The organism is Pseudomonas sp. HK3, assembly GCF_052920985.1.
Genome location: NZ_JBREXD010000001.1, coordinates 295,001 through 756,373 on the forward strand (window position 1 = coordinate 295,001; position 461,373 = coordinate 756,373).

Consider the following 461,373-nt stretch of genomic DNA (forward strand, 5'->3'; position numbering starts at 1 on the left):
AACGTGGCAATGCCCAACCTGCGACGCACTGGCTGAAGGTTGATTTTCAACCATCGCTTTAAATGTCGTACAGACAGTACGATAAACAAAAAGCTCATGGCCCACAGACCTAATGTATGTACAACGGCTTTTGCAGGCTCCGGCCCGTAATAGAAAATATCGCCTGCAAACTGGACTTGATAGAACCCATATACAAGCTGAGCAACCGGAAACAAAACCAATAGCCATGTTATTAGGCTGACATACCTTTGTGTTTTTATACGTTGGCTATTCATTAATAATTCCGCGTTAAATCCATGCCTTTGTATAAGTGAGCGACTTGCTCTTCATAACCATTGAACATTTGGGTAGGGATACGTTTTAAGTTAAAGAAACTGGTTGGTAGGCGCCGCTCACTTGCTTGGCTCCACCTTGGGTGATCAACTTTAGGGTTAACATTGGCGTAAAAGCCATATTCACTGGATGCAATCTGATTCCAGGTGGTTTGTGGCATCTCGTCGGTAAAGCGGATTTTGACAATGGACTTTATGCTTTTGAAACCGTATTTCCAAGGCACAACTAATCTAATAGGCGCGCCATTTTGATTGGGAAGCGACTTGCCATACAAACCTGTGGCCATAAACGATAATTCATTCATCGCTTCATCCATGCGTAATCCTTCTACATAAGGCCAGTCGATAGTGGAAAAAACGCTTTTTTGAGCCTTTAGGTTTTCAGGGTCATGTATCGACGTAAACTCTACATACTTAGCTTTTGATGTCGGCTTAAACTGTTTAAGCATGTCAGCCAGTGAAAACCCTACCCAAGGAATCACCATTGACCACGCCTCAACACAACGCAGACGATATATGCGCTCTTCAAGTTGCTGCTTCTTAATAATATCTTCGAGGGTGAATTTACCGGTTACCTCGGCATGCCCTTCTATTTCGATGGTCCAATCTTGGGTCTTAAGCTGATCTGCATTTCTGACAGGGTCTTCTTTGCCTGTGCCAAGCTCATAAAAGTTATTATAAGACGTGACCGCTTCTTCTGGTGTTAATGTGTCTTTTGCACCATAAGCTGTCGACTTGAAATCGAGTTTTTTAGCTAATAGAGATGGTGAGAAACCTGCAAAGGCCGTCGCAGCTAAACCATAAAGGCCTTGTTGCATAAATTTTCGGCGTTCACGATAAATAGATTCAGGAGTGACATCGGCTTCGGTGAGCGTTGAGCTTGATTTGTATTCGTGGGGCTTAATGATCATGTCTGGTCTCCTTGGGATAAAGATTAGACCAGACATGCAAAGAAAGTTCGATTAACTTACTTTTGAGCGGACTTTCGCTCTTTGAACATTTTCAAAGTGGTTACAACTGGGCCAGATAACCCATAAATCAAGAAAATGGCGAGCAGTATTAATGGCGGGTCAATTGCGACAACGGCAAAAGCACCAACAATCGCCAGCATTGCTACAAAAGGCACCTTACCTTTAAGGTCAAAGCCTTTAAAGCTGTGATACAACACATTGCTTACCATGAGAATACCAGTAGCACCGACCACTCCGGCCATTAGAATTGAAACGCTGTCACCAGAAACACCATAATCATTCAATGCCCAAACAGTACCAGCAACAATGGCGGCTGCCGCTGGACTGGCTAAGCCAGTGAAGTAATTTTTATCGGCGGTATCAATTTGAGTATTGAAACGTGCTAAACGTAGCGCAGCACCTGCCACATAAATAAAGGCAGCAATCCAACCAGCCTGACCTAAAGATTGCAAAGACCAGCTAAACGCAACCAGCGCAGGTGCAACACCAAACGACACCATATCGGATAGGGAGTCATATTCAGCACCAAATTCACTTTGGGTGTTGGTCATACGAGCAACGCGACCATCTAAGCCGTCTAAAATCATGGCAATGAAAATAGCGATGGCGGCTTTATCAAAGTGGCCATTCATCGATGCAACCACAGCATAGAAGCCAGAAAATAACGCACCGGTGGTAAATAAGTTTGGTAGTAAGTAAATGCCTTTACTACGTAGTTTTTCTTTTGCCGTAACCGGCTCTTGATCTTGGTTCAATGAAACGACCTTTTCTTCATCTGCTTGAGACATATTGGACCTGTTAATAATTAACGCTGCGTAATTCTACTTGGAATCGTTTGCGCTTCATAGGTCTCATATAACCAGAGTCTAGCGGTAATTCACATTTATTGCTTTAACCAGTCTTCACTGACCTGCCAAAAAGCATTAACCAGAGGGTGACTCATATGCTGATTAAGCACACACAACCCCACTGAAAAAGGCTCTAAACTAGGCGTAATATTGAGCACTCTCACTTTTTCTGCAATTGGGCTGTTGGTCAACACGAGCTCTGGTACCACACCCACGCCAAAGCCCAATGCCACCATTGAGACAATGGCTTCATTACCTGAAACCTGCCCATAAATATTCGGTTTGATGCTTTGCTGCTTAAACCAGCGCTCAACCCTGATTCGCCCTAGGCCTTGCTCTGATAAAATCATAGGCACATTTTGCCAGTCAACTTTAGACTCGGCCAAGGCATCAGCCACTGGACCAGGCTGATTAGGGGCTATAAATGCCAACGGTACTTGTGTCACTGGTTTAAATGAAAGGCGCGAAGATAGCTGGTCGGGCCTTGCTGCAATGGCAATGTCTACTTCACCATTTAAGGCCATACCCACTGCTTGGGCCGCATCTCCGGTTCGTAGACGAATATCCACATTAGGATGTCGCTCGCGAAATGCCGTTAATAAGTCGGACAAAAAGCTATAACTGGCCGTTACCGTACAATATAGGCTTAGCTCCCCTTGTAACTCACTGGCCTGGGTATGTAATTGTCGCTGAAACTGCTGAAACTGCTCTAACGTGCGCGCTGCAAACTCTTTAAATTCGCCACCCGCTTGGGTCAAACGCACTTCTCGGCGGTCACGCTCAAATAGTCGCTGCCCTACTTCCTCTTCTAGGCGCTGCACTACACGAGAAATCGTCGATGCAGAGGTATGACATTTTTGCGCCGTCTGGCCATAGTGTAAGGTGTCGGCCAGCACAATGAACTGGGATAAGTCTTTGAAATCCATCTATTTACACCTGCTATATAAGCAGCAAGAAAACACACAAGGAGTATATTGCATTTTCTGCAATAAGCTATTTCAAATATAGCGTTTTACGCAACAGCGTTTTTTGCCTACACTGCACGGGAATTTTACTCTCAGGGATTTTATTGAGAGAAAAGCGGAGCAATCGCTTTTCATCAATGTGAAAATCTCGGCACAATTTCTATCTGGAGAATACAAAGATGGGTCAGAATTACTTTAACACTCTTAACCTGCGCGAGCAGCTAGACCAACTTGGTCGTTGTCGTTTCATGGACCGCAGCGAATTCGCGAACGGTTGTGAAGCCCTTAAAGGCAAGAAAGTTGTGATCATCGGTTGTGGCGCACAAGGCCTTAACCAAGGTCTTAACATGCGTGATTCAGGTCTAGACGTATCTTACGCACTGCGTGAAGCCGCTATTACTGAAAAGCGTCAGTCTTACAAAAATGCAGCTGACAACGGTTTCACTGTTGGTACATACAAAGAACTTGTTCCTACTGCTGACCTAGTATGTAACCTAACACCTGATAAGCAGCATACTGATGCAGTATCAACTGTTATGCCGCTTATGAAAGAAGGCGCGACTTTAGGTTACTCTCACGGTTTCAACATCGTTGAAGAAGGCATGCAAATCCGTGAAGACTTAACAGTAATCATGGTTGCTCCTAAGTGCCCTGGTTCTGAAGTACGTGAAGAATACAAGCGTGGCTTCGGTGTTCCAACGCTTATGGCTGTTCACCCAGAAAACGATCCACAGGGTAAAGGTCACGAACAAGCTAAAGCTTGGGCGTCTGCTACTGGTGGCGATCGCGCGGGTGTTCTTGAATCTTCTTTTGTTGCAGAAGTTAAATCTGACCTTATGGGCGAGCAAACTATCCTTTGCGGTATGTTGCAAACGGGCGCCATCCTTAGGTTACGAAAAAATGGTTGCTGACGGCATCGACGGCCCATACGCTGCCAAACTGATTCAATTCGGTTGGGAAACAGTAACTGAAGCACTAAAGATCGGCGGCATCACCAACATGATGGATCGTCTGTCTAACCCAGCTAAAATCACAGCGTTTGATATGGCTGAAGACCTTAAATTGCTTATGCGTCCATTATTCCGCAAGCACCAAGACGACATCATGACAGGCGAATTCTCTCGCACCATGATGGCTGACTGGGCGAACGACGATGCGAACCTGCTAAAATGGCGTGAAGAAACAGCCGAAACTGGCTTCGAAAAAGCACCTGCTTGTGATGTTGAAATCGACGAGCAAGATTTCTTCGACAAAGGCATCATGCTAGTTGCTATGGTTAAAGCGGGCGTTGAGCTTGCGTTCGAAACCATGGTTGAGTCTGGTATCGTTGAAGAATCTGCTTACTACGAATCTCTGCACGAGACACCACTAATTGCTAACACCATCGCTCGTAAGAAACTTTACGAAATGAACGTGGTTATCTCTGATACTGCAGAATACGGTTGCTACTTGTTCTCTCACGCGGCAGTGCCTTTGCTACGTGAAGAGTTCATGCCTAACATCACAACTGAAGTGATTGGTAAAGGTCTAAACCTTAAGTCTAACTCTGTAGATAACGCACGTTTAGTTGACGTTAACGAAGAAATTCGTGAGCACCCAGTTGAGTGGGTTGGTCAAGAGCTTCGTGGCTATATGACTGACATGAAGCGCATCGTAGAAGCGTCTAAGTAATTACTTAAAAGCTAAAGCGATTCAAAAGAAACCGCTGCGGTAACGTAGCGGTTTTTTTGTGCCCCATAAAAGAACAAAGTGGTTACATGACACTATCTAGACAAGCTTGAAGCATATCGTAGAAGCGTCTAAGTAATTCTTAGATAGCTAATATCGAAAAGCCTAGGCAGTGATGTCTAGGCTTTTTTTTGTTTCTAGAAGGTCAAAAGCCAAGTGGCTACATGACACTATTTAGACAAGCTTGAAGCGCATCGTAGAAGCAACCAACTAATGCTTAGTTATTAGTTATTAGTTATTAGTTATTAGTTAACAAGAGATAAAACTTAGCGGATTTTGAGGCTGTAGATAAATCTGTGTAACTGCTTATCATCAAAGCCAGAAATGGCTAAGGATAGGCAGCAATGAACAAAGAAGCACTAGAAGCCTTTGCCCGCGAAGCGGCAAAGGGTATTAAAACAGAACAAGACCTTAATGAATTTCGTCAGATGCTCACTAAAGTGACAGTTGAGCGGGCTTTAAATACTGAGCTTGATGAGCACCTTGGTTATGAACGGAATGAAGAATCCTCTAACTCCAATAGCCGCAATGGCACCACCAGTAAAACTTTACGCACCGAAGATGGCCAGTTTCAACTAGATACCCCTAGGGATCGCGAAGGCTCTTTTAATCCTAAATTAGTAAAGAAAAATCAGACTCGGTTTACCTCGATGGACGATAAAATTTTATTTTTATACGCCCAAGGCATGACCACACGAGAAATCGTTAAAACGTTTAAAGAACTGTATAACGCAGATGCCTCTCCAAGCCTAATTTCAAAAGTCACTGATGCGGTCATTGAAGAAGTGATTGAATGGCAATCTCGTGAATTAGATGCGGTGTATCCCATTGTTTATCTTGATTGCATCGTGCTTAAAATTCGTCAGGACAAACAGGTGATCAATAAATCAGTTTACCTTGCCTTAGGCGTCAACATGGAAGGCCACAAGGAGTTATTGGGCATGTGGCTATCTGAAAACGAAGGGGCTAAGTTCTGGCTAAATGTTCTGACTGAGCTGCAGAATCGTGGTGTGAAAGACATTCTCATTGCTTGCGTGGATGGCCTGAAGGGCTTTCCAGATGCTATCAATGCCGTCTATCCAGAAACGCAAATTCAGCTGTGCATCGTGCACATGGTGCGTAACTCAGTGAAGTACGTTCCTTGGAAAGATTACAAAGCCGTCACCGCTGATTTAAAGAAAATTTACCAGGCCGCGACTGAGGAAAGTGCCTTGCAATCACTGTCTGATTTTAGTGAGAAGTGGGATGGTCAATATCCACAAATCAGCCGATCTTGGCGTAATCACTGGGAGAATTTAAATACGCTTTTTAACTATCCTGCTGATATCAGAAAAGCCATTTACACAACCAATGCCATTGAATCTCTGAACAGCGTTATTCGAAAAGCGACGAAAAAACGAAAAGTATTTCCAACAGAAGAGTCGGCTAAAAAAGTGGTTTACCTTGCGGTACGACAAGCTTCGGAAAAGTGGACTATGCCGATAAGAAACTGGAAAACGGCCTTGAACCGATTTATGATCATGTTCGAAGACCGTTTGAAAGATTACATTTAAAACTGGCGGTTACACAGAATGGCTTACATCCTCCGGATTTTTTATGTCTAATAAATACTTCCTGCTTTTCCGTCGACTCACATCTCACATCTCACATCTCACATCTCACATCTCACAATTTTAAAAGCCTCACCCTCTAAAGTGCGACAATATCTTTCACAACAGAAAACCGATACAAAAAGCCAAAATAAGTCATTTTCTGCCAACTTTATCTCTTGAGTCGTTTTCTTACATACATTCAAATATGAACTCATATAATACTTGATACTACTGCACCGCATAACAAGGGCCTCATTAGTGCAATTGTATGTAATGAATAACCAGATTAGTTCACCTTTAAATGTCATAAAATAGAAACATACACATTCCTAAATGAGCGTAACTATCAAAAATAAAAGGATATCTGTTTAGTTAAGTAGCCTGCTAAAGATGACCAGAATAATAAAAATAACAACTTAATACCATTGACCAAAAAAGCTGGATGCACAAAATAATACCGAGCCAAAGGATTGATATGCACATCATAACGACACTCTGTTTGATTACCCTACTCTTCATGACACCTGCTCAGGCAGAGCAAAACCTTTTAAAAGAAAGTTTAGATACCGCCGACAGAATTCAAAAGATGGGACGACACAGCCAGCAAGTCGTCGATCAACTAGCTAAGCAACAGCAAGAACTACTAGAACAATATCAAAAATTACTGCGTAAAACCGAATACCAAAAAGAATACAATCAAGAGCTACTTATCTTAAAAGAGGAGCAAACAGATAGCATTGCGGCACTTCAACAAAAAATTGAAGACGTCAAATTAACCAAACAACAGTTATTACCATTGTTGCGTGAAATGACAAAAACATTAGAAAGATTCATCCAATTAGATCTGCCGTTCCACAGGGAAAATCGTTTAATAGGCATCAATGATTTGAAAAAATTATTAAGCCGAAGCCGTGTCACGATTACAGAAAAATTTCGACGCGTCATGGCCTTTTATCAAGCCGAAAATGATTACAATTATGACCTAGAGGTTTACCGTGACAATGTTGAATTGGATGACGAGTCACGTTCAGTCCAGATACTGCGCGTTGGTAGAAATGCTCTATATATGCAAACACTTGATGGTCAATTAAGCGCATTGTGGAATAAAAACACGCAAGACTGGCAAATACTTAATAATGAATTCAATCGCCCAATTAAAAAAGCCATCAGAATTACAAGTCAGAAAGCCGCGCCTGACTTATTAACGTTACCCTATTTAACATCGCTAGAATCGAATAAAGGAGAAAAATAATGCTAACTCGTTTTACTCGATTCACTATACTTTGTTTCGTATTCATAACGACCACTAGTGTCAATGCAGATATTTTAGAAGACAACAGCATTAAAACCTTAGATGAGCTTTTAATAACCACAAAAAAATTGCAGCACAAAGAGCAGTTAATTTATAAAGAAAGAGAGGCTCGGTTTTTACGTGAAAAAAATCAGCAACAACAGATAGTCGATAACGCCAAATCAGATTGGGAAAAACAACAAGCCATTGGTAATCCTCTTTTAAAGGCAACCCAAGCACAAAAGAGAAAGCTGGACGACCTGCAAAAAGAACTAGATAAACATGTCAGTGAATTAGGTGACATTCATAGCCTACATAGTCAATTCAGCGGTGATTTTATTGCTCGCCTTCAAGACTCCTTAGTTCAAGCGCAGATTCCTGAGCGCCAAAAAGCTCTAACTACACTACAAAAAAATCAAGCGCTCGCTAGCATAAAAGACATGAAAGAATTATGGCTTTTGGTTATGGCTGAAATGACACACGCCGGGAAGAATTCGATTTTTCAGGCAACAGTTATTACCCCTGAAGGTAAGAGTTCTAAGCAAGATGTAATACGCATGGGCACATTCAGTGCATTTTCCAATGGTCACTTCTTACGCTACATACCTCAAAATCAAGAGCTATTGGTCATTGGTGAACAACCTAGTGAATATAGTTTAATGGATACATTCAGTTCAAAAGCTCTCGATAATAAAGACGGTAAGCAAAATCCGGAACCCGTGTTAAGTGTGATTGACCCAACACGAGGTGAATTACTTGCCCTACTTGGACAAAGTCCAAGCTTATACGAGCGCTTATTACAGGGTAAAGAAGTGGGCTACGCCATCGTTATATTAGGCGCTATCGGAATGTTAATTATTTTATATCGTTTAATCTTCCTAGGAGTTGTTTGGCAAAAAACTAACGTACAACTTAAAAATCTAGATAAACCAAACAATGGCAACCCTTTAGGGCGCATATTTTTACAAGTAAAAGATATGAAGCCAGAGCAACGACAGGATGACGAGAGCTTACAACTAGTATTAGACGAAGCTATTATCAAAGAGCTGCCAAAACTAGAACAAGGCCATAGTTTAATTAAACTATTTTCTGCCATAGCACCTTTACTTGGGTTACTCGGTACAGTTATAGGAATGATCGCTACGTTTCAGAGCATCAGCTTATTTGGCAGTGGCGACCCCAAATTAATGGCATCCGGAATTTCTCAAGCCTTAGTAACAACCGTGCTGGGGTTATTGGTTGCCATACCTTTATTGCTCGGTCACAACATCCTTGTTTCATTTAGTAAAATTTTATTACAAATCCTAGATGAACAGAGTGCGGGGATATTAGCGAGAGAGCGTGAGTTATCCCAAAGCATTTTCAAAAAAGAAGTAGAGAAACATGCTTAACGAATCGTTAATCGTTTTATTTCAACAGTTCTTTGAACAAGGGGGAAATATTATCCCCGCTTTATTTTTGTTAGCACTTATTTTATGGGCACTCATCATTGAGCGCTTTTACTTTATTAAGGTTACTTATCCAAAATTATCTCAACATCAATTGAATAGATGGTCCATAAGAAAGGATAAACAATCTTGGAATGCCCATAGAATTCGAGAATTACTCATTTCAAAAAATAATGCTCAATTAAACCTCTGGTTATCCAGTATCAAGGTCTTGATTGCTATTTGCCCTCTATTAGGTTTGCTCGGAACGGTAAGTGGTATGGTAACGGTATTTGATGTAATTGCAGTAACAGGCAATAGCAATGCTCGGGCTATGAGTGCTGGCATCTATAAGGCCACGCTTCCTACCATGGTGGGGTTATGCTTAGCATTATCCGCATTGTATTTCAGCTACAGCATTAAACAATTAGTCATGAAACACAGTGCGCAATTTGAAGATAAATTAAACGTAAGAACCAATACACATCCGCATTCTCAGGGGGCTTTATGAGTACTCGTCGCCATCAAATTCAACAGGACGAAAGTGATTTAGATATTACCCCCATGCTGGATATTGTATTCATCATGCTTATCTTTTTTATTGTCACCACTTCATTTGTGAAGGAATCAGGTGTTGAAGTCAATTCACCTTCTGCAGCTACATCCGTGAATCAGGATAAAGCCAGTATATTCATTGCCATTAATGAAAACTCTGAAGTCTGGATTGATAAGCGACAAGTGGATATCACTACTGTACGAGCTATTATTGCACGACTCCATACCAGCAACCCTGATGGATCAGTGGTAATTCAAGCGGATAAACTTGTATCGGCCGATAAGCTTATGACAGTAATGGATCAAGTTAGGCAAGCTGGTGTGCATAACATTGCTCTGGCAGCGAAGAAAAAATAATGCGTATATTATTTTCTTTATTTACCTCTGTGTTTATAGTCATGACATTATTTTATTTAATAATTGGCTTGATTCATCAAGATGTACCTAATCTAGAATTAGAAGAACAACTGATACGTGTGAATATTGAAAGCGTAAAAAAAGAAAAAGATGAAAAGGCATCTAAACCTAAAAAAAAGACACTTATTGAACCCGAACCAATCCTCAAAAGTGAAATTCAACCAAGTATAACTCGTAAATTCAGCAACCTGAATCAACCCTTGATTAATCTAAGTGCGGCCCAAACGGAGTTTCAATTTCAATCGAAAGACATGCCAAAGTTTCAAGAAAACTGGATTCAACCAAAAGCATCCTCTCAATCAGATGCAGAGGCATTAGGAGAGCAACTTGGAAGTACCCCTGAAACTTTACGCAAGGTTATCCCCATTAGTACTCGACAACCCCACATTCCTAAAATTGCATGGGAAAATAAAATTAATGGCTGGGTGTTAGTATCATTAGAAGTAAAGCCTTCAGGGCGTACTGAAAACATACAAGTTTTAGATGCCTACCCTAGAGGGGTGTTTGAAGATGAAGCCGTAGCAGCTGTTAGCAGCTGGCTATACGAGACGTATACGGGGTCAAATCGTCGGTTACTGCAAAAAATTGAGTTCCAATGGAAGTATTACCCATACAACTGGGAATAAAAAAACATGATGAAATTTTCTAACCTCACATTACTATGCCAAACACTTATATATACATTCATTTTGAATATTGGTAACGGTTACGCTGATCAATATGAAAGTTATAGTATCGTCACGCCGCAAAAGAAAACAGCTGAAGAAGCCAAAAAAACCATCGCTGAACTAGAAAAAGACCTCAGCACATTAAAAGATAATTACACTCGTGATAGTACTGCTCGGTTTCTAGCCAGACACTATGCTCAAAAAAAAGGTGAAGGTAATATGAATAAGGCCTTAGCATATTACCAACAAGCACTGTCAGGCAGCGGATTGTCTGATATAGCCAAACAAGAAATGATCATTGAAGTGATTGAGATTCAATATTTTTTAAAAGACTACATCCTTGCTATTCAATCTATAAAACAATATCAATTATTAGGAGGGTCACTCTCAATCGACATTCAATTAAAGTTAGCATTTAGCCTTCATTTCTCAAACAAACCACAAGCCGCTATTTTTACAGCTGAAAAATTATACGAACACATTAGAACAACATTATTCAATCACGCCATTGACCCCTATATTAACCCTAAACTGGATATGAGCACTGAACAACTCACACAGCTTCTATTTATCTTTTTCGAAAATAAACGCTATAAAACCAGCATTGAATTACAAACCATAATTTTAGAGCAAAACAACTTGCTTTCTGATCATTGGATTAGGCTCAGTAAAATTTATTTGGTTGATGGGCAAACAGAAAAAGCCGCTGACATCTTGTTACTCGCCGTTCAAAAAGGCATAAAATTGGAACAAGAGCATATATTACTATTAAGTGATTTAATGGCTCAAAACAAAAACCCTTATATTGCCGCTCGATTTTTAGCACAAATGATCAATGAGTTCCAAGTCACTGCCGAATTTACTCACTATGAAAAATTATTTTCATACTGGTATGCTGCCCAGGAAATGGAATCGGCTATTAAAGTAGCCAACGTCATGGCTGAACTTATCCCCAGCACTGAACGTCAACTAGATATTGCTGAAATATATTATAAAACTCAAAACTGGGATCTAATGCGATCCACTATTTTAAACGCCTGTGATGGCGGGTTAGATAAAGTACTGGTAGGCCGTGCTAGCTATCTATTAGGTGTAAGCGAATTTAAATTGGATAATTTTGATAACGCTAAACAAGCTTTTATCAATGCAACCCTAACGGGGGGTTATCAAAAAGAAGCTTTTCAGTTTCTTGATTACATGAATGTGGATACCCAGTTTTCTCGTAATCCTTCTTATTTACGTCGTCATGATGGCCCCTGCGGTCCAGAAAATTAGTTTAATTATTAAATTGAAACTAATCATCCTGTTACACCTGATGCATCAAAGGGCCATGTATTAAAAATAAGTACTGAGTAAAAACTAAATCTCCACCATTTCAAATGCATCTTTTCCCACACCGCAGTCTGGGCATAACCAATCACTTGGGACATCATCCCATTTTGTACTTGGGGTAATGCCTTCTTCAGGCCAACCCTTGGCTTCATCGTAAACAATACCGCACACAGCACACTCCCAAATTTTCATACTGAACCTCACTGAGTACCTAGATTATCGACCCTGCATATATTTTTTCACATTGGTATTAAAATAACGTTTGAAGACGCTATTGGCTTCATCCTCAGATTGACGCCAGCCATAAACCTCTGGCTTGGTAGTTTCGATTGCTAGGGTTTTAAAAATTAACCAATCATAAATCGCCAATGTGGCGGTCACGTTTTTCGCTGAATTTTTACCACGTGAATGATGTTGATGATGCTGCGTGGGAAACGTAATTACATGGCACAAACCCCACATGATTTTACGCACCAATTTGTATTTATGATTCAAAAAATACAAATCGTAATTCCAATTTACATGGGTATGTGCAGCCCATAGCCCTTTAAATACTGTAGCCGCTAAAAACACCTCCGTTAAACCCAAGTATAAGCAAAGAATTTGAAACCAATAATTAGGTAAAATAAACCACCATGCCCAGCCATTAATAAAGGTTTGTGTTACGGATAACTGCCCTTTGTTGTCCATCCCCCCCGATAAATGATGTGGTCGATGATTCATTTTGTAAAAAGCTTGAATCCATTGCAGAGTTTTATTTTTTGGGCGCCTCGCATGGGCAAACAAATGGGCCGCGCCGTGTAAAAACTCTTCAATGCAAAAGAATCCAATAAGGGCACACCAAAAATACTCTTGCTCTAGCCAAGCAAGGCTACCTGCACTGCCTGGGATTAACGTCATCATCAATAATGACACGCCAATAACCAGCAATGGTCGCTGCACGACAATCATCATAAACGTCGCTAAAAATGCCATATGCCAGTCTTGCTTAGTCTTTTTGCCATCTTTCGTTCGACCGCTAGCAAACTCCCATAAAGCCGCCAGCACTATAAACACCGCTACCACCGCTTTTAATACATCTTCCATAGGGCACCTTTTAGATATTTCTAATTATTGTGAGTACCACATTAGGTGAGATTGCTTTATATTAAAATTCGATATTACTGATAAGTAACTTCCATGAAGCTGAACTTACGATCAATAGACCTTAATTTGCTGCCTGTATTTGAGGCCGTAATGGAAACCCGACAGTTCTCCAAGGCTGCAGAACACTTAGCAATGAGCCAACCTGCAATGAGCGCGGCTGTTCAACGACTTAGAGATACGCTAAATGACCCCTTATTTGTGCGTACCAGCAAGGGCGTGGTTCCGACACCGAAAGCCGAAGCTTTATATCAGGATATTCAAGGCGGACTATCCCAGCTACGCCAAGGTTTAAGTCAACAAAGGGGGTTCGACCCGAAGGCTCACCCCCACAGTTTTCGTATTTTAAGCGGCGATTATTTTGAGTTTGTATTATTGCCCACACTAATTGAGGAGGTAGAACATAGCGCACACAAAATTCGCTTTAACTTAAGACCGATTTTTGATGATTCAGCTAAGCAATTGATTCATGCTCAGGCCGATGTGATGCTTGATGCATTTCCCATCAAGGATGACCGCATTCATTGTGAAGTGGTGACAGAGGAGACTCTTGTAGTCGTGACCCGAAAGAGCCATCCATACATAAAAGATTCTATTAGTCTGTCTGATTTTTTTAGCGCTACTCATGCCGTACTACCGAATCGTGGGCGCTTATTACCTTTGGATAAAATTCTTGATAAACCACTTAGACAAGAGCGTAAGATAGGCGTGCAAGTCACCCAGTACATTAGTTTATTGGCGGCGGTTGCCAACAGTAACTATATTGCTACCGCCCCTAGGCAACTTGCTACCCGTTACGCAGATGCATTAGGTTTAAAGGTATATGATTTTCCTATAGCCGTATCACCAGTACCGATTTATATGATGTGGTCAAAAGCGTTTGATCATGACCCTGCAAATCAATGGCTATTAGATCAATTACGTTTAGTCATTAAGAAAATGAGCTTAAAAATCGATTCAAGTAGTTAAAAACCAGCTGTTTATTTGTTTAAAACGAATACGATTAGTTTCAGAAAAATAACCCCGATTATTGTTACCCAATAAAATGCCACTACCAATCGTATTAGATCAACCCGTACCATTCCAAACATCTAACGTTTCATACACGTTAACACTCCAGCAATGCCTACCAAATTTGGCATCGGGCCATTATTAGGAAAATATAATAATGCGCTGCTACCTATACTGATTCCTGCACACTTATAGCGACTAAAAAATGTATGTCCGCCATTTGATAAATACTGATATTCCTAATCTGGAAACCGGATATTTAATGCAACTTCGACACTTAAAATCGGCACTACACTAGTACCAAGGGCAAATGATAAACCTTCACCTACGCTTTTAGAACGAGAGTTATATTTTGCATAGCGATGCATGCAGCCCTAATTTTACAACCGTAATAATAGTAAATGAATACCAGGCAGCGGGTTCCTTACCTTTGGTATGACACAATCAATCGCTAAAACTTGACCCCTGCCGTCAAAAGCCAACTATCTATCTGTTTATAATGGGTTCGGTTAATTTCAAAAAAATAATAATAACTGTTATTTTTTAATAACACGCCACCGCCAGTTGCATCAGAACAACCACTACTCGTATCCCAATCATCCAAAGTATCCATCGCATTACCCACCCAACAATGGACACCAAATTTTGCATACGGACCGACATCAGGAAAGTGCAATACCACATTTGACCCAAGACTGACGCCTGAAAATATAAAATCGTGTTCTTCACCTCCCCTTGGATACCAAGCACTAGCCTCAGCTTCTAATGATAAAATAGGTAATAATTGCAAACCCATTCCGAGACTAATGCTATTGCCAGAACTAAATTTATCTCCTTCGTTTGTTGTACTTACGCTATGTGCACCGAATTTTACTGAAAAGGTATTGTATACAGAGCTGTTTTCATCGTGTTCCGGTGTGTAGTCAAGAAGATGACTAACATCTTGAGCCCAAGCAAATGATACGGCCAAGCTCAATGCAACGCTTATTAATGATTTCCGTTTAAATCCCACTGTGAAGCTTCCTTTTACTGCTTGTTTTATATTGCCTATGAGCACTAACTCGAATAGTGTATTTACATAACAAAATAAAAATACGAGCTAACATCATGATCGAACAACCTCTTACCCTCCCTTGTGGTCACACTATCAAAAATCGATTTATCAAGGCGGCCATGACAGAAGGTCTGGCTACGGCTGCGGATAATGCCACAATTGGCCACCAAGTTTTATATAAAACATGGGCACAAGGCGGTGCCGCTGCTTTAATGAGCGGTAATATCATGGTGGATCGACGTTACCTTGAACGTGCGGGTAATGTGGTGGTTGAAGATGAACAAGCCATTGAGCAGCTTAAAGCGTGGGCCAACGAAACCCATGCTGGCGGCAGCGAATTGTGGGCACAAATCTCACATCCTGGTCGCCAATGCCCACGTTTAATCAGCACTCAACCGCTATCAGCAAGCGATGTGCAATTAAACATGATAGCCAATTTCGGTAAACCCAAGGCCGCAACGCTTGATGATATTAACGATATAGTGCAGCGCTTTGCCACCACTGCAAAAATCTTAAAGAAAGCCGGTTTTGATGGCGTGCAAATTCACAGCGCTCACGGTTATTTGCTTAGCCAGTTTTTAAGCCCCATTACCAACAAGCGTACCGACGAATACGGCGGCTCACTAGAAAACCGCGCCCGCTTGTTGTTGCGTGTCATCAAAACCGTGCGCGATGCGGTTGGGCCTAAGTTTCCTATTGCCATTAAACTGAATAGCTCGGACTTTCAAAAAGGCGGCTTTAGCGCTGAAGACTGTATTCACGTAGTGCAGTGGTTAAACGATGCTGGCCTTGATTTACTAGAAGTCAGCGGCGGTACTTATGAACAATTAGAGTTTTTTCAACAATCTGATGACAAAGTACGTGCCAGCACCAAAAAGCGTGAGGCGTATTTTTTAGAGTATGCTGAACGTATTAAACAAGTCGCCAACATGCCCGTCATGGTAACCGGCGGTTTTCGTACGGTTGAAGGCATGGAAAGCGCGCTTAAAAATAAACAGACCGACGTAATTGGTTTAGCGCGACCATTCTGTTTAAATCCTAATTTCCCCAATGAAATGATCAATCAATCATTAAGTACGCTAGACGATGTGGAGAGCAAACTCATATTAGGCAAAGGCTTTTGGGGGCCGACGAGTTCATCTAAGTCAGTTCAGACACTTAACAACCAGTGTCAAGCGGGCTGGTATTACCACCAAATAGAGCAATTGGCTCAAGGTAAACCAAGTAACGAGGCCTTTTCACCACGTAAAGCCCTGTTTGCCCACTTGCGTAAAGACTTCACCCGAGCGATCAAGCGCAAATTTGCCTAGAAAATAAATATGACTTTGTGCTGTTGTACAAAGTCATTATTTTTTATACTGGGCCCGCATTTATGTAAATGGAATTCACATGCTCATCCTACCGCTGCAACACAAGCTATCTTGGCGCAAGCCCCCTGTTCTTACTCTCAGCTTAATTATCATCAATATTTTAATCTTTGTGTTTTACCAGCAACAAGATGAGCAAAAAATTGAAGAAATTTATGACGCCTACGATGAATCTGTCTTAGTTCACGCGGAAGCGCCCCATTATGTAGACTATCTTGAGCGCAACCCTATGCGCTTTCATGAGGATTATGTTGCGCATATTAAGCAATCTTTAGATGAGCACGGCCCTAGCAGCATTACTTATGCCATGGCGTTAGACTTAGAGTTTGTTCAGTTTCTTAATGCTTATAAAGATGTCATATGGGATGAAAAAGATAGCCAATGGTGGCAACAAACTCGATTAGAATTTTACCAAACAGAAATCAAAAAGCTCAGTAACTATGCCTACGGCTTTATTCCTGCTGAATACGAAATACACAGTTTATTTACCTATCAGTTTTTACACGGGGGCTGGACACACTTACTAGGTAACATGCTTATTCTGTTTATTTTAGGCTTTGGTTTAGAGCGTATTTTAAGCCTAGTGAAATTACTGATTTTGTACTTATTAACAGGTGCATTAAGCGCCGTTGCATATTCATTTGTTACACAAGGCAGCACAGGAACACTTGTGGGCGCATCGGGCTCTATCTCTGGTTTAATGGGGATTTTTGTTGGTGTGTATGGCTTACAAAAGATACGCTTCTTTTATTTTTTAGGTTTTGCGTTTGGTTATTTTCGCTTTCCTGCTCTAATTATCTTACCTATCTGGGTAGCCAACGAACTCATGCAGCACTTTACCTACACCAACAGTAATGTCGCTTACTTTGCGCACATCGGTGGCTTCGTCTCAGGTGGCTTTCTCGCATTTATGTTTCGTCAAACTTGGCTAAAGCCAAAACAAGATGTCATTGCCATGCACGAAGAGAGTGAATCAAGCTTTAAAAGTGAGTATCAACAAGCATTAGAACTAATCGAAAGTTTAAAGTTTGACCAAGCTAAAAAGAAATTTGCGAAACTGTGGCAATCAAATCACGATAAACCGTTCTTGTTAGACTACCTTTACCACTTATATAAAGTTGATGGTGATACTAAAGGCTTTCATCACGTAATGAACTTAATTATTGAGCATCAAGTTGAAAGCTTATCGCAAGAACAATGGACTCGGTTTAATAACTATATTACCGAGCCCAACGGTATACACCATATAAAACTCGATAATTTAGAGCGAATCATTACTCAAGCAATTGAAGATAAACAATTCACGTTTGTTGAGTACCTACTTGAGCACAATGACCACTCACGCTTCAAACCATTACTTACAAATATGTACCAAGCGATTATTGATTATGCAAAAAGCAGCGTGCTATCGTCTAAAGCCGAACACTATCAAAAACGTCTTGATAGCCTTAGTCATTAAAGACTAATCAAATGCCAAGCGCTTGGTTTCGATAATGACTTTTTCACTCTCGCTTGCTAAGTTAAAAGCAAATGAGAGTATTTTTTTAGCAAACTCATCTTGGCTCATTTCTAGTGTAATATCGGCTAACAGTATCAGCGCTTTAACCAAGTTTGGGTCATTTCTATACTGTTTATGCGTGTCTTTTAATAACAGGTATGCCCACTTGTTTAAGTGTTGTTTATTCAATACAACAGCCAATTGAATCCGTACAGGCAGCTCGGTAATTTTCATGCCGCCTGTATTTAATAGGTAAACAACAAACGGTTTAATTTCATTAAAGGGTTTTATCGATAAAAAACGTCTTAAAATATCGTCGGCTTTTGATTCTAACGCACTGTAACGCTTAAGCTGTAAGAGTAGATCCCATCGATAATGCTCAAGCTCTTGTGAAGCATTGGTCTTTATAAGGGCGTCTAACTTAATTAACGCTTGATCGTAATCACCCTTTTTAAGAAACAGCTTCACTTTATGCAAAGGCTCAGGCTCTGCTAGATCATGGTTGTCGATAACGGCGAACAAACCTAATTCACGCTGATACTGTAATAAGAAATAACCGCATAATGCATAGATAATAATGCTGGAATAAACAGAGAAAAACCCTGTCACAGCCATATAAATATATTCGGGGAGATCTTTACTGCTAATCCAATTTTCAATCGCGGTGATCACCATTAAAATCAGCACAAGATGCACAAATAAAATTAAATAACCTGTTTTTGTTTTTAAGAAAAAGTCTAATAATCGAACAGGGTTTATCGCATCAACCACGGACGACTCATGCACATAAATAATGGCACTGGCAGGGAATAAGAAAAGAATCATGAGAGCGGTCAGCCAACCCAGCCACTGCGCCACAAAAAAACCACTCACTGCAATAAAGATTAAGCCCGCCATCCAAATAACCGATTTAAGCAATATTTTCACATTGCCTTCAAAGGCGCTCATGATACCAGGGGGCACTAACTCACCTTTTGCCATGTGCTTTAACACGCTAAACGAATACAAGGTGTAAAGCGACGTGAGCGCCATAACAATTAAATACGAAGAGAGGGTTTCTCGTGTGCTCGCAAAAACCAATGTGGTTATGATAACCATTAAAAGACTTTGGCCTTTCAATGGGTATTTAAAAAAGGCCGAAATGCGATCCCAGAAAGGTTCTATTTCGTTACTGCTGCCAAGGTTTCTTAGTGTATTACTGCAATCAGGGCAGCGAGGCCCGTGCTCGGGCATACAAGTTGTACAGTAAAATCCATGGCAATGGTGGCATTGCCAGCGCGCTGGGTTTAACGGATGAAAGTCAACAGCTATTGAGCATGTCCAATCCATGGAGGTAAAAGAATCTATTTTACAGGGAATATTATCTAAATGGCCAACCTCATTTATGCTTTAACGAGGTTGACCATTTATTGAAAGACACTGCGCCAATTAACCCTCAAACAATTCCTTCACCGGCCAAACACCATCAAACGTTGCAGCGGTTTTGGTGGCTTTTGCGGCAAAGGTTTTCATCATGTCATTGGGGCGGAACATACCCGACTGCCACGTCGCCATGTATTTTAAGCTGTCTTCTACGGAATGATCACGCGAATAATTCAGCATCTCTTTACAACCCACTACCGCTAACGGTGAGTTTTTCGCAATGGTTGCAGCAATGCTCATCACACCATCCAATAGCGCTTCATGACTTTCAAATACTTCATTCACAAAGCCTAAGTTTTTGGCTTCTTGGGCAGTGAATTTACGGCCAGTGTATGCAAGCTCTCTCACCACACCTTGCGGCATTAATTTTGGTAAACGTTGCAATGTGCCCACATCGGCGGTCATACCTAGCTCGGTTTCTTTAATGGTGAAATAAGCATCCGCTGAACAGTAGCGGCTATCACTGGCACACACCATATCTAACGCGCCGCCAATGCAACCACCTTGAATGGCCGTTAAAACTGGAATTCGCACTTCCTCAAGTGAGCTTAAACTGGCTTGTAATTGCATCACTACTCGACGTAGGTTTTCACCCATACGACCTGGGTCACCTGTCATTGGCACCGCTTTTGGGTTACTGAACACGCCTAAGTCCATACCGGCGCTAAAGTGTTTGCCTGTGGATGAAATTACAATCACTCGGGCATCCCCTGAGGCATCAAGGGCTTTTACACACAGTGGCAACTCAAGCCAGAAGTCGGTATTCATTGAGTTCATGGCTTCTGGGCGGCTCAGTTGCACATGGGCAACGTGATCTTTTACTTCAACGTTAAACGATTTGTAATCCATGATTTCTCTCTTATTTTAATTCACGGCTTTATTTAGACACTGTCAAGATAAGCCAGTATTTGGACATCGTCAAGATTGGGTTTAAACTACCAGTATATCTATCCTTATGAAGACTCCATGAAAGACACCTCCCGCACCAGCAACCTGAAAGCCAGCGCCAACCAGCCTTATCATCACGGCAATCTACGCTTAGCGCTGTTGAATGCCAGCGTGGAAATTATTCGAACTCAAGGCGTAACGGCACTTTCATTACGCAAACTTGCCGATGTGGTGGGCGTCTCTCGCACCGCCCCTTACCATCATTTTAAAGATAAAGACGCGTTATTGGCAGCGGTTGCCAGCCAAGGGTTTGAAGAGTTAAGCCAACTATTAAGCCATGTGGTTAACGATGATGAATCGCAGCTGCAGTCCAAATTAGAGCAAGCGGTTATGGGGTATTTAAACTTTGCCATTCAACACCCAACCCAATACGAACTCATGTTTGGCCAAGCCTTATGGAAAGACAGCGAGCAGGATGCGTTCCGTCGCACCGCCAAAGATTGCTTTCGCCAATACGTCAAACTATTCGAGTTATTTTCAGAACAAGGCTTAATCAACAACCAAGAGCCACCCCTGCGCCTAGCGCAAATGACATGGGCCAGTTTGCATGGCTTAGCACGCTTGGCCAGCGACGGCATCTTTGCCAAACAAGATGATATTCACGACATCGCCCAAACCGCGGTGCGCCATCTTGAACTGATCTTACAAACCTAACTCGCTTAATTGGCCATATGTTACACACGGCTTTTGTGTGAAAACTTCCGCCACTGTTAACGTCATTTATGGCCATTGGTCACCCTCACGCCCCTGCTGTACTGTTATTGCCACACTGACGATATTTGTCATATTACGAATACAGCTGATAACAATAAAAAGGCCAAACATGAGTACAGATGCATTTATCTACGACGCCATCCGCACCCCACGCGGTAAAGGCAAAAAAGACGGCTCACTACATGAAGTTAAACCGGTTTCATTAGTGGTGGGCTTAATGAAAGCCCTAGAAGAGCGCAACAAACTAGACACCAGTAAAGTAGAAGACGTAGTACTGGGTTGTGTCACACCCATTGGTGACCAAGGGGCCGACATAGCCAAAACCGCCGCTCTTGCAGCTGGCTGGGATGAAAAAGTATCCGGCGTTCAATTAAACCGTTTTTGCGCATCAGGCCTTGAAGCGGTCAATATGGCGGCCATGAAAGTGGCATCTGGTTGGGAAGATTTAATCGTCGCAGGCGGCGTGGAATCCCTATCGCGTATTCCCATGGGCAGTGACGGTGGCGCGTGGGCCATGGACCCTGCTACCAATTTTCAAACCGGTTTTGTACCACAAGGTGTGGGCGCAGATTTAATCGCAACCCTCGAAGGCTTTAGCCGTGACGACGTAGACGCGTTCGCAGTCAATTCACAAATCAAAGCCGCTGCCGCACGCAAAAATGGCAAATTTAATAAATCACTGATTCCCGTTACCGACCAAAACGGCATCACCATTTTAGATCACGATGAATTTATTCGTGAAGGCACCACCACAGCTGACCTAGCCAAACTTAAGCCATCGTTTCAAATGATGGGCCAAATGGGGTTTGACGACAGCGCAAAATTAAAATACCCACAAGTTGAAGAAATTAACCACATGCACCACGCCGGTAACAGCTCAGGCATTGTGGATGGCGCTGCTCTTGTTTTAATTGGTAACGAAAAAATCGGCAAAGAATTAAACATGAAACCCCGCGCCCGTATTGTCAGCGTGGCACTTACGTCTACCGAGCCGACCATCATGTTAACCGGCCCAGGCCCTGCCTCTTTAAAAGCACTCGATAAAGCGGGCTTAACAGTGGACGACATTGATTTATTTGAAGTAAACGAAGCGTTTGCATCAGTTGTGATGAAATTTCAAAAAGACCTAGGTGTGCCTTGGGAAAAAATTAACGTAAACGGCGGCGCCATTGCCATGGGCCATCCGCTCGGTGCAACTGGTGCCATGATTTTAGGTACCTTATTAGATGAATTAGAAGCCCAAGAGAAACGTTATGGCCTTGCCACATTGTGTGTGGGTGGTGGCATGGGTATCGCCACCATCATCGAGCGGATATAAACGAGCCTAGTTGCGTTGCTCTAGCTGCGTTATAAATTTTATCGGGGTCGTTATTTAGGCGAGCTAAACGCCTCCCCACTCAAAAATTTATGCCTTGCTAGATCAGCCTCACTAACGGTTTTTACAATAAAAATGATCACAAAAGAATAAAATTATTAAATTGGGTGAATTAGACACTATTTTTAAACCTGATTTTGTAATTAAGGATAGGAATAATAAAAATGACAGACGCCATTCGTTTTGAAAAAGACGCCGACAATATCGTCACGTTAACCATGGATATGCCTGGGCAAAGTGCCAACACCATGAACGCGGATTTCCGCGAAGCCATCTTGGCCATCGCCGATCGAATTGAAGCGGAAATTGATTCCATCAGTGGTGTGATTTACGCCTCGGCTAAAAGCACCTTTTTTGCTGGCGGCGATTTAAAGGAACTGATTCAAGTTGAAAAAGAAAACGCCGCTGAGTTTTTTCAAATGGTTGAAAAAATAAAAGCGCCGCTGCGTAAAATTGAAACCCAAGGCATTCCGGTTGTGGCGGCCATTAACGGCGCGGCATTAGGTGGCGGTTTTGAAATTTGTTTGGCTAGTCATCACCGTATTGCCATTAACAATCCAAAATTAAAAGTGGGTTTGCCTGAAGTGACACTGGGTTTATTACCCGGCGGTGGCGGCGTGGCACGGATGGTGCGTTTATTAGGCTTAGAAGCGGCGTTCCCATTTTTAATGGAAGGCAAACAAGTCAACCCAGAAAAAGCGCTAAAAGCAGGCTTGATTCACGAACTTGCCGATGACGCTAACGACTTAATCACCAAAGCCAAAACATGGATTAAAGCCAACCCTAAATCCACTCAACCTTGGGACGTAAAAGGGTATAAATTACCGGGCGGCGCACCGAGCCATCCAGCGGTTGCACAAAAATTAGCAATCGTACCTTCAATCTTGCGTCAAAAAACCAAAGGCTGTTACCCAGCCCCTGAGAAAATATTAGCCGCCGCGGTTGAAGGGGCACAAGTCAGCTTTGATCAAGCTTGCACCATCGAAAGCCGTTACTTTACTGAACTCACCACCAGCCAAATTGCAAAAAATATGATTGGTACGTTTTGGTTTCAACTGAACGAAATCAAAGCCGGTGGCTCTCGCCCTAATGGTATTGATGCCTACACCACCAAAAAAGTGGGCGTACTAGGCGCAGGCATGATGGGCGCGGGTATTACCTATTCCACCGCCATGAGCGGTATTGAAGTGGTGCTTAAAGACATATCAGTTGAAGCCGCCGAAAAAGGCAAAGCCTATAGTGAAGGCTTATTAAAAAAACGCGTATCACGCAAACAAATGACACAAGAAAAAGCCGACAGCGTTTTAGCGTTAATCAAGCCAAGCGCGAATGCAGAAGATTTAGACGGCTGTGATTTAATCATCGAAGCGGTATTTGAAAATCGTGAACTCAAAGCCAAAGTCACTCAAGAAGCCGAACTGTTCATGGCAAAAGACGGCGTGTTTGCATCTAATACATCCACCTTGCCCATTACAGGTTTAGCCACCGCAGCAAAAGACGCACAAAAATTCATTGGCCTACACTTTTTTAGCCCTGTGGATAAAATGCCATTGGTTGAAATTATCAAAGGCGAACAAACCAGCGATGAAACTCTGGCGCGCGCCTTTGATTACGTGTTGCAAATAAACAAAACCCCAATCGTGGTAAACGACAGCCGCGGCTTTTTCACCAGCCGAACCTTCGGTACGTTTGTGGGCGAAGGTTTAACCATGTTAAGTGAAGGTATTCACCCACAATTTATTGAAAGCGCCGCGCTACAAGCGGGTATGCCAATTGGCCCGCTTGCCGTGCAAGATGAAGTCTCCATGACGTTAAGCCGCAAAGTGGTGGATCAAACCCGTTTAGACTTACAAGCCGAAGGCAAGGACTTACCCGTTACACCAGCCGAAACCCTCACCAATAAAATGCTGGATGAATTTAAACGTGAAGGCAAAGCGGCCGGTGCAGGTTTTTATGATTACCCTACAAACGGTAAGAAAAAACTATGGGCAGGTTTAACCGAACACTTTGTGAAACCAGAAGTGAGCATTTCGCTAGAAGATGCTAAAGAGCGCATCTTGTTTCGCCAAGCCATTGAGACTCTACGTTGTTTCGAAGAAGGCGTATTAACCAGCGTACGCGATGCCAATATTGGTTCGATCTTTGGAATCGGTTTTGCACCCTGGACAGGTGGCGCGATTCAATATGTGAATCAATACGGCGTACGTGCGTTTTATCAACGTGCCAAACAATTAGCTGAGCAGTATGGTGAGCGTTTTGAACCGCCAGCGATTTTGGTTGAGCATGCCGAAAAAGATGAGATCTTTAAATAAACGTTAACACTAAAAGTGACAACTGAATATTCAGTTGTCACTTTTACTTTATCTTCTAAAAACGAAACCTAATAAGAAAATAATACTAGGCATTGAAAAAAGTTTTAACCAATGACGTAGGGGATCGCTGCAATTCAGTTCCTACATCAGATAACAGCAGCTCTTTACAACTATGTATCAAGTGGGCTCATGACCCCCTTACCACCACGGTTTAACACATGCGTATAAATCATAGTGGTATTCACATTGGCATGTCCCAACAACTCTTGCACCGTTCTAATGTCCTGACCCCTTTCAAGTAAATGCGTGGCAAACGAATGTCTAAATGTATGACAGCTAGCATGCTTGTATATCTGTGCTGCAAGAATTGCCTGCTTTACGGGCTTGCGAACCAAGCTCTCATCCATGTGATGCCGCCCGCGCCGCCCAGTAATAGGATCTGTGGATAAGCGTTCCGATGCAAAAATATATTGCCAAGGCAACTGCTTACCTGCACTGGGGTATTTTTTAGCAAGCTGATTTGGCATGTACACGAAGTCAATACCTTCTGCCAGTGCTACTTGATGCAACGCTTTGGCTCGCTCAATGGCTTCATGCAATCCCTGCTCAGCCAATGCTGGCAGCATGGTCACTCGATCTTTTGCCCCCTTGCCTTGACGAATGGTGATTTCTTTACGGCCAAAATCCACATCCTTAAGGCGCAAACGCAATACCTCCATCACCCGCATACCCGAGCCGTACATGAGCTGCGCCGCCGTCAGCGCCAAACCTTCCATATTGGCAAGCACCCGCCTCACTTCATCCACCGTAAACACCACTGGCAAGTGTTTTGATTTTCTTGGTCGCACCCAGTCTTCAATTTCAATATTTTTACCCAATACTTTTTCATACAAAAACACCAACGCCGACAGCGCCTGCTTTTGTGTACTGCCTGCCACACGCTCATGAGTGGCCAAGTGGCTTAAAAACATCATTACTTCGCTTGCCCCCATATCTTTTGGATGCTGCATGTTATTAAACAACAAATAACGGCGAATCCAGTTCCAATAAGAACGCTCGGTATTTAACGCATAATGAGCCGCGCGCATTTTGAGCTGAAAGGTTTCTTGTAAACGAGCCATTTCCCACACCTTCAAAATAAAACACTGTATCTATATGGCTCTTCCCCTGATTTAGTGGAATGCCATATCTAGCCCGCCAAAACGAAAAATGATAGAAGACTTATATCGCTCAATATTTCTATAGCCCCTCGATTGTCTGCCTAGTGCCTTAATGTTGTTGTTTAGTGCTTCAGCTCGACCATTTGAAACACCGTAATGCATTGCATTGATAATACCCTCCAGATAATTTTCTATCGTTCCTACAACAGATGTTAAAGCTTTAATCCCTGCTTCTTTCGCTAGCTTAATCCATGTTTTCCACGCTGATTTAGCTTGGATGTAGCTCACCGTTTCCCAGATGATTCTAAATTGCTCTTTGAAGTACCAGGCTACGGCTGTTTTTATTAAATATTGTTTTTGTCCGTCAAGGATATCTTCAATTTCTTCGGTTCTATTTTTTTCGTTTTTAAACCATAAAAACCGTGACTTATGGTGCTTAAGTTTATTTAGATTAGGCATAGATCTTACTTCTGATCTTTGCACATGAAGTAATGCCTCATTCAGCATTTTGGCAATATGAAAGTGATCATAAGCAATTAGTTTTTTAGCTCTGCGTCCAAAGCGAGTAAAAACAGCTTTTTTATAGGCCGCACTTAAATCCATTGATATGGATTTCATTTTATTAATGTCGTGCACCGGTATGCTGGCAAAGCACTGCAATAGGCTCTCGCTAGATCGGCCGTCCTTGATGGTAAGTACCTGGCCTAGCTGGTTTGAAAGTACTGTAATGAAAACTCTAGGCTTTCCTACACATGTCTCATCTACAAATAGATGTTTACATGAGAACTTCCTTCGCCTTTTCAGGCCTCGATTAACACCTCGTTTAATAATCCCGTCAATTGCATTCCAACTGAGCTTAAGTTGTCGAGTTAGCGCTAAAATCGAGGTCTCGGCTGCCCAATTCAGAACTTGATTTTCGAATAGCAATGTATAGCGAGAACTATCTTCGGCCCATGGCACAGGAATCGTAACGCATCCATGTTCTTTGCAAGTTACCCTGGGAACATCAGCCTCAATTATTGTTTGAAATTGGCAGGTATCGAGATGACGCCACTGCCTTATTCTAGAGTCGTATCGCTTTGAATCAGTACCGCACTTTGGGCATGACATTGAAGACGCATTACAACTCACCACAACCGTTATTTGACCTGAGCTTTCCTCAAGACGAACACCGGATACTTCCCATGGTGCCTTAAGCTGCAGAATTTTATTATATAGGGTGCACTGATCCATGCTGGCCTCCAAAATCTAAAGGCTTAATCTATCAGGTTAGAGTGATGTTTTGCTAAGTTTCCACCAGATCAGGGGAAGAGCCATCTATATACACTATATTATCAAGATGGATCTGTATAACCCGATTTTAAGAGATCACTTACAAATCAGGCGACATGGGGGTTATAGCCCGTTTTTTAAGTCTATAGTCTGATAACCGGATTTATATCGGTTTATTTGATTGATTTGTTTTTAGGGTTGGGTAATATTCGGCACCAAATTGCATGGATCAACTAAACCGTTGAAAGCAAAGGGAAAATTGCAGTCCGTCTTTCTCTAGCTATAACTGGTTATCAAGATCCATCCGAATAACCAAATTGTTATGCACCTACGGAATTTGTTGGATATGAAAAATTTTATATTTTTAGTCGTATTTCTTCTGTCAGGAACTGCTCAAGCGGATTGGACAGCCTCTTGGGGGAAAATTACCGATGTAATGAGTCATGATGGAAAACATATTGTTTATACAACTATCACTGACAAAACTTGTGCTGGCACGGGAAGGTTTTGGTGGCCAGCGGATGATACAGATGCCAAAGACATGCTGGCACTTTCATTGGCGGCCTTCATGGGAGATAAGAATGTTCGCTTTGTTCACGAGACCCAAAATGAAGACTGTGTTTATGGTGGTATAAATAAAGCAACACATATACAAATTAAACGTTGATAGCATAACAAACTCATGCATCCGAAAAAACGGATGATGAGGAAGTTATGTATAAGAATATGAAATATTTACTATTAGTCCTAACAACATTGCTTTCACTTAACTCCTTCTCTTGGGATGGTGTCGATAAAGATCGAATTGGATCTATTCAAGTAACTGCTGCTGAAAACGCTGGCTTTCGAATTGGATTTGAAAGCGGAAAGGTATTCTGCGACACACATACTTGGGCTTATTTAAATAAAACAGACAGCAACTATGAAACCTACGTAAGCGTATTACTAGCTGCTAAGATGTCGGGGCAAGAAGTCACCGTTTACACGATGAAGAACGGAAATCATGGCTTTTGTGATATCGGTCACATTGAATTACATTAACCACTTAAACATAACCACAATGGGCTTCGGAGTCCCGAAGCCACAACCGTTATATCTAGTCACAATTTAAGCGGAGTCTCGAATGAGATCTATATCTATTTTTTACCTATCTATGTTTTTACTATTATCAGCAAATTTATCAAACGCTAGCACTGCTCTTTCTTCTAATAGCTTAACAATTACAGGGATGTCGACTCATGATGGGGGCGAAGTGACGTACATGTATATTAAATTTTCAGATGGTACTTGTGGATATATTACTGAAAATAAAAATGAGCTACAGAGCTTATCTTTAGCAGCTTTTATGGCAACTAAGACTGTGTCATACATATATTATAGTGACACAAGCAATAATGTTAACTTTTGGCTTGGTGATAGTTCTTGGGGAGGTGGTACAGCTGTGTGCGTTAAACTGCATAGGTTAGATGTTGCGGGTTAATTTCAAACATCATCAAAATCAATCATATAACAACGGTGGGCTTCGGAGTCCCGAAGCCCACCGTTATTTTGAGTACAAAAAAATGCTAAGATTATTGAGCGTACTATTTTTTCTAGTGCTTTTTTCTGTCAACACATATTCAGGAGGAAGGCATGAAGGGTTTGTCGAAAATATTGAAGCGGGAAACGCTGATGGTGCAATATTTTTCAATACTACTGAAGATATCATCACATACGAATGTACGAATCCATCAGGCTATATAGTTCCAAGTGATTACGCCGTTGATAAAGTACTATCTATATTGCTATCAGCCAAAATGGCAGACAAAAAAGTATATTTCGACATTAACGGATGTATTGGTTCATACCCCCGTGTAATTAGAGCGGGCCTTAAATAAAACAAACAAATAACAACAATGGGCTTCGGATCCCCGAAGCCACAACCGTTAGATATCTATGAAAAATATACTTACATCAATACTACTTCTAGTATCGCTTGAGAGCTTCGCAGCAAATAGCGGGATCATTACGTCATTAGGTGCAGCCGGTACAGATAGCCTGTCCCATAAAGATATCTTTCAACTTACGATTGAAGGTGGATTCAATAGTGGTGACTGCAATTCTACATTTGCAGCCATAAGAAAAGATGATACTCACTTAATCAGCTTGGCAATGATGGCGTATGCAACCAAAACACCAGTTTCTATCTTTTTAAAAGAAACCGATATCTACCATGCACCTGATAATCGATGCACTATACATCTAATTTATACAAATTAATCTAACAATGGTGGGCTTCGGAGTCCCGAAGCCATGGCCGTTACTTTAAAAAATAAATGGATCCCCGATCAAAGCGCTTCGCGCGTCGGGGATGACGATTTAGTAATCAAATATAATAAAAAATTTAAAGCCGTTATGATTTCATTGCAGCGGGCTTTTTATAGAAGAGAACTTACAATCTCGTTGAGGAATCACGAGTGGATAACTTGTAGCAATAGATTACTGATCAAAGCGCTTCGCGCGTGAAGAGATGACGGCTTGGCAAGCGAAAAAACTATTAAGCCGTTGTGATTTTAGTACAGCGGGTTTAAAGATCACACCACTACTGCAAATGAAATTCTAAACGGTTGTTCACTGCGGCAATCCCATTCCAATCTTTTGATAATGTCGCGCCTGCACCACTTGTGATAATGACGGGGTATTCTTGCTTGGTATAACTTGAGCCCATGTATTCAAACTCAATATAGAAGCCATTGTAAGTGTTATTCCATTGGTCAACTAATTGCATCCAGTCTTTTATTTCGCTGGCATCGCCCCATTCAAGATCGCTGCGTTTTACGCATTGGCTGATAGGGGTTTTATCACTGGCCAAGGTAAATGTTCCGCTGGCATTCTTTTCACAATAATTACCAGAGTGATAACGCAAACTTAAAGTGCCATTAAAACCTTCTTGTTCTAATCGAATTAATAATTCGTTCATATGAGTTTGCATGCGTAAACTCGTCAGTGGCTCTTGATAACCCAATTGATTGTTTTGGTTAAGCGCCCACTGTAACGACTGTGTTGGAAAAATGATTTCAATACCCATTGCAGGTGTACTGCTACTGCTTGAGCTATTTATTTTAGTTAGCAGTTGATCGGTTTTTTCACTGTTCGCCATTTGCACTTGAGTAAGATTATCAATCTTAGGCACAACAGAGTCATCGGCGTTTAACCACAAACCCAGTACCCCAACAAAAATAGCCGCCGTTAAACCCAAACCCCATTGTTGCCAGCGCACGGTTTGTGTTCCCATTTGCGTTACCGCTGGGCGCACTTCTTTTACCATGGTGTCCAGTAGTGCATGCTGATCTTGCTTGATGCTGTCCCGTTGTTCTAAAAACAACTGACGGAATAGCTGGCGCATAGAGTCTTTTTCTAAATCTTCACTGGCGCTGCGTGATAGCTCTTCTAAGGTATGTCGGGTTTCAGCAATAATTTCAGCCTGTGCTTGGCTAGCCTTATCTGGTGCGTCTTGTTTTGAGGCCGCAACAGGTGCTTTCATTACTCGGTCGTTACTGCCCGCTGGAATCAATTTTAGCTGCTGTAAAACGCGCTCAAGCTGAACCGGTTTAAGCTTTTTAGGTAAGACGCCCACTGCGCCAAGGGCACGAGCTTGATTAACGTACACCCCTTCGTCTTTTGAGGTGTACATAAGAATGGGGATTTTTGCGGTGCTGGGGTCATTTTTAATGGCTTGTACGGCTTGAAAGCCATCCATCCCCGGCATCATGTGATCCATAAAGATCACATCTGGCTTATGCGCGCTTAAGATCCCGAGGGCTTCTTCTGCTGATTCTGCGGTATCGACCTTAATTGCGTGTGCTACCAGCATTTCTTTCAATACATAACGGGCCAACTTAGAATCATCAACCACCAATGCTGACTTTTGGGAATGAAGAAATTCTGAGTCCATGTTACGCCCTAACTATGTAAAAAAGCGGCACTATAGTCAAAAAGGGGTTCAAGGGGCGGGGCTTAGATCACATAAAGCCGGGAATTTGAGCATTCTGTGATGCGTCATACACAATATGTGCTCTGTAATGGCTAAATGTCGTTTAAGTCTTTCAGCTCAAGCTCAAATTGGTTAACGAGCTCAAATAATCCCCACTGCGACATGGTCGCCTGCCAAGACTGATCGTTTTGCATTTGGTGAATAACACGATTGAACTCAGGTAACATCCAAGCATGGTCTTTAGAAAGTAACACATGCCGAGAGAAAGCATCTTGCGGCGTCAACGATACGTAAAATGCCTGTGTCAGTATTTTTTGGTTTTGCATATATAGAATGGTCGACCGGCTGTCTAAAAATGCATCTATTTTACCTAGCTTAAGCCTTTGGTAATTCTGGTAACTGCTTTTAGCATCTACCCTGTTAATGGTGCCCGCCTTAAAAAAAGGATTAAGATCCACGTAATAGTGACCATATCGAACTCCGATATTAAGGTCTTTTAAGTCTTGTGCCTGGTTAAACATGATCTTTTTATCTGTACTACTGACAAGGGTATCGGCATCCCAAAAAATCGCGGCACTGCTTAAAACATCGGGATCTCGATGTTTAAACCACAAATCGTTGGCCCATAATATTAAGTATGGTTTCCCGCTTTCAACGATGGCATTTAAAGCTGGGCGCTCAATATGTACCAATTTTAATTTTATATTCGACTGCTTTTGATTGAAGGCTTTAGTCCACTGTTGAGACAAATCTTCTTTAGAATCAATAAAGTACGGAGCATCATCATGATAAACATATACAGGGAAAGTGGCTGATATGGCAGCTGATGCGAGCATAAGGCCCAAAACAAGAGTCACAAGTCGATAAAAAATACGCATTTTTCTCCTATCCAGTTTTCATAGTATAGATAAGCCTGAGCAACCATCTGACTATTTTATTTGTTTTGTACCTTATTACGATGCCAACGCAGAAGCAATTTGTACACGCACCTCACCGTTTATTCTCCATGCCAGAACATTATCCTCATAAAACCAAATAAGTGTACTAAGGTATTGAGTTATCTAGTGTTTTGGCTAACTTCAACTAATCTAATAATAAATCATGAGTCATGAGTTATATGTACCGTCATATCGCCATCTTATTAGGCCTTTGTGCATGTGAGTTCTCCTATTCTGATGACGTTTTTGATCTGAGCCTAGAAGAACTGCAAAGCATTAGAGTCGAAGTTGCATCTCTGTTTGAAGACAGCGCGTTGGATGTGGCTTCATCCACTGCTGTCCTGTATCAGCAAGACTGGCAACAAAGAGGCGCCAGCACGCTCGGTCAAACCTTAGAGGCCGTGCCTTCGGTGTTTGCTAATACTACATGGGGTGGCAGTGAAGTGCTTGCCATACGCGGTTACGCCACCGAGCTATCTGTTCGCGGTATTGCCTATACGATGAATGGGATCCCCCTTGGCTCGTACACTTATGCCAATACCGGTTATTCCATTCCCAGAATGCCCTTACCTCTCATGCAGCAAGTTGAGATGATCCGCGGGCCAGGGTCGGCCATTTATGGCAATGATGCCTTTCATGGCGTATTAGCATTCAAGCTTGCCAACGCTCCCGTATCGCAATCGCTGGGTTACACGCAATTAGGCGCCAACAATCGGCAGGTTTCTCTACTTAATAGTCACTTCAGTGGTAATTGGGATGTTCATTCAGGTGTCGCATATGAACAAGATGGGCCATACGATCAACCCTATGAATATGTTGATCCCAATTCTGGCGCAAACCAAACCAGTCAACGCGCACAGTCTGTAGAAAACATCAGCGCTTATCTATCGATGAATTACGGCAGCATCAGTAATGGCGGAAAGTGGTCATCATTACTGTTTTACAATGAACTGGATGCGGATGGTTTTCCGGGAATTGGCCGACAGTTCTTTGAACCATTAACCGCTTCGTTTGATTTAGACAGCACCAGCTTATCAACCGACACTGACATTACTGATACTGACTCTCAATTCTTACTGACAGGCCTAAGCCATGAAATTAAAATGGGTCATGACATTCAAATAAAAAACCAAATTTATTTTTGGCAAAGTGAACATCTCTGGACCTTTGACAACCGAGGCTACCCAGACGCAATCACTACATTAGGTAATACCGCACTCCCCTGTAAAACCGATGAAAATAGCACCTCACCCAACCCGCTTTATTGCAAACACCTTCGTACACAAGAAGATAATGAACAGCGCGCAGGCTATCAGTTGCAAATAAAACAACAGCACAATGCATTGAATACGCAGTGGGTTGTCGGCGCAGGGTATGATGAAATAAAAATAACCGACAGTCGCTTTGAGAGACGAGACCTTAACGATAATTTAATGATCGGCTACGACAATGCATTTAAAGACGACCAGCGTTTTCTTAACCACGTATTTGCCCAAGCACGCACAGGTTTTGATGATGATACCTGGCTGTTAAGCTACGGCGTACGCTGGGACAGCTACAGTGATGCCGACAATCACACGTCACCGCGTATTGGCTTGGTACACAAGATTAATGAACACTGGCGTCAAAAAATATTGTATGGCCACGCTTATCGCGCTCCGACTGCGCTCGAATTAAAAGGCTCCAGTTCATCTGTATTGGGGAATACTGATTTAAAGCCAGAAACAATCGATACTTATGAGTATGTTCTGATGTATCACCAATCGGATTTACAATTAGAAGCCGTTTTCTTTACAAGCGAGTGGCAAGATGCCATTGCACTCGTCCCTGTGCCAAATATCAGCAGTACAAATCAATACCAAAATATTAAAAATAACGATGCACAAGGCTTAGAGTTCACGGTTAATAAACTCATCAATAAATGGCAATTAAAAGCCAATGCCAGCTATGTAAAAAGTGAAAACAAAAGTGACGATATTGATTACCAAGCCTTTCCTGAAATTATGTTAAGCCTTAATGTCGAGCATCAATTAAGTCAGCGCTCACGGATCGGTGCTTGGTATCGACATATGCAAGACTACGCCCTTGGTGACGATACAAACTTATTCACAGACAACAATGAGTCTTATCAACGATTTGATATTTATGCATCCCATGTCTTCCAAGCCAATACCAAGCTGGGTATGAATGTATTCAACCTATTTGATCAAACACTGCCCTTGCCCTCTTACTACGGATCAGAAAACGGATTAGAGGATCGCGGCCGAGAGGTTAATATTTACCTAGAACAACGCTTTTAATATTTAAAAGCGCCCCATTCTTTTTTCTGATGCGATTCAAGGCAATAACTGGCATATTGCCTCTATTATTCTTAATACGCTGCAGATTCATGGATAACCTTACAGATTCACTTAAAACCATATTCGGCTTTGATGGCTTTCGCCATGGTCAGCAACAAACGATCACTCAGTTATTACAGGGCCAAAGCTCGCTGGCTATTTTTCCGACAGGCTCGGGGAAGTCCCTCTGTTATCAATTTACCGCTCTGCAATTGCCAAATTTAACTTTAGTTGTGTCACCGCTATTGGCTCTAATGAAAGATCAAATTGATTTTTTAAGGCATAAAGGCATTGCCGCTGCCAGTTTAGATTCAAGCCTAACCAGTGATGAATATCGGCAAGTGATGCAAGATGTTAGACACGGTAACATTAAAATTTTAATGATCAGTGTCGAGCGCTTTAAAAATGAACGCTTTCGTGAATTCATAAACACCGTAGCCATTTCAATGCTGGTCATCGACGAGGCCCACTGCATATCGGAATGGGGGCACAATTTTCGCCCCGATTATTTAAAGCTACCTAGCTACCAAAAAGCCCTGAATATTCCGCTAACACTGTTACTAACCGCAACAGCCACCAAAAAAGTGAAGTTAGACATGGCTGAAAAATTTAACATTCAGCCCCAACATATTGTACAAACTGGGTTTTATCGACCGAACCTTGACTTAAGTGTGGCACCCGTCACTCAAGACATCAAAAATAAATCGTTAGTGCAACACATTCGCCAACAAACCGGGGCCGGCATTATTTATGTAACGCTGCAACATACCGCCGAAAAAGTTGCTGCTTATTTGAATCAGGCCGGTATTTCTGCCAGTGCCTATCACGCTGGCTTTGATAGTGATAAGCGTCAAACCATTCAAGCCAATTTTATGGCTGATCGTGTTCAGGTTATTGTCGCCACCATTGCATTTGGTATGGGCATCGATAAAAGTAATATCCGTTTTGTTATGCATTATGACTTATCCAAATCGATCGAAAATTACAGCCAAGAAATTGGCCGCGCAGGACGTGACGGCCAAGCATCCAACTGTATTACCTTTGCCAACCTAGACGGCATGAATACCGTTGAAAACTTTGTCTATGCCGATACACCAGAGCAATCAAGCATAGAAGCCCTATTTCATAACATTATTCAAAACACCCATAATAAACAGTGGGAGATGCAAACGCTTTCATTATCAAAAACAACCAATATTCGAGCACTGCCATTAAAAACATTATTAGTACAGCTAGAGATATTAGGCGCCATTGAACCCGCTTACAGTTATTATGCAGAATATCGCTTTAAGTTGTTAGCCGATAAATCTACCCTGCTCAATCAATTTGATGAGCGCCGCCAAGTATTTTTACAACAAGTATTTAATCACACAAAATTCAATAAACTATGGGCGGTACCCGATTTAGATGCGTGTTATCAACAAAGTCAACTTGAGCGCAGTCGAATTTTAGCGGCATTAGAATACTTACACGAAAAAAACCTTATCGAGCTAGAAAGCAAACAAATGACGGAGGTTTATCATGTCAAATCCGATGTCATTCAAAAATCTGGTTTAGCGCGTGAATTATTTGATTACTTTAAAGATAAAGAAGCAAAAGAAATAAAACGGATTGCCGCACTTGTGCGTTTTTTCGAACTCAATAAGTGCTTAAGTCACATGTTGTCACTGTATTTTGATGATCACGCCTCACCTGAACATTGTGGCCATTGCTCTGTGTGCCGCGGGCAAGTGGCAAAACTTGAGTATTCCAATGCGCCCTCGTGGCCATCTGATGATGATATCAAGGCCAGCTTGCTAGCATTAACCCAACACTCATCGCAGATTCAAACGGCACCATTGAGTATTGATAGCATTTGTCGATTCTTTGCCGGCATGACCACCCCTTTAATCACTCAGCTTAAATTAAAAAAAATAACCGGCTTTGGTTTATGCGAACAATTACGCTATGAAGAAATCAAACAGAAGGTTGCGTCACTGACATAAAAAGGCCTGCATGGCAGGCCTTTTTTATCGTTTATTAATAACGGTATTGACCAAGGTCGATGTCTGATTGCAGCTCAGATGTGAGCCTTTGATAGCGGTCGGTATTGGGTAGCCAAACATAAATAGGCTGATCATTTTTATTCAGATCATAGCCATTATCTTTAAGCGGTCCCTTTAAGTGCTTAAATGTCCCGGTTACTTCCACTTCATTACTGAGCGTTAAAAAAACAGGGATGGCATAATGTGGCAGTAATGTTTTTAGCGTTGATAAAACGTGACTAAAATCCACATCACTTACATCACACCCCAATTTAATTGATGCCATGCCTGCGCGTCCATTGGTATTGGGGATCTCGACGCCATATACAATGGCTTCTTGAATTTCGTCAAGTTCTTCAAGCATCATTTCAACTTCGGTTGTCGATACGTTTTCGCCTTTCCAGCGAAAAGTATCACCCGTACGGTCAACAAACTGGGAGTGCCGAAACCCCATGTCTCGCATTAAATCACCGGTATTAAACCAGCGGTCACCTTGCTTAAATACGTTTTCTAAAATACAGGACTGAGTTTTATTTTTATCGGTATAGCCATGAAACGGTGATTTTTCAGTGATCTCACCGATTAATAAGCCAATCCCGCCTTTTTTCACTTTTTTCAGCCAGCCATTTTTACCCACTACAGGCATGTCTGCTTCTTTATCGTATTCGACAATGGCGTAAGGGTACGGCGACACTCCCACTGTTTTGTCAAAGTTTAGCAAGTTAGTAAACCCAATATTCCCTTCGCTTGATGCGTAAAACTCCATCACACGATCAATACCATAGCGTGACTTAAACTCATGCCAAATAGAGGGGCGCATACCATTACCCACAATGACTTTAACTTGATTATCACTATCAAGTTTTGATTTAGGCTGTTCAAGTAAGTAGCGGCATAACTCGCCGACATAACCAAATGCAGTGGCACCATGCGTACGGATATCCGATAAAAAATGGCTGGCACTGAATTTTCTCACCATAATCAAACAGGATCGGCCAGCCAGTACCGAGCTCCAGCAAACCACCATACCGCTGGCATGATAAAACGGCAATGGCACATACATACGGTCCTGTTTTTGTAAGCGCATCGCCGCGACACCAAATGAGCCATAAGCTTTCATATAACGGCCATGATTAAAAACAACCGCTTTAGGTAAGCCTGTTGTGCCTGATGTATAAATATAAAGGCAAGGATCTAATGACGTTGTATTGTAAGTTGTTGCAGGGTTAGCGGTTGGCCACGTAGTTATTTCTTTTGCTGCGTATACCCAGTTATCGGGTGTGGCGCCCGTATTATTTAACGTATCCACGTCGTCAAAATACAAATGCATATTGTCAGCGATATTGGTACTGCTGCGAATGTCTTCATAGGCTTCGCGGCATTCTTCACCTGCAATAATCAATTTAGGGTTGACCAAATTAATACTATGCAATAATACTTTAGAGCGTTGCGAGGTATTCACCATTGCACTCACGGCACCAATTTTTGCACACGCAAGCACGCTCACTAACAATTCAGGGCGGTTTTCAATTAGCACCACCACGGCATCACCCTTCTTGATGCCAAGGGAAAGTAAGTAATGGGCTAATTGGTTCACCCAGTTATTGAATTTTTGGTAGGTATATTGGCGGTCTTGATAAATTAAGGCGAGACCTTCACCGTTACTATCAACCGCTTGTTCAAAGCATACACCTAACCCAACGGGCTTACTTTGATCCGTGTTGTTCGCAACCTTAATGCCTCGCAGTATACTTGGGAAACTGGATAGAATTTCAGGCATTTTTTGAATTATTTTTGTTGCTGTAATTACATCACTCATAAGACATCCTCTTAAAAACAATATTGTGTGTGTAATCTTAAGTTATTAATATGGCCATTTAGCTCATCAAACTGGCAATTAGTAACATGAGTTAAAGATTAAGGTGCTTACGATACTGACCCGGTGTCACACCAAACCATGCTTTAAATGCACGATAAAACGCACTAGCGTCCTTAAAACCCAGTTTAAGACCGATAGATTCAATGCTGACATTATTGTCTGTTAATTGCTTAACAGCGGATTGCTTACGAATGTCTTCTAATAACAACCGAAAATTAATATCGTGTTGTTTTAGCTTGCGATGCAACGATTGGCGACTCATTTTCAATTCTTGAGCAACATAATCTGCGGTAAAACGACCTGATTCTAAATTACTCGATATTATGGTCTGCACCTGATCTGTAAACTCATCAAGACACAGCGTTTGGCGTTTAAACTGCTCTATTTGCTTCATCATGACATTTTTCATGTATTCACTTGATGAGCGTATCTTTAAATCTAAGTATTCAATGGCTAAATCAATTGAGGATTGCGGCTCATCAAATAACATTTCACAGCCAAACGCTTTTTTGTATTCATTTATATAATCTGGTTGTGCATGTGAAAAACGCACTTTGATGGGGGTAATATCCTGACCCGTTAACTGTCGCCCCCAAGTCAACAAGCCAGATAATAAACGCTCTGTAGCACTGATTGTATTGCTCGATTCTAACGCGGATAAAAACGTAATACGCAAACCCCAAGGGTAGGATTGTAATTGCATACTCTCCCCTTCGTTCATAAGAGAGATATGTTTTTCATATAGTGAGAGCGCTTCTTTTACATCTTGACTGTAGCCAATTAAATAAGAAAGCAAACCTTTTGCCTCTGCGTTTACTTGGCCTCCCACTAATAAACCAATATTATCAGGGGCACCCGCCTGTTTGGCTAATTGCCAAAGCGCATCATGGGATGCTAGAGGTATTCGCATTTCTGGATTCAGACATTCGTCACGTGTTATTTGCGTATCGTCATCCGATACATAACCACGACGTAACAACTCATCATATAAATCTAAATACGCAGGCGCAGAGACAGTTAACGGAGCCCCTGCTGATGTAGTGTGCATGTTTGATTTCATAATCATTATCTGTTTTTTAAATGCTCATCACGTTGCGCAAACCGTACTTCAATATCAATCCAAATTTTATGATCCGCTGAATCATCAAACTCGCTTAAAAGCGCTAACCCGTCACTGATTATCTTCCCAACTTTAACTAAATTCACGCGAACCATAATGAAGCCTATTTATACGCAACTATTTTCCAGTATAGTGCATCAAGCTATTATACTAATACAATGTTTTTAACGGTTATATGTTAAGCCATCGTCGAAGCTCATATGTCAGGCTTCCCAGCAATTAATTAGGTGTTTTATGAAAATATGGGTCGATGCAGATGCTTGCCCTGTGGTAATCAAAGATATTTTATTTAAAGCGGCAAATCGTACACACATTCAAACGACCCTACTAGCTAACCATACTATGACAGTATTAAAGTCACCGTATATTGGCTTTATCCAGGTAAGCCAAGGATTTGATGAAGCCGATAATGAAATTGTTGCTCGCTGTCATAGTGGTGATTTAGTCATCACCTCAGATATTCCATTAGCCGCGGATATCATAGCAAAAGATGGCCAAGCATTGAGCCCGCGAGGCGAGCTATTCACCAAAGAGAATATTAAAAGTTTATTGGGTATGCGTGACTTTATGGACACCATGCGCTCAAGTGGTGAACATACTGGTGGCCCTGCGCCCATGAATCAAAACGATCGGCAGCAGTTTGCTAACCAACTTGATAAAATCATCAACCGCTTCCAACGTACTCAAAGTTAAAATCGTGATTGACGCCCACAAAAAAAGCCCGATGCATTAATGCTTCGGGCATTCTTATTATTATTTTTTTACTATTATAATTTTAATTATTCTGTTTAATCAACGCTAACTTGATAAACCGTTGTTGTACCGGACACTTCATTCCCCACTGCAATAAAATGTTTATCGCCGCGCATAAAGTATTCGATTGATTCTGGCCCTAGGTCACCTGCTGCTTCATTATAAATGCCATTATCACAATCGGTACCATCTACCTCTGTACAAATGTCAGTCGTAAAGTCACGATTATTAACATAGGTTAAGAAGGTTGCCTCGCTTGGTTTTGACACATCATAAGCAGCGATACCACCTTGACGCTCAAGCCCAATAAACGCAATGTGTTTATCTAAAATGCGGGCCACTTCAATGGCTTCTGGCTCAACACCTTTATCATCAGAGCGATCATCATTATCTTGGTTATCATTACTGGTATTAAAATGGCTGGTTGTGTTCGCTTTTTTAGATAGCTCATCACCTGAATCAAATACTTGCTCTCCTGCCATATTCCAAATTGAAAATGAACGGGCTCCATAGGTATAGACATTTTCATTGGCGGCTACATTTTCGTGGTCCGCCACAACTTTCATTCGGCCTAATGTATTTTTATTTGCAATGGTGCCATTTTCACCGTACACCGCTTGATTCATGAGTGGATGGGCCATGGCTACATTCAAATCTTTACCACGAGCTTCATCGGTATACGAAATACAGTCGTCTAGTGTGTTCGCGTATTTGTCTGCGTCTTCATCGTCACCACCTACTTCGTATTCTTTACCGTCCCATACATGGTTTGCCTCATCGCAGGTTTGTTGTGTGGTTTCATAGATATATTCACGGCCATCCCCTTCATTGGCACTTAGCACATAATCGTGACCATCAACGGTAAAAGATGCCACGCTATCAGGCATGTAATAACCCACCAACTGTGGATAACTGGCATAAGACAGCAGCCCATCTTTATTGGTAACGTCTAACTCATAACCTTGACCGCCATCATTCATACTGGCCCAGCTTTTCACGCCCAGACCTTTTATGGAGTCTATTGCAGCTGTTGCAATATCAATAACAGCAAATGCATTGTTTTCTTGTAGTGCAATCACGGCTTTATTATTTGACGTTATCGTGATGTATTCCGGTTCTAAATCTTGTGAAACACTGGCACCGTGTGGCGAAGGCAAACGTACATTGTTTAATTCTGCATGACGCGGCTGGCCGACATTAAAGTCATGAAAATTAATTTGAGTCACCACCGCTTGCTCATCTGTATGGCCCGCTGCAATATTGATTAATGTCACCGAACCTTCTGGGTCATTGCTGTAATCACCACTTGGCTCGCCTTCGTTCGCGGCAATAATGTATTTGGCATCGTCTGTCATGGTAACCATGTCCGGTAACGCACCGGCTGAAAATGCATTCATCAAAGCAAGGTCGTTGCTTTTGTATAACGCAATGATGCCGTCATTTTGTTTCACACTGTTCTCAATCGCGACCGCGACTAAACCATTTTTTGCCACCACCGAATTAGCCGCGCCAATGGTAATGCCCGCATCGCTTGCTGCGGTTTGTAAATTAATGGTGCTGTCTTTAACGGGTTTGCCTTGCGCATCGAAACGCAATACATCAATGGTTTTATCTTGTGAATTAACCACATATAAACGATCGGTGGTTTTATCATAAGACACGATTTCAGCAGAAGAGGTCGCAAAGGCATTACCTGACACATAAGTTCCTATGACATCTAAGCGTAAATTTGAGAAGGTTGCTGGTGGGCTTGGTGCTTGTGTTTTTGGTTCTTCTACTGGGGGAGTATCGATTATTGGTGTCTGGCTTTTGTTTTTATGATCACTGTCGCTGCCGCAACCTGCTAATGCGGTTATACCGGCTGCTAGCATTATGCTCATCAAAGATGGTTTCATATACGTCCCCTAATTATTTTTAGGGGAGGTTACGGTAGAAATGTGAATGATTTTTTACAGTATTATTGCAAAATTAATTCAATTTAAAGACGCTTGTTATTGCCTCAAACCTTTGACTGATCAAAAGCATATTACACACTAGGCAATAACCTTATGTGTTTTAAATTGCTCAACTTCCTTGCTCACTAAAGCCAAGTTCTCGCAATACATGATGACTGTCAGCGCCAATTTTGCCTCCTGTATTACGAATAATATGATCTTTCATAATCGGGTTATTCAGTTGGTGAACCGCCTTACCATTAGCACTTGTGCTTTGTACCCACTGGCGTTGCTTGGCTTGCTCACTGTTACACGCCTCACTAAACGACAGCACGGGCTCGACACAACAATCTAACGAATTAAATACATCGCACCAGTGTTCAAAATCTTTCTGTAAAAACGCGTCGCTCATTGCACCTTTAAACAAGGCAATGTCTGCCGTTTTTTGGCTGCCTGCTTTACCGATATGTTGCTGAATATTGAGTGCTTGGCAAAGCTGCATTAAAAAGGGTGGCTCAAGTGAGCCGACACTCATAAAACGACCATCACGGGTTGGGTAATAATCATAAAAGCTGCCTCCGTTTAGCATGGTACTCTCAGCTTGCGGCTCAACATCGCCCCCTAGAAAACCAGAAGCAAACATGGCATTTAAACTAAATGCACAGTCCGTCATGCTGATGTCCACATGCTGGCCTTGCCCTGTTTGTTCACGCTCTATCACGGCGGCCAAGATCCCCATTACGGCATGGTGTGACCCACCTGCGATGTCGGCAATTTGCACGCCTTGTGGTGTGGGCTTTTCACCTTTACGCCGCGAGTAGTCGGCCACGCCTGACAAGGCTAAGTAATTAATGTCGTGGCCTGCGCGGTCTTTTAATGGCCCCGTTTGCCCATAACCTGTGATTGAGCAGTAAATAACACGGGGGTTAATCTCGCGTAATTGTTCATAACCTAAACCTAAGCGAGTCATAACACCTGGCCGAAACTGCTCTAATACAATGTCGTATTGATCGAGTAATTTTTTCACAATATCCAGTGCAGCAGGTTGTTTTAAATCCAGCGCCAGCGCCTGCTTATTTCGGTTTAAGTAACTATGGGCAGCGCTTTGTCCCGTGGCATCTAATGGTGGTAATGCGCGAACTAAATCAGGGCGGGTGGGACTTTCGATACGCAGCACATTGGCCCCCATATCCGCCAGCATTAAACTGGCATAAGGCCCTGGCAACAAAGTAGAAAAGTCTAGAATATTTAAATTGGTGAGTGCTTGGCTCGACATATTTGTCATCTCATTCTTATTATGACTCCAGCTTATCAGGCCCATGAATCTGGGCCTATACCGATAGCGATCAGAAAAATTGGCCAAAGCCATCACTGAACTAGGTGGCGAAATGCTTCTAATTTGTTGCACAAACGTCCTTACTTTGTCAGGATGAGCCATTGTGAATTTGGGTTCATCTTTTTCTATGAAAACCTCTACCATTGCCAGTCATTACGTTCGAGCGGCCCTTGCGGGTGCGTTAGCTCAAGGTCATGATGCGCAAGCGATTCTTCAAAAGGCCGGAATTGGTCGCGAGATATTGCATGAACCTAAAGCGCGAGTTTACCCAGAAACAATGGCCAAACTGCTGCGCATTCTGGTCACCCTGCTAGATGATGAGTTCCTAGGACAAGACTGTAAGCCCAGCCAACCGGGCAGTTTCGAAACCTTGTGCCAGCTTATAATGCCTTGTTCAACATTAGGCGAAGCCTTAGAAATGGGCTCTCGCTATTACAAATTATTTGATATGGCCCTGCACACCCAGTTTGAGCAAACCGACACGGGCGGGGCACTAGTGATTAATCAGCACCATGATTGCTTGAATAAATCACACTACTTAACCGAGTTTCAATTGGTGTTGTGGCACCGCTTATCCTGTTGGTTAACGGGTAAACGCATTCCTATAAAAGTGGCCGAATTTGCGTATTCAAGGCCAAACCACGCAGATGAGTATCAGCTGTTTTTTTATGGCGAACACAGATTCAACCAGCCTCGAACCTTGATTCGTTTCAACCAAAGTGATTTGGATTTACCCATTATTCGCTCACGCCAAGACCTGCCTGAGTTGATGCAAGAAGCCCCCTATGTGTTCTTGGTAAAACCCAATAATACCGCCAGCATCAATGCTCAAATTCGCCGAATTTTAGAAGTAAACACTGAAAGTGAAATGCCTGATTTTGAGTCTGTGGCGTTTCAACTCAACACCAGTACACAAACCTTACGTCGGCGCTTAAAAGACGAAAACACCTCGTTTCAGGCCATAAAAGATCAAGTGCGCCGCGACTTGGCCATTTGCCATTTAAGTGAAAGTAAATACAGCATTAACGACATTGCACTTAAAGTGGGCTTTACCGAACCAAGCACCTTTCACCGCGCGTTTAAAAAATGGACGGGAGTCACCCCAGGTGATTACCGTGCGGGTGAAACCCAAGACGCATCTAGCAGTACGCCTGCTTAGCCACACCTCAAATTATGCGCACAAAACCACGACTCCTCTAGTAATGTGCGCTTGATCATTACCTTCAGCAATTGCGCCAATGCATATGGTGTTTTTGATCATTGAGGGCTAAGCCTTGCGCTGCCATAGTGAAATCACGCACCAACTGATAATAACTATTTCATACAGAGGTTTGCCATGATTCCACGTACTTTATTCGACAGTGACCTAGAAGGCTTCCGCGACAGTGTTCGTAAATTTCTCGAAAAAGAAGCGATACCGTTTCACGCTCAATGGGAAAAAGACGGACAAGTCAGCCGTGAACTATGGACAAAAGGCGGCGAGATGGGCTTTCTATGCCCGACTGCGCCTGTTGAATACGGCGGTTTAGGCTGTGACTTTCGTTACAGCACCGTGGTCATGGAAGAAATTTCTCGCTCTGGTTGTTCTGGCATTGGTTGGCCACTGCACAGTGATATCGTCATGCCTTATATTGAAAACTGGGGCACACAAGAGCAAAAGCAAAAATACATCCCTCAGTTAATCAGTGGTGAAAGCATTGGCGCCATCGCCATGACCGAACCCGGTGCAGGCTCAGACTTACAGGGCATTAAAACCACCGCTATTAAAAAGGGCGACCACTATGTTTTAAACGGCAGCAAAACCCTTTATCACTAACGGCCAAATGGCTGACCTTGTGATTGTGGTTGCCAAAACCGACCCGACGAAAGGCGCAGCAGGCATCAGTTTATTTTTGGTCGAAGCCGGTATGCCAGGATTTGAAAAAGGCAGTAACCTAGAAAAAGCGGGCATGAAAGCACAAGACACCAGTGAGCTTTTTTTCAGTGATGTAAAAGTCCCGGTTGAAAACTTATTAGGCGCACGCGAAGGCACTGGTTTTATGGCCTTAATGCAAGAGCTACCACAAGAACGTTTACTGGTTGCGCTTACGGCTGTTGCCGCTTGTGAGGCCGCGCTTGAGTGGACCAAAGATTACATTAAAGAGCGTAAAGCCTTTGGTAAGCCTATTTGTAAATTTCAAAACACACGTTTTAAAATGGCAGAACTCATTACCGAAACCAATGCATTGCGCGTGTATACCGACCGCTGCCTTGAGCTTCACTTAGATAAAAAACTGGATATCCCAACAGCCGCGGGGTTAAAGCAAATCACCACCGACTTGCAGTTTAAAGTCATGGACGAATGCCTACAGTTACACGGTGGTTATGGTTACATGACCGAATACCCAATTTGCCGTGCTTGGGCTGATAGTCGAGTGCAAAAAATCTACGCAGGTACCAATGAAATTATGAAAGAGATCGTGGCACGGGCTGAGCTAGGCTAACGCTTCTTTTTACGTTATGAAAAAACCGCGACCATTAAAAATGAATCGCGGTTTTTTTATGCTTATTTTTTATCAATTACGAAATTTGTTTCGCAAAGGTTTTAACACCTTGCGGTATGTCAAACCAATCTTGTTTTTCACTGACCCAAATATGCACCGTTGGTTTAATGATGCGCGTATCCGATAGCGTGCTCGGTTTTAGTTTTAACTTGTTTGGCTCTTGCGGGTTATAGTGATAAAGCCGATTACCGCAAGTGGGGCAAAATTTAGCGGCACTTGTATTGCCGCTATCCGCTTTACGCGACCAGTCTTTCATCTCGCCTTTAAACGTTACGGTACTGGCGTCGACCATGGCCGTAATACTAAATGCACTGGTTGAAAGCTTTTGGCATTCTTTACAGTGACACGCGGCAACTAATGCAGGCGGCTCGTGCAGTTCATAGGTAACGCCACCACATTGGCAAGCTCCCGTTATTGGATATGTTATGTCGTCCATTAATCTATCCCTCACACTTAGCGTTAGTACTAAAAAAACAAAAAAGGCGCATCAATGATGCGCCTTCTTGGGATGAGCGTAAAGATTCAATTATTATTTAGCTTCAGCGCGTCCCATGAACTTACGGTCTTCAACATTAATCTTAATACGATCACCATTAGAGATGTGCTCTGGTACTTGTACCATCAAACCAGTGGATAACTTAGCGGGTTTAGTACGGGCCGTGGCTGAACCGCCTTTTAATGATGGATCTGTTTCAATAATTTCAAGCTCAACACTTGATGGCATTTCGAGCGCAACGGGCGTGTCGTCTACGATGATAACTTGCACGCCTTTTGTGTCTTCGCTAATAAACAATAACTCATCTTCAATGGCATCTTTGTTTAAGCTGTACATGGTGAAATCTTCGCTGTCCATGAACACATATTCGTCACCGTCAGCGTACGAAAATGTTGATGCGCGACGAACTAAGTCAGCTAGGTTTAGCATGTCAGAGTCTTTGAATGTCTCATCAATTTTTTGACCAGTAACCACGTTATACATGCGCATACGATACAAACTGCCGCCCGCACGGCCTTGTGGTACAGAGCGCTCGATGTCTCTTACAATGTAGGCGCCATCGTTATAATCGACAGCAGTATTCTTTTTAATGTCACTGGCTTTAGGCATCTTTGATCACTCTAAGATAGAAAAATTCGGTGGATATTATAATCAAATGCGCCGCTAATGGATAACACAATCTGATAGCAGCGCTTTAACAAGGTGAAATGGTCGGTGCTGTTATATCTTGCGACCATTGCTCAGCAATGTAATTAATAAACTGGCGTATGGCTGGTAACTGGTAATTGCGCGATAAATAGACCGCCCACAAGCTGGTTGAAGGCAATATGTAATCGGTTAGTAAAACATGTAATTGGCCTGACTCAATCAGCGGGTTTGCAAGGTCGCACGGCAGCATGACAATCCCTTTACCCCTAACCGCCAAGCGACATAACGTGCCCAGCTCATTTGCGCTCACACTCCCCTTTACCTGCACACTAAAATGTTCGCTGTCTTTAATCATGTGCCACTGGTTAAATTGCAAATGGGTAAAGCAATTATGATTGGTCAAATCATTGGGAGTCTCAGGCACGCCATATTGCTGAAGATAAACAGGCGATGCACAAATAACAGAATCAAGACGGATCAGCTTACGTGCAATGAGGTTTTCATCTGGCTGATTCGTGTAACGCAACGCAATGTCGATACGCTCGTCCACTAAACGGGATTTACTGTCACTGGCTAACACCACAATGTGCACTTGCGGATGACGCTCGGTGAACCCCTCTCAATGACATCCAACAATAAACCTTGTGCCAAACCTGTGGGCGCGGTGATGCGAATGGTGCCTGAAAGTTGTTGCGACTGGTGCAAAGCATGTAGCTCTAGCTCGCCAGTTTGATGCAGTATTTGCTCACACTGCAATAAAGCGTCCTCTCCCACCGCGGTCAAACTCACCTTACGGGTAGTGCGATGCAGCAAACGCTGCTGTAACCACGACTCTATTTCTTGTACATGACGCGAGACCTGTAAGCGGCTCAAATTAAGGCTATCGGCTGCTTGGGTAAAGCTAGCGGCTTTGGCCACCTCTACAAATGTGCGCATCGCGGTTAGTCGATCCATTACTCATACCCATTAGCATGCTAGATAGACATAATTTATATCAATTTTGAATATTTATCTCGACTTAGTTAACTACTAATCTAGCTTTATCGTCATTTAGACATACTAAAAACAGGAGTAAAACCATGAAAGTAGCCATCTTAGGTGCATCAGGCTGGATCGGTAACACCATCGCAAACGAAGCAAAATCCCGTGGCCACGAGGTTGTGGCACTGGTGCGTGACCCTAGCAAGCTAGACGGTGCTGGGTTCAATGTTTACAAGCTCGACATACTCGACGACCAAGCTGATTTAGCGGCTGCGGTAAACGGCGCTGATGCCGTTATTTCATCCATTGGTGGCCGAGCACAAGGTAACCACGATATGGTTAAACGCGTGGCTGAAAAGCTGCTAAACCAATTGCCTAACACGGGGGTAAATCGCTTACTTTGGGTGGGTGGCGCAGGCTCATTAGAAGTCGCACCGGGTGTTAGCTTGATTAACACGCCAGAATTCCCAGCCGAATATAAAGGTGAAGCCACCGCACAAGGAGAAGCCTTAGGTGTATTTAAAGCATCCAATAGCCCAGTAAACTGGACATTTATCAGCCCTGCCGCTGAGATATTCCCTGGTGACGCCATTGGCCAATATCGCGTTGGTGGTGACCAACTCATCATGGATAACGAAGGCCGTAGCCGTATTTCGGTTGCGGATTACGCCAAAGCCATGATTGACGAACTGGAGTCAGGCCAGCATTCGCAACAACGCATCGGCGTCGCGTATTAAACCATCACATGACAACACGTTATTAACGTGCTTTTAAGTGCTTTAAAGGCTAGCCAATTTGGTTAGCTTTTTTTATATCCAAAATACCCTTGCAAACTATTACATATATGAACTATATTTGATTCACATGTGTAGTAATTTGGCAAAACCATGAATCAACGTCTTTTTTATCTGTTAAACCTCGCGCATCAACGTATATACAAATACGCCGATCAAAACACCGATAGCCACTTGGGCATTAGCATTACCCAATTAGGTGCCTTGTTATTGATCAGGGAAGATGAAGGTTGCCTGCTTAAAGACATTGCAAACACCTTAAACCTGAATAACTCAGCATTAACCGGATTAGCCAGTCGTATGGAGAAAAACGGCTTATTGCTACGCAAACCTTGCGAGCACGATGGCCGCGCATCCCGCATGTATTTAACCCCTTTAGGTCACGAAAAAGTTCAGCTCGCATTGCCACTCATTAAACAGCTCAACAGCGCCATTGCAGCGGATTTTAGTGATGACGAAATCAAAGTGATCGTAAGGTTTTTAAACCATTTATTGACTGTGTTTTAGTCAGCTATTAATAAACGAGGATACACACAATGAATATCCCAGCTATCAAAAAAACAGCCCCAACAGACGTGCAAGACATTTTTATTCAAACGCAAAACGGGCGCAAAATTGGCGCGCGAATCTTTAAAGCAAACAATGCGACTTCTGTGGTGATTATTGCAGGCGCCATGGGCGTCGCCCAACACTGCTACGAAAAGTTTGCAAAATTTTTAAATACTAACGGCCATGACGTCATTACATTTGATTATTTTGGTTATGGCCAATCAATAAAAACCCACGTTAAACATTGTGATACCGACATACTCGAATGGGGCGAACAAGACTGCAATGCGGTTATTCAATATGCCAAAACTCATTTTAATAATGTGCCCGTACAATGGGTTGGCCACAGCGTAGGCGGCCAGTTATTAGGCATGACGTCAGACATTAACCAAGTCCGTAACATCGTTACCGTGGCAAGCGGCAGCGGTTACTGGCTTGACAACTCACCACCAACAAAACGTGTAGTTTGGTTAGTATGGTATTTTTTAACACCTATCTTTGTATCTTTGCTTGGGTACTTTCCTGGTAAAAAGTTAAACATCGTTGGTAATTTACCCGGGCGTGTTATGTGGCAATGGCGACGCTGGTCACTAAACAAAGGTTATGCGGTCGGCGCAGAAGGCAAAGCAATGCAAGCGCGATTTGATAGCGTTACGGTGCCAATCACCTCGCTTTCATTCAGCGATGACGAAATGATGTCGAAAGAAAGTATTGATTCACTGCACAGTTTTTATCGCGGCTCGAACATGACAATGATACGTGTCACCCCAGAAGAATTAGGCGAAACGTTTGTGGGCCATTTAGGTTGGTTCCGTGAGAAATTCAAAGATTCTATTTGGGCTGGGCAAATTTTGCCGTTGTTAAAGCGCTAACGTAGCAAAGTTGCAAAGTTGCAAAGTTGCAAAGTTGCAAAGTTGCAAAGTTGCAAAGTTGATTTTATATTAAGTAACAGATGAATCTAGCAACAAGTTGTGTCGGGCAATGCCCGACCTACTTTTTAAAGACCTGTACGAGGGTGCCCCGCGCCCGACCAACCAAATAGCCTTAAACTAAACAATCAACTCCCACATTCACAAAAAACGATTACGAATCTCTGTACGAGGGTGCCCCGCGCCCGACCTTATGATTGTCGGGCGCGGGGCACCCTCGTACAATTAAGTTAAACCGCTGCTAAGTGGCGCACAATCAACTGTACATTTTCTTGCCCGCGAAATTCATTCACATCCATTTCAAATACAATATGTGCTCGCTGCATATTCACCACCATGGCAGGCGTAATACCATGACGTTCGATGCCAAATAAAATCGCATCCACCGCCAAATGGCTATTAGGCACTTGCAGCGTTAACTTTAAATGGTTTTTATCCGCGCCTAATAAGCGATGATTGATCACCGTAAAGGTTTCATCAAATAATGGCTCAGGAAAGTTTTGCCCCCAAGGGGCCATAAAACGCAACTGGCGCGCTAGATTAATACTAAAATCTTGCGCCGCAGGCGCACCGTCTGTCACCACTTGGTTGACTAATAACTCAGGGGTTAACAAGGTTTTTGATACTTGTTCAAATGCCGCTTCAAATTCTGCTAAATGTTTTTGCTTAATCGATAAACCCGCCGCCATAGCATGGCCACCAAACTTACTTAACACATGGGGAATTTTTTTAGCCACTAAATCCAACGCATCGCGTAAATGAAAACCAGGGATCGAACGGCCACTGCCTTTTAGTTCAAATTCTCCATTCGCCATTTCAGCGTCGCTTAACCCATCTTGTGCAGGAGCAAATGCAATCACAGGGCGGTATAGTTTTTCTTTAATACGCGAGGCCAGTAAACCAATCACCCCTTGATGCCATTGCGCTTGATACAAACACACACTGACATTGCCATCGGCCTGCACGCTTAGTTGCTCTAAATGCTTAAGTGCCTCTTGCTGCATTTGCCCTTCGACCAATTTACGGTCTTGGTTTAAGTCATCTAATGATTGGGCAATCATTAATGCTCGATCTAAATCTTGCGCCAATAAACATTCAATCCCCACACTCATGTCATCCATACGCCCAGCCGCATTTAAGCGTGGGCCTAATGCAAAACCAAAGTCTTTACTGGTCAATTGTGGCGGATTCTTTTTTGACACTGTCAACAACGCTTGAATACCCGGACGAGCAAAACCAGATCGAATACGACGTAACCCTTGCTCAACTAATATTCGATTATTTTCATCCAACGGCACGACATCAGCCACTGTGGCCAATGCGACTAAATCTAAATACTGCGCCATATTCGGTAAAGTGTTTGAATCACGGCCCTGCTTTACAAGCGCGGTACGCAGCGCACACATCACATAAAAAATCACTGCACACCCGCAGGCCGATTTAGATGTAAATTCACAACCGGGCTGGTTTGGGTTCACAATCGCATTGGCATTGGGCAAGTCGTTTTCATCATTGCTTGCCGCTAAATGGTGATCCGTCACTAATACTTTCATGCCCAGTGATTGCGCTCGATTCACGCCATCAAAACTAGAAATGCCGTTGTCTACCGTGACAATTAAATCGGGGGAAAAATGTTGATGGGCGTAATCTACGATCTCAACCGATAAGCCGTAACCAAACTCAAACCGATTAGGCACAAGGTAGTGCACATTGTGTGCGCCCATTTGACGTAGCGCATCCACCGCCAGTGCCGTACTGGTGGCACCGTCAACATCAAAGTCACCTAATATTAAGATTTTTTGCTGTTTATCAATGGCACTGACTAATAAGTCACAAGCATCAGCCAGCCCTTTTAATGCCTGAATATCCAATAGGGTTTTTAACGAGAACTGTGTGTTCGCCTCATTTAAGCCACGAGAATGGAAAATTCGCTCTAATAAGGGCAGACTGGTATCGGATTCACGACGTATAATTTCTATATTCATGGCGACAATTGTACGCAGTCGCGCTATTACGAGAAAGCAAAGATTATGACACAAGCGAATATTCATCTACTGCTCACCGGCGACGAAATCATGAGCGGCGACATCATCGACAGCAACAGCGCCATGATCGCCGATCAGCTTGCCACACTCGGCTTACGCCCTCGTAAAAAAGTCACCGTAGGTGACCTACTTGAAGACTTAATCGAGGAAATGACGTCATTAAGCAACCAAGCAAATGTCCTTATCGTAAACGGTGGCCTTGGCCCCACCGAAGATGACAAAACCGCCGAAGCCCTCGCAGAGGTAATCAGCGCACCACTTTGCGAACACTCTATCGCCATCGCACAAATTGAAGCATGGTGTAAAAAACTCAATTACCCCATGAACGACGCCAATAAAAAACAAGGCATTTTACCGAAAGACGTGGGTATTTTAGAAAACACCAACGGCAGTGCCCCTGGTTTTTACTGTGAGCACAATAACTGCTTAATGTTTTTTACTCCGGGTGTGCCTAGCGAACTAAACGCCATGATGGCTCATAGCATTTTGCCCATGTTACAAAGCCGTTTTAATAACATTGAACCTCATACCACCAAACGCTTACAAGTATTTGGTATTGGCGAGTCATCACTGCAATTAAAACTGCGTAAACATATTCCAGACTGGCCAAACGATATTGATTTAGGCTTTCGCGCGGCTTATCCACAAGTTGAAGTAAAACTCACCGCCCATTCAAAACAAGCGGAAACAAAATTAGATAGATTATTTCAACGAATCAAACAGGTTTTAGATGGTCATGTGATAGGTGAAGGTGATATTCAATTACCTGAAAATTTCGTGCAATTATTGACAGATAAACAACAAACCATCACCACAGTAGAATCTTGCACCGGTGGTTTGATTGCGTCAAAGATTACATCCGTAGCAGGCTCATCCGCCGTATTTGGTGCAGGCTTTGTTACGTATTCCAATGAAATGAAAACCACCATGGTAGGCGTTAACGAAACCACGTTAAATCAATACGGCGCGGTATCAGAAGAAGTCGTGATAGAAATGGCAAAAGGGGCGCTTAACAAAAGTGGCAGTGATTGGGCCGTAGCCGTCAGCGGCATCGCTGGCCCTGGTGGCGGTACCGATGACAAACCGGTTGGTACAGTTTGGCTAGCCTGGGGGAACAACTCAGACATTAAAACCGTGAAACTATTCTTCCCGTTTTCGCGCGAGCGTTTTCAAGACTATGTGGCCAGTGCGGGATTGGATTTGATTCGTCGGGAGTTATTGAACATAGAGGAGCGTCCTAATTATTTTCCAAAAGCCTAATTCCACGAAGAACGAATACCACCGTCACCCCGGACGCGAGTAACGAGCAGATCCGGGGACCATTTCAAAATATTACATTCCGCTCTACTGTGATATTCATTTATAAAAGGTCTATTTAAATTTGATTCAACAAGCGCGAACCTGTATAAAATGCGCACTCTTTTACATTCGTTTTTTAACGGCATTTTATTCAAGGATTATCAAATGCTACGCCTATTTACAGTTATCACACTTTTTCTATTAGCCGCTTGTAATCCATTTAATACTGATGACGATTCAACCGTCACATTAGAAGGTACTGACCCAAACGGTACCTCCATCACTTTTGTTTCAGAAAATGGTTATCATGCGGTCAAACTAAATGATCAAGAATGGGTGCATGCAAATAACAAGATTAAATTAGATAGTTTAAGTGAGTCAGATACTTTAAATATAATAGAGTTGTGCGAAGAAAACGAATTTAGGTCATATTCTTCTGGCCACCTAGGATTATGGTTAATTCAATATCTTCACCTATATACAAATTCAAAAAATGAATTGATTAAAGAATGCTACTCTAAAGAAGGATATATTCTACCTGAAACTAAAACAGCAACACTGGTTAGTGAACAAACCCATGACGGTATAGTTATTATTGATGCCAGAATTTCTGACTACGATTATGTTCGATTTAATAAAGAAGAAAATATATTGACTATCCCAGTGGAAACTGACGATATTGAACATTCGCTCATAGCTGTTGGCTACCATAAGATTAATGAACAGTTTTATGTATATCGCAGTGAGTCTTTTGATTTTAATGATGGTGAGACCATCACTTTAGACTTTTATTCTGAAAATTCTGAAATTACAGTTGCCGATACAAACCCCTTTGAGCCATCAGATTTCAATTACATCAGGAACTATTGCGAATTAGTTAAAGATGTATGTATTAGAACAAACCACGATGTAAACAAAAATTTATACCTCAGAATACCGGAATCATTAAGAGTCGAGTCAAGTTTATACCTTGAAGTATGGAAGCCTAAATATTATCTCTCAAATACAATACAGGGCATGAGCTATCGTTTTTTAGGTAAAGAACCATCTGATACCAACCCGTTAGAAGCATTATCAACAACATTCCAATCAATGAAAGTAAGTTATGTGAATCAAGGCGTTGAAGTTGAGATACCTAGCATTCCAGTATTTAATAATAAGCCATGGTATTGCTACGTCACTCAACAATATGACGGTTTCACCATTTGGCCTGCATTGAATGCCACTACGTCTAACAATAAAATGACAGCAAAATTATTAGACATATCAAAACTACCAGCTGTTCCTGGTTTTTTTAATAAAACAAATAATGAAATTAACAGTGCGAATTTAATTATGAGTGTTTCAACTGGAGATATTGATACAATCAATACTCACAGGTTAGAAATTATAGTTCCAATTAATATTAAAAAAATAACTAATTAGAAAATAATAAGGCGCAGCATCTTTCGATACTGCGCCTTTTTTATTAATCAACTCAGAGCAAGCGTCTTACGTCTCCCGCCCCACGTCTCGCATACTTACTTAAACGTCTTCTCAGCAATAAACGCATGCACTGCTTCAAGATCAGCTGGCAATACATCCAAACGCTCTTCACGGTCCATTAAATCCGTTAAGTGGTGTGGCAGTTTTGGCATATCAAAACCGGCACGTTTAACCGCATCTTCAAATTTCACAGGGTGGGCCGTGCCCAGTGTGATCATTGGGATGTTGTTATTACGACGGGTTTCGCGCGCAGCTTTTACACCAATCGCGGTGTGTGGGTCTAACAAGTAGCCCGTTTCTTCAAACACGTCTTGCATAATTTTAACGGTGTCATCTTCGCTGACGGCATAACTATCGAAAAGAGCACGGGCTTTTGCGAGTTTTTCTTCGTCTAGTGAGACCACATCTTTTTTCGCATTCATACGTCCCATTAGCTCAGATAACGCAGCGCCGTCACGATCGTAAAGATCAAACAATAAACGTTCAAAGTTTGAAGAGACCGCAATATCCATTGAAGGCGTAATGGTGTGCTTAAGCGGGTGTACTTCGTATTGGTTTTTGCTCATTAAGCGATGCAGTACATCGTTGCTGTTAGTCGCAATCACTAATTGATCGATTGGTAGGCCCATTTTCTTTGCCATGTAACCAGCAAAAATATCACCAAAATTACCGGTAGGAACCGAGTACGCCATTGGGCGTAGCGGACCGCCCAAGTTTAATGCAGAGTAAAAGTAGTAAACAATCTGAGACATGATGCGCGCCCAGTTGATGCTGTTGACTGCAACCAGTTTACGCTCGCCTTTTAAGAAGCCTTGATTACCAAAGCTGGCTTTTACCATGTCTTGGGCTTCATCGAAGTTGCCTTCGATGGCGATGTTATAAATGTTATCGCCTTTTACCGTTGTCATTTGGCGACGCTGTACTTCAGATACTTTACCGTGTGGATGCAGAATAAAGATGTCTACATTCTTACACGCTTTGGTGCCTTCAATAGCAGCCGAACCAGTATCACCAGACGTCGCACCCATGATGACGACTTTTTCATGGCGACGCTCTAAAACGTAATCCAATAAACGCCCAAGCGTTTGCAATGCAAAATCTTTAAAGGCTAAGGTTGGGCCATGGAAAAGTTCTAACACGTATTCGTTGTGGTCAATTTGCTGCAAAGGTGCAACGGCTTTGTGACCAAAGCTGCCGTATACTTCGTTTAAAATGGTTTGTAGCGCGTCGCTATCAACACTGCCTTCAACGAATGGGTAAATCACTTTGTGCGCAAGTTCTGCGTACGGAAGATCACGCCAAGATTCAATTTCAGCCAGTGTGTAATGCGGCACGTCTTTAGGCACATACAAACCGCCGTCTTCGGCTAGACCGGTAAGCAGTACTTCTTCAAATGTTAACTCCGGTGCGTTACCGCGAGTTGAAATATATTTCATCATATTCATATACCCTGACAGTCAGGTTTAATGTTTAAAATCTGTGATTAATTTAATTCTTCAACACGAATGCGTGTGACCGCACCATTGATTTCAGACAGTGCTTCAATTTCAGCAATGGCTTCATTCATGATTTTTTCTTGTACTTTATGTATTAACATAATAATTGGTACAAGAATTTCGCCATCTTTAGGTTCTTTTTGGATCAGCGCTTCAATGCTAATGCCCTTGTTACTTAGAATGCTCGCAACATTAGCCAGTACACCGGCTTTATCCAGTGCTTCCATTCGTAAATAATAACCGGTTTCGATTTCACCAATTGGTAATACTTTCACATCGTCTAAGCTATCAAACGATAATGCTTCAACCTGAATGCCACGGGCAATATCGATGATATCAGCCACAACAGCAGAAGCGGTTGGGCCTGCGCCTGCGCCAGGGCCACAAAATAGCGTATCTTTAACCGCGCTGCCTTTTACAGCTACCGCGTTCATGACACCGTCTACTTTGGCGATCATATTGGTTTCAGGAATCAGTGTTGGGTGCACACGTAAGTCGATGCCTTTTTCGCTACGAGCGCTCACACCTAGGTGCTTAATGCGGTAACCAAGCTCTTCTGCGTATTGCACGTCATCACGTGTAATTCTGCTGATGCCTTCGGTGAAGCAGTTCTCAAACTGCAGTGGAATACCATAAGCAATCGACGACAATATAGTCAGCTTATGGGCAGCATCGATGCCTTCAACATCAAAGGTTGGGTCCGCTTCTGCATAACCAAGCGCTTGCGCTTCGGCTAATACGTCATCAAAGTCTCGACCCTTGTCGCGCATTTCAGTCAGAATGAAATTACCTGTACCGTTGATAATGCCCGCAACACGCTCGATGCGGTTAGCCGCCAAACCTTCACGAATCGCTTTAATGACAGGAATACCACCTGCCACGCCGGCTTCATAGCCAACGCTGACGCCCGCTTTTTTAGCGGCCGCAAAAATCTCTGTACCGTGTACCGCAATTAACGCTTTGTTTGCAGTAACAACATGCTTACCATTTTTGATGGCTTCAAGCACAAGCTCTTTCGCCACGTCATAGCCGCCGATCAACTCAACGACGATGTCGATTTCTGGGTTACGGGCTACATCAAAAATATCAGAGGTGATATTGATATTGCTTGTATCGCAAGTAGGGTTCTCACGACGAGCACCTACTTGCTCAATAATAATGTCACGCCCAGCACGACGCGCAATTTCAGCTGCGTTCTCCACTAGCACGTTAAATGTACCGCCACCGACGGTGCCAAACCCACAGATACCCACTTTAACCGGTTTCACAACATGGTCTCCGTTATATTGATGCCTGATGACGTGTCATCAAGAGTGTAAAATTTTTGGGGGCTAAATGTATCACAATCAACCTGTAACAGGCAGAGGGAATTTAGTGAAAACCCCCTGTTTAAGCCCCATAAACACAAAAGCCCCAATGCTTTCGCATTAGGGCTTTAAAGGCTGGGTCTATCTTAAGTTATAGGCCGATTTTTTTGGCTAACTCATCAGCAGGCATGTAACCCGGCAACAATTCACCATCTTGCAAAATAATGGCTGGGGTACCACGTACGCCAAACTCCGCACCAAGGGCTAACTGCTCTTCGATCGGCGCATCACAGCTTAGGTTTTCTTTGATAAAACCTGTGGCTTTGGCTTTGTTCATGGCGCCTGTACGGTCGGCATCACACCAAACGCTTTTCAGTTTTTTGTATGAACCCGTAAACTGTGTACGCTTTTGATCAGAGTAAATCCCTGCACGCGGGTAGGCCATGTAACGAACCGTTACGCCTAACTCATTCAAACGTGGCACTTCACGGTGAAGCTTACGGCAGTAACCACAATCAACATCAGTGAAGACATTAATTACAGCTTTCTCTTCGCCTTTACTGCTAAACACAACCATGTCTTTTGGGTCTAACTTATCCATTAATGCTAAACGCTTTTCATCGCTGCGCTTGGCGGTAATATTCACAAGTTCACCTTTGGTGGCTTGAAATAGTGAGCCATATACAAAGTATTGACCATCGGATGTACTGTATAAAACTTCACCACTTGTTAGCTCTACCTCATACAGATCTTGCCCAGGCACTTGCTTTGCGCTGAGTAAGACTAAGGTCGGCTGCGCGGCACGCAAGGATTTAGCGATGGTTTCTTCAACGCTTACCTCTTCTGCCGTTGCTAGGTTTGCCAGCAGGATCAAGGCGCTCGCACCTAGGATTCGTAAAATTGCCATGATGTATCTCTATTTAAATTTGTAGGCTAATTAGAACATTGAATGCATGGGAAGTTCCAGAGGCTATTTCGTTAAAGATAAAAGACACTCACTGAGCTTCATCATACAAACACATTGGGACATAAGGCCCCTATAAAATACACGCTTGAACAGACATAACGATTTGTTAAAGCGCCGTAGAGTTGATACTTCACCCATTAAGTAATGCGCCGGGCAGTGCCCGACCTACACTCAGGCAAAACATATATAACAAACCCTCAGAACACGTAGGGTGGGCATTGCCCACCAATTAAACAATGGCGACTGCCTGAGCACGACCGACCGTTGTCATTCCTCTGAAACGAAAAAACCGCACAAGGCGGTTTTTTTGAAACACTATTAAGTAACGCATGACTTGGTCAGTTTCTCTTTTGGGTTTATGTAGCCTGCTGAACGACCCTGCTCAATCAAACAATATTACCAGCCAGAAACGAAAAAACCCGCACAAGGCGGGTTTTTTGAAACACTATTAAGTAACGAATTACTTAGTAAGTTTCTCTTTAATACGTGCTGAACGACCAGAACGCTCACGAAGATAGTAAAGTTTCGCTTTGCGAACATCACCACGACGTTTAACTTCAACGCTATCGATTAATGGGCTGTGCGCTTGGAAAGTACGCTCAACACCAACACCGTTAGAGATTTTACGTACAGTAAAAGCAGAGTTTAGGCCACGGTTACGCTTAGCGATAACAACACCTTCATATGCCTGAAGACGTTCACGTGTACCTTCTTTTACTTTAACTTGTACAACAACTGTATCGCCAGCACCGAATGCAGGGATGTCAGTTTTTAATTGTGCAGACTCAATGGCCTGAATAATTGGGTTCTTGCTGCTCATGACTAAGCTCCTAAGTAGTTTCGGATAGGTTCAAGTATCACTAGGATCTTGAACGTCTCGAATAAATTCGTGCAAAAGGGCTTGCTCATCATCGCTGAGTTGCCTTTTTGCCAGCAAATCTGGCCTGCGTTGCCAGGTACGCCCTAGCGCTTGTTTAAGACGCCAGCGCTTAATTTTTTTGTGGTCACCACTCAGTAACACTTCAGGTACTGACTCGCCGTTGTATGCCTCAGGTCGAGTATAGTGTGGGCAGTCCAATAAACCATCGACGAACGAATCTTCGACGGCACTCATATCATGTCCCAGTACCCCTGGCACTAATCGGATGATGCTATCCATCATCACCATAGCCGCCAACTCACCACCACTTAAAACGTAATCACCGATGGACCATTCTTCATCCACCTGCGCTTGAATCAAGCGCTCGTCTACGCCTTCGTAGCGGCCAGCTAAGAAGATCAAACTGTCTTCTTTTGCTAGTGCATCTGCACCTGCTTGGGTCAATTGTTTCCCTTGCGGTGACAGATAAATTACTTTGCTGTTTGAGCCCAGCTTCGCTTTTGCAGCACCTATGGCTTGCTCAAGCGGAGCCACCTTCATCAACATGCCAGGACCACCGCCATAAGGTCGATCGTCCACTGTTTGGTGTCTATCTACGGTGAAATCACGAGGATTCCAACAATTAATGTCGACCAAACCTTTACTTACCGCCCGCCCAGTGACGCCGCTTGCGGTAAGCGCTTGGAACATCTCAGGAAAGATGGAGATGATGCCAAACTGCATGATTAGAATTCCGGATCCCAATCAACTTGGATAATGCGTTTATCAAGGTCGATATTTTGAACGCAGTCATCGCTATACGGTAACAATCGCTCACGACCATCAATACTGTCTTTCGTGCTCTTCACAACGAGTACGTCGTTTGCGCCGTTATTAAACAGATGGTCTATCTCACCTAACACCACATTTTCCGTGGTCACCACCAATAAATCTTTCAATTGGTGATAATAGATCTCGCCTTCTTCGGTCTCTGGAAGTGCGTCCATTGGAACCGCAATATCACATTGGCAATACTTCTGTGCCAGAGTCCGATCGTTACAACCGTCAAGTTGTGCAACTATGCCTTTACCATGGGTACGCCAGTCGCTCACCTTAACCGGTGTCCATTGGCCGTTCATATTTAACAGCCAATCGCCGTAAGAGAAGACGCTCTCTTTGAGCTCAGTGTGACTAAACACTTTCACCCAGCCTTTGATGCCATACACACCGGTCACTTTGCCGATAACGGTTAAATTCTCTGGTGCTTTATTCATCAAAATGTCTTATTACCTGCCCGATTAACCAGCAGCTTGTTGTTTTTTAGCATCTTTAAGAAGCTTAACAACACGATCACTTGGCTGAGCGCCTTTGCTCACCCAGTATTCAACACGTTCTAGGTCTATACGAAGACGCTCTTCTTGACCACGAGCAACAGGGTTAAAGAAACCTACGCGCTCAATGAAGCGACCGTCGCGTGGAAAACGCTGATCCGCTACAGACAAATGATAAAAAGGACGTTTTTTAGAGCCACCAAGGGCTAATCGAATTACTACCATGCGACAGTTTCTTCTCTTTATGGGCAGGTTTTGGTATCACCTACCGTTTAACAAAGCGCCTCCCTAAGTCAGATTACTACCTGAAATAGCCAGACACACTATAAGGGGCGCGTATTGTATAGTAATTAAACGGGAGAATAAAGCAGTTAATTGCCACCAAAAAGGCTTCAAATACTCCCACAAAAAAGCCCCAATGCGTTCACATTAGGGCTTCTTTTATCTCACACCGTAAAGGCTGCTTGATTACTCTTCAGGTACAACGTGTACAGTAAGAGATGTTGTCACGTCAGCGTGTACTTGCAGAGTGATTTCGAAAGTACCAGTAGTACGTAATGGACCATTTGGTAGACGAATCTCAGCTTTAGTCGCTTCGATGCCAGTAGAGCTGATTAGGTCCGCAAGGTCACGAGTACCGATAGAACCGAATAGCTTACCGTCTTCGCCCGCTTTAACCGCTAGCGTCAACTCAAGTTCTTTAAGTTGTTCTGCACGTTTTTCAGCGTTAGCTAGTTTCGCAACGGCTTCTTTCTCAAGTTCAGCACGACGAGCTTCAAAAGTCTCAACGTTTACAGCAGTTGCAGGAACCGCTTTCTTTTGAGGAATTAGGAAGTTACGACCGTAACCAGATTTAACGGTTACTTTATCGCCAAGTGAACCTAATTTAGCCACTTTTTCTAGTAGGATTACATCCATTTTTAAACACCTTACAGGGCAAGACTTTCGTCTTATATGTTAATGACCCAAACAATTGAGCCTTGAATTATGCCGTGTCTTTTAGACGCTTACGGAAATCAAATATGAGATCCAATAAAGCCACTAAAATTAGTAACGCGTACATATATGGCAGAAAGAACACAAAGCTAATGTAAAACGCCATTAACCACTGTTTACTTAACTGCCCCATGGCTATAACACCATGAACCAAACTAATACCCATGATAAACAAAGGCACCAGAATCACTGGCATCAATCCCACCCATGATGGGTCTGACACACTAATAAAAAACACCCCTAGGGCAATCGCCACGTACCAATAAGGTAAACGCAGGGTGTGGAACTCTTTTTTAAACCCGTCAGGGTTATATAATTTCGACTGCCAATAGCGACCCAACAACAGGCCACCAATGGCAAATAGCTGCAACATTGCGGATATTCCGCCCAACAGCATAGGAAAAATCCAAGGCTGAAACGCTTGTGCAGCCTGCACATCCATCCGGCTCTCAAGGGCTTTACCGTACTCTTGTGCGCCTTGCTGCAATATCTCAACCCATTGAGGGCTCAATAATGGCAACAACCACACAGACGCCAAACCCGCTAACACGGACAAACTAATGGCTTTAGGCAGTGCCGTGCTTACTCTTAACACGCTGGCCATCCCAGCACTGCCTAAAATCACTACAATTACAGTGATATCTTGTTGCGCTGCAAACCAAGCAATACCTGGTAATAACGCCGCTAACATCACATTTAAACCTTTGTTGAGGCCTTGGCTTAAAACCACTAAGGCCACAACCGCCGCACTCACCCAATACATCAGAGGAATAGCGGCGAATAGCACAGCCATAAGCGCTGCCTGACGAGGTCCCTGCATACTAAAGCGTGCAATGGCTCCCATAACAGCGCTACCGATTACTTGTGAGAATCAGTGTATGGCAATAGCGCTACGTAGCGAGAACGCTTGATAGCAGTTGCTAGCTGACGCTGATACTTAGCTTTAGTACCAGTGATACGGCTAGGAACGATCTTGCCAGTTTCAGTTACATAACCTTTAAGAACTTCTAGGTCTTTGTAATCGATCTCGGCAACGCCTTCAGCAGAGAAACGACAGAACTTACGACGACGGAAAAAACGAGACATAATCTATCCTCCTAATTATTCAGCGTCAGCAGCTGGAGCCGCTTCTTCTGTTTCAGTTGCTGGGGCTTGCTCTGAATCTTCACGACGTGGACGATCATCACGACGGTCTTGACGGCTTTCAGCAGCTTTAATTGGAGATTCAACAGTAACAGCATCTTTAGTACGAATAACCATGCTACGAATAACAGCATCGTTGAAACGGAAAGTGTTGTTTAACTCAGTTAGAGTTTCGTTGTCGCATTCGATGTTCATAAGAACATAGTGTGCTTTGTGAATCTTTTGGATTGGGTAAGCCAGGTGACGACGGCCCCAGTCTTCAAGACGGTGGATTTGACCACCTGTTTCTTTGATAGAGCCAGTGTAACGCTCGATCATAGAAGGTACTTGTTCGCTTTGATCTGGGTGTACCAGAAATACGATTTCGTAATGACGCATATAAAATGCTCCTTATGGGTTAATAGCCTTTTATCAGAGCAAAGCACTGTAAGAGGCAAGGAGTCCTATTTATCTAACAACAGATAAATCAGGGGGCGCGCATTATGCACAAAAAAACATCAAAAAACAAGCCATCACCACCCAACTTATTTAACCTTAAAGACCGATATTCACTGGGATACTTGGCACAAAAGACCACTATTTAAGGTCCTTTTTCCCTATTGGATAATGGTAAGAATGCGGTAAGCTCATGGCACACAATAAAAATAACAGGTGAATTATGTCGATAGCCAAAGTAATGGGCAGAACACTCGCTGCCTTAATCGTTGTTATATTAGTAGGCGCTGCCATCTTCCACACAGAAGTACGCCAGCTCTACAGCACTGTTCGCTTATTTGATGCAGATGTCATCGTCGAGCATTTCTCCAATATGGACGATGTCGCCCCGATCAAAACACTGAAAGCCAATTCAAGTGTGCGCACACTCACTCCTAAGCCAAAAGCACTGCCAAAAACATTTCGCTATAAAGGCGAAACGCACAACCTGCAAGATTGGATAACCGACTCCAGCGCAACAGCCCTTGTTGTGGTGCAAGGTGAGAGCCTGGTTTTTGAAGACTACTACCAAGACACTCAAGCTACGGATAAACGCATTTCATGGTCTATGGCAAAATCCTTCTTAAGCGCATTGCTTGGCATTGCTGTTAGCGAAGGCAAAATCACCGACCTAAAGGCCGCCGTAACCGATTACGTGCCCAGCCTAAAAGGCAGCGGCTATGATGGCGTGTCCATTAAAAACGTGCTGCAAATGAGCAGCGGTGTTTACTTCAATGAGGATTACGGTGATTTTAACAGTGACATCAACCGCTTTGGTCGAATGATGGCACTAGGCGGCAGCTTCGATGATTTTGCAGCTTCTCTCAACCAAGACCCAAAACATGAACAAGGCACCTTCATGCATTACGTCAGTATCGATACCCACGTAATTGGTATGGTCCTGCGCGCGTCAACCGGCAAAAGCATCACTGAGTACTTTCAAGAAAAACTTTGGAATAAATTAGGCGCAGAGCAAGACGCATTTTACATCACCGACAGCACGGGTGAGCCTATGGTTCTGGGCGGCCTAAATATGTTAAGTAGAGATTATGCTCGTATGGGTATGCTTTACCGTGACGGCGGCACCTACAAAGGCGAACAAGTCGTACCCGCGCAATGGATAGAAGACAGCATCACCCCAGATGCACCACACCTAATACCCGGTAAACGTGACACCGCCAACACCAATTTTGGTTATGGCTACCAATGGTGGTTACCTGAAAATCCAGATCAAGAATTTTTGGCCATTGGCATTTATGGGCAATATATTTTTGTTGATCGTAAAACCAATACGGTCATTGTCAAAAACAGCGCCGATCGCGGCTTTATGGATAACGATTACGAAAGCAAAGACATTGCCGTCGCGGCATTTCGCAGCATTGCTAGCAGCCTAAATCAACAGGATGCAAGCGCACAAACCGAATAAGCCGTTACTGACACGACTAATAAAAAAAGCCCTTTAAGCATGTCGCTTAAAGGACTTTTTTATGACGCTCTATTGTTTAAACCATTATTGCGCGTTTAACTCTCGCACTAATTTTTTAAACTTCAAACGCTGAAACGGGTTAGCGGTTAAGCTCACATCAATCGGCACAATGGTCACATTGCCCTGTGCATACGCCGTTGTATCAGCATGGTATTTTTCATTCACGTTATCGATAAGTGGCTTACCTGTGATGCCGCCGTAACTCACACTTCCTACCTCAGCATTCACACAGTCACTGTAACAACCAATCGGCAACGCAATCGGCAGTCCCCCTAAAGATGGCAACTTGCCTTGCACATTTAATGTGACCCCTGTGATTTCGTCTAAATACGAATACTCAGGATCACCTTCTTCATCATAACCAGAAATAATATTCGTCGGGTAATTGATATTAAGCGCAACGCCTTTAGGTAACAGTTGATCTTCATAACCTAACCAACCGGGTTTGCTTTCCAGCTCTTCTACAAACCCTACCATCCAATTAGCCACTTTTTTAAAGTGTTTATAATTCACATAAGCACAAGAATCTTCTTTACCGTCTGGGCAATAACGCTCAGGTATTACCTCATCCGTACTAAAGGCAATCGCAGGCACAGACACACCATTGGTATACGATAGTGCATGTACAACCGCGCCTACCGTGCCAGAAAGGTTCGTCAGCGCACCCACATTCCCGCCCGCATTGGTGCCCGAAATAAGCAAATCAACAGGCTCGCCGCTTTGCTGTGCAATGGCAATCGCCACTTGCCCTGCCGTTGCAGGCTCCGCACCGCTACCATCCGCTAGCGCAACCGAATATTCATTAGCACCCGTATCGCCATCATTATCAGCTTGCTTTGTAATACGCAGATTATATGTACCCAAATTAATCGCGGCACTCGAGCCACTTTGATTTTCAGACGAACCCGCCAGCGTAACGGTGTGTCCGGCTTCAACAAGTGCTTTTTTAAGGGTTTGAATACCTGCTGCGTCCCAACCGTCGTCATTCGTTAAAGCAATGTTAAGTGCTTGGCTCGCTTGCGCAGAGAATAAAAGAGGAAAACTTAACGCGAGCGTAGAGAGTGTGAGGCGTTTTTTTATTGTTGTGTGCTTCATGTGTTCATCCATGTATTGATTAATTACGTCAATGTCATTCAACCTGAATACAGCCAAAAAATAGCTTGGTTATTTATAATGACGCGGGCAGTCTAAACCAATCATTAGACGGATAGAATCTGGCATGAGTGTTCGAAAATCGCTCAATCTAATCGATTTTTCTTACAAGATGGCTTAATCGAACTAATGATTTTTATCTAATTAATTAAAACAATGCTTCAAAGTTCGCTCTGTATGAATAACGACCCTTTTAAAAAGAGTCGTTATTGTCTAATCATGATAATTGCGGGAAAAACAAACAAAACTCATGAAATTGACAAACAAGGAAGTGCATATAAAAATGATAAATGGCAGTAATGGGCTAATTTATGACATCCCCAAACGCTTTACCGAGCAATACTTACATTTTCTTTAAAATGGCACTCTGAATATCTTTCTTGGCTATGCGACGATATAACTTACGAAGGAACGGAACCTCATGCTCAACCACTTTTCTATAATCACACTTATTACAATCAATAAAAATTTCTAATATATTAAAATACCAAGCACGCCGCTTAAACCCACCATAATATTCATTATAGTCTTGCCCATATCGAACCGAAATCTCATCAAAATGACAACTTGGGCAACTTAATTTCTTTTTAATCGAACACGATTCAATTAAAACCTTATATAGCTCTACTTCATATCGATTGGGGTTAGCAGAGCAACCACAGTTATGACACGTAGCCGCACTCTTACTATTCGTTGCGTCGCATGCATTGCAACACCAATCATAATCAATCAATTAAACCTTCCTAGCGGTAACGTTATTACCTACCGCATTAAAAGAATACAAACGCCATCATATATGAATGGCCACTGAATCTTATGTAACAAGCACTGTTAAACCAGCCTACAATCTATCCATTCGTTTTAATGTTTGGCACCAGTGCAACACCAGCTATGACTATTTTTATTCGCTACCCATAAAGCGAGACTTTATTTCTTTAGTTGGCACCATACACATTTCTTGACGACCAAAAAGCGTGTACCGGTTTCGAGCAAATGCCTTATAAAAGAAATCCCTAATGACCCTTGGCACTAACGTTAAAATACCAAGCATATACCAACAACCAGTTAACTCTTTTGCTATTTCAAGAGCCGCACTCGAGAAAACAAAACACTGGTTATCTTTGATGAGTAAAAATGTATCGACCCCTACATTATGAATCTTATATTTTTCCATTAACTTACGTGCAATATCACTTTGCATTGGCACGAATACAAATTTATTGTCTGGGTCTCTTTTGATAATAAAGTTTACGGCTCCATTACAGACGTGACACACACCATCAAAGACGACTATATGGCGATTATCCATGAGCTCCTTCAAAACGTAACATCTCATGTAAGAGGTAATAAAATAATACTGGCTTACAACAAACATTGAAGCTTAAACAATCAGCAAACTTAATCAATAGCCACAAAAAAAGCGTCCCTGCTACCAGCGAACGCTTTTGCATCAAACGTGTACCAAACAACCACTAGTGAGCCGATTGATCATTACTCATCTGAGCTTTACGAAAGTGCTCTTTTGGCAACGTGCCGGTAAGTGCTTGCGCAAACATGACCCAATCGGACGCAAAACTATACAACGGGTATTGAAATGTCGCTGGCCGGTTATGCTCATAAAAGAAATGCCCCACCCAAGCAAAACCGTAACCAATGACCGGTAAAAACCAAAGCAAGCTATATTGTGCAGTCACTAAACCATAAGTGAGCAACGCCAACACGAAAGAGCTGCCAATATAATGCAATACCCGGCACGTGGTATTACTGTGCTCGGCTAGGTAAAACGGATAAAACGCTTTAAAGCTGCTAATTCGAGTTTCGTCAGTCATGAGCTCTCTCCTGCTTTTTTATTATGGTTGCCTTGATTATGCGCTTAACAACAGAAAAACCCAGTTGCATTTGAGGCCCTTTCTTTACTGAAAAGCGCCATTTACTGACATTAAATAACCACCTGGGGAACATTTATCGAAAATACGAATCATAATCAGCTAATTTTTACCGTTTATCATCGATAAATCTGCATATACTCTTAACATCAGTTGAATAGCATAGCGAGTGACTCTCATGGATCAATACAAATCCTCTCAGAAATGGCTACATTGGGTGAGCGCTGTATTGATATTAGGACTATTTGCCTTGGGCGTGTGGATGCGCACCCTAGGCTACTACGACACCTGGTATCAAACTGCTCCCAATTGGCACAAACAGATCGGTATCGTGTTGCTATTCATTATGGCCGCTCGATTAGTTTGGCGCTTTATTGCAAAAGCACCTGCGCCCCTAACCAATCACAAGCCATGGGAAGTAAAAGTCGCACATATCGCCCATTATGTTTTATATTTTGGCGTGTTTTCAATTATGGCCAGTGGCTACCTAATTGCCACCGCAGATAATCGACCTATTGATGTATTTGGTGTGTTTAACATGCCAGTATTATTTATGCCATTTGACGGTCAAGAAGATGTTGCAGGCCTGATACATGAGTACGGTGCCTATGCATTAATGGCCGTTATCGCGCTACATGTGGCCGGTGCAATTAAGCACCATGTTATTGATAAAGATTCGACTTTAAAAAGAATGCTGTGAACGCCTCAGGGCAAAAACCGATTTAACGTAAGACAAAAGTAAACCATAAGGAGATCAACAATGAAAAACTCAATCAAAGCACTGGGCGCAGGCCTTGTTTTAACCCTTAGCAGCTCTGTATTCGCCGCTGAAAACTATGTTATTGATACAAAAGGCATGCATGCTTTTGTCGAATTTAAAATTAAGCACCTAGGCTACAGCTGGTTAAAAGGCCGCTTTAACGATTTTGAAGGTGAATTTTCTTATGACGAAAAGAACCCAGAAAAATCAAGCGTTAACGTAACCATTAAAACTGCCAGTGTTGATTCAAACCATGCCGAACGTGATAAGCATTTACGTGGCAGCGATTTCTTAAACGTAAGCAAATTCCCAACCGCTACATTTAAAAGTACTAAGATCGTAAGTGATGATAAAGGCGAAGCCGACATTCATGGCAAGCTAACTCTAAATGGTGTTACTAAAGACATTGTGATCGAAGCGGAAGAAATTGGCGCGGGCAATGACCCTTGGGGTGGTTTCCGTCGTGGCTTTGAGGGCAAAACTGAGATCGCGCTTAAAGATTACAACATCAACTTTAATCTAGGCCCAGCCTCTGAAAAAGTTGAGTTAATCTTAAATATTGAAGGCGTGCGTAAGTAATCCAATAACTTACCTTAACGCATAAAAAAAGCCCGGCTCAATGTCTGAGCCGGGCTTTTTTATGCAGGCATCATATTAAAATCTATGCGGCTTTATCCGTATCTGTTGGTGCTTTAACATCCGAGGCAGTGCCTTTATCATGACTCAAACTTGGCAAGCATAAGTTTAGAATAATCGCTGAAAGTCCACATGTGGTAATGGCAGAACCAAATATATTTTGCACAAGCTTCGGCATTTCTTTTAATACATCCGGCACCATCGCCACACCTAAACCCAAGCCAAATGACACCGCCATAATCAACATGTTACGACGATCCAGTTCAAGGCTCGCAAGAATACGAATACCTGCCGCAGCCACGGTACCGAACATAACTAAGGTTGCTCCGCCCAATACGGGTTTTGGCAGCTGTTGAAACATCGCGCCTATAATGGGAAACAAACCCAGTAAAATTAACATACCAGCCGTCCACATGGCGACGTATCGAGAAGCCATGCCGGTTAACTGAATAACTCCGTTATTTTGACTGAACGTGGTGTTAGGAAAGGTACTCATAACCGCTGCAATTAATGAATTAACACCATCGCCTAGTACGCCATTTTTAATGCGCTTGGTATAGAGCGGGCCGGTAATCGGTTGCTTAGAAACCAGAGACGTTGCCGTTAAATCACCCGCTGATTCAATAGCGGTTATTAGATAAATTAACGCAACAGGAATAAACGCAGCTAAATCAAACGACATGCCATATTTAAACGGTATGGGTAACGTAAACATGTTTACACCTGAAAGGCCTGAAAAATCCACCTTTCCCATAAACACAGCTGCAATAAAACCGACCATCAAACCAAAGAAAATAGCACCACTGCGCAAATAAATATTTTTGGCTTGATTCAAGACAACAATTAAAACCAACACAGATAACCCAAGACCAAGATTGGCTAAACTACCAAAGTCTGCTGCTTTAAAACCACCTGCTAAATCGGTCATTCCCACCTTAATCAAATTAAAACCAATCGTGGTGATCACAATGCCCGTCACAAGTGGATTAATGAAAAACGTTAACTTATGTAAAAACCGACTTAGAAATATTTCAATGAAGGCACCTAAGCAACAAACACCAAAAATTAAACTTAAAATTTCTTCAGGACCACCGCCTTTGCCCTTTGCAATAAAGCCTGCAGCCAATATCGAACTTAAAAACGCGAAGCTCGTACCTTGAAGCGCCACCATACCCGAGCCTATTGGCCCAAACGTTTTTGCCTGAATAAACGTGCCCACACCCGATACCAATAGCGCCATACTGATTAAATAAGGGATTTCACTGCCCAAACCTAATACACCGCCAATAATCAGCGTGGGCGTAATAATGCCGACAAAGCTAGCCAGTACATGTTGCAAGGCAGCAAGTAATGTTGGCCCTATGGGCGGCCGATCATCTAAGCCATAAAGCAAGTCATCTGTGGTCGGCATAATTCTCTCCATTATTTTTGTAATGGTGCTTCCATGCAAAAACATGACCAACTGGTCAAATTATTTATAACCCGCAATAACGCCATATTTAATGACTAAATCTTCAATAGTCGCACCCGCTCAAAACACTGCGCACCATATGGGAACACTTCAGCGTAATTAATGGGAATGGCAGTAACACACGTGACGAAGGTAAATGGCTTTGCTAATATGGCGCCTTGGCAGATTAACACGCAAGTCACTGCCATGTTCCAACTCCCATTGGTGCATGGTCGCGCGTTAATAAATCAAAGCCGCATGCATCATTATTTTTAAGGAATACTGACATGCACGCCAACCCTCTGTGGATAAAATCCCCCCTCGCCACCTTCAGTGGTAAAACCAATCAAAACCAACATATTGCCAACGGCATTGTTATCCATAATGGCGTCATCACTGAATGCTTAGCCACTGGCCAGCAGCCCTCCATTGCACATTACGATGTATTCGATGCCCGTGAACATGTATTGCTACCAGGGCTTGTAAACACCCATCACCATTTTTATCAAACCCTCACGCGGGCATGCCCGCCAGCGCTAAACAAAAAACTGTTTCCTTGGTTACAAACGCTTTACCCTATTTGGGCGGGCTTACAACCCGAGCAACATGCTATAGCAACTGAATTGGCCATGGTGGAGTTATTACTCAGTGGCTGCACCACCGTGAGCGATCATCACTATTTATTTCCACAAAGCTTAACCCATGCCATAGATACTCAAGTGAAGGTGGCTCAATCGTTAGGCATGCGAGCGACGTTTACACGCGGCAGCATGAGCCTAGGTCAAGACCAAGGTGGCTTGCCGCCACAGTCAGTGGTGCAAACTGAGCAAACGATTTTGGACGACAGCGAGCGATTAATAAAACAGTACCATCAAAAAGATAACTTAATAGAAATTGCGCTCGCCCCTTGCTCACCTTTTTCTGTCACCACTAACTTAATGCATGATAGCGCTGCACTGGCAAAACAATTTGATGTCAATTTGCATACACACTTAGCCGAAACCGAAGATGAAAATAGTTTTTGCCTAAACATGTTTGGGATGCGCCCACTCGATTATTTAGAAAGCGTAGGCTGGATGCATGAGCGTACGTGGCTTGCTCATGGCATTCATTTTAACGACGATGAAATTAAACGCTTAGGAAAAGCAAAAGTCGGCATCACCCATTGCCCTTCATCAAATATGGTATTGGCCTCGGGGATTTGTCGCATCAACGAATTAAAAGCCGCAGGTGTTCGTTTAGGTTTAGGAGTGGATGGCAGCGCCAGTAACGATCACAGCAACCTTATGCAAGAAATTAGACAAGCCCTGCTGATTCAACGCTTACGCTATGAAGCGGATGAATTTACTCACGAAGATGCCCTAGCGCTTGCAACATCGGGGTCAGCAAGTGTGCTAAATCGAAATGATATCGGTGAGCTAACTGTCGGTAAAAAAGCCGATATAGCATTATACAAACTCGATGAACCTCGCTTTAGCGGCAGTCACGATGCCGTTGCTGCACTGGTACTATGTGGTGCTTATAAAGCCGATGCGGTGATGATTGATGGTCACTGGAAAGTCAAAAGCGGGCAATGGTTAGGCGGCGACATTCATGCGCTCATGGCAAAACATACCAAATGTGCGACTGAGCTTTTTCAAACTATTTAAAAATATGAACCGAAATATTCGTAAAACTAATTGAAATTAAGTGTGCGTTAAAACTATGGCATTGCGCGATATTTTAGCAGTAATTCAATCACTTCGTGGTCACTGTTACTGCTAGCAAGCGCATCGTCCATCGTTGGTCTTTGCGGTAAACGAATGTTTAATTGCATTCGTAGGGCTTCTTCTACTTGTGCATCTGAATTTGGATCGAGGTCTTTACCAAAAAAGTTACAAATTCGCTCGTGTAAAAATGCTTTCATCGCAGTAGGCGCCGTTGTTTGAGAATTCATCCAATACTCCTAAGATACTCATTATTTATCCTGTTACTTTAGCGAATCTAGTTATATAAATCACTATTGACTCATAAATAACAGGCAATAAAAAAGGGTAAACCTAATAGGCTTACCCTTCTTTTAATCAAACAATGTGCAATTTAGATAGCAACAATGTTTTCTGCTTGCGGGCCTTTTTGACCAGTCGTAACAGTGAACTCAACTTTTTGGCCTTCAGCTAAGGTTTTGAAACCTGAGCTAGTGATAGCACTAAAGTGTGCAAAAACGTCTGGACCAGATTCTTGCTCGATGAAACCAAAACCTTTAGCTTCGTTGAACCATTTAACTGTACCGGTAGTTGTAGACATAATAATATCCTGAATTTTTTAATAAGTTATTGCCTTAAAAAGGCATGAATTGCGTAAAAATTTTGACTGTAACTTAAAAACTGCAGGACGGAGGTTAATACGAATAAAACTGCGAAATGTAGATTGTAAATAATAGACGTTCTTTCTAGCTGCTGTAAACTATATAGAGCTAAGACCCAGCTGTCTACTAATAATTTAAAAAACTTATAAATGGGCCTGTAACGCCCATTTAATCAGCACATCTAATTATTTTTCAGTGGCCCAACGTATCATTTGACTGCGCTCTTGTTCCGTCATATTGGTCATGTTTGCCAAGGGCATATACTTTGTTTGAACCGCTTGTAGTATCCGAGGTTTATTGGCATTAAGTTGGTCAATGTTTTCTAATGCAATGCCACCTGGTGCCGCTGCAAAGCCTGGTTGTGTTGGCTTTACTGCATGACAAGAGGCGCAGCGTTGTTGCGAAATACTCACCACCTGGGCATCGGTAATTGCGTCATCTGACATATCCACAGGTTTTGGTAGCATGTAGCCAATAATGGCAAACAAGAAAACCAAACCAGCCACTAATATCCATGGCTTGTGTTGCCCTTGATGTTTTAAGTTAAAGTAATGACGCACAAACGCCGCATTAAAACTGATCAAGGCCAAAATCAACCACGCCTGCTCATGGCCATACGTCATGGGATAATGATTACTGATCATGATGAAAATCAACGGCAGCGTAAAATAGTTATTATGGGTAGAACGCAACTTAGCAAATTGAGCTGGCTTAGCATCTGGTTTCTCGCCAGCTTCAATGGCCCGTACAAGTTCACGCTGCGCGGGCATAATGCCAAAAAACACATTACCCGTCATGATGGTGCCAATGAGCGCACCGACGTGTAAATACGCGGCACGATCACTAAAGATTTCACCCAATGCGTAAGCCGCAAAAATCAAACCTGAAAATAAAATAGCGCCAAATATCTTAGGGGTTTGCTGCAACGGACTTTTCACTAATGCCTCATAAAAAACAAAGCCACCGACTAAAAATCCTAAACTAATGCCAATAGCCTGTAATTGCGTGAGGGCCATTTTACTTGGATCAATCAAGTATTGATCAGCGCCCCAGTAATACATAATGCATAACAGCGCAAAACCAGTTAGCCAGGTTGTGTACGCCTCCCATTTAAACCAATGTAGCTTTTTAGGCATGGCTTCTGGTTCAAGTTCGTATTTAGCCACTTCATAAATGCCACCACCGTGAATCGCCCACAAGTCGCCTTTAATGCCTTTATCTTGTTTCCATTGCGGCGGCGTTCTTAGGTTCAAATCTAACCACACAAAATAAAATGAGGCGCCAATCCAAGCAACACCTGCTATTACGTGAAACCAGCGAAAAAACAAATTCAACCAATCAACTAAGTATGCTTCCATATTATTCTCTATTCAGTCACTTCAATACATTCAACGCATGTTTTTTAACGTATTACTGCTTTTTATAAACAGATTTACCTGCCACATAGGTTTCACTAATAGCGCGATCATCACCGAGAATCATCAAGCTAAACAACACTTCATCTAGGGTTTTACAGGTGCCTATTTTACGAGCTATTAAATCGGTACTGGCCAAATCCATCACGATAAAATCCGCTTCTTTACCGCTTTCAAAATTACCGATTTTTTCATCAAGGCTAAGGGCTTTAGCATTACCCAATGTAATCATATAAAACGCTTCACGGGCTTGTAGAGCATGCCCTTTAAGCTGGCAAATTTTATACGCTTCGTTTAGGGTTTGAAGCATAGAGAAACTCGTACCACCGCCCACATCCGATGCCACACTCACTGGCACGTTATATTGTTGCGCTTGTTTTAAATCAAACAGACCACTGCCTAAAAATAAATTTGAGGTAGGGCAAAATGCAATGCCGCTTTGTGTTTGACTAAGGCGTTCGAAGTCTTCTTGCTCTAAATGCACACCATGTGCAAATACACTGCGTGAACCTAATAAACCATAATGGTCATAGACATCTAAATAACTTTTTCGCTCGGGAAACAATTCTTTAACAAAATTAATTTCGTCTAAATTTTCAGACAAATGAGTTTGCATATAAACGGTTGGGTTATCTTTTAGCAACTGCCCTGCTTTCTCTAACTGTTCATGAGTGCTGGTGATCGCAAAGCGTGGTGTCACAGCATACAGTTGTCGACCATTTTCATGCCATTGATCGATAAGCTCTTGGCTGCCGTCAAAACTGCTTTGCGGCGTATCGCATAAATCATCCGGCGCATTACGGTCCATCATGACTTTGCCACAAATCATGCGGCTGTTGTATTGCTGGCTTGCATTAAAAAAAGCATTAACTGAGCTTTTATGCACGGTAGCAAATACCAAAGCTGTTGTGGTGCCATTTTTAAATAATTCGTTTAAGAAAAAGTGAGCGGTTTGGCTCGCTTTATCTTCATCTTTAAAACTAATTTCAGTAGGGAAAGTGTAATTATTTAGCCAATCTAATAACTGTGCGCCGTAACTGGCAATGACGTCCACCTGTGGAAAGTGCACATGGCTATCAATAAAACCTGGCATAATCAGTTTATTGTCGTAAGTTGTAATACTGACATCCGGATTATTGGCAATTACATCGCTTGCCTCACCTACAGCGACAATGTCACCACTCTTATCATCCACCAATAGTGCGCCGTCATTAAAGTGCACTAAATTGTCTTGTGTTTGAAAATGTAAAATTTGTGCACGGTAAATATGTTGAGCCATTGGATCTATGCCATCTCTTTAATTATTGCATTAATAGTATCTGCTTCAATTATAATCTTGCAGTCACTTGAAAAATTTTGTTCTTCTAAATTATTACCGGAACCTGCGCGATCAACAACCCAAAACACCTTCATGCTATCAAGTGCTAATAACGGGTGATGCCAAGTATTAGCGTGATAGTTAACCCCTTGGCCTTTAACAACAAACAACTTTAACGTCGCCGGGTCTGGTGCAGAATCACCTTCACATACCAGCACTAAATACGGCGTATCGTCACTGGGTAAAAAAGCTTGGCTGCCTAGCGGGTGGCGTTCCATCATCGTTATGTTCATGGGTAACGTACGAGGCTGGGCCCGAAAGATACTCATAATCGCTTGCGCGTTTTGTGCGCCGTCAAACTTTTTTTTGCCGTTAAGCTCAACGGTTGCCAATTTATGGAAACGCTCCGTGGTGCCTTCGTTAATCATAATTGGCTTGATGCTCTGGTCATTATCATCAATATGAATAACATCGCCAAATATCGCAAAAGCCTGCTCAGTTAATCGTTCAGGCGTGAGTTGAATCACCGTAGCCATTAAGAGCCTCTATAAGTAGAGTAACCATGTGCAGTGATCAATAATGGCACATGGTAATGTTCATTAGGGTGCTCAATTTTAAAATCAATGCTAACGCTTGGGTAGAAGCAGTTTTGATTTAAGCTTTTAAAATAGCCGTCTGTATCAAAAGTAATGCGATACACGCCAGATTCACGCTGTGCGTTCCCCATCCAATCGACAATACGACCATCACTGTTGGTTTTGCCTTCTGCTATTTCAATATGATCGCCATGTTCTATTTTGTATAACGTGACGGCCACATTCGTTGCAGGCTTGCCTAGGTTCACATCTAATATATGGGTTGTGATTGGACTTTTCATATTCATCCTTATTTTATTCAACGAAACCTAACAGTTTATTAATGCGCAGCGCCGTGATTTTACTTTGTTCAATTGCTGCGTTTTGTATTTCAGTGTGGCGATCATTCGGTAAACGATTGCGTAATATTTCTAACATTTGAGCCGCACTTTTACCGGTTGCATACACAATAAAAATGAAACCATTTTTTTCAAAGTAAACATCATTGGCATCAGCGAGATCCAATAATGTTTGTTCATTGGCGTTATCAACACCACTTTGCTCATTAGAAGCAAGGCCTTTGGTGCTGGCGTATTTTTCACGTAAGCTGTTTACATCACCAATCTTAGGATGCCCTTCAAATGCCTGAAGGTAATCCGCTTCGCTTAAGCGATTCCAGATCGTTAATGCGGTTTGATGCATTGCTTCATCACTTGCAAACGGTCGTGCAGCGGCCATGCCATTGATCCAGCTATCACTGGAGCAGCAACTTGCAAACACTTGTTGCGCTTGCTCGCTGTTTAATTGATTAATGTCATCAAATGTCATATCAGCCTCGTTGTGGATAACCAATAACACGCAAACGGCTAATGCCACCATCTGGGTACATATTCAAACGAATGTGACTAAATTGCTGACCAGCACTCACCACGTTATCTTTATAAAAATGTTCCGCATCAGCGCTTAATTTGGTTTGATTAATCACGGTTTGCCATTGCGTTGTATCATCTGGCATTTGCCCTGATTCAAGTAAAACTGCTTCTAATGTAAAGCTATCTGGGAAGTTACCTTTAAAGTGTGCTGTATCGACTACGACTTTTTCAATGCTGCCCACCGCGCCTAATTTAATAATAATCCAATCACATTCACGACCACCGCGACGGCGTTTGGTCTCCCAACCATCCCCCATGTTCTTGCCGCGATCTGGCATGATTAAATTTTCCATTGACGAGAAAAACATGTCACTACAAGCCAGCGGGCGTGCGCCATTTTTAATGTACGCTAAATCAATCGGCTCATTTGGCAAGAACCAATCCCAATTAATACTCGGCTCGCCGTACACTCGTAAACGGGCAACACCGCCATCTGGAAAAATATTCAAGCGTACGTGGGTCCATTCGTTTGAGCTTTCGATATCAAAAAAGTTATCGCTATCAGGTTTAACATCGGATGTTTCTAAAATAGTAATCCAATTGGTATCCGATAACGGTGCGCCTTGAATCGAGCACGCTTCTATAGAGACCTTTTGCGGCGCATTACCGGCAAAGTGACGCGTACAAACATTAACGCCATGTACGATGCCTTGTGCACCTAGCTTAATGACACACCAGTCATGACCGACCACACGCTTACGGCGACTTTCCCAGCCATCCATCCATTTGCCTCGATCGGTGTACTTATCAAAAATAAACACCGGTGCATCGGGTTTTAATAGATTTTCCATTTCGGCAAAAAAATCATCACTGCAATCGAGTGTTTGACCACCAAGGCGACGACTGACTAAATCGATCCAAGTATTATATGGGTGTTGTTCTACGTTCAATTTTTTCTCCTGCCATAAAATTATTATGGACTTTAATTTTTTAAAATAATGTTCAGTTATTTAACTTTATTCGGCGTAGCAGACTGCACTGGCCCTTTGACTAAATCGTGTTTAATGGTTTGCCAGCTAACACCTTGGCGGATATTGGTTGCAGGCTTATGTAGCGCTATATGTTTGATTAATTGCGCTGAAATAGAAACCGCCACTTCCATGGGTAATTTACCCGCAATACTAAGCTCGCCTACTGGGCATATAAGCGAATCAATTACGTCTTGTGCAAAGTCTTTATGCTGCAAACGCATTTCAAATCGCTGCGCTTTTGTATCCGAACCAATACAACCCACATACGATAAGTCGCCACGCTTTAACGCACATTCAACCAGTTCGAAATCCAATTGGTGATTATGTGTGAGTATTAGCACTTGGCTGTTTAATGGAACCGCTTGCATGACATCAACAGGATGTTCGCTGTGGATGATTTCTATATTGTGAAACGGTTCATCGGGAAACATGCTTTCACGGCTGTCGACCCAACGTACCTTACCTGGCAATTGCGATAAAATAGCCATTAACGCTTTTGCAACATGGCCCGCACCAAATACCGTTAGGTTCAACCCTTTTATCTCGAAACTTTCAAATAACACACTGACACTGCCACCGCAGCATTGCCCTAAGCTTGCGCCCAATGGAAAGTGCTCAACATAGTTACCAACGGCTTGATCGACTAATAGTTGTTGTGCGTGTTGCACGACCTTGTATTCAAGATGACCGCCGCCTAGTGTGTCGTATTGTTGATCGGCTGTGATGACCATCTTACTGCCTTGATCACGAGGCACAGAACCAGCCGCCCCCATCACGGTGGCCAACACATAGGCTTGACCTTGTTGTTCGCATTTTACGACGGCCTCATACCAGTGCTGTGTTTTCATAAGGACGCCTTATGTTTTTGTGCAAACATCACCGCATTTAAAACACGCTCAGGTGTGGCGGGTGTGTCCATGGGCGGCGCAACTTTATAGTCCGCAACACTGGCCGCTGCATCACGTAACGCTAACCATACGGACATTCCCAGCATCAGTGGGGGCTCGCCCACGGCTTTTGAGTTGTAAATGGTTTGTTCATCGTTTGGTCGGTCAAACAACCGCACATTAAAAATGGGTGGCATATCGCTGGATGTTGGGATTTTATAATTGGCAGGTCCATTCGAAATTAAGCGACCCGTTTCATCCCAGTTTAATTCTTCAGTGGTTAACCAACCCATGCCTTGAATAAACCCGCCTTCAATCTGCCCGATATCGATCGCTGGGTTGATTGACTGACCCACGTCATGAAGAATGTCGGTACGCAATACGGTGTACTCACCCGTTAAAGTATCGATCTCCACTTCGCTGCACGCGGCACCCAATGAAAAATAAAAGAACGGACGGCCTGTGGCATTGTCTCGGTCGTAATGAATCTTCGGCGTTTTATAAAACCCCGTACTTGAAAGTGACACACGATGTTCATAAGCCATTTGCACAAACGAAGCAAAATCAAATTCCTCTGTGCCACGGCTGGTTTGAATGATCACATGATTATGTTCAAAGCGAATATCATCGTGACTCACGCTGAATTTTTCACAAGCAAATTCAATTAATCGTTGCTTGATCGTGATGCACGCATTTTGGGCAGCCTTGCCGTTTAAGTCAGTGCCTGATGATGCAGCAGTGGGCGATGTGTTCGGGACTTTTTCTGTATTCGTACTGCTCACTTGTACGGTATCTAAATCCACATCAAATTCATTGGCAACAATTTGTGCAACCTTGGTAAATAAACCTTGGCCCATTTCTGTGCCACCATGATTAATGTGTATGCTGCCATCTGTGTAAATATGAACTAACGCACCAGCCTGGTTTAAGTGTTGCGCAGTAAACGAAATACCAAATTTTACCGGCGTTAAAGCGAGGCCTCGTTTTTTATAAGCGTGCTGCTGATTAAATTCGGTTATGTCTTGGCGACGCTGACGGTATTCACTTTCAGCCTCTAATTGTTCAATGAGTTCAGCCATATGGTAATGCTCGATCGGCTGGCCATAATGCGTAGTATCACCATTTTTATATAAATTTATTTTACGTACATCTAAGGGGTCTTTACCTACTTTGCGCGCCACATCATCAATAATCAATTCAGCAACCATTGTGCCCTGCGGGCCGCCAAAACCTCGAAACGCCGTATTAGAAACCGTATGCGTTTTACAACGATGCCCGACTACTCGCGCATCTTGTAAGTTATAAGCATTGTCACTATGAAACATGGCGCGATCCACAATAGAACTTGAAAGATCAGGGCTAAAACCACATTTACCCGCCACCATAATATCACTGCCGATTAACTTACCGTCATCGTCAAAGCCCACCGTGTAACGATTTAAAAAATCGTGGCGTTTGCCCGTCATTACCATATCGTCTTGGCGAGCAAGTCGCGCTTTAACTGGTTGCTGTAAACGGTTTGCTAAAATAGCCGCCATACATGCCCAAGGTGCCGCTTGGGTTTCTTTACCACCGAAACCGCCGCCCATGCGGCGCACTTCTGTTTGCACATAGTTAATGGGTAAATCGAGTACTTCGGATACTAATTTTTGTACTTCACTTGGGTGCTGGCTTGAGGTGTAGACTTTCATGCCTTTGTCTTCAGTGGGCACAACATAACTGACTTGCGTTTCTAAATAAAAATGTTCTTGGCCTTTTACATACACTTCACCTTGCAGTTGGTTGGGTGCATTTTTAATGGCGCTTGCAAAGTCACCTTTACTCATAGTGTGTGTTGGATGAACAAAAAAGTTATTTTTAAGGGCATCTTCTACTTCTAATACAGCAGGTAGCGTTTTATATTCGACCTTTGCTAACAAAACTGCACGTTTAGCGTCTTCAAAACTAGTGGCGGCAAGGGCAAATAATGGCTGGCCAATGTATTCAACTTTTTCTTTTGCAAAAATAGGGTCCCCTTTAAAAACAGGACCAATGTCGGTTTCGCCTGGCACGTCATCAAACACAACCACATCTACTATGCCATCGGCTGATTTAACTGCGGATAAATCCATGCTGATAATTTCAGCATGGGCTTCACGACTTAACCCCACGGCCATATGCAGAGTGCCTGCCAGTTCAAGCATGTCATCGATATAAATCGCATCGCCTGTTACGTGTTTATCAGCACTTTCATGTTTTTGATCTTTGCCAATTTTGCCTTTTGCTGGGCGTTTTCTGCGCACGGAATAAGGCTCAAGTTTTGACGACATAAAACTCATATTAAAGCCCTCCCAAGCATTCTAAGCCGGTTTTGATCATTAAATTTTTGGCTACGTTTAAGCGATATTCTTTTGTTGCCCGAACATCTTTAATCGGCGAATAATCCTGTGCGATTTCATCACTTGCGGCTTCAAAGCTTGCAAGGTTAAACGGTTTACCGATTAAAGCGGCTTGTGTTTTTACTGCATGCAAGGGTGTCGCTGCCATGCCACCACAGGCAATGCGCGCATCAATAATTGTTTTATTATCATGCTCAATCATGACAGCCATTAACACTGCTGAAATATCATCGTCTTTACGTTTGCTTATTTTAAATACATGCAATCGTTGTTGCGCCGACAATTTAGGAATTGCTATGGCCTTTAAATATTCGCCCGCTTTTAAATCCGTTTGTTTGTAACCATGGTAAAAATCTTGTATCGCAATTTCACGTTCTCCCTGTGCACTGGATAAAACCAAGCGAGCATTGAGTGCAAAAAAGACGGGGGGCGTGTCACCAATGGGCGAACCATTAGCCACATTCCCCCCTAATGTGCCCAAGTTACGAATTTGGCGTGAGCCAATACGTTCAATAAGTTGGACAAACGAAGGAAAATGTTTTGCCAGTAGCGTTTCACTTTCGCTATAAGTGAGCATGGCACCAATGCGAACTTCTTTTTGTGAATGGGTCACGGCTTTTAATGATGCAATTTGATGCAAACTAATAATGCGATCAAACTGTTTAAATTGCTGCGTAATTTCTAAACCTAGATCGGTCCCCCCTGCCCATAACTTGGCATCTGGTAAGGTGGTTAAAAGCGTTTGTAAGTCTTGCTCTGATTGCGGCACATATAAATGTCGGCCATCTTTTTCTAGGTAAGGGGCCGTTGTTTTGGTGTTGTCCATTGGGTCAAACTGCATGACAGCCGCTTGGTTAATAACGGCGGTTGGCGCGGGTACTGGGTAATCAAACATGGCATGAGCCGCATCCATGATCGAGCGGTAACCTGTACAACGGCATAAATTGCCTGACAAAGCGATGTGAATGTCATGATCCGAAGCTGGGCCTTGTTTGTTATGCAGGCGATTAAAGTGCAGTGCGGTTAGTGCTGAAACAATACCCGGCGTGCAAAAGCCACATTGTGAACCGTGTTTATCGACCATGGCTTGTTGCACTGGGTGCAACTGTTCGGCTTCTTTAAGCCCTTCAACCGTAACAATAAACTGACCATGCAAGCTGCCCAACAATGTAATGCAGCCATTGATCGCCTGATACTCAAATTCGCCCGTATGGGTTTGCTGCCCCACTAAAATAGAGCACGCGCCGCAATCGCCGCCAGCGCAGCCTTCTTTTGCAGCAAGCTGCCTTTTATTGGTGCGAAGGTAGCGTAATACGGTCCAGTTTGGATCAATATCGTGCTCTTCAATCCAGTTTCCATTTAAACAAAAGCGAATCACGTTCATACCTCTTTACGGCCCTATCAGCGTATTTAGCGGGCTCTTTCCTATACGGATTAAAAGAGCGAGCGCGGGCGTGGGTTTATCTGATCATTACACAAAGCAATAAGCTGACCATTTAGTCAGAAAAAATCTTATTTGTCCAAAAATAAGTGCTCATAAGGCTTTTGGCAAAGTATTTGCTAATAACATCCTGTCCAAGTAGTCAGCTTTAGTTTAAAGGTTTTCATGTTTAATCAATCTATGGTCTTAAAGTAGTATGAATCGTCTGGCATTAACAGGTATTTGCAAACAATACCCCGGCTGTATGGCCAACGATGGCGTTGACCTCACGGTAGGCGAAGGAGAAATCCACGCGCTATTGGGTGAAAACGGCGCTGGTAAAAGCACCTTAATGAAGATTATCTATGGCGTGGTGAAACCGGACGCCGGTGCGTTTTTATGGGAAGGAAAGCCCATTACAGTAAGTGGGCCATCCCATGCACGCCGCCTTGGCATTGGCATGGTTTTTCAGCACTTTTCGTTATTTGAGACACTGACTGTCGTAGAAAACATTGCACTGAGCTTACCAAAAGCCCAAAGCCGCGACATGATGGCGTTGAGTAGCCGCATCAGTGACGTCAGCCAACATTACGGCATGGCACTCGACCCTCAACGTTATGTTCATACGTTGTCTGTAGGTGAGCAGCAACGGGTTGAAATTGTTCGCTGCTTATTACAAGACATTAAATTGCTGATTTTAGATGAGCCAACGTCTGTTCTTACCCCTCAAGAAGTAAAAGGCTTATTCGCCACGCTCAATCAGCTTGCGAGCGAAGGCTGCTCGATTTTATTTATTTCCCATAAATTAGATGAAGTCACCGAGCTATGCCATAGAGCCACTATTTTACGCCAAGGCAAAGTCAGTGGGCATTGTGATCCTCAACAAGTAAGCAGTCATGATATTGCTCGTTTGATGGTAGGTGACGACACGCCGTTGAATCAGGATTATCAAAAAGTAGAAGGTGGCAGCGTTGTGTTGGACATTGCCGACCTCAACTTTAAAAGTGATGACCCTTTTGCCTGCGAAATTAAACAGCTGCATTTAAAAGTAAAATCCGGTGAGATTTTAGGCATTGCTGGCGTTGCAGGTAATGGCCAAGACGAACTCATGCGTTTATTAAGTGGCGAAGAAACAACAAGCGCCGATGCCATTCGCTTACTCAATAAAAATATTGGAGCACTCGAGCCTATTGCTCGGCGCCAGCTGGGATTTGCGTTTGTGCCAGAGGAACGCCTCGGCCGTGGTGCCGTACCTGACATGTCGCTGGAAAAAAATACATTACTGAGCAGTGCTCATTTGGGCTTAGTCAAAAACGGTTGGATTAACATTGAAAAAGTCAAAAGCCTTGGCCAGCATATTTTAGATAAATACAAAGTAAAAAGTGCGGGGCTGCACGCACAAGCAAAAAGCTTATCGGGCGGGAATTTACAAAAATTTATTCTTGGCCGTGAAATAGAACAAGACCCTAAATTACTCGCCTGCTCTCACCCCACTTGGGGCGTTGATATTGGCGCAGCGGTTTTGATTCGCCATGCACTGATTGAACTACGAGATAAAGGCGCAGCCATTATTGTGGTATCAGAAGATATCGATGAGCTTTATCAAATCTGTGACCGTCTATGCGCCATTTGCGACGGTCAGCTAAGCCCTATTAAAAACACGCAAGATATCAATATTGAACAACTTGGCCAATGGATGGCAGGGCAATTTAAAAGCAGTGATCAGCCAGCAGTAACAGGTGCACCTGAATATGTTTAAGTTAGAAAAACGCCCTTTTGATTCGAAAGTAATGAGTTATTGCTCACCACTTATTGCATTAGTATTAACCCTGTTTTTTGGTGGATTGCTGTTTGCCAGCCTTGGTCATAATCCTTTTGAAGCGTTATATACCTTTTTCATTATGCCCCTAAGCGATGCTTATGGTTTAACCGAGCTTGGGATGAAAGTAGCGCCTCTTTTATTATGCGCAATGGGGTTGAGCCTCTGTTTTAAAGCAAAAATATGGAACATTGGTGCTGAGGGTCAATTTATTATGGGCGGTCTTGGTGGCGGCTTCATGGCTCTGCAATTTTTAAACACTGAATCGAGTTGGGTATTGTTACCCATATTATTGTTCGGTGCTTTATGTGGCTCAGCTTGGGCCGGATTAGCGGCACTGCTTAAAACAAAATTCCACGCGAATGAAATTCTCACCACCATCATGCTCAACTACATTGCACTTAACGCATTGCTCTGGGGCGTACATGGACCATTAAAAGACCCTAATGGGTTTAACTTTCCTGAATCAGCGATGTTTGCAGATGCGGCCATTCTGCCGTTACTTCATCAAGATTACCGCTTAACCATTGCCATATTTTTTGGCCTATTTGCCATGGTGGCCATTTGGACATTGTTATCGCGCAGCTGGCTTGGCTTTCAAATACAAGTATTAGGTGAAGATAAAGCCGCGGCACACTATGCAGGCTTTAAAGAAAATAAATTAGTTTGGTTTGCCTTATTAATGTGTGGCGCACTTGCTGGCTTAGCGGGCGTTAGTGAAGTGGTTGGGCCGATTGGTCAACTGATCCCTTACATTTCCCCTGGTTACGGCTATGCCGCCATCATTGTTGTATTCTTAGGTCGAATGCACCCATTGGGCATTTTACTGGCCAGCATGTTAATGGGCCTCACTTATATGGGCGGTGAAATGGTGCAAATTGAAATGAGCCTTCCAAAATCGATTACTGGTTTATTTCAAGGCATGCTGCTGTTCTTTTTATTGGCCAGTGATTTGTTGATTAGCTATCGCATCATCAAGATTAAAAAAGAAAACACCAATCAATCAGCCACCGCGTCATCGGCTGTATAGCCACCAGAATTTTAAAGGTTTAAACATGGATATTGATTTAATTACAAATATTTTATACGCCACCATTCGTACCGGCACGCCATTAATCTTGGTGGCGTTTGGTGAAATGATCTGTGAAAAATCGGGCGTATTAAATTTAGGCCAAGAAGGCATGATGCTGATGGGCGCCGTTGTGGGTTTTGTGGCGGCTGTGATTAGTGGCAGCTTAATGATTGCGATTTTAATGGCTATTTTAGCCGGCATTTGTATGTCGCTATTGTTTGGCTTTTTATCCATTACATTGGTTTCAAACCAAGTGGCCAGCGGCTTGGCTCTGACCATTTTTGGTGGCGGCTTGAGTGCTTTTATTGGTGCCAATTATGTGGGAATTGGCATAGAAGGCGTACCGCCGCTTGCCATTCCTGTTTTAAGCGACATCCCTATTATTGGTAAAGCCTTATTTCAACAAGATATTCTTGTGTACTTTTCATTTTTAATGGCTGGCATTTTATTTTTTGTACTCACCCGTACCCGCTTAGGTTTGAATTTACGCGCGGTAGGTGAAAACCCAGAAGCCGCCAATAGTATGGGGATTCATGTGCACGGTATTCGCTATATGGCCGTTATGTTTGGCGGCGCTATGGCCGGCTTAGCAGGCGGCTACTTATCACTGGCTTACACCCCATTATGGAGCGACGGTATGACAGCCGGTAAAGGCTGGATTGCCTTAGCATTAGTGGTATTTGCCAGCTGGAAAGTGGGGCGCATCATGTTAGGCGCATACTTATTTGGTATTGCCAGCATCATGCATTTAATTCTACAAGGCACAGGGTTTGAAATATCACCGAGCCTCTTAGCCATGCTGCCATATGCCGCAACTATCTTTGTGTTAGTGCTGCTTTCAAGTAACCAAAGTAAAGCGAAATTGAACGCGCCTATGTCATTAGGTGTGGCATATCGACCGCAATTATAAAAAGAATTTTTTGCAAACGTAAAAAATACATAACGAAAAAAAACGGAGAGATAAAAATGAAAAAAACACTACTTACTTTAGCGGGTACCGCACTACTCAGTTCGGCAGCGCAAGCTGAACAGTTTTGGTCAGACAACAGTGTTTCTGTTCTTTATGGTTCAAGCTATGAAGAACCATTTCAACAGGGCGATATTGATACCTATACAACCATTACACTGGAACATGTATCAGGCCATAGCTGGGGCGGATTATTTTACTTTGTAGATCGTCACAGTGGTGAAGGCTTCACCGATACTTATATTGAATTTAGCCCAACGTTTACACTGACAAAAATGGAAGGCACTCTTTCAAGCATCAGTGCCGCCTATACATTAGAAAGCGGTGCTGGGTTTGACAATCACTTATTTGGCGTAAGCGCTGGTATTACAGTACCAGGCATGGACTATTTAAATGTGAATTTATACCGTGCCGTTAATGATCAAATGGATATTGATAAAGGTGACGATAATTTACTGTCTGTTGTTTATGGTTACTCCAACGGCAACTTGACCATTGATGGCTTCATGGATTACCGTTTTGGTAATGATGGTAATGCGTTTGGTGATGTTGAAGACAGTATGAACCTAACCCCTCAAATTACTTATAACCTTGCACCTATGCTAGGGCTTAAAAATAAGTTAAAAGTCGGTATTGAGTACGCTTATTGGACCAATAAATTTGGGTCTACCGATGACCAAAATGCCGTTAGCTTACTGCTTAAAGCCCACCTTTAAGCCATTCCCAAAAAAGCCATACTCAGTATGGCTTTTTTGTTTTGGGGATTAAATTTTGTCCTTTATGCCGTTCGTTGTATCATGGCCCAATGGAACTAGGAAGGCTGTAACCTGTGACGACTCAAGAAACACCTAAAAAAAGTAAAATACGTGAGCGCAATAGTCAGCAAATACTCAAAGCGGCTGAAGATGAATTTGTATTGCATGGCTATAAAGGCACGAGTATGCAGTCAATCGCTGACCGCGCTGGGCTGCCAAAAGCCAACATCCATTACTATTTTAAAAATAAAGCGAATCTTTATCAGGCCGTTTTAGAGGATATTATTGGTAACTGGAACCAGATTCTTGATGATATGTCGCCAGAGAGCGACCCAAAGGAAGTTCTAACGCGCTTTATTCGCAGTAAAATGCAGATGTCTTACACTAATCCCAATGGCTCAAAGATCTTCGCGATGGAGATCATTCAAGGTGCTCCGCACATTAAGCAGTATATTAGTAAAGATATGCGTGTTTGGGTCAAAGAAAAAACCGGGGTCATTCAAAGCTGGGTTGATCAAGGTAAAATGAAAGCCATTGATCCTATCCACCTAATATTCATGATATGGGCCACGACACAGCACTACGCTGACTTTAACACTCAAGTGCTTGAAGTGATGAATCGCCGCGAATATGAAAAAGAAGATATTGAACATATCACGGGGTTTTTAACCAATATGATTTTAGCGGGCTGTGGTTTAGAGTAAGCCTCTGATAAATGAAGTCATTTAACGAAAAAAGGTGAAGCTGAGCTTCACCTTTTTTGTTTTAAATGGCCTTAAACGCAATCACACTTGTGCGGAAGATTCCGCTGATTGCTTAGAACTGTTTGCAAGGATCATGGCAAACACCGCGCCGGTTAAAAACATGCTTAAGCTGTAGCATGTTGCCGCTATTGCCATCTCTGTATTTTCTAGCAGCGTTAACGCAATAACAATCGCCAGCGTGCCGTTTTGAAAGCCTACTTCAATACCAATTGCCTTACTTTGTGCTTCATTTAACTTGGCCACTTTTGCAAGAAAGTAACCCAACATCATACTGGCAATGTTTAATATAATGGCGGCAATACCAGCCTTAGCAAAGTATTCAGCCATATTGTGCAGGTTTTCAAACACGATTAGCGCCACGATAAAAAACAAAAATAAGATCGAAAATAACTTAACCGGTTTATCTGCTTTTTTAGACCATTCTGGTTTTTTATAATTGATAAACATACCAATTGAAATAGGCAAAATGGTAATCACCACTAATTGAATAATCGTTTTGATAACAGGCAAGTGAATGTATTCTTCTTGGCCCATCAATAGACTCATGAACATGACGATCATAAGAGGGACGGTAAAAGGCGCGATTAAACTGACCAGTGAGGTTAATGTCACCGACAGTGCAATATCACCTTTGGCTAAATAGGTGTAAAGGTTTGATGTCGTACCGCCTGGGCATAACGCTAAGATCATGACACCAACCGCCACAGCACCTGTCATACCAAATGCCAAAACAATTAAATACGCTAAAATAGGGAGCATGATCATTTGCGCAATTAAGCCCAGCGCTACCGCTTTTGGTCGTAACATCACCAGTTTAAAATCAATGGGCTTTAACGCTAACCCCATGCCCAACATGATAATAAACAGTGATAATGGCAATATCACTTTTACAAGAATACCAGCTTCCATAACGCCCTCTGCACATTTTTATTTTTATGATTTGAGCATACTCACAACCGATAACACTGCCAAGGACTTAGACAAGTACTGACCTAAAAGGCCATGTTTGTGTCTTAAATGGCGAATAGTGTCTAGCGTGTCATTTTCTTACACGTAAGGTATATAGCATATTTTGGCATTCATTCTGCGTTAAAGCTTCTAACAAAACGCTCCACCAGCGTATTGTCTCTACAATTTCAGCGGCGACATAAACTTTGTTTCATTAAATATAACGGATGCGTCCTCAGAATCCGAAGCCCAGCGTTGTTATTTACTCAAAGTTCATAATTACAACTTGTGGGTAATCGTCTTGCTCCTCACGGTATCTTAACCAGACATCTTTCTGACCAGATACTTTTGCTGCTATTGCGAGAGAGTACATTGGATTTAAGTAAGCAGGGTTGCACCGCTATTAAATGTACCTAATTTAAGCCAACCTGAATGCCCTGATACTTGGATAAGGGCTAGGCCAGACTCGTTCACATATACTTTGGTTATTTTTTGACTGCTTAAATCACCAGACTGAGCATTCGCTGTCATCAATATAAGACCGATTATTTGTTTCATTTATGATTCGACTATAGATAACGGCTCTCATCATCCCGTATGGGATGCATGAGTTTGTTATGTTATTTATACACTTCTATAAAAGAAGCTTTGGCGCAATTGCCTGTATTATCATATGAATAAATTCTAACTAATTTTCCGGCAGCAAAGGCCATCAATGCGGTAGAGTATAATCTATTCCATGATGCTTCGTTTGGAATATCAGTAGGATTTTCAGAAGTATTGACACCAGGAAAAATAACCCAGCCTTTGTTGTTATTTTCTGCACAGTCTCCTACGCCACCTGATAATTTCAAATAAAAGTTATCAGAACGACCGTCATTAGATGTAGAAACCGCTATTATTTCGGCATGATTAACTAAATCTCCTGCGTTAGCATTTAAACACGCAAGGGAGATTATGAGGATTACAATTCTATACATATAAATTTCCACTAACATAACGGTCGTGGCTTCGGGGATCCGAAGCCCATTGTTGTTATGTTGGTTGTACCAAAAACTTTACTAAAATAGGAAGGCGTTTGGTGTGGTTAATTTACTTAGGCTGGATCATATTGCACAATTTCGCAATAACTACCTGACGAACTAACATCAACATAGATGGTTGCTGTTTTATTACCCGCCATATACGAGGCTAAAGCAACAGATATCATTGTGGAATGCTCTTTTTTTATGATCATCCATCCGGTACCTTGAGTGCACCCTGACGGCTTACCGGTATCTAATAAAATTAATAGGCCTTCACGAATACTCGTAATATTACTTACAGTTCCACCTAACTTAGAATCACTTGAAAAGACTGAAGCAGAAAGAAAAAATAATATTAAAAATAGGTATTTCATTTTTTACTCTTTAAAAACATAACACCGCCTTCATCCGGTATCGGATGCAAGGCTTAGTTATGTTTAGTTATTTACAACATCAGTCCAAACAGTATCACCTAGCTGAACTTCAGTAATATTTGCGTAAGGTCCTCCCACACAACCACTAACATGTAACTTCACTAATTGATTCGAAGATTTTGCCGCTAGTAGTATTGCAAAAATACGCCCAGTCGAATCATTTAGATAATATATCCCCATGCCCTGTGTTCCCGAGCAAGACTCATTTACAGAAGCAGTTGCCATTTTAATATAATGAGCATCCCCAGCGGGATAAGCTCTAATAGATAATACTTTTGCTGCTGGAGTCCATGCAGCATGAACCCCAGAACCTAAAAATAGAAGAAATAAAAATAACGCAATATTATTCAACATTTAAAACCTTATTTTGCATAACTCCGTCTTCAACCGGACTCGGTTGCAAGACATAGTTATGTTGTTAATTTAATTTTAAACACCGTAGCTGTTAACACTGAAACGGCTTATATGTGCTATGTAAAATTCTAATTTATAGTATTTGCACATGAAGGATTTCACCATAATTTGCACCTGACCAAATAGGTACACAACCCTCATTAATATAAAATTTCACATCTTTACTAGCTGCAAAGGCAGTCAACAACATAGCAAGCATAGTTCTTTGAGTAGTTGGATTAAGTATTACATGACCTGCTACAGGGCCACCATTCACGCCACATTCAGCTAAGTTGTTATAATTTTCTAAACTTAATAATAAATTTTCTTCATCGTACACAAACATCGACGTTATCTTTGTTTGCTCTGTCCAGCCAGCCGTTGCCGCATATGAAGCGTGTGATAGAAAAATTCCAGCCAATGCCAAAACTATAACTTTCATATTCATTAATGACTCCAATATACATAACGGCTGTGGCTTCGGGACTCCGAAGCCCACCGTTGTTATGTTGTTAATATATAAAGCCATGAGCCCATGATTCAACAGCGTCAATATATTGAAGGCACTGACCTTTTCCATAAGCTTTTATTTTCTTATTAGATGCATGAGCAGTTAAAGCAAGACTATATATAGCTCTACCTGCTTCAGTTTTTAAATCAAATGAATAGTGCCCTCGCCAAGCGGGGTGAGTGCAGTCAGACGGACCTATAATCGCATTTGTAAACTGAATTAATCCATGACCATTATCATCAACCCTAACGTAAGAAATAGTACTATCAACTTCAGACGCACTAGAGAAAAAAGGAGTTAGCATCGCTATCAATAATACTAATTTTTTCACAATTATTTACTCTCTATCTACATAACAATTTGGTTATTCGGATGGATCTTGATAACCAGTTATAGCTAGAGAAAGACGGACTGCAATTTTCCCTTTGCTTTCAACGGTTTAGTTAATCCATGCAATTTAATGGCGGATTTTACCCTTCCCTAAAAACAAATCAATCAAATAAATCGATACAAATCCGGTTATCAGAAGATAGGCTTAAAAATCGGCCTGAAAGCCCCGTGTATACTCATTTTTAAGAGAAATTTTAAAATTGGGATATACAGATCAGCCTTGATAATCTAGTGTATATAAATACAGTACAATGAGACTCTGGGTTAATCAGGGGGCGTTAATTATGGCCAAATTACAGGCGGAATTTCACGATAACATGCGGGCAGCTCACTACGCGTTAAACACAGAGCGATCCTATTGGAATTTGATCCGACGGTATATCTTATTTCATGGTAAGCGGCACTCTAAGGATATGAGTGCATCCGAGGTATCTATGTTTTAACGCATTTGGCCGCAAGGGAGTATGTGGCGGTGTGACTCAAAAACAGGCTTTGTCAGCGTTGGTGCTTTTGTATGAAAAGGTGTTGTTTAAAGAGATACAAATAGATGAATGGGGGCGCCCCAGAAAAACCAAAACATTGCCCGTTGTGCTAACGGTTGATGAGGTGCGAAGAACACTTGCTTGTATGAATGGTTTGCCACTCACTGCTGCACAGTTAATGTACGGCGCAGGGTTGAGTGTGTGGAGGTTTTGCGCTTACGCATTAAGGATATCGATTTTGGGCAAAGGAAATAACCATTAGGCAAGGCAAGGATTTAATATTGTGCGACTATGTTGCCATGAATTTACACTCATGTGCTATATCGTTACGGGGAGGCGTGGTAAGTCCTTTTGGTGATAAATCAATGATCCAGCAACATAGGACATTCCATTCGAGGCCGTGCCAATGAATACACACGAAAAGAAAGCGAGGACACAACCATAACCTAGTAAACACTAATAAATTAAATTTTATAATCCACGTAAGATCAAGTAAGTTAAAATAAAGACAGTCTTTATCTTGTCATTTTTTTAACAAAAACAACTACAAACAATGCAAGAGTAAAACTGCCGGTAAAGGCTTCCATAGCCGCCAGTAAGCGGCTAAACCCAATAGGCACAAGATCACCATAACCAAGCGTCGTGAAGGTAACGACACTAAAGTATAAGCTCGTGCCCAAGTTCATTAAGTTTTGTTCTATTGATAAATCGGCTTGTAAACCTATTCCGTTACCACCGTCCGCTATTCCTAAAACCCAATAGGCCAACGCAAACAACACAATGATTACCAATGAAAACATAATCACACGGGCCGGTTTTTCTCCGTAACCGCAAAATGTATCCACGGCCTTTGAGACCAATCTTGGCCATGAGAATTTGGGCATCTGATAACGTCTATGGGTCATTTCTTTTATAAAGAAATAACCTGCTAGCTCAAACAACCCTTGGCGCTCGCTGACTTTTCGTAAGTTTCTACTCACTTCTTCCGCCTGCTCAAAGTACATAACCGCCTGTTTACGGTTACGCTCTGCGAATGCTTTTTTACCAAGCGATTCGTAATACATGGGTTCGCCCCAGTGTATGTTTTCGATTTTGGCCTCATCAAAGCGAGCGCCTAGCAAATTGGTTTGTTCGAGGTTCGCACAATGTAAATTGGCCTCTCGGCAATCGGCTTTCATAAGTGAGGCATGAGAGAGATCGACTTTAAACAGGTGAGCTTGACGTAAACTGGCATGGAACAAATCCGCATAGGCTAGACTGTATCCCTCACTGTGACCGTGCCGAACTAAGTTAATGCCATCTAGATTGGTATAGGCAAGGAATGCGCCCTCCATTGAGTGACCTTCATGCACCAACTGTGACAGCTCATCGCCAAGCGCTTGCCCTCTTTTATCTATGTCAGGGTCATGCCAGAAACATAACCCTTTTTCTGCACCGTCTAACTGACACTGCTTGCCATCTTTAAAACGATATATACACATACCAACTACTCCAAAGCTTGGTTAAGTGTAGTCCAGTTTTATGTGTAAACTCGGTGCAAAAAAAATGGCAAAGTGATTGCTCACTTTGCCATTTTTTAAAGCGGTTCAGCCGATTAGTGCTGGTGACCGCCTTCGCCATGTACATGGCCGTGCTCAAGTTCTTCTGAACTTGCATCACGAATTTCTTTTACTTCACCAGAGAAGGCAAGTTTGATGTCAGCAAGAGGATGGTTTGCATCCACGGTTACCACATCACCTTCAACCGCGGTTACTTCAACAACAACAGGGCCTTCGGCGCCGTCAGCGGTAAATGCCATACCCACTGCTACGTTTTCAATGCCTTGGAATGCTTCCATTGGTACTTGCTGTACTAGGCTTTCATCACGAACGCCGTAACCTTCTTCTGGGGTTACCGTTACGTCGTAGCTGTCGCCAACAACTTTACCATTTAGTTCCGCTTCTAGGCCGGGAACTAAATTATTAAAACCATGTAAATATACTAATGGCTCGCCATCTTTAGACGATTCAATCAAGTCACCGGTTTCTGCATTTTTAACAGTAAACTCTAAGGTAACTACTTTGTTATCTGCAATAGTCATGGCTACTCCTTATTTGGCTTCGCCGAATTAAACACGCATTTATAATAAGTGCTTAATGTGAGTGTTTTTATACAAATAAACCCACTTAAAATTAAGTAGGCTTATCTTTCTAATATAAATATTATTCAAATCGTGAGTGAGGCAGCTTATTACTGCATCACTCGATTCAACGATATCTATTAAGCTTCAATGCCTTTAAGGGTCAATTTAATACGACCTTTATTATCAACATCTAATACTTTAACTTTAATTTTCTGACCTTCAGTTAAGTGATCAGCCACGTTATCTACACGCTCATCAGAAATCTGAGAGATATGCACTAGGCCGTCTTTACCAGGCAAGATGTTAACAAATGCACCAAAATCAACGATTTTTTGCACTTTACCTTCGTAGATAGTGCCAACTTCTGCTTCAGCGGTCACGGACTCAAATAAACCTTTGGCTTTTTCGGCCGCTACTTTAGTCAGTGCGAAAATGCTGATTAGGCCTTCGTCAGAAATATCAACGTCCGCGCCGGTTTCGTCACAAATACCACGAATGGTCGCGCCGCCTTTACCAATCGCTTCAGCAATTTTGTCTGAAGGAATTTTCAACGTTAGGTAAGTCGGAGCATTGTCAGGCATTTCATCACGATGCTTAGACATTACTTCGTTCATTTGCTTCAAGATCGTCATACGAGCGTCAAGGGCTTGCTCTAGTGCAATCTCCATGATCTCTTCTGTAATGCCTTGGATTTTGATATCCATTTGCAGTGCAGTGATACCCGCTTCAGAACCCGCTACTTTAAAGTCCATGTCGCCAAGGTGATCTTCGTCACCCAAGATGTCTGTAAGAACCGCGAATTTCTCGCCTTCTTTTACAAGACCCATGGCAATACCAGCAACTGGGGCTTTAATTGGCACGCCTGCATCCATCAATGCAAGTGACGCCGAACAAACAGACGCCATTGAAGATGAACCGTTTGATTCTGTGATTTCAGATACAACACGTACTGTGTATGGGAAATCTTCTAGTTTAGGCATCATCGCTTGAACACCACGACGCGCTAAACGACCATGGCCCACTTCACGACGACCCGGTGCGCCCATACGACCACATTCACCTACAGAATACGGAGGGAAGTTGTAGTGGAACATGAAGTTGTCTTTGGTGACTTCGTGTAAGAACTCAACGGTTTGCGCATCACGGGTAGAACCCAATGTTACGGTACCGATAGACTGAGTTTCACCACGAGTGAACAATGCAGAACCGTGTGTACCTTTAAGAACATTGGTTTGAATGTTCAAGTCACGTACAGTTTTGTTGTCACGACCGTCAATACGAGGCTCATGGTTTACGATGCGCTCACGTACCACTTCTTTTTGAAGTTTTTTGAACAGCTTAGAGATGTCTTCAGAGTTATCGTCTTCGCCATCTTTCAATAATTTTGCTTTGATATCAGCGTTGATCGCATCGATTTGCGTGTAACGCGCCATTTTGTCGCTTGTTTGGTAAGCGGCTGTCATGGCATCAAACGCAAGTGCTTTCATTTCTTCGTAAAGCGCGGTGTTGGTTGCTGGTGCAGTCCATTCCCAACGCTCAGTCGCATCTTCAGCTGCAAATTCTTTAATCGCTGCGATGACGCACTGGTAGCCTTCGTGTGCAAATAAAACACCGCCTAGCATTTCGTCTTCGCTTAATTCTAGTGCGTCAGACTCAACCATTAATACCGCGTCAGTTGTTCCCGCAACCACCATGTCTAGCTCAGAGGTTTTAAGCTGTTCAAACGTTGGGTTTAAAACATAACCACCCTCACGAGTGTAAGCAACACGAGCAGCACCAATAGGACCGTCGAAAGGAATGCCTGAAATAGCTAGTGCAGCAGATGCACCGATCATCGCAGCGATATCTGGATCGTTTTCAGTGTCAGCAGACATAACTTGAAGCACAACTTGTACTTCGTTCATGTAACCCGCAGGGAAAAGTGGGCGAATTGGACGGTCAATTAAACGACTTGTTAGCGTTTCTTTTTCGCTTGGGCGATTTTCACGCTTGATGTAACCACCTGGGATTTTACCCGCGGCGTAGTATTTTTCTTGATAGTTAACGGTTAGCGGGAAAAAATCTTGACCCGGCTTCATTTCTTTCTTGCCTGTTACCGCTGCAAGAACTTGGATATCACCAATGGTGACCAAAACCGCTCCGCTTGCTTGACGCGCAATACGTTTGGTTTCTAATGTGATTTCTTGATTACCGAAGGTAAATGTTTTTGTTACTGGAGTAAGATCTAGCATATGTTTCCTTTTTTGATTTAACTGGAAACCTGCTCTCATTTTCTGTACTTCCAAGCATTGGCCCTTTCTCTACTTGAGATCAAGCGAAAAGGCGAATGGGTAGAAACACAGAGTGTGATAAGTCAGGTTATTCCATTTCTTATTACTGTTTTAACTTACAGTGTGTTTGTGACAACTTCATACACGATAAGTGCGAAGATTATACACCAACATATAGCAAAAACCCCCGTGAGGGGGTTTAGCAGTCTTAGCGACGTAGGCCTAAACGCTTAATTAGAGAAGCGTAACGAACAACATCTTTACCTTTTAGGTAATCCAACAACTTACGACGTTGGTTTACCATGCGAATCAAGCCACGACGTGAGTGGTGATCTTGCTTGTTCACTTTGAAGTGATCTTGTAGACCGTTGATGTTGTGAGTCAACAATGCTACTTGAACTTCAGGAGAACCTGTATCGCCTTCAGCAGTTTGGTATTCTTTAACGATGGCAGCTTTCGCTTGTACATCTAATGCCATGATATTTTCCTCATAGGTATATGCGTTCATTTAGGTTAAGGAAGATAAGCACCGTGCATATAAACAGCGGTATCCACCTGAAAGCGACATTACTGCTCAAAAAGAGCGGTTAACTGCGGCACTTTCACCAGACGTTTTAGGGCAATTAAGCCGTTGGCGTCCATTTCACCAAGGCCCACAAGATAGTCTTGCTGGTCGTGGCAAAGGCGCAATTGTACCTGAGGCAATGGCTTGTCACCAGCGTCTAAGGCATGAATTGCACGTCCAAATTGTAAATCTCGAGTCTGCTCTAAAGTCACCTGAATGATAGGCACGCTTTCAAGCGCTGTATAGGTCGGAAGTAGCCGATCCTCTAGGGCGGTAAAGTCGTCACAGCCCTCGGGTTTCAAGGCGATCAGCTCATCTAGAGTAATCATCATTTCTGGCTTATACGGCCCTGCACCCAAGCGTCGAAGCACGGCCACATGACCCAATGTGCCAAGCGCTTTGGCGATATCTTCAGCTAATGAACGAATATACGTGCCTTTTGTGCAGGTTACGTCTAGCTCAATGAAGTCATCACCGAAATCAAGCAACTCAAGTTCAAGAATCGACACCTGTCGTGCTTTTTTCTTAATATCGAATTCAATCCCTTCACGGGCAAGCTCATACAGCTTACGCCCTTCATGCTTAAGCGCACTGTACATAGGTGGGATTTGCGTTATCTCACCACGAAACTGAGACAACACTTGCTCGATTGAGTCCGATGTTAACTTGGGGATACTCGCGGTTTCGAGAATGTCGCCTTCTATATCAGCCGTATCACGTGACTCGCCGAGCTGCACTCGTGTCACATAACGCTTATTGCTTTCAAGTAAGCGCTGGCTGAATTTAGTGGCCTCACCTAAGCAAATAGGTAATACACCTGTTGCGATTGGATCAAGAGCACCTGTGTGACCCGCTTTTTGAGCTTGAAATAGCCATTTCACTTTTTGTAAAACGCCATTTGAGGTCATGCCGGAGGGCTTATCGATGACAAGAATGCCGCTAATATCGCGGCCTTTTCTTTTGCGGTTCAAAACGTCTCTCCGCTCATTTATTTGAACTGAAGCTATTGGTTATCGTCGCCAGTATTGCGACTGGAGTCTTCACGCATAGCTTGGTTAATCAAGTTAGTCAGTTTATGGCCTCGGCCAACTGACACGTCATAATGAAAACGTGGTAACGGCGTAACACGAGTCTTCATTACTTGAGACAGCTCTGTACGCAAGAAACCGGACATATCGTTTAATACTTTTTCAGTTTCTTTGATGGTATCTGTATCCGCATCAACCATACCGGGCTTCATGACGGTAAAGTAAATATCCGCATAGCCTAAGTCGGAAGCGACTTTCACTGCATTCAATGTCACAAGACCTAAACGAGGATCTTTCACTTGGAATTGCAGCATCTGAGCAAGATCACGTTTGATTTGCTCACCCAAGCGCTGAGTACGACTGTAATCTTTCGCCATTTTAAAATTCTCTTAAAACAAACAATCCCCAAGAAGCATGCCTCCTGAGGATTTGGATCTTTCCCTCAGAGAATAAAACTCTGAAGGAAAGTTTAATGGGTCGCCAGTATTAGATAGTACGAGCAAACTCTTTAACATCAAAGACTTCGATCTGATCGCCTTCTTTAACGTCATTGTAGCTCTTAACTGCGATACCACATTCAGTACCGGTACGAACTTCTTGCACGTCATCTTTGAAACGACGTAGAGATTCAAGCTCACCTTCGTAGACCACCACGTTGTCACGTAGTACACGAATTTTCTTATTACGGTGAACCGTACCTTCAATAACCATACAGCCTGCAACCGCACCAAATTTAGGTGAACGGAATACATCACGTACTTGTGCGATACCCACGATTTCTTCACGAAGCTCAGGTGCCAACATGCCTGACATGGCTTGTTTCACATCATCAATTAGGTCATAAATGATGCTGTAATAACGCATATCTAAGCCGCTGTTTTCAACCACACGTTTTGCTGCCGCATCGGCACGTACGTTAAAGCCAAACAGAACCGCATTCGATGCAGAGGCTAAGTTCGCATCGGTTTCAGTAATACCACCCACACCACTTGATACGATGGTTACTTTCACTTCATCAGTAGAAAGTTGATCAAGCGCGCCCACTAAGGCTTCAAGCGAGCCACGAACATCGGTCTTAATAACCAAGTTCAAGCTAGACGCCTGCGCTTCACCGCTCATGCTAAACAATGCGTCCAACTTGGCCGCTTGTTGTTTCGCGTGGAATTGCTCTTTCTCTTTCGAAGAACGAATGGCCGCTACTTCACGTGCACGTTTTTCGCTTTCTGCTACTAAGAAATGATCGCCTGCACCAGGAGGCGCATCCAAACCAAGGATCTCAACAGGAATAGACGGACCTGCGTGATCAATCGGCTGACCATTTTCATCAAGCAGCGCACGTACACGACCGATAGACGTACCAGCCAAAACGATGTCGCCTTTCTTCAGCATGCCGTTCTGAATAAGCAATGTAGCAACAGGACCGCGACCTTTATCAAGACGAGATTCAACTACTACGCCTGTTGCAGGACCGTCAGCAACCGCTGTTAGCTCTAGCAACTCAGCTTGAAGTAATAACGCATCAAGTAATGCATCAATACCTTCACCAGTATGAGCCGATACAGGTACAAACTGTACGTCACCGCCCCACTCTTCAGGTACGACTTCTTTCGCTACCAATTCGTTTTTAACACGATCGATATCGGCAGACTCTTTATCCATTTTGTTAACAGCAACCACAATCGGCACACCCGCTGCACGAGCATGCTGAATGGCTTCTTCTGTTTGCGGCATCACGCCATCATCGGCAGCAACTACAAGGATAACGATATCCGTAGATTGAGCACCACGAGCACGCATAGATGTAAACGCTGCGTGTCCAGGTGTATCTAAGAAGGTCACCATACCTTTATCAGTTTCTACGTGGTAAGCACCAATGTGCTGAGTAATACCACCCGCTTCGCCAACGGTTACACGTGTTGAGCGAATGTAATCAAGTAGGGATGTTTTACCATGGTCAACGTGACCCATTACAGTAACAACCGGTGCACGTGATACTTGCTGACCTTCGTATTTGATTTCTTCTAAGAAATCATCTTCAACTGCGTTATCGCTAACTCGCTTAAACTTGTGACCCATTTCTTCAATCACAAGAATCGCTGTATCGATATCAAGAATCTGGTTGATGGTCGCCATCACACCTAGCTTCATTAACTCTTTGATCACTTCGCCAGCTTTAACAGCCATGCCTTGTGCCAATTCGCCAACCGTGATCGATTCACCTTTTAGCTCAACCTCACGCACGATTGGTGCAGTTGGTTGCTTGAACGCGTGCTCGCTATCTTCACGACCACGGCGTTTAGGGGCACCGCGACGACGACTGTCATCCATACCGCCTTCACGACGACGGCCTTTACCGCCTTTGTTCTTGTCGCCAAAACGCTTATCTTTATCTTTGTCTTTATCTTTATTACGGAATTCTTTTTTCTTGCTTCCGCGATCATCATTACTAGGGGCCGCAGCCGCTGGTGCAGATGAAGGAGAATCAGATGGCTTACGTGCAGCTGGCTTAGCGCCTTTTGCATCGGTTGGCTTGCGCTTAGGCGCAGGCTTAGCATCTTTCTTAGCCGCTTCATCTTCTTGAACGATGGTGCGTTTCTTACGCACTTCGATATTAACTGCTTTTTTACCCGCACCCGTATTCAGGGTGGTGGTGGTTTTACGTTTAAGCGTGATCTTTTTAGGACCATCTGCTTCAGTCGCTTGCTCACCATGACTCTTTTTCAAGTAGGTTAACAAAACAACTTTTTGCTGATCGTTTACTTTTTCGTCACCACTTTTGTGTGGTAGACCAGCTTCGTTCATCTGAGCGACTAAACGTTCAACTGGTGAGCCTACTGCTGCGGCTAACTGTTTTACCGTGACTTCTGCCATTCGAATACTCTCCTCCCGCCTGCTGCTGCCTATTCGGTTTCTTCAAACCAGGGCTTACGCGCGGTCATAATTAGTTTGGCGGCCTTCGCTTCGTCGATATCTTCAATACCAACAATATCGTCTACGCCTTGCTCAGCAAGGTCTTCCATTGTGCGGATGCCACGGCTTGCCAACACTAAGGCCAAGTGTTGATCCATTCCTTCCATATTCAGCAAATCGTCTGCCGGTTTTGCATCTTCTAGTTTTTCTTCACTAGCAATGGCTTGGGTTAGCAAAATGTCTTTTGCTCGAGATTGCAGTTCATCAACGATTTCGTCATCGAAACCCTCAATATCTAGCATCTCTTCACGTGGCACATAAGCAACTTCTTCAAGGCCTGTAAAACCTTCTTCTACCAATACCGCAGCTACGTCTTCATCAAGATCAAGCGCCGCCATTAGAATTTCTACTAATGAACCCTGCTCTTCTTCTTGTTTTGCACCTGCTTCTTCTTCGGTCATTACGTTAATGATCCAGCCGGTAAGCTCAGATGCTAATTTAACGTTTTGACCGCCACGACCAATTGCGATTGGCAGTTGATCTTCTAACACGGCCACATCCATCGTATTGGTTTCTTCATCCATTACGATCGAAGCCACTTCCGCTGGGGCCAATGCATTGATAACCAATTGCGCAGGATTATCATCCCACAACACGATATCAACACGCTCGTTGCCAAGTTCGTTAGATACCGCTTGAACACGAGCACCACGCATACCAACACATGCACCAATTGGGTCAATGCGCTGATCGTTGGTTTTCACTGCAATTTTTGCACGGCTGCCTGTATCACGAGCAGCGGCTTTAATTTCAATGACGTCTTCACCAATTTCTGGCACTTCAATACGAAATAGCTCAATCAGCATTTCGTTTGACGCACGGCTTAGCATCAGTTGTGGACCACGGTTTTCTGGGTTCACAGACATCAGCACGCAGCGAACACGATCACTGATGCGAAATACTTCACGCGCAACCAATTGGTCACGTGGTAATAAGCCTTCAGCGTTGGCGCCCAAATCAACAATGATGTTGTCGCGGGTGACTTTTTTCACGGTACCGTGAAGCAAGTCACCAATACGATCAACATACGCGGCTGTAATTTTAGCGCGCTCTGCTTCACGTACTTTTTGCATAATAATTTGCTTAGCCGCTTGAGCTGCGATACGTCCAAAACCTGGATTATCAACTTGCTCTTCATAGACATCACCTTCTTTTAGGTTAGTGTCTATGTCTGCCGCTTCTTGCATGTTTAATTCAGACCCCAAGGCCGGAACCACTTCATTGCTTACAATGACCCAGTTGCGGAAGGTTTCATAATTACCGGTACGACGGTCAATAGAAACTCGAATCTCAGGCTCTTCGTCTTCGTAACGTTTTTTCGCCGCTGCCGCTAAAAAGCTAACTCAATAGCTTCAAAAATTACTTCCTGCTCTACGCCTTTCTCGTTAGAAACAGCCTCGGCAACTAGCAGTATCTCTTTGCTCATAACCTTGCCCCCGGTAATCCTATTTACCCTTGTGATCTTGAAATATTAAGCTGGCTTTATCGATAGCATCAATCGGTAACAAATACTCATGGTCATCTACATGAACCACGATGTCTTCGTCATCTTCAATACCAACTAGTTTGCCTTTGAATTTACGACGCCCTTCAAAGGCATAACGTAATTTCACATCAACAAACTCACCAACGTAACGCTTATAATGCTCAAGTGAGAACAATGGACGGTCCACACCTGGAGACGATACTTCTAAGTTATACTCGGATGAAATGGGGTCTTCGACGTCCATTATTCCGCTAACTTGACGACTTACTAACGCGCAATCATCGACATGAATGCCGTTCTCGCCGTCTATAAATACACGCAGTACCGAGTTATTGCCTTGTGCAATGTACTCAATACCCCAAAACTCAAAACCCAGAGCTTCAATCACTGGTTTTAGCAAATCTATTAATTGCTGTTCTTTACTCGCCACACGCGCTCCACAGATATAAAAATTGGGCTAAAGGATGAGCCGGTGTTTTCACTACCAGCCACCCGAGCCCAATCTTTAGCGTTTAAGTACTATGTACTTTAATAAAAACCGCTAAACGTTGATTGCCTTACGCGACCAACAAAAAACCCCTTATCGGAACCACTTTAATTATCTTAAAAGCAGCTCCACAGGGGTTTCAATCATCAAACCCTAGGGCTTGGAAATAAAAACTAGTGGCTAAGCCACCTAGCAAGTTGATACTAGACCAATCTCACTAAAAAACGGACGATATAAGCTCAACTGACATCTATCGCCTACCAAACCAATATATTTCGGTGCCTATCTTGAATTTATAGAGGTAAACAAACTCAAGATACTTAATACGGCTTGGTTGCGGGGGCCGGATTTGAACCGACGACCTTCGGGTTATGAGCCCGACGAGCTACCAAACTGCTCCACCCCGCGCCAATAATTGTGCACATTATAGAGACATCCACTTTTATCATCAAGGGAAGTCTCACTTTATACTAAGCAGGACTTTTAAACCTGCTTAAATGTAAAAAAAACGAGCAATGCTCGTTTTTTTAAATTGGTGCGGATGGAGGGACTTGAACCCTCACGTGCTTGCGCACACAGCGACCTCAACGCTGCCTGTCTACCAATTCCAGCACATCCGCAAAATCGATTTAGTCGATGGTTGGGATTTCAGAACCTTCGGTAGACTCATTAATCACAGGCTCTTCACCATCAAACGTTTGCACTTCTTGCATTACCTGAGGCAAGCCTTCATCTGCCAAGCCTGTTGCTTTTTCTTTAGCAAAATAAGCAAGCGAGAAACTGGTAGCAAAAAACAGAGCAGCCAACAAAGATGTACTGCTTGTTAAAAAGTTACCAGAGCCTTCGCTACCGAATACCGTTTGAGAGGCTCCACCACCAAAGCTTGCGCCTGCGTCTGCGCCTTTACCCTGCTGTAGCAATACCAAGGCAATAATAGCCACGGCAATAATAATGTGAGCAATTACAATCAAGCTTTCCATAGTATCTCTCTAACCTGCTGCGTTACAGATTTTAACAAAATCATTTGAATTTAAAGAGGCGCCACCAACTAGGGCGCCATCCACATCTGGCTGAGCAAAAATAGCATCAGCATTATCTGGTTTCACACTACCGCCATACACAATTTGCAATGCTTGAGCGATATCGGCGTCGTATTGAGCTAAGTGCTGTCGAATTGCTTTATGCACTTCTTGAGCCTGCTCTGGCGTCGCCGTCTTTCCTGTGCCTATGGCCCAAACAGGCTCATACGCTACAACTGCATCTTTAAAACCCGCAATACCTGCTTTAGCCAATACAGCTTCAATTTGTTCTACTATTACCGCCATAGTGCTGCCACTTTCGCGCTGAGCGAGTGACTCACCACACACACAATACCGGTACAATTGAGCTACTTAACAGTGCTGCAAACTTATCAGCCACTATTCCATCGCTCTCATGAAATAACTCTCTGCGCTCACTATGACCAACCAGTGCATACTGACAAACAAAGTCTTCGAGCATAGAAACGGATATTTCACCCGTGTAAGCACCACTTTTGTGCTCGCTCACATCTTGCGCACCCCAGTTAATACCTGAGGCCGCTAATAAACTTTTACACTGAAACAAGTAAGGTGCTGTTGAAAACACAGCAACATCGATCGCTTCATTACTTTTTAACGCGGATACCAATTGCGTCAATCTGGTCTGATTTTCGGCTAAAGAGCCGTGCATCTTCCAGTTTCCTGCGACTAATTTACGGCGCATATTCATTCCCCTACTTCAGGAAGGTGGCGATACTACCTAAGATAGCGATATCAAGCAAGTCAAGGGACTTAGCAAGTCGCCTACTTTATTGTGATTCGCGTTAAAAAACAGGACGTTAAATGGCCAAGGTGCTTCACACCATGGCTATTTCAACATCATGTTGCATTTGCGACTATATCGACCAAGCGATCAACAAGCTTTTCAACCAATTCGGCATCTTCACCCTCAATCATAACTCGAACCACTGGCTCGGTTCCGGATGGACGCAATAAAACACGACCACGACCTGCAAGCTCAGTTTCAGCCTGATTTACCGCCTCTTGAACACTTGCATGCTCAACGACTGACTTATCAATAACGCGCACGTTTTTCATTATTTGCGGAAACTTAGCCATGCCTTTTTTATAGTCATGGAGCTTTTGACCACTGCCAGCCAAAGCTTTCAAAACCTGCAAGGACGCTGCAATACCATCACCTGTCGTTGTCGCATTAAGGCACAAAATATGACCTGAGTTTTCACCGCCTAACGCCCAATTATGCTCTTGCAACAACTGCATCACATAACGATCGCCCACATTAGCGCGAACAAACGGGATGTTCATATCTTTAAGCGCGAGCTCCATTCCCATGTTACTCATCAAGGTACCAACAACACCGCCTTGCAGTTGATCGGTGTTTTGCTGATGCCTAGCAATCATAAAGATAAGCTCATCGCCATCAACTAGCTCGCCTTTGTGGTCAACCATCACCACACGATCACCATCTCCATCAAAGGCAATACCGAAGTCCGCCTCTAGTTCAAGCACTTTTTGTTGCAGTGCTTTTGGTGAAGTGGAACCCACTTGCTCATTGATATTCAAGCCATCAGGCTTGTTACCAATGGTAAATACTTCAGCCCCAAGTTCAGAAAAGACAGATGGTGCGATTTGATAAGTGGCACCATGAGCGCAGTCCAACACAATTCGCATGCCTTTTAGGCTCAAACCAAACACGGTACTTTTGCAAAATTCAATGTAACGGCCAGCCGCATCTTCGATACGCTTTGCTTTGCCTAAGCGATCAGAAGCCACTATTTCCATCGGCTGATCGAGCAATTCTTCTATGGCTTGCTCTGTTTCATCATCCAGCTTGCTGCCTTGAGCCGAGAAAAATTTAATGCCGTTATCATAGTAAGGATTGTGCGAGGCACTGATCACAATACCCGCATCTGCGTGAAAAGTGCGCGTCAAATAAGCAATACCTGGTGTCGGCATTGGGCCAAGTAAACCAATATCCACACCTGCTGCTGATAAACCCGCCTCAAGGGCAGATTCAAACATGTAACCTGATATGCGCGTGTCCTTACCAATTAAGATATGGCGCTTACCCTGACTCGCAAAAACTTTACCCGCTGCAAAACCTAATCGCATGACGAACTCTGGGGTGATTGGCGCATCACCCACTCGACCACGAATACCATCTGTACCAAAATATTTGCGAGACATCTTATTATTCCTACTGTGTCCGTTTAACTTAAAACATAACCATTGTTCTATTTTACAACTGTGCCTGCATCGCTTGCACGACTTTTAACGCTTCAACGGTTTCTTTAACATCATGAACTCGAATGATTTTAGCGCCTTTCATCGCTGCAATCACGGCACCAGTCACACTTCCTATCACTCTGTCACCAACTACAGCATTATTTAACACGCCTGCTATCATGGATTTTCGCGACAACCCGATCAACATCGGCACACCTAAAGCATCAAAATGCTCAAGCTTCGCTAGCAATGCATAATTATCTTCTAGGGTTTTGCCAAAACCAAAACCTGGGTCCACTAAAATTTGATGACTCGCAATCCCTGCCTCATGACACGCCCGAATTCGCTCAACCAAAAAACCTGACACCTCTTCAATCACATGCTGATACCTTGGGCTATCTTGCATGGATTTTGGCTCACCCTGCATGTGCATCAAGCAAACAGGCAAGTTAGTCTGCCTAGCCGCCTGTAAAGCGCCTTTTCGCTGCAACGCTCGCACATCATTAATCATATGGGCACCAGCCTGCTGTGCAGCAATAAAAACGTCAGGACTGCTCGAGTCAATACTGATAACCACATCTAACTGCGCGTGTATTTTTTCTATTACCGGCATCACACGATCAAGCTCTTCTTGCAAAGAAACCGATTTTGCCCCAGGGCGAGTAGATTCACCGCCAACATCGATAATCGTAGCACCTTGGCTCACCATATCACTGGCATGCCTCAATGCCTTTTCGATGGAGTTAAACTGACCACCATCGCTGAAGGAATCAGGCGTGGCATTCAGTATGCCCATTACCTGAGGGGCTGATAGATCCAAGGATCGATCACCACAAATAAACGTCATTGCTGGGTCCTAAAATAGAAAAAGGCAACACAACTGGGTTGTGTCACCTTTAAAGATTTAACGCGAAGAATTAATTACCGTTGGCAGGGTCTGCTGATGGCTTCAAATCTGACTGATCATCTGCAACATCTACTTTTACATCTTCAGCCGTTGGTGCTGCACCACCTTGATCATCATCGGACCAAGATTGAGGCGGGCGAGGCTTTTGGCCATTCATGATGTCATCAATTTGTTTGCTATCAATGGTTTCATATTCCATTAATGCGTCTTTCATCATTTCTAGCTTGTCACGGTGATCAACCAAAATTTTCTCAGCACGGTCGTAACAGTCTTTTAGTAATCCTGTGACTTCTGCATCAATGGTGCGAGCGGTTTCGTCTGAAAGATGCGCCATCTGGCCACCACCGCCACCACCTAGATAACTGCCTTGCTCTTCATCTGTGTACAGCTGAGCACCTAACTTATCAGACAGGCCCCACTTGGTCACATAATTACGAGCGTATTGCGTAGCACGCTCAATATCATTTGATGCACCTGTGGTAACACCGTCTTTACCTAGCGTCATTTCTTCCGCAATTCGACCACCATACAGTGAGCAAATACTGCTTTCGATGCCACGCTTACTAATTGAATAGCGATCTTCTTCCGGTAGAAACATCGTCACACCTAGCGCACGACCACGAGGAATAATCGACACTTTATACACAGGGTCATGCTCTGGCACCACTCGACCAACGATTGCATGGCCTGCCTCATGGTATGCAGTATTTTCTTTTTCTTTATCGCTCATGACCATGGACTTACGCTCAGCCCCCATCATGATCTTATCTTTTGCTTTCTCGAATTCTTCCATCGAAACAGTAGAGCGACCACCACGTGCCGCAAATAATGCGGCTTCGTTTACAAGATTGGCCAAGTCCGCGCCCGAGAAACCCGGTGTACCACGAGCAATAACACGGGCATCGATGTTTTCAGATACTGGCACTTTACGCATATGCACTTTCAAAATTTGTTCACGACCACGAATATCCGGCAGACCCACAACCACTTGACGGTCAAAACGACCTGGACGCAGCAATGCAGGGTCAAGAACGTCTGGGCGGTTAGTCGCGGCTATTACGATAATGCCGTCATTACCTTCAAAGCCATCCATTTCAACCAATAGCTGATTAAGTGTTTGTTCGCGTTCGTCATTACCACCGCCGATACCCACACCACGGCTACGACCTACCGCATCGATTTCATCAATAAAGATAATACACGGCGCTTGTTTTTTAGCTTGGTCAAACATGTCACGAACACGAGACGCACCTACACCTACAAACATCTCAACAAAGTCAGAACCTGAGATCGAGAAGAACGGCACTTTCGCTTCACCGGCAATGGCTTTTGCTAGCAAGGTTTTACCGGTACCAGGCTGACCAACCATCAAAACGCCACGGGGAATCATACCGCCTAAGCGCTGATACTTAGCTGGGTCACGTAAAAATTCTACTAATTCTTGAACGTCTTCTTTTGCTTCATCACAGCCTGCAACATCTGCAAACGTGGTTTTAATCTGATCTTCGCCTAGTAGCTTGGCTTTTGATTTACCAAACGCCATAGGGCCTCGACCACCGCCACCGCCACCTTGCATTTGGCGCATGAAAAACATAAATACCGCGATAATCACTAGAATTGGGAACGACGCGACAAGTAATTGCGTCCAGATACTTTGTTGCTCTGCTTTTTTGCCAAGGACTTCTACTTTGTGCTCAAGAAGATCATCCATCATTTTAGGATCATGGCCGGGACGAATCGTCTCGAAAAGTTGTCCGTTATTAAACTCGCCATCAATGGATGCACCAGCAATGGTGACTTTTTTCACTTGACCGTTTTGCACAAGCTCAATGAATTGAGAATACGCAATCTCTTGATTTGAAACCGGAGAATCAAGCTTTTGGAAGACTGTCAGCAAGACAGCGGCAATAATGAGCCATAAAATTAAATTCTTTGCCATTTTAGTAAAGGTCCAACCCCTAATTTATTTGATTCTCAGTACCCTTAACAGTACTACATATTCATACTAATAGTCACTTTCAGTTACTGAGTTTGGCAAGCAATTGCCCATGACTCCAGTAAAAGTGTTTCTTTTTACGAAGGAAACCCAATTTCGGCTCGCCCAAACGAATACTTTTGCTAGCCAGCGAATAGATCTAAACGCTCGATGGCTTACACTAGACCCCTTTATTGGGGGCCATATTGCTAAATACAAGGCAATTACATTCAATTAACAGAAATACTAAGAGCAGTACTCATCAGCCCAAGTTCCACGTTTTAACACAAACTAAGCGATTAAACCCCCATATTTAATAGTGATTCGCTCGGTTAATACGATTTGTCATTACGAGGGTCATTTGTGCTGTTATAATACTAAAATTAGACGACACCGTCGTATTTACCCTTTATTTCAGAGATTTTAATATTAATGGCCCTTTCTCAAGACCGCAAAAAAGCCCTAAGAACCATCGGACACAAGCTTAACCCTATCGTCACAGTGGCTGGCAACGGCTTGAGCGAGAATGTTTTAATTGAAATCGACCGTGCTCTAGAAGACCATGAGCTGATCAAAATTAAATATTCTGTTGGTGATCGTGACCTTAAAAATGAGCTAATTAAGCTGACTGAGAAAACAACTCGCTCAACTTTGATTCAAAGCATCGGTAATGTGGGCTTGTTTTATCGTGCAGCCAAACAACCTGATCCGAAAGAAATCCAACCTAGCACAGCGCTATTAATTAGCACAAAATAAAAAGGCCGCTCAATGAGCGGCCTTTTTATTGCCCTAGCCTAAAATACCGATCAACCTTTCGCAGATGACATTACTATAATCAAAGGCCTATTCTTCGGTATAACTCTAACAAACAGCCTTCGTTAGATACTTAAGTCTCTTTTTGTCTTCATGTCTTACAGAACCTAGAACGTGACGCTGCAAGTATCAAAATCTAAACTCCAACCGAGTAAAAATAATTTAGCTTTCCAGAGTACCACCGGCTCCCCTCACCCCAAAAATGACGACAACAACCTACAAATCTCTAGTTACAGCACTTAAGCTGGCTTAAAGAGATAAGTTCATATAGGAAACCGTTATTTCACTATTATCATATTTCAACAATAGTTAAATCTTCCCCTTAAATGGCAGTACTACTATGTCGGAGTACCTGGATTGGTCTAAATTATTGTCCTCTAAACGATTAGAACCTGAATCTCAAAAATACAATTCATGAACCTAGATCCCCCTTCGAAAGGGATTGTAGCCGGATTATATTTACAGATTCTTTTCGTCGACTGGGGCGTAAAACTCAGGTACACCCCTTAGCAAAAAACGATCATATCCATACACGATTGACGCATAGCCAAGAAGTTTCTGTTTTCGGCAATAGCTTAGCTTGCTGCGTATGGGATTATATGGAGTATCTCGCAGGTGAAGAAAAGAATAAACAAGCAATGCATCGTTTTACTAAAAACATTAAAAACGATTCTAGTAAATGTGATCCGATTAAAAACGGGTTTGTCACCATAACAAAAAATATAAACCGAAGTGATTTTGCATTAATTGTCCAAGCTGCCGGCTATGCACACGACATAGGTAATCCTCCATTCGGGCATGCCGGTGAAGAGGCTATTAGAGAGTGAATGAAAACCCATGAACACTTTATAGAAAAAATCTACCAAGAAGATAAGAAAAATGACATTCGCTATTTTGAAGGTAATGCACAGGGGTTGAGACTGATTATAGAATCAGAAGGCTTTCATGAAAATACTGGCTTAAACTTAACCATTGCAACAATAGGCGCGATGATCAAATACCCTCGCACATCAACAGAATCCACCAACAAGAAACACAAATACAATTATCTTCAATCCGAGATCAAGAAAATCACATCTATCAATAAAGCTTTAGGTCTTAATGAATTAGACAATCAACTTCACCCTAGACATCCTCTTTCATATTTAATGGAAGCTGCCGATGATATTTGTTATGCCATAATTGACGTAGAAGATGCCATGGAAATGAACATCCTAAGTGTTGACGATATTATAAATTTACTTCGAAAAATAAAAAAAGAAATGAAAAAAGAGATAAAAAACAAGAAAAAAGAAAACAAACTCAATTCATGCGCCAAAGATAGATTAAATCAAGCCATTGAAGTACTAAAAAACTCTAAAGGCTTATCTGTAAGGCGATCCATGGCCAAATATGAGGCTGTTCAAAATTCTGTGTCAGTTAAATTTTCTACAGGTCGATGTGTTCATCCAGTCGACCTTCAAAATGAATCGCCAGCTGCGACAGCGTAAGATTCCAATTTTGCACGGGATACGTCCAACGCTCCGAGACTTTCAAAATACCCGCGTACAATAATTTCAGCAAGCCGTTTTCGTTGGCAAAACCGCCTTTGGTTTTTGTCAGTTTTCTAAATTGCCGATGTACCGCTTCAACGGCATTGGTGGTATAGATGGCTTTGCGCACGTAATCAGGGTATTTAAAATACGTTGTAAGGGTATCCCACTTGGTTCGCCAAGACTTAATCACCATAGGGTATCGATCGCCCCACTTAGCTTCTAGCTCGTCGAGAGCGCTTTCTGCAGCATCCAGGTTAGTCGCCTTATAAACGAACTTTAAATCCGCCATGAACGCTTTCTGATTTTTACTGGCAACGTATTTAATTGAGTTGCGGATTTGATGAATAATACAGTGCTGGATTTCAGTGTTTGGGGTAGATGGTCGTAATCGCTTCAGGGAAGCCTTTTAAGCCATCAATACAGCAGATTAAAATATCTTTAACACCGCGATTGTTTAAATCGGTTAACACACTTAGCCAGTGATGAGCGCCTTCAGAGTCCGATAAATACAGGCCAAGCAGCTCTTTTTGCCTTCAATATTCACCGCCAAAATGGTGTAAATAGCTTTACTCACGTAACGGCCATTGTCTTTTATTTTATAGTGAATAGCGTCAAGCCAAACAATGGGGTACACCGCATCTAACTCACGCGTACGCCATGCCTGAAGCTCTGGCAGGAGTTTATCGGTAACGGCATTGAGAGTGCCATTGGAGAGGTTTACACCGTACAAATCTTCGATGTGTGAGCGGATATCTTGATAGCTATTGCCCAGTGCAAACAAAGCCAATACTTTACGCTCGAGCTCATCCGTAAGCTGTGTCTGATTTTTCTTAACGATTTGAGGCTCAAAGGTTCCGGCGCGGTCACGAGGGGTTTCTAGCTCGAATTTGCCTGCGGGAGATTTCATGGTTTTTTGGGTTTTACCATTTTTACGATTATGATTGGAATCATTAGCAAGGTGATCTTCGAGCTCAGCTTGCAAGGCGGCTTCAGTGAGTTGCTTGATTAGAGGGGTAAGAATACCGTCTTTTCCAGTGAGGTCTTGACCTTCACGTAGGGCTTTAAGGGCGGCTTCCATATCGAATGTTGGTTTGGTCATATGTCATCTCTTTTTTAGTGATTTTAAAGAAATGACACAGAATTTTGAACACTACCCCAAATTCGCTCCCCTTTAATGAACCTATTAACAAATCAAATCGCTATTTCTTTTTTAGAAAATTATGAAGAGATAATGAAAGGCTCATTAGAAAAAGATTTAATTGATAGTTCTGATAATCCTATTTTAAAAACAATATTGAGAGAATTTAAGCAAATTGCTAAAGAAAAAATATTTGAAGATAGAATAAAAACTCAGTATGAAGTGGGCTTTAACACTGCTATCGGGGTTTTACTTGAGTCATTTTTTATGGCGGCTGATGACCTAGTCTCAAACGGTAGGAGTAAGATTACTACTCGAAGCAAACAGGTTTTGAGCCTAATGTCTCATCACACAGAGATTACAGATAATGATGACCATTATAATGCATATTTAAAAGTACTGGATTTTATTAGCGGAATGACAGACAACTATGCATCTTACCTTTCTAAGCAGTTACATGGCGTATTTAACGCCTAATTGTATTAAATACGACCGCCTCTTTCGAGATTCAAAAACTAAAAAGGCCGCTCAATGAGCGGCCTTTTTTTATTCCACACAACGGCTTGGTTATTTACACCAAGCACGTGCGTTGCGGAACATACGCATCCAAGCGCCATCTTCGTGCCACTCATCCGGTACATAGCTGTTTTGTACCGCACGGAATACACGCTCAGGGTGAGGCATCATAATGGTCACACGACCACCAGCGGCGGTAAGACCGGTAATACCATCAACTGAACCATTCGGGTTCGCTGGGTATTGCTCGGTTACCAAACCAAAGTTATCCACATAACGCAGCGCCACTTGACCTTGCCTGGCAACTGATTCAATGTCGGCCGCTTGCGCGAATTCTGCGTGACCTTCACCGTGGGCCACAGCGATTGGCATGCGTGAACCTTCCATGCCTGCCAGCATAATCGAGTCACTTTTCTGCACTTCGACCATGGCAACACGCGCTTCAAATTGCTCAGACTGGTTGCGCACAAAGTGCGGCCAATGATCAGAACCAGGAATTAACTCGTGCAAGTTAGATAACATCTGACAACCGTTACACACGCCTAATGTGAAGGTGTCTTCGCGTTCAAAGAAGGCTTTAAATTGTGTGCGTGCGATGTCGTTAAACAAGATCGATTTCGCCCAACCTTCACCCGCGCCTAATACGTCACCGTAAGAGAAGCCACCACAGGCAACTAAACCACGGAAGCCATCTAAGGTTACGCGGCCTGACAACACATCACTCATGTGTACATCGACAGTATTAAAGCCCGCTTTATCAAATGCGGCTGCCATTTCGATCTGACCATTCACACCTTGCTCGCGCAAGATGGCAACATTAGGACGATTGCCGCTGGCGATTAAGTCAGCCGCGATATTGTCATTCACATCGAATGATAATTCAGCGTGAATACCAGGGTTATCGGCATCTAATAAACCATCAAACTCTTGCTTGGCACAATCTGCATTGTCACGCATGGCTTGCACTTCGTAAGACGTACGCGACCATAGACGCTGTAGATTCACTCGAGTATCGCTAAATAAGCTTTCGCCATTTAACTCAACCACAAGGTTATCTTCGTCATTCAAGTTGGCAACAACCGCTGCACAGTCACCAAGCCCGGCTGCATTTAATTGCGCAAGCACAAACTCAGTATCATCTTGACGAACCTGAATCACCGCACCCAGCTCTTCTGCAAATAACGCAGGGATCACATCGGCTTGTGAATCCGCCAATGCGTCTAACTTAATCGTTAAACCTACATGACCTGCAAAACTCATTTCAGTAAGCGTTGCCCACAAACCGCCATCAGAGCGGTCATGGTAAGCCATGATTTTATCGTCTTGGTTAAGACCTTGAATGACCGCAAAGAAGGCTTTTAAGTCTTCAGCATCGTCAACGTCAGGCACTTCATTACCTAGCTGATCAAATACCTGTGTAAGAGCCGAGGCACCTAAACGATTTTGGCCGCGGCCAAGGTCAATCAAGATTAAGTCGGTTTCTTCTTCGTCACCGCGAAGCTGAGGCGTTAAGGTTTTGCGCGCATCGACAACAGGGGCAAAACCCGTTACCACTAATGACATTGGCGAGGTCACGGTTTTCTCTTCACCGTCTTGCTCATTCCATTTGGTTTTCATGGACATGGAGTCTTTACCAACGGGAATGGTTAAATCTAACTGAGGGCATAATTCCATGCCCACCGCTTTTACAGTTTGATACAGTTTTTCGTCTTCGCCCGGGTGGCCAGCGGCGCACATCCAGTTAGCGGATAATTTAATGTTGCTTAATTTTTCGATGTTAGAGGCTGCGATATTGGTAATCACCTCGCCCACGGCCATGCGGCCAGAAGCAGGTGCGTTAATTAATGCCGAGGGTGTACGCTCACCCATGGCCATGGCTTCGCCAGTGTAACCATCGTAAGACGCGGTCGTAACAGCAACGTCAGCAACCGGCACTTGCCAAGGACCGACAAACTGATCACGGGCAACCGTACCGGTAATTGAGCGATCACCAATGGTGATCAAAAAGCTTTTGCTGGCAACAGCGGGTAATTGCAATACACGCTCGGCCGCTTCTTTTAGTGTAATGCCATCTAGGTTGACTGCTGGAAGGTCAAGATCAAAACGATCGGCACTGCGGTGCATACGCGGCGCTTTACCCAACAATACTTGCAGCGGCAAGTCCACAGGGTTATTACCAAAGTGGCTATCTGAAACGGTTAGGTGTTGCTCTTCGGTGGCTTCACCGATAACCGCAAACGGGCAACGTTCACGCTGGCAAATTTCTTCAAATTGCGCCAAGTTTTCTGGCGCAACAGACAACACATAACGCTCTTGGGATTCGTTACACCAAACAGCAAGCGGGCTCATGCCTGGCTCATCATTTGGAATATTGCGCAATTCAAACTTACCACCACGACCTGCATCGTTTACTAGCTCAGGAAAGGCGTTTGATAAACCGCCTGCACCCACGTCGTGAATGAAGACGATTGGGTTGTCTTCACCTAACTGCCAGCAGCGGTCGATCACTTCCTGACAACGGCGTTCCATCTCTGGGTTACCACGTTGTACCGATGCAAAATCTAAATCTTCGTTTTGCTCACCACCATCTACCGATGATGCCGCGCCACCGCCTAAACCAATTTGCATGGCAGGGCCGCCCAGCGCAATTAATTTACCGCCCACTGGAATGTCTTTTTTCTGTACATGTTCTTCACGGATATTACCGTAACCACCGGCAATCATGATTGGCTTGTGGTAACCACGTACGCCATCGCTGGCTTTGTCTTCAAACGTACGGAAATAACCGCATAAGTTTGGACGACCAAATTCATTATTAAATGCCGCGCCACCAATTGGGCCTTCGATCATGATATCTAACGCAGAGGCAATACGGGCTGGTTTGCCGTATTGGCTTTCCCAAGGTTGCTCGTAGCCAGGGATTTTCAAGTCAGAAACGGTAAAGCCAGTAAGACCTGCTTTAGGCTTAGAGCCAATACCGGTTGCGCCTTCGTCACGAATCTCACCACCACTGCCGGTAGCCGCACCTGAGAATGGCGCAATGGCAGTTGGGTGGTTGTGGGTTTCAACCTTCATCAAGATGGCCATTTGCTCTTGATGATAGCGATATTCTTTTGAGCCTGCTTCTGGGAAGAAGCGACCCGCTTCACTGCCACGAATAACAGACGCATTGTCTTTATAAGCCGACAAGATGTTTTCGTTGAAGTGTTCGTAAGTATTCTTGATCATTTGGAACAAAGATTTTTCTTGCGACTGTCCGTCGATGTCCCAGCTCGCATTGAAAATCTTGTGACGACAATGTTCCGAGTTAGCCTGAGCAAACATCATCAATTCAATATCGTTCGGATTACGACCTAACTTCTTGTAATTCTCAACTAGATAATCGATTTCATCTTCTGCCAGAGCTAAACCTAGTTCTTTGTTGGCAATCTCAAGCGCCGCATTACCGCCGACTAAAATATCCACTTGAGTCATAGGCGCAGGTTCAGCATGACTAAACAAGGCTGCCGCATCATCAAAATCCGCTAAAACGGTTTCGACCATGCGATCAAACAAATGCGCTTGAATACCGGCAACATCGTCACTGCCTGTTACCCAGTAAGCCACGCCGCGCTCTAAGCGCTTAACGCTGGTTAAACCGCAGTTTTTAGCAATATCCGTCGCTTTTGAAGACCAAGGGCTAATCGTGCCGATGCGCGGCACCACTAAGATCATTTTGCCTTGTGGCTTTTGTGCTTGAGCTTTTGGCCCATAACGCAAAATACGTTCAAGCACAGTGTGTTCTTGATCATTGAGATTTTCTAAGGTTTCCGCAAAATGCACAAACTCCCCATAAACAGAAGTCACTTCTGGGTGGGTGGTTTGAATTTTTGCTAGCAGCTTTTCACGACGAAAGGCAGAAAGTGCAGGAGCACCGGACAGTTTGAGCATTGCTGTTCAGCCTACTGTAAGTAAGGAGTGGAATTTAAGAGGGCGTAATTCTAATGGAAAGGAGCCGCTCTCACCAGCCTAAACAAGCCTTTATTTGTATCCATGGGCCTTCGCTAGGCCATCCTCATTGAATGAAATTACAACTTTAGGCGTATATAACTAAATAGTCTAAAATTAATTTTTTCAACAACCACGGGGCCTGAGAAGGATTTATCTGAATTTTGACCAAAATTGTCAGACACGGGGATTTGGAGCTTTGGCACTGTCAGATTAAAATATGACACAGATCACGTTTTACAACTAATCATTATATAGGGGGGAGCATGCAACAACACTTAGCTAACAAGCAACAGTGGCTATTAAAAGCCAGCTTCTCCCTATGCCTATTATGCATCATTGCGGTACTCGTAATGAGTTCAGGCAGCCGTCACGACTATGACGACGTCATGGATAAAGGCGTGTTAACCATTATTACCCGCAACAGCCCAACCACCTATTACCAAGATAAAGACCAGATCTCTGGCTTTGAATACGAACTGGCCCAGATGTTTGCCAAGTTTTTAGGGGTTAAACTGGAAGTTGTGGTGGCAGACACACTAGACGACCTAATTTCTGAAGTGGAGGCCGGCAATGTTGCTTTTGCGGCAGCAGGGCTAACCGCAACGCCTGAGCGCAGCGAGCGCGTACGTTTCGCCAGTAGCTACTTAGATGTACAACAAAAACTGGTTTACCGTATTGATCAAAAACGCCCTAAAAAGTTAGAGCAGTTATTGGGTAAAACATTGGTGGTTACCTCACATTCAAGCCACGCACAGTACTTGCATCGCTTACAGCAAAGCTCCCTTCCTCAGCTAACATGGATTGAGCGTGATGATGCTGAGGTATCAGAGCTTGTGCAAATGGTTGAAAACGGCGAGATTGATTACACCATCGTCGACAGCAACGAATACGATGCCATTGTTGGCTTTTACCCAAATATCGCCAGCGCTATGGAACTTGGTGAACCGGAGCAGCTAGCTTGGGCGTTCTCAAAATTCTCAGATAACAGTTTATTAAATAAGTCCCGTGAGTTTTTTCAGCTTGTTCGTGAGACAGGCCTGCTTTCCCAGTTAGAAGAGCGTTATTACGGCCACCTAAATCAAATTGATAATGTTGGTACTCTTACCTTTTTACGCCAAGCGGATCAACGCTTACACCGTTATCAAGAGCTGTTTCAAAAAGAAGCCGATAGCCACGAACTTGATTGGCGCTTACTGGCCGCCATTGGCTACCAAGAAAGCCACTGGAAACCACGTGCACGTTCACGCACAGGCGTTCGTGGCTTAATGATGCTAACTCGCACAACGGCAAAAGAAATGGGTGTTAAAAATCGCCTTAATGCTAAGCAGAGTATTCAAGGTGGCAGCGCTTATTATGCAAAGCTTAAAAAGCGCTTTGATCACATCGCAGAACCAGATCGCACTTGGATTGCACTCGCGGCTTACAATGTAGGCGCGGGGCACGTTAGAGACGCACAAAAGATTACGCTAAAACAAGGCGGCGACCCTGAACGTTGGATGGATATAAAAGAAAGATTGCCATTACTTGCGCAGAAAAAATATTATAAAACCACTCAATACGGTTTTGCTCGTGGATACGAGCCAGTTGAATACGTGCAAAATATCCGTCGCTTTTACGACTTATTAGTTTGGCGTGAACAGCCAGAACCTACTTACAGCTTTAACACCACTGAAGGTGAACCCATCTTTACCGCCGATAGTGGCTTTACAACCATTCCTCCTTTGACCGTTATAAATTAAATGCGAAAAGGAAACCAGTTGACCTTTTTTTACCGGCGTTTGCCGGTATTTTTTTATATATAAATCAACATTTTTCGTTTATTAATTTTAATATTAACACCACCTATACATTGGCTTAGTGCTAATAAACGTTTTTGTCATACCTTATAGTAATGCCATTAGTTTAATTATAAATACTATATAACGATTAGTTTAAAGTGACGTCTATTGTTTGTGCACTTCATTTCCACTCACCGTGAAAAGTATTATTATTTACAAAACTTTAACTGAGTAACTTGTATCAAGGGTTATAATATTAAATCACTGAGTTTAAGCCTATTAGCTTTTTCTGTTTTTATTAACAAGTCTCATTGAGTAACGGGTATCCCAGCCACATAACTTGGACACAGCTCTTAACTTGGAATATTACAAAAAATAAAGCGGCAATTTAAATACACCTACTCACCCTATATTATTCTCTTTCTTAACTGCCTTTTTCTCTTCTCTGCGACGCTTAAAAAACGCCTGCATTACATCACTGCACTCATCCGCTAACACACCACTCAATACGTCTACATTGTGATTAAAGTACGGCTCTTTAAATATATTTTGCTGACTATGCACGACTCCGGCTTTAGGTTCACTAGCGCCATAAATCACACGCTTTACTCGTCCATGAATCATGGCCCCTGCACACATGGTGCAGGGCTCAATGGTGACGTATAAATCAGCATCCACTAATCGATAATTCCCGATACGTTTTGCTGCATCTCTTAATGCCATAATTTCAGCATGGGCCGTTGGGTCATGGCTTGAAATCGGTTGATTAAAACCACGGCCGATAATTTCGCCATCAATGACAATGACAGCGCCAACAGGCACTTCATTTTTTGCATCGGCCAACTTTGCTTGAGCGATGGCTTCGCTCATGAATTTCTCGTGCTCTTTCATGGTTTCTCAGGTAGTAGATGAGCAGCCACATTTGTATTCAATACGTTTAGCTGCCAAAATTCTTGTAATAAATTTGCCGTTATTTCCGGTACTTCTAGCATAGGGGCGTGCCCTACATTTGGTAATATTTCTGTTTGTATTTTAGGGGTGTGCTCTAGAAATTCCTCAACACTCGAAACATGCAGCACCCTATCTTCCTCGCCCCATAAAACATAGGTCGGCATATTTAATTTTTCAAACACATAACGAAAGCCACCTGAATACCGAGCCGTTTCAGCCTCTTGATAGATGTGCTGAAAAATTTGATCATTGGCTTGCTCTCGCGCCATGGCTCTATCCGCTAAGACATCGGTTGCGGGCCAAGGTAAGAATGGAACCTGCTCCATGGCAAATGCCATTAACGTTGCCATGTCTTCTTCGCTGCGAACAATTAATGGATTTGGTAGATTGTTATCGATTCGTTTTTGCAGCTCGCTTGGTTCGTCACCATAAAACCCCACAGCATCGATTAATGATAACGTTGTCACCTGATGGGGGTGACGATAAGCATATAATGCCGCAATAGCGCCCCCCATGCTGTTACCCACTAAGTGAAAGTGCGTTAAACCCAGCGCATTAATGAAGTCGGCCAAACGCAAACTTTGCTGATCAAATCCGTAAAAATCGTTTTTCAAATAAGTGCTTTCACCATGGCCGGGGAGGTCTGGGGCAATCACATGATAATCATCAAGAAAACGCGCCATGCGTGTCCAGTTATCTTTTTCTGCCGCAAAACCATGCAGTAAAATGACCACGGGCTTATTCGATGCCTCGTCTGATTCTAAGTACACCCATTTGTTACCATTCACCATGATCTCTTTACGATCAAGGTCTGACAAACTGCGCTCAACACCGACACCCATGTCGAATAATGAGTGTTTAATCGTGGTACATGCGGATATTACGATGCTAAATATAAGGGTTATTATTATTTTCATGAGCCTCTCCTAATCTGTGCTTAGACTAGCGATTGCTCCGCCGTCGTGCAAGATGCATTATTGCCGCTATCAGGCTCTTATTTTTCGAACACGATAACCCCCGCGAAACATCAACAACGCTCACTTATATCTCAAGCACGATAAGATATTACAATATGGTGATTAACAGGCACTGAGAGTGAATAGCAACCTAATCATAAGGCTACCTACGATGACACAATGGTGGTGTGTGCCTCGTTTAAATATAAACCTGTCGCAAAGAGATAAATAACCATAGGAAAAGAGCTAATCTTTATTCTATTAATGTGTTGATATGAATGAGATTGACGATTATAGAGCTGTAAGAAGTTTGAATGATTATGTTTATTGAGGAGAAAGGGGCACGTGGGCGATTATTGAACAATAAAACAGAGCTTAGTAAAACTACATGTAAAATATAAAAAGCCCTTTCTGCTGCTGCATTAAAGGGCTTTAGCCTAACAGCTAGCCATTTGCAGCAAGCGCCGCATTTGATTCGCTTTCGAACTGTGTGAGTAAACCCGTGATTTTTTCTTCAAATACTTTTCGTTGCTCACTCGCCACTGACTTTTCTTGCTTTAATACTGATACTTCTTGTTTTAGCTCTTCGTTTTCCATATTCAATAACTCTATGGTCTCTAACGCTAAAATGATTTTTTTCTCTAACTGATCTAATAATTCCATAACAACCTCTACAACTGTGGAAAAGAGGCGCGATAATAAGCGCCTGTAAAAGCAGACGCAAGTAGATTACATCGAGTTTGCTATAAAGAGCTGGCTTTCAGTTCATTTAAACGGATTGATACTGCTTTTTCAATTCGATCAAGTGCATTAATTAAAACAGAACGCTGGCAACCAAAATTTAAACGCACATAATTATTATCTCCGAACTCAGCGCCAGCTGACATGCCAACGCCATGATTTTCGAAAAACTTTTGTGGGTTATCAAGCTGCAAAGCCGAAACATCTAACCACGCAAGGTAAGATACCTCCGCTGGTCGCATCGAGATTCCCTCAATGGCGTTTACTTTATCAAGGATCAGCTGGTGACTTTCATTAAGATAATCAATCAGCTCTAAACGCCATGGTTCACCATACTTGAATGCGGCCGTAGCAGCCGCCATGCCTAATATGTTCACATGCCCCACTAAGCCGTCCATTAACTTAGCGTATTCTGTACGCATTTTAATATCTGAAATAATGGCAAATGCCATGTCTAAGCCAGGTACATTAAAAGTCTTGCTTGGCGCCATTAATGTAATTGTGCGCTTGCACACATCATCACTTAAAGACGCAATGGGTATGTGTTTTTTACCATTTAAGATTAAATCGCAATGTATGTCGTCAGAGCAAATTATCACGTCGTTTTTAACACAGACATTGGCAAACTCTGTGAGTTCGTCACGACCATACACCTTACCAATAGGATTATGCGGGTTACACAAAAGTGCCACGCCCACATCGCTACTTAATTCTTGCTCCATGGCGGGCAAATTTAATGACCAGCTGTCTCCCTCGGGCTTAACATGATACGTATAGTTGTCGGTATCTAAAATAGGGGCTTGGCGCATAAGATGCGGGTATACAGGGAGCGCTGTAATCCCTGCTGGCTTGCCATTATTTACCGCGATTGCACGAGCCAAGTTCAACCCTTTTACGACACCAGGCGTGAAGACAATCCACTCGGGCTCAATTTTCCAGTCGTAATGATGATGACAATGTTTAACAATCAGCTCACGCAGCTCAGTGCTATCTGAACCATAACCCAAGACTCCGTGATCCACTCGCTCTTTAATAGCATTTAGTATTTCGGGGGCCACCTGAAAATCCATATCCGCCACCCACATAGGCAGAATATCTTTGCCTTTGTAACGTTTCCATTTAATCGAATCGGATTCGCTGCGGTCTATGTCTGGGCCAAAATTATTCATCATGCTAGATCCTTGCTAAATTCTGAGGCTAATTCTACTCATTAATTGTTTGCACTGCCTGTAATGAAACCACCCTACAACAAACACGTCATTCTCGCCAACAAGGTATTTACCTTACATAACCTATTTATTTTTGTAATGCATAAAACTGCTCAGATATTTCAAAAAAACGAGGGCGGGCAGACAGACTCTCACTCATGGCCAAATGGCTCATTGCCGTTAAATTTTCGAATAATAAATCGGTGCCTTTAACTAACGACAATAAGTCATCCACAAAACAACCGAACGCACGCACTTCAATGCGCTCCATTTTATCTTTTTGCTCAGCGCTTAACACGCCTAAATCCGTAGCCGCACCAAAGTCACCAAATAGAATATTACAATGTGAATCAAACATTGTATTGTGTGCGTAAATATCGCCATGGCTAACGACTTGTTGATGCATGTGGTTCAACGTGTCTGCCATTTGGCTCGCAATGTTAAGAACCTCTGAAGACGTTAATGACATATCTGACTTAAATGTATCTCGAGTACAGCTTTTTAAACTAGGCGGAAGACCTAAGTTTTTAAACTCAGGCGAGATCAATTCCATCACAAGTCCGAGCTGTTCTAAGTCATTAATATGTGACAATACTTTTATTAAATTTGGATGCTCACCTGTATTGAGACAACACTGAATTTCATCTTGAGGATAGCCATCACTGGTGACAGACCCTTTAAATAATTTCACCGCTATTGATACGTTATTTTCCGCGGAATGATCAGTAGCAGACACCCAATCCGCATGGTGAATCACACCCGATGCGCCCTCACCAATTTGATGATTCAACTTAATGGCATCCAGCGACACCTGTGGAATAGTCGCTTGAATAGAACCTGATGATTTACAAACTGGGTTACCAGAGAAACCAAGCCATGATAATTTGGGTAATGACAACAACCAGTCAGGCACACTCGTTAATTGATTGGCCGACAAGCGGACCAGCTCAAGGTCAGTACAATTTGCCATGCTATCAGGCAACGCCGTTAATTGGTTGCCAGCTAATGCTAGCTTTCTTAATAAGGTTAACTGCCCCAACGAATGAGGTAATGTTTGAATTTGATTATTCGTTAAAATTAACCAGCGAGTCGATAAAGGAAAGCAATCTTCATCCACTGTTTTAAGTTGGTTCGATTTAAATGCGATCATTTCTAACTGCTCACATTCAGCAAGCACACGAGGAACATGCTCAAATGCATTATCGGTGAGAAATAAAATTCTTAACTGTTTGAATCGATGGAAATCATCAGGCAGATCGGATAATTGATTTCCGCCTAAGTCGAGTATTTCAATATGATCGGCTAAATCGAATAATTCCCGAGGGAACTCTGTTAGATTCTCAGATAGCTGAAACCGTTTCTGTGATCCTAGAGATTCAGGTGTGATAGAGCCGGATTGTAACTGCTGTAAAGTAAACAAAGTGTGATTGCCAATAAAAAGGAATGATTGGTGTTATTTTAGAGGAAAATAAAGTGACTAGACAGGCGATTCATACATTTTGATTTAAGTCTCCCTGCAAAAATCAATTAACCAATACCTCACTTGACTGAGTGTTAATTATCATGTCTTCATCCATTAGTTCTCCGCCGTCTTCAAGTAAAGGCATAATATGGCTTAAAACCTGAACATTTAAAAAGCTATCATCACAACTGCCCTGCTTTTCTAAAAAGTGCACCGTATTTCCAACAATGACGATTGACCCAGAAACCACCGTCGTAACACCTGCAACGATTCCTGACAGCACTAAAGCATGAAGTGGATCCCCTGTACCTTCCATTAATACTTTCATCCCAGAGTGATTCATCGCCAGATGATATTCTCTGGAGACAAGGTCACAACGCTTGTAGTCTTTTCTGAACGTCTGCTTAGGATAGGCCACACATGCCTGCAATAAAATGAAAACTAAAACGCTGGTTAGTATTTTTAGCATCAATGATTGCCTTATGTCGTATCCATAAAAAAGCCGATGCGTGCATCGGCTCTTATCAGGTGCGGTGAACCTCTCATTAACTAAGCGTGATTATTCCCACTCAATCGTCGCAGGCGGCTTAGATGACACATCATAAGCCACACGAGAAATGTGCTCGATCTCGTTAATAATACGATTCGATACTTTCTCTAATAACTCATACGGCAAGTGTGCCCAGCGCGCCGTCATAAAATCAATGGTTTCAACTGCACGTAACGATACAACCCACTCGTAACGACGTTGATCACCGACTACACCTACCGACTTAACCGGTAAGAACACCACAAACGCTTGAGAGGTTTTATGGTACCAATCGAAGTTATGCAGCTCTTCGATGAAGATGGCATCCGCTTCACGTAAAACATCGGCGTATTCTTTTTTCACTTCACCTAAAATGCGCACACCAAGACCAGGTCCTGGGAACGGGTGACGGTAAACCATGTCATATGGCAAACCTAGCTCAAGACCAATTTTACGTACTTCATCTTTAAACAATTCACGTAATGGCTCGACTAAATCCATTTTCATATCGTCAGGCAAACCGCCTACGTTATGGTGAGATTTAATCACATGGGCTTTACCTGTTTTAGATGCCGCGGATTCGATCACGTCAGGGTAAATTGTACCTTGCGCTAAGAAGTCTACATCTTTAATTTTGGTCGCTTCAGCATCAAACACTTCGATGAAGGTATTACCAATCACTTTACGTTTCGCTTCTGGGTCTGATACACCCACCAGCTTACCCAAGAATAAATCGGCACTATCAGAGCGAATCACTTTTACGCCCATGTTTTTTGCAAACATGTCCATAACCATGTCGCCTTCATTTTTACGAAGCAAGCCGTTATCCACAAATACGCAGGTTAGTTGACTACCAATGGCTTTGTGTAAAAGAGCCGCAACAACAGATGAATCAACGCCGCCCGACAAACCAAGCAATACTTTTTTATCGCCAACTTTTTCTTGCACACGCTTGATTTGATCTTCAATAATATTGGCAGGTGTCCATAAACCTTCACAGCCTGCAATGTCTATAATGAAGTGCTCAAGCATACGGCCACCTTGTAAGGTGTGCGTCACTTCTGGGTGAAACTGTACGCCAAAAAAGTTTTTCTCCGCGTGGTACATACCTGCAATTGGGCATGATGGCGTAGATGCCATGAGTTCAAAACCTTCAGGCATTTTGACTACTTTGTCACCGTGACTCATCCAAACGTCTAGCAGTTTCTCGCCTTTATCGTTTACATGGTCAGCAATGTCTTTAAACAACGCACTGCTGCCTTCAGCTTTAATTTGCGCATAACCAAATTCGCGTACATCAGAGCCTTCAACTTTACCGCCCAATTGTTCTGACATAGTTTGCATGCCGTAACAAACACCAAAAATAGGCAAACCCATATCGAAAATTTCTTGTGCCGCACGGGGGCTATTCTCTTCATGCACTGACTCAGGGCCACCGGCTAAAATAATGGCTTTAGGCGCAAATTCTTTGATGTCTTCAGCGCTCATGTCCCACGCGCGAATTTCAGAGAACACACCAAGCTCACGTACACGACGCGCAATAAGCTGGGTGTATTGAGAGCCAAAATCTAGAATTAGGATTTTCTGTGCATGAATGTCTGTCATAAAGACCTCGTATCTATAAAACTAAAAAACCTGTTGCCTTAGCAACAGGTTAAAATTCTGTTTGTTGGGTTACTTTTCGGCTAACCCAACTTACTTAGAGCGCTCAAGAGACTCTAAGGTAACGCTTTAGCCCATACGGTAATTAGGGGCTTCTTTTGTGATTTGCACATCATGCACATGGGATTCTTTCATGCCCGCAGATGATATTTTCACAAACTCAGGTTTCGTACGCATGTCGTCAATGGTGGCACAACCGGTGTAACCCATGGCTGAACGAAGACCGCCCATCATTTGATGCACAACATTGCCCATTGGGCCTTTAACCGCGATACGGCCTTCAATGCCTTCTGGCACTAATTTGTCGTTACCCGCTTTAGAGTCTTGGAAGTAACGATCCGCACTGCCTTGGCTTTGGCCCATAGCACCTAATGAACCCATGCCACGGTAAGATTTATAAGCACGGCCTTGGAACAATTCTACTTCGCCTGGGGCTTCGTCGGTACCGGCTAACAAAGAGCCCGCCATAATAACGTAAGCGCCTGCAACAACGGCCTTGGCCATATCACCAGAGAAACGAATACCACCATCTGCAATTAACGGCACACCAGTGCCTTCAAGTGCGGCTGCTACGTCGGCTACTGCGCTGATTTGTGGCACACCTACACCCGCTACAATACGAGTGGTACAGATAGAACCCGGGCCGATACCTACTTTAACGCCATCGGCACCCGCATCCGCTAGCGCTTTAGCCGCAGCGCCTGTGGCAATGTTGCCACCAATAATTTGTAACTGAGGGAAGGTTTCTTTTGCCCAGCGTACGCGATCAATTACACCTTTAGAGTGGCCGTGGGCCGTATCGACAATCACCACATCAACACCTGCTTTTACAAGTGCCGTAATACGATCTGGCGTTTCAGCTCCGGTACCAACAGCCGCACCCACACGTAAACGACCTTGATCATCTTTACAGGCATTTGGGTAAGCAGAGGCTTTATCAATATCTTTAACGGTCATTAAACCAACCAGCTCAAAGTTATCGTTAACGACTAATACTTTTTCAATGCGGTATTTATGAAGCAAACCCTGAACAACGTCGTTGCTCTCACCTTCTTTTACCGTGATGAGTTTTTCTTTCGGTGTCATAACGCTGGCAACGGACGCATTTAGGTTCGTTTCAAAACGAACATCACGACCCGTTACGATACCGACTAAGTCAGCACCATCAACAACGGGCACACCTGAGATATTGTTTTGACGGGTAATTTCAAGCAGCTCACTGATCGTGGTGCTACTGGGTACTGTAATAGGATCTTTAACCACACCGCTTTCGTATTTTTTAACTTTACGAACTTCAGCTGCTTGCTGCTCGATGGTCATATTTTTATGAATAATGCCTAAACCGCCTTCTTGCGCCATAGCAATCGCTAAGCGAGATTCGGTTACGGTATCCATAGCCGCAGAAATAAGGGGAATATTTAGCTCGATTTCACGGGTTAACTTGGTTTTAAGGTTCACCTGATTGGGCAAAACTTCACTGTAACCGGGAACGAGAAGAAGATCGTCGAACGTTAATGCGTCTTGGGCAATTCGCAACATGATGGGACCGCCATACCTGAATAAGAATGGCGCGTAATTCTACCTTAAACAAGGCAACGGCGAAATCAAAATTTACTTAAGTTTGTATGTATTTTAGACCTATTACCTTATTTATTCGATTCCACTGGCAACTGGGCAATAAAATCCAAGAAGATCTGCTGGTATTTAACAAAGCGAAACGTACGCGTATGAGGGCCCATTGTGGTAATCCATTGTTTAGGCTCTAAGGCTTTAGCAAACAACTGCTCACCCGCTTCGTAGGGCACGGTTTGATCATCAGGGCTATGCAGCATCAATAGAGGTTTATTGCCCCATTGGTCAATCCACTCTACAGGATCATATTTACTGGTTATGGCCAACGCAGGCAGCTGTAACAGCCACGTAAACCAATTTCGCGACATGGCTTCAGCCGCCATATCAGGGTAACTGGCAAATGCAGCATCAAGCACCACTGCATCTACTTTGTCTTTTTGTGGATAACTGCCTAGACCATAAACGGCTAACGTCGCGCCCATGCTTTGCCCAAACAAGACTAAAGGCAAATCATCATGCCTAGCGACCATCCAATCTAAGCCTGCATACACATCCATAAAGATGTCAGGCAGCATCGCGTGCCCTTCGCTTTTACCATATTCACGATAACCCAGTAAAAAGACGTTATAGCCGGACTTAACGAGCCAATGAATATTAAATTGGTGGTAACTCATATTTTGCGCATTGCCATGCAAAAACATCACATTACCTTTGGCTTGACCCTGTGCTGGCATCCACCAGTTATGAAGCTTAGTGCCGTCATGAGCTTGAAGCTTAACCACTTCGAATTCGAAACCCAGTTGAGCAGGCGTGGCGGGGTACTCTTCTAGGGGGAAAAACATCAAAGACGTTATACCCGTGCAACCGTTTAGGATCAGCACTAACCAACCCAATACGAAAATTCTAATGATAAATGGCATACGTCAGCCTTACTTGCTCTTGTTCAAGTTGTCGCCACTTTTGTTTTTGCCACTGCACGCGAATTTGTTGATTTTTACCAAGCGGCACACCAACACCCACTTGGTATTCAGTGCTTTCACCGGATTGAATCACACTGGCCAAATGCTGAGCCGATAACCACATATTAAATTGGTCCGTTTGAATCAAATACCCAAGCTCAGCACCAGCGCCTAATCGCCAGTCATCTTTATAGCGCTCACCATTGGCAATTTGAGTTTGTAAAAAGGCATACGCCATACCCGGCCCTGCGTCATAGCCGTAACCACCACCCAGTTTAATATGCGCATGACCTAAGTCATCGCTCGCCCAGCGCTCATAACCACCATTTACTTGCCAGCTAATCGGTTGGCTTAATCGATTACGCGGACCCAGTGAACGAATACTGATGACATCAAAGTGCTGAAGCCTATGTAAGTGGGATTCATCTGCACGAAAACGAATGTCACCCATTTCAATTTGCGCGCCTTTTCGATAACCCGCCAAATTATCAAGCCAGTCATGATAGTTAATCCGAAAACCAATTTCTAAAAAGTCTTCCGTTGCCCCAATTGTAGAGCGCAATGTGTTGTGGCCATGCTCATCGCGTACTAACGGTTCTGGGAACGGTTTGTACGCTTCACCTTTAAAATCAATTTTCGAACGCAGCGACAATAATTTTAAACTGCGCTTTGGTAGCGTTGGATCGGTATCGTTTTTCTTTAAATTTAAATAACGGGTATAGCCATAGGCAATGTCTAATACTTGCGCTTTTTCTTTTTCACTTAAATTTAAAAAACGCGCTTCTCTTGAAACCGCATATGGATCATCTGCTAATTCACGCGCAATCAAACGCAGGTCAGCCGTTAACTGCAAGCGCTGACCTTCAATAATTGTGGTTCTGGAAGGCCTGAACGTAACATCGCCAATTAAGTCTTTTTTCTCTAACGCACGAATCGTATCCGTCGGCACCGTTCGATATTTAAAAGGGGCGGCTAGCTGCCAGCTTGGCTCAATGGCGTCTAACAATGTCAGCAGTCGATAGGAACAGTTTTCGTCAATAAAAAAGTAATCAAACCGGATTTCATTCAGCTCCCAAATATGACGTGTAAATTTTTGTACCTGTTCATGACTTAGATCAAGTTTGTATTCCCAAATATCACGACTTTCAATGTGATTGTATTCATTTACTTTTTCATAATACGGCACAAGAGAAACATAACCTGGGTAACCGCCGGTTAGCCCTTTAACGGTAAACGTTAATTCATCGTCGTTTGCATCCGTAAACGCCGCAAAATTAATCGCAGAAGACAGTAACTTGTGGCCTTGTTTGCCATCTAATCGAAACAGCGTATGCCCAAACATAGAAGATGGGCTATTGATATAAGACGATGGAAAAATCAGATACAACTCTTCGCCTTTAATCTGGTCGTACCATTCATCAAATGCGGGGCACTGTATTTTTGTAAAATTCTGTTGTGGTAATTTTTCTTGTAAAAAGTTTAAGCGAGCAGGGAAACGACAAATCGCAGCGTCATCACCCTCTTGTGGCAATTTGAATGCCGCAATGGTTGCTTTTAATTCCGCTAACGCATCGTATTTACCAGCATCTGATAAGAAAAAACGATCATCATCAACTTCACTGTATTCAACATTATTTATGCCTTGTGCTTGGTAATGCAACAGGGCTCGCCACTTTGGCGATTGAGATAATTGGGAAATATTTGAATCTGAAAACGCAGGAAAAGAAATACAACCCGAAAAACATAACAGGGTAATAAAACGTAAAATAGGCATGGATTTTATTCTTAGTTTATTCTGGCGCAAAATAACAAAGGGGTGCAAAAGCACCCCCTCTAAAATTAACTAAATCTAGGATTAACCTAGGTATTTAGCCAACTTGTCGTTGCTTGCCATAACGCTAACTAACGCGCCATAAGCTTCTTCAGAAGAAGATTCAGTGCTTACAAAGATAGAATCAAAGTTTGCTTGAACTTCTTTAGAGAATTCAGCTTTATCAGCAGCATCTACGCCAATAAGGCTAGTTAGTGCATCTAAAGATTCGCCTTGACCGCGTGCAGAATCAGAAGCAAGTTGCTCCATGTTTTGATCCATAAATACACGTGCTAGCTTAAGAGGGCCACCAGCATCGCCACAACCTGAAGTACCAGAAGTCATGCCGAAAGTTTGGTTACCAGAAGAACCGTTAGTAGTCGCAGCCATTACGTGCTCGTACCATTCGTTTGCTTCAGGGAAAACAAATTCTGTACCAGCGCCACAACCTGCAGGGCTAGCAAAAGAAGATGTAGCAGCTACAGCAAGTGCAGCACCAGCGATGAGCTTTTTCATGTATGATTCCTTATCCGTTGGAACAATTAAAAGAGCAGTTGAATCAACTACTGGGTCTAGTATAGCCAGTAATTCTAGGGTTTTGTCTAGTTATTTTTCAAATTGGTTCACACTATTAGGTCTGTATGAGTAATTTTGAACAAAAGAACACCATAATTAGCGTCAGTCAGCTGAACCGTCAGAGTAAAGAATTACTCGAAACGTACCTGCACCGAGTGCAGGTTACAGGCGAAATTTCTAACCTTGCGCGCCCCAGTAGTGGCCATTGGTATTTCACGTTAAAAGACCAGCGTGCTCAGGTACGTTGCGCCATGTTTAAAAGTCGCACGCAATATTTAAATTTTATTCCGAAGGAAGGCGAGCAGGTCGTTGTCACCGCGTCGGTTAGTTTGTATGAGGCGCGCGGTGACTACCAATTAATTGTCGATGCCATGCAAAGCGCAGGCGAAGGCGCATTGCAATTAGCGTTTGAAGAACTCAAACAGCGTTTATTTAAAGAAGGCTTGTTTGATGCTCAGCATAAACAAATTATTCCTGCGCACCCTAAACATGTAGGTATCATCACCAGCCCGACGGGTGCTGCAGTAAAAGATATTATTTCAGTTTTAAAGCGCCGCTTTCCAAGTTTGCCTATTTCTATTTACCCAACTCAAGTTCAAGGTCAACAAGCGGCAGGACAAATCGCCAATGCCATTTCACAAGCGAATCGCGACAATATTTGTGACGTATTAATTATCGGTCGTGGCGGTGGCAGCCTAGAAGATTTATGGCCATTTAATGAAGAAGTGGTCGCGCGCGCTATTTATAATAGTCATATTGCGACAATCAGCGCAGTAGGTCATGAAGTGGATACGTCGATCAGTGACTTTGTTGCCGACCTGCGCGCACCAACACCATCGGCGGCAGCAGAATTAGTGAGCCCTGATCGCTTTGAATGGCTGGGACGGTTTGAACAACTTGAACGCAGTTTAGCGCGCGTCATAAAAAACAAAGTTGCCCAGCAGAATTTTCATTTATTGCAATTGATCAAACGTTTACGTCATCCAAAAGACAAACTCAACGAACACATGCAACGTCTCGACATGGCTGAGATGCGCTTAAAAAACGCCATGGTATCTCGGCTGCAAAATAATAAAAATCGCCTGCAAACTTGTCAACAATCACTCGCAGGATTCAAACCAGACAAGCAACTGGCGTTGATGCAGCAAACCAATGCGCAGCTTAACAAACGCCTACAAAAAGCCATTCAATCAAACCTAACCAGATGGCAGCAGTCTTTAGGGAAGCAAGTTGAGGTATTGAATGCGGTGAGCCCTTTGAGTACGCTGAGTCGTGGTTATGCGATTAATACCACCACAGATGGCCAAGTTATCCACAACGCTAACCAAGTAAAAGTGGGGGATACCGTCTATGCCAAACTGCACGAAGGTAAATTGAGTTGCACAGTGAGCGAGTTATACGATGAATAAAACACACATGCCCAGCACACCGCTTATTTCAATCATACTTGGCTTCATATGCTTATTGATGATGCCCAACGCCTACAGTTTGCCACAAGCCGCCAATGTTCCTGGCGGTATAGCGATTATAAAACTGGATGCCGAGCTAGATAACCCGCCTCAAGCGGTTTATAAAAAACACCCTGTTACTGTCGTTAAACACAACAACGCTTGGCATGCTGTGGTTGGCCTTAAATTAGCTACCAAGATGGGCGAACACTTTGTTGTCAGCCAAGGCAAGCGCTACCCTTTCACAGTGACAGCAAAAGATTACCCTGAGCAACATATCAAGCTGAAAACCCGTAAGCACATTGACCTTTCAGCTGAAAACTTGACCCGTCACAAAGGCGAAAAAAAACAAGCCAATGCTGTCTTTAAGGTATTCGACACCCAGTTAACGCCTGATTTAGAGATGATCAAACCGGTAGTGGGTCCTTACTCCAGTCCTTTTGGGTTTAAACGCTTTTTTAACGGCGAACCGCGTAAGCCCCATAGTGGATTAGATATCGCAGCCCCCACAGGGACACCGATTCACGCACCCACCTCTGGTAAAGTGGTGTTAACTGGCAACTTCTTTTTTAATGGTAATGTCGTGTATATGGACCATGGCCAGGGAATAATCAGCATGTTTTGTCACCTAAGTAAGATTGACGTTAAAGCGGGTGATGTACTGAAAAAAGGCGCTGTTTTAGGTAAAGTCGGTGCAACTGGCCGTGTCACAGGGCCGCATTTACACTGGTCCGTCAGCTTAAATAACGCCCGTATTGACCCATTGCTGCTGCTTAAAGGCGAAACATTACAGCCATAAACCAACACGAATTTGACGCAAAACGCGTATAATGCCTAAACGGCATCAAGCGAAACAGTATTCGAGTTAACATTAAAGTAAGTGAGAGGGGGGAGCCAATATGGACGATTTTTCAGAATTTAAAAAGGCTATTGGTGATGTAACGCCCCTCAAAGTAGATGAGCGGGTCAGTCTAAACAAAAACAAAACCCAGCAAGACAGTATTGCCGTCGCTCAGCGCCGCCAAGCGGCCGTAACCGATGCACAGGATGACCCAAATCACTTAAGTGATACGCATGTGCACATGGTAAAACCATACGACATTATTCAATACAAAAAAGATGGCGTACAAGAAGGGGTTTACCGTAAATTTCGCTTGGGTAAATACCAACTCGATGCTCGCCTTGATCTACACAGACGCACAGTTCAACAAGCCCGCGAAGAGGTCTATCGCTTCATTGAAGATGCCATGAAGTACGACCTACGTACGCTTATTATTCTGCATGGCAAAGGCGAAAAAGAAGCCACTCCAGCCTTACTAAAAAGCTGGACCAATAAATGGCTAAGAGAATTTGACGACGTTATCGCTTTTCACAGCGCCAAGCCTCAGCACGGTGGTACCGGGGCACTCTATGTGATGCTCAGAAAAAGCGACCGTAAGAAACAAGAAACCCGCGAGAAACATCGAATTAAATAACCGAGGTGTCGCTATGAGCAAATCACCAGGTACCGCCAGCACCATGCCTGTTACGGGTGCTGCATGCGGTATTAAACCCAGCAAAGAAGCCATGGAAGTCGATTTTAGCATCGACTTTTCACACGCTAAGCAGCTCCTAGAGCAAACCCAGCAAAATACCCTTAAAGATGTAGGCCAAGACACGCCAGATATTACGCTGAAGAAATAGTACTCACTTGTCACCCTCTCATGCTGAGCTAAAGTTAAAAGATATTATAGAGTTTGGTAATACCATGGGCTTATTCTCAATCGCAAATAGCGGGAAACTGGCTGAGCGTGACGCACTCATTGCAACACTGCATACCGAAATACAAGCGCTTCAAGATAGCCTTAGTAACGCTGAACTCAGTCGCCTAGCCTCTGAGGAATTGCAAAATCACATTGGTGAGATGGCCACAGAGCAAAACTCAATGAATGCTTTATTATTTAAAACCGTTCATAGCGTCAACGATATCCACAATCTTGTCAGTCACAACGCTGAAGCCTTAGGCGCAGAACGCTCTCGCTTAAAAGACAGCGAAGCCACCTTTGGGCAAATTACCGTCATATTGAAGCAAGTAGGCCAAAGCCTAAATCAAATTGACAGCCGAGCCAGTCAAACCGGCGAAAACATGGTGCAGCTCAATCAATCCGCCGCCAAAATAAATGATTGTGTCGTAAAAATTGAAGGCATCAGCGATCAAACCAATTTACTGGCACTTAATGCCGCCATTGAAGCCGCAAGAGCCGGCGAACAAGGCCGTGGCTTTGCCGTTGTAGCCGATGAAGTGCGAACCCTTGCTGGGCAAACAGGTAACACCACCAAAGAGATTTCAGACATCATACAAGCCACCACGAATTTCATTCAAAAAGTCGATAAAGGCATTGAAGATATTCAAAAAGATGCGACCAACTTAAAGGAGACCACATCAACGATTGAATCCTCGGTTAAGCTGATTACAGACTTAAGTAAGGATATGAACATCATAATTAATCGCAGCACCAACGAAAGCTACATACAAGTTGCTATGCTGAGTTTATTGGCGTTTAAATCCCGAGTATATGAATTCATCTCCACTGACAAACACGATGATGAAACGTGTGAATTAATAAAAGATCATAAAGGTAACGGCTTTGGCCAGTGGTATTTCCATGGTTTAGGTCAATCAACGTTTGGCCATTTGAAAAGTTATCGCAGCATCGAGCAACACCTCGAAGGCTTGCATAAAAACGCCTATTCGGCTCTCATTGCCGCTAAAAAAGGCTCCAGCAAAGACAAGCTTAGCCGTCTCAATAAAATGGAAGACAATAGCCAAACCCTTATTCAGTATCTTGAAGGTCTTAACGACGATCTGCAAAACATGGCTAAAAAGGCCATGGATGATGCTGAAAATGAGGATGTTTTATTTTAAATTAAAGCGCCTTCCCTTCTGCCAATTAGACGAAATTGGTTATAATCCATTATTTGGATTCTGCACATGCTCTCCCTATGCCATGTTAACGATATCAATGACAACCAAAGCAAAGGCTTTTCGATTGAAGGGCGCTCAATATTTGCGGTTAAAAAACACAACGAGGTTCATGTTTACCTTAATAGCTGCCCTCATTTAGGTGTGCAACTTGAAATGGTGCCAGATCAATTTCTTGATAGCAGCCGCAGCTTAATTATGTGTGCAATGCATGGTGCATTATTTCGTATAGAAGACGGCTTATGCATCAGCGGGCCTTGTTTAGAGCAGTCCCTGAAAAGCATTCCCTTTAAGATCATTGATCAACACATTACCATTTCAAAAACAGCCTTAGCCTAGTCTTTCGTCTAGTTGCCTTTGTCTTTTAGATAAGTAAGGATAAGGCAGCGATTTGAAAGGCACATCATGGATAAGCAACTACTACTGATTCTCGTTACCGCCTATGGTGGCCTATTATTTTTCATCGCTTGGTGGGGCGAAAAATATGGCAGTACTATTCGTCTGTCTTGGTGGCGCCCACTTGTTTATAGTTTATCCATTGGTGTCTATTGCAGTTCTTGGACGTTTCTAGGAGCCGCCGGTCATGCCGCTCAAAATGGCTGGCATTACTTGCCAATTTATCTTGGCCCTATTTTATTGATTATTTTTGGCTGGCCATTTTTAACCCGCTTACTCACCGTAAGTTTACACAACAAAGTGACCTCTATTGCCGATTTTATTGGCTCGCGTTACGGAAAAAACCAAGCGTTAGCCGCCATTGTCACCACTGTTTTAGTCATTGGCACCCTGCCCTATATTGCACTACAGCTCCGTGGGGTTTCGATTGCATGGAGCAGTTTAAATTGGCAAAGTTCGAACCCCATATTCAATGATACATCCAGTTTTATCGCAGCGCTGACTATGGCATGGTTCGCGATTTTGTTTGGAACTCGAGTCATTGATGGCCCCGATAGATTACGCGGCATGATCACCGCAGTGGCTACAGAATCCGTCGTCAAATTAATTGCATTTATTGTGGTTGCTGTATTAGCCGTTACATTAATGAATATTGATTTACCAGACATGCAAAGTGCAAATTTACATGTTTCACAAATCACCAGCCCGCTTTTTTTCTACTGAATTATTATTAGCCGCCACTGCAATTATTTGTTTGCCTCGGCAATTTCATGTCATGGTCGTGGAGTACCAAGGCGCAAGGGATATTCAATATACCCGTTGGCTAGTGCCCTTATATTTAGGTGCGTTTGCTTTGTTAGCTATTCCACTTGCTCAAACAGGCGCACAATTATTTGGCGGCCTTGATATTTCACCGGATAGTTATGTTTTAACCCTTCCGCGTTTTAGCGGCGATGAGTGGATTCTCGCGTTAACCTTTATTGGTGCAATTTCGGCGGCAACAGGCATGGTCGTGGTGGCCACCATTACATTATCGATAATGGTGTCTAACGAGCTCATCGTGCCAACATGGTTGCGCTCAAAAAATAAAGTGGGTTATCAATCAAAAGATTTAGGTCGTTCTCTGCGATTCATTCGCCGTGGGGTCATCATTGCCATTTTAGCGCTGAGTTGGTTACTTGAACGCATCATGAGTCAAAACGAAGGGCTTGCCAGTATTGGTTTAGTTTCGTTTGCTGCGTGCGCGCAATTATTGCCCGGTGTATTGGCGGGTTTATATTGGCCTAAAGGACATGCTCGTGGCGTGATCGCGGGTTTATTAAGCGGCATGGCCATCTGGTTTTATTGTTTATTATTGCCAACATTGTTACCCAATGAACACACATTGTTAATTCACGGCTTGTTTAGTATTCATTGGTTGGCGCCTAATAATCTCTTAGGTCTTGGGTTTCTTGACCCATTAAGCTTGGGTGTATTATTAAGCATTAGTGTTAACGCTTTCATATTTTATTTGGTATCGAATAAAACGCAATTTTCTTATTTAGATTTGCGCCAAGCCCAACGTTTCACCCATAGCCATATTAAACACGATGACACCCAATTAGATACCACACTCAGTGCCGTAGAGGTTCGCCAATTACAATCATTAGTCGACCCACTATTTGGTTTAGAGCGAAGTCATGCCATGTGGCGTAGTTTTGAGCGACAAGTGGGCCACCGATTATTGCCACACGATTATGCCCCTAATTTTGTTATTGGAGTGATAGAACACGAATTAGGCTCGATCATTGGTGCTGTATCTTCCCATAAAGCGATGACGTTATTATCAAGTGAGCAGCCGTTAAAACTACAAGACTTTGTAAGCTTAGTCAGTGGCAGTTCAAAGCAAATTCAATTTAGCCAAACTCTTTTACAAACCACGTTAGAGACGATTCCTCAGGGTATTAGTGTGGTGGATAAAGATTTAAAATTAGTGGCTTGGAATCAGCAATACCAATATTTATTTGAATACCCTAAGCGGCTGCTTTATATCGGTTGCGATATAAAAACCATTTACGAATACAACGCACAACGTGGTTATTTAGGTAACGACGATAGTAATCAAAAACGATTAGTGCAGCGCCGCTTAACACAATTAAATACAGGCAATGCTTACCGACTTGAGCGAGAGCTGCCTAATGGCAAAGTCATTGAAATACGAGGTACACCATTAAAGAATGGTGGCTATGTAACAACGTACACAGATATCAGTGACTACCATCATGTATTAACCGAGCTCGCCCAGTCAAAATCACTTTTAGAAGAAAGGGTTAGCCTGCGCACCCAAGAATTGCAAAACGTGAACGAATCACTACAACGCGAAAATGAATTACGTGCGCGAACCGAACAAGAACTCTTACAAGTGCACGCAAGTAAAAGTCGATTTTTAGCTGCCGCTAGCCATGATTTATTACAACCTATTAATGCAGCACGTTTGTTCGCCGCATCGATACAGGCGCAAGTTAAAAACGTACAACCGCCTAGTAAATCCTTAGAAACCACCTCTCAACAACTTGATGACGCTCTCACTCAAGCCGAACAGTTGATTAATTCATTACGTGAAATTTCACGTTTAAGCTCAGGTAAAGAACAAGCAAGACGTTCTCATTTTTCATTAGATAGTTTATTGCGCCCTCTAGCCAGTGAAGCGAATGCCATTGCCAGTAAAAAAGAAATTGTATTTCATTGGGTGCCTTCAAATGCTTGGCTCTATAGTGATTTACACCTGCTGCGCCGAGTGTTACAGAATTTTGTTTCTAACGCGCTGCGTTATACTCAAAGTGGCAAAGTATTAATGGGGGTACGCAGAAAAGGCAGCGAATTTAGTTTACAAGTTCTCGACACTGGCCCGGGTATTTCTGAGAATGAAATGGAGCGCATATTTGAAGAGTTTGAGCGACTGCCCGGTGCGGTCAGCAATCAAGGGTTAGGGCTAGGTTTATCAATCGCCCAACGCATTTCACAATTATTAGGGCACAGCATTGAAGTGCAATCTAAAGTGGGTGTAGGTTCTAAGTTTTCGATATCCGTACCGATAGGTCATATTCAACCCGCTAAAATAGAGGCTCATAACCAAGACCCTAATCTTGCTGGCGTACATATTTTATGTGTTGATAATGAACAACGAATACTGATGGGCATGCAATCATTATTAGAACAGTGGGGCTGTCACGTGGTCACTGCAACCGATTTAGGTCAAGCACTTAGTTTCTGGAATCTCACCCACGCGCCCGATTTTATTTTGGCGGATTACCACCTTGATCACGAAACAGGATTAGACGTCATTGAGGCATTACGTTTACATTGGCAGACCAACATCAACGCTATTGTGATCAGCGCAGACAACAGCGATGAGGTTCGTCAAAACGTAAGTGAATGCAATTGTTTGTTCATGGCAAAGCCGGTGGCACCTGCCGCACTGCGTAATGTGTTACGCCAGCAAATCAATCTTAAAAAGCAATTTCGCTAATTACAAATCGGTTTGGTTCACTAAGGGTTGTACAGATAATTCACCCATAGCTTTGACCACTTGAGTACGTGAATTTAAACCAAGCTTACGGAATATTTCGGTCATATGCGCTTTAATGGTGGCTTCTGTCACATTGAGTTCATATGCGATTTGCTTATTTAATAAACCTTGGCTCACCATACTGGCCACCCGAAATTGCTGAGGCGTAAGCTGAGCAAGGGCTTGTGCGAAATTCATTTCACTTAAGTTACTGCTATTACCATCTGAAAGATTGTTAGGCATCCATACTCCGCCATTTAATACTGTGTGAATGGCCTCAGCCATATCATCCACGGGACTACTTTTTGGTAAAAAGCCACTGGCACCGTGGTCCATTGCACGGCGAATAATATCCGCTTGGTCGTGGGCTGAAACAATCATCACAGGAATATGGGGGTAATGTGCCACTAAGAAAACCAAACCGCTAAAGCCTTCTGCGCCAGGCATATGTAAATCTAACAAAATCAGCTGTGCATTTTCATTGTTTTCAACCTGCAATTGCAGGCTCGAAAGATCACATGCTTCATGAATCTCAACATCAGCAATTTGACGCATTAATGTGCCACTTAATGCACTGCGAAATAAGGGGTGATCGTCTGCTACGATAATACTGCAAGCGTGCGACATAAAGATCCGTTATTGTTATTTTTGTATCCTCTTAATTTACACCATTATCAATTTTATTCCATGTGAAAGATTACGCCAATCCGGTTAAACCTAAATAAGAGCTAACCTCATTAGCTCTTATTTAATCTCACCTTATGCCACCTGTGCGATGGCTTTATGATTTTCAATTAAAGTTTCAACCACACTGGGGTCTGCCAGTGTTGAGATATCTCCCAGTGTGTCGAATTCATCGGTGGCTATCTTGCGTAAAATACGGCGCATAATTTTGCCACTGCGTGTTTTAGGTAAGCCAGCTGCCCATTGAATAATATCCGGTGTTGCAATTGGGCCAATCTCCTTGCGCACCCACGCGATTAAATCTTTCTGCATTTTTTCACTGGGCTCTTTACCATGGTTTAATGTGACATACACATAAATGCCTTGGCCTTTAATGTCATGGGGGAAACCAACCACGGCAGCTTCAGCGACAGCCTCATGAGCGACCAGCGCACTTTCAATTTCAGCGGTCCCCATACGATGGCCCGATACATTTAATACATCATCCACTCGCCCAGTAATCCAGTAATAACCATCGTCATCACGCTTAGCACCATCACCGGTGAAATAACTGCCTTCAAACGTTGAAAAATAAGTATCGATAAACCGTTGATGATCGCCAAACACTGTGCGCATTTGTCCGGGCCAACTGTCTTTAATAATTAAGTTACCACTGGCCGTGCCTTCAAGCTCATTGCCATGCTCGTCAACCAGTGCCGGGCGTATACCAAAAAATGGTAACGTAGCCGAGCCCGGTTTTAAATCAGTCGCGCCAGGTAATGGCGTAATCAAAGCAGCCCCTGTTTCGGTTTGCCACCATGTATCCACAATGGGACATTGACTACGACCAAATGTGCGGTAATACCAGCGCCATGCTTCTGGGTTAATCGGCTCACCCACGGTGCCGAGCAAACGCAAACTCGATAAGTTAGCACCTTTGACGGGGTCATCTCCTTCGCTCATTAATGCACGAATCGCTGTAGGGGCGATGTATAAAATATTGATGTCGTACTTATCAATCATGCGCGCAATACGCCCGCAGTCAGGGTGTGTCGGTACGCCTTCGTACATCACTACAGATGCTCCATTACACAATGGCCCGTACACAATATAACTATGACCCGTGACCCAACCCACATCGGCAGCGCACCAATAAATATCACCTTGTTTGTAATCAAAAATATATTCATGGGTCATGGCGGCATAAACCAAATAGCCACCACAGGTATGTAATACACCTTTTGGTTTACCTGTGCTGCCAGATGTATACAAAATAAATAATGGGTCTTCTGCATTCATTTTTTCAGCTGGGCACACATCACTTTGTGCCACGAGTAACGTTTTATAATCCACATCAATGCTGCTATTCATCGGCACAATCGTAGACGTGTGTTGTAACATGACAACATGTTTCACAAGATCTTTCGGGCAAAGTTCAATGGCTTTATCTACATTTTCTTTTAAAGGCACGGTTTTACCGGCACGCAACCCTTGATTAGCCGTAATGACAAACTGGCTATTACCGTCTTCAATACGCCCGGCTAATGCTTCCGGCGAAAAGCCACCAAACACCACCGAGTGCACCGCACCGATACGCGCGCATGCCAGCATTGCAATGGCCGCTTCCGGCACCATCGGCATATAAATAGTAACAACATCGCCTTTTTTTACGCCTAATTGTTTTAAGCCGTTTGATAGTTTATTGAGCTCTTGTGATAACTGCTCATACGAAATAATGCGAGAGGGCGCGCCTTCTTCATCAGGCTCCCAAACAAACGCTGTCGCTTGTGGGTTATGTTTTACATGGCGATCAACGCAACTTTCGGTGACATTAAGCTCACCATCTTCAAACCAACGAATGTGTAAATCGTGCTTTGCATATGAAACATCTTTTACCTTTGTAAATGGCGTTTGCCATTCAATACGCTGAGCTTGTTTCGCCCAAAAAGCCTCAGGCTCTGAAATTGATTGCTGATACATCGCTAAATATTGCTCGTTTGTCAGCAATGTTTTTTGATTGGGCTGTACTGGATAAACGCTTTGTTCTGACATGATGCTCCCCTACACATTCATTTGTATACAAGCAGTGTCTAATCTCACACCACAAACCACCATTAGACCTTTGTCTAAGCTGTTGGGTACGCACCACAAAATATCAAGTTAAACGACATTAGACTTTAGTCGAATATATACCAAGGGCTAATAGTCAGGGTGCTTAAAAACCCCCTTACTGTAGCGGTAAGAGTGGTGATCAGTTCCGTGTGGCGCTAATTGCTACTCCCTGACGCTAACCATCCGGAGGGAAGACTATGAGAAAGCCCATCTCATTTAAAACCAATAAAAAAAATGCCCTTGCCCTAGCCTGCACACTTGGTTGTGCCACTTTCGCAAGTTCAATCACCCATGCCGAAACGCAATTTAAATATGGTGGTTTCATAAAGTTTGATGCCATTTTTAGTCAATATTCAGATACCCAGCGCGCAGGGAATGTAGGGGATGACTTTCTTGTGCCTTCAACCATCGCAGTCGGTGACGCCAGTGGTGAAGGAAATCGTGTATTTGATACCAACGCAAAATTTTCACGCTTAAATTTTAAAACGATTACCGACACAGATGTAGGTCAAGTCATCAGCTTTATAGAAATGGATTTTAATGCTGGCAATGATGAACGCCTTACCAATCAATCCAGTAATGGTTTACGTCATGGTTTTTTAGCGTGGAATAAATCAGATGGCTCTTCCATTACAGCAGGTCAAACGTGGAGTACTTTTTTCAATGTCGGTGCATTACCTGAGGCCGTGGATTTTGTTGGCCCAACCTCAGGTACGATCTTTGTGCGCCAACCTCAAATACGTTACACACTGCCCATAGCGGGTGGCAAAATAATGATCGCAGCGGAAAATCCATCTTCTGGATTTAACGACGATCGTGCCGGTGCCACCGTAAACTCAAACCAAGTTGACGACAATACCATGCCCGATTTAATCGGCCGTTATGATGCAAGTGCAGGTAGCTTAAGTTATTCAGCGGCTTTGATGTTACGTCAAATTACATACAACGATGGCGCGCAAGATGAAAGCGAGATGGGTTACGCCGTATCTTTTAGCGGTAAGTACGCCATGAAAAATGGCGACGACATAAAAGTCATGCTCAACAGTGGTGCTCTTGGTCGTTACGTTGCGTTAAACGCGTTTCGTGATGGCGGCATCGAAGCCGATGGCAGCATTGATTTACATTCCGTAACCGGTGGCTTTGTCGCTTATAAACATATGTGGAGCAGTCAAATGCGCAGTACGGTTTCTTACGCTTTTTCAGAAGCCGACAATTCCGATGCCATTACTTCTGATGTCACTAAATCCATTAATAATATGTACGTCAATCTCATGTATAGCCCAACGGCGCAATTGACTTTTGGAGGCGAGTACATGATTGCAGAGCGTGAAACTGAAAGTGGTGCTGATGGTGATTTATCACGCATTCAATTCACCAGTAAATTGAGTTTCTAATATTTTATTAAAAAGTGCCACCTTATATTTATATAAGGTAACGGCACACAATATGGCGATTAATAATAAACAGGTTAACTGGAGAGAGCATCATGTCATTTAAATCACAAAGCGATGCCAAAGCATATTGGAAAGAGAATCTCGCACTCATGGTTAAACTTTTAATCATTTGGTTCGTTGTTTCGTTCGGCTGCGGTATTTTATTAGTGGATGTATTAAATCAAATTCAAATTGGCGGCTATAAATTAGGTTTCTGGTTTGCTCAACAAGGGTCTATTTATACCTTTGTTGTATTGGTTTTTTACTACACAAAAAAAATGGGTCAACTTGACCGTAAATATGGCGTCGACGACGAGTAGAGGTGCATCATGGAATTACAAACACTCACCTACATTGTCGTAGGTATTACATTTGCCATTTATATTGGCATCGCAATTTGGGCCCGAGCAGGTACCACTAAAGAGTTTTATATTGCTGGGGGTGGTATTCATCCTGTGGCCAATGGTATGGCCACCGCGGCTGACTGGATGAGCGCGGCTTCTTTTATTTCAATGGCAGGTTTAATTGCCTTTATGGGTTACGGCGGCTCGGTTTTCTTAATGGGTTGGACAGGTGGATTTGTTATTTTAGCCATGCTGCTCGCGCCTTACCTAAGAAAATACGGTAAGTTCACTGTGCCTGAATTCATCGGTGATCGCTTTTATTCACGTACCGCACGCATCGTTGCCGTTATTTGTTTAATCATTTGTTCCGTCACGTATGTTATCGGGCAAATGAAAGGCATTGGTGTGGCGTTTTCTCGCTTTTTGGAAGTTAGCTACGATACGGGTTTATTAGTGGGCATGTGTATTGTCTTTTTCTATGCTGTATTAGGCGGCATGAAAGGGATCACTTACACCCAGATTGCACAATACTGTATTTTAATTTTAGCCTATACCATTCCGGCTATTTTTATCTCACTGAGCTTAACGGGTAATCCAATACCACAGTTAGGACTTGGCAGTACGCTAAGCGGCAGTGACGTGTACTTATTAGACCGGCTCGATCAAGTCGTGACCGAATTAGGGTTTGCTGAATACACAACCAGTGTGCGGCTCAGTACCGTAAACATGTTTGCCTATACCCTTTCATTAATGATTGGTACCGCAGGCTTACCTCACGTGATTATTCGTTTCTTTACAGTGCCTAAAGTAAAAGACGCTCGTTCATCTGCTGGTTGGGCGTTGGTGTTTATTGCCATTTTATACACAACTGCACCTGCTGTTGCCGGTATGGCACGTTTAAATCTAATGAACACCATTGAACCGACGAGTGGTGAAAACCTCGCGTATGACGAACGCCCGCAATGGTTTAAAAATTGGGAAAAAACAGGCCTGCTTCAATTCGAAGACAAAAACAATGACGGCTTAATTCAATACACAGCCGATAAAGAAAAAAATGAAATGGTCAAAGTCGACCGTGACATTATGGTGCTAGCAAATCCTGAAATTGCACAGCTGCCTAACTGGGTGATTGCGTTAGTCGCGGCCGGTGGTTTAGCGGCCGCCCTATCTACCGCAGCCGGTTTATTGCTGGCCATATCGTCTGCCATTAGCCATGACTTGTTAAAAGGTGTGTTTATGCCAGACATCACAGAGAAGCAGGAATTAATGGCCTCTCGTGTTGCGATGGCAGGTGCCATCGCATTAGCCGGTTATCTTGGGTTTAACCCACCCGACTTTGCGGCAGGTACAGTGGCACTGGCATTTGGCTTAGCGGCGTCGTCTATTTTCCCTGCTCTAATGATGGGTATATTTAGCAGTCGTATTAATAAAGAAGGGGCGGTGGCCGGCATGATCGCAGGTATTACCGTCACGTTACTTTATGTGTTTCAGCATAAGGGCATCATGTTTGTGCCAGGGACTGAGTTCTTGGGCGACATGCCAAGCAACTGGTTCTTTGGAATCGAACCCAATGCCTTTGGTGCCATTGGTGCCGTAGTGAACTTTTCAGTGGCATTTGCCATATCTCGTATCACTGCTGCGCCACCACAGCATATTCAAGAGTTGGTCGAACACATTCGTGTGCCGACAGGCGTTAACAATGCGCAGGAGCACTAATGAGTCTGTTTTAAAATAGCCTTTCGATTCGGGCATGGCCCCGGTATATTTTACCGGGGTCCTTTTTCTTTTTATGATCGATACGCGAAATAGGTATTAATATGTTTAAAAACAAACACGTCGTGGTCTCGTTAATTGTCGCGCCAGTGCTGGCGATCATCAGTTATTTTGCAATTGATTCTATTGTGTCAGAGACACCTCATGCCGCAAAACCTGGTGAGCAAGTTGAATTAATTGAAAAATCAAACTGCCGTTATCCAAGCGGCGGTTGTGATTTAAAAAACGGTGACTTCGAAGTACACGTCAAAGCACAGTGGGCCAGTGACGTACAAGTTGTACTGACACTGGAGTCTAAACATCCGTTAGATGGCATCATTGCCGCCCATGTTATTAATCAAGATCACGACATTGCACCAATGAGTATGCGTGCTCTTGATGAAAAAGGCTTAAAGTGGTCACTTGATATTATGAATCCAGATTTAAAAATAGATCGCCTACAATTAGCCGCATCGGCTAATCACACGCTGTACTATGGTGATACCTCGCTAGCCTTTATTAACTATGAAACCAGCTACGATGAAGACTTCAGATAGTGATACCTATTTAAAACCAGAACTTGAAAGCATTCGGGATTATATTGTCGAGTGCATTCCCTTTGATGAACTGCCTATAGAGCAAGTGAATCGAATCGTTAATCACATTGAAATCAGTTATCACAGGCAAGGCACTGTTTTTCAAAAAGATGATGATGAAGCTGGCTTACGCATCGTAAGAAGCGGCGCAGTTGAAATTCGTAATAATACAGATCGATTATTAGAACGAGTTGGCGAAGGCTTCAGTTTTAATCTCGTGGGTTTAAATAAAGAAAACCCAGGCATTTACGCGGTACTCATTGAAGACAGCATAATTTATTATTTACCCGAAATTTTTTATCAACAACTGCGCTTAGAATTTCGTTACTTTGACCGTTTTTTTAATTCACAGCGTTCACGACGCTTACGCCGTGCCGCCCGCCACGAACAAAACCCAAGCGACATGATGCGCCCCATTCAAGACATCATTAGCGGTCAACTTTTTACCATCACTCCCGACACAACCATTCAACAATGCGCGGCCTATATGAGCGAAAAGCGGATTTCATCCGTATTAGTATTGCAAGAGAACAAACTGGTTGGCATTGTCACAGATCGAGATATTCGCTCACGAGCTGTCGCACAAGGATTGGACTTAACAGCGCATGTTTCGGTCATCATGACCGAACAACCAAAGACCATTGAACAAGAACAAACACTGTTTGATGCAACACTCAGCATGACTCAACAAGGTATTCATCATTTACCCGTCATGCGTCACCAAATGTTAATCGGGATGATTAGTGCATCCGATTTGATGCGCGCCAAGCAAGATGATCCTGTTTATTTAGTGCAACACATTAGCCGACAAACCGAGCTTGCGCCTTTAATCGATATTGCGAAATCATTACCCAGCTTATTAGTGCAGTGGGTGCATGCTGGCATTCGCGCCCACCAAGTAAGTCATATTTTTACTGCGATTAGTGATGCCATTACTCAAAAATTAATTCAATTTGCGGAGCAACAATTAGGGCCTGCACCTGTCCCCTATTGCTGGCTGGGATTTGGCTCTCAAGGCCGAGCCGAACAACTACTGGGCGCAGACCAAGATAACGGTTTAATTATTGATAACAGCATGCAACCAAAGGATAAAATTTGGTTTGAACAATTGGCCACTTATGTCTGTGACGGCCTTGATGCCTGTGGATATGATTACTGCCTTGGTAAAGTTATGGCCACCACAAATGAGTGGCGCCAACCGTTACATGAATGGCAAGTAACGGTTGATCGCTGGACACGTAGCCCAACCGATGATGCCGTCATGCGCGTGAGTATATTTTTTGATTTGCGTTGTGTGCACGGTGATCAATCGTTATGTGAAGAATTACAACGTTATATGTTAGAAAAAACCAGCAGCAATAGTATTTTCTTAGCCGCACTCACCCAAAATGCATTAAGTAATGTGCCACCCTTAGGTATTTTTAGACGTTTTGTAGTTGAGCAAAATGGCGAGCATGAAGATCAAGTGAACGTTAAAAAACGCGGCATTCTTCCTATTGTCGATATTGTACGCTTGCATTCACTTGCCCATAAAGTGGCTGCCGTAAACACATTAGAGCGATTACAGGCGCTGGCTAATTGCAAAGCCATGAGCATGGTCGACAGTCGTAATCTGCAAGATGCTCTACGCGTTGTCATGCAAGCGCGTATTGAAAGCCAAGCACAACAGATTATTAAAGGCAGCCCGCCAAACCATTATTTAAACCCTGACAACATGAGTAAGCTGCTGCGCAAGCAATTAAAAGACGCGTTTAGTATCGTAAAAGAATCGCAATTGTCTGCGAAAAACCAGTATCGTCAAGGGTTAGGTTAATGTGGCGCTTATATGCTAAACGTTTGATTGCTCTGTGCCATGCTCGGTATCATAAACACTCCATCCACCCTTGGTTAATAAATGCTTGGCAAGCGTCACATTCATTATATAAACAGCCTTGGCAAAAAAGTAAGTTGCTTGTAGTGGATATTGAAACCACTAGCCTGTCACCCAGTGATGGTGAAATGGTCAGTATTGGCTGGGTCGTAATTAACAATGGTAAAATTCAACTCAACAGCGCACAACATTTATATTTAAAAAATATGAACACCGTGGGTGATAGCGCCACCATACATCAAATTCGGGATTGCCAACTAGAAAAAGGGCTAACATCAGAACAAGCTTTATGCGCATTTATCCAAGCCGCCACGGGTCATGTATTGGTATTTCATCATTGCCCGATGGATTTACGGTTTTTAAATAGTGACAGCAAAAAAATATTTTACGCTAAATTATTACTGCCTGTTATTGACACATTACAGCTTGAAAAAAAATATTTAGATCGCACAGAACAACCCATTAAAAATGGTGACCTTACATTGGCGAATATTCGCAACCGATATCATCTTCCGCCTTATCCGGCTCATAACGCCTTAACCGATGCCATCGCCACCGCTGAGTTATTACTTGCGCAGCTGGCCCATAAAGATAATCAATTGATGATCAAACACCTTATTTAATTGATATTTGATTGCGTGGCATGGGTCTTGAATCATACAGACAAACCCCATTGGCTTATGTCATGTTTATTATACAGTGCATCATTCTTTTCGTTTTATCTTGGCCACTATGGGCCGCAGAAGATGAGGAACCCGCCCCGGCGGATACTACCGAGGCAACATCGCAAGAAGCCTCCACAGAAGAAGGCGCAGCCGGTACAAACGAAACAGAACCTCAAGCCGAACGTCAGTCTTTGGTTTACATAACGCCTGACAAGGCCAAGCAGCGCATGGCTGAAACTTTGCGCCACTTGAAATTATTTCAACGTGAAGATGAAATCATTGAAATGAACGGCAATAACGGCCCTTTTGCCGGATTATATTTGCCGGAAAATACAGGCAAGCCACAAGGTGGTGTGTTGATTTTGCATGATATTGCACAGCACGCGCACTGGCCTAATACCGTCTCTCCGATCCGAGAGTATTTGCCTGATTATGGCTGGAATACCTTAAGCGTTTTCTTTGAGCAATACATTCAAAAACCCATGCCAGCCATCGCGCCTCCAGCATCAACAACCCCAAGCGAGGATACAGCTGCCGTAAATGATACTCAGACTGCACCAGAATCATCTGAGAATAACGCCGACAATACAGCCGAAAATAATGCGCCAGAAAACCCAGAAGATGCCGCGGAAAACCCTACCACAGAAGAAGATGCGCCAGCCGGTGATGCTTTAGACGCCATAGCCAATAACATAGATGAAGTACCCGATTTTAACCCCGCTATAACACCTGAATTGCTATCGCAACCTGCCATCCCCGCAGAAGATGTCTTTCTTGAAAATATGGTATTACGCGTTGAAGACAGCCTGAATAAATTAAATGAACTAGGACAATATAACTTAGTCATTATTGCAAACGGTTACAGCGCTAACTGGGCCGCTAAAGTACTTGAAAAACGTCTAGACGGTAGCAGTGTCGGCTATGCTCTGATCTTAATTGACGCAAAAAGCAGTGATTACCCTAAGGTCGCGCTCAATGAGAGTCTCGCTAAATTGAATATTCCCATGCTTGATATTGTAACGGATCAATCAGCTGAAATGGCTCACAGTATTAAAACTCGAAAAGGCACAATGCTAAGAAATCAAAATACAAAATACATGCAATTGTATTTGCCTGCGATAAAGCCAGACCTAACTCAAACTCATAATATTATTTCACGGCGCATTCGTGGTTGGTTACTCACTAATGCAGCAGGGGAAGAAATAGCGGTTAAAGAAAAAAATAATTTTTAATTACGTTTGCCAAGATGCCGACTGAAACTGTTTTTGTCGCCATTGAATAAAATAAATAATACTACCGCTTAATAAAAAAATCATTGCCTCATGAAGTGGCCAGTTAAAGGTGTAGCGAAACAATGCTAATAAGCCAAAATAACCAATGACACTAAATTGTATCCATAAGACATAAGGTAAAAACGTTGGGTTATCTTTAATAATCGTCATGCAACGCTTGCCTAAGTAAAAGCTAACCACGCACAACGCACACACCAATGCCCCTACCCATAAAAATGACAACCAAATCATCCATTGTGACCAGTCTAGCACTTGAGCTGACTTAGCCGGGCCAGACCAGAGCGCATCCCAGCTCACCGCTAAAATAAGCCCAATCGTTATCCATGATGCTCCGCACGCCTCCTCTTCATTACGTTGTATTAATTCACCATATAAAAAATGCGCCACCAAAATAAATGCCACGACACCAATGACTGGCGCAAGAACGGGCACATGTTGCACACTCATATAAGCCAATAGATATCCGACCATTGGAAACAATGTATGGGTGGCGACGACACCGCCAATCCAATAAGCCGCCTGCCACGGCTTTTTAAAATGATTAGCACGAACAAACGTTGCCAATGCGGCATCAATACCAATACCCAGGGCCATTAACGTACTGGCCCCTATAAACACTAAGTATTCATCCGCTAGCAACATCATGGTGTGCCTCTTTTATTGGTTTGGCCAAGCAAGACGAATGTCCCATTCATAACGGTGCTGTTTTTCTAATGGCGGAACCTCACTGTTAATTTCTTCAAACACGTTTTTATTAGGTGTCAGCACAGGGTCACGACCAAACAGAAAGCTCTGCTCTTTTACAATGGTCAAATACGCTTTGTTGAGTGCTAAAGCTCGTTCTTTTGATGGGGTAATGAGTTCATAGATAGATGGCAGTGCTTCGATCTTGGCGTATTTCAATGTGCCATCTTGATTAAACCAGCGTTCGATCATTTCTGAGTTTTGTCTAAATTCATCACCGCCTTGCACGCGCTCCATGTAGGTAACAAATTCACCCTTTTCTTCTCCTCGATTGGGTGCATCAATGAGTTTCGTTAAATCAATATAACCCCAGCCATCAGCGCCCGCTAATTTGCGTGGAAACGAAAAGGTTTGATCAATGGTTGTGCCAATGGTTTTATGACAGCCAGCACAAAAGAATTGCTCTTCTTGCGCCTGCTTACGTAACTGGCCTTTCTCGTCCTCAATAAACCCCCATATTAACCAGCCAAAACCATTTGCAAAGCCACGATCACCAAAGTCAGATACCGCGGGCAAATTTTCAAAATGCTTCTCTTTCGCTTCGCCATAGTAAGCTTGACGAATACGAGACAGCGGAAAGAGTGTGTGCTTTTTCATATAACGCAATTCTTTTAACCGCGCAGACACTTTAACGGAACCATTATCATTTAAACCCACATAACGCACACTGTGTAAAAACTCAGTTCCCTTAGGATAAAGCATATGCTCAAGTTTAATATTTTGTGCATCACCGACAAAATGTGAACGTCGCTTAACTCGATCAACACGGCTCTCCATGACACCGTTGCCATTAATATCCACATTCATCTTTTTTTCATTCACGGGCATAATCGTTGTTTCATCTAATTCTAAAATTGAAATTTCAATTAATGCCAAGTTAACGAAATAAGCATCTAAATTACGCTCACCCGCTAATTGATAAAATTCTTTTGGTAGACGAATCATAACATCGTCGGTTGAGCCATTGGTTGGCCAAAACATACTGGGCATGGGCTTATAATTAAAGGCAACCCACATACTGCCATCACGGGCTAGACCGTTGTCATCAAAAGCCTCTGCGCCTTTTGAGAAATTTTTAATTTCAGGTATCACACCCGACCACTCATCACCTTTCATCCATTTAATGAGCGGAGCATAGTTATCTTCATTGATATAGTTAAGAATGGTTTGATCGCTGATTTTGTTTATTTGCTCGGTACGATCTATAAACAGGTTTTTCCAACTGTTTTTTAAACCAACATCTGAGAAATCATAACTGCCTTGCAGTGTGCCATCCCGCATTTGATTTGAGCGTTGTTTATCGCTGTATGACTGATGACAAACATAACAAGGGTTGTGCTTGCCTTCTGTTTTTGTATAGCACTGAGGCGGTATGACGGCTTCTGGGTTATATGTTTCACCATGTGAGATATAATCCATCGCTTCGATATTATTAGCCTGTGCCGATTCAAATAGTTCAGGAGTTGCGCCATTATCACTGCACGCACTGTTAAGGAAGAATATTCCGATTAGCAAAAGGCGTTTCATAAACTTCTCATATTCTTATTAATAAAAAGGGCAGCCTAAGCTGCCCTTTTTACAATTTAATGACTAATTAAAAATAGTTACTAATTAATCATTCACTTTTGGGTTGTACAACCAAAGTGTATTGTTTTCTTGGAAGCCATCTTCACCTAGAAGAATACGGCCATCGTCCATTACAATCACGTTATCTGGCTGTGATAAACCATTTACATCACAACGCTCAGCGCCCGTTAATGATGAACGATAAGTTGATCCCATTATGACAGGCTCAATACGCGATACATCGTAGTTCGCTTCAAGTTTCATGCGGTATACGCCACCACAATCTTTCACACGAGCAGATAGCTGAATATCACCAACGTTATCAATCATGCCTTTATCCATATCAGCAATAGCAAAATACACATAAGCATCCGTCACCTCTTCGCCAGCGACCAAATCGGTACCTTCAACCGCTTCTTCTGCACGTTTTTGGTTGATGTAAATGCCTTCAAATTTTCGCCATTCAGCGGTTGCGCCTTTAGCACGTGCCGCTTTACGCGACTCTAAAAAGGCAACTCGATTATCCATGGCTTTACCAGCCGTTATCTTACCACCACCATCAAGGATGCTTGGATAAGTCGCATTACCATCCGCCCATGCTTGCGCATCAATATCCGTTAGATAACTGGTGTTGCCACTGGTGCGGTATTCAACATTGTCATACTCTGCGATCCACGTTTCAATTTCAGCTTGGTCACCGCTAGCCAGTTCAATCCAAGTGACATCAAAACCTGTGGTCAATGGCTCAGTGCTACCCATGTCTTGCGTAATCTTAGCGCCATATAACGTACCGACGCTTAGATCTTCTGCGGTATCAGCTACAAATTTAAACATCACACCATTTGTATCGTCTTGCGATAAGTAAACGGTTTTACGATCCGGCATGACAATAGAATTCTCATGTTCGAAACGCCCCATTGCATAACGTTTAACAGGAACCGGATTGGCTGCTAAAGGATTTGTGATTTCAACAATGTAATGCAGGCGATATGTATTAGGCACAACATTTGGTTGAGCATTGGTTGGATCTTGATAAGCTTTTAATAAGTCACGGCGGCCATCTTCCACATTGGCGTTATCCCAAGCATGGGTATTATCACCAAAGTTGCCCCATTCTTCAGAAGTAAGGGGGGTTCCCCAAGGTGAAACAGACCCAAAACAGTTTGCTGTCGTTCCCCATTGACCGAAGTCCAGCATCATCACATCGCTTGAATCAACCATCCAACCTTCGTTAGATTTATTTAATTTCAAACGGCTCATACCACCCGGTACAGACTCCCAGTTAGTGAACAAATATCCAGCATTAGGGCCAGTAGATACAAAACCGTTAAAGTCAGGCCAGCCAGATGAATTCACCGCAGCAGTACCGTTCTTGTCATAGATCATGCCTAGACCATTTGGAATCGCGCCACCAAAGGTTTCACCTGCTTGAGCAACGACTTGGTATTCGCCATACGCACTCATCACTGTTTGACGCTCTTTATCAGACTGAGGGACAGGTGATGACGTTAAGTTCTTTGGTAACTTATTTATATTTAAACCTTTAAGTACACCAACCGTCCCTTTATTTAGTAACACGCCATCGGCATCAGCAATTTCATTTGCAGCAGAAGGATGCTGTAAATTAAAAAACAGGTCACCGTCTTCTGTTACAAACGCACCTGTTACTTCAGCGCCCGCAGGTACGGTTGCTAAGCGAGTAAGTCCCGCTGTCATTAAACCTGCATCTGTGCCGCTTTTACCATCCGTACCATCCGTACCATCCGTACCATCCGTACCATCCGCACCATCTGTACCATCTGTACCGTTGTTCCCATTTGTACCGTTATTGCCATCTGCGCCATTGGCACCTGGTGCGCCATCTGTACCGCTTTTACCGACAGCACCTATTTCGCCATTCTTACCATCATCGCTGCCGCACGCCGTTAGCATCCCCAAGGTTGCAATCAACATCGCATTAATCAGTGGTGTTTTTATTAATCCCATCATGCTGTCCTTATAATTATTTGATCAGGAGTGATTTCCTGTGCGACACGGTAGTGAGCAAAGATGACAAACACATAAAAACTATATGAAGAAAATAAGTATGTTTGATGAACTAGAGATTTTAAATAGAAGGGATTGAGTGGCGCCGGTAATATAAATTCAAACATAAAAAAAGCAGGCATGGTTTCACATGGCCTGCTGTCTTTCTATATTTTATAGTTTGTAGAACGTTAATCGTCTTGGTTATCTTCACCTTGATCATCGTCCATACGATCTGAATGCTTATGCTTTCTGTTTTTCTTAGGGTGTTTGGCCATAATTTCTAAGAATTTCTTTTTTTGGTCGTCATCTAACATGGCATAAAGCGCTTGCTGGTGTTGCAGTTTTGTTAATACTCGCGCTTTATGCATCGCCGCTGATTCTTCTGCAATCACTTGCGCTTGTGCATCACTGTAGTTGCTCATCAACGCTTGAGTTTTTTCATTCAACGCTTTCATGGCATCTTTCGTTTGTTTTCTATTGGCTTTGTGGTTTTTGCGCATGCTTTTAAGCTGTGTTATTTGAGCATCCGTTAAATCTAATGCTTTGGCCAGTCGACCATCATGGTGTCCCGGAAATGCCATAACCGACAGTGATAGTAAACCACCCAGTACAGCGGCGATTACGAATTTGATTGTATTACGACTTGTATTCATTGGGTTCTCCTGTTGATTTCAATGAAGTCACAACCAGTATATAAACTACAATATTAAGTAGGGCTAAGAGAGCGTAAAGTAGGGTAAAGTGCTCTCAACCCGCTTGTATCTTTTAATTGAAGACACGAAAATGACAACATGAATACAATACTATTAATTGATGACGACCAAGCCCTATCTGAGCTGCTGTGTGAATACCTAACAGCAGAAGGTTTTTGCGTCGACGCCGCGTTCAATGGCAGCGATGGCCTCAGTATGGCCAGTGAGAAGCATTATGACCTGATTATTCTTGATGTCATGCTGCCCTATATGAACGGTATTGAAGTGCTTAAAAAAATGCGTCAAGACAGCATTAACACACCGACTTTAATGCTAACAGCCAAGGGTGACGATGTTGACCGAATTTTAGGTCTAGAGCTAGGGGCTGACGATTATGTTCCCAAACCATGTAACCCGCGAGAGTTACTGGCACGTATTAATGCCATTTTGCGCCGTTCACAAAGTGTCAGCAGCAATACTCAAGATCAATTTACGATTGATTCGCGCAGACTAGAAGCCAGCTATCAATCAAATACATTAAAGTTAACCGGTGCTGAGTTCAAAACGCTAGAATCATTGCATCAACGCCAAGGCATGATTGTCACCAAAGAAACACTGTGTGAAGAAGCCTTAGGCCGTCGCCTTACTCGGTATGATCGCAGCATTGATGTACACGTCAGTAACCTTCGTAAAAAACTAATTGAAGCCGGTGCCCAAGCTGACATTATTATCAACCAAAGAGGCAGTGGCTACTTACTTAAGCCTGAATAAATATGTTGCAACACTTTGGTTTAACCGGTCGTATTCTCTTTAGCTTTTGGCTAACACTTGTTTTGGTGGTGCTCGCCACCGTGCTGATTTTCATCACGCAAAAAGATGATGATCACGCTATGCATAGTATTCCGCCAATCAAAACAAGCGAAACCCTCACACTCAAATTACTGAGCACTGATTATGCGCTAGTGGCAGAGTGGTTTGCCCAGCAAGACCCCCGTGATACTCGTCGTATTTATATCGTCAACGATGGTGAAGAGATATTAGAACGTAAGCTCCCGCGCGGACTCAACCGGATCAATAGTAAATTATCACCCACTCACCCATTTATTCACCGTAACCGTAAAGGCTTTATTATGGTGGGTCGCTATTTATTGCTACCTGATGGGCACAACGTGAATGTGTTAATACGCAGTCATGATCATAAGCCCCCCATGCACAATATCATTGCTGAGCAATGGTTAGGCTTTGTTGTTTCGGCCATTTTAATCAGTGGACTCATCAGCTATTTGTTAGCCCTTTATATTGTTAAACCCATTATATTATTGCGTAATGCCACACAAAAACTCGCATCGGGGGATTTATCGATTCGCGTACAGGACGATATGAAAGGTCGCCATGGTGAGGTCTCACTACTGGCCCATGACTTTGACCATATGGCCGACCGCCTAGAGAAAACCATTTCATCCCATAAGCATTTAATTCAAGACATTAGTCACGAACTGCGCAGCCCAGTGGCTCGCTTACAACTAGCATTAGAACTATGTAAAAAACGCTTAAACATTAGCGATGACCAAATTGATATCGCTCGCATTGAAAAAGAATGCGAGCAAATCAATGCCATTATTAACACCTTATTAAACTTGCCAGCCTATGAGTTAGACCCGTCTCTGGCTTTTCAAGATAACGTGAGCATCACCCGTTTACTGAGTCATATTTGCGACGACCTCAACTTTAGTCACCCCAATAACCAAATTGCACTATCAACCGACATCCAGCAAGACATTAACCTTGTGGCCAATCAGCAATTGTTACGCAGTGCAATTGAAAACGTCTTAAAAAATGCCCAGTATTACCATCAAGGCAATGAGCCAATTAAAGTCGATATTACTCAAGAACAAACCAATATCGTAATACGCTGTTGCGACCAAGGCCCAGGGGTTAGCCATCAACAATTAGAAGAGATATTCAAACCATTTTACCGCATTAGTGAGGCCCGTGAACGCAGCAGCGGCGGGCATGGATTGGGGCTAGCAATCAGCAAACGGGCTATCGAGCTGCATAGTGGTCACATTATAGCGCAAGCCCATTCACCACAGGGCCTGTGCGTGATCATCACCCTTCCTTATGAAGCATCATCATAGGTCTTAAAATAAGTTGAATCTCAGGTATACTCACGCGCGGTACAATAAATTTTCATAGCCGCCTTAAGGTGTTGCATGCTGCGCGTATATTTTGTTTTTTGCTTGATTCTGTTGGTCTCTTTTTCTAGTCATGCGAGACAGTCTTGTGACTGGCCGTTTCGTACCGCCGTTAACGTCAAAGAAAACAGTGGGTCAACCCTGACCAATTATCAGGTCAAGATAACCATTAACAGCAGTAGTTTCGATTCTCGCTATAGCTGGAGCAATAACGGAGTAGACCTGAGAGTCTATGACAGTAACGATTCAACGCCACTACAGTTTTGGATCGAAAGCTGGAATGATAGCGCTAAAACCGCCACTATTTGGATACGCTTTCCCACCCTTGCCGCTAATGCCGATCACGGTGTTTATCTTTATTATGGCAACGCATCTGCACCGGCACTTGCCAATGTGCCTTTTACCTTTGTTGAACCCGGCATTAAATTCCATAGCCGAAATGTGAATCAAAATCCAAATAGCTACAATAACGCCCAATCGATATTCAATAATGGTAATGACAACAATAATAATTACGGCTGTACGTTTATTACAAATTTTTCAGGCGTCACAAATGGCGCCTTGTTCGGTGGAAAAACTAACTTCATCGCTTACAGTGAAACGTTCTTTGAAGTAAAGAGTGGTGAAAGCGGCAATTGGCGCTTCCGTTATGGTGCAGACTTTGGTTGGGGGGGCGGTTTATATGTAAATGGCACGCCTTTAGATGAAAAGTGGAACTCTGATCTTTGGTGGGCCAATAGCTGGAGTAATAACAGTGAGATTTTACAGGGTACAATTAATTTACCCGTCGGCTATCACAAGCTAGAAGTCATAGGTGGTGAGCCCGGTAATGATGGCGGTATTACCGTACAGTTTAATAAACCTGGCGGAAACTCATCAACCCCTTGGACAACGTTCTCAACCAGTAACATTGATATTCGCTCACGCGCCTGCCCTGTTGCCGAACCCACGATCACCTTTGGCGCCCACGACGTCTGCGGCACAGACTTAGAACAATTGACCACAACACCCACCAGTAATTCATGGGCTGTGAACTCAGTGCAGACACTCTCTTTCAGAGTTAACAATAAAGACGCAGCATCAAAAACCGCCGTTCCAAATACCCGTACCACGATTACCTTACCCAGTGCGTTTACGCTTAATAGCACCACAGGCACAAACTGGAGCTGTACTGGAACCAGCACCGTGCAATGTGATTACAATCAACCCTTAAATAGTGGCCAAGCGATGACATCGCTATTGACCCTAACCGTAACGGCAAACAATGCCACGACAGGCAGTAGCGCCGCGATAATCGCGACTGCCAGCGGTAACGGGCTGGATTCTGATCTCAGCAATAATAGTGTCACGATCAACATTACCTTTTTAGAAGACCCCGGTGTACCCGCGGCATGCACATCACCTAAACCTGGATTATTGGCACGCTTTTTTGATATCTCAAGTTACGGCACAACGAACATCAATAATGCAGCGGCTTTTCAAAGCTTAGTCAATGCACGTGCTACCCAGACTTACTTAATGGGGCAAACTATTATTAATCGTATCAATAAAAGCAGCAGTAGCAGCGGCAATGTATTTGATAGCGGCAGTAATGAAAAATTTCTGTTAATTCTAGAAGGCTATATTTATTCAAGTACCAAAAAAGATAACAACTATTTTGGTATTGATGGAGATGATGCCGTCGAAGTATTAATCAACGGCAATGTTGCCAGTGCTTATTATGGTTTGCATGGTGCTGCAAATAGCGCTCAAGGTACAGGTAACTTAACATCATTACCGAAAGGCTACACGCCACTTGAATTCCGCTTGCAAGAAAATACTGGGGCTGATGCTTATTTTTTATATTGGAGCAGTAACTCAAATAATGGCTACACTATTATTCCCGCAGCAAATTATTTTCACTGTGCCGGTGACCCTAACATTCAGCTTGATTCAAACGTGCAAGTTATTAGCGACCCGATTAACACCTCAAACTTTAAAGCCATTCCTGGTGCTGTGATGCGACACACCGTTAACGCTCAAAATTTAGGTAATATCAGCACAGACTTAAATAGCACCGTACTGGTTCAAGCCATCGATACAAAAAACAAAATGTTTGTGGGTAATTTATCCGCTGGTAGCCCAATTATTTTTAATAACGGGTCAGGTAACCAAGCAAGCGGTCTAAATTATACCTTTAATAGCTTAGGCAGCACCTCTGACAGTATTTCATTTAGCACCGATGGTACAAACTTTAATTACAACCCAAGCACAGCTGTAGATTCAGAGGGTTACAACCCTAACATTACGCATTTTAGGCTCAACCTTAATGGTAATTTCAAACCGACTTTTTCGGGCATTACACCTACCTTTAATTTTATTTACCAAGTAAAGGTTGACTAGTTTAATGCTAGGATTTGTTTTGCATTCATTGCAATTGCTTCGGTGCGATTTTTAACCCCAAGTTTGTAATAAATATTTTTCAAATGCCATTTTGTTGTACTAATAGCGACGCCGGTTTCTTCGCTGATTTTTTGGTTGCTTAAACCTGATTTAAGCAACTGAAAAATCATAAACTCTTTCTCTGTTAAAGAGGCAACATCCATTGCTTTAACCGGCACCACATCGTCAAATATATCATCATAAACACTTAAAAATAACGTAGGAAAGCAAAAAATATTATGGCTTTCTAGTGCGGTTAAAATTTGATTTACCCCAGGTGCTTCATCAAACACATTACGAGAAAATACGCTTAAACTGTATTTTTTAATAAGCAAGTCCATTTGATTCATTGCACTTTTCGTTGCCCCTGATCGATACTCCATTACAATTGCATTACATTTCGCAATTATAAAACGGCTAACTAAACCCAGTGATAACAAATCATCCGCGAGCCGTTCAAATTTAATCCTTGCTACCTTATACTGGGCATTCAAAGCATGGGCATAACCAACACACAAAATATTGCGTTCACTTGTCTCAACAAACGACGTACCGGATACCGCACTAGGCATTACTTCGTTTTTTAGGCTAATATTATTCTCACTTAATAATCGCCCTGCCATAGCATGATCACCACTGACATAGCACTGGCGAATGCGCTCACATAAAATTTGGATTTTGAATCGAGGATACTTACCTAGAATTAAAATTCGATTGAGTTGCTCCAGCACTGTGCGCGCAGAACGAACACTACCAAAGTCAAATTGCAATCGAGAAAAATACAAATACACAGTGGCAATCACTTCAGTAATACATGCATGGTTAACATAAGGCAATATCATTTGGCAAAGGTCATATGATGCCGACAGTTCATTTTGCTCATATTTTACAACCATCATTGCAACATTCATACACAACCAAGGCATACTGCCCTGTATCATTTTTTTTGATTGATACAATTTTGAAACATACTGAATAGCTTGCAAGCCTCGACCGGTATAGCGGTCACACAATGCTATTATCAAGTCGGCGTAACATTGTAAAAACACATAACCTTTATGGGCTAATATTGATTTTGCATGATGCGCTAGCCGCAAAGCTTCATCTAACTGGCCTCGTTGCATTTCAAAATAAGCTGCGATAACAAGTAAAGACATTCGATTCTCACTTGAATTAGCAGGACTTAATAAACGTTCAATCGTGCTTCTATCTGAAAAGGCTTCATCTTGCTGAAACAGTGTCAAACTTAATGTTAAAAACTCAAAATCAAGCTTACTTTCATGACAGGTACATTGTGAATTCGAAACGTTCAACAGTGATAAAAAATAATGAGCTTGATTAAACCGCCGAGAAAAAACAAGTGCATAAGCATAATTAAGCGATAGCGTTTTGTTTTTCAATAAAACATCCTCACCCAAAGAATCAAGCCATTGAATGACACAACTAAAATCGCCCAACTTAAGCCAATAGTCACAGCACTGCTGCAGTGTCTGGTCAATGAAACCATGATTATGCGTTAACCGACAATGATAAGCGGCTAATTCAAAGTCTTTCATTTCAATACAGGCAACTGCACTTAATTGATGTAAATCTTTAAGTTTCGAATCTTTACTGAACTGTGAAAGCTGCTTACTCAAAAAATCACTTAATAATGTATGATAACGATACCAACCTGGGTGTGCCGCATCTTGAATAATAAAAGCGGATCGATTCATTAGGTAGCGAATAAATTTACCTGAGTCATCACGGCCTAACACTTGATTACATAATGATTCATTAAAACGCTTAAATAATGCACTAAATAAAAAGAAGTGACGGCCTTCTTCGCTCAGTGAGTTATAAATATCAAGAAAAAAACAATCCATGATATCCAAACGCTCTTCTTCTAAATTTTTAACAAAATCAAGACCATGTTCATTAATTGCTAATAATGCAATTTTCACTCCTGAAAACCAACCTTCTGTTCGCTTTGCAATTAACTCAATATCATAGCCTGTTAGCTCATAATGACAGATAGATTTTGATAGTTGCTGAACGTCATCATCTAACAGCGCCAAGTCATGACTATCAATCATAAGTACGGCATCATTTAGTTTAAGCGGCACTAGATTAATATTGGGTATTGAGCGACTCGAAAATATAAAGTGAATATGACTCGGTAATCGCTCTAATAGTTTATTAAGTATACGGTTTTCATAAGGCTTGCTTAAAAATTGAAAATCATCAATAACGAAAAAAAATTCTTTTCTTATCGATTCAAATACTTGAATTAATGTATCCACCAATCGATGTTCATCCACCTGAACATCTGGGGTAAATACATTAAATAAAGGTGCTTCTATAACCTGCGTTTTCTTTTTTACTTCCAATAGAATTTTATTCAATGCCGCATTCATACTGTAGTTTTCATCAGGCACACAAAAGTGGGCAATGAATAAATCAACTCTGGTTAACTGCCATTGATTTAATAAGGTTGTCTTGCCATAGCCAGACGGCGACACAATCAAAGTTAACTTATGATTTGCCGAACGATCAAGCAAAGCCAATAAAGTGGGCCTTGAGAATAGTGATGTCATTTATATTATTTTTATCGCATCAAGTTAATGAATATCGTACTTATTTCATATTGATAACCCTATTTCTATAGAGCAAGGTTTATTACGCCAGCTTGATAAAATTGCCAACATATTAACATTTATATCGTTCTCCCCCCTCCCTTGGGAGGGTAGAAAAACCAGTACCTCGCATTTACTCTCAATTGAAGGCTTGTAATAAATTAAGCCTATTGAGAATAACAATAAGGAATAAATACGATGAGCAATTCAGTCTGGGTCACATGGCCTGCTCTGACTAAGCTAGGTTCATTAGGTGTAATAGCCGGATTATTGGTACTTGGTCTAGAGCGAGAAGAGTTATTTGATAATAATTTATTTGATGTCGAAAATTATGATAAACACAATGCTAATATTGTCTGTGATGAACGCAGTAAAACAGCACGAACCGAAGACGGCACCTGTAATATTTTAGAAAACCCTGCTGAAGGATCTGTTTATATGCGCTTTGGGCGTAATGTAAATTTAGACGTGGTGGCGAATGAACAAAACGAAGCCACGTTACTTGAGCCTAACCCTCGTGAAGTCAGTAATACACTCATGGCAAGGGATGAATTTAAACCAGCCACCACTGTTAATTTTATTGCCGCTGCTTGGATTCAATTTATGGTGCATGACTGGGTTGATCATGGTGACAATGATTCATCCAACCCGATTCAAGTTCCCTTACCCGATGGCGATGTTCTTGGCAGTGGCACACTTAGCATTGACCGTACCCAAGCCGATACGACCCGTACACCTGATGAAGAACATCTACCGGATACCTACCGTAATATTAATACCCATTGGTGGGATGGCTCTCAGCTTTATGGTTCAAGCCTTGAGCAAAATAATAAAGTACGTAGCTTTGTTGATGGCAAATTAATACTCGAAGCCGACAATACATTACCGCAAGATTATTTTACGGGCGTGCCTGTTACCGGTTTTAATAAAAACTGGTGGGTAGGCCTAAGTATGATGCATCAACTTTTTACACTTGAGCACAATGCCATCGCCAATATGCTAAAACAAAATAATCCCGGTAAGGATGATCAATGGTTGTATGATAAATCTCGCTTAATTAATGCGGCCCTCATGGCAAAAATTCACACGGTTGAATGGACGCCCGCCATTATTGCAAACCCAATAACTGAACGTGCGATGTATGCAAACTGGTGGGGGTTGAGCGGTGAGCGTAAAGGCCGTGATAAATTTCAAGCTGAATACGAAGCTCTTGCAAATGACATTATTAAAAAAGATTCGTTCGTAAAGGCCATTTTAGGGTTTGATCCAAAGTTAAGAAATCTATTAGATGATGCATCCTTTATTGAGCATGCACTTGGCGGTTTAGTCGGTTCTCGTCAATCTGATAATGCCGGTACACCTTATACATTAACGGAGGAGTTCGTTGAGGTATATCGTATGCACCCGTTGATGCGCGATAGCATTGAAGTATTCGACATCGGCTCTAACATGGTAAGTGCATCGATTAACATTGAAGATACCCGTGACGGCTCAGCTGAAGACATATTAGTCGAACAAGGTGGTGATCGCCTTTGGTACAGCTTTGGTATCACGCACCCAGGTTCATTAACGCTCAATAATTACCCTGAATTCTTGCGTAATCTAGAGATTCCTTTAGTGGGTAATATCGATTTAGCCACCATTGACATTGTGCGAGACCGTGAACGCGGAGTGCCTCGCTATAATGAATTTCGCCGTCAAATTGGATTAAAACCCATCACCAAATTTGAAGACCTAACAAGCGAGCCCATCTTATTAGAAAAACTAAAACACATTTACGATAATGACGTTGAAAAAATTGACGCGCTCATTGGTCAGCTTGCTGAAACGGTTCGCCCAGAGGGGTTTGCATTTGGTGAAACGGCGTTCCAGATTTTTATTATGAATGCTTCTCGTCGTTTAATCACCGACCGTTTCTATACAAAAGATTACACGCCTGAAATGTATTCCCAAGAAGGCATTGATTGGGTTGAAGAACAAACCATGGTCAGCGTATTAAATCGACATTTCCCACAACTAGATACCAGTTTAGTTGGCGTTGATAACGCATTTAAACCTTGGGGATTAAACATCACTGATGATTTTAACAACTGGAGCGCGTGCGATAAACAACAACACCTTTGGGTGAACGGAGCATTACGCACACAATACCCCGCGGACGAAATACCGGCATTTAAAGATGTCGATGTGGGTGGCTTAATCAATAGTATCTTGTGGACAAAAGTAAAACGCAGCGACGATGTGGCACCGCTTGGGTATGAAAAACCGATTCACGCACACGGCGCAATGGCCACCGTTGCGTTTGATGCACAACCTAACCAACTTTACAGTGGTATTTTTAAAGGCGCTGAATGCGGGCTGCTGCGTTTAAGCGTAACCGGTACACCATCTGACCGTGGCTTCGCTCCCGGCTTAGCTTGGAAAGCATTTGTTGATGGCAAGCACTCTAGGAATGTTTCTGCGCTGTATACATTATCAGGCCAAGACGATAATTATAATTTCTTTGCTAATGAATTGTCGCAATATGTTAGCCCAGAAATCAATGAAACCCTTGGCACCACCGCTCTGTTTTCATTAGTCACCTCTAAGCCCACTCGCTTAATGACGACGAGAATGGCAAAAGTGACACAAGATGGCACAGAAGAGACAAATACCAATGCGCCGACACAAATCTACTTTGTGCCAACTGCCGAAATAAAATCTAAATTCAGTGAAAGTGCCCATGATTTTAGGCAAGACTTAATCAGCTTGCCTGAAGGTGCGGTGTTGTATGATGTATACGGCACACAGAAAAGAATCAAACATTCGATTATTCCATATTTTAATAATCGCTATGCAAACGCCAGACGCAATAATGCGATAAAAATTGGGCAGATTCGCTTAACGTCAAAGTTCAATCTATCAACGTTCAGCGATGGTGGTGTCTTCTTTCGACATCAACGTTACGAAGACTAATTAAACCCGTCATTTGAAATCGCCATAAAAAATGCCAGCAAGTTAGCTGGCATTTTTTATGGCTCACGTGACAGAATTATAAAATAGATTCGATCGATGTTACGCTACTGGCTAAGTTATCTTTTTGCAGCTTGTTATGAAAATCATCAACCAATCCGTTGGTTGCATCTATAACGGTGTGCCAATATTTTTCTCTGGCATCATCATCAAATTTATTAAAGTCTGCTCTGTCTGGAATTTTACCATAGGGTAATTTAGCGATAAATTCATGGCTTGGGGCAATCATAACCACATTGTCATAATTTTTGGCTTTCGCTTTACGCCATGGAATGCCCTTATCAAACCAGCCCGGCACAATTTTAGGAAAAAAGTGCGGATAAAAAACCAAGCCATTTCCTGCTTGAAAAGGCCCAGAGAAATGATAATCCACCATGCCACCGTCCCAATGCCAGCGGTTTTTGCCTCCCAGTACTTTTGTCGGCTCTAACACCATGGGAATCGCACCGGATGCCACCAGTGCTTGTTTTAAATTGTTAACACCCAGTTCAATTACCTCTGGGCGTTTAAAGTAAGGGTCATGGCTGGCTTGTTGCGAAATCACAACACGAGGGTATAACGCTTCAACCACTTTGTTTGAAATCAAATTACCGGTAGCCGCCGCTAGTAACCCTAAACCTTGGCTCAAGTTATGTCGGCCATTCATCAACAGCCGATTACGTACAGCTACGATATGCAACTTACGTTGTGGATTATTAACGATGTGGTGAGCGCGCTCGTCGTTGAACAATGCCTCAAGCACTTTATCCACAAATACCGTAATCTCAGCTGGGCTTAATGCCTTATAACGCTGATTGAGGTAAATATCCTCAAACTGTTTAAAACAACTCAATGGGTCTTGCTGTGCATGACACGCCATGCGCCATGAACCAATACTAGAGCCAACCAATGAAATACTCTGAGGGGCTTTCGCTAAAAAATGTTCCGCAAGGTACTGATCCAACCGAGACAGCATTAGCCACTTTGGGCCGCCACTGGCACCGACCATCAGCTGAATATCTTCTGGGTTTAAGCCCTGCGCTTGAATCTGCTTTAGAGCCTTTGCCCCTGCGAGAATTTCAATGGTCATAAATGACTCTGTTTATTATTAAAGGCAACATGGTGCCAAACCGTCAAAATTGCGCAACAACCCATCAAGCCATCGCTTGCAACACTGTGTACTAGAAAATGATGCAATAAAAAAAGATAAAGTCTTAGCCATTTGGTCCGATAACTATAGTAGAGCTAACAACGACGGCTCAATATGCAGGAGCAAAGATCATGTATACGGGAAAAAGTTACATATTCACCACCGCGATTGAGCAACAAGCCTTTCACGAGGGGCTTAAAGCGACGGCCAGCAGCCAGAACCCATATTCCATCGCCAAGAGCCCTCATGCAGCAAGAGCGTGGGGCAAAGGCAACCAATTAGGCTTTCGTTTAACGGCGCGCCTCGGTGTTCAATATTTAAACGCAGCTAAAATATAGTTGTGAATATCACACGTGCCTAAGCCAAATTTGGGCACGTATATTCAGTTATTTATGTACTCTAATTCTATTCTTCAGCTTACTCTATAGATCCCTGCAAGTTTTAACGACCAACATTATGCCGTGTGCGACATTATATTACTTACTGGTATGACGGAAAGTTCCGTCCCATTCAGGGGGGAAGGTTTGACCTTTTAAATCATTAATACGCTCAATATAGACGTCATATAGTTTAAGCGGGTTAGCCTCAAGTAATGCCGTAAATGCCTTGTGAGCATCGTCCCATTTTTGCTGCAAATAAAGCTGGTAAGCATCGTCATATTGTTTGATTTCATCTAATACACTTTGCGCCACTTCACCCTCAAGACCCAGAGGCTCATACACACGAATGGCCTCTTCTTTTCCCTTCACTTGAATTCTGTCCATGAAACGACATACAAATCCATTAATATGGTCAAAGGTATCTTCACCGATTAAGATTTTAGCCCCATAAAATTTAGTAATGCTTTCCAGACGAGAGCCTAAATTGACCGCATCACCCAATACCGTATAAGAGCGACGATAACTTGAACCCATGTCACCTACGTTCATCAGCCCTGTGTTAACGCCCACACCAATATTCACTTCTGGTAAGCCTTCTTTTTTAAATACCGTCTTTAATTCCTCAGTAATTCGCTGCATATTAAGCGCGGCCAATACGGCATGACCACGATGATTGTCATCGTCAATCGGCGCGCCCCAAAATGCCATTACCATATCGCCCACATATTTATCAATGGTGCCGTTACGGTCAAAAATTTCTTTGGTAATGGGCGTAAAATAACTATTAAGCATGTGCTTTAATTCTTGTGCTGTGAGGGTTTCACTGATGTTAGTAAAGCTTCGTATGTCACTAAACAAAACCGTAAGCTCTTTACTCTCACCTGAAAAACTATAGGCATCAGGATCCGCCATCATCTTGTCAATATGGGCAGGCGGCACGTATTGATCAAACATCCCTTTTAACATTTTTTTACTGGCGTTTTCTCTTAGAAAACCATCGGTAATAAATGTTGCGGTTAAAAATAACGTTAATATCAATGCACCGGCCATGGGCAAATCTAATCCGGCTGTCCACAGATAACCGTTAAACATGATCACCATTGCAATGATACAGCTGCCACCAACCAACATGACCATGGGTCCTAACATGGGCAAGATGATAATCATAAATAGAGCAATTAATATAAGCTGCAAAAACGTTGCACCTGCCTGCCATTCTGGTTTGTAGGGAAACCCGCCACTAAGCAGTGCACGTAAAATATTGGCATGCACCTCGACACCTGGATATTGAGGCCCCATGGGCGTACTTCTTAGATCTGCCAAGCCGATGGCCGATGTCCCAATAAACACAATGGCCCCTTCTAATTCATTGGGTTGTAACTTATCGCGCAATACATCCGTGGCAGAAAAGTAAGGGAACGAAAACGCAGGGCCTTGATAAGGCACGGTGACAAACCCCGCAGGACTTGTCGGGGCAGGGAAGTCACTCACAGCCACTTGCGTCATAGCCAGTACATCACCCACCTCCACTACTTTTGGCTCGATGCTATCGATAAATAAATATCGCATGGCAGCGCTTAATGCTAATGAAGGGTACAGTTGATTACCGCGACGGATTAACAACGGGGCTCGCCGGACAGTGCCATCAAAATCAGGGAACATCGTCACAAAGCCGCCTCCGCCAGCTTGGCTTTGTAAGCTAGGGATATTTGCGGTGTAACCTGGGCGTTGGGTAATAACGAGTTTTTCCTGCCATGCCATTGGCACATTAAAAACCGAAGGGGGGAGTTGGCCGTTTTGGTATTCTTCTTGGTCTTGAAAAAAAAAGCCCAGCACCACGTCATGCTGACCAATAGCACTTGCCATCACCTCATCTGCATCGGCCATTGCCGAAATCGATTGCCATTTTTGTAGCGGTAATTGATTGAAGACATCGTCCGGTACCGCACGACTAATACGCTCGACTGGATTCATTTCTTTTTCACTAAACACGACGTCAAATGCAATGATCAATGCACCCGCTTCACCGAGTTTTTGAATTAAATCAGCTACCTTTTGACGGCTCCATGGAAAACGTCCTTCATTGATGATCGAGCTTTCATCAATATCAATAATTGCGATTTTATGATCACTGTGTGCTTGTTTCGTGATGGGTAAAGAATAAATTAAAACGAACGTCATAAAGTAGGTACTCTATGCGAGTAAAAAGAGACGCGCTGCCACCTTGGTTAAGAGCGGCCCAAATAATGGTCGCCGACACGATAGCGGCAAAGAATCGAGTGCTGTACTTGAAGAGGGTTTTTGATAGCGCCATAACTATCAAGCATAGTCGTTTTCATAAAAAGTGTGAGGCTAGGCCACAACTTGACCACGGTAGATACGTTTAGGACGATGATCGGCACCTGCCCCATGCAGCGGAGTATCAGCGATGGGCTGACCACGATACATCCGCTTAGTTGGGGCCGTGTTCGTGTTATCTTGCTCGGGAACCCCACCCATTAATTCAAGTCCCATCATGTCTTCTAGATCGGCAAACAAAAGCTGGGTTCGCTGGTCATGGCTTTTCTTTACACACTCAAGAATACTTTGCACGATATCCGGCTGACTGAGTTTTAACTCAACACCAAATTCACTGCGTAAACGCTTACGCAGTTGCTGCATTACGTCGATCATGTCTTTGGATAAGTTAGGAATCATGGGATCTCTTTTATTCGGTTATCATGGTGTCTAATGATGGTAGAGCAAGCCTTATACCAATCAATGCTAGTGGCACTAAATTATATTACGTATGTACCTTCCCGTTATTCAATGGCTGTAAGCCTATCGGTTAATAATTGGGTTTTCATTTATTACGAAAAGGCACCAAAGTGAAACCAGAGACCTTATTTATGCACCAATTTATATCGGCCGATATCATATCTATCTATTATTTTTGATGGATAAATCATCTAAATGATACACAAGCCTCAAATTTGGTCTTTATTTGGTCATTTAAGGGGCAAATCAGAATGGGCCGTTATCATCAAAAAAGTTGGCAAGAAAACTGCAATAAGTGAGATAGCAAGCTCACGTTAGCTTGCGGAGCGTAGATTCGTGTCGAAAGACTCAGTTTTATCGGGGCCAATTAATCTTGCACGGGTTAGTTTGATTAAGCTGATTGAATCTACGCTTTTTTTTCGCCTAAAAAGTGGCTTAAGGTTTAACCGTTTCTTGTTTTAATAATAATAATAACGCGCTGCTTTCATCAAAATGCTGGATGCGTTTGATAGCAAAGTCGATTCCCGGTTTTTTCAATTTTTGTTTTGCTAAATATGTCACTAATTCTTTTATGAATAACTCATCAGTCCATTGCTCTCTTGGGCGTGAACGTACGAACTCACCGTAAATTCGATGCCCTAACCCTTGTATAAGTTGTTTATTTAGCTGCTCCATCAAGTAAACATGGATCGACTGATTAATAGATCGCTCTACTTTTTCAACTTGAACAACATCAAAATTAGCCACATGTAATTGTGCTAATAATGCATCACGCCACTGAATTTTTTGTTGGATCGAATCTTCGTTTTCTTGTGAGCTGTTTTGGCTCAATAGCTGCAATGTCATATCCAATTGCACTTGTGTCAATTGACCAATAACGGCAAGCTGTTTATCAATGTTTGTTTGTAGTGTTTGATCTTGATCACGATGAAGGTAATAGATTTTATCTAAGCTTAACAGTGCGTAATCAAACACCGTTAACAGTGCAATCATCGCTGCAAAAATTAATGGGGGAATTTTATTGATGTGCAGCAAAACAGTCAGCAGCGCTAAAATACCCACGCTGAAGAGTAATACAAAAATGGTTATGGCCATGGTGGCACCTTTACTTAATCATCCGTGGCGCCACACTAGCAATGGTATTGGATTTGATCAAGCGACGCTGTCACCTCCTTCAGGGAAAAACTCATCTTTCAATGACTCGCTGTAAGCACGGCATGCATCTAGCGATGTAAACACTCCTGCCAACTTATCGTGGCGCGTCACTAATACACAGTCAGTATGACCATCACTCATATAATCTAAGACTTCTATCAATGAGGTATAAAGGTCAACGGTATAGGCATCATTTGGGCATAAATCAGCAACGGTCAATTCATCGAAGTCGGTATGTGAATGGCCCGGCAGCACGGTTTTTTCCAGCTCACGCTTTGATAATACACTTAGACTGCCATCGGCACGCTTAACCGGAAGATGGCCCACACGGTGCTCTTTCATCATGGTCTTAGCTTGCGTCATACTTGCGCTTTCAGCAATGGAGTATGGAAACGCGCTCATCACATCTTTTATTCTTGGCATGCGCTTCATGGTTGTCCCTCACATCAATTGTTAAATGCCCATTTTTCCAAGCATATCCATAATGTCACGAATCACCACCGACGCATTAGGGTGCTGGCTATCGAACTCCACGGCCTGTTGTTCTAAACGATCATTGAGACTCACATCAGCCGGCTCGCCAGTTAAAACCGTCTTAATATCACGCTCTAACTGTTGTAACAGCTCACGACTCTCATCGTCTAACGAATCAATATGACCAATGGTTTGCTTCAATTGGGTCAGTTTGCTTTTTAATTGATCATGCATGAAGTGACTCCTAGTCAATAAAGGTATCCACATACTGCCACTGTAACAATATAGATCAAGTTAACAAATGAGCACTATCGCTTTATATTATAGGTTATAAAAACACAGACACCTGAGCAAGACGACTCAGGCGTTAAGAGGAGATAAAACAAGTATTGAGGTTAAATGCCCATGGTGATCTTGAGCACGCCCTTGATAATAAAACCAACCATGCCAAGCCCTAGTGCGAAAAAGAGCACCGCCATACCAAATTTACCTGCATTTGAACGTTTGCCTAGGTCGTAAATAATAAACATCATAAAGCCCATAACGGCCGCCAGGCCCAGCATCAAGGCTATTTCTTCAAACTGCTCAAAACCCATAACATTACCCCTATTTTACGTAGGCGCATTATAACCAATATTATGCTTAATTCGATACTGTTAACCAGTACAGGCACTACTTGAAGTGCATCACTAAACAGGCGTAATGCATCATCAATCCAATCAGTATGGTTTATAACGTCGTTAAGCGAGCAGTAGAAATGTTTGTTTCATATTGTAAATACACGGCTCAGGGTGGGTATTAAAGTAGACAAGGTATTCGGGGTCCTATGCTTTATATGCAACATCATTGGCAGCCTACATTTTCTTTAAGCCAAGTCGATAGTGGTTCTGCCACCTTAAATCGTAAAGAAGCAGTAACGTTAGGCGAGATTCATAGAGCGCTTACGCTTTATTGGACACTTAACCGCCATAAGATTAAACCAAATACAGAATATTCGTGTAAGCGAACCCAAGTGGGCTTGAGGTAAATCTGATGAGGATAGGCCAACGATGACTTCTTGTTCAATTCGAGTCCAAGTCTGTGGCCTGGGCTGTAATATCGCGTTAATATCATTAAGCGCAATAAATTGTTGCTCCCAAAACTGTAAATGCCCCAACAAATAAGGATCGTCTTTTAACTTTGATTTAAAAAATTGTCGCTCTTCTTTTGTCAGTGTTCCTAAAACGAACTCAAATGATAAAAGACTATACTTGTTCATGCTTCACCTTAGTCTTATGTTCGATACAATTCTTCAACCGCTCAGCCCCACGTTTAAGCCAAGATTTAATCGTATTAACACTGGAATTAAAATTCTCTGCCAACTCTTGCCGCGAGTATCCTTGCAAATACGCGAGGCTAATACTTTCTTTTACTCGATCACTTAATGTTTCCATGCATTCAAGAAGAAAATTTGAATCTTGTAACTGCATGGCCGCTATATCAGGCCGGTCATTTGACATATGCTTATCGGGATGACGAACCTCAACTTCATCACACGCTTCAATGACATCATCGCGCCTTTTTTCTTTGGCTAATCGGTCCAACGCTCTATAACGAACAATGCTCGTCATCCAAGTAATGGGTTTTGCTTTGTCTGCCTGATAGTCCCCAGCATTTTGCCAAATTTGAATAAACCCTTCTTGAAGCACATCATTACTAATGTCTTCGGACTTAACGATATTAAATGCAACTTTATTAAGGTAAGGCGCAATGGAGTGGTAGAGTTCGTCTAATGCTTTATGGTCATGAATGGCACAACGTGCAATCAAACTGGAATATAATTCATCTTTACTAATGTCCATTAAGCCTACTTTTATCATTAATCATCTAGTCTATCGGGCGAAAAATAAATCCCACTGCATCTGTATTGACTGTCTTTAAATATTTGAGCGTCTGATGATTTATTAATATATACCAAGTGTTCAATAAAAACGTCATTATTTCGATAACGTATTTATTAATTAATATCTTGAAACCATTATTCAAGTTATAAGGTATAGAATCAGAAAGAAATTTAGAGTAGAAACTAAATAATGTTATAACGTTATATCGAAAAATTAGGAGGGACACTGCGTACATCCGTTACTAAGTCTCTTAAAAAATAATGTTAAATAGATAAAACAAGATAGCTCAACCGTGATCATGCCTAAATATAAGCATGATCATGGCTGTGAATGATTTTAAATAATCAAATTTTAGGGATAGCCGTGCCCTTAAATTCAAAGCGGATACTTTCAATCATATCAAGATTAAAATCATCTGCATTTCTCAGGCTAATCGACCAGGTTGTAAACGGAGTCGGTTCAAAGTAAGCAAACTTAAAATCATCCGCGACTGCGCCTTCTATAATAACCCTGTAGTCGTTTGTTTGATTATTAAGGTACTCATAACCAAAGAACCGAAATAACTGCTCAGAGTTAAAGGTATACTCAGTATCTTCAAAACGATCCTGGTATTCACCATTAGATTCAATATCAATAAAGTAACTAATGTCTTCTGGTAATTGAGAACCTTGCAGAACAACACGTAACTGATTAAGGCGAACACGATCAAAATGAATAAAACTAGGGTGTGAAAGGTCTACATTGAAACTCATCTCACCATTATCCTTGAAGTCATTCAATAATACTGGCTCAGTAACCACAATATTTGTCAGGTTAAAGTCTTGTGGACGAGGCTGAAATGATGACAATGCATCGTTATACTGCTCCTGTAGTAATGCTAAATCCAATCGATACTGTTCATACGTTTTATTAAGTGATGGCCGAACTTGGCTTTCTTTTAGTGACCAGTATTCAAAAGCCGCTGTGAATTTTGTAATCGCTACAAACATAGGGCGCTTGAGCGCAGTCAACGAACGGAAGAACAACGTTTCTAGTTCATCAACAGCACCGGCATCTTGTTCAATTTGATCAATGAGTAGATTCATTCGATCTAGATGACGACTATTTACTTCCGCTGCTATCTTAAGATCAATAAGCCTAGACAACTCTTGCATCAAACTGACTTCAGTTGCAGTGATCGATTTACCATATATCACAAGCGTCTCAAGTGTTGCTAAAAACTCAGAAGAGCCTTCAATACCTTCGTCAATGGCTAACTGCAATTCGTTACGAATTTCGTTCAAAAATAGCTCCCATACATCATTAGCCGCATCTAAAGATGGTACGACTAAGTTAAAGGATGCTAATGCATCTGCAATTTCTTGAGCGTCAACCGAGCTGTTTACTTTCGAAGAAAGGTCATCAACATTGTTCGCCATTTCTTGAACTCGTTGCAAAAGGTCTCCAATACTGGCCAGTTTTTCTTTAATGCTACTAAGATCCTGAGAGGTACTCGGGATTGAGGAGGCATATTCAATTACGCCGGCAGGATTGCCTGATGCAGCAGAGCTACCAATCGCAATGGAGCCTTCAACCATGGTTTCTAATATACCAATAACCAATGCAATTTCTTGCTGTAACTTATATTTGGCGATTCCAGCTTCAAATTTAAAACGTGCCGTCGTCACCAATAAATCTTGATCTCTAAATTGAATGCGTAAATCATCAAGGGTATTTCTAAAATGATCTACCTGTTGTTGTGATCGATTCATTGTGGCGGTTTCTGCGGCGACCGCATCTACCAAGTTCACTTGCATGAGATTAGCGGCATCTTTACGAGCAGAGATATCAACACTGCGATCAACGAATCGATCGTATTGAGTGCGATAAGCTTCCATTGCGTTTAGATAGGCAACATACGTGTCTTGATAAAGATTCGCGTCAAGTTCTGGCACATAATTAGGACTTAACGCTGAGAAATCAACAAACTGCTTCAGATTGGCTGTTTGAAGGTAAAGGTTCTCTAAAAATACATTATCGGCCATAAATGTGGGTACACCTCTTAAGGCGGCTTCGTTTCTAGTCAGCATGGCTCGACTAAGAGTCGAGTTCTGATCAAATACCGAAGCGGCAACATCAAATGTTTTTTCAAAAATCTCCGTTAGCCGATCCGACGCAATGTCCATCATACCAGCAATGCTCACTGTCGTTTTAACCAGTGTATTAACATCACTGCTTGCAAATATAAAACGGCCATCAGAGGTGCTTGTGGGTGACACTTTAGTGAATTCAATATTAGAGCCCGAAAGCCTTGCACCCACTAGCAAATTAGTCTCAATTTCGTCTGCATAAACAGCCACACCACCGCTTGCCCCTGTACTGGTATCCACCAAGAAAGTGCCCGAACCCTCGCCTATTATTTTACGAGCATAAATATAAACCGTTTGGTTTTTCATACTCATAAAAAAATTATTTTTCACTTCTAATGTATCGGCCACAACCACTATTATCGCAGGTGCTGTGGAACGGGATTTTACATTTGATATAACATCAGAAAGGTTTACATATAAATCTGAAACCTGATATTTCATTAATTCAATCGATTGATTTGATTGAAAAGTAGCAACGGGCAATAGAGGTGGTATGTCCACCTCATTTAATTCAGCCCAACTGTTCGCTTGCGAATGTAAGCTAAACATTCCAAAAAATGCAAACAATACTACTTGTAATAATGTATGCGGTTTTTGGCTAATAAACATTTTAAAGCCAGCTATTACGGGATTATGCATAATATAAAAAACTCCTTTTTAACAAAAACGGCCAGACCATAATGATCTGACCGAAATACCGCTTAATAAATTAGTCTACGCTGTTCACATAGGCGTTTTGTGCAAATGCTCTGGCCTGATCAGAAATCGTTTTCCAATTGGTATCTGCTGCATCTGCTAAACCGCTTGTGCTAAAACCGGCTATTGCTGTATCTAAGTTATCGATCCCGTTACTGCCCTCCGCTAGGGTAATGACTGTATTTAATGCGTCAAACGTGCTGCTAACACTCTGCCAATGTAATTTAAGTGTATCGATATAAGGAATAGCCGCTTCAATTTTTTCGTCAATTTCACTGACACTAATCGATGCCGCCCCGTAAGATGCATACAGCGCAACGGCATGAGCCAGATCCCCTGTTAATTCTGACTTCTCATTTTCTAAGCTATTCACTTCGCTTTTTAGGTTTTCAATTTGAGCCCCTAGAATACCGCCACCAATTAACAACGATATGCCACCACCAATAGCAGTCAGGCCAACATCACGTTTTTTAGTAGCGATGGTGTCATTAATTGAACGAATTTCTGCATTGATTTGATCGATGCGATCACGGATTGTTTGTGTATTATCCTGGTTAAGTAAGTCACTAAATGTGGTTGAATATGTATCAAGAGAAAGCGATTGCTCTTTAAGGCTCGTTGCAAACGTCAGTAAGCTTTGTTTTGCGTTTTCTACTTCATTCAATTTTCCAGTAGAAAGTATATTCAATATATTTAAATATGACTTAACCGCAGGGAATTGACTTCTTACCGCTTGGATTGCATCAATATAGGCTTGTGACTCTTTGCCTTGAGTAAATTCAATAATCGTAGCGTCTGCTAGACCATTTGATATGACCGCCATCTTATCTAATAATGGCTTAAGAAAAATCAAGTGTATGTCTTTGTAGTTAGCAAGATTTAATGCGAGATCTACAATCGACGGGTAAATATTAGTATTCCAATCTTCGCCGGTAGCATGAATAGCAATATACTCTTCTAACAAACCTTGATAATGCGCATCAAATGTAACGCTGTCACCAAATCGTAATGAGCTTTCTAATGCAGCTTGTGTTGTCGGTAATGCCAGTGCGCTATCAGTATAAGCTTGTATAACAAACCATTCTTTTTGGCTTAATACAAAGTCGCTAGATTCAACATCAATAAAAAGGGTATCGCCGGTTTCACTCGATTCGCCTAACACCGCATTGATGTCGATTGCTTCAACGTCGTTTTGGGTCGAGGATTGCAAAGACGCATTATTAATAACCTGTGTTTCAGAAAACGCAGGACTAACCTGAACGACACACCCCATCATAATGGCACTTGCGACCGCATTCCTTAACAGAACAGAGGGAGATTTAATAAATTTTTTCTGATTTCTCAACATGATTATTTCCATTAATTAGAATTGATTTTTCATACCAAAATATATAAATAAATTTATTAGAGATACACCTATACAATATGCATACACCTAACAGAACACTCGTACCCAATTATTTTTTAAATAAGATTAAAAGTGCTCATTGATATATACGAGCCATCAATATAAAAGTTGCATGTAAATTGTTGTTTTTAAATTTATATTAAAAATAAAGTTTTATATGGTTTTAAGATTAGGAAGGGCACGACTAATATTGATATATCAGTCGTGTTTTTAAATCTACTTACTTAGTAATAAGACAAGATGTCTCAAAAGGCATAATCAACATAACTTTGATTTTTCTCACGTACCTGCAATAGCGTTCTATTTATTTCTTTGATTAATATTTCGGCGATACCATACCCAATAATTGGTGTATCGTTTTTCAATCCTTGCTCACCTCTAACATGAACAAGTAAATCAACCACTTTTTTCAGCTCCAAGTCTAGATTTTGCCATTGCAGCTTCAATTGTTCAAAATAAGGCGCTGTATCTAGCATTGTCTGTTGAATTTTACTGATGCTATTTTTTGCATTGCGGTACGCAGCGTAAAGTAACGTCGCATGATGTAATTGGCTTTGATAGCGGTTTCTTTGGTTAATCAAACTCTGCCGATCACTCTTAAGCCCATTGATTTGAGGCACTAATATCGCAGAGGCAATTGCAACAGAGATCGCCCCTCCTATTGCGCTTAATGCCAGTTGGCGTTCTTTATCGCTAATCTGATGACTCTTACTGTTTATCTGACTGTTTTTTGCATCAATGTTACTCTGTAGCTGAGCTGTATTGTCTTTTGCTATCAGCTGATCAAAGTTAATCCCAGAACGGCCTATTTGGTTTTTATGATTTTTCATAACCGTAGAGAAAACAAGGGTATCTGTTTTAGTGGCCTGTGTTGTTGCACTCAAAGATTGAACGGCCATCTCAAATGTTTTAACAATTTCAATTAAAGTCGAAATGCTTATGGAAATATTATCTTCGCTAATTAATTTCTGTGCAGGGTCAAAAATGACCAAATCATCTTGTATCAGTTGATTTAACGCCTTCATTTTTATATCTATGGGCATAATATAATCTGAATGTAATTCAGGGCTTTCAGATAATCGATTTGATGCGACAGATATATTTGGATAAATAGAATTCTGCCAATATAAAGCTGAGTTGCGAATGGCAATGTACTTTTCTTTTAATGACACGAAGTGGCTTGAAAAACCAACATTCGCATTAATAGGCAGTGTTGCTCGCATTGCAGATTCACTAACGGGAAGAGACTTAGCTTCTGATAAAAAATATTCTATATCTAACCACTCTCTGTTTTCTAACATAAACGCACTACGATCAGCACGTAAAAAATAAGCACCACCACCGACTTTAACGGGTAATGACCAAATGGGTAACGCTTCTAAACCTGTGTCAACATCAATATGAACCGCATAATGATCAATTGCCTCGTTTGGCCCTGGTCCGCCCGGTGCCCCAAAATCAAATCGATAATTCCCTGATTGCAGTTTTTTACCTTGATATAACGTTTTAGCCTGCGTTACCTGCTCAACACCATTAGGGAATACCGGAAACTCCGGCCCAAACCCAAATGTAACCAATGTTGATGAAGGCCCTTTAAAGCCAATAATGCTAACTGTAAAGGGTGCATCTGTTTCAAAGTAAATACTGTCACGGTAATCATCTGTCGCGAGCGTGCCCTGAACAATATATTGAGTCCCTTTTTTTAAAACACCTAGATTTCCATTTTGCGTATTGTGATTAGCGACGTTTCCAAGATCACCATAATTGGATTCATTATAAAAACGAACGGTACTATCGTCTTCATTACCAAACGCTACGCCACCTAAGCATCCGATGCTTAAAAGGCCTAATCGAATAAACCTGATAATCACACTCGGTTTATTGTTTGCATTCCTAACATTACAACTCACAATTATTTTCCTTATCTTTTAACGTCTATCGACGAGCGAGATGACAATAAACATCCAATTACAGCATGGCCGTCTTCGATATTCATAAGATGTATATACGGTGAGCGCGATAGAAAGTTGCATAGGTTGGCACTTACCGTCTATCACAGACGATTCAATCATTGCCTTGATAGAGAGAAGCCGATCAATGTGCTGATGTGAAATTTTTATAATGGTGAGGTATCTCAATGAACGGAGTCATCGCCTTGACTCAGTCAGGACTGTTACCGTGATCCTGTGTATGGTGAACACAACGATAAAAATAACGCACAATGTTACTGATATCTAAATGGGTAGACGTTGGAGTTGTTTAAGCTGAAATGCTAGACGAATGCATAAAACATGTAATGGGCTTGGCATGTGAAATATCAATAAAATTTAGCCTGCGCTAAGTCAATCAACATTACCAAAAAACGAACGGCTCATCGCCCCCTTGTTATTCAGGGGCGCTTAACCAAGGTTTAATTCTGTTTAATTTGAAACGACTGGACCAAGCGGCCAATCGAAACCAACCCACAGGGCGAGTAATCCGCCCCACGCTCCAAGTAAAACCAGCGCGTAAGGCAACATAATCGTCATCAAGCGCCCAACCGAAAAATTGGCTTCATATTTTAAGGCATAGGCTAATACAAGAGGAAAGTACGGCATTAAAGGGGTAATAATATTCGTACTGCTGTCGGCAACACGATAAGCCGCTTGAACCGCTTCAGGCTCAATGCCCAACAAAAAGAATGCCGGAATAATAATGGGGGCTAATAGCGCCCATTTTGCGGAGGCGCTGCCAATAAATAAATTAAGTACTGCGGTAAATAGCATCAACACAATCATTGCAAACGGGCCACTAATTGAAAAACCCTGCAGTACTTCTGCTAATTCAACCGCCAGCACTAAACCAAGTGCACTCCACTTAAACCAAGCGACAAACTGCGACACCACAAACATCAAAGCCAAGTATGGGGCGATATCCACAATACCTTGCTCTAAAGCTTTTACCCATTTAGCCCAATCATTAAAGCGACCCTGTTCGATGCCGTAAGCCGTTGCCAGCAGCGCCACACTTAACGCAATCATGGCAACCAGTGATGCCATAAAAGGGCCTTTTAATAAACTGCCCTGTTCATTACGCATTATGGCATTTTCTGGCATCGTCAAAATAATCCACAACAAAGTGATGAACACGAATGCCACATAAAACCACAAACCAAAATGCGCCCGTTCGTCATTTCCTGCTGGTTGCTCGCTATCGCCCGCAAGCGTTGATACTGGCTGCAAGACCTGATTAGACGGTGGCGATGTCGCTAATAAATAAGGCTCAACCCAAAATCGATTCACCGTCACACAACTGATGACCACCACCAAAACACTGACGACTAAAAAATAATAATTAGCAAGAATGCTCACATCACGATCGGCTACCAAAGACAACGCCTCAGAGCTAATACCAGACAGCATCGCATCGACAGGGCCCACCAGCAAATTAGCGCTAAAACCACCAGACACACAGGCAAACCCTAAAGCAAGCCCTGCAATGGGGTGTCGCCCAGCCGCCCAAAACACCGCTGCGCATAATGGCAACAACACCACGTAACCCGAATCAACAGCGATACTCGACATCACACCAAGAAAGGCAACGGCAACGGCCAGTAACCCGACAGGAGTACGGCTGGTTAGCTGAGTAATTAAAGCCGGCAACAAACCACTTTTCTCGGCTAATGAAAACGCTAAGGCCATCAAAATCACAGGGCCAACAGGTGCAAACCCCATGAAGTTCGTTACTAAAGAACTCAGCATATAGATCAAACCATCAGCCGAGGCCAAACTGTGTACCGTTAACAATTCACCGGTTGCAGGATGCTGTGCTTGCCAGCCAGCGCCATGACCAATGGCACTCATTACCACCACAATGACACATAAATAAATGAACAGAGCCATAGGATGAGGCAAGCGATTAGCGATGCCCTCTATTCGGTGTAAGAGCTTATTCATAGGCGCAAAGAGTCCTTTTTAGCGGGTTTTAGTGTATTTACTTTAATTCTGGCGCATTACACCTAATCAAATAAAAGTCTTAGTATTCAACGGCCTAGCTAGCGCTGCAATATGCACAACACTCTATTTCAGGCGATTCGAAGTGAATCGATACTTTTGTACTAGAATATTCGGCTTTACACACTAGAATGGCGCCCGTATCTTATTTGCAAGGAGGACATATGCCCTTATATCAAGCCGCACCGGCTCAGTCCGAGAGTAACAACACTGCCGCCATCGCCACTATTTTACCGGCGAATACACCGATGCCCCTGTGTTGCGACGCATGCGACTACGCACAAACCTATTCCATGACGCACTTACGTCAACTGCCAACCATCGTCTGTGAAGACTGTGGCGACACTCGCCAATTTAGCGCATTTGAACTCAACATCTTAGAAAGTACCCTCAACAACATGGGATACTACCTACAAAAGCGCGCATAAGTTAATGGCATGACTCTAATAAAAATAATCGATACAAAAAAGGAGACGCTAGGTCTCCTTTTTAATGCTCTTTTTATACAACCTAATCTTCTTTAGGCACTTCAATTTTTAATATTAATGATACTTGTCGCTCTAATAGGTCACGCTGTTCTTGCTGGTTAATTTCTTCAACGGGTACCAGTAGCGCTTCATACTCTACTCGACGTAATGTGCTCACTAAAATTTGAGCATCTTCTTTTTGGGTGAGAGCTGTGCACTAAGTTTAAAAACTCTATCAGTTTTTGTTCCATCGCTTTGGCATGTTGATCCGCCAGCCCACGCAAATTTTCATTCAGTAATGCTTCATAGCGGAACGCTTGATCAGCGACCGCCATTTCTCGATTGTGAGTGGTCTTTTCTAGTACATAAGCCAATAGCTGATCAACAATTACTTCGACCAATTTTGGCCCTGTGGTTAATTCAGCTAATTTTTTGCCGTCTGCATTTTCTAGTGGCTCATACATTTTACGCGCAAACACATTGACGATGGATTGTGCTTTCTCAGCATAAAGCATGAAAGTATCGCTAATTAATTCTTGGATATCTTTAAAATAATATGTCGTTGCGGCCAATGGTACGTCTGCTTCTTTGGCCACACTGCGATGGCGGATTGCACGTACACCATCACTGACAACAATTCTTAATGAGGCTTCTAAAATGGCTCTTCGACGTTGTTCGCTGCCCGCTCGTGAGGTTTTACGCCCTCGGTATTGAATCGTTCCCGGCTCGGTCACTCGGGCCTTCTGAAGTGCTGTCATGGATGACGTCCTAACTAATGTAGCGCTATATTATTATTATTGTTATAGCTATTTATTTTTATAAGTGGCCTAAGATTACTGATTCCATCGGCAAAAGCAATCGCCAAAGTAGGCAAGCCCTTGCCCTTTTTAGAGTACTTGCTCCAGTTTTTTCGACATTTATCAATCACTTATGGGGTTGGCTCAAATCTTGATTGCTTAATATCGACGTGTTTTTTTGAGTATTCACAAATGATGGACATCTTAGGGTTACCTAAGCGTATGATGCAGCAATTTGAGCAAATGACGCAGGTCGAAAGCGCTCAAACCATCACACCTAAAAAAGAGCAAGTTTCATCCGATATGGCGCTGTCTTCAATGGGCGAACGTATCAACTATCTTGCCCGAGAATTTGATGTCAAAGCACTCGACATGAAAGACATCATGCCATTACAAACAGCGCTCACTGAACACGGCATTATCCAAAGTCACCAAGTTCGCGCACAAGGTTTACTCACACAACTGGCTTATCAACATCAACAAGCTGGACCAATGGATTTAGAACAGTCGTTAGAAACACACCTCGATCAGTTAAAAGGAAAGCCCGCCGTGTTAGCCGACTACCAAGAAGGCAAACATGTTTTAAACGTGGTGCGAAACCTCGCCAGTGCGCGCGAACAACAAACCCATGCGGCTTAAAGGCGGTTTATGATAAAGTGCACAATTTAATCATTCGAACTAAATCATGACTCGTTTATTCATTTGCTTGCTTATCGTCTTCTCACAATCCGTATCCGCCATTACCAACATTGAAAGCCAGCGTTTAAAAAACAATACGCCAGGCACATCAGGCAATATCAGTTTCACACTTGACGGGGAAATCGGTGATAGCGATGAATTTACCCTTGGCTCAGCCATCACTTTTATTCGGTCTTACGCCCGAGATGAATGGATTGTTTTGCTTGACCGTGAATACTCAGAAGTCGATGACGAAGTAAATACAGATGAAAGTCTGCTGCATATTCGTCACTTAACCAAACATGATGAGCACTGGGGCCATGAAGTGTTTACGCAATACGAAGAGGATTTATTTTCAGACTTAGCGAAACGCATTATCTTCGGGGCAGGTGTTCGCTACACATTAAACGCCAATACCGAACTCAAAACGGCTAACCATTTTGGTCTTGGGGCGTTTTACGAAGACGAGGAATACGCATCAAACATAGTGGAAGATGACGAGCAGAATGTCCGCTTGAACCTGTACTGGTCTTACCGAAACAAGCTCGCCGATAACATGACCTATACCAGTACTCTATATTTTCAACCGGATGTAGAAGACTTTGCTGATGATAAAGGGCTTTGGCAAAACGCTGTGACGATTTCGGTAACATCGACCATCAGTCTAAGCGTTATTTGGAATGCCACTTACGACACAAAAACCCCTGATGGCGACGAAGATACTGAGTTAAATTATAAAAGTATCATCATTTATAACTTTTAAGAAAAGCGCCTAACGCAAGCACGTTAGGCAATAAAAGCGTTAAGCGTTAAGCGTTAAGCGTTGACCTTAAGTAAGCGCTCAACGGTTTCTTTCAACTGGGCTTCATCAGCAGGTTTAATCAAATAATCACTGGCACCTTGACGCTTGCCCCACATGATATCGGTTTCTTGATCTTTAGATGTGACAATGACAACCGGAATATGTTTGGTCGCGGCGTCTTTGCTGATCTTACGTGTCGCCTGAAATCCATTCATGTTAGGCATAACAACGTCCATGAGTATGAGATCAGGTTGTAGCTCGATGGCCTTCTCTACACCTTGCGCGCCATCTTCTGCACTGTGCACAGTATGGCCTAGCTTCTCAAGGATGCGTTTGTGTCCTTCCATCATGGTAGCGGAATCATCCACAATTAAAATCGTCGCCATGTAGCCTCTGTTTATTGTCGTCAGTTGTAGTGAGGTCCTGAGCCTGAGCTCCTATATAGCAATACAGTTTAGCCCTCACCTGCCTGTGCAGTCTACTTACTTTGTCATCACTCCAATGTTAAGACCGTCTCAGTTTAAGTCATTAACTCAAGCGTTGCTTGTGCCCATTGCTGTGCAATGGCTTCTGGCCGGTAATGTTCAAGCACGTCAATATTAAATCGTGGACGCAGCGCTTGGCCTTGGCATTCAACCATAATCGCTTCCATGGTCGCGCCAGCCTGACAAAAGGTGTCATAGCTGCTATCGCCCAAAGCAACAACCGCAAAGCGCTTAGCTGGGATCAATGGCAACAAATTTTGTAGCTGGGTATACAAAGGCAAAATAGAAGCAGGTAAATCCCCTTTTCCTGTGCTTGATGTAACAATCACTAATATATCGGTCTGCTCATCTGTCACATGCTCGATCGTCGGATTCAAATAGAGCTGAACATGATGCTGGGATTCAAACACCTGAGCAATGACATTTGCCGCTGTCAGCGCCTTACCGGTCACGGTGCCTACTAGCACATTAATATTGGCCATACTGCCTTCTGAACATACAAATAAAAAACGGAGAGTATCAGTAACCCGCCACAAATCGAAATACACGGCTAAAAATGCGAGCATTAAACGTTAAGTGCAATACAACTTATCCACATACACCCAAAATGCTAAACCTAAACTCAAAATAGCCACCAGCGAAACGAGCATAATAAGCCCATACTTAGACCAAAATGACGGCTTGGGTTCTGCCGCTTGCAACAGATCTCGCTGGGCCTCTAATAACAGCTGAGTATCCTTACCGGCATGCTCCATCAAATGCCAAGCAGCTTCTCGCCATAAAGAATGGGCTTTACCTTGGCGCAATATTAAAATGGCTTCTTGAATACGAAATCGAGGCTTGTGCTTAAGGGGGGGTTGTTGAGGAGGCGCGCTCATTGATTAATCGTCCTTGCAAGGTTTGCAGCATACGCTGCAGGTCAAACCGCCAAACCTGCTTTGCTTGCATCATATCAATGGCATCTAACAAGCTACGTTCAAGTAATAGGTTGATGGTGATATCAGTACTTGCTGGTTGTAAATGATTGTTCTGCATCTTTACGGCTTGTGCAATTAATTGACGAGCCAGCTGCAAAAATGATTCTTGATGATTCACATTACCACTAGGAAGCCATCCATCTGGCAAATTAAACTCTTCTTGCACCAGCACTTCAAGCTGCTGATACCACCACTGTAGCGCTATTTTTTCAGATTGCTGATCAATGGATGCCTCTGCTGCTGCAAATGCGGCATCGATAGACTGTGCCATTTCATACTGTGTTTTACCTTCAATATGCAGGTACTTTGGTTGGCTATCATCTTGGGGGTTTGCCATTTTTTTCCCCTATACTGTTAATTCACCTACTTAGTTTTAAGCAGAGATCGTTAAAGTTGTCGAGTTTTGGGTCGATATAAACTCGAAGGACGCGGCACAATTGAAGCTTCAGTTCGCTTTTTCAGGCATAAGGAATGATGTAAACAGCCTATGAGTGATGCTAACTTACCCAGCCCTAGTGGCAGCCCCAAAAAACCAAAAGCCGGTCCGGTTGATATTGAAACCTGGGCGAATGTTTTGTTGCAGAAACTATTCCCTGTTTGGTACTGCGTACGCTACGTCTCCGAAATGCCCATGGAGATGATTGGTGACATTAATCCTAAAAGCTTTCTAAGCCATCGCTGGCTCTCTGTGTCTGCGGTGAATACTGCCGCCGCTAAATCACTTGATGAAGCCGGTGAACAATGGAAAGACTGCGCTCAACTATTAAGAAAAATTTATAAAACAAAACGTTATAAGCGTTACCTTTCCATGCGCAATGTCACTGCCGTTGAATCAAGTGTGGTCGACAATGATTACCAAAACATCGTTGAATACGCTGAAGGCGAATGCAAAGACATCCCTAAGCACCATGCCGAACACTTTGATCAACTCAGCCATGATGTCTTTGGCGACAAAAGTAAACACTATCCTTTTGGCTACCGTGAGTGGGATGGTCGTTACTACTTTTGTAACGAAGACGAACCTAAAAATTTCGCCTCAATGCTTATGCATTGCCGTGATAAAGGCCGTGATTTGACCGTCAAAGCGGATATTGAAATACAACATGTGGACATGCGCACCGTCGAAATCATGCGCAGCCGCTATTGGATTTTATTAATGAAGCGAGAGTCAGCCTACCAAATCGCTTACTTGGTCCGCGCCTCTAAAATCCCTTGTCAATTGGCTGAATTTGAATGGCGGCGTAGTGACTTGGTTTTCTTAGTCCTGAAAAAAACCGACTATCGCACCGCGCAAATTGTCGAAGCGCTGTTTCACCGCCATTTCCCTCGCGGTGTCATTGAATGGGGGCGATACCTTTGTACCCATACTGTTCCCTTCCGAAACCGTTAAACAGCTCTCGTTAACGGGCAATATTCTTACTCGGTATTTGCCCTTATGGTTAAGCCCAGTACAATAGCCCCACATTTTATCTAAGTAAGTATTTGTCATGGATAACAACGCCATCGAAGCGGCGGTAATGCGTCGCTTTCTAAAACACCTTGATACCCGTAAAGATGTTCAAAATATCCAATTAATGACCCTTGCGGGCTTTTGCCGTAATTGCCTAGGCAAGTGGTATAAAAGCGCGGCAGAAGAAGCCGGTGCTTCTATTACCGATGGCGCTGAGCGCGAATGGGCCTACGGCATGCCACACGCACAGTGGAAAACAGACTATCAGCTTGATAGCAGCGAACATGAAATGGCGCTCTTTAATCAACAACAAGCGCTGCAAAAAGACATGACGGCCTTTCGTGCGCGTTTAAACAGCGGTGAAAACCTGTTTAGCGAAACACTCGCGTTAGTCGAAAAGTGGTACAACCTAAACCCAACAGCATTTACCAATGGTTTAGATGAGCACGCCGCTAAAAACGAACAAGGTAAAAACGAAGGCAGCTTAAAAGTATTCGCCCTAAGTCGTTTAAACGGCTTTACACCTGAGCAAGCCCTGCAAAGCTTTGGTGAACATTACCGTGATGTACAGGCCACACCAGATGGCAGCGACCATCAAAATATTCGCCAATTCATGCGTCACGGCTGGGCTGGTATTCAATTTGAACAAGCGCCTCTTAGCCTAAAAGCCGTTGAGGCATAAGCCACAAAGCAGTAGAGTAACAGGCCAGTGAGTTCACTGGCTTATTTCACGCACAAGGAACACAGTCATGGACGCGGCCCGTAATACAACACCGGTTTTACAACTTAAAGCCAGCCTGCACCCGTTTACTTTGTTGCAGCTTGAGAGCTTAGATATTTCGGCCATTCATTTCGATTTACAACAACGTTTGGCCAAAGCCCCTCAGTTACTGAAAAACGCGCCTGTGGTGATCGAATTACCAAGCCAGCCTATCTCCCTTGAATGGAGCGAAAGCTTAATCGACACGCTAAAGGCACTTGGCTTTATTCCTGTAGGGTTGCGTTGCGATCAAGATCAGCACTTGGTTGCCGAGCACCTTAACTTACCGTTATTTAACGACAGCCCTAAAACACAAAAGGCTGCCACTGCTAAGCCCCAAGCGGCAAAATTTGTAAAACAAGCGGTTCGCAGTGGGCAACAAGTTATCAATCCCAACGGCGATCTCATTGTATTTGGCAATGTTGGTCAGGGGGCTGAAGTGCTCGCGTCGGGTAATATTCATGTTTACGGCACTCTTTATGGCCGTGCATTGGCGGGGATTAACGGCAACACAAATGCCAGCATCACCTGCCTAAAGCTCGAAAGTGAACTATTGGCCATCGCTGGGCAATATCAAGTGAGCGATGATTTAACCAGTGAGAATTGGAAAAAAAATTGCCATATACATCTTAAAGACGAACGCTTGATTATAGAAAGCGTTTAATAAATACTCACCAGACAATAATTAATAAAAGCAGGTTTTTTCACTGCTTAAGCGAGTGCAAGCACATGTCTAAAATCATCGTAGTAACTTCTGGCAAAGGTGGTGTGGGTAAAACCACCACAAGCGCAGCAATCAGCACCGGGCTTGCTTTGAACGGCTACAAAACGGTGGTCATTGATTTTGATGTAGGCCTGCGTAACTTAGATCTCATAATGGGGTGTGAACGTCGTGTGGTATATGACTTTGTGAATGTCATTAATGGCGAGTCAAACCTGAAACAAACGCTCATCAAAGACAAGCGCACTGAGAATTTATACGTACTGCCTGCGTCTCAAACCCGTGACAAAGACGCCCTCAACCGTGAGGGCGTTGAACGTGTACTTAACGAATTAAGCCAAGATTTTGATTACATTATTTGTGATAGCCCAGCCGGTATCGAACAAGGCGCACAAATGGCGTTGTACTTCGCTGATGAAGCCATCATCGTTACCAACCCAGAAGTAAGCTCTGTGCGCGACAGTGATCGCATCATTGGCATTTTGCAAAGTAAGAGCCGTAAAGCAGAAAACGGCGAACAGGTGAAAGAGCACTTACTATTAACCCGCTATAACCCTAAGCGTGTTGATGAAGGTGAAATGCTGAGCGTTACCGACGTTGAAGAAATTCTTGCGGTGGACTTACTGGGTGTGATTCCTGAATCACAGGACGTATTGAAAGCATCAAACCAAGGTACACCCGTCATTTTAGAAAATACCAGTGATGCTGGCCAGGCCTATAACGACGCAGTGAAACGTTTAATTGGCCAAGACATCCCTCACCGATTCCTAGAAGCCCAGAAGAAAGGTTTCTTAGCACGCGTGTTTGGAGGCTAACATGGGACTACTTGGATTATTTAAAAACGAGGCACCAAAAAGTGCATCGGTTGCAAAAGAACGCTTACAAATTTTGGTCACGCACGAACGCAATCAACGTAACGGGCCAGACTACCTGCCAGCGTTGCAGCGTGAAATTATGGCCGTGGTATCAAAATACGTAAATGTAGGTGATGACGATATCAATGTGCAAATTGATAATAATGATCAGTTATCTATTTTAGAAGTGAATATTACACTGCCTAATTGATTGCTTATTTTATCTCACAAAAAAGGCCCGCTATTAAGCAGGCCTTTTGTTTTTTAGTCACTCTTAACAACATATCATTAAGAAAAACTTGCTGGGTCAATCCACTTACCAAGAGAGCGACGATCCACGATCAAACCATCAGCATGATCAACAAAGCGAAATACAACCATATCCCCAATGACCACACCTAAATCGGTGCTATCACTTTCATAACGATACTCTTTGCCATCAATGGTTAATTTATGGCGAAAATATTCAGGCTTACCGACCCACTCAATGAAGGGACCTTCGCTGGTGATGGCTTGAAACTCACCTTTACCTTGTTGCTTTTGAACCTTGTTGCGACGAAATCCACCTCGAGCCATGTACTCCCCCTAATACTCATGATCTTTATTGGCAGTTACGACTGCCCTATGGGCGACGCATTCTACCTACTTGAACCTTGTGTTAATAGTCTAGACTGAAAATGAACGGTTCTTAGAGAAACATCATGGACGCAAAACATATATTGTTAAAAACACCTTTGCTCGTCGAACCCATACTGGAAGCCTTAAACCAAGGCGCGGACTTTGCCCAGCTCGCCCGTGAACACAGCGCTTGCCCGAGCAGTGAAAAAGGCGGTGATTGGGGGCAACTTGATCAAACCGTGTTACCGCCCAACATCATTGAGGCACTAAGTGAAGCGGTCATCGGTGATGTCATCGGCCCAATGACAAGTCGTCATGGTTTGCACCTTATAAAACTCGAAAGCCTTTAAACCAAATATTCAAAGCAAAAAAAAGCGAGGCCTAAATGCCTCGCTTTTTTCTGATCGTTTATTAGACGTTTATTTATCTAAACCATCTAAATAACGTTCAGCGTCCAATGCCGCCATACAACCTGTACCTGCTGATGTAATTGCTTGGCGGTAAATATGGTCCATCACATCGCCTGCGGCATACACACCTTCTTTACTGGTTAAGGTTGCATTGCCTTCAAGACCACTTTGCACCTTGATGTAACCGCCGTTCATATCCAATTGACCTTGGAAAATCTCGGTGTTTGGCGTATGACCAATGGCCACAAATACGCCGTCTAGTTGCAGTTCTTTCAAGTCGCCGGTTTGACTGTTTTTCACACGCACGCCTGTTACGCCCATGTCATCACCCAGCACTTCATCTAGCTCATTGAACCAGTGAATTTCAATGTTACCGTTGGCGGCTTTTTCCATTAGCTTGTCGGCTAGGATTTTCTCGCTGCGGAAACTATCGCGACGGTGAATCACATGAACCTTGCTGGCAATATTAGACAGGTATAACGCTTCTTCAACGGCTGTATTACCACCACCAATCACGCACACTTCTTTGCCGCGATAGAAAAAACCATCACACGTTGCACAAGCCGAAACGCCTTTGCCTTTAAAGGCTTCTTCGCTTTCTAGCCCTAAATATTGTGCAGAAGCACCCGTACAAATGATCAATGCATCACAGGTATATGTGCCTTGGTCACCCGTTAATGTGTATGGCTTTTTACTCAAATCAACATTGTTGATGTGATCAAATAAGATCTCTGTGTTAAAGCGCTCGGCATGTTCCTTCATACGCTCCATAAGCGCAGGACCTTGCAAACCTTCAACATCACCAGGCCAGTTATCCACTTCTGTGGTGGTGGTCAATTGACCACCCATTTGCATCCCAGTAATAACTACAGGATTAAGATTCGCACGGGCTGCGTATACCGCTGCGGTATAACCAGCAGGGCCAGAACCGAGGATCAAAAGTTTAATGTGACGAGTAGACATGATGACTCCTTAATCAAAACAATTTGGTAATAAGGTCGTTATTCCAAATTGCTTTACGACAATTTCAATGAGCTTAGCAGAACAACGGCGGCACTATAGCAAAAAAACCGGTAAAGCTTGAGCGTTTATCACTATATGGGCTGTTCCATAAAAAGCATCATTGAATCTGACTATGACCCTATTAGCTTTTTCTAATACCGCTGTAGCACAAACGTGCCCGATAAAATCCATGGCCGCCCAAGAAATGAGAACGCGTTATAGAGCAATCACTTACAAAAGCCAAATTCTATCAAGCGTTAACCTGTCAATTACCCGAGCTTGCGGGCACCTCAGACCCCAACCAAAATAAAACACAGCTTTATTCTTTTTAGTTTTTGGCGCGTTAATCCTCAGGAATCACCATGACAGAGCACAATCAAAAGAGTCGCCTTGGATCATTACTTATAAACAAGGGCCTAATCACTCAAGAACAGCTCGATTGCGCACTTAAATCTCAGCTCACCAATGGCTTACGCCTAGGTGAAGCGCTTATTCAACAAGGCATGCTCACTCAGCGCCAACTGAACAAGGCATTAAAGAAACAAAATCGTCACCGCTTATGGGCGACCGTGATCGCAATGCTACTGGGGCCCATGTCATTTGGGGCTTTTGCTAGCCAGTCGGCCTCTTCAGAAAGCGACACCGCCAGCAGCTCACAAATGAGCCAATATCAGGGATTAAAAGCACTCGATGATGCCGAACTTGCCAGTATTGACGGCCAAGGCTTTCAATCAACACAAGCCGCGCTAGCGGCACTGATCAACCAAGCCAAAGGTGAAGCAACAAACGATACCCATAAACTAGGCGCATTAGACGAACTCGCCACCCTGCTTAACCCGATTGCGAGTCTGCTGGATGCCGATATCAGTATTAAAGGGGTTAAACAAAACGCCAGTAAGCAAACCACAATTCATAGTGATGGCAGTATTGAATTAGCGCTGCCCAGTGAAATCGAAGAGATTGCGTTTCGTAACCTTCGCGTTAAGGGTGATCAATCTGGCAGCTCATTCGGCGATGTGATTGTGAGTAATATCCGTTTTTCTGATCAATCGAGTGTTCGCGTTCGAGTTCATTCATCATAATTTTATAAATAGGCGCTTATTGGCGCGTCTTTTCTAAATCGATTCAACAAATGAAATAGGAACAAAAAAAGCGAAAAAAATCATTGCCAACTCAATCAAATACCCGTTGAATGGAAGTGCAAGTTCATTTCGAACTCTCAGGGGCTGCTCATACAAAAAGGCCCACGCCTAAAGCAGAACGAAGTCGCTTATAGTATATGCATAGCCTGCGCGTTCGCTAAAAGGAGTGCTGAATGCCCAACCGCCGTCGTACCAAAGCTTATGTTATTGATACCAATGTTTTAATTCACGACCCCTCCGCTATATTTAATTTCGAAGAAAACCAAGTGGTCATCCCCATGACCGTATTAGAAGAACTCGACCATCTCAAGTTATCAAAATCCGGTGTTTCAATGGAGTGCCGTCAAGCCATTCGCAACATCGATAAAATATTAGGCGAAGCCAGCCCAGAGGAAATTAGCGACGGCGTCGCGATGCCCGCTGCTGGTGAAAAACACGGTTATTTAAGTGTCTTGATGGATAAACCCGTACAGCAAAGCACGGTTCTACCCAACGACTTAAACGATAACAAAATTATCAACAGCCTTATATTCCTACAGCAACAACGCCCTAAAACGCAAATCGTGCTGGTCACAAAAGACATTAATATGCGCCTCAAAGCGCGCGGTTGTGGCATCGCCGCGGAGGATTACCATAACGATCAATTAGTCAGTGACATTGATTCCTTAACCAAAGGTTTTCACGAATTCAAAAACAGTTTTTGGGATACCATCAATAAAGTTGAAACCGCCCATGAGCCTGGGCGCACCGTGCATAAAATTGCACGTTCAGAATTATCAAAAGACATTTTTATTAATCAATACATTTTAGATGAACAAGGATTTGTGGCACGCATTTGTGACATGGATGATGATGTGGTCACCCTGTGGGACCGATCACGTGACCACTTAATGCAACAGCAAGCTTGGGGACTCACGCCTCGGGATATTTACCAAGCCGTGGCCTTGGATTTGTTGCTTGATCCTGACATACATTTAGTCAACCTCACAGGCTCAGCAGGCTCAGGTAAAACCATTCTGGCACTGGCCGCTGCCATCGACATGACGGTTTCACAAAATCGATATACCCGCATTATCGCAACACGCAGTGTACGTGGCCTTGATGAAGACATTGGTTTTCTACCCGGCACCGAAGCTGAAAAAATGGAGCCATGGTTAGGCGCCATTACCGATAACCTTGAAGCCCTACATATGGAAGATGAAAGCACCAATGGCAGTATCGACTACATTTTGCAAAAAGTGCCACTGCACTTTAAGTCGCTTAATTACATTCGGGGCCGCAGCTTCCAAAAAAGCTTAATCATTATTGATGAAAGCCAAAACTTAACCCCCCATCAAATGAAAACCATCATCACCCGTGCTGGTGCAGGCTCTAAAGTCGTGTGCTTGGGTAACCTTGCCCAGATCGACACACCGTACTTAAATGCCATGAGTTCAGGTCTTACCTACCTTAACGAGCGATTTAAAGGGTTCTCTTTAGGCGGGGGGATTGAGTTACAGGGCGTACCCCGATCTGCTTTGGCTGAGTACGCCGAAACACACTTATAATCGCCCGTACATTCGCCAACCCTATACAGCTCAACGTATAGGGTTGGCGAAAACCGCCCATTTGACGAAATGCCCTTCTTTACCTAAGTTTTTAGTAGGTACAAATGCCAAGGATAATAAATATGAAGGGAATCTGGCTTTTCTTAGCCCTGTTAAGCTCATCGGCAATGGCAGCTGAAGGCAGTGACACCACCTACGAGCTTACCGTTTCAACCGATAGTACTTGGACCAGTCTCGAAATCCGCGACGATGCAGAATGGGTCAACGCCCCACCGGGGAAGACCATCAGCGTTAACGGTCGCAGTGGCATCAAATCTTACACACTATCGCCTAAAAAGATGCACTTACGCACCATGGGCCGCGGTGAGATAACGCTAAATTTATTCGTAAAATCTAAAAACTCAGTTTTAGGATTAGAACTGTGTAAAGGGAAATCGTCGAGTTATATCTGGATTAAATCGAGCCAAAGCAAGCAGAAAAATGATACGAAGAAGAAAGATTACTGTGAAAAAGCCGCTTTAGTGTTGCAACTACATTAACCAAAACCACTCTCTTACAAACCCATTAAAACCCAGCTAAGCTGGGTTTTAATGCTTATGCGTTTCATTCAGGCATAAAAAAACCAAGATCATATCTTGGCTTTTAGTTAATTAATAATAACAAGCCCTTAGGCCGTTGGAGTAATGTTCTTAACCACTCTTGACGTAAAGTAAACAACGCCATCTTTTAAGTCCGCTACCTCTATTTGGTTTTGGCCAAAAGGTGAAAGCTTCACAGAGCTAATGGCTAGGCCCTGGGCGCTAATTAAGTTACGGTCCACATCATTGAAGTGCGGGTGCATAAAAGCAAAGCTCTGACGCTCGTTATCGCGCTCAAGGGTGACCACTAATTGGGGGTCTGCTAATTCATTACCACGGTAGTAATTAACATAACTGACTTCAAACGAGGAATCGAATTGAAACAGTACCTGTGCACTTTGTTGCTTGCTTAGACTCATATTAATCAACCTAGTAAATGAAACCCTATATTAAATATTTAGTCCGGTTTAACTCGGTTTGCAAAAACAAGCCTCATAAAAACTAACAAATAATTAAAGCTCTAATACTTATAGCTAATTCAGCTAAATTCTTATGACCACCTGCCTTGCTATTCTTAAAATCCTGCATACACCCTTAAAATTGTTTCAACTTCATTAAACACCAAGGCTTATTCACTTAATAGATAAAAAATAGACACAACCCGTCAATTATTGAATATATGGAGAAGTCAGCGAAAAAGGTCCAAATTGCTATGACAAGCGTACAAATACACAGTTAAATAGAAATAGACTATGGTAACCCCAAGATGACCTTCATATTCGGAGTGCAAGATGAGCATTAAAGTTGGCATAAGCGCCTGCCTACTGGGTGAGAAAGTCCGCTATAACGGCGGTCATAAGCGCTCACGATATCTAGAAGATGTGCTGTCTAAATACTTTGATTACACCCCCATTTGCCCTGAAGTGGGTATTGGGATGGGCGTACCGAGAAAAGCGATTCGCCTCATTACAACCTCAGGTAATAATGAATCTGGCATTGAAGCGGTATTAAGCGATGACAATAACGTGCGCTTCACCCAACAACTTAAAGATTATGCCAAACAACAAGCCGAACAACTGAAGGATGCAACCGGTTATATTTTCATGCAAAAGAGCCCCACGTGTGGCTACACCCGTGTAAAGCTTTATCATGAAAACGGTAACCCCTTGGAAGTGTCTCAGGGTATATACGCAGCCGAATTGGACAGACTGTTGCCATTAATACCTAAAGAAGAAGCAGGCCGTTTAAGCGATGCCATGATTCGTGAAAATTTTATTACCCGTGTAATGGCGTTTCATGATTGGCAGCAAAATGTTCAAAGTGCATTATGCCCAAAAGCCCTGTTGGATTTTCATGTCCGTTATAAATACGTATTAATGGCTCACCATATTAAAAGCTATCAATCCCTTGGCCAATCGTTAAGTAATTTGAAATCAAAACCACTAGAAGACATTGCCAATGATTACATTGCTCAATTCATGGAAGCACTCAAACACATTGCCAACCGTAAAAAGAACACCAATGTGCTACAGCATCTACAGGGCTACCTGAAAAATGATTTAGATAAAGATGAAAAACAAGAAATGCTTGCCTTAGTGAACCAATACCGAACCGGTTTAGTGCCAATCGTAGTACCGTTAACATTGCTTAATCATCATATAAACAAGCACACTGACAACGATAATTATTTGCGCAAACAAAAATACTTAAACCCTCACCCTTATGAGCTCGGTTTACGCAACGCCATTTAGTTTGTTGTTTATCACTTATAAACCAGTAAGGCATTCTTTCCTTACTGGTTTTTTGCTACAGTCTGCGCAAAATAATAAAACATAGCAGGATCGCTATATGAATCGCTCTATTTTATTTACGATACTATCGTTAAGTACCATCAGTCTTACAAGTCACGCACAAAGCCAAGACGAAGATGTGGCTGAGCTTTCAACTGTCAACATCAGTGGCAGTGAAATGAAAGGGCCACAAATTACTACCGAAAAACTATTAAAAATTCCAGGTGCCGGTAACGACCCACTAAAAGCAATAGAGGCACTACCGGGTGTTGTGCTTGGCGGATTTGGACCATTCAGCATTCCGGCTGTGCGCGGCTCTAGTCCTAACGACAATATTTACATCACAGATTTTCTACCTGTTGGCTATGTTTTTCATAACGATGGCGGCAGTACCTACAACGATAATATTATAGAAGATTTCAGTTTAAAGGCTGGGGCATGGGGCCCTGAGTACAGCAACGCGATTGGCGCAGTATTAGCAACAAAACTGCGCGACCCCTATCAAGAGCCCATTCGCACCACGCTTGATTTAAGTTTCTTGCGCGTAGGTGGTTTAATTGAAGGCGCCGTTGACGATAACAGTGCGTTCTATTTATCCTACCGTCGCAGCTTACTCGAATTTTATGTGGAAAATTTTGTCGATGAAGACGAACTGACTTTCACTGAAGTACCACGTAACAGCGACTATCAATTTAAATATCAATGGCGTTTAAGCTCTGTTTCAAATTTACGGTTAATTGCAACAGGTGCAAAAGACAGCGTAGGTATCGACTTTGGTCCTGAATCTGATGACCTTGAACGAGAACCCGGTCTTGCTGGCGGCCTCGATGCTGACACCTATTACCATAACCAAGGCATTATATTTGATACGGTACTGGATGGCGGTACATCCACAATACTGGCATTGGGTCGTAAAGAAGAAGACGTTAGTTTTTCTGTGGGGAGTTTGTTTGATTTAGATGCGATTAATTACGAAAACCGTTTGAAAAATTATTATTTCACTCCGCTCAATAACGGCGACACCTTTCGTTACGGCTTTGACTTAAGTAATACAGAAATAGAGTACACCGCGAGTGGCTTGTACACACCTTGTAATGAAGAAGTGGGCGACGAATGTCCTCCTGCTTCACTTGGCGAGCAATTTAATAGTGAAGACACGCTCACGATTAACGCTCTGTATACGTTTATTGCCTATGATTGGCTAGCAACGCGCAACTTAGAAATAACACTGGGTTTGGGCAATAGCTACAATGATTTTAACGAAGAGCAATTACTACAGCCTCGCCTTGCAACGCGCTACTCATTAAACGACGACTGGACGCTAACAGCGGCTGTTGGTCGCCATAGCCAATTTATTCGCGAATTTCGCTTCATTGCAGAAGAACTGGGTAACCCAGATTTAAAGCAACCCATAGCCAATCATTATGTGTTTGGATTTGAGCATCAAATTGATGACTCCATCAGCACAAAGCTAGAAGTGTATTACAAAGACATTGATAACCTAGTTGCAGCCAACCCTGCTTTCTCCACTGCCCCTAATAACAATGCCGTTCCCTACCTTAACAATGCAAACGGTGAAGCGTATGGCATGGAGTTATTAATTAACAAAAATTTAACGGATAAATGGTATGGCTGGTTCAGCGTGGCGTACAGCAAAACCAAACGTGAAAATGAAGATACACAACAAGAAATCGATTATGAGCTAGACCGACCATGGGTTGTCAACTTAGTCGCCTCTTATCAAAAAAATGAAAAAACATCTTACGGGTTTAAATGGCGCTACCAAAGTGGCAGCTTGATCACTCCGATTACAGGCGCAGACCCTTATAATGAAGATGGCACACCAGCAACAGGGGTTCCTGCTGAAGATGTTTATATTTATGACCCTATTGAGGGTAAACCAAACTCGCAGCGCCTATCTGATTATCACCGCTTAGATTTCCGAATTGATCATGACTTATCAACACGCAGCACATTATATTTTGAGGTCATCAACCTATATAACCGAGCTAATGTCAGCGACATCAGTTACAACAAAGACTACACAGAAGCTGAGGATGTCACCTCTTTGCCCATTATATTTTCATTCGGCACGAAGTTAGTATTTTAAATGTAGATTTCGATGTCGGATGTCGGATGTCGGATGTCGGATGTCGGATGTCGGATGTCGGATGTATTTTGTAGGGTGGGCACTGCCCACCGTCAATTGGTTTTGTCGGGCCGTGCCCGACCTACCTCTCATATCAAACTCAACTACTGATATTTTTTAACGGCTCACCCAAGCTTGCATGCGTTTATCCATACTTAAACGTAACATCCGCAAACCTTCATTCATCACATTATAATGTGCATCAATAATTTGCGTACTTAACGTAAAGATTTCATCTGCGCTGGTGATAATATCGCGACCGCTTAACAAATCATGCATAACAATCCCTGTTAACCGTTCAAGCTTCGGCTCACACAATAATGCATCAATGAGCGACGAGGTAATTTCTAATGCTTCTTGGCTTAAATGCTGTGCCTGCTGCTTAACCTTTATTTGCTGTTTTTGTAACTGCCCCATTAAAAATCGCAACCGCATTTCACAGGCGTCATCCATTATTCCCACCACAGCGGTGGATGTGCCCAATGCACGAATTTGCCCCAACAATTCAATAAAGCAGGGCACATCGTTCAACACATAATGACTTAATGCTTGGTGCTGACTCCCTGTTTCGATAAGATTTTCAACTTTATTACCCAAAATTGAAATATAAGTTAAAAGCTGTTTCACCAAATGACTGTGCAGCTCAAAGTTTTCGATGATTTCATCTTGTCGCCACTGCAAATGAACCGTCTGCCAAGCATTACGAATATCATCCCATTGGCGAGCATCAATCACATCGATACACTCTTGTTGCTGACGTTCTAATTCTTTAAAGCGAGCATTCACTTCACGCGCTAACACTCGGGTTTTACTTTCAAAAAATGGATTACCAGCAAGAGCTGCATTCGTTGCCGCACGATGTTGCTGAACAACTCGCACTTGTTCGAATAACGATTTCACTAAATCTAATGCCTTAATGCGCAACTGCTGATTTTGGTGCAATGCGGCCAGGTTACTCATATCTGCTTCGGCGCTGTACATAGGCTGATTCACTTTTGTGCCACTCTAAAAAAACGATATTTGTATTTAGCAATCCTCGTACCAATTCTATAAACCAATAAAATCAGTATGTTAGAGATAGTTCATTCACTCTAAATAAAATGACCGCACTGCAGTTGTGCACAAGGGCATCAAAAGACAGCACAAAATTAATGCGTATTTCGTCTAATCTTTTACCTGCACCAAAAGAAAGCAGCACACCTCACTCGAGAAACCTCACTCGAGAAACCTCACTCGAGAAACCTCACTCGAGAAACCTCGCTCTCATAACATAATGAACCAGTATTGAATGATGATTCAGAGCCTCATGAAATAAAGTTATTCATTTCATTGTGGGAGGGCGCTCGCGCGCGACAAACTTCTATATTGATATCGCGCGCATACCCACAAGGGGCACGCTGAGCGCCCTCCCACATGACTCATCCTTTTAACAATGCCTGCTTGTATTTCTAACACATAAATCACAGGCAAAAAAAAGCGCACCCCAGCTAAGCTAAGATGCGCACAAGAGACAACTTGTTTGAAATGTTTTCTAACTTATTAGAATTTGTAGTTCACCTGAGCAGACAAACCGAATACGTCGATTTCGTATTCGCCCGTTACACTAGCGTCACCAATTTCTTGATTATCAAGATTTTTGTTCTTTTCACTTAGGTCCATTGGGTACATGAACAAGTAACCAGCGGCTACGTCAAAAGACAGATCTTGGTTAACAGTATAACCAGCACCCAGTGTTACCCACTGACGATCTGATGATGGTACACGCGCAGTACGGAATTCATCACGAACTGGCGATTGGTCGTACGCATAACCCGCACGCAGCGCTAGTTTATCGTTTAGCTGGTAAGTACCACCAAACGCAACCGCCCATACATCCACCCAGCGTTCATCAATATGACCGATGTAGCCGTCTTTAAGACCATTAATTTGAGATACATCCGAAATATCAATCACACCGTCGGAAGGGACTACTTTAGTAGGGTCAGCAGGGTGCGGCACCATTGGATCTGTGTTTTCAGTAGCAATAACATCAAACGATTTAAATGAAGACCAGCCCGTCCAAGTAGCACCGGCTTGAAGTAACAATTCATCGTTATACTGATGAGTTACAGCAAGTGTTGCTGATGCCGGAGTAGTTAAAGGAACTTTTGATGCCTGAGGGCGGATATTACCAAAGCTATTAACTGAACCAGAAGTTTTGTCATAATATTTAAATTCACGATCAAACTTAGAATCACCTTCTAGTTCAAATTCGATTTCTGAACGGTAAGTAAAACCAAGTGTTGTCGCTTCGGTTAATTGATAGTAAGCACCGAAATTCCAACCAACACCCCAGTCATCACCTTTTACTTCGTAATGATTTTCAAAACCTGCATTAGCAGAGTCCAATATCGGGGAGTCTGCAGTAAGTCCATTTACCGCTGCTTCTGCTGCCGCAGTCGCTTGTGCATCAGTTGCACCGGCTGCAATGTTACCCGCATAAGTGGCTTTATAGCCTGCATCAGCAGCTGCACTGTAAGGTACTGCGTCCACAAACTTGGATAACAAACCTTCCATATAGACAATATCTAAACCACCACCAATGCTTAGTTTATCGTTTACTTTGTAAGCAAAAGTCGGCGCAATCTCCATTGAAATCAGAGACGTTTCGTCTGCAAAACCACCGCCTACAAAATCGTCTTCGTAGTTTGTTTTAGTGCCAAACGGTGTAAAGATACCAAGACCTACCGACATTTTTTCATTGATTGGGCGCGCGTAGTAGAAAAATGGAATAAACGATTCACCTAAGTAGTTGCCGCCATTTGAATATGGGTCTGTGTCATCTGCACCAGTAATATCAAAGCCACCAACATTTGTAGCTTTACCATCAAACTCACCGTTACCGTTGATGTAAGTAAAACCAGCAGTAAGCTGTGCACGGTCTAATTCAGTCATGGCCGCAGGGTTGTAGAATACAACTGAAGCGTCTTCAGCCATGGCTGCACGGCCAGCGTGAGCAGTACCCATACCAGCAGCAGATTGTTCGTTAAGTTTATAACCAGAGGCCATTGCAAGAGATGGCAGGATGCTCGCTGCCACGATCGCTGATCTTAAAGCTATTTTTTTGTTGATCACGATATTTACCTTTTTAACTAGCTGGAGTACGCCGTAACCAAAAACTGCACGGCCCTATCTTTCTCTATTATTTTTATTATTGGAAAAATTGCGCCGCAGTATGCCAATGGACAAAAGAAGCCACCACTAGAATTTACCTAAAAACGCACTGTTTTACTCCATTATGGTCAAAAAACATACAATCAACCAAAAACAAGTGTACATATGTACCATTAAAAATAACTGGCATGAAATGCATTATTGTTCCAAAATAGGAACAGTAATACATTTTAAGTAGGCATTACCATGGAACAATTTGATCTTAATGAAATTGCCATCTTCGTCAAAGTCGTAGACGCTGGTAGCTTCACGGGTGCGGCTAAATACCTTGGCTTACCTAAGTCCACCGTTAGCCGAAAAATCACTCAACTTGAAGAACGCTTGGGTGTGCGACTTTTACAGCGTACAACCCGTACGCTTAGTCTGACCGATACCGGTAGCGCGTATTACAATCAATGCTCTCGTATCATTGGCGATGTAGAAGAAGCCAATATTGCCGTCACAGAGATGCAATCTAAACCAAAAGGGCTATTACGTATTACGGCCCCAATGCTATTTGGTGCTGAGGTGTTGAGCGACTTAGTGTCTGAGTTTTTACAACGCAACCCAGAGATTCAGCTTGATATTGTACTAACAGACCAGCCGCTGGATTTGATTCAAGAAGGGATCGATGTGGCGTTTAGAGTCGGTCACTTAGCCGACTCATCATTGATTGCACGCTCACTGGGCAGCGTACAAACGGTCACTTGCGCAAGCCCTGCCTATATTGAAAAGCACGGCTCACCGAGCCACCCAAAAGAACTGCAGGGTCATACAACACTGGGCTGGAACGCTCGTAACACGTGGGAATACGATACACCTGAAAGCATTTCCGTTGATCTTAAGCCTAAAGTGCAAGTGAATGATGCTTTGAGTATGCGCAAAATGGCATTAAATGGATTGGGGGTCTCACGTCTGCCTGCGTTTTTATGCGCTGAAGATATTAAAGCAGGGCGACTCATGCCTTTAATGTGCGACTGGTCAAATAAGAGTACGCCTATACACGCACTTTATCCAAGCAACAGGCACCTAAGTGTAAAGGTGAGGTCGTTTGTGGATTACATCGTCGAAGAGCTGCGTTCAGATCAGCCTTGGAATGTGGACTTTTCTGACATGCATGCATGTGACGCATTAAACCGTTAATAAAAATCAGCTTAGCTTTCGCTGATAATTTTTAATAATTTTTTACGCTGCTCGGCGGTGAACTTTACTTTATCATTCGATAAAAACACGCCGAGTTCTTTTATAACATTTTTAAAGCTTTCATCCAGCTGTAAGCCTTTTGAGAAAATAGCGTTGGTGGTGTTCAATCCATATTCCATGACTTTTTCTAGTGCCCGCTCCTGCTCTTCATGTAATGCAAGATTCACAATCACTTCATTAATACCATCTGACATCGTTTCTACAACATCGGCAATGCCTTTCATGACGATTTGGTAACCCTCATCTGTTTCTTCCATCATTTTCTGCATTTTAATCGATAGACTTCGTACCATTTGTTGCTGGTCATGCACCTGTTGTACATTTTCAAGTGCTTTTAAACGGGCATTAGCCCCTTGTAACAACGAAAATAAATTATCCTTAAGTGCACCGTATTTTTTTTCGTTATCAATTGGCATATCTTTAACTAAAACAGATACTTGCTCGTAGTTCATGACGCTACGCTTACCAAAATCGATATAACGTCCGTCATTTTTAAGTTCCCACATAAGCTTTGATTCTAGCTCTCGAGCCATACCAGGACGCTTCCATATTTTTAGTCCCCACTTCACTTCGAAGCTGCACACTGGCTTTTAGTCCGTATGAGTCAACTGCCTGTAATAAACGCATTCCCAATTCATCTAAATTACTGCATTGATGTACTTCTAATAAAAACTGAATGTTTATACCCAAGTCAGATGTATCTGACATAGCAATAAACGCAAGTTCTGTTGCCTGTTTTACTTGTGCCTGCAATTGGTCGCTTGCGATTTTGTTGATAATGAGTTTTTCACAGCGCAGCTCTAACTCGCCTTCATCAACCCCCATATCAATGATATCGTCGCAGCCCATTTCAAACGCTTGGATACTAGTATGATGTAAACTCTCTCCTTGAAGCACAATAATAGGGACGTAATCAAAGTCTCCTTTGTTTCGAATTTCTTTAATTAGTTTTAGTGCTTCGGGACCCGAATCAATAAAGTCTAATACAATAAGCTTGGTATCAGGCTCAAGGTGACTTAGAAATTGGGCTTCAATGGGGTATTGCTTAAGCTCATAACGCTTACCAAGGGCATCTTCTAATAACCTTGGGCGTTCGCTCAAAACAGAAATAATATTTTTGCCGTCCATAATGTCTAAACCTGTGATTATTATTTAGGTTTAGTTCATTAACGATTGTTTGCCAAGTGACACAGCAAGAATCAAATGACGCCAATTTCTCGCGCTTTTATAATGGCTTGAGTCCGGCTTTTAACCCCTAACTTACCATTAATTCGACGAGCATGGGTTTTAACAGTATGCAAACTAATAAATAAACGCTCTGCAATCTCTTGATTACTTAAGCCTTCAGCAATCAGTTTTAGTACTGATAACTCTCGCTGACTAATAATACTGCGTATTTGTGCAAACGCTTGGTTATGATGACCTTGGTCATTTAACTCAATATTACTAAGAATGGTGCGTATGAATTCTTTTTGCTTGATGTTGCTGGGTAACTGTTGATACAACGCTGCCATACCTGGGCTATATTCTATAAATGGCATGATGCAGAAGTTTTTTTCGGCCATTGCAATTGCCTTGCGAAAGTCTTGCAACGCGTTATCTTCTTGCCCTAGTTGATAACGTAATAACGCACGCATCAAATAAATAAAGATGAGCGCAAAACCTTGTTGGTCTTGAGAGCTTCCTTCTAATTTTTTATCCAGCTGTTTGAGTGCCGCTTTATGTTGCCCAGATATTGATTTAGCCCTAACTGCAAACACTTCAACAAGACCTTTTAAGTCTGGATAATGCTCAGGCGACAAACTGTATTCATTTTGTTCTAACAAGCCTTGTAAGTGTTTTAAATTGGCTTGAGCAGTATCTATCTTATTTTCATCTATTAACAAATTCACCCGCATAGTTGAAAGCCAAGGCTGATATATGAACCCAGGTACAGACCAATATTGCAGGATTGCCTCTACTTTTGATAAGTAATCATACGCTTTTTCTATCTGCCCTCTTTGGCGAGCGAGGTTATTTAGCAACACATATCCCATTATGATGTATGAGTCATGGCACTGCTCTGATATTTGGATGCCTTGTAACAATAATTTTTCTGCTTCATCTTTACGGTTTCTTAACCAAATGATGTAGCCTTTATATATCAATAAGCGCCCATAACCGGCCGCTTTATTACGATCGCGTAGGCGCTCTGACAATACGATGCCTTCGTTAAGCAGTTTCTCTGCCAGATATAAGTTACCCTTTACTTGCTCAATTCGTGCCTGCTCATGCAATGCCAGCATTTCTAAATGAATACTGCCTACTGCGCGTGCCGTCTCAAAAGATAAACGGTTATAATGACGTGCTTCGCTCACTTTATTGAGCGTCATGTAAACATTTGACAAATTAAAATACGTGACGGACTTTGCTACATAATCGCTATCGTCTAATTTATCTAACGCTTGTTTGCAAAGTTGAATCGCATTGCTTATTTTACCTCGACACCGAGCAATGTACGCACGGATTGCAAACAATTGTCCTGAAACGCTGTCTGCTATATTCGCGGTACCACCCACTAAAAAACGATCCATTTGAGCCATTAATCGTTCAGCGTCATCCAACTGCTGTGCAAATGCCAATGTCCAACTAAAAATAATAACAAGTCGTGGCGATACCGTGATCACATCGTCTGGTAACTGCTTCTTCCACTGTAATAATTGAGCTATGTCTTGTTCTTCTAAAATTGTTTCGGCTGTGGTTTGTAATAATTGTGCAGCTTGCTGTTTGTTGCCGGCCTTTAATGCCATTTCAACCGCCTCTACAGGGTAACCATGATGGTTCAACCACACACTGGCATTTTCTAGTTCTGTTACACGAACAAGGCGATCACTCAAACTGGATAAATAAGATCTCAATAGTGGGTGTAAATAAAACCAACTATTTTTATTATTGTCGGCAATAACAAGGGCATGCTTTTTGGCTAATGAGTTTAGTAATAACTGGGTATCTTCTTTTCGGTACACTGAATCGAGATACAGCCCACTTGCTTTGCCTAAATGTGCAAGCTGTGTACAAACGGTAAATTCTTCATGACTAATTAAAGGCCGCCACTGCTGCTCAAAGTAGTCACGAATAATTGATTCATCGCCTTGTATTTTGGTCGACTGATTAGCGTCATGCAATTGTTTTATTAGCACTAACCCCGTAAACCAACCAGCGCTCTGAGCATAAATATCGTCTATCTGCGCGACTTCTAATGCACCTTTAATTGAATATGACAACCACTGCTGTGTTTCAGCCTTGCTGAGCTGTAAATCGTATTCATTAAAGTGAACGCATTGACCTTGTCCAACCGCGCGTGACATAGGTATCGGGAGCACAGATGTTGCGGTAAAGTAAATTTTTAAATTAGGAGGCGTATGCTGAACTAACTGCGCTATTAATTCTAAACTTTCGGCACAATTTATATGATGCATATCATCGAGTGCTAAATGTAAGACGTTGGCGATAGCGGACAGCTCTAGATGCAAAAGCGTTACGATTTCATCGATTGGCTTAGTATCTTCTAATGCCTTAAGCGTCTTTTTTACACTATTTTTATCCGCTGAATGGATAGCACAAATTAAATAGGTTAACAAACGTAAAGGGTCATTCTCTTTTGGGTCAAGGGTCAACCAAGCAACGGCTTCTTTTTGCTGTTTCTTTTGGTGCAACCATTGCGCAAGTGCCAGCGATTTGCCATAGCCTGGTGCAGCTTCAAACACATAAAAACGGGACTGGGTATTTTGCTCAAGCTTAGCCATGACACTATCACGACGAATAAAATGCAACGGCAATAATGGCAATTGTAACTTCATTGCCAAAACCCGAACACGACTTTCAGAGAGTGTTTTAACTACAGAGTTTTCAATGGAAAACACAGCTTCGCCTCGGATATTTTTATTATTTTGCAATCAATGGTGCTAAGACTGTATACGCCACACCACTGTTCATGAGAACACTTAGCATTAGCAAGATCAAGAATTGATTTCTGCCAACACCCTGTTGGCGTATTTAGTCTAAATGGCAACCACATACCCATCTGAAGAGCTAATACCTCTAGCTCACATATAACCAAGACTATAAACGCGCCCCATAAAAAAAGCCCTTGCTCTAAAACAAGGGCTCCCTTTTTATGCTAATCAAACTTAATTAATTAACGAACACCTGAGCGACGAAGCGCTGCTGGCGTGTAGTCTTTTTCACTACGAGTAAAACCGAAGTCGTATGGTTTTGCTTCTTCATTATCTAAGCCAAGTGCCAAGTAACGACCAGACTGCAAGTCATATAGAGACTCGATGGTGTACCAAGGTACTTTGCGGTCATAGAAGAAGATGTTGTGCGCTTCTGCTACGCGCCATAGTTCACCACGACCATCGAAGTGATCGATTTCAGTTGCTTGCCATGTATCTTCATCAATATAGAACGTACGCTTACCATAGATATGACGCTGACCTTCTTTAAGAACCGCTTCAACATGCCATACACGGTGTAACTCATAACGTGTCAAATCTTGATTGATATGCCCTGCTTTCACTATTTCATCATACTTCACATCGCCAGAATTTAACTTATAAGAGTTATATGGAATGTATACTTCTTTTTTACCGACTAACTTCCAAGTGTAACGATCAGGCGCGCCATTATACATATCAAAGTTATCTGATGTACGAAGGCCGTCAGCTGCAGTACCTGGGCCGTCATAGGCAACCTGAGGTGCTCGACGAACACGACGCTGACCCGCATTATAGATCCACGCTTTACGAGGCTCTTTCACTTGGTCTAGCGTCTCATGAACAAGCAATACATTACCCGCTAAACGCGCTGGCGATACAACATCCTGTTTGAAGTAAAACAAAATATTATTATCCTGCATCGTTGATGCATCGTAATCAGATAATTTATTTTTAAAGGTAAATTCATCACGGAATTTAACCATTGTATAAGCACCGTTTGCCTGTGGTGTCGCCTGACCCACAACACGACTTACACTGCCACCGCGGTAACGCACAATGTGATTCCAAATAACCTCAAGGCCATCTGCAGGAATTGGGAAAGGCACACCCACGTCATAATTAGCCATACCGTTACCACCACCAATTAGCTTGGTTGCAGTCGCGTTTGCCTTAGTCTTGTCATACACATTTTGCGGGTAAGCTGAAGTACGACGAGTTTGGTAAACTGGCATCTTGTAGGTTTCAGGATACTTTTTAAACATCGCGATCTGACCTTCGGTCAGGTTGGCAGCGTACTTAGTATAGTTTTGAGCGGTAATAGTGAACTGCACTTTATCACCAGGGAACGGGTCAATGTGCTTGTCGCCTACTTTAAAGCCAGCAGGTGATTCAATGCCGCCTGTCCAAGCTGGAATCGCGCCGCCATTACCATTTTTCTCAGCACCCATTGGCGTTAAGTCTTTACCTAAACGCGCCGCTTCTTGTGCTGAAACAGCAGCCAGCACGTTGCCGGCTGCTAGGGTCAGCGCAATGGCTGACCCGATCAAAGTTTTCTTCATTAACATATCTATTCCTTAACAATTATGAGCTTACAAAAAAGTGTAGCCGTTAGAAATTCACTTTAACGTTTAAGCTAACATTGTCGCGATCATTTAATGGGTCGTAATCGCCGCCTTCAAACATAGTGTATTGAATACCACCACTGTACTTATTTAAGTAATCAAAGTTCACGCTCAAACCAAGCTGCATACGCTCATCAATGAACTGGCTACCAGGCTCTGGGCCATTACCAAAATCCATACCGAACGCAACACCTGGCTTCATGTTCACACCAAGGAACGCGTTAGGATAATCTAAGATCGCACGAGCACGGAAACCACCAGATGTCTTATCAACATAACCGTCATTCGTACAATAAGTTGAGTTGATATTAGTACCCGCATCACCATCAAATGCAGCAGCGGTATTTGCTTCATCAGCACCACAGGTTAAGAATGAACCATTACCTAATGGCACTGGATCAAATGCACCAATACCAGTAGTACCACTACGACCATAACGAGAGTCGGCTAAATCTGGTAAGTCTGGAATATGCGTCACGCCAATTTCACTTATAAATGTCAAACGAGAAGCGCCCATTACTTGGTCAAAGAAGCGCAAGAACGTCATTTGTGCTTGTACGACATCCATACGATCAAAGCCGTCAAACTCAGCACCCGCTAATTCAGTTTTGGCTGTTTCTACTGCGGCAGGGTCATTTATATCAAGCGTATTACCTGTTGCTTCTTCATAACGCTGTTTAAACAGCTTACTACTTTGAAGTAAGTTACCCGCTAGCAATAATTCAAACGTATTGTGCTGAATAGGACGGTCTTGCGTTAAGCTAACTTCACCACTAATTGACCAGCCACTATTAAGTGTACGGTTAAAAGAGACACCCATTAACTTAATATCCTCTGGGTACTTAATAATGTACTCAGGGAATTCTGAATAAGGGTTAGCCGTATTGTAAGCACCACCAGTTGCACTATTGATCTTATTAGCTGCAAAACCTGAAATCATCGGCACACGACTATGAATATTCATAAAATACAAACCGAACTCAGTGTCGCCAAGTGCTTCAGAATACCAGCGAAGTGCTAAACCATACTGACCATCATCAGATGGCTCATCAGTACTGTTGTACTTCGCAATAGGCTGTGCGCCAGAACCGTTTGCATAATCATCAAGAATCAGACGCTCATCAGAAGAGCCACCAAGAATAACGGGGCCGCATTCATCTGCAACGAAATCCGCTGTAGAAAAGAAAGTACCGCAACCATCAACACGGGTTTTCTCCCATTCTAATTGATAAAACGCTTCTAAGGTTACGTTATCCGTTAAACCAAACGAACCGTAAGCCATATTAACCGGAAGCAATACTTCTTTTACTTCTACGCCAGGTTTACGTACAGCTGATGCGTTGATTGGGTTAATTGAGTTAATACCGCCTTGAATGAAAGTACTTTCCCCCCAGCTCACAACTTGACGACCTAGACGTAACGATACAGGTGTATCACCCATGTAAGTGTTGTACCAAACAAATGCATCTAACAAATCATAACCTTGACCTGCCGCATCCTTGGTTGAGTCGTTATATGGTTTGAAGTTTGGATCTTCATCCATAATCACCGCATCATAAAAAGCAGTACCACGAACAAAGGCACCAGCATCACCCCATACTAGTTCAAGGTCCATACTGCCTTTTACAACGTTACTAATGAGATCATTTTTCTCATAGTTCAACGTACCGTCATCATAGTTATAAGTAGAACCGCCCGATGTATTCGACACCGGTCTGCCTATCGCAGCAGCATTTGCAGGATGCACATGGGCCACATCTGGGTTCTCTGTGCGCATAGCCACACCCCAAGATAAGCTAGTGTTCAGTTGAGCCGCTACCGGCCCAGCCTGAAACTCTACGGCTTGGCTGCCAGCCGCGCTAAGCGCGGCCACAGCTAGTGTTAATGTTTTTAATTTATTCATTCCAGACCTCTTATTATTTATATTTTTTGTCATGGTTTAGGTCTTAATTAAGGCGTATCAGAAATTAATACAGTCCCGTTACCAATTGCTGGCGCACCTGTAAGTAATAGCGTCACGGTTTGATTCAACATTTCAGCGTAGGCTGTGGCCGAATCAAAATTAGGTGATCCTGTTCCTCGAGTACCTGCTGATGAGAACGTGCTATGGCCGCCTTCATTATATTTCGCAACATACTTTGTACCAGCAGGAGTATCTTTAATGTTTTCAGCACCAATCAAAGTAAGCATCGGATCTAAACCAGTTAGAGGGTTACGAGCCGTTTCTGGTTGAGTGGTTGAACCGTCAGCTAATACATAAGTATCGGCTGCAATCATAATACCCTCGCCTGTAACTGGGACAACAAGGTCACCTGGAGAGCCGTTTTGTAAGTCACCATACATACCAACAATAACAGTTGGTATATTTACGCCCGTAGCACTTAATTCGGAAATGAAGTTCATAGGGTCACCGGAATCAACAGTTGACTGAAATACTTTCATGTAACTTTCAAAACTAGAGCTACCCTGAGTGATTCCAAGGCCAGCAAGGCCTGCGATAACATCAGTACCAATACCGACAGAGTTTTCGATTAATTTAGTTAACTGACCACCCGGTGTCGCTAATACAGCTTTATCAATCGCAAATAAATTTGTATTTGCAGACTGATTATTAACCGCAATAAACGCAGTACCAACAATCGCTCCTAGAGAATGACCAACATAATTTACTTCAGCAGTATCTAGGTCAGCAGCACCGTCACCATCCAAGTCAATGCTACCCAAAGATGCATTTAAATTTAATAGGTCCATTACTGCTTGACGGACATTGTCACGAGTACGCTGGAAATTATCTAAGCGAATCCAAAGGCTGCCCGACCCACCAATACCGTCATCTGAACTATCTGCGTAAACAACTGGCGTTGGCGCTCCACTCAACCCATAAAAACCTTCATGACGCTCTTCTAATTCATCAAGAATAGTCGCATCTAAAGCTGCTTGGCCTGCAGCTGTCGCTGTTGCAACCGCTGCTGCTTTTGCTGCTGAAAATGGTGTTTTAGTTGGATCTGTCGAATGAACATAATCAACGTTCAATGGCAATGCAGTACTTGTTGGTGTGACACCATGATGTGGTAGGTCCATCGCAATTACAGCATGACAAGTCAAGTCCGCTACTTTAATACCGTTAATCAAGTTCCCTGTACGATCAGATGTGAAACCATGCTGCATAATAACAACCGGCCAACCTGCGCCTGGCTTAGCACAACCACCACCTCCAGGACCAGTACTGCCGACCTGTGGTTCAAACATCAGAAGTGGCACAACCGCTTTACGTATTTCCATTGCGAATGGGAAACGATAAGTAACATTTTTCGTACTATCAGAATCACTAGGTGGCGTTGTACCTGCATCTTGACCAAGTGCTCCATCAAGAACACCACCTACTGTGGTATTCGCACTCCAAATATCAGAATACGTTGTTACATCTGCAGCATCGAACTTAGCAGTGTACTGAGGCAGTTCAATAGCACCCTGACTAACCAAAACATCTTCAGTTAAAGGCGTATCAAACGTCGCGGTTATTTGTGCGGGTGTCAATTGTAATGCAGTAGCAGGGGCTGACAAAATTGTTTCAACCGTTCGAGCACGAGGGTGCTCATAAGCAGTCGCATTCGCTATATTTGGATTTGCTGCAGTTAAAGCCGCTCGTGCAACACCAATAGCTGTTGGAATTTTTGCTGCATCTACAACACCAGTTGCATCTATTCCGCCTGCTGTAATGACTTTATCTGCAATTGTATTATTGGTTATCACAGCAGGAGCCCAATGACCTGGATCAGCCATGGACTTCAAGACCATATCAGGATCTGTTGTCGTAAATGGCGCTGAATAAACAATCCCGTCTGCCAATGGAGCCAAGTTAGAACCACCTGCTGTAATAATCTGACCACCAAGTGCTTCAAGTGTATCAATTAATGTCCGAACAACTGCAAGAGATGGTGAAACAAGGTCATTGGTGCCCGTGATTGACTGATAATCAGGTGATGCCGATACTTTTTTGCCACTTGCATCTTTAACTGAACCTGTAACAAAAACTAAGTATTTTGTTTGGCCATCTAAAGGCTTCAAAGGATTAATGCGAATCGTGTTATTCGCTTTGCCGTCTAGCCCAATTACCTGTACTTCATAATCGGTACCTGCAACTGGCTGAGCAGCTAAAATACCATCCGTTTGTGTAGGTGCTGGTGATGGCGAACCGAAAGGTATTCCATCATTTGCACCAAATAAATTAAGCGCGGCAACAGATTCAGGCAAACCAGTACCAGCAGCAAATGCTGAATCATCAGCAGCGGTTCCGTCAGCTTTAGTTGTAGAGAAGAAAGGAGCGATAGTTCCTAAACTTAATGGGTTAACAGAGGACGCATCAACCCCATCAGGTAATATTAAATTCGTTGCACCACCTACGCTACTAGCATTAGGAAGTTTCACTAAAAATACAGTAGAGCCGGCGACAGCTGAAGCAGGGTCAATGGGGTTATTAAACTGCACATCAATAGGGGCAAGAGTAGAAATACCATCCATATCATTAAGGGCTTTTTTAACAGGGTTTCCTTGGTCATTACCTGCGTTAGCCGTTCCATCTGTAGTCCCGGCGAATAGAAGATCGATACCTACCGGTAAAACTGAACGTGCAGGGTTAAATAATGGATACACCTTGTCCGCAGCAGATGCTTGATTTTCGCCTTGGATGCCAGGGGTTTTACCCGCGTTATCTGTTGTGCTGCTTATATTACAGCCTGCAAGTCCCACCAGCGAGGCAGTGACGGCAAGACTTAATAGGGATTTTTTAAGCATAGGAGTAGTTTCCCTTGTTTTTATGATTGTTAGGACTTGCTTAATTGTTGAGGCCATAGACCATTGAACAGCCTCGAATATAGCGAAGGAGCGTCCAAATAAGATCACACTAAAGTATGATTAACCCCATGGTAGAGGGCTTAATTGGCGTTTTTAATCAAACAAGCGTTTGAAAATAGTACGCCTGTTCTAATTTTAGAGCCATTACACTAAGTTTTTACAATATGAAGCGTTTTTATGCGCCCAGCAAGTAAAAGTTGTTGTTAATTCATACATTTATAGTCAAAAAAGATTAATTTAATCGCAGCGCCATAAAATTGAATCACGCATACACAGGATAAGCTGGTCATGGTGGCTTTTGATGAAGCTTGCTACAATTTGCGCCCTTTATTCTTGTCTCTATTTATATAGAGTCTTTTCCAGGGCATGCCCTGATTCAGTATGAGGTTTGTTATGTCTAATCAAGATTCTGTTGTTATCGTAAGTGGTGTGCGTACGCCTATGGGTGGCTTTCAAGGCAGTCTTGCCGACGTTTCTGCCACTGATCTCGGCGCAATCGTTATTAAAGAAGCAGTAGAACGTGCGGGCTTAAAAGCAGACGATGTTCAAGAAGTTATCATGGGTAACGTACTGCCTGCAGGCCTGAAACAAGGCCCTGCTCGTCAAGCAATGCGCAAAGCGGGCTTATCTGATTTCACTGGTGCAACCACCATCAACAAGTTATGTGGCTCTGGCATGAAAGCCACTATGTTTGCACACGACTTAATCAAAGCTGGTACCAATACCGTCATGATTGCAGGTGGTATGGAGAGTATGTCTAACGCGCCTTATATTCTGCCAAATGCACGTAAAGGCTACCGCATGGGTCATGCGGACCAAGCTATGGACCACATGTTTTTAGATGGCCTTGAAGATGCTGAAACAGGCCGTTTAATGGGCAGCTTCGCGCAAGATGTCGCCGACAAAAAAGGTTACAGCCGTGAAGATATGGATAACTACGCCATTCAATCTTTAACCCGTGCAAAAGCCGCTATCGAAGCCGGTTTACTAAAAGATGAAATCGTACCCGTTACGGTAAAAAACCGTCGCGGCGAAACTGTGGTTGAGCACGATGAGCAACCGTTCAACGCCAACATTGAAAAAACTTCCGACACTTCGCCCTGCATTCAAAAAAGACGGCACGATTACTGCTGCTAATGCCTCTTCTATTTCTGATGGCGCATCTGCACTTTTATTAATGAGCGAAAGCGAAGCCACTGCACGCGGCCTTAAGCCTCTAGCGCGCATTGTTGGTCACGCCACACAGTCACAACACCCGAGTGAATTTACCATTGCCCCTGTTGGTGCCATTGAAAATTTATTCGCTAAAACAGGCTGGAGCAAAGATGATGTTGATTTATTCGAAATCAACGAAGCCTTCGCTATGGTTGCTATGATGCCTATTATCGACTTAGGTCTTGACCCTGAGACAGTGAACATCTTTGGCGGCGCTTGTGCACAAGGTCACCCAGTGGGTTCTACCGGTTCACGTTTAATCGTCACCCTAATGAACGCGCTTAAAGTGAAAGGCAAAACCAAAGGGGTTGCTGCACTGTGTATCGGTGGTGGTGAAGCAACCGCTATGGCAATTGAATTGATCTAGAAGCTGGAAAAGTAAAAAATCGTTTGTGCGCAAGTGCAAACGATTTTTTATGGGTGAATACTGGAGTGTGGAAAATTAAAATGATTCATAACTCTGTCGCGGGCAAGTGCCTTCCTACAGAACTCACATACCAAGAGAATATCCAAGATTGCTCCGCGACTTATGTGATGTCTTCAAGCTATTAAATACTTGAACCAATCTTCATTTTTGAGTTGGCTTTCATACCAGCTTTAGCTTATGTTGTTGTCGGGCTAAAGCCCGACCTACTTATTTGAATTATTCACAACCGTCCACTATCGAATGAACTGAAATCAATTAGAGCATTGATTTCGTGCGCGGGGCGCAATTCCTACCGTGATTCATACTTTCATTCAAATCTGTCACGTGCAAACGCCCTTCCACTGCATTCATACATCAAAAAAATGTACGAGGTTGCCCTGCGACCGATAAAGCGGGATACTATAAAACACTTTAGTTTAGGCGTCTAACTCACTGGCAAACGTCTTAGTCATGCTTCGTAAAAATATCCTTGGAAATATTTTATACGCAATCGATGCAAACCATGTAAATTTATCTGGGAATAACCGCTCTTTACCAGTTTGATGCGCTTTAATTATTTGTCCTGCAACCACATCCGCTGACCCCATGCCACCAACCATTGAACGCGCATGGGTTGCCTTATTACCATCATAGCCCAATGCATTATTTTCAATGGGTGTATTTAAAAAACTGGGGTACACCATTAATATTTTTACACCATGATGGCGAACTTCGCAGCGCATTACTTCAAAAAACTGATGCAACGCACTCTTTGCAGCACAATAACCTGCACGCCCTAGAACAGGCATCCAACCCGCCATTGAACTCACATTAATAATCGTGCCTTTTGAGGTTTTCAATAAATCGAACAAGGCTAAGGTCAATTCTACAGGGCCTTGATAATCAACAGCCATTACTTTACGAAAAACAAGAGGATCTGTTTTTTCGACCAAGGAGCGATGAGTAATGCCTGCATTATTAATCAGCACGTCTAAACGACCAAATTTTTGCTGAACGTATTGCGCTAAATTTTCAATTTCTTGTGCATCGGTAATATCACTTACCATGCTGAAAATAGTATCCGAACGATTTAAACTGAATACTCGCTCTGCCAACAACTTAACCTGAATATCCACCATGACAATCAAGTAGCCTTTAGCATGATACACCTGCGTTAATGCCCAACCTAAACCGCTGGCCGCTCCGGTAATCAATATAACCTTTTGCATTGGTTGATTCATGGTAATACCTGACGTTTTTAAAGTGCATAAGATACCCCAGTCAAACAAGGCAATCTTGACTGATGAGCTTTTGATTTGGCGCACAGAGTAAATTTAACGTCAATAATAGGTAGGGTACGAAATGGCAACGACTGGCTTAAAGCTTTATTATTTGCATCCACTCAAACAACGTAAGCTACTTATCCGCTACGGCTAAAAAGATTAACTGACCTTCTCCCTGCTGCTTAGATTGAATCGTCAGCACTAATCGTTTTTCTTTTGAGGTTGCACCGAGTTTTACCAGTTGCTCTGATGGCTTATCAATGACATGAACACCTTTTACCTCAAGTGGTGACTCTGATGCTGAACCATGAAAAAGCACACTCACCATGCCCATCATTTTTTTTATTCGTGTTAATTGCTCATCACCCAGCATTCTGTTTCTAATAATTTCTTCTGCGTAGTTTTTAGGGTCCTCTTCAAGTGCGCTGGTTATGATGGCCACAGCCCGCACATCCATAACACACATCGCTTTAATTGAGGTGTGGTCGTGCGTGCAAAATAAAACTACAACATAAGGTAAGTATTCATAATTAATCGTAAATGCACTGGCCTGCTCTACCGAGATATCGTCGGAAAAAATACCTTTGGTCAATTTATTTAACGCGGCAACATTGGGTAGCTTTAGGGTTTTATTGGGCTGACTACTATCGGCATTACCTATACTTGGCTTAGTGGTAGGGTTCCCTTTGTCATCACATACCAAACTCATCGCTTCTTTAAGCTCATCAATATCAAATGGCTTATGCAATACAAACAACGCGCCTGCAGATTTTGCATCTTCAATTAATTTTGGGTCTGTTTCTGTGGTTACCAAACCAATATTAACGTTCAAACCTTGAAGCTGAACTTCCAGAAGCAACTCTATACCTGTCATGTTCGGCATGTGCCAATCCGTTATGACCACATCCGGATGCCACTCTTCGATCATCTTGAGCGCTTGTTTACCATCCGCCGCAGTCTGAAAGTCATGACCATTATAACCTGCCTTCCCCAGGTTGATCTTGATAATCGTCTGCATGGCTAGACTGTCATCTACGATTAGAAACTTCATTAACGGCAACATCCACGAAATTAGACTTAACTGTAAGTATAGATGCCACTATTCATTTTGTTGTAAGAAAACCAAAGAACATATGGAATAGCGTATTTTTACTAAAGACATCATGAAATCCTCGTAATCCATTGATTTTAAGGTGAAAAATGACAACTGAGTTACTCGTGATTTTAGAACTCTGTCTATTACTGGTTACCATCATTGTTATAAGCGTGATGATTTGGCGCGGTCAATCCAAACATATTGATGAATTAACTGAAATAAATCAGGCTTTAATGAGTCAACTAAATGACACCCACACCGTATTAGATGAAACACAATCTATACAAGAAGCCATGACAAACGAATTTGAAGACCTAGGAGAGGCTGTCGATATCCAGGTCAATAACACCATCGATTTCGCAAATGATAATATAAATGATATGACGAACTTAGTGGCCGATCATATGAAACTACTAAAAGATACCGACTACTACTTGTCACAAGGCAAGCCTGATGTTGAAAGCGCTCGTAAGACGATAAACAGTTTAAAAGACCTATTGAGCGGCACAGAAAAAAACATCATTCAAAGTAAAGACAAACTCGCCAAAGCAGAAGGCAACATTAATAAACTAAAAGAAAAAATGCGTGAGCTATCCAAACAACTTAAAACATTCGATAGTTTAGAGGTCAGTGAGAGTCGATTAAAACGAGATAAAATAAGACTAACCGAACACATAGAAAAACTTAAAAGCAAACACGAAAGCCAAAAAGTGACTGAAAAGAATTTAAAAGATGAGCTTAAAACCAGCTTTCGGGCAAGTGAAGTGCAAGCAATGCGTGATGAACTAAAACAAACCGAAAATAAATTACAGCGGGCACTGGTCGAAAAATCGTTTATTGAAGCGCATTTTTTAGAGCTCACGACGTTTGCCGACCCCAAAGAACTCGACAACGAACTCAAGCGAGTCAAACGAGAAATGCGCCAGCTCGAAAAAGGGATTTTGGATATGTCCAACGACTTCGAAAAGCCCAATTAATACACTCTCCAGTACACGATTTTAAATATTCCTCACTAAAACAAAAAAGGCCCACTGAAGTGAGCCTTATATTCTGCAAGCCTGACCGCTATGGGCGGTCGTCTAGCTCTTCCTCTTCTTCTGGTGGTAACAAGTCTTCACGACTAATGCCCATGTACAACAAAATATTCGCAGATACATAAATAGAAGAGTAAGTACCCACAACCACACCAACCGTTAATGCCAGTGCAAAGTTATGAATCAACTCGCCGCCAACCCATAACAAAGCAAGCAATACTAATAACGTCGTCAAAGAGGTCACTAACGTACGACCAAGTGTCTGTGTTAACGAACGATTGATTACATCAACTGGTTGCATTTGGCGAATGATTCGAAAGTTTTCACGAATCCTATCGGCCACAACAATCGTATCATTCAGCGAGTAACCAATCACCGCGAGCAGTGCCGCCAACACGGTTAAATCAAATTCAATTTGCATCAAGCTGAACAAACCAAGAATAATGATCACATCGTGCATTAAGGCTACAACTGCACCCACTGAAAACTTAAACTGAAAGCGCGCCGCCACATAAACCATTACAACGGCAAGTGCTAACAATAAAGCAAGACCGCCTTCGTCACGCAGCTCTTCACCCACTTGTGAGCCTACAAATTCAGCACGACGTAACACAATCTCTTCTTCAGAGGCATCCTGCAAAACAACTAGGACTTCATCACCCAAGTTGGCGCGATACGCTTCTTTCATACGCACCAGTACATCTTCTTCACTGCCAAAGTGCTGTACAGTGACATCTTCATAGCCTGATGTTTCTAGGGTTTTGCGAATCTCGTTTACGTTTGCGCTGGTTTCATAGGCCACTTCAATTAAAGTGCCGCCTGTGAAGTCTAATCCTAATTTTAAACCTTGAAAAATCAGTGAACCGATTGAGATTAAAATTAACGCAATAGATAAGGCCGCTGCAATTTTGCGCACGCCCATGAAGTTCATATCTTTAATTTGACTCATGGTTAAACGCCCCCAATGGATAGTTTTTCAACACGACGACCACCATAAATCATGTTGATCATGGCACGCGTTAATACGATGGCGGTAAACATAGATGTAATAATACCAATGCTCAATGTTACGGCGAAGCCTTTCACTGGGCCTGTGCCCACAGCGAACAAGATAACCGCCACAATTAACGTGGTAATGTTGGCATCTAAAATGGTTAAGAAGGCTTTATCGTAACCACTGTGAATCGCTTGCTGCGGATTCAAACCCGCTTTTATTTCTTCGCGTATTCGCGCAAATATGAGCACGTTTGCATCCACCGCCATACCAACCGTTAATACGATACCGGCAATACCTGGTAAAGTAAGTGTTGCACCAATGACGGACATAACCGCCAGCAACATGGTCAAGTTAAACGCCAATGCAATGTTGGCAACCAAACCAAATACACGGTAATAAACCAGCATAAAGATCAGCACCATGGCTAGACCAATTTGCACGCTGTCCACGCCTAGTTGAATATTTTCTTTACCCAAGCTTGGGCCAACGGTGCGCTCTTCAACAAAGTACATTGGCGCGGCCAACGCACCTGCACGAAGCAGTAACGCAAGCTCAGACGCTTCTGGCCCTTCTAAACCGGTTACTTGGAATTTGCTACCAAAAACACCTTGTATCGTAGCCAATGAGATAATGCGTTTTTCGACGTATTTGTCTTCAACAGCGACTTCTTCGCCATCTTGCTTTTCATAGCGCGTGCGTATTTTATGCTCAACAAATAGTACTGCCATGCGACGCTTGAGGGATTTTTTAGTGACTTGACCCATCATTGCACCGCCGGTGCCGTCCAAGGTAATTTCAACCATTGGCTGACCATTTTGATCAAAGTTTGGCTTGGCATCTGAAACGTTGTCGCCCGTTACAATAATGGCTTTTTCTAAACGAGCATTACGGCCACGTGTTGGGTCTTTAAACGTATATTCTTCTGTGCTGAAACGGCTGGCACTTGAAAGCGCTTCTAAACGAAACTCAAGGTTAGCCGCTTTGCCCAATGTCTTTTTCGCAGCGGCAGTATCTTGTACACCCGGTAGTTCGATCACAATACGGTTACGACCTTGGCGCTGAACCAACGGCTCTGCCACACCGAGTTCGTTCACTCGATTACGAATGGTGGTTAAGTTTTGCTTTAGAGCATAGTCTTCAAATTCTTTAATTTTTGCTGCGCTTAATTGCAACTCTAACCAAAAGCCATCTTCTTTATCTTGGGTTTCAGTTAAAAATTCTGGGTATTCGCGACGGACAAAGTTTTCGGCATCGTCACGAGTGTCTGCTTTTGTGAATTTAACGTTTATGTGGTGATCATCAGATGCGACAACACGCTTGTAACGTAATTTTTGCTCGCGGAAATTGCGCTTTAACATATCGCGATATCCGGTTAAGCGCTGGCTGAGGAACTCTTCCATGTCCACTTCCATCAAGAAGTGCACACCACCGCTTAAATCAAGGCCTAATGTCATTGGGCCCGCGCCCATGTCCATTAACCACTGCGGCGTCGTTGGTGCTAAGTTAAGTGCCACAATAAAGCTATCACCCAACTCACGTTGAATTAAACCTTTTGCTTGTAGTTGAAGGTCTGGGTCTTGAATACGAATAAGCGCTGTTTTGCTTTCTTGTAGCTCTTCACCAAAGTATTCCACACCGCTTTCATCTAGGGCTGCGAGTGCTTTATTGAGTGTGTATTCGTCAACAGCGTCACCACTTTTAGTCGGGGTGATTTGTACAGCTGCATCGGGGGGATATAGGTTTGGCAAGGAGTAAACAACCCCTAACGCACACACCATGACAATGAGAAGATATTTCCACAAGGGGTACTTATTGAGCATAAGTCGATTCCTGACTGACCCTGCCTCAATAACGAGTTGGATCAAATGACATTTATTGTTTTAAGTTTTATATGGGGCTTAATACACACATCCCCGCAACTTGGCGGGGATGATAGACCACATGAATAATCCGATTATTCGTTAATGGACTTGATAGTGCCTTTTGGTAAAACCGCTGAAACCGCTTGCTTTTGAACAGGAAGCTCAACGCCTTCTGCTACTTTAATGATCGCGAAATCATCAGTCACTTTAGTAACACGGCCAAGAAGACCACCAGACGTTACCACTTCAGAGCCTTTTTCAAGTGAGCCTAAAAGGGCTTTATGCTCTTTTGCACGCTTAGATTGTGGACGCCATAGCAAGAAGTAAAAGATTAAAACGAAACCGCCTAGAAAAATAAGCTGTTCGATACCGCCACCACCAGCCGCCGCTGGAGCACCTTCGGCAAACGCCGCGGCTGGTAGAAATGCCGCTAATAGTAGAGTCAATTTAGACATTGTACTTTCCTTACTCTTATCGAGTACTGCTTTTATTAAAATGGTATGCCCCTTAATAGGGGCTAATCTTTTCAATTTAAAGGCAAAGGGCGGTTTTCCCTTTATCTTTTATTATTCTGGGTGTTTTTTAATCAGCTAGCGGTGGGACAGGCAGTCCGCGCTTACTGTAAAAGTCTTCAACAAAGGCGCTCAATGTACCTTCTTCAAGTGCCTTGCGCAAACCAGCCATGACGGTTTGATAAAAATGCAGGTTGTGAATCGTGTTTAAGGTACTGCCTTGGATCTCTTTACACTTATCTAAGTGATGCAGGTATGCACGACTGAAGTTCTGACAGGTGTAACAATCACAGGTTTCATCAATTGGCCCATGATCCGTCTTATTTGAAGCATTACGCAGTTTTAACACGCCTGTATCGATGAATAAGTGACTATTACGCGCATTACGGGTTGGCATCACACAATCAAACATATCGATACCACGGCGCACACCCTCAACTAAATCTTCAGGCTTACCCACACCCATTAAGTAGCGAGGCTTATCTTCCGGCATTTTGTGCGCTAGGTGATCAAGAATGCGCACCATATCTTCTTTAGGCTCACCAACGGATAAACCGCCAATGGCGTAACCATCAAAGTCAATTTCGCTTAACCCTTCAAGGCTCACATCACGTAAGTCTTCATACATGCCGCCTTGGATGATACCAAATAAAGCCGACTCGCTATCACCATGGGCATCTTTTGAACGCTGCGCCCAACGCAGGCTCATTTCCATGCTGTCTTTGGCTTCTTTATGGGTAGCCGGATACGGTGTGCACTCATCAAATATCATGACGATATCGCTGCCCAAAGCCGCTTGGATTTCCATAGATTTTTCGGGGGTCAGTTCCACTTTGTCACCGTTCACTGGGCTGCGAAACGTCACGCCTTTTTCCGTAATTTTACGCATTTTACCCAAGCTGAATACTTGAAAGCCGCCGCTGTCGGTAAGTATTGGCTTATCCCATTGCATGAAGTTATGCAGGCTGCCCGCGCCTTTAATAATATCAATACCTGGGCGTAACCAAAGGTGAAACGTATTACCCAGAATAATCTCAGCGCCCGTGTCTTTAACATCTCGCGGCAACATACCCTTTACACTGCCGTAGGTGCCCACAGGCATAAACGCTGGGGTTTGAATCTCGCCACGTGGAAAGCTTAACGTGCCACGACGGGCTTTGCCTTCGGTTTTCTTTAAATCAAATTTCATAAAACTCATAACTGCTCCAAATTAGCTTGAACCTAAACCGTTCAAAAAACCCTATGTCACCTCGGGCAGGTATTTTACTTGGGGATAACCTTGCGGTTATTTATCCCATAATTCTTTTGCCTGTAAGTTCTTGGTTAAGAACATGGCATCGCCGTAACTAAAGAAGCGGTAGTCGTTTTTCACCGCTTCGTCATACGCATTTAGTACTGGCCCGCGACCCGCAAAGGCGCTCACCAACATAATCAAAGTCGATTCTGGTAAGTGAAAGTTTGTTACCAATGCATCCACTGTTTTAAATTCGTAACCGGGGAAGATAAAGATCTCAGTCTCACCGGTATAAGGCAAAATAGTCCCAGCGGCTAACGCCTCTGGTGTATTGCTTGCGCTTTCTAAACTGCGAACACTGGTTGTGCCAACAGCAATCACGCGCTTACCAGCGGCTTGGGTTTGCGCTATGGCATCACATGCGGCTTGATCAACGTCTAACCACTCGCTGTGCATTTTATGGCTGTGCACATCATCCACTTTAACTGGCTGAAACGTACCTGCGCCCACATGTAATGTTACAAATGCCGTGTTCACACCCTTCGCTTTTAGCGCAGCCAAAAAAGCATCATCAAAATGCAAGCCCGCCGTTGGTGCCGCCACGGCACCGGGTTTTTCGTTATAAACCGTTTGATAGCGTTCACGGTCGCTTAACTCATCTTCGCGTTCCATGTACGGCGGTAGCGGCATGTGCCCGACTTTTTCTAACCAGTCGACCAATGTTATGCCTGCTTCAAGTTTGAAGCTCAACTCAAACAAGGCATCTTGACGTCCTGTCACTTCGACTTCTAAGCCCTCAAGTAAAATCACGCTACCCGCTTTAGGCGCGCGTGAACATTTGATATGACTTAACGCCGTTGTATCTGAGGTTACACGCTCGATTAACGCCTCTAATTTACCGCCGCTTTCTTTCTGGCCAAATAAGCGAGCAGGAATCACACGCGTATTGTTGAAGACCATCAAATCACCGGGCTCGACCAGATCCAACAAGTCTAAAAACTGCTTATGAGCCAACTGGCTATCCTGTAGGCACAGCAGACGACTGCTCGAACGCACCGCCTGTGGATAACGGGCAATAAGTTCATCGGGCAAATCAAACTGAAAATCGCTGGTCTTCATACTTCTCTCAAACAGGCCAGAGGCAAAATAAAGGCTCAGAATTATACCTAAGTGACTCAGCCATGACCATTGGGATTCTCATCATATCGGGCGCAGAGCACCCTCTTACCCGCCTAATTAGGGCGCATCTTTGTATGAGGGTGCCCCGCGCCCGACGGTGATACATTAACGAAAGCTATAAAATAGACGCGTAAACCATTGACTCATAAACACTTACTGGTATGATGCCTGCCACTTATTTCAGGCTTGCGGGCCACCTTCTATTACGAAGAGAGATAAGTAATTGCTTATCATGTTGATGTATAACTACAACAATTTGATGGAAGCGATGCCGGTGTGGTCCAAATCAGAAATGCGTATACACGTATACCTGAAAACTACACAAGCAAACAGGTAATACAAAGCCTTCAAATATTGTAAGCAGTGCCGGTGTGGTGAAATTGGTATACACGACGGATTCAAAATCCTTGAAACCGCTTTGTTATACGATTACATTCACTAGCAACAATGCAGCAACCCCTTGAATTTAAAGGGATTCAGCTTGATCTAAGATGATACTAAAAATGTGTCAACTGAGTGTCAAACGCTGAAAAGTGTCAACTTAGTGTCAACTGACACTAATTAAAATATGTGCCGGTGTGGTGAAATTGGTATACACGATGGATTCAAAATCCATTGCTTTCGAGCGTGGCGGTTCAAGTCCGCCCACCGGTACCACGAATACTAAAAACCTGAATGTGAAAGCATTCGGGTTTTTTATTGCCCTTCGATATACCCATCCTATATAGTCCTAGCAGAAACTAAACACGGAAGGTTGCACCTAGCACAGCACCTCAATCGCTATAATTTAAAGCCCATAATGAATACTGTGCAGAGCATCCCAAATAGGTAATTGGAAGCCCTAAAATGCCAAATAAAAGAAGCCTTACTATATCCGCTTTAAATATAACAATGCACCCGCACTCTGCCGCAAAATATATATCACTAATAAAAAAAGCCGAACAATCTAAAACTGCAATTCGCGTAGCTGGTGATACATACCTGCAGCTGGTGAAAGGTATCTATAACATTGATGCTAAAAATATCGAAAATGGTATATATGGTGAAATTGCCAAATATACTGATATATCTAAAGATGCAACATGGCTTAATTTACAAACAGAATCTGCTGCTGAAGAAAAGGATATGAAAGCAGTATCAATTCCACCCAATATGAAACCAAATTACGGCGGATTTACATTTGTGTTTTACCCTAAAGTACATCAATTTTATTTTGAGCAAAAAAATGGTTCTTTCCAACTAAGTCCTAACTATGTTCACACCCTACTGAAAGGCTTATTTGCTCTTGAACATATCCAAGAAGAATTTAACAAAGTTGATGTAACTGTTATGCCTTACAAAGATAAGGTAACTGAAATACTTAATATATTTGAACTTAAGAATTTAAAATTAAATATCACCCGCCCAAATCCAGATGACTTCGGAGATGATGAAGACATAGAAGTCTTTAAGTTACTGGATGCTCAAAACATTGAAACCCAGATAATCGAAAACCGTGCGGTCAAGGGCAAGTCAATAACTCCAAGTGAAAATATGAAAAAGCTAGCTCGAATAGCTGCTAATAACGGATTTGTGGAAGGAAGCGGTAAAGATCAGCAAGGAATACCTGTTTCTGATTCTACTAAATCACATCCATTTAAACTTGTTAGCATATATGACCCTGCAAAAACTGGATTACTTGAAACAATGCATGCTGCAGCCATGAAAGCTATGGCCATTTTTAAATGAAAGCTTTTAGCCAATACAAGGGGACATTCAAAATATTCAAGCAATATTGGGAGCTATATGGCGGCGCGAAGGCTATCTTTACCTCGCCATATTTCCACCTATCATTGATATTGACTTTAATAACTGGCGTGAACCAAGATTGGTATGAAAAAACCTTGTCAATTACACCTAGCATCCTTGGTTTTTCGTTAGGTGGGTACGCAATTTTATTAGCATTTTCGAATGAAAAATTTTTAAGCATCATTAGCAAAAGAGATGGAATATCCCCCTTCTTAAGTATCAGCTCCACATTTGTTCACTTCATAATTGTTCAAGTTACAGCAATCCTATTTGCATTTCTATATTATTCATCCCCAATAACAAACCTACCTAATGAGCTTAAATTTTGGTTAGCTTATAATATTCCTTACTTAAAAAATATTTATCACTACATACTTATATTTACTCAATTCTTTGGTGTATTGTTATTCGTTTATTCACTTACAACAGCTCTTGCTGCAACTATGGCAATATTTAGAATGTCAATTTGGTACAACAGGCACCTATCAAATCTTAAAAAGAAAGACACAGAAAAAAATTAAACATTAGACTGAGTTAAAGAATAATCATGGCTCTGCTCTAGACTTCCATTTACGGTGAGTGTATAAAAATACAGCAGTGACATTTTAAAAACATAAACTAAAACACTTATAGTGAAGGAATACTACCAATGGCAAAATCTAAAAAACCAAGAGTCTCAGTAATTAAAGAAAGTGATACAGGTAGAAATCAAAATTTTGTCGATAATAAAACTGGTGATGAGATGACTAGGGCGCAATTCGTGAAAGAAATAGATGCAGGTAAATACCCTGATTATCACGTCCGTAGTATAGATGGGGTTAAAACACCCGCATCCAACCCTAATAACAATGACGATGATAATTTAGGCTAAATACCCCTTAAACCTAAATCGTGGCGGGTTCTATCTCGCCACTAACTACCATTTTATGTTTCTTTTTTCTAACTTAGCGCAATTCTAAGGCCCACCAAGAATTATATTTTTCAAACACACATTGCCAGTGACAAAATCATAAAACCCCCTCCAAGCCTTTAAAATCAGCCTTCTTGCCCACTTATGGTAATACTTTAGCAATGCTGTTTTCTGCAAGCATCCAGACTTTCCCGCAATCTGTGCAAAATAAAGATAATACCCCCGCCCAGTATTCACAGCACTTAGAGTGCTATTGTGCCATGCACAAAACCGCAAAAATGATGAAAAAATACACAGAAAGGCGGCAGGGAAGGAGTGCGCGGGGTCTGGGACGGCTGAACGTCAGAAAATACGCGGGCTGTAGCGATGTTGAAAAATATTTTTGATTATTAAATGACTGAGAGTCAGTGTTTATGGGGGTTCAGAGGTTATGCCGTTGTTTGATGCTCGCTGATTGTTCAATATAGAACACAATAGACACAAAAAAACCCGCGCATGGCGGGCAAGTATTCTGTGCAATTCTAAATATTAAATGGCGCAAGCCAATCAATAGAAAGCTAGGTTAATCCGTTGGGGTGTATTTAATATCTTTTAATGGTTTCTCGATGCTATTAAAATCTGCCTTAAAACCTACAAGGGGGGTTTCATCTGGGTTTAGTGCATTCGACGTGGGAGAACCAGGTACTGTTGACTTATGCACATGTTCAACCACAGCTTTATCAAGCTCTTTTACCTTATCAATCAGCTGTATTAATAAATCAATGACATCATTTGAATCTGAGCCTAAATAAATTTTTGCAGATTTAATTACCGTTACTTCTTTCGATGATATATTTATTTTTTTTAGTGCGGATATATTCAACACAGAACCCGCAAGTAACCTAAGACTCCCCAACGACTTAAATACTATTGTTCCTGCAAACGTATGCCATAGACCAGTTACTTTTTTTGTTTCACGTCCGTACTCTATTTCTGATTCAAACGCTTTTACTTTTCGTTTAAAGCTTGTATCTGAAATAAGATTTAACGCAGAGCGAAACCAGCCCACATGATTACTTAATTGATAATTATCTGAATTACCTAGCCATTGCTCACCGTCTTTAACATTCGGCAGCATTGAACCATTGCGATAGACCGCTTTAATCACTGGATGCCTAGGGCTACCGTACACAAAACCAATCAATACTAAGTCGCCTTTTCTTGGTGGGGCTATACTAGATTCAGAAGCAGGAACGGGTAGAGAAGTAAACACAACGTCCTGACGCTCACTGCCATCAATATTTAAAACTTGTACCGTTGCGCTTAATGCGGGGCGATCAAAGTTACTAGGCTGACCTTCATCGGGGAAGTCAGACAAATGCAAAACCCGTCCGTATACATCAGACACTTTCTCTTTTATTTCAGGCATGAACCGTGAAAAGTGCTGTTTTAATTCGTGATACATTTTAAAATCATTTTATTGTTTTCAATTGTGATAGCGTTAATTTCATAATTATTAATTTTAGCTAGCGGCATTAATGACGACTCTAACGGAATACTCCAAGCCCTATCGGTGCTTAAGGGTGTAGTGATAGAGAAATCAATATTGAATATTTGTTCACTAGCAGGACTTTCGCTTTTCAAACCAACAAAAACACTACCATCGGCTAACTGGTGCCAGCAAAAATTAGGAATATCAAACACTGACGATATTTGATTCAATGCATCACGACCAGATCCTATTGAATAAAAAAAAGGGCTTTCCTTTTTCCAGTATTCTGCTTTTGAATGAACAAACCTTAACCCGCTTTTTTGGGCGATTAGTGACATAAGTGATTCAAGGCTAACATGACGTACAATCAATGGCATTTTAACTAAAAGAACACCTGTTAATTCACGCACCTTAAAAGAAAAAACATTTTTACCTTGTGGCGTTACCGCTTGAACAATGCCTGTAAACCAACGGCGCAAAGTGTTTCCCTTGTAGCCGCAATCGAACTGCACAATCTGCATAGGCTTTGGCGTCCAATTATCAGCTTTAATCGTTAAAAACCCCCGACCAATTGCAGACACCTCTCGCGTCAATTGATGGGATATCAACTCAGCTCTATGATTGTTAATGTACAGGTTATAGATGGGTTCCATTAAGTACCACCGGATTCAAATAAGCCACCTACAAGCTTTTCAGCTTTTTCCATAAACCCTTCAAAGCTAGAAATTTTTACATCTTGGCTAGCCACTTCATTCGCAACAGGTGCCGCTGTTGACGTAGTACCAGTCGTTTTAGTCGTTGTTTCCCCTGAAATCAACACAGAACTTTGCTGTTCTTGTTTTTGCTTCGCTTCAGCTATGCTATTTTTTTCACGTAACGTAAATCGTATTTTCCATTTTCTATATTGGGCATCTTCTGAAGCGGTGAATGCATCCATAAACGTGACCTGACGAATATCGCTCGCTTCAGCTGTCTTATCCACAATATCAAAAACAGTTCTATTTCCTTTATCGTCAACGGATTCAGCCAGCTTTATCAATTCCCTGTATGCTTCAACGTCAGTTTGAGCAATTTCACAGCTGCAATTCAACAATTTAGGCTTAATACCCTTATCTATACTTGATGTGCTACTGGTTTGACCTCCTGCATCTTCTGTGGGTAAGCTCAAGACCATAGACACATTCAGGCTTTTAACTTTTAAATCAGTATTATTTAATCGCATATCAAAGCCCAAATACTTTTTTTATGTTCTTCAAATTATCAGGTTCACCCGCAAAAACTATCCCAACAGAATATGGTGTATTCTGCGTCTGACTCTCACCAAATTTTAAAAGCTCATTTGCAATATCTCCACCCTCAAGATATTTTATTTTTGTCAGCGACAAACTAACCGCATCATTAACTATTTCATTGATCAGATTATTATAATTATCAGTCATTTCAGAAACTTCCGTTTCAAATTCTATTAATTCAACAGACGCATCAACATCATCACTTAGCACAACATCATGCAACGGCGACACATCACAAAAATTAAGTAACATTGAATCATTGAAATCACCAACAAAAGAAACAGGAAAACTTTCATTGGTTATTTTTTTATTTGTATCAATATCAAATATATAATCACATGCATTGGCAATCCATTTTATTTTATTGACTGGTAAAACTCTAAATATTTCATTCAATTCCGTTTTAATTTTATTAAAATCAGAAGATGATAAAAGCAAGCACAAGGCTGCATCAAAACCAGTATCATTTATTTTATCAGACAGCGACTTTATGACCACTTCAGGGCTAGCCAGTAGGTCATTTGAATCACTAATAAAATCAGACAAAAAAACCATTGTTTTTGAATTTGTATTATTTTCAAAATCGATTATTTTCATTTGAAACCAATTTCATATATTTTAATATTCATTCTTGATGGATACGTATTGGTATGTGTTCTACTCCATGCGTTACTGCTTTTATCATAATAAAGACTCGTGCGTGAGTATGCCTGATTTAAATAAACAGCTCCTTTATGATTCACTAATTGAATTTTCACTTGATAATGCTTTATCCCAACATCACCAAATTCCCTTTCATCATCATCGCCTTCATACTCAAGATTTGTTCCCATATCAGAATACAAAGCTATTCTATTATAATGAGCACTTGAACTTTTCCAGCCCCTTGGCAAAAAAAACAAATTATGTCCCTTCCCATTCTGCCCTCCTTCAAAACAATAGATTGTTTCTTCTTTTAAACTATTGATTTCTGAGTTATTTAAGTTAATTTTTTTACCAGACCATGTACTACCAGCTTCAAATGTTTTATCAAGCAACACATTCGCCAATTTAGGCCCGCCACTCAGCAACCCGAATACTGATTTGACTGATTTTGCAGTAGCAAAATATTGGCTAGGATGATTACCATCAGGCATATTATATTCATCAGTCGAACCAAAGTTATCCACTTTATCAAGACCAACATGCTCAGCATCAACACCTTCAATAGCATCAGATAGTTGACCCTGTGAAGGCACATCTAACGCTTGCCTTGCTTTAATTTTATCGTTTAAATCTTCCAGATTTTTATCTGCACGCAATAACATATGCACATAACCATCATCATTTGTCGGCATGGTTCTACGAAAATCAGTCACAACACCGTTTATATCGGTGGTTGCAATTTTAAAAAGATAGTGTCTTTCAGTGTCTGTTGAATAGTCATTTTTTTGCGTTCCCTTAATGTCATATATAACATCAAAATGACCCACCACCTCGCCACCATCATTTATCAAACACACATCAAGCCAAATATCTTTTAATTTTTGATGGCTAATATTTATATCCATTAATTGAAATAAGCGAACACCTTCTACGTAGCCCAGACCCGCTTTTATGCTATGGCCTGTTGCTGCATTATATTCAAGCAGAAAACCACCTCCAAAGAACGTTTGGCGGCCTAGCTGATCACGATAAACCAAGCGGGCTTGCTCGTCTTGTTGGTTCATTCGCGCGGTGTAATCAATTTGCCACGACTGAGCAGGCACAGATACATTTAAAACCTCAGCCGCACCTTGGAATTTTAAAACCATATTACGCGTAATATTATTACCCGATTTATCATTGTCATATTTTGATTTCGGTTGGTCTGCCGTATATTCAACCACTGCCGATTGACCATCATCAGATATCAAATCGATACGATTAAAAACAAAATCACCAACGCTACTATCTAAAATTAATGAGTAAACAACTTGGTTATCATTAATTTTACCTTTACGCCCAAATTCAGAAACAGAAAATCGCCCAACGATTGTATCAGCCGCAGGTAACTGCTCACTTTTAGATGGCTGTTCCGATGGGTTCAATCCATCAATATACGAAAGCACAAATTCCGTAAAAACAGGCGCTTCTTGTGAATGAATTTTATTGCGTAAATACGTTTCACCGCCCGAAACAAATTGGCCCATTTAATACACCTTTAAATTATAAATTCTGCTTGATACGTTTCATGCGAACTAGAAAACTCACCCGCTGAAATAGTTATGTTTGTATTCGTTGTTACTGTAAATTCATATTGCCTGCATGTACGGCCATATAGATCAACAACTTCATTCAATAAGTCAATATTATTGCTCAATTCGCCGTCTGTCATCTCAAGTACAACAACGTCCCAATCTCGCCCTTCAGGTCGCTCTTTCACTTGAACAAACCCAAGCCCAAGCCGTTCAAATATGCGTTTAAATCCGGCTGCACTGCCCGCGTCAATATTATTTAAAAAGGCAAAGTCCACACGGTTTCGATAAAGCCAAATAGGTTCATTTGATAGCTTATTTATTCTTCGTTCCCATGCCATCAAATCTAAAATTTCAATCGCACAAGTCTGCGGGTCATCTTGAACTTCAATAAATTGAAGCCACGTTCTAACCTGATAAAACCACTTTTCAATAAATGATATGAGGGATTTAGGGTGTTTTCCTGCTACCCACCATTTCAAACTAATCTTTAAATCATCCACATTTAAACCTCAGCATGAGGATTCAACGTTAAAGCATTAATCTTACTAACGTTAAGCCCATGTACGGGTGAGTTCGCATTAAAATCTATATCCGTTAACGCAGGGAATTCTTGATGTAACTGTTTACCAAGTTTAGAAAATGAAAACCGAGAAAAGGGCTCAACCCTGTCAGGTTCAATTGAAAACTCATAACCGGATAATTCCCGAAACGCCACACGAATAAAATTTTCAACATTCGCCATGAGTGCTGACGATTCACTTTCAGATAGTGCCGCTGAAAAATAAACATCAACATTCAAATCAAGTGATACCGTATCCATATTACGAGCAATCACACTGTCACCATGGCCATGATTACCGTCATCGTTAATATATTTATTAATGGCACTTAAGACTTGCTCTGACGCTTCGCCGTAATCAAGCAGAATCAATGCATCTGTTGTGGCTGGGCCTCTTGGGTTATTTTTATCAAAAAAAATGTTTCTAGGATCAATACCGGACGACTCAGTAATGATGCGCTTATAAACAGTGTCCACATGCCATTTATTTAAGCCACTCCATTGGTCACGAATACGCTCTCTGTAAACCTCATCATCTTCTTTATCCGTGCCTAGTTGAGTCATCCAGTCATCATCATTCGTAACCGAGGTAACACCCGAAACATTCTCAACCATGAATTTAAAAAAACCGCCTGCCAAATTGTAACGCTGACCCACTTCAACAGCTTCATGCTCAACGAGCAATGATGATTCACCCTCTTTAAAGGGGGTATCGTTTAAGCACATCAACTCATAAACTACGCCCTTAATCGGCAACGATTTAACACGACTGCCTTTTTTTATGATCAACTCCCCCGTGTTGGTTGATCGGGTAAAACGTAAATTCCCTTTTGCTTTTCGTTCATCAATACGAGGCAAGCGATACCCCCAGCCAATAATATCTAGCCATTGATCACGAGCCGTTTTTAAAAAACGATTAGGCAATAAGTGTTTAGCAACAAACACTATTAGCCAGCGAGTAGGTGCAACACACAAACTATCTATTAACGACCAAAAAGGTGAGTATTCATCAGCGTTATACAAAACAATACCTTCTTGTTTTGCTAGCCTATTAAATTCTTCGTTAATATCTTTTGTACTGGTTTTCACACCTGCATCATTCATTATTTTATAAAAATCAGTCATAAAATCACCTACAAAAAACGATTGCATGCATCGCTTTTATATAATTTCAATTATCTAACGGGAGATATAACCAAATGACATCAGCCGCTTCTTTTTTACCAGCCTGGCGAAGTAAATAATTATTGCTTTGACTAGAAATACCATGTGCTATAAATCGTTTTCCCCCAATATTAACCAGCTGCCCATTTAAGTTATTATTCGTTTGAGTTGGGTGGTAAATAATATTATTTTGAGGCCACTTAGCCCAATGCCAATTTGCGGCAGTGTTTTGAAAACCAACAGTCATAACCGGAAGTTGACTGATAAAATTTCCGTCAGCATCTTCTATTGGGAAATACTCTCTGTGGTCACGTACATCTGAAAACCGTCCATTTCCATAACCAACCGCATAAACAGAACTATAATAGGATTTATTAATAATCCGTTCGCCAGAAAATATATTGCGCGCCTCTAATCCCATTGCTTGCGTGGCCGATGACAAACCAAAATTTTGATGGCTGCTTGACGCCCCGCCCCATGAAGATACTAATCCTAATGAAAAGTTCTCAACGGTTTGCTCTGAATATAATGGCTCTCCTATCACTATCATTTGTGTGCCATATGTAACAGCATGATCAGTGGAATCACTCATCCACATTAATACAATATTGTTATCTGCCCATACATGGAAAATATGCTTTTCGAAAACATGCTCTATGGATAAAGCATCGTACTTCCCACTATTTTTTATAAACGTACCATGATGATTTGTGAAAATTTTACTTTCCTGATTGAAATCATCCGCCTTACCTAAAAACAACGTGTTATTTTGAGTCGTATGGTCTACTACTAAAGATTCACCCCAAGTGGCAATGGTTGGAAATCCCGTTTTATTTGTATCATCAGAACGATAACCTTTAAGCATGCTATAAGTGGTTTTTTTATCAACGTCCATAAAATCAACATGCTGCCAATTAGTAGGCGCGCCTTCTGGGCTAATGGTGTGCCCATCTATTTCAAATAAATCATTGCATATCACGCCCTTACCAAATTCAGGATAATCGGTTGTAATATCGCCGCTTACTATCCGGTGCATAAAGCGCAACATATCAATCATTAAAAAATCAACGCCCCATGTCTTCGATGTACCTGTATGCCACTTAACTTCAGCATAAACACTCATGAATCATCTCCTTTTGTTTTAACGTCCTTGCCAAATAATGCATTAAATTCTAGCTCCGTAATTTCATTAAACCCTGCCATCTTTTCATTGATGATAATATTCAACTTATTATCTTCTGTAGGCTGAAAATCAACATTTGACTTAGAGTAGCCATCTATTTTTAATTGATGAATTAAATTCGACATTTGAACCCTTTGATTCATAGATGTATCGCGGGCAATCACCATCGAAAAAAATTCTTTCGGTGACTCGTCAAAAACTATCTCACCTGAATCTTTTTTAATCTTCCATACTGGGTCGGTATTCATAATATCTCTCTATATTTTGCGTAAAAAATTAACCAAAAAATGTAAACTGACGACCATTACTTTCACTTTCAATGAACGCTGTAGACGCTAAAGCAGGCTTATAAGTAACATGAGTATTTTTATGAGTATTATTAGCTTTTACGATTGGAAAGTTGTTATAAAACTCATTAAAACCGACACCCGTTTCAACAATAGGCCCAACGACAACTATTGAATTTCCATTACTTTCACGTTCTACGAAAGCATGAGTGATGAAAAATGACTGATAACCAACACTAATAAACTTATGCATGTCATTTGCACTAACTATTGGGAAGTTGTTATAAAACTCATAAAAACTTACCCCTGAGTTTTTCACACTGCCCAAAATCGTAAAACTAACCCCTTGACTCTGTTCATCAACAAAGCCAGTACCCACATATTCTAAGTTAAAAGAAAGAGGAAACTTCGCCATTGAATAAGGTCGGTTTGGATAAAAGTGCTTACCATAAATAAACCTAGAATTAGGCACCCAAGCCACAGAATTAATAGTGTCGTTTATGTATTGATAATGAGTAGCGTAAATAATTTTAACGTCTTTATTTGGCTCACCCTCGCCCCCATCATCAGGCTCATCCACAGATACAGGCACAGCCAGCTTTAAATCTCCCCAGTTTGTTTGGGCTTGTACATAAAGCTCTGTAACGCTTAAACCCACAAATTCAAAGCTAACAACCACTGAGCCCGCAATAACCCGCCTGTCATTTTCACAAGCCAGCTTTATTCTGTTTTTTACTTGCGATATGGCATTCTTATTTCTCTCACCCAAAAGTGAAAAAACTAAACCTGTATCTTGAATCCTGTGCGATAAGTCCTGAGCAATAACTTGATGGCCGCCAATTAATTGAGGCAAGCCATTTTGGTCTAGTACAAGATTGTTTTTATCAATTAAAAGATCAACTAAATCCATCAAGCGCCCATACCTATCATGTGTGCGAGAGAATCAGGATTAATATTCTGTGATGTATTCACCGTCATATTTTCAACAACGGTTCCAGAGTTATTCTGTGTGCTGCTATTTAAAGTGGTTTTTGGTTTGAACAAATCGGGCTCATTAATTTTTGATGCTGATTCAGATATTTTTTTCTTATTGTTTTCAATATTCTCGTCATCAGAAGAGAAAAAACCAAAGCCATCAAATTCAAAACCATCAAGACTTGCTAATTTTTTATCTAACCAATCGAAGCTTTCTTTTAATGCCGCAAACGGTTCAATCTCCGTTAAGCTTTCCAACATGCCAGCAATGCCACTCAGGGCGTCTTCAACAAACTTGAACACAGCGTTATCACCAAACGCTGCTTTCAAATCGTCCCAATAAACAACCAATGCAATGATTGCCGCAATTAATATCCCAATAGGGCTAAATATAATACTGAGCAAACCAACCACAACACTAAACGCCGTCCCCAAAGCAGCCCATGCAGCCGTGGCAAGCCCTACGCCAATTGTGAAAACAGCCATTACTGCCGCTAACACTGTAAAGCCCAGAATGGTAAAACCCAGCAACCGAGTTAAATTAGGGAAACGTTGCGTCCATGCCTGCATCCGTGCAGACGCATCCGCAAAGCCACTTATAAGCGGGTTAATAATGGGCAGTAACGTTGCCCCGATTGCGACACGTAATGCATTGATACCACCACTTGCACGCTCCCACGGATCAACTTGAGCTTGAGCCATCATGGCCGCTTTGGTTTCATCCGTCTGCTTCGCCAGTTCGCCTATATTGCCTTTTAACGCATCTGTATTAGCCGAAAGTAACTTAACCAACCCAACGGCTTCTTGTGAGCCGAACGCCTTAGCCAGCGCGTCTGATTTGCTCACCGTATCAATGTCACCAAACTTGCCTCGAATTTCATCTAAGATTTTCGGCATTGATAACATACGCCCCTGAGTATCTGTAAACTGCAAACCAAGGGCGGCTTGTGCTTTGCCTACCCCTGCTAAAAACGCTCTGTACTTTGTTCCCGCCTCGCTACCTGACATCGTTGACTGCAACTGCCCTAATATCGCCATTTGCTCCGACATAGCTACCTGTGCGCTGGTCGCCTCAGCACCCAATGACGAAAACGCCCCCGCCATTTCGCCACCAGTCGTTTTAAACATTTGCACAGCCGTCGCTGTCTGACCCGTTAAGCCTGCTATCCAGTTCGCTTTACCCATTTGCACGGCTTGCTTTTCAAAGATGCCATACATGGTGCCGACGTAATCCGTGATCGTGCCTGCATCAGACTTAGTGGCCTTGGCCAATAAATTAGATTGCTGCGTAAACGCCGAAAGATCCGTATTTTCTAAACCCGCAATAGCGCTTTGAATGTCGTAAGAGCTTTTCACAAACTCAGTCGCATCCCCGCCGTACTGGGTTGTAAATTGCAAACTGGTTTGTGACAAATGATCTAACGCTTCTTGCCGCACACCAAGGCTTTTAACTTCACCAAGTGCCCTATCCATGGCAATCGCCGGTTGCAAGCCACCAACGAGCAATGCGCCCGTTGCAGCCAACCCAATCGCACCATTCTTAACCGTATTAAAACCTGCACTGGCTTTTTTTGTGAATTTACTAATAGAACCCATGACTTTATTCACAGGCCCTGTAACCTGATCAGTCAGCGAGAGAATAAATTCTAATTCTTCAATATGGTTCATAATAACTACTCAAAAAAAACATTAATGCCTTTTGAAACAGCCAAAGACATTCGTTGCCAGTACTGGTTTTCTAAATACAGGGCTTTTGCAAAGTTTCGATTGGTTTCTGGTTCATTCGGTAGCCACTTTTGCAACAGCAATAAATATTTAGCTAACACATTGCTTTCTAGCTCACTTGCCAGTGCTTCTACTTTTTTATGGAAACAGAAACATCAGCCCCGTATTCTTTCATTAATTTATTGAATGTATTTGTGATCACAACAGGGTGCTTTAATAATTCAAACAATGAATCTTTTTTCTCAGGATTAACCGTTACCATACAAAATTCATGCATCGGAGTAATTTTGTCATCTGACTGCACATCATTCATAAAATTGATGTAAGCCGAGGGTGTTACAACAAAATCAAAATCAATCTCTTGAACGTTACAAGAAATTTTTTTATTCAAATCAAAATCTTTTTTAGCCGCCACGATATAACCCTTATTTAATATTTTTAAAACCAACAATAACCAATGCAATCACACTGGTCACAAACGATGTAATCAACGCAATACGCGCATTTTTAGATAACGCTTCTTGTGTGTTGCGTTGTCGTCGAACAAAGTACTGGTCTGCTTGAACTTCGTGTGGGTTTTCCACATCGATACCCAATGACGTCAGTACTTTTTTTACAGCGTCTTCTGTGCCCTTTTCAGCGCCTCTTTGTGCCGCTGCTTCTATTTCTTCTAAACTGGGATTCAAACTAACCCCCTGTTGCGTCTACTACTTCAACCGCCGCTAATTCACTGGCCAATTCAGAAACATAGGTAGCCGCTTCAGCAACCGTGATCAACGCATCAGGTGACAACGGCAACCCCAACACACCCAACAAAGACGAAACAATAAAATAGGTTCGCTTTTTCTTAAGTGCCGTAATCAACAACTGTTTAAAATCAAATTCTCGTTTAATGTTCTGCCATGCAATCTTAATTGATTTCATTTTCAACCCCTTCAACATGATTCAAATAATCGTTTAAGTACTCGTTTACCGTTGCCTTACCTAGCTCCGTGTTCCACACACGTTTTGCATACTTAGCCAAGCCCATTAAGTCATCGGCATCCGGTAACGGCTCAGGATCACGCCACAACTGCACACGGGCCATCGCCGCCGCAAAGGTCGGGCTCACCACCAACTCTTCAGCATCGAGTACACGGGGAATATCGGTAAACTTTCCTGTGCGCTTTAAATATTCAATTGCATCGTTATATGTCGCGGGTTCCATTTGCCATAAACCAAGTGCAGGGCCGTTCAACTGGCGACAATACCGAAAGCCCTGTGACTCATGCGCGGCTATCATTAACAGTAATGTGATGGCATTCTCTTGCAGGGGAAACCCGCCCGCCTCTAATGCCGTAACAATCGTATTGCGAACCACAACACCAAATTGAGTTAATTCAGAAGCCATTAATACACCCCAATGCTTTCTTCTTGTGATAGGTAAGGCACACCATTGATGTCAACAAAACGAGGGCTGGTCACTTCATACGGCAACGTCACCATGCCTTTCTTTTTGTCGTTTTTATCCACATCAAGAATGCTATCTAATTTTATTTTGCACCCGTGTGCTTTTACAGGCATAAGGTCATCAACCGTTGCCCCAATAAAATCCATATCAAATGGTTTTAACGCACGATAACTGCCTGCTTTAGCCGCCATAGCCGTAATCAACTTAAAGTACTTATACGCCATGGTAATTTCACCACCTGCTGCCACGTCCCCATCCACATAGCCATCGGGTATGCCATTGGTTTTTTGCACTTCCATGTTATCGGTGATTTTCAATGTCACCTTATCTATCGTAATCATCGCCCCGTCTAAAAAAACATGAACATTTTTACCCGCTATATGTTGATGACTCATAACTGCCCCTCTCGCTTAACATAAAGTTTGTTTGTAATTTTTTTAGGCGAGTCAATCGGGCGCACGGCTAAGTATGTAACAATTGAGTTTTGCCCTGTAAATTGGATGGTCACATCACCATCTTGCGGTGGGTAAATATCCCCTGGTATTACCTCATCATCGCGACGAATGGTTTGGGCCATTTCATCCAATGGTTTTTTTGCAAAGCTTTCAGCCGCAGCAATAGACACCTTTGACTTGTTTAATGTTTTATCACCAAGGCGTGTCCACATACGCTCATGTACTTTACGCATTGCTTTTAAAACAGGTCGTAAAATCTCGGCAACTTTGTAATCACCCGTTGCCTTATCCAAAGTGTTAGCATCTGAGAGATATGTACCGCCCTGCCCTGCGTATTTTTGTGGCACTGTTAGGCGTAAGCTTTCAATCGCTTTAGCCTGTGCATTTGTATATTTCTTGTTATCCGAATCAAGCGGCGTTTCACCCAAGCCAAACACAGGCCCGCTCTTGGTGCGAATAGGAGTGTCAGAGATAGACAAATCAACCCGACATAATCGACCCGCTATAGAACCAACATTGGTAATATTAATTTGTGGAATGGCCATTACATTTTCGGCAACCACATCACTCACAATATTGTTTAAATATGTGTGATACTGCGCCCATGTTTGATTATCTGAATCAATACTTGGCAACGCTACTAATGCAAATGTAAAAACATTTTTAGCACCTAATTCATTAATTTTTGTTTGCACAGATAGTAAGTCGGCAGAAGAATCAAACAAATCTACGACAACAAAAAACTCAAATTTATAATTTGAATTCACCGCACTATCTACGGCATCAGACCATATTTGACCATCACCCAAAGGGTAAACCGCGCCAGAAAAAGAACCGCCTTGCAATGCTTCTTCTTTAAATGCTTCTATATTGCGCAGCAATTCAGACTCGCCAATTAAGTCTTCAAAATCTGTTTCCTGATTAACAAAATGTAATTGATTGGTATTTTTCATACCTCTACCAATGATCAAAAACGTGCGCTCTATATCATCACTCGCACCCTGAGAACGGTTTTCATTTTTTGTTTCAATATGGCCCAGCATAATTAATCTCTTTCTTTGTATTTAGATAAAATCTGTTCAGCGAGTTCGTATACTTCTTCTTGTGTGGCACCTAACAGCGTTCGTTTAGCCAAATTAATTGACCATTGTTTCTTGGGCGTCTCGTTTCTCATAGCCTTTAAAATCAATCCGGCCTGACCGAGAAAAATATTTTCTTTAATCCATTTTTGAGTAGGTGTCACCCACTTCGTTTTTCCTTTTTTTCCGGTTTTACGCTTTACCTTAAAACCTTCGGCCAAAAGGGCTTTAATTTGTTTTTTGGTAGCTGGGTCGCCGTAATGAGGCCTCCCATATTGTTTAACCGCTTTCACTGCCGTGAATGTTTCTTGTAATCCCTCATGGTGAGCCCTTGCAACCTTACCCACGTCTGGCGATGCCCATGCAACCCGTACAGAATCGGTTTCTGTTGGAACAATAAGCCCGCGCCCCAACCGCTTAAACATGCCCTTCTTATTGCTTTTTTCTTTCCTTGATTCGTACGCACTACCATCAATATTCTTTTGGTTCTTCATATTGGTACGTGCTGTACGCCTCACACCTCTACCCATGCTTCGTAGCATGGTGCGGCGCTTACCTTCCGGTAATGACATCATCTCTTTAAATTTTTCAATTTTTTTTATATTGTCATTTTTTTCTTTAAACGAAAGTTTCATACAACATCAACATTCAGCGCCATGCTATCCGCAATAACCGCCTCACCCATTCCCATGCTGTACCGCTTGCTGTTATATGTAATATTGCCTTCATTATTTTCATGCATGTACAAAGGCTCATAAAATTCAACTTTAATCGTCACATCAACACGGCCCTTTCCAGCATCATCGATATCAAATTCTGGGTCATCCAACTCTTCATTATCTCGCCATGCATCATGCTCATCTAACGACAAAATAAATGCCGCCAAAATTTCACCTGCATCACCACAATAGTTTTCTATTTCATAAACCACGTCATAATTAACCGCACCTAAAAATATGCCCATTTCATCCTCACCCATTGTTTTAAGTATTGACGAATTCAAAACATAGGCATCAAATTTATTTTCTTTAAAAAGCTGCGTATTAACTAAATCACTCGCAACTATTTTCCATAGATTCATAACAACTCGGCCTTAAAAACAGGTTCGCCCGTAAAATAACAAATGGATTCTTGGTGCAATCGTTTTAACCCATTTTTTAGTACGCTGTAATTACGCAATATTTCAGAACTTGTTTCCTCTTTTTCAATACCTGCGTAGTTCGTGAGCAACTCATCTTTAGCCTTAGAAAAAACCGCGCGTTTGTAATGAACAATATTTAACTCATCTCCAGCCCCCTCAAGCGTCAAGAACCCTTTTGATTGCATATCTTGTCTGAAATCAGTTAATGATTCATTCACATAACCCATTGCTAGAACCAGTACAGTTCTAACTAAATCATCCCCATAATCACTGGGTAGCCGCCAATTTTTAATGAATTCTTTAACCGCAATACGAGGAAAAAAACCATTTTCAATAATGACTGCACTGACGCTTGGTTCATCAAAACTAAATGACACAACAAAACCTTAAATTAGGTGGCGATTGCAGCCGCTAGAAAAGACACACTCAGCATAAATGCCGTGATCCGTTATAACGGTGCAATCGCACGGGGTGGAGTCTTAAAACACAATCGGTTTCTTTGCCTTCGATTGCTCTAGCTTCTTTTTAACGCCAACCTTTTCATTAATGAAAAGCGCTTCGCTGTAATACTCAACTGCTTTATCGTAATCATTCGCCGCATGAGCAATAAAACCCGCCGCCTTAGTCAAGTTAGCTCGCTCAATAAAGTTCAGCTCTTCCCATTCACAAGACGCATCAAACCATTGATCAAAATACGGCTGAACACTTTCACCATTTTTAATTTTAGGCATCGCCCACTTTAAAAACTCACACGTTAAAAATGTTTCACTATCGCTGCTAAAGCCTTCCGGCGTATCAACACCGTGCTCACATACATATAACGACAACTCAACCGCCTGTGCTATCTGGCCGCAGTCAAACAGCCACATTGCACAATAAATAATAAACACGTCATAATCATGGTCTTCATTTTCCATGCCTTGCTGTGCAAGCGGTAAATAAAGAGGTAATAATTGCTTTTCTTTAACCTTCTTTTTCTCAGAAATATTTTTAAAATCACGCAAAATTAAAATATGGTCTTTTAAACGATCTTGCATATCGAACACATCGGTGGAATCATCACCTTGATTTACTGTATCAATAGTCATGATTTCAGTCGTATCACGGCCACTGGCCATATCAATACCGATCAACAGCTTATTTTTTTTAAGCCGTTCAGCTTGTCGGCGCTTTTTTTCTTTTGCAAATGTCATATAAAAAACCTATTAACAGTTAACGGCCATCCTTGGCCTTACACTTCCCCCTTATTCTGCGGGCAAATATTCCAGATTTTCAGCCAGTGCACAGGCTTCTTCATCTTCCAATACATAACCTTCATTACGTTTGTTTAAGTCTTCGTATTGGTCAGCTTTATGGTTATCGCCACTGGTGGTTTTCCAGCTTTCTTTTTGCCAATAAATAGACAAGTTTTTGTGAGAGCAAATAAAGATGGTGCCATCAGGGAACCCCTCTGGGGTTTCCATTGGCAACTTAGCCACGCGGCCCAATAGCTTATTTGCAGCCAACTTATCTTCTTCGGTTGGTTGCTCGCCATACATGGACCAAATTTGTTGTTCGTATTCATCCGCCAAATCTTCGCCTATAAACGCCACTAAATTTTTACGCTTATGCTTAGGAATGGCTTTTTTTAATGCACTGACAGCGGCGGATAAGTTGGCATAATCCCCCCCTTTACCAATGGTAATTTTTCCTGAATCTTTCACGCCTTCAACAAAGTGAGCATCTGAATTTTCAACACGGGCCTTTTCTAACCAACCAATATTTAAATTAGTTAATAGTGGATCATTTTCTGGGTCAGTATCAGCCGCAGCACTAACCCCGTTCCAACCACATACAACTCGGTCTTCACCAATTTGCTGTTTCACTTGATTTCGAATCATTGTTGCCAAGCCGCCGTCAATATGCACCCAGCTTTCTAATGTCTCATGACGAATAGCAATATCAGTTTCAGTTTTATGTAGTTCATAGTTGCGGCTTGTCAGCTTATGCGCTGAACGAGCCTTACGCTCATTACCGTTGCTCGTATTAGTACGGCGAGACACAGGGCCTTTCGTACCCACCATGATTTTTTCGGCCTTAACTTCTTTAACGCCGATAACATTAATTTTTTTCAAAAAGTCGTTATCAGCACGAATTGATTCATTTAATTTTTGAGTGACAGACGCCGAAACGCTATACCCTTTAATCAATTGATCTGAAGTTGCTTCAAAACCTTTTGCAATTTGTTTATGCGCATTACTAAGTGCCTTAATAGCATCTGGTGACATCTATATTTACCTTTTTAATAATCAATTTATACTGTGATTAGATTTAAAGAACGCCTTGAATTTCACCGCCATCACCATCATCTTCACCACTATCTGTGACGCTTGCTGGCGTTGAAAATTTTTCAATCAATTCATCCATTTTGACAGATAAGTTTTTATTATCTTCTTGCAACGTAGACAGTTCTTTCTTCCACGGCGCGTCTTTGTCATCTTCGTTATCTTGCTGTTTATCAATAGGTAATGAATTAGAATAGTTTTTCGATAAATCGGTAAACCCGTCTGTCATACCCTGCTTAAATTCAGCCATAAATTCTTTAAACTGTTCTGGTTTCATGCCTTCTTCTTCCTGCTTGTTTTTGAAATGTTTAGTAAACCAACCTTCTTTCTTTTCTTTATTCGGCAAGTCGGCCACTTCTGGATTATCAAACAAATGAATCGTTTCAAAATCACTACGCAACAACGGCGTTTTGTTTGCATCATTGCTAAACAGTTTTAATTCACTGGTCCCCAAGCTGTCAGGGTCATCTGTCATGGCTAAGCCATATAAATAGGCTTCTCCGGTTTCCGGTGATTCTGGTGCAATCTCAACTGAAAAATGCATATCTTGCCCGTCTTGGTTCATCGACATTAAATATTTATTAGGTTCTAAACGGCCTTGTAAACGCGCCTTACTTTGCTCATCGGTCACGGCTCTCAGCTCAATGACTTTGCCTAAATTAATATAACCATGATAATGACGATAATTAATAATGGCGGTATGTAAGTCTGTGTTGTAGTTGTTTGCCATTTGGCTAATTTCATCTGCGGTCACAGTTCGGCCAGACCACGTTTTTCCTTCTCGCGTTAAGTTGAGCCAGCCTGTTTGTAATCCTGCCATCGTTTAAAGCCTTTAATATATTTCGTTTGTTTACTTGATGACGGAAGATTAAAAGCATTTTTATTTAATTTGTATCGGATATTATTTTGTTTGATTTTGTTTTTATTATTTTAGAAACATCCAGAAACAGAAAAATAAAATATGCCAATAATTACCCGTATTATTCAAATATGGCTTATTCAGATGAAATCAAACACGAAGCGAAAATCCTTTATTTAAGGAAAATGACGCCCACCGAAATACACGAACGTTTAAAAGTACCTAAGCGTACCGTGTACGATTGGATTAAAAATGGTAACTGGGAAGCACTGGTAAGTTATGAGTCAGTAGAAGAAGGGCTTGCACGCCGCATAAACATACTGGCATTTAGAGAAAACAAGACCGACGCAGAAATAAGAGAACTAAAAACCGCCAGTGCGGCTTTATTAGAATTCAGAAAAGTTGAATTAGCCGAAACAAAGCTAAAACTATTAGCCCAAGGCGGCAGTAAAAACATTGGCAGTAATGCCGATGGTAGCAAGCGTAAACGTAAAGAGAAGAAAGTAAAAAATGATATAAGCCACCTAACAATTGATGACTTTAAAAAGCACTTTCACTCAAAATTATTTTGGCATCAAAAACTACTGTATAAAAACCGTAATCAGCGTAACCGTGAAGTTTCCAAGCCAAGGCAAGGTGGTTACACATGGTATTTTGCAGGTGAAGCCTTTGAACGCGCTGTCATAAAGGGCGATGACTCTATTTTTCTATCAGCCAGTCGCAACCAAGCTGAGATATTTTTAGCCTACATACGCGCCATGGCCTCGGTATGGTTTGACATTGAGCTGACAGGCAACCCAATTGTGCTATCCAATGGTGCGACCTTACGCCCCGTTTCTACAAACGGGCGAACGGCTCAGGGTTATAGCGGCCATGTATATTGGGATGAATATTCGTGGACACCAAAATTTAAAGACCTTTATAAACTCGCGTTAGCAATGGCAACGCAAAAAGGCTACACACGAACCCTGTTTTCTACACCATCAAGCAAACAGCATGAAGCCTATTCACAATGGACATCTAAAACATGGAAGAAAGAACACCCGCGTAACAAAAAGCAATGGCCAACTGAAGACCAACTAAAAGAAGGTTTTGTTTGCCCTGATGGTCGCTGGCGTTTTGCATGTACCATTGAAGACCTTGTTAATGGTGGTTTTAACCTAGTGTCCATTGAGGATATTAAGGAAGAAAACAGCAAAGAAGATTATTTAAACCTATACATGCTGCAATGGATAGATGGTCAATCCAGTGCATTCAGTGTGTCGCTCTTAGAACGATGCTTAGTGGATTCTGGCCGTCGCTGGAAAGATATCAACCATGATCATGCACGACCTTATGGCAATGGCCTTGTGCGTATTGGTTACGACCCAAGCCGAACCAAAGATAATGCTTGTGTCGTCGTCGTGGCCGAACCTACGGCCAATATTGATAAACACCGAATATTAGAAAAACTCACATGGAATAATGTCTCATGGGAATATCAACGCGATGAAATAGAAAAGCTAACTAAAAAATACAACGTCAGTTTTCTAGGCATGGACGTAACAGGAATAGGCAGCGGGGTTTATGAGCTTATACAAAAAATTGACGGTTTTTCGAAACACAAAATTTTTCCAATAAAATACAGCCCACAAATTAAAACCGATTTAGTTTTACGCTCACTTAACATTATTAAAAATAAGCGACTGCAATACGACCAAGACAATACAAGTATTTCAGCGGCGTTTTTAACTGTAAAAAAACAGGTCACTAACGGCGGCGTGATCACTTATGCAAGCAACCGTACAGCCGAAACAGGTCACGCAGATGAAGCGTGGGCCGTTATGCACGCATTAAGCGGCGAACCTATTAACTATCAAGATAAACAAACGTCTACGTGGTCATGAAAAATATGGAAAATAAATCGCTAGTGGCTGATAACAGCACACCCGAAAACACCAGCTCTTACAGCATTAGTTTTGGCGACACTGAAAGCGTTATGTCTGAAAACCCCGCTGAATACTTGGGTGTATTTTATAACGAGTGGGAAAACTACTATGAACCCCCTGTATCTCGCGCAGGGCTAGCCAAATTATTTTTGGCCAACACTCATCACTCAAGCTCTCGCTCTTTTTTTGCAAATATGTTGTGTAAGTTTTTTAAAGGTAGTGATGCACTAAGCTACTTAGAATTTAGAAGCGCGTGCATTGATTACGCTAGTTTTGGTGAAATGTATTTTCAACGCATTAATAATGCAGCAGGCTATACGATAGCACTAAAACACCAGCCTACGCTGAATATGCGAAAAGGTAAAAACGGGCGTTATATAAAACTAATCTCCAATAATGACCCCATTCGTTTTAAAAAAGATGAAATCATTCAGCTTAATGATTATGACATCATGCAAAAAGTCTACGGCTGGCCACCCTATATGGCACTGATTCAATCAGTCATTTTAAATGAATCCGCCACGCTGTTTCGTCGTCGCTATTACGTTAACAATGCCATGATGGGATACATATTTTTCACTAACGATCCAGACCTACCAGAAAAAGAAAAAGAAAAATTAAAAAATGAAATAAAAAACAGCAAGGGTGTTGGTAATTTCAAAAGCATGTTTATTCATGCCCCCAACGGCTCGCCAGACTCAGTAAAATTAATTCCCGTAGGCGATAAAGCGACACAGGATAACTTTGCAGATATTAAACGCATTAGCCAAAACGACATACTCGCCGCATGGCGTATGCCAGGGGAATTAGCAGGGGTGCAACCCGAAGACAAAAGCGGACGGGGCGATGCAATCAAAGCCGCAAAGGTGTATGTAGAAATGGAAATTTTACCGTTATTGCCCATTTTTGAAATCATAAATCAATATCTACCTCGGCACCTACGCATTCGTTTTGACATACCTAAAACGGGTGTATGGGATGATGATTAATGAGTAAATTTTTAAAACCCGATATGATAGAATGCAATACAAACAGTGAAACATCAAACGGGTTTAATATGCTGGTACGTTGCAAATGTGGGGGAAAAGCCCCTATCTACAGTCGCCAGAATATTTCAAATGAAGTATGGAAAATTTATTGCCAGTGTAAAAACTCAGAATGTAACCGGTCATTTGCAGTGTTATGTTCAGAAGCGGAAGAAATACGCCCAAGTGAATTAAGTCACGCGCTACAAATTCAACAACTATTAGACAACTTACCAAAACATCAACGGGAAGCATTTTTAAAAACCCAGCTTAAAAAGGCGAGTTAACCTCTCGCCTTTTCATATTTTTCTAGCCCGATTCTTCACCCGTCTTTGGGCCAATAAACGATATTAACCCATCAATTTCCCCCCCCTGTAAAATCAACGTATTACCCGCAGGGATTTGAGTTAGCAACGCCTTAACAAATGCTACCTGATTAAAATTTTCTTGTTCTTGTTCTTGTTCTTGTTCCTGCTCTACATATAAATCTTGTGAACGCATCGCACGTACTCCTTATTCCACTGTGCTATATAACTGAACCCATTCAGCGAGCGGGATCTTATGGCACTTCGATATTAGATGACATACATAACCAGACAGAATATGACCTATATTTAGTATTATCACTTACAAACGTCATAATATGTCAGGTTTATCTAATGGTAGATAAGAACCATAAACAGCGCTTTGCACTAAATTTAAAACGAATACGTATTTCATCCGGTAAAACACAAATAGAAGCCGCTGAATTTTGCAATGTTAAACCCAGAACATTTAGCCGTTGGGAAAGCATGAGTGATAGCCATTGGCCACCCTGTGAAAAGTTAGGAATAATTGCAGAAGTATTTAGATGTCGTGTTGCTGATTTATTCGATGCGCCAGACTGGGTGCCTGAAACCATAAAAGAACGAGAATTAATGAGCTACTTAAAAAAAACCAATTTGCCCGCAAAGCAAATCATTAATCAAATAGAATCCGTTTTAACAAGATTAAACAAATCAGACAGATTGATTATTTCAAATCTTACAGATCGTCTTTCCCTTGACTCTAAAAAGAAGTAGCGTCTGGTGTAATGAGCTGATCAGCGTTGCACCCTAAAACCTCTGCCCATTTTTCCCGTGTAGTCTTACGCGGCGTATTCCCAACCGCTTCAACCTGAGCCACAGCCCCCTGAGTGATACCTAATGCATGTGCCATCTCGTATTGGTCTAAATGCCTATGCACCCGCCACGCCGTCATTGCGCTGCATTCACGTTCTTGCATAATCCGCATAATCGCATGGGGAATCACCGCATCTTCAAGCTTTCTTAATTTTTGAAAATAGCTGTAACTCAATACAGCGTATTCAGGATCACCCGCCGCGTCTCGTATCAATTGTACTTTTTGTTTTTTCATCATATTCAGCGCGTGAAATTCCCAATATCAACAACTTGCCGCCACTCATGCCAAATTGCACCTCATAGCCGACAATCGCAGCCCTTCTACCTGCCGCCACAGGGTATTTTGCCACCTGCTCGACTCGCTCTATAATTATGGCCTGTTCGCCCCTAGTAAGGCTAAACAGCTGCCCAATCGCATCAGCTAGCCAAATTACATATTCATTCATTGTATTAGCCTTTATTCCCCATTAACTAATCAAATTAGCTTCAAGCCTAGACGGCAAGCCTATTAACTAATCAATTAGTCTTTATAGCAAATAAGTCTAATTTATTTGGCGCAAGCCACTTATTAAATAGAAAAGCAGGGTTACTGGGGTTATAAATAATTTGACTTACGGGGTTACTGGGGTTATAGTTACTACATCTTCAGTAAGGGCAAACAATGAATAGCAAAGACATAATAAAAATGATTGAAAAAGACGGGTGGTATTTTGTAAAAGCGCGAGGTTCACACAATTACTACAAACACAAAACAAAGTTGGGAAAGGTAACAGTCCCACACCCAAAGAAGGATTTACCACCAAAGACACTTAAATCTATAATGAAACAAGCCCAGCTATAGCTGGGCAACCTAAGCAATCATGAATGATAAAATGACATAAAAAATTAACTGAAACTTACGAAGATAATTAATTACTAAATACAAAATATTAAATACTAAACTAAACATTAAATACTAAACTAAATACTAAACTAAATATTAAACACAAAATATTATATTATATTCTATAGAGATTAAATGAAATGAAATATCCGATTGCGATAGAAAGAGGCAACAACACAGAAGCATACGGGGTGATTTTCCCTGATGTTGATGGTTGTTTCTCCGCAGGCGATGATTTGGATGAAGCAGTAAAAAACGCAAAAGAAGCGTTAGAAGGATTTTTAGAACTGTGCGCCGAAGATGGGGACGATTTACCAAAACCAAGCAAACTAGAAGACCACCAAGATAACCCTGAATATCAAGGGTTTATCTGGGCATTTATTGAAGTGGATATAACACCATACCTAGGCAAGTCACAAAAAATCAATGTGACGCTGCCTAACTTACTACTGCATAAAATTGATCAAGTCGTGGCACAAAACAAAAAGTATAAAAGTCGTTCTGACTTTTTAGCGACAGCGGCACTAGATGAATTGCACCTCGCTTAATTTTTTTTATGCCTGTGCACATGATTAAAATGTTAGGCGAGACATTGAATAAACTGTTAAAAACTAACAGACGAGGTATTTATGGATAACGACATTCAAGACGAACAATGTTCAGTTTGTAATGGTTCTGGCCATAACCCTGCTAGCTCAGCTAACGAAAATGAACTGGGTAATATAAATTATGTCCCAATTCAGTGCCCACACTGCAATGGAACAGGTATAGAACCAGAATAAAAAAGCCCCGAATCATCGGGGCTTTTTCGTTACTTAAACTGTTTTTTATACAACGGTATAGCCTCCGCTCTAATGCCTGTATGGGCAATAGCCCTCACTTGCATTTATGCCGTTGCATCACTGCCAAATAAAAAAGCCGTCTTTTGTTTCTTGTCGAACAACATGATCATTCACTTTATTCGTCCTCCGCAATAAATTTCAATATGTCATAACACACCTTCGCATCATCATACGCGGTATGAGCGGCTATTTGTTCCACATTACAGATACTACAAATATCGTTTAATGACATACGCTTAAATTGATTATTTTCAGTGCACCACTTTCCCCAGTCTTTCATAAAATGACGATTAGCCAGACCCATTAAATCAAACCAATGCCATTCAAAAAACGGCAAACCATATCGACTACACGTTTGAAATAACATACGCTCATCAAAATTAGCATTAAAAGCGATTACCGCTCGCTCACCAACCAACGCATTTAATAAGCGATGATCATTATCAGAAAAACGATTATAATTTTTTAGTATGCTTTTAGGCAGTCTATGCACTTTTAATGCATCAGGACTACTATCAACCGTAGGATTAAATCTAAACAAATTGATACTGCCTGAGTTGTGATATTCATCCATTTCATATAAGGCCAATTCAATAACTTCATCCTGAACACTGAAACCAGTGGTTTCCGTATCCAAATAAAAAGGATTGTTATCAAGTAAGTTTCTAGCGATTTCTTGAGTACTGTATTTTTGCTGTTCAATTGTCATTTTAATTTCCTTTCTTCTTATTGCGTTTTTTAAAACCCGACGTATTAATGTGTTTTCTATTTAGCGGCTTACGATCTTCACCTGTTTCACCCATTTTTATTTTTTTAATCTTTCCACCTTTTTTCAAAAATCGTTCAACTTCGCTTTCCAATAAAGTTGATGTCATTTTATGAACAGTAGGAATATTTTGTTTCATCGTCATATGATTAACCCTCAACGCTAATAACATTAAAATGCTTGGCTGTATGATCTCGTAAAACATCCTCAACCGTTTCTAGTTTTTGTAGCTGAACAATTGCTTTATATTGCTCAGGCTGATTACTTAACGTGAACACCACTTTCTTTTGTGATTCATATCGACCTGTGGTTTGTTTAGACGTGAGCACTTTCAACGTTCGCCCCTCCTTTTTTTGTTCGCGTGTACATCTTTGAACCCTCTGGCCGAATCACCAAACCATCTATTTCTAATTGATCAAATAATCGCTTAGCACGGCGCGGATTATTAAAACCGTGGTTTTCTTGTACCGCTCGCTGCACGGGTTTATCCCCGTATTTTCCCTGCTTAATTTCATGCACAATCATGCTGTAAAGCGGGTCTGTATCATTTGATTGTTGCGGCCTTGCATCATATTCAATAGCTTTTGAATTATTTTTTGATACTGAAAACTTATCTTTCGGCTCTGCACCGTCAGGCTTTTCATTAGCAACTATTTTGATGCGCCCCCCGCCCAGTGCTGCAAAACAAAGTAATGGGCAAAAATCTATTAGCACCGCTAACATATACCAAAAGTGATTTTCATCGCCTTTGTGTAACTTCGCTAGAGCCTCTGTGCTGGTTTTATTGCTAGGTTGCATTGCCATACGCAAAGAAAGTGCGTCTAGCCATTTCTGCTTCGCCTTGGCGGCCTCTTTTTGATTTTGCGATGCCTGCCAATCGTTGCCTTTTTCATCTTCTTCTTTTGCGAGCGATTCAAAGTGCTGTGATTCAGATTTATAACCTGCTATTAATTCGTTAATGTCTGTGTAATCACTGCTGTTTTTAATGCTTGTGTGCTGCAAGCTGCTGCTACGTGCATCAAAATACGATGCAGTCCCCGACACAGATACATAAAACAAAGCAGCAATACTCAACAGCATAAAAAGCCATAAGAAATACCGTTTTTGTTTAAATGTAACAGGCAGCATATAAGCAAACACAAACTGACAACCCACCAAACAAACAGCGGTCACACCATTGATTAACCTATCTAATTCGGTGGTGCCTTCGGTCAATAAAAGGTATTCACACAATGCCGAAACAAGCGCAAATCCTCCGCCAAACATAACCAGCGCCCTGCGCTCTTTATCCCTTAATTGCACCATGACAGGCCCCCTGTATTAATCGTCTAACGTATGTAGTAAAATTGGATGTGTTACGCATTCCTTGGACTTTCTTCAATAAAATGCTTTCACTTCGTTGATAGCGTTCAAATTGTTGAATATTCAATGGTTTCTCCTTTGTGTGACATAGACTCGATGTGGTTTGGCGACGGCATCGAGTCTTTTATTTTTCAAACATATCAATCGTGTTTTCATCTCGTATTTTTAAACCTTCATCTAAACCTTGATTAAGTTGTGCAAAAAGGTGATACGCTTCTTTCCCTTTTTTGGTCAGGGTTAATCGACGTAATCGTTTATCATGTCGGTCAGTTTTAATTGAAATTAATTGATAACCTTCACGCCCTCTTAATCCTTTCTCTAAACTTCTGGCAATGTAATAAACCGTATTTAATTCAATATTCAGAGCGTCCGCTGCACCTTGCATGCAATGATTAGGATTAACCGCCACATAAGACAAAACCTGCATTCTCTGTGCGTCCAAGTGTGGCCAGCGTCTGACGATTTCGTCTATTAGCGTTAAGTTTTTCATTTTGTGCTCTCTCTCTTTTTTCAATTAATTTTTTTAAATCACAAATTTGGTTTTTAATATTTCGCTCTGCTCGTTCAAATGAGCGCTGTGTATACAAATTCCGTTTTCTAAATAGTTGGCTAAATTCCATCTCATAAAACATCAATTTGTTCTTTAATATTTGATTGTGTTTTGTCATGCTATCTCCGTTTTCCATTATGGCCATGTGTGAAATTTTCCGTGATCACACACAATCAATTCTTTTACCTCATTCAATGAATCAATCATGTGCGACGCCTGCTCATTATTCGTTGATAAATTTTTAGCATCAACATAACCAAATTTATCAACCATTCTATAAAATGCCTCCGCCTGTTCTACTGTTAACGTCCCTGTTTTTTCAACAGGGCCATGTGTGATTGTTATTTTCATTTCATCTTCTCCATTTCAATATCTAATAAAAATTTTCTGACTTTTTTATAATCATCTAAACTATCGCGGCGAATTTTCATTAATGCCATTCTTTGTATAGAAAATTCCCACCCATAAATTTTTTGCGCTAACTTTTTTAATGCCTTATTTTTTAATTCAGCTCGTAATTCTGGACTAAACTCATTCAACAATTTTTCACGCCGCTCACGATTAATAGACGAAAGATGATTTGAATCTGTTGATAAAATACTGCTTTTCATTTCTATTCACCTATTAGTTGGCTGTTCAGCTTTTTCATAATTGGCCACAAAAAACACATGGCTTTATCCTCGTCTTCTATGCGCACCAACTCACGTAACGACTGACGAACAATAAACTGCAAAGTGTCGATGTATTGCTGATCTGAAACGGCACCAAACCGCTTACAGACGCTTTCAAGGCAATGTCTCATTAGCTCTACATCCGAACTGTTTTCACTCATTTTTTAACCCCCTGCCAAAAATTCTCTAATTTTTCTAATGAGCACCTTCAAATAATGCTCAAAGCCGCGTATTTACTGGGCTGGCTCAAATTAGAAAGTTTTCTAATGTTTTCTAATGAAAGTCTGTAGCCCTTTATCCATAGGGGGGTAGCCTGAATTTTTTTCTAATAAAGTCTAATTTCGGTTTCTAATGAAATTAGAGGATAATTAGAAAAATATTAGATTTTAAAAACCCCTTAACCCCTTGTTATTCCTAGCTTTTATCCTTATTTAGTTAATTAATTAGAAAAATTAGATTTTTTTTAGATGCTTGCTAGATTTCGATAGGCTTCTTAAATTGCCATACATACTTAGATTTCCCTGTAATCTTTGAAGTAACCGTTCCAGTCGTCACATAGGGATATTTCTTACCGCCTTTTAGTAACTTTTTAAGGTCTTTAACCAGTGGCAACCTGTGGCGCTTGCTTTCAGCCAGTGCAGCCATTTCATTTAGATTTAGGGCTATTAACTGATCATCTGTACTGTGATTTAGAACTTCTTTGTCTAGGGAGTAATTGCCCAATATGGCATCTTCATCGTTGCTGGTATGCCAATTGATTAACTGGTAAACCTGCCAGAAGTTTTCCACGTCTGGATGATCTGAAGCCATACGAGTGCTTCGTTCTTCAGCTCCTTTTAACAATGATTTTTTAACCCGCTCTCTGAGTTCAATAGCTTCCGCCCCAAACAGTTCAGACAGTGCATAAAAGCAAGCACAGACCAAAGCATGTAATTCTTGTATACGAACCATCTTTATTTTTTTATTAGCTTTAAATTCTGGGAATAGATTTTGATAATGTGAAAAAATAGAACTTAGAATATGCTTCTCTTTTTTCATTGCCTGAAAAATAAAGTTTGCGGCATCCCGTGTATCCATTGCTTTGAATTTCTTAAGCAGTTCAAAACCTTCGTCACTAAAATGGCTTTCATCCCAGTAAGTAGAAACAAAACGAGAAACCATTGCCGGTTCACATTCTATATCTCGGTTTTGCGCAACAATAAATGCCGCTTTAAAGTCTGGCTCTATTGTTTCACTGCCCCCAGTTGGTAAACCTACACCACGAATAGGACGCCCGTTTAATGCATCTTTCATTTCGTTAATATCAAATGCATGTTTAGCTTCATCGGTGTCACCCTCAATAAGTACTAATGGTAAACCTGCTAATTTGGTCATTACCTTTCCACGCGCTGCATTTGAATATTTTGTTGGGTTTATACCTTCATAATTTCCTTCGCGGCCAGTGGCCTTCCACAAGAATTCAAGAATGGAAGATTTACCAGTACCAGGATCTCCAATCGTGGCTAAAAATGGAAACCAACCAAAAGCCGCCCTAATTTGCTCACAATAAAAAGAGCCAAACCAAAAAGCTAAGGTGATCAAACCATTAATGCCAAATGCTTTATAAAAATCACCCAGCCAATTCAATTCAGCTTTTTCATTCGGTAGTGAAAAGTTAACTCCTTTCAATGTAGTTTTCGTTTTTTCTTGGCCATATTGAATCAGTCCAATATCATTAACTTTAATGAGCTTTCCATTTTTAAAACCATACTTATCAAAAACATAACCACCAAAATCTCGGTCATAGCCCATGTAATTAAGAGTTTGAATTTCTTTAGACGCTTCTTTGTACTCAAACCATTTGTCGTACATATATTTAAAGTCTTTATCAGACCCATAAAATGACGAACCAGCCGCTAGACCCACTATGGCATTGTGAAAACCTTTATTGGATTGCATGGCGTTTTTATCCACGCTCTCTTGAATGCGCGGCGCACCATTGGCAAATTCAACACGAATGAAAAACGAAAGCTCACGGGTTAATTCGTTACGCTCTGCATATAAAAATTGAGGAAAACAGCTAGAAATTTTTTCATACTCGATGTATTGAGCGAAGTTATCCGGTATGCGGTTATGGTTATATAAAGTGTTATTATCACACTCTAAAGCATCGGTCATGCCATCTTTATTTTTAATGCGAAAGGAATACAACTTTTTTTTGTGCTCAAGAACAAAGTTATTTTCGTTTTTAAATTTTCGATGAAGAAATGCTTTCCTGTAGTATGTTTTTGCGCAAAACATCAAGCCTCTACTCATACACTCCTGTATAAAATTGGGTTTGGTTTGTTGTAATTTTCCTTGTTTGTATAAGTCATCCCAATCATATTTAGATGAACCAGTTAAAGCAGCTGTATAGCGCTGATTCATTTTGTCCATTTTTACAAAATGTTTTTCCATGTAATTATGCCCCGCTTTATCATCATCCAAAGCCCACACCCACAAAATGTTTTTATCTAAATGCTCATTAATAGCAATTGAAGGAAAATAACCCGCAGCTAAAGTGGCCGCTACTTTTATGCCGCATAAATGCAGCGCAATGGCATGGAAAATACCCTCAACCAACCAAACTTGATCATCTTTTTCAATTACTTGGTTTGGGGGTGTCCACCACAACCCTTTATGCAATGAATCGTTGTAGTCCTGAAACATTGGGTCGCTAGTGGAAAGCTTGCGGCGCTTACCGCTGAAGTGTTGACGCTGCCCGTCGCTTTTGGCTTGAGAGATAAGACGCTCCCAATAAACATTTCGTTCTTCATTTAATAAAAAACGAACTGTAGGCGTAGAAACTTTGTCTTTGTTAAAATAACCCTGATCGTACCAGCCCTTAATTCTGTCTAATGGAAAACCACGCTTATACAACATAAACACATCAGCCATAGCCATTGGGTTTTCGCTATCTTCTTTTGCGGCTTCAATTAAATCTTCAATTATTTCAGGGTATAACTCAGAAGTATTAGCAGACCACCCACATGAGTTGGCATTATTACACTGCAAACGAAACGGCTTGCGCCAATTCCCAAATACCTCGTTGCGATTACACTCAGGGCAGTGACCTTCTTCAAGATATTTGCCTTTTACTTTAAATCGAAATTGTTGGTCGTTTTTTAGCTTCTCTGCATACAGCTCAGGAACCACTGAATCAAAATCTATAGCTTTCATTTGCTATCGGCCTTAACCGCAGCTAAAGCGGCAGCTTGTATTTGATTGGCGTTCGCCATGCTTTCTATTAAGTATGGGTTTTCTTCTAATATGTATTCATTAATAAATGACGTAGGCCAGTACTCGCCCCCATTTACAACTATCGACTTAGGCCAATTCCCTTCTTTCTGGCGGCGTTGCGCGGTCTTATCTGAGATTTTAAACAGGGCTGCAACCTCCTTACGGGTTAGCAAACCGTCCCGATTCACATCAACTGGATACTCTTTAAGCACTTTAAATTCCTTAAATGTTGTCTATAGTCCCTATATAAGGTAATAATTACCCTTATAAGGACATGCCAAGACATGAGAAGACAAATAACTCCATATAAGGGACTATAAACAACTTTAAGAGAGTGTCAACTCTGTTTAAGTGTTTTTTTTGGACTGCTATGACTGAAACTACTGAATTTACGACACGCTTAATTAAGGCCATTGATTCAATTGGGCCTAAATCCCTCACCGAAAAAACGAGCATCGCCAGCTCAATGATTCATCGCTATAAAAAAGGCAATGAAATCACCCTAGGGAATTTCAAGAAAATTTACCAAGCAACGGGCTTTAGCCCTTTATGGTTATTAGAGGGTATTGGCCCAGAACAATTAGAAGAAGCTGAAGGCTTTAGTTTTGATGATATTTGTATTCCCATTCCTTCACTTGATGACTCACAGAAAATCGACATTGAATTTGACCCTTCATTTATAATCAGCAATTTAAAAGCTGAGCCTAAAAAGTGTCGGTCTTGGGTTATGCCTGATAGTTCAATGCAAGGCACATATAACAAAGGTGATACTGTTTTAGTTGAACTTGATAATTTAAACGGGTCTGGTGATTTTGTTATTAAAGTAAATGACTCATTCACAATGAGAAGAATTGAACATGAAATAACAGGCGCTATTAAGTTAATCAGCACTGAAAAAGAAATTGAATTAAGCCCTGTAGAATTCGAAAAGCTGAATATTATTGGCCGTGTTATTTGGTCGGGTGGCAGGTCTTAATTATGGCAAGGCGTCTAATTTTTAAAGACTTAAAATCTGATTGTTATGTTGGTGAGTTTCCACACAATCAGGCTTTAGGTTTTGAATCAGGTAAAAGAGGAATTAGGCGCAGGCTTTGTAAGATTGAAGAAATAGAAGGTTTAAGTGATGACGGTAAAACAGCTAAGCTGTCTAGCTTATATCATGCCGCACAGTTTAGTTATTACAACAAAACAGCAATTGAAAAAACCAAAACTGAATTAAAGAAAAAATCAAAGACCTTAGAAACCGTTTTACAGGCTTCTAAAATTTACCTTTCAGAAATAGACCCTACAGGCACAAACCGCACTCATAACGAGTACAAAAAAAGCATAGAGCTTTATTTAAAAGCCGTTGGTGATTTTGAATTAAGACACTATGACCGCGACGAACACAACGCCCCGTTTTTTGCTTTCTTGTCTTCTTCAACCGCTTGGAACGGTAAACGCCCATATTCAAGAAACACTCAAAACAAACACCAGCGACACATTCAGGGGTTCTTTAATTGGTGTAAAGAATCAGGGCGTATTAAAACAGACGTAAAAATTAAAAAGCAAACAAGAACCAAAACCGATATTGAAACATACACGCTTGTACATTTAGATGTATTACGCAGATACATTGAAACATCACTAAAAGAAACGGTAGCTAAACGCTATTCATTACCAAACGGTAGCCGCATTTGGCGTGAAAATGAACGGTGGATTATTAATTATAAAAATCTACTACGCGCCATGCTGCTTGGGCAAAATACGTTAATGCGCTCTGGTGCTATGTGGTCTTTAAAACTAGACAAAATAGATTTAAAAACAAAAACAGTAAAAATAAGGGATAACCTTGATTTAAACTGGGTGAATAAATGGAAAAAATGGCCTAACAAACCAATTAATGAAACACTGTTTACAGGCTTACAAAACGATTTAATTAATCGCCCATCAATAGAAAAGTATTATTTAGATAACGGTTCAGGTGGCCCGTGGTATTTACAAGAGGGTGACATTTCAGAACTAATGGGGCGTGTAATGCACAACGCTGGACTCCCCCCAATTAAAAAGCCTTTTCACTGGGGCATACGTGGTAGCATGTGTACTGAATTATTACTAGCGGGTGAAAACCCTGTAAAAGTTCAACAACTAATGGATCATGAGTCATTAGACACAACAATGGGCTATTTCAATACGCGCCGAATTGACCAAACCGATATTGTTAATGCCATACCTAATTTAATGACCACCCACGGCCACCCATTAAAACTAATCAACCCTGAACAAATTTCAAACTTACTAACCCTGCATTAGAAAAAGTGTCAAGTTTAGTGTCAATTCAACTAACATCAACCAATAAATATCAATCAAAGCCTTTATAATCAATGAGTTAGGTTATTTTTTAAAGCGGATTCAAAATCCGTTGCCTTCGGGCGTGGCGGTTCAAGTCCGCCCCACCGGTACCATGAATATTAAGAAGCCCCTTTCAGAAATGACTGGGGCTTTTTTATTGATTTAAGAAATGTTTAAAACGAATAACCAAAAACTAGGTTTGTGCTCTGTAGCGTCATATGTGTGACACGACACTTAATGCTGGAATATATGAAGCGGGATTAGCTGGGATTAGCCGATTAATAGTGGGAAGCTAAAAGCCCATAAATAAAGGGCTACAGCAATTTAAATAGTTGCTAGTTCCGATTATATTCCCGTTTTATATGCGTATATTGACAATGCTAAATACAGCTAGCTCGCCAGTGTATCCGGAAAGTTCCGATTCTATGCAAGCCTTATAAATTAGGCGTTAACATCAATTTACTTAAGATTTCAAAAAAATTAAAACGGAACCGAATCGGAACAACAGAAAAGCAGTTCCGATTCAGACTAAAAAAAATTAGCTGATACGACAACTTTCCCTATAATTTTCAAACCATCTTCAGTAGATAGATCAAGCAGTTGGTCTTGATACTTGTCATTATTAGTCTTCAAGAGCCAGCCTTTGCCTGGTATCAATTGTGTCTCCCGAATTAGCTGGTTATTCATATATTCAAATACAAATACCTGTCCGTTGACTGGTGATGTGGAACTTGGGTCAATAAGAAGCAAATCACCTTTTCTTAAAGACTCAAGTTCTTCTGACTCAACTTTACATACTTGTAAGTCAGACAAGGTCAAGCCTTGACCCATAACCTGAGATCTAATTCCAGATGTCAGCTGATCTAATGAGCTTTCTTTAGGTTTAAAGTGGGATACATTATAAACCATTGCTTGCTCTCGAACCTTCCCCTGACGCCCTTCTTTATAGTCATCAATATCCACATTAGAAAAGCTAGCAGGCCCTTCTCTGAGGGTCATGTATTCAACAGTGGTTCCCACAGCTTTGGCCATTAAGATCCCATTACCTAATTTAGGTTCGCTTTCTCCAGACATGTACGAGTCCAAAGTCCGGTATGGGATGCCAGTATCATTGTGTACGAACGTCCTTGAACGACCCATAACCAGCTGCTTAATGTTTTCAGCAATTTGTTCTTTAGATAGACCTAATTTATACATCGACAAAAGCCGCCATGAAGTTGCAATCAATCCTATCTAACAGCATGGATATTTACAATTAGTCGCAAGTTTTATTGTCATTCAATATGCAATATATGACAAAATTACATAAAATTGCTTGCAAGAAAATGTAATTTATATTTATATAGTTGCAGATTGCAAAAAACAGCAACAAAGTGAGTAATCAAATGAGTAACAATAAGGAAGACATGCATCCTGCTGATGTTATGGCTGCACTTAAAAAGAATGGCTTCTCCATGACAGAGGTTGCTCGGCGTGCAGGGTACAAATATCCAGGCACATTAAGGCAAGCACTGTATCGCCCATTTCCCAAGGGTCAGCGAATCATTGCGGCTGCAATGCAAATGAAGCCAGAAGACGTATGGCCATCACGATACTCAGCAACGTCTAAAGCTGATGATATTGAAATACCACATCGCTCAGTAGCGTAAGCAGGCAACGAAATGACCGAGTGGTTTACTGCACAAGATCTTGCTGGCGTGTTAAAAATCTCCGACAGAGGTGTCAGAAAAAAAGCCTCTACAGAGGGATGGGTCTCACGATCAAAAGCGACTGGTAAAGGTCAGGAATATCACCTGTCTTCATTACCTGATGCAGCTAAAACAAAACTAATTTCAAATTCAGTAAAAGAATCAACAGCAGGTGCTAAGGGAATAAAATTAGCTAAAAAAGAGAAGCTGAATCATCAAACAGTAAACAAACAAAATGCTCTGCTCGACTACAATAAATTGACATTAAGACAAAAGCTTATAGTTGATTGTAAACTTGACATAATTAATGCGATTGCAAATACCGATTTGAGCATAGAGAAGTTTATTGATTCTTATAATGATAAGCATATTTCTATATCTGACTTAGCATCACAAAATTTTCCGACCCTTCGAAAAACAACAGTATATGAGTGGCGCAGTAGATACAAAAAACTTGGAATCATCGGGTTAGCAGGCAAGCGCGGCACCCATCGCAAAGCAACAGGCGTCATCGACACAAATCAAGACTTTCAAAACTTCATTATTGGCATGCTTGTCGAATACCCACACATATCTAATACAGTACTTTACAAAGCCATTAAAACCGAATTTAACCAGTTATTAAACTTGCCTTCTTTACGCACAGTAGAGCGCTGGGTCGCAAAATGGAAAAACGAAAACAAACAAGTTTTTTGCGCGATCACGTCACCAGACGATTGGAAAAACCAATACATGGCCGCCTTCGGTTCGGGTAACGAACATGTAACAGAGCTAAATCAATTGTGGGAATTCGACTCAACACCTGCTGACCTCATGCTAACCGATGGTCGATACACCATTATAGGTGTCATTGATGTTTATACGCGCCGCATTAAATTTGTTGTTTCAAGATCATCAAATAGTGAAGGTGTGTCGCAAGTCATACGCCGTGCAATTTTAGATTGGGGCATCCCCCAAGTTGCAAAAACAGATAACGGCCAAGATTACATATCAGATAGAACAAAAGCTGCGTTTCATGGATTGGATATTGAAATCGATGTTAGTCAACCATTTTCACCGTGGGAAAAATCTCACATAGAACGAGTATTCCGTTCCTTCTCTCACGATATTTTTGAATTATTACCTGGCTTTATAGGCCACAACGTAGCTGACAGAAAGAAGATAGAAAGCCGCAAACAATTTAGTGACCGATTATTCAAAAAAGATGAAATGATCGAAATAACAATGAGCAGTGATGAACTTCAGGCTTTCTGTGACAACTGGATTGACAACGAATATCACATACGTGTTCACAGTACATTGAAAAAATCACCAATGGAAATGGTGCGGGATTGGGAAGGCAATATTTATCGTGTTGAAAATGAGCGGGCGCTAGACATTTTACTGAGCGAGCCAGCCGGCACCCGCATAGTTGGTAAAAAAGGCATCAAGTTAGATGGTGGTATTTATATACACCCAGAATTAGGCGTTATCGTTGGAAACGAAGTTCATGTCTATTACGACGAGCATGATATGGGCTGTATTTATGTTTATGACATGAATAATGAATTTGTTTGTATAGCAGAAGACCCAATCGTAACAGGCGTTAGTAGAAAAGAGGTGGCCGCAAAAACAAAAGAAGTTCAACGCGAAGCTGTGCAAGAAGAAAAACGTCGCCTTAAAGCCGCAGCTAAACCAATTTCTAAACGCGATATAGCGCAAGAAATTCTCACGTATCAAGCCCAACAAAATCTAGAGCAAAATACTGTCGCTTTCCCACGCCCATCACAAGCGCATACATCTGAGCGATTAACCGCTGCAACAGAAGCACTCATTGCAAAAAACGGCATCAAGGAAAGCGGTCTAACAGATGAACAACAAACCGAAGTACAAGGTATTCAGAAACAAATTAAAGCCCAAGTCATACAACCTACATTTAACCGCAAACCAACACTACCAACAGATCCAGCAGAAAAATACAACCTGTGGTTGTCGCTGGATAAAAAAGCAAAGGCCGATTTAGAAATAAGCAGTGAATACAAAGGATTTTATGAATCTTTCCCGAAGTCTGCTGAGTTCAGCAGTGGGAAGATGCTCGCGGAACTGCGGAAACAGACCGCGAGCAAGTAACAAGTGAAAGCATAGCAAAAACTTAACAACTTATTACAGGGTAAATATATATGAGCATAGCAGGAATCACAAATGTGGCTTTATGTCACCAGGCGATACAGAGGGCTTTTGATCGGGAAGCCCACTTACCAGGCATGGCAGCATTTTACGGCCCATCGGGTTATGGCAAAAGCGTTTCTGCTAGTTATTCAGCTAATACATTTGATGCAGTTTATGTTGAATGTAAAAGCGTTTGGACTCGCAAGTCATTTTTGATAGCTATTCAAAAAGCCATGGGTATGAAAATTGAAAAAAACATGAGTGATATGGTCGATCAAATCGCAGAAGAGATGGCCAAGTCGAATCGACCACTTATTATTGATGAATTTGATTATCTCGTTGAGCGCAGCTGGGTTGGCATCGTTCAAGATATTCATGAAGCCAGCCAAGGTTCAATTTTATTAATCGGAGAAGAGCAACTTCCTAAAAAGCTTCAAAAATGGGAGAAATTTCATGGGCGCATATTAGACTTTTTCCCAGCACAGCCAGTCTCACTAGCCGATGTGGATGAATTAAAAAAAATCTATGCAGATGGTTTAGATATTGAAAGAGGCCTGATCGAAAAAATACACAAGTCAAGCAATGGATCAGCGCGTAGAGCGTGCGTCAACCTTGATCGCATTCGTGAGTTTGCACATCAAATTGGCACGACAACCATCACCGCCGCGGACTGGGGAGACCGTGACTTTTTTGCAGGCGAGGCTCCCCGAAGAAGGGTAGCGTAATGATAGTCAAAGTTGGGAGAGGTATGGGGTGTAAACCAGCACATACTAATGCATCTAAAAAAAGCGGCCAAGATATTGTTTGGATAGCTGTTAGAGAGCTAAAAGAATTCACACGTGATGATGTAACGATGTGGATTCATAGAAATAAATACTTATCCATCAATGACAGTACAGTTCGATCTTATCTTAATCGACTATTAAAAGGTGAATATATTGAAATCACAACAAAAGAAGAAAAGTCTAAGTGCGCGGTGCTTTATACATATAAATTAGTGAAAGACTGTGGACTAGAAGCCCCTAGGCTAAACAAAAACGGAGGTAAGGTTACACAAGGCCAAGGTCGAAAAAATCTATGGCGAACAATGAAAATTTTAAAGTTATTTACATGGCGAGAATTAGTTGCAGCGGCAACTACAGATAAAATAAAAATAGCGCCGATGGAAGCAAAACGATATGTAGCTATTCTGCATAAATCTGGATATTTAATGCAAGTAAAAAAGAGCGATTGGAAAAAAGGAAAAATCGCACAATATCGTTTTGAATAACTCTAAAAACACAGGCCCGTTACCACCCCAAATTCAAAGATCGAAAGCGGTATTCGATCCAAACCTAAATCAAGTTGTCTGGTCTCCTGAAGACCAAGTTGAAAAGGAAACTCAACACGCGTAATAACGCAAAAAAAGAATAAGGATATAAACATGGAAACAATAATAACAACGACCATAAACGAAGATCGCTGGTTACAAGAACTACGCGCACAATGCCAAACAACCAGCCAACACAAAATCGCAAAAATTCTAGGCTATAGCCCTTCTGTTATTAACCAAGTGTTAAAGGGGATTTACAGGGGCGATATCAAAAAAGTCGAGCAGAAAGTACGCGGTGCTTTTCTAGGTGAAACCGTTGGTTGCCCAATCCTAGGCGAACTAGAACGCAACAAATGCATTGAGCACCAAAATGCAAAATACAGCAGCGTGAATCGTCTCGCTGTTCAGTTATACCGTAAATGCCCCTCTTGTCGTTATAACCAAACATCAAATGAAAATATGGAGGCATGCTCATGAGTGCACTCGCAATACATTCACTTAATAAGCGCAATGCGCAGAACAAGCACATGTCTACTCAATTACACAAAGCGCATTGTGCAGTGAATAAATTAGCCGACACAGGCTTAACCGTAATCGATGTACAAATAACAGGTACTGCTCCACAAATTGAAATCCAATATCAAAAACGATGTGAGTATCTAAACGGTGTTAGCCGTGGACGTCGAAACATTCATGGGCAACTAGAAGAAATGATGCTAAGTCATTTTTGCCATTGCGATGTGATTTGGATACAGCCTGATTATGTTAATCAATTAAAAGCAATGAAGGGGAATCGAAATGGATAGCACAATCCCAGAAGGTTACATGCAAAACGCCGCTGGCCACATGGTGCCAGAAGATCAGGTGCGTGATCAGGATAAGTTACGTGATCAAGTGGTTTTAGATTTAGCCACGAAAGCTAAATTAATCAATGAGCAACTTAGCAAATTTAAACGATTAGCGTTAGAAGACATACAAGCATTAATCGAAACTGCTGCTGAGAAATACGAAGTTCAAATCGGAGGTAAAAAAGGCAATGTCAGTTTAATTAGCTACAACGGGAAATATAAAGTAGACCGTTCGGTTGCCAATGTCATCTCTTTCACCGAAGAGCTAGAAGCGGCAAAAGCACTAATTACTGAATGCATCGACGAATGGACACAAAGCAGCAGTAAAAATGTGCGCGCCCTCGTTGATCGCGCGTTTAAAACCAATACAAAAGGACAAGTAAAAACCGCTGCCGTACTTGATTTGTTACGACTAGAAATAGATGACGAAAAATGGCAACGGGCAATGCAGGCTTTAAAAGACTCCATTCAAGTGAATAGCACTACAACCTACATTCGTATTTATGAACGCATTGGTATGTCAAATCAATATGCGGCCATTCCATTAGACATTGCAGCAGTGAGGACTTAATCATGGCGATCACAGAACAGCAATGGGGTGAAATAAAAACACAGTTACACGGAACACATGGCGAAGTCGTACTGCGTTTAGAAGATGTGAAAATCACACTCAGCAAACAATTGATCAGTGAAAGTCAATTAGCGATATGTGTCTACCTAAATGGAGAAATAAAAAGCTCAATGGGGCAGTCAGACTTTCCTGAACGATTCAATCCCGTTACAGCATTGCTTTGGCATAAAAGAACACGTGCGATTTACCCACCGTCACGTCGTAAGAAAATTCTTAAAACATTCACAAAAAAGGATTTAAAAGCCCGCAATATTGATTTAGATAAAAAGCATCTTTGGTATGAGCCATTCTTTACAAAATTTGGTCCATTAAAAACACAATACAGCACGCTTGATAAATTAGAGGTAATAAGCATCGGCTATCAAGCGAAATCCGCATAGCCTCACCCTAGGCGAAACACTCAGTTAGTTTGCTGTCAGCTGAGTGTCTATCAGATGTAGTGGTCTGATACTGATGAGCAGCTAATAGGACAAAGCAATGAATACACAATATAGAAAAAACGACCTAGCCAAAATTCATCTAGCTAAAAAAGAACTCGGCATGGACGACGACACATACCGTGCCATGCTAAAAAACGTAGCAGGCGTAAAATCCGCAAAAGATCTAAACACCGAGGGCCGCATTAACGTGTTAAATCATATGCGCAACTGCGGCATGAAGTTCAGAAAATCAACATCTAAGAGTTATCCTGGCAAACCCCACAACATGAATGAGCAGCGTGGCAAGATTGAAGCCCTACTTGCAGACATGAAACTACAGTGGGCCTACGCGGATGCACTAGCCAAACGCATGTTCAAAGTTGAACGGGTTGCATGGCTTAAAAAATCAGAACAGTTGTCTGCGGTCATCGCCGCTCTCAGTAAGGAACAAGAAAAGCGTCATTTATATCAGTCAGTAACAGAAAGCCTTGAAAAGCTAAACATGCCAGAAAAAGAAATAGACGTATTTATGAAAAATGAAGACCTAAACTGGCGACGCAGTATCAAGCATTTAAAAGCCATTCATAATCACCTAAACAATCTATTAACAGGTGTTTAATATGGATCTATGCATAGAGTATCTGCCAGAGTCCATTCAAGAAATGATTGACGTCGTCGGCTTACAAGCAACCCTGCTTATCGTACAAGAGCGTGGAGGTATCCGTTTATGCGTACCAACCAAGGTAAGCGAATCAAACTGGCTGACCCAATTAATCGGTATAGAAGCCATGACTAAGCTGGTTGAATATTACTGTGGCGAAGAAGTTGAAATCCCCCGCTGTGCATCTGCTATTAAAGCCGCACAAGACCAAAAGATATTTGAGAAATTAAAGGCAGGTGTCTCACAGGCCAGATTGGCCCGTGAGTTTGGTTATACGGAGAGAGGAATTAGGAAGTTGAAGAAACGACTCGAAGAAATGAGCCGTTATGATCAGGTTAGTTTATTTTAAAGAATAACTCTCTATTTTCAGGTACTAAATCTACCATCTTTAATGATTTAGCTTTAACGTAGCCACCCCACTTATTACCAAGTACTGCCACATACCTTCCGATAGAGTTTGAACTTATATGGCGCTTTTCCGCGAATTCACGGGTAACTTGAAAAGATGGATCAGATTTGTCAGATGATATATTTAGATATACATAAGCATCTCTCCATATTTTAAATCGTTCTATTTTTCCATACCATAAATAAACTATATCAGGGTCGTAATCTATATCAGTGATAGGCTTTATTAGAGTACTGACTAATCGTGGTTCTTCATCACCTGGCATTAAAATAGCATTATCAAAATACTGGTATAAATAACGAAGTAAAGTTTCAATCGAGTTGAAACGTACAGGAGGTTTTTGCTTCTCCGGGTTATCGTTTGGTGGGTAATGTTCAGCAGGTTCATTATCGGAAGTCTCTATTAGCTCCACGAGTTTACCTTTATCTGAAAATTTCTTTGTTTGGGGTTTATCTATATATCCATTCTTTCTTGTAGGAATCCTAATTGAGCACCACGGAGGAGTAATGTTTTCCTTAGCCGGACTATGAGAAAAATGAGATTGTAAAACCTTATGAACATGCCATCCGCAATAAGGGCATACATACTTTCCGTGATCTTTTGATTCGTAACTACTGGGTTTTATTCTTTGCTTTTCAATTGCTAACTCAGGATTATCATCATAATCAGACTTACTTATACAAAATGGTAATTTCGCCATATTTGCCCCTTTCCATATTCCCTGTAATAATCTACGACCCTTCGAACTTATTTCATTTCCCAGCGGAACTCAATCCCCCGTCAGTAAATTAACCTAATAATTTAACCTTTAGCCTAACGTTAAATATAACTTTGGGTTTAAGTCTGTGGGAACCAAACGATCACTCAACGACATTACGTCCATTGTACTGCACTGTGCAGATACACCGAATGGTCGTAAAACCAATATTATTGATATAGATCAATGGCATGCGAATCGCAATCCGCCGTTCACGCGCAATTTATCAATCGCACCACAACACCAGCCCCATTTAAAACACATCGGTTATCACTACGTTATTACATTAAACGGTGATATTCACGAAGGCCGCCCACTTATCGAAACCGGTGCACACGTATCTGGCCATAATAAAAATACGGTTGGCATTTGTTTAATAGGCCGTGATCAATTTACACCAGAACAATTCAACGCCATTCAAATAATTAAAAGCCGCATAGAAGCCATCGTGGGTAACAAGCTTCCATTATCGGGTCATCGTGAATACGACGCCCACAAAACCTGCCCAGGCTTTGATGTACAAGCCTATGTATCCAATGGGTACAAACCTGACCCCATTAACATTCTGCAAAACCAATCAAATTCATCGTTTAACACACAACAAACATACGAACCGCCTCAAAAATCTAAAATTGAAAACAAGGAACAACCCATGAGCGTATTAACCACCATCGCAGGGCTGTTCAAGCCTGCCGCCGATCTCATCGACAATATTCATACTTCTAAAGAAGAAGAGATGAAACTAAAAAACGAATTAGTACTGGCTCAAAATCTCGTCACCACTCAGGTTATCAAACTTGAATCCGACTTATTAAAAGCCCAGAGCGCCATCATCATCGCCGAAGCAAATAGCCAAAGCTGGATAGCCCGTAACTGGCGACCCATCACCATGCTCACATTTCTAATACTCATCATTGCAGACACATTCGGTTTAACCGAATTTCGATTAAGTGTTGAAGCTTGGGCACTTTTAAAAATCGGTTTAGGTGGTTATGTGGTTGGTAGAAGTGCCGAGAAAATCATGCCTAATGTCATGAAAGCCATAAGCAAATAATGTGGACGTTGAAGCGCTAAAAGCCAGTTGGGAAAAAAGCGCTTCAAAAAATAGGCGGCGCCGCTCCATGCCACTCATATCTCCGAGACACAGTTGTGCCTCACTAGAAGATATGGGGCGAAAGCCAAAACCGAATAACAAAAAGAAACGTAACGGGCCACCACCATGGGTGGTGGCCAAACAACAAAGAGAAAGGATTGCACAAATGGATGACGCAGATCGCGCAAAAGAAATTGAACAACTGCATCGGCGTGCCGCGTTAGAAATGGCAACGCGTCACCCAGAGCCACCGCAACAAATTATAGATGGTTGGGTCGTGTGTATTGATTGCGTTACACCATTACAACCTGATCGCCTAAAAGCCAAGCCGGATGCTGCCCGCTGTATTGAATGCCAAAGCATTCATGAAAAAAAGGAGAAGCGTCGTGGCTAACGAATTGGATTACAGCGCTATGCGCTTTTGGTGGGACATCATTCAAAGTGTTTCTGTCATTGGTATCGCTATTTATGTTTGGCTAAAGAGTCGATCACAAGTTAACACAAATCGAATTGAAGAAATTGAAAAAGAAATGGTTCAGTTAGATAAGCGATTAGAAAAAGCTGTGGGTCACAAAGACCTTGAAGGCATTCATATCCGTTTAGGTGGTATATCCAGAGATCTATCTAAGCTAGAAGGTGAATTCAAATCTAACTCAGAATTACTTAGCAGAATTGATAACTACATTCGGAATAATTAAGGATAACAAAATGGGCTTTCAAAAATTTGAAAATGAAGAAATGCGCCTATCTATTTTAGTCATACTTGATAGTGACAGTGATTATTCAATGAATGACTCAGTCATCATTCGCGCACTCGAAACAATCGGCTATAAACCCAGCACAGATAAATTAAAGTCAGAACTGGCTTGGCTACAAGATTGCAACCTTTTAACCATTGAAGAAAATATGGGTTTTACGATTGCGTCCTTAAGCCAACGCGGAAGCGATGTAGCGCAAGGTCGCGCAAGTGTGCCTGGTATCCCTCGCCGACGCCCAATCGCTTAAGGGAGATAAACCATGGCACGCGCAAGTTCAATCGAGCAATTACCCGAAGATATACTTGAGCAACTGCAAGCAATGCTGCGCGACCCACGCATCAATCAAATGCAAGCGGCAAAAGATATCAATGCAATTTTAGAAGCCATGGGTCATGAAAAAATCAGCAAAAGTTCGTTAAACCGATATTCACAAAAGATGGAAAAAGTGGGTGAAAAGCTACGTCAGTCCCGTGAAGTATCCAAAATGTGGATCGCCAAACTGGGCGCGCAACCACAAGGCCAACTTGGTCAACTGATTAATGAAATGCTACGCACCTTAGCGTTTGATTTATCACTCACCATGCAAAGCCAAGAGATCACTAGCGAAGATGTGCCTGGTGTAGTGAAGATGCTCAAAGAAATGTCCGTGGCCATGCACCGCCTAGAACAAGCGGCCAGTGAAAATACCAAACGCGAAAAAGAGATCCGCAAACAAATGGCCGAAGAAGCCGCCGATGCCGCAAGCGATATCGTCACAGCAGCGGGTATCTCAAAAGAAGCGGCCCAAGAAATCAAAAACAAAATACTGGGGATTGCGTAATGAGGAAATTAATCCAGATTATCATTGCCTCCATTATTATTTGTACACCATGCGCATTATTTAGTTTTACAGTGTGGATGATCTAATGGACTTATCAACAATTAGCACAGCGGTTAACCAAGCGAATCAAAAGCTAATCCCTTTTGATCCGAATGAATTATTGCTGGGTTATCAAAAGCGCTGGATCGCGGATGAGTCACCACTAAAAATCGCAGAAAAATCCCGTCGTACAGGCTTAACTTGGGCCGAAGCAGCAGACGCCGTGCTAACTGCATCAACCGCAAAAGCCGACGGCGGTACCAACCATTTTTATGTGGGCTCAAACAAAGAAATGGCCCGCGAATTTATCGACGCCGTCGCCATGTGGGCAAAAGCATTCGATAAAGCCTGTGGTGAAATTCAAGAAGAAATATTTATAGATGAAGACAAAGACATACTCACCTTTGTCGTAAATTTCGCATCAGGCTTTAAAGTACAAGCACTTTCGTCTAACCCAAAGAATCTACGGGGCATGCAAGGTAACGTCACTATTGATGAAGCAGGCTTTCACGACCGCCTTGCAGAAGTTTTAAAAGCCGCATTAGCCTTAACCATGTGGGGCGCAAAAGTCCGGTTAATCTCAACTCATAACGGTGACGATAACGTATTTAATCAACTCATTAATGATTCCCGCGCAGGTAAAAACAAATACAGCCTTCACCGCATCACATTAGACGATGCCTGTGCCGAAGGCTTATACCAACGCATTTGCCAAGTACGCAAAATCAAATGGTCACAAGCCGCAGAAGACGAATGGAAATCCGATCTACTCAAAGCCACCGCATCAGAAGAAGACGCACTTGAAGAATATTACTGCGTCCCTAAACAAGGCGGCGGTTCCTATTTAAGCCGCGCATTAATCGAAGCCCGCATGGTCGAAGCTCCCGTCATTCGATACGCAGGTACCGCCGACTTTAACCAATGGCCAGAACATCTACGCATCGCCGAAATTAAAGACTGGTGTGAACGCCATTTATTACCCGTTTTACTGGCCCTTAATCCAAAAGATCAACACGCTTTTGGTGAAGACTTTGCGCGCAGTGGCGATTTAACCATCATCGCCCCAGTGGCTATTCAACAAGACTTGCACCGGCATTTTCCATTTATTGTTGAACTCAAAAATGTACCCTTCAAAAACCAAGAGCAAATTCTATTTTATATCTGTGACCGCCTGCCTAGATTATTAGCAGGCGCACTCGATGCCCGTGGTAATGGCCAGTACTTAGCCGAGCAAGCCAAGTACGAATATGGCAGTGGTCGCATAGAAGAAGTCATGCTCTCCCAAGGCTGGTATTTAGAACACATGCCCCGCATGAAAGCCGCCTTTGAAGACGCGAGCCTATCCATTCCAAAAGACAGCGACATATTAGACGACCTGATCGCAGTCAAAGTCGTCAAAGGCATTGCTCGGGTGCCAGATGGCAATACCAGTACCGATAAAACCAAGCAGCGCCACGGTGACGCCGCCATCGCCATTGCATTAGCACTGTATGCCGCACAAATGGACGTAGAAATATTCGGCTATCACTCAGCCAAAAAACAACAAAACAAAAACCAAGATACTCAACATCGCCAAGTGAAAGTAACAGGCGGATTTAAACGAGGCTGTTTCTAATGGAAAAACTCAAACACGAACTCGGCACCATACTCGACCAGTATGGCCAGCCAATAAAAAAGAAAGCACTCGTCCAAGAAATCGCAACCGCATCACTAACAGGCGTACGCAATGTTTGGCACAACCAAACCGTCGCCAGTGGCTTAACACCGGACTATCTCGCCAGTCTGTTACACAACGCAGCGAACAATGACGCCAATGACTACTTGATATTGGCCGAAGAAATGGAAGAAAAAGACCTGCATTATCAGTCTGTGCTTGGTACACGTAAACGTGCCATAAGCGGCCTAGAAGCCACCGTCGAATCCGCAAGTGATGATGCAGCCGATATTAAACTGGCCGACGCGGTACGCGAACTAGTAAGAGCCCCAGAGTTTGGCATCATGATTGATGATGCAGTCGATGCACTCGGCAAAGGCTACAGCGTTAACGAAATAGTTTGGAACCGCACAGGCAATCAATGGACACCAGAACGTTACGAGTTCCGTGATCCGCGCTTTTTTAAATTTGATCCAGTGAACGGCCGCGAACTGCGTTTAATTGATGAAGAAAACAGTTACGAAGGTATACCGCTACAACCCTATAAATTCATCGTACACAAGCCCCGACTTAAAAGCGGTATTCCCATCCGTGGTGGCTTGGCCCGCTTAGTGGCCGTCGCTTACATGTGTAAAGCGTACACCCTAACGGATTGGCTCGCTTTCGCCGAGACATTCGGCATGCCACTGCGCGTAGGTCGTTACGGCCCAAGCGCAACCAAAGAAGACATACAAACACTCGTCAACGCCATCGCAAACATCGGCACCGATGCAGCCGCCGCCATACCAGAGAGTATGCGCATAGATTTTGAAAACGCAGGCACGACAAGCGGCGGCGATAAGTTATTTCAAAATCTAGCAGAATGGTTAGATCAACAAGTCAGCAAAGCAGTCTTGGGTCAAACCATGACAGCAGACAGCGGCTCAAGCCAGGCACAGGCAAAAGTCCATAACGAAGTGCGATTGGATATCTTAAAAGCCGATGCAAAACAATTAGAGCACACATTAAACCGTGACCTAATCAAACCCTTTATTGATCTAAATTTCGGGCCACAAAAAAAATATCCAAAATTAGAATTGCCCGTTGTTGAACCAGAAGATCTAAAACTACTAGCAGACGTATTAGAAAAAGTAGTCCCACTCGGTGTGCGCATAGAAGAAAGCCAAGTACGTGATAAATTAGGTTTTAGTGACCCAGCAAAGGGTGCTTTGCTATTAACCGCACCAGGCACAAATCCACAATCGATAGAACCTGCCCTCAACCATCAACACCATAGTTGCCAATGCAGTACAAACAAGACCGCCCTCAACAATCAACAGCAACAAGACCCACTCGACGAACTCGAACAAGAAGCACTCGACGATTGGGAAATACAAATGCAGCCCATCATCAACCCCATACAAAAACTGGCAAACGAAGCACAAGATTTTGACGAGTTTATGGCAAGACTGCCAGAACTGTTTAATGAAATGGATTCAACGGAATTAGTAAAGCAATTAGCCCTACAGACATTTAAAGCACGTGGGTTGGGTGATGAACAGGATTAACTCTTAGTACCTGTATCATATGGCCTTTATTATTATTGAGCTTAAAACAGCGACAAAAATAGACTTGAAAACCCATGATGAAATTATTTTTTTGAAATGATTAAATATTTTTTTTGAGACTGATTTTTTTCGTTTTAAAATTTTTCTAGAAGGGTTTGCTCTATCAGAGCGGTATTGGGCGCGAGGGAAGGTAGATTGATCAGGCATTAATTGATTTTTCTCCTTAAGTGTAAAACACTTTTATTAATTGAGTACCCACAATATTTTGTGGATATACTCATTATTTATCGCTAAACATGTTTTGAGGCAAGCAATATCTATTGTTATGTTATAAAAATATAGAAAGAGTGTTTTAAGAAAATAACCATTATGAATAATTAACAATAAATACTTGATAGTTAATAGTGTTCTGATAAGTAAAATGGAGAGGTGCGACCCCGAAGGGTCGCTACAATCACAATAAAATCAGCAGTAAAAATGCGATTGCTCGCAGGTTAGCGGCTAAATCAAATTGAATTGCGAAACTAGCATTCTTAAAAGTAAACATATTGTTTGCCTATTTAAGAACCTAGGGCCCTAGGTAATTAAACCCAAGATTTTTACGTCCTTGGCCAGGACGCCAATCCTAAAAAGCTGATCAGGCTTATGAGGTTGGATTGATAGTCGGCAACGTCAATGCCAACAGCGCGGTATGACGTCCAGCGCCAATTCATCAACGATAAAGATTAACTTACAAAGTTTCTTTTCCCGAGCCCTCGGGGTCCTGCGCCAGCAGGCGTTGCGTCATTGGAGCTGGTACCACTTTTGTAACCCAGAGCCAGCCGTAGCGGGTATTTCATGGGCACAACAATACAACTATTGGGATGAATATTTAAATTACAAGTAATGAGGGTAGCGATATGCATGATTTAATACCAAAAGAAGCCCTAGCCTGGTTCAGCGATAAAAGCCTGCAAGTGGGCTTCGATCACAACGATGTCTGGCAACAAGAACACAGCCGAGCATTCACCGTTGCCAAAGCCATGCAGGTGGATGTACTAAGCGATATTCGCGATGCGGTACAAGGCGCTTTAAAAGAAGGCAAAACCTTTAATCAATTCCGAGCAGAGCTAACGCCTACCTTACAAAACAAAGGCTGGTGGGGCCAACAAGAAATGACCGACCCACACGATGGTCGCTTAAAAGAAGTGCAGCTCGGTTCAGCAAGACGCCTGCGTACTATCTACCGCACCAACATGCGTACAGCCCGCGCCGCAGGTCAATGGGATCGTATTCAACGCACGCTGAAAACGCACCCATACTTGCAATACAATCTAGGCCCATCAGAGCACCACCGCACAGAGCATGAGTTCTGGAACAAATTAGTGCTGCCAGCTAATGATGCTTGGTGGCAAACCCACTTCGCCCCGAATGGCTGGGGCTGTAAGTGCCGCATAAGGCAAATATCAACAGCCGAAGCCAAACGCCTAGGCATTAACACCGCCCCACCCATTCAAAACCAAGAATGGGTCAACAAGCGCACGGGCGAAGTTCATAACGTACCCAAAGGCATCGACCCTGGCTGGGCTTACAATCCAGGTACCAGCCGGAATCAGCCCATTGTGCATTTTGTAGATAAGTTGGAAGTGGTTCAGCCTGAACTATCCGCAGCCGCAGTGGATAAGCTGGTAAAAAGCGACGTCTTTAACCAGTGGCACCAAAACCCACAAGGCGAGTTTCCTGTGGGTGTGCTTAATACGGATATAAAAGAGCGTTTAAAGGCGACTCAAAGCGTCGTTAAGCTTGATGATAAGACTCTCACCAAGCAGCTTAAAACCTATAGCGAGCTGACATTAAGCGAATACCAACTATTGCCAAAAATCATGGGAACAGGTCGAGTCATAGTAAATGGTAAAAAAATACTGATTTATGGCCAGCACAATGTCCGCCTATATAAACTATTGGTAGCCAAGCATAGGTCCGGAAAGTTATATCTAGAGGTATTTTATAGGGCGAAAGAGCGTGAGATGCGGTCTGATCTCAGGAAGGGGAAATTAATTAGAGGCTAGAGTTAAGGCATTAATTTTTAAAGGTTTATTTAAAACCTCTGAATCGAAAAGATTAGGAGTATCACCGGTTTTATTTTGGATTACACTCCTAAGCTCATACTGAGTTCATGCATAAAACGAACATGAATAATTATTTTTGTTCAGGTATATCCCTATAACCTGTTGTGGCTTGAAAACATTCAGCATATAGATCTAAAAAATCCTTTCTGAAATTAGTACTAGTTTCAGAAAGTTTCTCCTTTGTGGAAATTCTATTTGTTAGCTCAAGTGCAACAGTTTGGGCGTTTTCAGTTCGAATTGTCGACTTTTCTGACATTATATTTAATTCCGTAAGTAATATTTTCGTAGGCACCTTATTATGCCCAAATACAAATTGGGGACGAACTAATTTATTTCAATGAAGGCGCAGGAGTTAATTAACTATCAGCCATAGCTTTCACGACGTGAAGCGTTATTACTAGTAACGCTATAAAATTGAAACAATCGTTTGAAAAATGTATGATTCCCTTGTACTTAAGGACGTGGTATACGAATGATAAAGTCAGGGACTAGAATAAGAAAAAATAACTGGTGGATATCAGGGATTATCGCAGGCCTTTGGGGTGGGTGGAATTTCATTCAGGATTTTGACCCTACAAATATTAAGTATCAAACTTGGTTTCCTGTAGTTTTAGACGCAATCAAAAGCCTTCAAGGCAATTCTGGGTATATACTGATATTGACTATAGTTCTTTGGTGTATTTGGAGCATAGTAGTAGTTAATGACAAGAATTGGGTTCTCATTGATCAACTTCTTAATTTAACAAGAGAAAAAGTGTTTAAGCATTGTAAAGGTGAACCAAAAGAGCACCATCAGGTCACACTATTCATATATAAGAAAAGACTATTAAAAATTGGTTTCATACGCCAAAGTATTATCAATACGATGCCAGATAAACTGAAAGAATATTTCCCGAGAAGTATAATCACCGACAAAAATAGGGAAGCTCAAGGTTGGCTAGTTCCAATTAGAAGAGCTGGATTTTCAGGTCGAAATGGAGGCGCTATTTTTGCTCTAAGCGATATAACGGCTGATAATGAAGGTATATGTGGTCAATCATGGATATCTAGCGAAATTAAACAGTCACTTGATTTACCGCGAGTAACAAAATCGGTAGGAGATAAACCAATAGCGGATTATGCAATTAAGGGCTATTGTACAGAAGAGTATATTAGAAAAAAAATTAGAAAATGCGGTGCTAGTTATGGAAAAAACACCTGTATCTTGCCAAGATCAATAGTAGCATTTCCGATAGGTGAAATTGGCTTATCTGAAGCACCCAAATACATACTTGTATTTGATAGTCGTAACAAGGAAGGAATACCGAAAGAAATTAGAGATGACTATAGCGTTGTCAATGACATGCTTGGTAGTCTTTTAAGTGGAGTATAGATATGGAAAGAAGAGAATCTGAATGGTTTGAATTGAATTCAGAAAAGCTCATGTCTGTAGGTAACGAGCATGGAGCTGGAATCAAGTCATACCTAGTGCCTTCAAAAGTCCCTACAGCTGTAAGGGTTATAAGGACTAAAGAAACCTTTAAATTTGAATATCGTTATGAGCCTGATTTATCGGATCAAGAAGAATTAGATCAATTTGAAGCGAAGTTGCTTTTGAAAGATATGACTACTTGGATAGGTTCAAAATCAAAACGCTTATATGCACTTGAAATACCTATTGCTAGGTACACTGAATTTCGAGACGCTGCATATAAAACTGTAAGAGATGACTTAGATCAAGTTCGCCATGAACATCCTCGTTGGGGAAGTTTTTCTGCTGTATCAAATGTCTTTGAGCATTATGCTATAAAAGTTGACCAAAATTTTCACCTTCAAGAATATGCTTATTAGATTTAGATAAAAGGGGGCTTCGGCCCCTTTTTCACACCCTATAAAAATCAGCCGCTCTCCCTCCTGTAATCCCCTCACCTGCCACATTGATACCACTACACCCCAAAAACCAAATTTAAACGGCATTTAAACGCCTTCCTGCCCATTTACAGATGCCATTTGACTAGGCTATTGTAAAAAACACTCAAAAACCCAAGATTCCACCCCCGGAACCTAATCCCCCGTCCTATCCATCAGCCCCCTCGTTAATCTGGGGCCATGAACTATTCAACCTCAAAATATCAGACCGCCCTTAACCATGAATGTGATCATGAGTTATCAACGGCCCTATGCTTTGCACTGCCTACAGACGGCCAACTGCCAGAATGGGTAGAACTCATCCCCGCACCATCAACCAATGGCCGCATCGATGGCCGCGATGGTCGTCACTGGGTTATGAATGACGTTCAAACCGTCATTAACCAATCATTAAATCAGCAGCGCGACATCGTAGGTGATTACGAACACGCATCCGAACTCAAAGCACCCAAGGGCGAAGAAGCCCCCGCCGCCTTTTGGATCAAACAGCTTGAAGCACGCGACGGTGCCATTTGGGGCCGTATCGAATGGACGCCCCGTGGCGAAGCCAGCGTTCGCAATAAAGAGTATCGCTACTTATCACCCGTCTTTGATTATCACCGCACAACGTTAGCCATCTATCGCTTAAAAAGCGTGGGCCTAACCAACAAGCACAACTTGTACTTGCCTGCACTTAACCAGGAACAAACCCAACCTAACCAACCAGAGGAAACCCCCATGCTCCTGTCAGAAGCTATTCGTCTCGCCCTTGGATTAAAAGAAGGTGCAACAGAAGACGATGCAACCGCATTCATTGCTGCACGTAATCAAGAATTACAAACGGCTAAATCCGATTTAGCAACCGCAAAAAATAATCAACAACAACCTTCGCTTGATAAGTTTGTGCCCCGCAACGATTACGACACCGCAATGAACCGCGCCAGCGATGCTGAAACCAAACTGCAAGACCATTTATCAACCGCTAAAAACCAAGAAGTAACGAGTCTCGTCGATCAGGCTATCGAGCAAGGCAAAATCACACCCGCAAATAAAGATTTTTATATCTCAGCGTGCAACCAAGAAAACGGCGTTGAAAGTTTTAAAAAATTCATCGAAGCCGCCCCCATCATTGCTGATGATTCAGGGCTGGATAATAAAAAGCCCAACGATGAAAACAACACCGCGTTAAACGCCGAGGAAAAACAAGTTGCAAATATGTTTGGCAACAGCATCGAAGACTTAAACAAATACGGCAAGTAAGTCTCACGTTTACCGCGCAAAATTTGCGTACAAATAAATAATAAATTAGGAGGCTGTCATGCCACTGACTAAAGATCGAAACACACACATGCGCGACGGTGATCAAATACCAGTTGCCGTTTCTGGTGGGAAAAAAATTCATGGGGGATCATTAGTTGTCGTCTTACCAACTGGGTTTGCTGCTCCTGGTTTAGCAGCGTTAGGGGTTTCCTATCTGGGCCGAGCAGAAAATTCGGTGGATAACACAGACGGTGAAGATGGTGATGCATTCGTAAATGTACGACGTAACAAAGTATTTAAGTGGAAAAACTCACCTACTGATCCAATCGGTCAAGAGTCGATGGGTAAAGCTTGTTTCATCGAAGATGACGAAACATTAGCCTCCAGCGATGGAGAGGGTTCGTTAAGCATGGCCGGAACCGTCGTTGGGATTGATCCCGATGGCATATGGTTGGAGCAAAGCATCCCACCGTTTATGAAGACAGAACAAAACTAAAAGCGCTTAAGCAGTTATTCGATACGTTGAACATGCTTAATAAATACTGACACAAGGAGAGCAGAACATGCTTATCAATAAATCGGTTTTACATTCGGTCTTTACCAATTTAAAAACCATTTTCAATAAAGCGTTTGATTCCACTGAAACCCAGTGGGAAAAAATCGCCATGAAAGTTACTTCCACATCCGGCCAAAACGATTATGCCTGGTTAAGTAAATTCCCCCGCATGAAAAAGTGGATCGGTGAAAAACAAGTAAAAAGCTTAGCCGCTCACAAATACACCATCGTAAACGACGACTACGAAGCCACCGTCGAAGTCGAACGCAATGACATCGAAGACGACACATTAGGCATCTATGGCCCACAAGCACAAATGGCGGGCGAGTCTGCCAAAGCATTACCCGAAGAAATCGTCATGGAGTTAGTGAACAACGGCTTTAATGAGCTGTGTTTTGATGAACAAAACTTCTTCGACTACGACCACCCTGTTATTGACAGCGAAGGCAAAGAAATCTCGGTATCCAACCGCGGCGATAAAAAATTGGATATCTCAACACTCGCCAAAGCACAAGCAAGTTACGGTGCCGCACGTACAGCCATGCGTAAGTTTAAAGATAATGAAGGCCGCCCACTGGGCATCAAACCCAATGTCCTATTAGTCCCACCCGCATTAGAAGACACAGCCAATGCATTAATGACCGTTGACCGCCTAGAAGACGGCAAACCAAACCCTTATAAAAGCACCGCCACTGTCGTGGTCGGCGACTACTTAACAAGTGATGACGCTTGGTTCTTATTAGATACCACCAAAGCCATCAAGCCGTTCATCTACCAAGAACGTAAAGCCCCTAAATTCGTATCGCAAACCGATATGAATGCAGACGATGTGTTCTCTCGCAAGATGTACAAATTCGGTGCAGAAGCCCGTGCGGCAGGTGGTTATGGATTTTGGCAGCTCGCTTACGGCAGCATTCCGGTTACTTAAAAAAACCTAACGTCCATTACATATCCCCCAGTACAAGGGGGATAACAGGAGAGCACCATGTCATCTAAAAAGAACGCAACAAAAAAAAGCACCGACACTTGCAAAAGTCAAAGTACAAGAAACGCAAGTCGTTGTTGATGAAGCAGCTGAACAACAGCGGCTAGCCGATGAAGAAACCGAAAAAAAACGTTTGGCTGATGAAGAGGCAGAACAACAGCGCCTAGCCGATGAAGAAACCGAAAAGCAACGTTTAGCTGCTGAAGAAGTAGAACACCAACGCTTAGCTGACGAAGAAACGAAACAAAACAAATGTATTCGCATTCGGTCGAGATCAAAACAAGGTTTTCGTCGTGCAGGTATTCAGTTCACGAATGACTTTCAAGATATTGACTTAGATGAACTCAGTGACGATCAGCAATCTATTTTAAGCCAGGAGCTGTTACGTAAAGAGCACTCTAATTTGATTGTTGAAAAAAGCGAGTAACCCATGCCATACGCAACCGCACAAGACATCATCGATCGCTACGGCAACGACACACTGCTAATGCTCACAGATCGTGATAACGACGATCAAGTCGATACGCAAGTTATTGAGCAAGCGGTGGCCGATGCTACTGCCGAAATCGATACATACGTAGCCGCAAAATACACATTGCCGCTGCCAACGATTCCGAGCGTGCTTGTGCGTTTGTGTGTGGATATTTCAATTTATCGTTTATCCGCAACCGCTGACATGGTCACAGAAGAAAAACGTCAGCGTTACGAAGACGCCATCGCACTGCTTCGCAGAATTGCAAAAGGTGAAGTGAGCTTGGGCATCAGTCAACCCGCTCCAACATCAAACGGCAAGGTTCATATGAGCAGTCAGCCCCGTCGCTTTTCTCGTAATAAAAGGATTTTATAAATGGCGGGTGTTGATTTAAACGTAACAGGCATAGAAGCATTAGCGAATCGTATGCAGATGTATGTAAATCACAGCCGCTTTGATTCTTTGCTTGAAAGCATTGGTGCTGAAGTAGAAAGCCAAACTCATCGCCGCATAAATGACGAAAAAGAAAGCCCTAACGGTAAGCCTTGGGCTGATTGGTCAAGCGGTTATGCAGAAAATCGGCACGGTGGACATTCATTGTTAATGAATGAAGGTGAACTGGATGACAGCGTTCAGTATTTAGTCACAGATAACGAAGTGGAAGTGGGTACCAATTTGATTTATGCAGGGCTTATGCATTACGGCGGTGAAAAAATAGATAAGCCTCAACACAAGGCCCGTGCATTTGTGGGGCTAAGTGATGAAAACATTAGTGAACTTCAAGCCATTGTTGATAACTGGGCAGATGCTATATGAGCACATCTATTAATACATTTTTAAGCGCAATTAAAGACCGTTTACACGAAGTATTACCAGAACTTAATACATGTGATGTGCATGACGGACGTTTTGATGTTTCTGAATTGAAACGTATTTCCACAAAAGCACCTGCTGTATTTGTGGCTCTATTAAAAGTACCAAGTACAAAAACCAACAGTGAAGATCAATTAGAAGCGGATTTAAGTTTGGTGGCTTACATCGTAACCAAGGAAGCCCATAAACTAGACAAAGGTGAGGCGGCTCGCAATTTATCAGAAGCCATCATGATTTTAGTCAAGAATGAACGCTGGAGCACAATTGAAATTGAGCGAGCAAGCGATATCAGAGGCGATAATTTATATAGCGGAGCCATAGATAAACAAAACATAGCTCTGTGGGCCATCACATGGAAACAAACGATTACCCTTGGTGATAAATATATTAACGAAGATGATTTTTTACCATCCGAATTTTATGCAGTACACGATGACACGGAGAAATTAACATAATGAATATTTTAGATCGTTTAGAAAAATTAGAACGTTTGTTTTTTGAGTTATCACGGGTAGGTGTAATTGAATCAGTTAATCATGCAGAAAAAATAGTAAACGTAAAGCTAGACGACACACTTATTATTGCTGCGCAATGGCCTGCTGAGATTGGGAAAAACTTTATTCGTTGGATGCCGTTACGTGCTGGCACTCAAGTATCTGTGCTTCGTAATACAGGGTCTGAAGATCAGTACAGCATCACAGGCACACTTTTCAGTACAGAAATAATCAGTGATAACAATGCCGATAACATTGATGAAATTAAATTTAACGACGGCACCGCTGTTTCATACAACAGTAACAACAAAACAATGACAATCACTGTGAAAGGAGACATTAATATCAACACCGATGGTGACGTCATTATTAACACAAACGGTGACGCCACTATTGCTGCAACCAATGCAACGGTAACAGCCGACGCCGATGCAACGATAGAAGCAGGCGGTAATGTCAACATTGATGGCAGCGCCATTAATTTAAACCAAGGCACTGCGGGTGGTGTGGTTTGCCAAAGTCATGCGTGCTCGTTTACAGGATCACCTCATCCTCAAGGCAGCACGACTGTGCTTGGAGGTGCCTAATGCCATCACCAGGCACAGCAGCAATTGAAAGCGCTATTGCAGGTACCACGTTTCAAGTCGAAGGCACAGATACCACAACCGAATTCAAAGCCGGTTCTATTTTGGTTGTGCAGTTATCGAAAGCAATAGATGCAGGCTGGACATCGATATCACCCGCACTAACAACATCGATGGTCTTATCGTTTGCATTAGAATTCACAAATTTAGTTGGCCCTGGTCTAGCAGCAATGAATGCCATCGCATCGGGCATCGATCAAGAGACCGCCTTGTGGGTAGCCAGTTACAACCCACTAACAGGTTTGCATGCATACGCACCAACCGCCGTGAGTTTAAAAACAAAGATCATCGCCGCCAGCCCCATTAAAAGTAATGGCATGAATGCACTAGCTGATGCGATTACGAATGCATTTATAGATGGGTTCGACCCAAAGTTGGGTTAGGAAAAACAACAACAGGAGAAGCGTCATGAAAAACAATAAATATAACAATTATTTTAACATCTATTACGTGTACCGATATTTGCCATTAAACGGCGCGGAATACCAAGCAGGCGACAAAATTGAACTCACAGACAAACAAGCTCGCTTTCATGAGATCAATGGTTTTATCGGAAAAACACCTAAGCCTGCTAAAAAAGTAAAAGAGCCACAAACAAAACAAGCGAGTTAAGAAACAACATGCGTGGAATGAATAACACAACCGGAAAACCCATTGAAGGCATTGCATATTTACAGCAGCGCTTACGTGATGTGTTAACCACCCCAAAAGGTTCACGAATTATGCGACCTGAATACGGGTGCGGTTTATTCCAGCGTATTGATGAAAATATAACACCTGCATGGGTTGTATTGTGTTTTTCAGATATTGCAGAAGCTATAGATAACTCCGCGAATGGTTTATCCGATTTTATCTTAGAACAAATTAAAGTTGCTCAGCAAAATTCTATGAATGAGGACAATATGATTTTTGATTTAATCGGCATTTATAAACCCACAGGGCAATCAATAACATTAGGGGTTTCAATATGAGCACATACACAGCCGTTGATATTTCACAATTGCCTTATCCGAATATTGTTGAAGAGCTTAGCTATGAAACCATCTACGGTGAAATGCGAGCACAGATGTCAGCATTGCAACCTATTTTATTTAAGGATTCAGGCCAAGCCATCGTAAAAAAATCCGAACTTATAACAGAAGATAACGGCGATCAATATTTTAGAGTGCCCTATGATGGTGAATCAAAGATTTTAAATTTAGAACTTGAAAGTGATCCGTCTGCCCGACAGTTACAAGTTGTGGCGTATCGTGAAATGCTCATGCGTCAGCGTGTCAATACAGCGTGCAAAGGCGTCATGCTTGCATACGCTGAACAATCAGACTTAGAGCAACTAGGCGTGCCGTTTGGTATTACACGCTGGACAATTACTGAAGAGGATTTACAGAATAAAATAGAAGCCGTTTATGAAAATGATGAAAGCCTGCGTCGTCGTATTCAATTAGCGATGGAAGGATTCTCAACTGCAGGCCCAGAAGCCGCGTATATTTTTCATGCATTAAATGCCCATGCTGATATAAAAGATGCAGCAGCACAATCGCCGACGTTTACACCTGCGATCATTAGCCAACAAGTACGTGACACATTACCCGCTAATGCCATCGTGTTAATCGTTAACGATGACGTGGGATTAACCAATCCTATGCCAGGTGATGTGGCGGTTACCGTTTTATCTCATGCGGGTAATGGTACAGCATCAACGGATATTCAAAACGCCGTTGCAATCACATTAAACGAAGAAGATGTTCGACCTGTTACCGACCATGTGCGCGAGCGCAGTGCTGACGTTCAAGAATATTTAATTGATGCAACCTTATACACGTATGCAGGCCCTGATAGTAGCGTTGTTATAAACAACGCTAAAACAGCACTTCAAGCCTATGTAAACGCCAATCATAAATTAGGCCGTGACATTACGCTTTCAGGTATTTACGGCGCATTACATCAAGCAGGTGTTCAGCGCGTAGAACTCAATAACTTTTCACAAGACATTATTTGTCATCGTCATCAAGCCGCTTACTGCACGGGCATCACCATAAGTGATGGAGGCGTAGCCGAATGACATCATTATTGCCGATAAACACCAATCAATTTGAGCGTGATTTAGAAAACGTCAGCACTCGTATTTCAGATGTCCCCGTCAACATTCGTGACAGCTGGAATGCCGATACCTGCCCAGCGGATTTATTGCCGTGGTTAGCCTGGTCGTTTTCTATAGACAGCTGGAAAGCATACTGGCCTGAACATGTGAAGCGAAGCCGTGTGCGTGAAGCCATCAAAGTGCAACGCAAAAAAGGGACAAAACAATCTGTGCGAAAAGTCGTTGAAAGTTTTGGCGCGGAATTAGAACTAAAAGAATGGTTTGAGCAAACCCCAATGGGGCCACCGCACAGTTTTAAGGTGCTGTTAAACGTCAACGAACTGGGCGCACAAACTCAGGCATTCACAAACGACATCGTACAAGAACTGTCGCGCGTCAAACCCACGCGCAGTTTTTTTGAAGTACAACAAGGCGTGACAACAAACGGAGAACTCGCACTCGCGGGCGCAGTAAGAGTCACCAAATTTGTTCGACTAGAGGTAAACGACCAATGAGTCTCAATATAAAATTCACTGAAGCAGGCAAGGCCGCATTAGTGAACCCTGCCAACATCGGCACCAACGCGCTCAATATTACGCATATTGAATTGGGTAGTGCCACGTATGATCCGACAGGGTCAGAAAGCAATTTACAAAATTCAATAAAAACACTCACCACCTTTGGGGCTGATACCGTTGCCGCCAATGTCATACACGTCACCATTCGTGATGACAGCAATGAAACGTATGAACTGGGCGAAATCGGTTTGCGCTCAGGCACAGGTGTATTGATGGGCGTCATCAGTACCGCAGGCAACATCATTACCCAAAAAGGCGCAAACGATGTTTTATTGCTAAGCGCCGACGCAACCATCACAGAAGTTGATGTAAGTAACTTAACGTTTGGCGGTACTGAATTTATGTACCCACCTGCCACCCAAACAACAAAAGGCGTGATTGAAATCGCAACCGAGTCAAATATTAATTCAGCTGTGCGTAACAAAGCGGTTGACCCGTTTGAGTTACAACAACTATTAACACGCCGTTTAACAACCAGTTTAACCGACCCAAGTACCACAAAAATGGCCGCGGCTAAATCGGTTTATGATTTGAATGTGGCTATTAATAATATCAATACACTGCTCACATCCGATACAAACACTCTCGACACGCTACAAGAAATTGTTAATTACATTGAACTAAACCGAGACACATTAAGTGCATTAACCGTCTCAAGTATTGCAGGACTGCAAAGCGCACTTAATGCAAAAGCAAATACAGGTCATGGCCATGCGATTAGTGATGTGAGTGGCTTAGCAGCAGCACTCAGTAATTCGGGGGCTGACTTATCAAATACAACATTGATCTGGAGTGGGAGTTTTTACACGTTTGATTTGGATACGGCATCCGGAGGTTATCCTGGTGACGGCCTATATTTGATAAATGCAGACAACTGGCCAAGGTTTGATTTATGCGAAAAAGGGTTCAACGAGTTCTGTTGTTTATAGAGTATCAGGAACAGGAAACTCTAGAACATTAGGTACAGTTTGGGTAAGCAGTGGATCAGAAGTCGTTTCTCAAAAATTCAATGAAACTAATGCAGAAGTTGAAAACATATCTCAAATTTATAAGGTTGGTTAAATTATGATATTTTTTATCGAAAATAATAACGTCACTGGTTTTCAAGAATACCCAGATTCTACGACTAAACCTCATATTTTAATTCATGACAGATCAGTGATTAATCCATTAAAAAACCTACTGGGCTATGTGCAGCTAGACGAAAATAATCAATTACCACCAAACTGGTATGAAGACGCACTGCTATTAAAAAACGCTGAGCTTATCGAATCAACGTACCGCTCAAAACTAACCGAAGTCCACAGTAACGCAGACGCATTCACAACCGAATACCTACAGCGTTATTCAAGTGTCGAAAAAGAAACTTGGTCAACACAGACGCAATGAAGTGAATGCATGGCAATTAGATAACAGCGTTCCCACACCAAAGCTGGATCAACTGGCCAATGCCCGTGGCATTGAACGCATGACATTCATTCAAAAAGTCATTGACGCCATCAGCACGCTTGAAGAATTAAGTTTTCAAGTAGTGGCCGCACAACAAGCAAAAGAAGACGAATTACTCACAGCAAAACACATAAGTCTTGATGCCTTAAACGCAGTTGATACAACACTTATCATTTAATAAACCAAAAGGAGAAACGCAATGTCGTTCTTACACGGTATTGAATATATTGAATCACAAAATGGCATTCGACCCATTAAGGTTGTGCGTTCATCTGTGATCGGTTTAGTTGGCACGGCACCTGATGCTGACCCAATTAAATTCCCATTGAATCAGCCAGTTTTGATTTCAGGCTCCCCCGCCGACGCCGCTAAACTGGATTCTACTGGCAATGGCAGTGGCACATTGCCCAGTGCGATTAATGGCATTTTCGATAATGCAGGCGCATTGGTTGTCGTAGTGCGAGTTGAAGAAGATGAACCGTCAGCGCGTATCTCAAACATTATCGGCGGCGTTGATTCTGCAACAGAAAAACGCACAGGCATACATGCACTGTTAAGTGCTCAAAGTGCTGTGGGTGTGACCCCTAAAATATTGATTGCCCCCAATTTTTCCGGCTATGTCACCCGTAACGGCGATAACCTTATTGAAGGAGCACCTGTTGCGACTGAACTGGATATTGTTGCAAGTAAGCTCAATGCGATTTCAATTATCGAAGGCCCGAATACAACACACGCTGATGCGGTTGCGTTTAAAGGTATATTTTCAAGCCGTCGTGTTTTTATTGTTGACCCTGCGATTTTGGTTTGGGATACAAACGCTAATGCTACCGCTGTTGAGGGTAATTCTGCACGGGCCGCAGGTGTCATGGTATTAAACGATCATGAGCGTGGGGTACACACATCACCAAGTAATCGAGAAATCAAAGGCATCGTCGGCACCGCTCGACCAATTGATTTTGCAATGGATGATGCAAACAGTCGCGCGAATCTTCTAAATGAAAATAACATTGCCACGATTATCAGTGATGATGGTTTCAAGCTTTGGGGATCTCGAACATGTTCTAGTGATCCAAAATGGCAATTTATACAACATGTGCGATTAGAAGACATGATCAAAGTGGCGTTGTTCCAGTCTCATAAGTGGGCAGTTGATCGTAACATTACGAAAAACTATATCGAAGAAGTGAGCGAAGGCGTCAATCGCTTTTTTGGCAAACTAAAAAATGATGGTGTGGTGTCAGGGGGGGAATGTTGGGCTGATCTAGAAGCGAATACTGAGACATCAATGGATGCTGGGCAAGTCATCTTTAATTTTGATTATGGCCGTTACGGATTAAGTGAACGTATTACGTTCCGTGCGGCCATCAATAATGACTATACGGTTGAAGAAGTATTCGCCTCATAAATTGCTTATTCATAATCAAGGATCAATAAAATGAAAAACCAAATATTAAGAGCGTTCAGTGCCTTTGTAGATGGACGTGGCTATGCTGGTGTTGCAGATGAAATCACGCCTCCGCCTTTAACAATTAAAACCATCGAGCATCAAAGTGGTGGAATGGATGCCGCGCTTGACATGGATGTGGGTATGGAAAAATTAGAGCTGGAATTTGTTTTATCTAAAAACGATATCAATATTCAAAAAAGCTTAGGTAAATCGATACCGTTTACATTTAAAGGGGCACAAGAAGATCATGACGGTAATACAACACAGGTGATTATTAATGCGACAGGCAAAGTTGTGATGCTTGATGCGGGAACATGGAAAGCCGGTGGCGAAGCCATACAGCTAAAAGTAAAAGTATCGTTAAGCTATTACAAATACACAATGGCGGGTGAAGTGATACATGAAATTGATGTTGAAAATATGATGAGAATCATTGATGGCGTCGATCAGTTATCTGAGGCGCGGGCGGCTATTGGTTTATAAGTCACTCAAGATCAAGCAAGCACACCCAAGGATGGATACCTTTAATTAGCATTAAATCAAATTTTAACAACCATTAAGTGAGTCATAACATGATCAACCCTAATGCAAAAATTCCATTAGATTTCGCTATCAATAATGAAGCAGGCCACGCTATTAATGAATTAAGCATGCGCCGACCAAAAGTGCGCGACATGATCACAGCAGATAAATCAGCAGCAAGTGAAGGTGAAAAAGAAATCGCTATGTTTGCTAATTTATGTGAAGTCACACCGGATCAAATTCAGGATTTAGATATGAAGGATTACGGGAAACTACAAGACGCGTATCAAGATTTTTTGTCATAAATCCTGAGTCTACACGTCAATATGTTTTAGCATTATCAAACCATGTTGGCTGGTCATTAGCAGAGTTTCACAATATGGATATTGAGGAACTCATGGCTTGGGATCAAAGTTTGAAACATTTGCAGGATGCTAGCGGCGCATAAAGGATGTAATCATTTCATAACAAGAAGCAGTGGCTGCAATGAATAAGGTAAACGGTATTAGCGAAACAATCGCAATAATCAAACCAGCCGCGATGGCAGCTACTTGTGATTCAGCCCAGTTAGTTATGATAAACACCACTGAAAACATTACCCATAACCCTATCAGAGCGTAGAAGCCCATGTCTAAAGAATTAGCCTTATCGGTTGTGGTGGGTGCTGCCATTGGTCGCTCCTTTTTTTCAACAATGGAATCAGCAGACAAGACAGTGAAACGTTTGGGCAATGCCTGGTCTGCGACAGATAAAAAGCTCACCGCTGCAAACGGTGTCATTAAGTATAAGCAGCAACTAGAAAAACTCAAAAAAAAGCAGCTAATAGTTGGCACATCAAGCAAGCGATTAAACAAAGGCATTGCTGACCTAGAAAAACGTTATAAGACCGCTAAGCGTGATGCCAAAGCCTATGGCCTTTCCATTGCTAATATCACCACAGAACAGCGTCGTTTACAACGAGAGCTAAAGAAAACGGAAAAAGCCCAAGCACAATTTAATAGGAAGCAGCAAGCGGCTCAACGCTTAGGCCAAATGAAAACCCGTGCGCTGGGTATGGTAGGGACGTTATGGGGCGGTAATCGATTAGCCGACAAAGCCCGTGAAAGAGAAGACGAGGCCCTGTATTTACGCACGGTAATCAATACCCGTGATGGCAATAAAGATAACGCCGTTGGCCGTGCCTGGGATAATGCGTTTGATAAGCACAGAAACACTCTCGCAACGAATAAAGAAATGCTAGAGATTGAATACGCACTAAACAGTGCAGGACTCGATGAAGACTTGTCCCGTGCAGGTGCCACAATTACTCATAAGCTGGGGAAAATCACTAAGGGGGCATCCGGTACCGTCGGAGAAGTATTAGGTACCACGTTTAATAACTTGGGCGGTCAAATGGAAGGTACCGCTGAACAAAAGATGCAGCGCATCGGAAATATACTGGCGAAGACTCAATTCAAGTATCAGATTCGTGATTTCGCACAATTAGGCGAATCAATGAAATACGCAGGCGCAGCGGCTTCGTCATCGAATATTCCCATCGAACAAATGTCCAGTGCGTTGGGTCTTTTAAATAGTGCAGGTTTGCAAGGTTCCATGGCAGGTACCGCGTTTACAGCCGTTGTGCGTAATCTCACTAAAGCCACTGAAGAGTTCGGAACAGAAATTGTACGTGGGGCCGATGGGCAAATGGATTTAGTGGCCACCATGCAACAAATTAACGATGCAACACAAGACATGGACATTGACGAGCGCAGTAATATTTTTCAACAGTTATTTGGTGATGAGGGTAAGCGTGGTGTCATTCCATTACTTGATAAGTTAATTGAATTCCGTAAAGACAGTGCAGATAACATCGCAACAGGAAACGGCAATTTAGTGAATGAAGAATATGATCGTTTTTTAAATAGTTCATCAGGCAAGTGGACGATGTTCAAGCAAAACATTGCATTGGTCGGTGAAACATTTGCCAATAATTTATTGCCAGCGGTTAACGCTGTTTTAGAACCGCTTGGGAAATTTTCAGGCTGGGTAGCACAAGGGACTAAAGATTATCCAATCATATCAAAAATGATTGGGGGTTTTGCAACTACGTTTGTGGCGGTAGGTACCGCAATGGGTGTGGCGACTGCGGCTACGTGGTTATGGAATGCAGCCCTGTTAGCAAACCCAGTGGGTTTAGTCATTGGTGGCATCGCCGCACTGTCAGTGGGTATTTATGCAGTGTGGGAAAACTGGGACGTTTTCATTGGCAAATTAAAAGACGGTTGGAAGTGGATTGAAAACAATATTAGTGACTCATGGGTGGGGCGTTGGCAGAACGATGATGACGACAAAAAAGGGGCGCAAAAAATCGGCCATACACAACGCAGACGGGATGCTCGATATCAAGGGCACCGCTCTAGTCAAACAGAGTCAACATTCAAACCATGGGATCGTGCTCGATCACGCAGTCGTCGCCCCGCTTCAAGTATGAGAAGCGAGACAGGTCAAACGACGATCAAAATAGACGCTCCGATTGCGATCCATGCAGCTCCGGGCATGGATGAAAATGCGCTGGCTGAATTGATGCGCAAAAAATTAAACGAAACAACAGAACAAAATATGGAACGTGGGGGCAATCGTCATGACTGATATTGTAAATAGCTTAACGAGCCTAAGTAAGATTCGATCAGGTCTCAGCGCTGCACAAGCGCAAGCTACTCGTACGAGCCGGATAATGTGGGTCCTAGGAGGGTTTATATTTAGCCGTGACACAGTGGCTCCCGCTCAAACCAGTCGAAGTACTCAATATAAGTGGGCTGCGCAACAACGAGTTGGCCGTGACGATGCTTTGCAATATTTAGGACCAGGTAAAGATACCAAGATCATGAACGGTGACATCTTTCCTGAGTACAAGGGCGGTACTGAGCAAATATCCGCGTTGCGTATCTTAGCTGAACAAGGCGAAGCTTTAATGCTGGTTGATGGCCGTGGGTATGTGTATGGGCGTTGGTGCATCACATCAATTAATGAAGTAAGAGAATTGTTTTTTGAAAACGGCGCGCCTAAAAAAATTGAATTCAATATCACATTAGAACGTTATGGCGAAGATGAAGGCAGTGACGTATTTGCAGGAGTAACGTTATGACGCAACAGACGATTAAATACAGGAGTGTACAAGGTGAAACAATAAGTTCCATTTGTTATCGCTATTACGGAAAAACAAAAGGCATCGTTGAACAGGTATTAGAGGTCAATTCAACACTGGCCGAGCATGGGCCAATATTACCGATCGGAACCATTGTGGAGCTACCACCACTGAATAACACCGTGGTGGTTAATAAAGCGGTACTGTGGATTTAACGTTTAGGGTGGGTTTTGTTGTGTTCATCGCAGTTGATGATTTCTTCACGACCATCTTCAAAAATGATTTTTATCAGTTTTGGGCGATAAATAATGTTGGCATGGCATTCAACATTAACTTCATCAATGTAATTGCCATAAGTTGAATATAAGGGGGTTGTCCAATTAGAAGTGTCTGATTTCTTTGTACTCATAGACCAGTCACCTGCATGACAGGATAGGCTTAATCCAACAAATATAATAAAACTGAAAATTTTCATTTTTATATCCTTTCAACATCAGTTAACTGTAGACAAAGGGAAGTAAAATACAATGACTCCAATATTTACCATTAAGGTAGCAGATAAAGATTACACGGATCAAATACATCGTCGCTTACTTGAATTTCGTCTAGTTGATCAGCCCGGTGTATCATCTGATTATATTCAACTCGTATTAGATGACCGTGAACAAATGCGCGTACCTAAGCATGGAGAGCTTATTAAAGTACATTTGGGCTATGAAGAAACCGAACTGGTGGTCAGAGGCTCCTATGTTCACGACAGCACCAGCTTTGATGTTAACCCAAACATTCTTACTATCCGAGCCGCAGCCATTAATTTCAGGCAAGCGTTAGGTTCACAAAAGAATAAAGTGCATCAGAATATTTCATTAGCGGGTTTAGTCCGAAACATTGCCAGTGAACACGGTTATAGCAGTGCCGTTGATAGCAAGTACGAAACCATCATATTCAAAAACATTATTCAGCAGAAAGAATCAGACCTGCGTTTACTCACTCGCTATGCCGAAACCTATGGGGCCTTATTTAAAGCCATGGGGCAAAATCTCGTATTTGTACCAAAAGGCACATCCAAAGACGCTCGTATGAAACAAGTCTTTGGCAAAGTCACACTCACCCCATCACAGGTTTCACGATGCAGTGTCACTCGCCAGGATAAAACCCGCTATAGCGGTGTGATCGCAAAATGGAAAGACCCAATGGAGCCATTGGCTCATGAAATATTAATCGGAGAAGACACAAAAGTATTCATAGTCACAGAAGTATTCAGCAGCGCTGAAGCTGCACAGTTAGCAGCTTCAGCTAAATTTGATCGACTGGTTCGCAGTAGCTCTACCGCAAAAATCAGCTGTGAAGGCAACCCGTATTTCACAGCAGAATCAGAGCTAGAGCTAAAAGGCTTTAGACAAGGCATTGATGATCATTACATCATCGTAGAAGTTGAGCACATCATCACTAAAAAAAGTGGTTATCGGTGCGAGATCGTCGCAGAGTTGGCTTATACGTAATTAAAATTATACACGGTACCTACTTATGTATTAGCTGCCACAGCTGGCCCAACTTTAGGATTGAAAATAATCTAAATTGTTTTCACCCAGCGGCCACTAGGTGCTCTCAATACATGAATATGGACTGTACCAATGAAATTTATATTAATAATCTTGCTATGTTTAATACCAATAAAAATGGGAGATGATGATGAAAGACATACTAGCCAACAAATACATGGGTAATCTATTAGTTGCCATCGACCAACTTGGCAACGCCATTGCGGGCGGTTATGCAGACTCAACAGTCAGTGGGCGCGTGGGCTATTACAGCTATAAGAAATACACAAGTCGCAAGTGGCGCAACAAATATTGGAAGACGCTACGAGCCGTAATTGATTGGGCATTCTATCCGTTGGACGGCACAGAACATTGCCGTAAGGCATATCAATTTGAACTGGATGAAAAGCATGAGCATGGGTCTGATTTGGCACTCGCAGCGTTAGGTATAATCGTGCTGGTATTTGCACCAGTATTAGGTGTGATTAATCGAATTTGAAGCAATATTAAGTAACCAATTAAGGGCTGTTAACCAGCCCTTAACGCTCTTTAGAATTATGATATTAATTTATTACCTCTTGCATCAGCTCCATGACTTTTAGCCGCTTATGTTTCGGTAACTGAGCCAGCCATGCCACATGATCGAGTACCTCTGATGACAAATAGGTGTTCAATAATTCATCATATTTCTTAATCGGATAATGCATTGGAGGTAACCCCCAAATTAGAAAACCCAGCGAGCCATTGTATGTTCTCATCATGATGTGTAGTTCTTCATATGTAGGGCCTGAAGCATAGCTGTTACCTGTGATACCAAGCTCTTCAAAACGTCTCATGGACTTTTCAGTGAATGTTACGCCAGAGTCCCACTTAATTGAATTTGAATTACAAGCAGCAATTGCATGAGATCGTTTGAGGAATCCAGCACCTTCCCTGATTAATTTTAGCCGTGTGCCTGTTGCACCCTTAGGGTTTTTATAAGTCATGTTGGCGCACTATGTCCTCCAAATTTGGGAGGAGAATATAGTGTTTTTGGTTTTTCCTCCCAAATTGGGAGCTTGGCGCATTCGGAGGGATTGACGGGTTTTTATGGCGTGTTAGAACCGAGGTTCGCATGAAGCGTTGTATTGAGAAAAACAATAGAAAGGAGACACGATCAATGAAGAGCGTAACCATGGAGAGCTGCCAAGGATGGCAGCCAAAAGACTTAGCACACATGAATGCAGTATCAGCAATGGGAATGCTGCAAGTGACAATTGATGCTTTAGGAGCACCAGAAACGGAATATGTAAGCACAACACTAAGGCTCATATACAACCTCCTTAATGGCGCTCTCCCATCACTAGACCCTACATTCAAGCCTCTTGAATCAGCTATGGTCTTAGTGCCAGCTCAGTATTGTTCAGAAGTGTTGTAAATGTGATTAGTGCAAGGGGGCGCTGTATCTATAGAAGGTTACTAAAGTAACCTTCCTACCAAGCTTTGAGCTAGCAATGAAGGCTGCTAGCAAAGCTGTTAATACAGGATATAAGACTAAAAGGGCCGATAAAAGCACGTCTTTAAGTGACGTGAATTCCCATTTTAAGTGTCGCGCTACAATATGATAATCCTGATTAGATGTTTCAATCACTGAGCCTGCTAACTCTAGCATCCAACGCTGTCCGTGCCATTGGTAGTAATAAATAATGCCTAAGCTACCATCGATCACGCTATCAAGCTTGGGTTTTTGCATCTCTTTTGAAGCTTGTAAGTCTTTAGTAAATATTACATCTCCTGAAAAGTGTGCATCCCAATAAACAACCCCTATACCGCCTCTTTCCATTCGTGTAAAAGACCCCTCTTTTAACGTCCAAAAAAATGTCGGCCCAGAATAGGATAAAAAACCTTTTACACTGGTTCCTATATTCACATTTTTATTGTCTTTACCCAAATCAGTGTGGGGGACTTCTTGTTCAGCAATATGAAAGGTTTTTGTTTGACTCCTAAATGATAATCCATATCGATCCGTTATCATCCAAGCAGGTGACTCAACATCTAATGAAAAATATTGATCTCCGTGCTCTTCAGATAAATTCGCTATGTATCCATCCGATTTTCTTGTTAAGTCTATCGATACAAAATGCAGGCCTACACCAGGAGTAACCTTCCAATAATTGAACGGGTTAAAAATCTTGAGCGTGTCTTTAAGGCTTGTCTCTGACCCTTCTGCATTGACCAACTGGCAAGGTATAAGCAAGCTCAGCATCACTCCAATTACACAGCATATTTGTCGCTGTACAAATATATTCATAACGATAATAGTCCCTTATTACTTACTATTAACTCTTTTTTCTGGAGCACAAAATATCCTAATTATTAAAAAAGCCCAACGTGAAATCACGTAGGGCTTTCTCGTCTTCAAACTCAAGGCGGCAGAGTACTTGATCTCGCGAACTAAATACATATAGGAAAGAAATTACAGGCTTATTTGAAAGTATACTTAAAGTGTACAAATCTTGGGGCTAATCTACAGCCACTACACCCTCACCGCAGCAATATCCAAAGGTATAGCTTGATAATGATTACTCATACCGATGCGTTCATAAACTCGAATATAACTTGCGGTATTATTCGTTTGTATTGCGTCTTTTAAACATCCCATCGCGTGACGCCATTGTTCGTCGTCGATGTCTAAGCGCAGCAAGCCTAACACCGCAGACGTTTTTGCCTCTCCGTCAGCGTTAATATTAAAAGCACGATTCACTATTGCGTGTACGGTATGCCTATCGCCTTTGGTTCGTTCATTTATGCATTGAGTAATGAGCGCTTTGGCGGCGTCTAATTCTTGGGTAAATGCCATTCGGTCAGCCACACTGAGCACAACTTTGTATCGCCCGTCATAACTAATCAAATTTATATTGCCTTTTTCTCCACCAATTTGAATGTCATATTTTTGAGCGGCAATGGATACAAAGTCAGCCACATCGTTAAATGAACGTCGTTTAAAATCAGCTAGGTGATTATTTAAAAGCAATACTTCTTTTACTAATCCCATCACCACTTGATTTCGCAGCTTGTCTTGTTCGTGTACTTGATCTTGCAGAACTCTATGCCCGTTGATATTGATCATAAATTCTTCTTGGATGTCGTTATCCATTTTTATTGCCCTTCCTTGTGTTAAATTGACTCACGTTTTCGGGTTGCATCCATGCCACATCGCAATGGCAAAACTGACTCACCATTCTTTCCTTACGCTCTCCATGAATTTTTTGGTAGCCACAACTCACGCCCTTTAAATTTTCACACCGCTGTTGAAATCTAATTTCAATGTATGGACGACTGCCCATCAGCTGAACATCTAGAACGATGTAACCTATTGCCACCAATTTTGTTACCGCTCGATGGGTTTTATATATCTGGGTTGTAATGTGTTTATTTTGGGTATTACGCTTTTCATAAAAATAACGGGGTAAGGCATTCATAAGTGCGCTCCCCTCTTATTTAATGAGTGCTTAAATGGGCAGATAAAACACTGTCGATAAACCGCATCAATCATGAGTATTAAAATGCGTAAATCGATTACGAGTGCGCTGAACATGATTGGCCAACGGGTTATCCCCATCACTCTGACTAAACTGCGCATATTGATGTGACTAGCAATCAATGGCGGTATACGAGGCCACCGTATGGAGCTATGTTTGTATTTTGTAATTCGTCTACCTTTTAACCAATGACGTACCATCATGACTTGGTATATTTGAAGATATTGCTCGCCTCTTCGATCCCTTAATCCGAGGGTTAATAACCCATTATTGTTTTAACTTAGACATGTCATTAAATGCCGTTATGCCTTGCTGAATCCATTCATTCATTTTGATCACTCGCCTCTTCCGCAGAAAGCTGCAATAAAACTACAACAAAAAACACAAATTGCAAGTACTGGCATTGCAAATACCTGCTTTATTTTTATATAAAACGACCTACAAAGCAGAAACCTGCAAGCTTGCTTGTAAAGGTTTTGGGGCTTGGATAGCATGAGCTGCAACTATTTGGCGGTTTTTGTAAATGCCTAAAATTACGCTTACGAAAGAACAAATTGCGGATAATATTCGCGATATCGTCATGGCTTATGGCCGTGCTGAAACAAGTAATGGATCCTCTATTCCTCCTCGGACACTGGACTCCTATTTATCCGGAGAAAGTGAACCAAAAGTATCTAAAGCTTTAGCGATCGCTAAAACCGTGAATACAACGGTGGAGTATCTGGTACTAAGAGAAGGCCCTAAAACACTTGGGGAATCCCATAATAAAGGTGGCTCAAATGACTATGAGCTGTCTTTACGAGAGCCACGTCCTTCGTACTCATCCAATACGCTAAACGCGACTGAAGAACTGCGAGTGGCGGTTGATGCTCGCATGTCAAAAGAAGAGCTCTCTGCCGACAAAATTATGATGGTGAAGGTCGATAGCGAAGGCATGGCGTCGATTAAAAAAGGTGACTTAGCGCTAGTTAATACTGCGAGCACGCAGTTTATTAGTGGCGCTTTATTTTTGTTCGATTATATGGGCAATCAGCTTATTAGAGAGGTGCATCTAGTGCCGGGGCAAGGTTGGTTATTGAAAACCGATAATCCGCAATTCCAAGATCACTTGGTAGGGATCGAAAGCATTCAAGATGACTTAAAAATAAAAGGCCAGATTATCTCTGTGTCTAAGTTTTTTTAAATGCTTTTATTTTTTTCGCTTTTACACCCGGTAAAAGCGAAACTGAACTCTCTTGCGCGATGCCGTTTAGTACTGCAAAAATAGTCGGGCAGCATCGTATTTCAATTTTGTATGATCAATATATTTGCAACGTCTGCACTTGCAAATCATACAATATCTCCTATAAGGCTTACTCTTGTGCTCAATAAAATGGGTAACATCGCATAAATCAAATAATAATCAGTCGCAAAAATCATCTGTCAATTTGCACCACTGTTTCACTCCGTCACCGTAAGAATCAGACCTCTATGAGACCGCCTTTTTTAATCACCGATTCGTTCTAATATTCCCCTACGAAATTTCGATTACTGTCTAGAATAAGATTAGCCACTCTTAATCTGGGACTCTTTCATGCGCAGTACGACTCTTTTTGCTCCTTCTTGGATTTTAGGCATGCTGATTGCCTGCTCTACTACATTTGCCAACACACTAGAGGATGTCATCTATAAAAAGGACGGCAGTGTCTTGCGTGGCACCCTAATAGAACAAGACTTCGCTAACGGCAAGTACAAAATCCAACTCAGTGGGGGCAGCGTGTTTAGCGTAGACAAAGACGATATTGAAAAAATCAGTAAAGAAGCACCGCTCGTCAATAACGGCAACCAGTCTGGTGTGAACATTAATATTAATAACAACCCCAGTATTAATCAGACTCCTCAAGCTCAACAAGTACCCCAAACACCTCAAGTTGCACAAAGTACAACACCACTGCCCGTTACCGAGGTTAAAAACAAAACACGAGGCACCCTTTATATTGGCACCATGAGTCACACACTTAAGAGCTCCAGTATTTTTGGTGAAAGTGAATCCACTTACACCGGCTTAAACATCGCAGCGCAGCTCAATGCGAATCAACACATGGCTATTTATACTGACTTTAATATTGGCACCTTCAGCGAAAAAGAAGAGACCGATCGCTTTGGTAATACCACCACATTTTCGGGTGATGATTTAAGCGATGAAGATTACACCAGTGTGCAAATAGGCGTCATACTAAGTACAAACTTATACGAAGGCTGGCAATTTTTTACAGGTCTTGGGGCGTTTACTGAAAGCTATTCCAATGACTTCGATTCATCTTCTGCCAGTGGCTCCGACATTCAATTTGGGCTTGGTTATAGCTGGAAAACCCTACAAGTTGTGCTTAGAGCCAACGTATTAAATAGCTCAGACTATTCAGAAAACATCGATAGCAGTACAACCGGTCATTTACAGCTGGGTTTCAATTTTTAGAGCCTTATCTCTAAATTGAAGTATTATGTGATGTATAATTCAGCCAAAAGTATGAATAACAATAATAAGGGTCTTTTATGCGCGCATTGCTAGCTGGTCTAGGGCTAATTTGCATAATCGTTAACCACGCTCATGGCGTTGAAAATGAGCTGACATCCAAAGGGGCTTCAGCTCAACAATCCAATAACCGAATAGCGGCTAAAAAATCACCGTCTCAACATAATCATTCCCCATCACACAACACAATATACGGTTCAGCATTAGCCAAGCCTGCAACTCGTAATACTTTTTTCTTTGGCCGTGTTTATCATGAAGCGTCTGAGCCCTACAACGAGCATGCATCCAAAAAACGTTACACTAAATATCATAATTACCGCGGCTTAAGAGCCGCGTTTCAACATGAGCATTCAAACCATATTGCATCACTGCATGCCATTGAAAGCGGTAAACTCGACACTATCACCATCGAAAACAAAGACCGAAATGATATGGTCTATAATTTAAACCTCTCCGAGTCCGTGCGTTACTTGGGAGTAAAATCCTCCATCATCGCCAGCACAAACCTGAACAAGGGTTGGCAATTTTATATCGGCAGTGGGTTATTTTATGACACCTACCTTAAAGAGTCAGGTAACTCAGAGAACTTCGGTGTACGTTATGATTTTGGCCTAGGTCATTCATGGTATCATTGCCAAGCTATGTTAAGATTCAGTGGCGATTTAACCAACAGCCAGTCAAACTCAAACACCGAATCCGCTGAAGTGGTTATTGATTTCGGTTATAACTTTTAAGAATTCTATGTCTGATCAACAAAATACGTTAACGGTTACCAATGCAGGGCTTTTTGTGCGCCTTGCTGCGTTGCTCTATGATGCGCTTTTAGTCCTTGCCCTTTGGTTCGTCATTGGTGTCATTTTTGTCATGATTAATGGCGGTGAACACGTTGATACTCATAACCCATTTTTACCCAGCGCATTATTCATTGCCACATTATGGTTTAACATGCACTTTTGGCGTCGCGGCGGCCAAACATTGGGCATGCGCGCTTGGCGCTTACGCTTACTTAATCAAAACAAAGGCCCTCTTACATTAACCCAATGCTTACTGCGTTTTGTCGTGGCCATTGGCTCTTTTGGTTTGTGTTTACTCGGTTATTTATGGATATTTATCGATAAAAACGGTTTTACTTGGCATGACAAATACAGTGAGACAAGGGTCATACGAGAGCCAAAAAAATAAGCGCCTAAACTAAACCCTTAGTCATAACCATAAGCCACAGGCCAATTGTAATTACGTTTAAAACGCTCCTTTTAAGGGGCCGTTTTTTATTGCACATAATTTAACCTCCTATCTTTTACACCGCCCATATAACTTAAAATAATCGTCTAAAGCAGCCGCCTTAAACGATATGTTAATGCACGCAAATTCAACCTCATGGTTAGGGGATATTTATTCTGACGACCAGTTCTGACTAATTGGTCAGGTTTTTGCTATTATTGCGCCTCAAATTTAGTAAGAGCAAACCCCACAATGAGATTAACCCTGGCCTTTTGGTCAATATTATTAAGCATCAGTTCATTTGCAGTACCTATAAAAGTAGCGTTTGTATATGTGAGCCCAGCAGGCGATGCCGGTTGGAGCTATAGCCATGATCTGGCCCGCCAATACCTTGAAGAAACCTTTGGCGATCGCATTGAGACTCAAGTTGTGGCTTCTGTTCCTGAGGGCCGACAAGCCAGAGACGTCATCACTAAACTCGCTAAAGACAACGACATTATCTTTACCACGTCTTGGGGTTATATGATTCCGACTCAGCGTATTGCTGAACAGTTTCCTAATGTGAAGTTTGAACATGCAACCGGCATGCGTCGCGGTGGTAATGTATCGACTTACGCAACACGTGCCTACGAGGCAAGATATCTCTCCGGTATGATTGCAGCGGCCACGAGCAAATCAGGGCGTCTAGGTTACGTAGCCGCCCATTCTATTCCTGAAGTATTACGCGGCCTAAACGCGTTTACCTTAGGGGCACAATCGATTAACCCAAACGTTAAAGTCGAAGTTCAATGGACAAACGCGTGGTACGCACCTGAAAAAACAAAAGCGCTCACTCATGCTTTAATTGATCGCGGCGCCGATGTCATTGCGCACCATGTGGATACACCCACTGCGATCCAAGTAGCCGAGGCAAGAGGTGTGTACGCCATTGGTTACCACTCTGATATGAGTGAATTCGGTCCTAACAGCCATTTGGTTTCGGTGGTCCATGCTTGGGGCGAAATATACGCCAGCCGCATTCAATCAGTGATCGATAAAACGTGGTCGCCTAAAGACTTATGGCCAGGCCTCAAGCAAAACACCTCTCGTCTTGCATCTATTAACCCGAATTTACCCAGTGACATTGTGAATAAAATAAATGTGGCCACCACCGCAATTCAAAATGGCACACTGAAGATTTTTACAGGGCCTATTTCAAATCACCGCTCAAGAACAAGAGTGAAAGAAGCCGATACACTCAACGATACCGAGCTACTCAGAATGGACTGGTACGTTGAGGGCATTGAAGGCGATTTACGTTTTTTTTAACACGTAAACCTCGCACCAAATCAAGACACATAAGTACTTCACGCCCTACTAAAAAGCACGCTTTAATATAAAGCGTGCTTTTTTATGTCTGCAACCCACTGTTATTAACAAAATTAAAACTGGCACCCTACTTGCTAAAAACCAGTACAGGGTAGTCTTGGCTAATGGCCAAATTTAGGTGAATGATCACAGCCTGAAAACAATTTGAAATGGTATAGCTAGGGTTCCGACTTCTTTTAAAGTGACTGGTCCGAGAGCTATCGACCTTCCTTAAACTCTTAAGTGTTTAGCAAGGTTACACGGCGGGAAAAAAGCCCGGGAGAATCGATTGGCATTAGCCAAGATTACTCGTATGTAACTTTTAAATCACTTGGGAGAACCCAATGAAAACATTTACGTCTCGTCTATTACTCAGTGCGTCTATTGCGCTTAGTACGCTTAGCGCTTCAAGTCTTGTACAAGCAAAAGAAGATTTCAAAGTATGTTGGTCAATCTATGTAGGCTGGATGCCTTGGGAATACGGCCATGAATCTGGCATCGTTAAAAAGTGGGCCGATAAATACGATATCAATATCGATGTGGTGCAATTTAACGATTACGTTGAATCCATGAACCAATACACAGCAGGTGAATTCGATGCTTGCACCATGGCAAACGTAGATGCCCTAACGATTCCTGCTGCTGGTGGCGTTGATTCTACCGCGCTAATTGTTGGTGACTTTTCTAACGGTAACGATGCCGTTATTTTAAAAGAAGGCAAAACAATGAAAGCGGCCAAAGGCCAAAACATTAACCTAGTTGAATTAAGTGTTTCTCATTACTTGTTAGCCCGTGGCCTAGAAAGCGCTGGCCTGTCTGAAAAAGATGTAAAAGTCGTCAACACCTCTGATGCCGATTTGGTATCCGCTTATACCACCAGTGATGTGACTGCCGTTGCCACTTGGAACCCATTAGTAAGCGAAATTTTAAACATGCCGAAAGCCAACAAAGTATTTGATAGCTCAAATATTCCCGGCGAAATCATTGATACCTTAATTGTGAATACCAAAACTCTTGAAGAAAACCCAAAATTGGGTAAAGCCTTAACAGGCGCTTGGTATGAAATTATGGACAAAATGAAAAGCGATAAAACCGTACGTGAGCACATGGGTAAAGCATCCGGTACTGACCTTGCGGGTTTTGAAGCGCAATTAGATTCAACCAAAATGTTTTACGACGCAAAAGAAGCGGTTGAATTTGTAAACAGCCCAGCCCTTAAAAACACCATGAAATACGTCGCTGAGTTTTCTTTTGATCACGGCCTATTAGGTGATGGTGCACCGGATGCGGGTGTCATTGGTATCGAAACACCAGCGGGTATCTTTGGCGATAAAAGCAATATCAAACTTCGCTTTAACCCAGCTTACATGCAAATGGCCGCTGACGGTAAATTGTAAAACCAATTTATAACCGCCTTTGATGTGAAAAAATAAAACAACAGGGACGTTGTTTACTCCCATTGCCAGAATTGAAAAGAGAGCATTATGAATCGCTGGATAAATAAAAAGCCATCTCGGCCTTTGGCCATAGCATTGGGAGTGCTGCCCTTTATCTTGCTCATGGCACTTTATCAATGGGGGTCTGAAACACGTAAAGCCGAAAACCCAAACGATAAATTACTACCAAGTGTTAGCCAGTTTCAAAGTGCCATCGACCGCTTAGCCTTTACACCAAGCAAGCGCACTGGCGAATACTTATTTTGGCAAGATACCAAGAGCAGTTTACAGCGTTTATTAACTGGCGTTGTGTGCGCTGCGATGATTGGTTTATTACTTGGGCTAATTACGGGTGCGATTCCGTTAATTGGCGCTAACTTAAATCCGATTATTACCGCAATCTCACTTATCCCCCCCATGGCGGTATTACCGTTATTACTGATTACATTTGGTTTGGGCGAGCTATCAAAAGTCATGCTGATTGTTGTGGGTATTACCCCGTTTTTAATTCGTGATTTATATCAACGCACAAAAGATATTCCTAACGAACAATTGGTTAAGGCGCAAACTTTAGGCGCAAATTCATTTCAAATTATTATTCGCGTATTACTGCCGCAAATATTACCAAGATTATTAGACGCACTGCGTTTGAGTTTAGGCACCGCTTGGTTATTTTTAATTGCAGCAGAAGCCATCGCCGCCACAGACGGCTTAGGGTATCGCATCTTTTTAGTTAGACGTTATTTATCAATGGATGTCATTTTACCTTATGTAATGTGGATAACCCTATTGGCATTCTTGCTAGATTGGTTATTGATGAAAACCAGTAAAAAAGCATTTCCTTGGTATCACGCAGCGAAGTAGAGGTCTCCATGTCTAATTATCAAATTGAATTTCGCCACGTTGAAAAATCCTATGGTGAAAATTTAGTATTAGAGAATATTAACTGCCAAGTTAAACAAGGTGAATTTATCACTATGGTGGGCACCTCTGGCTGTGGTAAAAGTACTTTTTTAAACATGTTACTGGGCACAGAATCTCATACACAAGGTGACATATTATTAGATGGCCAACCCATCCTGGCTGAACCAAGCCCAGAGCGCGGCATTGTGTTTCAAAAGTATTCTGTTTTCCCTCACTTAACCGTACGCGACAATGTGGCTATTTCAAAAGAATTTGAATCCAGCTTTATTGGCCGACTTTTTGGTAAACAACGAAACAAAGCATTAGATGAAGCAGACAAATGGCTCGATGCCGTGGGCTTGCTAAACGCGAAACATAAATACCCACATGAACTTTCTGGTGGCATGCAACAACGCTTGGCGATCGCACAAGCACTGATCAAACACCCGAAGGTATTATTACTGGATGAACCTTTTGGTGCGCTAGATCCGGGCATTCGTAAAGACATGCATAAGTTAGTGTTAGATTTATGGCAAAAATATCACCTTACTATTTTTATGGTAACCCATGACTTAGAAGAGGGTTTTTATCTAGGTACCCGTTTGTGGGTGTTCGATAAAACCCGTCACGACCCGCACGCCCAAAATCGTTTCGGCAGCACCATTACATTTGATTTACCTGTTGGTAAAACAGATGAGGAAAGCTTAGAAATCATCGAAGAATCATTATCACTACACGCATTGTCTGCGTAGTGAGGAGCCTATGACACAACCTACAAAAACCTACCACGCATTGGTTAACGACAAGGTTTACCAAACCACGATTCCGGGCGCCAGCCATTGGTCCACCATGGTCCGAAAAGGCGCGAAATTAAAAATTAAAGACATTAATGGCAGTGCCAATCTTGGCATGTTGTTTTTTAACCCTTATCAGTTAGACGAAAAATATAACGCTCCCGACACACTGAAATGCCAACACACATTCAAATTAACCAAAGATCATTGCCTGTACAGCGACATGGGACGTATTTTTTGCTCCATCGTTGAAGATAGCTTTGGCTGGCACGAAAGTATGTGTGGCAATAGCCATGCAAGCCATATTGAAAAACAATTTGGCAAACGCGATTACCAAACTCAGCATAATCAATGGCTGCAAAATGGCTATGATAGTTTTTTAGTCGAGCTGGCCAAATACAATTTAAAAGCACAAGACATGGCCGCAAACGTCAATTGGTTTAGCCAAGTAAGCAGTGATGAAGAAGGTCAGTTATCTCTGAGCCGTCAAAGCGAAGCCGGTGATCACGTCACCTTGCGCTTTGAAATGGATACCTTAGTGATCATGCACACCTGCCCACACCCATTAACGCAAGCAGAAGAATATCCAAAGACGCCCATTGAAATTACCTTAAGCCAAGCAGAGCCCATTCGAGTAGATGACCCATGCATGAATCATTGCCCTGAAAATCAACGGGGCTTTGAAAATAATGCTCTATACCATTTTGGTTTGTGAGAAACAGTATGAATAAAACAAGAGCATTAAAAACACAAAGCGCCCATATATTGAAAAATAATCGCTATACGATTTTGGTTTGTGAGAAGTACTATGATTAAAGAAAGTGTATTACAACCACAAGACGCTCATACATCCGAAACAGTCAGCGCCGGTGACTATTATTTTGGCATTGTTAAAGCGGGCGAAACCATTCGTATCGTTGACCTTAAAGGCAATCAAGCTGCGGATACATTATTTTATAACGCGCAAAATGTGAGCGAACGTTATAGCGCCATGGACACCATCCGAGAACAAGGGGCTTTGTACCTAACGGCTGGCAGCATGTTGAAAACCAATTTAAATAACGACCTATTAGAAATCGTAGCCGATACCTGTGGCCGCCACGATACGGTGGGCGGTGCCTGTGCAACTGAATCCAACACAGTTCGTTATGACTTAGAAAAACGCTGCATGCATGCTTGCCGTGATAGCTGGATGCTCGCCATTCAAGAACACCCAAAATACAAATTAAATAAAGAAGATATTACTCATAATATTAATTTTTTTATGAATGTGCCGGTCACAAGCGATGGCAAACTTACCTTCGAAGATGGCATTTCGGCACCGGGCAAATACGTAGAGCTCACCGCTAAGATGGATAGCTTGGTATTAATTTCCAATTGCCCACAACTGAACAACCCGTGTAATGGTTATGACCCAACCCCAATTGAAGTATTCATTTGGTCGTAAGCGTTACCTAAAAAATTAAGTGTTCGCACTTCGAAATCAGGACGACCTGATTTAGCTATTCATTACCGGGACGACCCGTCAGTTTGGAGCCGTTTATGTTCAATACGGTCTTAATTGCAAATCGCGGCGCCATTGCCACGCGCATTATTCGCACCCTTAAAACATTAAATGTTCAATCTGTTGTGGTGTATCACGAAGCCGACAAAGACTCCCTGCATGTACAACATGCCGACATCGCCATCAGTTTAGGCGAAGGCTCTGTGGGCGATACCTACCTAAACATTGAAAAAATTATCGCCATTGCCAAACAACACAGTGTGCAGGCCATTCATCCGGGTTACGGTTTTTTAAGTGAGAACACCGAATTTGTAACAGCCTGTGAAGACAATGACATTGTATTCATCGGCCCCACCGTTGAACAAATGAATCTATTTGGTTTAAAACACCAAGCCCGTGATGCGGCGCTTGCTGCTGGCGTGCCCTTAGTACCGGGGTCACCATTATTAAATGAATTAGATGATGCCATTAATTGGGCCGACGATGTTGGCTATCCCATCATGCTAAAAAGCACCGCAGGCGGTGGCGGCATCGGCATGCAAGCTTGCCATAGCAAAAGCGAACTGATAAAAGCATGGGACAGTGTCAAACGTTTAGGGGCCAGTTATTTTTCTAACGATGGCGTGTTTTTAGAAAAACTCATCCAGCGCGCGCGCCATATTGAAGTGCAAATTTTTGCTAACGGTAACGGCCAAGCCATAAGCTTGGGTGAACGGGACTGCTCGGCGCAGCGCCGTAATCAAAAAGTCATTGAAGAAACCCCAGCGCCTAATTTATCCCAAGCATTACGCAACGAATTACACACAACCGCCGAGCGCTTAATGGCGTCTGTTCAGTATCGCAATGCCGGCACCGTTGAGTTTATTTTTGATGATGCCGTCCAAGCGTTTTACTTTTTAGAAGTAAACACCCGCTTACAAGTCGAGCATGGTGTCACCGAGCAAGTTTGGGGCATTGATCTGGTTGAATGCATGGTCAAACAAGCGGCGGGCGAATTAGAAGACCTCAACCAATTAAAGGCCACACTCACACCAAGGGGCCACAGTGTTCAAGCGCGTATTTACGCCGAAAATCCAGCACAAGACTTTATGCCAAGCAGCGGTTTATTATCCCATGTGAGTTGGCCGCAACATGAAAATGCCGCTTACCAAGCGGGCAACTGTCGTATTGATACATGGATCGAATCCGGCATTGAAGTGCCGTCACTGTTTGACCCCATGTTAGCAAAAGTCATCGTCACCGAAGCCAGTCGCGAACAAGCCATTGCCAAACTGGATAACGTATTAGATCAAAGCACTATTTATGGCATTCAAACTAACAAGCCTTATGTGCAAAATATTTTACGCGCCCCCATGACCACTCAGGGTAAAATTTTCACCAATAGCTTGGCTGAATTTTCTGTGCAGCCTTCTACGTTTACGGTATTAAATGGCGGCACGCAAACCACCATTCAAGACTACCCTGGTCGTCAAAATCATTGGCATGTGGGCGTCCCCCCTTCTGGGCCAATGGACGCCATGAGTTTTCGTTTAGCCAATGAACTACTCGAAAACAATGTATATGCCGCGGCACTGGAGATCACACTCAACGGCCCAAGTTTAAAATTTAACGTGGCCTGTGATGTGGCCATTGTTGGGGCTGAATTTTCGCTTACCCTAGACAACAAACCTGTGCCCATGAATCAAGTGATTCATATAAACGCCGAACAAACCCTCACCATAGGAAAAATAAAAGACAAAGGTGCCCGTTGTTATTTAGCCGTAAAAGGCGGCGTGCAATGCCCAGAATATTTAGGCTCTAAATCCACCTTTACCCTTGGGCAATTTGGCGGACATGTGGGTCGTGCATTAAGAACCGGTGATGTCATTGAACTTGCCAAACAATGCACCGATACACGCTTAACTGAAAAAGATATTCCTGACTTTAATAACTTTACTCAACTGGTAACACCGGATGTGGTGAAACTGCGAGTCATCTATGGCCCCCACGGCGCACCGGACTTTTTTACCGATGCCGACATTCAAGAATTTTTAAGTCACACATGGGAAGTGCACTACAACTCGTCGCGTACCGGTGTGCGTTTAATTGGCCCTAACCCTAAATGGGCACGCCACAGTGGCGGCGAAGCGGGCATGCACCCATCAAACATTCATGATAATGCCTATGCATTTGGTACCGTGGATTTTACCGGCGACATGCCTGTGATTCTTGGGCCAGACGGCCCGTCATTAGGTGGCTTTGTTTGCCCTGCCACTGTGATAACAGCGGACCTTTGGAAATTAGGCCAATTAAAAGCGGGCAGTAAAGTTCAGTTTATTCCAGTCAGTCACGAGCAAGCAGTAGCACTTGAGCAAGCGCAAAGCAAACATATTGAACAGCTCAAACCTGCCCACATTGACGCCAGCAGTTTTGACTTTGAAAACCTGCCAAGCCCCATTGTGCACCAAACAAAAATTGGTGATGACAACATCGTTTGTCGTCTAGCCGGTGATCACTTTTTATTAGTGGAACTTGGCCCACTTGAATTAGATATTGCCCGTCGCTTTAAAGTGCATGCCCTCATGCTGTGGTTAGAACAACACAAACTGGCCGGCATGAAAGAACTCACCCCAGGCATACGTTCACTGCAAATTCATTATGATTCACAAAAAATCACGCTACTTGAATTAACCCAACTGATTGATCAAGCCTGTGAATACGTGGCCACCACTGAAAACCTTACCGTGCCATCACGCACGGTTTATTTGCCGCTCAGCTGGGATGATGCTGCGTGCCAGTTAGCCATTGAAAAATACATGCAGTCTGTGCGCAAAGACGCTCCATGGTGCCCAAGCAACTTAGAATTTATTCGTCGCATTAATGGCCTTGCCGATATTCAAGCGGTGAAAGACACCGTCTTTAATGCCGAGTACTTGGTCATGGGCTTGGGTGATGTGTATTTAGGCGCACCGGTTGCCACCCCGCTAGACCCACGCCACAGATTGGTCACCACTAAATACAACCCTGCAAGAACGTGGACAGCTGAAAACTCCGTGGGCATCGGCGGCGCGTACATGTGTGTTTACGGCATGGAAGGCCCGGGCGGTTATCAATTTGTTGGCCGTACCTCACAAATGTGGAATCGCTACCATCAAACCCACGATTTTAAACAACCTTGGTTACTAAAATTTTTTGATCAAATAAAATTTTATGAAGTAAGCCCAGAAGAGCTTGCCCACATTCGAGAAGCCTTACCCAAGGGGCAGGTCTCATTAAAAATTGAAGAAACCCAATTTAGTTTAAATGAATACCAAGCCTTTTTAGATAAAAACAAAACGGAAATTTCAACGTTTGTGCAATCAAGAGAACAAGCTTTTGAAGCAGAACTCACCCGCTGGAAAGAAAATGGCCAGCTCACCTTTGAACAAGTAGAAGTCGAAAACCTAAATACAGACACATTCCATTTACCCGAAAACTGCCAAGCCATGGACAGCCCAGTATCGGGCAGTGTTTGGCAATGCAAGGTGGCAACGGGCGATACCGTTGAGGTTGGTGATGTATTAATGATTTTAGAATCCATGAAAATGGAGATTGAAATTCACGCCACCCAAGCAGGCACCGTACACAGCCTGTTAAAACAACAAGGGCAATCAGTTACAGCGGGCCAACCCTTAGTGATTATTGAAGAACACACCACCGCATTGGCATAAGCACTTTTATTAAAAACAGAATTAGGTACTGAATATGTTTAACTTAAATATTACCGCCCTTAAACAGGCCTACACAAAAAACGACATTACTCCTAGCGAATTAATATTGGCACTGCGCGAACAAGCCCTTAGCCAACAAGATCATAATGCGTGGATCACATTATTAGACGAAGCCAAACTCAATGAGTACTTAACGTATTTAGACGGTAAAAACCCTGACGATTTACCGCTTTATGGTGTGCCCTTTGCCATCAAAGATAATATTGATTTAGCCGGCGTGCCCACCACCGCCGCATGCCCGGACTTTGCCTATACACCAACAGAAAATGCTTTTGTAGTTGAGCAATTATTAAAAGCCGGTGCCATACCTTTAGGCAAAACCAACCTTGATCAATTTGCTACAGGGTTAGTGGGCGTGCGCAGCCCATATGGTGAAGGCAAAAATGCGTTTAATACCGATTATATATCCGGTGGTTCAAGTGCCGGCTCCGCCGTGAGCACCGCCCTTGGCCAAGTGAGTTTTGCATTGGGTACCGACACCGCAGGCAGCGGCCGCGTACCCGCCGCCCTTAATAATTTAATTGGCCACAAACCCACAAAAGGTTTGTTCAGTAACACCGGTTTAGTACCTGCGTGTTTGAGTTTGGATTGCATCACCGTGTTTGCACTTAACACACAAGATGCAGCATTGGTTACCAGTGTGGCTGGGCAATACGATAACAACGACAGCTACGCCCGTGAAAACAAACCCGATAATTTATTGCGCTACTTTGAACCAAAACTACCAGAGCAATTTACCTTTGGTGTGCCTTCAACCTTAGACTTTTACAACAACACAGAAACCCAAGCCTTGTTTGCAAAAACCGTGGCACAACTTGAAAGCCTTGGGGGTAAAAAAGTTGATGTGGATTTTGCCCACTTTATTCAAGCGGCGAAATTATTATACGAAGGCCCATGGGTCGCCGAGCGCTGGTTAGCGGTAAAAGACGTGAAACGTGAATCCATGTTGCCCGTGATTCAAACCATTATTGGCAGCGCCGAAGGCAAAACCGCCGCCGATGCGTTTAGCGCGCAACATCAATTACAAGCCTTTAAAAAAATATGTGATGCACAAGTGGATGCCGTCGACTTTTTATTAACCCCCACCTGCCCCACACAATTTACTCGTGAAGCATTACGCGCAGAGCCCATCAAATACAATTCCATCTTAGGCACCTACACCAACTTCATGAACCTGCTGGATTACACCGCCACCAATGTGCCCGTGGGTTTCACCCAAAACGGTGTCAGCTGGGGTGTGACCTTATTTAGCCAAGCCTTTACCGACATGAAATTGCTCAGCTATTCTGGCGCACTGCATCAAGCTTTAAATTTACCCCAAGGCACCAGTGACTTTGCATTACAAACCTTCGAAGGCAACGCAGTGCCCCGCCCAAGTGATCGCATTAATGTGGTGGTATGTGGTGCTCACCTAGAAGGCTTCCCATTAAATTGGCAACTAACAGAACGGGGCGCCACGCTGGTGAGCAAAACCCAAAGCGCCCCTAGCTATCAGTTGTATGCGCTGCCCGACGGTAAACGCCCCGCCATGATTCGTGATGATGAAAACGGTACGGCCATTGATGTAGAAGTATGGTCCATGCCCATGAAATACTTTGGCTCATTTGTGGCAGGCATTCCTGCCCCCCTTGGCATTGGCAAAGTGGAACTGGCCGATGGCACTTGGCAGTGCGGCTTTATGAGTGAGGGCAATGTGGTGAGTGATGCGAAAAACATTACTGAGTTTGGGGGGTGGAAGGGCTATTTAGATTCGCTTGCTTAATGATTATTTGGTGATGGTACCTGACCGTGTGGAAGGGTGCCGTTCAATGCAAGCGGGATGCTTCTCCGTCATGGGGCTAGAATAAACGTTAGTGTTCCCTAAAACATAGTGATACTATAGTGATACATTTGAATCTTAGGTGTCGCTATGAGAACCGAAGTCGTCACAACGTTGAAAAGACAAGCAACAAAACTACTTGCTGATCTACATGAGTCAAAAGAACCTATTCTTATAACTGAGCATGGTCAACCATCAGCCTATCTACTTGATGTTGCTGATTACGAAATGATGCTAGAGCGAATGAAGATCTTGGAAGGTATTGCCAAAGGCGAGCAGGCTATCCGTGAAGGTCGAACGATGGATATGTCGCACGCCAAAGAGAAGATGGGTAAATGGCTCAAATAATCTGGACCGAGCCAGCACTAGAGAATCTCAACGATATTGCTGAGTATATTGCAGTGAGCAATCACCGCGCTGCAAGCCAGCTAGTAAAACTTATTTTCAGCAAGCTACAGAGATTAGAACAATTTCCTGACTCAGGCAGGATTCCAGAAGAAATTTCGACTCTAAATTATCGAGAAATAGTAATAAACCCTTGCCGTGTTTTCTACAAAGTTGAAAACGACTCTGTCTATATCCTTCACGTGTTAAGACAAGAAAGAGACTTACGAAAGTTTTTACTATCTACCGAAAATGAAAGCTAACCAAACGTTAAACCGGATACACCTTCGTCGAACGCGGCAAAATTAACTTAGACACCCAGAGTTAATTTATATTTGATTTTAAGCTCCTCCATTCTCCCTGAACTTATTGAGGGTGCAGATTGGCTATCCATTTCCCGGTGAGAAAAACGTTAAGCGAGTTGAATTATGAAAAACTCTGACATAAAAATAAAGCTTAGAGATCTGAAAGGGTTCGGCCCAAAAAGCGAAGAGATTCTTGCACAAGTCGGCATAAATTCAGTGGAGGATTTTATGAAAGTCGATCCATTTGAGTTATATTCAAGACTAAAAGCAAAGGTGAAAGGTACTGGGCTAAATTCAATTTATGCCATTATAGGTGCAAGAGAAGATCTACATTGGCAAGAAGTTGCAAGAACCCAAAAAACATCGATTTTGATGCAGCTCGATGATATGGGATTAGCTCCCAAGTAAGGTCGCTTAATTCATTTATCAACCATAATCCTAAATAACCGGACCTCCGTTCAGGCGTTTCGCGCCTACACTACTTTAATAATTCTAACACCCATAGTTGATAATTGAAAAAGGCTTTCTGGATATAGTAGTATTTTCTTATCATGGGTGTCTTGATAATTCAACCTAATAAGGCTACATGAAATGAGTGGTAAGTGTTTTCATCAATAAAGTGATTATTTGAATTGCAACTTAGTAAGAATCTGGCAGATTAATGCTTAAAATAAATTTAGAAATAAGGCTCAGGGGAAGATTGTCATAAATCGGATTTTTCTACAGCCTCGTTAGGCATCATGGTGTATCACGGAATGATTGAAGCAAGTTGCCATTGTGGCAATATCAAAATAGCTGTTCCCAAAACAGCAGATACCGTTACAAGTTGTAATTGTTCTGCTTGCAGAAAATATGCATCATTATGGGCTTACTTTTCACCTAAAGAAGTTAAGATTACAGCGAAGGCTAAGTCAATTTCTTCATATTCTTGGGGTGATAAAACCATTGAATTCCATCATTGCAATAACTGTGGTTGTTTAACTCATTACACGGCAACAAAATTTGGCAATAAAGATAACATGGCTGTCAATTTTCGTTTAGTAAATACTGATATTGTTAGCGCACTTAAAATTAGGTATTTTGATGGCGCTGATACATGGGAAGAAATAAAACAGTAAATGCCTAACAAGGATTTTCAAGTCAGACAAATTACAGTTGGCTTCTTTCGTACCTTACTTATTTTAGCCAACTACAATTTCTCGATTAAAACTTAATATTGACTCGCTTGAATCGCTACAAAAAAACGCTTCACTCCTTGACATGCATCAGCATCACTAACGCCAACGCACATACACACTTGGTTCACTGGTTGAAATTCGCTGGGCGCGCTCTAAAAATAACTATCCATAAATAATCATTAATACACCCATAGCTGATAATTTAAAAATAGACTTACTGGATCTAATTGTATTTTCTTATAATGGGTATTTTGAATAATTATTTATCGATTTATTTTTTAAAAAATCATTTAGCGATGACGAAAATATTATAGTGATCTTGCAATAAGTAACGATAACAAACCGATCGATAGCGCTGCGAATAGTTATGATTCTATTAAGCTCTACATAAAAGGAAAAACATCTTAAATTATTATTAAAAGGTGATGCCGAATTACGTGGTGCAATACCCTTAAGTTCGCTTATTTAGGCTTATTATTCCCTTACATCGCCATGTTGTTAGATGGAGAGTTTAAGCAGGAAGATTTAGAAGAGCTTACCCATTTTTTATTGTGACAAGTATCTCAAATATTACCCCTTCAGCTGGTCTAACGCTGGTCTAAAGCTAGTCTTCAGTCAACCCTCAGTGTTAAAGCTTGATGCTAAGACAAGGAAATACTGATCCTAATGAATTCATAGAGTTATAAGTAATAACAAATTTACTTATGGAGATCACTATGACCAAAACACACTCTCTTGCCATGATCGTTGCTAGCTTCGTATTTAGTGCAAACATAAGTGCTGGAGTAATCACTTCGACTAAAAAAGGCGTCGGCTCCAATGACGTTGATAGAATTCACAAATTAAATACCGCATGGTCTTATAATTGGAATATAAACAAAACGATCGGCATAGATTCGAATATCGAGTATGTACCTATGCGTTGGGGAAAGTGGTGGCCTAACTTATCAAATATTGCAAACGCAGGTAAACCCGAATTTATTCTTGGCTTTAACGAGCCTGATAGTGCAAGCCAATCTGATACGAGTGTCGCTGTCGCTATTAACCAATGGCCAAATATTGAAAATGTTGCGCAAGAAAATAGTCTAAAAATATGCTCACCGGTTACTAGAAATTACAATGAACCATGGATGGCCGATTTTATGGCACAAGCGGATGACTTGGGCTATCAAATTGATCGTTTGTGCGTACATTGGTACAAAGGCCCTAACGTCAACACCTTTATGAACAACCTTGCCTGGGTTTACAACCAATACGGTCAACGCCCTATTTGGTTAACCGAGTTTAACATGGCAGATTGGGTTGCCCCTAACAATTACACACAAGGCCAAGGCTACACTTTTATGGCTGAAGCGCTGCACCGTTTAGAGGCAACTCATATGGTAGAACGTTATGCAATTTTCCCTTGGAATGGCAGTACTTTCTGGTCATCTGCATCGCCTGTGTTTCATCCAAATGGCAACGAATTAACCGCACTTGGAAAGCTTTACTCGGGTTTTGAAGCCGATGACATAAATGGCCCGTTTCACAATCAAACCTATTATATTCATCACAAGTCTTCACATCGTCGCTTAACCAGTACCGAATACAATTTAGGTGCACAAAATATTTTTTATGAAAATAGTGATTCAAACTTTAAATTGGCTCCAGGGCCGAACAATACCTGGTTTATCGATAACAACGATGGGACGGCTCGCCTTCGATACGATGGTTCAGAATTGCATTGGACGACGAATATGTCGAATACAGGAACATGGGTTCAATGGCGCCTTGATAGCGCATTACATGGCTGGAAATATATTGAGAGCGTTGGCCACAATTCTCGTTTAAATTACAACGGCAGTACTTTTACGATGGTTTCGTCAACGGCAACTAGGAATACTGCCCAGTGGCGTTTTATTCGTCCGAATAACGGTTGGCACATTGTATTGAGCGACACATTTGAGGACGGCTTTGGCTCAAACTGGTTTAGTGCAGGTTCGGATGCACGTACTTACTCAGGTGAACTAGCACCCGAAGGTAATGCATCCATTTTATTACGTGATGATTCGGCTACTTCAATTATGACAAGTCGTCGAATCAGGCTAAATAACAGTAATGAGGTAAATGTTACCTTTTCCTATAGAGCGGTTAGCTTTGATAATAGTAATGAAGGCTTCTTTTTGGAGATATCTTTAGATGGCGGTTCGAGCTGGAGCACAATTGGTTATTGGAATCTTAATGATGAGTTTGAAAACAACACCTTGATGCATGATAGTATTACTGTTCATAATACTAGCTTAACCAATAACAAAAAATTTAGATTCCGCGCTGATGCAAGCGGCAACAAAGATTACTTGTATATAGACAATGTCATCATTGGTGTTCGTTGACCCATAACTAAAGGCCAAAAATTGCAGCTGGGCACAATTCTCCCTGCAATTTTTTCGGTATAAAACCAACAAATAAGACTGTCACACTTAGATGAACAATCCATATCTTGCCCCACAAACACCCTCATAACAAGTACACGATTTAGGACTTTCCATACTTCAATATTGAAGGTAACTAAAATTTTTTGACGGCTCGATACCGTGAAATTTATTCAACCGTCATGGGGCGTAAAGCTCAATATTAATTATATTAAAGAGAGCGAAAAGCAAATATACAGAATACAGTATGAGGAGTAATAAACAGTTATAAACTAGATACTTAAACATGCACAAATATTTTAGTGAGAAATTATTCAGACTCCCGTAGTTGATAATTGAAAAAAGGCTTGCTGAATATAATAGTATTTTCTTATGATGGGTATCGTGATAATTCATATAGGTGCCTTAATAATCACTACTTTAATCGTATTACTTGAAAATGATCTTGGTATGGCTGTTGCGCTTGGCCCACAAGATATTTGAGAAACACTACTCGCAGGTTTGAATTGGCAGTCGCCAACTTACTGGCCAGTGCTTGCATTAAAGTGGATTATTCAAGGTTATGAGTTAGGCTCCGGAATAGTTAGTACTTTAAAATTACTAAGCAACAACAACGGTTATTCTCAATAATTTTAGACATAGAGCAAGAAAGATAATAACTGCGTGGGAAAGAGAAAATTCAACCACTTATTGTTCAAGCTCGTTAAAACCGTTATCTCGGCGGGTCTCGGACTCGTAAACTCGCCGAAAAACAATGGCGTTAAGCTATTCAAAATAAGATTAGGAGACAATATGACTTGGATCGCAGAATTACAAAACATCAATTACCTAGCGGTAGCAGTGGCAACAATTACCAGCTATGTACTGGGGTTTGCTTGGTACCATTGGGCCGTTTTTGGTGAAGCATGGGCAAATGCTTTAGGCATCACAAAAGAGCAAGCTGACAATACAGAAGGTCTTGGTGGTGCTTTTATCGTATCGTTAATTTCTGGCCTTGCAAAATCCTTATGCATGGCCTTGCTTATGGCTGCCGCTAATATATCTGGTTTACTGAACGGCGCATTTTTTGGCTTAGTCGTAGCTGGCGTATTTACTGTGGCATCATTAGGTTATTACAATGGTTTTGCGCGTACCTCTTCAAAATTAACATTAATAAATTCAGCCCACAGTATTACCGAGCTTGCTCTGGTTGGTGCTATTATTGGTGCATTGCCTTAATACTCTTATCATTCCAAACTTAATCATAAAAAAATAAAAAAGCGCTTATGCAAACATAAGCGCTTTTTTATAAACCGCGAATTAAACTAAGGATTAAAATTGAAAACAGGAATCAAGGCTGCTCTATGCCTTTCATTATGCTTATCTATGACTGTTGTCGCAGACGGCTCCATTTCTTACGGGGTGGGTATCGGTCGTTCTTATAGTGGGCTTGGTGTTAATTACGGGATGCTATCTGAAACAGATTTCAAGTACGTAACGACAGGTATTTTAGCCTACTCAAGTTCCGATGGTAGATATTATGCGTCCGGAGCAGGCTGGATGAAAACGAATTTATTTAATTCTAATACGCCTAATCATGGGGCTAACATCTACGCTGGCATAATTAATAATGACAAAAAATATAATAATACGCCCTATATAGGTGCTGGGTATTTATATTTTTTTGATGGGATAAAAAATCCAGGTAAAGCCATTGGGGTTAGCTTCTTTAATGGAAACGAAATAGATGGCTTTGGTTTAGGTCTATCATTTCAATTTGAATTCGGCTATCAATTTTAAATTAAACAAGGCCATCTAAAGCTCATTCATAAAAAATCGCTTATGCAAAACATAAGCGCTTTTTTATAAACGAAACTTGTTTTTAAAGCATAAGCTTTAATATTGATTCGCTTGAATCGCCACTAATAAACGCTTCACTTCTTGCGACGCGTCAGAATCGCTGGCCACTAACGCCAACGCACGACGGGCCATTTGCTCGGCGCTGCGGGTGTTATTTTCTAACCAAAACAAATAGCTTAAACGCACATACACGCTTGGCTCGCGGGTTGAAATCCGTTGTGCGCGTTCTAATAAAATTTGGCAGGCTTGAAAGTTTCCGCGAATAAATTCTAAGTCCGCTTGTTTCAACAAAGACGCCAGCGCTTGTTGCTCTGGGTATTCATTGCCGCCGTTTAGTTGCAGCCCTAAATTTTGGTGATACCAGCTAGGCAATTGTGCCAGCACTTGACTGCTCGTGGCTTCGATCTGATCAACGGATTGATACGGCGCAGTGGAGCACGCCGCTAATAGTGCAATGAATACGACAAGTAATACTGATTTCATTAATTTCGTTATTCCCATAAATTAAAACTTAATGGCACTTAGTTAAACATCCGTGACCACCAAGACTTGCCCGTGTCCGGTGCTTGCTCCGGCACACAGTCTAATGTGTGCAATGGTAACCGACCTTGAATAAATGGCAACTGTACCGAAGCATCGCACGCTTCACTGCTAATGGCGTTTTGTTCAACATCGACCCATTGCTCAACTATGTTTTCGGTAGGCAGTGGATAAAGCGGTTTTAACGGTAAGTCTTTAAACGTTTGTGCCCACACGCGCAACGCACCGCTTGAGCCCGTTAATGGCATCATTTTATTGTCGTCGCGGCCGACCCATACAACTGCCAGCTTATCGCCACTAAAACCGGCAAACCAAGAATCGCGTTGGCTATCACTGGTGCCGGTTTTACCCGCTAAGTTCAGCGAGTCATCAAATTGTGAATTCAAGTAACGGGCGGTACCTTCTTTAACCACACGCTGCATGATTTTTTGTAACAAATAAATAGGTTCTGTTTTAATGGTTTGCTTTACATCATAACCATAACGGCTAAGCAATTGGCCGTCTTGTGTGGTCACACCGCGAATGGCTTTTAATGGTGTTTTAAAACCCGATGCGGCAATGGTTTGATACATCTGAGCCACATCAAATGGGTTCATTTCAAACGCGCCCAAAACAATGGATGGGTAAGCGGGAATTTTTTGTTCCACCCCTAAATCATGAAACGTTTGCACCACATTGGTTAATCCAATTTTCAACCCCAAACGCGCCGTTGCTTGGTTTAATGAACGCGCCATAGCTTGATACAAAGGCACTATGCCATGACTTTTTTTATCATAATTTTCAGGTTCCCACACACTGCCGTTAGCCCCTGCTATTTTAATTTCGCTGTCATCTAGGGGCGTAATTAAATTATATTCAGGTGAACGCAACGCGGTTAAATACACAGCGGGTTTGGCTAGCGAGCCAATGGAACGGTTAGCATCCAGTGCGCGGTTAAAACCAAAATAGCGCGGGTTTCGATCACCCACAACCGCTTCGACTTCTCCGCTTTCGGTACCGGCTATGACCATTGCGCCTTGTAACGAATCTTTTGGCATACGATAACCACTTTCTAAGCGGGCTAAACGTTTGCTCATGGCTTGCTCTGCACTGCGCTGAATAATCGGGTCGAGGCTGGTGTAAATGCGCAAACCTTCGCTGGTTAAATCTTTGTCGGCATAGTCGCTGCGTAGTTGTCTGCGTACTAAATCTAAAAACGCTGGATATTCAATACGTTGATATTGCGAATATTGCACCACATCCAGTGCACGTTTTTGCCATACTGCAAATTCATAATCGCTGATCAACCCTTGATCATGCATCACACCCAGCACCACATTACGCCGTGCTAATGCGTTTTCTGGCTTACGTTTTGGATTGTAAACACTCGGGCCTTTTACCATACCCACAAGGGTCGCAATTTCTGGAGCGGTTAAACGGCTAATGTGTTTACCAAAATAAAACTGGCTGGCTAACCCAAACCCATGAACCGCACGGCGGCCACTTTGGCCAAGGTACACTTCATTTAAGTAGGTTTCTAAAATATCGTCTTTGGAATAATGCAGCTCAACCAATATGGCCATTAAGGCTTCGGTGGCTTTACGTACCAAGGTGCGCTCGCGGGTTAAGAAAAAGTTTTTTACTAATTGCTGAGTTAAAGTGGAGCCGCCTTGCACCAAGCCACCACGTTGCACGTTCACCACCATGGCGCGGGCAATGCCTTTAAGGCTAATACCAAAGTGATCGTAATAATCCCGATCTTCAACCGCAACCAAGGTTTTAAGCAACAAACTTGGGGCATCATCTAATTGAATAAGTTGTCTGTCTTCATTGTGCTTGGGGTAAATACCGCCAATGAGTAATGGCTCCAATCGCGCAAGCGCCACCGCTTGGCCATCCAACCACAAGCCATCAATAGCGCCGCTGTTAAAGCGCATATGCACACGGGCCGATGATTCTTCGCCATCATATAATTTAACGTAACGGCGAAACACATCCAGTTCGTTGCCATCAAAGCTGTATTGCCCTGGGGTCACCACACTGGGGACGCGCTGATAACCAATTTGCTCTAATTCTTGAATCAAGTAATTAGGCTTTAATTCAAGCCCAGGGTAAAGCTCAAGCGGGCGAGCGAACACCTTCGCCGGCAAGGCCCAGCGCTTACCTTCAAATTTTTCGCGTACCTGTGCATCAAGGTAAGCCATTAACATAGCCAGCACGACTACACCCACAAGGGATAGCTTTATGGCCCAAGACAAAACGGTCTTAAAACGGGAAGAGTTGGTATTTTTCATGGGCGCAGTATACCAAGCTTTGGCGGGAACTCATGGGGCAATTTCCCACCGGATTCACACCCTGATAAACTGCTTTGCTTTCACTGACCCATCTACCTATTAAAAAAGAGATAACATCATGGCCAAGTATCAGATTTACGGTATCGGTAACGCCCTTGTGGATAAAGAGTTTGAAGTAACGGGTGCCTTTTTTGCTCAAAATAACATCGAAAAAGGCCTGATGACCTTAATCGACCAAGACCAACAAGAAACGCTACTGGCTAATCTGACGGACACATTTGGTCTAAAGAAACGTGCCGGTGGTGGCAGCGCGGCCAACACCATTTTTGCAGCACAGTATTTAGGGGCCAAAACCTTTTATACCTGCAACGTGGCTAACGATGAAACTGGCGACTTTTACGTAAAAGACTTAACCAGTGCTGGCATCGACACGAACCTTGGTAGCAACCGTGAAGACGGCGTAACGGGTAAATGCATGGTGATGATCACTCCCGATGCCGAACGCACCATGAACACCTACCTAGGTATTACCGCTGATTTAAATCATAACCACATCAACGAAGCGGCTTTGAAAAATAGTGAGTACTTATACATCGAAGGCTATTTAGTCAGCAGCGACAGCGCGCGCCATGCCGCCATCGAATGTAAAAAACTGGCTGAGGCCAATAATGTAAAAACCGCCCTAACCTTCTCTGACCCTGCCATGGTTCAGTTTTTCAAAGACGGCCTAGCTGAAATGCTCGGTAATGGCGTCGATTTACTGTTCTGTAACGCAGAAGAAGCACTGAGTTACACCGGTACTGCCAACCTTGATGATGCAGCAAACGAACTTAAAAAAATCGCCAAAACCTTCGCCATCACCTGTGGTGATAAGGGTGCCGTATTGTTTGATGGCACCAGCAGCATCAACATCGCACCCAATGCAGTCACCGCGGTAGACAGCAATGGCGCTGGGGATAACTTTGCAGGCGCGTTTTTGTTTGCTATTACCGCAGGCCATTCGTGGGAAGAAGCCGGTAAGCTTGCCAGCAAGATTAGCTCACAAGTGGTGAGCCAGTTTGGTCCTCGATTGGAAGCGGCGCAGTACCCTGTGTTGAAAAGCGAAGTGTTTTAATTTACTGAATAATGACACCTCTGTGATGACATTGTCGGGCCGTGCCCGACCTACATGTATATTCATTTATAATTTTGAATGACTTTAAACTTGTAGGGTGGGCATTGCCCACTATCAACAAAACCGTCGGACCGTGCCCGACCTACATGTATATTCATTTATCATTTTGAATGACGTTAAACTTGTAGGGTGGGCATTGCCCACTATCAACACATCCGTCGGGCGGTGCCCGACCTACAAATAAAGCGCACTTATATTTAAAAGTGGAGGCAAAGATGCCTAACTATGTCCGTTCTTATCAACAAGGCGGCACCTTCTTTTTTACCGTTGTCACATATCATCGCCAACCACTGTTAACCTTACCGCTGGTTCGCAAAGCATTACGTGAATCTATTATTCAGGTTCGTGCTGAAATGCCGTTTAAAATAGATGCATGGTGTCTTACACGCTATCTGGACGTTGCCTGAAAGCGATACAGACTACTCAAAACGCTGGGGGCGCATAAAAGCGCTAACAACAAAACAGCTCAAAAAAAATGGGTTTGGTTTCATTCATAAAAGTATTTGGCAATCTCGCTTTTGGGAACATCAAATACGAGATGAAAGCGATCTTAATACTCACCTCGATTATATTCATATAAATCCCGTTAAACATGGTTTCGTTATTACGCCAAATGAATGGCCATATTCCACTTACCACAAGTATTTAAACAATGGGTTTTATGCTAACGATTGGGGGAAAAATTTAGATATAACAGGACAATTTGGCGAGTAAAACGTTTGCTAAGCTTTAGCCGCACTGCTCAGCATTAACTAATTTCGTCGGGCAATGCCCGACCTACCACTTTTAATTGACTCAAAACAATATAGAAATAAACATCGCATGCCATCAAAATAAAATAGCACCGAAGAAGATAATCATTTTAAACAAACTTAAAGAGTCCCGTTTCGGGCAATGCCCGACCTACATTGTTTATTTTAACGTTTATGGGATTCTTTAAGGTTATTAAAAATAATAAACGATTGCGTCATAACGAATAACTCAACCGTAGGGTGGGCATTGCCCACCATCAAAGAATACCGTCGGGCAGTGCCCGACCTACATTGTATATTTTAACGTTTATGGGGTTCTTTAAGTTTATTAAAAATAATAAACGATTGCGTCATAACGAATAACTCAACCGTAGGGTGGGCATTGCCCACCATCAAAGAGTGAAGTCAGGCAATGTGCTACCTACTACCTTGATTTAGACCCCGTGTATACCTAAAATCAAATACAGCGCTTCACTAGCAAAATCCCGCCTTAGTGCTACAGTAGCCCCATTTTCTATATTAAGGATTCACAATGGAAAGCATCAGTGCGCTTTCACTACTTGCCAGCATTGGCGTGTTGTCACTACTTTGCCAATGGTTTGCTTGGCGCATTCGCGTGCCTTCAATCTTACCTTTACTTGTCTGTGGCTTATTAGTCGGGCCGGTGTTTCATATTCTTGACCCTGATGCCTTATTTGGCGACTTGCTCTTCCCAATGGTGTCACTGGCGGTAGCCATCATTTTATTTGAAGGCAGCTTGACCTTAGATTTTAAGCAAATTCAGGGTCACGGTGCCATGGTACGTAATTTGGTCAGCGTGGGCATGTTGATCACGTTTGCCATTATTGGTGTATTCACTCATTACATTATGGGTTTATCGTGGGAGTTATCCGCCTTGTTTGGTGCGCTGGTGGTGGTAACCGGCCCTACCGTGATTGTGCCCATGTTGCGATCCATTCGCCCTACCGCAAAAGTGGCCAACATTTTACGTTGGGAAGGCATCATCATTGACCCCATTGGTGCATTGTTAGCCGTACTGGTTTATGAGTTTATTATTTCGAGCCGCGACACGGCGTTGATTCATGCCATGCAAGCATTTGGTGTGACTTTATTTGTGGGCTTTGGCTTTGGTTGGGCGGCTGCAAAAATATTAATCGAAGCGCTTAACCGCAATTGGTTACCGCATTACCTACAAAACCCTGCAACGCTTACATTTATGCTGGGTGTTTATGCCATGTCGAATTTCTTACAACACGAGTCAGGCCTATTGACGGTTACCATTATGGGTATGGTCATGGCTAACAGTCGTAAAGTGGACCTTGAGGGTATTTTAGAATTTAAAGAGTCCCTCAGCGTATTATTAATCTCTGCACTTTTTATTATTTTAGCGGCTCGCTTAGATTTAACCCACTTTGTCACCTTAGGGTTACCTATGGTGTTCTTACTGCTTATTATTCTATTTGTGGCTCGCCCACTAAGCGTCTTAATTTCCTCTTATAAGTTAGATTTAAATTGGAAAGAAAAAGCATTGCTTTCATGGATTGCACCTCGCGGTATTGTTGCCGCCGCGGTTTCTGCCTTATTTGCTTTAAAATTAGAAACCGCTGGCTGGCAAGGGGCGGATATTTTAATCCCTATGGTGTTCATGGTGATTATCACCACCGTGGTATTACAAAGTTTAACCGCAAAATATGTGGCGGTTGGTCTAGGGTTACAAGAACCACCTGCACAAGGTTTCTTAATCTTTGGTGCCAACGATACCTCCCGTGCCATTGCTAAAACATTGATGGAACAGAACGTCAAAGTACGTATTGCAGATACCAACTGGGAAAACTTAAGCCAAGCCCGCATGGAAGGTTTGCCTGTTTATTTTGGTAACCCAGCATCTGAGCACGCAACCAATCATGCAGACTTATCTGGCATTGGGCGCTTACTCATCTTGTCGCCCTACAAACAACTTAATCCATTAGTCAGCATGCACTTTTTAGATTGGTTTGGTAAAGACAAGGTATTTGGCTTAGGTAATGAAAGTGATCTGCGCGCCAGTCATCAATCATCTGGCAGTTACACTCAAACCTTGGGGTTATTTGGTGATGGCATTAGCTATTCTAAACTGGCCAGTTTACGCGCTAAAAAAGCACTCGTGAAAAAAACCCAGCTAACCGATAACTTTTCGTTTGAAAGTTACCTTGAGCAACATGGTACTAGATCACTGCCTTTATTTGCCATTGATGAAGGCGGTTATTGTCATATCTTTAGTGCACAAAAAACACTGAAACCAAAAGCAGGCTGGATTGTGATTGGTTTAATTTCACCAGATACAAGCGCTGAGAAAAGCATCGAAAAAGAAGCCGATATACAGGGAAAGTTAGCTCCCGACGCGCCTAACACGATATTACCCTAACGCGTAAGACATAAGGGCGATTATGATATCGCCCTTATGTTCAATTCTAGTTTTTCTCGCATACCATTGGGTGTGTTGCCACACCAACGTTTAAACGCCTTTCTAAAATTATGAGCATCTGAAAACTGCAAATAATCCGCAACTTGCTGATTACTCCACTTTCTATGATGCAATAAATATAAACATGTAGATAAACGCGCTTGATCTTGCACCTTTTGAAACGACGTACCATGTACTTTAAGCTTACGCTTTAAAGTAGCACTGCTCATATCAAATGCCATCGCCGCTTGTTCTAAGCTTGGATTATCATCAATGTTGCGTTGGTTCCACTGCGTAAATACCCCAATAAACCCTCTACGAATAACATCATACTGGCTGTTAGCTTGACGTGTTAACAACTGATTAATCGCGTCACTTGTTTGCACATTTGGCCATGCACACTGTAACTGATCACGCGGCAATACCAACATATTAATGCCCATATTAAATTGCACATGCTGACCTAAGTTCACCATGTACTCTTCAAGATAAGCCGGTGACTCATGAGAAAAACTTAAGCGCCAAGATAATTTATGACTGGCAAACCAATGGCTCAACGACAACAGTGCAGTGGAATAGGCTTCGACTAAAAACCGTTGTACCTGTGCGGCGCCTATTTCATCTTGCCAATATATAAAAACAGAATCGTCGCTATTTACAATAATAGGCTTTAATAATGGGCATAACATTTCACTGTAGCAATGAATTACATTTAATAATTCAGCAAGATTGTTTGTGCTATTTAATAACTGACTATAAACATCATAATGCCCAGGCCACATAGTATGACCCCAGCGAAACGCCAATGACGGCTCACCCAGTTTTTGAGCATTATCAATCAATTTAATAAATTGTATTGCGCTGATTAATTTATGACCTGACGCAATGTCTTCATAAAATAAACCCGTGCCTTTTAGATACTGATGATGATGAATACCTTGAGCATCTAACAAATCCATTAGGCGCAACAGTTGATAATGCGCAGGATAAATAGATTCATGAGATTCGCGGTACATCATAAGTGGCTCAAGCGACGTTAGGCGATAATTTATTATCCGCCAATGACGCGTTCACAAGGGAAACTAAATTTATGGCATCAGCGCCTGACGCACACGCTGTTCCCGTTAAAATATGATGCACATAACTATCACCGCTTTTTTGTAACCGATAATAAAAGTGCGCCACAGCATCTTGCAATTGCTGCGCAATGATCTGCGCCTGTGGCAAGTGAGTATTAGGTAAAATAATCGCATAGCGATCAGCAGCATAGCGGGTTAACAAGTCTTGCTCTCGCATATTGAGTTGTAAAAACTCAGCCAGTTGATATAAAAACCGGTCCCCTTCTGCTTGGCCATGAATCCGATTAAACAGCGAAAATTTCGCCACATCGATCATGATCAATGCCATATCATCATCGGCCTGCTTAGCGCCCATATGCTGTAATTGAGTGTTTAAATATTCAGCACGGCTTAAGTGTGTAATACGGTCAAACAAAGTATGTTCGCGAAACAACTGTTCTCGCTTTTTTAATGTGTCATTTATTTTTAGTTGCTCTTGATACCAATGAAACAAGCCGTAAGTCAGTAACAAGATTCCCACTGGCATGGCAATGGATTCAAACCATTGATCCCACCATTGTTCAGCGGGCAATCGAATAAATTCATCAAGGGCATCTTGCCAAAATGCCACCATCATCACGCCCAGCCCCAAGGTTAACCAATTGGTCACGCGCCCTTGTGGTCGGCTACCCAAAATAAACGCAATCCACAATGCCATGGCCGCTGCACTGCCGCCCTCGCCAATCACATCGACCCAGTCAATCTCAGCAAAAAACTTTGGCTCACCTAATGTCCACGTCACAACTAAGCAAAGTGTGAGTAAAAAAAGTAACAATGATATTTTTTGTTTATGCAGTTGCAGTGTCATCAGCATGATAAGGCCTAAATATATAACTGCTTAGTGGAATACCAATTTAATATGACACTTTCTTTACAAGCGGGATTTAATTTAGGGGTTAAATCAGCTCACTGTTTATTTCAATATACACAATACAAATTGGATTTTTTCACTCGCCCCAATGTCTAGCGGCTTATTACGGGTCTAAAGACAAAATATTACGGGTCATAACAGATCATACGCCGCTTAAATAAGCCTAAATTCTATGCATTCTCCCTTGGGATAAAAAGGCCGTCACAGTACTGTCATTTAATTTTTCTACCGTCTAGCCACCTTTGACATGAACGCGGTACACACAATGAAAAAGCAATCTTTAACACACGCCATCGCCATTGCTGGCTTAACGTTTTTAACCTCAGCCAATGCAATGGCAGACGGCCAATGGGAAGGGGCTATTTTAAACGGCACCAGCTTACAACCCATTAATGGCGCGACAGTCAGTATCGAACGTTTAAATCGTGATGTCTTAGTTAATAAAGGCGGTAAATTTCGCCTTAATCAATTAAAGCCCGGCACCTATGATGTGGTTGTTCGCTTAGGCGACAAAACGCTGCACACACAAACAATTACAATTGAGGATAATAAAACCCTCAGCTCTAATCTTGTTGTACAAGATACCGACACCAGCATTGAAGAAATCCTAGTCGTCGGTCAAGCCGCACAAATGCAACGCGCCATTGATCGCCAACGTTATTCCGACAATATGGTGAGCGCAATCAATGCCGATGCCATTGGTCAGCTACCGGATGACAACGCCGCCGAAGCGCTACAACGCATTCCGGGTATTTCGATTGAGCGCGATCAAGGTGAAGGTCGCTTTGTGCGTATTCGGGGTATCAACCCTGACCTAAACGCCGTCACCGTAAACGGCACACAACTGCCTGCACCAGAAGCTGGGCGTCGCGCAGTCGCACTGGATGTCATGCCGTCTGATTTAATTAGTTCAATGACCGTCACCAAAACCTTAACCCCTGACATGGACGCCAATGCCATTGGTGGTAGCATCGAAGTTGAAAGTTTATCGGCCCTCGATCGCGCTGGCGCCTTTTATACGTTACGCGGCGAAGCCAGTTACGAAGAGCACACACAAGACACCAACCCAAGTTTAGCTGTAACCGCCGGCAACGCATTCGCACTGCCGAACAACCAGCGCTTAGGGGTGGCCGGAGCCATGAGTTATGATCATCGAAAATTTGGCTCTAACAATGTTGAAACTGGCGGCGCGTGGGATTTTGAAAATGGCGCAGCCCTTGAAGAATTAGAGCAGCGTGATTACACCATTGAACGTACACGCTTAGGCGCTGCGTTAAATTTTGATTATGAAATGGATAACGACAACAGTTTATATTTACGTACTTTATATAGTCGCTTTACAGATGATGAACAACGTCAAGCCAGTAAGGTTGAGTTTGGTGAACTTGAATTAAATGATGATGCTGAATTAGAATTTTCGGGCAGCCCAAGACAGGCAGGCGTTACTGGCCTTGCTGAAGTAAAACGCGAATTAAAAGATCGAGAAGAAACTCAAGAAATTTTATCCACAACCTTTGGTGGCGAACACTTCATTGACGACTGGACCTTATCCTATGCACTGGGCTACAGCACCGCAAATGAAGATGAACCCGGCGGTATTGCCGGTGCCGTGTTTAAACAAGAGGATTTAGACGGTGTAGGGTTCACCAATACACGCAAGCCAACCATGATTAGCCCAGCGGGTTATTTTGATGCCAGCGCTTATGAGCTAGACGAAATTGAATACACTGAGGCTTATACTAAAGACACCCAAACCAGTGCAAAATTTGATATTACCCGCGACCTATACATCAATGACTTTCCTGCGTTAATTAAATTTGGTGCTAAGTCACTGACACGTAAAAAAGAACAAGAAGAAAGCATTTATGTTTTCGATGAGTTTGGCTCAGCACCGGACACACTCACCGACTATCAAGGTGGCAAGGCTAACTACGATATAAATGCCTTTGGCCCAACCGTAAACAGCCAACAAATACACACCTTGCTTGCATCACTTGATAAAGCCAGCGCGTTCGATGAAGAAGAAAGCAAGTTAGCAACGTACGACATTGAAGAAAATATTAACGCAGCTTACGCGATGACCCGTATAGATATCGATGAGTTACGCATTTTAACGGGTGTGCGTTACGAAGCCACCGAAACAAAATTCAACGGTGTGAAATTTGATGGTGATGCTAATGAATTTGTCGCACTCAACAGCAAAACCACATCCGATGACATATTACCCGCCCTACACTTACGCTATGAATTAGCCGACAACACACAATTACGGGCGGCTTATACTCAAGCTGTTGTTAGACCAACGTTTGAACAAATGGCGCCTAGCTTTTCTGACACACAGGATGATGGCGATAAAGAAGCCAGTCTGGGTAACTCAGATCTTAACCCTCTTAAATCAAACAATATTGACTTAGGAATAGAACACTTTACCGGTAACGCGGGTTTAATATCTGCGTTTTATTTCCAAAAAAATATTACGGACTTTATTTATCAAACAGATTTAGCGGGCAGCCAACAATGGAGTGATTACGATAAAGTGGAAACATTTGTCAACGGCGACACGGCAACACTAAAAGGACTTGAGCTGGCGTATTCACAAAAATTAGCATTCTTACCTGCGCCATTTAATGGCTTATTATTTAGCGCGAATACGACACTCATCGAATCGGACGCAACCATTGATGCTTATGATGATGGCAATTACATCAGCCGTGATATCTCATTGCCAAATCAGTCTGATGTAACCGGCAACATGATCTTAGGATACGAACAAGGCCCATGGATGGTTCGTATTGCCGCCAACTACAAATCAGAATACTTGCTTGAAGTAGATGATATAACCAACTCAGACAAAGACGTGTACCAAGCAGAACAAACGCAATGGGATTTGAGTATGTCATACAAAATTATGGACAACATGAAAGTATCATTTGATGTCGCGAACCTAACCGATGAGCCTTACTACACCTATGTAAAATCTGAAAAATACAATGCTCAGTATGAAGAATACGGCACTCGTTATCGCTTAGGCCTGACATTATCTGAGTTTTAAGCACACGTTGTGCATGATTGGGGGCCCCGCCCCCTCGTTTTATTTTGTAAAAGCAACATAGGTTTATATTGAATGAATGTTATTAAAAAAGTTGTGGGCATGGTTTCAGCTGCCGCATTATTAACAGCGTGTGCTCATACACAAACAGATTCAGCAGTAATAACGACACATACTGAAATGCAAGAACGTGTGCTTCCATTAAAAGGTGAGCACGCCATTTTACTCTCTAGTCAGCAGTGGCTTAATTATGGGCCAGATAATCAAATCAGCCTATCCAATGCAGAGCACCAAATAATTGATCAAGCATCCGTAAAAGCAGAATACCTAGACCACAGAGAAGTCGATGGTAATACCGCCGTTTTTGCCATCAATAAAGACGGCCAACCAAGCTTGATTAAAACCAAAGGCAATGCGCTTTTGATCAAACATGCCGCGACTATTACTACACCATTAGAAGGCTTGTGTCTTTATCAAACAAAAAATACCCCTTTGCACGTATTTTTACTTGATGAACAACACATGGCAAACCAATATTTAGTCAATGAATTCACTGATCGAATTGAACTTCAATTACTGCGTCGCTTCCCGTTACCACCAGGAGCCGAAAACTGTGCCGTACATGATAACAGCGATCAATTTATTGTCAGCGAAGAAGGCATTGGCGTATGGGCCTACTCAGCCAGAGCAGAAAGCGAAGTAAAGCGCATTGCAGTGGATTTAGTCGCCCCTTTTGGCAAACTTAAAACAGACGCAGGGCCGCTGGCGATTGTTGATAACACATTGTTCATCGCACAGAGTGGCCAAAATATTGTGCATAGCTATGAAATTGATAACCGTGAATTCAAAGTAAAAACGACATTCGCAATAAATAAGAATATCGAACTCGACAGCCTGACAGTTAAAACAATTAATCAAACCGAAATAGCCTTTTGGGCATTAGATGATAAAAACGGCCATTTAGTTGAGTGGAAATCCCCCTATCAGCCACAGCAAATGAGTAAACGCAGTATTCATAATGTTATGCCCGTTGTGGAAACCGCCCCCGTTAAATCCCAAGGCGACGCCGCAGATGATCCTGCCATTTGGGTACACCCAATACACACTGAAAAAAGTCTAGTATTAGGCACCAATAAAAAACGAGGCTTATATGTTTACGATTTAAGCGGTAACGAACAACAAGAACTGTTAGTGCAACGGGTGAATAACGTCGATGTACGTCAAGGTTTTACTCATAAAGGTAAAGCCGCCGATATCGCCGCCGCCAGTCAGCGTGACCGAAACGCCATTGCCTTATTTCACATTAATCCTAGTAACGGTGTATTAACCACAGTGAATGAAATTAAAACGGGTTTAGACCATGTTTATGGCTTATGCATGTACACAGGCAAACAGAACAATGTCTATGTATTTATAAACGATGAAGACGGTCGCTTTGAACAATGGCACATTATTGATACTAAACAAGGTTGGCAGGGTAAGCTTGTTCGTGAGTTCGCTGTCGCCAGTCAGCCCGAAGGTTGCACGGTTGATGAGTCACAACAACGCTTATTTGTAGGCGAAGAAAACGCTGCTCTTTGGACGCTAGGCGCTGAACCAAATGACAGCACAAAAATGGAACTCATATCCAAAGTAGGCGACATACTAACCGCCGATATTGAGGGCATGGAAATTTATGCAGGGAAAAATAAAAACTGGTTAGTGGTCTCAAGTCAAGGCAATGATAGTTATGTGATCTTTGACGCACAGTCACCTTATAAACCAATGGGTGAATTTAGAATCACACTCAACCAAGCGCTAAATATTGATGGCGCATCTGAAACCGATGGCCTAACGGTTTCATCGGTTAACTTTGGTGAAAAATTCCCAGACGGTTTATTAGTGGTGCAAGATGGTCGCAATTTTATGCCAGAAGAAAATCAAAATTTTAAATTAGTATCATGGCGTGATATTTCAATCGCCCTTGATCTTTAATTCATATTTAGTCATTTTATCGCCCTAAGACGCATCGGCCGTTTTAGGGCTTTTTGGTAGGATAAACATGAAGCACCTAATTACACCATCCATTGCATTGTCATTTAGTCTATTAACCGCTTGTAGCCAGCAACCCATAATTGAACACCCCATTAAACGCTCTATTAAACTCCCAGAACAACAAACATCAAATAGTTGGTATCAACAAGGCAATAAAAGCATTGAAAATAAGTTGTCTTACCTTGATATGAACCAAGCGGGCAAAGCCAAAAATATCATTTTATTTGTAGGTGATGGCATGGGCATTAGTACCTTAACCGCTGCGCGTATTTTGCAAGGCCAAATACAGGGCCAAACCGGTGAAGAAAACTATTTAAGTTTTGAGCGTTTCCCGTTTAGTGGCTTGGCAAAAACCTATAATACTAATCAACAAACCCCTGACTCCGCTGGCACTATGTCTGCCATAATGACAGGCATTAAAACCGATGCAGGTGTATTAGCCGTTGATGAATCCGTGAGCAAAGGTGATTGCAAAAGCAGCAAAGGCCATGAGCTTGTATCAGCACTTGAAATCGCTGAGCTTGCAGGTAAATCAACCGGTATGGTGACCACTGCACGCATCACTCACGCCACCCCTGCCGCCACTTATGCAAAAACAGCAAGTCGAGATTGGGAAAATAATTCAGACATACCACCTGATCAAGCAGGGTGTGATGATATTGCATTACAACTCATTAATTTTAAGCAACGCCTTGCTAATGCTTATCCCAATTTAAACAGTGACGGCATAGAAGTCATATTAGGTGGTGGACGTCGTAATTTTTTACCTAATCAAACATCGTTCAATCAAGAAAACCCTAATGCAAAAAAAGCAGAAGGCAAGCGCACTGATACTCAAAATTTAATTAGCCAGTGGCAGAATCAATTTCCACAAGGGCGCTATGTCAATAATCGTGATGACTTTATAAACGCATCCACACAAAACAACAGTCACTTACTTGGGTTATTCCACCCTTCACACATGCGCTATGGCGCTGATGCAAAAAATGATGCATTGGGTGAACCCAGTTTAAGTGAAATGACAAGTGTGGCGATTGATCAGCTGTCTCATAATAAAAATGGATATTTTTTAATGATTGAAGCGGGTCGTATTGATCACGGCCACCATGCCGGTAATGCCTATAACGCTTTGCATGAGACCATCGCGCTATCCGATGCGGTAGAAGCCGCTTTAAAAAAAGTGGATCTAAGTGAAACCTTAATTATTGTTACCGCCGATCACAGTCATGTTATGACCATGGCTGGCTACCCCAAACGAGGCAACCCAATTTTAGGCAAAGTCATTGCGCCAAATAAAAATACGCCTACAATAATGGCCGATGGCTTACCTTATACCACGCTGGGTTATTTAAATGGTCGCGGTATGCATGATCTTGGCAATGAAACCGATGCAGATGCAGTAGATGAGCATCCCATTAATGTGGGTAGAAAAGACATCTCAAATATTGATACCACAGCACCGGGTTATCACCAAGAAGCCTTAATCCCTCGCAACAGTGAAACCCATGGTGGCGAAGACGTGGCTATTTTTGCAACGGGCCAAGGCGCCCACTTAGTCACAGGGGTGAACGAGCAAAATGTGATTTTTCATATCATGATGTACGCGTCTGGTTTGCTCAATCAACAGTAACGAACCATAAAAAAGGAGGCCTAATGGCCTCCTGTTTTATATTCAAAAAACGTATTTATTTAGTTCATTAATCCAGGCCACGTACCACTGTTAACCTCATTTGGGTATCCTGCATCCACACGGTCAAGCGTAATGTTGTAACGTACATACTTTTGATTTTTCAAAAAGATATAACCGCGACCATTATTCCATTTAACCGCCGACTGAATCTCATTGGCATAATTACCTAGGCCAGGCCAAGAGTTATTATTAATTGCCTTTGGATAACCCGAATCAACACGATCGTTAACAAGGTTATAACGGATATATTGGCCATTATCTAAAAAGAAGTACACGCGGTTTCCTTTCCAGCGCAGAGCCGCCACAATATTCGTTGCATAGTTTTCCATGCCTGGCCAAGTGTCGTTATTAATCGGTTTAGGGTAACCAGAATCGGCTTCGTCAGAACTAATATCATAACGAATGTAATTACCATCGTTTAAAAAGAAATACGCTTTGTCGTTATCTTTTCTAAAGGCTGCGACGATTTTATCCGCATATGCGCCTAAACCCGGCCAAGTGGCTTCGTTGGTTAAATTAGGGTATCCGGCATCGGCTTTATCTAAGAGTTTACTGTAACGTACATATTGATCATCAGAGCGGAAGAAATACGCACGGGTCGCATTCCAATCTAATGCGGCGGTAATGTCTAAACGATTCAAACGCCAAGTGGCCGGTGTGCCATTCTTCACCAAGGTGTAATCTAATAAACCATCTATGCTTTGTAGATCACTCCACTGCCCTTCAAGGTCATTGACGTTATCCACAAGCTGACCGTTGCGAAACACGTCTACATTGGCATCACCTTCAGGAACCCACGTTAAATCCGCATTGGTATTGGATACCATTAATTTACGCACGGCCAAATCACCATTTAATGGGATGCCATCAAGCGCCCATTCAATTTGAGGCTCTATGCCTAAATGGCGCAATACCGTCGGTGTTATACTTGCTTGTGACGGGTAAGCGTATAACCCATTAAAATCTTGGTTTTCAAGATTGTTCGCAGGCTGAGTAAATTCATGATTAAGTGTTTTATTGCTGGCAATAAAAATGGTTTTTTCTTGCACGCTTTGGTTACCATGATTACAACCAATTACAGGTGTACGACCATGATCCGTGGTGATTAATACTAACCAATCTTCCCCTTGCGCAATTTTGGCATTCACTGTTGCCATCATTTGGCCCACTTGCGTATCGGCCACTTCGATTGAGTTTTGATAAGCCGAACCAAAACATTGAGAATGCCCATAGTGGTCTGGGTCATCTAGGTGCGCAAATATGAAGTCGGCACTTGTGGTGTTAATAACATCAATAACTTTATCGGTTACGGCTTGGTCAGAAATCCCATTAAGCGTCAGGTTGTTGCCCACTACGTCATTTCTAAAATAATGGGTATTGGGTGTTCCCCAGTGAGCAATACTGGCGATGTAAGCATTAGGCTTTGCATCACGAATACGCTTAAACACACTCGGAAAATCTGGGTTAGCTAAATCATCACCATTGGCGGCAATACGGTGCTTGTTTACCCAAACACCCGTTAAAATCGTAGACCAGCCTGGCCCGCTTGAGGTTTTTTGCTCTGTGGCCGTACCCGCTATGCCCCCTGTAAACGCTTTACTTATATTCAGCTGATCCATATTGGGTGTGTTGGCTGCCTGTAACTTCTCAAACTGCACACCATCAATACCAATAAGTAATACCTTACTTTCTGCCGCCACCAGTGACGAGAACACCATCACGCTGCTTACCACTATTCGTTTAATGAGTTTCATTGTGACCTCCTTTTGTATTGGTCTAGCCCAATATCAAGAATGTATATTTCTAATGGGTGAACTATCCATGAAACTTCTATGGCCCCGCAGTACACACTGTTACAGCTTAATGACAATACAATAAACACAAGCTGAACCCAACTGTCATAAAAACTTCAAATTTAATTGATTGAAAATCACACCTTTGGCCATTAATCTCCCTCTTATTCTGGTCTAGACCAGCAAACAAAAATGAGAGAAAAATGGATTCCAACAACCCTTACTTATTACTCACCCCCGGCCCATTGAGCACCACAGCCAGTGTGAAGCAAACCATGCTCAGAGATTGGTGCACATGGGATGAAGATTATAATCTCGGTGTGGTGCAGCCCATACGTAACACCTTAACCAAACTGGCGACAGCCGCTGCTGGTTACAGCACGGTATTGATGCAAGGCAGTGGCAGTTTCAGCGTTGAAAGTGTCATTGGCAGCTGTGTACCAAAGCAAGGACAGTTATTAGTGTTAGTTAACGGTGCTTACGGTGAACGGATCGCTACCATGGCAAGACAATTGAATATTGACACCCTGTGTTTAGTTGCCAGTGAAACTCAGTCTGTCAGTACTCGCGAACTTAATGAGTTTTTAAAACTCAACCAAAACATCACCCATGTGGCTACCGTTCACTGTGAGACCACCACAGGCATTTTAAACCCAATTGAGCAGTACGCACCGATCATCAAGCAGCACCAAAAAGTGTGGATAGTCGATGCCATGAGCAGCTTTGGTGGTATGCCTATTGATATGGATGCACTGGGTATTCACTTTTTAATCAGTAGCGCTAACAAGTGCATTCAAGGGGTGCCGGGTTTTGGTTTTATTATCGCTAAAGAAAGCGAGCTTGAAAATTGCAAAGGCTTAGCCCGATCTCACTCACTGGACTTGTATGATCAATGGCACACCATGGAGCAAGGGCAAGGCAAGTGGCGCTTTACGTCGCCGACCCATGTGGTGCGTGCATTTCAAAAAGCACTTGAAGAATTAGCGCAAGAAGGTGGCATTAACGCACGCCACGCCCGTTATCAAAAAAATCATGACGTGCTGGTTAATGGCATGACCGAATTAGGTTTTCGTTGTGTTATTGAACAAGACAAACAATCGCCCTTCATTACTACTTTTCATACACCGGATAGCGAAACATTTGATTTCAAAACATTTTATACCTGCTTAAAAAAATATGGTTTTGTTATTTACCCGGGCAAGGTGGCACAAACCCCATGTTTTCGCATTGGGCATATTGGTGATGTGCAACCAGCTGATATTGAAGCACTGCTTAATGCCATTTCTAACAACCGATATTGGGTATAGAGGTTATTAATGAGGCCAAGAACCCTAGCACGAAAAAAATTAAAGCCTATCTTAGATTTTTTTGAACGCTTTGGTGATTGCATCGCCCCTTGCGGGCTAAGCTATCAACAAAAAGCCATTGCTAGGGCGCAATATGCACTTGATCGAAATCTAGAAGATTCTCTGACCGCCTGTGCATTGCTTTATGACTTAGACGAGCTCGTCATTAAATCGCTCAGTCAAAATGCACCCACTAACATATTAAATAAAGATAAATACGCAGCTGAATGTTTAAAGATCCTATTTCCTGAACACATGACTAAACCCATACGACTAAAAACGATTACCAAGCAATATGCATCGCAACGCTCCACGCTTGAAAATGGCACCGCGAAGTTATTTGAAGAATCCCCTTGGTTTTTTGCTTGTATGAGTTTATTTCAAATTGAAAAAAAACTATTAAGTCAGGCATCAAATCACACTCACAACGTAAGCAACATTGCCAGCTACGAAGAATTACTACTGTCACAAACCCTTATATTATCGAGAAAAGAGAAACAACATGCTTAAAGCAACCATGCATTACCAAGGCCCTGTGCAAGCCATTATTTTGGATTGGGCCGGCACCACTATTGATTTTGGTTCTCTCGCACCCGTGCGTGCTTTTATTGAACTGTTTGAACGTGAAGGTGTGCACGTCACCCAAGCACAAGCACGCGAACCAATGGGCACCGAAAAACGAGTACACATTACCCACATGTTAAGCAATGCAAACATTCAGCAACAATGGCAAACGGTAAAAGGCCGCGCACATACTCAAGCGGATATTGATCGTTTATATGATGATTTTTTACCAATACAAACCAACATCATCAAACACCGTAGTCAATTGATCCCAGGCTGGAAAAACGCATTCGATGCACTGGTAAAAAAGGGCTACAAAATTGGTGGTAATACCGGTTACGCCAGAGAAATGGTCGAACCCGCATTAGCATTTGCAAAAGAACAAGGTTACACACCGCTGACTACTATCTGTGCAACCGAAGTAAAACGTGGCCGACCAATGCCGGACATGGCATTAATGACCATGTTAGAGCTGGGTGCTGATCATGTTCAAGCCTGTGTCAAAGTCGATGACACACTGCCCGGTATTGAAGAAGGCATTCGCGCAGGCATGTGGACAGTAGGCGTGGCCGTATCTGGTAACGAAGTCGGTTTAGACGAACACGAATGGCACGCACTCAGTGATAAAGAAAAACAGCCGTTAAAAGAAAAAAGTTATGCGCGCTTTAATGCACAAGGTGCACATATTGTGATTGATTCGGTCAGCCAATTGCCACAAGCCATTGCAACAATAGAAGCATGGATTGCACAGGGCATTGCCCCTTAATGGAAACCATCGCCATCGGTCTTGTGGTACTGTCAGCGGTATTACATGCCGCTTGGAATCTATTAGGCAAAATGCAGGCTACGCCTAGCCTGCATTTTTTTATTGTGGCCACTTTTTTTTCGTCTGTTATGTTAAGCCCTATTCTAGTTATTTTTTGGCAAACACTGATACAACTTTCATTTTTACCCTTGATACTGCTTAGCGGTGTTTTTCAGGTTTTATATTTAGCGGGTTTAGCGAAAAGCTATCAAACGTTAGACTTATCCGTGGCTTACCCCATTATTCGTGCACTGCCTGTTTTATTGGTACCGATTGCGAGTTTAGTTATCGGGCTTTTTTTGGGTTCATCGACACACAACGAGCCTCATTATCAAACTGATTATCAAACAACTCAATGGGCCGCTTACGGTTTTATTGTCATAGGCACATTATTTTTATTACCCAAGCGTGAAAACATTCGTGCTAATCAAATACAATTTTTATTACTAAGCGCACTTGGTACAACCGGTTATTCAATTACTGATCACTTTATTCAACGTAATTGGTCGGCACAATCCAGTGCATCACCGTTTATATTAGGCAGCTTATATATAGTATTACAAGGTTGGGCCACGGTATTGATGGGCTGGATTTACCTGTGCATCATTCGTAAACAAGCCATTGATATTCGGTTTGACCTATCTGCGATTCAAGCAGGGTTAGTCATTAGCTTAAGTTACTTTTTAGTACTGTGTGCCATGTCATTTGTGGCCAGTGCTGGGGATATTGTCGCGTTTAGGCAAATCAGTATTCCTATTGGTTTTGCCTTTGGTATCGTGGTTATGGGCGAGAAGATTAACACTCAAAAGATCATCAGTATTGCACTCATCTGTGCAGGCCTACTGATGATCAGTTTATAAAATTAGCGACTGCTGATCACCAGTTCAATGGCGCTGTGTACCCAGTATTCAATATCGTATTCAATTAATGCACCATTTTTAGCATAACGTTTACGATGAATATTCAAACAAGGGGAGCCATCGTTTAACTGCAGTTCGTGTGCTTGATCATCATAAATGGCTTCTACTTTTATTTGATTATCTTCTTGAGTAATCACATGACCGTAATCTTGTTTTAGAATTTGAGTTAACGAGCCATTTAAATCACGTTGTGATAAATCAGGTACTAAGCTTTCAGGCAAATAAATTGTCTCGAATAACACTGGGCGCACTTCTAAAAACCGCACACGGCTTAGCTCTACTAATTTCTCTGTGGGTTTTAAATTAAATTGCTGGCGTATATCCGCAGGGCCTTTAATTTTTTTTATTTTTAATACATGAGTGCCCGCTTGTCGGCCTTGTTCTTGTGCTAACTGATAAAAATTCACCCGTGAAGATGGGTCATAATTAAGCCGTGCTGGGCAAACGAACCAGCCTCGTCTGTTAGAGCGATAAATCACGCCTGCTGCTTCTAATTTGCTCAGGGCTTCTCGGGCAGTAATACGGGTAGTTGAAAATTGCTCCACAAGCTCACGCTCTGATGGCAACTTACTGTGAATTGGGATGACCCCTTTCGCTATTTGTTGACTCAAATAGTCACGAATTTTGATGTAAGCAGGAACCATATTGCTCTCAATAGAATCAATTAAGGCCAGTTTACTTGACCTTAATTCATAAGAAAAGAATTCAGCCGTTTAGGATGCACTGGGCACAGCCGTTAGATCAGGCGATGTATTTGGCATTTTCAATTTAAAAAACACCCAAGAGATAATCATTAAGGTGCCCCCTAATAACGCAGACACATACACCGCTGTCTGCAAAAAGCTTAACCACGATATTTCAGGTGAATGAAAGTGTTTAATCAACAACAAACCCACACTGCCAATGTACCCAGCACTGTCTGATATATAAATCAAAAAGCCAGCATTACCAGGTTTACCTGTCATGGCGAGCATTCTATCGTATAAAAAGCAGTTAAAGGGAATATACGCCATGTATAAGCCCGCCCCCATAAGAATCATCCACGCTTTACCCGTGATAAATTCATGTTGAAACCAATACGTGCTTAAGCCCAGTAATAAGGTGCCACAAAAAATCACCACGTGATTGGCAGTAAAGGCAACAAAGTTATTACGAATAAACATTAAAAAAGCCAAAACCACTAACACAATGGCCGCAATGCGCACGCCTGCATATGTGAAAATTTCTGGGGTTGAGCCATAACCCAGTGATGACCAAATTTCAGCCGAAAAATTATCACGAAAATCTCTTAGCGCCGTGAACATTAAAAAGGCCAAAACCAAACATAATAAACCAAACCAATATTGCCCTAGCATTTGCCAACGATCTTTTGAATTCATGGGAACCCGTAGAGTTCTGGCCTCCACATCTTCTGTTGTGGGTTCCGGCAGCAGTGATAACCCGTATACGGCAATGAGCAACAACGGCATAAAAATTAAACCTGTGTAAAATGGCATCCAAAATTGATCCACATCCCAATACACCAACAAACCACCACCCACGCTGCGCACCATACCCGATGCGATAATAAACGTGGCACTTAAGCCTGCGCCTAATAATTCAGATGTGCGACGCCCTTCTAAAAAACTAAATACCAAACCCCAGATCATACCAAGAGGCAAACCGTTAAAAAATATTGCAATGGGTTTTAGAGGTTCCGGTAATATCGCAAATAACAATAATGCTAAGTGTGCACAACAAACTAACGCAACAATGGCAACCGCACGGCGGTTATGCATCATTTCAGAAATCACTTTTATGCCAATAAACTTTGACAGCATATAGCCAACTACTTGGCTTAATATTAAGACAATTTTAAAATCCACCTCCCATAAAAATAAGCCTTCGTATTGCCCTACCGTAAAAGGCTTACGAAATGCATACATTGAAAAGTAGGTTAAAAAGGCCGCGCTCATAGCGTATAGGGCAAACCAAGGCACGCTGGTGGTGCTCAGCCAGCGCTTGAGTTGATTTTCAATTTTATTATGGGGCATTAACATATTGGGTCCTCTAATAATCAGTGTATGGTTTAGCGGTTACCGCTATGTTTCAGCCTGCTGTTTTTTGGCTTCTTGCCATTAAGCAATCGTTACGAAAATCTTCTGCGTAGGCATCGCCCAAAGGAAAGCGATTCATATCTAATTCGTTATGGATGGCGCCGGTTATTGCATGAGTAACCGCATGCTTAGCGATGCCTGCGCTGTAGGCAATGCCCGCACCGGAACAGCCACTGACAATGGTTAAATTTGAATGAGAATCCGGGCAGCCAATAACGGGCAGACCATCCGCAGAATAAGAAGAAATACCCGTGATTAAATTGGCCAAGCCTAGCTGCTCGATGTCGGGCCAAAACTGGACCAGTTTTGGCCATGCATTTTCTAACGCCTCTAAGCCTTGCTGGTCGTTCTTAAATTGAAACCCATGTACATCACACGGCACATCATCAGGGTGCAGCGCTTGACCTTTATCACGCACGCCAAACAGCATGTGATTCGTTTCTTGACGAAAATACGCTTGCGCAGAGGGCACCACACAGACAGGAAAATCAGAATCCAGCTTTTCATAAGGCTCAGTGAGCCAATACAAACTTCGCATGGGCGTTACAGGTAATGAAATACCTAAAGGCTTTAATAATTTTGCGGCCCAAGGGCCTGCACAAATAAAGAGGTGTTTTGCTTTAATATCCGTTACGTCATTGCTGCGCGAGACCTGATAGCCATTATCTAATTGCGTAATGGCTGTGATATTGTCACCTTGAAAAAATCTGACTCCGTTAGTGCGTGCACCCATGCCAAAACTGTTCGCCAATATGGTGCCATCCACATAACCATCACCACTAAAATACAAACGGCTTTGACTATTGCCTGTGCTAAAAAATGGGCAGTATTGATCGACGATTTTTTGCGCTAAAAATTCATGTTGAATTTCTAACTCGCCAGCGACATTAGCCATATTATTCAGACTTTTAATTTCGTCTGTACTTACCGCTAAATGCAGCCCACCACAACGGGTGAACGGTATCGGCATGTCTAATTCTGAATTAAGTTCAGTAATAGCGTTTAAGGTATCTTGCACCATGGACGCCGCGATTAATTTAGTACGACCCTGTGTCACAAGTGCGGCCGCCTGACTGGTGGTCGCTTGTGAACACAAGCCTTTTTCAATTAAGGCAATGTCTGCTTGAGGTGCTGCTTTTGACAAGGTCCAAGCCACAGCTTGCCCCAATATGCCGCCACCAATAATTAAATAATCAACTGTCACGCTTTCTTCCTCTGGTATAGACCAGATTTAAGCAACTAAACATGACAAATAAATGACAACTTTGTACAAACCACACCATTTAGCCAGACACAAAAAAAGGGACAATAAATTGTCCCTTTTCATAATAGATACGATTAATGACCCATTAGTAAAAGCTGTACTTAACACCCAGCGTGGCGCGCATACCATAGTATTCAACTTGCACTGGGCGGTCTTCATCACCTTGGTAATAATTAAGTTCAGAATTACCTAGGTTGTTCATTTCAAGATAAACCATTAATTCATCAAGCGGTTTGTAAGAGCCTGTGAAGTCGATGCTGGTGTAATCACCGTAGTAACGATCGTGTGCTTTATCAGCGCCATGTTCTTCAATGTAAGAGCCCTTAAAGTTCATCGCCACTTTCGCAGCCCAAATGCTGTTATCGTAGAATGCCGCTAGGTTGTACAAGCTATTTGCTTGACGCGGAATCGACACATCACGCTTGCCGCTTTGCGTCATGATTTCCATTTCGGAATCCATGAACGTTGCATTGGCACTCACACCAAAGTGATAAAGTGAATCGGCAATAAAATCCAAACGTGAACTGACCGCTAATTCAGCACCGTATAGATGCGCACTGTCAGCACTGGTGTATTTGATATAATCCGCATCGGTTAAACCGCCATAAGTGATGGTGCCGATTTCTTGATAGATAACATCGCTGATGTCTTTAAAAAATAGCCCTGCCGAAAATACACCCACATCACCAAAGTAAGTGTCATACATAAAATCAACATTGGTTGAATACGTGGCATCTAATTCAGGATTGCCTTCATAAATTTCTTCATCATGAGATACCACTGTTTTGCCCGGGGCCAGTGCGCCAAAGTCAGGGCGAGAGAACGTACGGGTTAATGCAAATCGAAGGTTAGTATCGTCATTCATTGCATGATTCACATGCACCGCAGGTAAAATGGATAAGTAATCATTTTTACCTTTTTTACGCACAGTTTGGCTTGCGGTTTCGTCAAATTCCCAACCATCTACTTCGGTTTCTGTTTGCTCTAAACGGACACCGGCAATCACACTGGTATCGTCGTTAACTGAAATGGTTGCCATACCATAAGCAGCAAGTTGTGTTTCGTTCACATCAAAGTTACGACCTAATGCAGCGCCATTCTCGACTGTGTATGAATCAGGTGATAGTTCAAATTTCTCTTTATTTTCATTCCAGAAGTTAACCGTGTCGTTAACATTTAATACTTGAGAAAAGTCTTCAGCGTAATCAACATCCACTTCAGGTAAAAAGTCATCACGCCCAGGTTGATCTTCTAAGCCATAAATAGCCCCTAAATCAGCCAGCGTGGGGGCAGCGCCATGATTCGCTGTATCCCAGGTATAAAACTCATCAGAGAATCGTGCTACACGTTCTTTTTCACGGAACTTACCACCAAATTTTATATCGGTTGAATCGTTAAGTGCGTGAGTAAAATCCAATTGTGCAATGATTTTATCTTTCTCATTAATACTCACTTTATATAATTCAACTGAATCAATGGCCATTTGCGTAGGGTCCATTGAGAATCCGTTGGGTAAGTGATTTGAAATAGCATCTTTAGGGTCACTACCGCCATCAATTTCACTGACTGCGTAACCTTTTGAGCCAGCTTGGTTCATTTCAAGATCCGTAAAGCCCACATTGTCTTGATCGAATCGCATCACGAAATAAGATTTATCATCTGCATTGGGGGTATTACCATAACGAAATTCGTTTTCGTAAGTGGCTAATGACCATTCTAATTTTGAAGCCGCATGATTGAAAAAGTGCTCACCGCCTATTTCATACCCTTTCATTTCGGTAATAAGCGTATTGTAAATGTGCTGAAGCTCAACACGGTCTTTATCAAAGCGATAACGGTGTTTGTAGTGGATTTCTTCGTCTTCTAATGTGCCATACATGGAGCTTGCATATACACGATCGCCATTATCAAAGTTATATTCCATCGCACCATTCAAGCCATCAGTCGTACGTGTCCCGGTATAATCTCTTAGCTCTAAGCGCTTAATACCCGATACTTCTTCCCCTGCACCATTCGTAAAATCTGTACGACGTGGCTCGTAATTATCCGTTGCCCAGTCGCGCACCCATGTGGTGGCATTTAATAAGTAACCAAACTTGCCGTCCTCAGTGCGATCACCAAATAAAATATTCGCGTTATAACCGCTTGATTCAGCACGGTCGTTATAGTTTGTGCCAAGGGTGATATCTAATATTCGTTCTTGTGGTGCTGTTTGAGTTTGAAAATCAACATTACCACCAATTGAGTCCCCTTCCATATCGGGTGTAATGGCTTTGCTAACACGCACGGACTTGATCATTTCTGTTGGAAAAAAATCAAATGCAGTCGCTCGACTGGTGGTTTCTTCTTCGGCGGTAGGCAAGCGGCTGCCATTAATACTGGTTGAGTTCCATTGCGAGGGTAAACCACGTACGGCCACAAAACGGCCTTCACCTTGGTCACGCTCAATTGAAACACCAGGAATACGCTGTACGGCTTCTGCCGCATTGCGATCTGGCAACTTACCAATGCCATCCGATGAAATAATATTCATGATCGATTTTGCATTACGCTGCTCTTCTCGCGCGGCTTGCTCACCTTTAAACATGTAACCCACGGCCACGACTTCTTCTTCGACAGAGTCCATTATGGCATTCGTATCAACGGCCTCTACTGGCGCGGTATCTTCAACCTCTTGAGCAAATGAAGGCATGGCTGCCAACATTGCTATTAAGGGTAAGCTTGTTTTTTTCATTTTCATTTCCCAGTTATATTAATTATTTTTTATGTTTTGATTTTTTAAAATCAAAACTGGTCTATTCCAGTTATTGGGAGAGAATAATTAATATTTATGTCGATAATATGACTGGGGTTATCACAAATTGAGAAAACGAACAGGTAAATTAAGCGTCACAAAAATTTCATAAAAATGAAGTGACATATGCCTTATCATCTGGACTATACCAGAATAGACATGACACTCATGACAAACATTTTAGATTCAGAAGGTGATACAAATCTCACCCAACATCGCCAAAAATGGCATGATCAGCAAAATAATAAGAGTCAGAACTTATTAATAAGAGATGAACGTGTTTTTTTACATCAATCGCTCTCCAGCCCTTGTCTTGAGGTAATTGAACACTGTGACGGGGTGTACTTTTATGATGTTAATGGTCGCCGCTATTTAGATTTTCATGGTAATAATGTACATCAGTTAGGGTATAGCCACCCCAATGTGACAGCAGCAATAAACCAGCAAATCAAAAAACTTTCGTTTAGCGTACGCCGCTATACAAACCAAGTGGCCATTGAGCTTGCAGAAAAACTTGTTGAAATTTCGCCCACGAATTTAACCCGCGTGTTATTTACACCCGGTGGCGCCAGTGCCATAAGTATGGCCATGAAACTCGCGCGTATTTACACTGGCAAACACAAAACCATCAGTTTATGGGATTCATTTCATGGTGCTAATTTAGATACTATTTCTATTGGTGGTGAAGCGGTTTTTCGACAAAATATTGGGCCATTATTACCCGGCTGTGAACATGCTCCGCCCCCTGACCCGAATCAATGCATTTTTAAATGCGGTAAGACATGCTCAACCCAGTGTGCCGATTACATTGAGTACATGCTCGAAAAAGAAGGCGATGTCGCGTGCGTCATCGCTGAAACCATTCGATCAACGCCTTACATTCCACCCAAACATTATTGGCAAAAAGTAAGAGCCGCTTGTGACAAACACGGTGCATTATTAATTTTAGATGAAGTGCCCCATTGTTTGGGGCGCAGCGGTAAAATGTTTACCGTGCAACACTATGGTATTGAGCCGGATATGTTAGTGATTGGTAAGGGGCTTGGGGGTGGCATCATGCCATTTGCAGCGTTACTGGCCAGTGAAAAATTAAACTGTGCGTCTCATACCGCTCTTGGGCATTACACCCATGAGAAAAGCCCGGTGTCCGCGGCGGCGGCTTTAGCTACAATTAACACCATTGAAGACGAAAACCTATTAGCCCACTGCGAAGCAATGGGGAAATACTTTGAGCAACAGTTGTTGACTTTAAAAGCACAGTTTTCGGTGATTCATGATGTACGAGGTTTAGGGTTATTTTGGGGCGTTGAACTGCGACTTGATAATGGTACAAAAGCGAAGGACTTGGCAGAGCGTATAATGTATCGAGCATTATCGTTAGGGCTTAATTTTAAAGTCACCATGGGCAATGTATTAACGCTGACCCCGCCCATTATTATTCAAAGCGAACAACTTGATGATGCCATTGGTATTTTACGTGAGAGCTTAAGCTTAGAGATCAGCGCGAAGACTTAAACATCAAAAGATCGCATCCAAACATGCTATAGAAATTGAGTATAAAAACAGAACATAAAAAAAGAGCGCTAAGCGCTCTTTTTTTATGTTTTTGCCATGTTTAAACTAAAAACACGGCTTACTTGTTTTTAATCTCATCAATCTTATCAGCAATGTGCGATAACTCAGGGCGGTTCGCTCGTAACTCGTCTGTGGTTAAACCATCAATCTCATGAGGGAACACAAGCCACTCTTCTGTTTCGTGCACATAGTAATCCGGTACACGATCCGTTTTGTTGTTCTTAGGTTTGTAATACGGTGTGGCAACGCGAATTTGCGGGGTGTTTTTCTTACACGCTTTTTTCAGTTCAACGACTGTTTGCTCGATGCTTAAACCACTGTCGTGTACGTCATCAACAATCAGTAAATTATGTTCGCTTTCTAAGCGCTTAATTAAATAGGTTAAACCATGCACGCGTACTGTTTTGCTGCGCTCGCCAATGCCCACATAACTTGAGGTGCGAATCGCAATGTGGTCAGACTCAACGCCTAGCACATGAAGCAATTCCTGTACTGCGATCCCCACAGGGGCACCACCGCGCCAAACACCTACGATGTAATCAGGGCGAAAGCCACTTTCATATACATCCAAAGCTAGCTGAAATGAATCTTCAAGCAGTTGTTGGGCGCTGATGTAGACTTTATCCATAGTAGAGGGTACCTAAGCTATTTTGCTGAAATTCTGACGACTTGGTCAACTTCAAATTTGGGCGGCGAAGTTTACAGGATATACAGGTAAGAGCAAATCACTGTGTAAAAAGATCGAGCCTAAGAGCCGTTATGTTCCTATTAAATAAACAACAAAATAGGCTCTTAAAGGCGCTTTAACCTGCTCGGCGTAACATCCAGCCGCCCCATAAAAAGCACAATATGATGGGTATAAGGTTAGCCAATAACGGGCCGATTCCCAGCAGTAGCCCCATGGGCCCAAGTAGATCAACGGCAATCTTATACACCAACCCGACCAATATACCGCTAAATAAGCGCTGACCCATGGTCACCGAGCGCAGTGGGCCAAAGATGAAGCTAATGCCCACTAACACCAAAGCAATAGTACTGACTGGCTGCAGTATTTTCTTCCAGAAGGCGAGCTTGAATTCGCCGCCACCTAAACCCTGAGCATCCAAATACTTGCCATAACTGTACAACGTCGATATGGCCATATCTTTAGGCTCTTGCGCTACAAACTTTAACCGCTCTGGGGTGAGCTCGGTTTTAAAGGTATCGGTTTGACGCTTGATGCCCTGCGTACTGATATCACCCACATTGGTGATGGTGACGTTTTCCATGGTCCATTCACCACGCTGATATATGGCGCGCTTAGCATGTGTCATGGCGGTTAATTCTTTGTCGCCACTAAATTCATAGACCGTTAAGCCATGCAGCACGCCGTTAGGTTCAATGGCGGTAAAGCGCATGTAGTTATCCCCTTCACGGTGCCAATGACCCTTGCCTTCATTACTGGAGGCCACTTCTCGTCCCAGTGCGATGGTGCGAAAACTGGTACTCATACGTTCAAGGTCAGGCACGATGTATTCACCCATGACCAAACCGAGCACCATCATGATGGAAGCCGCTTTCATGGTAGAAAACATAATGCGTTGGGTTGATACCCCAGCCGCGCGAATAGCCGTCAGCTCACTGTGCGTGGCCAAGCCGCCTAAACCCGCCAGGCAACCAATCAATGTAATCATGGGAATCATTTCATAAATTCGGGTTGGGCTAGAGGCCACAACGTAATACACCGCATCCCAAAAACTATAGGTGCTGCGAATATTATCAAGCTGGTTTAACAGCGCGATCACCATGTCTAACATGGCCAAAACCACCAGCACACCTAAAATGGCATTAATCACAGAGCTGCGAATATGTGCATCAATCTTACGCATGGGAGGCTCCTGCTTTTATTTTTTTATTGGCACGTCTGCGGCCCATTTTTAATTGGAACGTTGGCCAATACATCAACATCACGCCGATACAAACAAAGGTAATATGCAGCCACCACAACCCCATCCACAATGGTGTTTGCCCTTGCTCCATCCACTTACGTGCAGTTATCAACATGGTGTAATACACCATGTACACAACGATGGCAGGTAACATTTTACCGTAGCGCCCTTGACGTGGTTTGACATGACTTAATGGAAACGCAATTAAAACAATAATCGGCACCAACAAAAATAAGCCAATACGATAATGTAAGCGGGCTTTGTCTTGACGTTTTTCGCTGTTAAATAGTTCATACGTGGTGGCGGCTTCATTGCGTGCTTTTTTCGCGACGCTGCTTTCTTCTGCAATCTTGACTGCATAAGAATCAAACTGAAGTGTTTCGACTTTTTGCTTGCCCGGCTCACCTGAGTGTCTGCGACCATTCTTTAACTCTAAATAGCGTGAACCGCTTTCTGGGTCCACGTACTGACGCCCTGACTCAGCCAAAATAAGTGTATTACCATCGGCCATAAACACATTTTGCATTTGCTTGCGGTCAGAAGATAAGGTTTGCGCGTACGATACTTTTTGCCCGCTGCTGCCAATGGCATTAAAGCGCCCAGGGGTTATAAATGAAAACTCACTGTCTTGCTGTTGAACTTGATAATACTCGTCCAGTTTGTCAGCGGCAGTTGGTGCTAACCATAAACTTAAAAAACCAATTAATAGCATCATTACACCAACCGGTGCCATGGTAATACGGAACACTTGTTTAGGGCCAAAGCCTGTGGCGTGCAGAACGGTCATTTCATTTTCACTGTACATACGACCATAAACAAGCAAAATTGAAATATAAAAACCCAAGGGAAGAATAAGCTGCAAAAAGCCAGGGCTGTTATACAAAATGGTGTAATAAACGGCTTCTGGGGGAATAAGACCCGCAACGGCTTTATTCAAATGCACAACTAATCGCGCACTCACAACGATCAGCATTAAAATGCCGGTGATGACAAACGTTGACGTGAGTAACTCTCTGAGAAAATAGCGAGTTAAAATCAAAAACACATTCCTTTTACAAACAAGCCGGTGCAAACAAAATAAGCCACGTGCACTCTGGAAATATCGGCTTTTTCAAGTAGACTCAGCATTATCCCTGAAAATCCTATTCAGCACTACAACCGACCATAAAAACCTCAAGTCGGATACGGAGACAGTATGCAATTTACCGTGAGCCAAGCGCCTATTAATGAATACCAAGGCCAAGCACTAATTTTATTGGTGCCAAGTGAAGGGGACCTACCCAAAGCCAGCGCTGCTATTAACGAGCAATTAAATGGCTTTATCGCTCAACTACAAGCAAACAACGACATAAAAGGCAAAGCTGGTGACACATTAGTTGTACCTCAAGCTAGCGGCCCTCGTCTAATACTAGTGGGCATGGGGAAAAATCCAATGTCTGGCAAAGATTTTCGCAAAGTAATGAACGCCGCTGCCAAAGCCTTAAAAGCCAGCGCCGCTAACGATGCTGCCCTTGATCTTGCTGGTATCGACATTGACGGTTACGACAGCGAATGGGCACTTAAGCAAGTGGGCCAGTCGTTCCAAGACGCGCTGTACCAGTTTGATGAATGCAAAAGTAAAAAAGATGACAACCCAAGTACAATTGAAAGCTTAACCGTTATCGCCGACAACACTGGCGAACTGGATTTAAAATTTGGCCAAGCGTTGGCAAAAGGCATGGCCTTCACTAAAAAACTGGGTGACATGCCGCCTAATGTGGCAACACCTTGCTACTTGGCTGATGAAGCAGACAAACTTGCTACGCTAAATGACAACCTAACCACAAAAATCTTAGATGAAGACCAAATGGAAGAACTGGGCATGGGCTCATTCTTATCCGTATCTAAAGGTTCAATTGAACCGGGCAAACTGATTTGCATGGAGTACATGGCCGGCAAAGCAGGCGATGCCCCTCACGTGTTAGTGGGTAAAGGTATTACATTTGATACTGGCGGCATCAGCTTGAAAGGCGGTGCTGGCATGGATGAAATGAAATACGACATGTGCGGTGCCGCATCGGTACTGGGCACAATGTTAGCCATTATTGAATTAGAATTACCAATCAACTTTGTGGGCGTTATCGCCGCCGCTGAAAACATGCCGTCTGGTCATGCTAGTAAGCCTGGCGACATCGTAACCGCCATGAACGGCACCACCATCGAAATTTTAAACACCGATGCCGAAGGCCGCTTAGTACTGTGCGACGCATTAAGCTATGCCATCGATACCTACAAACCCGCCAGCATTGTGGATATCGCCACACTAACCGGTGCGTGTATGGCTGCGCTTGGTCGTGTGAACTCGGGTTTATTCAGTACCGACGAAGACCTTGTTAGCGAGCTACTAACCGCAAGCGACACAAGCCGTGATACCGTTTGGCGTTTGCCACTTGAAGAAGAGTATCAAGAACTGCTAGACAGTAACTTTGCTGATATCGCCAACATTGGTGGCCCATTAGCCGGTGCAACCACAGCTGCGTGTTTTTTAAGTCGCTTCACTGAAGGCCAAAAATGGGCGCACTTAGATATCGCAGGCACCGCTTGGAATTCAGGCGGCAAAGCAAAAGGCGCCACTGGTCGCCCGGTGCCACTGCTTGTAAATTATCTAGCGAATAAAATCTAAGTATCCTATTTCGCTATAAAATAAGGTGTGAGCCATCAGGCTTGCACCTTAAAAGTACGTTATGTTTAACCATCTATTTGATCTGTGAGTGAGCGGGAGACACCGTGCCAAACACGCTATCCATTCGCTCATACAGCTCAAAGCCAACAACCCACTCCCATTGTTTCAATCAACTTGTGCTGCCATTAAAAGGCTCGATTGATATTACTGTTGGTACGTTTAATGGCAACGTGTCTCTACGAGAATGTGTCATTATCAAGTCTCATCAAAATCATTTGTTTAAAGCTGATACTCAAGCGCGATTTGTTGTGGCCGACATGGACAAACTGCCACCCAATATTGCGTCATCTGAACAAGTGGTTTTTGCAATTAATGCTTCGCTGATTCATTACTTAACATTTATTGAGAATCAACTTGAGCATCAAATTAATAATAAACTCGAAAAGTCCATGTTTGATACCTTTTACCTACTGCTAGAAGAGCAATCATTACGCCCAAAAGTAGATGCTCGCATCGGCCGGTCGATACATTATATCGAACAAAATATGCCTGAATCGATTCAAGTAAAAACGCTAGCCAGTCTTGCATGTTTGAGTGAAACACAATTTAAAAAACTATTTAAAGTGCAAACAGGGCTAACCGCCATGCAATATGTCACCAAGCTAAGAATGGAAAAAGCACAAGCGCTGCTAAGGCATACCGATTACCCACTACAAATGATTGCTGAAAAAGTGGGTTACGCCTATATTTCAGCTTTTAGCCGTAAGTTCTCTCAGTATTTTGGTCTCTCACCTTCTCGATTCTCAAAGTAAAGTCAGTCTCAATTGTAAACAAAAGCGTCGTTATTGCTAAATCCCCCTGCCATTAAACCCGTATCATTTTCTCATTCGTTATCCTTCACCCAGAGCATGTGTATGTCATCTCAAACTCAAGATTTCAAAGGCGTAGTGGTCATTATCATCGCCAGTTTTTTATGGGGCACAACGGGAACAGCCGCAAGCTTCACCCCGGATGTGAGCCCTCTCGCAACGGGCGCATTTTCAATGGGCATAGGTGGAGTATTATTGTTTGTCAGTGCATGGCCAAAACTACGAGAGGAATATCAGCACATTCTTGCACACCCAGTTTTGTTATTATTGGGGGCCATGTCCGTAGTGATTTATCCGTTAGCATTTTATAGCTCGATGCGGCTATCGGGTGTTGCCATCGGCACTGTGGTTTCAATCGCAAGCGCCCCTTTTTTCGCCGCGTTATTAGAGCGACTCATCAGCAAAAAAAATATTTCACGACAATGGTGTATCAGTTTTATTATTGGTGCCCTTGGTATTATTTTTTTAACACTTGGTAAGGACCAGGAAAACGCTAACGCCGAAGCTAGCCTAGCGATGCAATTGGGAATCGTATTAGGGTTAATCGCAGGGCTATCTTATGCAATTTACTCATGGGCCGCTAAGCAATTAATCAATGATGGTATCCACCCTAAGTGCTCTATGGCAGCGTTATTTGGTTTCGCCGCGCTCTTTCTACTGACATCACTTTTTTTTACTGGAGACAATTTAATTGCAACGCCAACAAATGCATCCATCGCTTTGTACATGGCAATATTTCCCACGTTCTGCGGTTATTTGCTATTTGGCTATGGGTTAAGATTCATTGATGCCAGTAGAGCAACATTAATTACGTTAATTGAACCATTAATCGCCACTGTTCTCGCTATTATTGTGGTTGGAGAGAGATTAAAATTGATAGGATGGGTGGGCTTAATGCTCGTTATGATCTGTCTGATGCTGCAAACTTTTAAATATGAAACAAAACGTAAACAGGCAGCCTAAACTGCCTTTATGTTCACCATTCATATTTGCTAAAAATCAGAATTTAAAGCAAAGATCTAATCTTTTTTGAAAACACTTTAGAAATGATTTTATAGCCATCACCATTTAAGTGAATAAAGTCAGCCCAATATTTTGGGTCTTGTACTTCATTGCGGATATCAAGATAGGTAAAGCGCTCTAATGGTTTACCGGTTTGCGCTTGATACAAACTTGGCAGGTTTTGCATTTCATTAAATAAAGTATCCAACATCGCTTTAATAAAGTTAGCACGTTCAGGGCTCACCCCTTTACCGCCTTGAGGGTCGTCTTCATCCACTTCATTCGCTGGCCAGCCAAGCTCATCAAAGGTTTCATGCAACCGTGCCTTGCTTACTAATTTATAATCACCAAGATCGGTAAGATCAATGCCGATGGCTTTTAAAGGCGCTAAAATCATTTCAATTTTAAGTAACTTTAATAGCTCTTTTATTAACTTACCCGCCTCAGAAAAATCAAACTCGGTGGTGGTACCAGAATGAAGATGCACGGCATAGGCGTAACTATGGGTCAATATCTGAGCTTGGGGCGCAAATTCGTCACGATACAATATGGCCTGCAAGTAATACTGAACCACCTCTTGCGCGGCCATTGCCATCACTTCAGCATCGTAAGATGTTTCCCAGTTACCAGTATAAGACTGAATCACGCCATGGCGTACGGCATTCACCATGTCATTGCCCCCAGCACTTAATACAATGGCGTCTAGGTGTTTTTGTATCGCTTTATTTTGCAGCGCACTATAAAGAGTATGAGATGGGAATTTTTTCTCCCACACGCCATTGCGCTTATCAGGATTCTTGGCGGCGAGTTCTTTGGCAAAATCACCACTGCGCTCTAAGCGTAAGAAAATAGCGTCTAGCTTTTTGTCTCGGCTTAAAAAATCAATCACGTTGGTCTTGCTGTCCATGCCGAAATTTTTCAGCCCAATGCTGTAACGCAGCAACACCCCCATCACATCAGTCAGGCTTTTCACTGGGAAATCCAGCCACGAATCACCTTCGCTGATAATCATTGGCTTGTGCTTTACCCCTGGCCACCATTTAGGCAGCGTCTTGGTTTGCCAGCGATTGCGGGTCACAAGCTTTTCGCACTCATCAAAATTGCGGGTGTAATCAATATCGGGGTTAGGCATGGGACATCCATGTTAGAAATTAGAGTTATCTTGGAAAGTAACAGTTCATTCTAAAAGGTCAAGCTGTGACCGCGGTCAAAAGCCGTTTAAAAAAAGCCAACAAATGGCTTATCTGATTCCTATGTGAATTGACTTTGTGGTTAAATGTGGGCCAATTTAAATCACTAGGAGTCATTATGCCGTTCAGAGCTGGGCTATTTCTGATGGTGCTGCTATCTGGCTGTAGCATCTGGCCCAATCAAGAGCACAGAGCCCTCACTGCTGACACCATGGCCTCTATTGTTAGTAAGCAGTGTGCTAAACCCGCTGATGATGCCCATTACGATGATGCTCTTGCTAAGCAACAAGCGGCATTGAGTCAAATTCAAGCACAATTAAACATGCTGACCGCCGCTACACCTGGGTTTACGAATGCCCATTGTGCACCTGTCGATAACCCTGCTAACTCCAATCATGAGTTTGAGGGCAAAGTAGTGGTCGGTGCTAACGAATGGATTTATCTATCGCCTCCGGGCCATCATTACCAAGCCCGTATCGACAGCGGTGCCGCCACATCATCACTGAGCGCCCAAAATATAGAGTATTTCGAACGTAATGGTAAGCGCTGGGTGCGTTTTGCCCTGCAACACGATGATGAAACCACCTCTATTGCAGTGGAGGCTAAAGTCATTCGTCATGTGCTGATTCGCCAAGCATCCAGCCCAGAGCCAGAGCGTCGCCCTGTCATATCACTCACCGTGAACATGGGCCAAGACTTGCGTTATGATACCGAGTTTACGCTCACTAACCGCTCGCAAATGACTTACCCTATTTTGTTAGGGCGGGAGTTTTTGCGAGACGTCATCTTAATAGATGTTGCACGACAATTTATTCACCCTAAATATATGCCACAAGATATCAGCCTAGATAAATTAAACTCGCCAATCCAATTTTCAAGCTTGGATAAGGAATAACCATGAAACTCAATGGGCTGTCCTCTCGTTTTCCATTTTTCTTGCTTGCTGGCGCCTTATTCGTCATTGGCATCCTGCTAATTTTGCAACGCCATTGGGTTTACGAAGTGCCACTTTTTTACGGTGAGACCCAAACCATTTGGTCGGTTGAAGCAAAAATTGAGTACAACGCGCAGGATAAGCCCGTCAGTGTGGTTATGTCTCGGCCATCGAGCCAAAAAGGCTTCACTATTTTAAAAGAAGCTGCCGCGTCACCAGGTTATGGCCTAAATTTTTTAGATGGCATGCAACCCCAAGCGCAGTGGACCATTCGTAATGCTAACGGTAAGCAGGTTTTGTTTTATCGCGCCGAGATATTGGTCAGTGATTCAGAGCAGGATCAAGACATTCCCGCTCCCAAAGTGCCGTTCACTACATTGCCAGAGCCCTTCGATGAAGCCGCCAGCAACATTTTAGCCAATGCCTATGGCACATCCTCTGATAACTTTAGTTTTACCCACGAGCTTCTCAAACAATTTAATCAAAACAGCACCAACCAAGAAATCATCTTGCTACGCAACCATTATAATAAGCAACTGCCTCAACTTGTGGTCAACATGCTGCATAAGGCACAAATCCCCGCCAGCTTAATCTACGGCCTTCAACTGCAAGACAGCCGTCGTCGACAAGATCTTATTCCGCTTTTGAGAGTATGGAATGGCGATGAGCATGAAATGTTTTTCTTCCCTGAAAGCCCCAGGGACAATTTTAAAATCAAGAAAAATGCCCCGCTATTATTGTGGCAACAAACAGGCGCTCCTGTACTAGATGTAGTCGGTGGCAAGCAATCAAATATTCATTTTTCGATGCTCAAGCGAGAAGAATCAACGTTTGCGAATATCGCGCAAAATCTTTCAAGCCAATATGATTTTTTAAATTTCTCGATTCATAGTTTGCCGATTGAAGAACAGGCCATGTTCCAGACTATTTTGCTCATTCCCATTGGTGCATTAATCGTCTGTTTGCTGCGAATACTCGTCGGTGTTCGTACCTCTGGCACGTTCATGCCGGTGTTAATTGCATTAGCCTTTATACAAACCTCACTTATAACCGGTTTAGTTGGGTTTTTATTAGTCGTCACTATTGGTTTGTTTATTCGCAGTTATTTATCCCACTTAAATTTACTGCTGGTGGCTCGAATAACCGCGGTCATTATTTCGGTTATTGCCATTATCAGCGTATTCAGTGTGTTGGCGTTTAAGTTAGGGTTAACCGAAGGCTTAAAAATTACATTTTTCCCCATGATTATTTTGTCTTGGACCATCGAGCGTATGTCCATTTTATGGGAAGAAGAAGGTGGCCGAGAAGTCATGGTACAAGGCGGTGGTAGCTTACTAACCGCCGTATTAGTTTACTGGGCCATGAACGACCCTTGGATTCGCCACATTACGTTTAACTTTATTGGCATCCAATTTATTGTATTGTCGCTGGTTTTACTGATTGGTTCGTACACTGGTTATCGTTTATTTGAACTGTCTCGTTTTAAGGTGTTTAACAAATAAATGTGGGCACTACCTTGGCGTTTAAAACAATCTGGCATTCTAGGCATGAACAAACGCAACATTGCCTACATTAGTCGTCATAACCCAAGACGACTCTACCCGCTGGTGGATAACAAATTAAAAACGAAATTGCTCGCACAAAAAGCAGGGATCACCACGCCCACGTTAATTGCCACAATTAAAAGCCCAGCATGACGTATCGGATCTTGCGCATTATTTACAAGGCCGTAACGGCTTTGCCGTCAAACCCGCTAAAGGCAGTGGTGGTAAAGGCATACTTGTACTCAACCGCCAAGACGATGACCATTTTGTTAAAAATAATGGCAACGTGATTAGCCTGTTAGATTTGCAGCGTCATGTCTCGAATATTTTATCCGGGCTTTACAGCTTGGGTGGCACGCCAGATGTGGCGATCATCGAAGAGCTCATTGAATTTGATCCTCAATTTAACGGTTACTCCTTTGAAGGCGTACCCGATATTCGCGTGATTATTTTTAAGGGTTTTCCTGTCATGGCCATGATGCGTTTAGCCACTCGTGCCTCTGACGGCAAAGCCAATCTGCACCAAGGGGCAGTGGGTGTCGGCCTAGACATTGCCACAGGAAAACCATTACATGCCGTACAAAATGGACAAAGCATCACCCATCACCCAGATACCGGCCAAGATTTATCACAATTAAAAATTGATAATTGGCAAACCTTGTTAGTGCTGGCTGCCAATTGTTATGAAGTAACAGGGTTAGGGTATTTAGGCGCCGACATGGTGCTGGATTTAAGTAAAGGGCCCATGTTACTAGAGCTAAATGCACGTCCGGGCTTGGCCATTCAAGTTGCAAACGGAACCGGCCTATTGCACCGCCTACAACCCATTGATCGCCTTGCACCTGAAGCGTTAAATCATGGCCCAGAAAAACGTGTCGCCCTCGCCCAATCTTGGTTTGCCGATGAACCTCTTGCTCAAGCGAATAAAGACTAAAACGGCGTGTGAGTCTCTAAGCGCTTTTGCATATCCGCCACCACCTCCTCACGAAAATCATGGCCAAACTCAAACGGTAGGCTGTCTTTGTACGCTTGAATGTCCACAACTTGGACATTGGCACGAATGGTTTTAAACACTTTAGGTAACTTATCCCCAGGACTATGTATGTGATGCAGACCGCCACTGTAAACGAATAAAATCTTGCCTTCTTGCTTGACCGCCAATATGTCCGCCACGCCACCATGTACGGTCATAGTCTTACCGTATTTATCAAGCCCTGTACTGCGCTTCATTCGCCCCTCGGGCAATATAGCCACCAAGGTATCCTTGCTCACTAAACTCATAAAGTGTCGCCATGACTCATCCTTTTTACGGGTAATGGGCACAAGTCCGGGCAATAAGCTGTGATAAATACGACCCACTATTGGTCTATCGTTTAAGGTGATATCCGCACCGGGCGCGATCAACTCGCCACTTAAGCGCCACAAGACAGGTAGCGGACAAGCCGCAATAAATAACGGTTCAAATAAACTGGTGTGGTTCAAGAAAACAATTAAGCGTACCTCTTTAAACTGCTTGAAATTCTCATCGCTTAACCAGCGTATATCAAAGCGATACAGCACACTGCAAATAAGCTTCACCATACACATGAGAATAAACCGAATAAGACGCGTCATACTATTACCGCTTGGTGTTCAGTTTTGTTATGAGCATTCGAAGTTGTGCAGGATTCATACAGATCCATTTTAGCAATATTATATATCTGAACAACACACACGCGCCTCATGTAGAGAAAGCACCACACAACACGTATACTTAGGGCCATCTTCATGTGAGTAACACCATGACTGCCATCGACTTTTATATTTTAGGCCATAGCGACGAACTCGCACGCTTTAACTTTGCCTGCCGTTTAAGTGAAAAGGTCTATGGCGAGGGTCACCAAGTCTATATTCATGTTGAAAACGAAACACAAGCCAAACAGTTAGATGACCTATTATGGACATATAAGCCTGAAGCTTTTGTCCCACACAACCTCGTGACACAAGAGCAAGTGGCACAAGTACAAATCGGTTGGCAAGATCACCCCGCCCACCACTTTGATGTCATGATCAATTTAAGCTCCCCACAACCAAACTTTTTTAGCCGCTTCGCCCGTGTACTTGAAATTGTTATCCAAGACGAAACCGTACTTGAGCAAACTCGTAAACATTTTAAGTTTTATAAAGATCGTGGCTATGAAGTAACGCATCGTGATTTGCGCGGTTAACATCCCATAAATGAGCATGGAGCCTACACTTTTGAAGCCTGAAATAAATAGCGACAGTGTCCCGCAAACACATTTAATTTTAATTGCCCTACTGCAAGGTTTTGCATTACTTCTATTGCATCAATCCATCGAATTTAAGTTCTGGCCATTCGCGCAACCTCAATGGCTATTTGCATTTTATAGCCTAGCCATATCAGTGCCCACTATGCTGATGCTGACCCTCTCGGATAAAGTGTACTCAATATACCGGTGGATACTTTCATATGCCGTTATTGTCTTTATTTTAGGGTATTACATTGGCTCACAGGCAACACCGTTAGCGCATATTCAATTTGAAACACTGCTGTTTGCCTTTTCAATCACTATGACCATCGCTACCTTAAAATCGTTAATGTACATACAAAGCTTTGTCTCTGGTGAGCCGTTGCTTTACAGCCGATTATTTCTGTTTTCATGGCGCAATCTTTTAACCCTTGGCTTATCCCTTTTATTTACGGCGCTCACTTGGGGCATGTTAATGCTATGGGGGGAATTATTTAAAGCGATCAAAATTGATTTTTTCTATGATTTATTTACCGAACGTTGGTTTTACTACCCGATGCTTGCACTCGCGAATGGGTTTGGCATCATCATTTTCAGATCACAATCAAACATCATTGATACCATCACTCGCATTCAACAAGCCTTAGTCAAATTTTTACTGATCATTCTAGTATTTGTATCCATCATATTTTTATTTACCCTGCCCTTTACGGGTCTTTCGCCATTATGGGAAACCGGTGGCAGTACATTGATTCTGTGGATGCAAGCGCTGATGCTTTTCTTCGTTAACGCTGTGTATCAGGCTGATCCAGACGCACGTCCTTATAAAACTTGGATTCATCGACTGATTTATATTGGTATTGCACTGCTTCCTATATACAGCATAATCAGTTTTTATGGCTTGAGCCTTAGGGTTGAACAGTATGGCTGGTCTTTATCACGCTGTTGGGCATTTATGCTTTGGTCCATATTTGCTGCGTTTTCACTCGGCTATTTATGGAGCATTCTAAAACTGAAAGATAAGTGGCTTCATCAATTAAGCAAGGTGAACGTTCGGTTAGGGCTCATTGTGTTAACGCTTATGTTATTGGTCAATTCGCCGCTTCTTGATTTTCGTAAAATCACGGTCGCAAGCCAAATGCAGCGACTTGAAACAGGCCTTGTTTCGCTGGCTGAATTTGATTATCGCTATTTACGAAGAAGCCTTGCTAAGCCAGGTTATGAGGCCCTACAAACACTAAAAGCTAACATTACAGAATCCAACCCTGAGATCGCGCTTAAAATCAGCAGCCTTTATGACGATAAAAACGAACCTCAAAACAAAGAAGCCAAAGAGGCGTTTCTACGTGCCTTAAACGGGTTAACACCCGACACCCCTACCCGTTTAACCGATGAAATGTATAACGAAATTTCGAATAACAACTGGAGAACACAAACCAATTTAAGCTACCACTTATTACGCGTAAACCTAAATGCGGATGAGGCACCTGAGTACATTTTGATTGAAGAGCGCCCTATCAATATTGCCGCCACTGTATACTACAAAGAATCCGATGCTTGGGTTCATCGTAGCTTAAATAACATCAGTACCAGTCACCTAGATAGAGACGCAAAAGAAAATAAAAAGAATGAAATAATGCAAGCCTTAAAAACAGCCGACTATATCGTGGTCAAACCCGCGTGGCAGAATTTTAAAATAGGTGATCAAGAATTCCACGTTCGCTAAGTTTGTTGGTATGCCGTTGTATGATGTAACAATAAAATCATTACTATCGCATACCATCTAAATCCCTGAGCGATAAAAAATCAAAGTAAATCCCCATCCGTTCAGCTGTCATTCAGCTTGCTGTTGTAGTGTGCGCCCTTACGTGACACACCACTATCAATAAACTCATCATGCTTGTGAAGCGCCTTGATATTAGGTAATGTCCGCGACTTCAAAAAATAAGGACGCTGAAATATGCAAAAGATTATCCTCATGGGTGCCTTGTTATTACTCGGAGCATGCGCACGATTGGATTATGTCCAGGTCGGCGACATTGATCAAAGTAAAGGCACTCTTTCACCCATTACGGTAAAAGTCAGCGAGAACGGTGTTGAAATGGCCGTGGTTGCAGGCATTGCCGCTGAGTTAGCCAGCAGCTCAAAACGCAGCAATCAATTTCAAGAAATTCGAGACATTCTAGCGCTAATGAATATGGGGCCACGCACAGGTAATCCTGTATTTAGTGACACTTATGCTGAAAACATTTTAGACGCGCTTTACCAACAGTGCGCCACAGGCAAAATAACAGGCATTCGCAACATTCGTGAAGCCACCTCTTACGGCCCAATCAGTGGCGAAATTGTGCGCATTGACGCCGACTGCATTTTATAAGGAAACAACATGATTCGTTTATTCACCGCTTTAGTAGCCATCGCAACATTATCTGGTTGCATGTCATTGAACTCCGTTTCTCTTACGCAAATTCCAAGCGACAAAGGTCAATTGGTCAGTGCCAGCGCACACGATTGGTTATTCTTAGGTTTCACCACTCAAAATGATTTTGTTAATGAAGCCGTTAACAATTTAAAACAAGAATGCCCTAACGGTAAACTCACTGGCGTGCTAACAAAACATCAAACGACGGCTTATGTTTTGGTCTTCAAGCGTGAAGTGATTGCCAGCGGTTACTGCAAAAAAGCATAAGGGTAAGTCATGAATTTAAAATTAATAATGAGCCTGGCGTTCGCCCTATTAATGACAGGCTGCACCCATAGTATTCACATGGTGCACACGGATGGTTTTGGTTCGAGCATGCCAGCCAAAACCGACAACACTCAAATGGTTGAAGCTCGCGCTGAACAAAAGGTCGTGTTTTTCTTTGCATTTGATACCGATTATGTGGACCAAGCAAAAGCGGATTTAGAATCAAAGTGTAACGGTGATTTACAAGCCGTTAGCACACAATTTTCTACATCCCACGGCTTTTTACATTGGACCAATAAGATTTTGATGAAAGGTATTTGCGCAAGTTAAACATTAGACCACACTCGCTTGAAACCTAACGCGAGTGTGGTCATACACATAATGAAACAACGGCGCATAAATCAGAAAAAAGCCAATCCCAACTAAATCAAGCATCAGCGCTTGATAAAACGTAAAGTTCAGCGCCCACATAACAATGGGCAGCGTAAACGCCAGCATACCCGCTTCAAATGTCAGTGTATGAATAGCCCTGATTTTAAAACCGCGGTTAATTCTATCATCCCCGTATAAGCGATCAAACCCTATGTTAAACACGTAATTCCACACCATAGCAATGGTTGAAAAAACTAAGGCTAGACTCCCTAGCACATGAACTTGTTCATCAATAAACAACTTACCCAGTATTACCAAAAAAATCAGCGCCAACACTTCAAACAATACTGCTTGAAAAATTCGTTCTCGCTTTGTCATTTCTACTTCTCCAAAAAATTTTGCATCTATTGTATTTTCCCGACACATTCTAATAGCCAATATTGACACTAATTGACTAATTATTTGTGTTAGAGACAAAAAATCCCGCTGATACGGGATGCACATATCAATAACTGTTAAGCCTTCACTGAGTCGCTGAACCAAATGAACCCGAATCACTGCCACAACCCACTAAAAATGCACAACATAGCGCTGTGGATGACACTGCTTTAAAAGCCATTTACGTCTTACATTGGTGTACTTAAATTAGGACGCATTATGAGGCCAAGCGATATAAGGTCAATAAGGATCATATATGGCCTTGAGCAGTAACCCACTCAAGCCATGCCATCGCATTTGAGCCGCTACTATCCGCCTAGAAAAACCGCTATAATCAGCACCATTTTTCAGTTTTAAAATCGGTGAATAACAGCCATGGCCATGGATAAAACCTACCAGCCCCACGCAATCGAGCAATCTTGGTACAAAACTTGGGAAGAAAAGGGCTATTTTGCCCCTCAAGGTGGTGATGAAAGCTACTGCATCATGATCCCACCACCCAACGTCACGGGCTCTTTGCACATGGGCCACGGGTTTAACAACGCCGTGATGGACTGCATGATTCGCTACAATCGTATGCAAGGTAAAAACACCTTATGGCAACCAGGCACAGACCACGCGGGCATCGCCACGCAAATGGTAGTTGAACGTCAACTAGCCGCACAAGGCATTGACCGTAAAGAGCTGGGCCGTGAGAAATTCCTCGAGAAAGTATGGGACTGGAAAGCGGAATCCGGCGGTAATATCACCAACCAAATTCGTCGTTTAGGTTCATCTGTTGATTGGAGCCGTGAGCGCTTCACCATGGACGACGGCCTAAGCAAAGCCGTAGAGGAAGTGTTTGTGCGTTTATACAAAGACGACCTAATCTACCGCGGCAAGCGCCTAGTGAACTGGGACCCTAAACTGCTCACCGCCATTTCTGACTTAGAAGTAGAAAACAAAGATAAAAAAGGCCACATGTGGCACTTCCGTTATCCATTAGCAGACGGCTTAACCACAGACGATGGCCGTAACTACATTGTTGTGGCGACTACTCGCCCAGAAACCATGCTGGGTGATACGGGTGTTGCCGTAAACGCTGAAGACCCTCGTTATAAAGACTTAATTGGCAAGTTCATTGAGCTGCCATTGGTTGGCCGTCGTATTCCGATCGTGGCAGACGAACACGCCGATATGGAAAAAGGCACAGGTTGCGTAAAAATCACCCCAGCCCACGACTTTAACGATTACGAAGTAGGTAAACGTAACAAACTGCCGATGATCAACATGCTTACGTTTGCAGGTGAAATTCGTGCCGAAGCCGAAGTGTTCAGCACCAACGGCGAGCCAAGCAACGATTACAGCACCGAATTGCCACAGGAATTCATTGGCCTTGAGCGCTTTGAAGCCCGTAAAGCCATCGTCGCTAAAATGGACGAGCTGGGTTTATTAGACGAAGTAAAAGATCACGACCTTACCGTACCTTACGGCGACCGCGGCGGCGTGGTGATCGAGCCAATGCTGACTGACCAATGGTATGTGCGCATTGAAGAACTGGCTAAACCAGCCATCGAAGCCGTTGAAAACGGCAGCATCGAATTTGTACCTAAGAGCTACGAAAACATGTATTTCTCTTGGATGCGTGACATTCAAGACTGGTGTATCTCACGCCAACTTTGGTGGGGTCACCGCATCCCTGCTTGGTATGACGACAACGGCCAAGTATTTGTGGGTCGCAGTGAAGCTGAAGTACGTAAAGACAACAACCTTAGCGATGACGTAAACCTTCGCCAAGACAACGATGTGCTAGACACCTGGTTCAGTTCTGCACTTTGGACATTCTCCACGCTAGGCTGGCCTGAAAACACAGACGAATTGAAAACCTTCCACCCAACCGACGTACTGGTAACGGGTTTTGACATCATCTTCTTCTGGGTTGCACGCATGATCATGATGACCTTGAAGTTCACCGGCGAAGTGCCATTTAAAAAGGTTTATGTTCACGGCCTTGTGCGTGACCAAGAAGGTCAGAAGATGTCTAAATCTAAGGGCAACGTGTTAGACCCATTAGATATCATTGACGGCATCGAGCTTGAAGAATTAGTAGCCAAACGCACCAGCGGCATGATGCAGCCACAAATGGCAGCGAAAATTGAAAAACAAACCCGTAAGCATTTCCCTGACGGCATCGCTGCGCACGGTACCGATGCATTACGTTTTACCTTCTTGTCACTGGCATCTACCGGCCGTGATGTGAAGTTCGATATGAGCCGCTTGGAAGGTTACCGTAACTTCTGTAATAAATTATGGAACGCCACGCGCTTTGTAATGGAGTCCATCGGCCATACCGACGAAGCACCATTAAACAAAGACGCCATTGCTGACTTAAACAACGGCGACGTGGACTTATCGCTGGCTGATCGTTGGATTATTTCACGCTTGCAACAAGCCGAAAAAGAAATCATTCATGCATTAGATGACTTCCGTTTTGATCACGCAGCGCAAGCCTTATATGATTTTGTATGGAACGAATACTGCGCATGGTACTTAGAGCTTTCTAAGCCGGTATTGTGGAGCGACGAATCAAGCGATGCTCAAAAACGCGCCGCTCGTCGTACCTTGGTTAACGTATTAGAAACCATCTTACGTTTAGCCCACCCAATGATGCCGTACATCACCGAAGAAATTTGGCAAACACTGGCGCCAATAGCTGATACCACCAAACTTTCGCAAAACGGCGAAACCATCATGCTAGCCCAGTATCCAAAATACGATGAAAGCAAAGTAGACGTGCAAGCCGAAACCGACATCGAATGGCTAAAAGGTGTCATCAGTGGTATTCGCAATATTCGTGCTGACCTAGGCATTGGCCCGGGCAAGCCGGTTAAGTGTTTATTCAAAAACGGCAGCAAGGATGATCAGCGTCGTTTAGATGCCAACACTAACTTCTTAAAAGCCATGGCCAAACTAGAAGACATTACTTGGTTAAATGACGGCGAAAAAGCACCGCTTTCTTCAACTGCGTTAGTGGGCAAGATGGAAGTATTGATTCCAATGGCTGGCAACATTGATGCCGCGGCTGAAATCAACCGTCTAAGCAAAGCGCTTGAGAAAAACCAAAAAGAGCTAGCCCGTGTTGCCGGTAAATTAACGAATCCTAAATTTACCGACAAAGCACCTGCTGATGTCATCGAAAAAGAAAAAGCCAAATTGGCAGAATTTGAAGATGCCGCAGCTAAGTTAACCGAGCAATTGGAAGCGATTAAAGCGCTTTAGTCGTACTATCTATAACGCTCAATCTAAAAATCTCTTGTAGCGATGCAAGAGATTTTTTTGTTTTTTACACAGTAAAACCCACCTAGCGAACATGAGCCACCTCTTAAAACAGTATAATAAATACAGATTACAATAGAGCTTTAGTATCATAAAAACGTCACGCATAAATGATGCCCACATTTGTAGAACGCTACCCAACACCGGTAAAATCACCTCACCTGCTAGACTCATCAAAATGTGATCAGGGATTCCGACAATGGTACGAGGTTGCCCCGCGACCGATACACATCTCGATTCCAGCCACCCTCCAACCAAAATTTCTAATTCATAAAAAAGTAGGAATTAACTAAATAAAATTCAAGTACTGCTTTATTAATACAACCTAAGACCTTTAAATAATGAGAAACATCCAAGGATTGCTCATGTTAATTCGAATTTTGATGCTCATTATTTTAACATCGCAAGCACAAGCTGAGCTGTATCGTTGCGAATCTAGCACAGGCCAAATCCAATACACAGATCAACCTTGCACAGAAACAGGTACGACCTACAAACCAAAACCCGTAATGACTCACTATAAAACAATTAAGACGCCTAAATTTCATCATAAAAAAACATCAACCAATACCAGCAGCAACAATCAACCATGCCCTTTTATTAGCAGTACAGAATTAAGGACATTAAGAGTAAAAGACACATACAAAAAAGGCTTAACACAAGCTCAGATCAAACAACGCTTAGGTAAAGCTGACGATATTAACAATAGTAAAAACAGCAGCACATGGGTATACAAGGGTGAATATGTAAAACGCTCTTTCCGCTTTAAAAATGGCTGCCTAATAAGCTGGAAGGAAAAATGGAAAGGTAAAGAAAGTAAGATCAGTAAATTCAGAGATGAAAAATAAACGAATGTCAGTTTAAAATTTTAGCGTAACCGCACAATACCGCTTTTTCCTATAAAGTCAGTTACTAACCAAATTTGATCAAATTGATACCCTGTAGGTATTTTTATGTCATGCATCGCATTCAATACCTGCTCACGATTCCAAGCGGGGTGCGCATTTCGAATCACCAACCAAACACGACTAGAGTCATATGCTTTACCCGCCTTGTTCTTTAGTATGGCATTTAATGCACTGATTAAGCGCTCATGGGTATCATTAAAATTTTCTTGGAGTTCTAACTGATGCTGAACGTTGGCATTGATGCCTTGTTTTAGAATATCCATGGCCTCTTGGGATGAGCCATAAAGGTGGGCAATTTCTAAATCAAGCTTTTGCCCATCTAACATACATGACACATCAGGTCGCTGAGGGCGATTGTGCCAAATATGACGAATGGTATGACCTGTCAATTGCTCGTAATGACGCATAAACAACTTGGCCGCATCATGCTCTAATTTGAGCTTTGCGGCCTCACTGGTTGATATGTCGGCTTTATCCGTTTTTTCTGCCATAGACCCCTATTGTGGTCACTTAACCACGTAAACGACGTACGCGAAATGAGCGGCCTTTTAGCTTGCCTTCACTGATTTTTTTAAGTGCAGGCTTCGCAGCATCACGCGCAACCGCCACAAACGACCAGTTATCAGACATATCAATTTTACCAATTTGACTAAAATCAATACCATTATCACTGGTTAATGCACCCACAATATCACTCGGGCGTACTTTTTGTTTTTTACCGCCATCAATTTGTAAGGTTACCATTTTCGACTTAAAAGGCGCTTTGTCTAATAAGTTAAACGGCGGCAAAATATCATTTTCAATTTGAATACCTAAGTACTCTGCAAGAACGGCCATCTTGTAACTTTCACCATCGACATGCAATGTAAACGCTTTACCTGTACTCCCCGCACGGCCGGTACGACCAATGCGGTGAACATGCACTTCTGGGTCACGGGCAATTTGGTAGTTAATAACGCAATCCAGATCTTCAACATCCAAACCACGCGCGGCCACATCGGTGGCCACCAAAACAGAAGCACTTTTGTTAGCAAAACGAACCAAGGTTTGATCTCGGTCTCTTTGCTCCAAGTCACCATGCAGAGCAACGGCAGCAAACCCAACAATCGCCAGCTCGTCACACAACTCTTGAGTTTCGCGCTTGGTACTACAGAACACCACTGAGCTTTCAGGCTGGTGTTTGAGTAATAACAATTTCACAGCGGCTAGTCGCTGATGATTATCTTTTACTTTATAAAAGAACTGCTTAATGTTGGCATTATCATGACCGCCTTCTACTTTCACCATAACAGGGTCTGTCATGACGCGTTGCGCAATTTTTTGAATCCCCTCTGGAAACGTTGCGCTGAATAACAACGTCTGACGATCATCTGGAGTGTGATCCATAATGGCATCTAGCGCATCTTGGAAGCCCATTTCAAGCATGCGATCCGCTTCATCCAACACAAATGTGGATAGGCGATCAAGCTTCAATGTCCCTTTACGAAGGTGCTCTTCAATTCGCCCCGGAGTGCCAACAACAATATGACAACCATGCTCTAGTGAGCCGATTTGAGGGCCGAATGGCATACCACCACATAAGGTTAAAACCTTAATATTGTGAATAGCACGTGCCAATTTACGGATTTCCTTGGCCACTTGATCAGCCAACTCTCGGGTGGGGCATAACACTAGGCTTTGCACATAAAAGCGCTTCACATCTAATTGGTTAAGCAAACCCAACGCAAATGCAGCGGTTTTACCAGAGCCAGTTTTACCTTGTGCTATCACATCTTTACCTGCTAAAACCCCCGGTAAACTTTGCTCTTGAATCGGCGTCATGCTGGTATAACCCATATCATTAAGGTTTTGCAGCAGGTCGGGGTTTAAGCTTAATTGGGAGAAACTTACTTGGCTCACGTAACACCTATACTTTAAGAGACCAGAAATTATGGCGCCATTTTAACAGAAGCGCTCCTGACTGTAGTGCTGATTCATGCAAATCGACACATTTAATAGATTACTGGGTGGGTTCGGGAGGCTGCTCAATGGTCAAGAAAGTCGATAAAATACGGCTTAATTCTACATGTTCGATTGGCTTACTAAGGTATTCGTTCATACCACAAGCAAGGCATTTCTCTTTATCACCATCAATCGCGTTTGCGGTCATGGCTACAATCGGAATCTTTCGGTTCATATTATTGCCGTGATCTGCAGCGCCGTCCCTAATCGCGAGCGTGGCAGCATAGCCGTCCATGATGGGCATTTGGCAATCCATAAATACCAAGTCAAAGACCTGATTGCGCAATTGATCAATCGCCTCATTGCCGTTTTCCGCTATGACAATATCCAAACCAAAATCTGATAATAACTCTTTTGCAACTTCTTGGTTTATGAGGTTGTCCTCAACTAACAGGATTCGACCTTTATGGGAGTCGCTAACCACAGCAATGGGCTTTACTTTTTTAGCTTTTTTCTTGGCTAATTTAATCGGTAATACAACCGCAAACTCACTACCTTGGCCTAGCGCACTGTTTACCTGAATTGATCCGCCCATTAACTCAACAATTTGATTCACAATAGCCAACCCAAGTCCGGTACCACCGAAACGTCGAGTGGTCGATGAGTCTGCTTGGGTAAAATCATTAAATAAATTAGCGATCCCACCTTCTTTAATCCCTATACCTGTGTCCTTTACGCTTATCATTAATTCTGTTTTACCTTCACTTTTTTTATTCAGTTTAACCTTTAACGTCACAGACCCTACTTCAGTAAACTTAATGGCATTACTTAATAAGTTACTCATGATTTGTTTTAATCGAATAGCGTCGCCTCGAATCCATGTACTATCTATATCTGAAGATTCTAAAATCAATTCTATGGGTTTATTTTGAACTTGGTATTTGTAGTTTTCATATATAGCATGGATTAAGTAATCAACATCAAATGGGCGAGATTCTATATTAAGTTTACCGGCCTCAATTTTACTAAAATCTAAAATATCATTAACAAGTGAAAGCAATGTATCTGCACTTTCTTGTGCTAATTTTATATACCTTATATTTTTATCACCCTCATTATTCTTATTAAGAAGATTAAGCATCCCAATTATACCATTCATGGGCGTACGAATTTCATGACTAATTGTCGCTAAAAAACGTGTCTTAACATCAAGAGCTGTTTGTAAGTCCGATGTTCTTTCTAACACTTCTTTTTCTAGATCGTCTTTTACTAATAGTATTTCATCTTTTGAAAAATTTAATTCTTTAACCAATGCATTAAAGCTTGAATTAAGCTCATCTAATTCATTGGGTATTTTTGACTCTAAATAATACGGATCATAAACATCCAAATTATCAAAATTAATATCATGTATTTTTTTTGTTAATAATTTAAGTGGATTAAGAATTATATATTTTGCAAAAAAGTAAAAAATTAAAAATAACGCTAAACTTTTAATAACTGCATTAACCAGCAAAAATAAATAGCCTAGTTGCACCCGAGATAAAACCACATTCGAGTCACTGTATAACGTAACATTCGCTAATTTAACCTTAGTGCCGGAGAATGTATAATAGAGAGGAAATTCATAAGCCAGCAATTCAAGAACGTCATGATTGGCTTCATTTTTATCTAACAGAAAATTTCTAATCTCACCTTTATCACTAACGATACCTTTAGCTAAAAAGATATCATGTTCATTTGGTTTTATAATCTTTATGCCGACAATAATTGGCATATTAAATAATACATTCAAGTTTTCATTTATTCTGTCACGATCTAAATCCCAAATAGAGCGTGCTAATATCTTCCCAAAGACTACCTCATATCGACTCAGCTCTTTTATGATTTCCTTTTGAGTATGACTGTATTCCTTTACCATATGAAACACAGTCACAGCGACCGCAATTAAACAATACACGCCAAACACCCAACGCATAAGCTGGGTTGAAATTGAACGCTTAGCGGTTACAGCTTTCATCAACCCAACCTTGCCAGACTTTTTTATACTGCGTTAACCATTTATTTGCTGCGGCCTTATATGAAAGACCATCAATATCGACGAATGCGGCAGCACTTGCTATTTGCTGGTTATTTAATGAGAAGGCGCGCAGCAATGTGTCGGCACAAGACCAGTTTTTAGCAAAGCCTGACCATGTGGCTTTTTTCAACCAGCCTCCTTTTGGATTACCGCAATCATACAAGAACTTTTTATTGATGCCCCAGTTTGGATTCGTTTCACATTCAGGCTTATAGCTTGGAAATTCAATAAATTTACCTTTAATTCTTGAATCGACCCAATTGGGGGTCCAGTTAAATAAAAGAATAGGCTGTTTGGTTTTAACCGCTGCTTTTAATGCTTTATTAAGCTGATCACCGGACTCTAACATTTTCACTTCAAAATCAATTTGTAATGCTCTGATACGCGCCTCATCTGGTTTCTCCCATGGACCAGACAAATAAACCCCTTTTTTTGAATCACCCTGTGAAAAATATGACGAACATTTTCTCAATGCTTTCCAATCGGGTAAACCAGGGCATGCGGCCTCTACATAGTCTGGGTACCACCAATCTTCCCGTGTTTTTGCGTCATGCAACCCCATATCGACAACCCGCCCTGCGGCGACTAATCGATCAAATTCAGTGGCCATTGTGCCCTCCCATACTTCTACCTGCACATGCGCAACACCATGACTCAAAGCCCCCCATTGCTCGACAATAGAGCTTTCAAGGTATGCCACTTCATAACCTTGCTTTTTAAATAGCTCCCCAATGACATGACTGAGTACTATCTGGCTAGACCAGTTATTGGTAATAATTTTAATAGGGGCCGACCAAACACCGGTCGCTAGACCTATAAAGGCAAAGAAAACGATTATTCTTATCATCGGCCTATCTCCCACTAGTTCTTTAAAAACAAGCACTTACGACCTATAAATTGAATTATTCAAGCGGTATTGACTCAAGCACTCACAAGACTATTACCATCAAAGTGTAGGCCAATGTGACAAAAAGGCATGTCGCAGTAGTACCACTACTGACTCGCTATTGTCACAAAATAGTTATTCGCATTCTTTTAGATAAAGAAAAGGGAGGCCCATCAAAATAAAACACTCGTTTAGGGGGGTTAAATACGGCAAACAAAAGGGATATGAATTGAGATCCTTTTTTTCAAAAAAAAATAAATAATAAATAATTTATTTATATAAGCACGCTAGAAAATGACACTAAAAATGGTATAGACAAACGAAAAATAAACATATAAAGGAGAGAGTGATGTATTACGTAGGCATTAACGAAATAAAAGGTATCATAAAAATTCTATAAAAAAACCTTATTCAAACATTATAAGTGTTAATAAAAAATGCATGGTGCTATTTATTATTAACACTTTTTACTTATTCAGAGAACGAATTATAATCCCATTGCGCGGATTTCATTTTTGATTTGGTTTTTATCAGTCCAATTGCATTGAATGCATCTTGAACTTGTTCATTTAACATATCTAAGCGATAAGGAAATACCGGATTATTAAAAAAGTCGATATTGCCCTGTTTATCAACAAATTGAGCGTCGTAGTATAAATTTTCTATATCCAGTTGTGCCGTTTTGTCACCCAACAAAATATCAGCTGACACTTCTTGAAGTTCTGCTTTTTTGGCGCTGCTTAGATCCGTCATTAGGTTCTGTAGTGTTTTTGATGCACTCATCAAGGTCTGAACAAAGGCTTTTACTTCTGCTTTATTTTTTTCGAAATAATCCGATCTAACCACATACACATCTGCAATAATACGTCGAGCATACATGGTTGAAATAATCATCCTGGCCCCCCCAATAGAGCCATTTTTCCCTGTCCCGACTCGACGCCCTGATGTTAAACCGTATGCATCAGAGATAATCATAAAAGAGGCGTCAATATCATCAAGCTTTAATGCTTCAGCCGGTGAGTTAGGCGATAATGTTAAATCCGCCATCCACTTTAAATTGACATCACTCATTTTCAACCCAGCTTGGGTTAATAATGTGGTCATAAAATCAACATGAGGGCCATACGCTTGTATAGCAATGGTTTTACCTTTCAATTGATCTACACGCATAATATTATTTTTAGCAACTAGCGTATCACCACCCATTGACCATGTTAGTTGATAAATAACCACTGGCTTTGTTCTAGGGTCTTGCGTAATTAAATCCAACGCTTGATTACACATACCTATGGTGCACCGTAGATAGGGTGACGCACCAGACAGGTAGTCTTGCAGTTGTTTATCAAAGTTATCTTGTAAGACAAATTCATAATCTAACCCGGCTTTTGCCATAGGGCTGCCAGGCTGAGTACGAGTACTCATTCCATTGGCTAAAATGCTCACCATGTCGCCACCCCAAGTAATCATAGGAATGCGCATCGGGGTTGTTTCTTTCACTGGGCCAACAGTCGTGTCGATTCGATCCGCCAATGGTTGTGGTTGAATGAACTCTGGTGCGCAGAAAACATTGAATGTAAATAGCGGACTAAACAGTACAGCGAGCAATAAAGAGAAGCGAATCAAAACTTAATTCCTTTTTGAATATCTTAAAATATTCATACCATAAGCAATTTCAGTGCCTGATTGATTTTTCTCGCTCTTAGATTGTGCAAAGCGTGATTAAGTATGAAAAATTGCATTAATAAATTCAAATAAAATCATGTCAATTGAATTTATTTAGCCCCAACATATGGCCTAAAATATTTCAAAGCACCAAATGTGACCACTATTTCCATTAAAAGCACGATAAATAGTAAAAATAGTGCACGACTTAAATACAAGTAGCATCAATTGCGAGCAAGCATGTTTTATGATTCTCAGTATTGGGGTTATTTAAGGATTACAAAAAGTAGAATAGAACAGGTTATAAATAGAAAATAATATTAAATTGAAAAAGATGACGTAAAGCTGGCTTAACAGCCAGCTTTACTAATAACGCTAAGGTTTAGATAAAATAACAGCGTAACAATTACCCCCTTCATTCATACCAACAACAAGTGCATGGTTGACTATTTTTTCACGAGGGGCTTTCATGACTAAATCAAAATCATCTAGTAATGCATGCTGGCTGTTTTTGATAGGGTAAATAATATTATCTTCCATCGCTACAATCACGCCTTGTAAGTTCAAAGCACCACTGGCTGACTCGGCAAAACCAAAGTATGAATTAAAATTGGTATAAGGGATGCTACTCACAGCATCGCCTAATCCCATTTTCACACCATTTAATTCAGAAATATCAGCTTCTTTAAAGCCAAGACTGGTTCCGCATATCATATCTAACTGATTCGGGCTTAACTGGGACTCTTTTAATGCCGCTTCAATTGCGCTTGCTAACGCTTGTGAGCGTGTTTGACCATTTACGTTAAACTGATCACTGGCATTTGCACGACCATAACCCGCTACTTGTGCATAAATATGAGCGTCACGACTCAAAGCCGCATCTTTTGCTTCTAGCAAGACAAGCGCTGCGCCTTCACCCATAACATAACCAGAAGATGATTCATCGTAAGGTTTGAATGAGAGAGCATCAGATTGGTAATTAACCGCAGCATCATTACGGACCGCATTCATCACAAGCGAAAAACCAAGGGCTTGTTCGTCAGAACCACCTGCAAGCATATAAGGTTGCATGTTTTGTCGCACAACCTCATAACCTTGAATCAGTGCACCCAATGAGGCGTTGTGCCCCGTTGCTAAGGTCGTGTTGTAACCTCGCATGCCTTTTATCGTTGCGCAGCCTGAAGATACACTATTATAAAGTGCTTTTGGAAATTCAGAGGTACGCACATTACTTGGCTCTGGCTTCATACTTGAGAAGAAATTATCCATGGCCGTTTGCGGGCCTTTAGATAGGCCTAACACCATGCCAAATTCATCTTTATTTTGTTTGCCAATTTTTAAGTCTGCACTGGTTAATGTTGCTTCCAGTGCGGCCATTGTATACAAGGAGATAGGGTGCAACTTACGAGTATCAACACTGCGCAAAATTTTGCGCGCATTAAACGGGGCAACCTTATGAACGCGAAAGCTAAGCTCACCTAGATCGTTCGCTGGAAGATTACTTCGCATTTCACACAGTACACTCTCGCTTTGCGTCAACCAATGAAACGGTGATTCGTTATCGTTGTGCTGCAATTGGCAATGTATTTCGCTGGATTTATCAACTGATTCAGCAAGCCCCTGCTTGAAGGCATCGAAACCAATTCCAAGCGAACTGATTTGCCCCACACCTGTAATCACCACTTGTTTTTTGTTGTAACTTGAAACGGATTGGCTCGCAACTTTCATGGAACCAATCACACTGCAGTTATTACCACCAAATGCGTAATTGTTTTTCATAAACACGTTGACGTCTTGATCAATAAAATCATTCGCAACAACATTTAAATCAACATACTCACGAGGTGTCGAGAAATTTAATGTGGGTAATATTTTTTTCTCTGGTAACGTTACTAAACACGCAACCATTTCCATGACACCAGCGGCGCTGATGTTATGACCAAAGTACGATTTAGTAGAGCTAACGGGAACCCGTTTTTGACCAAATACTTTATTAACCGCGGCAGTTTCTGCGCGATCATTGGCTGATGTACCAGTACCATGCACATTAATGTATTCAATTTTCTTAGCACTGATACCGGCATGATCAAGCGCCAGCGACATCACCATGGTGGCACCTTCACCGCGAGGTTCAGGTGAGGTTTCATGGTAAGCATCGCATGATGTAGCGTAACCAAGTATTTCAGCGTATATGTGCGCGCCACGTGCCCTAGCAGACTCATAGCTTTCAAGTACTAATGCACCTGCGCCTTCACCAACTGACATACCAGGCTCTGCTGAGAATGGACTACAAGGACCATCAGCCATGGCATCTAATATTTTAAACCCAGAAAAAGTTGGCAGATAAAGCGGCTCGCTGCCAACAATTAATACTTGCTCGGTTTTGTTATTTTGAATGGCATCAAAACCTAATCCCAATGCATTGGTACTGGCAGTGCATGCGGTTGCAACCACATCATAACCACCACCTAATCCCAGTAAGTTAGTAATAATGGGCGCAGCCGCACCATAGTGACCCGTATTAGCGAGCATATCCATCGGCACCGCGTCGTCTGTAATCACGGGCATCAAGGGCTCTGTCGCTGCACCACTTACGGCAATCATCGCAGACATGGTCTGCAAACTGTTTGAACCCGCTAGCTTGGCGTCTTGCAATGCTTCAAGACCTACTTTATAGCCCCACAACGCAACCTTATCTAATTGTGAGACTAATTCAGTATCCAGTTCAGGATACTTAATAGGCTCTTTAATGTGTGCTGCATAACAGTTTTCAAAAAAACGATTGAATTCGTCACTGCTAGCAATGGCACTTTTACAATCAAACAAGCCTTGGGTAAAAGCTTGTTTATTTTGACCAATGGCAGAACAAATTCCAACACCAGTAATTACGATTCGCTTGCGTTGAGTTTTCATATCAAGCCTTACTCCAAAGTAATACCGCGATCAGCAAGAATAACGCTACCTTGAATGGCGCGTGATTTATCGGAGCATAAGAAACTAACAACACTCGCGATCTCTGATGGGTCCAATACAAAATCACGTTTACGAATTTCAAGCATGTGCATAAAGCCAGGCCAAACTTGCTCTAGCTGCTCAAACGTATCGGTTTTCACCAAACCACCACACACACCATTTACACGAATACCTTTATTATGTAGTTCGTAATCTAAATAACGTACCAAGTGCTCAAGTGCGGCTTTCATAACCCCCATAGGATAATGAGGCATAACACGACGACTACCCGTGCTCGTAATAAAGACAATACTGCCGCCTTCTTTCATCATCGGGATAACACCCTGCACACAACCCACGTTACCCACTAGGTTCGTATCGAGTAATATTTTCCAATCTTCTTTATTGAAATCTTGGAATTCTTTAAACGGTGTTTGTCCTGCATTTAAAATTAAGTAGTCAACTTGTTGAAAATCACTTTGTAAGCCTTTAAACATTTTTTCTACGTCACGGCGCACAGATAAATCACCGAGTACGCTACAAGCATAAACGCCTTTTTCTTCAGCATATTCGATTAGTTGTTTAACTTGAGCGGCACCTTTACCCACATTACGGCGGTGATTAATAATGACATTACAACCATCTTCAATCAGCTCTTTCACAATCGCAGCGCCAATACCGCGAGAGCCACCTGTAACAATAGCCGTTTTACCTTTAATATTATTTGGCAGTTGCCCTTGTGATAATTCCATTTTTATATCCTATTTTTATGATTATTTGTAAAGGTTAAATTCCATGCACTGCCATCTCGATCAATGCTATGAAGTAAACTGTCATGGCTTATTTCACTATGAATATGTTCATGTAAGACCTTAATTGCGTTAATATTGACAAAATCTCCCCATTCTTTATAAGCGTTAATTTGGCTAGCCTCAGGGTAAAGGTCTTTCAATAACATACTTTCTAATTGAGCAATCTCATCTCGACCATTCAAACCAAGGTAACATCTTTCAATATTAATATTTTCTTCTACTGCGCTATTTAAGCTCGGCAGCTCGAATACATTATCTGTTTTTAATGCGCTGTATGAATTTAAGCTATTTATATTTAACTTTAATTTTGGCTGACGCTTTTCATCCGCATCACTTGCTTCAACCACCAAAAAACCAGCTGATTCATTGATGGTATATTCATCTGATGATTTCTTAATTTTTATTTTATTACTGATTTGCCATTTTAATAACGACTGCATCTCAGTTAGATAAAGATAGCTATAAGATTGAAATACACCGCCAACGACAACAATGTCTAACTCACCAGATTGAATTAACGTACGTGCTAACTCGAGCGCTTGAAAGAAACCATTTCGCTCGCCTCTTAGGCGTACGCTATAACCGGTAATATTATGATTATTAAGTAAAAAGGCAGGAAACACATCTGACTGATACATTTCTTTAACTTGAAACTCTTTATTCATGAATGACGTAGGGCCATACATATTAAAATAAATAATCCCTATTCTTTGGCTTATCTTTTTATTTATTTTTCGATACAGGCCTGCATCTTTCATAGCGCACTCAAACGCTAGACTCACAGCATCTAGATGGCCACCTTGTGACTCTTTATCAAATTGATTGACATTCCAATATTGAATACCAGCAGTTTTTTCAACTTTTTCATATAAGGACTGTTCATATTTATTATTTAACCTAGGCACAAAAAGGCGCTTGCGCAAGCCTTTAACTAGGCCACTGCCACTAATGGAAATTGGATAATTAAGCATGATCAACTCTTTCCAATAGACAACTTACTATTGAGCCATCGATACCAATACTGTTTTTCAAAAGGTATTGAATATCTGCTTGGCATTCTTCAAATACAAAATTCATGTCTAGCGTTAAATCTAAATTCCCCTTCGAGCGCATAGGAATAATACGATTATTTTTAAATGCATCATTGGCTAAAATAAGATCAAAACCACCCGATGCAGATAGCATATAGCCTGTTTGTTCGGTGTAACTTACGATCTTCGCTTTATGAGAAGAAAATAATTGAGATAAAGCTGAAGCTTCAGATTGGTCACTGGCAGTAATACCATTGCCATGTGGATAAATTAAATCCACATCTTCTGCCAGTACCCCTGCTTTATCTAGAGCATCTTGCATTGTCTGAGAAATTGAACGAAATGAAACATCTAAGCTAGCAGAGTGGGCAGAACCTGATAAAGCCCGTTTAGAACTCATGGCTTTAATTGCAAAATTCGGTGTCTGACTTTGATGAGTATCATCTAAACGTTCTAGCAATATTCCTGCAACACCATATGCTGGCATTAAGCCATCACTGTCTTTTGAAAACGGTAAAGAGGCTTGCTTTGCCATGATATTAAGACCCGACATAAACAAAATATCGAACTTTGAAACCTCTTGCCACGACAACACTAAAGCACGGTCTATTTCACCGCTTTGCAGCATTGCAATAGCTGGGATCATTGCGTTCAAAGCAGACGAACATGCCGACGAAACCGTTAAAATAGGGTTTGGTAATTTAAAGTACTCAGCATAAGGCTGCGTTAGAGTATCGTTCCTAAAACTATCAGCATGTAAGTCAGTGATTTTTTTATTCAATAATAAATCAACAGCTGCATTACTATGCAGCTCTCGAATAAATGAAATTAAATCAGGGTGATTGCCAGATGAACCCCAAAATACTCGCGTACTTTTTTGTGCAAGTATTTCAGCATCTAATTTTGCATCTGCTAATACCTGCTCTGTCACATTAACCAGCGCAGCTACTTTTTCATTTTCAATGCTTTTATATTTTTTTGATAACTCTTTACGCGCATTTTCTAATGGCGCATATTTTACATCATGCTCAAATCCAAATAGAGATTTGAGCATCTTGTTTTCAAAAACAGGCTGCAGATTAACAAACTTACCCTGAGCTAAATTATTTAATAGCTCAGAACTTGTTTGTGCAAAATCAGATAAGCAACCAGTCCCTGTTACTACAACCTTGGAGTACAAGCTAAGCTCCTTTTTTAACGATCAAAGCATAGCAGTTACCGCCTTCTGACATACCCGTCACAAGTGCATATTTTATTTCCGCTTCGACAACACTACCCGTCACATAATTTAATCCAGCAACAGAAAACTCAGTGGTATTCAATATTGGATAAACTAAATTATCCTTCATACCATGAATCACAGCCGTTAAATTAAGTAAGCCACCAGAGGCTTCAACAAAACCAAAGTAGCCATTGTAATTGGTAAGCGGAACCGATGCGCTATGATCACCAAGTGCAAGCTTAATACCATTGAGCTCCATGCTCGTGGCATATTCACCGGCCCATGTCGTGCCACACACCATATCAATATCTTGTGCAGATAAATTGGCTTCTTTTAATGCCATATTGATGGCATCGGCCATTGGTTGTGCCGTTGTATTTTCGTTAAAATAAAACTGATCACAACTTCTACCATAACCCATGATTTCAGCATGAATATGCACACCACGTTCAACAGCACTGTCATGAGATTCTAAGAAGACACAACCCGCGCCTTCACCCATAACATAACCTTTATTCTCTTTTGCATAGGCTTGATAGCTGTTATCAGTATTTTCATAATTGAAATCTTCATTACCCAGCAACATCAATGGCGAAAATCCAAGTGAATCTTCATCAGCGGCACCTGCCAGCATATAATTTTGCAGGTTTTGACGAATAACCTCGTAGCCTTGAAAGACAGCACCAAAACCTGCATTAACACCTGATGATAACGTTGTGTTGTAACCCTTTATACCCTTCGCAATTGCACATTGGGTGGCAATAGAGTTCATCAGTGACATAGCAAATTCACTGGTACGAACATTATTAGGATCAGGCGATAAACTCTCACACAAACGTGTAATCGTGCTAGTTGGGCCTTTTGATATACCCATGATCATGCCGATTTCTTCGCGGGCAGTTTTGGCAACTTTATAATCAGCCGATTTAAGTGCCTGCTCTAATGCAACCAGAGCGTACAATGAGATATTATTTAATTTCTTCGCATCAATACTGCGTAATACCTTTCTCGCATTAAATGGCTTAACCATATGGCAGCGATAATGCAGCATTTTATTTTCATCAAGTGGTAATAGCTTGGCTTCTTCGTCGTTAAGCTCCACTTTCATTTCGCGCGGCATTGGCACCGCACCACCTTCATTCAAGCCCAGTGCAAATTCACTGTTACTCGTACCCAGCGAACTCACTGAGCCCATACCCGTAATCACAACACGTTGAGGTTTAAATTCGGTTTGTTTGATTGACCCTGGTTTAGTCGATACAACTAAACATGAATTGTTACCACCAAATGCATAATTATTTTTAAGAAAAACATTGACATCTTTTTCGCGAAAATCATTAGGTACACAATCAATATCGGCATAGGTACGTGCTTCACCAAAATTCAATGTAGGTAGGATTTTCTTTTCAGGCAGTGTCACTAAGCAGGCAATTAACTCCATAATACCGGCCGAACCAATATTATGCCCAAAGTAAGATTTGGTTGAACTAATAGGCGGTGTTGTGCCTTCACCAAATACTTTTTTAATGGCTAACGCTTCTGAACGGTCATTCGCATCTGTGCCTGTACCATGGGCATTAACATAATCTACATCCTCAGGTTTTAGGCCTGCGTTAGCAATTGCTGTACGCATAACCCAAGAAGAGCCGTCTGCTTTAGGGTCTGGTGCTGTCTCATGATATGCATCACTGCTGGTCGCATAACCTAGTAATTCGCCATAAATTTTTGCACCACGGGCTTTCGCGTGTTCGTACTCTTCAACAATGACCGCACCAGCACCTTCGCCAATAGACATTCCTGGCTGATTGGAATAAGGCGTACATGGGCCGTCAGCCATGGCTTTAAGCGCATAAAAGCCTGCAAAAGTGGGTACATATAAAGGCTCTGATCCTAATGCCATCATGACATCACCTTTATTATTTTGAATCGCATCAAACGCTAAACCAATCGCATTCGGGCTAGCTGTACATGCTGTTGCTACTAATTCGTAACCACCACCAATTTTTAATAACGATGAAACTAATGGGCAAATACTGGCATAACTGCCCGAATATTTGACCATGTCCAAATTGGTTTCTTCTGGTTTATTCATAATGAATGGAAGATAAGCTTCGGTTCCAGCGGCTGAAACACCCACCATCAATCCCATTTTTTTCTTTAAATCACTGTCAAGTAAACCACCATCTTCAAGCGCTTCTCGTCCCACACGATAGCCCCACAAAGCACCCTTATCTAACTTAGTAATTAAGTCAGGGTCTAAACCTGGGTAGTCTACTTCACCTTTAATTTCAGATGCGTACGCACCTGCAAAATATTCACTGTAGGTTTCACTTGGCTCGATACCTACTTTCTTATCTAGCAGGCCTTGTTTGAATTCAGGAACATTTCGACCAATTGAGGATAAGACCCCCATTCCTGTAATCACTACTCGTTTACGTATATTGGTCATGGCACACCTAAAATTTTTACTTGATGAATATGATGAATTAAAGCCAGCAGATCATCCTAACCCACTGGCTTTAATTATTAGGCTTCCGCTTTTTTCGCTTCGAGTTGCTCAAGCATATTGCGGAATTTATCTGGATTCACGAAGCTGTTTTCATTCGGGTTTATCAGCATGCTGTGATTCTTAATAAACGGTGTTGCCGTTGTTGAAATTTTACGTTCAACGCCATCGGCCGTTTTAATGACATAAGCATCAATACCAGCATAAGCATATGCCTCATCGATAAAGGCCTGTGCTATTACTTTCTTCAAGCTAGGCGAGTATCCAGATACCACTAGTTTGCCGATTTCTTCACCATTACAGAAAATTGCATCACCTGAACCAATGGCTTTTACTTCGCCTTCTTGCTCAAGTACCACACCCACAATTTTTTTCGTAAGTGCTTGATCACGTTTTTCTAATAAGCTTTCACGACCAAAGAATTCGTCTTTGTCGTAACGTACCATCCACTGTAATTGCAATTCACGCGGGTCACGTGACACGCTGCCGTTACCTGTAGGTGAAAAGTATGGGTTTTCTAAACGTGTTAGTTCATGCAGTGCTAGGCCTGCTTTTACTAGCTCGTAACGCATGCCTTTTTCTTCGATTTCTTTCCACAATGCTTCGGCTTCTTGCACCGGTAAAATTACTTTATAGCTAAACTCACCGTGCTTACCACCACGTAGTAGATAGGTGTCGTCTTCTAAGGCAATAAAGCCTAGGAAAGGGATACCAATTACATCCATGCCGTAAATTTCTTTTGCAAGTTCCCAGCTATATGGACCTTCCATTGCAACAATCGCATGAGATTGAGTTAAAGACGTCATTTCTACATCTTCAAAGTCACCCATTCGTTCTTGGAATAAGCTCATTAGGGTTGCGTCATCTACGTGCTCAGCCAATACCACATAGCTATCATCATCATTCATGATGTAAACGTCAGTAATGATGTTACCGGCTTCATCAAGTAATACCGTGTAAAGGGTCTGCTCGTCGCGTATTTCAGCAACGTCACCAGCAACTGCAACATCTAATACATCAAATGCTTCATCGCCTTCGATTTTTAATTTTGAGTAATGACTATAATCTGACAGCGCGACATTATGACGAAGCGCATAGTATTCTTTATCAAGGTCACTATATTGCTTAGGTACTTCAATACCGTTTACGCTCGTGACATCTTTTGCTTGTTCTTTATGTAATGCTAATAATCCGTTCATTGTATTCTCCTTATTAAGCGGCTTCAGTTGCGCGTTTACGTTCTAAGATAAAATCAACCAATTGGTTAATGTTGCGCATAAAAGAAGGGTCAGTACCCTCTTCTACTTTGATTCCAAAGCTCATATCCAACATTACAACCACTTCTGTGGCATCTACGCTATCTAGTTTCAATCCGCTACCAAAAAGCGGCGTATCTTCATCAATATCCTGCGGCTCTTGATATAAGTTCAAACGCTCGATTAGAACTTTCTTAACTTCGTCTAATACAGCTTTACGCTCATCTATAATATTTTTAAGTGCTTCTTGCATGATGTATCTCCTAGTTAGATAGATTCTTCTGTTTCTAATTTGTCTTCTTTAACACCGAAGCCGGTAGTAAGTTGTCGCCAATTTGACATACGACCTGAACATACAATTTTTTTGCCTACACGTGCTTCAACATTAAAGTGGTTAAAACCAGCACTATCGACTAAAAACAATTCACTAGTCAGCTCTAATACGTCACCAGGATATACAACTCCACGAAATTTCAGGTCTTGTGACGCTAAAAAACCCATCAAATTTTCGCTGATTTTTTTAACTCGTGCGACGCCTTCAGGGCAATGTATTGCACCTTTAAGTTCATGCAAGTCTTCTAAATCGTTACCCGTTTCTTTTTTATAATCTTCGATAAACGAAAGAATGACATTCATGTATTCACTTGTCTGACCAAATGTTTCAGCAATCAAAACGCCAGGCATAACTGGAAAGCCAGGAAAGTGACCAGTAAAATGAGGCTCATTCGCGGCCACTGTTTTAATACTGGTTATCTTTGGTCTTTCACCATTTTTAAAATTAATAATTTTATCGACCATCATGAATGGCTGGCGAAACAATGCTAACTTTTGCAGCATAAAAGGCTCAATAAGAACAAAGTCCTTAGCGACCTTTTTTTTACGTATTACCGTCGTCATAAAATACCTTTTTCCTTAACGCATTATTAAGCCACCGTCAGCCACAATAGTTTGGCCGACGATATAACTTGAATCTTCTGATGCTAAAAACGAAATTACTTTAGCAATTTCACTTGGCTGACCCAAACGATTAACAGGGATACTGGATAACGTTTGCTTCATGATGTTTCGAGGTATGCGCTTAACCATGCTTGATTCAATCAAACCTGGGGCTATGGTATTAACGCGAATATTTTTAGGCGCAAGCTCTGCCGCAATCGTACGACCAAATGCAATCACTGCACCTTTAGCAGAACTATAATTCGCTTGGCCAAATGAGTTAGTCACACCCGCGATAGAGGAAATATTAATGACAACGCCAGAACGGTTACGGTACATATTATCAACCGCTGCTTTCGTGCAATAAAAAGTACCAAATAAATTGGTTTGAACAACATCTTCAAACTCTTCATCTTTCATTGTGGTAAATAGGTTATCTTTATAGATGCCGGCATTGTTAACTAAAATATCGATACAGCCTTCTGTTTCAACAATATTTTCGACCAATGCCTTCACTTGTTGCTTATCTTGAATATTACATTGCTTCGCAACAGCACTCTTACTGCCTTGTTCAAGCTCAGAAATAATCTGATCTGCCTGTTCTTTTGAACTGTTATAGGTGAAATACACTCGACAACCTTGTCTCGCTAGCTCTTTAATTGCTGCTTGACCAATATCACCACTACCACCGGTAATTAAGGCAACCTTGCCTTCTAGATCTTCATATCTCGCCATGATTAACTCCTCTTACTTTAGATTCGACACAACATCACAATGGCGACTGCATTTTCGCCCTCGTGGCTAATAGACACATGAGAATAATTCACATTTTTTTCTTGCATATACTCATAAAACTTTCCGGACAATTTAAGTACTGGCCGACCATCATCGCCAGATTCAAGTTCGATATCTTTAAACGAAATTGAATATCGAAATCCTGTACCCAATGCTTTGACGGCCGCTTCTTTCGCGGCCCAACAAGCACTGTAACGTTCGAATTTTTTCTCTGCGCTTTCACAGTATTCTTGCTCATTTTTGGTATAAACAAGGTTTAAAAATTTTTCACCACTGCGATTGATGGCTAACTTCATTCGCTCAATTGATGCAATATCCACCCCAACACCATATACGCCACAACTCACTTCAGGCGGCAGCTCAGTTATCATGTCTTCGACTGATAACTCTGTGTCTGTCATCATTACACTCTTCATGCTGGCACCTCCTTTTGTTTGCTTAAGTCCATGTAACCTTGTTGTAGATCTTCTCTGCCATGGTATTGAACAACCTGCTTGATAGAATTAATCAGCATGTGGTTCCTTAGGTAGATATAGCTAACCATCCAAACAATTTGTGCAGTGAATAAAAAGGCATAAAACCAATCTTTATAAAGCGACATAAATAGAGTCGCTATAACCACCTGCACAACAACAATTAACAACCACCAACCAATTAATGAAAACTTCTTTACCTTATAACTGTCTTTTATGTCTGTTTTATTTAAATGAAACCCATCATCACTAAGATCAGTCATTTTTATTAGTTTTGAATTGAGCCCTCCAATGACATAACTCATTGGGTTAGAGTGAGCACTCAATAAAAGTAACAGCGTAGTAATTGATATTGTTACCAACATCGTAACCCAAGCCACATCAAGCGATGCACTCTGAACAGAGTTCAATGGACTAATAATTGCGAAGTTTAATAATAAAAAGCACAAAGCTTCTGGGTATAAATAAAACGTTTTAACATAACCTTTCATCGTAAGGCTTTCACAATTTGCCTCTTCTGATGAATATGAGCGATAAAATACATCCGCCGTTATCAGCAAAATAGAAAACAAAGTAAGCGGAAAAACAAACGCACCAATTAACCATAAAATCGAGAGGTGAACACTAAATGCGTAAGGAACCAAGAAATACGAGATGGCAAAAACAAGACCAGAAGACAAGATAGAAAGAAAAAATGATACTCTAAACGGTTTTTCTAGAAAGCCCTTATAGGTAGGCTTATCTTCAAAACTTTTTTTATCTTTTTCATCAATCTTGAATTTATTCGAGTAAATAGCATAAGGCCAAATACTCCACAGGTCCTTTATCATGCGAAAAGAGGCGGTAAAACACAGCGCTGTAAAAAACAGAGCAATCGCCAATACATCGTTTTCATTCACTCGTAGCGTTAACAAACCAACCAAGACAGCAGCGATCACACTGTAAATAAAGGCAGGTATTAATGCTGAAAAAAGCAAATAAATTTTGTAAGGTATGGCCGCCATTTATCCACCTAGCCTTTCAACATCCTGGATCGTTTCAACATGCTCTATGGTAAAATCAGACGTATCATCTGCAATTGACTCAAGTAATCGACTTAAAACCTTTTTAGGGCCTACCTCTATAAATTTACGATGCCCTTTATTTATCAAACCCTCTATGGATTCACGCCATCTCACCATACCCGTAATATGAGACACTAAGTGCTCTTGAATATTTGCTACATTCACACAAGGCTGTGCCGTCATGTTATTGATGTACGTGATACTCGGCGGCTGCATCTCAATAGCCATAATTGACTTATGGAATTCTTCGACACATCCTTGCATTAGCATGCTATGCCAAGCGCCACTCACTGGTAATTTAATGGCTTCAATATTGTTTTCAGCGCAGTAAGTTAAAATCGGCGACATCGCTGATTTTTCACCTGAAATAACCTGTTGACGCAGGCTATTATCATTTGCAATGACGACTGCATTATTTTCAGTCATTTGGTTTAATAAGTGATTTAATTCTTCAGGCGGGAAATTTTTAATTGCATACATTTGACCTTTTTTTAGCTTGGCTTCTCGCTGCATCAAGGTGCCACGCTCATATGATGCTTTCAGTGCACCTTCTACTGTCAAACATCCTGCAATTTGTAGCGCACTGTATTCACCGACAGAGTGGCCAAGGACAACACTTGGCTTTATGTTTGTATTAGAAAAAAGATGATGCGCGGTGGCAAGATTAGTCGCTGTCATAGCGATCTGTAAATTATCTGTATTACTTAATTTACTGATGGGACCATTAAAACAAAGTTTTGTAATGTCTTTTTGAGCAATGTCATTTACTAAGTCGTAAATGTCTCGGCAATTTTTTGATTGCGAGTAGAAGTCTTTCCCCATTCCGACAAATTGGGATCCTTGTCCTGGGAACATAATTACCCATTGATCTTCTACAGGTATGCTTTCGCAGTTCATCCCTAATCGCCTCTTTATTATTACTTATTTTTGGTGAGATTGTATTTAAGAATCAAGTTGACGCAGCGAGTCTAAACACTCTGAACAACTTAGGACAACTCATTTTTTTAAGAAAAAAGTGACTATTTTTTGACTATTTTTTTAATGATTTCTACGTTATGACGGGATTGGACTAAGCCAATGTATTTACTAAAAAAGGAGTGATGCAGATAAAGACTGGCTACTATCAAGAGCTTCAACCTTAAACATGTCTTTTTACGTCTAATACCACTATGAGAACAATAAACAACCACTACTAGTCATTTATGATTAGGGGAAACACGTCTAAGGATGTACAAAAAAAATATTATTTTTGAAACCGCTCATGTTTGACGGTTATTTTTTTAAAAATGGCGCATTTTCACTACTGGAAAATAAATTAAAACTTTTCAATTCATTCAATTACATCAGAACAAACATGAGATGAAAGTATGAGTCTCTCGAAATTTATTGGTCCTTTTTTCATGCGGTCATCAATGCAGTGCCAAAATTTTTCGTTGTTACTCTCAATATCTTGCATGCACATATGCTCTAAATCGCTTAGCTCACTTTGCAGCAATGGCTCTTGGCTTAAAATTGGGTTAAATAAATTATGACAATCCATAATTTGAGGCTGAGCGTGGGCGCTTAAACAGAGGCTTAAGGTTAATAACAATAAAACACGGTAAGAGTATCCAATCATGGTTGTTCTCCTTTGTTTTTATTATTGATGCCTTTTTATCGGCATACCTTATATTTAGACTACATTTTCAATTACCGCAAAAATAAAACAAAAAAAGCAACCAGTGGTTGCTTAAAGGTTGCATTTAATGGCCTAAATATCATTTAACGATTTATTTTCTCTTTATTAACCTTTTATTTTTAATAAATGCTTTTATTCAACATTAATTATTTAGATCTAATTACTGACGACACAAATAAAATGAATCTAAGTTATAAAACAACTGGTAATTTGTTCTTAATAAATATTTCATTTTCATTAATATGGCTAGCATATGCTAGTATTTCAACGCCTTTTTCTGCCGCTTCTCGTAACAACTCGCCATAGACTTTATCAATATGATCCGCCGGCTTTACTTGCGTAATGCCGGTATGGTTCACACAAAAGAAAATAACACCGCGATGCCCCAATTCAACCATACGCATTAGCTCACGCAAGTGCTTGCTTGCACGGTCGCTCACGCTATCAGGGAAATAACCAATACCTTCATTGGTATCACCCTCTTCATTTGGTACACCATTTTTTGTTTTCTCTAGTAACGTGGTGTTTTTAACCTCAACATAAATGTCTTTTTCACCACCCGTCAATAATATATCAATACGACTTTTTTCATCGCCATAACGTACTTCTGTTTTAAGAACTTGGTAGTCCTGAAGTTCTTTGACTGAACCATTTTTGATGGATTCTACTGCTAAATGATTAGGCCTTGATGTATTGATGCATGCAACATGACCAGAAGGTGTTTCGGTTAATTCTAATGAGTGAGGGTATTTACGTTTTTCATTTTTACTGTCCCAATACCAAGCATCTCCGCCTTCTACATAGCAGTTTTTCATTGACCCAGTATTGGCACTATGTACCGTAAGTTCACTGCCATCAGGTAATGCAAGATCAACCATAAAACGCTTATAGCGTTTTATCCACTTGCCTTTTTTAAGAGGAAATTCAAATTTCATAATGTGTGTCTTATTTTGATGACGTGTCTTGTAAAAACTTACGTAAGCGTGAGATTGCTTTTTCCAGTATAGGAATATCACAGGTATAAGCAAAACGTACAAAGTGATGACCCTGTTGATGCCCAAAATCAATACCCGGCGTGATGGCTAAACCTGTTTGCTCCAGTAAGTCTAAGCAGAATTGCATACTATTTTGGCTATGTCGGTGATCTAAGCCACTAATATCCGCATAAATATAAAAAGCGCCACTCGGTTCAGCAGGAATATGAAATCCAAGCGCTTGTAATTGCGGCAGTAAAAAATCTAAGCGTTGCGAAAAAGTACCTTTACGCGATTCAAGCTCAGTAATCACTTCAGGCTGAAAAGCCGCAAGGGCGGCATATTGCGCTGGAGTATTAGGTGCCAGAAATAAGTTTTGCGCGAGTTTCTCCAAGCTGGGGATTGCCCACGTAGGTGCCACCAGCCAACCCAAGCGCCAACCTGTCATTGCAAAATATTTAGAGAAACTATTTATCACAAATACATCGTCGCCAAAATTAACGGCACTATGAGCCTGCTCATCGTCGTATGTCAGGCCGTGGTAAATCTCGTCCACCAGTAACATACCTTTCTTGCTACGTACTGCCATATGCAGGTCTTTTAACTGCTGAGACGACATGATTGAACCCGTTGGATTGGACGGCGTCGCCACTAATGCGCCCACCGTACTATCTTGCCAATACGCATCCACTTGTTCCGGAATAAGGTGAAAACCATCCTCAGGCCTTGTGGGCACTAAAATGCCATCCGCATTCACATTCGCTAAAAAATGACGATTACATGGATAACCAGGGTCCGTTAATAGCAATGTTTCACCTGGGTTAGTGAGCAAAGACGCCAATAACTGCAATGCCCCTGATGCACCGGGTGTAATAACGATTCGCTCAGGTTTAATTAGTTCGTCATAGCGCGATAAATAGAAGTCCGCGATGGCCTGCTTTAACTCCGGTAAACCGGTGGCAGCTGTGTAATGAGTGAGGCCCTTTTCAAGTGCATCAATACCTGCTTTTATGACCCCACTAGGGGTGTGAAAATCAGGCTCTCCCACCTCCAAATGGATGACATCTTTGCCGTCATTTTGCATGGATTTAGCCTTGGCTAAGAGGTCCATTACGTGAAATGGCTCAATTTGATTAAGCCGATTGGCTATTTTCATGGTACTTTCCGTTAGCTTTTTGCAGTATTCTCCTGATTTTTGAGCAAAGATCTGCATTTTTAAATAATAAAGTGGCGCACTGTATCGTTATCTGATAGCTTTTCGCCGCCAAAAAGACACGGTTCATGCTTGATATGAACCTGAAATGGAAACAAGATTGGCCTTTGGCCTGACAAGGTGAGGCAGAAACTTATGCCAGTAACAGAAGATAAATCATTTGCATTGTCTAACTTCGAACCCTACAAAGAGAAGAAGGGCGAAGAGTACATGGGTTCTGAAATGAAGACCCACTTCAAAATGATCCTTAACAACTGGAAACAGGAGTTAATGGAAGAAGCAGACCGCACCAAAATGCACATGCAGACTGACGCGGAGAATTACGCTGACCCTAACGACCGCGCTAGCCAAGAAGAAGAATTCAGTCTTGAGCTGCGCACACGTGACCGTGAGCGTAAGTTAATCAAAAAGATTGAGAAAACCGTCGAATTAATCGAAAAAGATGACTACGGCTATTGTGATACCTGTGGTATCGAAATCGGTGTTCGTCGTTTAGAAGCACGCCCAACTGCAGATCTATGCATCGACTGTAAAACCCTTGCCGAAATTAAAGAGCGTCAAATCGGCGGTTAATGCTAGAGGACATGGCCACGATAATAAGCACCTTACGAGGTGCTTATTTGTTTTCATATGAATAACATTCAAACGCCTTACATTGGTCGCTTTGCGCCGACCCCTACCGGTCCACTGCACTTTGGCTCTCTTGTGACAGCCTTAGCCAGTTATTTAGACGCTAAAGCCCACCAAGGCACTTGGTTGCTTCGTATTGAGGACCTCGACCCTCCACGGGAAGACCCTGCTGCCAGTAGCCGTATCCCAGAACAGTTAAGTCAACACGGTTTACACTGGGATGACGATATTCAATTCCAAAGCCAGCACTATGAGCACTATGAGCACGTATTAGCACAGCTTTCACGGTCTGGGTTTACGTTCCCCTGCCAGTGCTCTCGTAAGCAATTATTTCATAACCAAGGTCTACACCAAGGTATCTGCTCAGCACAACGCCTCGATACGCCCAGCGCCACTCGTTTACAGGTTCCTGATACCGTATTTGGCATACATGACCGTGTATTTGGCCATTACCAACAATCTCTTAGACACGATGTAGGCGATCAAGTACTCAAACGCAAAGACGGACTTTACGCCTACCAGTTGGCCGTCGTAGCCGATGACCATACATCGAACATTACCCATGTGGTCCGGGGGGTTGATCTTTTAGATAATACCCCGCGTCAGCTCTATCTCATGCAATGCCTTGATTATGAGGTGCCCCAGTACCTGCATGTGCCTTTAGCCATAAACAATCAAGGCCAAAAGCTGAGCAAACAAAACCATGCAACGGCAATTGAAGGCAAGGACGCAAAAAACAATGTACTGACTGCGCTGAGCTTTTTACAGCAAGATGTCACATCCGCTATGCGCACTTATTCTATTGATGATGCGCTCAAACAAGCCATTGAGAACTGGCAACCCAGTCGCATTCAACCTAACCATGCTGGCTTAATTTAGCCCTTAATGGCCATTTCGACCTTAAAGCTTGCCTGAAACTGTTACCCCCAGTAACATCACTGACCTATTTTCATACTGAGTCAGCCATGTACGTACATAGACTGATCTTAATTTTCGTCTTTGCCGCGTTTTTATTTTCACCCGTTGTGATTGACTGGTGGCTAGAACCTAAAGGCGCTTGGTATCGTCCATTTGCCCTCTGGCTGATCTTAATTGGCTTTTCTGTTTGGCTTCAATACTGGCAAGAGAAGGACAAGCTATGATCTTTAGCGTGGGCGCTTTGATCAGCATGATCTTGGCGTATTTGTTTACCCTATTCTTTACCGCTTACATGGTGGAAAAAAATTGGATACCCATGAAATGGGTCCGCCATCCTGCCATCTATGTGCTTTCGCTGGGGGTTTATGCCAGCGCTTGGGCCTTTTATGGCAGTGTCGGCTTGGCACAAGATTATGGCTATGGTTACCTCACTTACTATTTGGGCATCAGTGGCGCATTTGTCCTCGCGCCTGTTTTACTAAAACCCATACTGCGCATTACCAAAGATTATCAGCTGACATCCCTTGCCGATTTATTCGCGTTTCGCTTTCGCTCACGTGCGGCAGGCACCATCAGCACACTGGTTATGCTCGCAGCGGTACTGCCGCTCATTACTCTGCAAATCACAGCCGTTACCGACACCTTTAGCTTGCTCAACAACGAATTTGGCCGCATCGATATTGCCCTAGGCTACTGCGCAGTCATGACCGCCTTTGCCATTTTATTTGGCGCACGGCACGTTAGCCCCAGAGAAAAACATGAAAGCTTGGTATTCGCTATCGCTATCGAGTCATTAATTAAGCTTGTGGCCATTTGCATACTGGGCATAGCAGCCATGTATTTTGTATTTGATGGCCCTGGCGGCATGGACACATGGCTGCAAAGCAATCATAACAAGCTAACAAACATGCAACATTCGATTCAAGAAGGCCCGTGGCGCACACTGTTGTTGGTGTTCTTTGCTGCGGCATTAGTAATGCCGCACATGTTTCACATGGCGTTTACTGAAAACTCATCAACGCGCGCCTTAGGTTTTGCAAGCTGGGGCTTACCATTATTTTTATTGGTCATGGCCATTATGGTGCCGCCTATTTTGTGGGCCGGTATTTATTTAGAGGTGGACACGCCAGCCGAATACTTCGCAGTGGGCATCGGCTTAAAACTCGAAAACCCGTGGCTAGCGGCTATCGCGTTCACCGGTGGTTTGGCTGCTGCATCTGGCATCATGATTGTGACGACCATTGCGATGGCCGCCATGACGTTAAACCATATTGTCTTGCCCGCCTTTCAACCTAACCCCAAAAAAGACATGTACGCTTGGCTGCTATGGGTACGCCGCTGGCTCATTGTGGCGCTATTTGCAGCCAGTTATGGCTTTTACCGTTTTTTTGCTCAGGGCAAAGATTTAGCCGAGCTGGGAATTATTGCGTTTGTGGCCACATTGCAGTTCTTGCCTGGCGTGCTGGCCGTATTGTATTGGCCCTCTGCTAATCGCCAAGGCTTTGTAAGTGGCTTAGTGTGCGGCATGCTGGTATGGCTTTGGTCCATGCTACTGCCGCTACTGAACTATCAAACGCTAGACTGGTTACAGCCGTTTTTACCGCCAACGTCTCATGAGAATTGGTATTTGGCGGCCACCTCTTCGGTACTGGTCAACGCAGTTGTTTTTGTATTTGTCTCATTAATTAGCCCAACACGCCCAATTGAATCCAGCGCTGCAGAGGCGTGCTCAATTGACACGCTCAGTGCACCTCAGCGTAAAGAATTAGTTCATAACAACGCTGACGAATTTATTGCCTCCCTAAGTGAGCCTTTAGGTGAACAAGCTGCCAAACGCGAAGTTCAGCAAGCGCTGGAAGATTTAAGCCTCAAACTTTCAGAAAATCGCCCCTATCAATTACGTCGATTGCGCGGGCGAATTGAAGTCAACCTATCGGGCCTAATGGGTCCATCCGTTGCCCATAGTCTGGTCAATCAATGGTTGCCCTATAAATATTCAAGTGAACTGCAAGCCAGCCATGATATTCATTTTATTGAAAAAGGCTTAGAGGCCTACCACTCACGTCTAACCGGCTTAGCGGCTGAGCTTGATAGCTTGCGCCGTTTCCACCGCCAAACTCTAGAATCATTACCAATGGGAGCGTGTAGCCTAGGCAGTGACGGCGAAATACTGATGTGGAACAGCGCCCTTGTTGAGCAAACTCAAATCCCAGCCGATGATGTAGTAGGCAGCAAGCTCAGCAATTTAAGAGAGCCTTTACGTAGCTTGTTATTAGATTTTATTAATGATTCCAACAGTCATCTACATAAAAAGACCATCGAAGTGAGCGGTCGCCCACGCTGGATCAACCTACACAAAGGGATTTTAGAAAATCCAGAAAATCACGAATACGGTGGCCTAGTTATCTTGCTAGAAGATCAAACCGATACACAGTTGCTAGAAGAAGAACTTATCCACAGCGAGCGCCTCGCATCAATCGGCCGATTGGCCGCAGGTGTTGCCCATGAAATCGGCAACCCAATCACGGGAATCGCCTGTCTTGCGCAAGATATAAAATACGAAACAAACAACCCGCACTTACTCGAAATTGGCGAGCAAATTCTAGAGCAGACCCATCGGGTGACACGCATCGTGCAATCTCTGGTCAATTTTTCTCACACAGGCAATCACTTGCAGCACAAAGAGCAAGGCCCAGTGGACATGAAAGAATGCAGTCAAGATGCCATCGACTTATTGCTACTAAGTGACCGCACCCATGACATCCGCTTTGAAAATAACTGTGACGATCACTGCATCGTGCTGGGCGACGAACAACGCTTACAGCAAGTGTTCGTCAACTTATTGAGCAACGCGCGGGACGCAAGCCCAGCTGGTACCGTCATCCGCATCGAAAGCGAAATAGAAAAACACTCCATTACCATCAAAGTCATCGACCAAGGCTCAGGCATTGATGCCGACACCATCGAACAAATTTTTGAACCGTTCTTCACCACCAAAGAAGTTGGCAAAGGCACCGGCCTCGGCCTTTCTTTGGTGTACAGCATTATTGAAGAGCATTACGGACACATAAACATACACAGCCCTGCCGATGAAATTAAAGGCTCGGGGACGTGTGTGGTGATTAGCTTACCTCGATTCCAAGGCGAATCGAACGTATAAACAAGGAAATTCAATGACCCAAATTCTCATTGTAGAAGACGAAAAAGTCATTCGTAGCGCCTTGCGTCGCTTGTTAGAACGCAACGAATACAGCGTTGAAGAAGCCCCGACGCTCACCGACGCAAAAGAGTTTGACCTAGACCAATTTGACTTAATCATCAGTGATCTACGTTTACCTGGTGGCCACGGCACAGAGTTGATCGAGCTTGCCAAAAACACACCGGTACTCATTATGACCAGCTATGCCAGCCTAAAAAGCGCGGTTGATGCGATGAAAATGGGGGCCGTTGATTACATCGCAAAACCCTTTGATCACGATGAAATGCTCATCGCCGTACAGCGCATACTAAAAGAACGCAGCCTCGCTCGGCAAAATCATGTGCTTAAACAAGAAATTCAAAAAGTGCACCCAACCAACGGCATCATTGGCAGCTGCCCGCCTATGTTGGACCTGTTTAAAAAAATCGGCAAAGTCAGCCCAACCGATGCAACCGTCTTAATTTTAGGCGAATCGGGTACCGGTAAAGAACTCGTAGCCCGTGCTATTCACGACCAAAGCCCACGCTGTGACGCCCCCCTGATTAGTGTGAACTGCGCAGCTATCCCTGAAACATTAATTGAATCTGAATTATTTGGTCATGAAAAAGGCGCGTTTACTGGTGCCACATCTGTGCGTCAAGGCTTAGTAGAGGCGGCGGATGGCGGTACCTTATTTTTAGATGAAATTGGAGAACTGCCACTTGAAGCACAAGCTCGTTTGTTACGCGTATTGCAAGAAAGTGAGATTCGCCGCGTCGGCAGTGTGCAAAGCAAAAAAGTAAATGTCCGTCTTGTGGCCGCCACACACCGCAACCTAAAAGAGCTGGCCAAAAAAGGCGAGTTCCGTGAAGATTTATATTACCGCCTTAATGTCGTCGAGCTAAAACTGCCGCCATTACGTGATCGTGGTGACGATGTGCTCGAACTGGCACACAAACTACTGGAACGAGCCTGTACAAAATTAAATCGCCCGCTACTGGAATTTTCTAATCAATGTAAACGTGACATCGGCTCGTATTCTTGGCCTGGTAATGTGCGAGAACTAGAGAACGCAGTAGAGCGTTCCGTCATATTAAACGACGGTGAAGCCATTACCGCTGAAGCCATGGCCATTGAAATCACCAATGACGACAAAGTGCCCGCCTCTATGATGGCATCATTGCAAAGGAACAACACGGCAGCAGAGACGTTTGATGTGAACCCATCCGAGCTTTCCCTTGATGATTACTTCCAACACTTTGTACTCGAAAATGAAGACAAAATGACCGAGACCGAACTGGCGCAAAAACTCGGCATTAGCCGCAAGAGTTTGTGGGAGCGTCGCCAGCGCTTAGGGATTCCACGTAAAAAAGCCAAATAATCGTCAATACCATTAAACCAAACAGCAAGCCGCCATCCGCGCGGCTTTTTTGTGGGCGTGTTACCTAGCGTCAAAATGTTACCTGTCGCCCCAAGACTAAGCCCTAAAGCGTCAAATAAAGTAACAGTTATGTTGTCGCAACAGGCATTGCAATCAAAAAATAATCGTAACCTATTGTTTTATTTAAACTTATTACAACTGGCACATCCCGTGCAATAGACACAACAAGTCACATTGCTGCACGGATAAAAATAACAAAGCAGCTATGATTGGTGTTTAAGTGGTCATAATAAAAATAACAATCGTCACCTAGGCATCGGGCCATTAATAAAAATAATAATAGGCATCTGAAGCTGATTGCTTTGGGTTTTAGCGCCACAAGCGGGACGAACCTAAAGCAATTTGCTTGATTTATTTAAGCCATAACACCGCTTATTGCTTTAACACTCCAAGTTATCGACAACACCCTGACTCATTTTTCATCTATTACATTAGTTATCGCTAAATTACTGATTATATTAACAATAAATGTATAAGCTCCTTGTGCCAGACAATCCTACTAGCAAAAAATTCCCATATTGTTTAGTAAATGTGCGACAAGTTGTTACCTGCGTTACCCAAGTGCCCATTTTGCGCCTAAAAAAGGTGACCTTAGGTAACAAACCTCTGGCAGGTTGCGAATAGAAAACCAAAAAATACCTGTAAGCCATTGAATACAAAGGGTTTTAGAAAATTGGCACGGCAAATGCTTTATTAATATCACTAGCGACATCCACACAAACAAAAATAATAAAGTGGGTTCGCACGTAATGTTAAATAGACATCAATAAAAATAAAAAAGTCATTTTAACGTTATGGGCCAAAATAATTAAAATAACAGGCCAGCAGAATTCGTGTTCTGAGTGTGTAGTGACCCATTATTAAAATAACAACAAGGGCGCACCAGATACTCAAAACACAATTCGACACTCAATAATAATAAAAATAATAAAACACTCGAATCGAATCTGGGCAGCACAAATAACAATAATAAAGCTGCCCTCGACATTTTTTTACTCCCCTTATCTCAACCCTATTATAAAGAAACGACCGTCTATAGGCTAAATGCCCTACTTTGGTTGCGTTTGTGTTTAACTTCTGTACACTGCCAACTCCTTTAAAATCAGCTTATGGCTTAAAATTATCATTATTTCGCTATCCCATTTCCACAAATTACGCTCCCTATCTGACCATGCTTAAACGTCTTATTTCAAAACTAAAGAAATCCGCTACCCGTTCCAATGGGAAAGTACAGGTCATCTCACGCAATGATCACGACATTAGCCGTGACAACATTAGCGAGAATGCATTAAAAGTTCTTTACCGGCTTAAAAAAGCCGGATTTGAAGCCTACTTGGTGGGCGGTGGCGTGCGCGACTTATTACTCGACATGCACCCTAAAGATTTCGATGTGGCCACTAACGCCAGCCCAGAACAAGTTAATAAACTGTTTCGTAATTCACGTTTAATCGGTCGACGCTTTCGCTTAGTACACGTGGTGTATGGTCGTGATGTGATTGAAGTGGCGACCCTGCGTGGTCATCATGAAAACGCACAAGGCAAACAGCAGTCTAAAACCAGCGATTCCGGCATGTTATTGCGCGATAACGTTTATGGCACCATCGATGAAGATGCGGTGCGTCGTGACTTTACAATCAATGCTCTTTATTACGACATCAAAGATTTCTCTGTGCGCAGCTATGAAGGCGGCATGCAAGACCTTAAACGTCGAAACATTCGCTTAATTGGTGACCCTGAAACACGCTACCGCGAAGACCCGGTTCGTATGTTACGGGCCGTGCGTTTTGCCGCCAAGCTCGACTTCAATATAGAGCCAGCAACCGCTGCGCCTATTAATGAGCTCGCGCCACTCATGGCCGACGTGCCTGCCGCTCGTTTATTTGACGAGGTTCTCAAGTTGTTTATGGCTGGCTACGCCGAGCGTACCTTTGAGTTACTGGAGCAATACGGTTTATTCGCCGAGTTATTCCCTCACTCTCAACAGTGCATCGCAGAAAACGACTTTTATCGTCGTCTAGTGATTCAAGCGTTAGCCAATAGTGATGAACGTGTTGCCCAAGGCAAGACCCTAACCCCTGCTTTTTTAGTGTCTGTGTTCCTGTGGCCGTGTGTTTTAGAATCACAAAAAACATTTGAGAAACAAGGTATGCCGCCAGCGGCCGCTTATCATCAGGCTACTAGCCAAGTGCTCAGCAATCAGCAATCCCACACCGCGATACCAAGACGCTTTACCGATATGGTGCGTAATATTTGGGATATGCAGCGTCGCTTAGAACGTCGCGTTAAAAAACATTTAGAAAGTATTTTGGTTCATCCGAAGTTTCGTGCCGCTTATGATTTCTTGTTATTGCGAGAGCAAGCAGGCGAGGAACTAGCGGGGGCTGGCAAGTGGTGGACGCAGTATCAAAAAGATAATGCTCACATCATGGCGCAAGCTAAGCAAGAACACCTAGACCGAAGCCGTGATCGCGATAGAGAACGTAAACCTCGATCAGATCGCCGACCTAGACGTCGCAACGGCCCAACTGAATAGGTTACGCCATGAGAGCCTGGGTCGATATTTTCATAGGTCTAGGCAGCAATCTAGACCAGCCATTACAGCATGTTGAGCAAGCATTTAATGAACTTGCTCAGCATCGACACCTACGTCACGCACGCATTAGCCCCCTTTATCAAAGCAAGCCCGTAGGCCCTCAAGATCAGCCTGACTTTATCAATGCGGTGGCACACGTTCAAACCCAGCTGGGCCCACACGATGTGCTAGACCTTTTACAATCCATTGAAAACAGCCATGGACGCAAACGCCTTCGTCACTGGGGAGAGCGCAGCCTTGATCTCGACTTGTTACTGTATGGGTCCGCTCAAATACGCACACCGCGGCTAATCGTCCCTCATGCTCATATGCATGAAAGAGGCTTTGTACTGTATCCGTTGGCCGATTTATCCCCAAGTTTACGCTTTGAGGGTGGCTTAGATTTCAGTGATTTCTTAACAGCACTCGCCTTTGATCTTGAGCCAGTGAAAAAAGGCATTTGACTTACTCCGTCTAGATCTGGACTATACGCACCATATTAAAACAGTGAGCCTGCTTATGAGTAAAACCACCATTAACACCCTGCACCAGTGTAAGCGTAACAAGGAAAAATTCACCGTGGTCACCGCCTACGATGCAACCTTTGCACACTTGGCCAGTGCCGCAGGCATTGATGTGTTACTGGTTGGTGATTCTCTGGGCATGGTACTACAAGGCCAAGACAGTACCGTTCCCGTTACCTTAGAGCACATGTGTTATCACACTGCCGCGGTAAAACAAGGCAATCAGGGCGCATTACTGATGGCTGACATGCCTTACATGACATACGCCACAACAGAGCAAGCCATCGACAGTGCTGCTGCGCTCATGCAAGCAGGTGCCGAAATGGTGAAGCTTGAGGGCGGTGCTTGGCTTGTGGATACCGTTTCAGCCATGAGCGAACGCGGCATTCCTGTCTGTGCTCATCTAGGCCTGACGCCTCAATACGTTCACAAGTTTGGCGGTTATAAAGTACAAGGCCGCGAAGAAGCGGTCGCCGAGCAAATGATTCTTGATGCCAAAGCCATGGAAGCCGCAGGAGCCGATGTATTGCTGCTTGAATGTGTCCCAAGCGAGCTTGCTAAACGTCTAACAGAAAGCGTTGGCGTTCCCGTTATTGGTATTGGCGCTGGCAGTGATACCGATGCTCAGGTACTGGTATGTTATGACATGCTGGGTATGAATCCAGGACACATCCCTAAGTTTGTAAAAAATTATATGGTTGAAGGGCGCACAATTTCTGAAGCATTTGCCGCCTACAACGAAGAAGTTAAGCAAGGTGTTTTCCCTGCACCTGAACATGGATTTAAATCATGAAAACCGTTGAAACCATTGCACAGTTACAAGCCGAAGTAAAAGCGGCTCGCGATGCGGGCAAGCGTATTGGTTTTGTGCCGACCATGGGTAACTTGCATGAAGGCCACATGATTTTAGTGGATCAAGCATCTGAAGAATGCGATTTCATTGTCGCCAGTATTTTTATTAACCCACTGCAATTTAATGACATTGATGACCTTGGTCGTTACCCACGTACTTTGGCCGCAGACCAAGAACACTTACGTGACCGTGACTGTGACCTTCTGTTCTTCCCAAGTGTTGATGAGATGTACCCGCACGGCCAAGACGCACAAACCACGGTCAGCGTACCGGTTGTGAGCGAAGGTTTATGTGGTAAATCACGCCCAGGTCACTTTGATGGTGTTGCAACAGTGGTTAGTAAACTGTTTCATATGGTACAGCCAGACGCCGCATTCTTTGGTGAAAAAGATTTCCAGCAATTAGCCGTTATTCGTAAAATGGTCAATGATTTGAATCTTCCATTTGACGTGGTGGGTGTCCCTACTTGTCGCGAGGAAAATGGCCTAGCCATGAGTTCTCGTAATAATTACTTAAGCGCGCAAGAAAAAAAAACCGCTGGCCATATTTATCGTGTTCTTAATGAAATCTCTCATAAGATTCAAGACGGCGCCTCTAATTTCAAAGCCCTCGGTGAGGCTGCAAAAAAAGAATTGACCAAGCTCGGCTTTAAACCCGACTATATCGAAGTACGTGACGCCAACAGTTTACGCCCAGCCACATCAGATGATGCTGAACTGGTCGTGTTGGTCGCTGCCATTTTAGGCAAGGCACGCTTAATCGATAATTTGCGCATCAGCTTAAATAAATAAGACCCCTTTGCATGCCCTAAGCGTGATTGAATCCTAAAAACGCTTCGGGCATACTGCGCCCCGCCATCTAGGCTGTTGGGGGTAAGGACAAGTGACCTTACCCGTCAAGACACACCCGTTTTGAATAAGGTTGTACACATGCAATCCACTATGCTTAAAGCCAAACTGCACCAAGCCCGTGTTACTCACGCCGTTTTGGAATACGAAGGTTCGTGTGCCGTTGATGGTAACCTACTGGATATGGCCGGTATTTTCGAAAACGAACAAATTCAAATTTATAATATTGAGAATGGCCAGCGCTTCACCACTTATGCCATACGCGGCGAAGAAGGCAGCGGTATCATCTCGGTAAATGGCGCAGCCGCACACCTAGCCGAAGTAGGCCAGCGTGTGATTATTTGCGCTTACTCAGGCTATAGCGATGAAGAGCTAAACGCCTACAAGCCTCGCCTAATATACTTAGCTGACGGTAACGAAGTTAGCCACACATCCAATGCCATCCCTATCCAGGTGGCATAAAGTAACAAAAAGTATTGCCAAAACTTTAAAGCCCAGACTTTTGTATGAGTACTGGGCTTTTTCGTATATCAAATATTAGTTTAATTGGGCCATCCGCTTGCCCCTTGTCACATCTTTGGCTAAACCAAATAGGTATCTCACACTATTTTTCGCCAAGGATGCACATGGCAATCTTCTCTAAATTTTCACTCAAATATAAAATCCTCAGCATCACCTTAATTAGTGCATTAGGCTTTGCCAGTTATATCGCCTATCACTTCAAGGCCATACAAACCAATGACCAACGCTTGGAGCGCATTCAAAAAATTAACTACCCTGCCCTAGAGACTGTGGGGGTTATTTGGTTAGAACTATTTGCGGCACGCTCCTCCATGCAAGAAGCCATTTCTGAAGGTGAACTGGGCTCCATTAAAAAAGCCAATCAGCATCAACAAACAATCGAAGAGTTACTTAAAAAAATTGAAACCTTCGCACCTCAATACAAAAGCAAAGCACAATCACTGAAGCAGCAGCTGTCTGATTATATGACAACAGCCACCAGCCTGACGGTGGGCATTATTAATGGCGAAATGCCATTAAGTGACATTCGCGCTCAAGCTAAGAATATGAACCGCGATTATGATGCTTTTAGCAACTCACTCAAAGAGTTTCGTACTGAAGCTCATAAGGACTTTGCTGAACGCCTCGGTCATGCGAAAGAAGAAGGCCGGTTGTCCCTTACTACCGGCATGATCATCGCATTTGTCATTCTTTGCATTATCCTTACAGCCTCATTAATTATTGCCAATAGCATCACCAGTAATCTTTATAAAATCATTAAAGAACTCGAAGGTATGTCGACTGGTAAAGGGGATTTAACTGTTCGCCTTGAAACATCTGCACAAGATGAAATCGGTATGCTTGTTAATCGTTTTAATGCCTTTGCAACTCACTTGCAACTCATGATCAAGGTGCTCGCCAATCTAGCATTAGGCGTCACTAAAGGTACTGAAGACGTACAAAGAATTGCACAGCACACGCGCGAAGGCATCGAAAATCAACAAGGTAAAATCCACCAAGTGGCCACGGCCATTACAGAAATGGCACAAACCTCAATCGAGGTATCCAGCAATGCCGGTCAAGCATCCGAAGCCACACAGCAAGCCAATGCCGAGTCCCAATCTAGCCAGCAAATTGTGCAACACAATATTGAAGGCATTAGTACACTTGCCAGTAACATTGATAATGCGCAGACCGTTATTCAAGCATTGTCGAATGAGGTAGAAAAAATTGCGTCTGCCTCTCAAGACATTGGCAACATTGCCGAACAAACAAATTTATTGGCACTTAACGCCGCGATTGAAGCCGCTCGCGCAGGAGAGCAAGGCCGAGGCTTTGCTGTCGTTGCCGATGAAGTCAGAACACTGGCGGGACGTACCGCCGAAAGCACCTCCGAAATTGGTAATATTGTTCAGAGTCTATTAGTGAATGCATCACAAGCGGTAGAAGTGATGGAGCAATCTAAAAACCAAGCCGAAGAAGCCGTTAATCAATCTAAAAATACAGGTGAATCACTCAATAGTATTCTGCAATCCATCGCCACCATTAACCAAATGAATGAATTGGTTTCTATATCGGCAGAAGAGCAAAGCAGCGTAGCAGAAGAAGTCAGTGAAAATATCGTGCGCATTAATAGCTTCTCCGAACAAACAGTCGAGAACGCACAGTCCACCGCAAAAGCGACACAATCATTAAGCGAACAAGCAGAACAATTAAAAGCCATCAGTCAATGAATTCAAGGTATAATCTCGCAATGTAAATTCATAATATTGCGCGGAAACCTTGAATGTCGACAGCTAATACTTGGGATAACGTGCGTGCGATTACGTTTGATGACTTCACGTTAACATTGCTGGATCAACGTGCGCTGCCTCAGCAAGAAACCTACCTTAAGTATACAAATCCCCACACTGTCGCACTGGCAATAACCGACATGGTTGTTCGAGGTGCGCCAGCCATTGGTATTACCGCCGCATATGGCATCGTACTGGCCGCCCATGCACAGCGACACAAAAAGCACCTGGATTTATCCCAAGCATTCAAGCAATTAGCAAATTCGCGACCCACCGCCGTTAATCTATTTTGGGCGTTAGATAAAATGCAACGCGCATTAGCTGGCTGTATTCATTCAAATGTGAGCGACCAAATTGAAACCCTGCTCACCCAAGCCCAAGACATCCATAAGCAAGATATTTTAAATAATCAAATCATGGGTAAACTGGGCGCCAGCTTAATCGAAACAGGCAGTGAGGTTTATACCCATTGCAATGCAGGATCTCTCGCTACAGGTGGTTTTGGCACTGCATTAGGCGTTATTCGCTCTGGGGTTGCAGACAACAAAATAACGCAAGTATACGCGGGAGAAACTCGCCCATGGCTTCAGGGGGCTCGTCTCACCGCCTGGGAACTCATGCGTGACAATATTAATGTTCGCCTAAGCACTGAAGGTGCTGCAGGGCAACTATTACGTAAAGGCAATATTAAGTGGATTATTGTTGGTGCAGATCGTATTTCCGCCAATGGCGACGTTGCCAATAAAATTGGCACGTATAATTTGGCCGTACTGGCGAAATTTCATAATGTGAAAGTTATGGTTGTCGCACCTTGTTCAACATTTGATTTAAATATGCAACATGGTGATGATATTCCGATAGAAGATCGCCCAGAACAAGAAGTGACACATATTCAAGGGAAGCAAATTGCACCGGAAAACTGCGCGGCAATTAATCCTTCATTTGATGTCACACCGAATACATTAATCGATGCCATTATTTGCGAAGCGGGTATTTTACGGCCTCCGTTTTCACACAGCATTGCTCAATCAGTCGCTCATTAAATGGCTGACACATCATTAAAAGAAGGTTCAACCATGCTTAGATCAATAGCATTCATGTACTTAATGATTTTTACATGCGTGTCTTTTTCTCAGGACAACAGCAGTGAAGTGGATGATATCGACTCACAAATTCTCACAAACAATGAATTACGTGATCTAGAATTACCCAGCATAAGTGAACCGAAGAATGATGACGATAATGATGATGATGAAGAAATAGAAAGCACTAAAGCACTGACCCAAGTACTTGAGCGCAAACAAATTCTGGAAGAAAAAGCCATCAAAGTCCCCTTTATTATTCTACCCCATCGCCCAAACTACATCATGCCGTTCTCTTATACAGAGTCACCCTATGACGATGAAATCAAAGAAGTATTAGATGACTCATGGCCTGGCTACAACAACATTGAGGCTATGTTTCAAATCAGTTTGAAATACCAAATTCATCAATTTGATAAAGCCAATAAAAACAGACTCTATGTCGCTTATACCAATAAATCGTATTGGCAGGTTTACAGTGAGAATATTTCTCGCCCCTTCCGTGAAACCAATCATGAACCTGAACTGTTTTTGCAACTCACCCCTAACTGGGGATACATCAACCATATGACACTCTCTTTGAATCATCAGAGTAATGGCCAAGTTCAAGGATTTTCTCGGAGTTGGAATCGAATTATTGCTGGCTTTTATCATCGAGATGGCAGCAGCATTTATGGGATAGAACCTTGGTGGCGCATTCCTGAAACCAAAAAAGCAGACCCTGAAGACCCAACCGATAATGACAACCCTGACATTCATAAGTATTTAGGTTACGGCAATTTTATTTGGTATAGAAAAGTAGGCCAAGAATCCCTGATGTTTCGTCTAGGTAACAATTTTAACTTTGATAAAAACCGTGGCTGGGGTGAGATTGAATTTACCTTCCCACTTGGCAGTCGTTTTTTGGGCTTTGTTCAATACTACGAAGGCTATGGGCATAGCCTAATTGAATACAATAAATACCAAAGACGCATCGGCTTTGGTTTTAAAATTTCTGATTTTTTATAAGTTAAAACCAAAAAGTACACAATAAAATTCGTACAAAAACAAACAGCAATAAACTAGGCCAATTTATATTTTTTGGTTAAAGTAGCGATCATATTTTTATATCTGCATGTCTTATTGGTGCAGGCTTTAGGAGGTAATAATGAAAGACGTGGTAATCGTAGCAGCAGGCCGCAGTGCCATTGGCGCATTTCAAGGCAGCCTATCTCAACTCAGCGCAGTTGAATTAGGTACACAAGTCATCAAAGGCGTCATTGCTCGTGCGGGTATAAACCCTGAATTAGTCGATGAAGTTATCTTTGGACAAGTGTTAACCGCAGGTGCGGGTCAAAACCCTGCGCGCCAGAGCGCCATTCATGCGGGTTTATCTGAACGCACCCCTGCCATGACCATCAACAAAGTCTGTGGGTCTGCCCTTAAAGCCGTTCACCTGGGTGCACAAGCCATCGCAAACGGAGATGCCGACTTTATTATTGCCGGCGGCCAAGAAAGCATGTCGAACTCTGCCCATGTCATGCCAACATCCCGTACTGGCCAGCGCATGGGACCGATCACCATGATCGATACCATGATCAAAGACGGCCTATGGGATGCTTTTAACGATTATCACATGGGCATTACCGCCGAAAACCTAGCTGAAAAATTCGACATTAGCCGTGAAGCACAAGATGCGTTTGCAGCCGCTAGCCAACAGAAAGCCGTTGCCGCTCAAGAAGCCGGCAAGTTTGATGACGAAATTATCGCCATCAACATCCCACAACGTAAAGGCGATGACCTCATTGTGGATAAAGACGAAGGCCCTCGTGCCGGTGTCACCGCTGAAAAACTGGCAGGCATGCGTGCCGCGTTTAAAAAAGACGGCACAGTAACCGCCGCGAATGCGTCATCATTAAACGATGGCGCCGCCGCCGTTCTACTGACCAGCAAAGAAAAAGCACAAGAATTAGGTTTAACGGTTTTAGCCACAATCAAGGGCTATGCCAATGCTGGCGTAGACCCTAGCATCATGGGTATTGGTCCTGTTAGCGCAACACAACGCTGCCTTGCCAAAGCAGATTGGAGCCTAGAGGATCTAGATCTAATCGAAGCAAATGAAGCATTTGCAGTACAGTCATTATCTGTAGGCAAAGAACTTGGCTGGGATAGCGAAAAAGTAAACGTCAATGGCGGTGCCATTGCCCTTGGTCACCCGATTGGTGCATCAGGCTGTCGTGTATTGGTCACACTGATTCATGAAATGCAAAAACGTGACGCCAAAAAAGGCTTAGCCACATTGTGTATTGGTGGCGGTATGGGTGTCAGTATTGCGATAGAACGCTAACCCGCTCACTTTATCGATATGCGTAACACGAAAAAAGCCAAGTAATCCCTACTTGGCTTTTTTTATTTTTAACGCATCATCATATCTAGAGAGTCTGATTGAGCTTAATGAACCACACTACCAGAGTCCGGTTCAACGTTGCCAAATTCAGCCGGTAATAAACTGTGCTTGTTCACCACCAACGTATCATAAACTTCTAGCTCAATGTCTTTATCTTCAATAATCAAAGGCTCAAGCAAAACGCATACCGCTTCGATGCTATCAAGCTCAGCAATAATACAGCTTTTATAACCATCCAATGTGTGGATGGCTACCAGCTCGCCTAGATCCGCTTCACCCATAATTGTTGGCACATCATCAGCCAACACTTCGTCAGCGTCTAATGGCTCAATAAAGTGAGCGGCTGCCACCATATGTAAAATATCAATAATTTCTGGGTTGGCGATATCAATCTCATCAGGGTCGTCATAGCCTGATAATACTTTTTCAACCAATGCATGGAATAAGTCGAGATCTTCTTCAGTCCAGCTGATATCCATGTTACTGCTATGGGGGCTGGGAATGTCGGTAGCTAAGAGGATTTCGTGAGTCGATTGTGCATCCATCTCTGGCATGACAACGTTCACTTGCTCGGTACCTGTGCCTGCCATATCGGCTAAGCGCCATTTTAAAGGGTGTTTAACTGCCTGTGTCATAGTCGGCCTCCATTTGTCATTTTGCCGCCGCGCACTGCACGTGTTTACCAATTACTGCCATTGTCTAAGGTCCATCCTTAAACTAGGTTACCCTATGCGATGTAACGTAAACTCCCATACTTAACTCCTAAAATTCAGCCTATAACAGGTTCTCTTCTGAGTATAGTGGTATATTAGCCACACCTATAAATGTTGTTTTTCATTGCTTAGCTTAAGGCCCTTGTAGAATGCAGAAAAAGCTCACCAAGTCTTTGTATTTACTTACTTTTTATTTTTTCCTTAGCGCATGCTCGACACTGCCAGATCAACAAAACTTAAACCTACGAGCCGAAAAAACAGCGCAAAAAAGCACGCGATCTGAACAATCCAGCCTTCAACTAGCCAAATTAAAACTACAAAAGGCGAATACTGAATTATTAGCATTTTATGCGCCAAGTTACCTAGAACAAGCACAAACAGAATATAAACACGCGACCGACCTCTATGTGCAAAAAGAGCCAACATCCAAGATTCGCTTGCACACTCAATTATCCATAGAGTGGGTCGAAGCAGGCTTACGCAATAAAAAAATGGTTCGTGAATATCTATCCACAAGCTTGGCCAGCCGAGAAGTATTACTAAAACTAAAAGCAAACACGTATTTCCCAGCCGCGTTTACAGAGATTGAACATGCCCATTTGGCATTAATTAAACAGGTCGAACAGCGCAAAGAAACTCAAGCACAAAAAGGCGAACAAGCGTTGATCGCTGCCATGACCAACTTAGAAGTACGCACCATTGGCCACACCTATTTAGATAAGTCTTATGTCATGCTCAAACAAGCGCTAGAACTAGGCGCAGAGCAATACTTAGCCGACACACATAAAGAGACCGTTGATCAGCTAAAGTACACTGAGCAGTACATACGCCAAAACCCTAGAGATAAAAAGACCATCAAGGGTTTAGCCAGTGACAGCTTGTTTCTGTGCGAGCGCCTTTTCTCACTGACGAGACTCGCCAATAACATGCAACACGCCAAAGAGAGCGCTATTGAAGCCCTCGTTTTAAAACATGAAGCACATCTGACACGAATTGCTGAGTCCGTTAATTACAAAGATATTCGCAATCTATCGTTAGATGACCAAAGCTTGTTGATTAGCCAGTTCGCTAAAAAAGTCCATAAACGTAACGATCGATCAGCACCGATAAAAGATAACAAAGCTGAGCTCGAAAAATGGCAGCGCAAGGTGGTCTTATTGCAAGCTGAAGTCAGGCGACTTGAGAAAACACCCAATCGATAATGGATTAGACAAATAAAAAAGCCACTTAACTTTAAGTGGCTTTTTTATTTGAATTTTAACTATGAACGCATTTGATTGAGTAAATCGATACGGGATTCAATCATGGTTCGATAGGTTTTCATTAGACTAAAGCGATAGGGTGCATCTTCTACCTGTAGTCTGGACAGTTGAGTCTCAAGCTTATCAATTTCAGCCTCAAGGCGGAGAATAATGTCATCATTGCTGCCATCACCTCTTAAGCGGTAACTATCCTGTGGCATTGCTTTGTTCTCCATTGCTAACCCTCTCATTACCTACTCTCCATGCTAGGTTGTTACGTCCTCAACACTTAAAACCCAATAATGCTGATAATGGTTATTTTAACAGCTCATTTTGTGATGCATATCGCATTTTACAACAGTTCTTGTAAGAGATTGCCTACAATCGATCTGAAAGACAGCCAAGGTAAAACTGGGCAGAAACTGCACATTTGTTTATAATGCGCGCCCCTAATACATAGCATGAGTGGTCTAATCCGTGGCGAAAAAGTTGTTCATTAAAACCCATGGCTGCCAAATGAATGAGTACGATAGCTCACGCATGGCTGATTTACTGGGTGAAACGCATGCCATGGAGATCACAGATAACGAAGCAGAAGCCGATGTTATCCTGCTCAATACGTGCTCTATCCGCGAGAAAGCCCAAGAGAAAGTCTTCCACCAACTGGGGCGCTGGAACAAACTAAAGAAAAAGAACCCCAACCTCATTATTGGTGTGGGAGGCTGTGTTGCTAGCCAAGAAGGCGAAGCAATTCGCAAGCGAGCGCCGCAAGTAGATATGATTTTTGGCCCGCAAACGCTGCACAAACTGCCGCAATTTGTTGATGCTAGCGTCAACAAAATCCCGGTAATGGACGTTACCTTCCCTGAAATCGAAAAATTCGATCACTTGCCAGCCCCTAAAGTGGATGGTGGCAGTGCGTTCTTGTCGATCATGGAAGGCTGTAGCAAGTACTGTACATTCTGCGTGGTACCTTACACCCGTGGTGAAGAAGTGAGCCGCCCATTTAATGATGTCATGAAAGAAGTCCATCAGCTGGCGGATCAAAATGTACGCGAGATCAACCTTCTTGGCCAAAACGTAAACTGCTATGAAGGTCAAACAGACGACGGTGATATCGCGGACTTAGCCGAGCTAATCCATCACGTAGCCGAAGTGGACGGTATCGACCGTATTCGTTTTACCACATCCAACCCCTTAGAATTCACTGACAGTTTGATTCAAGCGTTTGCCGAAGTCCCTGAACTTGTCAGCCATCTACACTTACCAGTGCAGAGCGGTTCAAACAAGATATTAGCGGCTATGAAGCGTGGTCACGAAGTCGATATGTACATCGATAAAATTAAACGAATCAGAAAAGTACGCCCTGATATCAGTATCAGCTCCGACTTTATCATTGGCTTTCCGGGTGAAACCGATGATGACTTCCAAGATACCATGAATTTAATTCATGAAATTGGCTTCGATACCTCATTCAGTTTTGTCTATAGCAAGCGCCCTGGCACACCAGACCTCTGAGCTTGAAGACAACACCCCTGAAGACGTAAAGAAAAAACGTCTAGCGATATTACAAGATCGTATCATTCAAAATGCCCAACAAATTGGCCGTCGCATGGTTGGCAAAATTGAAACCATCTTAGTGGTCAGCGTGTCCACTAAAGACCCTGGTAAGCTAATGGGCCGTTCTGAAAATAACCGTTCCGTTTACTTTCACAGCGATGATCACAATTTGATTGGAAAGTTTGTTAAAGTGAAAATTGAAGAAGCCTATACTAATAGTCTTTATGGACACGCCGTGCTTGATGAAGGCGTGTTCTAATTAACACGACATACAAGAGAACCCATTACTGAATGACAACCGTTAGCGCTGAAAAGCCACACACAGCTCAAACCGAATTTCGCTTAGAGCCAGATGACGCACGTCGTCTGGCCAACTTATGCGGCGATCTCGATAGTCACATCAAACAAGTTGCCAGCCATTTTAATGTTCGCATCTTTAATCGCGGCAATCATTTTAAGCTTGCCGGTGGCGCCCAGGGTGTTGATCACGCCAGTGAAATCATTCAGCGCTTGTATCGTGAAACCCACAACGGCACAGAGATTCGCAAAGATCTTATTCACTTGCTATTGCAAGAAGCCGATATCGAAATCGCCTACAAAAAAGAACACACCGAAGGGTCGTATAAACCGATCGTCATCCGCACACCAAAACTGATCATCAAACCTCGTGGTCCAAACCAGCAAAAGTATGTCCGTGCGATCCATCAACATGATGTGAATTTTGGCATAGGCCCCGCCGGTACAGGGAAGACCTATTTAGCCGTTGCCTGCGCAGTAGAAGCATTATTGCGTGATGATGTGCAAAAAATATTATTGGTACGCCCTGCGGTTGAAGCAGGCGAAAAGCTTGGTTTCTTACCGGGTGATTTGTCACAAAAAATCGACCCTTATTTACGCCCTTTATATGATGCGCTGCACGACATGCTGGGTTACGAGCAAGTCATTAAACTGCAAGAAAAGAATGTTATTGAAATAGCTCCATTGGCGTACATGCGTGGCCGTACGTTAAGTAACTGCTACGTGATTTTGGATGAAAGCCAAAACACCACCCCAGAACAAATGAAGATGTTTTTAACCCGAATTGGCTTTGGCTCAAAAGCGGTCATCACGGGTGATATCACTCAAGTGGATTTACCCCGAGGCACCCGTTCAGGTTTAGGCCACATCATCAATATTCTGAAAGAGGTCGAAGGCATTGGTTTTACCCACTTTGCGAATAAAGATGTGGTACGCCATCCATTGGTGCAACGTATTGTCGACGCCTATGACGCACACGATGCAAAACTAGCCGCTCAAAAAGAAGCTGACCAGCAAACCAAACAGGACACCTCAAATGATTGATGTGGACATTCAGATTGCAAGTGAACACACACCCTTGCCATCTGATGAAGTACTGACATTATGGGCTCAAACGGCCATAACAGACTTCAAACAAGAAACAGAACTCAGCATCCGCCTTGTGGATAACGCAGAAAGTCAGCAACTGAATGGCGAATATCGCGGTAAAGACAAGCCAACTAATGTATTGTCTTTCCCGTTCGAGATGCCACCTGAACTTGAAGGGGTTGATGAAATAGACCACTTAATCGGCGACTTAGTAATTTGCGTCCCCGTGGTAGCGGCTGAAGCACACCTACAAAACAAGACATTTAACGACCATTTTGCCCATATGGTCGTACATGGCTGCTTGCATTTATTAGGTTACGACCATATAAAGGACGAAGAAGCCGAGATTATGGAAAACCTTGAACGACAAATTCTAGCGCGTCTAGAGATTGCCGACCCTTACTTGATCAATGATTGATATATGAACCAAGACCGACAGAGAAAGTCCCTGTTTAGCTGGCTAGAAAGTCTACGCCTATTTTCAGGGGACCCGAAAAGCCGCAACGAAATCAAACATATCCTAAGGGACGCAGAAGAGCGTCAGCTGGTCGACAGCGATGCCTTGTCTATCATGGAAGGCGCCATTCAGGTGGCTGACATGCAAGTGCGCGAGATTATGATTCCTCGCTCGCAAATGGCATTCGTCAAATCCGACCAAAAACCAAAAGATTTTTTACCGCTCATTATTGAAAGTGCTCACTCACGATTCCCAGTGGTAGGCGAAAACGACGATGAAGTGCTGGGTATTTTGCTAGCCAAAGATTTACTTAATCTTGTGCTTGAGCAAAACACCGACCATTTTCGGGTAAAAGAAATTTTGCGCCCGGTGACGTTTGTGCCAGAAAGTAAACGTCTTAATGTTTTGTTAAAAGAGTTCCGCGCGACGCGTAACCACATGGCCATTGTTATTGATGAATACGGTGGCATCGCAGGTCTTGTCACCATCGAAGACGTACTTGAGCAAATTGTGGGTGACATTGAAGATGAGCATGACTTTGACGAAGAAGACACCTTCATCAAACAAGTCAGCGATGATACTTTCATGGTAAAAGCATTAACGCCTATTCAAGATTTTAATGATTCATTTAGTACGCAGTTTGAAGATTTCGAATTTGATACCATCGGCGGCATTGTCATGGGTAAATTTGGACGTCTCCCTGAATGCGACGAAAGCATCACCATTGGTCACTATGTCTTTAAAGTGGCAAACGGTAACAACCGTCAAATTCATTTATTACAAGTCACAAAAACGAAACAAGAAGAATAATACTGATGGGTTTTGCTTTAGCATGGATAAAACGGCCTGGGTTTCTAGGCCATTTTTTTGCACTTATGATCGGTGCACTCTTACCGTTTAGTTTTGCGCCTTATAATTTTTGGCCTGCGCAAATTCTTTCCGTCGCACTGCTTTATCTTTCTCTTAAAGACTTAACCGCTAAACAAGCATTATGGCGCGGCTGGTGGTATGGCCTTGGTGTGTTTGCCTCTGGCGTAAGCTGGGTTTATGTCAGCATTCATGTTTATAGCCACACACCCGCCCCACTCGCGTTTTTAATGACGTTATTTTTCGTAGCGGGTCTTGCTTGGTTTTTTGCATTAATGACCTACTGCCATCAAAAATGGCTCAGCGCCAACTCATTACCTTATTTAAGCTTTGCCATTACATGGATTTTATTCGAGTGGCTACGCAGCTGGTTTTTAGGGGGCTTTCCTTGGCTATTTTTAGGCGATGCCCATATTGATACACCACTTGCAGGCTTCGCCCCTGTTTTTGGTGTATACGGTATTGGTCTTATCATGGCAGTAAGCGCGACGTTCATAATAGACTGGCAATGGAAAACGCAATATAAGTCCGGCTTAGCAATACTAACAAGTCCTTGGCTACTAGGCTTTGCCATTAGCCACATTAACTGGACACAACCCGCAGCCGAAGGCGACATCAGTGTCGTTGCGATTCAGGGTAACATTAGCCAAGAACGAAAATGGCTACCAGAAGAAATTTATCCAACCCTAGAAAAATACCGCGTCGCCAGTGAAAAACAATGGGATGCCGATGTCATTCTTTGGCCAGAAACTGCGATTACCGTTTTGCATCACCAAGCAAAAGAGTATTTAAAATATTTAAATACCGAGGGTAAAAAACATAATACGTCAGTGATTACTGGCATTCCGTATCAACAAAACCAAACCGAAGAAATGCCTGGTGTCTATCACAACAGTATTTTAGCACTCGGTGAAAGCAGCGGTTTATACCACAAACAAAAGCTTGTTCCCTTTGGGGAGTACGTACCTCTGCCACAAAGCTGGCGTGGGCTATTAACGTTTTTTAATATCCCCATGTCTGACTTTTTAGCAGGTAAGACGGATCAAGCACCACTTCACGTCAACAGCGAGAAACTTAAATACGATATTGCGCCGTTCATTTGTTACGATATTGTTTACCCTGATCATGTGGCAAGTTTTGCTAAAGATTCCGGATTACTGATTACGATTAGTAATGACGCTTGGTTTGGCCATAGTATTGGCCCGCTACAGCATTTTGCTATCGCGCGTATGCGCGCCTTAGAAAATGGCCGCTATTTATTACGCAGTACCAACACAGGCATCACCGCATTAATTGATAATAAAGGGCAAGTGGTGAGTAGACTGCCTCAATTTGAATACGGCGTATTACAAGCCAATGCAAAAGTAATGACCGGCAATACTCCCTTTAATATATGGGGCAGTTGGCCTGTATTATTATTTAGCTGGCTAACTTTAGCAGTGATCAGGCTTCGTCAGTCACGCTTTTGGCCCAATAAAATCACTCAAAACCAAGCATAAAAAAACGCCCATAAAGTTTCCTTTATGGGCGTTTTTGCTTTGTCTGTGCAATAAAAATTAATTCAATTGTAAACGGACGATTTCATTTCTGTTATGCAATGCATCTAACTTATGCACGAACAACTGGATATCATTAGGCGTAATTAAAATCGCCTTATCATCCACCAGCCCAACAAACCCAGCACTAAACTCTTGTACAAAACCATGTTCGGTCAGTTGTAATGTGTGTTCTTGTGGGATATCGACCATGACTTTTAAGCCGTTGCCTAACGGGTCATTGATTGATTGAACATCTTTATACAACGCCATAAAAGACTGATGAATCACCAGCACAAAACCGTTACGAAACGTCAACCATTGGCATTGTCCCGCTTTGGTGTCGGTGAAAAACTCACACCGAACAATAATGTCTGAATTGCCTTCTATAACCATGTTCAAACCCACTAAAAAAGAGCGCAGTATACCTTAAGCCATGCACTAAGGCATGGTGGCAATGTAATCTGCCAAGGGCTCAATTTCGCTTTCGTCAACGACTTTCATGATATTAACCATAGGTGAGGTTGCACGTGCCGCCTTACCTTCTTTAAAGCCTTTTAGTGTTTTGATCAAAAACCCTTTCTTTTGTCCCGCAAGACGAGGTAACTCATGGTCCCCTCGACCATCGGTGCCATGGCACGCCATGCACAAGCTATCATATCGTGCCTTACCCTTAGCTGAGGTCACAATGCCTTCTTGTGGTCGTATTTTTTGAGCGCCGAAATACAACACCATATTGACCTTTTCTTCATTTTTAAGAGAACGTGCCAATTGCTGCATGACGTAACTTTTGCGCTCACCTGTGGCAAACAATTGAAACTGCTTCAATAAGTATTCTGTGTTTTGACCCGCTAAGTTTGGGATATCTGGCTTTACACTGTTGCCGTCTTTGCCATGACAATAGCCACACAACATGGAGCGGTCTTTGCCCTCTTCTAAGGCTATTTGATACTCCACTTGGTTGGCTTTAATGGCATCCATTTGTTCAACCATTTTTTCATAGTCATCTGCCCACACATCGGCACACAGCATACTTAGGCAGCACAATAACCACTTAGCCATATCAATAGCTTTGAACATATTCACTACTCACCAAAAAGAGAGGGAAGTTACAGAGCTATCCTGCCTATTTCAATGACTTAAATTAACAGATCTATATGTAAGATGAATTCGCTGACTCAGATCAATTTTTCTGACCGAATAGGCAACTCAGCCAGCAAATACAAAAAAAGCACCACCCGTAGGCGGTGCTTATGTCTTGTAATCAGCCTACGAGAGGTTATTCGGTCAACTCACCGTCAACCACTGACGGAGGTTCATCGCTGATATCTGGCATAGTGCCAATATTGAACACATCCCCAGTGATACCAGTAGGAACCGATTGACTCGGTGCCGTGAGTGGCAAGCTCGTACAATTGCTACTGGCGACGGTTTGCATGCGTTGTTCCACATCGTTCGCTTTAATAATGTACTGATTGGAGGCGCCCAAGATGGTCGCGTCTTTCAAGTTAATCACTGGGCCCCAACGATTATTATCTTGTTCAGATGGCAACCCCCACAACTGGCCTTTACCGCCATACTCAAGCAAGAAGACCTTACCATTTTGTGCTGCGTCGCCATTACGATCATTCACAGTCGCATGGGTATATTTGATGGTAATCGGTTTATCAAACGACACCACATCGTTACTGCCATCAATTAGCACTGTTTGCTGCTGCCAATGCTCCAGACCCGTTTCCCACACATAAAACTCGGTTACGGAGCCATCTTCAATTTTGGAATATAAGTTAGCACGCGTTGTGATGCTATTCGCCGTTGCAACAGTACTCGAAATCATAGGACCGCTGTTTAATCCCCAATTCCAATACTGCGAGTCTTCAACATTGTCTTTGGTGACACCACTTGCATATTTAACCGCATCCGTGCCAATTTTTAAGGTCAGGTCCGTCTGAGCAAAGGTATAGTCTTGAGTCGTGGCCTCCGCGTTACTTCTAAATACATCACTTTGATTGGCACTACTGGTGACATCACTGGCCGCTATGTTGACATCCAAACAACGATCAAAGCACTTCAACGTCACAGAAGCAGCAGACGCAAACAGCTCGCCTGAATCCGTTTCACCACCGTCGACAAAGCTTCGAGTAAAGAAGCGAATTTTAGATGCGCCCGATAAATAACGAACATTACCTCCTAGCTGACGCGACCACATGTTCAACACCACATCCGTATTTAACGGCACCGCAACTGCAGGGCTAACAGGTGTAATGGTTTCTTGCCCATCGCTGAAACCACGAAGTCCTGTGACCTCAAAACCATTATTCCCACTGTTGGCTTCGAGTATGACTTCTAACCCATCGGTGCTATCTGAATCACCATTAAAGTTAGTCGCTCCTGTCAGCAAGAATGTATCCCCCTCAAATAACCAGGTTGAAAATGTAACACCGTCTAAATCTGATAAGTTAATGGCATCAACTGAGTTTTTGATTAACCGACCAGGTGCAACTTTTACCGTAAAATTAGCGCCCACAGTGTCATCAAATTTGGCTTGTTGGACCGTTTCACCATTGGCAAAGCTTTGGCCGTCTTCACGCCAAGAGCCCCAATATCCTACATTGCCCCAATTTTCAAAACCATTTGAGTCCGTACCTGTACCATCACCATCACTATCGACTTTAATTTGCATGCCTGAGTTAATCGCGACTTCAGAACCATCCGCTTTATTATAAAGTGAATAATTCCATACCACACTGTTGAACTCATCACGCGCTAAACAAACTTGGCTATCAAAGGTTCCGGCATCAATTTCGGTATAACTGGCAGCCTTACCCATATGCACAAAATCACTGTTAACCGCCAACGCAAAAGCGGCATTGTCATGAAACGCAGGAAGGTTACCCGTATCCGCTTCAACACAGTTTTGCCCCGTACGCGCTAAACCCGTTTGGGTCGACTCGTTATAGTCGACCGAGGCCGTCGTCGTACATTCAACCGTCACGCTGTTATCTTCATCTGAATCAGTTTGATAAAGTGTAAAACTGGCACCGCCACCCGATGCAGCCGTTGAAGTGACTTCACCAAATCCCTGATTGTCAGCTTGCGCAGAGGTCACTGATGGTAATAAACCATAGGTCAACGTGAACTCACCAAATGGGTTGTCGTCAGTGGGGGTTTGTCGTACTTCTCCGAGTAATAAAATGGCATCTGGCCCACCACCTTCACCTGACTGTCCGGCGTAATCTTCTACCCAACCACGATAGATAAGTGGCGCAGACGCTGACGCTTGAGCACTGTTGCCTACTATTGTGACAAATTGCTGTACTTGCTCGCCACTGCCCTGCGAATCATCACCCCCTTCCCCTCCTTTGTCTTCAAAGCAGCGACTGGCGTCATTCCAGCTGATGTAGTTTCCTTGATCCTTCATTGATAAAGGTTGTGATTGATTAGTAAAGCACAGCAAGCTATCAATGAAGCTGATGGGCTCGACCGCATCAAGCCAAACGTACACGTTCTGCTTGGCTACAACATAATCACTGGTAGCGGATAAACTGGAGGTGTCGGCTATTGCTTTGGCACCGGTTGCACTTCGGGTGGCGATAAACGATGAACCTGAGATTGTACTTTCATCTTGAGCGGTCACTAGGGACATTTGCTCAGGCAGCGCTGCTGAACCACTTAAACTAACTGTTGAATCTGCCGACCCTGAGCTGCTCGAACCGGATGAACAAGCGGTAGTAATAGCGATTACACTCACAACCGCAGCGACTGGAAACGTTTTCATGTTAAGCCTCAACTGTCTTATAGGTAATCAAACCATAGACAGCCTACGCCGTTTTTGCCTCTATCAAATGATGAATAATATGAAGAACCCATATAAACCTAGGCCTCGATAAATAGATTATTTAACGCTTAAAATGAGCATTCATAACACCCTTTGAGTATTAAATGATTTTTTATGCTTACGTCACCTGCCGTTTGAAACGCAGACCACAATTTTTGCTTACGTCATTTCGATGAAGTCGATGGCTTGCTTCAGCATTTGCGTTTGCTCATCACTCATATTGCGAAATTGCATACCATAAACAAAACCATCTTTTTCATTACGCATATGCTGTACTCTGGCTTTCAAACGCATAGGCGCTTGGTTACGGTATTCTTGTAAATCTTCTTTTGGCAACATCAACGAAATATCAACGTTGTCATCCGACTCTATCTCACGATTGAGTAATATTTTCATACCGGTAAAACTGATGTTTTCACAGTATGCGTCTTCCCACACATCATCAATCTCAACACGCACCAAAAAGTGAGATTGTATTCTGCGATGCTCACGGCGGTCATCTTCTTCAGGTTCATTAATATCAATAACGTCCGACTTCTTGATTTTAAAATGGTTAATCAATTCCGATAATGTTTGAGTTAGTGTGAGTAGTGACTCTGCGATGTTATTAGTATTGGCCACTTTCGATGTATTTTGCTCCAATGTTTCTAACAATCCTTCCATGGCACTTTCAAGCTGGGTAAATCGAGAGAGTTGTTGTGAGCTTATTTCATCAATTTTCTGAGCATTTTGTGCCGATATCATGATGTGGCTTGCAGCTTGGTCAATTTCATTTGCCGTATCTCTTGCAGACTCAGCGTTAGTTTGAACCTGATCAACCACCCCACCCATGGAGATCCCGACTTCTTTTACATTACGGGTTAGGTTATTAATAATGGCGTTGATCTGTTCAGAGCTTTGGCTTGTTTTTTCTGCCAAACCCCTGACCTCATCAGCAACCACCGCAAACCCTCGCCCTTGCTCCCCTGCTCGGGCCGCTTCAATCGCAGCATTTAATGCTAACAAGTTTGTTTGATCAGCTATCCCACTGATCGTACCAATTATCTCTGCTATTTCACCCGCAGTGGTATCCAGTGCCTCAACTTGTACAGATGCGGTTTTTACTTTCTCTTGAATACCGGCCATATCTTCGACGCTTTTTTGCACGACCTGCTTACTAGAAAGCGCGGCCTGTTTGCCCTTATCCGCCGTTTTTCGAGAATCATCCGCTAGTAATTGAATGTTCGAACTAATTTCATGAAGCTGAAAAATAACTTCACTGACATCTTTGAATTTGGACTTTTCTTTTGCAGACTGCCCTGCAATGCTGCGGCTCACTTCCGTGATTTGATAAGCGCTTTGACGCATATATCGCGCACTGGAGTCAGCATTAGCCAGCACTTCATTTAAACGTTTAACCATTGAATTAAAATGGCTTGCCAATTGCCCCACCTCATCTTCACTGCGCCTCTCAACAGTAATGGTTAAATCACCTTTCTCTACTTTACGCAGCGCTCTAATTAACCCTTTAAAAGGTTTAATAAATAAGGTGGCAACAAACCCTATCACCAAAAACTGAATGGTAAATTCAAGGCCTGACTCCCAAATACTATTAAAAATGAAGTCACTGCGTGACTGAACCATCAGGGCTATCGTCTCTGTCGATACGTTTTGAGCACTGGCAATATCGATCATATTTTGCAGCTCATGAAACGCCAAAAAACGATTAAAAAGCGTCGTAATCGCTGTCACGGCAATGAACCCAATTTGAAGCTTCCAGCGCAGGCCCAATTTTGACCACCAATCCATGATGTATTCCGTTTACTCTGAATATCCCTTGAGATTAGAAGATAGCCCCTTAAGTTCAAGGTAATATCCAACGTGGCCTAGTCCAAAAGGGACAACTTACCCCTATATTTACTAGGTCTTCAGGGGAGATTTGAGGTATCCTTAGTGGCAAATTTCTTAATCATTTTGATAGCTCTTACGCTATTTCAATAGGCAGAATAACAGCACCATGCAAGATCAATATATCCCTAGCGAAATCGAGTCCTCCGTTCAGCAATTTTGGACCGAGAACAAAGTCTTTAAAGCCGTTGTCGATAGCAACCGTGAAAAATTCTACTGCCTGTCTATGTTCCCTTACCCTAGTGGCCGTCTTCACATGGGCCACGTGCGTAACTACACCATTGGCGATGTCATCTCTCGCTACCAACGCATGCAAGGTAAAAACGTGATGCAGCCTATGGGCTGGGATGCGTTTGGCCTGCCAGCTGAAAATGCGGCGATCAAAAACAAAACCGCCCCTGGCAAGTGGACCGATGAAAACATCGCCTACATGAAAGACCAGCTAAACAGCTTAGGCTTTGGTTATGACTGGGATCGCGAGCTCGCGACCTGCAAGCCTGAATATTATCGTTGGGAGCAGTGGTTCTTTACCAAATTGGTCGACAAAGGCCTAGCGTATAAGAAGGTCTCTGCTGTCAACTGGTGCCCTCACGATCAAACCGTATTGGCTAACGAGCAAGTTATCGACAACTGCTGCTGGCGTTGTGACACCCCGATTGAACGCAAAGAAATTCCGCAGTGGTTCATTCGTATTACCGACTATGCCGAAGAATTACTCGACGACCTTGATCAATTAGACGAATGGCCTGAGAAAGTAAAAGCCATGCAACGCAACTGGATTGGCAAAAGCCAAGGCGTTGAGATGAGCTTTGATCTTAAGGATCAAGAAGGCACCGTGGATATTTATACCACTCGCCCAGATACATTAATGGGCGTCAGCTATCTTGCCGTTGCAGCGGGCCACCCATTGGCAATTGAATCGGCCAAAGGCAATGACAAGCTAACCGCATTTATTGAAGAGTGTAAATTAGGCGGCACCGCCGAAGCCGAAATTGCCACCATGGAGAAAAAAGGGTGCGCCACTGGTTTAACCGCCATCCACCCTATCTCTGGCAAAGAAGTGCCTATCTGGGTCGCTAACTTTGTATTAATGGGTTACGGCACGGGCGCGGTGATGGCCGTACCAGCGCATGATCAGCGTGACTTCGAATTTGCCAAGAAGTATGGCCTTGAAATTAATCAAGTCATTGAAGCACCTACCGACTTCGATGTGGCAGAAGCCGCTTACACAGAAAAAGGCAAACTGATTAATTCAGGTGAGTTTGATGGCCTTAATTTTAGCAAGGCATTCAAAGCCATTGCCTATAAGTTAACGCAATTGGGCAAAGGGAAAACCAAAACCAACTACCGCCTAACCGATTGGGGCGTTAGCCGTCAGCGCTACTGGGGCACCCCAGTCCCTATGATCAACAAACAAAACGGCGAACAAGTCACCGCACCAGAAGACATGCTACCGATTGTTTTGCCAACTGACGTTGTTATGGATGGGGTAAACAGCCCAATCAAAAACAACCCCGATTTTGAAAACATCGAATTTGGTGGCGAACAAGCGTTCCGTGAAACCGATACATTTGATACGTTCATGGAAAGCTCTTGGTACTACGCGCGCTATTGCTCACCGCAAGATGACACGCAGATGGTCAACCCAGAAGAAGCCAACTACTGGCTACCCGTAGACCAATATATTGGCGGTATCGAACACGCAATATTGCATTTGTTATACGCCCGTTTTTTCCATAAGTTATTGCGTGACGCTGGTCTTGTAAAAGGTAATGAACCATTTAAAAGTTTACTGTGCCAAGGCATGGTATTGGCCGATGCCTTTAGTTACCAAAATGAAAACGGCGGCAAAGAATGGGTTAACCCTACTGACGTTACATTAGACCGTGATGATAAAGGCCGTGTAGTGAAAGCCCGTTATGACAATAACGAGCTGAACCACGAAGGCATGATTAAAATGTCTAAGTCAAAAAACAATGGTGTTGACCCACAAGAAGCCATCGATATCTACGGCGCTGACGTTGTGCGGTTATACACGATGTTCGCAGCGCCGCCAGAGCAATCTTTAGAATGGTCAAATGCTGGCGTACAAGGGGCGCAAAAGTTCTTACAACGTGTTTGGCGCTTAGCTGCTGAGTTAGTGAATGGCGGTGAAATTGCATCATTAAATAAAGAGGCTTTAAACGATGAACAAAAAGCCGCTCGTCGTAAGACACATGAAACCATTCAAAAAGTCAGCGACGACATTGCTCGCCGTCATGCGTTTAATACTGCAATTGCAGCGGTAATGGAATTAACCAATACATTACTAAAATTAAATAAAGACGACGAACAAAACCGTGCGGTGCTAAAAGAAGGCTTAGTGGTCATGGTTAAAATGTTAGCGCCAATCGCACCACACATGTGTCATCAATTATGGAAAGAGTTGGGCAACGATGACCTAGTGCTTGATGCACCATGGCCAGAAGTGGATGAAGAAGCGCTTGTGCGTGACAGCATCACCATTGTGGTTCAGGTAAATGGCAAAGTACGTTGTAAGCTAGAAGTCCCAGCCAATATAGATAAAGACAGTGCCATTGCAGCAGCAAAAGCCGATGCCAATGTGCAGAAATTTTTGGACGGCAATACCGTACGTAAAGAAATTTATGTACCCGGTAAATTAGTCAATATCGTAGCAAACTAAAAACCAGCTAGCTCATTTGTTATTAATGGGTTGAAAGTTTGATTGTAAGACCTCATTTACTCGCGTAAACCTGAAGTCTCTTATAAGCTTTTACCCTATTAGAACATGACTGAAAACGCTAATTGAAATACTCACTTAGAAAAAAGAAGAACCATGCAAAAATTAAAAATCACATTTTTAGCTTCCCTGTTTGTTTTTCTTTCAGCTTGTGGTTTTCACTTACGCGGTCAGGTTAACTTGCCCGTTGCCCTGCGTATTTTAAATTTAGATGCGCAAACCGCTGAACCATTAACACAGAGTTTGATTCGCCAATCTTTACTCAGCAACGGCGTTACTCTTGCTGAAGATGCCCCTTACACATTGAAAATTTTAAGTGAAAGTGGTGATCGTCGAGTATTAAGTGTGACACCCAATGCAAAAGCCAGCGAATACGAGTTAACACAAAGCTTAAGCTTTGAGTTACTTGATGAAAAGGGTAACGCGGTCAGCGAAGAAATTAACATTACCAATTATCGCACGCTGCAATACGACGCCAGCGCTGAAATTGGTAAAGCACAAGAAGAGCAAAACCTGCGTCGCGAGATGAAACAGTACAATGCTTATAATGTTTTGTTGCGTTTAAAAGCCATCAAGCTTCAACCTAAACAGGCTGATTAATTTTGCGCTTAAAACCCGAACAACTTACACAGCACTTACAAAAAGAACTCAAGCCACTCTATATTGTCAGTGGCGATGAGCCTTTATTAGAACAAGAAATATGCGATCAAATTCGTACCGCCGTCAAGGCACAAGGCTTTGATGAACGCGAAGTGCATCATGTAGAAGGTAACTTCAAATGGGGCGAGCTGCTTGAAGCAGCAAATGCTTTATCATTATTTTCATCGCGTAAGTTAATCGAAATACGCATTGTCAGTGGCAAACCCGGTGACCAAGGGGGCAAAGCCTTAATAGAGCTATTCGCCAACCCGAACCCAGATAACATTGTGATATTGCAACTACCCAAAATGGATAAGTCGGCCACTAATAGCAAATGGTTTAAAACACTTGATCAAATAGGGGCCTTTATTCAGCACTGGCCCATTGAGCGTAATCAACTGCCAAGTTGGTTAGCCAACCGAATGCGCCAACAGGGCATGAAGGCAGATCGTGATGCACTTGCGCTACTGGCGGATCGCACCGATGGTAACTTACTTGCCGGTGCACAAGAGATCGAAAAACTAAAAATGCTTGGCCTTGAGCAAATCAGCGCTGAGCACATTGAAGCGGCGGTGGGAGATGCCAGTCGTTATGATGTATTTGCGCTCTCTGAGTCCGCCTTTAAAGGCGATACCGCACGTAGCCTTCACATACTAAGTACATTACAAGGCGAAGGTATTCACGCCTTACAGCCTCTGGCTATTTTAACCAACGACATCCGCCAGCTATTATCCTTTATGCAGCTAACCCAATCAGGTACCCCTGACGACAAAGCACTGCAACAGCTCAAAGTGTTTTGGCCAAAAAAACAAACCCAAATAAAAGGCGCCGCACGTCGTTTAAATGTAACGGCCGTGCAACAAAGCTTAACAATTTGTAAGCAAGTGGATCTGGCGAGTAAAGGTTTATTAAAAGACGACTCGTGGCGCCTATTAAGCAGCTTGGTGACCAAACTTTGCGGGTTAAATATTATCCCTGAAAGAACTTAATCATATAAGATTGCTTATTTTTTCAACAAAATCACGACTGGCTCTCAGTTTGGCCGTGATTCACATCACCGCATTACCCTGCGTTAACAAATATGCTGTACCTCTAAACGCTTAGTCACCAAAGCATCACAGTCATGGCACATGGTTTGAGCAATACTAGGTTCATGGATCAACACGCATTGGGCGTGCCCTGGAGGTTTTTATGGGTTATGCAGTACACCAGGATATGAACAATTCTGATCTCGTTTGGGGATTGGAGCATATATCCCAACAACAACGGGCCGCTGACTTTGTTAAACGCTTTGAAAATAAGCTATGTGTCTTTTCGCCTACTGTTAATCAGCTTTACACCAACTACAATATTTTCTTCCCTGAAGACCAAAACAGAAACATGGTCGTATTACCCGACCCTTATGCGTTTCATGACACCTTTAACCATGTTCCAGCGGACGCGGTACAGGCCACTGGTTTGCACATTATTCCAGGAGAAACCATTAATCGCTCTGGCTTATATATTGTGATTACGCAAAAAGGCAAAAATGTTCGCTCAATCCCTATTCCATTTAAGGAAGGTTTGCGTCAAATTTTAAAACGCTTCCAGGGTAACGATCCTTTTTTACCTGTGTTAAAGAAAGGAGACTTACGTGAGTTTGACTCTGAAATGCCTTGCTTGCACTTACACCGCTTACGTTTAGGTGCGCTATCGAATTTATCGAGCTTAGAGCGCCAAGGTGTGAAAAATATTATCAGTGAAAAAATCATGGGAATTTATCGCGAGTCTTAATTGATTGCTTAAGGCGTTAAGAATTCTGAAAAAATAAGCCCCCATTATTTAATGGGGGCTTTTTTAATGGCTGTTAAAAATTAAACCGAACGCCAAGTTGGAAGCGCGTTTCATTTTTGTATACATTGCCACGCCAAATATAAGAACCTGACATTAAATCATGCTGCACATTAGCGCTTAATTCTAAGTTAGTACTGGGTAGCGCGATATTATGAATCGCTTTCATTTCGATACGCTCGATCAAAGAGCGATCACTGTCCAACGAATTCAATTCATCATATTCATTGGCCAAAAGGTAATTTAAACTGGTGCTGGTTGCATCGCCCCATGATTGTAACCATGACAGTGTATGTGTGTTTCTCGCGTACACACGTAATATCACACGCTCTCTATCACCATCTAAGTCATTATCAATGTTTGTTTTCGCATCAACATACGCGCCAACCCAACGAAATTGAGTCCCAGCAATCGGTGCAATACTGTATTGCCACTCAACGCCTTGAAACCGCATAGTGATGTCATCAATGGTTTCAATATTATCTAGTGTTAACGACTGATAATAAACATCGGTTAAATTTTCTTCAAACACGCGCACATCTAGTTCGCTATTGAAGCGATTAAAACGACCGTAATAACCCACTTCGTATGAACGGATATATTGGTGGTCTAAATTACCAGGACCTTGAGTATTCTGATAATAAATGGTGCCGTTTAGCGGCGCTGCCGACACTGGGTTTTCAACGTTTAACTGCCAATATGCGTCTTGTTCAAATAAGTCAGGACTACGCACTGACTCGCTATAAACCAAGCGTAATGATTGGCTCGGTGTGAACTTATAATTCAACGCAGCGCGTGGTGCAAAAACCAAATCTGCATCACTTTCTTGCTCTGCCATTACACCCAAATGCAAATTCGTCTTAACCGTCGCTTGCCATGTAGCACTACCAAATAATCGTGTCGTATCGTTTTTTAAATAGCCATTAAAGTAGGTATCCGAACGAACTTCATCACGACGAAAGCTAGCCCCGCTAACTAAAGATAAGGTACGTGAGTAAATATAGGTATCTTGAATTTCAATATCGTAACGGTATTCGTCTAAGTCAGAATTAATTTCGCCCGATACCGGCGTTAGGGAATTAACAGGTCCTGTTGGCAGATAGCGATTCTGTATTGATAACGCTAACGCCGTTTCTTCAGGCGATGTTAACAATGGCGCTGGATTTTGCTGCTCAACAATTGCTTGCGCGGCGGCGGGGTTTAATGAAAACAGATCTTTTAAGTCTTTATCAAGCAAGCCTACAAAAACACCTTCAACATTAGCTTTTTGTTTCTGTTTGTATTGAGTTGTATATCCGCTAACCTGAATCTGGTGCTTGCTACTTAAATCCTTGGTCCAACGACTGCCTACTTCAATTCGCTGCTCTGATACTTCATTCTTATTGGTTTGAAAGTCAAAACCTTCACCTAATTCTTTTTTTGCATCAAGTACGACAACAGATGATTCAAACTCCCCTAGTCCACTGGCTTGATAATAATGCTCTAAGTCTACAAACCGTGAGAGCCGAGAGTCATTGTCTACTTCGAATTGATCACTGCGCTTTTGCGTAAACGACACGCGGTAATCACTGTTACCAATATGACCACCTTGCTTAAGGTATATGTTCTCTTCACCATTGTTACCACCTTGCAGTGAAACAGATGAGCCATACGTATCCGCAGGGTGTTTGGTTAAGATGTTGATTACCGCTTGAAAAGCATTCGAGCCATAACTGGCACTGTTGGGGCCACGCACCACTTCAATTCGTTTAATGTCTTCAAGCGCCACCGGCATCTCATACCAGCTGACCGCCGCCAAACCTGAGCGATACATAGAGCGACCATTAATCAGTACTTGTAGATTTTTAGGTAATGCAGCAGGGCCACCATGGTAATGCACGGCATCCGCATTATTATTGTTATCTGGGCCGACCATCATACCGGGTACATAACGAAACAGGTCCGCTAAGTTTTGTGCACCCACTTGCTTGATAAAGTGTTCATCGAGAATTGTCACACTGGCGGGAACATCGGCTTGGTGCTGCTGTAAACGGGTTGCGGTTAACACAACAGGAACGGAATATTCATCAAACTCAGGTAGATTTAGTTCGCTTAATGACATGCTCAATAGATCTTGCTCAGCATGAGCGCCAAAAGACAATGCAGCCAAAGCGCCCATAAGAGAATAACGAAGGATCCGTTCCATGATAATGCCATTTCAAAACTCAGGGCCAGATTGTGCCAGAACCAAACTGGCTGTGATAGAGCGAAGCCAAAAGTTCTAGGCGATTTAAAAAAAGTTTCACTTAAACCCCAATATTAAGCCTGAAAAATGAGCGCTTTACGTTAACGTCGTAAAAAAACTAGCAAAGTCTGACAGCCTGAGTGTGAATTTGTGACATTATTTTTTGCACCTTAAATGGGCAGCATGAAATCAATCTCTGGGCCTTTCGGCACCACTTGTGTTGGGTTAATCGTGGTATGACTAAAATAATAGTGCTGTTTTATTTGATCTATTTTAATCGTCTGCGCGATACCAGGCTGTTGATACAAACCACGTACATAAGCCCAGGTATTTGGGTAATCCACAATACGTTTTTTATTGGTTTTAAAATGACCAAAATAAACCGCATCAAATCGCACAAGAGTGGTAAATAAACGCCAATCCGCTTCAGTAATATCGGCCCCTGCCAAGTAAGGCTGGCGCTTTAATATGCTTTCAACCCAATCAAGACTATTGAATAGTTGATCATAAGCTTCTGCATATGCCTGCTGCGTCGTCGCAAAACCACACTTATACACCCCATTATTAATATCGTGATAAACCCGCTCGTTGATGCCATCAATGGTTGATCGTAACGGCTGTGGATAAAAATCCAATTGGTTGCCCGTCATGTCATTAAACGCTGAATTTAAAATACGAATTATCTCACTGGACTCATTATTCACTATGGTCTGCGAGTGCTTGTCCCACAAAATAGGGACCGTCACCCGCCCGCTATAATCCGGCTTAGCCTTGGTATAAAGCTGATGTGCAAATTTAAAACCATGAAGGTGATCAACAAACTCACCGTCATGTTCGTCAGCCAAACTGAACTCCCAACCATTTTCTAACATATGAGGCTGCACCACTGACACACTGATGTGCTGTGTTAACTCTTTAAGTTGGCGAAAAATAAGGGTTCTATGTGCCCAAGGGCATGCATTGGATATGTATAAATGATACCGCCCTGACTCGGGTTTGAAGGGACCACTATCTGAAATAGTATGACGAAAGGCACTGTCTTGTCGCTGAAAGCGACCGCCTTGCGATTTGGTTTCATACCATTTGTCTTGCCACTGACCGTCAACTAATAAACCCATGATGCTCTCCTTATGCTGATGGGTTCAGTATAACGAGAGCCCCCGATCAATAAGGGCCATTTATTCGATGACACGTATCGAAGAGTTAAATGGAACTATTTTTTCAAATAACGCTTTTTAAGAATACGCGAAAGCGCTTGGCGCCAAGGCTTAGGTTTAATACCAAAGGTATACAGCAGCTTTTTGGTCGCAAGCTTGGGCGTTGATTCAGCAAACAAACAGTTCATTTGATTACTGGCATCCGCGACGATGCGTTGTAAATTAATGTCTTCATACTGCCGTGCTTCAGCAACGACAACTTCTGCAAATTTAAACAAAGTGGTAGGTTCGGCACTGCAATAATGATAAGTGCCCCATAGATCGGCGTAACGACACTGGTTCACCATGGCAAGCAACACAGACGCAATATCGCAAGCCGATGTGGGGCACAAGAACTTACTATCCGAAAGATTGAGCTGCTCATTGTTTTGCGCAAGCTCTAACAACTTACTGACCGAGTCTTCACCTTGAGAGCTAAACAGCCAACCAATACGCACCAGTAAATGATGTTCAAGGGAACTGCGGATCGCCGTTTCGACGGCCAACACCTGCTGCCCTGATTCCGTTTTTGGCTGAGGTTCATCTTCTTCAGCAAATATCTCGCCGTCTTGATAAGCAAACACTTCATTACTGGAGATTTGCACCAACGCAATTTTTAACGCGGCACAGCATTGACTAAGCACACTGGCAATATGAGCAGACGTACCGCTAGGCCCCGGGCTCATGCAGTTAATCAAGAATTGAGGCGTCAGTTCAGATAAGCGCGCCTGTACCTTACTTTGGTCAGTGAGGTCCCAGTCGGTGCTGTGAATGGCATGCAAAGAGATGTTGTTCGCTTGAGCCTGCTCAGTCACTGCGCGCCCAACCGAGTTCTCTGCGCCCAAGATCACAAGGTGAAATGGTGTTTTCATAAACAATCGATACATGCCTAAATTCGAGGAGTCAAAATGTAGCAATAATCCCAAGACAAAACCAGCATCAACCCCACTGTCGCAGGCTATTGTGCTGGTTTTAAAGGCTAAATAAGCGTCCGAGAGCGCACCTAAATTAAGGCGCTCATTATTAAGTGCGCTAAATGATCTCGCTTGTATCTTGTAAAGGCGTCTTTGAGAAGGCGTCTGTGAGTCTGAGCATTCTAATCACGAACCGTACTTTCAGGTTCAACAACGCTCGCTTTATTACTCCCCCTACCTTCTAGCAATACATACAGAGTTGGTAACAATAGCAAACAAACAAAAGTGGTGAACAAAATACCAAAACCCAGCGATACCGCCATTGGTGTAATGAATTTGGCTTGCCGTGAGGTTTCAAACACCATGGGTGCCAAGCCACCAAATGTGGTTAATGTGGTTAATAAAATCGGGCGGAAACGGCGCTCGGCCGCATCCATAATGGCTTGTTTAGCGCTAATCCCTTCGCGCCTTAACTGATTTGCATAATCCACCAAGATTAAACTGTCATTTACAACAACGCCGCACAGAGCCAACATCCCCATAATGGCAATGATCGATAACCCATAATTTAAAACCAACAACCCCGCCAACGAACCAACAATACCAAATGGTATGACGGCCATAATCAGTAACGGTTGTTTATAACTTTTAAACGGTATCGCTAATAAAATATAAATCGCCATCAAGGTAAAAAATAATCCATTTAATAAACTGGATTTGCTTTCTTGTTCGTCCGCTTGTCGCCCGCCGTAGCCCATTTTTAAACCTGGGTACTTTTGTTGCAACGTCGGAATATACTCTTGCTGTAATGTGTCCTGCAAATTGGGAATCAACGAACGAGGCTCCACTGCCGCACTCACACTCACCAAGCGCTGTCCCTGCTTACGTTCAATTAACGTTGGCGCAACGCTTTTTTCTAAATTGGCAATTTGTATCAACGGCACCCGAGCACCGTTAGGTGTTAATATTGATAGCTGTTCGATATCGGTTTGATAGCGACGTTCTTCTTCAGGTAAGCGCACTAATACCGTTACTTCATTTTTTCCCCGTTGTTGGCGCACCGCTCGTGCACCATATAAGGCCGCTCGCACTTGGCTTGCTACATCCGTTGCGGTTAAACCTAAACTACGCCCTTGGTTATTCAATTGAATATCCCATTGCGGTTTGCCACTGGTAAAACTACTGGCCACGTCTTTTACGCCACTAAGCGATTCTAAAATAGCACTTAATTCGTCGCTGACTTGCTTGAGTGTTTCGGTATTACTGCCGCGTAGCTCCATGGTAAATGGACGCCCACTCACTGGGCCACCGCCACGTTCGGCATCAAAGCTCACACTCTTTGCACCCGCCACATCCCCTAGCGCATCTCGCCACATGGTCACCACTTCGTTAGTTGTATGCGGGCGATTATCACCAGACGATAACCGTGCATCTACTTCTAAGGAGGTACCTGAGATTTCAGATGTCGTGCTAATTAAAAAGTCACCATTATTTTTTTCGATGGGCGCCATAATTTGATTCAACGCCTGCTCTGCTTGTTCGCGCGCTTTAATCATTTGGCTAACCGGTGCGTTTTGCGGCATCTCAATTTCTAATACCGCTGACTCACCTTCTAATACAGGAAACATAGAGAATCCCATACGCCCACTAATAGGAAATGCCAGTATTACCATAGAAAAAGCAATGGCAATCGATAAGGTCAGCCCTGGACTATTTAAACTTTTTTCAAGCATTGGCCGATATCGATTGTGAATCGTACGACGTAACCAACCGTCTACTTTAAGTTGGATACTATCCAGTTTTTGGCCAAGTTTAGAATCTGGCTTTTCTTTTAGGTGAGAAATATGCGCAGGTAGAATAAATAACGCTTCAACCCAAGAGATCACAAAACACATGACAACCACGGCAGGAATTACCATCATGGCTTTCCCCATTCCACCCGGCAAAAAGAATAACGGCATGAATGCCACGATGTTCGTCAAAATGGCAAAACTTAAGGGTATCGAAACTTCTTTCGCCCCATAAATTGCCGCATCAATTCGAGACATGCCTTTATCGAGATTTTCATAAATATTTTCACCGGCAATAATGGCATCGTCCACCACAATCCCTAAAGAGATAATAAAAGCAAACATAGAGATCATATTGATCGACACATCAAACGCGGGCAAAAACACCATGGCGCCCAAGAATGAAGTGGGGATGCCCATGGTGACCCAAAACGCTAAACGGTATTCTAAAAAAATACCCAATAATATAAATACCAGTAACAAACCAATCACAGCGTTTTTAATTAATAGCCCTAAACGATCTTTATATAATTGGGCATCATCATCCGTAACCGTTAAATGCATACCCGGTGGCAACATAGCTTCTAATTCATCCCACATGCCATAAATCGAATCAGCAACTGTGGTGGGCGTTTGATCGCCTGCACGAAAAACCGATAAGCTCACACTATGACGCCCGTCTAAGGTGACGATATTTGGACTTTCTTCAAACCCTTCTTTTACGCTAGCCACATCGCCCAGTGTCAGCACCACACCATTGTCATCACTGATAAGAGGCAGCGCGGCAAAATCATCGGCCCAGTATTGGCGATCATTCAAGGTTACTAAAATATCACCGCCATCGGTTTTGACCGTGCCTGCGCCTTGCTCAATGGCATTCGCTGAAATCACTTGTGCCACTTGATTCAAACTTAACTGATATTTTTCTAGGGTTTGGCTATCAATTTCCACATGAATTTCTTCAGCGGGTGCGCCTTTTAATTTGACTTGGGTGACATGGGGCGAAGTTAATAATTTTTCTTTGACTTTTTCAGCTAATCGTTTCATTGCAAACTGATCAAGCCCACCATGCAAGGCGATATCCATTATGTCGTGCTGGCGAGCGACAATACTAATAATCGGTTGTTCCATTTGCACCGGAAACGTTGATATCCGGTTTACCGATTGCAAAACATCTTGATACATTTGTTGAAGGTCTTCACCTGATTCTATTTCTAAAAAGATACTGGCATAACCTTCTTGAATATTCGATGTGACCTCATCAATACCGCTTAATTCAGATAGTTCATTCTCAATAGGTAAAACAACACCTTGCTCCATTTCACTAGGCGTTGCGCCGGGGTAAACCACTCGCACCGACACCACATCAACAGTGAACTCGGGTAAAAATTCTTTTTTAATACTTAACGATGTCAGTAACCCACCAATTAATAATGCCAGCATCAATAAATTGGGTGCGATACCATGTCGAGCCATCCAAGAAATAGGGCCCTTCGTTAACTGCTCAAGATTCATAAGCTGGCCTCATCCGCGGCACGGTTTGCATCAACCGCAATACGTACAGGCATATTAGGCGCAGCAATTTGCAAGCGTGTTTGCAATGCTTGATCACCAGCTTGCGCATCAACATTCGCCCACAAGTGATAACGGCCTTTATAAACAATTTTAACATCACGCAATTGTAACTGGTCTTTATTATCAACAACCCATAGTTGGTTATTTTCATTTAATGCATCGTTCGATAATTGGTAAACGTTCTCTAATGCGCGCCCATACAACATCACATCAACATAATCGTTGTAACGAATTTGCGTGTCTTTAAAAGCATCACCCAATGGTTTTTTGATTGCAATAAGCACCCGTACTTGTCTATCCGCTGAATCGACTGCTGGTAGAATATGTTTAATTATGCCTTCACGATATTGATCACCCCATTGCTGAGGTTTGCTAATCAACACGGATTGAGTTTTATCTAAAACACCCACAAAATTTTGCGGCACTTTAACCTGCAACCAAAATTCAGAACTGTCTACCAGCTCGAATACCTCTGAACCAGCCGACACAAATGAGCCTTGGGTTAAGTTCATACTCATCACGTGACCATCAAATGGCATGCGCAGCTGTGTGCGTTCTAGATCTAATTGGGCTTTAGCTAAGTCGGCTTTAGCGATTTCAAGCGCGGCTTTACTGGCCGCTAATTGAGGGTCACGCAGTGCGAGGGATTTTGCGGTTTTATTTAACTGTAGGCCGGATAACTTATAATTGTTTTCAGCATTTTTTACCTGACCCATTTCAACATCTAAATTTGATTGCGCTTGTACCAATGCCGCTTGTCTCTGAGCCACAATAAAGCGGTAATTACGATCATCAATTTGACCAAGCACATCCCCTTTTTTCAACATGGCACCTGGCGCCGCCTGTTTATGAATCGAAACCACCTGCCCTGTCACTTGGGACATCAACTTTACACTGGGCTTCGCATTCACATTGCCACCCGTTTGCCAGCTTGGCCGATATGAGCCTGCGCTTAACGGCTCCACATCTACCAACGGAACCACTTTCTGCACGGTTTTCTTTTCAGGTTTTGGTGCGGTCTGAACCAATACGGTGGCTAATGCGCCCCCCAGTACCAAAACGATGACAACCGCGGCGCTCTTTTTAAACGACATGTGAGTTCCTACTTTAAATTGCTTACAACCAGACCTGTCTATAAAGGCCTGTTATCAATAACGAATCATTATGCGTGTGGACATTCAACCATAATAGAAGTTTTACACTTCTTTGTATTTTAGCCGATAATAGGTGCAAAAAACGCCATAAAGCGGTTTAGAATGTGAGTAATCCACTTACTTATGTGTATACGCAATAACAACCTAATATGGTTCTTTTATTTAGCTAACACCCTATTTCAACTATAATTATGGCAATTCTGTGTCTTGGGACTAGGTATAAATGAAGTGGCTAAAAACGATCAGTATATTATTTTTAATAAGCCTGCTTGTGCCTAGATATGCATTAAGTGAAGAGATCACAATTGCGGTAGGTGACTGGCCGCCCTATTTATCTAACAAACTAAAACACAATGGCGTTATCGGCCACCTGTTAACCGATGTATTTAGCGAAGTAGGCTATGACGTAAAGTTCACCTTCTTTCCATGGTCTAGGGCCTACAGTGTAACCAAGGTTGGCAAGCAAGACATGACCGGCGTTTGGATGCACAAACCTGAACGCGAAAAGGATTTTTACTACAGCGATCCCGTGCTAAATGAGCAGTTCGTTTTTTTTCATCTAAAAACCACCCCTTTTGATTGGAACACGTTAGAGGATTTACAAGGCGTCATGATTGGTGGCGGTAGTGAATATAGCTACGGTGTCGCTTTTGATGAAGCGCTTGAATCTGGTAAAATCGTCATCGAACGAGTACCAACACAATATCAAAACTGGAGAAAATTATTGCTGGGGCGTATTCAAGTTTTCCCTGAAGAAATGAACGTAGGTTACTCATCATTAAAACAGCACTACCCTGAAGAGAAAGTATCCCTTGTCACGCATCACCCCAAACCGCTTTTGAATAATTTAAGTTATCTGCTGTTCCCTAAAAGCGCAAATAACAGCCCAGTGCTCATGAAAAAATTCAACGCAGCACTTAAATCATTTCGCGAAAGCGGCCGCTATAACCTCTATTTTAAATCTTTTCATAATGGCTATTATGACGAGAAATGACCCCAGCCCATCATATCGCTCGCAGGGGCAAACTCGTGCGATATTGAATCTGCTATTAAATATACTTTTGTAATCGGAAGCAGTGTTAGCTTTATTTCGATATTTTTTCACTAAAATACCGTGTGTTTTAGAGCGTTAATTTTGATTAGGTACCACCGCATAAGCGACAACTTCGCATAACATTTCTTCTCTTGCCAAACCTGCCACTATCATTGCAGCACGGTTTGGGAAAGGAGCTGCAAAGTACTCTGCATAAACCTTATTAAATACTGGAAGTTGAGACCTATCGGTAACATAGATAAGCACTTGAGTGACATGGTCCATTGTCAATTCAGCCGCTTCAATCGTATGCTTTAGGTTATCCATTGTTTGGCGTGCTTGGGCTTCTATACCGCCTTCAACAACTTTACCTTCTTGGTCAATTTGGAATTTGAGCTGTCGATAGTTGCCCGTTAGCAATGACAGCCCATTCAAGTGGTGCTTTGGATGCGAAAAGGTCTGTTTTAACGGGTGTTTTGATTGGCTGAGCCATGGTCTTGGTGTGTCCTATGTGTTTTCTATAAATAGTGAACTCTGAAAACTGCAGAGTTTGCACCTAGAAAGGGAGCCGAGGCTCCCTTCTATTTATTGCTGTGCTTGTTATTGCCCTACCCAAAGGGCAAGGCTAAGCATTAATGGCTAGGCTCTTATAACTAGGCTCTCATAATTAGGTAATAGGTTATAAACCTTGTTCGTCTGCCATCTTCTTCGCAATTTGTGGTGCTGTCCAAAGTGATGGCAGTAGTACCAAAGAAACCGGTACGGCTGTGATCACGATGAAAGATTGCAAGGCTGAAATACCACCCGATCCAATCGATATAAGAAGTGCTGCGACAACACCCATCATGATGCCCCAGAAAACACGGATAGAGCTCTGTGGTTGGTCTGTCCCTGTCATAACCATAGATACTGCATAGGTCATAGAGTCACCTGTTGTTGCTACAAAGATAGTCGTCAAAATCAGGAACAATACAGAGATCAAGAAGCCCATCGGCAATTGTTCTGTGATAGCCAATAGTGCCGCTGGTAGGTTGAAACCTGTGAAAGGTTCAGAGATTACTCCAGGGTTTGCAATTTCAAACGCTAAGCCACTACCACCCACTATGGTGAACCAGAATGTTGTGATGATAGGTGCAACCACTGAGATCAATAGCACCATTTGACGAATGGTTCGACCACGTGAAATACGTGCAACAAACATGGCCATAAGTGGGCCGTAACCTAGGAACCAACCCCAAAAGAATACTGTCCACCAATCTAACCAACCAGGGCTTGCACGGAAGGTTGCCATTGGAATGAATTTATCAAGATAGATACCAAAAGACTGGATGTAGCTATCAATAATAAAGGCGGTTGGGCCAAACAAAAGAATGAAAGTCATCAAGACAACAGCAAGAATAACGTTGGCACGACTTAGAATTTGGATGCCTTTAGTCACACCACTTACCGCTGATAGGGTATAGATACTAATCAAAGATAATAGGATAACTAATTGCGTTGTGTAGGTATCAGGAATACCAAACAATTTTTCTAGACCGAAACTCACCTGTAGACCTAAAAAACCAATCGGACCAACTGTGCCCGCAACAACTGCTAATACGCAGCAAGAGTCAACAATGGCACCAAAAGGGCCGGTCATGACTTTATCGCCAAAGACAGGGTAAAGTAGGGTTCTTGGTTTAAGCGGTAGCCCTTTTTCATAATGAAGATACATAAAAACAATACCGGTTAAGCTACCCAGAATTGCCCATGCTAAAAAGCCCCAGTGCATAAAGCTTTGTGCCAATGCGTTGTAAGCAGCTTGTGCGCCCTCTGCTTCACCAAACAAGGGTGGTGCAGAGGTGAAATGAGCCATAGGTTCAGCTGCAGCCCAAAATACACCACCGCCTGCAAGCAGGGTACACATGATGATAGAAATCCACCTAAACGTAGATATTTCTGGCGCTTTGATACCTCCAAGTACAACCGCACCTGTGCGGCCAATGGCGAGGAATAAGCCAATAATAAAGGTGAGTAACAGCAGTATTTGCCAATAAGCGCCAAACAATTTGGTTGAAACAGCGAATGCTGAATTCACCCATGCCGACACCGTAGTGATGTCATATAATGCTGCAATTACAAAAAGTGCTAGGCCGCCACCACTGATAAAAAATACGGGTAAGTCTACTCCTGTGAGTAAACCAGTACCGCTGTTAGCAGGTTGATTAGACTGTAGGCCATCTTGAGAAACTCTACTCATGGTACTCTCCTGAAGGATATTTATTTTTATATTTATTGGGTTTATCCGTCGTTATTGAGCACGAATATCATGCTCAATAACTAGGGCTACCTTTAAGAGGCCTGAGGTGTTAACCCTTCATCAAAGAATCGTAACCAATTCTGGCCCATTATTTTTGCTACCTCAGTTTGATTAAAGCCTCTATTTAATAGGCCTTTAGTGAGATTTGGAAAATCTCGGCTATCCCTAAACCAAGTAAGAGGCTCCGGCCAATCCGCATTGGATTTAGACCCTTCTCCGTAATCCTTTGTTTTTGACCAACGACCATTTCGCATCCATTCAAGAATAGAAAGTGGTTGTTGCTGGCAAAGATCTGTCCCTATGCCAATATTGTCTATTCCCATTAAATCCGCTGTGTTAGCTATCATGTCGCAGAACTCATCAAGGCGGCAGTCTGATCCATTCTTAAGGTGGAAAGGATATAAACTGAAACCTAGTAAACCACCTGACTCAGCAAGGTTTTTAAGAACTAGATCTGACTTGTTGCGTTTTGCTTCATGGAAACTCAACGGATTAGCGTGGGAAATCACAATAGGTCGCTCTGATATTTCTATCGCATCAAGGGTGCTGCGTTCGCCGCTATGACTCATGTCGACTATCATGCCAACACGGTTCATTTCCTTGATTGCTTGTTTACCAAAGCGGGTGACACCGCTATCGACGGCCTCATAGCAACCGCAAGCCAGCAGACTTTGGTTGTTATAAGTCAGTTGCATGATCATAAGATTCAGCTCGCGCATTATCTCGATCATGGCAATGTCGTCTTCAATCGGTGAGCAATTCTGAGCGCCAAACATGATGCCAACACGGCCTGTTTGTTTGGCGATTCGAATATCATCAGCACAGCGAACCGGCATAATTAGGTCAGGATTACGCTCAAAATGCGTGTTCCACTCACCAATACGCAATAGGGTTTCGCGAATTTGTTCATGGTAAACAATGGTCGCATGTACCATGGTGACACCACCTTCTTTAAGCTGTAAGAAGATGTTTCTGTCCCAATTTGAGTATTGCAAACCATCGATGACGATAAGATCCTGATGCATGGTTCACCCCTTGTTATGCGCGCATATAAGTGGTTTTAACAACGGTGTAGAACTCTTTTGCGTAAGTTCCTTGCTCACGTGGACCAAAGCTTGAATCTTTACGTCCGCCAAATGGCACATGGTAATCTGTACCTGCTGTTGGCAGGTTGATCATGACGCAACCTGTTTTAGCATTGCGTTTAAAGTCGTTAGCGTATTTGAGAGAGGTTGTGCAAATGCCACCCGTTAGACCAAAGTTTGTATCATTCAGTGTGTTTAGTGCTTCTGCGTAATCAGCCACCTTGATGATGCAAGCGATAGGCGCAAACGCTTCTTCACGGTTGATTGTCATTTGGTTCGTAGTGTTAGTGAAAAGCGCTGGTTGCATGTAGTAACCATCTGCTTCTTCTGTTAATACTTCACCACCGTATGCCAATTCGCCGCCTTCTTTCTTAGCAAGCTCAAGGTAAGATAGGTTCTGTTCCATTTGACGAGCATCCGCAACTGCGCCGATATGAACACCTTCTTTAAGAGGATGGCCCACAACCAGTTTCTTCATGCGCTCAATCATTTTGGCAACAAACTCGTCATGAATACCTTCAGTGACGATTAGACGTGAAGAGGCTGTACATTTTTGACCTGTGCCACCGTAAGCACCACCAACAGCGCATTCAACCGCATTATCAATGTCAGCATCATCTAGAACGATCAGCGCATTTTTACTGCCCATTTCTAGTTGGCATTTGATCAGGTTAACCGCTGTTGCTACTGCAACTTTTCGTCCTGTTTCAAGTGAACCTGTGAATGTCAGTGCGTTGATATTTTTAGAGTGGATAAGCGTATCGCCTACTTCAGCACCGGGACCCATTACTAGGTTTACTGTGCCTGCTGGCAGACCTTGGCGAGAAAGGATTTCTGTCAACGCCCAAGCGCTCGCGGGTACTTGGCTGGCGGGTTTCCAAACGACTGAGTTACCGTATGCAAGTGCTGGTGCAATTTTCCAAGCGCCTGTAGCAGTCGGGAAGTTCCAAGGCGTGATGATACCCACCACCCCCACTGGCTCACGGCGAGTTTCGATTTCAACACCAGGGCGGACTGAATCAGCTGTTTCACCCATTTGACGAAGTACTTCAGCCGCGTAGTAGTGGAAGAATTGACCTGAGCGATATGTTTCGCCAGCGCCTTCTGCCAGTGTCTTACCTTCTTCACGGGCAAGCAATTCACCTAACTCGTCTTTACGAGCAATCAATTCATCACCAATGGCCATCAAAACTGAATATCTTTGTTCTAGACCACTTTTTTCCCATTCAGCTTGGCCTTGCTTAGCCGCTTCGATAGCAACCAGTGTTTGTGCTTTATCTGCCTGAGCATAAGTACCAATGATATCTTTGGTGTCGGCTGGACTAATGTTGTCTATATTATCTTTATTGCCATCAACCCATTCACCGGCGATGTAATTACGAAAAACTGAATCGGACATGATCTACTCCTATGCGGTATTGGCTTCATATTAGTGCTCATGGTTTAATAATAAAAATTAATAATTAATATTAAGTGATAAGATTTTTTTATTATGATGCCAGAACTTAAGATTACTCAACTGCGTCACTTTGTATGGGTTGCTGAACTCAAAGGCTTTCATGTGGCGGCTGAACGAGCCCATAGAACTCAGCCGGCGATTTCTTTGTCGATAAAAGATTTGGAAGCAAAGCTGGGTGAACCGGTGTTTGAGAAACACAAAACAAAATCGGCCAAAGCTGAACTGACACCATTTGGTAAATTGTTTTTACCTAAAGCAAAAGAGCTAATTGCTCATCATGATCGTATTACGCAGGACATGATGTTGATGGCAGATCATAAAGCAGGCCATATTCGATTAGCGTCTGTACCGTCCATTGCTAGTCAGGTATTGCCTGAACTATTGCTTGAATTTGTTGCAGATGCCCCAGAATTGAATGTCAGCTTTTTTGATGATAATTCAGATGCCGTGCTTAAAATGGTTGAAAAACAGCAGGTCGATTTTGGTATTGCCAGTTTGTTTCACGAAGAGGAGCACCCAGATAAAACCTTTAATGGTATTTGGGAAGACCAAATTGGCGTTGTTTGCCCTAAAGATCATCCGTTAGCAGAGCATAAAGGGGTTCACTGGAAAACCTTGTTAGAGCACCGATTTATTCGTAACGGAACCTCTCGTCTTTTAGAAGACACCGAAGCAAGCCCTTTATTAGGTCGCTCACAGTTTTACATTTCGAATATGATTTCTTTAATTGCCATGCTAGAAGCCGGTGTGGGAATTACGACCTTACCTCGATATGCCTTCCCGAAAGAGAGTAGCACTTTATGCTTCATTCCTTTGGATACCCCCTTTGTTGTACGAAAAATTGGTTTAGTACAGCTTAATAATAAGTCGTTATCGCCTGCAGCGAGTGCCTTGGTTGATTTCATTTTAAGCAAGGCAAAGCGCTAGTTGGCGAGGTTTGCTTAATACTAATCGAAGAAATGAAATAAGCGCATTTTAAAAAAAAGGCTCAAAGCTAGTAAAAGTAATGGTTTAAATGGTTTTGATTAGAAAATCTTATCTAACGATAGAGCTTTTTGATTTGATGACATAGGTTGCATGGTCAATGATGCAGAACATAAAGTGAAACATAAATGTCCATTCATAAGGACATATAGTGCAACCAATTCATATAGAGAGTGTTCACCATGACGACGCCTGCTGCAATTGAATTCTCATTAAAAGGGAACAATGCGTTGCCACTTAGGCCAATAGATCAAGTGATGAACTTGGAGCGCTTAGGCGCAATGCACCAAAGCCGCTTGAGCTTTATGCGTATTCTTGTTCGCCATGTCATGCGTGAGCGTTGGCAGATACATATGACGACTCAAGACCTGAATGACGAAGGTTATGGGACGGTTATTTATGAAGTTCAAACTCCTCATGATTTGTTTAGCTTTGTAATCTTCTCCGACTACTTATCCGCGGATGAACGAAATGACAGAGTAATTGCCTCAAAATGGGACTTAACCATGGCGTTGGTCGCAGGCAAGGTCGATGAGATGTATGTCGAAAATTTGCGTCAAAATGTTCCTAAGCAAGAAGCTGGCCGCGTTGATTCACGTGTGTTTGTCCTTTCTCGTGCTAACCGAAGCGCACGTAATTTTGATTATGTGGTTGATCAATTAGCAACAGGCGGCCAACCAGACATCAAAAAAATTGCCAAAGTAGGCTATCTCTATCGTACTACAGCTGTATATGGCAGCGGTAAATTGGGGATGGCAGATTGGGAGAAGGTCTCGACTCGCTGGCCTGATTTTGCAAGGCCTTTTTCTGCTGAGATGTTTGTTTGTTTTATGCTAAGAAATTTTAGCCTTTTTCAAGCAGATCATATTGCTCAAAAACGATCTCCCCAACACTATAACCCAATGAAACCAGAGATTAAGCGCTCTTTTGGTATTGGTAATTCGACGGGTTTAGGCATGGCACCTTACCTGATGAACCATCCATTGTTAATTAACCAATGGGTTGAAATGAGAGAACTTGCCTTGGCAAGGGTTAGGCAATTAGGCCTTTATGATGAGCAAGCTAAAGATAAGCTTAATCGTTTAATTAACCGTGTTCAGAATCATATGGCTGAAACCGAAACGGAAGACGAATGGCAAAGTCAGAATAATATTGATGTTTTAGCTGACCTTGATTTATTAAAGCAGCGCTTAGACGTTGGCTTAGACAGCTGGAATAGTTTGATACTTTGGAGTGAAGATAAATGCTCCTTACAAGGGCAAGAACTTTTAGTGTCATTATTACTTGAGCTTTACCCTGAGTTAGTGGATGACCTTGAAAATTATCATGGCTCTGAAGAGTTTTTAGATTTAGATCCGGTCATGCCCGTTCAGACGCTAAAGCAAGTAATAGAAACCCGTTATGCTTGGGCGCTTAAAATTGATTTTAGTGAGAGTGGTTCTCGCGATATTTTTTGGTATCGCTCAGAAGAAAAGATGGAACCACGTTTAGGTCAAGCAGCATCTGAAAAAGGCAAAGACAAACAAATGGCATTAGGGGTGGGTTATGCCGTGCGTAAATGTTACGACCAATTATGTGAATACATCACTGTTTACCCTGAACATTCAACTGCTCGTTTCATGGTAACGAAACCAAAGCTTAGGGGTATTGTTAGACGCATACAAAGTATGAACCGTTGTGTCTATGGTGATATTCAAGCCAATTTATTAGACAAAAATGTCCTACCTATGCATCTTCTGAGAGCTAAATTAGCCTTCTTTGGCGTAAGTAAGTTTGACCCAAGATCCAAGCTTTGGGTGCGTAATACCATGTTTCAAGGCGCCCCTCTTTTAGAAGATATCGGTACCAGTTTTAACGATGATTGGTTTATGCCCTTTTCGGCAAAAGCAGAGGAGAGTCTCTAATGCATGTTTCTATGAATGAGTTAAAAGCCGCATTGCGCCGCTGTTTTGAAGCGGCTAACTATTTTGTTGGTAACTATGAAGATGCTGCCAATATGATTTTATGGTTAGAAAAGCACGGGTTAAATGGTCTTCAAGAATTACAACGCACTTTGCACTATATAAAAGAAGATAGAAGCAAAGATATGAGTACTGTGATTTATGAAGACAGCACATCTGCCATTATTGATAGCCATGGACGCAGTGCTTTGAATTGTATTGCTTCTGCTGTGGACCTTGCTCATGCTAAAGCCCTTGAGTGTGGTATTGCCACTATCAGTGTACATAACTGTCATAACCGTAAATTTATTCTCAAAGCCCTAACAGATTGCGGACGTCGTGGTATCAGCGTGGTCGCTTATTGGCGTAACGGCAGTGATTCAGTCACTGAATACACTGCCGCCATTAATGCGGGCGCACGTTATCCTTCTTTTAGCCAAGCAATTACGAATCTTGAAAGCAATGATCAGGATAAGCAGGCTTTAACCATTATTTGTAGCTCTCGTGTAGACCTTACCTCATCGCTACAAAACTCAAGTGATCATCAATCTAGATTTCATATGAGCGCAAAAGAAATTGCTAAGATGAAAGAAAAAAGCATAGATAATGGTATCGAGATAGACGCTAAACTTTGGCAAGAAATTAACCAAATTGGTGCCGAAGTTTTGGTTGAGAATTCTGATCAATCAAGACAAGGTGCAGGTGCTTGACCTTTATAACTTATTAGCCAGTAAAAGAGTGTATTAGATGCTCTCTTTTGCTTCTCTACATTATGCGTCGATAGATTGTGTTTCACTTGTTATTGTTGCGTTAGGGATTCTTGTTCAAGCAAGAGTTGGTATAGGCTTTGCGCTAATTAGCGCGCCGATACTCTTTCTTATTAATCCTGCTTTTATGCCAGGACCAATATTAATCTTAGGCTTTGTTTTATCCCTATTGTTATTTTTGAGTGAGAAACAAGCTCTTTCCCTCGCTTTAGTACTGCCTGCTGTCATTGCTCGATTACCAGGTTCTTGGGTGGCTATCTTGGTATTAGCATACCTTCCTCAATGGTTATTAAGCCTGATGATAGGTTTAAGTCTTTTATGTGCTTCATTTTTTTCTCTCATGAAGGTTTCTGATCACTTTAAACCGATTTAATTTGTTCTGCGCAGGGTTTATTTCGGGTTTTACCGGCACGATTACGTCAATTGGTGGGCCAGTGATGGCGCTAATGTATCAAAACCAAGCACCATTAAAGGCGAGACAAGCCTTGATTAGCTTTTTTCTAATTGGAACACCTATCTCAATTATCTTGTTGATTCTATCGGGCTCAATGAGCCAGGAAGCTTATATTTTGAGTATCAAAATGCTGCCTGGTGTTTTAATCGGTTTTTTATGTTCGCGTTATCATAGGTTCGCTTCAATTTTACCTTCTAAGAAAGTATTAATATTACTGTCGAGTATTTCTGCTCTCGTTATTATTTTTAAAAGTATCATTTGATTTTTTAAAAATCAGAAAAATGACTTTACGTCCGCTTTTGAAACTAGAGGCAGACCAAAAGGTTTAATGTTTCACTCAGATCAAGACTGTCATTACACCAACTTAAAGTACCAACAAACATTATGACCCTTACAAATTAAGCAAAGCATGAGTCATCGCGGAAACTGCTGGGATAATGCGCCTATGGAAAGATTTTTCGAAACGTTAAAACAGAATGGATGCTATCGACAGGTTATCAATCATTTTCTGAAACAAGAACAGAAGTGTCTCGATACATAACCGGTTATTACAGTCGTTACAGACCACATACTTTTACCTTTACACTCTTATTTTAAAGCACATACAAAAAAGCCCCATTTAATAGGGGCTTAGTAGCTATTCTTTACAAATTAAGTCTTAGGTAATTCCTAGAAAGGAATATCGTCATCAAAATCATCAAACGCATTGCTAGGCTGAGCTTGCGGCGCTTGTTGAGGAGCCTGTTGTGGGGCTTGGCGAGGCGCTTGTTGCGGCATACCTTGTGGCTGACCATAAGGTGCTGCAGGTGCTTGTTGTGGTGCCTGACCATATGCCGGGGCCGCTTGAGGCTGGGCATATTGTGGTTGCGCTTGCTGTGGCGCCTGTTGAGGAGCAGCTTGTTGAGGCGCTTGCGGCTTCATACCTTGGTTGGGTGCATAACCGCCACCCATGTTATTGCTATCGCCTGAGTTACGGCTGTCTAGCATGGTCATTTCGTTAACAATGATTTTGGTTGAGTAACGCTTAATGCCGTCTTTTTCGTATTCGTCGGTGCGTAGCTTGCCTTCAACGTACACTTTAGAGCCTTTTTTCAGGTATTCGCCCATAACTTCGGCTAAACGGCCAAACGCTTCAACGCGGTGCCATTCAGTCTTATCCACTTGTTGGCCCGTGTTACGGTCTTTGTAACCTTCATCGGTGGCAAGGCTTGCGCTGCACACTGCATTACCGTTTGGTAAGTAACGCATTTCAGGATCACGTCCTAATGTGCCAATGATGATGACTTTGTTGATAGACCCACGTGCCATATTTTTCTCTCCGTCAGTGTTCATGGGGCTTTCAGCCCGAACAACACATTAAATTCTGTTAGTCGCTGCAAAAAGCGTCCTGTCATAGCCACATATATGACGACAATCGGCGTTAACTTAGAGCGATTTGTGGGCTGATTATACGTGGCAATTTCATTTTTCGCGATGCCTATTCTAGGATCACATGCAGACCATCCCTCATATTGTCCACTCGCCTCAAAAAACCCTTATTCCATCAGGGTTACACTTAACAGCCCATTAGTTAAGCACTGACGATGAGCCCACTCACCTCACTCAAACAGAGGTGGTTTTTAGCTTTTTATTGAATAGCCACTGTTTAACCAGTAGTGCCGTAATAGGGAACGTGATGACATACAGCCACACCACATCAAATGCGATATCAAATACCAGCCAATAAGCGAGTGTTACTCCAATAGCGGAATCCAACTGATCCAGTGCGATGAACCAGTACTTTTTGTCTGCCGGCACATGCCCGGCTTCGATGCCAATGCGGCGCTTAAAAAAGGAATTGGGGAGTTCACCCAAAATATAGCCCACACCCGCAACAAACCCCAATAGCACTAGATGCCAGCCACTCAATAAAAGCGGCCCCAATAAACCTTGCCCAAATACAAATTCAAACAACATCTCTAATGGGTATAAACAAGCACCACCCAATGCCGTTAATGTCGGCACCAGTATTACACCGCGCCATGTTTTGTTGGCGCCAAACCAGTTACGCTGAATCGGAATAGCCAGCATGCTCAAATCATTGCGAGTAACCATCAGCATGTGCAAAACACCGCCAATAACCACAGGGATCTGTAAATACAGAGCCAGCAGTAATATATTTAAAGGCGACTGCCCACCAAACTGCTGTAACTCAAGTAAAGCAAAAACGGCAAAGCCTGTTATGGTCAAACATAAAATTTGGGCTAAAGAGCGGAATTTAAAAAAGGGCTTAGAGACCACCATATAAAAACTAAACACAAACAGCATGATCGCCAATAATATGTGGGCAACATACAAACCAAATACTGTTTCGCTCAACATTGCTCCTGCTAAAATAAAGACACTCCAAAAAACAGGCATGCCCAAATAGCTCAAGCTTTTATTACCATCATCACTATTGGTTTCAACATTACCAATTTGATTAAATACCGATAACCGCACACTGCCTGCTGCGATCATTAATAATATAAAGGCACAATAGTAACCATCGAATCCCCATTGCAGCATCATCACTGTCGGTGCCACTAAGTAAATGAGCATATCCATAAAGCCATCAAGGTAACGGCCAAATTCTCGCTCTAAGCCATATTTACGCGCCAGCATGCCATCAAGCGCATCTGCCGTCATGGCCACAAACAATAGCGCCATGGCAAAATAGAGGTGATATTTCATCGCGCACATTATCGAAAAAAATGTGGTGATCACACTCGACAGCGTTAGCAGGTCAATTCGATTCAAGCGCACGATAAATAAGGGGGACTTACTACTCATAATTTTTAACTACCAACACAGAGCACAACTTAAAAATGTTTTTCATCTTTAGCGGCTGGTTTTTTGTAATGTATTACGTAACGTAACGCGATCTATTTTACTATTATGTCGGCCGTCCACGGACATACATGCAATAACGTTCACATGAATATCAACAATACCGGCTGACGTTAATACGTTATCAACTTTGTTTTGCATTACACCTGAAAGTGGTTGTATACGTTGCTGTGTTGTTTCAACAAAAAGATGCAGTTCATCATCAACACTGATTAATGCCGTACGCGATATGCCTTCGATGTTGTCCAGTGCTTGCTCTAGTGGATAAGGTTGTATGATATTGCCATCAATTGATAACGTATCATTTACTCGTCCCGTTAACCAAAGCCGCCCTAGCCCATCTAAAAAACCAGAATCGCCTGTGCGATGCCAAACCGAATATTGATTACTTTGAACACCTGCCACACGTTGAATCTTGTTTTCCGCATTGGCACTGGGGTTATCAACGTACTGTTTTAATACATGCTCGCCACTGACTAATATTTCGCCCACGCCACCATACGGTACGGCTTGCTTTAAAAGATCATCCTCGCGAAGCGTACCTTTGGGAATATTTGCAATTAATATTTCGATTTGCTCAGCTGGCTTACCAACTAAATAACCAAGCTGCTGATCACAATGCGCTAAATATTCTTTGATTTCGATCGATGCAATGGGTTCGGCTTCTGTGGAGCCATAAACAATACGAGAATAGGCATTTGGAAAGGCCACTAAAATTCCCTTCGCTAATTCAACCGATACAGTCGCTCCCCCTACTACCAATGTTTTCACACTGGCATTCATTTCATTATGCTTAATTGCATAATCCACTAAGGCTTGAATATACGCAGGAGCCCCGCTAAGACGGGTTATGTTAAATTGTTGAAGTTGCTGCAGTACCTGTGCGGCATCCACTTTAGCCGGCTCAGCAAGATCCACTTTTGGCATAACTGTCGTCATGCCACAACTTAAATTATGCAATACCATGACAGGAAAACACGGGCTATCAATATCGGTTTCACTATCTGGCCAATGATCCCTAATCGCCAAGTGCTGCTGAATTAAACTGTAGTGGGTTCGGTCTGCGCCTTTTGGTCGGCCAGTGCTGCCAGAGGTAAAAGAGATAAGACCATGATCGGTATCGCTTTGTTTGATTGATTCAATTTCGCTATGCTTCTCACTTAGCTTTATCGCATTTAATTGGGTGGTTAATGAGTGATAACCAAACCCTTTTGCATCAATCGCTAAACGATCTAATTTCCACATAGGCGGAATTAACCAAAACCATTTTAATAATGCTTTCATGCTAATAATGGCGCGGGCATTTGAATCTTCAATGGCCATTTTAATTTTTTCACGCCCCATGCCGGTATCAATAAAGACAGGTGTCATGCCTAACGCTAACAGCGATAGTGCAATGGCATACAATTGGCTACTTGGCTTAATGATGACAATAATACGATCATTCGTTCGCCAGCCTTTTGTACGCCACAATGCTTGGTACGCTTTGATAGCGTCGGCTAGCTGCCCATAACTAAGACGCTCTTCATGGGTGCATACGGTTTTATCCATATGACTAATATGCAATGCTAATTTATTTGGGTGGGACTGGCTATGCTGAATAAAGCGTTGAACAAAATTATCATCCAGTTGATTTTTGTCATACGATAACGTCATTAAATCTTCCATAATATATTGATCACAACGCCTTTTCGAATAAGGCATAGTGACGCTCGACCGGCCCCACTTTTGCGTAATGAATCGAGTGATTGTCTTCTCGTACCATAGCCCCCGATATATGCTCATAATATTCTTGTGACCAAACGGTTAGCTGCATACTCATAATGGTAAACAAGCCGCTAGAACGATACTTAGGATGTATACCACCTGTTTTTGCCAACGCTAAACGAGGCTTTGAAAGTAGCGGGAAATGCTCATTATAATTAATGTCACCCACACTGATCCCAGAACCCGACTGATTAACCAGCTCAGAATAATCTGGGTACACTAAAAAGAAGCCCGCAATATCACCCTGTTCGTCGCGCACTAAAACCGATGTATTAGGGCACAGTTTTTTTGCGAAGCTTTCACCACATTGCGTACGAAAGTTGCTTTCCGTTATGGGTGTGTAGGCAAAATTTTGTTTAAAGATCATATCCACTAGAGGATACAGCTGATCTAGATTGTTCATCCATGCTTTGCCATCGAGTTTCTCGATCGAAAACGGGCCCAGCGAATTATCTTGTAGATGTTGCAGTGCTTTATTTAACGGTGCTTGCATTTGTACCGCTAATGAACGGCAATCTTCATGAATAAACGATGCGTATCCGTACTTAGTGTCGTAGCCTAATTGTTTTAAAAAATCAGGGTAATAACTAGGATTGGCAGGCTCGCCTATAAACGGCTTGTTTTCAAAGCCGTCAATGCGTAACCGATTTTCACCATACGTAGAAAAGTTGATTGGTCCATACACTCTTTGTGCACCTTGATCACTGGCCCATCGTTCAAACTCGGCAAACAGCTTGGTGTTCGCCTCAAGATCATCCTGGGTTTCCCAAAAACCAAAATACGCAACCTGTTCATTTTCGATTAAATGGTGCGGATTATAAAACGCCACTAACCGCGCACAATCCGGCACTAAAAACACTTGTGCTTGTGCGTGATCAAAGTAAGCGTTTGTCTCACTAAATTGCTGACGGATGAGCGTTTTATTTTCTGGGATCCAAAATGGATTATCAGCATATACCTGCATTGCTATGTCAAAAAAGTCATCGGGCAAAGGTTGATCTGTCGTCCATTGAAGATTCAACATTTAAGACTCCGATAACCGTTCAATCGTGCCCGTAACGCCGTTCATACGAATGATTTCTTGGTCTTTTAAAATCTTAGTTAATTCGGGCACACCCACAATAGCCGGAATGCCTAACTCTCGTGCAACCACTGCAGAATGCGAAAGGGTTGATCCACGTTCAACAATAATACCGCCGGCCGTTGGAAATAACGGCGCCCAACCTGGGTCCGTTCTAACGGTACACAATATCTGTCCCGCTAAATTAAGCTCATCATCGGGCGAGAATATCAAACGAATTTTTTCTTCTACGATACCCGGATAACACCCTGTGCCCACCAAGTGTGACGCATCAAGATCAACGGCATCACCGGACTGATATGGGTATTCAAATGCGTTGTTACAAAATACAGCGCCCTTGGTCCAAAAATGATGAGGAAGATCATTCGCCTCGTAAGATGCAAACTCTTCTTTTCTTGCCGCAACCAAGGGAGGTAAATTTGCTTGTACCGAACGGCCATCTTTATAGGCATAGATTTCTTCAAGCGTTAAATAAAAGACATCGCGTGGGCTATTAAGCTTGCCATAAAATGAAAGCTGCTCGCCGATTTCGGCATAGATATCACGATACAGCCCAAACATACGCGTACGTGCTAAGCGCATATTCTCACGATTACGAATGGCATCGCGTAATGATGACAAATCTTTATTGAATTTCGTTAATGCACGTCCACCCAATTTTTTACGAATAATAGGGATAACCGCTTCTTCGGCTTCACTTCTGAATTTGGCTTCATTGGCGGCTAATGTCGCTAAGGTTAAATCCGGTTTTGCTAAAAAGTTTTTTAGAACCGCAAACATAAATGACGAGTCTTGACGTAACGTAATCGACTCAAGCTTTAATTCACCCATAGTACGATCACCATAAAACTCGATGTAAGTCATGCACTGTTGATAAAAGTCCGCATCTTCCGTTTGAATAACACTTAATAAAACAGCGTTTTTCGTGGCTAATATGCGTTTTTCAAGTTCACCATTTTGGCGAATATAATCACACATTTTCAGCAAGTACTTGGTGGGCTCGGTGCTTTCAATGCCTTCTTCGCCAGACAATAAGTTATTTTGAATGACCTCTGGGTTTTCAATGCCTACTTTTTCTAACCAGCGATGCACTCGACCATTCATCATCATGACGTAAAAATCATTTACAATCGGCGTTGTCCAATTTTCTAACAACTGTTTATCTAAGCGGCGACTTTCACTGATTAATTGACCTATGGTTAAGGTATGCAATGACTCACGCTTAACCGACTGATATTCACGCTGAAACATCTCACGAAACTCATGCACTAATTTATCCATATTGCGAAAACGCGTAAACATAGAATAAAGCGCACGAAATACTTGAGGCAATTTTTTGATTTTTTGTGGCAGGCTTAAGGTTTGATTTTGAACCAGATCAACTGGGTCTGTTAGACCCATCATCCGCTCCATGTCCGATTTATTTTGCTTAAATGACGGTAAAAATAACAGGCCACGATACCAATTATTAATATTGTAATAAACACGGCCATTAATTAAACCAAGCATGTTTTCCAACATACTTTGATGCTCTTGTACAACCGATTCCCTTACACCTAATAAACGTAAAGTTTGTTCATACACGGTTTTATAAGCACGATTCGCAAAGCTAAATGTAAGCGGCGTGGTCACACCACAGTAGGACTCTTGGATATTTGAGTTATCCCAAACTACCACGTCGTCTTCATCAGAATTAAGCGGCGGTAATGATGTCACCGGTCGAGCCTGCAATATATAAAACTGGCCATCCTTTAAACACCATTCAATATCCAGTGGTGTTTTATAGGTTTCAGAAATACTACGGCCCAAATCACGCAGCGTTAATACTTGCTGCTCATCTAAACTTGATACTTCTTGTTTTGACGCTTCGACAGGGACTTCTGTCGCACCATTGGAAGCACCGCTATCAAAGACAAAGGCGCTGTCTTTGACATTAACTTGTGTATTAATTTCATCGCTAAACAAACCCACGGTTGTTTCATCGGTATTACACACACCCGATACAATGCCTTCACCGCAACCCCAAGTAGATGAAATCATTGCTTGCTTACGATTACCGGTTGCGGGATTAGCGGTAAACATAACGCCCGAAACATCTGCATCAACCATTTCTTGTAAAATAATCGCTGCGCGAATATCCGTCAGACCCAAGCCATTATGTATGCGATAAGCAAGCGCACGATGATTAAACGCACTCTGCATCACTTTAATGATGGATTCAAAAACCGCTTTTTCACCTTTTTGATACAAATACGAATCCATTTGTCCCGCAAAAGAGGCATTTTCAGCATCTTCACCCACAACCGATGAACGCACTGCCAACGAGGCATGGCTTAAAATATTCTCAGGTAGGCTGTCACGAATGAGTTGCTGTATTTCAGCCGTTAACGGTAAACGCCCCAAAGCATGCTGAATACTAGAAGCGATTTTTGCAATCGCCTCGTTATTAACACCACCCTGTGCATTATCACCGGCTAACTGTTGCAACTGCTCATCAAGCCAGTTTTCAATATCCAGCTCTTTTAATTGCTGAGAAAAGCAAGCGGTGGTAAGCACCCACCACTTTGGTACGGGCAATCCTTGACGCGATAACAATGCTAAGTTTTTAGCTTTACCACCGAGTAATGATTCATCTTCTTTAACCGCTTGAGCAGAGTTTAAAAATAATGGAAACGTCATATTATTGCTCTACTTTTTCATTTTCTTTTTCATTCTCAAACAGCACTTCGTTATCCAGTAACTGCCTAAACGTTGCGAGCATGCGTGCCATAAATTCATAATGCCTAAAGGTATGCACCATGATGTACATCTGCACACGGCACACGACTAAATCCCACAAACACAAAGTAAAACCACGTCGCCATTGTTTTGCATCAATCGCGATGCCGCTTAACGCTTGCAACTCTATTCGGTGCTGTTCAATATATGATTCAACATCTTCTACTTTAAAATCGGATTGCAGTGTAAATACCAACAACTCAGCCAAATCGTGTTGTGGTAAATGAATGGTGGCCAACTCCCAGTCATAGGCGCACAAACTTAACGCTCCGCTGTTCGCATTCCGGCGAAACGCAATATTGCGAGGGTTAAAATCATTATGAATAAGCGTTTTTGGCATCGCATCAATTTCGCTATACCAATCTTTCAAGCTATACACCTTGTCGCGAAAACGCGCCATGTCGGCGTCGGTAAACCACTCTGGGAATTCTTCTGCGCTATGCGCGCCTAGCATTTCCCACAATCGAATCTTCTCTTGCATGTTTTCACAAGTGGGTGCATCGATGACCCAATCTTTTTCGGCGAGTTCCGCTTCTTTTCCGTACCAAATAGAATGCACTTCCGCGATGCCGCTAATCGCCACTTGGATGTGTTCGGCCGTCCAACCTGAAGTATCATTTGCGCTGTCCATTAGCTCCATGTCTTCCATCAGCTCTTGAACTAAAACATACGCTTCTCGGCTATCATCTTGCCAGGCCATATAAGTCGTTGGGGCATTATTCACAAAACGAGGGTCTGTTTGAGACATAACCGCTAGCTCTCGTTTATGGCAACCACTGAAGCCTATGTGGTTTTTAAACTCGTTATAAGCGTGGGCTAAACGTGCATCGCACATTGCAGCAACACTGTTGAGCATTAAAATCACTTCACTATCCAGTGGCTTCACTTTAACCATGACATTAATAGGGTCAGGTAAACCCGCCAGCGTTAGTGCATAGGGAAAGTGTCCCACTAGTTTATTTATTTTATGATCGGTAAGCTCAGTAATAATACTGCTGCCTTTCGATTCGATCTTTAACGGTTGAGCCTGCTCAACCATAATATTATTGCGTCCGTAATACGATTGCATTGAACGCGTAAAGAATTGATCATTGAAGTCACTTAACTTCAACCATTCAACTGGACGATTACGCCCTAATTTTTCATGGGCTCGAGCAAACTGATCACTGGCAATTGCTGACAATGTCGAAAGATCTAAAGCCAAACAAAAGCTTGCAATAATTTCGGCTAATTTATGCGCGCAACCTGGGCCAGCACAGCCAATTAATTCTAAGCACTCTTTTTGCTGCGCAAGGCTTGTCCCGCCACCCACGCTGCCGACAACTAAGCTGGGGAGCCTTAACGTTGCGGATACTTCATTATCTTTTGTCAATTCTAAATATAACTGCCCAATAGAGGACTCGTGCACACACGCAATATCTTGCCCTGTTGCGGTAAACATCGCACCAATCACATTGGCAATATTGATGTTCATACCCACCATGCCAGATGCAATACTGCCGCTATTAAATCGATTATAAGCGGAGAATAATTGCTCAGGTGTTACCTTTAACACCTTTCGACATACCTCTTCAGTCAATAAGCACTCCGCCATCACTCGAATACCACGCCCTCTTAAGAACGAGTTATAAGTGACTTTTTTATCATTCGATAAATTGGCTTCAATCATGAAATTTTCGATTTGGATATGATCAAAAAAACTCATCTGTGAAAGAATCCACTGACACGCCTGCCAAGTGCAGGTTGTCGTCATATTTTGACCCGCAGCATCTCCTGTTTCGTACGCAAATTCCATGTGCAAAGTACGACCCATGAGTTCGCTTTTAATTTCAACTAAGTCAGCATAATTTGAATACTTACGGGTTTGCTCTGCGATTTCGGAATAGTGATCTTTCACCCATTGATCAAGAAATAACGCGGATGATAAATCAGATAAAACAAAAATAGGGGCGCGTAACATACGCTGCCCAATCACTCTAACATTCACACCACCTGATCGAGATAACGCCGTCGCACCACGTGTGGCCGAGGCTAACAGTGCGCCTTCCGTTGTTGCCATGGGTGCATAGTAAAGGCCATCAGCATGGGTGCCTTTAATATGTAATGGGCCTGCGATCCCAACCGGAATTTCAACCGAGCCAACCAATGCTTCTATGTTACTAACCAATGCAACCGGATCAAGTGTTGTTTGCGCGACCTTTTCAAGCTGCGCGCCTGTTGTCTTGCGAATATAGGCCAGCCGCTCTTGCCTAGCGTCTTCTGTATATAAACCACGAGCAGGCACTTTTGGCAGAGTAAACTCGGTATGGTTAACAGCATGATCCGTCGTGGGCTTTTGACGTAAAATATAACTAATTTCCCACAATGTACGATGGGTGTCAGCATCACCATCATGGCCAAATACCAAATGGGTTTTGTGGCCTTTGGTGGTTCGGTTAGTTAAGAGAAGATGCTTAAATTCAAATATATGATCCAGTATCACAACCGTGATTTTATCTACTTTATCGTGAACAATATGTTCAAACACATTTTCACATACAACGGACAAATCTTTTTTTGATACATCGATTGCTTCAGCTTGCCATTTTTTATCACCGTGCTGAATATAAACACACGCTCTATATTCTTTTGCAAACGTATGTCGGGCCGAATGCATTACCAGATTTTCCTTTTTCATCTTAAATCAAACTCCCTGTCATACCATTTTCGAGTAATGCTGCGATAATTATGATGCAATACCCAAGCAACATATTAATACCAACCGCCGCTTCATTTTTTTCACGCCCTTTAATTGTTGCGTCCTCTATAAATTTCATCACCTGACGTATTGCAACGCCATACATTAAAATCAAAGGAATCAAGAACCAAACAAAATGGCTAACCTCTAGCGATACCAACAATGCAATTTGAGATAACAACATCATAGAAATAAGCGTCATTACAATGTACGCAGATCCTTTTGTGCCAAATATCCTAGAGTAGGAGTCAACCGTATCACGCTCTTCTTCTACGCCTTTTGTTTTACGTGTGATTTCAAAACAAAAACCACTAATAAATGCTAATACCATCATGATCATTAATGGCTCACTCAACACCACATCAGGAACAGCTAAATGCGCAAGCCAATAAACGATTAATGGCATAATAAGCATATGAGAAAAGGCATAAAGGGTTAAACGTTTTTCTAACCATTCGCCGCAAAAAAACTCAGCGCCCATTAAGCATAAATACACAAACATGATCAGCCAACTAATGGTGGCTGCGCCTACTGAAAACTGATCGATATATAATGAAAATAATAACTGAACAACAATGGATATAACGGCTAATACTTTCAAATTACCCAGTGTAATTAAGCCGCTTTGCAGAACACGTTGCGGGTGATTAAGGACATCCAGTGCATAGTCTTTATGCTCATCAAAAATTCGAATAACAAGAAACAGACTCCAGGTAATCGCACACGAAAATAAATCCATTAGATTTACACTGATCGCACCTTCCGCACCGGATCGAACAACCGCCGCACTGGTTAAGTATAAAATAAAAAATAACAGTGCATTTTTGAATGGAAAACGTTCATCCATCCACGCGAAGATACGCGCGGTTAAAGCGCTATTCATGGTAACTGGAGCAGTCATTGCCGTACTTCCTTTTACTTACTAGAGGCAGCGTCATCATTGATGATGGATACGCTTTAAATTAAATTTTTAGATTAGAAATTGAAAAGACATCATTTACTTAATGCATATATAGATTTTTACAGTAGTTTGTTTCATCGCACATTTACTGTGCGCAGCGCTTAAGAAGCCTGCTCACATTTAACGCATCCGACCTGCAATACCATTAAGCTCAAATCTTCCTGAATATGATAAGTGGCACAGCCATAGTGCATCAACTCTAAAAGGTCATTGAAATGCTGCGCTAGTCACTATCGGCCAACCAACACTATTTTGATATGAGGGATTTTGCAAGGAAAATATCGTCAAACAATCTAATCATAATCAATTAGTCGTAATAAAAGAGTCATCAGCAGGCTTTAATAAAAACGATACCGCGGATTAAATTTAGACGTTTTTTAGCTTAAACATATTAACTAAACACCTATCAACACACGCAATAAAAAATGAGATGATTCAACGCACTAATCAACAAAATGGGTAAAATGAATGACAAAATTCAGGAGGGATGCTCCCATAAAAATCGACTGAATATTTGCCAATTTTTATGAGTCAATTAAAGATTAATTTGTTTTAGCTTTAGCGGGTCAAAAATTTTACTGTCTACCTTTAAATACGCCGCTTTTTCTTGCAGAATAACAATGACTTCAGACACACCAGGTAAATCCAACAACTGATGCTCTATGTCAGGTGCATTACTAGAGTCAGTATCAACCAGCTTTACCATATAGCTCATAAGGTGCTGCGGCTTATCCATACTCGCCACAAGTAACAACCAGATTATTAGTAAGGGCACCATACCCCAAAACACAGCACTTAAGCCGTAATACTGACTTAGGAATCCGCCCAGTAAACCACCGACAAACGCCCCAAGAAATTGACTTGTACTATACACGCCCATGGCACTGCCCTTGAACCCCGCAGGTGCAAATTTACTCACTAACGACGGCAAGCTAGCTTCAAGTATATTAAAGGCAACAAAAAACAACCATAAAGCAAAACTAATCCCCATCACTGATCCAAGCTCAAACCCTAACAAAACAACACTGAAGGTAAGCAAGGCAACGGCAATAAACAGGACTTGTTTCATTTTTTTCTTTTTCTCA

General features: G+C 42.5%; 440 protein-coding genes, 3 tRNA genes, 1 other RNA gene, 11 pseudogenes and 1 riboswitch (2 of these 456 only partly in view). Of the genes and pseudogenes, 217 read left to right on the top strand and 238 right to left on the bottom strand.

Annotated features, from left to right (window positions below):
• The 4 genes from ACU6U9_RS01295 to ilvY form a co-directional block, all read right to left on the bottom strand.
• On the bottom strand, positions 1 to 275 hold the 5' end (the start) of the coding sequence (locus ACU6U9_RS01295; protein WP_446733277.1) for a sulfite oxidase heme-binding subunit YedZ. Its footprint begins 361 nt before the window's first position; 275 of the gene's 636 nt are visible here — the first part of the coding sequence; its start codon is at positions 273 to 275; the stop codon falls past the left edge of the window.
• Positions 275 to 1,243, bottom strand: a complete 969-nt coding sequence (gene msrP / locus ACU6U9_RS01300) for a protein-methionine-sulfoxide reductase catalytic subunit MsrP (RefSeq protein ID WP_446733278.1) — start codon at positions 1,241 to 1,243, stop codon at positions 275 to 277. The genes ACU6U9_RS01295 and msrP overlap by 1 nt, the downstream gene beginning before the upstream one ends.
• Positions 1,244 to 1,299: 56 nt before the next feature.
• On the bottom strand, positions 1,300 to 2,091 hold the full coding sequence (gene pssA, locus ACU6U9_RS01305) for a CDP-diacylglycerol--serine O-phosphatidyltransferase (RefSeq protein WP_446733279.1): 792 nt from the start codon (positions 2,089 to 2,091) through the stop codon (positions 1,300 to 1,302).
• A 95-nt stretch (positions 2,092 to 2,186) separates the two neighbouring features.
• A complete protein-coding gene (ilvY, locus tag ACU6U9_RS01310; protein ID WP_446733280.1) occupies positions 2,187 to 3,077 on the bottom strand; it encodes an HTH-type transcriptional activator IlvY in 891 nt (296 codons plus the stop codon).
• A 218-nt stretch (positions 3,078 to 3,295) separates the two neighbouring features.
• On the opposite strand from ilvY, the gene ilvC reads away from it, so the two are divergent.
• The 9 genes from ilvC (at position 3,296) to ACU6U9_RS01355 (ending at position 12,069) form a co-directional block, all read left to right on the top strand.
• Entirely contained in the window at positions 3,296 to 4,027 is a 732-nt protein-coding gene (ilvC, locus tag ACU6U9_RS01315) for a ketol-acid reductoisomerase (protein ID WP_446733281.1), read from the top strand.
• The gene (locus ACU6U9_RS01320) at positions 4,017 to 4,787 is read left to right on the top strand and encodes a hypothetical protein (protein WP_446733282.1); all 771 of its coding nucleotides are present in this window, start codon (positions 4,017 to 4,019) and stop codon (positions 4,785 to 4,787) included. The genes ilvC and ACU6U9_RS01320 overlap by 11 nt, the downstream gene beginning before the upstream one ends.
• Positions 4,788 to 5,188: 401 nt before the next feature.
• Entirely contained in the window at positions 5,189 to 6,397 is a 1,209-nt protein-coding gene (locus ACU6U9_RS01325) for an IS256 family transposase (RefSeq protein WP_446733082.1), read from the top strand.
• 514 nt (positions 6,398 to 6,911) lie between these two features.
• Entirely contained in the window at positions 6,912 to 7,688 is a 777-nt protein-coding gene (locus ACU6U9_RS01330; RefSeq protein ID WP_446733283.1) for a DUF3450 domain-containing protein, read from the top strand.
• Positions 7,688 to 9,118 (top strand): MotA/TolQ/ExbB proton channel family protein, encoded by a 1,431-nt coding sequence (locus ACU6U9_RS01335; RefSeq protein WP_446733284.1) that lies wholly within the window; start codon positions 7,688 to 7,690, stop codon positions 9,116 to 9,118. Before ACU6U9_RS01330 ends, ACU6U9_RS01335 begins: the two co-directional genes overlap by 1 nt.
• Positions 9,111 to 9,665, top strand: a complete 555-nt coding sequence (locus ACU6U9_RS01340) for a MotA/TolQ/ExbB proton channel family protein (RefSeq protein ID WP_446733285.1) — start codon at positions 9,111 to 9,113, stop codon at positions 9,663 to 9,665. Before ACU6U9_RS01335 ends, ACU6U9_RS01340 begins: the two co-directional genes overlap by 8 nt.
• Positions 9,662 to 10,066 carry an ExbD/TolR family protein gene (locus ACU6U9_RS01345; protein ID WP_446733286.1) on the top strand — a complete coding sequence of 135 codons (405 nt, stop codon included), beginning with the start codon at positions 9,662 to 9,664 and terminating at the stop codon, positions 10,064 to 10,066. The genes ACU6U9_RS01340 and ACU6U9_RS01345 overlap by 4 nt, the downstream gene beginning before the upstream one ends.
• Positions 10,066 to 10,752 carry a TonB family protein gene (locus ACU6U9_RS01350; protein ID WP_446733287.1) on the top strand — a complete coding sequence of 229 codons (687 nt, stop codon included), beginning with the start codon at positions 10,066 to 10,068 and terminating at the stop codon, positions 10,750 to 10,752. Before ACU6U9_RS01345 ends, ACU6U9_RS01350 begins: the two co-directional genes overlap by 1 nt.
• A 6-nt stretch (positions 10,753 to 10,758) precedes the next feature.
• Positions 10,759 to 12,069: a tetratricopeptide repeat protein gene (locus tag ACU6U9_RS01355; protein ID WP_446733288.1), complete on the top strand. Its 1,311-nt coding sequence runs from the start codon at positions 10,759 to 10,761 to the stop codon at positions 12,067 to 12,069.
• 84 nt (positions 12,070 to 12,153) lie between these two features.
• On the opposite strand, the gene ACU6U9_RS01360 is transcribed toward ACU6U9_RS01355, so the two are convergent.
• Positions 12,154 to 12,318, bottom strand: a complete 165-nt coding sequence (locus ACU6U9_RS01360; RefSeq protein WP_446733289.1) for a rubredoxin — start codon at positions 12,316 to 12,318, stop codon at positions 12,154 to 12,156.
• Between the two features lie 24 nt (positions 12,319 to 12,342).
• A complete protein-coding gene (locus ACU6U9_RS01365) occupies positions 12,343 to 13,212 on the bottom strand; it encodes a sterol desaturase family protein (protein ID WP_446733290.1) in 870 nt (289 codons plus the stop codon).
• 93 nt (positions 13,213 to 13,305) lie between these two features.
• On the opposite strand from ACU6U9_RS01365, the gene ACU6U9_RS01370 reads away from it, so the two are divergent.
• Positions 13,306 to 14,238: a LysR substrate-binding domain-containing protein gene (locus tag ACU6U9_RS01370; protein ID WP_446733291.1), complete on the top strand. Its 933-nt coding sequence runs from the start codon at positions 13,306 to 13,308 to the stop codon at positions 14,236 to 14,238.
• A 493-nt stretch (positions 14,239 to 14,731) separates the two neighbouring features.
• On the opposite strand, the gene ACU6U9_RS01375 is transcribed toward ACU6U9_RS01370, so the two are convergent.
• The gene (locus tag ACU6U9_RS01375; protein WP_446733292.1) at positions 14,732 to 15,292 is read right to left on the bottom strand and encodes a hypothetical protein; all 561 of its coding nucleotides are present in this window, start codon (positions 15,290 to 15,292) and stop codon (positions 14,732 to 14,734) included.
• A 95-nt stretch (positions 15,293 to 15,387) separates the two neighbouring features.
• Here ACU6U9_RS01375 and ACU6U9_RS01380 point away from each other — a divergent pair, with 95 nt between their 5' ends.
• Both ACU6U9_RS01380 and ACU6U9_RS01385 read left to right on the top strand, forming a co-directional pair.
• Complete coding sequence (locus ACU6U9_RS01380) at positions 15,388 to 16,644, top strand: NADH:flavin oxidoreductase/NADH oxidase family protein (RefSeq protein WP_446733293.1); 1,257 nt, start codon at positions 15,388 to 15,390, stop codon at positions 16,642 to 16,644.
• Between the two features lie 79 nt (positions 16,645 to 16,723).
• Complete coding sequence (locus ACU6U9_RS01385) at positions 16,724 to 18,160, top strand: rhomboid family intramembrane serine protease (protein WP_446733294.1); 1,437 nt, start codon at positions 16,724 to 16,726, stop codon at positions 18,158 to 18,160.
• A gap of 3 nt (positions 18,161 to 18,163) precedes the next feature.
• Here the strand turns inward: ACU6U9_RS01385 and ACU6U9_RS01390 are convergent, their stop codons facing one another.
• Complete coding sequence (locus ACU6U9_RS01390) at positions 18,164 to 19,432, bottom strand: hypothetical protein (RefSeq protein WP_446733295.1); 1,269 nt, start codon at positions 19,430 to 19,432, stop codon at positions 18,164 to 18,166.
• Between the two features lie 195 nt (positions 19,433 to 19,627).
• Complete coding sequence (locus ACU6U9_RS01395) at positions 19,628 to 20,470, bottom strand: crotonase/enoyl-CoA hydratase family protein (protein ID WP_446733296.1); 843 nt, start codon at positions 20,468 to 20,470, stop codon at positions 19,628 to 19,630.
• Between the two features lie 117 nt (positions 20,471 to 20,587).
• Here ACU6U9_RS01395 and ACU6U9_RS01400 point away from each other — a divergent pair, with 117 nt between their 5' ends.
• The 3 genes from ACU6U9_RS01400 to ACU6U9_RS01410 all read left to right on the top strand — a co-directional run bounded on the left by ACU6U9_RS01400 (position 20,588) and on the right by ACU6U9_RS01410 (position 24,970).
• Positions 20,588 to 21,223, top strand: coding sequence for a TetR/AcrR family transcriptional regulator (locus tag ACU6U9_RS01400; RefSeq protein ID WP_446733297.1), 636 nt, complete (start codon positions 20,588 to 20,590; stop codon positions 21,221 to 21,223).
• Positions 21,224 to 21,392: 169 nt separating this feature from the next.
• Positions 21,393 to 22,601, top strand: coding sequence for an acetyl-CoA C-acetyltransferase (locus ACU6U9_RS01405; RefSeq protein WP_446733298.1), 1,209 nt, complete (start codon positions 21,393 to 21,395; stop codon positions 22,599 to 22,601).
• Positions 22,602 to 22,822: 221 nt separating this feature from the next.
• Positions 22,823 to 24,970, top strand: coding sequence for a 3-hydroxyacyl-CoA dehydrogenase NAD-binding domain-containing protein (locus ACU6U9_RS01410; RefSeq protein ID WP_446733299.1), 2,148 nt, complete (start codon positions 22,823 to 22,825; stop codon positions 24,968 to 24,970).
• Between the two features lie 170 nt (positions 24,971 to 25,140).
• Here the strand turns inward: ACU6U9_RS01410 and ACU6U9_RS01415 are convergent, their stop codons facing one another.
• Both ACU6U9_RS01415 and ACU6U9_RS01420 read right to left on the bottom strand, forming a co-directional pair.
• A complete protein-coding gene (locus tag ACU6U9_RS01415) occupies positions 25,141 to 26,091 on the bottom strand; it encodes an integron integrase (protein ID WP_446733300.1) in 951 nt (316 codons plus the stop codon).
• A gap of 51 nt (positions 26,092 to 26,142) precedes the next feature.
• Positions 26,143 to 27,363, bottom strand: coding sequence for an ISL3 family transposase (locus ACU6U9_RS01420; RefSeq protein WP_446733301.1), 1,221 nt, complete (start codon positions 27,361 to 27,363; stop codon positions 26,143 to 26,145).
• A 385-nt stretch (positions 27,364 to 27,748) separates the two neighbouring features.
• Between ACU6U9_RS01420 and ACU6U9_RS01425 the strand changes: the two genes are divergently transcribed.
• The 5 genes from ACU6U9_RS01425 to ACU6U9_RS01445 all read left to right on the top strand — a co-directional run bounded on the left by ACU6U9_RS01425 (position 27,749) and on the right by ACU6U9_RS01445 (position 29,661).
• The gene (locus ACU6U9_RS01425; RefSeq protein WP_446733302.1) at positions 27,749 to 28,069 is read left to right on the top strand and encodes a hypothetical protein; all 321 of its coding nucleotides are present in this window, start codon (positions 27,749 to 27,751) and stop codon (positions 28,067 to 28,069) included.
• 59 nt (positions 28,070 to 28,128) lie between these two features.
• A complete protein-coding gene (locus tag ACU6U9_RS01430; RefSeq protein ID WP_446733303.1) occupies positions 28,129 to 28,443 on the top strand; it encodes a hypothetical protein in 315 nt (104 codons plus the stop codon).
• Positions 28,444 to 28,525: 82 nt separating this feature from the next.
• Positions 28,526 to 28,882 carry a hypothetical protein gene (locus ACU6U9_RS01435; protein ID WP_446733304.1) on the top strand — a complete coding sequence of 119 codons (357 nt, stop codon included), beginning with the start codon at positions 28,526 to 28,528 and terminating at the stop codon, positions 28,880 to 28,882.
• The gene (locus ACU6U9_RS01440; RefSeq protein ID WP_446733305.1) at positions 28,869 to 29,279 is read left to right on the top strand and encodes a hypothetical protein; all 411 of its coding nucleotides are present in this window, start codon (positions 28,869 to 28,871) and stop codon (positions 29,277 to 29,279) included. Before ACU6U9_RS01435 ends, ACU6U9_RS01440 begins: the two co-directional genes overlap by 14 nt.
• A gap of 58 nt (positions 29,280 to 29,337) precedes the next feature.
• Positions 29,338 to 29,661: a hypothetical protein gene (locus ACU6U9_RS01445; RefSeq protein WP_446733306.1), complete on the top strand. Its 324-nt coding sequence runs from the start codon at positions 29,338 to 29,340 to the stop codon at positions 29,659 to 29,661.
• Between the two features lie 322 nt (positions 29,662 to 29,983).
• Here ACU6U9_RS01445 and ACU6U9_RS01450 read toward each other — a convergent pair whose 3' ends face one another.
• The gene (locus ACU6U9_RS01450; RefSeq protein ID WP_446733307.1) at positions 29,984 to 31,336 is read right to left on the bottom strand and encodes a response regulator; all 1,353 of its coding nucleotides are present in this window, start codon (positions 31,334 to 31,336) and stop codon (positions 29,984 to 29,986) included.
• A gap of 131 nt (positions 31,337 to 31,467) precedes the next feature.
• A complete protein-coding gene (locus tag ACU6U9_RS01455) occupies positions 31,468 to 32,253 on the bottom strand; it encodes a substrate-binding periplasmic protein (RefSeq protein WP_446733308.1) in 786 nt (261 codons plus the stop codon).
• Between the two features lie 230 nt (positions 32,254 to 32,483).
• On the opposite strand from ACU6U9_RS01455, the gene ACU6U9_RS01460 reads away from it, so the two are divergent.
• Both ACU6U9_RS01460 and ACU6U9_RS01465 read left to right on the top strand, forming a co-directional pair.
• Positions 32,484 to 34,613 carry a TonB-dependent receptor gene (locus ACU6U9_RS01460; protein WP_446733309.1) on the top strand — a complete coding sequence of 710 codons (2,130 nt, stop codon included), beginning with the start codon at positions 32,484 to 32,486 and terminating at the stop codon, positions 34,611 to 34,613.
• A gap of 89 nt (positions 34,614 to 34,702) precedes the next feature.
• The gene (locus ACU6U9_RS01465; RefSeq protein ID WP_446733310.1) at positions 34,703 to 36,637 is read left to right on the top strand and encodes a RecQ family ATP-dependent DNA helicase; all 1,935 of its coding nucleotides are present in this window, start codon (positions 34,703 to 34,705) and stop codon (positions 36,635 to 36,637) included.
• 34 nt (positions 36,638 to 36,671) lie between these two features.
• Here ACU6U9_RS01465 and ACU6U9_RS01470 read toward each other — a convergent pair whose 3' ends face one another.
• The 3 genes from ACU6U9_RS01470 to ACU6U9_RS01480 all read right to left on the bottom strand — a co-directional run bounded on the left by ACU6U9_RS01470 (position 36,672) and on the right by ACU6U9_RS01480 (position 39,770).
• On the bottom strand, positions 36,672 to 38,495 hold the full coding sequence (locus ACU6U9_RS01470; protein WP_446733311.1) for a long-chain-acyl-CoA synthetase: 1,824 nt from the start codon (positions 38,493 to 38,495) through the stop codon (positions 36,672 to 36,674).
• Between the two features lie 91 nt (positions 38,496 to 38,586).
• Positions 38,587 to 39,615 (bottom strand): AraC family transcriptional regulator ligand-binding domain-containing protein, encoded by a 1,029-nt coding sequence (locus ACU6U9_RS01475; RefSeq protein WP_446733312.1) that lies wholly within the window; start codon positions 39,613 to 39,615, stop codon positions 38,587 to 38,589.
• 5 nt (positions 39,616 to 39,620) lie between these two features.
• Positions 39,621 to 39,770, bottom strand: a complete 150-nt coding sequence (locus tag ACU6U9_RS01480) for a hypothetical protein (RefSeq protein ID WP_446733313.1) — start codon at positions 39,768 to 39,770, stop codon at positions 39,621 to 39,623.
• 139 nt (positions 39,771 to 39,909) lie between these two features.
• Between ACU6U9_RS01480 and ACU6U9_RS01485 the strand changes: the two genes are divergently transcribed.
• Positions 39,910 to 40,368 carry a YaiI/YqxD family protein gene (locus tag ACU6U9_RS01485; RefSeq protein ID WP_446733314.1) on the top strand — a complete coding sequence of 153 codons (459 nt, stop codon included), beginning with the start codon at positions 39,910 to 39,912 and terminating at the stop codon, positions 40,366 to 40,368.
• A gap of 95 nt (positions 40,369 to 40,463) precedes the next feature.
• Here the strand turns inward: ACU6U9_RS01485 and ACU6U9_RS01490 are convergent, their stop codons facing one another.
• Both ACU6U9_RS01490 and ACU6U9_RS01495 read right to left on the bottom strand, forming a co-directional pair.
• On the bottom strand, positions 40,464 to 42,323 hold the full coding sequence (locus ACU6U9_RS01490) for a choice-of-anchor I family protein (protein ID WP_446733315.1): 1,860 nt from the start codon (positions 42,321 to 42,323) through the stop codon (positions 40,464 to 40,466).
• A 169-nt stretch (positions 42,324 to 42,492) separates the two neighbouring features.
• Positions 42,493 to 43,638: a CaiB/BaiF CoA transferase family protein gene (locus tag ACU6U9_RS01495; protein WP_446733316.1), complete on the bottom strand. Its 1,146-nt coding sequence runs from the start codon at positions 43,636 to 43,638 to the stop codon at positions 42,493 to 42,495.
• A 187-nt stretch (positions 43,639 to 43,825) separates the two neighbouring features.
• Between ACU6U9_RS01495 and ACU6U9_RS01500 the strand changes: the two genes are divergently transcribed.
• Positions 43,826 to 44,857 (top strand): AraC family transcriptional regulator, encoded by a 1,032-nt coding sequence (locus tag ACU6U9_RS01500; protein ID WP_446733317.1) that lies wholly within the window; start codon positions 43,826 to 43,828, stop codon positions 44,855 to 44,857.
• A gap of 177 nt (positions 44,858 to 45,034) precedes the next feature.
• Positions 45,035 to 46,181: pseudogene (locus ACU6U9_RS01505) on the top strand (acyl-CoA dehydrogenase family protein).
• Between the two features lie 76 nt (positions 46,182 to 46,257).
• Here the strand turns inward: ACU6U9_RS01505 and ACU6U9_RS01510 are convergent.
• The 4 genes from ACU6U9_RS01510 to ACU6U9_RS01525 form a co-directional block, all read right to left on the bottom strand.
• Positions 46,258 to 46,677: a GFA family protein gene (locus tag ACU6U9_RS01510; protein ID WP_446733318.1), complete on the bottom strand. Its 420-nt coding sequence runs from the start codon at positions 46,675 to 46,677 to the stop codon at positions 46,258 to 46,260.
• 93 nt (positions 46,678 to 46,770) lie between these two features.
• Complete coding sequence (efpL, locus tag ACU6U9_RS01515) at positions 46,771 to 47,346, bottom strand: elongation factor P-like protein EfpL (protein ID WP_446733319.1); 576 nt, start codon at positions 47,344 to 47,346, stop codon at positions 46,771 to 46,773.
• A gap of 85 nt (positions 47,347 to 47,431) precedes the next feature.
• Positions 47,432 to 47,968, bottom strand: coding sequence for a substrate binding domain-containing protein (locus ACU6U9_RS01520; RefSeq protein WP_446733320.1), 537 nt, complete (start codon positions 47,966 to 47,968; stop codon positions 47,432 to 47,434).
• A complete protein-coding gene (locus ACU6U9_RS01525) occupies positions 47,959 to 48,339 on the bottom strand; it encodes a LysR family transcriptional regulator (protein ID WP_446733321.1) in 381 nt (126 codons plus the stop codon). The genes ACU6U9_RS01520 and ACU6U9_RS01525 overlap by 10 nt, the downstream gene beginning before the upstream one ends.
• A 125-nt stretch (positions 48,340 to 48,464) precedes the next feature.
• Between ACU6U9_RS01525 and ACU6U9_RS01530 the strand changes: the two genes are divergently transcribed.
• From ACU6U9_RS01530 to ACU6U9_RS01540, 3 genes are all read left to right on the top strand, one after another.
• Positions 48,465 to 49,103 (top strand): NAD(P)-dependent oxidoreductase, encoded by a 639-nt coding sequence (locus ACU6U9_RS01530; protein ID WP_446733322.1) that lies wholly within the window; start codon positions 48,465 to 48,467, stop codon positions 49,101 to 49,103.
• A gap of 150 nt (positions 49,104 to 49,253) precedes the next feature.
• Positions 49,254 to 49,667 carry a MarR family winged helix-turn-helix transcriptional regulator gene (locus tag ACU6U9_RS01535; protein WP_446733323.1) on the top strand — a complete coding sequence of 138 codons (414 nt, stop codon included), beginning with the start codon at positions 49,254 to 49,256 and terminating at the stop codon, positions 49,665 to 49,667.
• A gap of 29 nt (positions 49,668 to 49,696) precedes the next feature.
• Positions 49,697 to 50,581, top strand: coding sequence for an alpha/beta hydrolase family protein (locus ACU6U9_RS01540; protein WP_446733324.1), 885 nt, complete (start codon positions 49,697 to 49,699; stop codon positions 50,579 to 50,581).
• A gap of 287 nt (positions 50,582 to 50,868) precedes the next feature.
• Here the strand turns inward: ACU6U9_RS01540 and recJ are convergent, their stop codons facing one another.
• Complete coding sequence (gene recJ / locus ACU6U9_RS01545) at positions 50,869 to 52,623, bottom strand: single-stranded-DNA-specific exonuclease RecJ (RefSeq protein ID WP_446733325.1); 1,755 nt, start codon at positions 52,621 to 52,623, stop codon at positions 50,869 to 50,871.
• Between the two features lie 45 nt (positions 52,624 to 52,668).
• On the opposite strand from recJ, the gene ACU6U9_RS01550 reads away from it, so the two are divergent.
• Both ACU6U9_RS01550 and ACU6U9_RS01555 read left to right on the top strand, forming a co-directional pair.
• The gene (locus ACU6U9_RS01550) at positions 52,669 to 53,943 is read left to right on the top strand and encodes a CinA family nicotinamide mononucleotide deamidase-related protein (RefSeq protein ID WP_446733326.1); all 1,275 of its coding nucleotides are present in this window, start codon (positions 52,669 to 52,671) and stop codon (positions 53,941 to 53,943) included.
• A gap of 204 nt (positions 53,944 to 54,147) precedes the next feature.
• Positions 54,148 to 55,407 carry a hypothetical protein gene (locus tag ACU6U9_RS01555; protein ID WP_446733327.1) on the top strand — a complete coding sequence of 420 codons (1,260 nt, stop codon included), beginning with the start codon at positions 54,148 to 54,150 and terminating at the stop codon, positions 55,405 to 55,407.
• A gap of 95 nt (positions 55,408 to 55,502) precedes the next feature.
• On the opposite strand, the gene thrC is transcribed toward ACU6U9_RS01555, so the two are convergent.
• The 11 genes from thrC to rpsF form a co-directional block, all read right to left on the bottom strand.
• Positions 55,503 to 56,903 carry a threonine synthase gene (gene thrC / locus ACU6U9_RS01560; protein WP_446735044.1) on the bottom strand — a complete coding sequence of 467 codons (1,401 nt, stop codon included), beginning with the start codon at positions 56,901 to 56,903 and terminating at the stop codon, positions 55,503 to 55,505.
• Positions 56,904 to 56,950: 47 nt separating this feature from the next.
• On the bottom strand, positions 56,951 to 58,231 hold the full coding sequence (locus ACU6U9_RS01565; protein ID WP_446733328.1) for a homoserine dehydrogenase: 1,281 nt from the start codon (positions 58,229 to 58,231) through the stop codon (positions 56,951 to 56,953).
• 190 nt (positions 58,232 to 58,421) lie between these two features.
• The gene (locus ACU6U9_RS01570; protein WP_446733329.1) at positions 58,422 to 59,177 is read right to left on the bottom strand and encodes a thioredoxin fold domain-containing protein; all 756 of its coding nucleotides are present in this window, start codon (positions 59,175 to 59,177) and stop codon (positions 58,422 to 58,424) included.
• 520 nt (positions 59,178 to 59,697) lie between these two features.
• Positions 59,698 to 60,057, bottom strand: coding sequence for a 50S ribosomal protein L19 (gene rplS / locus ACU6U9_RS01575; protein ID WP_446733330.1), 360 nt, complete (start codon positions 60,055 to 60,057; stop codon positions 59,698 to 59,700).
• A 30-nt stretch (positions 60,058 to 60,087) separates the two neighbouring features.
• Positions 60,088 to 60,840 (bottom strand): tRNA (guanosine(37)-N1)-methyltransferase TrmD, encoded by a 753-nt coding sequence (gene trmD / locus ACU6U9_RS01580; protein ID WP_446733331.1) that lies wholly within the window; start codon positions 60,838 to 60,840, stop codon positions 60,088 to 60,090.
• A gap of 2 nt (positions 60,841 to 60,842) precedes the next feature.
• Positions 60,843 to 61,370, bottom strand: a complete 528-nt coding sequence (gene rimM, locus ACU6U9_RS01585) for a ribosome maturation factor RimM (protein ID WP_446733332.1) — start codon at positions 61,368 to 61,370, stop codon at positions 60,843 to 60,845.
• A gap of 24 nt (positions 61,371 to 61,394) precedes the next feature.
• On the bottom strand, positions 61,395 to 61,652 hold the full coding sequence (gene rpsP, locus ACU6U9_RS01590) for a 30S ribosomal protein S16 (RefSeq protein WP_446733333.1): 258 nt from the start codon (positions 61,650 to 61,652) through the stop codon (positions 61,395 to 61,397).
• A gap of 243 nt (positions 61,653 to 61,895) precedes the next feature.
• Positions 61,896 to 62,345 carry a 50S ribosomal protein L9 gene (gene rplI, locus ACU6U9_RS01595; RefSeq protein ID WP_446733334.1) on the bottom strand — a complete coding sequence of 150 codons (450 nt, stop codon included), beginning with the start codon at positions 62,343 to 62,345 and terminating at the stop codon, positions 61,896 to 61,898.
• 67 nt (positions 62,346 to 62,412) lie between these two features.
• The gene (locus ACU6U9_RS01600; RefSeq protein ID WP_446733335.1) at positions 62,413 to 63,216 is read right to left on the bottom strand and encodes a hypothetical protein; all 804 of its coding nucleotides are present in this window, start codon (positions 63,214 to 63,216) and stop codon (positions 62,413 to 62,415) included.
• A 65-nt stretch (positions 63,217 to 63,281) separates the two neighbouring features.
• Positions 63,282 to 63,509: a 30S ribosomal protein S18 gene (gene rpsR, locus ACU6U9_RS01605; RefSeq protein ID WP_446733336.1), complete on the bottom strand. Its 228-nt coding sequence runs from the start codon at positions 63,507 to 63,509 to the stop codon at positions 63,282 to 63,284.
• A gap of 15 nt (positions 63,510 to 63,524) precedes the next feature.
• On the bottom strand, positions 63,525 to 63,944 hold the full coding sequence (gene rpsF, locus ACU6U9_RS01610; RefSeq protein WP_446733337.1) for a 30S ribosomal protein S6: 420 nt from the start codon (positions 63,942 to 63,944) through the stop codon (positions 63,525 to 63,527).
• Between the two features lie 280 nt (positions 63,945 to 64,224).
• Here rpsF and ACU6U9_RS01615 point away from each other — a divergent pair, with 280 nt between their 5' ends.
• Positions 64,225 to 65,466 carry a serine hydrolase domain-containing protein gene (locus tag ACU6U9_RS01615; protein WP_446733338.1) on the top strand — a complete coding sequence of 414 codons (1,242 nt, stop codon included), beginning with the start codon at positions 64,225 to 64,227 and terminating at the stop codon, positions 65,464 to 65,466.
• Between the two features lie 84 nt (positions 65,467 to 65,550).
• Here ACU6U9_RS01615 and surE read toward each other — a convergent pair whose 3' ends face one another.
• The 4 genes from surE to ACU6U9_RS01635 all read right to left on the bottom strand — a co-directional run bounded on the left by surE (position 65,551) and on the right by ACU6U9_RS01635 (position 68,507).
• The gene (gene surE, locus ACU6U9_RS01620) at positions 65,551 to 66,621 is read right to left on the bottom strand and encodes a 5'/3'-nucleotidase SurE (RefSeq protein ID WP_446733339.1); all 1,071 of its coding nucleotides are present in this window, start codon (positions 66,619 to 66,621) and stop codon (positions 65,551 to 65,553) included.
• A 400-nt stretch (positions 66,622 to 67,021) separates the two neighbouring features.
• On the bottom strand, positions 67,022 to 67,411 hold the full coding sequence (locus ACU6U9_RS01625; protein ID WP_446733340.1) for a hypothetical protein: 390 nt from the start codon (positions 67,409 to 67,411) through the stop codon (positions 67,022 to 67,024).
• Between the two features lie 168 nt (positions 67,412 to 67,579).
• Positions 67,580 to 67,987 carry a thiol-disulfide oxidoreductase DCC family protein gene (locus tag ACU6U9_RS01630; RefSeq protein ID WP_446733341.1) on the bottom strand — a complete coding sequence of 136 codons (408 nt, stop codon included), beginning with the start codon at positions 67,985 to 67,987 and terminating at the stop codon, positions 67,580 to 67,582.
• A gap of 163 nt (positions 67,988 to 68,150) precedes the next feature.
• Positions 68,151 to 68,507 (bottom strand): Mpo1-like protein, encoded by a 357-nt coding sequence (locus ACU6U9_RS01635; RefSeq protein WP_446733342.1) that lies wholly within the window; start codon positions 68,505 to 68,507, stop codon positions 68,151 to 68,153.
• A gap of 235 nt (positions 68,508 to 68,742) precedes the next feature.
• On the opposite strand from ACU6U9_RS01635, the gene ACU6U9_RS01640 reads away from it, so the two are divergent.
• Positions 68,743 to 69,264 (top strand): cytochrome b, encoded by a 522-nt coding sequence (locus ACU6U9_RS01640; protein ID WP_446733343.1) that lies wholly within the window; start codon positions 68,743 to 68,745, stop codon positions 69,262 to 69,264.
• Between the two features lie 60 nt (positions 69,265 to 69,324).
• Complete coding sequence (locus ACU6U9_RS01645) at positions 69,325 to 69,903, top strand: YceI family protein (protein WP_446733344.1); 579 nt, start codon at positions 69,325 to 69,327, stop codon at positions 69,901 to 69,903.
• A gap of 82 nt (positions 69,904 to 69,985) precedes the next feature.
• Here the strand turns inward: ACU6U9_RS01645 and ACU6U9_RS01650 are convergent, their stop codons facing one another.
• Positions 69,986 to 71,371: a nucleobase:cation symporter-2 family protein gene (locus ACU6U9_RS01650; RefSeq protein WP_446733345.1), complete on the bottom strand. Its 1,386-nt coding sequence runs from the start codon at positions 71,369 to 71,371 to the stop codon at positions 69,986 to 69,988.
• Between the two features lie 326 nt (positions 71,372 to 71,697).
• Between ACU6U9_RS01650 and ACU6U9_RS01655 the strand changes: the two genes are divergently transcribed.
• The gene (locus tag ACU6U9_RS01655; protein ID WP_446733346.1) at positions 71,698 to 73,059 is read left to right on the top strand and encodes an 8-oxoguanine deaminase; all 1,362 of its coding nucleotides are present in this window, start codon (positions 71,698 to 71,700) and stop codon (positions 73,057 to 73,059) included.
• A 53-nt stretch (positions 73,060 to 73,112) separates the two neighbouring features.
• Here the strand turns inward: ACU6U9_RS01655 and ACU6U9_RS01660 are convergent, their stop codons facing one another.
• The 11 genes from ACU6U9_RS01660 to xdhA form a co-directional block, all read right to left on the bottom strand.
• On the bottom strand, positions 73,113 to 73,346 hold the full coding sequence (locus tag ACU6U9_RS01660; RefSeq protein ID WP_446733347.1) for a hypothetical protein: 234 nt from the start codon (positions 73,344 to 73,346) through the stop codon (positions 73,113 to 73,115).
• Positions 73,347 to 73,489: 143 nt separating this feature from the next.
• Complete coding sequence (locus tag ACU6U9_RS01665) at positions 73,490 to 73,696, bottom strand: cold-shock protein (protein ID WP_446733348.1); 207 nt, start codon at positions 73,694 to 73,696, stop codon at positions 73,490 to 73,492.
• 246 nt (positions 73,697 to 73,942) lie between these two features.
• Positions 73,943 to 75,115: a urate hydroxylase PuuD gene (locus ACU6U9_RS01670; RefSeq protein ID WP_446733349.1), complete on the bottom strand. Its 1,173-nt coding sequence runs from the start codon at positions 75,113 to 75,115 to the stop codon at positions 73,943 to 73,945.
• Positions 75,116 to 75,167: 52 nt separating this feature from the next.
• Complete coding sequence (gene guaD, locus ACU6U9_RS01675) at positions 75,168 to 76,451, bottom strand: guanine deaminase (RefSeq protein ID WP_446733350.1); 1,284 nt, start codon at positions 76,449 to 76,451, stop codon at positions 75,168 to 75,170.
• 5 nt (positions 76,452 to 76,456) lie between these two features.
• Positions 76,457 to 77,026 (bottom strand): ureidoglycolate lyase, encoded by a 570-nt coding sequence (locus ACU6U9_RS01680; protein ID WP_446733351.1) that lies wholly within the window; start codon positions 77,024 to 77,026, stop codon positions 76,457 to 76,459.
• Entirely contained in the window at positions 77,026 to 77,367 is a 342-nt protein-coding gene (gene uraH, locus ACU6U9_RS01685) for a hydroxyisourate hydrolase (RefSeq protein WP_446733352.1), read from the bottom strand. Before uraH ends, ACU6U9_RS01680 begins: the two co-directional genes overlap by 1 nt.
• A gap of 13 nt (positions 77,368 to 77,380) precedes the next feature.
• On the bottom strand, positions 77,381 to 77,893 hold the full coding sequence (uraD, locus tag ACU6U9_RS01690) for a 2-oxo-4-hydroxy-4-carboxy-5-ureidoimidazoline decarboxylase (protein WP_446733353.1): 513 nt from the start codon (positions 77,891 to 77,893) through the stop codon (positions 77,381 to 77,383).
• Between the two features lies 1 nt (position 77,894).
• The gene (gene alc / locus ACU6U9_RS01695) at positions 77,895 to 78,887 is read right to left on the bottom strand and encodes an allantoicase (protein WP_446733354.1); all 993 of its coding nucleotides are present in this window, start codon (positions 78,885 to 78,887) and stop codon (positions 77,895 to 77,897) included.
• Between the two features lie 56 nt (positions 78,888 to 78,943).
• Positions 78,944 to 79,816, bottom strand: coding sequence for a xanthine dehydrogenase accessory protein XdhC (gene xdhC, locus ACU6U9_RS01700; protein ID WP_446733355.1), 873 nt, complete (start codon positions 79,814 to 79,816; stop codon positions 78,944 to 78,946).
• A complete protein-coding gene (gene xdhB, locus ACU6U9_RS01705; protein ID WP_446733356.1) occupies positions 79,813 to 82,173 on the bottom strand; it encodes a xanthine dehydrogenase molybdopterin binding subunit in 2,361 nt (786 codons plus the stop codon). The genes xdhC and xdhB overlap by 4 nt, the downstream gene beginning before the upstream one ends.
• 1 nt (position 82,174) lies before the next feature.
• Complete coding sequence (xdhA, locus tag ACU6U9_RS01710; protein WP_446733357.1) at positions 82,175 to 83,611, bottom strand: xanthine dehydrogenase small subunit; 1,437 nt, start codon at positions 83,609 to 83,611, stop codon at positions 82,175 to 82,177.
• Positions 83,612 to 83,870: 259 nt separating this feature from the next.
• Between xdhA and ACU6U9_RS01715 the strand changes: the two genes are divergently transcribed.
• From ACU6U9_RS01715 to ACU6U9_RS01735, 5 genes are all read left to right on the top strand, one after another.
• Positions 83,871 to 85,412 carry an ABC transporter ATP-binding protein gene (locus tag ACU6U9_RS01715; protein WP_446733358.1) on the top strand — a complete coding sequence of 514 codons (1,542 nt, stop codon included), beginning with the start codon at positions 83,871 to 83,873 and terminating at the stop codon, positions 85,410 to 85,412.
• A complete protein-coding gene (locus ACU6U9_RS01720; RefSeq protein WP_446733359.1) occupies positions 85,405 to 86,502 on the top strand; it encodes an ABC transporter permease in 1,098 nt (365 codons plus the stop codon). Before ACU6U9_RS01715 ends, ACU6U9_RS01720 begins: the two co-directional genes overlap by 8 nt.
• A 25-nt stretch (positions 86,503 to 86,527) precedes the next feature.
• Positions 86,528 to 87,454 carry an ABC transporter permease gene (locus ACU6U9_RS01725; RefSeq protein ID WP_446733360.1) on the top strand — a complete coding sequence of 309 codons (927 nt, stop codon included), beginning with the start codon at positions 86,528 to 86,530 and terminating at the stop codon, positions 87,452 to 87,454.
• 56 nt (positions 87,455 to 87,510) lie between these two features.
• Positions 87,511 to 88,227: a hypothetical protein gene (locus ACU6U9_RS01730; RefSeq protein WP_446733361.1), complete on the top strand. Its 717-nt coding sequence runs from the start codon at positions 87,511 to 87,513 to the stop codon at positions 88,225 to 88,227.
• A gap of 113 nt (positions 88,228 to 88,340) precedes the next feature.
• The gene (locus ACU6U9_RS01735; RefSeq protein ID WP_446733362.1) at positions 88,341 to 88,970 is read left to right on the top strand and encodes a TetR family transcriptional regulator C-terminal domain-containing protein; all 630 of its coding nucleotides are present in this window, start codon (positions 88,341 to 88,343) and stop codon (positions 88,968 to 88,970) included.
• 81 nt (positions 88,971 to 89,051) lie between these two features.
• Here the strand turns inward: ACU6U9_RS01735 and ACU6U9_RS01740 are convergent, their stop codons facing one another.
• The 7 genes from ACU6U9_RS01740 to ACU6U9_RS01770 all read right to left on the bottom strand — a co-directional run bounded on the left by ACU6U9_RS01740 (position 89,052) and on the right by ACU6U9_RS01770 (position 92,672).
• Positions 89,052 to 89,939, bottom strand: a complete 888-nt coding sequence (locus ACU6U9_RS01740; protein WP_446733363.1) for a bile acid:sodium symporter family protein — start codon at positions 89,937 to 89,939, stop codon at positions 89,052 to 89,054.
• Positions 89,940 to 90,356: 417 nt separating this feature from the next.
• Positions 90,357 to 90,536 (bottom strand): hypothetical protein, encoded by a 180-nt coding sequence (locus ACU6U9_RS01745; RefSeq protein WP_446733364.1) that lies wholly within the window; start codon positions 90,534 to 90,536, stop codon positions 90,357 to 90,359.
• A gap of 62 nt (positions 90,537 to 90,598) precedes the next feature.
• Positions 90,599 to 90,958 (bottom strand): DUF5992 family protein, encoded by a 360-nt coding sequence (locus tag ACU6U9_RS01750; RefSeq protein WP_446733365.1) that lies wholly within the window; start codon positions 90,956 to 90,958, stop codon positions 90,599 to 90,601.
• A gap of 116 nt (positions 90,959 to 91,074) precedes the next feature.
• The gene (locus ACU6U9_RS01755; RefSeq protein ID WP_446733366.1) at positions 91,075 to 91,377 is read right to left on the bottom strand and encodes a hypothetical protein; all 303 of its coding nucleotides are present in this window, start codon (positions 91,375 to 91,377) and stop codon (positions 91,075 to 91,077) included.
• 63 nt (positions 91,378 to 91,440) lie between these two features.
• Positions 91,441 to 91,791, bottom strand: coding sequence for a hypothetical protein (locus ACU6U9_RS01760; protein ID WP_446733367.1), 351 nt, complete (start codon positions 91,789 to 91,791; stop codon positions 91,441 to 91,443).
• 133 nt (positions 91,792 to 91,924) lie between these two features.
• Positions 91,925 to 92,278, bottom strand: coding sequence for a hypothetical protein (locus ACU6U9_RS01765; protein WP_446733368.1), 354 nt, complete (start codon positions 92,276 to 92,278; stop codon positions 91,925 to 91,927).
• 64 nt (positions 92,279 to 92,342) lie between these two features.
• Complete coding sequence (locus ACU6U9_RS01770) at positions 92,343 to 92,672, bottom strand: hypothetical protein (protein ID WP_446733369.1); 330 nt, start codon at positions 92,670 to 92,672, stop codon at positions 92,343 to 92,345.
• Positions 92,673 to 93,015: 343 nt separating this feature from the next.
• On the opposite strand from ACU6U9_RS01770, the gene ACU6U9_RS01775 reads away from it, so the two are divergent.
• A complete protein-coding gene (locus tag ACU6U9_RS01775; protein WP_446733370.1) occupies positions 93,016 to 93,174 on the top strand; it encodes a phage integrase N-terminal SAM-like domain-containing protein in 159 nt (52 codons plus the stop codon).
• A gap of 554 nt (positions 93,175 to 93,728) precedes the next feature.
• On the opposite strand, the gene ACU6U9_RS01780 is transcribed toward ACU6U9_RS01775, so the two are convergent.
• The 17 genes and pseudogenes from ACU6U9_RS01780 to ftsH all read right to left on the bottom strand — a co-directional run bounded on the left by ACU6U9_RS01780 (position 93,729) and on the right by ftsH (position 110,253).
• The gene (locus tag ACU6U9_RS01780) at positions 93,729 to 94,694 is read right to left on the bottom strand and encodes an ion channel (RefSeq protein WP_446733371.1); all 966 of its coding nucleotides are present in this window, start codon (positions 94,692 to 94,694) and stop codon (positions 93,729 to 93,731) included.
• Between the two features lie 113 nt (positions 94,695 to 94,807).
• Positions 94,808 to 95,293, bottom strand: coding sequence for an FKBP-type peptidyl-prolyl cis-trans isomerase (locus ACU6U9_RS01785; protein ID WP_446733372.1), 486 nt, complete (start codon positions 95,291 to 95,293; stop codon positions 94,808 to 94,810).
• A 179-nt stretch (positions 95,294 to 95,472) separates the two neighbouring features.
• On the bottom strand, positions 95,473 to 97,566 hold the full coding sequence (gene pnp / locus ACU6U9_RS01790; protein WP_446733373.1) for a polyribonucleotide nucleotidyltransferase: 2,094 nt from the start codon (positions 97,564 to 97,566) through the stop codon (positions 95,473 to 95,475).
• Between the two features lie 247 nt (positions 97,567 to 97,813).
• The gene (gene rpsO / locus ACU6U9_RS01795) at positions 97,814 to 98,083 is read right to left on the bottom strand and encodes a 30S ribosomal protein S15 (RefSeq protein ID WP_446733374.1); all 270 of its coding nucleotides are present in this window, start codon (positions 98,081 to 98,083) and stop codon (positions 97,814 to 97,816) included.
• 89 nt (positions 98,084 to 98,172) lie between these two features.
• Positions 98,173 to 99,141 carry a tRNA pseudouridine(55) synthase TruB gene (gene truB / locus ACU6U9_RS01800; RefSeq protein WP_446733375.1) on the bottom strand — a complete coding sequence of 323 codons (969 nt, stop codon included), beginning with the start codon at positions 99,139 to 99,141 and terminating at the stop codon, positions 98,173 to 98,175.
• Between the two features lie 32 nt (positions 99,142 to 99,173).
• Complete coding sequence (gene rbfA, locus ACU6U9_RS01805) at positions 99,174 to 99,575, bottom strand: 30S ribosome-binding factor RbfA (RefSeq protein WP_446733376.1); 402 nt, start codon at positions 99,573 to 99,575, stop codon at positions 99,174 to 99,176.
• 109 nt (positions 99,576 to 99,684) lie between these two features.
• Positions 99,685 to 102,069, bottom strand: coding sequence for a translation initiation factor IF-2 (infB, locus tag ACU6U9_RS01810; protein ID WP_446733377.1), 2,385 nt, complete (start codon positions 102,067 to 102,069; stop codon positions 99,685 to 99,687).
• Positions 102,070 to 102,098: 29 nt separating this feature from the next.
• Positions 102,099 to 103,594: pseudogene (gene nusA, locus ACU6U9_RS01815) on the bottom strand (transcription termination factor NusA).
• A gap of 19 nt (positions 103,595 to 103,613) precedes the next feature.
• On the bottom strand, positions 103,614 to 104,084 hold the full coding sequence (rimP, locus tag ACU6U9_RS01820; RefSeq protein ID WP_446733378.1) for a ribosome maturation factor RimP: 471 nt from the start codon (positions 104,082 to 104,084) through the stop codon (positions 103,614 to 103,616).
• 388 nt (positions 104,085 to 104,472) lie between these two features.
• A tRNA-Met gene (locus tag ACU6U9_RS01825) sits at positions 104,473 to 104,549 on the bottom strand.
• 125 nt (positions 104,550 to 104,674) lie between these two features.
• A tRNA-Leu gene (locus ACU6U9_RS01830) sits at positions 104,675 to 104,761 on the bottom strand.
• Positions 104,762 to 104,770: 9 nt separating this feature from the next.
• Positions 104,771 to 105,121 (bottom strand): preprotein translocase subunit SecG, encoded by a 351-nt coding sequence (secG, locus tag ACU6U9_RS01835; protein WP_446733379.1) that lies wholly within the window; start codon positions 105,119 to 105,121, stop codon positions 104,771 to 104,773.
• Positions 105,122 to 105,130: 9 nt separating this feature from the next.
• Positions 105,131 to 105,466 (bottom strand): triose-phosphate isomerase family protein, encoded by a 336-nt coding sequence (locus ACU6U9_RS01840; protein ID WP_446733380.1) that lies wholly within the window; start codon positions 105,464 to 105,466, stop codon positions 105,131 to 105,133.
• Positions 105,467 to 105,497: 31 nt separating this feature from the next.
• On the bottom strand, positions 105,498 to 105,884 hold the full coding sequence (locus ACU6U9_RS01845; RefSeq protein WP_446733381.1) for a triose-phosphate isomerase family protein: 387 nt from the start codon (positions 105,882 to 105,884) through the stop codon (positions 105,498 to 105,500).
• A gap of 155 nt (positions 105,885 to 106,039) precedes the next feature.
• Positions 106,040 to 107,368: a phosphoglucosamine mutase gene (gene glmM, locus ACU6U9_RS01850; protein ID WP_446733382.1), complete on the bottom strand. Its 1,329-nt coding sequence runs from the start codon at positions 107,366 to 107,368 to the stop codon at positions 106,040 to 106,042.
• Between the two features lie 52 nt (positions 107,369 to 107,420).
• Positions 107,421 to 108,254 carry a dihydropteroate synthase gene (gene folP, locus ACU6U9_RS01855; protein WP_446733383.1) on the bottom strand — a complete coding sequence of 278 codons (834 nt, stop codon included), beginning with the start codon at positions 108,252 to 108,254 and terminating at the stop codon, positions 107,421 to 107,423.
• A 70-nt stretch (positions 108,255 to 108,324) separates the two neighbouring features.
• Positions 108,325 to 110,253: an ATP-dependent zinc metalloprotease FtsH gene (gene ftsH, locus ACU6U9_RS01860; protein ID WP_446733384.1), complete on the bottom strand. Its 1,929-nt coding sequence runs from the start codon at positions 110,251 to 110,253 to the stop codon at positions 108,325 to 108,327.
• A 468-nt stretch (positions 110,254 to 110,721) separates the two neighbouring features.
• Between ftsH and ACU6U9_RS01865 the strand changes: the two genes are divergently transcribed.
• The 3 genes from ACU6U9_RS01865 (at position 110,722) to ACU6U9_RS01875 (ending at position 112,592) form a co-directional block, all read left to right on the top strand.
• Positions 110,722 to 111,045: a YhbY family RNA-binding protein gene (locus ACU6U9_RS01865; protein WP_446733385.1), complete on the top strand. Its 324-nt coding sequence runs from the start codon at positions 110,722 to 110,724 to the stop codon at positions 111,043 to 111,045.
• A 656-nt stretch (positions 111,046 to 111,701) separates the two neighbouring features.
• A complete protein-coding gene (locus ACU6U9_RS01870; protein ID WP_446733386.1) occupies positions 111,702 to 111,929 on the top strand; it encodes a hypothetical protein in 228 nt (75 codons plus the stop codon).
• Positions 111,930 to 112,592 carry a hypothetical protein gene (locus ACU6U9_RS01875; RefSeq protein WP_446733387.1) on the top strand — a complete coding sequence of 221 codons (663 nt, stop codon included), beginning with the start codon at positions 111,930 to 111,932 and terminating at the stop codon, positions 112,590 to 112,592.
• Here ACU6U9_RS01875 and ACU6U9_RS01880 read toward each other — a convergent pair.
• On the bottom strand, positions 112,531 to 113,034 hold the full coding sequence (locus ACU6U9_RS01880; RefSeq protein WP_446735045.1) for a transposase: 504 nt from the start codon (positions 113,032 to 113,034) through the stop codon (positions 112,531 to 112,533). The genes ACU6U9_RS01875 and ACU6U9_RS01880 overlap by 62 nt on opposite strands.
• Positions 113,000 to 113,736: pseudogene (locus tag ACU6U9_RS01885) on the bottom strand (IS256 family transposase). Before ACU6U9_RS01885 ends, ACU6U9_RS01880 begins: the two are co-directional and overlap by 35 nt.
• A 75-nt stretch (positions 113,737 to 113,811) precedes the next feature.
• Between ACU6U9_RS01885 and ACU6U9_RS01890 the strand changes: the two are divergent.
• The gene (locus ACU6U9_RS01890; protein ID WP_446733388.1) at positions 113,812 to 114,252 is read left to right on the top strand and encodes a hypothetical protein; all 441 of its coding nucleotides are present in this window, start codon (positions 113,812 to 113,814) and stop codon (positions 114,250 to 114,252) included.
• A 90-nt stretch (positions 114,253 to 114,342) separates the two neighbouring features.
• Here ACU6U9_RS01890 and purL read toward each other — a convergent pair whose 3' ends face one another.
• Positions 114,343 to 118,221 (bottom strand): phosphoribosylformylglycinamidine synthase, encoded by a 3,879-nt coding sequence (gene purL, locus ACU6U9_RS01895; protein ID WP_446733389.1) that lies wholly within the window; start codon positions 118,219 to 118,221, stop codon positions 114,343 to 114,345.
• 323 nt (positions 118,222 to 118,544) lie between these two features.
• Between purL and mltF the strand changes: the two genes are divergently transcribed.
• Complete coding sequence (gene mltF, locus ACU6U9_RS01900) at positions 118,545 to 120,020, top strand: membrane-bound lytic murein transglycosylase MltF (protein ID WP_446733390.1); 1,476 nt, start codon at positions 118,545 to 118,547, stop codon at positions 120,018 to 120,020.
• A 441-nt stretch (positions 120,021 to 120,461) separates the two neighbouring features.
• Here the strand turns inward: mltF and tadA are convergent, their stop codons facing one another.
• The 11 genes from tadA to ACU6U9_RS01955 form a co-directional block, all read right to left on the bottom strand.
• The gene (tadA, locus tag ACU6U9_RS01905; protein WP_446733391.1) at positions 120,462 to 120,950 is read right to left on the bottom strand and encodes a tRNA adenosine(34) deaminase TadA; all 489 of its coding nucleotides are present in this window, start codon (positions 120,948 to 120,950) and stop codon (positions 120,462 to 120,464) included.
• On the bottom strand, positions 120,947 to 121,927 hold the full coding sequence (locus ACU6U9_RS01910; protein ID WP_446733392.1) for an alpha/beta fold hydrolase: 981 nt from the start codon (positions 121,925 to 121,927) through the stop codon (positions 120,947 to 120,949). The genes tadA and ACU6U9_RS01910 overlap by 4 nt, the downstream gene beginning before the upstream one ends.
• Positions 121,928 to 122,410: 483 nt before the next feature.
• Positions 122,411 to 122,629, bottom strand: a complete 219-nt coding sequence (gene zapB, locus ACU6U9_RS01915) for a cell division protein ZapB (protein WP_446733393.1) — start codon at positions 122,627 to 122,629, stop codon at positions 122,411 to 122,413.
• Between the two features lie 80 nt (positions 122,630 to 122,709).
• Positions 122,710 to 123,879, bottom strand: coding sequence for a MalY/PatB family protein (locus ACU6U9_RS01920; protein ID WP_446733394.1), 1,170 nt, complete (start codon positions 123,877 to 123,879; stop codon positions 122,710 to 122,712).
• A gap of 124 nt (positions 123,880 to 124,003) precedes the next feature.
• Positions 124,004 to 125,335: a leucine-rich repeat-containing protein kinase family protein gene (locus ACU6U9_RS01925; protein WP_446733395.1), complete on the bottom strand. Its 1,332-nt coding sequence runs from the start codon at positions 125,333 to 125,335 to the stop codon at positions 124,004 to 124,006.
• A 103-nt stretch (positions 125,336 to 125,438) separates the two neighbouring features.
• Entirely contained in the window at positions 125,439 to 125,846 is a 408-nt protein-coding gene (locus ACU6U9_RS01930; RefSeq protein WP_446733396.1) for a hypothetical protein, read from the bottom strand.
• Positions 125,847 to 125,936: 90 nt separating this feature from the next.
• Positions 125,937 to 127,511 (bottom strand): glutamine-hydrolyzing GMP synthase, encoded by a 1,575-nt coding sequence (gene guaA, locus ACU6U9_RS01935; protein WP_446733397.1) that lies wholly within the window; start codon positions 127,509 to 127,511, stop codon positions 125,937 to 125,939.
• Between the two features lie 126 nt (positions 127,512 to 127,637).
• Entirely contained in the window at positions 127,638 to 129,107 is a 1,470-nt protein-coding gene (gene guaB / locus ACU6U9_RS01940; protein WP_446733398.1) for an IMP dehydrogenase, read from the bottom strand.
• Between the two features lie 107 nt (positions 129,108 to 129,214).
• Positions 129,215 to 130,060: an alpha/beta hydrolase gene (locus ACU6U9_RS01945; protein ID WP_446733399.1), complete on the bottom strand. Its 846-nt coding sequence runs from the start codon at positions 130,058 to 130,060 to the stop codon at positions 129,215 to 129,217.
• Positions 130,044 to 131,873, bottom strand: a complete 1,830-nt coding sequence (locus tag ACU6U9_RS01950) for an Lnb N-terminal periplasmic domain-containing protein (RefSeq protein WP_446733400.1) — start codon at positions 131,871 to 131,873, stop codon at positions 130,044 to 130,046. The genes ACU6U9_RS01945 and ACU6U9_RS01950 overlap by 17 nt, the downstream gene beginning before the upstream one ends.
• 81 nt (positions 131,874 to 131,954) lie before the next feature.
• Complete coding sequence (locus ACU6U9_RS01955) at positions 131,955 to 132,425, bottom strand: DUF3015 family protein (RefSeq protein ID WP_446733401.1); 471 nt, start codon at positions 132,423 to 132,425, stop codon at positions 131,955 to 131,957.
• 125 nt (positions 132,426 to 132,550) lie between these two features.
• On the opposite strand from ACU6U9_RS01955, the gene xseA reads away from it, so the two are divergent.
• From xseA to ACU6U9_RS01995, 8 genes are all read left to right on the top strand, one after another.
• The gene (gene xseA, locus ACU6U9_RS01960) at positions 132,551 to 133,894 is read left to right on the top strand and encodes an exodeoxyribonuclease VII large subunit (protein ID WP_446733402.1); all 1,344 of its coding nucleotides are present in this window, start codon (positions 132,551 to 132,553) and stop codon (positions 133,892 to 133,894) included.
• Complete coding sequence (locus ACU6U9_RS01965; protein ID WP_446733403.1) at positions 133,887 to 134,732, top strand: peptidoglycan DD-metalloendopeptidase family protein; 846 nt, start codon at positions 133,887 to 133,889, stop codon at positions 134,730 to 134,732. Before xseA ends, ACU6U9_RS01965 begins: the two co-directional genes overlap by 8 nt.
• A gap of 100 nt (positions 134,733 to 134,832) precedes the next feature.
• Positions 134,833 to 135,408, top strand: a complete 576-nt coding sequence (smrA, locus tag ACU6U9_RS01970; RefSeq protein WP_446733404.1) for a DNA endonuclease SmrA — start codon at positions 134,833 to 134,835, stop codon at positions 135,406 to 135,408.
• 13 nt (positions 135,409 to 135,421) lie between these two features.
• Positions 135,422 to 135,616 (top strand): hypothetical protein, encoded by a 195-nt coding sequence (locus tag ACU6U9_RS01975; protein ID WP_446733405.1) that lies wholly within the window; start codon positions 135,422 to 135,424, stop codon positions 135,614 to 135,616.
• Between the two features lie 241 nt (positions 135,617 to 135,857).
• Positions 135,858 to 136,838, top strand: coding sequence for a methyl-accepting chemotaxis protein (locus ACU6U9_RS01980; RefSeq protein ID WP_446735046.1), 981 nt, complete (start codon positions 135,858 to 135,860; stop codon positions 136,836 to 136,838).
• 66 nt (positions 136,839 to 136,904) lie between these two features.
• Positions 136,905 to 137,234, top strand: coding sequence for a Rieske (2Fe-2S) protein (locus ACU6U9_RS01985; protein WP_446733406.1), 330 nt, complete (start codon positions 136,905 to 136,907; stop codon positions 137,232 to 137,234).
• Between the two features lie 66 nt (positions 137,235 to 137,300).
• Entirely contained in the window at positions 137,301 to 138,014 is a 714-nt protein-coding gene (locus tag ACU6U9_RS01990; protein ID WP_446733407.1) for a sodium:solute symporter family transporter, read from the top strand.
• Complete coding sequence (locus tag ACU6U9_RS01995; protein ID WP_446733408.1) at positions 137,977 to 140,799, top strand: hybrid sensor histidine kinase/response regulator; 2,823 nt, start codon at positions 137,977 to 137,979, stop codon at positions 140,797 to 140,799. The genes ACU6U9_RS01990 and ACU6U9_RS01995 overlap by 38 nt, the downstream gene beginning before the upstream one ends.
• On the opposite strand, the gene ACU6U9_RS02000 is transcribed toward ACU6U9_RS01995, so the two are convergent.
• Complete coding sequence (locus tag ACU6U9_RS02000; protein WP_446733409.1) at positions 140,800 to 141,465, bottom strand: response regulator transcription factor; 666 nt, start codon at positions 141,463 to 141,465, stop codon at positions 140,800 to 140,802. It lies immediately after the preceding gene.
• Positions 141,466 to 141,597: 132 nt separating this feature from the next.
• Positions 141,598 to 143,553, bottom strand: a complete 1,956-nt coding sequence (acs, locus tag ACU6U9_RS02005) for an acetate--CoA ligase (RefSeq protein ID WP_446733410.1) — start codon at positions 143,551 to 143,553, stop codon at positions 141,598 to 141,600.
• 257 nt (positions 143,554 to 143,810) lie between these two features.
• On the opposite strand from acs, the gene ACU6U9_RS02010 reads away from it, so the two are divergent.
• The 7 genes from ACU6U9_RS02010 to ACU6U9_RS02040 all read left to right on the top strand — a co-directional run bounded on the left by ACU6U9_RS02010 (position 143,811) and on the right by ACU6U9_RS02040 (position 151,505).
• On the top strand, positions 143,811 to 145,007 hold the full coding sequence (locus ACU6U9_RS02010) for a DcaP family trimeric outer membrane transporter (RefSeq protein WP_446733411.1): 1,197 nt from the start codon (positions 143,811 to 143,813) through the stop codon (positions 145,005 to 145,007).
• A gap of 92 nt (positions 145,008 to 145,099) precedes the next feature.
• Positions 145,100 to 145,366, top strand: a complete 267-nt coding sequence (locus tag ACU6U9_RS02015; RefSeq protein ID WP_446733412.1) for a DUF4212 domain-containing protein — start codon at positions 145,100 to 145,102, stop codon at positions 145,364 to 145,366.
• Between the two features lie 9 nt (positions 145,367 to 145,375).
• Positions 145,376 to 147,106 carry a sodium:solute symporter family protein gene (locus ACU6U9_RS02020; RefSeq protein WP_446733413.1) on the top strand — a complete coding sequence of 577 codons (1,731 nt, stop codon included), beginning with the start codon at positions 145,376 to 145,378 and terminating at the stop codon, positions 147,104 to 147,106.
• Positions 147,107 to 147,207: 101 nt separating this feature from the next.
• Positions 147,208 to 147,699 (top strand): hypothetical protein, encoded by a 492-nt coding sequence (locus tag ACU6U9_RS02025; protein WP_446733414.1) that lies wholly within the window; start codon positions 147,208 to 147,210, stop codon positions 147,697 to 147,699.
• Positions 147,683 to 149,551, top strand: coding sequence for a DUF294 nucleotidyltransferase-like domain-containing protein (locus ACU6U9_RS02030; protein ID WP_446733415.1), 1,869 nt, complete (start codon positions 147,683 to 147,685; stop codon positions 149,549 to 149,551). The genes ACU6U9_RS02025 and ACU6U9_RS02030 overlap by 17 nt, the downstream gene beginning before the upstream one ends.
• Positions 149,551 to 150,231 (top strand): 3'-5' exonuclease, encoded by a 681-nt coding sequence (locus ACU6U9_RS02035; protein ID WP_446733416.1) that lies wholly within the window; start codon positions 149,551 to 149,553, stop codon positions 150,229 to 150,231. Before ACU6U9_RS02030 ends, ACU6U9_RS02035 begins: the two co-directional genes overlap by 1 nt.
• A 62-nt stretch (positions 150,232 to 150,293) precedes the next feature.
• On the top strand, positions 150,294 to 151,505 hold the full coding sequence (locus ACU6U9_RS02040; RefSeq protein ID WP_446733417.1) for a DUF3530 family protein: 1,212 nt from the start codon (positions 150,294 to 150,296) through the stop codon (positions 151,503 to 151,505).
• Here the strand turns inward: ACU6U9_RS02040 and ACU6U9_RS02045 are convergent, their stop codons facing one another.
• The 4 genes from ACU6U9_RS02045 to ACU6U9_RS02060 all read right to left on the bottom strand — a co-directional run bounded on the left by ACU6U9_RS02045 (position 151,506) and on the right by ACU6U9_RS02060 (position 156,556).
• The gene (locus tag ACU6U9_RS02045; RefSeq protein ID WP_446733418.1) at positions 151,506 to 152,210 is read right to left on the bottom strand and encodes a manganese efflux pump; all 705 of its coding nucleotides are present in this window, start codon (positions 152,208 to 152,210) and stop codon (positions 151,506 to 151,508) included.
• A 12-nt stretch (positions 152,211 to 152,222) separates the two neighbouring features.
• Positions 152,223 to 153,836 (bottom strand): hypothetical protein, encoded by a 1,614-nt coding sequence (locus tag ACU6U9_RS02050; RefSeq protein WP_446733419.1) that lies wholly within the window; start codon positions 153,834 to 153,836, stop codon positions 152,223 to 152,225.
• A gap of 84 nt (positions 153,837 to 153,920) precedes the next feature.
• On the bottom strand, positions 153,921 to 155,864 hold the full coding sequence (locus ACU6U9_RS02055) for an alkaline phosphatase PhoX (RefSeq protein ID WP_446733420.1): 1,944 nt from the start codon (positions 155,862 to 155,864) through the stop codon (positions 153,921 to 153,923).
• Positions 155,865 to 156,091: 227 nt separating this feature from the next.
• On the bottom strand, positions 156,092 to 156,556 hold the full coding sequence (locus ACU6U9_RS02060; RefSeq protein WP_446733421.1) for a Spy/CpxP family protein refolding chaperone: 465 nt from the start codon (positions 156,554 to 156,556) through the stop codon (positions 156,092 to 156,094).
• A gap of 138 nt (positions 156,557 to 156,694) precedes the next feature.
• Here ACU6U9_RS02060 and ACU6U9_RS02065 point away from each other — a divergent pair, with 138 nt between their 5' ends.
• The 3 genes from ACU6U9_RS02065 (at position 156,695) to ACU6U9_RS02075 (ending at position 161,172) form a co-directional block, all read left to right on the top strand.
• Positions 156,695 to 157,366, top strand: coding sequence for a response regulator transcription factor (locus ACU6U9_RS02065; protein WP_446733422.1), 672 nt, complete (start codon positions 156,695 to 156,697; stop codon positions 157,364 to 157,366).
• A 2-nt stretch (positions 157,367 to 157,368) separates the two neighbouring features.
• Positions 157,369 to 158,733 (top strand): ATP-binding protein, encoded by a 1,365-nt coding sequence (locus tag ACU6U9_RS02070; protein WP_446733423.1) that lies wholly within the window; start codon positions 157,369 to 157,371, stop codon positions 158,731 to 158,733.
• A 75-nt stretch (positions 158,734 to 158,808) separates the two neighbouring features.
• Positions 158,809 to 161,172, top strand: a complete 2,364-nt coding sequence (locus ACU6U9_RS02075; protein WP_446733424.1) for a CCXG family PEP-CTERM protein — start codon at positions 158,809 to 158,811, stop codon at positions 161,170 to 161,172.
• Here ACU6U9_RS02075 and ACU6U9_RS02080 read toward each other — a convergent pair.
• Positions 161,169 to 163,787, bottom strand: coding sequence for a LuxR C-terminal-related transcriptional regulator (locus ACU6U9_RS02080; protein ID WP_446733425.1), 2,619 nt, complete (start codon positions 163,785 to 163,787; stop codon positions 161,169 to 161,171). The two genes, ACU6U9_RS02075 and ACU6U9_RS02080, sit on opposite strands and share 4 nt — an antisense overlap.
• Positions 163,788 to 164,024: 237 nt before the next feature.
• On the opposite strand from ACU6U9_RS02080, the gene ACU6U9_RS02085 reads away from it, so the two are divergent.
• Positions 164,025 to 166,781: a peroxidase family protein gene (locus ACU6U9_RS02085; protein ID WP_446733426.1), complete on the top strand. Its 2,757-nt coding sequence runs from the start codon at positions 164,025 to 164,027 to the stop codon at positions 166,779 to 166,781.
• Positions 166,782 to 166,857: 76 nt separating this feature from the next.
• Here the strand turns inward: ACU6U9_RS02085 and ACU6U9_RS02090 are convergent, their stop codons facing one another.
• Positions 166,858 to 167,907, bottom strand: a complete 1,050-nt coding sequence (locus ACU6U9_RS02090) for a patatin-like phospholipase family protein (RefSeq protein WP_446733427.1) — start codon at positions 167,905 to 167,907, stop codon at positions 166,858 to 166,860.
• A 191-nt stretch (positions 167,908 to 168,098) separates the two neighbouring features.
• Between ACU6U9_RS02090 and ACU6U9_RS02095 the strand changes: the two genes are divergently transcribed.
• Positions 168,099 to 168,305 carry a hypothetical protein gene (locus ACU6U9_RS02095; RefSeq protein ID WP_446733428.1) on the top strand — a complete coding sequence of 69 codons (207 nt, stop codon included), beginning with the start codon at positions 168,099 to 168,101 and terminating at the stop codon, positions 168,303 to 168,305.
• A gap of 138 nt (positions 168,306 to 168,443) precedes the next feature.
• On the opposite strand, the gene ACU6U9_RS02100 is transcribed toward ACU6U9_RS02095, so the two are convergent.
• The 12 genes from ACU6U9_RS02100 to ACU6U9_RS02155 all read right to left on the bottom strand — a co-directional run bounded on the left by ACU6U9_RS02100 (position 168,444) and on the right by ACU6U9_RS02155 (position 182,784).
• A complete protein-coding gene (locus ACU6U9_RS02100; protein ID WP_446733429.1) occupies positions 168,444 to 170,528 on the bottom strand; it encodes a CHASE2 domain-containing protein in 2,085 nt (694 codons plus the stop codon).
• Positions 170,529 to 170,699: 171 nt separating this feature from the next.
• Positions 170,700 to 171,044 carry a hypothetical protein gene (locus ACU6U9_RS02105; protein WP_446733430.1) on the bottom strand — a complete coding sequence of 115 codons (345 nt, stop codon included), beginning with the start codon at positions 171,042 to 171,044 and terminating at the stop codon, positions 170,700 to 170,702.
• 495 nt (positions 171,045 to 171,539) lie between these two features.
• Positions 171,540 to 172,199 (bottom strand): hypothetical protein, encoded by a 660-nt coding sequence (locus ACU6U9_RS02110; protein WP_446733431.1) that lies wholly within the window; start codon positions 172,197 to 172,199, stop codon positions 171,540 to 171,542.
• A 57-nt stretch (positions 172,200 to 172,256) separates the two neighbouring features.
• Complete coding sequence (locus ACU6U9_RS02115) at positions 172,257 to 172,691, bottom strand: CBS domain-containing protein (protein ID WP_446733432.1); 435 nt, start codon at positions 172,689 to 172,691, stop codon at positions 172,257 to 172,259.
• A gap of 21 nt (positions 172,692 to 172,712) precedes the next feature.
• The gene (locus tag ACU6U9_RS02120) at positions 172,713 to 172,967 is read right to left on the bottom strand and encodes a DUF4404 family protein (protein ID WP_446733433.1); all 255 of its coding nucleotides are present in this window, start codon (positions 172,965 to 172,967) and stop codon (positions 172,713 to 172,715) included.
• Positions 172,968 to 173,128: 161 nt separating this feature from the next.
• A complete protein-coding gene (locus tag ACU6U9_RS02125; protein ID WP_446733434.1) occupies positions 173,129 to 173,329 on the bottom strand; it encodes a DUF2788 domain-containing protein in 201 nt (66 codons plus the stop codon).
• A 323-nt stretch (positions 173,330 to 173,652) separates the two neighbouring features.
• Entirely contained in the window at positions 173,653 to 173,991 is a 339-nt protein-coding gene (locus ACU6U9_RS02130; protein WP_446733435.1) for a hypothetical protein, read from the bottom strand.
• Positions 173,978 to 174,574: an RNA polymerase sigma factor gene (locus ACU6U9_RS02135; protein WP_446733436.1), complete on the bottom strand. Its 597-nt coding sequence runs from the start codon at positions 174,572 to 174,574 to the stop codon at positions 173,978 to 173,980. The genes ACU6U9_RS02130 and ACU6U9_RS02135 overlap by 14 nt, the downstream gene beginning before the upstream one ends.
• Before the next feature lie 386 nt (positions 174,575 to 174,960).
• Positions 174,961 to 177,384, bottom strand: coding sequence for a hypothetical protein (locus ACU6U9_RS02140; protein ID WP_446733437.1), 2,424 nt, complete (start codon positions 177,382 to 177,384; stop codon positions 174,961 to 174,963).
• Positions 177,385 to 177,454: 70 nt separating this feature from the next.
• Positions 177,455 to 178,789 (bottom strand): alpha-xenorhabdolysin family binary toxin subunit A, encoded by a 1,335-nt coding sequence (locus ACU6U9_RS02145; protein ID WP_446733438.1) that lies wholly within the window; start codon positions 178,787 to 178,789, stop codon positions 177,455 to 177,457.
• A 305-nt stretch (positions 178,790 to 179,094) separates the two neighbouring features.
• On the bottom strand, positions 179,095 to 180,759 hold the full coding sequence (locus ACU6U9_RS02150; protein ID WP_446733439.1) for a hypothetical protein: 1,665 nt from the start codon (positions 180,757 to 180,759) through the stop codon (positions 179,095 to 179,097).
• Positions 180,760 to 181,269: 510 nt separating this feature from the next.
• Complete coding sequence (locus tag ACU6U9_RS02155) at positions 181,270 to 182,784, bottom strand: AbgT family transporter (RefSeq protein WP_446733440.1); 1,515 nt, start codon at positions 182,782 to 182,784, stop codon at positions 181,270 to 181,272.
• 221 nt (positions 182,785 to 183,005) lie between these two features.
• Here ACU6U9_RS02155 and ACU6U9_RS02160 point away from each other — a divergent pair, with 221 nt between their 5' ends.
• On the top strand, positions 183,006 to 183,269 hold the full coding sequence (locus ACU6U9_RS02160; protein ID WP_446733441.1) for a hypothetical protein: 264 nt from the start codon (positions 183,006 to 183,008) through the stop codon (positions 183,267 to 183,269).
• Between the two features lie 82 nt (positions 183,270 to 183,351).
• Here ACU6U9_RS02160 and ACU6U9_RS02165 read toward each other — a convergent pair whose 3' ends face one another.
• Positions 183,352 to 183,486, bottom strand: coding sequence for a hypothetical protein (locus ACU6U9_RS02165; RefSeq protein WP_446733442.1), 135 nt, complete (start codon positions 183,484 to 183,486; stop codon positions 183,352 to 183,354).
• A complete protein-coding gene (locus ACU6U9_RS02170; RefSeq protein WP_446733443.1) occupies positions 183,458 to 184,066 on the bottom strand; it encodes a TetR/AcrR family transcriptional regulator in 609 nt (202 codons plus the stop codon). The genes ACU6U9_RS02165 and ACU6U9_RS02170 overlap by 29 nt, the downstream gene beginning before the upstream one ends.
• A 231-nt stretch (positions 184,067 to 184,297) precedes the next feature.
• Between ACU6U9_RS02170 and ACU6U9_RS02175 the strand changes: the two genes are divergently transcribed.
• Positions 184,298 to 184,744, top strand: coding sequence for a hypothetical protein (locus ACU6U9_RS02175; RefSeq protein ID WP_446733444.1), 447 nt, complete (start codon positions 184,298 to 184,300; stop codon positions 184,742 to 184,744).
• Positions 184,745 to 184,790: 46 nt separating this feature from the next.
• Complete coding sequence (locus tag ACU6U9_RS02180; protein ID WP_446733445.1) at positions 184,791 to 185,546, top strand: DUF481 domain-containing protein; 756 nt, start codon at positions 184,791 to 184,793, stop codon at positions 185,544 to 185,546.
• Between the two features lie 53 nt (positions 185,547 to 185,599).
• On the opposite strand, the gene ACU6U9_RS02185 is transcribed toward ACU6U9_RS02180, so the two are convergent.
• The 4 genes from ACU6U9_RS02185 to ACU6U9_RS02200 form a co-directional block, all read right to left on the bottom strand.
• Positions 185,600 to 185,971, bottom strand: coding sequence for a response regulator (locus ACU6U9_RS02185; RefSeq protein ID WP_446733446.1), 372 nt, complete (start codon positions 185,969 to 185,971; stop codon positions 185,600 to 185,602).
• A gap of 134 nt (positions 185,972 to 186,105) precedes the next feature.
• On the bottom strand, positions 186,106 to 186,552 hold the full coding sequence (locus ACU6U9_RS02190) for a flavodoxin domain-containing protein (protein ID WP_446733447.1): 447 nt from the start codon (positions 186,550 to 186,552) through the stop codon (positions 186,106 to 186,108).
• Positions 186,553 to 186,642: 90 nt separating this feature from the next.
• The gene (locus ACU6U9_RS02195) at positions 186,643 to 186,948 is read right to left on the bottom strand and encodes a hypothetical protein (RefSeq protein WP_446733448.1); all 306 of its coding nucleotides are present in this window, start codon (positions 186,946 to 186,948) and stop codon (positions 186,643 to 186,645) included.
• Entirely contained in the window at positions 186,917 to 187,384 is a 468-nt protein-coding gene (locus ACU6U9_RS02200) for a hypothetical protein (protein WP_446733449.1), read from the bottom strand. The genes ACU6U9_RS02195 and ACU6U9_RS02200 overlap by 32 nt, the downstream gene beginning before the upstream one ends.
• Before the next feature lie 150 nt (positions 187,385 to 187,534).
• Here ACU6U9_RS02200 and ACU6U9_RS02205 point away from each other — a divergent pair, with 150 nt between their 5' ends.
• The 6 genes and pseudogenes from ACU6U9_RS02205 to minE all read left to right on the top strand — a co-directional run bounded on the left by ACU6U9_RS02205 (position 187,535) and on the right by minE (position 191,043).
• Positions 187,535 to 188,437 (top strand): hypothetical protein, encoded by a 903-nt coding sequence (locus tag ACU6U9_RS02205; protein ID WP_446733450.1) that lies wholly within the window; start codon positions 187,535 to 187,537, stop codon positions 188,435 to 188,437.
• A 127-nt stretch (positions 188,438 to 188,564) separates the two neighbouring features.
• Positions 188,565 to 188,789, top strand: a pseudogene (locus ACU6U9_RS02210) (DUF1244 domain-containing protein); the annotation flags it as partial.
• Entirely contained in the window at positions 188,787 to 189,179 is a 393-nt protein-coding gene (locus tag ACU6U9_RS02215; protein ID WP_446735047.1) for a HopJ type III effector protein, read from the top strand. The pseudogene ACU6U9_RS02210 and the gene ACU6U9_RS02215, both read left to right, overlap by 3 nt.
• 67 nt (positions 189,180 to 189,246) lie before the next feature.
• Complete coding sequence (gene minC, locus ACU6U9_RS02220) at positions 189,247 to 189,921, top strand: septum site-determining protein MinC (RefSeq protein ID WP_446733451.1); 675 nt, start codon at positions 189,247 to 189,249, stop codon at positions 189,919 to 189,921.
• A gap of 65 nt (positions 189,922 to 189,986) precedes the next feature.
• On the top strand, positions 189,987 to 190,793 hold the full coding sequence (gene minD / locus ACU6U9_RS02225; RefSeq protein ID WP_446733452.1) for a septum site-determining protein MinD: 807 nt from the start codon (positions 189,987 to 189,989) through the stop codon (positions 190,791 to 190,793).
• Between the two features lies 1 nt (position 190,794).
• On the top strand, positions 190,795 to 191,043 hold the full coding sequence (gene minE / locus ACU6U9_RS02230; RefSeq protein WP_446733453.1) for a cell division topological specificity factor MinE: 249 nt from the start codon (positions 190,795 to 190,797) through the stop codon (positions 191,041 to 191,043).
• A gap of 77 nt (positions 191,044 to 191,120) precedes the next feature.
• Here minE and ACU6U9_RS02235 read toward each other — a convergent pair whose 3' ends face one another.
• A complete protein-coding gene (locus tag ACU6U9_RS02235; protein WP_446733454.1) occupies positions 191,121 to 191,408 on the bottom strand; it encodes a hypothetical protein in 288 nt (95 codons plus the stop codon).
• 125 nt (positions 191,409 to 191,533) lie between these two features.
• Here ACU6U9_RS02235 and ACU6U9_RS02240 point away from each other — a divergent pair, with 125 nt between their 5' ends.
• Complete coding sequence (locus ACU6U9_RS02240; RefSeq protein ID WP_446733455.1) at positions 191,534 to 191,800, top strand: peptidylprolyl isomerase; 267 nt, start codon at positions 191,534 to 191,536, stop codon at positions 191,798 to 191,800.
• Between the two features lie 69 nt (positions 191,801 to 191,869).
• On the opposite strand, the gene trxB is transcribed toward ACU6U9_RS02240, so the two are convergent.
• Positions 191,870 to 192,823, bottom strand: a complete 954-nt coding sequence (trxB, locus tag ACU6U9_RS02245) for a thioredoxin-disulfide reductase (RefSeq protein WP_446733456.1) — start codon at positions 192,821 to 192,823, stop codon at positions 191,870 to 191,872.
• Between the two features lie 401 nt (positions 192,824 to 193,224).
• On the opposite strand from trxB, the gene ACU6U9_RS02250 reads away from it, so the two are divergent.
• The 3 genes from ACU6U9_RS02250 to ACU6U9_RS02260 all read left to right on the top strand — a co-directional run bounded on the left by ACU6U9_RS02250 (position 193,225) and on the right by ACU6U9_RS02260 (position 196,090).
• Positions 193,225 to 193,944, top strand: a complete 720-nt coding sequence (locus ACU6U9_RS02250; RefSeq protein ID WP_446733457.1) for a hypothetical protein — start codon at positions 193,225 to 193,227, stop codon at positions 193,942 to 193,944.
• A gap of 233 nt (positions 193,945 to 194,177) precedes the next feature.
• Complete coding sequence (locus ACU6U9_RS02255; RefSeq protein WP_446733458.1) at positions 194,178 to 195,551, top strand: PhoH family protein; 1,374 nt, start codon at positions 194,178 to 194,180, stop codon at positions 195,549 to 195,551.
• 122 nt (positions 195,552 to 195,673) lie between these two features.
• Positions 195,674 to 196,090 (top strand): hypothetical protein, encoded by a 417-nt coding sequence (locus ACU6U9_RS02260; protein WP_446733459.1) that lies wholly within the window; start codon positions 195,674 to 195,676, stop codon positions 196,088 to 196,090.
• Positions 196,091 to 196,218: 128 nt separating this feature from the next.
• On the opposite strand, the gene ACU6U9_RS02265 is transcribed toward ACU6U9_RS02260, so the two are convergent.
• Positions 196,219 to 196,548, bottom strand: coding sequence for a hypothetical protein (locus tag ACU6U9_RS02265; protein WP_446733460.1), 330 nt, complete (start codon positions 196,546 to 196,548; stop codon positions 196,219 to 196,221).
• A 372-nt stretch (positions 196,549 to 196,920) separates the two neighbouring features.
• Between ACU6U9_RS02265 and ACU6U9_RS02270 the strand changes: the two genes are divergently transcribed.
• Positions 196,921 to 197,880: a YbgA family protein gene (locus ACU6U9_RS02270; RefSeq protein ID WP_446733461.1), complete on the top strand. Its 960-nt coding sequence runs from the start codon at positions 196,921 to 196,923 to the stop codon at positions 197,878 to 197,880.
• A gap of 97 nt (positions 197,881 to 197,977) precedes the next feature.
• Entirely contained in the window at positions 197,978 to 200,029 is a 2,052-nt protein-coding gene (locus ACU6U9_RS02275; protein WP_446733462.1) for a TonB-dependent receptor plug domain-containing protein, read from the top strand.
• Between the two features lie 156 nt (positions 200,030 to 200,185).
• On the opposite strand, the gene ACU6U9_RS02280 is transcribed toward ACU6U9_RS02275, so the two are convergent.
• Both ACU6U9_RS02280 and ACU6U9_RS02285 read right to left on the bottom strand, forming a co-directional pair.
• Positions 200,186 to 201,061: a hypothetical protein gene (locus ACU6U9_RS02280; RefSeq protein ID WP_446733463.1), complete on the bottom strand. Its 876-nt coding sequence runs from the start codon at positions 201,059 to 201,061 to the stop codon at positions 200,186 to 200,188.
• A gap of 546 nt (positions 201,062 to 201,607) precedes the next feature.
• Positions 201,608 to 203,146, bottom strand: a complete 1,539-nt coding sequence (locus tag ACU6U9_RS02285) for an OmpP1/FadL family transporter (RefSeq protein WP_446733464.1) — start codon at positions 203,144 to 203,146, stop codon at positions 201,608 to 201,610.
• Positions 203,147 to 203,467: 321 nt separating this feature from the next.
• Here ACU6U9_RS02285 and ACU6U9_RS02290 point away from each other — a divergent pair, with 321 nt between their 5' ends.
• Complete coding sequence (locus ACU6U9_RS02290) at positions 203,468 to 204,403, top strand: LysR family transcriptional regulator (RefSeq protein WP_446733465.1); 936 nt, start codon at positions 203,468 to 203,470, stop codon at positions 204,401 to 204,403.
• Positions 204,404 to 204,414: 11 nt separating this feature from the next.
• Here ACU6U9_RS02290 and ACU6U9_RS02295 read toward each other — a convergent pair whose 3' ends face one another.
• The 6 genes from ACU6U9_RS02295 to ACU6U9_RS02320 all read right to left on the bottom strand — a co-directional run bounded on the left by ACU6U9_RS02295 (position 204,415) and on the right by ACU6U9_RS02320 (position 214,856).
• Complete coding sequence (locus ACU6U9_RS02295) at positions 204,415 to 204,996, bottom strand: hypothetical protein (protein ID WP_446733466.1); 582 nt, start codon at positions 204,994 to 204,996, stop codon at positions 204,415 to 204,417.
• The gene (locus ACU6U9_RS02300) at positions 204,956 to 205,591 is read right to left on the bottom strand and encodes a hypothetical protein (RefSeq protein ID WP_446733467.1); all 636 of its coding nucleotides are present in this window, start codon (positions 205,589 to 205,591) and stop codon (positions 204,956 to 204,958) included. The genes ACU6U9_RS02295 and ACU6U9_RS02300 overlap by 41 nt, the downstream gene beginning before the upstream one ends.
• 71 nt (positions 205,592 to 205,662) lie before the next feature.
• Positions 205,663 to 208,365 (bottom strand): LuxR C-terminal-related transcriptional regulator, encoded by a 2,703-nt coding sequence (locus ACU6U9_RS02305; protein WP_446733468.1) that lies wholly within the window; start codon positions 208,363 to 208,365, stop codon positions 205,663 to 205,665.
• A gap of 275 nt (positions 208,366 to 208,640) precedes the next feature.
• A complete protein-coding gene (locus ACU6U9_RS02310) occupies positions 208,641 to 210,005 on the bottom strand; it encodes a DUF1329 domain-containing protein (RefSeq protein WP_446733469.1) in 1,365 nt (454 codons plus the stop codon).
• Positions 210,006 to 210,048: 43 nt separating this feature from the next.
• Positions 210,049 to 211,965: a DUF1302 domain-containing protein gene (locus ACU6U9_RS02315; RefSeq protein ID WP_446733470.1), complete on the bottom strand. Its 1,917-nt coding sequence runs from the start codon at positions 211,963 to 211,965 to the stop codon at positions 210,049 to 210,051.
• A gap of 47 nt (positions 211,966 to 212,012) precedes the next feature.
• Entirely contained in the window at positions 212,013 to 214,856 is a 2,844-nt protein-coding gene (locus tag ACU6U9_RS02320) for a hypothetical protein (protein WP_446733471.1), read from the bottom strand.
• A 453-nt stretch (positions 214,857 to 215,309) separates the two neighbouring features.
• On the opposite strand from ACU6U9_RS02320, the pseudogene ACU6U9_RS02325 reads away from it, so the two are divergent.
• Positions 215,310 to 216,498: pseudogene (locus ACU6U9_RS02325) on the top strand (thiolase family protein).
• Positions 216,499 to 216,974: 476 nt separating this feature from the next.
• Here ACU6U9_RS02325 and ACU6U9_RS02330 read toward each other — a convergent pair.
• Positions 216,975 to 217,778 carry an SDR family NAD(P)-dependent oxidoreductase gene (locus tag ACU6U9_RS02330; RefSeq protein ID WP_446733472.1) on the bottom strand — a complete coding sequence of 268 codons (804 nt, stop codon included), beginning with the start codon at positions 217,776 to 217,778 and terminating at the stop codon, positions 216,975 to 216,977.
• A gap of 175 nt (positions 217,779 to 217,953) precedes the next feature.
• Positions 217,954 to 218,871 carry a response regulator gene (locus tag ACU6U9_RS02335; RefSeq protein ID WP_446733473.1) on the bottom strand — a complete coding sequence of 306 codons (918 nt, stop codon included), beginning with the start codon at positions 218,869 to 218,871 and terminating at the stop codon, positions 217,954 to 217,956.
• Between the two features lie 149 nt (positions 218,872 to 219,020).
• Between ACU6U9_RS02335 and ACU6U9_RS02340 the strand changes: the two genes are divergently transcribed.
• Entirely contained in the window at positions 219,021 to 219,893 is an 873-nt protein-coding gene (locus ACU6U9_RS02340; RefSeq protein ID WP_446733474.1) for a hypothetical protein, read from the top strand.
• A gap of 88 nt (positions 219,894 to 219,981) precedes the next feature.
• Here ACU6U9_RS02340 and secF read toward each other — a convergent pair whose 3' ends face one another.
• The 5 genes from secF to queA all read right to left on the bottom strand — a co-directional run bounded on the left by secF (position 219,982) and on the right by queA (position 225,674).
• On the bottom strand, positions 219,982 to 220,899 hold the full coding sequence (secF, locus tag ACU6U9_RS02345; RefSeq protein WP_446733475.1) for a protein translocase subunit SecF: 918 nt from the start codon (positions 220,897 to 220,899) through the stop codon (positions 219,982 to 219,984).
• Positions 220,900 to 220,901: 2 nt separating this feature from the next.
• Complete coding sequence (gene secD / locus ACU6U9_RS02350; RefSeq protein ID WP_446733476.1) at positions 220,902 to 222,767, bottom strand: protein translocase subunit SecD; 1,866 nt, start codon at positions 222,765 to 222,767, stop codon at positions 220,902 to 220,904.
• A 134-nt stretch (positions 222,768 to 222,901) separates the two neighbouring features.
• Positions 222,902 to 223,264 carry a preprotein translocase subunit YajC gene (gene yajC, locus ACU6U9_RS02355; protein ID WP_446733477.1) on the bottom strand — a complete coding sequence of 121 codons (363 nt, stop codon included), beginning with the start codon at positions 223,262 to 223,264 and terminating at the stop codon, positions 222,902 to 222,904.
• 127 nt (positions 223,265 to 223,391) lie between these two features.
• Complete coding sequence (tgt, locus tag ACU6U9_RS02360) at positions 223,392 to 224,510, bottom strand: tRNA guanosine(34) transglycosylase Tgt (RefSeq protein ID WP_446735048.1); 1,119 nt, start codon at positions 224,508 to 224,510, stop codon at positions 223,392 to 223,394.
• 96 nt (positions 224,511 to 224,606) lie between these two features.
• Complete coding sequence (gene queA / locus ACU6U9_RS02365) at positions 224,607 to 225,674, bottom strand: tRNA preQ1(34) S-adenosylmethionine ribosyltransferase-isomerase QueA (protein ID WP_446733478.1); 1,068 nt, start codon at positions 225,672 to 225,674, stop codon at positions 224,607 to 224,609.
• Positions 225,675 to 226,306: 632 nt separating this feature from the next.
• On the opposite strand from queA, the gene ACU6U9_RS02370 reads away from it, so the two are divergent.
• The 4 genes from ACU6U9_RS02370 to ACU6U9_RS02385 all read left to right on the top strand — a co-directional run bounded on the left by ACU6U9_RS02370 (position 226,307) and on the right by ACU6U9_RS02385 (position 228,393).
• A tRNA-Leu gene (locus ACU6U9_RS02370) sits at positions 226,307 to 226,391 on the top strand.
• A gap of 189 nt (positions 226,392 to 226,580) precedes the next feature.
• Entirely contained in the window at positions 226,581 to 227,462 is an 882-nt protein-coding gene (locus tag ACU6U9_RS02375) for a DUF4747 family protein (RefSeq protein ID WP_446733479.1), read from the top strand.
• Complete coding sequence (locus ACU6U9_RS02380) at positions 227,459 to 228,043, top strand: hypothetical protein (protein ID WP_446733480.1); 585 nt, start codon at positions 227,459 to 227,461, stop codon at positions 228,041 to 228,043. The genes ACU6U9_RS02375 and ACU6U9_RS02380 overlap by 4 nt, the downstream gene beginning before the upstream one ends.
• Positions 228,044 to 228,171: 128 nt before the next feature.
• Complete coding sequence (locus tag ACU6U9_RS02385) at positions 228,172 to 228,393, top strand: hypothetical protein (protein ID WP_446733481.1); 222 nt, start codon at positions 228,172 to 228,174, stop codon at positions 228,391 to 228,393.
• 601 nt (positions 228,394 to 228,994) lie between these two features.
• Here ACU6U9_RS02385 and ACU6U9_RS02390 read toward each other — a convergent pair.
• The 24 genes from ACU6U9_RS02390 to ACU6U9_RS02505 form a co-directional block, all read right to left on the bottom strand.
• A complete protein-coding gene (locus ACU6U9_RS02390) occupies positions 228,995 to 229,876 on the bottom strand; it encodes a hypothetical protein (protein ID WP_446733482.1) in 882 nt (293 codons plus the stop codon).
• Positions 229,861 to 230,556, bottom strand: coding sequence for a hypothetical protein (locus ACU6U9_RS02395; RefSeq protein ID WP_446733483.1), 696 nt, complete (start codon positions 230,554 to 230,556; stop codon positions 229,861 to 229,863). The genes ACU6U9_RS02390 and ACU6U9_RS02395 overlap by 16 nt, the downstream gene beginning before the upstream one ends.
• Complete coding sequence (locus tag ACU6U9_RS02400; protein ID WP_446733484.1) at positions 230,556 to 231,125, bottom strand: baseplate complex protein; 570 nt, start codon at positions 231,123 to 231,125, stop codon at positions 230,556 to 230,558. The genes ACU6U9_RS02395 and ACU6U9_RS02400 overlap by 1 nt, the downstream gene beginning before the upstream one ends.
• Before the next feature lies 1 nt (position 231,126).
• Positions 231,127 to 231,792: a hypothetical protein gene (locus tag ACU6U9_RS02405; protein WP_446733485.1), complete on the bottom strand. Its 666-nt coding sequence runs from the start codon at positions 231,790 to 231,792 to the stop codon at positions 231,127 to 231,129.
• On the bottom strand, positions 231,789 to 233,366 hold the full coding sequence (locus ACU6U9_RS02410) for a phage tail-collar fiber domain-containing protein (RefSeq protein WP_446733486.1): 1,578 nt from the start codon (positions 233,364 to 233,366) through the stop codon (positions 231,789 to 231,791). Before ACU6U9_RS02410 ends, ACU6U9_RS02405 begins: the two co-directional genes overlap by 4 nt.
• Positions 233,367 to 233,377: 11 nt before the next feature.
• Positions 233,378 to 233,914, bottom strand: a complete 537-nt coding sequence (locus ACU6U9_RS02415; RefSeq protein WP_446733487.1) for a phage tail protein — start codon at positions 233,912 to 233,914, stop codon at positions 233,378 to 233,380.
• 2 nt (positions 233,915 to 233,916) lie between these two features.
• Entirely contained in the window at positions 233,917 to 235,098 is a 1,182-nt protein-coding gene (locus ACU6U9_RS02420) for a baseplate J/gp47 family protein (RefSeq protein ID WP_446733488.1), read from the bottom strand.
• A gap of 46 nt (positions 235,099 to 235,144) precedes the next feature.
• Positions 235,145 to 236,260 carry a hypothetical protein gene (locus tag ACU6U9_RS02425; RefSeq protein WP_446733489.1) on the bottom strand — a complete coding sequence of 372 codons (1,116 nt, stop codon included), beginning with the start codon at positions 236,258 to 236,260 and terminating at the stop codon, positions 235,145 to 235,147.
• A complete protein-coding gene (locus tag ACU6U9_RS02430) occupies positions 236,257 to 236,568 on the bottom strand; it encodes a hypothetical protein (protein ID WP_446733490.1) in 312 nt (103 codons plus the stop codon). Before ACU6U9_RS02430 ends, ACU6U9_RS02425 begins: the two co-directional genes overlap by 4 nt.
• Before the next feature lie 28 nt (positions 236,569 to 236,596).
• A complete protein-coding gene (locus ACU6U9_RS02435; RefSeq protein ID WP_446733491.1) occupies positions 236,597 to 237,517 on the bottom strand; it encodes a DUF2590 family protein in 921 nt (306 codons plus the stop codon).
• Positions 237,517 to 239,250, bottom strand: a complete 1,734-nt coding sequence (locus ACU6U9_RS02440) for a phage tail tape measure protein (protein WP_446733492.1) — start codon at positions 239,248 to 239,250, stop codon at positions 237,517 to 237,519. The genes ACU6U9_RS02435 and ACU6U9_RS02440 overlap by 1 nt, the downstream gene beginning before the upstream one ends.
• 5 nt (positions 239,251 to 239,255) lie before the next feature.
• Positions 239,256 to 239,408, bottom strand: a complete 153-nt coding sequence (locus ACU6U9_RS02445; RefSeq protein WP_446733493.1) for a DUF6890 family protein — start codon at positions 239,406 to 239,408, stop codon at positions 239,256 to 239,258.
• Positions 239,409 to 239,437: 29 nt separating this feature from the next.
• Complete coding sequence (locus ACU6U9_RS02450) at positions 239,438 to 239,722, bottom strand: putative phage tail assembly chaperone (protein WP_446733494.1); 285 nt, start codon at positions 239,720 to 239,722, stop codon at positions 239,438 to 239,440.
• Between the two features lie 10 nt (positions 239,723 to 239,732).
• Positions 239,733 to 239,993, bottom strand: a complete 261-nt coding sequence (locus ACU6U9_RS02455; protein ID WP_446733495.1) for a hypothetical protein — start codon at positions 239,991 to 239,993, stop codon at positions 239,733 to 239,735.
• Between the two features lies 1 nt (position 239,994).
• Positions 239,995 to 240,231 carry a hypothetical protein gene (locus ACU6U9_RS02460; RefSeq protein ID WP_446733496.1) on the bottom strand — a complete coding sequence of 79 codons (237 nt, stop codon included), beginning with the start codon at positions 240,229 to 240,231 and terminating at the stop codon, positions 239,995 to 239,997.
• Entirely contained in the window at positions 240,218 to 240,697 is a 480-nt protein-coding gene (locus ACU6U9_RS02465; RefSeq protein WP_446733497.1) for a hypothetical protein, read from the bottom strand. Before ACU6U9_RS02465 ends, ACU6U9_RS02460 begins: the two co-directional genes overlap by 14 nt.
• The gene (locus ACU6U9_RS02470) at positions 240,697 to 241,152 is read right to left on the bottom strand and encodes a phage protein (RefSeq protein ID WP_446733498.1); all 456 of its coding nucleotides are present in this window, start codon (positions 241,150 to 241,152) and stop codon (positions 240,697 to 240,699) included. Before ACU6U9_RS02470 ends, ACU6U9_RS02465 begins: the two co-directional genes overlap by 1 nt.
• Positions 241,149 to 242,255 carry a DUF2586 domain-containing protein gene (locus ACU6U9_RS02475; protein WP_446733499.1) on the bottom strand — a complete coding sequence of 369 codons (1,107 nt, stop codon included), beginning with the start codon at positions 242,253 to 242,255 and terminating at the stop codon, positions 241,149 to 241,151. The genes ACU6U9_RS02470 and ACU6U9_RS02475 overlap by 4 nt, the downstream gene beginning before the upstream one ends.
• A 2-nt stretch (positions 242,256 to 242,257) precedes the next feature.
• On the bottom strand, positions 242,258 to 242,926 hold the full coding sequence (locus ACU6U9_RS02480; protein ID WP_446733500.1) for a phage virion morphogenesis protein: 669 nt from the start codon (positions 242,924 to 242,926) through the stop codon (positions 242,258 to 242,260).
• A complete protein-coding gene (locus ACU6U9_RS02485) occupies positions 242,923 to 243,372 on the bottom strand; it encodes a phage tail protein (protein WP_446733501.1) in 450 nt (149 codons plus the stop codon). The genes ACU6U9_RS02480 and ACU6U9_RS02485 overlap by 4 nt, the downstream gene beginning before the upstream one ends.
• Positions 243,369 to 243,809 (bottom strand): head completion/stabilization protein, encoded by a 441-nt coding sequence (locus ACU6U9_RS02490; protein WP_446733502.1) that lies wholly within the window; start codon positions 243,807 to 243,809, stop codon positions 243,369 to 243,371. The genes ACU6U9_RS02485 and ACU6U9_RS02490 overlap by 4 nt, the downstream gene beginning before the upstream one ends.
• A 102-nt stretch (positions 243,810 to 243,911) precedes the next feature.
• Positions 243,912 to 244,625 carry a phage terminase small subunit gene (gene gpM, locus ACU6U9_RS02495; protein WP_446733503.1) on the bottom strand — a complete coding sequence of 238 codons (714 nt, stop codon included), beginning with the start codon at positions 244,623 to 244,625 and terminating at the stop codon, positions 243,912 to 243,914.
• 51 nt (positions 244,626 to 244,676) lie between these two features.
• Positions 244,677 to 245,699, bottom strand: coding sequence for a P2 family phage major capsid protein (locus tag ACU6U9_RS02500; RefSeq protein ID WP_446733504.1), 1,023 nt, complete (start codon positions 245,697 to 245,699; stop codon positions 244,677 to 244,679).
• Between the two features lie 43 nt (positions 245,700 to 245,742).
• Positions 245,743 to 246,576, bottom strand: a complete 834-nt coding sequence (locus ACU6U9_RS02505; RefSeq protein ID WP_446733505.1) for a GPO family capsid scaffolding protein — start codon at positions 246,574 to 246,576, stop codon at positions 245,743 to 245,745.
• A gap of 86 nt (positions 246,577 to 246,662) precedes the next feature.
• Here ACU6U9_RS02505 and ACU6U9_RS02510 point away from each other — a divergent pair, with 86 nt between their 5' ends.
• From ACU6U9_RS02510 to ACU6U9_RS02520, 3 genes are read left to right on the top strand one after another with little or no spacing between them, the layout of a single operon-like run.
• Entirely contained in the window at positions 246,663 to 248,501 is a 1,839-nt protein-coding gene (locus ACU6U9_RS02510; protein WP_446733506.1) for a terminase large subunit domain-containing protein, read from the top strand.
• A 5-nt stretch (positions 248,502 to 248,506) separates the two neighbouring features.
• Positions 248,507 to 249,532 carry a phage portal protein gene (locus tag ACU6U9_RS02515; protein ID WP_446733507.1) on the top strand — a complete coding sequence of 342 codons (1,026 nt, stop codon included), beginning with the start codon at positions 248,507 to 248,509 and terminating at the stop codon, positions 249,530 to 249,532.
• On the top strand, positions 249,532 to 249,855 hold the full coding sequence (locus tag ACU6U9_RS02520) for an ogr/Delta-like zinc finger family protein (protein WP_446733508.1): 324 nt from the start codon (positions 249,532 to 249,534) through the stop codon (positions 249,853 to 249,855). The genes ACU6U9_RS02515 and ACU6U9_RS02520 overlap by 1 nt, the downstream gene beginning before the upstream one ends.
• 22 nt (positions 249,856 to 249,877) lie before the next feature.
• Here the strand turns inward: ACU6U9_RS02520 and ACU6U9_RS02525 are convergent, their stop codons facing one another.
• Positions 249,878 to 250,069 carry a hypothetical protein gene (locus ACU6U9_RS02525; RefSeq protein ID WP_446733509.1) on the bottom strand — a complete coding sequence of 64 codons (192 nt, stop codon included), beginning with the start codon at positions 250,067 to 250,069 and terminating at the stop codon, positions 249,878 to 249,880.
• Positions 250,070 to 250,227: 158 nt separating this feature from the next.
• Between ACU6U9_RS02525 and ACU6U9_RS02530 the strand changes: the two genes are divergently transcribed.
• A complete protein-coding gene (locus tag ACU6U9_RS02530) occupies positions 250,228 to 250,629 on the top strand; it encodes a helix-turn-helix domain-containing protein (RefSeq protein ID WP_446733510.1) in 402 nt (133 codons plus the stop codon).
• Here ACU6U9_RS02530 and ACU6U9_RS02535 read toward each other — a convergent pair.
• Together ACU6U9_RS02535 and ACU6U9_RS02540 are read right to left on the bottom strand one after the other, a co-directional pair.
• Positions 250,616 to 250,966, bottom strand: a complete 351-nt coding sequence (locus ACU6U9_RS02535; RefSeq protein ID WP_446733511.1) for a helix-turn-helix domain-containing protein — start codon at positions 250,964 to 250,966, stop codon at positions 250,616 to 250,618. The genes ACU6U9_RS02530 and ACU6U9_RS02535 overlap by 14 nt on opposite strands.
• Positions 250,920 to 251,174 (bottom strand): hypothetical protein, encoded by a 255-nt coding sequence (locus ACU6U9_RS02540; protein WP_446733512.1) that lies wholly within the window; start codon positions 251,172 to 251,174, stop codon positions 250,920 to 250,922. The genes ACU6U9_RS02535 and ACU6U9_RS02540 overlap by 47 nt, the downstream gene beginning before the upstream one ends.
• A 215-nt stretch (positions 251,175 to 251,389) precedes the next feature.
• Here ACU6U9_RS02540 and ACU6U9_RS02545 point away from each other — a divergent pair, with 215 nt between their 5' ends.
• From ACU6U9_RS02545 to ACU6U9_RS02555, 3 genes are all read left to right on the top strand, one after another.
• A complete protein-coding gene (locus ACU6U9_RS02545) occupies positions 251,390 to 251,569 on the top strand; it encodes a type II toxin-antitoxin system HicA family toxin (protein ID WP_446733513.1) in 180 nt (59 codons plus the stop codon).
• Positions 251,570 to 251,751: 182 nt separating this feature from the next.
• Positions 251,752 to 252,159 carry a type II toxin-antitoxin system HicB family antitoxin gene (locus ACU6U9_RS02550; protein WP_446733514.1) on the top strand — a complete coding sequence of 136 codons (408 nt, stop codon included), beginning with the start codon at positions 251,752 to 251,754 and terminating at the stop codon, positions 252,157 to 252,159.
• A gap of 81 nt (positions 252,160 to 252,240) precedes the next feature.
• Positions 252,241 to 252,393 (top strand): hypothetical protein, encoded by a 153-nt coding sequence (locus ACU6U9_RS02555; protein WP_446733515.1) that lies wholly within the window; start codon positions 252,241 to 252,243, stop codon positions 252,391 to 252,393.
• 175 nt (positions 252,394 to 252,568) lie between these two features.
• Here the strand turns inward: ACU6U9_RS02555 and ACU6U9_RS02560 are convergent, their stop codons facing one another.
• The 11 genes from ACU6U9_RS02560 to ACU6U9_RS02610 form a co-directional block, all read right to left on the bottom strand.
• Positions 252,569 to 253,162: a 3'-5' exonuclease gene (locus tag ACU6U9_RS02560; RefSeq protein WP_446733516.1), complete on the bottom strand. Its 594-nt coding sequence runs from the start codon at positions 253,160 to 253,162 to the stop codon at positions 252,569 to 252,571.
• Between the two features lies 1 nt (position 253,163).
• Entirely contained in the window at positions 253,164 to 253,364 is a 201-nt protein-coding gene (locus ACU6U9_RS02565) for a hypothetical protein (protein WP_446733517.1), read from the bottom strand.
• A gap of 4 nt (positions 253,365 to 253,368) precedes the next feature.
• Entirely contained in the window at positions 253,369 to 253,554 is a 186-nt protein-coding gene (locus ACU6U9_RS02570; protein ID WP_446733518.1) for a hypothetical protein, read from the bottom strand.
• Positions 253,535 to 254,524, bottom strand: coding sequence for a hypothetical protein (locus tag ACU6U9_RS02575; RefSeq protein ID WP_446733519.1), 990 nt, complete (start codon positions 254,522 to 254,524; stop codon positions 253,535 to 253,537). Before ACU6U9_RS02575 ends, ACU6U9_RS02570 begins: the two co-directional genes overlap by 20 nt.
• A gap of 181 nt (positions 254,525 to 254,705) precedes the next feature.
• Positions 254,706 to 255,008 (bottom strand): hypothetical protein, encoded by a 303-nt coding sequence (locus ACU6U9_RS02580; RefSeq protein ID WP_446733520.1) that lies wholly within the window; start codon positions 255,006 to 255,008, stop codon positions 254,706 to 254,708.
• Positions 254,980 to 255,249: a hypothetical protein gene (locus ACU6U9_RS02585; RefSeq protein ID WP_446733521.1), complete on the bottom strand. Its 270-nt coding sequence runs from the start codon at positions 255,247 to 255,249 to the stop codon at positions 254,980 to 254,982. The genes ACU6U9_RS02580 and ACU6U9_RS02585 overlap by 29 nt, the downstream gene beginning before the upstream one ends.
• 17 nt (positions 255,250 to 255,266) lie before the next feature.
• Positions 255,267 to 255,482 (bottom strand): hypothetical protein, encoded by a 216-nt coding sequence (locus tag ACU6U9_RS02590; RefSeq protein ID WP_446733522.1) that lies wholly within the window; start codon positions 255,480 to 255,482, stop codon positions 255,267 to 255,269.
• Entirely contained in the window at positions 255,479 to 255,742 is a 264-nt protein-coding gene (locus tag ACU6U9_RS02595) for a hypothetical protein (RefSeq protein WP_446733523.1), read from the bottom strand. The genes ACU6U9_RS02590 and ACU6U9_RS02595 overlap by 4 nt, the downstream gene beginning before the upstream one ends.
• A 2-nt stretch (positions 255,743 to 255,744) precedes the next feature.
• Positions 255,745 to 255,963, bottom strand: coding sequence for a hypothetical protein (locus ACU6U9_RS02600; protein WP_446733524.1), 219 nt, complete (start codon positions 255,961 to 255,963; stop codon positions 255,745 to 255,747).
• Positions 255,964 to 256,276: 313 nt separating this feature from the next.
• Positions 256,277 to 259,000, bottom strand: a complete 2,724-nt coding sequence (locus tag ACU6U9_RS02605) for a toprim domain-containing protein (RefSeq protein WP_446733525.1) — start codon at positions 258,998 to 259,000, stop codon at positions 256,277 to 256,279.
• A complete protein-coding gene (locus tag ACU6U9_RS02610; RefSeq protein WP_446733526.1) occupies positions 258,997 to 259,272 on the bottom strand; it encodes a helix-turn-helix transcriptional regulator in 276 nt (91 codons plus the stop codon). The genes ACU6U9_RS02605 and ACU6U9_RS02610 overlap by 4 nt, the downstream gene beginning before the upstream one ends.
• A gap of 158 nt (positions 259,273 to 259,430) precedes the next feature.
• Between ACU6U9_RS02610 and ACU6U9_RS02615 the strand changes: the two genes are divergently transcribed.
• Positions 259,431 to 260,036, top strand: a complete 606-nt coding sequence (locus ACU6U9_RS02615; RefSeq protein ID WP_446733527.1) for a S24 family peptidase — start codon at positions 259,431 to 259,433, stop codon at positions 260,034 to 260,036.
• 2 nt (positions 260,037 to 260,038) lie between these two features.
• Entirely contained in the window at positions 260,039 to 261,352 is a 1,314-nt protein-coding gene (locus tag ACU6U9_RS02620) for a tyrosine-type recombinase/integrase (RefSeq protein ID WP_446733528.1), read from the top strand.
• A 567-nt stretch (positions 261,353 to 261,919) separates the two neighbouring features.
• Here the strand turns inward: ACU6U9_RS02620 and ACU6U9_RS02625 are convergent.
• Positions 261,920 to 262,465: a S24 family peptidase gene (locus tag ACU6U9_RS02625; protein ID WP_446733529.1), complete on the bottom strand. Its 546-nt coding sequence runs from the start codon at positions 262,463 to 262,465 to the stop codon at positions 261,920 to 261,922.
• Between the two features lie 311 nt (positions 262,466 to 262,776).
• Between ACU6U9_RS02625 and ACU6U9_RS02630 the strand changes: the two genes are divergently transcribed.
• From ACU6U9_RS02630 to ACU6U9_RS02680, 11 genes are all read left to right on the top strand, one after another.
• Positions 262,777 to 263,040: a helix-turn-helix domain-containing protein gene (locus tag ACU6U9_RS02630; RefSeq protein ID WP_446733530.1), complete on the top strand. Its 264-nt coding sequence runs from the start codon at positions 262,777 to 262,779 to the stop codon at positions 263,038 to 263,040.
• Between the two features lie 12 nt (positions 263,041 to 263,052).
• Entirely contained in the window at positions 263,053 to 265,188 is a 2,136-nt protein-coding gene (locus tag ACU6U9_RS02635; RefSeq protein ID WP_446733531.1) for a Mu transposase C-terminal domain-containing protein, read from the top strand.
• A 50-nt stretch (positions 265,189 to 265,238) separates the two neighbouring features.
• Positions 265,239 to 265,952, top strand: coding sequence for an AAA family ATPase (locus tag ACU6U9_RS02640; RefSeq protein WP_446733532.1), 714 nt, complete (start codon positions 265,239 to 265,241; stop codon positions 265,950 to 265,952).
• Positions 265,952 to 266,497, top strand: a complete 546-nt coding sequence (locus tag ACU6U9_RS02645; RefSeq protein WP_446733533.1) for a hypothetical protein — start codon at positions 265,952 to 265,954, stop codon at positions 266,495 to 266,497. The genes ACU6U9_RS02640 and ACU6U9_RS02645 overlap by 1 nt, the downstream gene beginning before the upstream one ends.
• Positions 266,498 to 266,650: 153 nt before the next feature.
• Entirely contained in the window at positions 266,651 to 267,016 is a 366-nt protein-coding gene (locus ACU6U9_RS02650) for a hypothetical protein (RefSeq protein ID WP_446733534.1), read from the top strand.
• Positions 267,013 to 267,345, top strand: a complete 333-nt coding sequence (locus tag ACU6U9_RS02655) for a hypothetical protein (RefSeq protein ID WP_446733535.1) — start codon at positions 267,013 to 267,015, stop codon at positions 267,343 to 267,345. The genes ACU6U9_RS02650 and ACU6U9_RS02655 overlap by 4 nt, the downstream gene beginning before the upstream one ends.
• Positions 267,338 to 267,958 (top strand): DUF3164 family protein, encoded by a 621-nt coding sequence (locus ACU6U9_RS02660; RefSeq protein ID WP_446733536.1) that lies wholly within the window; start codon positions 267,338 to 267,340, stop codon positions 267,956 to 267,958. The genes ACU6U9_RS02655 and ACU6U9_RS02660 overlap by 8 nt, the downstream gene beginning before the upstream one ends.
• A gap of 2 nt (positions 267,959 to 267,960) precedes the next feature.
• Complete coding sequence (locus tag ACU6U9_RS02665; protein ID WP_446733537.1) at positions 267,961 to 268,398, top strand: hypothetical protein; 438 nt, start codon at positions 267,961 to 267,963, stop codon at positions 268,396 to 268,398.
• A 9-nt stretch (positions 268,399 to 268,407) separates the two neighbouring features.
• Positions 268,408 to 268,485, top strand: an RNA gene (locus ACU6U9_RS02670) — hammerhead ribozyme type II.
• Between the two features lie 10 nt (positions 268,486 to 268,495).
• Positions 268,496 to 269,056 carry a gp16 family protein gene (locus ACU6U9_RS02675; protein ID WP_446733538.1) on the top strand — a complete coding sequence of 187 codons (561 nt, stop codon included), beginning with the start codon at positions 268,496 to 268,498 and terminating at the stop codon, positions 269,054 to 269,056.
• 1 nt (position 269,057) lies between these two features.
• The gene (locus ACU6U9_RS02680) at positions 269,058 to 269,447 is read left to right on the top strand and encodes a Mor transcription activator family protein (protein ID WP_446733539.1); all 390 of its coding nucleotides are present in this window, start codon (positions 269,058 to 269,060) and stop codon (positions 269,445 to 269,447) included.
• Here the strand turns inward: ACU6U9_RS02680 and ACU6U9_RS02685 are convergent.
• Complete coding sequence (locus tag ACU6U9_RS02685) at positions 269,434 to 270,207, bottom strand: hypothetical protein (RefSeq protein WP_446733540.1); 774 nt, start codon at positions 270,205 to 270,207, stop codon at positions 269,434 to 269,436. The two genes, ACU6U9_RS02680 and ACU6U9_RS02685, sit on opposite strands and share 14 nt — an antisense overlap.
• 145 nt (positions 270,208 to 270,352) lie before the next feature.
• On the opposite strand from ACU6U9_RS02685, the gene ACU6U9_RS02690 reads away from it, so the two are divergent.
• From ACU6U9_RS02690 to ACU6U9_RS02830, 29 genes are all read left to right on the top strand, one after another.
• Complete coding sequence (locus ACU6U9_RS02690) at positions 270,353 to 271,318, top strand: 3TM-type holin (protein ID WP_446733541.1); 966 nt, start codon at positions 270,353 to 270,355, stop codon at positions 271,316 to 271,318.
• Between the two features lie 67 nt (positions 271,319 to 271,385).
• Complete coding sequence (locus ACU6U9_RS02695; RefSeq protein ID WP_446733542.1) at positions 271,386 to 271,751, top strand: TraR/DksA C4-type zinc finger protein; 366 nt, start codon at positions 271,386 to 271,388, stop codon at positions 271,749 to 271,751.
• On the top strand, positions 271,744 to 272,055 hold the full coding sequence (locus tag ACU6U9_RS02700) for a hypothetical protein (RefSeq protein ID WP_446733543.1): 312 nt from the start codon (positions 271,744 to 271,746) through the stop codon (positions 272,053 to 272,055). The genes ACU6U9_RS02695 and ACU6U9_RS02700 overlap by 8 nt, the downstream gene beginning before the upstream one ends.
• Positions 272,056 to 272,065: 10 nt before the next feature.
• Positions 272,066 to 272,362, top strand: coding sequence for a VpaChn25_0724 family phage protein (locus ACU6U9_RS02705; protein WP_446733544.1), 297 nt, complete (start codon positions 272,066 to 272,068; stop codon positions 272,360 to 272,362).
• A gap of 12 nt (positions 272,363 to 272,374) precedes the next feature.
• Positions 272,375 to 272,935 carry a DUF3486 family protein gene (locus ACU6U9_RS02710; protein WP_446733545.1) on the top strand — a complete coding sequence of 187 codons (561 nt, stop codon included), beginning with the start codon at positions 272,375 to 272,377 and terminating at the stop codon, positions 272,933 to 272,935.
• Positions 272,936 to 273,020: 85 nt separating this feature from the next.
• Entirely contained in the window at positions 273,021 to 274,589 is a 1,569-nt protein-coding gene (locus ACU6U9_RS02715; RefSeq protein WP_446733546.1) for a hypothetical protein, read from the top strand.
• Positions 274,589 to 276,175 (top strand): DUF935 domain-containing protein, encoded by a 1,587-nt coding sequence (locus ACU6U9_RS02720; protein WP_446733547.1) that lies wholly within the window; start codon positions 274,589 to 274,591, stop codon positions 276,173 to 276,175. The genes ACU6U9_RS02715 and ACU6U9_RS02720 overlap by 1 nt, the downstream gene beginning before the upstream one ends.
• 899 nt (positions 276,176 to 277,074) lie before the next feature.
• A complete protein-coding gene (locus ACU6U9_RS02725; protein WP_446733548.1) occupies positions 277,075 to 278,223 on the top strand; it encodes a phage head morphogenesis protein in 1,149 nt (382 codons plus the stop codon).
• Between the two features lie 532 nt (positions 278,224 to 278,755).
• Positions 278,756 to 279,655 (top strand): hypothetical protein, encoded by a 900-nt coding sequence (locus tag ACU6U9_RS02730; protein ID WP_446733549.1) that lies wholly within the window; start codon positions 278,756 to 278,758, stop codon positions 279,653 to 279,655.
• Between the two features lie 2 nt (positions 279,656 to 279,657).
• The gene (locus ACU6U9_RS02735; protein ID WP_446733550.1) at positions 279,658 to 280,113 is read left to right on the top strand and encodes a hypothetical protein; all 456 of its coding nucleotides are present in this window, start codon (positions 279,658 to 279,660) and stop codon (positions 280,111 to 280,113) included.
• Positions 280,114 to 280,371: 258 nt separating this feature from the next.
• Positions 280,372 to 281,430, top strand: coding sequence for a phage protease (locus tag ACU6U9_RS02740; RefSeq protein ID WP_446733551.1), 1,059 nt, complete (start codon positions 280,372 to 280,374; stop codon positions 281,428 to 281,430).
• A gap of 58 nt (positions 281,431 to 281,488) precedes the next feature.
• On the top strand, positions 281,489 to 281,926 hold the full coding sequence (locus ACU6U9_RS02745; RefSeq protein WP_446733552.1) for a hypothetical protein: 438 nt from the start codon (positions 281,489 to 281,491) through the stop codon (positions 281,924 to 281,926).
• 67 nt (positions 281,927 to 281,993) lie between these two features.
• Entirely contained in the window at positions 281,994 to 282,914 is a 921-nt protein-coding gene (locus tag ACU6U9_RS02750; protein ID WP_446733553.1) for a Mu-like prophage major head subunit gpT family protein, read from the top strand.
• Positions 282,915 to 283,104: 190 nt separating this feature from the next.
• A complete protein-coding gene (locus ACU6U9_RS02755; RefSeq protein ID WP_446733554.1) occupies positions 283,105 to 283,398 on the top strand; it encodes a hypothetical protein in 294 nt (97 codons plus the stop codon).
• A 3-nt stretch (positions 283,399 to 283,401) separates the two neighbouring features.
• Complete coding sequence (locus tag ACU6U9_RS02760; protein WP_446733555.1) at positions 283,402 to 283,818, top strand: gp436 family protein; 417 nt, start codon at positions 283,402 to 283,404, stop codon at positions 283,816 to 283,818.
• Positions 283,819 to 284,259 carry a phage virion morphogenesis protein gene (locus ACU6U9_RS02765; protein WP_446733556.1) on the top strand — a complete coding sequence of 147 codons (441 nt, stop codon included), beginning with the start codon at positions 283,819 to 283,821 and terminating at the stop codon, positions 284,257 to 284,259.
• Complete coding sequence (locus ACU6U9_RS02770) at positions 284,256 to 284,771, top strand: hypothetical protein (protein ID WP_446733557.1); 516 nt, start codon at positions 284,256 to 284,258, stop codon at positions 284,769 to 284,771. The genes ACU6U9_RS02765 and ACU6U9_RS02770 overlap by 4 nt, the downstream gene beginning before the upstream one ends.
• Positions 284,771 to 285,397, top strand: coding sequence for a phage baseplate assembly protein V (locus tag ACU6U9_RS02775; protein ID WP_446733558.1), 627 nt, complete (start codon positions 284,771 to 284,773; stop codon positions 285,395 to 285,397). Before ACU6U9_RS02770 ends, ACU6U9_RS02775 begins: the two co-directional genes overlap by 1 nt.
• Positions 285,397 to 285,837, top strand: a complete 441-nt coding sequence (locus ACU6U9_RS02780) for a hypothetical protein (protein ID WP_446733559.1) — start codon at positions 285,397 to 285,399, stop codon at positions 285,835 to 285,837. The genes ACU6U9_RS02775 and ACU6U9_RS02780 overlap by 1 nt, the downstream gene beginning before the upstream one ends.
• A gap of 25 nt (positions 285,838 to 285,862) precedes the next feature.
• Entirely contained in the window at positions 285,863 to 286,066 is a 204-nt protein-coding gene (locus tag ACU6U9_RS02785; RefSeq protein ID WP_446733560.1) for a hypothetical protein, read from the top strand.
• Between the two features lie 8 nt (positions 286,067 to 286,074).
• Entirely contained in the window at positions 286,075 to 286,425 is a 351-nt protein-coding gene (locus tag ACU6U9_RS02790; RefSeq protein WP_446733561.1) for a GPW/gp25 family protein, read from the top strand.
• The gene (locus ACU6U9_RS02795; protein ID WP_446733562.1) at positions 286,422 to 287,516 is read left to right on the top strand and encodes a baseplate assembly protein; all 1,095 of its coding nucleotides are present in this window, start codon (positions 286,422 to 286,424) and stop codon (positions 287,514 to 287,516) included. The genes ACU6U9_RS02790 and ACU6U9_RS02795 overlap by 4 nt, the downstream gene beginning before the upstream one ends.
• A complete protein-coding gene (locus ACU6U9_RS02800; RefSeq protein WP_446733563.1) occupies positions 287,513 to 288,049 on the top strand; it encodes a phage tail protein I in 537 nt (178 codons plus the stop codon). Before ACU6U9_RS02795 ends, ACU6U9_RS02800 begins: the two co-directional genes overlap by 4 nt.
• Positions 288,046 to 289,041: a hypothetical protein gene (locus tag ACU6U9_RS02805; protein WP_446733564.1), complete on the top strand. Its 996-nt coding sequence runs from the start codon at positions 288,046 to 288,048 to the stop codon at positions 289,039 to 289,041. The genes ACU6U9_RS02800 and ACU6U9_RS02805 overlap by 4 nt, the downstream gene beginning before the upstream one ends.
• A gap of 136 nt (positions 289,042 to 289,177) precedes the next feature.
• Entirely contained in the window at positions 289,178 to 289,501 is a 324-nt protein-coding gene (locus ACU6U9_RS02810; RefSeq protein WP_446733565.1) for a hypothetical protein, read from the top strand.
• 1 nt (position 289,502) lies between these two features.
• Positions 289,503 to 289,739, top strand: coding sequence for a hypothetical protein (locus ACU6U9_RS02815; RefSeq protein ID WP_446733566.1), 237 nt, complete (start codon positions 289,503 to 289,505; stop codon positions 289,737 to 289,739).
• A gap of 21 nt (positions 289,740 to 289,760) precedes the next feature.
• Positions 289,761 to 290,966 (top strand): phage tail sheath C-terminal domain-containing protein, encoded by a 1,206-nt coding sequence (locus ACU6U9_RS02820; RefSeq protein WP_446733567.1) that lies wholly within the window; start codon positions 289,761 to 289,763, stop codon positions 290,964 to 290,966.
• Between the two features lie 30 nt (positions 290,967 to 290,996).
• Positions 290,997 to 291,491 (top strand): phage major tail tube protein, encoded by a 495-nt coding sequence (locus tag ACU6U9_RS02825; protein WP_446733568.1) that lies wholly within the window; start codon positions 290,997 to 290,999, stop codon positions 291,489 to 291,491.
• An 89-nt stretch (positions 291,492 to 291,580) separates the two neighbouring features.
• Positions 291,581 to 291,835, top strand: coding sequence for a phage tail assembly protein (locus ACU6U9_RS02830; RefSeq protein WP_446733569.1), 255 nt, complete (start codon positions 291,581 to 291,583; stop codon positions 291,833 to 291,835).
• A 129-nt stretch (positions 291,836 to 291,964) separates the two neighbouring features.
• Here ACU6U9_RS02830 and ACU6U9_RS02835 read toward each other — a convergent pair whose 3' ends face one another.
• Positions 291,965 to 292,201 (bottom strand): hypothetical protein, encoded by a 237-nt coding sequence (locus ACU6U9_RS02835; RefSeq protein ID WP_446733570.1) that lies wholly within the window; start codon positions 292,199 to 292,201, stop codon positions 291,965 to 291,967.
• Here ACU6U9_RS02835 and ACU6U9_RS02840 point away from each other — a divergent pair.
• From ACU6U9_RS02840 to ACU6U9_RS02850, 3 genes are read left to right on the top strand one after another with little or no spacing between them, the layout of a single operon-like run.
• Positions 292,158 to 294,161 carry a phage tail tape measure protein gene (locus ACU6U9_RS02840; protein ID WP_446733571.1) on the top strand — a complete coding sequence of 668 codons (2,004 nt, stop codon included), beginning with the start codon at positions 292,158 to 292,160 and terminating at the stop codon, positions 294,159 to 294,161. The two genes, ACU6U9_RS02835 and ACU6U9_RS02840, sit on opposite strands and share 44 nt — an antisense overlap.
• Positions 294,154 to 294,657, top strand: coding sequence for a phage tail protein (locus ACU6U9_RS02845; RefSeq protein ID WP_446733572.1), 504 nt, complete (start codon positions 294,154 to 294,156; stop codon positions 294,655 to 294,657). Before ACU6U9_RS02840 ends, ACU6U9_RS02845 begins: the two co-directional genes overlap by 8 nt.
• Entirely contained in the window at positions 294,654 to 294,872 is a 219-nt protein-coding gene (locus tag ACU6U9_RS02850) for a tail protein X (RefSeq protein WP_446733573.1), read from the top strand. The genes ACU6U9_RS02845 and ACU6U9_RS02850 overlap by 4 nt, the downstream gene beginning before the upstream one ends.
• Here the strand turns inward: ACU6U9_RS02850 and ACU6U9_RS02855 are convergent.
• Entirely contained in the window at positions 294,869 to 295,132 is a 264-nt protein-coding gene (locus tag ACU6U9_RS02855; RefSeq protein WP_446733574.1) for a hypothetical protein, read from the bottom strand. The two genes, ACU6U9_RS02850 and ACU6U9_RS02855, sit on opposite strands and share 4 nt — an antisense overlap.
• Positions 295,133 to 295,184: 52 nt before the next feature.
• Between ACU6U9_RS02855 and ACU6U9_RS02860 the strand changes: the two genes are divergently transcribed.
• Together ACU6U9_RS02860 and ACU6U9_RS02865 are read left to right on the top strand one after the other, a co-directional pair.
• The gene (locus ACU6U9_RS02860; RefSeq protein ID WP_446733575.1) at positions 295,185 to 296,159 is read left to right on the top strand and encodes a phage late control D family protein; all 975 of its coding nucleotides are present in this window, start codon (positions 295,185 to 295,187) and stop codon (positions 296,157 to 296,159) included.
• Between the two features lie 190 nt (positions 296,160 to 296,349).
• On the top strand, positions 296,350 to 296,697 hold the full coding sequence (locus ACU6U9_RS02865; RefSeq protein ID WP_446733576.1) for a hypothetical protein: 348 nt from the start codon (positions 296,350 to 296,352) through the stop codon (positions 296,695 to 296,697).
• 64 nt (positions 296,698 to 296,761) lie between these two features.
• On the opposite strand, the gene ACU6U9_RS02870 is transcribed toward ACU6U9_RS02865, so the two are convergent.
• Entirely contained in the window at positions 296,762 to 297,184 is a 423-nt protein-coding gene (locus tag ACU6U9_RS02870; protein ID WP_446733577.1) for a hypothetical protein, read from the bottom strand.
• 173 nt (positions 297,185 to 297,357) lie between these two features.
• Here ACU6U9_RS02870 and ACU6U9_RS02875 point away from each other — a divergent pair, with 173 nt between their 5' ends.
• Complete coding sequence (locus tag ACU6U9_RS02875) at positions 297,358 to 297,615, top strand: hypothetical protein (protein WP_446733578.1); 258 nt, start codon at positions 297,358 to 297,360, stop codon at positions 297,613 to 297,615.
• Between the two features lie 6 nt (positions 297,616 to 297,621).
• On the opposite strand, the gene ACU6U9_RS02880 is transcribed toward ACU6U9_RS02875, so the two are convergent.
• From ACU6U9_RS02880 to ACU6U9_RS02890, 3 genes are all read right to left on the bottom strand, one after another.
• A complete protein-coding gene (locus ACU6U9_RS02880) occupies positions 297,622 to 298,488 on the bottom strand; it encodes a hypothetical protein (protein WP_446733579.1) in 867 nt (288 codons plus the stop codon).
• 225 nt (positions 298,489 to 298,713) lie between these two features.
• A complete protein-coding gene (locus tag ACU6U9_RS02885; protein ID WP_446733580.1) occupies positions 298,714 to 299,334 on the bottom strand; it encodes a DUF3164 family protein in 621 nt (206 codons plus the stop codon).
• Positions 299,327 to 299,659 carry a hypothetical protein gene (locus ACU6U9_RS02890; RefSeq protein WP_446733581.1) on the bottom strand — a complete coding sequence of 111 codons (333 nt, stop codon included), beginning with the start codon at positions 299,657 to 299,659 and terminating at the stop codon, positions 299,327 to 299,329. Before ACU6U9_RS02890 ends, ACU6U9_RS02885 begins: the two co-directional genes overlap by 8 nt.
• Before the next feature lie 583 nt (positions 299,660 to 300,242).
• Between ACU6U9_RS02890 and ACU6U9_RS02895 the strand changes: the two genes are divergently transcribed.
• The 19 genes from ACU6U9_RS02895 to ACU6U9_RS02985 all read left to right on the top strand — a co-directional run bounded on the left by ACU6U9_RS02895 (position 300,243) and on the right by ACU6U9_RS02985 (position 321,061).
• Positions 300,243 to 300,902, top strand: a complete 660-nt coding sequence (locus tag ACU6U9_RS02895; RefSeq protein WP_446733582.1) for a S24 family peptidase — start codon at positions 300,243 to 300,245, stop codon at positions 300,900 to 300,902.
• A 390-nt stretch (positions 300,903 to 301,292) separates the two neighbouring features.
• Complete coding sequence (locus tag ACU6U9_RS02900; RefSeq protein ID WP_446733583.1) at positions 301,293 to 302,174, top strand: hypothetical protein; 882 nt, start codon at positions 301,293 to 301,295, stop codon at positions 302,172 to 302,174.
• Between the two features lie 77 nt (positions 302,175 to 302,251).
• Positions 302,252 to 302,965 (top strand): hypothetical protein, encoded by a 714-nt coding sequence (locus tag ACU6U9_RS02905; protein ID WP_446733584.1) that lies wholly within the window; start codon positions 302,252 to 302,254, stop codon positions 302,963 to 302,965.
• A 7-nt stretch (positions 302,966 to 302,972) separates the two neighbouring features.
• Positions 302,973 to 303,413 (top strand): RDD family protein, encoded by a 441-nt coding sequence (locus ACU6U9_RS02910; protein WP_446733585.1) that lies wholly within the window; start codon positions 302,973 to 302,975, stop codon positions 303,411 to 303,413.
• A gap of 291 nt (positions 303,414 to 303,704) precedes the next feature.
• Entirely contained in the window at positions 303,705 to 304,760 is a 1,056-nt protein-coding gene (locus tag ACU6U9_RS02915; RefSeq protein WP_446733586.1) for a BMP family ABC transporter substrate-binding protein, read from the top strand.
• A 207-nt stretch (positions 304,761 to 304,967) separates the two neighbouring features.
• Positions 304,968 to 305,084, top strand: a riboswitch (guanidine-I (ykkC/yxkD leader).
• A gap of 59 nt (positions 305,085 to 305,143) precedes the next feature.
• Positions 305,144 to 306,196 carry a putative urea ABC transporter substrate-binding protein gene (locus ACU6U9_RS02920; RefSeq protein ID WP_446733587.1) on the top strand — a complete coding sequence of 351 codons (1,053 nt, stop codon included), beginning with the start codon at positions 305,144 to 305,146 and terminating at the stop codon, positions 306,194 to 306,196.
• Positions 306,197 to 306,283: 87 nt separating this feature from the next.
• Positions 306,284 to 307,099 carry an ABC transporter permease gene (locus ACU6U9_RS02925; protein ID WP_446733588.1) on the top strand — a complete coding sequence of 272 codons (816 nt, stop codon included), beginning with the start codon at positions 306,284 to 306,286 and terminating at the stop codon, positions 307,097 to 307,099.
• 8 nt (positions 307,100 to 307,107) lie between these two features.
• Positions 307,108 to 307,890: an ABC transporter ATP-binding protein gene (locus tag ACU6U9_RS02930; protein WP_446733589.1), complete on the top strand. Its 783-nt coding sequence runs from the start codon at positions 307,108 to 307,110 to the stop codon at positions 307,888 to 307,890.
• 10 nt (positions 307,891 to 307,900) lie between these two features.
• A complete protein-coding gene (locus ACU6U9_RS02935; protein WP_446733590.1) occupies positions 307,901 to 308,647 on the top strand; it encodes an urea amidolyase associated protein UAAP1 in 747 nt (248 codons plus the stop codon).
• 93 nt (positions 308,648 to 308,740) lie between these two features.
• Positions 308,741 to 309,379 (top strand): urea amidolyase associated protein UAAP2, encoded by a 639-nt coding sequence (locus ACU6U9_RS02940; RefSeq protein ID WP_446733591.1) that lies wholly within the window; start codon positions 308,741 to 308,743, stop codon positions 309,377 to 309,379.
• 95 nt (positions 309,380 to 309,474) lie between these two features.
• Positions 309,475 to 313,125: an urea carboxylase gene (gene uca, locus ACU6U9_RS02945; RefSeq protein ID WP_446733592.1), complete on the top strand. Its 3,651-nt coding sequence runs from the start codon at positions 309,475 to 309,477 to the stop codon at positions 313,123 to 313,125.
• A 34-nt stretch (positions 313,126 to 313,159) separates the two neighbouring features.
• Positions 313,160 to 314,947, top strand: coding sequence for an allophanate hydrolase (atzF, locus tag ACU6U9_RS02950; RefSeq protein WP_446733593.1), 1,788 nt, complete (start codon positions 313,160 to 313,162; stop codon positions 314,945 to 314,947).
• A gap of 147 nt (positions 314,948 to 315,094) precedes the next feature.
• Positions 315,095 to 315,352, top strand: coding sequence for a type II toxin-antitoxin system Phd/YefM family antitoxin (locus ACU6U9_RS02955; protein WP_446733594.1), 258 nt, complete (start codon positions 315,095 to 315,097; stop codon positions 315,350 to 315,352).
• A complete protein-coding gene (locus ACU6U9_RS02960) occupies positions 315,340 to 315,651 on the top strand; it encodes a type II toxin-antitoxin system RelE/ParE family toxin (RefSeq protein ID WP_446733595.1) in 312 nt (103 codons plus the stop codon). Before ACU6U9_RS02955 ends, ACU6U9_RS02960 begins: the two co-directional genes overlap by 13 nt.
• A gap of 165 nt (positions 315,652 to 315,816) precedes the next feature.
• Complete coding sequence (locus tag ACU6U9_RS02965; RefSeq protein WP_446733596.1) at positions 315,817 to 316,101, top strand: TfoX/Sxy family DNA transformation protein; 285 nt, start codon at positions 315,817 to 315,819, stop codon at positions 316,099 to 316,101.
• A gap of 347 nt (positions 316,102 to 316,448) precedes the next feature.
• Positions 316,449 to 316,811: a GFA family protein gene (locus tag ACU6U9_RS02970; RefSeq protein ID WP_446733597.1), complete on the top strand. Its 363-nt coding sequence runs from the start codon at positions 316,449 to 316,451 to the stop codon at positions 316,809 to 316,811.
• A 776-nt stretch (positions 316,812 to 317,587) separates the two neighbouring features.
• Positions 317,588 to 319,243, top strand: a complete 1,656-nt coding sequence (locus ACU6U9_RS02975; protein WP_446733598.1) for a glycosyl hydrolase — start codon at positions 317,588 to 317,590, stop codon at positions 319,241 to 319,243.
• Between the two features lie 831 nt (positions 319,244 to 320,074).
• Positions 320,075 to 320,500 carry a DUF1761 domain-containing protein gene (locus ACU6U9_RS02980; protein WP_446733599.1) on the top strand — a complete coding sequence of 142 codons (426 nt, stop codon included), beginning with the start codon at positions 320,075 to 320,077 and terminating at the stop codon, positions 320,498 to 320,500.
• Between the two features lie 99 nt (positions 320,501 to 320,599).
• Positions 320,600 to 321,061: a hypothetical protein gene (locus ACU6U9_RS02985; protein ID WP_446733600.1), complete on the top strand. Its 462-nt coding sequence runs from the start codon at positions 320,600 to 320,602 to the stop codon at positions 321,059 to 321,061.
• A 96-nt stretch (positions 321,062 to 321,157) separates the two neighbouring features.
• Here ACU6U9_RS02985 and ACU6U9_RS02990 read toward each other — a convergent pair whose 3' ends face one another.
• Both ACU6U9_RS02990 and mrcB read right to left on the bottom strand, forming a co-directional pair.
• Positions 321,158 to 321,604, bottom strand: coding sequence for a hypothetical protein (locus tag ACU6U9_RS02990; RefSeq protein WP_446733601.1), 447 nt, complete (start codon positions 321,602 to 321,604; stop codon positions 321,158 to 321,160).
• Between the two features lie 38 nt (positions 321,605 to 321,642).
• Complete coding sequence (gene mrcB, locus ACU6U9_RS02995) at positions 321,643 to 323,934, bottom strand: penicillin-binding protein 1B (RefSeq protein WP_446733602.1); 2,292 nt, start codon at positions 323,932 to 323,934, stop codon at positions 321,643 to 321,645.
• A gap of 118 nt (positions 323,935 to 324,052) precedes the next feature.
• On the opposite strand from mrcB, the gene ACU6U9_RS03000 reads away from it, so the two are divergent.
• The 4 genes from ACU6U9_RS03000 to ACU6U9_RS03015 all read left to right on the top strand — a co-directional run bounded on the left by ACU6U9_RS03000 (position 324,053) and on the right by ACU6U9_RS03015 (position 328,264).
• Complete coding sequence (locus ACU6U9_RS03000; RefSeq protein WP_446733603.1) at positions 324,053 to 325,048, top strand: adenosine kinase; 996 nt, start codon at positions 324,053 to 324,055, stop codon at positions 325,046 to 325,048.
• 275 nt (positions 325,049 to 325,323) lie between these two features.
• The gene (locus ACU6U9_RS03005; protein WP_446733604.1) at positions 325,324 to 325,515 is read left to right on the top strand and encodes a transposase; all 192 of its coding nucleotides are present in this window, start codon (positions 325,324 to 325,326) and stop codon (positions 325,513 to 325,515) included.
• Positions 325,478 to 325,822: an REP-associated tyrosine transposase gene (locus ACU6U9_RS03010; RefSeq protein ID WP_446733605.1), complete on the top strand. Its 345-nt coding sequence runs from the start codon at positions 325,478 to 325,480 to the stop codon at positions 325,820 to 325,822. The genes ACU6U9_RS03005 and ACU6U9_RS03010 overlap by 38 nt, the downstream gene beginning before the upstream one ends.
• A gap of 570 nt (positions 325,823 to 326,392) precedes the next feature.
• Positions 326,393 to 328,264, top strand: a complete 1,872-nt coding sequence (locus ACU6U9_RS03015; RefSeq protein ID WP_446733606.1) for a cation:proton antiporter — start codon at positions 326,393 to 326,395, stop codon at positions 328,262 to 328,264.
• A gap of 20 nt (positions 328,265 to 328,284) precedes the next feature.
• Here the strand turns inward: ACU6U9_RS03015 and ACU6U9_RS03020 are convergent, their stop codons facing one another.
• Positions 328,285 to 329,322 carry an AraC family transcriptional regulator ligand-binding domain-containing protein gene (locus ACU6U9_RS03020; RefSeq protein ID WP_446733607.1) on the bottom strand — a complete coding sequence of 346 codons (1,038 nt, stop codon included), beginning with the start codon at positions 329,320 to 329,322 and terminating at the stop codon, positions 328,285 to 328,287.
• Positions 329,323 to 329,329: 7 nt separating this feature from the next.
• Positions 329,330 to 330,235 (bottom strand): GGDEF domain-containing protein, encoded by a 906-nt coding sequence (locus ACU6U9_RS03025; RefSeq protein ID WP_446733608.1) that lies wholly within the window; start codon positions 330,233 to 330,235, stop codon positions 329,330 to 329,332.
• 322 nt (positions 330,236 to 330,557) lie between these two features.
• Here ACU6U9_RS03025 and ACU6U9_RS03030 point away from each other — a divergent pair, with 322 nt between their 5' ends.
• The 3 genes from ACU6U9_RS03030 (at position 330,558) to ACU6U9_RS03040 (ending at position 337,005) form a co-directional block, all read left to right on the top strand.
• Positions 330,558 to 333,344, top strand: a complete 2,787-nt coding sequence (locus tag ACU6U9_RS03030; protein ID WP_446733609.1) for a TonB-dependent receptor — start codon at positions 330,558 to 330,560, stop codon at positions 333,342 to 333,344.
• Between the two features lie 72 nt (positions 333,345 to 333,416).
• Positions 333,417 to 335,315: a phytase gene (locus ACU6U9_RS03035; RefSeq protein WP_446733610.1), complete on the top strand. Its 1,899-nt coding sequence runs from the start codon at positions 333,417 to 333,419 to the stop codon at positions 335,313 to 335,315.
• Between the two features lie 67 nt (positions 335,316 to 335,382).
• On the top strand, positions 335,383 to 337,005 hold the full coding sequence (locus ACU6U9_RS03040) for an alkaline phosphatase (protein WP_446733611.1): 1,623 nt from the start codon (positions 335,383 to 335,385) through the stop codon (positions 337,003 to 337,005).
• Positions 337,006 to 337,064: 59 nt separating this feature from the next.
• Here the strand turns inward: ACU6U9_RS03040 and ACU6U9_RS03045 are convergent, their stop codons facing one another.
• Entirely contained in the window at positions 337,065 to 338,819 is a 1,755-nt protein-coding gene (locus tag ACU6U9_RS03045) for a hemopexin repeat-containing protein (RefSeq protein WP_446733612.1), read from the bottom strand.
• A 242-nt stretch (positions 338,820 to 339,061) separates the two neighbouring features.
• On the opposite strand from ACU6U9_RS03045, the gene phnW reads away from it, so the two are divergent.
• Genes phnW through ACU6U9_RS03065 form a run of 4 tightly spaced genes read left to right on the top strand, consistent with a single transcriptional unit; the run spans position 339,062 to position 342,433 of the window.
• The gene (gene phnW / locus ACU6U9_RS03050; RefSeq protein WP_446733613.1) at positions 339,062 to 340,165 is read left to right on the top strand and encodes a 2-aminoethylphosphonate--pyruvate transaminase; all 1,104 of its coding nucleotides are present in this window, start codon (positions 339,062 to 339,064) and stop codon (positions 340,163 to 340,165) included.
• Positions 340,166 to 340,174: 9 nt separating this feature from the next.
• Positions 340,175 to 340,714 (top strand): hypothetical protein, encoded by a 540-nt coding sequence (locus ACU6U9_RS03055; protein ID WP_446733614.1) that lies wholly within the window; start codon positions 340,175 to 340,177, stop codon positions 340,712 to 340,714.
• Positions 340,707 to 341,534, top strand: a complete 828-nt coding sequence (phnX, locus tag ACU6U9_RS03060) for a phosphonoacetaldehyde hydrolase (RefSeq protein ID WP_446733615.1) — start codon at positions 340,707 to 340,709, stop codon at positions 341,532 to 341,534. The genes ACU6U9_RS03055 and phnX overlap by 8 nt, the downstream gene beginning before the upstream one ends.
• Entirely contained in the window at positions 341,534 to 342,433 is a 900-nt protein-coding gene (locus ACU6U9_RS03065; RefSeq protein ID WP_446733616.1) for a hypothetical protein, read from the top strand. Before phnX ends, ACU6U9_RS03065 begins: the two co-directional genes overlap by 1 nt.
• A gap of 2 nt (positions 342,434 to 342,435) precedes the next feature.
• Here ACU6U9_RS03065 and ACU6U9_RS03070 read toward each other — a convergent pair whose 3' ends face one another.
• The 4 genes from ACU6U9_RS03070 to ACU6U9_RS03085 all read right to left on the bottom strand — a co-directional run bounded on the left by ACU6U9_RS03070 (position 342,436) and on the right by ACU6U9_RS03085 (position 348,587).
• The gene (locus tag ACU6U9_RS03070) at positions 342,436 to 343,137 is read right to left on the bottom strand and encodes a GntR family transcriptional regulator (RefSeq protein ID WP_446733617.1); all 702 of its coding nucleotides are present in this window, start codon (positions 343,135 to 343,137) and stop codon (positions 342,436 to 342,438) included.
• 69 nt (positions 343,138 to 343,206) lie between these two features.
• On the bottom strand, positions 343,207 to 344,532 hold the full coding sequence (locus ACU6U9_RS03075) for a DUF5690 family protein (protein ID WP_446733618.1): 1,326 nt from the start codon (positions 344,530 to 344,532) through the stop codon (positions 343,207 to 343,209).
• Between the two features lie 49 nt (positions 344,533 to 344,581).
• Entirely contained in the window at positions 344,582 to 345,793 is a 1,212-nt protein-coding gene (locus ACU6U9_RS03080; protein ID WP_446733619.1) for an NAD(P)/FAD-dependent oxidoreductase, read from the bottom strand.
• A 145-nt stretch (positions 345,794 to 345,938) separates the two neighbouring features.
• Positions 345,939 to 348,587, bottom strand: a complete 2,649-nt coding sequence (locus ACU6U9_RS03085) for a TonB-dependent receptor (RefSeq protein ID WP_446733620.1) — start codon at positions 348,585 to 348,587, stop codon at positions 345,939 to 345,941.
• A gap of 186 nt (positions 348,588 to 348,773) precedes the next feature.
• On the opposite strand from ACU6U9_RS03085, the gene pbfA reads away from it, so the two are divergent.
• Positions 348,774 to 350,162, top strand: coding sequence for a (R)-1-hydroxy-2-aminoethylphosphonate ammonia-lyase (gene pbfA, locus ACU6U9_RS03090; protein ID WP_446733621.1), 1,389 nt, complete (start codon positions 348,774 to 348,776; stop codon positions 350,160 to 350,162).
• A gap of 118 nt (positions 350,163 to 350,280) precedes the next feature.
• Here the strand turns inward: pbfA and ACU6U9_RS03095 are convergent, their stop codons facing one another.
• From ACU6U9_RS03095 to lptF, 3 genes are all read right to left on the bottom strand, one after another.
• The gene (locus ACU6U9_RS03095; protein WP_446733622.1) at positions 350,281 to 350,850 is read right to left on the bottom strand and encodes a phosphoribosyltransferase; all 570 of its coding nucleotides are present in this window, start codon (positions 350,848 to 350,850) and stop codon (positions 350,281 to 350,283) included.
• Positions 350,851 to 351,025: 175 nt separating this feature from the next.
• The gene (gene lptG, locus ACU6U9_RS03100) at positions 351,026 to 352,090 is read right to left on the bottom strand and encodes an LPS export ABC transporter permease LptG (RefSeq protein ID WP_446733623.1); all 1,065 of its coding nucleotides are present in this window, start codon (positions 352,088 to 352,090) and stop codon (positions 351,026 to 351,028) included.
• The gene (gene lptF, locus ACU6U9_RS03105; protein WP_446733624.1) at positions 352,083 to 353,189 is read right to left on the bottom strand and encodes an LPS export ABC transporter permease LptF; all 1,107 of its coding nucleotides are present in this window, start codon (positions 353,187 to 353,189) and stop codon (positions 352,083 to 352,085) included. The genes lptG and lptF overlap by 8 nt, the downstream gene beginning before the upstream one ends.
• 156 nt (positions 353,190 to 353,345) lie before the next feature.
• Here lptF and ACU6U9_RS03110 point away from each other — a divergent pair, with 156 nt between their 5' ends.
• From ACU6U9_RS03110 to ACU6U9_RS03120, 3 genes are all read left to right on the top strand, one after another.
• Positions 353,346 to 354,812, top strand: a complete 1,467-nt coding sequence (locus tag ACU6U9_RS03110) for a leucyl aminopeptidase (RefSeq protein ID WP_446733625.1) — start codon at positions 353,346 to 353,348, stop codon at positions 354,810 to 354,812.
• Between the two features lie 104 nt (positions 354,813 to 354,916).
• Positions 354,917 to 355,624 (top strand): helix-turn-helix domain-containing protein, encoded by a 708-nt coding sequence (locus ACU6U9_RS03115; protein WP_446733626.1) that lies wholly within the window; start codon positions 354,917 to 354,919, stop codon positions 355,622 to 355,624.
• A gap of 102 nt (positions 355,625 to 355,726) precedes the next feature.
• Positions 355,727 to 356,644, top strand: coding sequence for a DMT family transporter (locus tag ACU6U9_RS03120; protein WP_446733627.1), 918 nt, complete (start codon positions 355,727 to 355,729; stop codon positions 356,642 to 356,644).
• Positions 356,645 to 356,687: 43 nt separating this feature from the next.
• On the opposite strand, the gene ACU6U9_RS03125 is transcribed toward ACU6U9_RS03120, so the two are convergent.
• Positions 356,688 to 357,815 (bottom strand): hypothetical protein, encoded by a 1,128-nt coding sequence (locus ACU6U9_RS03125; RefSeq protein ID WP_446733628.1) that lies wholly within the window; start codon positions 357,813 to 357,815, stop codon positions 356,688 to 356,690.
• Between the two features lie 176 nt (positions 357,816 to 357,991).
• Here ACU6U9_RS03125 and ACU6U9_RS03130 point away from each other — a divergent pair, with 176 nt between their 5' ends.
• From ACU6U9_RS03130 to ACU6U9_RS03145, 4 genes are read left to right on the top strand one after another with little or no spacing between them, the layout of a single operon-like run.
• Entirely contained in the window at positions 357,992 to 358,768 is a 777-nt protein-coding gene (locus ACU6U9_RS03130; RefSeq protein ID WP_446733629.1) for a putative ATP-dependent zinc protease, read from the top strand.
• Positions 358,769 to 358,770: 2 nt separating this feature from the next.
• Positions 358,771 to 360,309, top strand: a complete 1,539-nt coding sequence (locus ACU6U9_RS03135) for an inactive transglutaminase family protein (protein WP_446733630.1) — start codon at positions 358,771 to 358,773, stop codon at positions 360,307 to 360,309.
• Positions 360,310 to 360,504 (top strand): sugar-transfer associated ATP-grasp domain-containing protein, encoded by a 195-nt coding sequence (locus ACU6U9_RS03140; protein WP_446733631.1) that lies wholly within the window; start codon positions 360,310 to 360,312, stop codon positions 360,502 to 360,504.
• A complete protein-coding gene (locus ACU6U9_RS03145) occupies positions 360,479 to 361,285 on the top strand; it encodes an alpha-L-glutamate ligase-like protein (RefSeq protein WP_446733632.1) in 807 nt (268 codons plus the stop codon). Before ACU6U9_RS03140 ends, ACU6U9_RS03145 begins: the two co-directional genes overlap by 26 nt.
• Here the strand turns inward: ACU6U9_RS03145 and ACU6U9_RS03150 are convergent.
• Positions 361,282 to 361,965, bottom strand: coding sequence for a 1-acyl-sn-glycerol-3-phosphate acyltransferase (locus tag ACU6U9_RS03150; RefSeq protein ID WP_446733633.1), 684 nt, complete (start codon positions 361,963 to 361,965; stop codon positions 361,282 to 361,284). The genes ACU6U9_RS03145 and ACU6U9_RS03150 overlap by 4 nt on opposite strands.
• Positions 361,966 to 362,132: 167 nt before the next feature.
• Between ACU6U9_RS03150 and ACU6U9_RS03155 the strand changes: the two genes are divergently transcribed.
• From ACU6U9_RS03155 to ACU6U9_RS03175, 5 genes are all read left to right on the top strand, one after another.
• Positions 362,133 to 362,558: a DNA polymerase III subunit chi gene (locus ACU6U9_RS03155; protein ID WP_446733634.1), complete on the top strand. Its 426-nt coding sequence runs from the start codon at positions 362,133 to 362,135 to the stop codon at positions 362,556 to 362,558.
• A gap of 31 nt (positions 362,559 to 362,589) precedes the next feature.
• Entirely contained in the window at positions 362,590 to 364,326 is a 1,737-nt protein-coding gene (locus ACU6U9_RS03160; protein ID WP_446733635.1) for a DUF4153 domain-containing protein, read from the top strand.
• 234 nt (positions 364,327 to 364,560) lie between these two features.
• Positions 364,561 to 364,977: a hypothetical protein gene (locus ACU6U9_RS03165; RefSeq protein ID WP_446733636.1), complete on the top strand. Its 417-nt coding sequence runs from the start codon at positions 364,561 to 364,563 to the stop codon at positions 364,975 to 364,977.
• A gap of 9 nt (positions 364,978 to 364,986) precedes the next feature.
• Positions 364,987 to 365,289: a hypothetical protein gene (locus ACU6U9_RS03170; protein ID WP_446733637.1), complete on the top strand. Its 303-nt coding sequence runs from the start codon at positions 364,987 to 364,989 to the stop codon at positions 365,287 to 365,289.
• Between the two features lie 9 nt (positions 365,290 to 365,298).
• Positions 365,299 to 365,619, top strand: coding sequence for a hypothetical protein (locus ACU6U9_RS03175; protein WP_446733638.1), 321 nt, complete (start codon positions 365,299 to 365,301; stop codon positions 365,617 to 365,619).
• Between the two features lie 3 nt (positions 365,620 to 365,622).
• On the opposite strand, the gene ACU6U9_RS03180 is transcribed toward ACU6U9_RS03175, so the two are convergent.
• Positions 365,623 to 366,039, bottom strand: a complete 417-nt coding sequence (locus ACU6U9_RS03180; protein WP_446733639.1) for a PACE efflux transporter — start codon at positions 366,037 to 366,039, stop codon at positions 365,623 to 365,625.
• Positions 366,040 to 366,480: 441 nt separating this feature from the next.
• Between ACU6U9_RS03180 and ACU6U9_RS03185 the strand changes: the two genes are divergently transcribed.
• Both ACU6U9_RS03185 and ACU6U9_RS03190 read left to right on the top strand, forming a co-directional pair.
• A complete protein-coding gene (locus ACU6U9_RS03185) occupies positions 366,481 to 369,357 on the top strand; it encodes a valine--tRNA ligase (RefSeq protein ID WP_446733640.1) in 2,877 nt (958 codons plus the stop codon).
• Between the two features lie 422 nt (positions 369,358 to 369,779).
• Positions 369,780 to 370,262, top strand: a complete 483-nt coding sequence (locus ACU6U9_RS03190) for a DUF4124 domain-containing protein (RefSeq protein WP_446733641.1) — start codon at positions 369,780 to 369,782, stop codon at positions 370,260 to 370,262.
• A 20-nt stretch (positions 370,263 to 370,282) separates the two neighbouring features.
• Here the strand turns inward: ACU6U9_RS03190 and ACU6U9_RS03195 are convergent, their stop codons facing one another.
• From ACU6U9_RS03195 to ACU6U9_RS03290, 20 genes are all read right to left on the bottom strand, one after another.
• A complete protein-coding gene (locus ACU6U9_RS03195; protein ID WP_446733642.1) occupies positions 370,283 to 370,813 on the bottom strand; it encodes a hypothetical protein in 531 nt (176 codons plus the stop codon).
• A gap of 19 nt (positions 370,814 to 370,832) precedes the next feature.
• Positions 370,833 to 372,221: an ATP-dependent RNA helicase DbpA gene (gene dbpA / locus ACU6U9_RS03200; protein ID WP_446733643.1), complete on the bottom strand. Its 1,389-nt coding sequence runs from the start codon at positions 372,219 to 372,221 to the stop codon at positions 370,833 to 370,835.
• 100 nt (positions 372,222 to 372,321) lie between these two features.
• Positions 372,322 to 374,283, bottom strand: a complete 1,962-nt coding sequence (locus tag ACU6U9_RS03205) for an ATP-binding protein (RefSeq protein WP_446733644.1) — start codon at positions 374,281 to 374,283, stop codon at positions 372,322 to 372,324.
• On the bottom strand, positions 374,264 to 375,190 hold the full coding sequence (locus ACU6U9_RS03210; RefSeq protein WP_446733645.1) for an ABC transporter substrate-binding protein: 927 nt from the start codon (positions 375,188 to 375,190) through the stop codon (positions 374,264 to 374,266). The genes ACU6U9_RS03205 and ACU6U9_RS03210 overlap by 20 nt, the downstream gene beginning before the upstream one ends.
• A 510-nt stretch (positions 375,191 to 375,700) precedes the next feature.
• Positions 375,701 to 376,852, bottom strand: a complete 1,152-nt coding sequence (locus tag ACU6U9_RS03215) for an ABC transporter substrate-binding protein (RefSeq protein ID WP_446733646.1) — start codon at positions 376,850 to 376,852, stop codon at positions 375,701 to 375,703.
• A gap of 414 nt (positions 376,853 to 377,266) precedes the next feature.
• Positions 377,267 to 379,804: a beta-ketoacyl synthase N-terminal-like domain-containing protein gene (locus tag ACU6U9_RS03220; protein WP_446733647.1), complete on the bottom strand. Its 2,538-nt coding sequence runs from the start codon at positions 379,802 to 379,804 to the stop codon at positions 377,267 to 377,269.
• 8 nt (positions 379,805 to 379,812) lie between these two features.
• Positions 379,813 to 380,595, bottom strand: coding sequence for an SDR family oxidoreductase (locus ACU6U9_RS03225; RefSeq protein WP_446733648.1), 783 nt, complete (start codon positions 380,593 to 380,595; stop codon positions 379,813 to 379,815).
• Between the two features lie 2 nt (positions 380,596 to 380,597).
• On the bottom strand, positions 380,598 to 381,626 hold the full coding sequence (locus ACU6U9_RS03230) for a hypothetical protein (RefSeq protein ID WP_446733649.1): 1,029 nt from the start codon (positions 381,624 to 381,626) through the stop codon (positions 380,598 to 380,600).
• Complete coding sequence (locus ACU6U9_RS03235; protein WP_446733650.1) at positions 381,619 to 382,866, bottom strand: beta-ketoacyl synthase N-terminal-like domain-containing protein; 1,248 nt, start codon at positions 382,864 to 382,866, stop codon at positions 381,619 to 381,621. The genes ACU6U9_RS03230 and ACU6U9_RS03235 overlap by 8 nt, the downstream gene beginning before the upstream one ends.
• 1 nt (position 382,867) lies before the next feature.
• Positions 382,868 to 385,357 (bottom strand): beta-ketoacyl-[acyl-carrier-protein] synthase family protein, encoded by a 2,490-nt coding sequence (locus ACU6U9_RS03240; RefSeq protein ID WP_446733651.1) that lies wholly within the window; start codon positions 385,355 to 385,357, stop codon positions 382,868 to 382,870.
• Between the two features lie 77 nt (positions 385,358 to 385,434).
• Positions 385,435 to 386,613: a glycine cleavage T C-terminal barrel domain-containing protein gene (locus ACU6U9_RS03245; protein WP_446733652.1), complete on the bottom strand. Its 1,179-nt coding sequence runs from the start codon at positions 386,611 to 386,613 to the stop codon at positions 385,435 to 385,437.
• Positions 386,614 to 386,626: 13 nt separating this feature from the next.
• Entirely contained in the window at positions 386,627 to 386,923 is a 297-nt protein-coding gene (locus ACU6U9_RS03250) for an acyl carrier protein (RefSeq protein WP_446733653.1), read from the bottom strand.
• Positions 386,924 to 386,937: 14 nt separating this feature from the next.
• Positions 386,938 to 387,567 (bottom strand): 3-hydroxyacyl-ACP dehydratase FabZ family protein, encoded by a 630-nt coding sequence (locus ACU6U9_RS03255; RefSeq protein ID WP_446733654.1) that lies wholly within the window; start codon positions 387,565 to 387,567, stop codon positions 386,938 to 386,940.
• A 15-nt stretch (positions 387,568 to 387,582) separates the two neighbouring features.
• Positions 387,583 to 388,341 carry a 3-oxoacyl-ACP reductase family protein gene (locus ACU6U9_RS03260; protein WP_446733655.1) on the bottom strand — a complete coding sequence of 253 codons (759 nt, stop codon included), beginning with the start codon at positions 388,339 to 388,341 and terminating at the stop codon, positions 387,583 to 387,585.
• A gap of 17 nt (positions 388,342 to 388,358) precedes the next feature.
• On the bottom strand, positions 388,359 to 388,817 hold the full coding sequence (gene acpS / locus ACU6U9_RS03265) for a holo-ACP synthase (protein ID WP_446733656.1): 459 nt from the start codon (positions 388,815 to 388,817) through the stop codon (positions 388,359 to 388,361).
• Positions 388,814 to 389,878, bottom strand: coding sequence for a hypothetical protein (locus ACU6U9_RS03270; RefSeq protein ID WP_446733657.1), 1,065 nt, complete (start codon positions 389,876 to 389,878; stop codon positions 388,814 to 388,816). Before ACU6U9_RS03270 ends, acpS begins: the two co-directional genes overlap by 4 nt.
• Complete coding sequence (locus ACU6U9_RS03275) at positions 389,879 to 390,835, bottom strand: ACP S-malonyltransferase (protein ID WP_446733658.1); 957 nt, start codon at positions 390,833 to 390,835, stop codon at positions 389,879 to 389,881.
• 433 nt (positions 390,836 to 391,268) lie between these two features.
• A complete protein-coding gene (locus ACU6U9_RS03280; RefSeq protein ID WP_446733659.1) occupies positions 391,269 to 391,556 on the bottom strand; it encodes a hypothetical protein in 288 nt (95 codons plus the stop codon).
• Between the two features lie 251 nt (positions 391,557 to 391,807).
• Positions 391,808 to 392,551, bottom strand: coding sequence for a DNA/RNA nuclease SfsA (gene sfsA, locus ACU6U9_RS03285; protein WP_446733660.1), 744 nt, complete (start codon positions 392,549 to 392,551; stop codon positions 391,808 to 391,810).
• A gap of 10 nt (positions 392,552 to 392,561) precedes the next feature.
• A complete protein-coding gene (locus tag ACU6U9_RS03290; protein ID WP_446733661.1) occupies positions 392,562 to 393,746 on the bottom strand; it encodes a pyridoxal phosphate-dependent aminotransferase in 1,185 nt (394 codons plus the stop codon).
• A gap of 192 nt (positions 393,747 to 393,938) precedes the next feature.
• Between ACU6U9_RS03290 and dksA the strand changes: the two genes are divergently transcribed.
• The 14 genes and pseudogenes from dksA to ACU6U9_RS03360 all read left to right on the top strand — a co-directional run bounded on the left by dksA (position 393,939) and on the right by ACU6U9_RS03360 (position 410,469).
• Positions 393,939 to 394,376: an RNA polymerase-binding protein DksA gene (gene dksA / locus ACU6U9_RS03295; RefSeq protein ID WP_446733662.1), complete on the top strand. Its 438-nt coding sequence runs from the start codon at positions 393,939 to 393,941 to the stop codon at positions 394,374 to 394,376.
• 57 nt (positions 394,377 to 394,433) lie between these two features.
• The gene (gene gluQRS, locus ACU6U9_RS03300; protein WP_446733663.1) at positions 394,434 to 395,312 is read left to right on the top strand and encodes a tRNA glutamyl-Q(34) synthetase GluQRS; all 879 of its coding nucleotides are present in this window, start codon (positions 394,434 to 394,436) and stop codon (positions 395,310 to 395,312) included.
• Between the two features lie 259 nt (positions 395,313 to 395,571).
• The gene (locus ACU6U9_RS03305; protein ID WP_446733664.1) at positions 395,572 to 398,511 is read left to right on the top strand and encodes an ATP-binding protein; all 2,940 of its coding nucleotides are present in this window, start codon (positions 395,572 to 395,574) and stop codon (positions 398,509 to 398,511) included.
• Positions 398,512 to 398,524: 13 nt separating this feature from the next.
• A complete protein-coding gene (locus ACU6U9_RS03310; protein WP_446733665.1) occupies positions 398,525 to 399,910 on the top strand; it encodes a sigma-54-dependent transcriptional regulator in 1,386 nt (461 codons plus the stop codon).
• 1,231 nt (positions 399,911 to 401,141) lie between these two features.
• Positions 401,142 to 402,503 (top strand): polynucleotide adenylyltransferase PcnB, encoded by a 1,362-nt coding sequence (gene pcnB / locus ACU6U9_RS03315; protein ID WP_446733666.1) that lies wholly within the window; start codon positions 401,142 to 401,144, stop codon positions 402,501 to 402,503.
• Between the two features lie 8 nt (positions 402,504 to 402,511).
• Positions 402,512 to 403,006, top strand: coding sequence for a 2-amino-4-hydroxy-6-hydroxymethyldihydropteridine diphosphokinase (gene folK, locus ACU6U9_RS03320; protein WP_446733667.1), 495 nt, complete (start codon positions 402,512 to 402,514; stop codon positions 403,004 to 403,006).
• 55 nt (positions 403,007 to 403,061) lie between these two features.
• Positions 403,062 to 403,859, top strand: a complete 798-nt coding sequence (gene panB, locus ACU6U9_RS03325; RefSeq protein WP_446733668.1) for a 3-methyl-2-oxobutanoate hydroxymethyltransferase — start codon at positions 403,062 to 403,064, stop codon at positions 403,857 to 403,859.
• Positions 403,856 to 404,710 carry a pantoate--beta-alanine ligase gene (panC, locus tag ACU6U9_RS03330; RefSeq protein WP_446733669.1) on the top strand — a complete coding sequence of 285 codons (855 nt, stop codon included), beginning with the start codon at positions 403,856 to 403,858 and terminating at the stop codon, positions 404,708 to 404,710. Before panB ends, panC begins: the two co-directional genes overlap by 4 nt.
• 138 nt (positions 404,711 to 404,848) lie before the next feature.
• Positions 404,849 to 405,229, top strand: a complete 381-nt coding sequence (gene panD, locus ACU6U9_RS03335) for an aspartate 1-decarboxylase (protein ID WP_446733670.1) — start codon at positions 404,849 to 404,851, stop codon at positions 405,227 to 405,229.
• 833 nt (positions 405,230 to 406,062) lie between these two features.
• Positions 406,063 to 406,155: pseudogene (locus ACU6U9_RS03340) on the top strand (HAMP domain-containing protein); the annotation flags it as partial.
• 153 nt (positions 406,156 to 406,308) lie between these two features.
• A complete protein-coding gene (locus ACU6U9_RS03345) occupies positions 406,309 to 407,001 on the top strand; it encodes a methyl-accepting chemotaxis protein (protein WP_446735049.1) in 693 nt (230 codons plus the stop codon).
• A 53-nt stretch (positions 407,002 to 407,054) separates the two neighbouring features.
• Positions 407,055 to 408,104, top strand: a complete 1,050-nt coding sequence (gene mtnA / locus ACU6U9_RS03350; RefSeq protein WP_446733671.1) for an S-methyl-5-thioribose-1-phosphate isomerase — start codon at positions 407,055 to 407,057, stop codon at positions 408,102 to 408,104.
• A gap of 33 nt (positions 408,105 to 408,137) precedes the next feature.
• Complete coding sequence (locus ACU6U9_RS03355; protein WP_446733672.1) at positions 408,138 to 409,151, top strand: phospholipase A; 1,014 nt, start codon at positions 408,138 to 408,140, stop codon at positions 409,149 to 409,151.
• 139 nt (positions 409,152 to 409,290) lie between these two features.
• Positions 409,291 to 410,469, top strand: a complete 1,179-nt coding sequence (locus tag ACU6U9_RS03360) for an acetyl-CoA C-acetyltransferase (RefSeq protein WP_446733673.1) — start codon at positions 409,291 to 409,293, stop codon at positions 410,467 to 410,469.
• Between the two features lie 104 nt (positions 410,470 to 410,573).
• Here the strand turns inward: ACU6U9_RS03360 and ACU6U9_RS03365 are convergent, their stop codons facing one another.
• Positions 410,574 to 411,164, bottom strand: a complete 591-nt coding sequence (locus ACU6U9_RS03365; RefSeq protein WP_446733674.1) for a hypothetical protein — start codon at positions 411,162 to 411,164, stop codon at positions 410,574 to 410,576.
• Between the two features lie 227 nt (positions 411,165 to 411,391).
• Here ACU6U9_RS03365 and ACU6U9_RS03370 point away from each other — a divergent pair, with 227 nt between their 5' ends.
• Complete coding sequence (locus ACU6U9_RS03370; RefSeq protein WP_446733675.1) at positions 411,392 to 412,444, top strand: hypothetical protein; 1,053 nt, start codon at positions 411,392 to 411,394, stop codon at positions 412,442 to 412,444.
• 59 nt (positions 412,445 to 412,503) lie between these two features.
• Here the strand turns inward: ACU6U9_RS03370 and ACU6U9_RS03375 are convergent, their stop codons facing one another.
• Complete coding sequence (locus tag ACU6U9_RS03375; protein ID WP_446733676.1) at positions 412,504 to 412,734, bottom strand: hypothetical protein; 231 nt, start codon at positions 412,732 to 412,734, stop codon at positions 412,504 to 412,506.
• Between the two features lie 226 nt (positions 412,735 to 412,960).
• On the opposite strand from ACU6U9_RS03375, the pseudogene miaB reads away from it, so the two are divergent.
• The 5 genes and pseudogenes from miaB (at position 412,961) to lnt (ending at position 418,252) form a co-directional block, all read left to right on the top strand.
• Positions 412,961 to 414,302 (top strand): annotated as a pseudogene (gene miaB, locus ACU6U9_RS03380) (tRNA (N6-isopentenyl adenosine(37)-C2)-methylthiotransferase MiaB).
• A gap of 32 nt (positions 414,303 to 414,334) precedes the next feature.
• Entirely contained in the window at positions 414,335 to 415,384 is a 1,050-nt protein-coding gene (locus ACU6U9_RS03385) for a PhoH family protein (protein ID WP_446733677.1), read from the top strand.
• Positions 415,377 to 415,847: an rRNA maturation RNase YbeY gene (gene ybeY / locus ACU6U9_RS03390; RefSeq protein WP_446733678.1), complete on the top strand. Its 471-nt coding sequence runs from the start codon at positions 415,377 to 415,379 to the stop codon at positions 415,845 to 415,847. Before ACU6U9_RS03385 ends, ybeY begins: the two co-directional genes overlap by 8 nt.
• A 3-nt stretch (positions 415,848 to 415,850) precedes the next feature.
• Positions 415,851 to 416,696, top strand: a complete 846-nt coding sequence (locus tag ACU6U9_RS03395; RefSeq protein WP_446733679.1) for an HlyC/CorC family transporter — start codon at positions 415,851 to 415,853, stop codon at positions 416,694 to 416,696.
• Positions 416,697 to 416,701: 5 nt separating this feature from the next.
• The gene (lnt, locus tag ACU6U9_RS03400) at positions 416,702 to 418,252 is read left to right on the top strand and encodes an apolipoprotein N-acyltransferase (protein WP_446733680.1); all 1,551 of its coding nucleotides are present in this window, start codon (positions 416,702 to 416,704) and stop codon (positions 418,250 to 418,252) included.
• A gap of 57 nt (positions 418,253 to 418,309) precedes the next feature.
• Here the strand turns inward: lnt and ACU6U9_RS03405 are convergent, their stop codons facing one another.
• The 6 genes and pseudogenes from ACU6U9_RS03405 to ACU6U9_RS03430 form a co-directional block, all read right to left on the bottom strand.
• The gene (locus tag ACU6U9_RS03405) at positions 418,310 to 418,684 is read right to left on the bottom strand and encodes a hypothetical protein (protein ID WP_446733681.1); all 375 of its coding nucleotides are present in this window, start codon (positions 418,682 to 418,684) and stop codon (positions 418,310 to 418,312) included.
• 45 nt (positions 418,685 to 418,729) lie between these two features.
• Positions 418,730 to 419,368 carry a c-type cytochrome gene (locus ACU6U9_RS03410; protein ID WP_446733682.1) on the bottom strand — a complete coding sequence of 213 codons (639 nt, stop codon included), beginning with the start codon at positions 419,366 to 419,368 and terminating at the stop codon, positions 418,730 to 418,732.
• Between the two features lie 199 nt (positions 419,369 to 419,567).
• Positions 419,568 to 422,066, bottom strand: coding sequence for a hypothetical protein (locus ACU6U9_RS03415; protein ID WP_446733683.1), 2,499 nt, complete (start codon positions 422,064 to 422,066; stop codon positions 419,568 to 419,570).
• Positions 422,067 to 422,285: 219 nt separating this feature from the next.
• Positions 422,286 to 422,870, bottom strand: coding sequence for a PilZ domain-containing protein (locus ACU6U9_RS03420; protein WP_446735050.1), 585 nt, complete (start codon positions 422,868 to 422,870; stop codon positions 422,286 to 422,288).
• A pseudogene (locus ACU6U9_RS03425) lies at positions 422,844 to 423,527 on the bottom strand (methyl-accepting chemotaxis protein); the annotation flags it as partial. The gene ACU6U9_RS03420 and the pseudogene ACU6U9_RS03425, both read right to left, overlap by 27 nt.
• A pseudogene (locus ACU6U9_RS03430) lies at positions 423,519 to 423,914 on the bottom strand (HAMP domain-containing protein); the annotation flags it as partial. The pseudogenes ACU6U9_RS03430 and ACU6U9_RS03425, both read right to left, overlap by 9 nt.
• A gap of 208 nt (positions 423,915 to 424,122) precedes the next feature.
• On the opposite strand from ACU6U9_RS03430, the gene leuS reads away from it, so the two are divergent.
• The 4 genes from leuS to ACU6U9_RS03450 all read left to right on the top strand — a co-directional run bounded on the left by leuS (position 424,123) and on the right by ACU6U9_RS03450 (position 429,165).
• Entirely contained in the window at positions 424,123 to 426,696 is a 2,574-nt protein-coding gene (gene leuS / locus ACU6U9_RS03435; protein WP_446733684.1) for a leucine--tRNA ligase, read from the top strand.
• Between the two features lie 153 nt (positions 426,697 to 426,849).
• Positions 426,850 to 427,353, top strand: coding sequence for an LPS-assembly lipoprotein LptE (locus ACU6U9_RS03440; protein WP_446733685.1), 504 nt, complete (start codon positions 426,850 to 426,852; stop codon positions 427,351 to 427,353).
• A gap of 2 nt (positions 427,354 to 427,355) precedes the next feature.
• The gene (gene holA, locus ACU6U9_RS03445) at positions 427,356 to 428,381 is read left to right on the top strand and encodes a DNA polymerase III subunit delta (RefSeq protein WP_446733686.1); all 1,026 of its coding nucleotides are present in this window, start codon (positions 427,356 to 427,358) and stop codon (positions 428,379 to 428,381) included.
• A 202-nt stretch (positions 428,382 to 428,583) separates the two neighbouring features.
• Positions 428,584 to 429,165, top strand: coding sequence for a hypothetical protein (locus tag ACU6U9_RS03450; protein WP_446733687.1), 582 nt, complete (start codon positions 428,584 to 428,586; stop codon positions 429,163 to 429,165).
• Between the two features lie 73 nt (positions 429,166 to 429,238).
• Here ACU6U9_RS03450 and ACU6U9_RS03455 read toward each other — a convergent pair whose 3' ends face one another.
• The 5 genes from ACU6U9_RS03455 to ACU6U9_RS03475 all read right to left on the bottom strand — a co-directional run bounded on the left by ACU6U9_RS03455 (position 429,239) and on the right by ACU6U9_RS03475 (position 438,015).
• Positions 429,239 to 431,407, bottom strand: a complete 2,169-nt coding sequence (locus ACU6U9_RS03455; RefSeq protein ID WP_446733688.1) for a TonB-dependent receptor plug domain-containing protein — start codon at positions 431,405 to 431,407, stop codon at positions 429,239 to 429,241.
• Positions 431,408 to 431,616: 209 nt separating this feature from the next.
• On the bottom strand, positions 431,617 to 432,564 hold the full coding sequence (locus tag ACU6U9_RS03460) for a glutathione S-transferase family protein (protein ID WP_446733689.1): 948 nt from the start codon (positions 432,562 to 432,564) through the stop codon (positions 431,617 to 431,619).
• 95 nt (positions 432,565 to 432,659) lie between these two features.
• Positions 432,660 to 433,514 carry a sugar nucleotide-binding protein gene (locus ACU6U9_RS03465; RefSeq protein WP_446733690.1) on the bottom strand — a complete coding sequence of 285 codons (855 nt, stop codon included), beginning with the start codon at positions 433,512 to 433,514 and terminating at the stop codon, positions 432,660 to 432,662.
• Positions 433,515 to 433,738: 224 nt separating this feature from the next.
• On the bottom strand, positions 433,739 to 436,861 hold the full coding sequence (locus ACU6U9_RS03470; protein WP_446733691.1) for an efflux RND transporter permease subunit: 3,123 nt from the start codon (positions 436,859 to 436,861) through the stop codon (positions 433,739 to 433,741).
• Positions 436,858 to 438,015 (bottom strand): efflux RND transporter periplasmic adaptor subunit, encoded by a 1,158-nt coding sequence (locus ACU6U9_RS03475; RefSeq protein WP_446733692.1) that lies wholly within the window; start codon positions 438,013 to 438,015, stop codon positions 436,858 to 436,860. Before ACU6U9_RS03475 ends, ACU6U9_RS03470 begins: the two co-directional genes overlap by 4 nt.
• A gap of 283 nt (positions 438,016 to 438,298) precedes the next feature.
• Here ACU6U9_RS03475 and ACU6U9_RS03480 point away from each other — a divergent pair, with 283 nt between their 5' ends.
• Entirely contained in the window at positions 438,299 to 439,069 is a 771-nt protein-coding gene (locus ACU6U9_RS03480; RefSeq protein WP_446733693.1) for a substrate-binding periplasmic protein, read from the top strand.
• 135 nt (positions 439,070 to 439,204) lie between these two features.
• On the opposite strand, the pseudogene ACU6U9_RS03485 reads toward ACU6U9_RS03480, so the two are convergent.
• The 4 genes and pseudogenes from ACU6U9_RS03485 to ACU6U9_RS03500 form a co-directional block, all read right to left on the bottom strand.
• Positions 439,205 to 439,589: pseudogene (locus tag ACU6U9_RS03485) on the bottom strand (RidA family protein).
• A gap of 198 nt (positions 439,590 to 439,787) precedes the next feature.
• Complete coding sequence (locus ACU6U9_RS03490; protein ID WP_446733694.1) at positions 439,788 to 441,347, bottom strand: BCCT family transporter; 1,560 nt, start codon at positions 441,345 to 441,347, stop codon at positions 439,788 to 439,790.
• Between the two features lie 92 nt (positions 441,348 to 441,439).
• A complete protein-coding gene (locus ACU6U9_RS03495; RefSeq protein WP_446733695.1) occupies positions 441,440 to 442,432 on the bottom strand; it encodes a dipeptidase in 993 nt (330 codons plus the stop codon).
• A 13-nt stretch (positions 442,433 to 442,445) separates the two neighbouring features.
• On the bottom strand, positions 442,446 to 443,891 hold the full coding sequence (locus tag ACU6U9_RS03500) for an aldehyde dehydrogenase family protein (RefSeq protein WP_446733696.1): 1,446 nt from the start codon (positions 443,889 to 443,891) through the stop codon (positions 442,446 to 442,448).
• A 93-nt stretch (positions 443,892 to 443,984) separates the two neighbouring features.
• Between ACU6U9_RS03500 and ACU6U9_RS03505 the strand changes: the two genes are divergently transcribed.
• From ACU6U9_RS03505 to ACU6U9_RS03525, 5 genes and pseudogenes are all read left to right on the top strand, one after another.
• A complete protein-coding gene (locus ACU6U9_RS03505) occupies positions 443,985 to 444,878 on the top strand; it encodes a LysR family transcriptional regulator (RefSeq protein ID WP_446733697.1) in 894 nt (297 codons plus the stop codon).
• Between the two features lie 239 nt (positions 444,879 to 445,117).
• Positions 445,118 to 446,839: a hypothetical protein gene (locus ACU6U9_RS03510; protein ID WP_446733698.1), complete on the top strand. Its 1,722-nt coding sequence runs from the start codon at positions 445,118 to 445,120 to the stop codon at positions 446,837 to 446,839.
• Positions 446,839 to 447,585: a DUF3726 domain-containing protein gene (locus ACU6U9_RS03515; protein ID WP_446733699.1), complete on the top strand. Its 747-nt coding sequence runs from the start codon at positions 446,839 to 446,841 to the stop codon at positions 447,583 to 447,585. The genes ACU6U9_RS03510 and ACU6U9_RS03515 overlap by 1 nt, the downstream gene beginning before the upstream one ends.
• A 37-nt stretch (positions 447,586 to 447,622) precedes the next feature.
• Positions 447,623 to 448,015 (top strand): TSUP family transporter, encoded by a 393-nt coding sequence (locus ACU6U9_RS03520; protein ID WP_446733700.1) that lies wholly within the window; start codon positions 447,623 to 447,625, stop codon positions 448,013 to 448,015.
• 376 nt (positions 448,016 to 448,391) lie between these two features.
• A pseudogene (locus ACU6U9_RS03525) lies at positions 448,392 to 448,672 on the top strand (integrase core domain-containing protein); the annotation flags it as partial.
• 93 nt (positions 448,673 to 448,765) lie between these two features.
• Here the strand turns inward: ACU6U9_RS03525 and ACU6U9_RS03530 are convergent.
• From ACU6U9_RS03530 to ACU6U9_RS03565, 8 genes are all read right to left on the bottom strand, one after another.
• Positions 448,766 to 449,404, bottom strand: a complete 639-nt coding sequence (locus ACU6U9_RS03530) for a single-stranded DNA-binding protein (RefSeq protein WP_446733701.1) — start codon at positions 449,402 to 449,404, stop codon at positions 448,766 to 448,768.
• A gap of 294 nt (positions 449,405 to 449,698) precedes the next feature.
• Positions 449,699 to 450,907, bottom strand: a complete 1,209-nt coding sequence (locus tag ACU6U9_RS03535) for a CDP-archaeol synthase (RefSeq protein ID WP_446733702.1) — start codon at positions 450,905 to 450,907, stop codon at positions 449,699 to 449,701.
• A gap of 48 nt (positions 450,908 to 450,955) precedes the next feature.
• Entirely contained in the window at positions 450,956 to 452,620 is a 1,665-nt protein-coding gene (locus tag ACU6U9_RS03540) for an AMP-binding protein (RefSeq protein ID WP_446733703.1), read from the bottom strand.
• A 22-nt stretch (positions 452,621 to 452,642) separates the two neighbouring features.
• Entirely contained in the window at positions 452,643 to 453,755 is a 1,113-nt protein-coding gene (locus tag ACU6U9_RS03545; RefSeq protein WP_446733704.1) for a hypothetical protein, read from the bottom strand.
• The gene (locus ACU6U9_RS03550) at positions 453,756 to 456,491 is read right to left on the bottom strand and encodes a phosphoenolpyruvate synthase (RefSeq protein ID WP_446733705.1); all 2,736 of its coding nucleotides are present in this window, start codon (positions 456,489 to 456,491) and stop codon (positions 453,756 to 453,758) included.
• A gap of 1 nt (position 456,492) precedes the next feature.
• The gene (locus ACU6U9_RS03555) at positions 456,493 to 459,246 is read right to left on the bottom strand and encodes a phosphotransferase (protein ID WP_446733706.1); all 2,754 of its coding nucleotides are present in this window, start codon (positions 459,244 to 459,246) and stop codon (positions 456,493 to 456,495) included.
• 22 nt (positions 459,247 to 459,268) lie between these two features.
• Complete coding sequence (locus ACU6U9_RS03560) at positions 459,269 to 460,228, bottom strand: UbiA family prenyltransferase (protein WP_446733707.1); 960 nt, start codon at positions 460,226 to 460,228, stop codon at positions 459,269 to 459,271.
• Positions 460,229 to 460,823: 595 nt separating this feature from the next.
• Positions 460,824 to 461,373 carry the end of an MFS transporter gene (locus tag ACU6U9_RS03565; RefSeq protein WP_446733708.1) on the bottom strand. Its footprint extends 797 nt past the window's final position, so only the last 550 of its 1,347 coding nucleotides appear in the window; the start codon falls outside the window, past its right edge; it ends in the stop codon at positions 460,824 to 460,826.

Bases quoted from the DNA above. Each gene is read 5' to 3' on its own strand.
- ACU6U9_RS02405 (WP_446733485.1), bottom strand. From the start codon at position 231,792: ATGAAAATAATCGATTTTGAAAATAATACAAATTCAAAAACAATGGTT.
- ACU6U9_RS02000 (WP_446733409.1), bottom strand. From the start codon at position 141,465: ATGTCGCACGCTTGCAGTATTATCGTAGCAGACGATCACCCCTTATTT.
- ACU6U9_RS02410 (WP_446733486.1), bottom strand. From the start codon at position 233,366: ATGGGCCAATTTGTTTCGGGCGGTGAAACGTATTTACGCAATAAAATT.
- ACU6U9_RS03500 (WP_446733696.1), bottom strand. From the start codon at position 443,891: ATGTCCGATTCAGTTTTTCGTAATTACATCGCCGGTGAATGGGTTGAT.
- ACU6U9_RS01840 (WP_446733380.1), bottom strand. From the start codon at position 105,466: ATGGCGGTAATAGTAGAACAAATTGAAGCTGTATTGGCTAAAGCAGGT.
- acpS (WP_446733656.1), bottom strand. From the start codon at position 388,817: ATGAAGAGTGTAATGATGACAGACACAGAGTTATCAGTCGAAGACATG.
- ACU6U9_RS03260 (WP_446733655.1), bottom strand. From the start codon at position 388,341: ATGGCGAGATATGAAGATCTAGAAGGCAAGGTTGCCTTAATTACCGGT.
- ACU6U9_RS03130 (WP_446733629.1), top strand. From the start codon at position 357,992: ATGCCGTTCAGAGCTGGGCTATTTCTGATGGTGCTGCTATCTGGCTGT.
- ACU6U9_RS02270 (WP_446733461.1), top strand. From the start codon at position 196,921: ATGAGCATTAAAGTTGGCATAAGCGCCTGCCTACTGGGTGAGAAAGTC.
- mrcB (WP_446733602.1), bottom strand. From the start codon at position 323,934: ATGAAAAATACCAACTCTTCCCGTTTTAAGACCGTTTTGTCTTGGGCC.
- ACU6U9_RS01725 (WP_446733360.1), top strand. From the start codon at position 86,528: ATGGATATTGATTTAATTACAAATATTTTATACGCCACCATTCGTACC.
- ACU6U9_RS01910 (WP_446733392.1), bottom strand. From the start codon at position 121,927: ATGAAAATAATAATAACCCTTATATTTAGCATCGTAATATCCGCATGT.
- ACU6U9_RS02500 (WP_446733504.1), bottom strand. From the start codon at position 245,699: ATGTCACCAGATGCTATTAAGGCACTTAGTAATGCGCATAAACAAATT.
- ACU6U9_RS03255 (WP_446733654.1), bottom strand. From the start codon at position 387,567: ATGACGACGGTAATACGTAAAAAAAAGGTCGCTAAGGACTTTGTTCTT.
- minE (WP_446733453.1), top strand. From the start codon at position 190,795: ATGGGACTACTTGGATTATTTAAAAACGAGGCACCAAAAAGTGCATCG.
- ACU6U9_RS01965 (WP_446733403.1), top strand. From the start codon at position 133,887: ATGAATAAAACACACATGCCCAGCACACCGCTTATTTCAATCATACTT.
- folP (WP_446733383.1), bottom strand. From the start codon at position 108,254: ATGACGTTTATTTGTGGTGATCGATCCTTGGATCTATCAGCCCCTCAG.
- acs (WP_446733410.1), bottom strand. From the start codon at position 143,553: ATGTCAGAACAAAGCGTTTATCCAGTACAGCCCAATCAAAAAACATTG.
- ACU6U9_RS01440 (WP_446733305.1), top strand. From the start codon at position 28,869: ATGTTGCGGGTTAATTTCAAACATCATCAAAATCAATCATATAACAAC.
- ACU6U9_RS02425 (WP_446733489.1), bottom strand. From the start codon at position 236,260: ATGAGTGTTTATGCTGAAGTTAAGTGGCATACAGGTACATCGAAGACA.
- ACU6U9_RS02825 (WP_446733568.1), top strand. From the start codon at position 290,997: ATGAAAAACCAAATATTAAGAGCGTTCAGTGCCTTTGTAGATGGACGT.
- ACU6U9_RS02555 (WP_446733515.1), top strand. From the start codon at position 252,241: ATGGATAACGACATTCAAGACGAACAATGTTCAGTTTGTAATGGTTCT.
- ACU6U9_RS03095 (WP_446733622.1), bottom strand. From the start codon at position 350,850: ATGGATAAAGTCTACATCAGCGCCCAACAACTGCTTGAAGATTCATTT.
- ACU6U9_RS01655 (WP_446733346.1), top strand. From the start codon at position 71,698: ATGCACGCCAACCCTCTGTGGATAAAATCCCCCCTCGCCACCTTCAGT.
- ACU6U9_RS02850 (WP_446733573.1), top strand. From the start codon at position 294,654: ATGACGCAACAGACGATTAAATACAGGAGTGTACAAGGTGAAACAATA.
- rpsP (WP_446733333.1), bottom strand. From the start codon at position 61,652: ATGGTAGTAATTCGATTAGCCCTTGGTGGCTCTAAAAAACGTCCTTTT.
- ACU6U9_RS02775 (WP_446733558.1), top strand. From the start codon at position 284,771: ATGAATATTTTAGATCGTTTAGAAAAATTAGAACGTTTGTTTTTTGAG.
- ACU6U9_RS01350 (WP_446733287.1), top strand. From the start codon at position 10,066: ATGCGTATATTATTTTCTTTATTTACCTCTGTGTTTATAGTCATGACA.
- ACU6U9_RS03560 (WP_446733707.1), bottom strand. From the start codon at position 460,228: ATGACTGCTCCAGTTACCATGAATAGCGCTTTAACCGCGCGTATCTTC.
- ACU6U9_RS01870 (WP_446733386.1), top strand. From the start codon at position 111,702: ATGGAGTATCTCGCAGGTGAAGAAAAGAATAAACAAGCAATGCATCGT.
- ACU6U9_RS03165 (WP_446733636.1), top strand. From the start codon at position 364,561: ATGCAAAAGATTATCCTCATGGGTGCCTTGTTATTACTCGGAGCATGC.
- ACU6U9_RS02745 (WP_446733552.1), top strand. From the start codon at position 281,489: ATGCCACTGACTAAAGATCGAAACACACACATGCGCGACGGTGATCAA.
- zapB (WP_446733393.1), bottom strand. From the start codon at position 122,629: ATGGAATTATTAGATCAGTTAGAGAAAAAAATCATTTTAGCGTTAGAG.
- ACU6U9_RS02590 (WP_446733522.1), bottom strand. From the start codon at position 255,482: ATGAAAATAACAATCACACATGGCCCTGTTGAAAAAACAGGGACGTTA.
- ACU6U9_RS03040 (WP_446733611.1), top strand. From the start codon at position 335,383: ATGAAGCACCTAATTACACCATCCATTGCATTGTCATTTAGTCTATTA.
- ACU6U9_RS02705 (WP_446733544.1), top strand. From the start codon at position 272,066: ATGGGCTTTCAAAAATTTGAAAATGAAGAAATGCGCCTATCTATTTTA.
- ACU6U9_RS01475 (WP_446733312.1), bottom strand. From the start codon at position 39,615: ATGAAATCAAACATGCACACTACATCAGCAGGGGCTCCGTTAACTGTC.
- ACU6U9_RS03460 (WP_446733689.1), bottom strand. From the start codon at position 432,564: ATGGGTTTATTAGTTGACGGTCAGTGGCAAGACAAATGGTATGAAACC.
- leuS (WP_446733684.1), top strand. From the start codon at position 424,123: ATGCAAGATCAATATATCCCTAGCGAAATCGAGTCCTCCGTTCAGCAA.
- ACU6U9_RS02955 (WP_446733594.1), top strand. From the start codon at position 315,095: ATGAGAACCGAAGTCGTCACAACGTTGAAAAGACAAGCAACAAAACTA.
- ACU6U9_RS02420 (WP_446733488.1), bottom strand. From the start codon at position 235,098: ATGACTGATTTTTATAAAATAATGAATGATGCAGGTGTGAAAACCAGT.
- ACU6U9_RS02765 (WP_446733556.1), top strand. From the start codon at position 283,819: ATGGCGGGTGTTGATTTAAACGTAACAGGCATAGAAGCATTAGCGAAT.
- ACU6U9_RS03345 (WP_446735049.1), top strand. From the start codon at position 406,309: ATGGCACAAACCTCAATCGAGGTATCCAGCAATGCCGGTCAAGCATCC.
- ACU6U9_RS03110 (WP_446733625.1), top strand. From the start codon at position 353,346: ATGCAATTTACCGTGAGCCAAGCGCCTATTAATGAATACCAAGGCCAA.
- ACU6U9_RS03370 (WP_446733675.1), top strand. From the start codon at position 411,392: ATGCAGAAAAAGCTCACCAAGTCTTTGTATTTACTTACTTTTTATTTT.
- ACU6U9_RS01785 (WP_446733372.1), bottom strand. From the start codon at position 95,293: ATGACTATTGCAGATAACAAAGTAGTTACCTTAGAGTTTACTGTTAAA.
- ACU6U9_RS02040 (WP_446733417.1), top strand. From the start codon at position 150,294: ATGTTTATTATACAGTGCATCATTCTTTTCGTTTTATCTTGGCCACTA.
- ACU6U9_RS02855 (WP_446733574.1), bottom strand. From the start codon at position 295,132: ATGAAAATTTTCAGTTTTATTATATTTGTTGGATTAAGCCTATCCTGT.
- ilvY (WP_446733280.1), bottom strand. From the start codon at position 3,077: ATGGATTTCAAAGACTTATCCCAGTTCATTGTGCTGGCCGACACCTTA.
- ACU6U9_RS02620 (WP_446733528.1), top strand. From the start codon at position 260,039: ATGGCAAGGCGTCTAATTTTTAAAGACTTAAAATCTGATTGTTATGTT.
- ACU6U9_RS01450 (WP_446733307.1), bottom strand. From the start codon at position 31,336: ATGGACTCAGAATTTCTTCATTCCCAAAAGTCAGCATTGGTGGTTGAT.
- ACU6U9_RS02645 (WP_446733533.1), top strand. From the start codon at position 265,952: ATGATAGTCAAAGTTGGGAGAGGTATGGGGTGTAAACCAGCACATACT.
- ACU6U9_RS02720 (WP_446733547.1), top strand. From the start codon at position 274,589: ATGGAAAAACTCAAACACGAACTCGGCACCATACTCGACCAGTATGGC.
- ACU6U9_RS02615 (WP_446733527.1), top strand. From the start codon at position 259,431: ATGACTGAAACTACTGAATTTACGACACGCTTAATTAAGGCCATTGAT.
- ACU6U9_RS02940 (WP_446733591.1), top strand. From the start codon at position 308,741: ATGATTAAAGAAAGTGTATTACAACCACAAGACGCTCATACATCCGAA.
- tadA (WP_446733391.1), bottom strand. From the start codon at position 120,950: ATGAAAGAGCACGAGAAATTCATGAGCGAAGCCATCGCTCAAGCAAAG.
- ACU6U9_RS02870 (WP_446733577.1), bottom strand. From the start codon at position 297,184: ATGACTTATAAAAACCCTAAGGGTGCAACAGGCACACGGCTAAAATTA.
- ACU6U9_RS01975 (WP_446733405.1), top strand. From the start codon at position 135,422: ATGAGCAAATCACCAGGTACCGCCAGCACCATGCCTGTTACGGGTGCT.
- ACU6U9_RS03205 (WP_446733644.1), bottom strand. From the start codon at position 374,283: ATGAAAGCTGTAACCGCTAAGCGTTCAATTTCAACCCAGCTTATGCGT.
- ACU6U9_RS03270 (WP_446733657.1), bottom strand. From the start codon at position 389,878: ATGGCGGCCATACCTTACAAAATTTATTTGCTTTTTTCAGCATTAATA.
- ACU6U9_RS02785 (WP_446733560.1), top strand. From the start codon at position 285,863: ATGAAAAACAATAAATATAACAATTATTTTAACATCTATTACGTGTAC.
- ACU6U9_RS03180 (WP_446733639.1), bottom strand. From the start codon at position 366,039: ATGACAAAGCGAGAACGAATTTTTCAAGCAGTATTGTTTGAAGTGTTG.
- ACU6U9_RS02750 (WP_446733553.1), top strand. From the start codon at position 281,994: ATGCTTATCAATAAATCGGTTTTACATTCGGTCTTTACCAATTTAAAA.
- ACU6U9_RS03535 (WP_446733702.1), bottom strand. From the start codon at position 450,907: ATGAGTAGTAAGTCCCCCTTATTTATCGTGCGCTTGAATCGAATTGAC.
- purL (WP_446733389.1), bottom strand. From the start codon at position 118,221: ATGCTCAAACTGTCCGGTGCTCCTGCACTTTCTGCCTTTCGTCGTGAA.
- ACU6U9_RS01920 (WP_446733394.1), bottom strand. From the start codon at position 123,879: ATGATGAATAATTTTGGCCCAGACATAGACCGCAGCGAATCCGATTCG.
- ACU6U9_RS01410 (WP_446733299.1), top strand. From the start codon at position 22,823: ATGACAGACGCCATTCGTTTTGAAAAAGACGCCGACAATATCGTCACG.
- ACU6U9_RS02830 (WP_446733569.1), top strand. From the start codon at position 291,581: ATGATCAACCCTAATGCAAAAATTCCATTAGATTTCGCTATCAATAAT.
- ACU6U9_RS03290 (WP_446733661.1), bottom strand. From the start codon at position 393,746: ATGAAAATAGCCAATCGGCTTAATCAAATTGAGCCATTTCACGTAATG.
- ACU6U9_RS02980 (WP_446733599.1), top strand. From the start codon at position 320,075: ATGACTTGGATCGCAGAATTACAAAACATCAATTACCTAGCGGTAGCA.
- ACU6U9_RS01635 (WP_446733342.1), bottom strand. From the start codon at position 68,507: ATGACTGACGAAACTCGAATTAGCAGCTTTAAAGCGTTTTATCCGTTT.
- ACU6U9_RS03490 (WP_446733694.1), bottom strand. From the start codon at position 441,347: ATGAGTAGAGTTTCTCAAGATGGCCTACAGTCTAATCAACCTGCTAAC.
- ACU6U9_RS02770 (WP_446733557.1), top strand. From the start codon at position 284,256: ATGAGCACATCTATTAATACATTTTTAAGCGCAATTAAAGACCGTTTA.
- ACU6U9_RS02585 (WP_446733521.1), bottom strand. From the start codon at position 255,249: ATGACAAAACACAATCAAATATTAAAGAACAAATTGATGTTTTATGAG.
- ACU6U9_RS01760 (WP_446733367.1), bottom strand. From the start codon at position 91,791: ATGTTGAATAATATTGCGTTATTTTTATTTCTTCTATTTTTAGGTTCT.
- ACU6U9_RS02480 (WP_446733500.1), bottom strand. From the start codon at position 242,926: ATGAAACTTTCGTTTAAAGAAAAAAATGACAATATAAAAAAAATTGAA.
- ACU6U9_RS01535 (WP_446733323.1), top strand. From the start codon at position 49,254: ATGAATCAACGTCTTTTTTATCTGTTAAACCTCGCGCATCAACGTATA.
- ACU6U9_RS01330 (WP_446733283.1), top strand. From the start codon at position 6,912: ATGCACATCATAACGACACTCTGTTTGATTACCCTACTCTTCATGACA.
- ACU6U9_RS02260 (WP_446733459.1), top strand. From the start codon at position 195,674: ATGAAGGGAATCTGGCTTTTCTTAGCCCTGTTAAGCTCATCGGCAATG.
- pbfA (WP_446733621.1), top strand. From the start codon at position 348,774: ATGCCTTATCATCTGGACTATACCAGAATAGACATGACACTCATGACA.
- ACU6U9_RS03035 (WP_446733610.1), top strand. From the start codon at position 333,417: ATGAATGTTATTAAAAAAGTTGTGGGCATGGTTTCAGCTGCCGCATTA.
- gpM (WP_446733503.1), bottom strand. From the start codon at position 244,625: ATGACATTTGCAAAAGAAAAAAAGCGCCGACAAGCTGAACGGCTTAAA.
- ACU6U9_RS02535 (WP_446733511.1), bottom strand. From the start codon at position 250,966: ATGATGAAAAAACAAAAAGTACAATTGATACGAGACGCGGCGGGTGAT.
- guaB (WP_446733398.1), bottom strand. From the start codon at position 129,107: ATGTTGCGAATTGCCCAAGACGCATTAACGTTCGACGATCTTCTTCTC.
- ACU6U9_RS02120 (WP_446733433.1), bottom strand. From the start codon at position 172,967: ATGCATGATCAATTAAAAAGCAAACTGACCCAATTGAAGCAAACCATT.
- ACU6U9_RS02115 (WP_446733432.1), bottom strand. From the start codon at position 172,691: ATGAAGCGCATGCCAAGAATAAAAGATGTGATGAGCGCGTTTCCATAC.
- lnt (WP_446733680.1), top strand. From the start codon at position 416,702: ATGGGTTTTGCTTTAGCATGGATAAAACGGCCTGGGTTTCTAGGCCAT.
- secG (WP_446733379.1), bottom strand. From the start codon at position 105,121: ATGGAAAGCTTGATTGTAATTGCTCACATTATTATTGCCGTGGCTATT.
- ACU6U9_RS03510 (WP_446733698.1), top strand. From the start codon at position 445,118: ATGACGACGCCTGCTGCAATTGAATTCTCATTAAAAGGGAACAATGCG.
- ACU6U9_RS01435 (WP_446733304.1), top strand. From the start codon at position 28,526: ATGAGATCTATATCTATTTTTTACCTATCTATGTTTTTACTATTATCA.
- ACU6U9_RS02565 (WP_446733517.1), bottom strand. From the start codon at position 253,364: ATGACGATGAAACAAAATATTCCTACTGTTCATAAAATGACATCAACT.
- ACU6U9_RS02200 (WP_446733449.1), bottom strand. From the start codon at position 187,384: ATGGCAAACCCCCAAGATGATAGCCAACCAAAGTACCTGCATATTGAA.
- ACU6U9_RS02515 (WP_446733507.1), top strand. From the start codon at position 248,507: ATGGAAAATAAATCGCTAGTGGCTGATAACAGCACACCCGAAAACACC.
- ACU6U9_RS02530 (WP_446733510.1), top strand. From the start codon at position 250,228: ATGGTAGATAAGAACCATAAACAGCGCTTTGCACTAAATTTAAAACGA.
- ACU6U9_RS01645 (WP_446733344.1), top strand. From the start codon at position 69,325: ATGAAAAACTCAATCAAAGCACTGGGCGCAGGCCTTGTTTTAACCCTT.
- rbfA (WP_446733376.1), bottom strand. From the start codon at position 99,575: ATGGCGAAAGATTACAGTCGTACTCAGCGCTTGGGTGAGCAAATCAAA.
- ACU6U9_RS01890 (WP_446733388.1), top strand. From the start codon at position 113,812: ATGAACCTATTAACAAATCAAATCGCTATTTCTTTTTTAGAAAATTAT.
- ACU6U9_RS03470 (WP_446733691.1), bottom strand. From the start codon at position 436,861: ATGAATCTTGAGCAGTTAACGAAGGGCCCTATTTCTTGGATGGCTCGA.
- ACU6U9_RS01995 (WP_446733408.1), top strand. From the start codon at position 137,977: ATGTTTCACAAATCACCAGCCCGCTTTTTTTCTACTGAATTATTATTA.
- ACU6U9_RS02990 (WP_446733601.1), bottom strand. From the start codon at position 321,604: ATGAAATCAGTATTACTTGTCGTATTCATTGCACTATTAGCGGCGTGC.
- ACU6U9_RS02525 (WP_446733509.1), bottom strand. From the start codon at position 250,069: ATGCGTTCACAAGATTTATATGTAGAGCAGGAACAAGAACAAGAACAA.
- dksA (WP_446733662.1), top strand. From the start codon at position 393,939: ATGCCAGTAACAGAAGATAAATCATTTGCATTGTCTAACTTCGAACCC.
- ACU6U9_RS02740 (WP_446733551.1), top strand. From the start codon at position 280,372: ATGAACTATTCAACCTCAAAATATCAGACCGCCCTTAACCATGAATGT.
- ACU6U9_RS02780 (WP_446733559.1), top strand. From the start codon at position 285,397: ATGCCATCACCAGGCACAGCAGCAATTGAAAGCGCTATTGCAGGTACC.
- ACU6U9_RS01615 (WP_446733338.1), top strand. From the start codon at position 64,225: ATGTCGATAGCCAAAGTAATGGGCAGAACACTCGCTGCCTTAATCGTT.
- ACU6U9_RS02340 (WP_446733474.1), top strand. From the start codon at position 219,021: ATGACAACTGAGTTACTCGTGATTTTAGAACTCTGTCTATTACTGGTT.
- ACU6U9_RS03025 (WP_446733608.1), bottom strand. From the start codon at position 330,235: ATGCTGATGACACTGCAACTGCATAAACAAAAAATATCATTGTTACTT.
- ACU6U9_RS02290 (WP_446733465.1), top strand. From the start codon at position 203,468: ATGGAACAATTTGATCTTAATGAAATTGCCATCTTCGTCAAAGTCGTA.
- ACU6U9_RS03310 (WP_446733665.1), top strand. From the start codon at position 398,525: ATGACCCAAATTCTCATTGTAGAAGACGAAAAAGTCATTCGTAGCGCC.
- uraD (WP_446733353.1), bottom strand. From the start codon at position 77,893: ATGACATTTGATGACATTAATCAATTAAACAGCGAGCAAGCGCAACAA.
- ACU6U9_RS02900 (WP_446733583.1), top strand. From the start codon at position 301,293: ATGCGCAGTACGACTCTTTTTGCTCCTTCTTGGATTTTAGGCATGCTG.
- ACU6U9_RS03415 (WP_446733683.1), bottom strand. From the start codon at position 422,066: ATGAAAACGTTTCCAGTCGCTGCGGTTGTGAGTGTAATCGCTATTACT.
- ACU6U9_RS03275 (WP_446733658.1), bottom strand. From the start codon at position 390,835: ATGAACTGCGAAAGCATACCTGTAGAAGATCAATGGGTAATTATGTTC.
- ACU6U9_RS01755 (WP_446733366.1), bottom strand. From the start codon at position 91,377: ATGAAATACCTATTTTTAATATTATTTTTTCTTTCTGCTTCAGTCTTT.
- ACU6U9_RS03055 (WP_446733614.1), top strand. From the start codon at position 340,175: ATGAGGCCAAGAACCCTAGCACGAAAAAAATTAAAGCCTATCTTAGAT.
- ACU6U9_RS01490 (WP_446733315.1), bottom strand. From the start codon at position 42,323: ATGAAACCATCTTTGATGAGCATAATGCTAGCAGCCGGTATAACCGCA.
- ACU6U9_RS02795 (WP_446733562.1), top strand. From the start codon at position 286,422: ATGAGCACATACACAGCCGTTGATATTTCACAATTGCCTTATCCGAAT.
- ACU6U9_RS02880 (WP_446733579.1), bottom strand. From the start codon at position 298,488: ATGAATATATTTGTACAGCGACAAATATGCTGTGTAATTGGAGTGATG.
- ACU6U9_RS01660 (WP_446733347.1), bottom strand. From the start codon at position 73,346: ATGAATTCTCAAACAACGGCGCCTACTGCGATGAAAGCATTTTTACAC.
- ACU6U9_RS01670 (WP_446733349.1), bottom strand. From the start codon at position 75,115: ATGGAAGCATACTTAGTTGATTGGTTGAATTTGTTTTTTCGCTGGTTT.
- ACU6U9_RS02910 (WP_446733585.1), top strand. From the start codon at position 302,973: ATGTCTGATCAACAAAATACGTTAACGGTTACCAATGCAGGGCTTTTT.
- secF (WP_446733475.1), bottom strand. From the start codon at position 220,899: ATGAGTCAAATTAAAGATATGAACTTCATGGGCGTGCGCAAAATTGCA.
- minC (WP_446733451.1), top strand. From the start codon at position 189,247: ATGGACGCGGCCCGTAATACAACACCGGTTTTACAACTTAAAGCCAGC.
- ACU6U9_RS02965 (WP_446733596.1), top strand. From the start codon at position 315,817: ATGAAAAACTCTGACATAAAAATAAAGCTTAGAGATCTGAAAGGGTTC.
- ACU6U9_RS01445 (WP_446733306.1), top strand. From the start codon at position 29,338: ATGAAAAATATACTTACATCAATACTACTTCTAGTATCGCTTGAGAGC.
- phnX (WP_446733615.1), top strand. From the start codon at position 340,707: ATGCTTAAAGCAACCATGCATTACCAAGGCCCTGTGCAAGCCATTATT.
- ACU6U9_RS02485 (WP_446733501.1), bottom strand. From the start codon at position 243,372: ATGAATCTATGGAAAATAGTTGCGAGTGATTTAGTTAATACGCAGCTT.
- glmM (WP_446733382.1), bottom strand. From the start codon at position 107,368: ATGTCTCGCAAATATTTTGGTACAGATGGTATTCGTGGTCGAGTGGGT.
- ACU6U9_RS02310 (WP_446733469.1), bottom strand. From the start codon at position 210,005: ATGTTAATGAAGAAAACTTTGATCGGGTCAGCCATTGCGCTGACCCTA.
- ACU6U9_RS02025 (WP_446733414.1), top strand. From the start codon at position 147,208: ATGTTTAAAAACAAACACGTCGTGGTCTCGTTAATTGTCGCGCCAGTG.
- guaA (WP_446733397.1), bottom strand. From the start codon at position 127,511: ATGACAGACATTCATGCACAGAAAATCCTAATTCTAGATTTTGGCTCT.
- ACU6U9_RS02250 (WP_446733457.1), top strand. From the start codon at position 193,225: ATGACAGAGCACAATCAAAAGAGTCGCCTTGGATCATTACTTATAAAC.
- ACU6U9_RS02060 (WP_446733421.1), bottom strand. From the start codon at position 156,556: ATGAATACAAGTCGTAATACAATCAAATTCGTAATCGCCGCTGTACTG.
- ACU6U9_RS01480 (WP_446733313.1), bottom strand. From the start codon at position 39,770: ATGGTTCGCGTGAATTTAGTTAAAGTTGGGAAGATAATCAGTGACGGG.
- ACU6U9_RS02170 (WP_446733443.1), bottom strand. From the start codon at position 184,066: ATGACAGCACTTCAGAAGGCCCGAGTGACCGAGCCGGGAACGATTCAA.
- ACU6U9_RS02085 (WP_446733426.1), top strand. From the start codon at position 164,025: ATGAGCAATTCAGTCTGGGTCACATGGCCTGCTCTGACTAAGCTAGGT.
- ACU6U9_RS02575 (WP_446733519.1), bottom strand. From the start codon at position 254,524: ATGGTGCAATTAAGGGATAAAGAGCGCAGGGCGCTGGTTATGTTTGGC.
- minD (WP_446733452.1), top strand. From the start codon at position 189,987: ATGTCTAAAATCATCGTAGTAACTTCTGGCAAAGGTGGTGTGGGTAAA.
- ACU6U9_RS02065 (WP_446733422.1), top strand. From the start codon at position 156,695: ATGAATACAATACTATTAATTGATGACGACCAAGCCCTATCTGAGCTG.
- secD (WP_446733476.1), bottom strand. From the start codon at position 222,767: ATGCTCAATAAGTACCCCTTGTGGAAATATCTTCTCATTGTCATGGTG.
- ACU6U9_RS03550 (WP_446733705.1), bottom strand. From the start codon at position 456,491: ATGACGTTTCCATTATTTTTAAACTCTGCTCAAGCGGTTAAAGAAGAT.
- ACU6U9_RS02735 (WP_446733550.1), top strand. From the start codon at position 279,658: ATGGAAAGAAGAGAATCTGAATGGTTTGAATTGAATTCAGAAAAGCTC.
- ACU6U9_RS02180 (WP_446733445.1), top strand. From the start codon at position 184,791: ATGACTCGTTTATTCATTTGCTTGCTTATCGTCTTCTCACAATCCGTA.
- ACU6U9_RS03085 (WP_446733620.1), bottom strand. From the start codon at position 348,587: ATGAAAAAAACAAGCTTACCCTTAATAGCAATGTTGGCAGCCATGCCT.
- ACU6U9_RS02235 (WP_446733454.1), bottom strand. From the start codon at position 191,408: ATGGCTCGAGGTGGATTTCGTCGCAACAAGGTTCAAAAGCAACAAGGT.
- ACU6U9_RS01550 (WP_446733326.1), top strand. From the start codon at position 52,669: ATGACACAAGCGAATATTCATCTACTGCTCACCGGCGACGAAATCATG.
- ACU6U9_RS02265 (WP_446733460.1), bottom strand. From the start codon at position 196,548: ATGAGTCTAAGCAAGCAACAAAGTGCACAGGTACTGTTTCAATTCGAT.
- yajC (WP_446733477.1), bottom strand. From the start codon at position 223,264: ATGTCTAAATTGACTCTACTATTAGCGGCATTTCTACCAGCCGCGGCG.
- ACU6U9_RS02545 (WP_446733513.1), top strand. From the start codon at position 251,390: ATGAATAGCAAAGACATAATAAAAATGATTGAAAAAGACGGGTGGTAT.
- efpL (WP_446733319.1), bottom strand. From the start codon at position 47,346: ATGCCTAAAGCCAGTGACATTAAAAAGAATACTGCTGTCGATTATAAC.
- ACU6U9_RS03465 (WP_446733690.1), bottom strand. From the start codon at position 433,514: ATGAAAACACCATTTCACCTTGTGATCTTGGGCGCAGAGAACTCGGTT.
- ACU6U9_RS02330 (WP_446733472.1), bottom strand. From the start codon at position 217,778: ATGAATCAACCAATGCAAAAGGTTATATTGATTACCGGAGCGGCCAGC.
- rplS (WP_446733330.1), bottom strand. From the start codon at position 60,057: ATGAGCAGCAAGAACCCAATTATTCAGGCCATTGAGTCTGCACAATTA.
- xseA (WP_446733402.1), top strand. From the start codon at position 132,551: ATGAGTAATTTTGAACAAAAGAACACCATAATTAGCGTCAGTCAGCTG.
- ACU6U9_RS03070 (WP_446733617.1), bottom strand. From the start codon at position 343,137: ATGGTTCCTGCTTACATCAAAATTCGTGACTATTTGAGTCAACAAATA.
- ACU6U9_RS02155 (WP_446733440.1), bottom strand. From the start codon at position 182,784: ATGAATAAGCTCTTACACCGAATAGAGGGCATCGCTAATCGCTTGCCT.
- ACU6U9_RS02715 (WP_446733546.1), top strand. From the start codon at position 273,021: ATGGACTTATCAACAATTAGCACAGCGGTTAACCAAGCGAATCAAAAG.
- rpsF (WP_446733337.1), bottom strand. From the start codon at position 63,944: ATGCGTCATTACGAAATCGTATTTCTGGTACACCCAGATCAAAGCGAA.
- ACU6U9_RS03480 (WP_446733693.1), top strand. From the start codon at position 438,299: ATGAAGTGGCTAAAAACGATCAGTATATTATTTTTAATAAGCCTGCTT.
- ACU6U9_RS02935 (WP_446733590.1), top strand. From the start codon at position 307,901: ATGACACAACCTACAAAAACCTACCACGCATTGGTTAACGACAAGGTT.
- ACU6U9_RS02805 (WP_446733564.1), top strand. From the start codon at position 288,046: ATGAGTCTCAATATAAAATTCACTGAAGCAGGCAAGGCCGCATTAGTG.
- ACU6U9_RS01380 (WP_446733293.1), top strand. From the start codon at position 15,388: ATGATCGAACAACCTCTTACCCTCCCTTGTGGTCACACTATCAAAAAT.
- pssA (WP_446733279.1), bottom strand. From the start codon at position 2,091: ATGTCTCAAGCAGATGAAGAAAAGGTCGTTTCATTGAACCAAGATCAA.
- ACU6U9_RS01955 (WP_446733401.1), bottom strand. From the start codon at position 132,425: ATGAAAAAGCTCATCGCTGGTGCTGCACTTGCTGTAGCTGCTACATCT.
- ACU6U9_RS03355 (WP_446733672.1), top strand. From the start codon at position 408,138: ATGCTTAGATCAATAGCATTCATGTACTTAATGATTTTTACATGCGTG.
- ACU6U9_RS02185 (WP_446733446.1), bottom strand. From the start codon at position 185,971: ATGGCGACGATTTTAATTGTGGATGATTCCGCTACCATGATGGAAGGA.
- ACU6U9_RS02395 (WP_446733483.1), bottom strand. From the start codon at position 230,556: ATGGAACCCATCTATAACCTGTACATTAACAATCATAGAGCTGAGTTG.
- ACU6U9_RS02560 (WP_446733516.1), bottom strand. From the start codon at position 253,162: ATGACAATTGAACAGCAAAAATACAGTACTCAAGAAATCGCTAGAAAC.
- ACU6U9_RS02275 (WP_446733462.1), top strand. From the start codon at position 197,978: ATGAATCGCTCTATTTTATTTACGATACTATCGTTAAGTACCATCAGT.
- ACU6U9_RS01980 (WP_446735046.1), top strand. From the start codon at position 135,858: ATGAATGCTTTATTATTTAAAACCGTTCATAGCGTCAACGATATCCAC.
- ACU6U9_RS01400 (WP_446733297.1), top strand. From the start codon at position 20,588: ATGAAAGACACCTCCCGCACCAGCAACCTGAAAGCCAGCGCCAACCAG.
- ACU6U9_RS01780 (WP_446733371.1), bottom strand. From the start codon at position 94,694: ATGTGTATATATCGTTTTAAAGATGGCAAGCAGTGTCAGTTAGACGGT.
- gluQRS (WP_446733663.1), top strand. From the start codon at position 394,434: ATGAATAACATTCAAACGCCTTACATTGGTCGCTTTGCGCCGACCCCT.
- ACU6U9_RS02195 (WP_446733448.1), bottom strand. From the start codon at position 186,948: ATGAGCGCGCCTCCTCAACAACCCCCCCTTAAGCACAAGCCTCGATTT.
- ACU6U9_RS02400 (WP_446733484.1), bottom strand. From the start codon at position 231,125: ATGCGATTAAATAATACTGATTTAAAAGTTAAAAGCCTGAATGTGTCT.
- ACU6U9_RS03530 (WP_446733701.1), bottom strand. From the start codon at position 449,404: ATGGCACGTGGGTCTATCAACAAAGTCATCATCATTGGCACATTAGGA.
- ACU6U9_RS01985 (WP_446733406.1), top strand. From the start codon at position 136,905: ATGCTCTCCCTATGCCATGTTAACGATATCAATGACAACCAAAGCAAA.
- ACU6U9_RS02925 (WP_446733588.1), top strand. From the start codon at position 306,284: ATGAATCGCTGGATAAATAAAAAGCCATCTCGGCCTTTGGCCATAGCA.
- ACU6U9_RS03245 (WP_446733652.1), bottom strand. From the start codon at position 386,613: ATGAACGGATTATTAGCATTACATAAAGAACAAGCAAAAGATGTCACG.
- ACU6U9_RS03450 (WP_446733687.1), top strand. From the start codon at position 428,584: ATGGGTTATGCAGTACACCAGGATATGAACAATTCTGATCTCGTTTGG.
- ACU6U9_RS02845 (WP_446733572.1), top strand. From the start codon at position 294,154: ATGACTGATATTGTAAATAGCTTAACGAGCCTAAGTAAGATTCGATCA.
- ACU6U9_RS03455 (WP_446733688.1), bottom strand. From the start codon at position 431,407: ATGGAACGGATCCTTCGTTATTCTCTTATGGGCGCTTTGGCTGCATTG.
- ACU6U9_RS01990 (WP_446733407.1), top strand. From the start codon at position 137,301: ATGGATAAGCAACTACTACTGATTCTCGTTACCGCCTATGGTGGCCTA.
- ACU6U9_RS03540 (WP_446733703.1), bottom strand. From the start codon at position 452,620: ATGACGTTATCGTATGACAAAAATCAACTGGATGATAATTTTGTTCAA.
- ACU6U9_RS02520 (WP_446733508.1), top strand. From the start codon at position 249,532: ATGAGTAAATTTTTAAAACCCGATATGATAGAATGCAATACAAACAGT.
- ACU6U9_RS02240 (WP_446733455.1), top strand. From the start codon at position 191,534: ATGGACGCAAAACATATATTGTTAAAAACACCTTTGCTCGTCGAACCC.
- ACU6U9_RS02685 (WP_446733540.1), bottom strand. From the start codon at position 270,207: ATGGCGAAATTACCATTTTGTATAAGTAAGTCTGATTATGATGATAAT.
- thrC (WP_446735044.1), bottom strand. From the start codon at position 56,903: ATGAAATATATTTCAACTCGCGGTAACGCACCGGAGTTAACATTTGAA.
- ACU6U9_RS03395 (WP_446733679.1), top strand. From the start codon at position 415,851: ATGAACCAAGACCGACAGAGAAAGTCCCTGTTTAGCTGGCTAGAAAGT.
- ACU6U9_RS02890 (WP_446733581.1), bottom strand. From the start codon at position 299,659: ATGAATGCCTTACCCCGTTATTTTTATGAAAAGCGTAATACCCAAAAT.
- ACU6U9_RS02885 (WP_446733580.1), bottom strand. From the start codon at position 299,334: ATGGATAACGACATCCAAGAAGAATTTATGATCAATATCAACGGGCAT.
- ACU6U9_RS02095 (WP_446733428.1), top strand. From the start codon at position 168,099: ATGTATACGGGAAAAAGTTACATATTCACCACCGCGATTGAGCAACAA.
- folK (WP_446733667.1), top strand. From the start codon at position 402,512: ATGAGAGCCTGGGTCGATATTTTCATAGGTCTAGGCAGCAATCTAGAC.
- ACU6U9_RS01510 (WP_446733318.1), bottom strand. From the start codon at position 46,677: ATGGACGACATAACATATCCAATAACGGGAGCTTGCCAATGTGGTGGC.
- ACU6U9_RS03175 (WP_446733638.1), top strand. From the start codon at position 365,299: ATGAATTTAAAATTAATAATGAGCCTGGCGTTCGCCCTATTAATGACA.
- ACU6U9_RS02160 (WP_446733441.1), top strand. From the start codon at position 183,006: ATGCCCTTATATCAAGCCGCACCGGCTCAGTCCGAGAGTAACAACACT.
- ACU6U9_RS02175 (WP_446733444.1), top strand. From the start codon at position 184,298: ATGATGGACATCTTAGGGTTACCTAAGCGTATGATGCAGCAATTTGAG.
- rpsO (WP_446733374.1), bottom strand. From the start codon at position 98,083: ATGGCATTAGATGTACAAGCGAAAGCTGCCATCGTTAAAGAATACCAA.
- ACU6U9_RS02110 (WP_446733431.1), bottom strand. From the start codon at position 172,199: ATGGCCATAACCATTTTTGTATTACTCTTCAGCGTGGGTATTTTAGCG.
- uraH (WP_446733352.1), bottom strand. From the start codon at position 77,367: ATGAAAAGTCCAATCACAACCCATATATTAGATGTGAACCTAGGCAAG.
- ACU6U9_RS02550 (WP_446733514.1), top strand. From the start codon at position 251,752: ATGAAATATCCGATTGCGATAGAAAGAGGCAACAACACAGAAGCATAC.
- ACU6U9_RS03195 (WP_446733642.1), bottom strand. From the start codon at position 370,813: ATGGCAGAAAAAACGGATAAAGCCGACATATCAACCAGTGAGGCCGCA.
- ACU6U9_RS03240 (WP_446733651.1), bottom strand. From the start codon at position 385,357: ATGACCAATATACGTAAACGAGTAGTGATTACAGGAATGGGGGTCTTA.
- ACU6U9_RS02835 (WP_446733570.1), bottom strand. From the start codon at position 292,201: ATGGCAGCACCCACCACAACCGATAAGGCTAATTCTTTAGACATGGGC.
- ACU6U9_RS01715 (WP_446733358.1), top strand. From the start codon at position 83,871: ATGAATCGTCTGGCATTAACAGGTATTTGCAAACAATACCCCGGCTGT.
- ACU6U9_RS02205 (WP_446733450.1), top strand. From the start codon at position 187,535: ATGAGTGATGCTAACTTACCCAGCCCTAGTGGCAGCCCCAAAAAACCA.
- ACU6U9_RS02800 (WP_446733563.1), top strand. From the start codon at position 287,513: ATGACATCATTATTGCCGATAAACACCAATCAATTTGAGCGTGATTTA.
- ACU6U9_RS01540 (WP_446733324.1), top strand. From the start codon at position 49,697: ATGAATATCCCAGCTATCAAAAAAACAGCCCCAACAGACGTGCAAGAC.
- ACU6U9_RS02375 (WP_446733479.1), top strand. From the start codon at position 226,581: ATGCCAAATAAAAGAAGCCTTACTATATCCGCTTTAAATATAACAATG.
- lptG (WP_446733623.1), bottom strand. From the start codon at position 352,090: ATGCGTAAGATTGATGCACATATTCGCAGCTCTGTGATTAATGCCATT.
- tgt (WP_446735048.1), bottom strand. From the start codon at position 224,510: ATGAAATTTGATTTAAAGAAAACCGAAGGCAAAGCCCGTCGTGGCACG.
- ACU6U9_RS02135 (WP_446733436.1), bottom strand. From the start codon at position 174,574: ATGGACATTAGTAAAGATGAATTATATTCCAGTTTGATTGCACGTTGT.
- smrA (WP_446733404.1), top strand. From the start codon at position 134,833: ATGGACGATTTTTCAGAATTTAAAAAGGCTATTGGTGATGTAACGCCC.
- ACU6U9_RS03305 (WP_446733664.1), top strand. From the start codon at position 395,572: ATGATCTTTAGCGTGGGCGCTTTGATCAGCATGATCTTGGCGTATTTG.
- ACU6U9_RS03150 (WP_446733633.1), bottom strand. From the start codon at position 361,965: ATGACGCGTCTTATTCGGTTTATTCTCATGTGTATGGTGAAGCTTATT.
- ACU6U9_RS01345 (WP_446733286.1), top strand. From the start codon at position 9,662: ATGAGTACTCGTCGCCATCAAATTCAACAGGACGAAAGTGATTTAGAT.
- ACU6U9_RS01500 (WP_446733317.1), top strand. From the start codon at position 43,826: ATGAAAACCTCTACCATTGCCAGTCATTACGTTCGAGCGGCCCTTGCG.
- ACU6U9_RS02140 (WP_446733437.1), bottom strand. From the start codon at position 177,384: ATGCATAATCCCGTAATAGCTGGCTTTAAAATGTTTATTAGCCAAAAA.
- ACU6U9_RS02635 (WP_446733531.1), top strand. From the start codon at position 263,053: ATGACCGAGTGGTTTACTGCACAAGATCTTGCTGGCGTGTTAAAAATC.
- ACU6U9_RS03420 (WP_446735050.1), bottom strand. From the start codon at position 422,870: ATGATATCGGCACAAAATGCTCAGAAAATTGATGAAATAAGCTCACAA.
- ACU6U9_RS01320 (WP_446733282.1), top strand. From the start codon at position 4,017: ATGGTTGCTGACGGCATCGACGGCCCATACGCTGCCAAACTGATTCAA.
- ACU6U9_RS01600 (WP_446733335.1), bottom strand. From the start codon at position 63,216: ATGGCTGTGCTATTCGCCGCTATTCCTCTGATGTATTGGGTGAGTGCG.
- ACU6U9_RS02335 (WP_446733473.1), bottom strand. From the start codon at position 218,871: ATGAAGTTTCTAATCGTAGATGACAGTCTAGCCATGCAGACGATTATC.
- ACU6U9_RS02130 (WP_446733435.1), bottom strand. From the start codon at position 173,991: ATGAACAAGTATAGTCTTTTATCATTTGAGTTCGTTTTAGGAACACTG.
- ACU6U9_RS02430 (WP_446733490.1), bottom strand. From the start codon at position 236,568: ATGAATACCGACCCAGTATGGAAGATTAAAAAAGATTCAGGTGAGATA.
- ACU6U9_RS01720 (WP_446733359.1), top strand. From the start codon at position 85,405: ATGTTTAAGTTAGAAAAACGCCCTTTTGATTCGAAAGTAATGAGTTAT.
- ACU6U9_RS02190 (WP_446733447.1), bottom strand. From the start codon at position 186,552: ATGGCCAATATTAATGTGCTAGTAGGCACCGTGACCGGTAAGGCGCTG.
- ACU6U9_RS02875 (WP_446733578.1), top strand. From the start codon at position 297,358: ATGAAGAGCGTAACCATGGAGAGCTGCCAAGGATGGCAGCCAAAAGAC.
- ACU6U9_RS02655 (WP_446733535.1), top strand. From the start codon at position 267,013: ATGAGTGCACTCGCAATACATTCACTTAATAAGCGCAATGCGCAGAAC.
- atzF (WP_446733593.1), top strand. From the start codon at position 313,160: ATGTTTAACTTAAATATTACCGCCCTTAAACAGGCCTACACAAAAAAC.
- ACU6U9_RS02300 (WP_446733467.1), bottom strand. From the start codon at position 205,591: ATGGACGGCAAAAATATTATTTCTGTTTTGAGCGAACGCCCAAGGTTA.
- rimM (WP_446733332.1), bottom strand. From the start codon at position 61,370: ATGAATAAAGCACCAGAGAATTTAACCGTTATCGGCAAAGTGACCGGT.
- ACU6U9_RS03005 (WP_446733604.1), top strand. From the start codon at position 325,324: ATGCCTAACTATGTCCGTTCTTATCAACAAGGCGGCACCTTCTTTTTT.
- ACU6U9_RS01650 (WP_446733345.1), bottom strand. From the start codon at position 71,371: ATGCCGACCACAGATGACTTGCTTTATGGCTTAGATGATCGGCCGCCC.
- ACU6U9_RS01355 (WP_446733288.1), top strand. From the start codon at position 10,759: ATGATGAAATTTTCTAACCTCACATTACTATGCCAAACACTTATATAT.
- guaD (WP_446733350.1), bottom strand. From the start codon at position 76,451: ATGGCTCAACATATTTACCGTGCACAAATTTTACATTTTCAAACACAA.
- ACU6U9_RS03065 (WP_446733616.1), top strand. From the start codon at position 341,534: ATGGAAACCATCGCCATCGGTCTTGTGGTACTGTCAGCGGTATTACAT.
- ACU6U9_RS02295 (WP_446733466.1), bottom strand. From the start codon at position 204,996: ATGGCTCGAGAGCTAGAATCAAAGCTTATGTGGGAACTTAAAAATGAC.
- ACU6U9_RS02905 (WP_446733584.1), top strand. From the start codon at position 302,252: ATGCGCGCATTGCTAGCTGGTCTAGGGCTAATTTGCATAATCGTTAAC.
- ACU6U9_RS03495 (WP_446733695.1), bottom strand. From the start codon at position 442,432: ATGCATCAGGATCTTATCGTCATCGATGGTTTGCAATACTCAAATTGG.
- ACU6U9_RS01365 (WP_446733290.1), bottom strand. From the start codon at position 13,212: ATGGAAGATGTATTAAAAGCGGTGGTAGCGGTGTTTATAGTGCTGGCG.
- ACU6U9_RS02820 (WP_446733567.1), top strand. From the start codon at position 289,761: ATGTCGTTCTTACACGGTATTGAATATATTGAATCACAAAATGGCATT.
- ACU6U9_RS03210 (WP_446733645.1), bottom strand. From the start codon at position 375,190: ATGATAAGAATAATCGTTTTCTTTGCCTTTATAGGTCTAGCGACCGGT.
- ACU6U9_RS02100 (WP_446733429.1), bottom strand. From the start codon at position 170,528: ATGACGTTCGTTTTAATTTATTCTTTACCCATCACGAAACAAGCACAC.
- ACU6U9_RS02105 (WP_446733430.1), bottom strand. From the start codon at position 171,044: ATGATTCCTAACTTATCCAAAGACATGATCGACGTAATGCAGCAACTG.
- ACU6U9_RS01950 (WP_446733400.1), bottom strand. From the start codon at position 131,873: ATGCCTATTTTACGTTTTATTACCCTGTTATGTTTTTCGGGTTGTATT.
- ACU6U9_RS01740 (WP_446733363.1), bottom strand. From the start codon at position 89,939: ATGGAAGCTGGTATTCTTGTAAAAGTGATATTGCCATTATCACTGTTT.
- panC (WP_446733669.1), top strand. From the start codon at position 403,856: ATGAAAACCGTTGAAACCATTGCACAGTTACAAGCCGAAGTAAAAGCG.
- ACU6U9_RS02595 (WP_446733523.1), bottom strand. From the start codon at position 255,742: ATGAAAAGCAGTATTTTATCAACAGATTCAAATCATCTTTCGTCTATT.
- ACU6U9_RS02470 (WP_446733498.1), bottom strand. From the start codon at position 241,152: ATGAGTCATCAACATATAGCGGGTAAAAATGTTCATGTTTTTTTAGAC.
- ACU6U9_RS03020 (WP_446733607.1), bottom strand. From the start codon at position 329,322: ATGATGTACCGCGAATCTCATGAATCTATTTATCCTGCGCATTATCAA.
- ACU6U9_RS02070 (WP_446733423.1), top strand. From the start codon at position 157,369: ATGTTGCAACACTTTGGTTTAACCGGTCGTATTCTCTTTAGCTTTTGG.
- ACU6U9_RS01370 (WP_446733291.1), top strand. From the start codon at position 13,306: ATGAAGCTGAACTTACGATCAATAGACCTTAATTTGCTGCCTGTATTT.
- mtnA (WP_446733671.1), top strand. From the start codon at position 407,055: ATGTCGACAGCTAATACTTGGGATAACGTGCGTGCGATTACGTTTGAT.
- pcnB (WP_446733666.1), top strand. From the start codon at position 401,142: ATGCTTAAACGTCTTATTTCAAAACTAAAGAAATCCGCTACCCGTTCC.
- ACU6U9_RS02380 (WP_446733480.1), top strand. From the start codon at position 227,459: ATGAAAGCTTTTAGCCAATACAAGGGGACATTCAAAATATTCAAGCAA.
- ACU6U9_RS02660 (WP_446733536.1), top strand. From the start codon at position 267,338: ATGGATAGCACAATCCCAGAAGGTTACATGCAAAACGCCGCTGGCCAC.
- ACU6U9_RS02435 (WP_446733491.1), bottom strand. From the start codon at position 237,517: ATGGATTTAGTTGATCTTTTAATTGATAAAAACAATCTTGTACTAGAC.
- ACU6U9_RS01455 (WP_446733308.1), bottom strand. From the start codon at position 32,253: ATGCGTATTTTTTATCGACTTGTGACTCTTGTTTTGGGCCTTATGCTC.
- ACU6U9_RS02975 (WP_446733598.1), top strand. From the start codon at position 317,588: ATGACCAAAACACACTCTCTTGCCATGATCGTTGCTAGCTTCGTATTT.
- ACU6U9_RS02810 (WP_446733565.1), top strand. From the start codon at position 289,178: ATGATATTTTTTATCGAAAATAATAACGTCACTGGTTTTCAAGAATAC.
- ACU6U9_RS02680 (WP_446733539.1), top strand. From the start codon at position 269,058: ATGGATCTATGCATAGAGTATCTGCCAGAGTCCATTCAAGAAATGATT.
- ACU6U9_RS03385 (WP_446733677.1), top strand. From the start codon at position 414,335: ATGACAACCGTTAGCGCTGAAAAGCCACACACAGCTCAAACCGAATTT.
- ACU6U9_RS01750 (WP_446733365.1), bottom strand. From the start codon at position 90,958: ATGTATAGAATTGTAATCCTCATAATCTCCCTTGCGTGTTTAAATGCT.
- ACU6U9_RS03440 (WP_446733685.1), top strand. From the start codon at position 426,850: ATGCAAAAATTAAAAATCACATTTTTAGCTTCCCTGTTTGTTTTTCTT.
- ACU6U9_RS01930 (WP_446733396.1), bottom strand. From the start codon at position 125,846: ATGCTAAAAATACTAACCAGCGTTTTAGTTTTCATTTTATTGCAGGCA.
- ACU6U9_RS01405 (WP_446733298.1), top strand. From the start codon at position 21,393: ATGAGTACAGATGCATTTATCTACGACGCCATCCGCACCCCACGCGGT.
- trxB (WP_446733456.1), bottom strand. From the start codon at position 192,823: ATGTCTACTCGTCACATTAAACTTTTGATCCTCGGTTCTGGCCCTGCT.
- ACU6U9_RS02605 (WP_446733525.1), bottom strand. From the start codon at position 259,000: ATGAAAGCTATAGATTTTGATTCAGTGGTTCCTGAGCTGTATGCAGAG.
- ACU6U9_RS02960 (WP_446733595.1), top strand. From the start codon at position 315,340: ATGGCTCAAATAATCTGGACCGAGCCAGCACTAGAGAATCTCAACGAT.
- recJ (WP_446733325.1), bottom strand. From the start codon at position 52,623: ATGAATATAGAAATTATACGTCGTGAATCCGATACCAGTCTGCCCTTA.
- ACU6U9_RS01730 (WP_446733361.1), top strand. From the start codon at position 87,511: ATGAAAAAAACACTACTTACTTTAGCGGGTACCGCACTACTCAGTTCG.
- ACU6U9_RS02760 (WP_446733555.1), top strand. From the start codon at position 283,402: ATGCCATACGCAACCGCACAAGACATCATCGATCGCTACGGCAACGAC.
- ACU6U9_RS03030 (WP_446733609.1), top strand. From the start codon at position 330,558: ATGAAAAAGCAATCTTTAACACACGCCATCGCCATTGCTGGCTTAACG.
- ACU6U9_RS01775 (WP_446733370.1), top strand. From the start codon at position 93,016: ATGGCCAAATTACAGGCGGAATTTCACGATAACATGCGGGCAGCTCAC.
- ACU6U9_RS01465 (WP_446733310.1), top strand. From the start codon at position 34,703: ATGGATAACCTTACAGATTCACTTAAAACCATATTCGGCTTTGATGGC.
- ybeY (WP_446733678.1), top strand. From the start codon at position 415,377: ATGATTGATGTGGACATTCAGATTGCAAGTGAACACACACCCTTGCCA.
- ACU6U9_RS01425 (WP_446733302.1), top strand. From the start codon at position 27,749: ATGAAAAATTTTATATTTTTAGTCGTATTTCTTCTGTCAGGAACTGCT.
- ACU6U9_RS02020 (WP_446733413.1), top strand. From the start codon at position 145,376: ATGGAATTACAAACACTCACCTACATTGTCGTAGGTATTACATTTGCC.
- ACU6U9_RS02725 (WP_446733548.1), top strand. From the start codon at position 277,075: ATGCATGATTTAATACCAAAAGAAGCCCTAGCCTGGTTCAGCGATAAA.
- ACU6U9_RS02215 (WP_446735047.1), top strand. From the start codon at position 188,787: ATGGCGCTCTTTAATCAACAACAAGCGCTGCAAAAAGACATGACGGCC.
- ACU6U9_RS02625 (WP_446733529.1), bottom strand. From the start codon at position 262,465: ATGTCTGGAGAAAGCGAACCTAAATTAGGTAATGGGATCTTAATGGCC.
- ACU6U9_RS03225 (WP_446733648.1), bottom strand. From the start codon at position 380,595: ATGGAATTATCACAAGGGCAACTGCCAAATAATATTAAAGGTAAAACG.
- rplI (WP_446733334.1), bottom strand. From the start codon at position 62,345: ATGGATGTAATCCTACTAGAAAAAGTGGCTAAATTAGGTTCACTTGGC.
- ACU6U9_RS01570 (WP_446733329.1), bottom strand. From the start codon at position 59,177: ATGGCAATTTTACGAATCCTAGGTGCGAGCGCCTTGATCCTGCTGGCA.
- ACU6U9_RS01395 (WP_446733296.1), bottom strand. From the start codon at position 20,470: ATGGATTACAAATCGTTTAACGTTGAAGTAAAAGATCACGTTGCCCAT.
- ACU6U9_RS03250 (WP_446733653.1), bottom strand. From the start codon at position 386,923: ATGCAAGAAGCACTTAAAAATATTATAGATGAGCGTAAAGCTGTATTA.
- panB (WP_446733668.1), top strand. From the start codon at position 403,062: ATGAGTAAAACCACCATTAACACCCTGCACCAGTGTAAGCGTAACAAG.
- trmD (WP_446733331.1), bottom strand. From the start codon at position 60,840: ATGCAGTTTGGCATCATCTCCATCTTTCCTGAGATGTTCCAAGCGCTT.
- ACU6U9_RS02315 (WP_446733470.1), bottom strand. From the start codon at position 211,965: ATGAATAAATTAAAAACATTAACACTAGCTGTGGCCGCGCTTAGCGCG.
- ACU6U9_RS02080 (WP_446733425.1), bottom strand. From the start codon at position 163,787: ATGACATCACTATTCTCAAGGCCCACTTTATTGGCTTTGCTTGATCGT.
- sfsA (WP_446733660.1), bottom strand. From the start codon at position 392,551: ATGAAATTTGAATTTCCTCTTAAAAAAGGCAAGTGGATAAAACGCTAT.
- ACU6U9_RS02630 (WP_446733530.1), top strand. From the start codon at position 262,777: ATGAGTAACAATAAGGAAGACATGCATCCTGCTGATGTTATGGCTGCA.
- msrP (WP_446733278.1), bottom strand. From the start codon at position 1,243: ATGATCATTAAGCCCCACGAATACAAATCAAGCTCAACGCTCACCGAA.
- ACU6U9_RS03405 (WP_446733681.1), bottom strand. From the start codon at position 418,684: ATGGTTATAGAAGGCAATTCAGACATTATTGTTCGGTGTGAGTTTTTC.
- ACU6U9_RS02865 (WP_446733576.1), top strand. From the start codon at position 296,350: ATGAAAGACATACTAGCCAACAAATACATGGGTAATCTATTAGTTGCC.
- ACU6U9_RS03185 (WP_446733640.1), top strand. From the start codon at position 366,481: ATGGATAAAACCTACCAGCCCCACGCAATCGAGCAATCTTGGTACAAA.
- ACU6U9_RS03075 (WP_446733618.1), bottom strand. From the start codon at position 344,532: ATGTTAATGCCCCATAATAAAATTGAAAATCAACTCAAGCGCTGGCTG.
- ACU6U9_RS02840 (WP_446733571.1), top strand. From the start codon at position 292,158: ATGTCTAAAGAATTAGCCTTATCGGTTGTGGTGGGTGCTGCCATTGGT.
- ACU6U9_RS03170 (WP_446733637.1), top strand. From the start codon at position 364,987: ATGATTCGTTTATTCACCGCTTTAGTAGCCATCGCAACATTATCTGGT.
- ACU6U9_RS02790 (WP_446733561.1), top strand. From the start codon at position 286,075: ATGCGTGGAATGAATAACACAACCGGAAAACCCATTGAAGGCATTGCA.
- ACU6U9_RS03125 (WP_446733628.1), bottom strand. From the start codon at position 357,815: ATGCCTAACCCCGATATTGATTACACCCGCAATTTTGATGAGTGCGAA.
- ACU6U9_RS01665 (WP_446733348.1), bottom strand. From the start codon at position 73,696: ATGTCTACAACTACCGGTACAGTTAAATGGTTCAACGAAGCTAAAGGT.
- ACU6U9_RS02440 (WP_446733492.1), bottom strand. From the start codon at position 239,250: ATGAACCATATTGAAGAATTAGAATTTATTCTCTCGCTGACTGATCAG.
- ACU6U9_RS02255 (WP_446733458.1), top strand. From the start codon at position 194,178: ATGCCCAACCGCCGTCGTACCAAAGCTTATGTTATTGATACCAATGTT.
- ACU6U9_RS02030 (WP_446733415.1), top strand. From the start codon at position 147,683: ATGAAGACTTCAGATAGTGATACCTATTTAAAACCAGAACTTGAAAGC.
- ACU6U9_RS03410 (WP_446733682.1), bottom strand. From the start codon at position 419,368: ATGTTCAAAGCTATTGATATGGCTAAGTGGTTATTGTGCTGCCTAAGT.
- ftsH (WP_446733384.1), bottom strand. From the start codon at position 110,253: ATGGCAAAGAATTTAATTTTATGGCTCATTATTGCCGCTGTCTTGCTG.
- ACU6U9_RS03375 (WP_446733676.1), bottom strand. From the start codon at position 412,734: ATGAGAGGGTTAGCAATGGAGAACAAAGCAATGCCACAGGATAGTTAC.
- ACU6U9_RS03155 (WP_446733634.1), top strand. From the start codon at position 362,133: ATGACTGCCATCGACTTTTATATTTTAGGCCATAGCGACGAACTCGCA.
- ACU6U9_RS03545 (WP_446733704.1), bottom strand. From the start codon at position 453,755: ATGTTGAATCTTCAATGGACGACAGATCAACCTTTGCCCGATGACTTT.
- ACU6U9_RS01845 (WP_446733381.1), bottom strand. From the start codon at position 105,884: ATGCGCCGTAAATTAGTCGCAGGAAACTGGAAGATGCACGGCTCTTTA.
- phnW (WP_446733613.1), top strand. From the start codon at position 339,062: ATGGATTCCAACAACCCTTACTTATTACTCACCCCCGGCCCATTGAGC.
- surE (WP_446733339.1), bottom strand. From the start codon at position 66,621: ATGAAGCACACAACAATAAAAAAACGCCTCACACTCTCTACGCTCGCG.
- ACU6U9_RS03505 (WP_446733697.1), top strand. From the start codon at position 443,985: ATGATGCCAGAACTTAAGATTACTCAACTGCGTCACTTTGTATGGGTT.
- ACU6U9_RS02320 (WP_446733471.1), bottom strand. From the start codon at position 214,856: ATGCTTAAAAAATCCCTATTAAGTCTTGCCGTCACTGCCTCGCTGGTG.
- ACU6U9_RS02385 (WP_446733481.1), top strand. From the start codon at position 228,172: ATGGCAAAATCTAAAAAACCAAGAGTCTCAGTAATTAAAGAAAGTGAT.
- ACU6U9_RS01430 (WP_446733303.1), top strand. From the start codon at position 28,129: ATGAAATATTTACTATTAGTCCTAACAACATTGCTTTCACTTAACTCC.
- ACU6U9_RS02730 (WP_446733549.1), top strand. From the start codon at position 278,756: ATGATAAAGTCAGGGACTAGAATAAGAAAAAATAACTGGTGGATATCA.
- ACU6U9_RS03015 (WP_446733606.1), top strand. From the start codon at position 326,393: ATGGAAAGCATCAGTGCGCTTTCACTACTTGCCAGCATTGGCGTGTTG.
- ACU6U9_RS02010 (WP_446733411.1), top strand. From the start codon at position 143,811: ATGAGAAAGCCCATCTCATTTAAAACCAATAAAAAAAATGCCCTTGCC.
- ACU6U9_RS02045 (WP_446733418.1), bottom strand. From the start codon at position 152,210: ATGATGTTGCTAGCGGATGAATACTTAGTGTTTATAGGGGCCAGTACG.
- ACU6U9_RS02505 (WP_446733505.1), bottom strand. From the start codon at position 246,576: ATGGCAGGATTACAAACAGGCTGGCTCAACTTAACGCGAGAAGGAAAA.
- ACU6U9_RS02540 (WP_446733512.1), bottom strand. From the start codon at position 251,174: ATGAATGAATATGTAATTTGGCTAGCTGATGCGATTGGGCAGCTGTTT.
- ACU6U9_RS03120 (WP_446733627.1), top strand. From the start codon at position 355,727: ATGTCATCTCAAACTCAAGATTTCAAAGGCGTAGTGGTCATTATCATC.
- ACU6U9_RS02600 (WP_446733524.1), bottom strand. From the start codon at position 255,963: ATGAGTGAAAACAGTTCGGATGTAGAGCTAATGAGACATTGCCTTGAA.
- ACU6U9_RS02125 (WP_446733434.1), bottom strand. From the start codon at position 173,329: ATGGGTTTTGAGCAGTTTGAAGAAATAGCCTTGATGCTGGGCCTGGCG.
- ACU6U9_RS01460 (WP_446733309.1), top strand. From the start codon at position 32,484: ATGAGTTATATGTACCGTCATATCGCCATCTTATTAGGCCTTTGTGCA.
- ACU6U9_RS01765 (WP_446733368.1), bottom strand. From the start codon at position 92,278: ATGAATATGAAAGTTATAGTTTTGGCATTGGCTGGAATTTTTCTATCA.
- ACU6U9_RS02055 (WP_446733420.1), bottom strand. From the start codon at position 155,864: ATGATGGGATTAATAAAAACACCACTGATTAATGCGATGTTGATTGCA.
- ACU6U9_RS03140 (WP_446733631.1), top strand. From the start codon at position 360,310: ATGTGGGCACTACCTTGGCGTTTAAAACAATCTGGCATTCTAGGCATG.
- ACU6U9_RS01680 (WP_446733351.1), bottom strand. From the start codon at position 77,026: ATGGCTACGGTGATTCAACTCACGCCTGAACGATTAACTGAGCAGGCT.
- ACU6U9_RS03365 (WP_446733674.1), bottom strand. From the start codon at position 411,164: ATGACACAGGCAGTTAAACACCCTTTAAAATGGCGCTTAGCCGATATG.
- ACU6U9_RS02580 (WP_446733520.1), bottom strand. From the start codon at position 255,008: ATGCAGGTTTTGTCTTATGTGGCGGTTAATCCTAATCATTGCATGCAA.
- ACU6U9_RS02465 (WP_446733497.1), bottom strand. From the start codon at position 240,697: ATGGCTTCTGAATTAACTCAATTTGGTGTTGTGGTTCGCAATACGATT.
- ilvC (WP_446733281.1), top strand. From the start codon at position 3,296: ATGGGTCAGAATTACTTTAACACTCTTAACCTGCGCGAGCAGCTAGAC.
- queA (WP_446733478.1), bottom strand. From the start codon at position 225,674: ATGAAGACCAGCGATTTTCAGTTTGATTTGCCCGATGAACTTATTGCC.
- ACU6U9_RS01325 (WP_446733082.1), top strand. From the start codon at position 5,189: ATGAACAAAGAAGCACTAGAAGCCTTTGCCCGCGAAGCGGCAAAGGGT.
- ACU6U9_RS03000 (WP_446733603.1), top strand. From the start codon at position 324,053: ATGGCCAAGTATCAGATTTACGGTATCGGTAACGCCCTTGTGGATAAA.
- ACU6U9_RS02650 (WP_446733534.1), top strand. From the start codon at position 266,651: ATGGAAACAATAATAACAACGACCATAAACGAAGATCGCTGGTTACAA.
- ACU6U9_RS03190 (WP_446733641.1), top strand. From the start codon at position 369,780: ATGTTAATTCGAATTTTGATGCTCATTATTTTAACATCGCAAGCACAA.
- ACU6U9_RS01530 (WP_446733322.1), top strand. From the start codon at position 48,465: ATGAAAGTAGCCATCTTAGGTGCATCAGGCTGGATCGGTAACACCATC.
- ACU6U9_RS01495 (WP_446733316.1), bottom strand. From the start codon at position 43,638: ATGTCGAGCCAAGCACTCACCAATTTAAATATTCTAGACTTTTCTACT.
- ACU6U9_RS02460 (WP_446733496.1), bottom strand. From the start codon at position 240,231: ATGAAATCAATTAAGATTGCATGGCAGAACATTAAACGAGAATTTGAT.
- infB (WP_446733377.1), bottom strand. From the start codon at position 102,069: ATGGCAGAAGTCACGGTAAAACAGTTAGCCGCAGCAGTAGGCTCACCA.
- ACU6U9_RS01485 (WP_446733314.1), top strand. From the start codon at position 39,910: ATGAAAATATGGGTCGATGCAGATGCTTGCCCTGTGGTAATCAAAGAT.
- ACU6U9_RS03475 (WP_446733692.1), bottom strand. From the start codon at position 438,015: ATGTCGTTTAAAAAGAGCGCCGCGGTTGTCATCGTTTTGGTACTGGGG.
- ACU6U9_RS01525 (WP_446733321.1), bottom strand. From the start codon at position 48,339: ATGGATCGACTAACCGCGATGCGCACATTTGTAGAGGTGGCCAAAGCC.
- ACU6U9_RS03135 (WP_446733630.1), top strand. From the start codon at position 358,771: ATGAAACTCAATGGGCTGTCCTCTCGTTTTCCATTTTTCTTGCTTGCT.
- ACU6U9_RS03220 (WP_446733647.1), bottom strand. From the start codon at position 379,804: ATGAAAACTCAACGCAAGCGAATCGTAATTACTGGTGTTGGAATTTGT.
- ACU6U9_RS02710 (WP_446733545.1), top strand. From the start codon at position 272,375: ATGGCACGCGCAAGTTCAATCGAGCAATTACCCGAAGATATACTTGAG.
- ACU6U9_RS01385 (WP_446733294.1), top strand. From the start codon at position 16,724: ATGCTCATCCTACCGCTGCAACACAAGCTATCTTGGCGCAAGCCCCCT.
- ACU6U9_RS02035 (WP_446733416.1), top strand. From the start codon at position 149,551: ATGTGGCGCTTATATGCTAAACGTTTGATTGCTCTGTGCCATGCTCGG.
- ACU6U9_RS02640 (WP_446733532.1), top strand. From the start codon at position 265,239: ATGAGCATAGCAGGAATCACAAATGTGGCTTTATGTCACCAGGCGATA.
- xdhB (WP_446733356.1), bottom strand. From the start codon at position 82,173: ATGAGTTTTATGTCGTCAAAACTTGAGCCTTATTCCGTGCGCAGAAAA.
- ACU6U9_RS03010 (WP_446733605.1), top strand. From the start codon at position 325,478: ATGCATGGTGTCTTACACGCTATCTGGACGTTGCCTGAAAGCGATACA.
- ACU6U9_RS02665 (WP_446733537.1), top strand. From the start codon at position 267,961: ATGGCGATCACAGAACAGCAATGGGGTGAAATAAAAACACAGTTACAC.
- ACU6U9_RS03280 (WP_446733659.1), bottom strand. From the start codon at position 391,556: ATGATTGGATACTCTTACCGTGTTTTATTGTTATTAACCTTAAGCCTC.
- xdhC (WP_446733355.1), bottom strand. From the start codon at position 79,816: ATGAAAACACAGCACTGGTATGAGGCCGTCGTAAAATGCGAACAACAA.
- ACU6U9_RS02390 (WP_446733482.1), bottom strand. From the start codon at position 229,876: ATGTATCACGAATTAAAACAGCACTTTTCACGGTTCATGCCTGAAATA.
- ACU6U9_RS02675 (WP_446733538.1), top strand. From the start codon at position 268,496: ATGAATACACAATATAGAAAAAACGACCTAGCCAAAATTCATCTAGCT.
- ACU6U9_RS01390 (WP_446733295.1), bottom strand. From the start codon at position 19,432: ATGCCCGAGCACGGGCCTCGCTGCCCTGATTGCAGTAATACACTAAGA.
- ACU6U9_RS02895 (WP_446733582.1), top strand. From the start codon at position 300,243: ATGCCTAAAATTACGCTTACGAAAGAACAAATTGCGGATAATATTCGC.
- ACU6U9_RS01470 (WP_446733311.1), bottom strand. From the start codon at position 38,495: ATGAGTGATGTAATTACAGCAACAAAAATAATTCAAAAAATGCCTGAA.
- ACU6U9_RS01555 (WP_446733327.1), top strand. From the start codon at position 54,148: ATGCTACGCCTATTTACAGTTATCACACTTTTTCTATTAGCCGCTTGT.
- ACU6U9_RS01875 (WP_446733387.1), top strand. From the start codon at position 111,930: ATGAAAACCCATGAACACTTTATAGAAAAAATCTACCAAGAAGATAAG.
- ACU6U9_RS02915 (WP_446733586.1), top strand. From the start codon at position 303,705: ATGAGATTAACCCTGGCCTTTTGGTCAATATTATTAAGCATCAGTTCA.
- ACU6U9_RS01945 (WP_446733399.1), bottom strand. From the start codon at position 130,060: ATGCCATTTATCATTAGAATTTTCGTATTGGGTTGGTTAGTGCTGATC.
- ACU6U9_RS01865 (WP_446733385.1), top strand. From the start codon at position 110,722: ATGGCCCTTTCTCAAGACCGCAAAAAAGCCCTAAGAACCATCGGACAC.
- ACU6U9_RS03520 (WP_446733700.1), top strand. From the start codon at position 447,623: ATGCTCTCTTTTGCTTCTCTACATTATGCGTCGATAGATTGTGTTTCA.
- ACU6U9_RS03230 (WP_446733649.1), bottom strand. From the start codon at position 381,626: ATGCTTAATTATCCAATTTCCATTAGTGGCAGTGGCCTAGTTAAAGGC.
- rpsR (WP_446733336.1), bottom strand. From the start codon at position 63,509: ATGTCTCGTTTTTTCCGTCGTCGTAAGTTCTGTCGTTTCTCTGCTGAA.
- ACU6U9_RS03555 (WP_446733706.1), bottom strand. From the start codon at position 459,246: ATGCATTCGGCCCGACATACGTTTGCAAAAGAATATAGAGCGTGTGTT.
- ACU6U9_RS02970 (WP_446733597.1), top strand. From the start codon at position 316,449: ATGATTGAAGCAAGTTGCCATTGTGGCAATATCAAAATAGCTGTTCCC.
- ACU6U9_RS01745 (WP_446733364.1), bottom strand. From the start codon at position 90,536: ATGAAACAAATAATCGGTCTTATATTGATGACAGCGAATGCTCAGTCT.
- ACU6U9_RS01360 (WP_446733289.1), bottom strand. From the start codon at position 12,318: ATGAAAATTTGGGAGTGTGCTGTGTGCGGTATTGTTTACGATGAAGCC.
- ACU6U9_RS02145 (WP_446733438.1), bottom strand. From the start codon at position 178,789: ATGTTGAGAAATCAGAAAAAATTTATTAAATCTCCCTCTGTTCTGTTA.
- ACU6U9_RS03045 (WP_446733612.1), bottom strand. From the start codon at position 338,819: ATGAAACTCATTAAACGAATAGTGGTAAGCAGCGTGATGGTGTTCTCG.
- ACU6U9_RS01415 (WP_446733300.1), bottom strand. From the start codon at position 26,091: ATGGCTCGTTTACAAGAAACCTTTCAGCTCAAAATGCGCGCGGCTCAT.
- ACU6U9_RS01335 (WP_446733284.1), top strand. From the start codon at position 7,688: ATGCTAACTCGTTTTACTCGATTCACTATACTTTGTTTCGTATTCATA.
- ACU6U9_RS01630 (WP_446733341.1), bottom strand. From the start codon at position 67,987: ATGGATAATCGCCATATAGTCGTCTTTGATGGTGTGTGTCACGTCTGT.
- pnp (WP_446733373.1), bottom strand. From the start codon at position 97,566: ATGCTAGATCTTACTCCAGTAACAAAAACATTTACCTTCGGTAATCAA.
- ACU6U9_RS02920 (WP_446733587.1), top strand. From the start codon at position 305,144: ATGAAAACATTTACGTCTCGTCTATTACTCAGTGCGTCTATTGCGCTT.
- ACU6U9_RS01640 (WP_446733343.1), top strand. From the start codon at position 68,743: ATGGATCAATACAAATCCTCTCAGAAATGGCTACATTGGGTGAGCGCT.
- ACU6U9_RS03515 (WP_446733699.1), top strand. From the start codon at position 446,839: ATGCATGTTTCTATGAATGAGTTAAAAGCCGCATTGCGCCGCTGTTTT.
- mltF (WP_446733390.1), top strand. From the start codon at position 118,545: ATGCAACAACACTTAGCTAACAAGCAACAGTGGCTATTAAAAGCCAGC.
- ACU6U9_RS02090 (WP_446733427.1), bottom strand. From the start codon at position 167,907: ATGACCATTGAAATTCTCGCAGGGGCAAAGGCTCTAAAGCAGATTCAA.
- ACU6U9_RS02475 (WP_446733499.1), bottom strand. From the start codon at position 242,255: ATGCTGGGCCATATTGAAACAAAAAATGAAAACCGTTCTCAGGGTGCG.
- ACU6U9_RS03360 (WP_446733673.1), top strand. From the start codon at position 409,291: ATGAAAGACGTGGTAATCGTAGCAGCAGGCCGCAGTGCCATTGGCGCA.
- ACU6U9_RS02860 (WP_446733575.1), top strand. From the start codon at position 295,185: ATGACTCCAATATTTACCATTAAGGTAGCAGATAAAGATTACACGGAT.
- ACU6U9_RS02075 (WP_446733424.1), top strand. From the start codon at position 158,809: ATGCTGCGCGTATATTTTGTTTTTTGCTTGATTCTGTTGGTCTCTTTT.
- ACU6U9_RS02050 (WP_446733419.1), bottom strand. From the start codon at position 153,836: ATGAAACGCCTTTTGCTAATCGGAATATTCTTCCTTAACAGTGCGTGC.
- ACU6U9_RS02930 (WP_446733589.1), top strand. From the start codon at position 307,108: ATGTCTAATTATCAAATTGAATTTCGCCACGTTGAAAAATCCTATGGT.
- ACU6U9_RS01420 (WP_446733301.1), bottom strand. From the start codon at position 27,363: ATGGATCAGTGCACCCTATATAATAAAATTCTGCAGCTTAAGGCACCA.
- ACU6U9_RS02695 (WP_446733542.1), top strand. From the start codon at position 271,386: ATGCCACTCATATCTCCGAGACACAGTTGTGCCTCACTAGAAGATATG.
- panD (WP_446733670.1), top strand. From the start codon at position 404,849: ATGCAATCCACTATGCTTAAAGCCAAACTGCACCAAGCCCGTGTTACT.
- ACU6U9_RS01340 (WP_446733285.1), top strand. From the start codon at position 9,111: ATGCTTAACGAATCGTTAATCGTTTTATTTCAACAGTTCTTTGAACAA.
- ACU6U9_RS02015 (WP_446733412.1), top strand. From the start codon at position 145,100: ATGTCATTTAAATCACAAAGCGATGCCAAAGCATATTGGAAAGAGAAT.
- uca (WP_446733592.1), top strand. From the start codon at position 309,475: ATGTTCAATACGGTCTTAATTGCAAATCGCGGCGCCATTGCCACGCGC.